Raw genomic sequence first — 450025 nt, forward strand, 5'->3', positions numbered from 1 at the left:
CCCACCGGCTGAACACCCGCCCACGACAGACCCTGGGATGGAAGACTCCAGCCCAAGCCCTCGACGAGGCGCTGCGTGCAACAACTGGTTGAAACCGCCGCCGGTTTGGTGGCTGAGCGGTTCACAAAGTCGGGCCGGCCCGGAACGGCGGCGACGGATATCCCCTTGGGTTGTGGGTTCTCCCCTCGTATCCCAAGGGAGAAGGCACCACTCGAGGGGATATCCGTTCGAGCGGTGCCGCGGCGCCGGCGCGGTGGGCAGGGGTCCGAGTACGGCGGGGTGGTCGGGCCGGCGGGGTTGTGCGGGCAACGAGGCTCGGGCCCTGTACGCAGATGATCTGCATCCAGGGCCCGAGGGGTACCGGCTGATCGCGGAGCGGCTTGCTCCGCGGCTCACTCTCCCGGCGTAAGGCTCGTCCCCAGCGCCTGCCAGTCGAGGACGGGCGCTGCGAGCTGGCTGATGGTGGCCAGCAGACCGAGACGAGCGGCCCGGATCTCCGGGTCTTCGGCCATCACCAGGATCTCGTCGAAGAACGTGGTGACCGGCTCCACCAGGACCGAGGCCGCGGTGGCGAAGTCGGCCAGGCCGGTCGGCGCCTGGCCCACCTTCTGGACCGCCTCGTGCAGGACGACCTCGGCCGGCTCGGTCAGCTTGGCCGGGTCGTACGACGCCTCGGTGCCCTCCGGGACGATCCGCCGTACCCGCTGCAGGACGGCGACCAGATCAGCGAAATCGCCGCTGCCGACCAACTGCTGCAGGCTCGCCAGGGTCTCGTCGGCCACCGCCGGGGCAGTTGCCAACGGCAACACCGCGGCCACCTGATGGTGGTCGTCGCCGCGGTCCAGCAGCTGCTGCTCGTACCGCCGTACGGTGAACTCGGCGACCTCGTCCAGCGACTCCGCCGGTACGTCGATGCCCTGGGCACCGATCTCCGCGGCGGCAGCCTTCAGGCCCGTATCGAGGGTGATCTGGCGAAGCGACGGGTGTTCGCGAAGGATCGCCACCACACCGGCGGCTGCCCGCCGCAGCGCGAACGGGTCGGAGCTACCGGTCGGCTTGGCGCCGATCCCGAACAGACCCGCCAGCAGGTCAAATCGGTCCGCCAGTGCGAGCAGCGCACCCGGAGTCGTCGCCGGGACCGGATCCCCGGCCGACCGCGGCAACTCCATGTCGTACAGCGCCTGCGCGACCGCCTCGGTCTCGCCGGCGCGGCGCGCGTACTCGCGGGCCATCGTCCCGGCCAGGCTGGTCAGCTCGACCACCATCTGCGACCCGAGGTCGAACTTCGCCAGCTCCGCGGCCCGGCGCAGCGTGGTCAGGTCGTCGCCGTCCAGCCCGACCGTCGATCCGAGGCTGAGCGCAATCCGGCCGATTCGCGCGGCCCGGTCGGCCATCGAGCCGAGCCGCTGCTCGAACGCCAGCTTCTCCAGCTCGCTCTTCATCGAGTCCAGCGAGGTGTCCAGGTCGGCCCGCCAGAAGAACGCCGCGTCCTCGTAGCGCGCCCGCAGGACCGCCTCGTTGCCCGCGCGAACCACGTCGTCCTTGACCGAACCGTTGGCCACGGCAACGAAATGCGGGAGGAGCTTGCCGTCGCTGTCCCGCACCGGCAGGTACCGCTGGTGCTTGCGCATCACGGTGGTGAGGATCTCGCCCGGCAGCGTCAGGTAGTCCGCCGAGAAGCCACCGAGGATCGCGGTCGGTTCCTCGACCAGGTTGACGATCTGGTCGATCAGCGCGGTCTCGCCCTCGAGGTCGATCGTGCCGCCGGCCTCGGTGGCCAGTCGCTGCGCCGCCTCGACGATCTGCTCGCGCCGCTTGGCCGGATCGGCCTCGATGCCGTGGATCCGGAGCAGGTCGAGATACCCCTCGGCTGCCGCGATCTCGACCTGCGGCGGAGCCGCGTTGCGGTGCACCCGCGTCGTCCGGCCGGATGCCAGCGTCGACACCGACACCGGCACCACCTGGTCGCCGAGCAACGCGACCAGCCACCGCACCGGCCGGGTGAACGACAACTTCGCGTCGTTCCACCGCATGTTCTTGTCCGACCGCAGCCCGCTGACGATCTCGCCCAGTACGCCGCTCAACACCTCGGCCGCCCCGCGACCCGGGTCCGGTTTGGTCACCGCGACGTACTCGACGCCGTCCACGTCCAGGTCGTGCAGTTCACTCACGTCCACGCCCTGACCGCGGGCGAACCCGGCCGCGGCCTTGGTCACGTTGCCGTCGGCGTCGTACGCGGCCGACTTCCGCGGGCCACGAACCACTCGCTCCGCGTCCGGCTCACCGGCCTGCACGCTCGCGACGAACGCCACCACCCGGCGAGGCGTCGCGTACGTCGTGATGTCGCCATGACCAAGGCGCGTCGCGGCCAGCTTCTCGGTGAGGGCCGTCTTCACAGCCTCGGCGGTCTTGGTGACCTCCGACGGCGGCATCTCCTCGGTGCCGATCTCGAACGTCAGCTGCCGCGTCCCAGTGGTCGTCGGGAACTCGGTCGGCTCTGGCGCCGGCGCGGGCAGTTCGGCGATGCCCAGCGGGTGCTCGAGCTCGGTCCGGCGTTCGGCCCACAGCTGGGCCACCTCGCGGGCCAGCGTGCGCATCCGGCCGAAGGCCTTGGCGCGTTCCGTCGTACTGACGGCGCCGCGCGAGTCGAGGATGTTGAAGGTGTGCGAGCAGCGCAGGACGTAGATGTGCGCGGGGACCGGGAGCCGGGCGTCGAGCATCCGGCGGGCCTCGTGCGCGTACTCCTCGAACAGCCGCTTGTGCGTGTCGACGTCGGCGTCGTCGAGGTAGTACCGGCTCATCTCGTACTCGGCCTGGCCGAACGCCTCGCCGTACGAGATGCCCGGCGCGTAGGCGATGTCCTTGAAGTGCGAGACGCCCTGCAGCGCCATCATGATCCGCTCGATGCCGTAGGTGATCTCCACCGACACCGGGTCCAGCGTCATCCCGCCGGCCTGCTGGAAGTAGGTGAACTGGGTGATCTCCAGGCCGTCCAGCCAGACCTCCCAGCCGAGGCCCCAGGAGCCGGTCGCCGGGTTCGCCCAGTTGTCCTCGACGAATCGGATGTCGTGGGCGTGGATGTCGATGCCGAGCGCGGTCAGGCTGTCCAGGAACAGCTCCTGCGGGTTGCCCGGGTCCGGCTTCAGGACCACCTGGAACTGGGTGTGGGTCTGCAGCCGGTTCGGGTTCTCGCCGTAGCGGCTGTCATCGGGCCGGACACTCGGCTCGACGTACGCGACCCGCCACGGCTCGGGACCGAGCACCCGCAGGATGGTGGCCGGGTTCAGCGTTCCGGCTCCGACCTCGGTGTTGAACGGCTGCACGATCATGCAGCCCCGATCGGTCCAGTACTTCGTCAGCGCGAGCAGCGCGTCCTGCATGGTGAGCACAGCAAACCTCGAGCCATTGTTCGGAGGGGGTCAGGAGACGAAGTCTATTAGCCTTGCCCGGGTGCCATCCCCCGGCGTGCAGGCGGCGACTGGCAATCGTTTGATTCTGGGGATCGGCTGTTCCTTAGACTGAGGTGGTGACCTCGCCGAAACATGCGGCGGTTGTCCGCTAGCTGAGTCGTCTCATGACCGTCATCACGGTGAACGACACACTCTCCGCGGATCGGGCGCTGCGCCTGATCGACCGCGGTTCCACTCTTGTCTGGGACGGTGATTTCCAGAACGCGAAACAGCTGCTGGCCGCACTCGGCCGCCGGCTCCCGGCGGCCGAGGGTGGCAGCTTCCAGGTGCAGCGTCGGCGACAGGCCCGGCGCGCGCAGGTGCTCAACTCGTTGCTGATAGCGACGCACGACCACACCATCCACCTACGCCGGGCACCCGACGTTCGGCAGGCCTGCCTGGAGGCGTACGGCCCGCCCGACGGTGAGCGACTCGTGCCGTTGCGGGAGTTGCTAGGCGTCATCGGTGCGCACCAGCTGCGCGTCAAGGGAGTCCAGGTGCCGGCCCTCGGTGCCCGGATCCACCCGCACTACGGCGTCTTCGCCCCGACGCGATCGGAGTACGTCGATCTGGTCGGCGACCGCCCGTTGCCGCGATCGACGGTCGCCTTCGACATCGGGACCGGGACCGGGGTGCTGGCCGCGGTGCTGGCGCGGCGAGGCGTTCCCAGGGTCGTTGCCACCGACAACAGTGTGCGGGCGGTCGAGTGCGCGCGGGACAACCTCCGACGGCTCGGGCTGCAGAACCGCGTCCAGGTGGTCGAGACCGACCTGTTCCCACCCGGACGGGCCGATCTCGTGGTGTGCAACCCGCCGTGGATCCCGGCCCGGCCGATCACGCTCCTGGACCACGCGGTCTACGACGAGGACGGGCGGATGCTGCGCGGCTTCCTCGGACAGGCGCACGACCACTTGAACCCCGGTGGCGAGGTCTGGCTGGTGTTGTCCGACCTCGCCGAACACCTCGGGCTCAGGTCGCGCGCGGAGTTACTCGACGGCTTCCGGTACGCCGGTCTGCGGGTCGCCGGCCGGGCGGACGTCGTACCGCGGCATCGGCGGGCACGGGACGACGAGGTGACTTCGCTGTGGCAGCTCTGTCCATCCGGCGGATCGCCGTTCGTGGAGAGGGCATGAACAACACGTTGGTAGTTGAGGATGCTGAGTTGTACTACGAGGTGCGTGGAGACGGGCCGTTGGTGGTGTTGGTCGGGGCGCCGATGGGGGCGGACTCGTTCGCGCCCGTGGCTGACCTGCTGGCCACGGACCACACGGTCCTGACGCTGGATCCGCGTGGGGTGGGTCGGAGCACGCTCCGGCCTGGTGGGACCTCGACGCCCGAGGAGCGGGTCGACGACCTGGCGCGGCTGATCCGGCATGTCGGCGACGGACCGGCGGCGGTGTTCGGGTCGAGCGGCGGGGCGGTGAGCGTACTGGCGCTGGCCCAGGCGTACCCGGAGCTGGTGAGCACGGTGATCGCCCACGAGCCGCCGCTCGACCGCCTGGTCGAGGACGGTGACGAGCTGCTGGCCAAGTCCGAGCGGATGATGGCCGACTACCTGGCCGGGGATGTGATCGGGGCCTGGAAGCAGTTCTTCGCGCTGGCGAACATCCAGGTGCCGGACGGCGTGGTCGAGGCGATGTTCGGCGGTGAGCGGGATCCGCAGCAGGTCGCCGACGAGCGGTTCTGGTTCGCCCACGAGCTGCGCGAGACGGTGACCTGGGTGCCGGACGTGGACCGGTTGCGGGACAGCGGCGTACGGATCGTGGTCGGCATCGGCGAAGAGTCGACCGGTCAGCTCTGCGACCGGACCTCGACCGCGCTGGCCGGCCGGCTCGGCATCGCGCCGACCCGGTTCCCCGGCGACCACACCGGCTTCGCGGACCGGCCGGAGCCGTTCGCCACCGCCCTGCGCGCGGAGCTGGCCGTCGAGGTGAGGTGAGACTCCCCGCAGGCCGTCAGGAGGAGTATGTGAAGCTGGAGGTGTCCGGTGCGTGCGGTGGTGTGAACGCGGTCGCATCGGGCACCGGTCGGAGGTGCCTAGTGGGTTCCGTTCACCGCGTGGCGCCTTGACCTCAACCGTGGTTGAAGTTTCAAGCTGTGTCTCGTCAGGGAACGGTGGGTGCCTTTAGCGGTGGTCCAGTCGTTCGCTGGCAAGGCGGAGGAGGAGGGCAATGCGGAGCATTGCGCGACGACAACGCCGCCAGCGGGCGTCTGGGGCGCCGCTAAAGGTGCCTAACGTTTCCTGACGAGACACTGGCCGCTGACAGAGGACATCGGAGATATTCGGCCCTCGCGGGCCCCGACGAAGGAGCAGAGTTGACCACGTACACGCTTCCCGACCTCCCCTACGACTACGGCGCACTGGCGCCGAGCATCGCCGGCGAGATCATGGAGCTGCACCACTCCAAGCACCACCAGACCTACGTGAACGGCCTGAACGACACCCTGGAGAAGCTGGCCGCGGCCCGCGAGAAGGGCGACTTCGGCGCGATCGTCGGGCTGGAGAAGTCGCTCGCCTTCAACCTCGGCGGGCACGTGAACCACTCCATCTTCTGGAAGAACCTGTCGCCGGACGGTGGCGACAAGCCGGACGGCGAGCTGGGCGCAGCCCTGGACGAGTACTTCGGCTCGTTCGACGCCTTCCAGGCCCACTTCACCGCCAGCGCCACCACCATCCAGGGCTCCGGCTGGGCGATTCTCGGCTGGGACGCGCTGGCCGGGCGGCTGCTCGTTCACCAGCTGTACGACCAGCAGGGCAACCTGCCGGCCGGGCAGATCCCGATCGTGATGCTGGACATGTGGGAGCACGCGTTCTACCTGCAGTACAAGAACGTGAAGCCGGACTACGTCAAGGCCTGGTGGAACGTGGTGAACTGGGGCGACGCGCAGGCCCGTTTCGACGCGGCCCGCGCCGGAGCCGGCAGCCTCATCGCCGGAGCCTGACCGCCGTCCGGGGTCCGGCGAGGTTTCGCCGGACCCCGGAGTTCAGTTCGTGAAGAACCCGGTCAGTACCGGGGCGATCGCGGTCGCCTTGATCAGGTGGGTCTGACCGGGGACCTCGCGGTGCTCGGCGCCGGGTACGGCGTCCGCCAGCGCACGCACCGAGGTCTTCATCCAGGCCGGGCTCTTGCCGCCGTTGACCACCAGGGCCGGTACGCCGATCGCCGCCCACTGGGACGCGTCCAGCGGCTTGCCGGCTACATTGCCGCCGACGACGCGGGCGTCGTACGGAAGAGTCGGGGCCATCGCCTTCAGGTGCTTCCAGGCCGGCATCAGCTTCATCATCGTGACCATCGGGCCGGGCAGGCCGATCACCGTCGTCATGAAGTACCGGACCGCGTCGGCCGGTTCGCGAGCCTCGAGGTCCTGCACCCAGGTCGCCGGGATCTGCTTGCGGCTGTCGTCGACCACGAACGGCGGCTCGAACGCGACCAGCTTCTCGATCGCCAGCCCCGCCGCCGCGGCCCGCAGTGCGAGCGCCGCGCCGGACGAGGAGCCATAGACGTACGCCGAGCCACCGGCCGCCTCGATCACCGCGGCCAGGTCCTCGATCTCGCGCTCGACCTCGTAGGTGTCCGCGTCGCCGGAGTCACCGCGGCCACGCCGGTCGTAGTTGTAGACCGTGAAGCTCGACGCCAGCGTCTCGGCCAGCTCGGGCATCGGGCCTTGGGATCGCCCGCACAGCGCGCCGTCGACCAGGACCAGGGCAGGGCCTTCTCCACGCTTGTCGTAGGCGATCGTCGTACCGTCCTTGGAGACCACTGTGCTGCTCATGCGAAGAACTCCTTCAGCGCGGGGGCCAGGGCGGCCGCGTCCACATTGTGCTGCTGATCGGGGACCACACAGGCGGTGGCGCTCGGGATCGCGTCCACCACGGCTTGGTTGCCCTGCTTCATCCATTCCTCCGACGCTCCGCCGGTGAACACCCGGGTCGGCACGGCCACCGAACTCGCCGCGGCCGGGATCGAGTAGTCGCCCATCACGGTCGCGTCGTACGCGAGGGTGTGTGCGATCGCCTCCTGAGCCGGCCACCACGGCGACTCCTTCGCCATCGCGACGAACTCGGCCGGCAGCCCGACCACCTCAGCCATGAAGTACTCGGCCGCCTTGTCCCGGCGCCCCTCGGCCACGAACGCACGGTAGATCGACGCCGTGTCGGCGGGCGGCCGCTTCCGCGTGCCTTCGAGGATGTACGGCGGCTCCCACAGCGCGAGCTTGGTCACCGGACGGCCGGCAGCGGTCGCGAGCAGTGCGAGCGCAGCACCGGACGACGTGCCGTACAGGTGCGCCGGGCCGCCCGCGGCCGCGAAGATCGCGTCCAGGTCCTCGAACTCGCGCTCGATCGCGTACGCTGGTGCGTCGCCGGAATCACCGCGGCCGCGCCGGTCGTAGTTGTAGACGGTGTGGTTCTGCGCCAGCAGGGCTGCCAGCGGGGCGTTCGACATCCGGTCCACCGAGCCGCCGCAGACGAGGACCACCGCTGGTCCTTCGCCGAGCCGGTCGTACGCGATGGCGGTGCCGTCCGCCGAAGTGACCTTCTCCATGACGTTCCTCCTGAATCGGTGCGGGCCACTCAGCTGGCCTCAACCACTGCGTCGAACATCGCCGGCACGGATCGACCGTCTGTGATCCAGATCACAGGCGGCCGCAGACAGGCCGGGGATTTGCCCCTCGTGAAATGGATTTCCCAGCGGGGCTGAACGGCCTAAGGTGGCCATCCAAGAGATCCCGGCCGCCCCCTTGGAGATCCCATGGACCACACGCCCGACCTCAGCGAATGCGCCAATCCGGCCTGCGGTGGATCGTGCCCGCGCGCCGGGGTGGGACGACGAACGTTCCTGTCGATCAGCGCGGCCGGTGTCGGCATGCTCGCCGCGCCCGGGATGCTGCAAACTGCCCAGGCCATCACACGGATGCCGACGCTCACCCCGGAGCGGATCGCGGAACTGACGGACCGCGGTACGCCGACCGAGTACACCGGTGCTGCGCTGGCGAAGATCGGGATGCCGGTCGGCGGCGGTTGCGCCGGCCAGGTCTACCTCTCCGGCGACGGACGGCTGTGGGCTTGGGATGTGTCCAACGCGCTGACCTACCCGCTCGGCGGCGCTGACTTCGCAGGGACGCACTACGCCGTACCGCTGTCCGCGGACGCCGACGGCGCGACTCGGTTCCGGCAGGGCTTCGTACTGCGTGCCGGCGGCAAGACTCGGACCGTCGATGCGAAGGGCTTCGATGACGTCCGGTTCACCGGGCAGTATCCGATCGGCCGGGTGGCCTACACGTCGTCGGACAGCCCGGTCGACGTGACGCTCGAGGCGTTCTCGCCGTTCGTCCCGCTGGCGACGTCCGACTCGACGCTGCCGGCCACGATCATGGCGTTCACGCTCCACAACACCTCCGCACAGACGGTCGACGCGACGCTGCTCGGGTACTCCGAGAATCCGGTCTGCCTGGACAGCAGGCGCAGCCAACCGACCACTCAGCGGGCCACGGCGTACCCGTCCGGGATCGAGTGGTCGGCGGCCGACCCGGCGGCTTCGAGCAACGACGACATCCTCTTCGAGGAGTGGGACAGCGACACGTACGACGGCTGGACCGCGACCGGTGACGCGTTCGGGACCGGGCCGGTACGACCGGCCGACACTCCCCCGCTGATGCAGCGCTTCGGTGACCTGAACATCTCCGGCAGCCGCTTCGTCACGTCGTACAACTTCCGGCTGAGCGGCGGGCCGGACGACCGCACCGGCACGTTGACCAGCACGCCGTTCCAGATCACCCGCCGGTACGTCGCGGTCGCGCTCGGCGGCGGCAATCACCCTGGCAAGGTCTGTGTGAACGTCGTGGTCGACGGCACGGTCGTGGCCACCGCGACCGGCAGCGACAGCGAGCCGCTGGTCGGGCAGATGCTCGACGTCGGCGAGTACGACGGGCGCACCGCGCAGATCCAGTTGGTGGACTCCGCGACCGGCGCGTGGGCGCACCTCAACTGCGGCAGCATCACGTTCACCGACCGCGCCGACATCGTCTTCGAGGACTGGGAGCGGACCGACTACTCCGGCTGGACGGTCACCGGTACGGCGTTCGGCGCGGGTCCGGTCACAGTGGCCGAGACGCCGGAGAACTTCCGCCGGCCGTTCGGCAACCGCACTGAGCTGAACGTCTCCGGCAGCCGGTTCGTCACGTCGTACGACTTCCGGAGCGGCTCGTACGACAGCACGCAAGGATCGCTGACCAGCCAGGTCTTCACCATTGACCGTGCATACATCACCGTGTGGACCGGCGGCGGCAGCAACCCGAACACCACCGTGGTCAACCTGCTCGTCGACGGCGAAGTAGTTGCCTCAGCCAACGGTAGTGACATCGAGCCGCTCGACGCGATCTGCTGGGCGGTCGGTCCCTGGGCCGGGCGGTCGGCACAGCTCCAGATCGTCGATCAATCCAGCGGCGGCCGGGGGCATGTGAACGTCGACCGGATCATCTTCAGCGACCGCCCGATCCGCCGGCAGCCGGTGGCCGATCGCACCGACGCCGGCTCCTTCACGATGGCCACGCTGGAGAAGCACCCCGTCGTACGTCGATCAGTCGCGGCCTGGTCGACCCCGGACGAGTTGTTCGACGCGGCGGACGGACCGGCCGAGGTCGACGGTGCGTCCACGCAGGTCGGCACAGTCGCCGTGAAGGTCGCACTGCGGCCGGGTGAATCGCGCACGGTGCGGTTCGTCCAGGGCTGGTTCTTCCCGACACCCGAGCGCCGGCTGTTCAGCAGCCTGGTCGGCGGATCCACGCTGATGCGGCACTACAGCACCCGCTTCGACTCCGCGCGCCAGGTGGCGCAGTACGTCGCCACGCACATCCACCGACTCGAGTCCGGCACACGCGAATGGGTCCGGACCTGGTACGACGACTCGTCGCTGCCGCACTGGTTCCTCGAACGCACCCTGGCCACCGCGTCGACGCTGGCGACCGGCACCTGCCACCGCTGGCAGGACGGGCGGTTCTACGCCTGGGAGGGAACTTACTGCTGCTCAGGCACCTGCGAGCACGTCTGGAACTACGCCCAGGCGATCGCCCGGCTGTTCCCCGACCTCGAACGTGACACCCGCGAACGCGTCGACCTCGGCATCGCCTACAAGCCGACCGGCGAGATCGGGAACCGCGGCGAGTCGCCGGACGCCTCCTCGTCGTTCGCCGACGGCCACTGCGGCACGATCCTGCGCATCTACCGCGAACACCAGATGAGCCGGGACGCTGCCTTCCTGACGCGGGTCTGGCCGAAGGTCAAGGTGTCGGTCGACTACCTCGTCTCCGCCCGCGACGGATCGGACCAGGACGGCATCTTCCGCGGCGGGCAGTGGAACACCCTCGATACCGAGTGGTTCGGCGAGATCCCCTGGCTGAGCGGGTTGTACGTCGCCGCCTTGCGCGCCGCGGCCGCGATGGCGACCGAGGTGGGCGACACCGCCGCGGCCTCGAAGTACGCCACGATCGCTGACCGCGGATCGGCGTACCTGAATGGGCCGTTGTGGAACCAGACCTACGGGTACTACGTGCACAAGGTCGACCCGGCGCATCCGGTGCCGAGCACGAACAGAGGTGTGTTCGTCGACCAGTTGTACGGACAGATGTACGCCGCTCAGCTCGGGCTGCCGCGCGTGTTCGAGGCCGACAAGGCACGGACCGCGCTGACCAGTGTCTATCGCAACAACTTCCAGCCGAATCCGTCGGCGTACCGGCCACCAGGGATCGGTGTGGGTCGCGTGTACAGCACCGACGGTGAGGCCGGCACGGTGATGGTGGCCTGGCCGAACGGCGGGTCCACGGAGAGCGGCGGGCACCCGTACTTCAACGAGGTCTGGACCGGGCAGGAGCACCAGTTCGCGGCCCACCTGTTCGCCGAGGGGATGGCGGCCGAGGGGCTCGCGGTGACGCGGGCCGTGTACGACCGGTACCACGGCGAGAAACGGAACCCGTACAACGAGATCGAGGCGAGCGATCACTACGCGCGGGCGATGATGAGCTTCGGCACCTATCTGGCCGCGTGCGGGTACGAGTACCACGGTCCACGCGGGCGTCTCGGATTCGCGCCGCGGCTGACGCCGGAGGATTTCGCTTGTGCCTTCACCGGAGCCGAGGGTTGGGGTCGCTACAGCCAGACGCGCGACACCGGAACTCAGACAGCCGTCCTCGACATCCGATACGGCCGCCTCCGGCTGAACAGCCTCTCCTTCGAAACCGCTCGCCCCGCTACAGCCGTGACCGTCAAGCTCGATGGCAAGCCCCACCCGGCCACCCTCACCACTACCGGCACCCGCACTGTCGTCACGCTCACCCGGCCGGCGCTGGTCACCCCCGGCAAGCCCCTCACCATCACCCTCACCACGGAGTGAGACAACTGCTTGCGTAGCGTCGCCGCTGGTGGGTACCGGGCCCGTGAGCCGATCACGGGAGGCGAAGATGACGACGCGTCCGGAAACCGTTCGGCCAGAGGCCGGACAGAACGGCCAGAGTGAGCACGTCGGCGCTCTGGTGAGTCAGCTGACGAGCGACGTGAGCCGCTTGGTGCGCGACGAGCTTCAGCTGGCCAAGGCCGAACTGAAGGTCAAGGGAAAGGAAGCCGGGGTCGGCGTCGGCCTGTTCGGTGGGGCCGGGACCGTCGCCCTGTACGGCCTCGGGGCACTCGTCGCGACGGCCATCCTCGGCCTCGCGTACGTCGTACCGGCGTGGTTGTCGGCGCTGATCGTCGCTGCGGTGCTGTTCGTGATCGCAGGGATCGCGGCGCTGCTCGGCAAGAAGCACGTCTCGCACGCCAGTCCGCCCGTTCCGCAGCACGCCGTCGACGGTGTGCACGACGACCTCGAAGCACTCAAGGGCCATCAGCCGGAAGGAAAGATCACCGCATGACCACCAACACCAGCAGGAACGCGGACCACCGCGAGCCGATGCCCGAAACCGAGGCACTCCGGATCGACCTGGAGATGACCCGGCAGCACCTCGCGGACACCGTGCAGCAGCTGAGCCGCCAGCTGGACGTACCGCGCCGGATCAAGGACTCCGCCGGCCAGGCGGGCCACCGGGTCAAGGACTCTGCCGGCCAGGCGGGCCAGCGGATCAAGGCGACCGCCGGCCAGGCCGGTCAGCGGATGCAGGGGCGGATGAAGGACGTCCCGGGCCAGGTGAAGGGCATCGCCGCCAGCCTCCGGCACCCGAAGACCACCGCGGCCGTCGGTGGCGCCCTGGCCCTCGGCGTCGGAGCAGCCGCCTGGATGGCCAGGAAGCAGAAGTAGGTTTCCAGCGTGCAGGTCGACAGGTAGTGCACCCGGCTATACGCCGTACATCAGGCCCGCTTCACGCTCTACTGCACTACCGCGACCCCGACACCACCTGTCCGTCTGCACCTCGCCCGTCCCGTCAGCAGGCCGCGGCGCGTTCCAGGAGAAGGGTGCGCTCGCGTTCGTTGCGGGTCAGGGCGGCGGCCTTCTCGAACTCGGCGCGCGCCTCGTCGAGCCGACCCAGCTTGAACAGCAGGTCGCCGCGGACGCTCGGCAGCAGGTGGTAGTCCTTCAGCGACGGCTCCTCGGCCAGAGCGTCGACAGCCGCCAGCCCGCGCTCCGGGCCGAACGCCATCGAGATCGCGACCGCCTGGTTGAGCTCGACCACCGGCGACGGAGTGACTTGCGCGAGTACGGCGTACAGGCCGGCGATCCGGGCCCAGTCGGTGTCCTCCGGGTCGGCGGCGCGGGCGTGGCAGGCGGCGATGGCGGCCTGGAGAAGATACGCGCCGGGCGGCTTCTCCAGAGCCCAGGCGCGGTCGAGGCCTTCGAGACCGCGGCGGATCAGCAGCCGGTCCCAACGACGCCGGTCCTGGTCGAGCAGTAGTACGGGCTCACCCTCGGGACCGATCCGGGCGTTGGCGCGGGAGGCCTGCAGCTCCATCAGGGAAAGCAGACCGAGTACTTCGGGCTCGTCGGGCATCAGCCCCACCAGCAGCCGGCCGAGCCGCATCGCCTCGTTGCACAGCGCCGGCCGCATCCAGTCGTCGCCGGCGGTCGCGGAGTATCCCTCGTTGTAGATCAGGTAGACGACCTCGAGCACGCTCGACAGCCGCTCGAACAGGTCCTCGCCGGCCGGTACCTCGAACTCGACGCCGGCCTTGGCGAGATTGCGCTTGGCCCGGACGATCCGCTGGGCGATCGTCGCCTCCGGGGCGAGGAACGCGCGCGCGATCTCTTCGGTCTTCAGACCGCCGAGCAGCTTCAGCGTCAAGGTCACCCGGGCGTCCGCGGTCAGCACCGGGTGGCAGGCGGTGAACACCAGCCGGAGCAGGTCGTCCTCGATGTGGTCCTCGAGAATCGCTTCCACGTCGTCCTCGACACTGTCGCCGTCGATTTCCAGCTCATGGCCCATCTCGGCCAACTTGCGCTGGTACGTCTCCTTGCGCCGGATCAGGTCGATCGCGCGGCGTTTGGCGATCGCCATCAGCCAGGCACCCGGGTTGTTCGGTACGCCGGACTCCGGCCACTGCTCGAGCGCCGCCACGAGCGCGTCCTGGGCCAGCTCCTCGGCCAGTCCGACGTCCCGCACGATCCGGGCAACACCCGCGATGATCCGCGCCGACTCGATCCGCCATACGGCGTCAACCGCCCCGCGCGCCTCCGTAACCGTCACCCGCCGATAGAACAACACCAACAGCCCAACAGCAACCCACCCCGCGCCGCCCGCGCTCCACCGATCAGCCCACCTTGTGCACCGTTCGACCGTCGAACGACCTCTCCGGTGGTTGGCCGGTGCACAGAGTGGGCTTGGGGATCAGTTCTGGAAGATGTCGGAGTCGGGGGCGAAGTCGGACTCTTCGACCACGCGGCGGACCTCGACCTCGCTGCCGAGGGCTTCGGCCAGGCGGGCAGCCCACTCGACCGCCTCGTCGCGGTTGCGGACCTCGACGACGATGACGCCGCCGATGAGCTCCTTGGTCTCGGCGAACGGGCCGTCGGTGACCGTGCGCTTGCCGGCGTCCACCTTCACCCGGGCGCCGAGTGAACTGCGGTGCACACCCTCCGCGAACAGCAGGACACCGGCCTTGGACAGGTCCTCGACAACCTTGCCGACCGCCTCGCCCACCTCCGGCGGCGGGAACTTCCCGGCCTCGGTCTCGGCGTCCGCCTTGTTGATGATCATGTAGCGCATCGCTGCTGCTCCTCGTCGTCTCGGTCGATCACTTACTCTCACGTCGAGCGGCCCACCACCAGATCGACACACGCCGACAGCGAATTTCCTTGACCTCAAGATTGGTTGAGGTACCAGACTGCAATTCATGACTTCAACGACGGAACTGACGAGCACGGATGAGCGCGAGATCCGTGATCTGGTGGCGCGGGCCGATCAGGCCCAGTCGGACGCGGTGGTGCTGCCCGAGTTGCACACCGACGAGATGGTGATCGTCAACATCGCCGGGCGCCGGCTGTTCGGGCGGGAGGCGTTCAGTCAGGCCATGAGCGCTGCCCTCGGCTCCGCCCTCAAGGACGTCCGGACCAGCGTGGACATCCTCGACGTCCGGCCTTTGACCGCGGACGCCGTACTCGTGAGCTGCCTCAAGACCGTCCACGACAACCGGCCCGATGCTGAGCCCGGCGCCCTCCCGACAACAGGCGCACTGACGTACGTCGCGCTGCGGACCGCCGCAGGCTGGCGGCTGGCCCTGGCCCAGACCACGCCGATCCAGTAGGCGGATCAGTTCGGCTGGTCGCCGTTCGGCTGGTAGGCGCAGGCGTCGGCGAGGTTCTGTGTCGGGCCTGGCGGGTTCGTGGTCTTGCCCGAGGGCTTGGGGGTGCTCGCCGGGTCGGCCGGCTCCTCGAGGGCCTTCTGGATCGTCTCGCGCATCCCGTCGTAGTCCGGGTGCAGGTACTTCATCTTCAGCCTCGACACGTCGAAGTTCACGTTCGAGACCGTGCCCGACTTCACCCTGAGCGCCAGCTCGACCAGCGCGGGCAGGAGCTCCTGCGGGATGTCGGTGCGCAGCAGGTGCTGCCCGGCCGTCGCGATCGCCTTGTACTTCGTGGCCAGCGTGGTCGGGTCGGCCGCGTCGACCATGGCCTTGATCGTGCAGCGCTGCCGGATCTGCCGCTGGTCGTCGTCGGCGCCGTACCGCCCGCGGGCGAACCAGAGCGCGTGCCGCCCGTCGAGGTGCTGGCGCGGTCCCGGCTCGATCCATTCCTTCGGCGGGATGTGCGCACTGCTGATCCCGCCCATCGCGACGCGCTCGTTGACGTTGACGGTGATCCCGCCGAGTGCGTTGACCAGTTCCGGGAACCCGGTCAGGTTGACCTGCAGGTAGTAGTCGAGCTTCAGCCCGGTCGCCTCGCCGACAGACTGCTTGAGTACGTCGGCGCCCTCGTTGTCCGACGGTCCGAGGATGCCGGGGTGTGCGTCCGGGATGTTCTGGTACATCGCGGTCAGCATCCACTCCAGCCGGCCCTCCAGGCTGAGGCCCTCCTTGCCGAACCCGTCCGGGTAGAACCTGTGCAGCGGCGAGTCCTTCGGGAACGGCATGAAGGTCAGCTGCCGCGGCATCGAGATCAACGCGGTGTTGCCGGTCCGGGTGTCGATGCTCGCGACAATCACCGTGTCGGTCCGGACCCCCGGACGGCCCGGCTCGTCGTCACCGCCGAGCAGCAGCAGGTTGAGCCGCGGCTTGTCCTCCCACGGGTCCTTGACATTGGCGATCGACGGCCGGGTCGCGCTCTTGCTCTCCTCCTGCGCGACGAACACGCCCTGCACCAGGGCCCGCTGCGCCAGCACACTCTGTACGCCGAGCGCGGCCGGAGCCGCGATCGCGAAGCACACCACGCCGACGAACATCGCGCCGACCACCCGGCCGCGGGCACCACCGCTTGCCGGACGCAACGACCGGTACGACGCGATGATCACCACGATCCAGAGGAACGCGAGCGCCGCGATCGTCACCGACATTGCCAGCAGCCGGCTCGGTACGACGGCTGCCGCGAGCACCTCGTCGCGCCGGGTCAGGCCGACGTACACGCCGAGTCCGATCAGGCCGAGAGTGAGGGTGAGAACGAACGCGCCGATGATCCGGCGGCCGCCGGCGATCAGTCCGGCGCCGGGCAACAGGGCGCCCAGTAGCGTCAGGCCCAGGAGGTTCGGCACTGATCGTGGCCGAGTCCCTACCGGGCGCGAACTCGTCGCCATAGCTCCCCTGTTCGCCGTCCCCAAGGTCCAGTGTGCGTCAACTCCCGCACCTGCACCTCTTCAGACGTGTTACAGGGTCGAACGGTTGTCATACGGGAAGATGACCGCCCGCGAATCCCTCGGTCTCGACGAGCGTCCGGACCACCACGGCGACCTGAGCCGGCGGACTCCACTTGCCCGGGTCCGCCTTCGGCATCGCGGCCCGGTTGGCGGGGGTGTCGATGGTCGCGGGGATGATCGTGTTCACCCGGATGCCGTCACGCGCGTACTCCGCGTGCAGGGCGTCGGCGAAGGCGAGTACGCCGGCCTTCGCGGTGATGTACCCGGCCGCGCCGGAGAACGGTCGGAGGGCCGCACCGCTCGCCGTACACACGATCGCTCCCCCGCCGGCGGCCAGGAGATGCGGCAGTACCGCCTGAGTGATCAGGTACGTCGGTCGCAGGTTGAGCCGGAGTTGCTCCTCGAAGTCGTCGATCGGCGTCTCGTGTATCCGCGCTCCGGACGCGAAGCCGCCGACCAGGTTCACCAGTGCCGCCAGCGGCGCGGCCTCGTCGGAGGTGGCCAGCGCGACGACGTCCGCCGTACCGGCCGGGTCGAACGGGTCGGCGAGCACCGGGTTGAGCGCCGGGTGCGTCCCGAGCCGGGCGAGTGACTCCTCGGTCCGGCCCGGTACGACGACCCGCCACCCGGACTGCAGGAACTCCGCCGTCACCGCGGCCCCGAGCGCACCGGTGCCTCCGGCAACCACCACCGTCCGGCTCATCGACGTCCTCGCTTCGCTCCGGGCGCCGATGAGGCGCGAAATCGGCTGTGCTTGATGATGAACTCGCTGCGCTCGTTCATGCGCCGAGCTTAATCGGGTGCACAGGGGAGACAGCAGGGGCTACGGTCGTCGGTTGTGCGGATTCTGATGCTGGGCGGGAACGGGTTTGTCGGGCGCGCGATCCTCATGGACGCGCTGCAGCACGGCGCCGAGGTGGCGTCCTTCAGTCGAGGCAAGAGCGGGACCACCGAGCTGCCGCCGGAGGTGACGCAACTGGTCGGCGATCGGGACTCCGGCGACTACGAGGCGCTGCGGACCGGCGAGTGGGATGCGGTTGTCGATCTCAGCGCCTTCCAGAGCAAGCAGGTCGACCAGGCGATGGACGTGCTGGCCGACCGCGTCGGGCGCTACGTGTTCGTCTCCAGCCATGCGGTCTATGTACGCGATCTGCCGGCGGGCACCGATGAGACGGCACCACGTCGCGCACCGATGCGGGCCGCCGACGTACTCACGAACGACACCTACGGCCCGTGCAAGGTCGCGTGTGAGGACGACGTACTGGAGCGGTACGGCGAGCGCGCGACGATCGTCCGGCCGGGGAAGGTCACGGGTCCCGGCGACTACTCGGACACAGCCCTCTACTGGGTACGACGGGGTGCGCGAGGCGGCCGGGTCGCGTTGCCGACACGGCCGGAGCAGCCACTGCAACTGATCGACAGCCGGGATCTCGGTCGGCTGGTAGTGCAACTGATCGTCGACGAACGACCTGGTGCCTTCAACGGCATCGGCCCGGACAGCACAATCGGCGAACTCATCGAAACCGCCGCGGACGTCGCCAACACCTCGGTCGACCTGGTGCAGATCCCAGCGGACGCCGTACCCGAGCGCTTCCCCCTGATGGAGCCCGAGGCCGAGTGGCCCTCCCGCCAACGCAACCAATCCAAGGCCCGCGCCGCCGGCCTACCCGTCACCCCTCTCCGCCAGACGGTCGAAGACCTCTACCGATGGGACCTCGACCGAGGCACACCTCCCATCGAAGCCGGCATCACCCCGGAGGATGAAGCCGACCTACTCAGGCAGAGCTAGGGTCCTGCCGGCGTCGCGGGCTGCGTTGATGGAGCGGGTGAGGGTGTCCTTCAAGGCTGTGGCTTCGTCGGCGAAGCCTTGGACTACTGAGGTGTCGCCGGCTGGTTCGGTGCGGGCCAGGAGTTCGATGTAGCGGTCGCCGTCTTCCAGGGCGGCCTCGGCGCGGAGGGCGGCGTCGGCAGAGCGGACGCGGTCGGCGTACCGGTCGAGCAGATCGACCTTGCGCTTGATCGCCTCCACCGACAACGAGAGCGCCCGGCGCTGCGGCCCGAGGACGGCCTCCAGCTCAGCCGTCGCCATCCCGCGGGCGACCTCACACTGCCGAGCGCGCAGTACGGTCTGCTCGCGCAACACCTGAGCGATGTCCCACAACTGCTCCGGCAACACCAGCTCGTTCTTCACGTCATCGAGCAACCCACGCTGCGTAACCGTTGCCTCAAGCACCGTTTTGACCGCGCGCTGCGCCCGCCCGAGCAACCGGCTCGCATCGTCGTCGAAGTCGTCCGGCAGCAGGTACTTCCGATGCTGCAACCGCACCGCCTTGTGCCCGCGATCCTCCACCGCCGACTTCACGAAGACACCGCCGGTCACGAGTACGGCGACCCCGGCCAGCGCGACGGCACCCCACGCCGCCACCGCCGTCGGCAGGAAGCCGGCCATGAAGATCAGCGCGAGGATCCAGCCGCCGACACACACAGCGATCCAGACCAACAGCGTGCCGAAGGTGTTGCCGGGCGCAACCGACCAGGACGTCTCCCGCTTCGGGCGCGGTGCGTCGGCCGGGACGAACAGCTCGGGCCGGTGCTCGTACAGACGCCGTACGCCCTCGGGCACGTCAGGCGCGAACACAGGCTCCACCGGCCACCTCCCGCAGACCTCAACACTGTCAGCACTCAGCGTAGCCGGGTGAGAGTCTTTTCCAGACCGTCCAGGACGAGGTCGAGACCGAACTCGAACAGCCGGTCCAGGTCGTAGTCGAACTCGAAGTCGTCCGCGAGCAACTCGCGGAACGCGGTCAGGTTCCCCGCGCTGATCAGTGCTGCCAGCTGATCGCCCTGCCGGTCGGCCCACTCGTCCGCGGTCAGCCCGGTGTCCTGTTCGGCGTACGCCTCGGTCTCCATCGCCAGCGCGACACCACGAACGAACGCAAACACACTGATCGCGGCGTACAACGCGTTGCTCTTGTCCACGCCGAATCCGCTCACCGCCCGCAGGACGGCGTCGGTGTGCGGGAGAAGGTTCGGGACCAACTGCGGCCGGCCGAGACTGATCGCACTCGCCAGCCAGAGATGCCGCCGGTACGCCGCCCACTGCAGCCGCGCGACGACAGCGATCCCGTCCCGCCAGTTCGCCGACGGCTCGGCCGGAAGCGGGAACTCCGCCATCGCGGTGTCGACCATCTGCAGCACCAGCGCGTCCTTGCCACCGACGTACCGGTACAGCGCCATCGTCGACACCCCGAGCTCGGCCGCGATCCGCCGCATCGACAGCGCCGCCAACCCTTCGGCATCCGCGATCGCGATCCCCATCCGCACGACCTCGTCGCGATTCAGATCCAGCACCGGCCGTTCGGGCACGGCTGTCTGCGCGGCCCGGTCCTGACGACGGACGGCTCGAGGAGGACCGACGACCGTACCCACACCCGGCCGAACGTGGACCACGCGATCCTGCTGGAGCACCTGCAACGCCTTCGTCGCCGTCGCCATCGCGACACCGAACTCCCGGACCACGGCCCGCGTCGACGGCGCCCGCTCCCCCGGCACCAGCTCGCCCGCCTCGATCCGCCGCCGGATCTCGGCCGCGATCCGCTGGTACGGCGCCTCGTCCATCAAGCCTCCTGAGCTAGAGCGTGTACAGCGTACGCGCACTACCCAGCCGCACCGGCGACGCCTTCCTCCGCACCGGCGACGTCGTCAACTGGATCAACGGACGCTCCGGTCGAGCCATCACCTACGTCCTCGACCAGCGCTTTCCCCGAGTGCTGTCCGCCGTACTGTGCGGAGCGGCGCTCGCCATCGCGGATACGACGGTGCAGGCGGTGTGCCGCAACCCGCTGGCCGAACCCGGCATCCTGGGGACCACCGGTGGGCGCCGGCGTCGGTGCGATCGCCACGCTGATCCTCTTGCCGTCAGCAAGCATCTGGCTGCTGTCCGGCGTCGCCGCAATCGCTGCCCTTACCACGTTCACGCTGGTCTACCTGGTGTCGTTGCGCGGTGGACTGAGTTCGGACCGGCTGGTCCTGATCGGCGTCGGCGTCTCGTCCGGAGCGACCGCGATCATCACCCTGCTGATCGTCGCCACCGACCCCTGGAACCTCAGCCTCGCGATGACGTGGCTGTCCGGCAGCACCTACGGACGGACCCTGCCGCAGGTGGCACCGGTCGCGATCGCGCTGCTCATCTGCACCCCGCTGCTGCTCGGCGCGATCCTGGTCAGCCTCGCGGACAGCCTCGGCCGGACCCTGCTGGCTCCGGCCCAGATCCCGGCCGGCCTGCTCACCGCGCTGATCGGAGCGCCGTACTTCGTCTACCTGCTCTGGCGGACCCGCACTCCGGCCCGGTAATCGGGGCTCGATGGACCTCGCGGTTCGTGTCAAGATGGGCGTCATGCTGCGCGAACTGCACCTCACCGGCAACCCGGCCGCGGACAAACTGCTGAACGACGACCCGTTCGCCCTGCTGACCGGGATGCTCCTGGACCAGCAGTACCCGATGGAGCACGCGTTCTCCGGCCCGCAGAAGATCGCCGACCGGATGGACGGTTTCGATCTGCACAAGATCGCCGCCACCGACCTCGACACCTTCGTCGAACTCTGTGTCACCCCGCCGGCCATCCACCGGTACGGCGGCTCGATGGCCCGGCGCGTGCACGCGCTCGCCCAGCACATCATCGACAACTACGGCGGCGAGACGGCGGGGATCTGGACCTCCGGCCGGCCCAAGCCCGACGGCCTCGAGGTGCTCAAGCGGTTGAAGGCGCTGCCCGGCTTCGGCGAGCAGAAGGCCAAGATCTTCCTCGCGCTCCTCGGCAAGCAGCGCGGCGTCGAGCCCAAGGGCTGGCGCGAGGCGGCCGGCGCGTACGGCGACCGCGGCGCCCGCCGCTCGATCGCCGACGTCACCGACGCCGAGTCCCTGCTCGAGGTCCGCTCCTTCAAGAAGGCCGCCAAGGCCGCCGCCAAAGCGGGCTGACCACCTCGCCGGGAGCGCCCGCCGCCGCGCGGGTTGTCCCTTGCGCCCCACGAGGTCCCTGCCGAAACAGGTTCGTCCCGCCTATGCTCGCCTGGGCAGGCAACGGGAGGAGCACGGATGGACATCCGGGATCTGGATCGGCGGGCCGGCGCAGTTCTGGGCGAGGTGGTGATGCAGATCCGCCCGGAGCACATGTGGTTCCCGACGCCCTGCCCGGACTGGACCGTCCGCGGCCTGCTCCGTCACATCGTCAGCGAGAACGAGGGCTTCGCGGCCGCGGCCCTGAACGGCTCGGCTCCGGTCCAGGCCTGGAACGGCGGGCGGCTCGGCGACAACCCGGCCGGTGCGTACCGGCGGTCGAACGTCGGGGTGGCGGACGCCTTCGCCGACGGCGGGGCGCTGGATCGGCTGATGGAGGTCCGCGAGTTCGGCTCGTTTCCGCGCCGGATCGCGCTGACCTTCCACCAACTCGACTGCGTCGTCCACGCCTGGGACCTGGCCAAGGCCATTGACGTGCCGTACGATCCGCCGCCGGACATGGTCGAGATGGCGCTCGGCCTGGCCCGCCGGATCCCCGACACCGACGTCGCCCGCGGCCCGGGTCTCGCCTTCGAGCGCAGCGTCAAGGTCCCGGGCGACGCCTCCGACCTCGACCAGCTACTCGGCCTCCTCGGCCGCAATCCCGACTGGATCTCCCCCTTCGACTGAATAGTCGGGCAGCTCGATCGCGTCGGGCTTGGCGACGGCCAGCTTCGCCAGCAGGCCGGCGAACAGCCGGGACATCGTCAGCCGGATCGAGGCGTCCCGCAGCCGGATCCCGAGGGCAGTCATCGGCATCGCCATCGTGATTCCGCCGGGCGGCAGTTCCATCCGCTGGTCGACGTACGCCTGCATCCGGGACTGGTACGCCGGGAACGCGCGAGCGTGATCACCGTCCGCGACGGCGAGTTCGCCGGCCAGGACGTACGCGCCGACGAGTGACAGCGCGGTCCCGTGCCCGGCGAGCGGCGAACCGCAGTACCCGGCGTCCCCGACGAGAACCACCCGGCCGCGTGACCACTGCGGTACGACGACCCGGCTGGTGCTGTCGAAGTAGAAGTCGTCCGCGTCGCGCAGTCCGGCCAGGATGCGCTCGGTGTGCCAGCCGAGACCGCCGAACCGCTCCGCCAGCAGAGCCTTCTGCGCGTCGACATCACGCCGGTCGTAGCTGATCACCGGCGAACGGAAGCTCAGCAGGGCCTTCGCGACGCCCGGATCGTGGTCGGGCCGCAGCCCGACCCAGCGCCCGCCGGGTGCGGAGTAGATCTTCATCCAATGGTTCAGCGGCTCCGGCGCCTCGACGGTGAAGAACGACGTGTAGCCGCCGAGGTGCTGCACGAACTCCTCCTCGGGCCCGAACGCGAGCCGGCGGACTCGCGAGTGCACCCCATCGGCCCCGACGACCAGATCGAACCGTCGCCGCGTGCCGCTCGTGAAGGTAGCGAGTACGCCGGTCGCGTCCTCGCCGAGTGCCGCGATCGAGTCGCCATACAGGTACTCGACGTTGTCGACAGTCGCGTCGTACAGGATCTGGGCCAGGTCGCCGCGGAGGATCTCTATGTCGGCAACGGGTCCGGCGCCGTCGAGCAGGTCGGCCGGCATCGCCGCCGCCGTGCGCCCGGTGGCCCGGACGTACTCGAGACCGCGTTCGTGCAGCTGACGTGCCTCAACTGCCGGCATCAGGCCCATCCGCTCGGCGACGACCTTGGAGATCCCGCGGAGGTCCACGGTCTGCCCGCCGGGCCGCGGACCCGGCGCGATCTCGACGATCGTCGGCGTGAATCCCTGCCGGTGCAGCCAGTACGCCAGCGCCGGGCCTGCGATCCCAGCACCGGAGATCAGCACAGTCTTGGTCATCTCGTCCACCCTCTCGTTGGCTAGTGCGCGTACGCCGTACACAGTGCACTGGGTTGAACCGCCTGGGCCAGCGCGCACTAGGGCACTCGGGGGTGGCGCCCTAGTGCGCCGTCACACTCGCCGTCGCATCTAGATAAGGGCCCCAGGCAACTAGTTGGTTGAGTGCGTGACCAACATTCTTCGGCTCGTGGTGAACCGATCCTGCAGAGCGCACGTGTTCCGCCGTGACACAGACAGACAACAAACGCCTTACGGTTCGGAGGATCTGATGAAGAAGCACCTCGCCGCGACGTTGACCGCCCTTGCTGCCGTCGTGTCGCTGTCGGCCTGCGAGTCGCCGATCTACGGCGCGTTCACGGACGACAAGCCCTCGGCCGGCAGCACGTCGACCACCCAAGAACCCCAGCAGAACAACCAGAAACCGGCAAATGGTGCCCAAGGCATCAGCCAGGACGGCGACCAGGAACAGAAGGTGCTGAAGGTCTCGCAGGTACTGGGACTGACGCCCATCGTGACCAGTGCGACCGGGCGGACCGTGTACAGGTTCGACAACGACTCGGCGAATCCGTCGCAGTCCAACTGCGGCGGCGACTGCCTGAAGTCGTGGGAGCCGGTGCTGGCAGGGTCCGGTGTGGTGGTTGAAGGCGGCGGCATCGACGAGCGTCTGTTCGGCACGCTCGACCGCCCGGAAGGCCAGCAGGTCACGCTGAAAGGCTGGCCGCTGTACTACTTCAAGAACGACCTGAGGCTGGGCGAGCTCGCCGGTCAAGGACTGCGCGGACTCTGGTTCGCGGTCAACCCCGAGGGTGGCAAGGCGAAGTCGACCAAGCCGACCGAGACGACCGCGCCGGTGCAGAAGGATGTGCAGACGTTGACGGTCAACGTGGTCGACGGGTTCATGCCGTTCGTCACCAACGAGGCCGGGCGGACGATCTACCGCTTCGACAACGACTCCAACCACCCGTCGCGGACGAGCTGCACGGGTGAGTGCACGAAGAAGTGGGAGCCGGTGCTGGCGGGCAAGAAGGGCGTCAAGGTCCTGAGCTCGAAGATCAACCGCGCGTCGGTCGGCACGATCGACCGGCCGGAAGGCAAGCAGGTCACGCTGAACGGCTGGCCGCTGTACTACTTCCACAAGGACAAGAAGCTCGGCCAGACCGCCGGCTACGGCATGGGCAACGTCTGGTTCGCCATCGCGCCCGACGGCAAGAAGGCCGTGCGCTGTCTCTGACGGCGCACCCCCACAGGTGGCCGGACACCACTCGGTGTCCGGCCCACTGTCGTGTGTCACCTAGAGGGTGAGGGCGAGGCGGGTGGCCTGGTCGATGGCACGCTTGGCGTCGAGTTCGACGGCGACGTCGGCGCCACCGATGACGTGGACGGGGCGACCGGTGGCCACGAGCCCCTCGGCCAGGTCGCGGACCGGCTCCTGACCGGCGCAGACGACGATCGTGTCGACAGCGAGCACGCGAGCCTTCTCGCGTTGCGGGCCGAAGGTCAGGTGAAGACCTTCGTCGTCGATGCGTTCGTAGTTCACCCCGCGGAGTTGCTCAACCTGCTTGTTCTTCAGAGCTGCGCGGTGGACCCACCCGGTGGTCTTCCCGAGACCCGCACCGATCTTCCCGGCCTTGCGCTGCAGCAGATACACCTGTCGCGGTGAGAGCTCCGGCTTCGGCGTGGTCAGTCCGCCGCGCGCGACGGTCGGATCGGCGACGCCCCACTCCGACCTCCACGCGTCGAGGTCGAGCGCAGGCGAGGACTCAGTGGTCAGGAACTCGCTGACATCCACCCCGATCCCGCCCGCGCCGATGACCGCGACTGACGCCCCGACAGGCTTTCCGTCGCGGACGACATCGACGTATGAGAGCACCTTCGGGTGGTCGATGCCGGGGATGGCCGGGACCCGCGGCACGACGCCGGTCGCGAGGATGACCTCGTCGAAGCCGGCCAGGTCCTCGACGGTCGCGCGCCGGCCGAGATGCAGCTTCACGCCGGTGAGCTCGATTCGCCGCCGGTAGTAGCGGATCGTCTCGGCGAACTCCTCCTTGCCAGGGATCCGCCGCGCGATCCCGAACTGCCCACCGATCTCATCATCGGCCTCGAACAGCTCGACCCGGTGCCCACGCTCGGCCGCCGTCACCGCCGCGGCCAGCCCGGCCGGCCCGGCACCGACGACCGCGATGGCCTTGGTACGACGGGTCGGCAGCAACTGGAGCTCGGTCTCGCGGGCGGCCCTGGGGTTGACCATGCAGCTCGCCTTCCGCTTGGCGAACACATGGTCCAAGCAGGCCTGATTGCAGGCGATACAGACGTTGATCTCGTCGGCCCGGTCAGTCGTTGCCTTCAGCACCCACTCCGGGTCGGCCAGGAACGGCCTCGCCATACTGATCAGGTCGGCGTCGCCGCGAGCGAGCACCTCTTCAGCGACCTGCGGGAGGTTGATCCGGTTCGAGGTGACCACCGGGATGGTGACGTGCGGCGTGAACGCCGCGGTCACGCTCGTGAAGGCGGCGCGCGGCACGGAAGTGACGATGGTCGGCACGCGCGCCTCGTGCCAGCCGATGCCGGTGTTGATGATCGACGCACCGGCCGCCTCGATCTCCTTGCCCAGCGCAACGACCTCGTCCCAGCTCTGGCCGCCTTCGACCAGGTCCGCCATCGACAGCCGGTAGATGATCAGGAAGTCGGCACCGACGCGTTCGCGGGTGCGGCGGACGATCTCGACCGCGAGCCGGCGCCGGTTCTCCGGGCTGCCGCCCCACCGATCTGTCCGCTGGTTGGTGCGCTCGGACAGGAACTGGTTGATGAAGTAGCCCTCGGACCCCATGATCTCGACGCCGTCGTACCCCGCCTCACGGGCCAGCGCCGCACAGTCGACGTACGCCTTGATCTGTCGGCGGACGCCGCGATCGGACAGGGCGCGCGGCTTGAAGGGGTTGATCGGTGCTTTGAGTGCGGAGGCGGAGACGCTGAACGGGTGGTACGCATACCGGCCGGCATGGAGGATCTGCAGGGCGATCCGGCCGCCCTCGGCATGCACGGCGTCAGTGAGGAGGCGATGCTTCCGCGCTTGGCGACGGCTCGTGAGCAGGGAGCCGAACGGGGTGAGCCAGCCGGTGCGGTTCGGGGCGTAGCCGCCGGTCACCATCAGGCCGACGCCGCCGCGTGCGCGCTCGGCGAAGTACGCCGCCAGTTTCGGCAGGTCCTTCAACCGGTCCTCGAGGCCGGTGTGCATCGACCCCATGATCACCCGGTTCGGCAGTACGACGTGACCGAGGTCGAGCGGCTCCAGCAGATGCGGATACGCGGTCATGACTTGTCCTTCCGCAGTGCGTCGATCACTTCGTCACACCAGGCCACGAACGACTCCTCGGCCCGGATCCCGCCCCGGAGGACCAGGTACTGATGCAGGTCGCGCCCGTGCAGCTTGGTCGGTTTCGGGAAGTCCCGGTGCTCGATTCCCCGGTACAGCTCGAGCCGGGTCGCATGCTCGGCCCGATGCCGCTCGACCTCCTGCCGCACCAGGCCCGGCGCAGTGAGTGACGCACCGCGCAGTTTCACGCCCAGACTGTCCCGCAGTACGGCGGGATCGTCCGGCGTCACCAGCCAGCGGGAGAGCTCGGCGCGACCGGCTGCGGATACGCGGTAGATCTTCTTGTCCGGGCGACCCTCCTGCGCGATCTCGGTGTGCTTCACCCAGCCGGCTTCCTCCATCCGGCGCAGCACGCGGTAGATCTGCTGGTGGGTGGCCGGCCAGAAGTACCCGATCGACCGGTCGAACCGCCGGGCCAGTTCGTATCCCGACCCGGCCCGCTCGGTCAGTGAGACCAGAATCGCGTGCTCCAACGCCATGTCCGGCACCTTACCTATGCAACTCGTTGCAGTGCACCTGGGTGCATGAAAGATCACAGTGCCGGTTGCACCGGACTGAGGGGAGGAAGAAAGACGGAAGGGGGTAGGGGCAACGTCACAGTCAGGTACCGAACAGGGGTTTCGGGGTTTGGGACAATGGCTGCAGACGCCAGCTATCGCGGATCGGAGCATCATGGACCAGCAGGCCCGCCCGACCAAGACGACGTTGCCCGGGATCGGCACCCGGTACGACCTGATCACCGAAGGCGGCAAGCACGTCTCCGTGGTGGTGCACAACGACGGGCGGAAGTTCCTCGGCTTCCACGATCCCGAGGACGACGACAACTGCAAAGACTCGGTCCCGCTCGACCCCGGTGAGGCGTCCGCGCTCGCCCAGCTCCTGATCCCCGAGCCGCTCGACCCGGTCCGTGGCGAGATCGAGATCGACCTCGTCACCGAGCACATCCCGATCACGGCCAAGTCGCCGTACGGCGGCCGCACGTTGGGTGACACCCAGGCCCGCAGCCGCACCGGCGCGTCGATCGTCGCCGTCCTGCGGCGGACCGGAGCGACCCCGTCACCGACCCCGGACTTCCGCTTCGCGATCGGCGACACCCTCGTCGTGGTCGGCACCCGCGAAGGCGTGGACGCCGTCGCGGACCTGATCGCGGGAGGGTGAGATGCACGAGAACCTCACCGCCCTGCTGATCGAGCTGGGCGCTGTCATCCTGGCCCTCGGCATCCTCGGCCGGATCGCCGGCCGGCTCGGATTCTCACCGATCCCGCTGTACCTGCTGGCCGGTCTCGCCTTCGGGCACGGCGGTCTGCTGCCGCTGGCGGCCAGCGAGGAGTTCGTTGCCACCGGCGCCGAGATCGGCGTCATCCTGCTGCTGTTGCTGCTCGGCCTGGAGTACACCGCATCGGACCTGGTCGGCACGCTCAAGACGCAGTACGTCTCCGGCGCGGTCGACTTCTTGCTGAACGCGATTCCGGGTGCGGCGGTGGCGCTGCTGCTCGGGTGGGGGCCGACCGCCGCGGTAGCGCTGGCCGGTGTCACCTGGATCTCGTCGTCCGGCGTGATTGCGAAGGTGGTCGGCGACCTCGGCCGTCTCGGCAACCGTGAAACCCCTGTGGTGCTGGGGATTCTGGTCCTCGAGGATCTCTCGATGGCGGTCTATCTGCCGATCCTGACCGCGCTGCTCGCGGGTGTCGGACTGGCCGGCGGCAGCATGACGCTGCTGATCTCACTCGGCACTGTCAGCATTGTGCTCTTCCTCGCGCTGCGCTACGGCCGGGTGATCAGCCGGGCGGTGTCATCGGACAACCCGGAGATGCTGCTGCTCGTCGTACTCGGGCTGACGTTGCTGGTCGCAGGCATCGCGCAGAAGCTGCAGGTGTCGGCGGCGGTTGGTGCGTTCCTGGTCGGGATCGCGCTGTCGGGCGAGGTGGCGCACGGTGCGCGGAACCTGCTCAGTCCGCTGCGGGATCTGTTCGCCGCGGTCTTCTTCGTGTTCTTCGGGCTGAGCACGGACCCGGCGAAGATCCCGCCGGTGCTCGCGATCGCCCTCGCGCTTGCGCTGTTCACCGCGCTCACGAAGATCTTCACCGGTTGGTACGCCGCGCGCCGAGCCGGTGTGGGATCGGCAGGCCGCTGGCGCGCCGGCGGAACGCTGGTCGCCCGGGGCGAGTTCTCGATCGTGATCGCGGGTCTCGCGGTCGGCGTCGAACCCAAGCTCGGCCCGCTGGCGACGGCGTACGTCCTGATCCTCGTCATCCTCGGCCCGATCGCAGCCCGCTACACCGAACCCCTCGCCCGCCGCCTCACCACCCGCAAACCTCCCGCCAAAGCCCCGGCCGCCGAACGTCTCGACAACCCCGCCAACACCCCCACCTAGCCCCCACCTCCCGCTGCCGCCGACCGTCTGCTGGGTCAGCCCAGCAGATGGTGGGTTGGCACACCGGAATCCGACGGGCCAACCCACCACCTCTTGGGCTGACCCCGCAGAGGCGGCCGGACTTGGAGCAGCCCGCGGTGGGGCGGCCGGGGCCGGGTGGAGCGGCCGGGGCCAGGGTGGAGCGGCCGGGCCAGGGTCGGGTCGGAGTGGGGTGGCCTGGCCCGGGGGCCGCCCGGGGTGGGGCGGGCGCGCCGGAGCGGGCGGCAGGCCCGGGGGCCCGGGGTGGGGCGGACCGGCCTGGGCGGGGTGGTGGTCAGCGGGAGCGGTGGTTGTGGGCTGCTTGGGTAACTGTTTGTGCGATGCGGCCGGCGCGCGTTTCGGGGCGCTTGGCGAGGGTGATCCACTCGAGGATCGCTCGGCGGCAGGACGGCGAAAACGCGTGGAAATGCTGGTCCGCCAACGGGTTGCGGGCGAGCGCGGCGCGGAGATCCGCGGGGACGATCAGGTTCTGCGCGTCGGCGAGCAGATCCCAGGTGCCCGTCCGCCGAGCGAGGTCAACGAGAGCTCCTGACCCGCCGGCGCCATCAGGTCGGCCGTAGTCAACCGCCGTACCCGCTCGCGGTTGACCTTGCTCCACGTACTGCGCGGGTTCCGCGGTGTGAAGCACTGGTACGTCGTCCGGTTGTCGCGCTTGATCGTCTTGCTGTCGATCCACCCGAAACACAAGGCATGCTCGACCGCATCCGCCAGGTTCACGCCGGCCGCATCCCGGTGAACGACCAGCCAGACGGACCGCTCGCTCCGCCCGTTCGTCGCCAACCAGGTGCGCCATTCCTTCACACCCGAACAGTTCAGGGCCGCGTCATCGTTCATACCACCGAGCATGCGCCCGATAAGTGCTCACCGACTGAGCACTTATCTCAGAAGAGTGCGTCGCCTCGCTCGTGGTCCAGCAGCGCCTGCTTGCGTTCGAGGCCGCCGCCGTACCCGGTCAGGCTGCCGGTCGAGCCGACCACGCGGTGACACGGGACGATGATGCTGATCGGGTTCTTCCCGTTCGCGAGCCCGACCGCCCGCGACGCCCCCGGCACGAGTCCGAGGATCGCCGCGAGCTCGCCGTACGTCGTGGTCTCGCCGTACGGGATGTCCTGGAGCGCCGTCCAAACCCGCTGCTGGAACGGCGTCCCGGCCAAGTGCAGTGGTACGTCGAACGCCGTCCGCCCGTGCTCGAAGTACTCCGTGAGTTGCTCGGCAACCGCGGGCAGCACCGAGTCGTCGCGCTTGCCGAAGATCTCCATCGGCGGGCGATGCCGGTGCTCGACCATGTACAGCCCGGCCAACTCGCCGGCGTCGCTCTCCACCAGGGTGAGCGGGCCGAGCGGGCTGTCCACGACGGCGTACGTCACTGCGACGCCTCCCACTGGGCGCGGTTGATCCGGTAGAGAACATGCCGCTGCAGCCGGTGCCCGGCGGGCAGACGGACGTGGTCGAAGTCCCCTGCCTCGTCGTGCGTCATGCCGATCCGCTGCATCACCCGCTGCGACTTCACGTTGGGGGTCGCGGTGAAAGACACGATCTCGTCCAGACCGGCCGGGCCGAAGCCGTGGGCCAGCGCCGCCCGGGCTGCTTCGCTGGCATAACCGTTGCCCCAGGCCCCCTTCGCGAGCCGCCAGCCGATCTCGACGGCCGGCATGAAGTGCGCCTCGAAACTCGGCACCGACAGCCCGGTGAACCCGATGAACTCGCCGGTCTCGCGCACCTCCAACGCCCACAGGCCCCAGCCACGTCCCTCGATCTCGGGGATGTTCCGGTCGATGAGCGCGTCGCTCTGCTCGCGCGTCTGCGGTGCCGGGAAGTGCTCCATCACCGCCGGGTCCGCGTTCAGCACTGCGAACGGCTCGCGGTCGCGGTCACGCCATTGGCGCAGCAGCAGGCGGTCGGTGGTCAGCTCGGTCATGCTCTCTCCGTCGAGGTCGGTTCCGGGATCTTGTTGATCGCGTGGTCGCCGGTCGCCCACAGGTACTGCACCGCGTAGGCACGCCACGGCCGCCACGCGCGCGCGTGGTCGATCAGGAGTTTGGGGGCCTCGGGCAACCCCAGGTCGCGGGCGGCGTACCGGATGCCCAGATCGCTGGCCACAAAGGCATCCGGATCACCGAGCGCCCGCATCGCGATCGACTCGACCGTCCACGGACCGATCCCCGGCAGCGCGGTCAGCTGCTCGCGCGCCTTGTCCCAGTCGGCACCGGCGCCGAGATCGATCTCACCGGCGGCGAGCGTGCCGATCAGCGTAGTGAGCGTCGTACGGCGGGACTTCGGGAAGGCCAGCGATTCTGGATCGAGCCCGGCCAGCGCCTGCATCGTCGGGAACAGATGCGTCAGCCCGCCGCCCGCGTCCTCGATCGGATCGCCGTGCTGCACCACCAACCGATGCGCGTGGGTCCGCGCGGCCGCCGTCGACACCTGCTGCCCGAGCACCGCCCGTACGGCGAACTCCTCACCGTCGACGGTGTGCGGGACCCGGCGACCAGGCGCCTTTGCGATCAGCGGCGCGAGCACGGGATCGGTCTCGAGCAGGTCGTCGACCGCGATCGGGTCGGCGTCGAGGTCGAGCATCCGGCGGCAGCGGCTGATCGCGATCGCCAGGTCGCGCTGGTCAGTGAGCGACAACTGGCAGGCGATGTGATCGGGCATCGGCTTCAGCGCGACAACGCCATGGCCATGCGGAAGCCTGAGCGTGCGGCGATAGTGACCGTCGCGCCACTCCTCGACGCCCGGCACGCCGGTTGCGATCAGATGACCGAACAGGTTGTCCGGCGTCAGCGGCGCACGGAACGGCAGCCGCAGCGAGATGGTGCCTGGGGCAACGGTCGCCGTACCGCGCCGGGCCTGGCGACGCAGCTCGGTCGGCGAGAGCGCGAACACCTCCTGCACGGTCTCGTTGAACGTCCGCACACTGGAGAATCCGGCCGCAAACGCGACATCAGCCATCTGCAGCTCGCTGGTCTCGATCAGCAGGCGCGCGGTCTGCGCACGCTGGGCGCGCGCCAGTGCGAGCGGACCGGCGCCGAGCTCGGCGTGCAGCTGACGCTGGACCTGGCGGACGCTGTAGCCGAGGTGAGTGGCCAGGCCCGGTACGCCGTCGCGGTCGACGACACCATCGGCGATCAGCCGCATCGCGCGGGCGACCAGGTCAGCCCGGTCGTTCCACTCCGGTGAACCCGGGCTCGCATCCGGTCGGCAGCGCTTGCAGGCCCGGAACCCGGCCTGCTGAGCGGCCGCCGCACTCGGGTAGAACCGCATGTTCTCGACCTTGGGCGGCACCACCGGGCAACTCGGCCGGCAGTAGATCTTGGTGGTCAGCACCGCGGTGAAGAACCACCCGTCGAACCGGGCGTCCTTGGACTGGACCGCGCGGATGCATCGCTCCCTGCATTCGTACACGTGCTCCAGCATCCCTGGCCGCACCGACAGTCGCTAGCGAATTTGCGCCATCGAGGTATCGCGGAAAAACGACGCGAGGATCTCGGGTCGGATTTCCGCCAGATCCGCACCGGATGGCCCGCTGGACTGGAGGCATGAACGAACTGGTTGGCAAGAAGGCATTGGTGACGGGCGGAAGCCGCGGGATCGGCGCGGCGACCGCGATCGCCTTGGCAGCGAGTGGAGCGGATGTCGCGGTGACGTACCACCGCTCCGCGGATGCCGCGGCGGAGGTGGTGAAGAAGATCGAGGACCTCGGGCGGCGGGGGTTCGCGTTCGAGGTCGACGCCGCGGACGCGGTAGCCGTGGCCGACGGCGTGCAGCGGGCCGCGGATCAACTCGGTGGCCTCGACATCCTGGTCAACAACGCGGGCGTCGGGGCGGTCGGTCCGATCACCGACCTCACCCTGGCTGACGTCGACCACGTACTCGCGGTCAACGTCCGAGGTGTGTACGCCGCCACGCAGGCCGCCGTACCGCGACTGTCCGATGGCGGACGGGTGATCCACCTGGGCAGCTGTGTCGCGGCCCGGACGGCCCTTCCTGGGATGACTCTCTATGGGATGAGCAAGGCCGCGTTGGTCGGTCTGAGCAAGGGCCTCGCCCGCGAGCTCGGACCGCGCGGCATCACGTCGAACGTCGTCCAGCCCGGACCGATCGACACCGACATGAACCCGGCGGACGGACCGTTCGCCGAGCCTCAGGCCGCCTTCGTGGCGCTCGAGAGGTTCGGTACGACGGCCGAGGTCGCGGCGGCCATCACCTACCTGGCCGGCCCGCACGCGGCGTACGTCAGCGGCGCGGAGCTGACCATCGACGGCGGTTACGCGGCCTGATCTGTCGGTGGCCCCGGCTAGCGTCACCGGCATGCGATTCTCGGTGACGGTCGGCGCAGTCGGGCCTGGACGGGATCCACGCGGTCTCGCGGACCTCGCGCGAGCCGTCGAGGACTCCGGCTGGGACGCGTTGTTCCTGGAGGACTACCTCGTCTACCAGGGGGACGCGACCGAGCCGACGTACGACCCCTGGATCTGCCTGGCCGCGATGGCGACGGCTACCTCACGGATCACGATCGGTACGACGGTCACACCACTGCCTCGGCGGCGGCCCTGGAAGGTCGCGGCCGAGGCAGTGGCGCTGGATCACCTGTCCGGCGGGCGGTTCGTGCTGGGTGTGGGGATCGGCGATCCGGGCGATCCGTTCCTGGGCCGCGTCGGTGAGCCCACCCAGCCGAGGCAGCTCGCGGAGATGCTGGACGAAGGCCTCACAGTGATCGACCGGTTGTGGAGCGGCGGGCCGGTCACCTTTGCCGGCAAGCACTACCGGCTCGATGACGTGCAGCTCACCGCACGGCCGGTGCAGGCACCGCGCATCCCGATCTGGATCGGCGGGGACATGCTGGTGCCCGCCGTCCGTCGGCGGATCCGACGGTGGGACGGGAGCTGTGCGTACAAGGGCAGCACGTCCGCACCGCAGCAGATCACGCCTGACGACGTCCGCAGACTGCTCGCGGAAGTCAAGGCCGAGCGCGGCTCGAGCGACGGGTTCGAGATGAAGGTCAGCGGCGGCGACCCCGCGGCTTTCGCGGCCGCTGGGGCGACCTGGTGGGGCCGCTGGATCCCGCCTCTCCCGGCGGACGAGACGCTGGCGATTGTCACGCAGCGTCCACCAGTGCTCTGAGCCGTTGACACGGCCGAGGGTGCGCGGGAGACTGCCGATGTTTTTAACGTTCAAAACATCGGTGGGAGGTCTTCGTGGCTACGTTGAAGCAGGTCGCTGCGCACGCGGAGGTCTCCGTGCAGACCGTGTCGAACGCGCTGAACGCCCCGCACCGGCTGCGGCCGGACACCCTCGAGCGGGTCAACCGGTCGATCGAACTGCTCAACTACCGGCCCAACCGTAACGCCCGCAGTCTACGAACGAGCGCGGTCGAGCTGATCGGCTACTGCGTTCCCAACTGGCCGAACCAGACCCATCTGGTGATGGACCAGTTCCTGCACGCACTCTGCGCCGCGGCCGAGCGCACCGGCCGCCACATCCTGCTGTTCACCGCCCCACCCGGCGTCGACGGCATGCCGGTGTACGACGACCTGCACGCGCGCCGGCTCGTCGACGGGTTCGTGCTGTCGCAGACCGAGACGCACGATCCGCGGCATGGCTGGCTGAAGGAGCAGAAGATCCCGTTCATCTCCTTCGGCCGAGTCTGGAAGGAGACCACGCAGCCCGGGCCGTGGGTCGACGTCGACGGCGCGGCCGGCTCCGCAATGGCGGTCCGGCACCTGCACGACGCAGGGCGCCGCCGGATCGCGTTTCTCAGCTGGCCGAAGTCGTCCGGGCTGGCCGAGGACCGACTCGGCGGCTGGCGCAAGGCCTGCAAGGAGCTGGGACTGCCCACCTCGGGCCTGTCCGTCCGCTGCCGCGAGGACAGCATCGCCGAAGGCGCCCGGGCCACCGCCGAGCTGCTCGACGCCGATCCGTTCCTCGACGGAATCGTTGCCTTGAGCGACATTCTCGCCCTCGGCGCGCTCCGTGAACTCGGCCACCGCGGCCTCACCCCCGGCGTGGACGTCGGCGTCACCGGCTTCGACGACTCGCCGCTGGCCGACGTGGTCTCCCCCGGCCTGACCAGTCTGCGACAACCGATGGACGACATCGCGGCCGAACTGATCTCCATCCTCACCGACCCGGACGGCCCGCCGGACGCGTCGACCGAACGCCTACTGCACCCCGAACTGGTGATCAGGGGCAGCTCAGCCCCTGGCTGATGCGGCGCGCCCAACCGCGCCGCGAGAAGGAGGAACCGCCATGAGTCCCCGCCCGACCGTCCGACGCAGCACCGCCCCACCACGCCGGGTCAGACGCCGTACCGTCGGCGTCGCCCTGCTGGCCGCTGCAACAGTCCTCGCCGGCACCGCCTCCGCGACCGCCGGCTCAGCACCCCGCAGCACCGGCGGCTCACCGCAGAGCGTCGTACCGTCGGAGCTGTCCGAATCGACTCGGCTGGCAGACCGCCGGTCGCTCGTTGTCGGCGATCGCGCCTACGCGATGGGCGACGAGACCGGCCTCTACCCGGCCACCGGCTGGCACATCCGCGGTGAGATGGGTGGCTTCTGGACCCAGCCGATCAAGATGCTCGACGGGTTGTGGTTCGGCCTCGACGGCGCCTGGCTCGGCAAGGACGTGACCGCCGCGAAGTACACCAGCGGTCACGGCTACAGCCGGATCGACTACTCCGGTGACGTGAACGTCCGCCGGACCGACTTCGTACCCGACGGCATCCGCGCCACGCTGGTCGGACTGACCTTCAAATCCGGTACGGCGAAGACCGTCAAGCTCGATGTGGACGCGCACTCCGAGCTGATGCAGTCCTACCCGTGGGGCTGGACGACCCCGGGTGCGGCCGACGCCAACCTCCCGGACACCGGTGCGTACACCGACGGCTCGCTGCGGTTCCGCGAGCAGGGCACGCCGTCGTACCCGAACGCGACCGCGCACGACTACGCCGCGTTCGTCGGATCGTCCCTGCGTCCGACGGGCCACGCACTTGGTCCGGACCACCGCGGCCCGCAGGACCCCGCCGTGATCTGCGCGGCCGACGGATTGACGCCCGCACGGTGTGACGACTCGCTGGTCGGGAAGGGCACCGGCGGCCGGCTGACGTACGACGTACAGCTCGCACCGGGCAAGGAGAAGACCGTCTGGTTCGCGGTGGCCGGATCCGACACCGGCGTGTCCTCCGCACAGCGCGAGTACAGCAAGGCGTTGAGCAACCCGGACAAGTTGCTGAAGGCAAAGGCTGACGAGCGGCGGCAGGTCGACAGCATGTCAGCGGTGGAGCTGCCTGGTGATCCGCTGCTGCAGCAGAGCGTCGAATGGAGCAAGCAGAACCTCGCCGACTCCGTACAGGAGGCACGCAACCTGCGCATCCGCGATGTCAACGAGGGCAAGGACTACCCGGCACCGGCCGGCACGGTCGGCACCGCACGCTGGTTCGGTGCAGGCTTCCCGGACTATCCATGGCTGTTCGCAACCGACGGCGAGTACACGGCGTACGCCGCAGTCGCGGCCGGTCAGTTCAGCACGGTGAAGGACCACCTCAAGGCCTTGCGGGACGTCAGCGACATCCTCAACGACCGCAGCGGCAAGGTCGCGCACGAGGTCGTCCCGACCGGCGACGTGTACTTCGGTTCGAACCAGAGCGCGGGCAACACCGATGAGACGGTGAAGTTCCCGAGCATCGTCGCACTGCTGTGGCGGTGGACCGGCGACGACCGGTTCCGCGACGACATGTACGACTTCAGCGTCCGCAACCTGCAGTACGTCTACCGCGAACTCGACAAGGACAGCGACGGCTGGCCCGAGGGTCTCGCGAACGTCGAACGCGCCGGTATGGGCGTGGAGAAACTCGACAGCACGGTCTATCTCGCCCGTGGTCTGCGCGACCTCGCCGACCTGGCGGCGTCCAAGCACGACAGCAAGGTCCAGCAGTGGGCAACGACTCGCGCGAACGACCTCGAGTCGCGGTTCGAGTCCCAGTGGTGGGTCCCACAGGCGATGGGGTACGCCGACTCCGTCGACGACCCGGCCAACCCCGCGAACGACAACACACCGATCTTCCAGCGGCACTGGATCGGTGTCACTCCGATGGAGGCCGAGCTGGTCCGGCCCGGAAAGCCGGTATCCCCGCTGGCTTCTGCAGAGCACGCGAACATCGCGCTCGACCAGCGCGAGAAGCCTTGCTACACAGGCGAATTCGGCCTCTTCCACACCGGCACCGGACCGACCTCGGATCCGGCCGGCAACCCGGGTGCCTCGTGTGACCCGGTCGTCTCGCAGGTGAAGAGCGAGCGCAGCATCTTCTCGCTGAACACGTCGATCATGGCCGTTGCGGAAGGCAACTACGGTCGTCTCGGCACCGACCAGCAGCAGGTCTACACCACCGGCAACGCCCGCATCCAGCTCGACCCGAACGTGTGGGAGACGCCGGGTGCGATGCCGGAGATCGCGCCGTCGCCCGACTCGCCGGCGAACATCGGCCGGCCGTTCTACGACCGCTCGATGGCACTGCAGGCGTGGGGCACGTACGGCGTACTGTGGCCGGTCGTGCACCAGCAGCTCGGTGTGGACCCGGACCTCGGCCACGGCCGGGTCTCGATCGTGCCGCAGCTTCCGGAGGGCCAGCAGAAGGTGGCCGGGAGCAACATCCAGCTCGGCCGCGGTTCGGTCGATGTCTCCGCACGCCTTACAGGCAAGGAATTGCGGACCGATGTCAAGGTGAAGGGGGTCGGGGCAACCTTCACGATCGGGGCCGTACTACCGGCCGGTGCGAGTGTGAAGAGCGTTTCGCTCGACGGCCACAAGGCGCAGTACAAGCTCGTCACCACGACGCGTGGAGTGGAGGTGCAGGTAGCGACCCGGGGCTCGTCCTCGGCGCTGAAGATCACGCTCTCCTGACCCGCTGACTCCGGGGTCGTGGCCGAGGCGGGCACGACCCCGGATCGCCGGCCGGCGCACAACCGTTCTGTGCGCCGGCCGGCTTTCTTGTGTCTGTTTTCGGCACCTGCGAGTGCCGTTAGACGGCGTGCCGAACGTGAAGCGGAGCCCCTCCGAGTATGAGTCGGAGGGGCCCCGCATTAGCTGAAGGAAGGTGACGTCTCCAGCCTCCCGAACGAGTCCGTAGGACCGGCAGACCCCGTCACCGGTCTACCTCAGTGGGGATCCCCACCGCGAGGGGCCTCGGTTTTCGCTCGACCCGCCGCTCCTTTGCAGAAACAGCGTGTCGACATTTCTACCGCCGTCGGCCAGGGTCGCACAACCCCTTCCTGCCAACAGTTTGCGCCACTTCTCAACCTGCCACCTGTTCTCCACAGCGACCCGGCAACCGTCCACAGATATCGTCCAACTTATACACACCCCCTGTGCATAACATCGGTCGTTCGTTCAACCCTTGGCCGGCTTCAGCGCCATCGGTCGCAGCAGCAGATACCCGGCGTACAAACCGAGCGCGGTGACCACGGCGACGGCCGGTACGGCGACTGCCAGTGGTGGACGATCGTAGCCCAGCCGCGACAGCGGCTCGGCCAGCCACTGGGCGACCAGGAGGAACTCGGTCGCCGCGGCCGGCAGCACGGACAGCGGCAGCAGCAGTACTCCGCGCCAGAAGCCGAGCCGGTAGAACGTGATGCCGAGCAACCAGCCCGCCACCTCATGCGCGACGATCAGCAGGAAGAACTCGGTGAAGATCATGCCGATCTGCGAGGTACTGGTGAAAAGATGCCGGTTCTCCATCGCCTGGGCCCAGCCCTGCCAGTCGTAGATCACCCGTTCGACCTGGTAGACCAGCACCCACAACACCGCGGTCCCCGCCGCGGCCCCGACCAGGAAGATGCCCCCGGCAACGGAAAACATCCGTCGGGTGACGCCCTGCGCGACCATCAGTTTCAGGTACGCCGGCGCCATCATGATGCCGACCGCCACCGAGAAGTACTTGGGCGACTGGGTGCCGTAGTCCCACATGCTGAACCCGGTCCCGCCGGAGCCGGTCTGGACGATGAACCCGCCCACCGCGAAGACGACCACCATGATGGCCCAGTACCCGCCGATCATCGGCCGGGAGCCGATCAGCATCGCGTACAGGACCTGCCGCAGCCGGTACCACGACGTGACACCGCGCGGCATCGACGTGGCGACAGCAACCCGCTGCGCGTCCTCGGTCCGGTTGTCGACTGCGGTACTCATGAACGAGCTCCAGGGGTCGGGGCGGTGAGGTGCACGAAGAGGTCCTGCAGGCCGACCGGGCCGACCTCCAGGCCGGCTTGCCTCGCCTGGGCGAGCAGCGCTGGATCGAGATCGCCGAGCACGGTGGTGGACTTGGTGCCGCCGAGCTTCTCCTCCGCCAGCACGGTGAACCCGGCGGTGAAGTCGTCCACCGCGGCGGCCGGTCCGACGATCGAGGCGCCACGGCCGCGGAGCGCGTCGACCGGCGACTGGGTGACGAGACGGCCGTTGTCGAGGATCACGACCTCCTCGAGCAGCGGGCTGACCTCGGCGACCAGATGCGTCGACAGCACGATCGTCCGCGGCACCTCGGCGTAGTCGGCGAGCAGGACGTCGTAGAACAGGTTGCGGGACGGGACGTCCATGCCGAGGTAGGTCTCGTCGAAGATCGTCAGCGGTGCCCGGCTGGCCAGCCCGAGCACGACTCCGAGGGCGGACTTCTTACCGCGGGAGAGCTTGCTCACCTTCTTGCCGGTCGGCACCTCGAACCGATCCAGCAGCTCGCCGGCCAGGTCGTCGTCCCAGTACGGACGCAGGCTCGACGCGAGCCCGAGCACGTGCTTCACCGGCGCCGCGTCGACCAGGTCACCGGACTCGCGGATCAGGCAGACCCGGCTGGTGACGACCGCGTTCTCGTACGGCTCCTGCGTCGTGCCGAGGTCGGCGGACTCGACCAGCACCCGCCCCTCGTCCGGGCGCCGGAAGCCGGCCAGGGTCGCGGCGAGCGTGCTCTTCCCGGAACCGTTGCGGCCGAGCAGACCGTGGATCGTGCCGGGCGCCAGACGCAGGTCGAGCCGATCGAGTGCCGGCACGCCGCCGAACCGGACCGACAGGTTCTCGGTCCGCACCGCGAGCGCGGTCTGTTCAAGAGTGCTGGTGGTCATCAGGCGTCTCCGTGGATCGTGTCTGGTGGTCCCGCGCCGTAGCGAGCAGGTGCTCGGTGCGGTGCATCGGCGTGCTGGAGTGAAGGTCTCGATGCGGCGCATCGTGGCCTTTGCTCCAGTGCGGCGAGGTGCCGTGCCGAGTGCCGCGCAGTAGGCGCGGATCACCAGACACGATCTTCCCTCCGGATGTGCTGGACGACATCCTTGAGCGGTACGCCGATGGCCTTGGCCTCCCGGATCATCGGGTCGACCACGTCGGCGAAGAACGAGTCCTGGCGGCCGGTGCGGAGCAGGAGGCGGGCGTTCGGGCTGACGAACATCCCGATCCCGCGCTTCTTGTAGAGCACGCCCTCGTCGACCAGTTGAGCGAAGCCCTTGGCCGCGGTCGCCGGGTTGATCCGGTAGAACGCGGCGTACTGGTTGGTCGACATGACCTGCTCGTCCTCGGCGAGGGCGCCGGTCACGATGTCGTTCTTGATCTGCTCCGCAATCTGCAGATAGATCGGACTCCGATCGTCGAACACCACGGCCCCCTCTCTGCCATCACCCGGTCCACCGGTTCGTTACTTGAGTAACGAACCATAGCACCTCATGGGGTCAGCCGCCTGACGCGTACGACGACTGCTGCAAAGACTTCTTCAGCGCCGGTACGACGGGCCCGACCCGGACACCGAGTTGCGCCAGCCGATCCTTGTGGCGGTTGCGCTGATCCTTGGTGACGACCGTGCGCAGATCCGCGGTTGCGGCCAGCACGACAACGGCAGCGTCACGGAGGTCGACGCGTGTGACCAGCCGGGACGGGCGGAGGGTGTCCGTCGCACTCTGCAGCACCTGGCGCCTAATCAGCGGATGCCGGAGCGTGATGCCATGGCGCGGGAACAGACCAAGGACGCGGTACGGCTCGACCCTGATCAGGTAGGCACGCTCCAGGTCGCTGCGGACCTCGCGGACGATCGCGCGCTGCCGACGGTCGACCCAGGTCTTCCACCTCCGCGGACCACGGCTGCCGATGTCGGCGAGGATTCCCGCCAGGACCTGATCCTCCGGCGCGGCCACCTTCGTCAGCCGGGCGCGACCGTTGTCGTCGGCAAGGTTCCCGGCGAGCTGGAGGTCGACCAACGCGGCCGCGCGGAGCAGCTTGCCGAGCTTCGAAGTGTTCGTCAGGCGACCCTTCATCGGGTCGTAGGCGAGCAGGAAAAGCCTTGCTGCCAAGGCATCCGGCGCCTTCGCCTTGCCGAGGGCAACGGTCTTCCGAGCACGCGCCGGGCGTCGGCTCGGGACGCTCCGGGCGGGCCGCCGCAGCGGCGTCACCACAGCTCTACTCATGGTCTTCCTCCTTGGCCGGACGGCCCGGGCGGCGGATCTTGCCGACACCTGACGGCAGCCGGCCGGCATCGGCCAGCGCCCGCCGGAGCAGGTACTCGATCTGTGCGTTGGTGCTGCGCAGGTCGTCGGCCGCCCACCGGGCCAGCGCGTCATGCACCACAGGATCCAGCCGGAGCAGGATCTTCTTACGTTCGACGGCCACGGCGGCCGCTCACTGGTAGAGCGAGCCGGCGTTGACCACCGGTTGGGCATCCCGGTCGCCGCACAACACCACCATCAGGTTGCTGACCATCGTCGCCTTGCGCTCCTCGTCGAGGTCGACCACTTCGTGCTCGGACAGCCGGGCCAGGGCGAGCTCGACCATGCCGACCGCACCCTCGACGATCCGCTGCCGGGCCGCGACGACCGCGCCCGCCTGCTGACGGCGCAGCATCGCCTGGGCGATCTCCGGCGCGTAGGCGAGGTGGGTGATGCGCGACTCGATCACATGCACCCCGGCCGCCTGCACCCGCGCGGCGATCTCGGCCGACAGCGTCTCGGTGATCTCGTCGGTGCTGTCCCGCAGCGACAGGCCGCCCTCGTCGGAGTGCACGTCGTACGGGTAGCTGTTGGCGATGTGCCGGACCGCGGTCTCGGTCTGGATCGCGACGAACTCGACGAAGTCGTCCACCTCGAACATCGCCTGCGCGGTGTCCTCGACCTGCCAGACCACCACCGCGGCGATCTCGATCGGATTGCCGTCGGAATCGTTGACCTTGGCAACGGCTGTCTCGTGGTTGCGGATCCGGGTGGAGATCTCACGCCGCTGGGAGATCGGGTTCACCCAGCGCAGACCGTCGGTGCGCAGCGTTCCGGCGTACCGGCCGAGGATCTGCAGCACCCGGGCGCGCCCCGGCGAGACCGGCGTCAGCCCGGCGGCCACGATCAGGCCGACGAGGAAGATCAGCACGGAGACGACGGTCAGCACGCCCTGGCCCTGGCTCACGCCGATCACGAACAACACCACAGCGCCCACCACCAGCACGAACGCCAACCCAGCCATCGGCCACCCGTTGACCTCCCAAGCCCCCCGCTCGGTCACCTTCGGCTTCGGCATCTCCACCGCAACATCCACGTCCGCCATCACCAGCTCCTCTCGAATATCCCCAAGGTAGCAAAGTGATATCACTTTAACAAGCAGCAGATCGCTGGCGGCTTGTGTCACCGCTGGCGGGTTCTAGCCGGTCACCGAGCAAACAACCCGCCGGCGAACCAGACCTAGTGCCCTGCGTCGGAGATCCCTTGAGTGATTGCGGTGTCCAGGTGCGTGCATCGCAAGGCGGAGAAGCGTCCTCGATGCGGAGCATCGTGGATGCTTCTCCAACGCCGCGAGGTGCGTGCCTGGGCGCCGCAAGCGCCAAGGGATCTCCGACGCAGGGCACTAGAGGGGTTGGGCGAGGGCTTCTAGGTGGGATTGCCAGTGGGGGGCGCGGGAGTTGGGGAGGGGGTCTATGGGGGAGTCGGACCAGGCGTGGATGGGGCGGATGCCGTGGAGAGCGTTGACCAGCCAGGCTTCGGTGGTGTTCTGGAGGTCGGTTGGGGTGATGGGGTGTTCGGAGACGGGCGTGCCTTGGGTGGTGGCGACGCGGCGGAGGAGTTGGGAGGTGACGGACGGGAGGAGGGGACGGTCGGACGGTGGGAAGCAGAGCGTGTCGTCCTCCCACCAGGCAACGGCCGAGTAGGCGGCCTCGAGGACGGTGCCGTCCTGGTCGAGGAGGAGGATCTCGTCGGCGCGATGCGCGGCGGACTCCTTCAGCTTGCCCAGTAGCTCCAGGTCAGGACCCTTCACCCGCGGCTCTGTGCGTGGATCGGGACCCTCGTGTACGGCGACCCGGACGCGGCCGCCGGTCGGCGGAGCGGGCCGGCGCTGGACCGCGAGCTCGCCCGACTCGTGCAGCTCGAACCTGGGAAACCAGCGACCGAAACCCGGCAAGCGGCCGACCTGCTTGTCCCAATAAACCGACGCATCCACCCCCGCCGCCGCACACGACCCGACGAACCGTTCCCGGTGCAGCTCGATCCCCCGAACCTTGCCATCGGCAACCAAGAACGAATCCGCCACCCGCAAACCACTCATGTCCCCCACCCTTCGGCCGCGGCGTTCCCGCCCACGGCTGCCATTGCCTTCAGCACCATTTCGTCGTACTCCGCGACCGGATCGGAGTCGAGCACGATCGCGCCCCCCGCGCCTACTACTGTTCCGTCCGGCGTCAGCACCGCCGTACGGATCACCACACTCAGATCCGCCCGCCCGTCCACGGTCAGATAGCCGAGCACACCCGAATACACCCCACGGGCACTCGACTCCAACGAGTCGAGAATCTCCATCGTGCGGATCTTCGGCGCACCCGTCATCGACCCCGGCGGGAAGCACGCCCGGACCGCGTCGATCGCACTCACCCCGGAGCGCAACCGACCGCGGACCGTGGTGACGAGCTGATGGACGGTCCGGTAGCTCTCGACCTCCATCAGCTGTGGCACGTGCACCGTGCCCGGCCGGCTCACCCGGCCGAGGTCGTTGCGGATCAAGTCGACGATCATCAGGTTCTCGGCCCGGGTCTTCTCGTCCTCGGCCAGTGCCTTCGCCGCCAGTTGGTCCTGCGCCGGGTCCGCCTCCCGCGGCGCGGTCCCCTTGATCGGTCGGCACTCGGCCCACCCGTCCGCGTCCACGGTCAGGAACCGTTCCGGCGACGAGCTGGCCACCGCGAGATCGCCGTACCGAAGGAAGGCGGCGTACGGCGCCGGGTTGGCCGCCCGCTGCCACCGGAAGAACTCGAACGGGTCGGGCACGGACGGCAGGCGGACCCGGTTGGTCAGGCAGACCTCGTACGTCTCCCCCGCCTCCAGCGCCGCCATGCACGCCTCGATCCCGGCCAGGTACGTCGGCCGGTCCTGCTCGAGATGCGCCTCGAGATCGAGCCGCGCGATCGCCGGTACGCCGTCGCCGGACATCCACCAGTCCGACGCGGTCCGCACCGCCCGATCCAGCCACCCCGCGCCCGCGTCCTGTTCGTCGACGGCGACGAGGTAGGTGATGTCCCGGTCGTGGTCGATCACGACGAACCGGTTGGCCCAGATCCACAGCGCGTCCGGCGTCGGCGCCTCATGGGCCGCGACTCCCCCGGTCAGCGCCTTGAGCTCGTAGCCGAAGTACCCGACGTACCCACCGTTGAAGAGTCCGGTCAGCTCATCCGGTACGGCGTCCAGCCGACCGGCCTTCTCCGCCAGCCGCTCGCCCAGCTCCACGAACACATCGCCGTCGGCGACATCCCGTACGACGACCTCCGCGTCGGGGCCGGCCGTCGTACCGAGGACCGAGACACGTCGTACCGCCCGGTCCGTCAGGCTGCCGTCGAGCCAGAACGCAACAGGTTCTTCGGCCAGCAGCTCGCGGTAGACAGTCTCTCCGTCGAGCGCCCGGTCGACCGTCCGGACGGACCAGCTCAGCGCACCCACAGGCACACGCTACCTACCTGCGGGCGGATCCTCGCCCCTGACTCGTCAGGCGGTCAGAGCGAGCTTGGTGCGCATGGCTGTGATCCGGCGGATCGGGATCGCGACCTCGAGGCCGTCCTTCGACTCCGCGCGATCCGCCAGCCAGCCGGCCGCGGTGTCCCGGCGGGCATCCGGCGTCCCGGGAAGGTAGAGCGCGTTGACCAAACGATGCGCGTCGTCGCGGCTGCGGATCATGTAGACGTATCGCTCCCGCTGGCTCTCCATCACGTCGAAACCCGCGTGGTGGAGCTGGTCCTTGAGCTCGGTGATCTCGCCACCGGCCGGGAACTGCGGGGTCGACCGCAGCCGCGTGGTCAGACCGCTCAGCGTGCGGATGTCACCGCGGCGGAGCGGTCGTACGGCGGGCACGATCGCGGCCAGCACACCGCCGCGACGCAGTACCCGGGCCGCCTCGGCCAGGACCGCGGGCAGCGGCTGCAGCACCATCAGGCCCATCGAACAGGTGACGACGTCGAACACCTCGTTCGCGAACGGCAGGTGCAACGCGTCCGACTGCACTCGTGGACCGGGAGCGCCGGCCAACTGAGCCGGGTTGTTGTCGACGCCGACGACCCAGTGGCCGTGCAGCTCGCGGGAGACCGGGCCGTTGCCGCAGGCCAGGTCGAGGACGCGCCGGGCCTCGCCGGAGACTGCGCGCACCAGCCAGCGGTACGGCGTGTGGTCGCCGGCCACCGCACGGGAGAGCAGGGCTTCGGTGCTACCCGGAGTCGCGGTGTGGAACTCCCGCAGGTACTCGGGCCAATCGATCAGATTCTCAGACATCGCGCAGTGAGGCTACCTCGTGACCACCCGCCGTACACCATCGAGCGCACAGCGTGGGCGGTCTCTTAATACAGCTTTGAACTCAGACCCGGCTGACGAAGATGTGACCGGCGGTCTCGTCGCTGATCACGCCACCCGCCTCGCGGCTGCCGACCAGGACACCCTCGGTGTCCATCGTCGAGTCGACCTCGCGGCCCGGCAGCGCGCCGGCCCGGCGCAGTACAGCCATCGCGTCGTCGTCGGTCTGGACCGGCTCCGCGATCCGGCGGACCAGCACCCGGACGCTCTCGCCGGTGGACGCGTCGAGCACCTTGTCCAGCGGCTCGACGCCGATCCGGAAGTCCTCGATCCCGCTCGCCTGGCCGCTGATCTCCAGCTCCTCCAGACCCGGGATCGGGTTCCCGTACGGCGACTCGGTCGGGTTGTTCAGGATCTTGAGCAACCGCAGCTCCACCGCATCGCTCATCACGTGCTCCCAGCGGCAGGCCTCCGCGTGCACGTCCTCCCACTCCAGCCCGATCACGTCGACCAGCAGCCGCTCGGCCAGCCGGTGCTTGCGCATCACCCGGACCGCCTGCTTCCGGCCGACGTCGGTGAGCTCCAGGTGGCGGTCGCCCTCCACCTTGATCAGCCCGTCGCGCTCCATCCGGGCGACTGTCTGGCTGACCGTCGGACCGGACTGGTGCAGGCGTTCGGCGATCCGCGCGCGCAGCGGCAGGATCCCCTCTTCCTCCAGCTCGTAGACGGTCCGCAAGTACATCTCGGTGGTATCGATCAGCTCGCTCACGACAACCATTCTCACCTATGTAGGCAAGCCTGACCGAATTCCCGGTGAACACGCGGACCGAGTAGGTCATAACCGCAACAGCACGCAGGATGGACCGATGGCGCCTGCGGTGATGTGGTTCCGGCGGGACCTCCGGCTGACCGACAATCCTGCGCTGCTTGACGCGGTCGCCGCGGGTGACGGCCGGGTGCTCGGCCTGTTCGTGCTCGACCCCCACCTGTGGGACCGCGCGGGTGATCCACGCCGTGAGCAGTTGGCGGCATCGTTGCGGCGGCTCTCCGATTCCTTCGGCGGACGGCTCGTCGTACGACGGGGTGATCCGGCAACCGTCGTACCGGCGTTGGCCGAGGAGATTGGTGCGGTCAGTGTGCACATCAGCGCGGACTACGGCCCTTACGGACAGCGCCGGGACAAAGAAGTTGAAGCCTCATTGAAGTGTCCGCTGGTGGCGACCGGATCGCCGTACGCGATCGCGCCCGGGCGGATCCTGAACCAGCAGCATCGCCCGTACCAGGTGTTCACGCCGTACTTCCGGGCCTGGCTCGAGCACGGCTGGCGCCGCCCGGTCGATGCGCCTGCGAACGTCAAGTGGCTCGAGGCAGGCGGTGAGGATCTTCCGAAGAGCACCGTGGGCAGCGCCGCGCTCGAGCACTGGCATGAGTACCTTGACGACGTCGCGCGGTACGACGACGAGCGGGACCGGCCGGATCTCGACAGCACCTCACGGATGTCGATCCCGTTGAAGTACGGCGAGATCCACCCGCGCAGCATGCTCGCCGATCTCGCGCGCAAACGCAGTCAGGGCGCGGACGCCTATCGTCGCCAGCTCGCCTGGCGCGAGTTCTGCGCGGATCTGCTGGCGCAGCATCCCGACGCCGCCTGGAAGCCACTGCGGCCCGAGTTCGAGCGGATGGAGTACGACGAACCCGGCGGCCTGTTCGATGCGTGGTGCGAAGGCCGGACCGGGTATCCATTCGTCGATGCCGGGATGCGGCAGCTCGCCGAGACCGGCTTCCTGCACAACCGCGTGCGGATGGTGGTCGCGTCGTTCCTGGTCAAAGACCTGCACATTCACTGGAAGTTCGGCGCCCGCTGGTTCATGCGGTCGCTGACCGACGGCGACCTCGCCTCGAACTCGCTGAACTGGCAGTGGGTGGCCGGCTGCGGTGCCGACGCGGCGCCGTACTTCCGGATCTTCAACCCGGTCGGCCAGGGCAAGAAGTTCGATCCCGACGGTGAGTACGTCCGCCGCTGGGTGCCCGAGCTGCGCGATCTCGACGGCAGCGCGGTCCACGAACCGTGGAAGCACGGCTACCCCGATCCGGTCGTCGACCACGCCGAAGCCCGCCGCGAGGCGCTCCGCCGGTACGACGCCATCCGCTGACCCGGATCTCCACCACTCACCAACCACCCATCTCCCTCCCGCCACACGCTCACCGCCGGTCGAACCCGGCGGTGAGCACGGGGTTGGTGAGTGGCGCACGTCCGCAACACTTGACGCCAACCTCAGCCATAGTCCTATAGTGCTAGGTAACTAGATGAATGGGGTTTGATTGATGATCGAGTTCCATCTGGACGGGCGGTCGGGGGTGTCGCCGTACCAGCAGATCGTCCAGCAGGTCCGGAACGCGCTGCGACTCGGACTGCTGCGCAAGGGCGACCAGTTGCCGACGGTGAAGGATGTCGTCGCGGCGCTGGCGATCAACCCGAACACGGTGCTCAAGGCGTACCGCGAGCTGGAGCACGAAGGCCTGGTGCAGGCCCGGCCGGGACGCGGCACGTTCGTGACCCGGACACTGACCGACAACACGCTGGCCGCGCACGGCCCGCTGCGGCAGGACCTGCGCCGCTGGCTGGCGAAGGCGCGCAAGGCCGGCCTCGACGACGAGAGCATCGAGGCGTTGTTCCTGACCACGTTTCGGTCCGCCGCTCTGGAGGACTTAGCATGACCGCCGTCCTGCAGGCCCGCGGCCTGGGCAAGAAGTACGGCCGGCGCTGGGCGCTGACCGACTGCGATCTGGAAGTGCCGGCCGGACATGTCGTCGGGCTCGTCGGCCCGAACGGCGCCGGCAAGAGCACGCTGCTCAACCTGTCCGTCGGGATGATCACCCCGTCCGCCGGATCCGTCGAGGTGCTGGGCGGCCCGGCCGGCGCACAGCAGGCCAAGGTCGGGTACGTCGCTCAGGACGCGCCGACGTACGCCCGGTTGAGCGTCGCCGACCACCTGAAGCTCGGCGCGAAACTCAACCCCGGCTGGGACGACGGTGTCGCCCAGCGGATCCAGCGCCTCGGGCTCGACCCGAAGCAGAAGGCCGGCAAGCTGTCCGGCGGCCAGCGAGCCCAGCTCGCGCTCACACTCGGCCTGGCCAAGCGGCCCGACCTGCTGATCCTCGACGAACCTGTCGCCGCGCTCGATCCGCTGGCCCGGCGTGAGTTCCTGCAGGACCTGATGGAGGCAGTCGCCGAGCAGGAGCTCAGCGTCGTACTGTCCTCGCACCTCGTCTCCGATGTGGAGCGATCCTGCGACTTCCTGATCGTGCTGGTCGATTCGCGCGTCCAGGTCAGCGGCGAGATCGACACCTTGCTGACGACGCACTTCCGGCTGACCGGTCCACGACGCGCCGCCAAGGATCTGCCCGGCGATCAGCACGTCGTGACCGAGAGCCACACCGACGTGCAGTCGACCTTCCTGATCCGCACCGAGAAGCCGATCCTCGACCCGGCCTGGACCGTCACCCAACTCACCCTTGAGGACCTGGTCCTGGCGTACATGGCCAGCAGCGTCCCCGCCCAACCCCAACGTCCGGTCCTGGAGGTGCAGCGATGATCTGGCTGACCTGGCGGCAGTTCCGCGTCCAGTTCCTCGTGGTCGCGTCCGTGATCGCCGCGACCGCGGTCGTCCTGGCGGTGACCGGACCGGGCCTGCTCGACGACTACCACCGACTGGCCGACAACTTCATCGCGAACCTCGGCTTCGAGCGCCTCAACCCATTCCTGTACATCGCCGGGCAAGTCCTGCTGTACGCCGTTCCGCCGGTGATCGGCGCGTTCTGGGGCGCACCGCTGATCGCCCGCGAACTGGAGACGGGCACCCACCGGCTGGCGTGGAGCCAGAGCGTCTCGCGGTGGCGCTGGCTGGCCACCAAGGTCGGGTTCACCGGACTCGCCGCGATCGCGATCACCGGTCTGCTGAGTCTCGCGGTCACCTGGTGGTCCGACCCGATCGACGACGCGATCAACGCCGGGCAGAACTCGAACAACTACCTGCCGCGGATGTTCCCGCCGGTCTTCGGCGCCCGCGGTCTGGTCCCGATCGGGTACGCCGCCTTCGCCTTCGCGCTCGGGGTCGCGATCGGGCTCGTCGTCCGGCGTACCCTCGTCGCCCTCGCGATCACGCTGGCCGCGGTGATCCTGGTGCAGGTCCTCACGCCGACGCTGATCCGGCCGCACCTGATGGCGCCGACGGAGGCCTACCTGACCGTCAGCCTGGACAATCTCCGTGGCTTCATGGTGACCGGGGACGGCAATCCTCCACAGGTGAAGCAGATCGAGGTGGCCAGCGGGTCCGTCGGCGCCTGGAAACTGTCCGACCGCACCGTGGACAAGGCCGGCAACACTGTGGACCCATTGCCGGCCTGGGTGATCGGTTGCGAGCCTGGCGGGCCCAATCAGACCGCCGCCGAGCGACCGGCAGCGGCCGCTTGCTTCCAACGACTGGCGGACGAGGGCTATCGGCAGCACATCAAGTACTTCAATGCCGACAGGTTCTGGGCTCTGCAGTGGCGTGAGTTCGGGCTGTTCATGCTGCTGGCGTTCGGACTGACCGGGTTCAGCTTCTGGCGGATCCGCCGCGACCTGTCCTGAGTTTCCTGACGATCAGGGCGATCGCGAGGAGTCCGGCTCCCACCACGGCTGAAGTCCACGGGAGGGTGACGGCCAGAACGACGCAGCCGATGAGGCCGATCACGTTGAGGGCACGGGGCCATCGACGCTGATCGGCCGGCTGCGTGAAGGCCGAGGCGTTGGCGATCGCGTAGTACAGCAGGACGCCGAACGACGAGAAGCCGATGACGCCGCGCAGGTCGGTGGTCAGGACGAGGATGCCGACGACCACGGCCAGCGCGATCTCGGCGTGGTGCGGGACCTGGAAGTGTGGATGGACGGCGGCCAGCCAGCCGGGGAGATCGTGGTTGCGGGCCATCGCGAGCGACGTACGACCGATGCCGGCGATCAGGGCGAGGAGTGCGCCGAGACTCGCCAGAGCGGCACCGATCCGGACGACGGGACTTGCCCAGGCGGCGCCCACGGTGTCGACCGCGGTGGCGAGTGGAGCGATCGTCGTCGCCGGATCGAGCACGAGCAGCAGCGCCACACCGACGGCAAGGTAGATGCCGATAGCAACGATGACGGCCGTGCTGATCGCCCGCGGGATGGTCTTGGCCGGCTCGCGGACCTCCTCGCCCATGGTCGCGATCCGCGCGTACCCGGCGAACGCGAAGAACAACAGCCCCGCGGCCTGCAGGACGCCGTACGGCGAGGTGCCGGTGAGCTCCAGGTCGCGATGGGGCTCACCGGTGAACAGCACGATCAAGACGAGCGCGAGGACCGCGAGAGTGCAGGCGACCAGGATCCTGGTCAGTCGCGCGGTCTTGGTGACACCGCGATAGTTGACCGCGGCCAACCCGGCCACGGCGGCCAACGCAACCAGTCTGCGCAACCATCCACCACCAGGTACGGCGTACGTCGCGAACGTCAACGCCATCGCGGCACACGACGCCGTCTTCCCCACCACGAAACACCACCCGGCAGCGAAGCCCCACCACTCCCCCAGCCGCTCGCGCCCGTACACATACGTCCCACCCGAGACTGGATAGACAGCCGCCAACTGGGCCGAGGACACCGCGTTGCAGTAGGCGACAACCGCGGCAATCGCCAGCCCGATCAGCAGCCCCGACCCGGCGGCCCGCCCAGCCGGTCCCCACACCGCGAAGACTCCGGCCCCGACCATCGAACCGAGGCCGACCACGACGGCGTCGCCAACACCCAGCCGCCGGGCCAGGGTGGGATGCGACTGGGCGGCACTCATGTCAGTCGCCCGCCGCCATCGCCGCGGCGATCTTCCGGTCGGCATCGGCAACGTCCTCCTCAGGCGCCGGCGGCAGCAGGTCCGCCCACAGCGGCAGCATCTCCCGGCGCGCCTCCAGCATGCCCAGCGGGCGCGGGTAGAACCACACGTGGAAATGGGCCGAACCGTCGCCCCAACGATAGACGTGCACCCGGGCGATGCCGCCGAGACCGAGGATCGCTCGCTCGATTCGCGCGACCACCGGACCGTAACTGGTCGCCTGGGCGGCGGGCAGGTCGGCGAAGCTGTCGTGGTGACCCCGGCTGGCCAGCCAGACCACTCCGGGGATGGTGACGTCCTTGGCCGGGCACAGCGCCCAGTTGTCGTCCATCCAGAGCGGCGGCCGGTGTTCGGACTCCTCGAACGACGCCAGCCAGTCGCACAGCCCGCACGGATCCCCGCCGGGCTCGCCGACGCGGGGTGGTTCGGGGATCACACGCGGCGGCGGGTCGCGGCGGATCAACGGTTCGGCGTAGGGAAGTGTCATGGCGGTCCCTCCAAAGCTGTCGGTCCCGCCAGTGAAACACGACTGTTGCAGGAAATGCAACGACCATGTTTCAGAAGGTCTGGACCCCCCGCAGGGTCAGATCGAGGGTGAGCCGGCGGACCCGGGCCTTGGACCAGTGGTGCCGGCCGCGCATGTGCACGTAGGTGAACGTCGCCGACACCATCACCACCTCGGCCACGTCGCTGATCCGGCCGTGCGGATGCAGCGAACCGTCCTGCTCACCCTCGCGCAGGAACCGCTCGAACGGATCGATGAACGAGACCGGGCCGTTGCGGGCCTGCTCCTGGTGGAACACCAGGTCCGAGGACATGATCAGCGGCAGATGCCGATCGATCACGTCGAACAGCGCTTCGAGCGTCTTGACCAGGCCCTCGCGGCCGGTGCCGGAGCCGGCCAGGACCGGCCACATCGTGTCCCGGTAGTCCTCGGCCAGCGCGTCGAGCAGCGAGTTCAGCAGCAGTTCGACGGTCAGCCCCTGCCGCCACAGCGTGACCCGGGACCGGCCGACCTTCTCGGCGACGCGCTCCAGCGTGACACCGGACCAGCCGTGCTCGGCCAGTACGGCGACGGTCGCCTCGCGCAGCGTCTCGTCCACGGCGATGGTCACCTCCGGCCACTCCTCACCGAGCGCTCTTGTGCAACATGGCCGTTGCACTGCACGATGACTGTACCAAGAAGCGAAGGAGCAACCGTGGACACCAGGACGGAGATCCGGCTGCGGCTGACCGCGCAGGAGGTGGCGGGGCTCGCCGCGCTCGCGGTCGGGCTGCGCGGGGTGACCGAAGCCGAGCTGACCGAAGAGGACGCGGCCGTCGCGGCACTCGAACTGGCGCTCACCCGGCTGATCGAGGACTTCGAAGTACCCGATGAGAGCGCCCGGGCGCGGGTCCAGCAGGCCCGCGACGAACTGCGGGCCAACTGGGTCCGGGGCGGCGCTTCACTCTGAGGACGTCGCCTTGAGGATGGTCAGCAGGCGGGCCACCTCGGCGGCTACCTCGTCGCGGGCGGGGCCGAGGTACTTGCGGGTGTCGACCAGGGTCGGGTTGTCGGTGAGGACCTCGCGGACCTTGGCGGTGAAGACGTTGTTGAGGTGGGTGGCGATGTTGACCTTGGTCATGCCCGCCTCGACGGCTCGGGTGAGGTCGGGGTCGGCGACGCCGGAGGAGCCGTGCAGGACCAGGGGGACGGGGACGGCGGCGTGGAGTTCGGCGATGAGGTCGAAGTCCAGGGACGCCGTACGTTCGGTCATGGCGTGAGAGGAGCCGACGGCGACAGCCAGGGCATCGACGCCGGTGGCTTCGGCGAAGGCGAGGGCCTCGTCGGGACGGGTGCGGGCGCCGGGCGCGTGGACGCCGTCCTTGCCGCCGACCTCACCGATCTCGGCCTCGACGAACACGCCGTGGTCATGACAGAACGCCGTGACCTCGGTGGTCGACGCGACGTTGTCGGCGTACTCGAGCTTCGACGCGTCGTACATGACCGAAGTGAAGCCGAGTGAGACGGCTTCGGTGACCAGGTCGCGGTCCATCGCGTGGTCGAGGTGGACGACCACCGGGACCGTCGCGGCGGCTGCGGCGGCCAGGGTGGCGACACCGATCGGCTTGAGGGCGCCGTGGTACTTCACCGCGTTCTCGCTGATCTGCAGGATGACGGGCGCACCGACCCGCTCGGCGCCGGCGATCAACGCGGTCGCGTGCTCCAACTGGATCACGTTGAACGCGCCGACTCCACGACCAGCCTTGGCGGCGGCCAGCACAACTTCGGCCCCAGAGACCAACGGCATGAGCTTTCTCCTTCTAACTAACGGTGACCTGGGGCTGCCAGCGCCGGAACGCGCCAAGGTCGATGTCCCCGGCAACCGGTGTCAGCACCGCGGCGGCCGACGCGGCCACAGCGGACTTCAGTACGACGGACCAGTCGGGCTCCGGCGATTCCGCGACAGCCGCCGCGACCACCGCCGTACAGGCATCGCCGGCACCGGTCGGGTTGCCACTCACCTTCTCGACCGGCAGCGCTCGCCACACACCCTTGTTGCTGGCAGCAACCATCCCGCGCGCCCCGTCGGTGATCACGGCCGCGCTCGCACCCAACCCGATCAGTTGCCGGGCACCGTCCTCGACCGTGGTGTCTCCCAGCGCGTCACGCAACTCGGCTGCGTTGGACCGCACCACCGCACCAGCCTTCGCGGCCGCGGTCAGCGCGGCACCGCCGGCATCGATCACGGTCAGTACGTCGTGATGCCGCGCGCGGACCGCGAGTTCGGCGTACGCATCAGCGGGCAAACCCGGCGGGATGCTGCCCGAACAGGCCAGCACGCCCAGTCGCGACCACGGCATCCGGTCCCCGAACGCGCGCCACTCGTCGGCGGTCACCGAAGGCCCGGTCTCGTTGAAGATCGTCGCGTCTCCGTCGGCACCGTTGACGATGGCAACGGTACGACGGGTCTCCCCGGCGATCGGCGTCAGCAGTGCAGTGAGGCCCGCATCGAAGAGCTCCTCCGCAACCAGCTCACCGGTCACACCGCCGACGAACCCAAGCACCAACACCTGGTGCCCTAGTGTCGATGCCACCCGGGCGACGTTCACGCCCTTGCCACCGGCCCGCTGCCGAACAGTGCCGACGCGATGACTGCCACCGACGACGAGCTCGTCGACCTCGTACGTGACGTCCAGCGCGAGGTTGAGCGTGATGGTCCCGATCAGTCCAGCCACGACCCTGCCCGCATCACCTTCTGAACGACGTACTCGTCGTCCAGCAGCACCAGATCCGCCCGCTTGCCGGTCTCGATCGCGCCCACGTCGTACCAGCCGAAGGCGTGAGCCGGCGTTGTCGACGCCATCCGGGACGCGTCCACCAGGGACACCCCTGCCTTCACCGCGTTGGCGTACGAGACATCCATCGTCAAGGTGCTGCCGGCGATCGAATGCTTGCCATGGGCAAGCGTCACCAGGCCTTCCTTCACATCCACCTCGAGACCACCGAGCTTGTACCGGCCGTCCGGCATCCCGGTGGCCTCCATCGCGTCGGTGATCAGGGCGATCCGGTTCACCCCGGCCGCCGCGAGCGCGACCCGGACGACCTGCGGATCCAGGTGCAGGCCGTCGTTGATCACTTCGAGCAGCAGCCGCTCGTCGTTGAGTGCGGCACCGACCGGACCGGGGTCGCGGTGGTGGAACGGCCGCATCCCGTTGAACAGGTGCGTGGCCACGGTCGCGCCGGCGTCGGCACCGGCGATCATCTGCTCGTACGTCGCGTCGGTGTGCCCGAGTGCCGCGACTGCACCCGCGTCGACCACCTGACGAATCGCGTCCAGCCCGTGTTCGAGCTCCGGCGCGATCGTCACCATCTTGACTGCGTCGCTCAGCACCTTCGTCACGTCGTCGGCGACCGGGTCACGCAGCAGCGTCGGCTCGTGCGCACCACACCGCGCCTCCGACAGAAACGGCCCTTCCAGGTGGATACCGGCGATCACACCGTCGGTGATGAGGTCCGCGAGACACGCGGTCTGCGAGACGATGTCATCGAGGGGCGCCGTCACCAGGCTGGCGAGCGTGGTCGTCGTACCGTGCCGGCCGTGGAAGGCCGCGACCTTGCGTGCCTCCTCCGGATCGGTCGTCGAGTACGTCGATCCGCCGCCGCCGTGGGTGTGGATGTCGACGAAGCCCGGGACCACGGTGACGTTGCCGAGGTCCTCGGGACGCTTGCCGTCGGCCGGCATCCCCTCCGACCTGCGGCCGAACGCGAGGATGTCCGCGTCGACCACCTGGATCCAGGCGTTCTCCAGCACGTCGTCCGGCGTGACCAGCCGGCCCACGCGATAGGTCGTCATACCGTCTGATCTCCACTCTCGTCGGCCGTCACGCGGTCCCAGGCCATCACCGCGGCGCCGAGGCAGCCCGCGTCCTCACCGAGTACGGCGGCCACGATCTCGGGCTCGCGCTGGAAGGTCAGCCGCGCGTGGATGCCATCGCGCAGCGGTTGCAGCAGGGTCTCCCCCGCACCCACCAGTCCGCCGCCGATCGCGATCCGCGTTGGCGCGACCAAAGTCGTGTAGAGCACGAGTGCGTCGATGAGCGCCCTCAGTGCGTCGTCCCAGACATGTGCAGCGTCCGGGTCTCCGGCGGCCAGCAACTCCAGGACCTCGCGCGCACCGTCCACGGTCCGGCCGGTGCGGGCGCCGTACCTGCGTGCCAGGGCGGCCGCGGACGCGACGGTCTCGAGGCAGCCCCACTGGCCGCAGGCGCACTGCTCGGCCGCGTCGCCGTGGACGAACCGGGTGTGGCCGAGTTCGCCGGCCCAGCCGTCGCCGCTGACCAGGGATCCGTCGATCACCATCGCGGCGGCGATGCCGGTGCCGAGCGGCAGGAACATCGAGTTCGTGGTCCCGGTGAGTGCGCCCTGGCGAAGCTCGGCGTACCCGCCGGCGCGGACGTCGTGGGCGAGCACGATCGGTACGCCGTCACCGATCGCGGCCTCGAGTTCGGCGCGCACCGGCGTACCGACCCATTCCAGGTTCTCGGCGCCGACCGTGCCGTTCTCGGCGTCGATGACGCCGGGCACGACGACACCGATCGCACGCACTCGGTGACCGTCCGCAGTCGCCTTCTGGCTCAGCTCGACGACGGTTTCCAGCAGGGCATCGAGCACAGCGCGGCCCCCGGCCTCCCGGGGAGTCGGCCTGGTCTCGCGGTGCAGCACGGCACCGTCCGCGGCGACCAGGCCGCACTTCATCCGGGTTCCACCGAGATCGACGGCAACCACGACTTCACAGGGGTCCACGGAGCGCCATTATGCAGCGTTATCGCGCAGTCTGAACATCCGTGAGCAATCTCTGGACAACCTCGACCAGACCACTGGTGTCCCGTAAGCGATGTAGCTCGAACGATAGCGGTGTCCAGGTGCGTGCATCGGGGTGCTTGAGCAGTGGCCTCGATGCGGAGCATCGTGGGCGCTGGGCAAGTGCCGCGAGGTGCGTGCCTGGGCGCCGATAGCGTCGAGCTACATCGCTTACGGGACACTCGCGACCCTGGTTCAGTTGCGTCCGAAAATCCGCGGGCAGGGCGCCGCGGGTCATCGGCCGCCACCGGATCAGGTCCGCAGGCCCCGGTCGAAGGCGGCGACCAGGAACGCGACCAGGTTCTCGGCCAGCTTGCCCGGGTCCTCGGCATCATCCACGCCAGGCGCGCGGGACAGGGCCTGGGACTGGTGCAACGCAAGCAGTCCGCGCATGTTCACGTATCCGAAGGCGACCGCCTCGGGCGAGGCGTGCGGTATTGCCGACTGAAGCGCGGCCAGGTACCGCGATTCGATCGGGTCGGACTCGGCGGCGTACAACTCCCGGATCCGCTGGCTCGGATCGAACGCGATCCGGCCGATGAAACGCGCGACCACCGCGCCACGCTCACCCCGGCGCAGGACCAGGTCCAGCCCGGGCTCGATGAACGCCCGGATCAGCTGCTCCGGGCTCGGCCCGCCGCGGGCCTCCAACTGGTCCAGCCGGCGCCGGCGTTCGGTGTTGACCGGCGCCATCGCGCGCGCGACCGCGGCTCGCAGCAAGGCTTCCTTCGAGCCGAAGTGGTAGTTGACCGCGGCGATGTTCGCCGCCGCCGCGACCGTGATGGCGCGCAGCGACGTTCCTTCGTAACCCCCTTCACCGAATCGTTGCTCGGCGACGTTGAGCAATCTCTCCCGGGTCGATTCGACCGGTGTTTCCACAAACTTCTCCTTCCCCCCGGCTACCGCTCGCTCAGGCACCCCACCTGCTCACTCGCCGTAGCCTGCAGTCAGCATAGTTCAAACGGTCGTTTGAACTGGAGGGCTCAGCTCCCTAATCTCCGAGAATTCCTCAGATTTATCTGAAAACTCCTTCCTTCCCTTGGTTCACAGCCCTCACACTTCCCGATCGCGGTCCGGTTGCGGCCGGGATCAGGTGCCCTAAGGTCGTGCGGTATGAGTCTGGTTCGGGTGGAACGGCGGTTTCAGGGACCCAAGCGGTCAGGCAATGGCGGGTACGTCGCCGGACAGGTGGGTACGGCGCTGGCCGCGCGGATCGACCCGGGCGTGGTGCCGCGGGTGACACTGCGGATGCCGCCGCCGATCGAGAAGGACCTGACGCTGGAGGCCGACGTCGAAGGGGCGCGACTGACGGATGGCGAGGCCGTGGTCGCCGACGCCGTACCAGTCGATGCGGAGTTCCTGGCTGACGCGACCATCGACCCGGTGTCACCCGATGAGGCTCGGGCAGCTGAGGCGGCGTACAAGGGTGTGAGCAATCATCCGTTCCCGAGTTGCTTCGTCTGCGGGCCGGAGAACGCGGACGGCCTGCAGCTCAAGCCGGGTCCGCTCGGCGACGGACGGACGGCGTGCACGTGGCAGCCGAGCGGCGATCTGGTGACCGACGGCCTGGTGGACGACGTGTACCTGTGGTCCGCGCTCGATTGTCCTGGCGGATGGGCGATCGACCTGGAGGGCCGCCCGTCGGTGCTCGGTCAGCTGACGGCCTGTATCGACGCACGTCCGCAGCCCGGCGAGCAGTGTGTGGCGCTCGGCCGCTACCTCGGCGAGGAGGGCCGCAAGACGTTCACCGCCAGCACCCTGTACGACGCCGACGGCCGCGTGCTCGCTCGCGCCCGGCACACGTGGATCATGGTCGACCCCGCGCTCTTCAACTAGCGAGCGCGGGCGGCGTGTGCCCGGACCTTGGCGCGGTTGCCGCACGTCGCCATCGAGCACCACCGTCGGCGCCCGCGCGGGTCCATGAACAGCCAGCCGCACGACTCCCCCGGGCACATCCGAACGTGCGCCCGGGACGGTCCAGTCAGCAGCTCACCCGCGAGCAATGCCAGATTGTCCAGCGGCAGCGCCAGATCCTCCGGCAGCTCCCACACCGGACCGTCGTCCGCCAAGACCAGCTGCCGGCGACCGGACGCCCGTTCGATCACCTGGGCCACTGTCTCGAACGACTCATCGGTCGCCTGCCCGGTCAGTACGTCGTACAGCTCGGTCCTGAACTCGAGGGTCGTGTGCAGCCGCCGCGCCGCCTCGGTCGGCTTGCCACCGGCCTGCTCGATCAGCCGGAACACGGTCGCCGGCGGCACCAAGCCGACGTACGAGTTCCAGATCAGGAACGCCTCGTACGACGTCAGCCACTCGGTCCGGGCCGGGTCACGGGTGGTCCAGTCGGACCGGGTGTTGACGAAGTCGAGGACCGGGTCCGCGCCGACCGGCTTGGGCAGGACGACGCCCTGCACGAGCTCGAGGTGCGACGGCAGCGCGGACATGACTCAGCTCAGCTCAGTTGGCCGGCTGCTGGGTCGTGGTGGTCGGCGTCGGCACCGGGATGCTGACGTTGCCGTTCTGCGGGATGACCATGAACTGGATCTTGCCCGATTCGATCGCGGTCTTCAGCAGGTAGCCCTGTGCGCCGAGCATCGCGACCTGCGCCTTGACCGACTGCAGTTCGACGTTGACCTGCTGGTTCTTCTGCTCCTGGGTCGCCTTGGCCAGCTCGGCCCGCTGCTTGGCCTCGAGGCCGTCGATGATGCCCTTGTCCAGCGGCGTCGGCTTCTGGATCGTGAAGGACAGCTCGCCACAGTCGTTGGTGCCGTTGTACGACGGGCCGCAGAAGTAGTCACCGCCGACGGCGGCCGGCAGCAGCCGGGTGAACTCCTTGGCCGCGGCGGACTGGAAGGCCGCCTTCTTCGACTCGTTGTTGTAGAGCTCGGCCCAGCCGTAGTCGGCCGCGACCGCCGCCAGCGCCCGGTCGATCTGCGGCCGGAAGTAGCTCTGCAGCATCTGGTCCCAGCCGTCGTCCTCGTAGGCGTCGGTCTTGAGCCCGATCCGCTCGTGGAACGACTTCAGCACGGCCTCGTCGCGGTTCAGCGTGAAGTAGACCTGGACCCGGACGCCGAGCCGGACGTTGTCCTTGCTGACCACGGTGACCTCGTCGGCCGCGTCGGTGTCGGCACCGTCGCCGCCGATGATGTACGAGCGCTGGTCGATCGGGTAGGTGTAGACCGTGTCACCCGGACCGATCAGCTTGTTCGTCGAGCCCGGCGGGATGACGGACTTGAACTTCTTGTCCTCGATCACGCCGCCGCCGTAGTGCAGACCGATCCGGTTCGCGTCGGTGTCGGCGAAGTTGAAGATGTTGAACAGCGCGATGATCACGATCACCGCCGCGATCAGGCCGCCGATCACCTTGACCTTCGTGCTCCCACCCTTGGCGACGGCGGTCGCACTCCCCAGTTTGGCCATCAGTCGTCGAGCTCCTTGCGGTCCACCAGTCGCCGGATGTCGGCGAGGGTCAGGTCTGCGGTGACCGCGACATCGCGCGGCACCGACGGATGCGAGCTGAGCGTACGCAAGCCCTGCTCGGCAGCCGCGACCGCCCGTTCCAGCGTCCTGACCTCGTGCATCAACGCCCGGTGTTCGGCGTTGACCTCGGCCAGGGCCCGCTCGGCCTGGGCGGCCCGGCGGTACGACGCCCACGCCATCCAGGCGGTTCCGACCAGCAGGATCACGATGACCGGAAGTCCGAGTCTCAGCATGTCTCCTATGGGACCACGGCACCCCGTTCGTCTGTGCGCGAAAACTGGTTGAACGCCGGGCCTTCGAACAGTAGGTTTTCAGTACACGCGAAGGGAGGTGGTCCAACGCATGAATTGCTATCGGACTCGTGAGGTGGCGGCGGGCTAACCGCCAACCACTACCAAGTGGGCATGTGGTCGGCCAATTCAACGCCAGCCACCGGGCCCGCGGGCAGTCAGGTCAGTCCGCCTGACCCAGATTTCGGCCACCCGGTCGCGTTCTGGAAGCGCTCGCGGGCTTTTTCTGCCCTCACTCCGGTGGTGGGCAGTCCAGGCCGAGCTCTTCGCCGATCTCGCGGAGCTGGGCTTCGAAGTACGCGCCGGCATCCGGCAGCACCCAGTGCAGCTGCCCGAAGACCTCCATGCAGATCAGGCCGTAGAGCCTGACCCAGTAGCTCAGCGCGAGGTAGATCGCACCGGCCGGCATGCCCTGGAACTCCTCCGTCTCTTGCTGCAACTGAGCGAGTAGCACCGGCCCGAGGTCTTCGTCGGCCGGGTACGGGAACGGCTTCCAGTGCCAGATCTGCGCGACCAGATCCTTGAACACGGCCCCGAAGCGCATCGCCGCCTGATGCCCAGGCGTGTCCGCGTGATCCTCCGCCTCCGGGTTCGGGATCGCCGTACCGAACAACAGCGCGAACTCGGACGGATGCGCCAGCGCCCAGTCCCGCAGTCCGTTGGTCAGCAGGAACAGCCGAGCCCCCAGATCCGCGTCGGTGTCGGCTGCCTGCAACTCCATCAGCGCACCGGTGAGTTCGTCGTACAGGTCGGCGATCAAGGCGGTGACGAGTGCCTTGTGGCTCGGGAAGTAGCGGTACAGGGCCGGCGGAGTCAGGCCGAGCTCGCGCGCGACCGCACGCAGACCGACGGCACCCACGCCGCCGCTGACCAGCAGCCGCCGCGCGACCGCCTTGATGTCGGCCAGTGTCGCGGCCCGCTGCCGGTCACGCCGGGTCGCACCCTCATCCATCGAAATTCTCCTTGACAGGCCGGCCTCCCGGATGTCTAGAGTTAACACCGTTAACAGTTAACGCTGTTCACTGAGACACCCGCCGCTCAAATCTAACGCCCTGGGGGAGTTCCGTGTTCGAGACGCTCGGCCACTTCACGTACCGGCGCCGCCGCCTGGTGCTCGCCCTGACCGGAGTCCTCGTCGCCGTCGGTCTGGCCTGGGGCACCGGCGTGTTCGGATCGCTGGCCAACGGCGGGTTCGACGCACCGGACACCGAGGCCGCGAACGCGGTCGCGACGATCGAGCAGAACGTCGGCCGCACCGGCACCGACGTGATCGTGCTCTACCGCAGCTCCACGCAGACCGTCGCGGACCCGTCGTTCCGGCAGTCCGTCGAGCAGCACCTCTCGGGCCTGCCGTCGCAGGACGTGCTGAGTACGACGACGTACTGGAGCAGCCGCTCGCCGCTGTTCGTCTCCAAGGACCAGCACAGCACGTACGCCGTACTCACGCTGGCCGGCGCGGACCAGGAGGAGCGGCTGGCGACCTTCCATCGGATCGCCGATCAGGTCCGCACGGCGCCGTCCGAGCTGGACGCGAAGGTGGGCGGCGAGATCGCGGTGTTCGACGAGGTGAACACCCAGACCGAGCACGACATCGTGCATGCCGAGACGATCTCGACGCCGATCGTGCTGGTGCTGCTGGTGGTCGTCTTCGGCGGCCTGGTCGCCGCCAGCCTGCCGTTGTTCGTCGGCGCGCTGGCGATCCTGGGCGCGTTCGTGCTGCTGCGCGGGCTGACCGCGATCACCGACGTGTCGATCTTCACGATCAACATCGTCACGATGATCGGCCTCGGGCTGGCGATCGACTATGCGCTGTTCATCGTCACCCGGTTCCGCGAAGAGCTTGCCAAGGGCAATGATGTGGAGACGGCGCTGACCGCGACCATGTCGACGGCCGGCCGCACCGTCGCGTTCTCCGGGATCACCGTCGGCGTCGCGATCAGCAGTCTGGTGCTCTTCCCGGTGATGTTCCTGCGCTCGATGGCGTACGGCGGTGCGGCCGCCGTACTGGTCGCGATGGTGGCGGCGCTGACCGCACTCCCTGCTCTGCTGGCGGTTCTGGGGCATCGGGTGAACTGTCTGCGGCTGCCGTTCCTCAAGCCTCGCAAGGCTCGCGCCGAGCACGGCGCGTGGTACCGGCTCGCGCACAGCGTGATGCGGCGTCCGGTGCGGTATGTGCTCGTGTTGGCGCCGGTGTTGCTGGTGCTCGGGATCCCATTCCTGCAGGCGCAGCTCGGTGGCGTCGACCACCGGTCGTTGCCGGCCGGCGCGACCTCGCGCACGGTGACTGAGACGCTGCAAAGTGACTTCGCTGGTGCGGGTGGGTCGGACATCGTCGTGGCCGTGCGGTTCGATTCACCGCCATCCGATCCGTCGGCGGCGCTGGCGCCGTACCTCGGGAAGCTGCGGCAGGTCGCCGATGTCGAGAGCGTGCGGGTCGGTGGGTACAAGAACGCCGTCGCGGAGGTGGTCGTGCACACGCACTTCACCGCGCAGGAACTGCCCGCACGCGATGTCGTCCACGACGTACGGGCGGGTGGGACGCAGACCCAGGTCGGTGGTGAGACGGCGGCGGTGATCGACCTGCTCGATGTGCTGGCCGAACGGGCGCCGTACATGGCCGGGTTCATCGTGCTGGTGACGTTCGTGCTGCTGTTCGTCGCGTTCGGATCGTTCGTGCTGCCGGCCAAGGCGCTGCTGATGAACGTGCTGTCGCTGTCCGCGGCATTCGGGGCGATGGTCTGGATCTTCCAGGACGGTCACCTGTCCGGGCTGCTCGACTTCACTCCGGCCGGATTCCTCGACGCAACCAACCCGGTGCTGCTGTTCGCCGTGCTGTTCGGGCTCTCGATGGACTACGAAGTGTTCCTGCTCAGCCGGATCCGGGAGGAGTACGACCGGACCGGCGACAACACGCAGGCGGTCGCGCTCGGACTGCAGCGGACCGGAGGCATCATCACGAGTGCGGCGCTGCTGCTGATCATCGTGGTGGCGGCGTTCTCCACCTCGGGCATCGTGTTCGTGAAGATGATCGGGGTCGGGCTGGTGATCGCGATCGCGCTGGACGCGACGATCGTGCGGGCGCTGCTGGTGCCGGCGACGATGCGGCTGCTCGGCCGGGCCAACTGGTGGGCGCCGGCTTCGCTGGTGCGGTGGTGGCAGCGCAACGGCTTCCGCGAGACCTCGCAGGCTCCTCAGGGCTGGAGCCGGAGCAACTCCCAGTCGTCCGAGGAGGAGTTGGTACGGCGGTAGGCCAAGCGGTCATGCAGCCGGCCGGTCCGGCCCTGCCAGAACTCGAACGCCTCCGGCCGGACCAGGTAGCCACCCCAGAAGTACGGCGTGGAGATCTCGGTGCCCTCCGGCCACTGGCGCTCGTACGACGCGTACTGCAGGTCGAGCTCCTCGCGGGACGCGACCGGTTGGCTCTGCTGTGACGCCCAGGCGCCCAGCTGTGACTCGCGAGGCCGGTTGACGAAGTACGCGTCGACCTCGTCGCCAGGGAGCTTGGTCGCGCTGCCCTCGATGCGGACCTGCCGCTCCATCGCGTGCCAGGGAAAGACGAGCGCGCAGTGCGGGTTCGCGGCCAGGTCGTCGGCCTTGCGGGACTGCTGGTTGGTGAAGAACACGAACCCGCGCTCGTCGAGACCCTTCAGCAGCACGGTCCGCGCCGACGGCCGGCCGTCGGCGTCCGCGGTGGCCAGCACCATCGCGTTCGGCTCCGGCAGGCCGGCTTCGGTCGCCTGCGCCAGCCAGGTCCGGAACTGGACGATCGGGTCCGGATCGACCTGGCTCTCGAGCAACTCCCCCAGGCCATAGGTCTGCCGCATCTCCGCAAGATCCACCCTCCGAGCCTACTGGGGTCCTACTTGCTGAGGCTGCGCCAGGACCGGCCGAGTTTGCTGCTGCGGAAGGTCCGCCACAGGACAGTCGACGCCAGCATCCGTGCGGCCGGGTTCCGGACCAGAGGGCGGTTCTTCGGGATCACGACCGGCGCGGGCCGCGGTGGGGCGATCCGAACGACCGGGCGGGTGTCCTCCGGCAGGTGCCGGTTGATCTCCTCGAGATGCTGGTCGAACGTCGCTCGCCAGAGCGCCTGCCGCAGCGTGGCCTCACCGCCCGCCGAGCTGGCCCCGGCCGTGGACGCCGCCCACAGCGTGCTGAGCGACCCCGGGTCGAAGCCGACGACCTCGGTGAGGAGTTGCTCGATCAGTTCGCGGTCGGGTGCGTCGGCGAGGCAGCGGACGGTGCTCTTGGTCGGCCGAGGTGTCGCCGGGGCGACGACCGGCTTGAAGAACGGTACGTCGGCCCACTCGGGCACCAGGTGCCGCACCAGCTTGCGGTGCAGGGCGTTCTCGACCCGCTGACTGGGATCGAGCGCGAACGCGGCCCGGACGAACGCCGGGATCAGCAGCGGCGAGACGACACCACTGCGCTCCCCCGTCGTCCCCCAGCGACGCAGTCGTTCGACCACGTAGAAGTAGTCGATCATGGTCGCGTTCTCGATACCGCCGTGCACCGCGTCACGCAGTACATGGTCGATCTGGTCGGCGACAGCGGTCCTGGATCGCTCGGACGGGCCTGCGTTCGGGGTCAGCCGGGTCTGCAGACGGTTGCCGAAGGCATGCAGCTTGTCGTGCAGCGGAAGGGCGTCCAGCGTGAGTACGTCGTTCGGATAGAAGTGACCGTGGGCCACCTCACCGCCGGCACCGCCGATAGCCAGGTGGGCGACGTTGGCCAGGGTGGCGGGCGGAGCGTGGAACAGGTAGCTGGCCGGACGGAGACCCTCCGAGTACCGGTGCCAGCGCAGCGCTCGCTCGACCAGAGCGGGCGGCTTCGGCGGCTGGGCCGATACCTTCGCCTTCACGCCTACCGCCTTGCGGGTGGTGAAGTGCTCGACCTGCTGCGGGAGCATCTGCACCAGCGACTCGGCGACGTCGAGCTCACCCGGCACTGCGTCGTAGCTGTTGAGCTTCACGTCCACACCGGCGGCCAGGAAGGATGCGGCGACCACTCTGGAGTCGCGGCCACCACTCAGGTCGACGGTCGGCTTGCCCGGCCACAGGCGACCTACTGACCGCGCAACATCTTGCAGCGCCTCGGCCGTCTCCTCCACCGTGTCCGGGCTGTCGGTCGACCACACGCTGGTCGTCTCGATCCGGCTGACGGTCTGCCGACGACGCCTGCCGTCGGCAACGATGTGGGTCGCTCCGGGCACCGAGAGCACCCCGTCGTACGGCGTACTGTCGTCCATGAACCAGCCGCAGGCCGCGGCGAAGGTCCAGCCGCGCAGGTTCGCCGCGGCGTGGATGCCGCCGAACAGCAGCGCGGCCACCGGCCGGTTGCTCCACACCCAGCCGTCGGCCAGCCGCAGCTGGAACAGCCGCCCGACACCGATCGAGTCGGTGAACAGATCCAGGCGGTCCTCGTCCGGATCCAGCACCGCCATCGTGAACGGCGGAGCCAGCTCCAGGAAGCTGGCCGGGTTCCGGCGCACCGCGTGCGCCAGCTTGGCCGGCGCGTCGTGCGGCGGGACGTCGCCGATCACCCGCTGATACCCCAGCGGTGCGTGCTGGGTGGCGATCCGGAGCTCGCCGGCGTCGTGCCAGGACGGCCAGTGCGAACCGCTGTCGTCCCGGTCCCAGACGTGCAGGCCGATGGTGCTGCCGTCGTACCCGCTGTGCTTGCCCTTGCGGTCCCAGAGACCGTCGTAGTACGCCTCGATCCGTGCCCGCCCAGCGGCAGCCCGGGAGGCGCTGTCGTTGTGGAAGGCGTAGGCGACCAGAGTTTCCATGCAGAGCCAGATGCACGCTCCGCGCGAAAAGTTACGATCTAGCCCGGAAATTTACCGGGGCGGTTGCTGACCGGGGAAAGTGTTGCCCGGCGGTTGCTGGCCGGGGTACCCACCGGGCTGCTGCCGGTCCTGTTGCTGGGCCTGTTGCGGCTGGCCCGGGTAGGTCGGCTGGGGCTGCTGTTGCTGGCCCGGGTAGCCGCCCCACTGCTGCGGCTGCGGGGCGAGGGCCGGGTTGTAGCCGCCGCTCTCGCCGCGGAGCGCCCGCGTGGTCTTGGCGTCGCCGGCCCAGCGTCCGATGCCGGCGATCAGCAGGATGATGCCTATGAACAGTGCTGACCCGTCGGTGAGCATGTAGGCCAGCATCCTCGAGCCGGGGACCTGGAACAGCTTGACCACGTCGTACGCGGTGCGGATCGGCGCGAGCATCACGACCAGTCCGGCCAGGGTCATCAGTGCGCCGGCTCCGACCATGACGCCGGCCCCGATGGACCGGATGACCATCAGCAGACCGACGATGACCGCGATGGCCGCCAGCATGAGGAGCCACTGCAGACCGTGGGTGAGGATGCTGTCGAACCTGACCTGACGGGTCAGGGCCAGCCGGGTGCCGGCGTACGAGCCACCGACGATTCCGGCGTATCCAACGATGATCCCGAGCACGAGACCCAGGACGGGATTGGGCTTGGCTGGCATGGGCTCCACCGTAGACCTCGAACCGGTCACACATCTGTCCGGTCGCCGAGCCGGAGACATATGCTGCCTGGGCGCCCAACGGTGCGCGCGGCTCTCCTGGTGGGCTTCGTGCGTCGATCACGAGGACGAGGGAGTCGCATGTCAGATCCGAGGACCGAGGTGCAGCACGGGCTGGAGGGCGTGGTCGCCTTCGACACCCAGATCGCGGAGCCGGACAAGGAAGGTTCGGCGCTGCGCTACCGGGGCGTGGACATCGAGGATCTGGTCGGCCGGGTGCCGTTCGAGAACGTCTGGGGTCTGCTGGTCGACGGTGCGTTCACTCCGGGTCTGCCGCCGGCGGAGCCGTTCCCGCTGCCGGTCCATACCGGTGACGTCCGGGTCGACGTGCAGTCCGCGCTGGCCATGCTCGCGCCCGCCTGGGGTCTGCGGCCGCTGTACGACATCGACGACGTACAAGCGCGTGAGGATCTGTCCCGGGCGGCGGTGATGGCGCTGTCGTACGTCGCCCAGGCGGCTCGTGGCATCGGGCAACCGATGGTGCCGCAACGCGAGGTGGACAAGGCGACGACGATCACCGAGCGGTTCATGATCCGGTGGCGCGGCGAGCCCGATCCCAAGCACGTGAAGGCGGTCGACGCGTACTGGACTTCGGCGGCCGAGCACGGCATGAACGCATCGACCTTCACCGCGCGCGTGATCGCGTCGACCGGTGCCGATGTCGCCGCCGCGCTTTCCGGTGCGGTCGGTGCGATGTCCGGCCCGCTGCACGGTGGTGCGCCGGCGCGGGTGCTGACGATGATCGAGGGCGTGGAGCGCGGCGGCGATGCGCGTGCTTATGTGAAGGGTCTGCTGGACGCGGGCGAGCGGTTGATGGGTTTCGGACACCGCGTCTATCGAGCGGAGGACCCGCGGGCTCGGGTGCTTCGTCGTACGGCGCGGGAGCTGGCGGCACCGCGGTACGAGGTGGCTGAGGCGTTGGAGCAGGCTGCGCTGGCCGAGCTGCGGGAGCGACGGCCGGATCGGGTGCTGGAGACCAACGTGGAGTTCTGGGCGGCGATCGTGCTGGACTTCGCCGAGGTACCGCCGCCGATGTTCACGTCGATGTTCACTTGTGCGCGGACGGCCGGGTGGAGCGCGCATGTGCTGGAGCAGAAGCGGACCGGGCGGCTGATCCGGCCGTCGGCGATCTACTCCGGCCCCGCGACCCGGCCGGCCACCTCGATCGAGGGCTGGAATCCGGGCTGGGCTTAGCGGTCCTGGCTGGGTGAGCGGCCGGTGCGTTGCTTGTACTGGCGGCTGAAGTACGGGACGTCGGTGTAGCCGAGGGCGGCGGCGGTCTGTGTGACGGTCAGCCCGGTCTCGGCGAGCAACTCGTGAGCGCGGTCGATCCTGCATTGGATGAGGTACTGCGCCGGTGACATGCCGAGCTGCGCGACGAACCGGCGGGTGAACTGCGCTCTGGACAGGGCAGCGCGGTGTGCCATCTCGGCGACGGTCCAGTCATGCCCCGGATCCTGGCGGAGCTGGCGAGCGACCTCATCGACCGCGGTGTCGGTCGCGCTCCGGCCGGGGTTGTGTACGGCGTCCCAAACGAGGCCGAGCACCTGCTCGAGGCACAGCTCCGCCTGCCGTCTGCCCAACGGATCCTGCCGCCGGTACGACGCATCACTGGTCCGCGCGAGTACGCTGAGCAACTCCCGGTCCATCACCTCGCCCCACCGCGGCTCCGGCACCACCCCGCGCCGGTCGACCGTGAAGTGCATCCCGAATACCAGCAACCGCCGACGCGGATCGTGCGTGGCTCTTGGCGCATCACCTGGCGCGAAGACCGCGCACACACCGGGATGCAGCTCCCGCCGTTCGCCCGCCAGCTCCATCGAGCCTCGTCCGTCCAACACACACCACAACAGGTGGTCCGGCAGCGGACGGGACACCCACGACCAGCTGGGCTCGCAGCGCCAGAACGTCGGCGGAGACAACAGGTCGAGCCGCAACGGCGCTGGGTAATGCGACAAAAGTTCAACTCCTCGCGCGAATCATCCGTGGCCGGCGTGAGTGGAGGACGGGAAAATAGTGCTGTCTGGAAGACGGTAGACGAATCCGGACGCCGATGACGGATCTCTTGCGGGAGTTGTGCATGAGCGTTTCGTACAAGGAAGAGTTCGAGCAGGCCGGCTACACGCTGGTGCGTGGGCTGTTCGAGGTCGAGGAGGTCGAGCGGCTGCGGGACCACTACATGGAGCTGCGGCACCGGGGGTCGTACCAGGGCGACTTCTCCGGTCACACCTCGGCCGACCGCGATCCGCTCCGCCGGTACCCGCGGATGGCGCAGATGCATCGCTGGGACGACACGTCGCTGCGCTGGATGATCGATGCGCGGCTCGACAAGGTGATGACCGAGATCCTCGGCAGATCGCCGTACGCGGTCCAGACGATGATCTACTTCAAGCCGCCGGGGTCCCGCGGGCAGGCGCTGCACCAGGACAACTTCTACCTGAAGGCCGAGCCCGGCACGTGCGTCGCAGCGTGGATGGCGCTCGATCGCGTGGACGAGGCTAACGGCTGTCTTGAGGTCGTCCCCGGCAGCCATCGCTGGCCGATCCTGTGCACCGAGAAGGCGGACACGACCGTCAGCTTCACCGATGTGACCGTGCCGCTGCCGGAGCAGGGCGCCGCCGTACCGATCGTGATGGAGCCGGGCGATGTGCTGTTCTTCCACGGAGCGCTGGTCCACGGCAGCAACCCGAACGTCACCACCGACCGCTTCCGGCGCGCGCTGATCGGGCACTACATCGAGGGCGAGGCCGAGAAGGTCGCGTCGTACTACCACCCGGCGTTGCGGATGGGCGACGGCTCGGAGTTGACACTCGAGGTCGCCGAGGGTGGCGGTGAGTGCGGCGAATGGACCGACACGCCGGACGGGCCTGTCGCGGTCCTGACCGGCACCCAAACCATCACCCGCAAACACGAGTAGCCGCGCGTCAGGTCGGTTCCAGGCCTGTCGAGCGCCCCGGGCTGCCCAGTCTGCGGCCTGCTTCGAGGCGTCGCCGGATGGTTCGGGCCGGCTCACTCCCTGCCTGAGACCCGGGGCGGGGTGGTTGGTGGGGTGTGGGAGGATGGGGCCTGCTGACAGCGTCGTCGGCTCAGGTAAGGCAGACGACGAAGGGAAACGCTGGTGACCAGCGCCAATCAGAACAATGCAGTCCAGATTCCTGCAGAGCTCAAGCCCGCCGACGGCCGCTTCGGAGCCGGTCCGTCGAAGGTGCGCCCGGAAGCCGTCGCCGCGCTGGCGACCGAGGGTGCCAAGCTGCTCGGAACGTCCCACCGGCAGGCGCCGGTCAAGAACCTGGTGGCTCGGGTGCAGCAGGGCGTGGCGGATCTGTTCCAGCTGCCCGACGGGTACCAGGTGGTGCTCGGGAACGGCGGATCGACGGCGTTCTGGGACATCGCGACGTTCGGGCTGATCCGGGAGAAGAGCCAGCACCTGAGCTTCGGTGAGTTCTCCTCGAAGTTCGCGAAGGCTGCGCAGCTCGCGCCGCACCTGGCTGACCCGACTGTGGTGAAGTCCGACCCCGGGACGCGTCCGGTTGCGGTCGCTGAGGCCGGCGTGGACCTGTACGCCTGGCCGCACAACGAGACCTCCACCGGTGTGATGGCGCCGGTCCGGCGGGTCGCGGGCGCCGACGAGGGTGCACTGGTCGCGATCGACGCCACCTCGGGTGCTGGTGGTCTGCCGGTCGACATCAACGAGGTCGACGTGTACTACTTCGCGCCGCAGAAGTGCTTCGCGTCCGACGGTGGGCTGTGGATCGCCGTGATGAGCCCGGCGGCGCTGGCGCGGGTCGAGGAGATCACCGCGACCGGTCGGTGGATCCCGGCGTTCCTGGATCTGGCGACCGCGATCGACAACTCGAGCAAGAACCAGACGTACAACACGCCGTCGCTGGCCACGCTGTTCCTGATGGCGGAGCAGACCGACTGGATCAACAACCAGGGCGGGCTGGAGTGGAGCGTCGGTCGGACGACCGACTCGAGCAACCGGCTGTACACCTGGGCCGAGAAGTCCGACTACGCCACGCCGTACGTCGAGGACCCGGACGCCCGCTCGCTGGTCATCGGCACCGTCGATCTGGACGACTCGGTCGACGCCGCCGCGGTCGCGAAGACGCTCCGCGCGAACGGGATCGTCGACACCGAGCCCTACCGCAAACTCGGCCGCAACCAACTCCGCGTCGCGATGTTCCCAGCAGTAGACCCCAACGACGTAGAAAAGCTCACCCAGGCCATCGACTACGTCGTTGACCACCTGAAGTAGCCCCAACACGCGCGAACAGCCGCCGATCCCTCGCGAGGACGGCGGCTGTTTGTTTGCTTGAGGTAGGCCCCGCTACCGCTACCGCCGCTGTGCGGTGCAGGTAGCTCACAGCCGGCGCTTTGCCAGTCGGCGGTCACCTGACCGCCCGGTGCCCACGCAAAGCCCCGCCTGTGAGCGGCTGGAGTTGAGCGAGCGGGCCAGTCGCCTGGCCGCGGTGGGTGGGGGTTAGGTGCGGCGGTGGGGGGGGGGGGGGGATTGGCCGGTTAGGCGGGCGTTTTCGGCTTGGCGGTCTCGGCGTTCTCGGCGGCCTGGGGGGAAGGTGAGGATGGTGATGAGGAGGGCGAAGGCGGCGGCGCCGATGAGGATCCAGCGGAGGCTGTGGCTCTTCTTGGACTCGGTGCCGGCCTCGCTGGTCGTGCCGGGCTTCGGAGTCGCGCTCGCGGACGGTGGCGAGGCGGCCTTCTTCACCGGGACCGGGACCTGGTAGACGGGCGAGTCCTTGGCGTCGTACCCGACCAGGAGCGTGCTGTCGGTCTTGCCGAGAGCGACCGACTCCCCCTGACCCAGCGGCGTAGCGCCCTTCGCGACGACCGTCGGCGTCTCACCCCAGGCAACGGTCTGTACGTCGGTGTACGTACGCAGCACCGCCTGCTGGCCGTCCGGCAGGAACACGCCGTCGGTGAAGACCCCCGGAGGCGCAGGCGCGAACTTCGTGAGCTCGTTGGTGCCCTCGCGCGACGGACCGGGCGGAGCCGCGTAGATGGCGGCACCCTTGGTGGCCTTCGTCACGATGTACAGCTGGTTCGTACCGGGCTCGACCAGCAGCGTCTCGGCGTCGTGGGCGCCGTCGGGATAGGTGAAGTCGTACCGGTGATAGGTCATCTTCTCCACGTCGCCACGCTGCTTGGGCTCGGGCATCGTGTAGATCGAGACCATGTCCCGGTTGGCCTTGTTGTCACCGATGTCGGCGACGTAGATGAAGCCGTCCTTGTCGACCGCGATCGCCTCGATGTCGCTCACCTCCGCGTTGAAGTTGAGCACCATCTCGACCTTGCCGGACGTGTCGATGCCGAACACCCGCGCGCGGTCGCCCGAGTCGTTGATCGTCCAGTAGATGTCGTCGAAGTTGTGCGATTTCGCCAGGCCCGACGACTCCTCGATCCGCGAGTCCCCGATCGTGAACAGCTTCTTCGGCGCCGCCGGCGTCGGATCCGCGATCGGCACCCCGGCGGAGCCCGCCGCGAGCGACGCCGCTGCGGCCGACGTCGCCCCAGCCGCTGTGGCACCGGCCGAGCTCACCGCACCCGACGCGGTGGTCGCCGAGGTTGCCGCTGCCGACGGGGCGAGCGGGAGCACTCCGAGGGTGAAAAACGTGGCGGCGGCCAAGGCGAGGGGACGGAGGAGGGTCACGAGCGAGCCTCGCGGTCGTCGGACAGCACGAGTTGGGCCAGCCGGGGTGAGACCTGCCACTCGTCGATCAACGTCCGGTACTCGGACTCCAGCTCCGGCGTCGCCTTGGCACCGGTCCGGGCCGCGCGGAGCAGCAGGTTACGCGGAGTGTGCTGACTGTCCACGAACTGCACAACCTCCACCCGGTATCCGACCTGTCGCAGGACCGCGGCCCGAAGAGAATCCGTCAGGACGTCGGCGAACCGCTCACGAACGATGCCATATCTCGTCATCAGCGCATAAGGCGCCGGTGGTGAGACGCTCTTCAACTGCTTTTGGATGTCGTGATGGCAACACGGAGCCGCAAGCACCAGCGGAGCCTCCCAGCCGACCGCCCTCGCCAGCGCGTCGTCGGTCGCCGTATCGCACGCGTGCAGCGCCAGCACCACGTCCGGCCGGACGTCGAGCTCCGCGTCCTCGATGGTCGCGTCGACGAACCGCAGATGGTCCTGCCACCCGAGCGCCTCCACCCGGCGCGTGTTCCGCGTCCGCGCCTGCGGATTGCGGTCGATCCCGGTCATCCGTACGTCGTGCCCAGCCTCGGTGAGCAGGTGGTACGCGGCGAGCGTGAGGTACGCGTTGCCACAGCCCAGGTCGACCACCTGCAGCGGTCGCCCGGTCTCGATCCGGCCCGCCGCGACCGCCTCGTCCAGCGCCGGCGCCAGCAGCTTGCAGAACTCGTCGATCTGCTTGTACTTCGACTGCCGCGACGGCTTCACCCGGCCGAGGTGGTCGCTGATGCCGAGCTCGATCAGGAACGGCGCGTCCGGAGACAGCGCCCGCTGCTTCACCCGGTCGTGGCCGGTCTCCTGCTCCCGGCCGTCCTCCTGCCGGTGCAGCAACTCCTTGCCCTTCTTGGTGTACCGCAGCCGGAGCGTCTCGGTCGTGGTCTCGACGTGCCACGACCCGTACGGCACGTCCAGCAACTCGTCCACCGCCTTCGCCGCGTCCGGTCCGGCAGCGAGGTTGCGGGTGTGCGCCTGACGCTCGTCGTACTCGGTGATCTGCAGGTGGCGGTGGCCCTTCAGGTCGACGTACCGGAGCTCGACGCGCTGGTACTGCGGCTGGTCGTGGCCTCGCCGCCGCCCGGATCCGAGCGCGCGAACCAGGGACGCCTGGTCCACCAACGCCGCGCGGATCGCCTCCCGTGCGCCGGGCTGCTGATCCGGATCCACCTCTGCCTGCATCGCGCCATTGTCGCCGACCGCTCCAGCCGATCCCAAAAGGGTCTCGTCCACAGTCGGTCGCCGTCCGTGAACTCATTGCAGTTTCTGGTCGTCGGCGAGCAGCCCGAGTGAGCGCAACCGGGTCGCGATCCCGCCCACCTGACGGCCGAGGGCCTCGACCAGTTCGTCCTTGCTGGAGCCACCCTTGAACAGCTCGGTCAGGGTCTGCTCCTCCTCCGGTGTCCAGGGGCGGAACGCGTTCGGGTGGTTCTTGCGCGCGGCCTGGATCTTGCGGGTCATCGAGCGCATGTCCAGCAACTCCAAGGAGCGGATCCGCGCCTGGCGGTGCCGGCCGACCTCCTCGCCCTCGCGCCAGAAGACCACCGCCCCATCGTCGAACGTCATCAGGTCGGCCGGGACGTCGCAGTAGTCGGCGTCGTCGAGCATCACTCGCAGCATGGTGGTTGTCTCCGTCTCGTGGTGCGGACCGGCCGGACGAGCCGTCGCTCCGGTCCCTTGTCACCGGAGAAGATGCCGCGATCCGGCCCCTCTCCGACGACCACTTCACGACCTGTGGACAACCAATCGCAGAACTTCTTTGCAAAACTACTTTGCAAAGAGTCTTCGCAGTCCTACGATCGACCCCATGAGCGATCACAGTGACGACAACGGGGACGACCTCAAACCGGCGGATCCGGGCAAGACCGTCTACCTGGACCGGCACCTGGTGCGGGCGCTGGCACACCCGATGCGGAACCGGATGCTCGGGCTGCTCCGGATGTACGGGCCACAGACCGCGACGTCGCTGGCCGGCCGCCTCGGGGTGAACACCGGCGCCACTAGTTACCACCTGCGCCAGCTGGCCGAGGCCGGACTGGTGGTCGAGGACGACAGCCGCGGCAACGCTCGGGACCGGTGGTGGAAGTCGGCACACCAGAGCACCCAGTTCGATCCGACCGAGCTGCTGGATGAGGAGCCCGAGCTGGCGATGGGGTTCCTGCACGGCATCGGGCAGACGTACGCCGAGAACATGTTCGGCTTCATCGACTCGATGCAGACGCTGACGCCCGAGTGGAGGGACGCCAGCCTCCTGTCGGACTACATGTTCCACCTGCGTCCGGAGGAACTGAAAGCACTGCAGGTCGAGCTGCTGGCGGTGCTGGACAAGTACAGGACGGCCGATCTGACCGCGCCGCTGCCGGAAGGCGCGGAGCAGGTGTCGGTGCAGATCCAGGCCTATCCGCGCGAGACCCGCTGAACAACGCGCGAGACCCGCTGAACGACCGGACGAAGTGAGGTGAGGGGTATGGGCACTGTGAGGCAGGCGGATCGAGCGCCGCTGGTGGCGTTCCTGGTGGCGAACGTCGTGTCGATCTGCGGGACCCGGGTCAGCGCGATCGCGATCCCGTGGTTCGTCCTGATGACGACCGGGTCGCCGGTCAAGACCGGTGTGGTGGCCCTGGCGGAGATGGGCCCGCTGGTCCTTTCCAAAGCGTTCGGTGGCCCGTGGATCGACCGGGTCGGGCCGAGGAGGATCAGCGTCCTGGCAGATGCCTTCAGCGCTGGAGTGGTGGCACTCATCCCTCTACTGCACATGCTGCACGCGCTCTCGTTCCCGGTGCTGCTGGTGCTGGTCGCCGTTGCGGGGGCGCTCCGTGGACCGGGCGACGCAGCCAAGGGGACGTTGATCCCGGACATCGCGCAGGCCGCCAAGGTGCCGCTGGAGCGGGTGACCGGGCTGGAGAGTACGACGGAGCGGTTGGCCGGATTCATCGCGTTCGCGATCGCCGGCGCACTCATCACGCTGGTCGGCGAGGTGAACGCACTGTGGATCGACGCCGCGTCGTTCGGAGTCTGCGCCGTACTGATCTATCGCTGGATCCCGCGACGGCACCAGGCCGAGAGCGCAGCAGACGAGGAACCGGAGGGCAGCTACGGGCAGCGGCTGCTCGAGGGCTGGCGATTCCTGCGCAAGGACAAGCTGATGATGCCGCTGGTTCTGATGATCGCGGTCACCAATCTGCTCGACGCCGCGATCGCGGCCGTACTGCTCCCGGTCTGGATCAGGGACCACGGCTTCGGGCCTGGGCACACCAGTCTGATCCTTCTCTCGTTCGGAATCACCGCCACGGCGTTCGCACTGGTCGCGTCGGCCGTCGGCGACCGGATCCCGCGCAAGCTGGTCTTCACGCTCGCGTTCCTGGTCTGCGGTGCGCCGCGGTTCGTCGTGATGGCGTTCGATGCGCCGGTGTGGATGGTGATGGCGATCTACGCCCTCGGAGGCATCGGTGCCGGCTTCATCAACCCGGTGCTGGGCGCCCTGTTCATCGAGCGGATCCCGCGGCAGATGCTCGGCCGGGTCAACTCGCTGGCCGACGCGGTCTGCTGGACCGGCGTACCGCTGGGTGGCGTCGTGGCCGGCGCCGCGATCGCCGGCATCGGTCTGGCACCGGCACTGCTCGCAGCCGGAGTGGTGTACCTGGTCGCGACGATGTCACCGGTGCTGATCGGCCGGAACGAGCGGTGGAAGACTACACAGGATCCGACGGGTCCTCAGGAAACGGAGGCCGGCTCGCGTCCGGTGGCAGTCCCCACGTCTTAGCCTTCGCCGCCTCGGTCTCCTGGCGCCGCATCCGGTCGCGCTCGGCGCCCAGGAGTCCGAGCAGCACCAGGTCGAGCAGCATCCCGCCCACCGCCGCGAACTGGGTCCCGGCGAACTGGAACACCTGGGTGACCAGCAAGGACACCAGCACTGCCAGCTCGAACAACCGGATGGCCCGGGCACGGTTGCCCTTCCGCAGTTGCAGCCAGCCGCGGAGCGTAAAGGTTGCCGACAGCAAGCTCCCGGCCGCTACCCCGAGCACCGGAAAGTCGGTGAACAGTCCGTCGTCGAAGCGGATCCCCGCGGCGATGAGGGGCGCCCCGATCGCCTGGACCACCAGTACGCCGACCGCCACGCGAGGCGCGTAGCGATGCGTGGCCAACCGGTCGAAGCCACGCTGCACGGCCTGCCACGCGGCGTCGACCGGGGCGGCCAACTCCACCTCGTCGGCCGGACATGCGGCCAGCAGCTCCCGGGTCTCCTGGCGGCCCGCCACGTCGAGGCCCACCTGGCGAAGCTGCTGCGACGCCTGCGCGAGCCGACGACGGGACAGGCCACCCGCCACGCCCTCCACGGCGTGGTCGACCACGTTGGCCAACTGCTCGCGCGGATCGATCGGTCGCCGGGTGGCGATGAACCGGGTCCCCAGCACGATCAGCACGAAGATCACGTACACGATCGCAGCGGCCGGTTGGTAGAAGTAGTCGTTGTCCGACGTGACGAACTTCCCGACCTCGTCGATGAACAGCCCGAACCCGACCCCACCGACCAGTGCGGCCGCGGGTCGCACGACCGGACCGACGTACCCGAGGAGCAGGACGATGGCGACCAGCATCAGCAGGCCGCCGGGGAGCACGTGGGCGATGTGCAGGCCCTTGCCGCCGATCTGCGGGTAGCCACTCAGGCCGAGGAACAGACGGGTGATCAGTACCGTCGCCACCCCGGACACCACGAAGGTGGTGAGATGCTCCCCCGATCGCACGTTGCGGACCAGGCCCGCCCGCAGCAGGTACGACGATCTGGCGGTCGAGGTCATCATGCGCCAGAACGTTAGTCGCCCGGGGTTCAGCGGACGAGTGCCGCAACGATCACGATGACGACCAAGGCGGCCAGTACGAGCGAGGTCACCAGTCGGCGCGTGCGGGGGTCCACCCCGTCAGGGTAGGCGGAAGTTGCCGACGACCGTGCCGAGGGGTCGGCCCGGCACGGCTCAGCCCAGGACACTAGGGCCAGGTGACCAGCGGTTCGGGACGGTGGACCCCTCGCGGCCGGTAGCCGAGGGCGTCGGACAGGCCGAGGTAGTCGGACAGCAGCCAGATGATGGCCAGCCACATCTCGGTGCCCTGCAGACCGGGGATCGCGCGGTCGTCGGTGCCGTCGGGCGCGAAGGCGAAGCCTTCACCGTCGACCCAGCGGCCCAGGATCCGGCTGAGCTGGTCCTCGGCCCAGCGCTTCCCCTCATCCACCCCGACGCTCGTCTGCTTGCGCGCCAGCCACAGCGGGTGGATCACATCCAGCACATTGCAGGAGTTGTAGTTGTCGCCACTGAACATCCGACGGTCGTTGCTATGGGCAAGCACAGTCTTCACGGCCTGCTCCGGGTACGGCAGCGGGAGGCCGAACTGGGCGTAAGTACCGCGGGTCAGGCGGTAGAAACCGTTGACGACCTGCAGCCAGCCGTCGTCCGGATGCGGCTGCCCCCAAGCGCCGCTCGATGCATCGGCCCGGACCGTCAGCCAGCCCAGCAAGGTCATCAAAGGCCCGGTTTCCTTGTGGTCATGGAGATTCCGGGCGAGTGCGGTGCCCAAGCCATCGATCGCGGAACCCGCCGACCAGGCGTGCCGCGCCCACGGCAGACGGTCGAGTTCGTCCGGCTCGAAGTCGGTCCGGATGGGGTGCTCGAAGCTGCTGTCCAGAACCTGCAACGCGTATCCGACGCACAGGATGTGGTAGCTCGCCGGCCCTTCCAGCAGAGCGAGTTTGGCGTCGGACGGGACCTCCAGGCCGCTGTCCGAGAGGTCCCCCGGCGCGACCAGTCCGGTCTTCGGGTCCTGCCGCGCGCGGAGACGGCGTACCAGATCGTCGCGGGTGTGACCTGCGGGCGTACGACGGAGCAGTACGTCGGCGATCTCGATTGCGTCGCACCACGGGCGGACCGCGGGCTCGTGATCGAGCCCCGGGCGGTCGACGAAACGCTCGCCGTCCCAGCAACGAGCCAGTACGTCGTCCACCTGGTCGCGCGCCTTGGCGGCAAAGGCGGTAAGACGCGAGGCCAGATCAGGGGCCGGTGAGGACGTGGGAGCAACCGCACCGCCCGGCTCGCGCGACCGAAGCACCCGGGCCGGGTTACCCGCCACGACGGTGCTGGCCGGAACGTCCTTGGTGACCACCGCACCAGCACCGATGATCGAATGCGGCCCGACCGTCACCCCGTCCAGGATCGTCACGTTCGAGCCGATCCAGACATCGTCACCGACCGTGATGCCGACCGCCGTATGCGGCTGCCGGAAGATCGGCTGCCCAGGCGCGGTGCCGTGGTTGAACGCGAGCAGCGACGTGTGCGCCCCGATCCGTACGCCGTCACCGATCGTGATCCGGCCGCGGACCGCCGAGAACGGATTGATGGTCGAGTCCGCTCCCAGCGCGATGTGGCCGGTGACGTAGGCGTGCGCCGCGATGTACGACCGCTCCCCCATCTCGAGCTCGTCGCAGTACACCGCGGCCGACTCCGCGACGTACGCCGTGTCGGCGAGTGTGAGCGAACCGCCCAGCCGTCGCTGCCGTTCGGCCTGCCGCTCACGCTCCTCGTCGGTGGCGATCCGGTGGTACTCCCAGGGCAGGAAATCGAGTCGCAGCGGCTCAGCAGATGTCATGGGATAACGCTATCCAAGACTCGCGATGCGCGCCTGGCCAAAACCGGCGCTGCTACTCTCCCGTCTGTGCGGGGTAGGAAACAACCATGACGACACCCGGATCCTTGGCCGGCGGTGAGACCGCTGACGACGGTCCGGCGAGCAGTGGTGGGCGCCGGAGTCACCGAGTCACGATCAGCGATCTCGCACGCCGTCTGCAGATCTCCAAAGCGTCGGTCTCGTACGCGCTGAACGGCCGGGCCGGCGTCAGCGAGGAGACCCGGCAGCGGGTACTCGCGCTGGCCGACGAGCTCGGCTTCCATCCCAACTCGGCCGCCGTCGCGCTGTCCGCCAGCCGGACCCGGACGATCGGCATCGTGATCGCCCGCGACCCCGCGCTGATCTCGACCGAAGCGTTCTACATGCGCACCCTGGTCGGCATCGAGCAGTACCTGAACGAGGTCGACTCGTCGCTGCTGCTCCGGCTGACCGGCGAGTACGGCGAGGACCTCGACGTACTGCGGCGATGGTCGCGGCAGGGGCGTGTCGATGGGTTCATCCTGTTCGACGAGCACGACGACGACCCGCGGATCCCGCTGCTGCAGGACCTCGGGGTGCCGTGCGTGGTGGTCAGCTCGAACGCGCCGAACGACCACGCCGGCCGGCTGATCAGCTCGCCGGAGGAGACCGTCACGCTGCTGCTCGACCACCTGGCCGGGCTCGGGCACCGCGACATCGCGCACATCAGCGGGCCGTTCACGTTCGTGCACGAGCAACTGCGGGTGCGGATGCTGCACGAGCACGCCGAGCGGCGCGGGATCCGGGTCCGGCACATCGAGGGCAGCTACCGGTACGACGACGGCGCGGAGCAGACCCGGCTGCTGCTGACCGGGCCGAACCCGCCGACCGCGATCGTGCTCGGCAACGACCTGATGGCGGTCGCTTCGCTCCGGGTCGCGATGGATCTCGGTACGGCGGTCCCCGGTGAGGTCTCGATCCTGGCCTGGGACGATTCGCCCCTGTGCGAACTCGCCCGCCCCGGCATCACCGCGATCGATCAGAAGACGATGGAGCGCGGCCGCGCCGCCGCCGACCTGTTGTTCCGGGTCGCGGCGGGCGAAACCGACCTGCACGAGGAAGCACCGGCCGGAGAACTGCGGGTGCGGGAGTCGACCGGTCCGGCCAGGTCCTGACGGAGCTCTTTGAAGACTCTGTGAATTCGAGCGGATCCGGAGTGTGTCGGATTGCGCTTGCCCGGCCGGAGGTGAAGGTTGGTCGGGTCACGAGGTAGTAACGAACACGCCTCTACTGAACCGGTTAGGGTTTCGAAACTTAACCGGTTAGGCCACTATGGGGCCGATCCGCCTTCACAGGTCCGTGGAGGCTCGACGGGACGAGGGAGTCCGACGTGAGACTGCGTTCGCTTGTAGCCGCGGCAGCGGTGACCGCCCTGGGAATCAGCCTGGCCGCCTGCGGTGGCAGCGACTCGGGTGATTCCTCCGACGGGGGTTCGGGTGGAGACCAGACGCTGACCTACTGGGCCAGCAACCAGGGCACCAGCCTGGACAACGACAAGGAGGTGCTGACCCCGGTCCTGCAGAAGTTCACCCAGGACACCGGCATCAAGGTCAACCTCGAGGTGATCGGCTGGAACGACCTCCAGACCCGGATCCAGACCGCCATCACCTCCGGCCAGGCGCCGGACGTGGTCAACATCGGCAACACCTGGGCCGCCTCGCTGCAGGCGACCGACGCGTTCCTGCCGTTCGACGGCGACGCGATGACCGCGATCGGCGGGAAGGACAAGTTCGTGCCGACGGCCCTGGCGACCGGCGGCAAGGAGGGCACCGACCCGACCTCGGTCCCGCTCTACGGTCTGGCCTACGGCCTGTACTACAACAAGGCGATGTTCGCCGCGGCCGGCCTGCAGCCGCCGAAGACCTGGGAAGAGATGGTCACCGACGCGCAGAAGCTGACCAACCCCGCGAAGAAGCAGTGGGGCATGGCGCTGGCGGCCGGCAGCTACACCGAGAACGTGCACTTCGCGTTCATCAACGCCGCGCAGAACAAGGCCGACTGGTTCAACAGCGACGGCAAGCCGACCTTCACCGGTGACGGCAACGTGCAGGGCGTGCTGCGGTACCTCGACCTGATGCAGAAGGACAAGGTCGCGAACCCGTCCAACGCGCAGTACGACAACGGCACCAAGTCGGTGAACGACTTCGCCACCAAGAAGGTCGCGATGGTCATCAACCAGAACAACGCCGACTCCTCGATCGTTGCCAACGGCATGAAGGCCGGCGAGTACGGCGTCGTGCCGTTCCCGGCCCCGGCCGGTGGCGAGCAGGTGGCCAGCCACGTGGCCGGTATCAACCTGTCGGTGTTCAAGAACACCAAGCACAAGGACGCGGCGCTGAAGTTCGTCAAGTACATGACGGACGCGACCACCCAGACCACGCTGGGCAAGCCGTTCTCCTCGCTGCCGGTGCTCAAGGACGCCAAGCCGGTGTTCACCACCGACGCGACCGAGGCCGCGACCTTCGCCGACGTCTACAACACCAAGTCCAAGCCGCTGCCGCTGGTGCCGGCCGAGGACCAGTTCGAGAGCACCGTCGGTAAGGCGATGAACAGCATGTTCGCCAAGATCGCCACCGGCGGGACGGTGACCGCCGACGATGTGAAGGCGGCCCTGAAGACCGCCGAGGATCAGGTGGCCGCAAGTAGCTGACGCCACGCCCAGTGGCCCGGACGACGCCGTCCGGGCCACTGCCCGCGTCAGCCCACCACCGATCCCGACAAGACAGGAGGCGACCAGACGATGTCCGTCGCCACATCCGAAGCACGGCCGGCAGCCGAGGCGAAACCCGCGAAGAAGAAGCGCGGCCCGGAGCACCGGCCCGGTCTGAACCGGTGGCTGCCCTACCTTCTGCTCGCACCGGCGGTGCTGGCGGAACTGCTCATCCACATCGTCCCGATGTTCGTCGGCATCTGGATGAGCTTCGTCAAACTGACCAAGTTCTACATCGCGAACTGGTCCGCGGCGCCCAGCGCCGGGCTCAACAACTACAAGGTCGCCCTGGACTTCAACAATGCGGTCGGTGAGGGCCTGCTGAAGTCGTTCGGCGTCACCGTCGCCTTCTCGCTGATCACGGTCGGGCTCTCGTGGGTGTTCGGGATGGCCGCGGCGGTCGCGCTGCAGCCGCAGTTCCGGGGCCGCAGTCTCGTCCGCACGCTGTTCCTGGTCCCCTATGCATTGCCGGCGTACGCCGGGATCCTGACCTGGAACTTCATGCTGCAGCGTGACACCGGCGTGGTGAACCACGTGCTGGTCGACAACCTGCACCTGACGTCTGACCGGCCGTTCTGGCTGATCGGCAGCAACGCGCTCGTGTCGCTGATCACGGTCGCGACCTGGAAGCTGTGGACGTTCGCGTTCCTCACCCTGATGGCCGGCCTGCAGAGCATCCCGCGCGATGTCTACGAGGCCGCCGCGGTGGACGGGGCCGGCAACCTGCGGCAGTGGCGCAACATCACACTGCCGTCGCTGCGGCCGGTCAACCTCGTGCTCGTTCTGGTGCTGTTCCTGTGGACGTTCAGCGACTTCAACACACCGTACGTGCTGTTCGGGACGGCGCAGCCGCCCGCCGGTGACCTGATCACCTTCCACATCTACAACGCGTCGTTCCTGACCTGGAACTTCGGCACCGGTGCGGCGATGTCCGTGCTGCTGCTGATCTTCCTGATGATCGTCACCGGCGCCTATCTGCTCATCACGGGAAGGAGGTCGCGCCGTGGGTGAGACCAGGGGCTTCAAGGTCTACCGGGGCGTCGTACTGGTCGTCCTCGGGCTGTTCGTGCTGATCCCGCTGTACGTGATGGTCACCTCGTCACTGAAACCGCTCAAGGACGTGCAGGGCGCGTTCACGTGGTGGCCGTCGAACCTGACCATCGCGCCGTTCGTGGACATGTGGAAGACGGTCCCGCTGGCCCGGTACTTCGTGAACAGCACGGTGGTCTCGGTGGCCGCGACAGTGCTGTCGGTGGCGCTCGCGATCCTGGCCGCGTTCGCGGTGTCGCGGTTCAAGTTCCGCGGCCGGACCGTGTTCACCACCACGGTGCTGTCGACGCAGATGTTCCCCGGTGTGCTGTTCCTGCTGCCGTTGTTCCTGATCTTCGTGAACATCAACAACTCGTTCGGGCTGCAACTGGTCGGGACTCGGCTCGGGCTGATCATCACCTACCTGACGTTCAGCCTGCCGTTCTCGATCTGGATGCTGGCCGGGTACTTCGACAGCATCCCGAGAGAGCTGGACGAGGCGGCGCTGGTGGACGGCTGCGGTCCGATGGGCGCGCTCTGGCGCGTCGTCCTCCCGGCCGCGCGGCCCGGTGTGATCGCGGTCGCGATCTACTCGTTCATGACCGCGTGGGGTGAGGTCCTGTTCGCGTCGGTGATGACGACAGAGGCCAACCGCACGCTGTCGGTCGGCCTGCGGCAATACTCCACGCAGACCAACATCTACTGGAACCAGATCATGGCCGCTGCCCTCGTGGTCAGCGTCCCCGTCGTGATCGGCTTCCTGCTCGCCCAGCGACACTTCGTCGCCGGTGTCACTGCGGGTGCGGTCAAATAGACCGCATGTACTTCGAGGATTACGTGCCGGGTGCTCTCGTCGAGCACCCGGCCACCGTCACCGTCGACCAGACAGAAGTCATCGACTTCGCCCGGCAGTTCGATCCGCAGTACTTCCATGTCGATCCCGCAGCGGCCGCGGACGGCCCGTTCAAGGGCCTGATCGCGAGTGGCTGGCACACCGCCGGCCTGATGATGCGGTTGTACGCCGATCAGTACTTGTCCAAGGTGGCCAGCCTGGGCGGTCCCGGTGTGGACGAGCTGCGTTGGCCCGCGCCGGTCCGCCCCGGCGACGTACTGCGGCTGCGCACCGAAGTACTGGAGGCGCGGGTGTCGCGGTCGAAGCCCGATCGCGGCCTGGTCCGCACCCGGACCGAGTTGCTCAACCAGGACGACGAAGTCGTGTTCTCCTGCATCGTGCTGAACTTCCTCGCCGTCCGCCCCTGAGCCGGCGCCGTCGGGTCAGGTGCGCCGGCCGCTGAAGGTGATCGGGATGGACCAACTGGTGATCGACTTCTTTCCGGTGCCGACGCTGATGGCGGAGGGCCTCGAGCACTCGACGCCGTAGCCTCCGATGGTGGTCGGTGCGGCGGTCTTCAGCCAGGCGTCAACCTGCGCTCGGGTATTGATGTCGGAGAACAAGGCGGCGAGGAGGAAGGGCAGGTCGGCGCGGGCTTTCGCCACTGCCTGGGCTTGCCCCCGCGGGTATGCACCGGGTCCACCGCTGAACGTGTGCAGGGTGACGCTGCCGACCAGCGTCTTGTCCCGCGCGAGGCCGTTGCGGATCCTGATCAGGTCCTGAGCGTTGGGCTTTCGGCACTCGGTCGAGCCCGGGCCGTCGGCCTGGCAGACCCAGCCCTTGGCCTTGAGCTTGGCCACCAGCGCGGGGATCTTCAGCTCCGGGAAGCACTGGAAGCAGTCCGGGACCGCCATGGTCGGTCGTGGGACCGAGGGCGAGCTCTCGGTCGAGGGTGAGCTGCCGGGCTCGGAGGTGCCGGCGGATGGCGCCACGGGACCTTGCGACGGCCCCGTCGTACCGCCGGCTGTGTCGTCGTCGGCGGCGGCCCGGGGTACGGCGGCTGCTGCCCCAGCCCGTACGGCGGCTGCCCCAGGTACGGCGGTTGCCCCGGTGCGTTGCCCTGCTGGTCCATGACCCGCAATGTACGAGGCCGGCGGTTCAGGTCAGGCGAAGAGCTTCTCGCCCCAGTACGAGCCCGGGGTCACGCCGGCCGGGCAGGCGAAGATGCCGGAGCCGACGTGATGTATGTACTCGTTCATCGTGTCCGTGCGGGCCAACTGGTTCTGGATCGGGATGAACTGCTTACGCGGATCCCGCTGGTAGGCAAGGAAGAACAGCCCCGCGTCCAGCCGACCGAGCCCGTCCGAGCCGTCGACGAAGTTGTAGCCGCGACGAAGCAGCTCAGCACCCTTGTTGAACTGCGGATGCGCCAACCTGACGTGCGAGTCCATCGGCACCTTCGGCTCGCCGTCGGAGTTCTTGGCGGCGAAGTCGATCGCGTCGAACTCGTCCGCCTTGCCCAGCGGGGCCCCGGTGCCTTTGCCCCGGCCGATGATGGTCTCCTGCTCGCCCAGCGACGTACGGTCCCAGATCTCGATGTTCATCCGGATCCGCCGCGACACCAGGTAGGCGCCGCCGACCATCCAGTCCGGGCCGTCCTCCGGCTGCACCCACAGCTGCTGCTCGAGCTTGTCGGTGTCCTCCAGCTTGAGGTTGTTCGTCCCGTCCTTGAAGCCGAACAGGTTGCGCGGAGTCGCCTGCGCCTTCGACGTGGACGACGTCCGGCCGAACCCGAGCTGCGAGTACCGGACCGCGACCCGGCCGAAGCCGATCCGGGCCAGGTTGCGGATCGCGTGCACCGCGACCTGCGGATCGTCCGAGCACGCCTGTACGGCGATGTCGCCGCCGGACCGGTTCGGGTCGAGGTCGTCACCGATGAAGTGCGGCAGATCGACCAGCGCCTTGGGACGCTTGGCCGCCAGCCCGAACCGCTTGTCGAACAGCGAAGGCCCGAACCCGATGGTCAGCGTCAGCCGGGCCGGCGGCAGGCCGACCGCCTCACCGGTGTCCTCCGGCGGTGCCTCATCCGGTCCGTTCACCGCGCCGTACTGGCCGATGTCGCGACCGGCCGTCATCAGCGCGGCCGCGGCCGTCCACTCCTTCAGCAGGGCGATCAGGTCGTCCCGCTTGGTCGTGGTCACGTCGAACGCGGCGAAGTGCAGCCGGTCCTGGACCGGCGTGATGATCCCGGCCTGGTGCGGTCCGTGGAACTCGACCGGGCCGGTGGTGTCCGCGGCCTGCGACTCCTCGCCGGTCAGCGCCGAGTGCGCGGCGTACCCGGCGACTCCGGTGGCCACGGCGACACCCGCCGCGCCGAACAGGCCGCGGCGGGAGATGCCTTTACCTTGGGTCATTTCTTCGCGATCACTCCTGCAACCTTGCTGACCAGCTCGGCCAGCCCGTCGACGACCCGGCTGAGCTCCTTCTTCTCCGCCTCACTGACCTGGTACGGCTTGAAGCCGTCGCCCTCGCGGTACTTGTCGACCGCGGCGAAGACCGCCTTGAAGTTGGTGTCGAGCGAGGCGACCAGCGCTGCGTCGCGGGCCTGCAGAGCCGGGCGGAGCGCCTGGACCGCGGCCTGCGAACCCTCCACGTTGGCCTGGAAGTCGTACAGGTCGGTGTGCGAGTAGCGGTCCTCCTCACCGGTGATCTTGCCGGTGGCAACCTCGTCCAGCAGTTCCTTCGCACCGTTGGCCAGCTGCAGCGGGTTGAGCTTCACGACCTTGGCCTTGGCGACCACCGTCTTCACGTCCGTCAGCAGCTGGTCGGCGTACTTCTCCATGCCCTTGGTGGTGTTGGAGACCCAGAGCGCCTGCTCGATCCGGTGGTACCCGGTCCACTCGGTACCCGGCTCGACGTCGTTCACCCGGGCGTCGATCTTCGGGTCCAGGTCGCCGAACGACTCCGCGACCGGCTCGATCCGCTCCCAGTACGTCCGCGACACCGGGAACAGCGCCTTCGCCTTGGCCACGTCGCCGGCCTTCACCGCGGTGACGAACTCGGTGGTCTTCTGCTCCAGCGCGACCGCCTGCGAGTTCACGTACCGCTGGTAACTGTCGGTGGCCTGCTTGAGCAGCGTGTCCTCGTCCACCTGGGCCGCTGCGTCGCCGGCGACGGTGAGGTCGCCGCGGATGCCGTCGCCGACCATGCCGGGCTTGCAGACGGCCTGGTACTTGCCGGTCGGCAGTTCGACGATGAGGTCGCGCTTCAGCCCGGGGCCGATGTTCTCGACCTCACCCATCACCCGGTCGCCCTCGGCGTACACGTAGAACTCGGTGACCTTGCTGCCGCCGTTGGAGACCGAGAACGTGCTGGTGCCGGACTTCACGTCGCGGCGGCTGAGGTCGCACGCCGAGTCGGTCGCCTTGACCGACACCGGGCCGGTGCCGTCGTCGGCGGAGGCGGCCGGCTGGTCATCCGCACAGCCGGTCAGCGTGGCGAGCCCCAGTACTGCGCCGAGAGCGATGACCCCGCGGGTCGTGGACGTGAACATGCTTCTCCTGGACGGTGAGGTGGGATCAGGCCGCTTCTTCGGCGGTCTTGGCCGGTACGGCGGGCGGCGTGCTGGTCTTGACCGGGCGGAAGTACAGCACCAGCACGGGGACGAGGTACGCCAGCCACGCGACCGACTCGAGCACGGTCGGCGCGGGGTTGAAGTTGAAGATGCCCTTCAGCAGTACGCCGTACCAGCTGTCCGGGGGGATCACGTGCGAGATGTCGAAGGCGAGGTGCTGCAGCCCGGGCAGGATGCCCGCCTCCTGCAGGTCGTGGAAGCCGTAGGCGAAGATGCCGGCCGCGACCAGGATCAGGATCGCGCCGGTCCACTTGAAGAACACGGCCAGGTTGACCTTCACCGCGCCGCGGTAGATCGCTACCCCGAGCAGGACCGAGGTGGCCAGGCCGAGCAGGACGCCGACGAACGGTACGGCGGTGGTCGCGGTGGCAGCGGACGCGTACACGATGAACGCGGTCTCGATGCTCTCCCGGAACACCGCCAGGAAGGCCAGGATGACGACGGCCCGGGAGCCGACCTCGAGCGCCTGGCCCATCCGCTCGCGCAGTTCCTTCGCGATGCTGCGCGACGCCTTGCGCATCCAGAAGATCATCCAGGTGACGAAGCCGACCGCGAGGATCGACATCACCCCACCGACGGTCTCCTGGGTGGTGAACGACTTCGCGGTCAGCGCGGTGACGAACTGCAGCAGCCCCCACGCGGCGGCCGCGACGGCCAGCGCCGCGCCCACTCCGATCCAGACCAGTTTCAGTCGATCCCGATGCCCCGACTTGACCAGGAAGGTGGCGAGGATGCTGACGACCAGCGAGGCCTCGAGGCCTTCACGGAGTCCGATCAGATAGTTCGCGAGCATGGCGGGGGACTCTTCCACATCATTAGGTACGGCTAACCTTCCTGAGGTTAACCTAAGAAGTCCCATTCGCCTACTGTGGTGTACGCCGCACTGCGGCCCGGTCCCTCACCCAGCCGGGACTCGATCAGGCACAGCGATCCCGCGGTCCACACCGGTCCTTCGTAGATGTCGAAGACCCGCACCCAAGAGGTCACGTCGACCGGTCGCCGCAGCCGGGCCAGGGTCAGATGAGGCGTGAACTTGCGTCCCTCGACCGTGACGCCGGCCCGGTTCGCCGCCGTGCGCGTCGTCATCGACAGGTGCCGCAGCGAGTCGGAGGGGTCCTCGACCCCGGCGTACAGGACTCGCGCGTCGGGGACGCCCGGGAACGCGCCCGATCCGGTGATCCGCACTTCGAAGGGCTTCTGCCGCTTCGCGGCCCGCTCCAGCCCCTCCTGGAGTTCGTCGGTCTTCCAGTCCGGTACGTCGCCCAGGAACGCCAGCGTGATGTGCCAGTGCTCGTCCAGCGCCCAGCGGATGTTGTCGTCGGGATACTCCCAGCGCGGTTCGGCAAACTCGGTCAGATCCTCCACAGCCTCCAACGGCGGCACCACCGCCACGAACAATCGCATCCGAAAACTCTATCTGTGGTGGAAACTGCTTTTGTGGAAGAGCTGAAGTTGCCGTCGCCGTGTGTGGTGATTTTGGTGGGGCCGGGGGCGGCGGGGAAGTCGACATGGGCGGCGGAGCGGTTCTCTGACGGGCTGATCGTGTCGAGTGATCGGCTGCGGGCGCTGGTCGGGGCCGGGGAGGACGACCTGGCTGCGAGTGCGGATGCGTTCGCGCTGCTGGAAGAGGTGGTCAGGCAACGGATCGGCCGGCAGTTGACGACCGTGATCGACACGTTGGGCCTGGACAAGGAACGGCGGATGCGGTGGCTCGAGCTGGCCCGTGCGGCCGGAATGCCTTGTGTCGCGGTCGGTTTCGACACCCCGGCCGCCGAGTGCCGGCGGCGGAACCGCGAACGGCTGAAGCGCATCCCCGCCGACGTGCTCACCAGTCAGCTGCGTTCGTGGACGGCCGTGAAGAAGGAACTGCCGCTCGAGGGGTACGACGACGTACTGCAGCCGACCGCGCTGCGCGTCGTACCTGAGGCGTTCGTGGATGCGGGGGCCGCGGCAACCAGGCAGTCGGAGGCTCCGGCCGGGTTGCGATTCGGACTGCAGCTGAGCAGCTATACGCACAAGGCCGGACGGGCCGGGACGGCCGAGTGGATTCGGGATGTTGCCGGTCGGGCCGAGGCGGCCGGGTTTGACGCGATCTATGTGATGGACCACTTCCGGCAGATCCCGCAGGTGGGTCGGGCGTGGGACGACTTCCTGGAGAGCTGGACGACGCTCGGCTATCTGGCTGCCTGTACGACGCGCATGCGGCTGGGGACCCTGGTCTCGGGGATCACCTATCGGAACGTCGCGCATCTGGGGAAGATCGCGGCGACACTCGACGTACTGAGTGGCGGCCGGGCGGTGTGCGGCGTCGGGCTCGCGTGGTTCGAAGCCGAGCACAAGGCGTACGGGTGGACGTTCCCGCCGGTGGCCGAGCGGTATGCGCTGCTCGAGGACACCTTGCAGTTGCTGCCGGTTTTATGGGGACCAGGCAACAAACCGTTCCACGGCAAGGTACTCGACGTACCGGACACAACCTGCTATCCGCGGCCGCTGCAGGAGCATCTGCCGGTGCTCGTCGGCGGCAGTGGACGCCGGACGCTGCGGTTGGCGGCGCGGTACGCCGACGCGGTCAACGTGTTCGGCGATGCCACCGCAGTACGTCGGCACGCCGGCTACCTTCGCGAACTGACGGACCGTCCGATCGAGGTCACGCATCTGTCCACAACCCTTGTGGGTAAGGATTCCCGGGCTGTGGACGATCTGGTCGAACGACTCCGGCCGCGCAACCAGAACCCCGCCCGGTACGCCGTCTCGGTCAACGCCGGCACGGTCGACGACCAGATCGGCCGCTTCCGCGAACTCTCCGAGGCCGGCGCCGCCGAGGTGATGATCAGCCTCCCCGACCTCGACACCCTGGACACGGTCGGCGAGGTGATCTCAGCCTTTCGCGTCTAGCTTCAGGTCCAGGTGCAGCAGAGCGTTTTCGATCAGTTCGGACATCGCGGGGTGGATCCAGTACTGGTTGCGGGCCATCGCGTAGGCGTCCAGGCCGAAGCTCATCGCCTGGATGACCGGCTGGATCACCGAGGACGCCTGCGGGCCGATGATGTGGCAGCCGATGATCTGGCCGGTCTTCGGATCGGCCAGGATCTTGGCGAACCCGCTGGTGTCCTCCATCGCCCAGCCGTACGCGATGTCGCCGTAGTTCTCGCGGCCGACGACGTAGTCGATCCCGCGCTCGCGGGCCTCCTCCTCGGTCAGGCCGACGGACGCGATCTGCGGGGAGCTGAAGACGGCGTGCGGCACGAAGCGGTGGTCGGCCTTGATCCGGTCGGTGGGGTGGAGCAGGTTGTGCTTCACCACGCGGGCCTCGTGGTTCGCGACGTGCTTGAGCTGGTGCGGTGTGGTGACATCGCCGAGCGCATAGATGCCGTCGACGGTGGTCTCCTGGTACGCGTCGACGACTACCCGTCCCTCGCGGTCGACCTCGACGCCGGTGGCGTCCAGGTCCAGCACGTCCGAGTTCGGCGTACGGCCGACGGCGATCAGGAGCTCGTCGACCTCGATCTTGTCGGCGCCGTCCGGGTACAGGGTCCGGATCAGGATCGACCCGTCGTCGTTGCGGGCCACCCCGATCGTCTCGTGGTCGAGGCGTACGTCGTACTTGCCGCGCGCGAGCTCGGTGAAGCGCTGGGCGATGTCGGCGTCCTCGTGGCGCAGCAGCAGCTCGGACCGGGCGATCAGCGTGACGTCGACGCCGTACGACGAGAAGATGTGGGCGAACTCGGCGGCGACGAAACCGCTGCCGATGATGCCGAGCCGGCGCGGCAGCTTCTCCAGCCGCATGATGGTGTTCGAGGTGTGGTACCCGGTCTCCTCGAGGCCGGGGATGAACGGGATGATCGGCCGGCTGCCGGCCGATAGCACGTACCGGTCGGCCGTGATCGCGCTGGTCTGGCCGTCCTTGCCGTCGACGGTCAGCTCCTTCGTGCCGGTGAACCGGCCGGTGCCGTCGTACACGGTGACGTTCGCGTTGTCGGCGTGGTGGTGCCGGTACTCCGAACCGGACGCGGCGATCGGGTCGATCCGGTCGAAGATCCGGTCCCGGACCTCCGGCCAGCGCACCCCGATCAGTTCCTCGTCGACGCCGTACCGGGAACTGATCGACGGGGTGGCGGCCAGGTCGGCGGTGTGCACGAACATCTTGGTGGGGATGCAGCCCACGTTCAGGCAGGTGCCGCCGAACGTGCCACGCTCGACGATCGCCACCTTCCAGTCCGCGAACCGCCGGTTCACGATCGTGTTGCCGGAGCCGGTCCCGATAATCACCAGGTCGTAATGGGTCACACCCCATTGTGCCCCTGTAACCCCAGCTACCTCCCGGAAGGAAGGAAACAGAGGCGGTGGAACGGGTGTGCGGCTGTGACCCCAGCTCCCTTCCGGAAGGAAGGAAAACAGAGGCGGTGGAAGGGGTTTGTCAGGCGACTCGGGGGCCGAGCTCCTTCGTGCCGTCGAGAGGCTCGGGCTTCAGCTCGGTGACGACCTCGGTCTGCGGGGCAGCGTCGACCACGGCCTTCTCGCCGAGGAGCTCGGTCTGCGGCAGGACCTCCAGCCGCGGGCGCGGCAGCAGTCTCGGCCGGATCGCGAGTCCGCGCCGGCGGGAGAAGTACAGCACCGATCCGACCGTGCCCAGCACTGTCAGTCCACCGCCGACGATCAGCGTGTAGCGGGCACCGAACTCCTGCCCGACCCAGCCGATGAACGGCGACCCGAGCGGCGAACCACCCATCAGGACCGTCATGTACAGCGCCATCACCCGGCCGCGCATGCTCGGCTCGATGCTGAGCTGCATGGTCGCGTTCGCCGAGGTCAGCATGGTCAGCGAGGCCAGCCCGACCAGCGGCAGCACGACCGCAAAGGTCAGGTACGTCGGCATCACCGCGCTGACGATCTCGAAAATACCGAAGGCGATCGCTGCCCCGATCACCAGGCGAGCCCGGATCCGGACCCGGCGGGCCGCCAGCAGCGCGCCGGACAGCGAGCCGATCGCGAGCACCGAGCCGAGGATGCCGTACTCCCCCGCGCCCTTGTTGAACACCTGGGTCGCCATCAGCGCCGAGGTCAGCTGGAAGTTCAGGCCGAAGGTGCCCGCGAAGAACACTGCGACCAGCACCATCATCAGGTCCGGCCGGCGCCACAGGTAGCGCATGCCGTCACGGATCATGCCCTTCTCCCGGCCCGCGGGAGCCGGTGTGTGCAACTCGTGGACCCGCATCAGCCGCAGCGACAGGATCACGGCCGCGTAGGTGAAGCCGTTGATCAGGATGACCGGACCGGTGCCGATCCAGTTGATCAGCAGACCGGCCAGCGCCGGGCCGAGCAGCCGGGCGGCATTGAAGGACGCCGAGTTCAGCCCGACGGCGTTGGACAGCTCGTCGCGGCCGACCATCTCGACCACGAAGGACTGCCGGGTCGGCGCGTCGAAGGCAGTGCCGACGCCGAACAACAGGGCCAGCAGGTACACGTGCCAGGGCTGGACGACTCCGGCGATGGTGAGGCTGCCGAGGACCAGGGCGACGGAGGCCATCGCGATCTGGGTGCAGGTCAGCACCGTCCGCTTCGGGAAGCGGTCGGCGACGAGGCCGGCGTACGGGCCGAGCAGCAGGGCGGGCAGGAACTGCAGTCCGGTGACGATGCCGAGCGCCGTACCGGAATGGGTCAGCTCGAGGACCAGCCAGTCCTGGGCGACGCGCTGCATCCAGGTGCCGACGTTCGAGACGATCGCACCGGTGGCGTAGAGACGGAAGTTACGGACTTTGAACGCGCGGAAGGTCGGACTCATTGAGCCGCCAGGCGTTCGAGAACAGGGGCTGCTTTGCGCAGGATGTCGCGCTCCTCGTGGGTCAGTTGCTTGAGCTTGGTCTGCAGCCACTCGTCGCGGCGCCGCCGGTTGGCGTGGATGAGCTCGCCGGCCTTCGCCGTCAGTTCGACCATGATCTGGCGCTTGTCGGTCGGGTGCGGGCGGCGGACGACCAGGCCCGCCTCCTCCATGTTGGTCACGATCCGCGTCATCGACGGCGGCTTGACCTGCTCATGGGCGGCCAGCTCACCGATCGTCATCGCCTCGTGCTTGGACAACGCACCGAGCACGCTGAGCTGGTTGGCGCTGAGGTCGTGACCGGGCTCGCGCTGCCGCCGGATCTGCCGGGACAGGCGCAGGGTCGACGACCGCAGGGCACTCGCCAGCCCGACGTCACTCTTCACCTGCTGTGCTACGACTTCGGGCATACCGTTACCTTAACTCATTACCTTTGCTAACGAAAACGCATTACCGTCCGATGGTATTCCCGGTCACTCGGTGACGCGCACGGGCGGCTCGCGGGACTAGAGTTCGCGGGCATGGGGACGAGTGCTGAGCTGGCGCGGTTCGAGCAACGGTTCCGGCGGGCGGGGCTGCCGCTGTTCATCGAGGACTTCTCGCCGACCCATGACATCTTCACCCGGGCCACGCCGCTGCTGGTGCTGGTCTTCCTGGCCGAGGTGCTCGGGGCGATCTCGCTGCAGTGGCCGGTCTGGGTGAACGTGCTGGCGGCGCTGGGCGCGATGGTGGTGCTGATCGCGGGGTTCGGCGTACTGAACCGCTTCCGTGACCGCCCGTTCTGGTCGCTGCCGACCCGGTTCGGCGTACCCGAACTGGCTGTCTTCGTGCTGCTCCCGGCTCTGCTGCCCGTGGTCACGCAGGGCCAGTTCCGCCAGTTCTTCGGCGTTGCCATCGGCAACCTCCTGCTGGTCGGCGTGGTGTACGTCGTGATCGGCTACGGGCTGATCGGGACGATCTTCTGGAGCCTGCGCCGGCTGGCGAGCGAGCTGGCGAACTCGGTGGCCAGCCTGGTCCGGGCGCTGCCGTTGCTGCTGGTGTTCTCACTGGTGCTGTTCGTGAACACGGAGATGTGGCAGGTGTTCGCCGGGATGCCGGTCGCGTTCATCGTCGTCTCGGTGGTCGCCTTCACCGTGCTGAGCACCCTGTTCCTGCTGATCCGGCTGCCCAGGGAGGTGGACGCGATCGAGCGCGATGCCGGCTCCGGTCCGCCGCTGCGCCGGATCCAGCGGATGAACATCAGCGTCAGCCTGGTCACCCGGCAGTGGATGCAGGCGCTGGTGGTGAGCGCCGGAGTCGGGCTCTTCTTCGTCGCCTTCGGCATGCTGGCGATCAGCGAGCACATCTACGAGCAGTGGGGCATCACTCCCGGGTCCTGGTCGTACCGCATCGATCTGCTGGACCACCAGATGCTGATCAGCGCGTCCCTGGTGAAGGTTGCCATCGGCATCGCCAACTTCACCGGGCTGTACTACTCCATCGCGCTGCTGACCGACTCGACGTACCGGACCGAGTTCCTCGACCACGTCAGCACCGAATTGCGTGAGCTGTTCGCGGCGCGGGCGGAGTACCTCGAGCTGCGGCGTACGACGGCCTAGGTTCTTATTGGTTTGCCGGTGGTCGGCTCGGTCGGATAGGAAGCTTGCATGCTGACAGGCAGCAAGATCGCGCTCAGGGCCCGGCACGAGGAAGACATCCCGATCCTGCGCACCGAGCTGTACGACGACGTGGTCAACGCCGCGCGGTCCGAAGGCCGGCCGTGGCGGCCGATCACGCCCGGTGCGAAGGACTCGCGGCTGGTCGTGGACGACGACGAACAGGCGCGCGTCCCGTTCTCCGTGGTCGAGCTGGACGGCGGCGCCTTGGCCGGCACCGCGACGTTGTGGAAGATCGACAGCCACAACCGGTCCGCGCACATCGGGTTGGGGCTGCTGCCGTCCTGTCGCGGCAAGGGCTACGGCACGGACGTGGTCGCGGTGCTGTGCCACTACGGTTTCGTCGTACGCAGCCTGCAGCGGCTGCAGATCGAGACGCTGTCGGACAACGCCGCGATGCTGCGCGCGGCCGAGCGGAACGGCTTCGTCCGCGAGGGCGTCCTGCGCTCCTCGGCCTGGGTGATGGGCGAGTTCCTGGACGAGGTGCTGCTCGGGCTTCTCGTCAAGGACTGGAAGCCGGATCCTTCGGTCTAGAGTCCGAGGGCCTCGTTCAGGAAGCGCAGTTCGTGGAGCATCAGGCCCTCGACGGTCGCCGCGTCGGTGGGCATGTGGGTGGCCCCGGACAGCGGCAACACCTGATGCTGACGGCCGGCTGCGAGCAGTGCGGCCGACAACCTCAGGGTGTGGGCGGCAACCACGTTGTCGTCGGCCAGGCCGTGTACGAGCAGTAGAGGGCGATCGAGACCAGCCGCGTAGGTGAGCAGTGACGAGCGGTCGTAGACCTCGGGGTTCTCACCGGGATGCCCCAGGAACCGCTCCCGCCAATGCGTGTCGTACATCCGCGAGTCACTCGGCGCAGCGCCGGCGATCGCCGCATGGAACACATCCGGCCGGCGAAGGACCGCTGCCGCCGAGAGCAGGCCGCCGTAGCTCCAGCCCCGCATGGCGACCTTGGTCAGATCGAGGGCGCCGGTCTGCTCCGCGACCGAGTGCAACGCCGTCACCTGATCCTCGAGCGGAGCCGTCATGGTGTCGAGATGGACCGCCTTCTCCCACACCGGACCGCGTCCCGGCGTACCCCGGCCGTCGGCGATGATCACGGCGAACCCGGCTTCGGCGTACCACTGTGCGGTGGCGAACCACGCACCGGTGACCCGGACCGCGAGCTGGCTGGCGGAACCGCCGTACGGCGACATCAGAACCGGCAGCGGCGCGTCGCCAGGCTGATACCAGGACGGCAGCAGGAGAGCGGTCCTCATCTGCAGCTCGCCGGCGCGCAGCCAGGTGATCCGCGGCGTGAGCCCTGGTTTGGCGTTGAGTGCCGTGATCGTCTGGTCCGGTCGGCCGTCCCTCTGTACGACGAACCATCGGCCGGACTCGGTGTTGGAGACCATCAGGAGCGCGCCTGGTACGCGGCTTCTGGTGTGAATGCCGGCGCCTTCGCTCAGCTTCCGCAGCCCGGTCTCGTCGTACAGCCAGAGATGACGCTCGGTCGGCTCGTCGTTCGCCTCGAACAGGACCGCCTCGCCTGAGACGTCCAGCACGGCCCGGACCTGCAGGCCGTCGGGTGTGACCGCTTCTCCACCGACAGTCAGCCGCCGGGTCTCCCCCGCGTCCTCGGTGTGAACGAGTCGGCCCGATTCGGTGCGTGCCGGAGTCCCAGCGATGAGCTCGACCCAAGCAGGATCACTCTGCTCATGCACGAGCCTCGTCTCACCGCTCTCCGGATCAGCCGCCAGCACCTGCAGCGTCCGCTGATCCCGAGCCTGCACCCCAATCAACGGCCCCCGCGAGTCCCAACCCACCGAAGTCAAATACTCATACCCCACCCGATCCCACCGCACCTCAACCGATCCCCCTGACAGGTCGAAGGCGTGCAAGGTGACGATGGCGTTCGGCGTACCTGCGGCGGGGTAGGCGATCTCGCGGGGCTTCCGGCCTGGGTTCGCCGGGTCCGCGATCCACCACCGCTGGACCGGGGTCTGGTCGACCCTCGCCGCCAGCAACCGGGTGCCGTCGGGAGACCACCAGTGGCCGCGGTTCCTCTGCATCGACTCCGCAGCGACGTGCTCAGGCAGCCCCCAGGCGACCTCGGGATCCGGATCCGCGGCCAGCCGCCGATCGTTGCCATCAGCAAGCTCCACCACATGCAGCGCACGGCCGGTCACGTACGCGACCCGACGCCCGCTCGGGTCAATCCGCGGATCGACAACCGGTCCCGCAGTCGGCACGAGTTCCGGCCGCCGGTCCGGGCTGTCGAGGTCGAGCTGGTACAAATCGCCCTTCACCGCGAAGACAACGTGCCGCACCGCACGGTCGGTCGAGTACGCGACAACACCCGCCGTACGCTCCCGACTCCGCTCCCGCCGGACCAGCTCGGCCTCAGGCACCGGCCCGTCATCCCCGAGGTTCTCCGGCGCAACCAAGAGAATCTCCTGCCCGTCACTCACATCAAGCAACCAGAGACAGCCGGTCCGATCCTCCGCCCCACGCGTCCGCAGAAAGAGCACACGCTCCCCGTCCGGAGACAGCGTGAACGCCCGAGGCAAACCAAGCGTGAACCGACCAGTACGAGCAGACAGCCCAGGAAACGCCTCAACAGAATCCACCCCGAGACAGTACGCCGATCGCCTCACGCCGTCAGCGCGCACCTCCTGAGGCGAGACCTGGGCTAGGTGAGCCAGTCGGTGAGGGGGCCGATCGCGAAGTACACCACGAAGAGCGCCGACACGATCCACATCAGGGGGTGAATCTGGTGTGCCCGGCCCCGGACGAGCTTCAGGATGACGTACATCACGAAGCCCGCGCCGATGCCGGCCGTGATCGAGTACGTGAACGGCATCAGGATGATCGTCAGGAACGCCGGGAACGCGATGTCGAAGTCGTCGAAGTTGATGCCCTTCACCTGGGTCATCATCAGGAACCCGACCAGGATCAACGCCGGCGTCGCCGCTTCGTACGGCACCAGCGTGACCAGCGGCGCGACCACCATCGAGATCAGGAAACAGATCCCGGTCACCACGCTGGCCAGCCCGGTCCGGGCTCCTTCACCGACACCGGACGCGGACTCGATGTATGACGTGTTGCTCGACACCGAAGCGGCACCACCGGCCGCGGCCGCGACGCTGTCGACGATCAGGATGCGCTGCGCGTTCGGCGGGTTGCCCTCCTTGTCGAGCAGCCCGGCCTCGGCGCCGATCGCGGTCATCGTGCCCATCGTGTCGAAGAAGTCGGCCAGCATCAGCGTGAAGATCAGCAGCAGCGCGGAGATCACGCCGACCCGCTCGAACGACCCGAACAGGCTGAACTCGCCGATCGTGTCCAGGTTCGGCTTGGTGAACCAGTCGTCCGGCAGCTTCGGCACGCTCAGGCCCCAGCCGCCCGGGTTCTTGTCGCTGCGGGCACCGATCCCGGCGATCGCCTCGATGATGATCGACAGGACGGTCGCGCCCAGGATGCCGATCAGGATGGCGCCCTTCACCTTCCGCGCGTACAGCGTCACGATCAGGATCAGGCCGACCACGAACACCAGCACCGGCCAGCCGCGAAGGTTGCCGGCGACACCGAGCTCGACCGGCGGCCCGGTCAGTGCCGCCGGGCGACGGACGAAGCCCGCGTCGACGAAGCCGATGAACGCGATGAACAGGCCGATGCCTACGCTGATCGCGACTTTCAACTGCAGTGGCACCGCCTCGAACACGGCTTTTCGGAACCCGGTCAGCACCAGGACCAGGATGATCAGGCCCTCCAGCACCACCAGGCCCATCGCATCGGCCCAGGTCATCTTGGTCGCGACGGAGAACGCGATGAACGCGTTCAGACCGAGGCCGGTGGCCAGCGCCAGCGGGAAGTTCGCCACGAGGCCCATCAGGATCGTGACCACGCCGGCGACCAGTGCGGTGGCGACCGCGATCTTCGCGATCGAGGCCGCCGTACTGGTGCCACCACCGACGAGCTGGCCGTCGCCGTCCGGCACGGTGCCGATGATCAGCGGGTTCAGCACCACGATGTAGGCCATCGTGAAGAACGTGACCAGCCCGCCACGGATCTCCCGGCTGAGGGTGGACCCACGTTGGCTGATCTTGAAGTACGAGTCGACGACATTCGATCCGGAGCGGGCCGTCGCGGCCTGGGGCGAGCTCATGCCCGCATCGTGCCAGTTCCTGCCCACCGGTTGCGAGCACTGATGCAAAACCGTTCCGCTGCGGAGGACGTGGGCGGTGGGTACTAAGGTGGTGCCGTGGCAGACGAACGGGAGGCGTCGAAGAAGCGGAACGACCCCACGAGCCAGCTCGCCCGCGGCGAACTGGTCCATGCCGAGGTGAAGCCGCTCGACCTGTCCGGCATCCCCAGCGTCATCGTCGGGATCATCGCCTGGGCGGTCGCGTTCGTCGTCGTCCTGATCTTCCGCGACGAGCTCAAAGAAGACGGCCTCGAATGGTGGCTCTGGGTCACCGTCGCCGGCTTCGGCCTAGGCCTCATCGGCCTCTGGTACTGCCGCCGCCGCTGGGCCGCCATCCAAGCAGGCCACCGCAGCGAACAAGAAGACTGACGCCCGCCTTCGGCGAGTGGGTTGATCCCACGCGCCCGCTACGCGCGCTCCTCCGTCGCGTGCTCGCGACCGCTCCCGCCCACCCGGCCGTGGGTTGTTGGGCTTATCGCCCACCTTCTGCGTGCTGCCGCCCGCACCGCGCGGCTACCCACACTCCCTGACACCTGTCCCCCGGCGTGAGCGCTGACCCGCCCACCACAATCCTGCGAGGCCCCCGCCCGCGCCACCGGTGATTGGCTCCTGAACGAGCTACTTCGATCTGCTACGGCTGCCGAGACGATCACAGTAGGTCGACGGAAGTCGCACCCGTGATGTCTGGACTGATGACACCTGCTCCGGACAACGCCGATCCCAACCACTCACGTGCCTCGGACACCCGCGGGCGGGCAGCCCGCAGGAAGTCGGGCGGTAAGCCCGCAGACCAAGGCTGGGTGGGTGGGAGTGGCCGCGAGCACGTGACGGAGGAGCGCGCGTAGCGGGCGCGTGGGGTCGACTACCGCCGGAGGCGCAAAGGACAGTCGCCGCCGAAGGCGGTGTCCTTTCGGCGGTGGGCTTACTTGAGTTCGTCGTCTGATTCGGGCTCGGCGGAGGCTTCGACCTCGGATTGGACTGCGTCGGCTAGTTCGAGGGTGTCGTAGCCGGTGGTGTCGAAGGCGTGTTCGGCGGCCGGTTGGTCCGGGAGGTCGATGACGGCGTCGGAGTGGGCGCCGCAGCCGTAGTCGTACGCGACTACTCGGCCTTCGCCCGGGGCCATCTCGTTCGCGCAGATGCCGAAGGCTTGGCCGAGGCTGTCGGCCAGGCGGATCCAGTAGCCGCACGAGTGGCAGTTGTACGGGACGGCCTGCGCGATCGGAGCGCTCGGGCCGAAGTCACCGGCGTACCAGCGCTCGGCTGCCTCTTCACGGCCGAACGGCGAGAGCACGCGCTCCCGGCCAAGGCCGAGTTCGTCGACTACTGCGCGTACGTCGTCCGGGGCGCCAACCTCGGTGAAGCCGGCCTCGAGGCGCGGGTCGTCGGCGTGGGTCGGGAACAGGTCGCCGGGGCGGAGGTCGCCCGGCTGGACGCGCTCGGACCACGGGACCCACTCCGGCGCGACCACTGCCGCCTCGCCGGGGAGCATGACGACCTCGTTGACCGTGACCGTCTTCGCCCGGGAGGCACGGGTCACCGTGACCGCCCACCGCCAGCCCCGGTAGCCCGGGTGGGTGGAGGCGAAGTAGTGGGTGACGAGGCGCTCACCCTCGACCGAATGACCGAGGTACTCCCCGACCTGCGCAGTACCGGCCTCGTCGATCGCTGCCTCACGGGCAGGGTCGACCGCCGCGACACTGACCGCGTCGGCCTTGGCACGCACCGGTTCCGGAGTTCTGACGGGAGTCACAATCGCCCATTCTCGCACGGCCGCGGCGGTGTTCCGAACGCGCCGTGACTACGGTCTGTCCCCTGCAGGAGGCAGGATGGTTCCATGCACAGCCCAGACCCCGCCGACCCGAAGTCGACGCCCGGCGGAAAGCCCGCCGGCGAGCGACCGGTCGGTGGGCAGTCAGCGGCGGGGAAGACGCCCGGTGATCGGTTCAGCGACGCGCGGGACAAGCTGGGCACCGCGAGCAAGAAGGTCGGCCACGCCTCGAAGGTCGGCGCGACCGGGTTCGCCACCGCGTCGAAGAAGACCGCCGTCGTGGGTGGGAAGGTCGGCCGGGCCACCGGCCGCCGGATCCGCGGACTGACGGGCGCTCAGGGCGCCCGCGAATCGGGTTTGTCCCGGCTGATCGAGCTGGGCGCGGTCAACGCCGCCGGTGACACAGCGTTCGCGGTCTCACTGGCCGGGACCGTTTTCTTCACCGTGCCGAGCGACCAGGCTCGTGACCGCGTCGCACTGTTCCTCTTGCTGACGATGGCGCCCTTCGCCCTGATGGCGCCGCTGATCGGGCCGATCCTGGACCGGTTCCGCCACGGCCGCCGCTGGGCGATCGGAGCGACGCTCGGTCTGCGCGGCTTTCTGGTCTGGAGCCTCGCCGCGTCGATGACCGGCTCGAGTTCGGCCTGGCTCTACCCGGCCGCCCTCGGCTGCCTGGTCGCGTCCAAGGCGTACGGCGTGACCCGGGCGTCCGCCGTACCGCGGCTGCTGCCGAAGGAGATCACGCTCGTCACGGCCAACTCCCGGATCTCGCTGGCCGGCGTCGTAGGTGCGACTGTCGGCGCGGGCATCGCGGCAGCGTTCGCCGCGATCGGGCCGCAGTGGTCGCTGCGCTGGGCCGCGGTCATGTACACGGTCGGCCTGATCCTCGCGATCCGGCTGCCCAGCGCGGTCGACTCCCCCGCGGACGAGGAGATCACCGGTACGGCCGGGCGCGATGCGCGGCGCAGGGCGATCACCGCGGCGGTGGCGCGCGGCATCCGGTGCAACCTCGGACTCCGGTTCGTGTCCGGCTTCCTCACCATGTATCTGGCCTTCCTGCTCCGGGACAAACCGATCAGTGGGGTCGACGGCGCGATCGCGGTCGCCGCGGTGATCGCCGCGGCCGGGATCGGCAACAGCCTCGGCACCCTGACCGGGTCGTTGCTCAAGGCACGAAAACCCGAGGTGGTCGTGCTGGTGGTGCTGATCGTGGATGCGACTCTCGCGGTCACGGTGGCGGTGCTGTACGGGTTCCCGAGCCTGATCGCACTCGGTCTGATCGCGGGGCTGTGCAGTTCGCTCGGCAAGCTGTCGCTGGACGCGATGATCCAGCGTGACGTCGCGGAATCCGTGCGTACGTCGGTCTTCGCGCGCTCGGAGACGGTGCTGCAGCTGGCCTGGGTGATCGGTGGCGGCTGCGGCATCGTGCTGCCGCTGATCCCGCGGCTCGGCTTCGGCTTCCTGGCGGTCGTCCTGCTCGCCGTGGTCTTCCTGGTCATCCGGATGAAGCCGTCGAAGCCACTGTCCACCGGTCTGCGCGCCGAGGGCGGGCCTGGTCACAGGCCCGGCGGCAGCGAGCCGCACCGGCGGTCCGGCGATGCGCCGCACCGGACGAGCGACGCGGAGTCCGAGCATCCGACCAGCACGAGTCGCACGATCCTGACCACCAGCGTCGCGGAGCAGCGTGCGAACCGGGCCCAGCGGTCCGGCCGGTACGACGAACCGACGGTGGAGCTCAGGATCGAGGACCAGAAGCCACCTGGTGGTCAAGGCGGCGAGCAGCCGGTCGGACGGTGGTGGAGCGGCCAGCAGGACGACGAGGACGAGGACACGCTCGAGGACCAGGCGCGCTGGGCCGAGGAGCCGACCGAGGAGCGGGAGCCACAACGCGAGCGCGGCCTGTTCAAACGGCGGCCGGGCGGCGACACCCCACGCCGACCACCACGCTGAGCCAAACAAACACTCGGCCCCCCCGTTCGGGAGGCCGAGTGTTTTGGTGGAGTGGTCAGGCAACGGGGTGGAGGGCGGGGTCGTCCTCCTCTTCGGAGACGGGGACGGGCTCCGGCGAGGCAGCGGTGCCGCGCAGGGTGGTGGTGGCGACGACCGCGGTGACCAGGAGGAGTACGCAACCGACGACCGCGACCGCGTTCATGCTGTGGGTGAAGGCGTGCCGCGCGGTGGCCAGAACGGTTTCGGCAACCTGAGCCGGCAGGTGGGTCGCTGCTGCGGTCGCGGCCGGCAGACCCTCGCGGACCGGAGCCGCGACGGCCGACGGCAGGTCCGAGCGGTAGGCCGCAGTACCGATCGAGCCGAGGACCGCGATGCCCAGCGCGCCGCCGAACTCGCTGCAGGTCTCCATCACCGCGGAGGCCGAGCCGGCCCGCTCCGGAGCGACCGATCCGACGATGGCCTCGGTCACCAGCGACATCACCATCACCAGACCGGCAGCCAGCAACGCGGCTCCAGTCAGAACGACCGCCAGCGACGAGTCCACCCGCACCTGGGTCAGGACACCGAACCCGGAAGCAGCCAGGACGAGGGCGCCGCCGATCACGTACGCCCGGTCGATCCGCCGAGCCAGCGAGGCCGCCAAAGGTGCCGCACCGCCAACCACGACCGACGGAGCCAGTGACCACAGCGCCGCCTTGAACGGGCTCAGACCGTGCACCAGCTGCAAGTACTGGGTCATGAAGACCGCGTTGCCCACCAGCGCCAGAGTCCCGACAGTGTTGGCCACCAGCGAACCGCTGAACGCCAGGTTGCGGAACATCCCCAGCTCGATCATCGGGTACGCCGCGGTCCGCTGACGCTGCACGAACATCACTCCGAACATCAGACCGGCCACGATCGCAACCACCGGAAGCGCGGACGCCCCGTTCGCCGCCAGCTCCTTGATCCCCCAGATCACCGGCAGTACGGCGGCCAGCGACAACACCGACCCGATCAGGTCGAACCGGCCCCCGGTCGGCGCCTTGAACTCCGGCAGCAGCATCGGCGCGAGCACCAGCAGCAGGAGCATCGCCGGGGTGTTGATCAGGAACACCGAACCCCACCAGAAGTGCTCCAGCAGGAAACCTCCGAGCACCGGGCCGAGCGAGATCCCGCCCATCATCACCGCGCTCCAGAACGCGATCGCCTTCGCCCGCTGCTCCGCGTCGTGGAACATGTTCCGGATCAGCGCCAGGGTCGACGGCATCAGGGTCGCGCCACCGATTCCGAGCACCGCCCGAGCCGCGATCAGCTGCTCCGGGCTCTGCGCGTACGCCGCGGCTACCGACGCCAGACCGAACGCGACGGCACCGAAGATCAGCAGCCGGCGGCGGCCGATCCGGTCACCGAGAGAACCCATGGTGATCAGCAGGCCGGCCAGCACGAATCCGTAGATGTCGAAGATCCACAGCTGCTCGGTCGCCGAGACTCCCAGGTCCGCGCTGATGTACGGGACCGCGAAGTACAGCACCGAGACGTCCATAGACACCAGCAACAGCGGCAGCGCGAGCACGCCGAGCGCGATCCACTCCTTGCGTCCCGCTCGTTCAGTCGAGCCCATGATGCCCCTCCGGATTTATCTGTCTGCGCCGCACACTGTGTGCGCCATACACAGACCATAGCGACATCTGTCTATGATGTAAACAGTCAATCCGGAAGAACGCCGAGGAGGGGCCACGTGGACGAGCAGATCGAGCTGCCGCGAGTGCTGCAGCAACTGTGGGGGATCGAGGGCCCGGCCCGGCCCGGGCCGAAGCCGGCGTTCCACCTGAGCGACATCGGCCAGGCGGCGATCCGGCTGGCCGACACGGGCGGCCTGGCCGCGGTCTCGATGAGCAAGGTGGCGGCCGAGCTCGGCTTCACCACGATGTCGCTCTACCGGTACGTCGATTCCAAGGACGACCTGTACGCCGTGATGCTCGAAGAAGTGTTCGGCGAGGCACCCGAACCGGTGGCCGGCCAGGACTGGCGCGGCCGCATCACCGAGTGGGCCGAGGCGTTCCGCGACAGCCTGCGGCAACACCCGTGGATCCTGCAGGTCCCGGTGTCGGAGCCGCCGCTGTCACCCAACCAGCTGGGCTGGATGGAGTCGGCGTTGCAGGCGTTCGACGGTACGCCGTTGACGGCGAACGAGCGGCTGTCGTCGATGCTGCTGGTGAACATCTACGTCCGCGGGACCATGCAGCTGACCTTGAGCATGCTGACGCTGACCCCCGAGGAGGCCGCGACCGCGGGCCGGCTCTACAACCAGCGACTGCGCCTGCTGGCGACCGAGGATCGGTTCCCGGCGATCGCGGCCGGCGTACACCAGCCGAACTCGGTGGAAGACCTCGAAGTGGACTTCGAGGACGACGGATTCCGGGACGGCCTGGACACCGTGCTCGACGGCATCCAGGCCCGGATCGACCGGCAGTCCCGCATCGAGGCGAAGGCCTCGACCGATCGCGAGGGCTGAGCTCAGATGTCCAGCTTGTCGGCGACGCCGCGCAGTACGGTCGCGACCTGGCGGGCGGCCTTGTTGTCGGGGTGGCGGCCGCGGCGGTAGCCCTCGCCGAGGTTGTCCAGCAGCTTGATCAGGTCCTCGATGACGAGCTGCATCTCCTCGGGCTTCGGCCGCATCGCCTTCGCCACCGACGGCGGCGGGTCGATCAGCCGGACCTGCAGAGCCTGCTCACCCTTGCGGCCCTCGACGACACCGAACTCGACCTTCTGCCCCGGCTTGAGGTTGGTCACTCCGGCGGGCAGGGCCTCGGCCCGGACATAGACGTCACCGCCCTCTTCCTTGCTGAGGAAGCCGAACCCCTTCTCGGAGTCATACCACTTGACCTTGCCAACGGGCACGGGAACCTCTTCAGTCGTCAATCGTGGGAACCGACCGGGCGGGCGGCCTGATCGGGAAACCAGCGTACGTGAACCGGCGCCGCGGCGCCTCCGGGAAACTATCTGATCCGGCAGGCTTCCCACAGATACCGAGACCCACACCTCATCGGTACTTCTCCGGATCCTTCAGCCGCTCGTTCATCGAGCCCGATCGGAAGCCGCGCGGGTCGAGCCGGGCGGCCGGGAAGCCCTCGGCGACGACGGCCGCGATGAGTGGCTCGTGGTCCACCCGGTCCAGCAGTTGGCCGTCGATCTCGATGCTCGCGGCGTCGCCCAGATCCCGGACCCGGACGTTCTGGACGCCGTACGGCGTGAGCAGGGAGCGGACCGTCTGTTCGGCGCGGTCGACCCGGGCCAGCAGGTTCGGCGTGATGCGGATGCCGTACGCGATCCGGCTGGACAGACAGGCCGCGGCCGGCTTGTCGGAGGTCTCCAGACCCCAACTGCGGGAGGCCTCGCGGATCTGCGCCTTGGTCAGCCGCGCGTCCTTCAGCGGCGTGAGCGCACCCCGCTCGAAAGCGGCACGGATGCCCGGCCGGAAGCCGGCGATCGCGTCGTCGGCGTTCGTCCCGGTCGCGATTGCGGTGATGCCGAACTCGTCCGCGATCGGCTGCAGCGTCTCGACCAGCTCGGCCTTGCAGAAGTAGCACCGGTCGCCCGCGTTGGCCTGGTAGCCCTCGCGGTCCATCTCGTGCGTGTGCGGCGTCAGGTGCCGAACGCCCAGGCTGTCGGCGAATCGCGCGGCCGGCTCGAGCTCCGCTGCCGGCAACGAAGGCGAGATCGCAGTCGCGGCGACCACGTTGGCCGGGCCGATCGCCCGCGCCGCGGCGGCCAGCAGGAACGCCGAGTCGGCGCCACCGCTGAACGCGACGACCATCTTGTCGTAGCCGGACAGCCGCTTCATCAACGCTTCCAGCCGCTGCTCGAGCACGTACGCATCCAGCCACGCCGGGAACTCGGTCAGATCATTCAGTACGACGTCCGCGCCGTACGCACGCAACTCGTCGGCGGTGAACGGCCCGGTCGCCACCGCCACCGCGACCGCTCCGGCGGCATGCGCTCCGTCGATGTCGGCGGTGTGGTCACCCACGTAGATCGTCGCCTTGTGCTCGCGCAGCGCCGTACCCTTCTGGGCGCCGTGCAGATCCCCGACCGGCTCGTCGACGTCCAGCCCGAGGTGCTGCAGGTGCAGCTTCACCGACGGCGTGTACTTCGCCGACACCACCATCGTCCGGCCCCGCAGAGCCCGGATGGCGGCCAGGGACTCCGCTACACCCGCCAGCGGCAGGCTCCCGGTGATCGCGTGCGACGGGTAGTGCTCGCGGTACCGCGTGACCATCGCATCGACCTGCTCCGGCGGGAACCAGTTCGCCATCTCCCAGGTCAGCGGCGGCCCGAGCCGGCTGACGACCAGGTCGGAGTCGATCGGTACGCCGGTCTCCGCGGCGAGCAGGTCCCAGACGGCCTGGATCCCCGGCCGCGAGTCGATCAGCGTCATGTCCAGGTCGAAGCCGACCACCAGTTCCGGCACATCGGCGGTGGCGGGCGCGGGCTGGATCTCGGCGGTTGACACGTCCCCAACCCTACGTGTTCCGGCGACGGTGCCGCGCGCGGATTCCGGCCCGCATTTGACAACCAGACGCATTTTGTCCGGCTACTTGACATCTGAGGGAGATATGTAAACCATCGACCTCATGGACTCGTTCACCGACCGGACCAAGCGCCGACTGCGTGAGGAACTGCTCGACGCGGCGTACGACGCGATCGTGGCCGGCGGGTACGACGGACTCCGGATGGCCGACGTGGCCCGGCGTACTGGTGTCTCCCGCCAGACCGTCTACAACGAGTTCGGCGACAAGTGGGGCGTGCTGCAGGCGGTCGTGGCGCGGGAGACCGAACGGTTCCTGGTCGAGGTGAACGCGGCGCTCGCCGAGCAGTCCGACCCGATCGACGGCCTGCGGGCCGCGGTCGAGGGCGCGCTACGGCAGGCCGCGGACAACCCGCTGCTGAAGGCCGCGCTTGGACAGCCGGGATCCGACCAGGCCAGTCAACTGCTGACCACACGGGGGCAGCAGGTGCTGGAGCTGTGTCATCAGCGGCTCGACGTACACGTACGTACCCATTGGCCGCAGATCCCTGCCGACGACGCGACCGCGTGTGTCGACGTCGCACTGCGTCTCGTCATCAGTCACATCGTCAGTCCCGGTCCCGCGCCGGTCATGGTCGCCGACCAACTGGCGAGAGTCCTCGGTCCGTTCCTCAGCACAACAGGAGGTCGCGCATGACGAATCCGTTGCACCGGCAGGGTTTCAATTCGCTGCGGTCCGGCGGTCTCAGCTGGGAGGCGCTGCCGCTGCGGTTGTTCGACAAGGGCAATCGCAAGTTCTGGAACCCGCGGGACATCGACTTCAGCCAGGACGCGAAGGACTGGCAGGAACTCAGCGACAACGACAAGCACAACGCGTTGATGCTGTGCTCGCAGTTCATCGCCGGTGAGGAGGCGGTGACCGAGGACCTGCAGCCGTTCCTGCAGGCGATGGCGGCGGAGGGACGCTTCGGCGACGAGATGTACCTGACGCAGTTCTGCTTCGAGGAGGCCAAGCACACCGCGGTCTTCCGGCTCTGGCTGGACGCGGTCGGCGTGACCGAGGACCTGCACCACTTCATCGAGAACAACCCGGGCTACCGCGCGATCTTCTACGAGGCTCTGCCGGTCGCGCTGAAGTCCTTGGCCGACGACCCCTCGCCGGCCAACCAGGTCCGGGCCTCCGTCACCTACAACCACGTGGTGGAAGGGACTCTGGCCCTGACCGGCTACCACGCGTGGAACCTGCTCTGCACGTCCCGTGGCGTCCTGCCCGGCATGCAGGAACTGATCCGCCGTATCGGTGACGACGAACGGCGCCACATGGCCTGGGGCACGTTCACCTGCCGGCGCCACGTCGCCGCGGACGAGTCCAACTGGAAGGTCGTCACCGACACGATGGAGGAGTTGCTCCCGCACGCGCTCACCCAGATCCAGTGGGCGATGGACAACTCCCCCGCGCTCCCGCCGGAGATCAACCCGACCGCTTTGATGACGTACGCCGGCGACCGTGCGACCCGCCGCCTCGGCGCGATCGAGTCAGCGGTCGGGGTGGACGTGGCCGGGATCGACCTCGACTACTCCCCCGAGAAACTCGAGGACACCTTTGGCGAGGAGGACTCAGCCGCGCTGGCGGCGGTTCGCTAGGACCACGATCAGTGCCGCCGTGCCGAGGACTGCCGGCAGCCAGGTGACGGTCGTCGTACCGAGGTGGTCGGCTGCCTGGCCGCCGGCGAAGGCACCCAGTGCGATTGCGCCGTTGTAGACGCCGACCAGTACGGCGGACGACGCTTCGGGAGCGCTGGGTGCGGCGGCGTGGCCCCACGCCTGGGTGCTCACGCTGGTGCCGCCGTGCGAGAAGCCCCAGATCACCAACAAAACAAGGGCTCCGACCAATCCAGTGCCGACGAGCGGCATGAGTACGGCGACTGTTGCGATGCCGAGGGCAATCATTCCGAGGGCACGGGCGGGGCGGAGCGAGCCCGCGACGAAGTTGCCGATGACGCCGGCGACGCCGTACGCGAGGAGCAGGGTTCCGATCAGGGCGGGGGTGATGCCGGCCTGCTTCTCCAGGAGGGGACGCACGTACGTGTACGCGGCGAAGTGGCCGGTGACGAGGAGTGCGACCAGCGCCAGGCCGACTCGGAGTTGCTTGATCTTGAGGACTTCCGCGACGTCGCTCAGCCGGACTGCCTTCTCGGCGGACAGCGGGGGCAGGAAGAGCGCGAGGGCCGCGGCGAGCGTGGCGGACAGCACGCCGACGGCGGCGAAGGCCCAGCGCCAGCCGACCAGTTCACCGACGTACGCACCGGCCGGGATGCCGAGTACAGAAGCGATTCCGATGCCGCTGAAGATCAATGAGGTCGCGGGACCGGCCGCGTGCGGAGGTACGACGCGGCGTGCGAGGCCGATCGTGAACAGCCAGACACCGCCGAGCGAGATGCCGAAGAGGACGCGGGCGATCATCAATACGCCGAAGGTCGGGGCGGCTGCCGCGAGAAGGCTCGCGGCAGCGAGGAGCGCCATCAGCCCGACCATCACGATGCGGCGGTCGAGTTTGCCCAGCACCAGCGGGAGGATCGGCGAGGCCAGCGCGGACACCACACCGGTGACGGTCAGGCTGAGGCCCGCCGTACCCTCGCTGACCTGGAGGCTCGAACCAATCGGGGTGAGCAGGCCGACCGGCAGCATCTCGGCGGTGACCACGGTGAACACAGTCGCCGCCATCACCACCGGGGGCGCCCAGCCGCGGGTGGCCGGTGCGACCTGGTCGGCGCAGATTGTCGTCATACATCCACTGAACGGCCGCGCACCGGTGCGGAACAACGGCGATGTGATCATGCTTGTATTAGCTGAGCTCATCGATCGGAGGAGGCGCCGTGGCCGTCGAGATCCGCGAACTGGAGTGCTTCCTGGTGCTGGCCGAGGAGCTCCACTTCGGACGTACGGCGGAACGCCTGTACCTGTCGCAGAGCCGGGTCAGTCAGTTGCTGCAGTCGCTGGAACGCCGGATCGGTGGGCCGCTGTTCGAGCGGACCAGCCGCCGGGTCGCGCTGACCCCGCTCGGCCAGAACTTCCTCACCTCACTGCGACCGGCGTACGCCGCGCTGGAACGCGTGGTGACGAACGCGCGTGAGTTCGCGACGCAGGTGAAGGGCAGGCTCCAGATCGGGTTCCAGGGCACAGCGACCGACGAGATCCTGGCCGCGGTCTCGGTGTTCCAGTCGCAGAATCCGAACTGCTTGATCGGAACCTGCGAGCTACCGCTGAACGATCCGTTCGGCGGGCTGCGGCGTGGTGCCGTCGACGCCGCGGTCGTACTGCTGCCCGTCGCCGAGGACGATCTGGTCCTCGGGCCGGTGTTCTCCCGGCAGCCGCAGACGCTGACGGTGTCGACGCGGCATCCCCTGGCCGGTCGCGAATCCCTCGACATCGAGGATCTGGCAGACGCCGTACTGATCGCTGTCTCGGAGCCTGCGCCCGGCTACTGGCGGCAGGCCCAGGCGCCGACGCAGACTCCGAGCGGTGCGCTGATCCACCGCGGTCCCGAGGTCGCGACCCTGCAGGAAGGCCTGTCCCTGATCGCAGCTGATCGCGGTGGCATGCTGCTCTGCCGCCCCACCGCCGAGAACAACCGCCGCGCCGACATCGTGAACATTCCGCTCACCGGCGTCCCCGACTCAGCCCTCGGCCTGGTCTGGCGCCGCGGCGAAGACACCCCAGCCCTCCAAGCGTTCGCTGTACACCTGAAGGGAGCTTGAGATGTCCACCTGGGAGGATCTCGGCGCGCCCAAACGGCCGGTGAAGGCGCACTCCGGGTCAGCTGAGGCCTAGCATTTCCACGGACTTCTCGCGCATTTCGACCTTGCGGACCTTCCCGGTGACGGTCATGGGGAAGTCGTCGACGAGCAGGACGTAGCGCGGGATCTTGAAGTGGGCGAGTTTGCCGGTGGCGAACGCGCGGACCGCGGCCGCGTCGAGCGGGTCGGCGCCGGCCTTGAGCTTGATCCAGGCGCACAGTTCCTCGCCGTACTTCTCGTCCGGTACGCCGATCACCTGCACGTCGGCGATGTCGGGATGGGTGTAGAGGAACTCCTCGATCTCCCGCGGGTACACGTTCTCGCCGCCGCGGATCACCATGTCCTTGATCCGGCCGACGATGTTCACGTACCCGTCCTCGCGCATCGTCGCCAGGTCGCCGGTGTGCATCCAGCGGGCCTGGTCGATCGCCTCCGCGGTCTTCTCCGGCTCGTCCCAGTAGCCGAGCATCACGGAGTACCCGCGGGTGCACAGCTCACCTGGCTCACCTCGGCCGACGACCAGACCGGTGGCGGGGTCGACGAGTTTCACCTCGACGTGCGGCATCACCCGGCCGACGGTCGACGTACGCCGGTCCAGGTCGTCGTCGCGACGGGTCTGCGTCGACACCGGCGACGTCTCGGTCATGCCGTAGCAGATCGCGACCTCGGCCATGTGCATGTCGGCGACACAGCGCTTCATCACCTCGATCGGGCACGGCGATCCCGCCATCACGCCGGTCCGCAGGCTGGTCAGGTCGTAGTCGGCGAAGTCCGGCAGCCCGAGCTCGGCGATGAACATCGTCGGTACGCCGTACAGCGCGGTACACCGCTCGTCCTGCACCGCCTTCAGCGTCGCGGCCGGGTCGAAGGCCGGGCCGGGGATCACCATGCACGCGCCGTGTGTGGTGCAGCCGAGGTTCCCCATCACCATGCCGAAGCAGTGGTAGAAGGGCACCGGGATGCAGAGCCGGTCCTCGGCGGTGAACGCGATCGTCTCGGTGACGAAGAAGCCGTTGTTCAGGATGTTGTGGTGGCTGAGGGTCGCGCCCTTCGGGAAACCCGTGGTGCCGCTGGTGTACTGGATGTTGATCGGGTCGTCGAACGCCAACTCCGCTTCGCGTTCGTGCAGTTCGTCCTCGGTGACGCGGCCGGCGGCGTCGCGGAGTTCGTCCCAGTCGCCGGTGCCGATGTAGATGGTCTCCTCGAGCGACTTGCAGTCCGGCCGCACCTGGTCGACCATCGCGCGGTAGTCGCTGGTCTTGAACTCGGTCGCCGAGATCAGCAGCCGTACGCCGGACTGGTTCAGCGCGTAGGACAGCTCGTGCGTCCGGTACGCCGGGTTGATGTTCACCAGGATCGCGCCGATCATCGCGGTCGCGTACTGCGTGATCGTCCACTCCGCGCAGTTCGGGGCCCAGATGCCGACCCGGTCACCCTTCGCGATGCCACGGCCGAGCAGGCCCCGCGCGACCACGTCGACCTCAGCGCCGAATTCGGCGTACGTCCAGCGGCGTCCGGTCTGGACCTCCACCAGTGCGTCGCGATCGCCGTACTCGCGGACCGTGCGTCTCAGGTTGGCCCCGATCGTCTCGCCCAGCAAGGGAACCTCGGACACTCCGGATGCGTACGACGGCAGGCTCATGACTGTCATCGTCGCCCTAGTCGGATGCCCCTGCAACTGCACGTGCGGCAGGAAACAGGGGGTGGACGGCAAGCAATGTCCTTACCAACTCTCCGTCACCCCGGTCGCACAGCGTGGTTGGCCGGTTACATTGGTGCTGAGAGGTGTGAGGCGATGGGCCGAACCGTTGAAGGTCACGCCCGCAGCGACCGGCCACCTGGGCGTACCGCCGAGGCGGCTCAACGTACCGCTGCGGTGGAGGAACGCGTCCGGAAGCTCGGCGAGATCCTGTCCGACGCCCTCGCGATCGATGTCCACGGCACCGACCTGCAGACCCTGAAGCGGGCACCCCGGCGGGCACCACCGACCACGTCGCCGAGCGATCTGCAGCCCCATCCCGGGCCGGTCTGGGAGGCGTTCGTACCGCACCCGCCGGGCCGTTTCCGTTGGTGGGGGGCCGAACGCCGCTACAACCGTCGGCTGGCGTGCGCCGAGGATCGCTTCGCCGAGGCGATCGAACGGCACTGGGCGTCCGAGGAGAGCCGCCGGGAGCGGGTGGCTCGCGCCCTGCGGGACCAACTCGAGCAGCAGCGCCGGCTCGACGAGGCGACCGCGGAACAGCATGCGCGGATCGACGCGTACCAGCGGGCGGTGGAGAACCGGGATCGGACGGCGGTCAGCCGGTACTTCCAGAAGGCGCTGGAACGGGTGGCGGAGCCGCTGGACTTTCCGCGCCGGCGACGGGTCGGGTACGTGCCGGAGTCGACGTTGCTCGCAGTCGAGTGGGATCTGCCGGACGTGAGCGTCGTACCGGCTGAGGCGTCGTACCGGTATGACCGTTCGCTCGACGCGGTGCTGGCGGTGCCGCGGCCGGAGAAGGAACTGCGGCTGCTGTACCAGCAACTCGTTGCACAGATTGCGTTGCGGGCGTTGCACCTGATCTTCGGCAGTGACCGGTACGGCGTGGTGGACACGGTGGTGTTCAACGGGATGGTCGAGTCCGTGGACCTGCCGACCGGGCAGACGGTGCGGCCTTGCCTGATCACGCTGCGGGCTACGCGGGAGCAGTTCAAGGCGTTGGTGCTGGACCAGTTGGATCCGGTCGCGTGTGTGCGGCACTACTTCTCGGCGGAGGTGTCGCGGCATCCGGAGGAACTGCAGCCGGTGGAGCCGGTGCTGGAGTTCGACCTGGCGGACCCGCGGACGATCGAGGCGGTCGACGTGATCAGCGAGATCGACAGCCGGCCGAACCTGCTGGAGCTGAGCCCGGAGTCGTTCGAGCACCTGGTGCAGAACCTGCTCACCCGGATGGGCCTGGAAACCAGGCTGTTCCGCCGCGGCACCGACGGCGGGATCGACTGCGTCGCCTACGATCCCCGCCCGATCACCGGCGGGAAGTTCGTCGTCCAGGCCAAGCTCTGGACCCGCACCGTCCCACCGTCGGCCGTCCGCGACCTCTTCGGCACCGTCCTCGACGCCGGCGCCACCAAAGGCATCCTCATCACCACCAGCGGCTTCGGCCCCACCAGCTACCAGTTCGCCACCGGCAAACCCCTCCAACTAATAGACGGCACCGCCCTCCTCTCCCTCTGCCACCACCACAAAATCCCCGCCCGAATCATCCGCCGCGCGAGTTAGCTATGTTCTGAAAAGTGGGCATGTCGCTGATATAGTGGGCAATCAGAGGTGGTCGGCGTGCAATTTCCCGAGCCGGTGTCGACCGTGATTCCTGGCGTACACGGCCGGGTCCTCGGCGTGCTCGCGCGGACTGATCAGCCATTGACCGGACGCGCGGTCGCCGGACTCCTGCGAGCGCCCGGCAGCCCCAGCGGCGTACAGAAGGTGCTCGACGATCTGGTCAGGAACGGTGTCGTGACCGCACAGCCGGCCGGTCGTGCTCGGCTGTACACGCTGAACCGGGATCACGTTGCATACCAGGCGATCGATCACCTCGCGCGACTCCGGGAGCTTCTGCTCGAACGCATCAAGGCAGAAGCAGAGTCGTGGCAGCTGCGCGCGAAGGCAGTCTGGCTGTTCGGCTCGACTGCTCGCGGACAAGGCGGCACCGACAGCGACCTCGACCTGCTGATCGTTCGGCCGGATGACGTCGACGAGTCGGATCCCCTCTGGGTCGAGCAGCTCGCAACGCTGGCCGAACACGCAAGCCAGTGGTCCGGGAACTCGTGCGAGGTCGTCGAATACAGCGCCCAGGAAGTTCGTGAGCTCATCGCCGGCGACGAACGCCTAGTCACCGAACTCCGCCGCGACGCCATCCCGATCGCCGGCACCTCACCCCAACGAACCCTCACCCGAAAGGCCGGCTAATTGTCTGCACTCGATGAAGCCCGAGCGCACCTGGCAAAGGCTCGCGAGTTCCTCGAAGCCGCCGAACTGACCAACGACCTCCAACTCTTCAACGCCGCGGCGTACAGGCGGACATGAAGTATCCGGGCCTCGACCGAGTTGCAGTGAAGGCTCAGGCGGGCGGTGAGCGCCGTCGACGTTATACCTCCTGTCCGCCTGTCCGGTTCAGCTCAGCGGGGACTCGTAGATTTGGATTTCGGTGCCGCCGGGGTTCTCGCCGTCGTCGGGGGCGGTGACGAGGCGGAGTTTGGTGGGGGTGGTTTCTAGGGCTACTGGGTTGCGGGTGGCGGAGTGGTTGGTGGTGGGGGAGAAATAGGGGAAGGGGATCTCGTGGAGGATGCGGTTGGTGCGGAGGTCCAGGAGGGCCAGGCCGCCTAGGTCGTAGGTGGTGTTCGCCGGGCCGGGGAGAGTGGTGACGCCGCCGCAGAGTTGTTTGCCGCGGGCCACGTAGTCGCAGTCCTGGTAGTCGAGGATGTGGCTCTCGTTGGAGACGGACTCCAGCTTGCGGCCGGTGGTGGTCCACTCGTAGAGCGTCCGGGAACCCCAGCTGACCCCGTGGACCAGACCGGTGGTGCGGTCACGGACGACACCGCCGACGTGGTCGTTCGCCCGGAAGCGCTCGGTCACCCGGTAGGTCTTCGGATCGACGGTGTAGATGATCGCCCGCGAGTCCGGGCGGTACTCCGCCGCCGGCACCCACAGGTTCTGCCCGTCGTAGTCGATCCCGCCCGGGTGGTACGCCGTACCTTCGCCGAGGTGGATGTCCTTCTTCAGGTTGCCCTGCCGGTCGATCACGAACAGGTGCCCGATCCCCTTGCCCGGGCTGCGGTCGTACCCGTCCACCGGCTCCGGGTACTTCACCGGCGCCTCCAGCACCTCCACGCTGGTCATGAAGATCAGATCACCCACCAGCGCGAAACCCTGCGGGTGGTACGTCGGGAACTTCAGCGGCACCCGCGCCACCTGGGTCCACGCCGTACTGCGCGTGGTCGCCTCGAAGGCCCGGGCGACCCCGGAGTCCTTCCCGGACGCGTCGGCTGTGGTCAGTCCGGTGAGCAGGACACCGGTGAGAGCTGTAGAGATGAGGATCCGGCTGCGCATCAGAGTCTCCTTGGGCGTGAAGTCGATGGTGCAGTGTGCCGCGGCCGGGTGACGGCGCGGCCGACACCAGATGATCAGACCTCGATGACCGAGGGAAGTGTCAGACTGCGGCTATGGACACTGGGGTGCGGGTTGTCGGGTCGGGGCAGGCCAGCGCGGCGCCGGATGTACTGCGGGTGTCGTTCAGCGTCGACCATGTCGCGCCGGACGTGGCGTCCGCGGTGTCACAGGTGGCCCAGCGGACGGATGCGGTCACTGCGGCGCTGCGCGACCAGGGCGTCGAGGCCGACGACATCTCGACCACCACCGTGAACGTGTACCAGGACTACAAAGGAGAGAACCAGTCTCCGGCGTACCGCGGTTCGCACGTGTTGACGGTGACGACGAAGGACCTGACCGGATTCGGCCGGCTGCTCAACGCCGCGGTGGATGCTGCCGGCAACAGCCTCGGGCTGCAGGGACTCGAGTTCGACATCGAGGACAAGACCGAGCTGCTCACCCGCGCCCGCGAGCTCGCCTTCCGCCAGGCCCGGGACAAGGCGCAGGAACTCGCCGCACTGGCCGGCTACTCCCTCGGCTCAGTCACCTCGATCTCCGAGACCAACCGCCACTTCCCGATGGCCGAAGGCATGGCGCTGGGCGGCAGCAGGGCGAAGTTCGATGCGGCCCTCAACATCACGCCCGGCGAGCACACCGCCCAGATCACCCTCGAAGTTCAGTTCTCCTGGGCCTGAGTCTTCCGCTCGAGCTGTAACTTCTGTCTCACAGCGTGTTCGCTGTGTCTCAAAGCGAGATCAGGGGTATGCGCTGTCGGTGCTGTCATGGAAACTTCTTCCATGTACGCACCGGCACCGCTGCGGCGGCAGTTGAACCGGTCTGGGCTGCTCCTGCTCGGACCGGCGTTCGTTGCGGCGGTCGCCTATGTCGATCCCGGGAACTTCGCGACCAACATCGCAGCCGGCGCGACGTACGGCTATCTGCTCTGCTGGGTCGTCGTCGGGGCAAACCTGATGGCTGTCCTCGTGCAGTATCTGGCCGCGAAGGCGAGTATCGCGACCGGCCGGACGCTGCCGCAGTTGTGCCGTGACCACTTCAAACGGTCCACGTCGACAGGGTTGTGGTTCCAGGCGGAGCTGGTCGCGATGGCGACCGACCTGGCCGAGGTGGTCGGTGGCGCGATCGCGCTGAACCTGCTGTTCGGGATCCCGCTCCTGCTCGGCGGTGTCATCACCGGCGCGGTGTCGTTCGGGCTGCTGGTGTATCAGTCGAAGCGCGGGCAGCGGCCGTTCGAGGCCGCCATCATCGGACTCCTCGCCGTGGTCCTGGTCGGATTCGTCGTCTCCACCGTCCAATCCGAGCCGTCCGCGGCCGGAGTCGTGGGCGGACTGGTGCCGCGGCTCGACGGGACCGAGTCCCTCGTCCTCGCCGCCGGCATGCTCGGCGCGACCGTGATGCCGCACGCGATCTGGCTGCACGGCGCCCTGGTCACCGACCGGCACTGGAAGACGATCCGGTCAGCCGCCGGCAAGTCCCGGGTACTGCGGGCCACCCGGATCGACGTGGCCGTCGCGATGGCGCTGGCCGGGGCCGTCAACCTCGCCATGGTCGTCGTGGCCGCGGCCGCGCTGAGCGGCACCGGCGCCGACTCGCTGGACGCGGCCCACGCCGCCATCGGCGACCGCCTGGGCCAACTCCCCGCGCTGCTGTTCGCGCTCGCCCTGCTGGCCAGTGGATTCGCGTCCTCCTCGGTCGGGACCTATGCCGGCTCGGTCATCCTGGACGGCTTCTGGCACCGGCACGTCCCGCTGGCAGTCCGCCGCCTCATCACCCTGATCCCGGCCCTGGCGATCCTTGCGATCGGCATCGACCCGAGCCGCGCCTTGGTCGTGTCCCAGGTGGTGCTCAGTTTCGGCATCCCCTGCGCCCTGTGGCCGCTGGTCCGATTGACGGCCTCCCGGCGCGTCATGGGTGACCTCACCAACCGGTGGGCGACTACCCTCCTGGCATGCCTGGTCGCTACCGCTATCTCCGTGCTCAACGTCGTACTGATCGTGCTCACCGTCCGGGGATGACATGACGGCGGTGTATGCCGTCAGCGATATCCACGGTCATCCGGAGAAGCTGAAGGCATCGCTGCAGGAGGCCGGGCTGACGGATGCCGACGGCAACTGGTCCGGCCAGGACGCGCGGCTGTGGTTCCTCGGCGACTTCTTCGACCGCGGCCCGGACGGGATCGGCGTACTGCGGTATGTCCGCGGGCTGATCGAGCAGGCACCGGACGGGGCGATCCGGATGCTGCTCGGCAACCACGAGATCCTCGCGCTCGGGATGCACAAGTTCGGCGACGAGTTCGTCCCGCACGAGGGGATCACCACCCGCAGCTTCGAGCGGTCGTGGGCCCTGAACGGCGGGCAGGACCGCGACCAGGAACTGCTCACCGAGGACGACGTCGCCTGGCTGCTCGACCAGCCGATGCTCGCGCTGGACGCCGGGCACCTGCTGATGCACTCCGACACTGCGGAGTACGTCGAGTGGGGCGACAGCATCGACCAGATCAACGAAGCGGCCCGGGCCGAGCTGCACACCGACGACATCGTCGTGTGGTGGGAGATCTGGCGCCGGATGACGTCGCGGTACGCGTTCCGCGGCGCGAGCGGTGGCGAGGTGGCCACCATCCTGCTGCAGCATCTCGGCGGCCACCGCATCGTCCACGGTCACAGCATCGTGGCCGACCAGCTCGGCATCGACCCGGCGAACCTGACCGGCCCCAACCTGTACGCCGACGGCCTCGTCCTCGGCATCGACGGCGGCGCCTTCGACGGCGGCCCATGCCTGGTTGTCCAGCTGGAGGAATTGGAGCCCGCGCGGGAATGACCGTCGACCGCTCCTGGTTGTTGAAAAGTTGACGGTGAGATCAACGCTCTGGGAGCTGAGATGGCGGAGAAGGCAGTGAAGATTCCTGGTCCGGATCACCCGATCACGGTCGGGAAGAACCCGGATCGGGTCGTGGTCAGGCTCGGGGACCAGGTGATCGCGGACACCCGGGAGGCGCTGTCGCTGCAGGAGGCGAGTTATCCGGCGGTGCAGTACATCCCGCGCGAGGACGTCGACTTCGGGCTGCTGGAGCGCACCGACCACGCGACGTACTGCCCGTACAAGGGCGACGCGTCGTACTACAGCATTCTCCCCGCCGGGGCGGACGGGGTGAACGCGGTGTGGACCTACGAGCAGCCGTACGACGCGGTCGCGGACATCCGCGAGTACGTCGCGTTCTACCCGAACAAGGTCGCGATCGAGATCACCGCGGACTGAATCACCGGCTGAGGCTGATTCACCGACTGAGAAAGGCCCGCAGTACCGGGGCGAGGAGCTCCGGCGGTACGACGTGGTCCTGGTCGGCGAGCTCGGTCAGCCGGGCCGCGGGCAGGATGCCGACGATCCGGTGGGCCGCGTCGACCATGAACGGCGGCGACGCGGTCCCGGCGACGACCAGGGCCGGCTGCATGATCTTGCGGAGAACGTGGACCGGCGTGCGGCCGCCGGGCGCGCCGTGGTCCATCACGGCGAAGTCGTAGGCGAGCGTCGGCGCGAGCTCAGCCATGCCCGGGAAGGCCGCGGTCTCGATGGCGGCCTGCTTCGGCATGCCCGCCATCATCAGGAACAGCTCGACCGCCTCCCGCCCGTGACCCTCGCGGATCAGCTCGAGCACCCGTCCGCCGTCCTCGCTCGAGTCGACGTCGTCAGGCCCGTACGGCGGCTCGTGCAGCACCACCTTCGTGAACGGCAGCCCGGTGCTCGCCGCGATCGCAGCCAGCCCGGCGCCCGACGAGTGGCCGTAGACAGCCGCCGTACCGCCGAGCGCTGTGAGCAGTGCCCCGAGGTCGTCCACCTCGCGCTGCACGGAGTACGGCGTACTGTCGCCGCTGTCTCCGCGGCCGCGCCGGTCGTAGGTCACCACGTCGAAGTCGGCGGCCAGCTCCACCGCCAACGGCTTGAGCGCGTTCCGGTCGCAGAGCGCACCGCCGACCAGAATCACCCGCGGCCCACTCCCCATCCGCTCGTAGGCGATCGCCGTACCGTCCGCCGAGCTCACTTTCTGCATGCCACGTCCTCCCTCGATCATCACTGACATGCAGTACGTCGGAGCCGGCCCGTGCGGTTCGACATAATCCCTGGCGCTCGATCCGGCCTGGTGATTCACTGCGTCGCGATGATCACGAGAGTTGACGACTACCTCCACGCGGCCCCGCTGTCCGGTGCGATCCCCGAGCAGGTCGGTCCGTTCACCCTCTTCCGCAGTACGACGGTCTGGCCGTACTACGCCCGTCCGATGCCGGGCTCGTCGACGGTCATCGAGCCGGGGGACATCGACGAACTGCGGGCGCGGTGTGCCGAGCTCGACATCCCGCTGAGTCTGGAGTGGGTCGTGGAGACGTGCCCGTCGCTCGGTCCGGCGGCAGCTGCGGCCGGACTGACCGTGGCCGAGCACCCGCTGCTCGTGCTCGAACGCGCCGAGTTCCGCCCGGTGTCCGCGGACGCCCCGTGCGAGATCCTGCCCGCCGAAGACGCCGTACTGCGGCAGGCCAGTGCGGTGGCGTCGCTCGCGTTCCACGACCCGGGTACGTCGGTCGGCACGGCCGGACCGGTCGAGCGGGACGCCAAGGCGGCCGAGCAGCCGGCCGAACGGATCGCGGCGATGGTGGAGCGCGTCGCCAACGGCATCACCGTGAGCGCCGGCGCATTCACCGACGAGGGCATGGTCGCCAGCGGGCAGCACCAGGCGGTCGGTGCCACCACGGAGATCGTCGGCATGGGCACGCTGCCGTCCATGCGTCGCCGTGGCCTGGCCGCGGCGGTCACCTCCGCGCTGGCCGAGCACGCGTTCGCGAACGGGGTCGATCTGATCCTGCTGTCCGCGGCGGACGAGGCGGTCGCGGCGGTCTACGAACGCGTCGGCTTCCACCGCATCGGCAGCGCCGGGGCCGCGGAGTGACACGGTTCGTCGTGGGTAGGGCCGGGGCCGTACCGTTGGAGGGATGAGCACATCCGAGCGGAACCGCCCACGCACCCTCGCCGAGGCCCTGCGTACCTGGGACGACGTTGCGCTCGGACTACTGCTCCAGCGTCGCCCGGATCTGGCGATGCCGATCCCCGCGGACACCGGTCAGCTCGCGGCGCGGGCCACGACGAACGCCTCCGCCGCGCGGGCGATCAACCGGCTCGACGAGTTTGGTGTCGACCTGCTGGAGTCGCTCTCGGCGCTGCCGGAGCCTGTGGACCTGGCCGCGCTGGCGACCGGCGTGGCGCAGCCGGTCGAGGTGGTCCAGCCTCGGGTGGACGAACTGCTGAAGCTCGCGTTGGTGTGGGGCACGGAGGACGACCTGCGTCCGATCCGCGCCGTCCACGAACTGCTCGGTCCGACCCCGGCCGGGCTCGGACCGGTCACCACCAGGCACTTCGGCGATCTGGACCAGCTGATCGAGGACGCCGGGCCTGATGCACGTGAGGTGCTCGCCAAGCTGACCTGGGGCCCGCCGACCGGTTCGGTGGAGAAGGCAGAGCGTCCGGTGACGATCGCCTCGGCCCGTACGCCGGTTGAGCGGTTGCTGGCGCGTGGTCTCGTCGTACCGAAGGATGCGAACACCGTCGTACTGCCGCGCCAGATCGGACTGCACCTGCGGGGCGGGCGGGTGCTGGCGTCGACTCGGCCGACGCCGCCGCCGCTCGACGGCAAGACAGTATCTGCGTCGATCGCGGACCGGGCCGCTGCTGGTGCGGCGCTCGATCTTGTCCGGCAGGTGGATCGCGCTCTGGAGCAACTGGGGACCGAACCGCCTCCGGTACTGCGGACCGGTGGCATCGGCGTACGTGAGCTGCGCAGTCTGGCCGGGAAGATCGGTGCGGAGGAGCAGACGACCGCTGCGGTGCTGGAGTTTGCGTACGCCGCCGGACTAGTTGCTGCGGCCGAGATCGGGACGAGTGAGTTCTGGCTGCCGACCAGCGCGTACGACGACTGGCTGGACCTGGACCTTGCGCATCGGTGGGCTCAACTGGTGTCGGCCTGGTTCACCGGGATGCGTGCGATCGGACTGATCGGCCGTCGCGACAGCGGTGGTGCGACGGCTGCTGCGCGCGAGCGGCTGATCAACGCGCTCGCACCGGATCTGGAGCGGTTGCTGGCGCCTGAGGTCCGGGTGCTGACGGTGCAGGCGTTGTCGAAGGCTGACGCTGGTACTGCACCTGCCCCGGAGTCGATCGTCACCTGGGTGGCGTGGCATCGGCCGCGCCGTGGCGGGCAGTTCCGCGACGATCTGGTCGAGTGGACGATCACCGAGGCCGCTCTGCTCGGTCTGACCGGTCTTGGTGCGTTGGCGCAGCATGCGCGGCCGCTGCTCGATGCGGAGCCGACGGTGGACGATCTGGCTGAGGCGATCAGCCCGCTGGTGCCGGAGCCGGTGTCGGAGGTGCTGCTGCAGGCCGATCTGACTGCGGTCGCGCCCGGTCCGCTGGTGCGGGTGGTGCAGGACGAGCTGTCCGCCATGGCTGACGTCGAGTCGCATGGTGGCGCGGCGGTCTACCGGTTCAGCGAGGGTTCGGTACGGCGTGCGTTCGACCTCGGGCGGACCGCTGACCAGTTGCACAAGTGGTTGGCCGAGCACTCGCGTACGCCGGTGCCTCAGCCGTTGACGTACCTGATCGATGACGTTGCGCGGCGGCACGGCGTACTCCGGCTCGGTACGGCGTCGACGTACCTGCGGTGTGACGACGAGGATGTGCTGACGCAGCTGCTCAGCTCCAACCTGCCGGGTATTCGGTTCCGGCGGCTGGCGCCGACGGTGGTGGTGTCGCCTTCACCGCCGGACATGGTGCTGAGCCGGCTGCGTGAGGCGGGGCTGGCGCCGCTCGCCGAGACGTTCGACGGGGTCGTGCATGTGACCAGTGGTGGGACACGTCGCGGTGACACGCCACGGCGCCGTTCCAGCCGGGACTTCGCCGACAGCGCGGCCGACCTCACTGACGAGCAGGTCAAGGCGGTCATCGAGAAGGTCCGCGCCGGCGACCGCATCGCCGCCGAACGCCCCACCGACGAGGGCCTGATCGAGCCGACCGCCCCGGCCGAGACCATCGCCGTACTGACCAACGCCGCCGAGTCCCACACCCGCACCTGGATCTCGTACGTCGACCACAACGGCACCGCCTCCGAACGCATCGTCGAACCCGTCCGCGTCGCCGACGGCTGGCTCACCGCCTACGAAGACACCACCGACCACCCCCGCACCTACGCCCTCCACCGCATCTCCACGGCCCGAGTGGTGGATTGACCTCGCCCGACTTCCTTTCATCTCTTCCTTCGGATGCATCATCCGCGGTCAGTCGCCCACTTGCAGCACGAGGCACAATGGAAGGTCGGACACCCGAATGGAGACGCAGTGACAGACGGTCCTTTGATTGTGCAGTCGGACAAGACGCTTTTGCTGGAGACTGCGCATCCGGACGCCAACGACTGCCGGAAGGCTATTGCGCCGTTCTCCGAGTTGGAGCGGGCGCCGGAGCATGTGCACACCTATCGGCTGACGCCGCTGGGGTTGTGGAACGCGCGGGCGGCCGGGCACGACGCCGAACAGGTGATCGACGTACTGCTGCGCTACAGCCGCTACCCGGTCCCGCACTCCCTGCTGGTGGACATCGCGGAAACGCTGGACCGGTACGGGCGACTGCGGCTGGAGAAGCACCCGCAGCACGGACTGGTGCTGGTCACCACCGACCGCCCGGTGCTGGAGGAGGTGCTCCGCAGCGCCAAGGTGAAGCCGATGCTGGGCGAGCGCATCGACGACGACACGGTGCTGGTCCACCCGTCGGAGCGCGGTCACCTCAAGCAGACGCTGCTCAAGCTCGGCTGGCCGGCCGAGGACCTCGCCGGGTACGTCGACGGCGAGACGCACAAGATCGAGCTGGTGCGTGAGGGCTGGGACATGCGCCCGTACCAGCAGCAGGCGGTCGACTCGTTCTGGCACGGCGGCTCCGGCGTCGTCGTACTCCCCTGTGGTGCCGGCAAGACGATCGTCGGCGCGGCCGCGATGGCGCAGGCGTCCGCGACCACGCTGATCCTGGTCACCAACACGGTGTCCGCGCGGCAGTGGAAAGACGAGCTGATGCGCCGCACCAGCCTGACCGAGGACGAGATCGGCGAGTACTCCGGTGCCCGCAAGGAGATCCGTCCGGTCACCATCGCGACGTACCAGGTGATGACGACGCGCCGGAAGGGCGTCTACTCACACCTCGAGCTGTTCGACGCGCGCGACTGGGGCCTGATCGTGTACGACGAGGTGCACCTGCTGCCGGCTCCGATATTCCGGATGACCGCGGACCTGCAGACCCGTCGGCGGATCGGCCTGACCGCGACCCTGGTCCGTGAGGACGGCCGCGAGGGTGACGTGTTCTCGCTGATCGGGCCGAAGCGGTACGACGCGCCGTGGAAGGACATCGAGGCGCAGGGCTGGATCGCGCCGGCCGACTGCGTCGAGGTGCGGGTGGACCTGGAGCAGACCGAGCGGTTCGTGTACGCGACCGCTGAGCCGGAGGACCGCTACCGGCTGGCCGCGTCGACCCCGGCGAAGTCCCGGCTTGTACGGCGGATCGCCGACCACCACGCGGGTGAGCCGCTGCTGGTGATCGGGCAGTACATCGACCAGCTGGACGAGCTCGGCGAGCGGCTGGAATGCCCGGTGATCAAGGGTGAGACGACGGTGCGAGAACGGCAGCGCCTGTTCGACGCCTTCCGCAAGGGCGAGATCAATCGCCTGGTGGTCAGCAAGGTCGCCAACTTCTCCATCGACCTGCCCGAGGCGTCCGTCGCCATCCAGGTCTCCGGCACCTTCGGCTCCCGCCAGGAAGAGGCGCAGCGCCTAGGCCGAGTCCTCCGCCCCAAGGGCGACGGCCGCACCGCGAGGTTCTACTCCATCGTCGCCCGAGACACGGTCGACGCCGAGTTCGCCGCCCACCGCCAGCGTTTCCTGGCCGAGCAGGGCTACGCCTACACGATCGTCGACGCCGAGAACCTCTTCGCCTGAACCTCCGAAAGAAAAGAGGAGGAGAGGGTGCGTCGATGCGGAGAACCTCGTGCAGCTCGACAGGAGGTGTGCTCGGGTTCGCCGACCGAGCACGCCCGGCGAGGCGTCACCGGATCATGCCGCAGGTGACACCTCCTGTCCGCGTGCACGCTGCGCCAACGCGGCACGGACCGTTGCGACGACCCAGGCCGGGTCTCCGATGATGTGCTCGTAGGTGAGCCGGAGTACCAACCACCCGGCCGCCACCAACTCGTCGTACCGATGGCAGTCAGCAGCGAAGTCCCGCCGAGACCCGTGGAACGCGAAGCCGTCCGCTTCCAGCGCCACCCGGGCCAGGCGATGTCCCAGGTCGACCCTTGCCCGGAACAACCCGTTGGTGACCGGTACCTGCGGCTCGAAGCCGTCGATGCCCTCATCGATGAGAAGCGCCCGGAGCATGGACTCCAGGATGCTGCCGGACAGGCCGGTCGCCGCGAGCGCTGTTCGGCGAGCGTTCGGGCATCCTGGCCCGCGCATCGCGACGGTGGCGGCGAGGAGCTCTTCGCGGTTCAGATACCCGGTGGCGAGCGCCGCGTCAGCGACGGCAAGCGCTTCGCCGAACGGCAGAACTCGGGCGCAGTCGACCACCGTCCGCAGCAACGAGGTGGTCCGATCCCGCCGCTCGTCCGCGTCGACCGCCGCCCAATGCAGCACGGCCGGCGGCCCCGGACGCGGATGACGGTTGGGCGGAACGGTGACATGCGGCTTCTCCGGCACCACCAGGAGCGGAAGCTGCCATGTGCTCGCGGCACTCAGATGCGAGCGCACGCCGTCATACGCGAGCGCTGCCGCGAGATCCACCGGCAGCTCCGGCAGGGCGTAGATCCCCAGTGCGATTCGCCGCACCTCTCCCTGTTCGAGCGCTGCCGCGACAGCTCGTCGAGACGTCAGTGCCGACAACTCGGCGAAGGTGGCCCACCCGCCTAGGCGGGCAAGGACTTCACCGGGTGATTCCACTTGGGGATGGTGCCTGAAGTCGGCCGGATCGTGACGTGGGTTATCCACAGCGGACAGCTCGACAGGAGGTGTCACCGCCGAGCGAGCCGACGTACGCTCAGCCGACTCGCGACAGGCTCTGAGCAGACGAGACGTCCTGTCGAGCTGTACGGCCCTACTCGCCTAGGCGGGTGTGGATGCCGTTGAAGTGGCTTTTCATGGAGCGGGCGAAGGCGTCGGGGTTGCCGGACTCCAGGGCTAGCAGGAGATCCCGGTGCCAGGCGGCGGCGTCCGCGGGGGTGTAGCGGGCGCCGGGTAGGCGGGCGTCTACCTGGGCGAAGGTTCGCCAGAAGACGGACAGCAGGTCGATCACGAGGGCGTTGCCGAGGGGTTCGTAGAGGGCCTGGTGGAAGGCCCAGTCCTCGTCCGGGAAGTACTCGCCGGACCGGGCCTTTGCCTCCATGCGTTCGACGATCGGCTCCAGCGCGTCGTACCCGTGGGACTTGAAGTACGCGACCACGTCGTCCGCCATGCCGACCTCGATGGCCTGGCGGACCTCGAGCACGTTCTGTACGTCGCGGAGGTCGCCGGCCATCGATTGCGACATCCGGAACGCCAGCCCGTCCTCCAGAGACTGCAGTGAGACCTCGCCGACGTACGTCCCGTAGCCGTGCCGGATCTCGATGATCCCGACCGCCTGCAGTGCCTTCATCGCCTCGCGCAACGGGTGCCGGCCGACACCGAGCTGGGCCATCAGCTCCTGCTCGTTGGGTAGCGGGTCACCCGCCTTCAGCCCGCGTTCCAGGATGTACGACTTCATCTGGTCGCGAATGAAGGACTGATTCCCCGCCGCACCGCGTGCCCGGCTGAGCCCACCCGTTGTCACTGCCGGCCTCCTCGTCTAGGACCCGTCAGTGTAATCCGGCACGGTCGAGCAGGGGACGGATCGCGGCGATCTCCCCGTCGTTCAGCGGGATCGAGGGGAACGCGGTCAGCGGGCAGTCGATGACCCCGAGCAGGTACAGCCCCGCCTTGAACGCGCCCAGCGCTGCCGAGCTCGCGCCCATCCGCGAACGGTCCGCCACAGTGATGATCTCGAACAACCGGAACAGCCGATCCTGCTCCGCCCGAGCCGTCGCCGCATCACCCGCGGACGCCGCGTCGAACAACCGCACGTACCCGGACGGATCCACATTCCCCAGCCCCGGTACGACGCCGTCGACGCCGAACGCCAACGCCGAATCGACCGTCAGCTCCGACCCGGTCATGATCGCGAATCCGGTCAGCCCAGCGTCCCGCCGGTCCAGCACCAACTGCCGCAGGCTGGTCTCCTGACCACTGGAATCCTTCACCCCCGCGATGATCCCCCGCTCTCCCAGCGAAATCATCAACGACGACGACAGCTTCGTCCCGACCCGCGGCGGGATGTCGTACGCGTACATCGGAACGTCCCCGGCGATCGTCGCCAACCGCGTGAAGTGCTGCTCGATCTCGGCCGGATGCGTCGCGGCATAGAACGGCGCCGTCGCCACAACAGCATCAACACCCGCCTTCAACGCCGCGGACAGATGCGCTCCGGCGCGGGCGGTCGACGTGTCGATGACACCGGCCAGCACCGGCACCTGCCCGGCCACCTCCGCCACGGTGGTCTCCAGCACCACCTGCCGCTGTTCGTCGGTCAGGAACGTTCCTTCGCCGGAGGTACCGAGCACGAACACCCCGTCCACACCCCCGGTGAGCTGGTACTGGATCAACCGGGCCAGCGAGGCCGTGTCGACGTCGTACTCGGGGGTGAACGGCGTGACGAGCGGCGGTACGACGCCGGTCAACTGGGCGGAGTCGGTCAAGGGGTCTCCCAACGTCAGAGGGCGAATGTGGCGAAGCGCAGGGTCGCGAACGACGAGGTCTCACCGGCTTCGTAGAGAATCCCGACCGCGCCGTCGGGCAGCAGCACCAGATCGGAGTACCCGGCCATCCCCGGGTGCACGACCAGCGCAGGACGCCACGACTGCCCGAAGTCCTCACTGACGAAGACAGTCAGCTCCCGGCGGCTCGACGGGCTCACCGGTGTCGACATCAGGAGCCGGTCGTCGGGCAACGTGAGGACACTCCCCTGGATCCCCGGCGCGGTGACTTCCGGGATCCCGGCGTACGGCGCATCGAGCGTCGTACCGCCGTCGGACGACCACGCGTGGACACGGGCCGGCCCGGTCCCCTGGTGGTTGCGCGCGTTGAAGTACAACCGGCCGTCGGGCAGTTCAGCGACGGCCGTCTCGTTCGCGTTGATCTCCGACCCGTCGTTGCGATCGACGAACCCGACCGACCACGTGTGGCCGCCGTCGTCGCTGACGATGCAGTGCCCGCCGTTCAGCCGGATCAGATCGTCGACAGGTTCCGTCGGCACGAAGGAGTGATTGGCCGGTACGACGAGTCGCCCGCCGGTCAGCGCGATCGCGTGACACGGCCCGGTCGCGTACCAGCCCCAGTCGGACGGCTTCACCTGTGCGGTGATCTCCTCGGTCGGGCTCCAGGTCGCGCCGTCGTCCGCGGACCGTTGCACGAACACGCGCCGGCCGGACTCCGGATCGGTGCCGCGGGCAAGTGACATCTCGACCGCGTCGGCCCCGTTCTGCACCGTGACGAGCACGATGTCGCCGCTGGCCGGGTCGATCACCGGGGCAGGGTTGCCGCACGTCTTGCCTGCCACCGCCGACACGACCTGCAGCGGCAGCCAACTCCGCCCACCGTCGAGCGAGCGGCGCAGCACGACCTCAATCTCTCCCGCGTCGCCGGACCCGTGCAGGCGTCCTTCGCAGAAGGCGAGCACCAAGTCGCCCCGCGCCAGGACCGACGGGATCCGGAACGTGTGGTAGCCGCTGCCTACCGGGTCGAAGGCGACCGTAGGAGCGATTTCCAGCGCGCCGACTCTTGAAGACATAGGACGTACTATGTCATGGTGTGGCCCTCCGATGGAAGTGAGGCCTCATGCCAGTCAGCAGAAGAAGATTCCTCGGCGGTGGTCTGGCCGCCGCCGCTGTCGCGGTCACCGGTACGCCGCTGCTGGCGGGGTGCGCGTCGGACAAGAAAGGCACCGCCGCCGCCAACCTGGCGGTGAAGCTGCCGACCTACACCAGGTACGGCGAGATCAAGCCGGACCTGCCCGGCACCGACGTCGTCCTGGACGGCTTCCTGAAGTACCCGGCCAACCCGGTCAAGGCGATCAGCGAGGCGCCGGGTGACGGCAAGCCGATCACGTTCCTGACCAACATCCCGGGCGCGATCCCGCCGTCGGTGGACAAGAACCAGTTCTGGCAGAAGCTGAACGAGCGGCTCGGCTCCGAACTGCAGATCAGCATGGCGTCCAACGACGAGTACAAGGACAAGTTCGCGACCCGGATCGCCGGCGGCGACCTGCCCGATGTCATCAACATCCCGGTCGACACTGTGCAGATCCCCGGCCTGGTGAAGGCCAAGTGCATGGATCTGACCGAGCAGTTGTCCGGGGACGCGGTCAACAAGTACCCGTTCCTGGCCAACATCCCGACCGAATACTGGAAGGGTTGCGTCTTCAACGGCGCCATCTACGGCGTCCCGGTTCCGCGCGGTATGTCGCGGACCTCGCTGCCGCTGTACCGCGCGGATCTGCTGGCCGCCAAGGGGATCAAGGATCCGGCGCCGAAGAACTTCCAGGAGTTCTTCGACCTGGCCAAGGAGATGACCGCGGCCAAGCAGAACAAGTGGGCCTGGACCCGGGTGCCGCTGTCGACGATCCGGCAGATGCTCGCGATCCCGAACGTCTGGAAGGAGGACGGCGGCAAGTTCACCTCGATGTACGAGCACGAGGCACAACTCGACGCCCTCGAGGCCGGCCGCAAGATGGTCGCCGCCGGCGTGGTCAACCCGGACGCGTTCAACGACAAGGCCAGCGCCCGCAAGCAGTGGTTCAACGGCGGCATTGCCGCGTTCGACTACGACAGCTTCGTCGCCTGGAACCAGTACTACTCCGACAACACCGCCGGGCCGGCGTTCTCGGTGAACATGCTCGACGTCCCCGGCTTCGACAGCGGCACGGGCGCGCCCTGGATGGGTGCGGCGCTGAACAACGTCACGTCGTTCAGCAAGAACAGCAAGCACTCGGCCGACACGCTGCTGAAGATCGCGAACTGGATGGCCGCGCCGTTCGGCACCGAGGAGTACCTGTTCCGCAAGTACGGCGTCGCCGGCCGGCACTACACCTTGCAGGGCACCGACCCGGTGCCGACGAAGGTCGGCGTGGTCGAGACCGGCATCGGCGTGCAGTACATCAGCGACTCCGCCCTGGCGCTGTACTGGGCCGGCAAGCCCGACGTACCGCAGAACCAGCACGAGATCCAGACGAAGGTCGCACCGCGGCTCGTGTACGACGCGTCGTACGGGCTGTACTCCGACACCCAGTCGAAGAAGCAGACGCAGCTCGCGAAGACGATGACCGATCTGGAGAACCAGATCGTGCAGGGCAAGAAGCCGGTGTCGGACTGGACGGCGGCGGTCCAGACCTGGAAGTCCTCGGGCGGCGACACGATGCGCACCGAGCTCGAGCAGGCCCACACCGAGGCGGCAGGGAAGTAGATGCTCCAGCGCTCCGCACCGCGATCGCAACAGCTCAGCCTGGGGCGCCGTCTGCTCCGGGACCGGGTGCTGCTGCTGTTCGCGCTGCCCGGGATCGGGCTGATCATCGCGTTCCACTACGTGCCGTTGCTCGGCAACGTGATCGCGTTCAAGGACTACCAGCCGTTCCTCGGCATCGGTGGCAGCGACTGGTCCGGCTGGGCGAACTTCGCGGTGATCTTCAACGGCGACCCGGCGTTCCTGCGGTCGCTGAAGAACACGCTGATCCTGACCTGCCTGCAGTCGGTCTTCGTGTTCCCGGCACCGATCCTGCTCGCGCTGCTGCTGAACTCATTGTTCTCCGAGCGGATCAAGCGGATCGCGCAGAGCATCCTCTACCTGCCGCACTTCATGTCCTGGGTGATCGTGGTCGCGCTGTTCCAGCAGATGCTCGGTGGCAGCGGGTTGCTGAACAACTACCTGCGATCACACGACCTGGCGACGCTCAACATCATCGGGAACTCGGAGTTGTTCCACGTCCTGCTGACCTCGCAGATCATCTGGAAGGACACCGGCTGGGCGACGATCCTGTTCCTGGCCGCGCTGTCCCAGATCGACTCGCAGCTGTACGAGGCGGCCAGTGTGGACGGCGCGAGCCGGATGAAACAGCTGTGGCACGTCACCCTGCCGGGGCTGCGCGGGATCATCATCCTGCTGTTCATCCTGCGGCTCGGAGACTCGCTGACGGTCGGCTTCGAGCAGATCATCCTGCAGCAGCAAGCGGTCGGCCGGGACGTCAGTGAGGTGCTCGACACGTACGTCTACAACAACGGCGTACTCGGTGGTGCCTGGGGCATTGCGGCCGCGGTCGGGCTGGTCAAGGGCCTGGTCGGCGTCGCCCTGGTGCTGGCAGCGAACAAGGTGGCCCACATCTTCGGGGAGCAGGGGGTGTACAGCCGATGACGCAGACGATCGTTGCGCGAAGCCGCGCGCCCCGGAAGGTCGTGCAGGGCGTGCCGATGCCGTCCTGGCCGATGCGGGTGTTCAAGGGCCTGGTCCTGCTCGTGTTCTGCGCGGTGGTGATCATCCCGTTCGTCGGGGTGATCTCGACCAGCGTCGCGCCGAACAAACAGATCAACGAGTCCGGCGGCCTGGTGCTGTTCCCAGACTCGGTCAACTTCGGCGCCTACGAGTCGCTGTTCGCCGGCGGCGTGGTGACCCAGGCGCTGTTCATCAGCATCTTCGTCACCGTGGTCGGCACGCTGCTCAGCCTGACCGTGTCGTGTCTGCTCGCCTACGCGTTGTCCCGGCCGGGGTTCGCGGCCGGGCGGCCGATCCTGCTGGTGGTCCTGTTCAGCATGCTGTTCTCCCCCGGCATCATCCCGACGTACCTCGTGGTCAAGGGCGCCGGGCTGCTGGACAGCATCTGGGCCCTGATCGTGCCGACGATGGTGAGCGCGTTCAACGTGATCGTGCTGCGGGCGTTCTTCATGAACCTGCCGAACGAGATCACCGAGAGCGCCCGGATCGACGGCGCGGGTGAGCTGAAGACGTTCGTCCACATCGTGTTGCCGCTGTCCAAGGCCGTGCTGTCGGTGATCGGATTGTTCTACGCGGTGGCGTACTGGAACGCGTTCTTCTCCGCGCTGCTCTACCTGAACGACAGCAAGCTGTGGCCGTTGCAACTGGTGCTGCGGACGTACGTGATCAACGACACCCAACTCGGCAGTGCGGAGCTCGGCACCGAACTGCTCCCACCGCAGGCGTCGATCCAGATGGCGATCCTGGTCGTCTCGATCGTGCCGATCCTGATCATCTACCCGTTCCTGCAGCGGCACTTCGCCAAGGGCGTACTGACCGGGGCCGTCAAAGGTTGATCGCAACGGCGTGACGGATGCGTCACGAACGGTCGCCCTGAGCATGACCAGGGGTTGCCCAGGGCAACGCCAGGGTTGCGCCTGGGCAAATCCTGAGCAGACGGCAGGTACCGTCGACAGGTATGGGGACGCAGGCGCTCGAGCGGGTGGGACTGGGTGGGGAGAACGAGAACCGGCGATCGGGGACAGGCCCGGTCGTCTGGCGGGTGGTACGGGAAGCAGTCCTGTTGGCGACCTTGTTTCTCGTCTACAGCGCTGGACGCCAGATCGCGGCCAAACACACCGGCTCCGCGTTCGACCATGCGCACGACGTACTCGCCATCCAGAACTGGCTGCACCTGCCGAACGAGGCCTCGATCCAGCACGCGGCGCTGAAGCTTCCGCACCTGGTCGAGGGCGCGAACCTGTACTACGCGTCGGTGCATGCACCGCTGACAGCCGCCGTACTGCTGTGGCTGAGCATCTGGCGGCCGAAGGCCTACTCGCACGTTCGCTGGACGATCGTGGCGCTGACCGGCCTGGCGCTGGTCGGTCACATCGTGTTTCCGCTGGCACCGCCGCGGATGATGCCCGGGTTCGTCGACACCGGGCTGACGTTCGGCCAGTCCGTGTACGGCGTGGAGCGGTCCGGCGGGATGGCGAACCAGTTCGCCGCGATGCCGAGCCTGCATGTCGGGTGGGCGGCGCTGATCGCGCTCTCGATGATCCTGATCACCCGGACGAAGTGGCGCTGGCTCTGGCTGGCGCACCCGATCATCACCTTCGCGGTGGTCGTGGTGACCGCGAACCACTACTGGCTGGACGGCATCGTCGTACTCCTCCTGCTCGCGGCCACGCTGCCCCTGCTGCTCCGGCCCGGCCTGCACGACGACAGGCTGCGGACCCGTAATTCGGTTCCCCCGCGGCGGGTGCTCAAGTAACGTGGCTGGGCTTCCCACACCCCTTGCCGGAGGTTCCGCATGCCCCCCGATTCGTCCGACACCCTCCAGGCCGAGAAGGACTACCTGAAGACCTCGCGCGCCGCGCTCGCGGTGATGCGGGAGAAGACCGGCGCGCTGGAGATCCACAGCGCGGACCGGGTCAACGAGGAGTTCCTGAAGGCCGCGATCTGGCGGCGGATGAAGGAACTGGAGGACGACCCGGAGGTGCCGCTGTTCTTCGGCCGGCTGGACTACCTGGAGCCGACCGACGAGACGTTCCACATCGGCCGCCGGCATGTGAACGACGAGCTGGGCGAGCCGCTGGTGGTGGACTGGCGGGCGGATATCTCGGTGCCGTTCTACCGGGCCAGCAAGACCGAGCCGATGGGGGTCGGCATCCGGCGCCGGTTCGGCTTCACGCACGGCGAGATGACCGCGTTCGAGGACGAGGACCTGACGTCGTCCGCGGCCGCCGAGCAGCACAGCAACATCCTGGACGCCGAGATCGAGCGCCCGCGCTCCGGCCCGATGCGCGACATCGTGGCCACGATCCAGCCGGAGCAGGACGTGATCGTCCGGGCCGGCGTCGACGACACCATCTGCGTCCAGGGAGCGCCCGGGACCGGGAAGACCGCGGTCGGGCTGCACCGGGCGGCGTACCTGCTCTATGCGTACCGCGACCAGCTCAGCCGGTCCGGTGTGCTCGTGGTCGGACCGAACGCGAGCTTCCTGCGGTACATCGGCGACGTACTGCCCGCACTGGGCGAGATCGAGGCGAAGCAGACCACCGTTGAGGAGCTGGTCGGACGGGTGCGCGTGGCCGGGCCGGGTCCCGCGGCGGTCGACGTACTCAAGGGCGATGTGCGGATGGCGGAGGTGCTGCACCGGGCGGTGTGGTCGCAGGTGCAGCTGCCGAAGGAGGCGCTGGTCGTCCCGCGGGGCGCACACCGCTGGCGGGTGGCGACGTACCAGGCGGAGGAGCTCGTCAACGAGCTTCGGACGCGAGGAGTCCGGTACGGCGCCGGCCGGGCGATGCTGCCGCAGCGGCTGGCCCACGCCGTGCTGCTGCGGATGGAGGCGGCGGGCGACTCCCCGGACGACCGGGTGCAGGACGCTGTCGCGCGCAGCCGTCCGGTCAAGCAGTACGCCGAAGCGCTCTGGCCGGCCGTGGACCCGGCGAAGCTGCTCTTCCGGCTCTTCACCGATCCGGCGCTCCTGGCCGAGCACGCCGACGGCATCCTGACTCCGGAAGAGCAGGAGCTGCTGCTCTGGGAGAAGGCACCCCGCTCGGCCGGTGCGGCGAAGTGGTCCGTCGCGGACGCCACTCTGATCGACGAGATCGCCGATCTGGTCGACCGTACGCCGTCACTCGGTCACGTGGTGCTGGACGAGGCGCAGGACCTGTCGGCGATGCAACTGCGGGCCGTCGGCCGTCGCTGCTCGACCGGCTCGATGACTGTCCTCGGCGACATCGCGCAGGGCACCACTCCCTGGGCCACACCGTCCTGGGACGAAGCGCTGAAGCACCTGGGCAAGTCCGGCGCCCACACCGAGGAGCTGACCGCCGGCTTCCGCGTCCCCGGTCAGGTGATCGAGTACGCCGCCCGGCTACTCCCGACGATCGCTCCGCACCTCACGCCGCCCACAGCCGTACGACGTGCGCGCGGTGAACTCACCATCACACGAGTGCCGGACAGCCTCGCCGCAGCCATGGACACCGTCGGCGAAGTGTCGACCCGGCTCGGCTCGATCGGTCTGATCGTTCCTGACGCCCTGGTGCCGGCCACCCGCAAGGCCCTGCTGGCTTTGCAGATCCCGTTCTCCGTGCTCGGCGACGAGGACGACGTCGCCGCGCATCTGGACGTTGTACCGGCGTCGCTGGCCAAGGGTCTCGAGTTCGACCACGTCGTACTGGTCGAGCCGGCCGGCATCGTCGCCGGTGAGGCCGACGAGCGCACCGGTCTGCGCCGCCTCTACGTCTGCCTCACCCGTGCGGTCACGTCTCTTGCCGTGCTGCACAGCCAGGACATGCCGGCCGTACTAGAAACCGCGGGAGCCGCCTGAGCGCCTCGACGAGCGCCGGGAGGACCCGCCACCGCTGGAGCGCGTGCGGGACGACCAGGAGCTGCGCCGACGACGGCCGCTGGAACCGCTGGACCAGCCGTCGCTGTCGGAAGAGCCTGAGGACGCCGACCAACTGCTGACCGAGCTCCCCACGTCGGAGCTCCACCGGCCCAGCCGGGCACCGGGACGGCGAGAACGCCAACGAGCCCGCATCTGGTCTCTCGTCCGGCGAGCGTCGTCGTCAGGGAACCACCACTGACGCTCGTCGCCCTGCGACCAGTAGCCGTCGATGTACGCCGACATCTTCTCCCCGACCATCCAGTACGGCCGCAGGTTGCCACTCCACTGCTCGACCATCCGGACCTGCGGCTCCTCCCCGGCCACCGCCCGCTCCTTGCAGGCCGCGCAGACCTGAACCTCGCGGACCGCTCCGCGCTCCGGCTGCCACTCGACGGACGCCGTACTCGGACCGTGGCGGGGGTCGAAGAAGCAGGGCGGCGTCGGCTCCGGGATCGGCTTGCGGGCACGTACCGCATCCAGACACACCAGTCCGTACCGCGCAGAGCCCAGCAGCGTCGTCACGGCCTGGACATCGTCGTCACCCTCGGCCTCGTCCAGCCGGTGCCGCGCCTTCTCGACCGCGTCCAGCACGTCCTTGGACAGCTTGGACTGCTGCGGGTCGGGCGTGGTCGGCAGGTCGGACACCTGCTGCGACAGAGCGATGATCTCCTCGTTCAGCAGCGGCTTGGTGAGCTCCAGGTGCTCCTTCTCGTCCTTCCGGCGAGCCCGGCGAGCCCCGAGTGCCGACACACCCCACCAAAGCCCAGCCAGTCCGGCCGCACCACCGGCGTACGGCGCAGCGTCGATGTAGAACGGCTTGTCGACCTGCTGAGCCCGCTCGATGAACTTGCCCAGCATGTCCTCGTAGTCCGGCGCACAGCAGTCCACCGCCTGGTCCACGGCGTCCCCCACGTGGTACGTCGGCCCGTGGTCAGCCCGCTGCACGGCGTGGAACCCGCGGCCGTCGGACTCCGACGACGCGTCCACCAGTACGGCGTACACACCCTCGACACCGACGCGGTCGTACAGCTGGTCCGCGATCTCCTCGCCCTCCCAGGCCAGGTTCACGGAGAAGCCGCTGTCCGACGTGTTGATCTTCTCCGCCGGGATGACAGCGATCCGGATCGGTGCCGCGGCGCTCTTGGCCGCCGCGTCGAGCTGCGAGACCTCGGCCGGCGACAGCTCCTTCACATCCGGGTCGACCCAGATGCCGGCGTCGCCGAGGTGACCGGCCACGGTGCTCATGTAGGCGTCGGGATCCTCGGCCGCGTGAGCAGGCAGTGCGGGCAGTACCGAGGCCGCGACCAGTGCGAACGCTCCCAGCAGACGCTTCACCGTTCTCCTCCCGAGAGGCGGTTCCGGCAGGCGGCGCAGACCGGGACCTCACGGGACCGGCCACCAGGTGGCTTGTACATCCAGTCGGTCACAGAGATCCCGTGACCGGGGTCGAAGAAGCAGAGTGCTCGCCAGGGCGGCGCGATCTCCCCCGCGATCCGGGCCTGTGCACAGGCCAACCGCCAGCGGCCGTAGCCGACCGTGGCACGCACCCCCCGCAGCTGTTCGTCGTCGGGCTTGCCGTCGACGACGCGTCCGGCGGCGGCGTACGCATCCATCGCGGCCTGCACGTCCGCCGTGGTCGCAGTCCCGTCTCCATGGCCATCCAGACGCACGTCCGCCGCATCCAGTTCCTCCCCGAAGCGGGTGACGTCCTCCCGGGCCAGCCGTCTGCGCTCCTCCACCGTGTCCGCCTCGTCCGGCAGGACGTCGTACGACGGGCGGTACAGCGCAGGGCCGTCGTCCTTGCCCGGCCGGGACCTCCACCAGCGCAGCGCGAAGGCACCGGCGATCAGTACGACCAGGACGATGACAGACGGCCACAGCCAGCCGGGCGGACCACTCGGCGCCTTGGGCGCGCCGAGCTGGTCCAGCACTCCGTTGAGCGTGCCGACCGGATCGGACCGGCTGTGCTTGCCCAGCTCGTCGGTCAGGATGCTCGCGATCGGGGTGTCGACGCCGACCGCGCTCCCCCAGGTGATCAGCCCGCCGAACACGATCACGTAGATCCCGTCCGCCGACTGCTTGTCGACGACGGAGTCCAGGAACGCCTGGGCCGAGTCCTGCTTGTCCCGCCGGCCGTCGTTCAGCGCCTCTGCCGGGAGTACAGCGATCCGGATCGCCGGGCTGTGGTCCTTGATCCGCTCGGCCAGCTTCGCGGCCTCGTCGTCCGGGACCAGTGCGCGCTGCGACGAATCGACGTACACGGGTGACGTCTGCCAGCCTTCGACGACCGCTGCGGGGTCACTGGAGCCTGACACCGTGGACGTGAGCAGCAGGAGGGCGGCCAGAAAACGCATGGCCGCTATCCTGCTCTATCCCGGGTGCGAACCGTCAGTCGGTCGCAGTGACAGTGACACGGTCCTCTTCGGGCTCCAGGTGCTCGATCTCCTCGAGCCCGGGATCGCGCCGCAGTGTGAACACCAGCCCGAGCACGATCAGCGTCAGTACGGCGGACATCGGCGGCAGGAACCGCAGACCGGCCATGTCGATGACCAGACCGCCGACCACTGCGGCCAGTCCGGCACCCAGGTAGATCGCCGAGGCGTTGAGCGCGATCAGCAGGCCACCGCCGAGTTCCAGCAACAGGTTCTGGATCGGCGGGTTGAAGGCCCAGGTGAACAGACCCAGCACGAACAGAGCGGCTGCTGCACCGCCGATCGAGTTCGCGGTGAGGTCGAGTGTGGCGACGACGGCGATGATGCCGACCAGCAGCACGATCAGCGTGCGGATGCTGCCGAACCGGTCCGTGGCCCGGCCACCGATCACGTTGCCCAGTACGCCGCCCACGCCGTACAGGAGGAGCAGGATGCTGGTGGCGTTGCCGGCCAGGCCCGCGGTCTCCTTCAGGAACGGGACGATGTAGATGTAGACGCTCAGGGCGGCCAGCACTGCCAGGATCGTGATCGCCAGTACGGTCTGCACGCGCCGGTCGGTGACACCGGCGAACCGCTCGCGGAGTCCGACCTGCGGAGGCGCATCGACCTTCGGGAGTGCAGCGCGCTCGACGATGGCGACCAGTACGGCGACTGCTGTGATGAGCGCGAAGACACCCTTGTAGCCGAGTGTCGGGCCGAGGAAGCTGCCGGTCGGCACTCCGAGAACCAGCGCAAAGGTCAGGCCGCCGAACACGATGGCGACGGCTCGGCCGCGCTCCTCCGATGGCAGCAGACCTGTCGCGAACAGAGTGGCCGCCGGGGTGTACATGGCGGCGCCGAACGCGGCCACCACCCGGCCGACGATCAGCACGGGGTAGTTGGTGGCGACGGTGGCGATCAGGTTGCCCAACGCCGCCAGGACGAGAGCGGCGATGAGCAGAGTACGGCGCTCCCACCGGCCGGTCAGCGTGGACAGGATCGGCGCGCCGACGGCGTACGCCAGGGAGAACGCGGTGGCGAGCTGGCCTGCGGCGGTCAGGGAGACGTGGAGCTCGGAGCTGACGTCGGGCAGCACACCGGACACGACGTACGCGCTGGTGCCGACCGCGAAAGCGCCGGCGCCGAGCAGGTAGATCCGTGCGGACATCGAGGACCTTCCGGACGAGGGTTTCTTATTTCGACCGATATCGTACTACGAAGATCATCGAACTTCGATGGGCGTCGTATCATGGACACATGACAAGGAAGGCGCTCCCGCAGCCGGAGCGCGACGAGATCCGGGTCGAGTCGGTCCTGCAGGCCCTCGGCGAGCCGGTGCGCCTGCAGATCATCCGCGCCCTCGCGGACGCCCCCGAGGGCATCGCCTGCGGCGAGATCGAGCTCCCGGTCACCGCCTCCACCCGCGCCCACCACCTCCGCATCCTGCGCGAGGCCGGCGTCTTGTCCACCCACACCGAAGGCACCCGCCGCATCAGCACCCTCCGCCGCGAGGACCTCGAGTCCCTCTACCCCGGCCTCCTGACCGGCATCCTCACCGCCCGCCAGTAACCACCAGCGACGGGCGGCGCCTCGTCCCCGGCGGCACCTCCCCGACTGTGAATCTGGTCTGGAAACGTGAGGTCTTGGTGGGGAGATCGAGCGGTTGCCGTGGAGGTGGGGCTGGCAGACTGGGGCGGTGGTGGAGCTTCGTGGGCGGTGGAACGAGCTGGTGCCCGGCTCGGCATCGTTGGCGGACGAGCTGGTCGGCAGGTACGTCGAGCGCACCCGCCGCGCCTACCGCGACCAGTACCTCGAGATCGTCCTGACGGCCCTTGACTCACTGATCCAGCTCTCCACCGACCCGACCTCAGTCCGCCTGGCAGCCTGGTTCCACCGCGCCGTCCACGAACCAGGCGGCACCCCAGCCGAGGACGCCGAGGCATCTGCCCGCCTGGCCGAGCATCTCCTCCCGCAGTACGGCGTACCGCCCATCCGCATCGCCGAGGTCGCGCGCCTGATCCGCCTCACCGGCGACCTCGTCGCTCCCCCGCCCGACTCCTACGCACCACCCCGCCGCGACGCCAACGGCGACGTACTGCTCGACGCCGTCAACGCAGTCCTCGCCTCAGACCCCAGCCGGTACGCCATCCACACCGCAGAGGTACGCCGAGACGCCGGCGACCGGAAGGCAGCGCTGGAACGCCGGTACGACGAGGTCCGCGAACTCCTCGACGGCCACCTCTATCGGACCCAACTGGCCAGGCAGCGCCTGGGCCCAGTCGCTCGCGTCAACCTCGAGACAGAGCTGACCGGCCTCGACAGCGAACTACCCGCACCATGGCGCGGCTGGCAACAAGCAGCACTCACCGCCACGGCCACCTTCACCGCAGTCGGAGCCGCCGTCGCCTCCATCGCCGCATCGGGCGCGTCCTGGCAGGTCCCGGCCGTCGAGGACGAGGTCGGCTGGCCTCCCGTCGTACTCGCCGTGCTCGCGTTCTTCAGCGCACCAGTGCTGTTCCGCTGCGCCCGCAGCGCCAGCCAGCGCTCACGCCTCACCGCAGGCGCAATCCTGGCGGCCGCCGTGACCGGACTGCTCGTCGCCTGGGCTCGAGTCCCCAGCATCAACCCGGCCGTCGGTGTCGGGCTCAGAGTGCCTCTACTCATCTCCGCTCTGGTCTTGCTGCTCGTGGCCGGCACAGCAGCACTGGTCGCCTCACTCCTCCGCACCCGGACAGCCCGCTTCCTGCCCCCACGCAACCTGGGTCAGCAGCTCGCCTGGCTCGCGGTACCCGGGGTGATCGCACTCCTCCTCCTGCTGATCATCCAGCCGCTGGCACGCAGCTACGTGATGACCTCCAACGAGCGAGTGGACGGTCCACGCGAGCCGGCCGGCAAGGCGTCGCCCTCCACCCTGGACGGCGGTGTCGCCTGGGTCAGCAAGTCGCTGCCGGGGTCCGGCGCGGAGGAGGCGATCGGCACCAGGTACGGCATCGCCATCCCACGGCAGAGCGGTGTGGTCGAGATGCTGGACGCCGCCACCGGCGAACTGCGCTGGCGCTACAGCCGGTCCGACTCCGACGAGAAGCCGAACATCACAGCGACCGGCAACGGCGACTACGTGCTCGCCGAGTTCGCCGACATCGGCTATCTGCTTCTCGACGCCAACACCGGCCGCCGCAAGGCCACCTGGCCCGGCGGCACCCGAGACCACCTCATCCAGCAGTCCGAGCCACTGCTGACCGGCGAGCACGTCGCCCGCGGCTCCGACAAGCTCCACGGCGTCGACCCCGACGGCCACCAGCGCTGGACGTTCGAGCCTGGCAACTGCACCGACATCGGCGCGGTCGCGACCATGGACACCGTCGTCGCGTTCCTCGGGCACAGCTGCGGCAACGAGCGTGACGAGATGACCGGCTTCGATCTGAAGTCCGGCAAGAAGCTGTGGTCCAAGCCGTCGGCAGACATGTTCCGGCGTCCCGTGGTCGTCGCCGGACTGGTCGTGGTCGCCGAGCCAGCCGGCGACTCCGACGTCCCCGAGGCCCTGACTGCCATCGACCCACGCTCCGGCGAGATCAAGTGGCGCTGGCCGGTGCCACGGACCTGGGCGTGCCGCACGCTCCTCAACGCAGCCGGCCGCTACCTGGTCGTCGTGGACTGCCCCGGTCCAAGCACGCTGGAGAACCGCAAGACCGTGGTCACGGCGATCGACGCCGGCACCGGCGAGACTGCCTGGCAGGCGACCGCACCGGTCAGCCCGAGGGTGAAGGTCACCGTCACCGCGGACGCCAGGGTCATCTCCCTCGGCCGTGGCGTGGACGGCTGCCAGGCCAATGTGATCAGCCGGCTCGGCTTCCGTCAGGTGCCCCTCCCGACCGGCATCTCCTGCAGCCGCGACGCCCGCGCGATCGGCAACCTCGTCCTCACTTCGGGCAGCAACACCGTGATCGCCCTGCGCTGATTCAGAAGCGATAGCGCAGTACGACGTTCCCGCGGCGGGACAGCGACTCGCTGTGTGCGGACAACCGGTTCGCCCACCGCAGTCCGGCCGGGAACTGCTCGACTTCCGGCTCCCGGGTCAGCAGGATCTCCTTCACCAGCTTGAGCTTCGGGTTCCAGCTCTCCGGCGTCCGCGGATCGTCGAAGCCCTCGGACCGCATGATCGCCCGCACTGCCTTGGCGCCGGGGTAGATCTTGGCCGCCTTGACCGCGAACGTCGAGTAGGCGTTGAAGGCGATCTCGCCACTCGGGAAGTGGTCGATGATCCGGTTCAGGATCGCGCTCCACTCGGTCAGCGGGAAGAACGCCAGCAGCCCGTCCGCGACCACAACTGCCGGCAGGTCCGACGGAACGGCATTCAGCCACCCGGGATCGGAGATGTCGGCGGCGACATTGTGCACCCGCTCCTGGGCAGGGATCAGCTGCTGCCGAGCGCTGACGACGTCCGGGAAGTCGACGTCGTACCAGTCCGCGGTCGGCGGCCGGTCGATCCGCGACGCCCGCGAGTCGAGCCCCGCGCCGAGGTCGAGCCCGATCGCGTCCGGATGCCGAGTGAGGAAGTCCTGCGCGATCTGGTCCAGCTTCAAGGCCCGGTGGGCGATGTAGATCGCGCTGCTCGCGGCGATCTTGAGCTTGCGATAGTCGTAGTCGACCGTACGGACGATCTCGTCCGCCCGCTCGTCACCCAGCAGCGGATGGTCCCGCCGGTTGTCCAGCGCGCGGCCGCACAACGTCAGCCACAGACTGTCCTCCAGTTGATTGAATTCCGGGAGCGCGATCGTCACGGCTCACTCATCTCCTCTTTCTGCTGCTGCCGACGTCGCCGCCCGCAGCGTGGTGTCGTCGGTGTAGAGGCCGTACGTGTAGAGCTCGAGCGTCGGCACCGCCAACCGGCGCAGTACGTCGGGTCCGAACTCCTCGTGACCCAGCGCCCGCGCGAGCGCCGGCGGCATCGTCAGCGTCGCGAGGCTGAGCAGCACATTCAGTACGGCGAGCGCCCGCGGATCCGACGACTCGCGCATGCTGCCGTCGTCCACCCCGGCCCGCTGGACCGCCTCCGACTCGTCGACGATCTGCTCGACGAAGGTCTGCGCCGCCGGTGAGTCCTCCGCCATCGCACGCGTCATGTACTGGACGTGCAGCCGGTACTCCTCCGGGTCCGCGAGGTACTCGCGCATCAGATCCGGCGTACCCGCGCCCTGAGCGCGGCGGGTCAGCACCTGCAGGACGAACTCGTCGCACGCCGTACGCAGCCCGTCCTTGCTGCCGAAGTGGTGGACGACCAGCCCGGCGCTGACGCCGGCGGCCGCCGCGATCGCCCGAAGGTTCGTCTTCTGGAAGCCGTCGCGGGCGAACAACTCGACGGCGGCGTTCCGGATCTTCGCCGTCGCCGTGAGGTCCGCGTTGTCCACTGATCGCATGTTCAACATACTAAACAGTTGTTCAATCGCAGGCAAGCGACAGCGTCTGCCCGGCGGTCACCGACTAGCGCGCGAGTCGGGCTTCCGCGGACGCCAGGAGCTCGACCACGCGGACCCCGAAGGCGATATCGACGGGGTGCGACTCCCCTGACTCCGCCGCTTGGACCAGCTCCTCGACTGCCACCTGGTACACCTCGACCGGTGCCGTGTACTCGGCCGGCATAAGCGCCGTACCGGACTCTCCCCAGACACCTGTCTCGAAGCTTGAGCCGGACGGCGGGGCCGACAGCGTCAGGCTGGCGGTGCTCGTCGCGCCTGACTCATGGGTGACGACCAGGTGGACCAGCCCGCCCGCGCCGCCGACGGCGCTCAGCTCAACGATCGGTCCGAGCATCGCGCTCAGGTTGGACAGTGCGTGCGGCCCGACGTCCCAGAGCGCGCCTCGCTCCTCACGCCGCCACGGCGACTCGGCGTTCGGGTCCATCGCCGCCAGCATGCGCGCCCAGCCGCCCTTCCAGCCCGCCCGAGCCTGCACCTCCGCGAAGAACTGCCGCATGATCGGATCGAACCGGCCGGTGAAGAACACCAGAGTCGCAATCCCCTCATCGGCCGCTTCGTCGGCCAGCGCCCGGGCGTCGTCGAGCGAGTCGGCCACCGGCTTGTCCAGCAGCAGATGCTTGCCGATGGCAGCGGCCTCGAGCGCCATCGACGCCTGCACCTTCGGCGGTACGGCGAACGCAACCGCATCGACCGTCTCCAGTAACTCCGCGTAGTCGCCGTACGCCGGAACCTCCAACTCGGCCGCGAACGCGGCGGTTTTCGCCGCGTCCCGGCCCCAGACGCCGGCCAACTCGGCCCCGGAGGCGGCGCGCAGCCCTGGTCCGTGCGCCAGCCGAGCCCAGGGACCGGTGCCGACGAGACCGAAGCGCATGGTGTTCCTCCCGAGCCGGAAATGTGACCTGCACCGCAATTTCATCACTGGGATTCGATGCCTGACGCACCCATCGAAGCGGTCAGGTGACGAGCCGATATCGCTTTGGCCACGACCCTATCCGGGAACGCCGGATCGGTCGGCCGAGGCCTCCACCGGGTGCGAGACTCCTTAGCCATGGACCTGCGCGACCAGTGGAATCGCCTGCTGCCGCACGCGCAGCCGTTGGGCGACGATCTGCTGGCTCGTTACGCAGAGCAACACCGTCATTATCACGACCAGAGGCACCTGACCGAGGTGCTGCAGACCGTCGACGTACTGGCCGGCGCCGCGGATGACCCCGACACGGTCCGGCTCGCGGCCTGGTTCCACGACGCGATCTACGACCCGCAGGCCGACCCCGGCGAGAACGAGGAGGTCTCGGCCCAGCTGGCCGAGCTCGAACTGGCCGCGTACGGCGTCGACGCCGCTCGGGTGGAGGAGGTCGGCCGGCTGATCCGGCTCACCGCCAAGCACGACTGCGAGCCGGACGACGCGAACGGCGCGGTCCTGTGCGACGCCGACCTGCGCATCCTGAGCATGTCGGCGCAGCGGTACGACGAGTACGCCGCGGGCATCCGGCAGGAGTACGGCCACATCGGCGAGCGGGACTTCGCGCGCGGCCGGATGTCGTTCCTGCAGAGCCTGGCCGAGACCCGGCTGTACGCGACCGAGCGCGGCCACACCGACTGGGAGCAGGACGCCCGGGAGAACCTCCATCGGGAGGTCGAGTCGTTAGGCCCTAAGGCCGCCCGGCCGATCGGCGGGCTGATCCCGATCGTGTACTTCGGTGCTGCCCTCGGAGTCATCGTCGCCGCCTCGGTCCTGCTCGGCCGCGGTCTGGGCGCGGCCGCCAAGTGGCCGGTCGGTCCGGACGACGCCACCGGCTTCCCGGTCTGGACACCGATCGCGGGTACTGCGCTCGCCGCCGGACTGTCGTGCGCATGGTTCCGGCGGGCGCAGCAGCGGCTCGTCACCGTCCCCGCTCTGGTCTTCGGAGTGGTCGGGGTGATCGCCGTCGGCATCTGCTGGTGGCGTTGGCCGGCGGCACAGCCCGGTGCGGCGATGTCCGAGCGCTGGCCGTACCTGATGCTCGCGTCCGCGGCTCTGGTGGTCGCCGGTGCGCTCCTGGCGTTGGCGAGACGCCTGCGGCTTGCACCGCCGTACGCACAAGCTCCACCGCGGCTGCTCGGCATCGGTGCGACCGTCGTGTGTGGCGCACTGCTTGCCTGGATCGTGGTGTCGGCGGGCGAGCCGTTCGTGCAGGCCCGGCTCGAGACTGCCAACACGGTCAGCACGACGACTACGACCAAGCCCGACCAGATGCCGGTGCAGCTCGACGGGACCCTCGCCTGGAGCCGTGAGGTCCCAGCGGCCGGTGCCATCGCCGGTACGGCGGGCGGCATCGCCGAACTGCGGCCGGACGGTGTTGTTATGTCCGACGCCACCACCGGTCAGATCCGGTGGCGGTACTCGCGGGCCGACGTCAACGACGCCGCCTCCAGTGGTTCCAAGGGTCTCCTGATTTCCGGCGATGGGCGGACTATCGCCGCGCATCTCCCGTACGCCGGCAACCGTGCACCGGCCGGCATCGACCTGCCGACGTACGCCGTACTCGACGCGGTCAGCGGAGAGGTGCTGACCGAGGTCCACACCGACGGCGTGGCTCTCGCGGTCGACGCGAACCAACTGCTGGTGGCGGAGGGGAACTACGTCGTGGCCCACGGCGTGAGCGGTCCGACGCACTGGCGCACGCAGCTGCGCTGCAACGTGACGCAGGGCGAGCTCATCGGCGATCTGGCCGTGGTCGTGGACGCGTGCGGTGGGAACGGTGCCGTCGTGCGCGGACTGGATCTGAAGGACGGCGACCAGCGGTGGGAGGTCGACCTGGGTCTGCGGTTCGACCTGAGTGCCGAGCTGGACCCGACCACGTGGGTCGGCGACCTGGTCGCCGTACCGGACACGCGTGAGGTCTCCGGACTGATCTGGACCGGCGCTGCGGGCGGCACGCTGTTCCAGTGGTCCGTCGACGTCGGCGAGGGGCGCGTCATCTGGACGACCCCGGTGCCCGGTACGCCGCGGCCGCGGCTCGGGCCCGCGTCCTGCGACGCACAGCTCGCCGCTACCCATGCATCGCTGGTGCTGATCACCTGCCGGAACGCGACCGACCCCGGTCAGCCCCAGACGTACGACGTGTCCGCGGTGAGCCCGGCGGACGGCACACCGCAGTGGCACCACCTCCTGCAAGTGCCACCGAAGCTGCAGCAACCGGAGTACCCGCTTGACGGCTTCGGACTGCTGCCGGACGGGCGTGTGGTCACGCTGATGCCGCAACCGAACGGCAGCTGCTCCCCCGTCCTGATCGGCACCACCGGGGTCCAGCCCCGCCCGATCCTGGCCGGCCCGACCGCCACCTCGGTCGCCGCCTCCGAAGAGGTCACCTGCAACAAACCGGCCGTCACCGTCGCCGGCGCCCGCCCCGCCTTCTCCGACGGCACCCGCCTCTTCGCCCTCAACTAGACTCCCGGGAATTCTGTTGCCCGAGGCAGCGTTCCTACCTATCGTGACGCTCATGTTCCGCGTGGTTTTCGAGTACGACCTGTCAGGCACCGGCCTGACAGGCGCTCCCACGTGGGCTGCGTCAGTCGATTCAGCCACCTTCACCGGCGCGCGAATCCGACCCTCCTCCTGCTGAGCAGGACCCGCGGAGGAGGGTGGACCGCTCACCGGCCCCCTCCCGCGTGGTGACAGCTGCGGAAGGCTTGCCGGAGGGTCCTGGCTCTTCGAATCTTCTGACCAGCAAAGGAAAACTCATGGCCAAGAGCCAGTTCGTGCGGACCAAGCCGCACCTCAACATCGGAACGATGGGTCACGTCGACCATGGCAAGACCACTCTGACCGCCGCCATCACCAAGGTGCTCGCCGAGCGCGACCCGGCCGTCAACCGGTTCGTCGCGTTCGACGGTATCGACCGGGCGCCTGAGGAGGTCGCGCGCGGGATCACGATCAACATCTCGCACGTCGAGTACGAGACCGCGACCCGGCACTACGCGCACGTCGACATGCCCGGGCACGCCGACTACGTGAAGAACATGATCACCGGCGCCGCCCAGGTGGACGCCGCGATCCTGGTCGTCTCCGCGCAGGACGGCGCCATGCCGCAGACGCGTGAGCACGTGCTGCTCGCGCGCCGGGTGGGCGTGCCGTACCTGGTGGTCGCACTGAACAAGGCGGACACCGTCGACGACCCCGAGCTGCTCGACCTGGTCGAGCTGGAGGTCCGTGAACTCCTGTCGGAGTACGGCTTCCCGGGCGACGACGTACCGGTCGTGCGTGTCTCCGGGCTGCGGGCGCTGGAAGGCGACCCGCGCTGGACCGCCGCGATCGGTGAGCTGCTGGACGCGGTGGACACCTATGTCCCGGTGCCGGACCGTGAGCTGGGCGAGCCGTTCTTGATGCCGATCGAGAACGTCCTCACCATCAGCGGCCGCGGCACTGTGGTCACCGGTGCGGTCGAGCGCGGTTCGCTGAAGCTCGGCGACCAGGTCGAGGTGGTCGGTCTCGGTCCGACAGTCACCAGTACGGCGATCGGACTGGAGACGTTCGGCAAGTCGCTGGAGTCCGCGGACGCCGGCGACAACGCAGCGGTCCTTCTGCGCGGTGTGAAGCGCGACGAGGTCCGCCGCGGCCAGGTAGTAGCCCCGCCGGGCAGCGTGACACCGCACCGCAAGTTCCGTGCGACCCTCCACGCCCTGTCCACCGCCGAAGGCGGCCGCCACACCCCCTTCGCCGCGGACTACCGCCCGCAGTTCTACTTCCGCACCACCGACGTCTCCGGCGGCATCGACCTGGGCGAAATCACCCTGGTCATGCCAGGCGACACCATCGACCTAACAGTCGACCTCGAGAAGCCAATCGCCATGACCCCCGGCCTAGGCTTCGCAGTCCGAGAAGGCGGCCACACAGTAGCCGCCGGCACAGTCACAGAACTACTCGACTGAACGAACGGCCCCCAACCACACGGTTGGGGGCCGTTCTGCTGCGCCGGCTTTGGGGTTAGGTGCCTTTGCGGTGGCGGAGGCCGGCTTTGGTTAGGCGGTGGACTAGTTCTCGGCTGGAGACTGGGGTGGCGCCTGCGGCGATGAGGGAGTCGTATTGGTCGCTGGGGACGTCGTAGTGGTCTCGGTCGAAGCCTCTGGCGGGGATGCCGGCGGCTTTGGCGAAGGCGTGGAGTTCTTCGTAGGACTCGTCGCTGACGAGGTGGGACCAGACGCGGTCCCAGGCCGGCCAGGCCGGTGGGTCGATGAGGATCATTCGCGCGAGTCCCCGGAGTCCTGGTCGCGAGCGTCGGGGGCGTCGGGCGTGGATTGTGCGGGTGAGCCGGGATCGGGCTGTGCGTCTCGGGTGCGGGCGTCTTGGGCGTCCAGGAGGTTGCGCCAGGAACGGACGAAGCCGGAGTTCACGTAGGCCTTGGTCCAGGAACCGTCTTGGCGGACGGAGGAGCCGACGTGGAAGCGACGTACGCCGGACTGGTGGAGCCACGGCACGTGCTCTGGACGGAGTGAGCCGCCGGCCATCATGACGCCGGCGATCGCGGGATTGTCCTTGGCGAGCTTGCACAGATCGTCGAGCCCGTGCGTGACGCCGAGAGCTGATCCGGCCGTGAGTACACAGTCCAAACCGGACAGCGATCGCAGCGCACGCCAGGCCGACGCTTGCTCCAGTACCGCGTCAATCGCGCGATGGAAGGTCCACGGCGTGCCGGCGAAGGTGCTCGCCAGCGCTGCGACGGACTCGACGTCCACGGCGTTGTCGGGAGTCAGGAAGCCGAACACGAAGCCATCGGCGCCGGCCGCGAGGTAGGACTGGGCACTCGCGGTGAGCCGGTTGAGTTCGGCGCCGTTGGTGACGAAGGAGTCGGACAGGCGCAACATCACTCGCAACGGGAGATCGGTCGACCGCCGGATCGCGCTGACCGTCGACACCGACGGGGACAAGCCGTCGGCCTCCATCGACGCGCACAGTTCCAGCCGGTCCGCCCCACCCTCCTGCGCCGCCTCCGCATCCGCCGGATGCAGCGCGATCACCTCCAGCAACGAACCCATACCCGCCATCATCCCGCACAGCCCGGGCACCGCCCGCAAGCAGTCCCAGAAATAGGTGTTGCACTCTCCGGAGGTCTTCTGTATCGTTTTTCTAGAACGATTTAGAAGAACGATACAGAAGACTGTCACCAGGCAGTCCACGACCGGGAGGCGGAAAGATGGCAGGAGTCACGCTCAAGACCGTGGCCAAGGCTGTTGGTGTGTCGCCGTCGACTGTGTCCAACGCTTACAACAAGCCGGATCAGCTGTCCGTCGCCCTGCGCGAGCGGATCCTGAACACGGCCCGCGAGCTGGGGTACTCCGGACCGGACGCGTCTGCACGCGCTCTGCGCAGCGGCAAGGCCGGTGCGGTCGGGGTGCTGTTCACCGACAAGCTCGCCTACGCGTTCTCGGATCCGTACGCGGTCGGCTTCCTGGCCGGTCTGGCCGAGGTCGCAGAGGAGTTCAGCACCAGCCTGCTGCTGATGCCGCTCAGCTCGACCGACATCGCGGGCGGCAGCAACGCAGTACAGCAGGCAGCCATCGACGCAGCGGCGATCTTCTGCGTCCCCAGTGGCAACCCGGCGCTGGATATCCTCGCGAACCGGGGCATCCCCGCCGTATCCACCGACCGAGGTGACCACCCGGATCTGTCCTGGGTCGCCATCGACGAGGTGGCGGCGGCCGCACAGCTGGGCGAGCACCTGGCCCGGCTCGGCCACCGCGACGTCGTCGTGCTCGTCGACAACGCCGAGGCGGCCGGCGGCAATCCGGTCGAGCTCAGCGTGGACGAGGTCGGCTACACCGACTGCGAGCTGCGGATCCAGGGCCTGCAGAAGGCGATGCCCGATGCCAGGCTGCGGATCATCTCCGGCGGTCACAACGCGTTCAGTTCCGGCCGCACGGGCGCCGAATGGGTACTCGACTCGCAGGACCGGCCGACCGCGATCGTCGGACTGAGTGATGTCCAAGCGCTCGGCGCGCTGGAGGCGATGAGGGTACGCGGACTGGTCCCGGGCCGGGACCTGACGCTGGCCGGATTCGACGACATCCCGGCGGCCGAGGCGGCTGGACTGACCACGGTCCACCAACCGATCAGGGAGAAAGGCCGTGCGGTCGGCAGGATCCTGCTGGACCCGGCGGTCACCGAGCGACAGCTCCTGATGCCGACAGAGCTGATCGTCCGCGCGAGTAGCGGACCAGCCCCGAAGGCCTGACAACCACACATCACCACCCAGGACCCACGCGGGTTCCCGGGTCGATACCGCACGACTTCCGACGGCCGCCCGGCCGCCGGCCGATCCACCACGCTCTCAGGAAGGGAGCAGAACCATGACGTACTTCATCGCCGGCAACACCGCGGTCGAGAACGCTCGGTCCCTTGCGCAGTCGGCACTTCCGAACGCTCCCCAGCAGCCGTACGACGAGCCGGTCGCACGCCACGGCGTCGCGGTCCGGATCAGCGCAGTACTTCGGTCCGCCGCCCAGCGCCAGCTCGGTCTCGCCGAGCGCCTCGACCCGACCCCGAACTGCCCGACCACTGGCTGATCACGGACCTGCAGCACTCACCAAGCAGGCACGTCGCGAGCGATTCACGCTCATCGGCAGGCTCGCACGGCCCGGACCGCCGGGCTGGTGAGTGCTGCAGGTCCGCCTCCACAAACCCCACGCCCGGCCGGGCGTGGGGTTTTGTCGGTGTGGTCTGGCACTCTGTAGGGCGATGAGTGAGCCAGGGGTGTTGCTGACCGCCCGTGCCATGGTCCTGCATGACCTGGCCGCGCGGGGGTTCGACGACGCGGTGATGGTGTCGGTGCTCGAGGACGCCGTGGCCGGCCGCCAGTGGTGGCTGGACCAGTGGCCGGACGGCGCCGAGCACATCGCCGGCCTGGTCGCGCAGGATGTGCAGGACCGCCTGGTCGACTCCGGTGTGCGCTGGCCGCGGTGTACGGCGTGCGACGACCTGCACGATCACGAGCTCCGGATCGAGCCCGAGCTCGGCCCCGACCCACACTGGGTCTGCGAGCGCGCCGGCATCTCGGTCGCGCCGCTCGGCCGCCTCACCTGACCCCGATCTGCCCAGGGCCAACCCGTCATATCCCCCTTGACCTCAAGATTGCTTGAGGTCTGACGGTGAGGTCCATGACTTCACCTGATCACACCCAGAGCGGTACCCCAGGGATATACCTGATTGCACTACATGTAGACAGGCTACTATTGTCTGTCTACATGAAGGCTCTCGTCCCTCTCCGCCTGGTCGCCGGCCTCCACGCCGTCGCGATCTGCCTGCAGCCCGTGCTGGCCGGCGCCTACCTCAACGGCTCCGGCCCCGCCCTGCGGATGCACGAGCCGATCGGTCTGTCGCTCGCCGGCATCGGCCTTATCCAGTTGCTCATAGCAACGGCCTGGTGGCGTACCGGCGGCCGCGGGATCGCCCCGGTGGTCGCCCTGCTGATCCTGGCCGGCGAGGTGTACCAGATCGCGATGGGCTACACCCGCGACCTGGCCGTCCACATCCCGCTCGGCGTCGCGCTGGTGGCCGGCACGGTCGCGTTCGCCGTCTGGATCAACCGCAAACCCGCGGAGGTGCCGGCATGACCACCCTCGCCGTCGAGAAGCAGGTACGACGCCCGCGCGCGACCCTGTGGGCACTCCGGATCACGCTTCTGCTGCACGCCGCACTCGCGATCGGGCAGCCGATCTTCGCCGGCTACTTCTTGTCCGGCGACGTCGATGCGATCAACACGCACGCCGCGATCGGCGGGACGATCTGGATGGTGGCGATGATCCAGATCGTCGTCGCGATCCTCTACTGGCGCCCGGGCGGCGGGCGGTTCTGGCCGACCTGGCTCACCGCCCTGCTGTTCTTCGCGGAGTTCGCCCAGGCCATCTTCGGCTACCAGCAGAACTTCTCGTTCCACGTCCCACTCGGGACCGCCATCGTCATCAGCATCGTCTGGATGGCCGTCTGGTCGTTCCGCCCCACCGCACGCCTGAGCCGCCAGGAGGCCAAGAAATGAAGCTGTCCCGCCGTGGGTTCCTGGCCGTTGCCGGCGGCACCGGTGCTGCCCTGACGCTGACCAACTGCGGCCTCGAGACGAGCCCTGGACAGGCCGGTGAACTGCTCCGCAGCAAGGCACCGCTCCCCGAGCCGTTCAAGGTCCCACTCCCGATCCCGCCGGTGAAGAAGCCGGTCCGCTCCGACGCGAACGCCGACTACTACCGCGTCGTACAGAAGAAGGCGATGGTCGAGATTCTCCCTGGCCTCAAAACCGAGGTGATGGGGTACGACGGCCTGCTGCCCGGGCCGACGTTCGACGTACGGAGCGGGCGGACGACTGTCATCGAGCAGGTCAACGAGCTCGACGTGTCGACCGTCGTTCACCTGCACGGCGGTCACACTCCGGCCGCAAGTGACGGCTGGCCCCTCGACCTCCTGATGCCGGTCGGAGGTCAGGGCGAACACGCAGGGCACCACACCATGACCGGCGGTGACATGAAGATGGGCAGCCGGACCTACACGTACCCGAACACGCAGCGCGCCGCCATGCTCTGGTACCACGACCACACGATGGACTACACCGCTCCACAGGTGTACCGCGGCCTGTTCGGACTGCACGTCGTCCGCGACGACGAAGAGGACCAACTGCCTTTACCCAAAGGCGATCGTGAGATTCCGCTGGTGATCGCAGATCGCGCATTCGACGACAACGGCGCGTTCCTCTACCCCGTGGCCAAGGACGGCGTCGGTGTCGAATCGCAGTACATGGAGGGTGTCATCGGTGACGTGACACTGGTGAACGGTGCGCCATGGCCGGTGCACGAGGTGGACGCGGTTCGCTACCGGCTGCGCTTCCTCAACGCGAGCAACGCCCGTCGCTACGAGCTCGCCTTCGACAAGGGGCCGGCGAAGTTCGTCCAGATCGGCAGCGACGGTGGGCTGCTGGACAAGCCGGTCGAGCACAAGACGCTGGTGATCGCGCCCGCGGAACGCTTCGACGTGATCGTGGACTTCTCGCAGTACCAGCCGGGTGACGAGGTCACGCTGGTGAACAAACTCGACGGCAGCGCGAACGTGATGCGGTTCAAGGTCGCCCGCAAGGCCACCGACGCCAGTCGCATCCCGGACAAGCTCTCGTCGTACGCCGCCGTTCCCGAACCCACCGGCCTCACCCGACGGCAGTGGCGGTTCCGCCGCGGCGATGCGGGCGGGCACAAGGGGTGGACGATCAACGGCAAGGCGTTCGACCCGAAGGTGATGCAGGCGCAAGTGAAGCTCGACCAGTACGAGGTGTGGTCGTTCGTCACCGACGTCCACCACCCCGTGCACGTCCACCTCGCGCCGTTCCAGGTACTGCGGCGCGGCGGCGGCCACCCCGGCGGGTACGACGGCGGCTGGAAGGACACCGTCGACATCCGGCCCGCCGAGGTGGTCGACGTACTGGTCAAGTTCACCGCCCACAAGGGCAAGTACCTGATCCACTGCCACAACCTCGAGCATGAGGACATGGCCATGATGGCGGCCTTCGAGACGATCTAGGTACGCCGGAGTTCGCGCACCGCGAGCGCCGTCAGCCAAGCGAATCCCACCGTCACGGTGAGCCGCTGGAACAGCCCGGCGAGGTCGACGAAGGCAGGCGGGCAGCGAGAAGGCGTCATGTAAGGCGCCAGAGGTGGTGTAGTCGGACGAGGCCGGCGTACCAACGGGAAAGCCGCTGACCGGGTCGGTGGTGAAGAGGCCGGCACCGATCAAGCCAACGCCCCACAAGCCGATCAGAACGGCGCCCACCCTCAAACCTGGCCGCCAGAGGCCCACGGAGAGCGGTCCGGCCACGAGGCCGCACTGCAGCAGGCGGACTCTGACGGCCGGACTCATTAGTGGTTGCCTGCGGCGAGGGCCTCGGCGGCGCGGGCGCGGAGGGCGGCGCGGTCGACGCCGGCGGCCCGGAGCGCGCGGGCGACCCGGCCGCGTTCGGTGTCGAGGATGCCGACCAGGATGCGCAGCGGGCCGAGCCGGCCGGCGCCCAGCTTCGGCGGCGCATCCATGGCGCGCTTGAGCAGCAGCCGGGTCGAGTCACCGATGTGCGGGTTGCGGCTCTCATCGGGCGTTGCCTCGGGCAACAAACCGATCCGGACCGCGATGCCGGCGACGGCCAGGCTCTGCTCCAACTCGCGATCCAGGGCGGCCCGGATCGTCTCCTCGGTGAGACCGGCCTCGGCCAGCATCCGGGCCGCGGACGTGGTCCGGGTCGCAGCCAGCGCGAGCAGCACATGCTCGGCCTCGATCGACCGGGAACCGTCCCGCCGCGCCATCGTGCGGGCTTCGCGCACCAGCAGCGCGCGCACGTCTTTCGCATCCGACGCCATCATCGCCTCCTCAGGGCGACGCCCGCGGCGACCAGCCGCCGGGCGTGTTTCTTGTGCACGGCCTGCCGCGTGACCCCCAGCACCTCGGCCACATCGGACCACCTCCAGCCGGCCCGCATCGCCTGCTCCACCTGGCTGTCCTCCAGCCGGTCGGCCAGCCGGCGCAACGCGACCACCGCGGCCAGGCCTGCCGCGGGGTCCTCGGGATCCACCAACTCGGTCATATAAGCAACTTAGGTTGACACTCTCGATCTGTCAACCAAAGTTGCTAAAACCTGGGCCTTGACGCCCGGCGTCGATCGTCCCTATATTCAACACATCGGTTGATCAAAGGAACGGTTGATAAAGATGTCAGTTGATGACGCGCAGCTCGACCGGGCGTTCACCGCTCTCGGTGACCCGGTCCGGCGAGCGATGATCGCGCGACTGTCCCGCGGCCCGGCCACCGTGAACGAACTGGCCGAACCGTTCCCGATCACCAAGCAGGCGGTGTCGCGCCACATCCAGGTGCTCGAGACCGCCGGGCTGATCACCCGGACCCGGGACGGCCAGCGCCGCCCCTGTCACCTGGTGCCGGCCGCCCTCGAAGCACTGACGAGCTGGATCGACGAGTACCGGCTGGAGACCGAACGTCGCTTCCGCCGGATGGATGCCTTGCTCCAGACAGTGCAGGAGCAGGAGCAGTGAAGGAAGCAAAGAAAGGCAAAAGAAGTGATGAGAGACAGTGAAGGAGCAGGAGAAATGAACGCGACCACCATCAACACCCCCGCAGGCACCCCGTTCGTGCAGGTCAGCCGTGAGTTCGAGGCCACGCCGGCCCAGCTCTTCCGGGTCATGACCGACCCCGACCTGGTCACCGAGTGGCTCGGCCCGCGGAACCTGGACGCGACGATCGAGAAGTACGACGTCCGCCCCGGCGGGACCTACCGCTACATCCACCGCGACGACTCCGGTGAGTACGCCTTCCGCGGTGTCTTCCACTCCGTCGAGCAGGACAAGCTGGTCATCCAGACCTTCGAGTGGGAAGGGGCTCCCGGCGAGGTCTGCCTCGAGAAGATGACCCTGGAGTCGACCGAGACCGGTGTCCGGCTGCACCAGCAGTCGGTGTTCCCGTCGGTCGAGGCCCGCGACCAGTCGATCGAGTACGGCATGGAGAGCGGCATCCGCGACTCGATGGACCGCCTCGCCGAACTGCTCGCGAAGGAGGCCTGACCGATGAGCCGAGTCGTCGTCGACATCTCGGTCTCCCTGGACGGCTACGTCACCGGGCCCAATGTCAGCATCGACAACGGGCTCGGCGACGGCGGCGAGGTCCTGCACCAGTGGGCCTTCCAGGGCAACGCCGAGGACAACGCCGTACTGGACGCCGCGTTCGCGGCCACCGGCGCGGTCATCCAGGGCCGGAACCTGTTCGACGTCATCGACGCTCCGAAGGGGTGGAGCGACGAGATGGGGTACGGCGCGAAACCCACGGGCGAGGTCAATCCGCCGGTCTTCGTCGTCACCCACTCCGCACCGGCCAAGACCCGGCTGGGCGACCGCTTCCGCTTCGTCGGGAGTCCGGAGGAGGCAGTCGCGCAGGCCAAGGAAGTTGCCGGGGACAAGGATGTCTTCGTGATGGGCGGCGGGCAGGTCTGTCACGAGGTCCTCGCCGCCGGGCTGGCCGACGTACTGCACTTGCATGTGGCACCTGTCGTGCTGGGTGGCGGGACCAGGTTGTTCCCGGCCGAGCCTGCACAGGCCGTCCAGGTCGAGCTGGTCGAAGCGGTCTCCACGCCGGCGGCGCAGCACCTCGCCTACCGAGTCGTGAAGGAAAAGTAGCCATGGGCAACGTCATTGCTTCCGCCGTGGTGTCACTGGACGGGTTCGTCGCGGACACCGAGGACGGCGTCGGGCCGTTGTTCGACTGGTACAACAACGGTCCGGTCGAGATCTACGGCACCGACCAGGGCCGGCCGTTCCACGTCAGCCAGGCCAGCGCGGACTACATGAAGTCGACCTGGCCGAACATCGCGTCGTGCGTGATCGGGCGGCGTCTGTTCGACATCACGAACGGCTGGAACGGCGTACCGGCGGTGGGTGACCACGTGTTCGTCGTCACCCACGAGCCGCCGACCGACTGGCCCTTCCCGGACGCGCCGTTCACCTTCGTCAACGGGATCGAGAACGCGATCGCGCAGGCCAAGGAGCACGCCGGAGACCGCGACGTCAGCGTGACCGGTGGCAACCTCACCGGCCAGGCGGTCACGGCCGGACTGGTCGACGAGATCGCGTACAGCCTGGTCCCGGTGCTGTTCGGCACCGGCCGTAAGTTCTTCGGTGACTACGTCGGCCCGCAGGTCATGCTCGACGACCCGCGCGTGGTCCAGGGCGACCGCGTCACCCACCTGCACTATCGCGTGAGCAAGGGATGATCCGCGATGACGGTCCGGGACCCGGGCTCCACTTCAGTGAAGCCCGCGTCCTGGACCACGGGTAATCCACTGGCGAGCAAGCTCTCCCACTGAGCAGCGCTTGCAGTGCGAACCGCCAGCGCGAAGTCCGCAGCAGCCCAGGCCTTCTTGCCAACTGTCGACAGCGCCCACCAGGCGAGGTGCGCACCGTGACCGCACTGCGCCATGGCTTTGCCGCTGGACATATCCAACTCCGGATTGACCCACAGGACAGGTACGCCGGGCTCCGGCGCCGCTGGGTCCTCGGAGTCTTCGAAGTCGGTGCCACTCACCTGCAGGTTGGCGAGCTCCAGCGGTACGGCGTCAACCGGCGTCGGCGGGAACACGCGGACTTCCGCGGTCACTCCGGTCATGGTGATCCCGGGAACGGATTCGGCCCGGCGCCACTCGATGCCCCGGCTGCGTTTGACGATCTTCCGAATCCGATCGTCCTGCCAGGCAGTCATCGCCTCGGCCCACTCCCCCTCACCGGTCGAGCGGCCGTCGGCCAGGATCGCGAGGACCGCCCGCGCCGCGGTCTCCAGCGCGTCGGTCTGCGCCGGCCGAGCGTTCTTCTCCACCCGAACCACCAGCGTCATCACATGCTCCACGCTGTGAGTCTTTCAAACTTCTTGTCTGTCGATGGGGGTAGGTTGGGCGGCATGCAGCAGTACCTGGATCTTCTACGGCACGTGCTGGACAACGGGGTGCAGAAGGGCGACCGGACCGGGACCGGCACGCTGAGCGTGTTCGGCCACCAGTCGCGCTACGACCTCCGCGCGGGATTCCCCGCGGTGACGACGAAGAAGCTGCAGCTGCGGTCGGTGATCGGCGAGCTGATCTGGTTCCTCAGCGGCTCGACCAACGTCAAGTGGCTGCACGAGAACAACATCTCGATCTGGGACGAATGGGCCGACGCCGACGGCGAGCTCGGCCCGGTCTACGGCTACCAGTGGCGGTCCTGGCCGACGCCTGACGGCCGGCACGTGGACCAGATCGCCGGTGTGATCGAGTCGATCAAGAACAACCCGGACTCGCGCCGGCACATCGTGAACGCCTGGAACGTCGCAGACGTGGACAGCATGGCGTTGCCGCCCTGTCACACCATGTTCCAGTTCTATGTCGCCGATGGCCGGCTGTCCTGCCAGCTCTACCAGCGCTCCGCCGACATCTTCCTCGGCGTGCCGTTCAACATCGCGTCGTACGCGCTGCTGACCCACATGGTGGCCCAGCAAACCGGGCTCGAGGTCGGCGACTTCGTCCACACGCTCGGTGACGCACACCTGTACCTGAACCACCTCGACCAGGCCCGCCTGCAGCTGACCCGGGAGCCCCGCGCGCTGCCGACTCTGCAACTGACGCCGCGCGACTCGATCGACTCCTACGAGATCGCCGACGTCGAACTGACCGGCTACGACCCCCACCCCGGCATCAAGGCCCCGATCGCCGTCTGACCAGGTCCCTGAGCCGTCAGCGACAACGACTACGCAACGGGACCGTCACTTGGGCCTGGAACCGCGTAGATTGTGTGCGCGTCACGGAGGTGACAGTGCGCGCGGGTGACGGGGACGCCGCGCGGAGGCCACCGGAGGGGAACGACGATGACCGAAGCCGACAACACACCAGGTACGCCGGCAGCCGCGGCCGCCGCGCAGCCGGCGATGTCGCCGCTGCAGCCGCCGACCGCGACCGCGCCGGGGCTGATACTGACCGCGCCGCCGCCATCACAGCCGGTGGCCGCGACCGCCGCACCGAGCCTGGCGCCGGCGGTTGACGCTGCCGCCCTGCCCGGCCTCGACGCGAAGGTGGACACCTTCCTGACCGCGCTGATGTCGGCCGAACCGCGCTCACCGGAGTTCGCGGCGAAGGCCAGTGACGTCCGCAGCATGGGCGACGTCGACATCCGCGCCGCCGCCGACAGCTCGAACCGGCTGCTCAAGTCGCCGGTGCGGGCGCTGCAGGAGGGCGGCCTGTCCGAGGGTTCGACCGTCGGCAAGACGCTGCTCGAACTGCGCCGTACGGTCGAGGATCTGGACCCGAAGGAAGCGACCGGGCCGAAGAAGCTGCTCGGGATGATCCCGTTCGGCGACAAGATCGAGGACTACTTCCGCAAGTACCAGAGCGCGCAGAGCCACCTCGAGGGCATCCTGCACGCGCTGCGCAACGGCCAGGACGAGCTCGGCAAGGACAACGCCGCGCTGAACCTGGAGAAGCAGCAACTCTGGGACGCGATGACCCGGCTGAACCAGTACGTGTACGTCGCCGAGCGGCTGGACTCGAGGCTGTCAGCGGCCATCGCCGAACTGGAGGCGACCAACCCGGACAAGGCGAAGGCGTTCCGCGAGGACGTGTTGTTCTACGTCCGGCAGAAGCACCAGGACCTTCTCACCCAGCTGGCCGTGTCGATCCAGAACTACCTGGCCATCGACATCGTGATCAAGAACAACATCGAGCTGATCAAGGGCGTCGACCGTGCGTCGACCACCACGGTCTCGGCGCTGCGTACGGCGGTGATCGTGGCGCAGGCCCTGAGCAACCAGAAGCTGGTGCTGGACCAGATCAGTGCGCTGAACACGACCACCAGCAACATGATCGAGCGCACCTCGCAGATGATGAAGGACAACTCGGTGGCGATCCAGCAGCAGGCCGCATCGGCGACGATCGGGCTGCCGCAACTGCAGGCCGCGTTCGCGAACATCTACGCGACCATGGACGCGATCGACACGTTCAAGGTGGAGGCGCTCGACAACATGGCCGCCACCATCGGCACGCTGGAGACCGAGGTGACCAAGTCCCGGAGCTATCTGGAGCGGGTCGCCCAGCAGGACCAGCGGGTCGTTCACGGCAGCCTCGACCTCGACCTCGGTCGCTGAGTCACGGCCGCCGGAGACGACAGCTAGCGAGGGGACTGCATGGCGCTCGGTGACTTCTTGGCGCGGCTGACCGGCCGCAAGCAGGAGCCCGAGCCTGCCCCGACCCCCCGCGCACCGACGAACGACGACCTGCTGGCGGCGCTGGTCCGCGTCGAGCAGTTGGTCGCGGACGGCGCCGTACCGGCCGTGGTCGCGTCGCGGGTCGGACGGGTGGTCCGGGTGGTGCGGGAGACGATCCCGCGGCTGGGGAACCTCGGCGGGAGCGCCCAGGCGTACTCGGTGATGGCGACCGCGACGGACTATCTGCCGGAGGCGATCGGGGGCTACCTGCGGCTGCCACGGCAGTGGGCGGACACGCGGCCGGTGGACCGGGGCAAGACCTCGCTGATGATCCTGATCGACCAGTTGGACCTCCTGGGCGCAACGATGGACAAGGTGTTCGACGCGGTGAACCGGGCCGACGCGGCGGCACTGATCGCCCACGGCCGATTCCTGCAGGAGAAGTTCGGCACCGGCTCCACCGGCGGGGGCCTGGCCCTCGGGCCGACGGCCTCGACGCCGCCACCTGACATCACCGGACCACTACAACCACCACCCGGACGAGGAGAGGCATGAGCCGCGACGGGGGACTCCGCGAGGCGCTGACCGAGCTGCTGGTCGTGGCCGGCCGGGCCGGTGTCGCCGAGGACCGCGCCCGCTCCGAGGCGCTGTCGCTCGCGGCCGCGCTGGCCGAGTCGGCGCCGGGCGCACCGGCTGACTGGAGCAAGGTGGTCGAGGGCGCGACGACGCAGGACTTCTTCGACGCCGCCGTTCGCGGCCGCCGCTGGCGCGGTGCGCCGACGGGCGCGCTGAGCGAGCTGATCGCCGACGGCTCGGCAGAGAAGATCGCCTACGCGGAAGCACTCGCGGAGGTGGCATCGGCAGCGTGCACGCTGGGCGAGCCGACGATGCGGGTCGTCGGCAACGCCTCGGTCGCGGCGGCGGCACAGCTGCAGGCGGCAGGTGCTCGCCCGCTGCAGACCGGTACGACGCCGGCCACTCCCCCGACCGGCACTCCGGCGTCGCCTGTCACTGGCCAAGCACAGGCAGCTGCGAAGACGGCGACTCAGCCGGCAACGGAGGCCGAGCCGGCGAAGACGGTGGAAGAGCTGCTGGCTGAGCTGGACGAGCTGACCGGTCTGGAGCGGGTCAAGCGGGAGGTGCACCGGCAGGTCGCCGTACTGCGGGTTGAGAAGCTGCGGACAGAGGCAGGGCTGAAGAGTCCGACCATCACGCGGCATCTCGTGTTCGTCGGCAACCCTGGCACGGGCAAGACCACGGTCGCGCGGCTGGTGAGTGGGATCTACAAAGCGCTCGGCCTGCTGTCGAAGGGACAACTGGTCGAGGTCGATCGGTCCGAGCTGGTCGCTGGGTACCTGGGCCAGACCGCGACGAAGACCGCTGAGGTGGTCGCGTCCGCGGCCGGCGGGGTGCTCTTCATCGACGAGGCGTACAGCCTGACCGCGGGAGACACCGGCGCCGACCAGTACGGGCGTGAGGCGGTCGACACGCTGGTCAAGGAGATGGAGGACCGGCGCGACGACCTGGTAGTGATCGTTGCCGGATACCCCGAGCCGATGGAGACCTTCATCGCCGCGAACCCCGGTTTGGCCAGCCGGTTCCGGACCACGATCGCGTTCGACGACTACAGCGACGACGAGTTGACCGACATCCTGACCGGGCTGTCGGAGGGCGCCGACTACGAGTTGGTGCCGGACGCACTCGAGCGGTTCCGGGAGATCCTGGCGGCCACGCCGCGGGACCGGTCGTTCGGCAACGGGCGGTTCGCCCGGAACGTGCTGGAGGCCGCGATCGGCCGGCATGCCTGGCGGCTGCGCGACGTGACGGCACCTACCAAGGACCAACTGCGTCAGATCCTCGCCGAGGACCTCACGGAAGAGCCCGAGACCGACGTACCTGAGCAGTCTGAGCAAGGAGACGAGGCGTGACCCAGACACAGAGTGCGCCGCAGCCCGCGACCTGGTCGCCGCCGGCCCAGCAGTCCGGTACGCCGGCTGTGCAGCCGCCCGCCTCCCAGACCGCGAGCCGGCGGAACGCGATCGCCCGGTGGTTCGATGGCACGCCCGGCCGGATGCGCGCCATCCTCATCATCGCCGCGGCCATGAGCGTCGTCTTCGGCCTGTGCGCCGCGCAGGGGTTCCGTCAGTCCGACGGTGCCCTGACGCGCGCCGAGGAGAACGCCGCCCAACTCGTCCGGATCCAGGAGATCCACACCAACCTGGTCAGCGCCAACGCCGACGCGACGAACGCGTTCCTGGTCGGCGGTCTCGAGCCCCCGGCGCAGCGCCAGCATTTCGTCGACTCGATGGCGTCGGCCGCGGGCCTGATCGCCGAGGCTGCCACCGCGCAACCCGCGGACCAGGAGGCGCTCGGCGCGCTGAACAAGACGCTGCTGACATACCAGGGCCTGATCGAGCAGGCGCGCGCGAACAACCGCCAGGGTCTCCCGATCGGATCGCAGTACCTGAGGGACGCCAACGCGGTCCTGCAGAACGACTCGCTCCCGCTGGTCCAGGCGCTGGTCCAGGCCAACGAGGACCGGACCGCCGACGAGTTCGGCGCCGTCAGCGACGGCACCATCTGGGTCCTCGTGGCCGGCGTCCTCACGCTCCTCGTCTTCGCTTTCACCCTGCGCTGGCTGGCCCGGCGTACCCATCGCTACATCAACATCCCGATCGCGGTCGGGGGTCTGCTCGTCCTGGTCACCGTGATCGTCGGCAGTGTCGCCCTGTCCTCCGCGGCCGGCGACGCCTCCGACACCGAGTCCGATGCGTACGCCGACACCCTGGCGCTGTCCCGGGCCCGGATCGCTGCGTACGACGCCCGCTCGAACGAGAGCCTCACGTTGATCGCCCGCGGCTCGGGTGATGCTTTCGACAAGGCGTACCAGGCCGCGGCCGGCCGGGTCGAGGAGCAACTGAGCAAGCTCTCGGGTACGGCGGCCGACAGCATCCGCACCGACTGGGATGCCTACCGGACGGTCCACGCCGAGGTCCGGAAGCGGGACGGTGCGGGTCAGTGGGACAGCGCCGTGGACCTGGCCATCGGCACCTCGAAGGACCCGGCGAACTCGGTCAAGACGTTCCAGGCCTTCGACCAGGGCTCGGCCGACGAACTGACGAACACCAGCGCGGCGGTCACCTCCAACCTGTCCGACTCCCGCAACGGACTGCCGCCGATCGGCTGGCTCGGCCTGCCGATCGGCATCGCGGCGGCTTTGCTCGTCGCCTGGGGCATGTCGCAGCGACTGGAGGAGTACCGATGAAGAAACTCACCCCGGTCGTGGTCGTAGCTGCTCTGCTCCTGACCGCCTGCAGCTCAGGCAATTACGAAGCCACTCAGATCCCCGCCAAGCCCGCCCCGAAGGTCACCACCGCGGCACCGCCCGCGGCGCCCAAGCCCTGCACAGACGGCCAGGACCCGTTGGCGTCGTACGCACCGGACGCCAACGTGCCCGCGCCCGGAACCCCGATGCCGGCCGGGACGATCCTGGAGACGATCCAGAAGCGCGGCCGCCTGATCGCCGGAGTCTCTGCCGACAGCCTCAACCTCGGCTCGCGGAACCCGATCAGCGGCCGGATCGAGGGCTTCGACATCGACATGATCAACATGGTCGCGGACGCGATCTTCGGCGCGCCCGCGCCGGGCGAGCCGCACAAGGTCGAACTGCGGGTGATCTCCAGCCCACAGCGGATCCCGTTGCTGATGGACGGCAAGGTCGACATCGTCGCCCGGAACATGACCATCAACTGTGCTCGCTGGGACCAGATCGCCTTCTCCGCCGAGTACTACCGCTCCGGCCAGAAGACGCTGGTGCAGTCCGACTCGACGGCGAAGAGCGTCGCCGATCTGTCCGGGAAGACGATCTGCGCGCCGGCGGGGTCGACCAGTCTGGACAACCTGAAGCGCAAGAACCCGGCAGTCAAGCCGATCACCGCCGACTCCGACACCGGCTGCCTGGTGCTGTTCCAGCAGGGCAAGGCGGCCGGGATCTCCGGCGACGACACGGTGCTGGCCGGCGATGCGGCACAGGACCCGTACGCCAAGATTCTCCCGGAGCGGTTCAGCGACGAGCCGTACGGTCTCGGCTTCCAGAAGGGCCACCCCGAGTTCGTCAGACTGGTGAACAAGGCGCTCGCGGACATGAAAGCTGACGGCCGCTGGCAGGCGTCGTACACCAAGTGGCTCGGCAAGCTGGGCAAGACGAATCCGCCGGCACCGATTTACGGCCGGACCCAGGGCCTATGACCGTCCGTACGCCGACCGCCTTGGCACCGGCGCCGCCGGGGAAGATGGGGAGCAGCGTTCCGGCGACGGAGCTGCTCTCGTTCCTCGACGCGCTGGGGACGTGGCGCGACCGGCGGAAGGCCGAGCTGGACGAGCTGGACCAGGCCGCCCTGCACTCCCCCGAATCCGACGCGCTGAGTGCCGATGTCGTGCTCGCGATGGCGGTCTGGAAGGCGGTATCGGATCGGTACGAGCTGATCCTGATCACGTGGGATTCGGGCCGGGTCGGGACGAAGGAGACCGAGCGGATCAGCACGTTGATCTGGGGCGGTCTGGACACCGGCAGCGCCGGTGGATCGCTCGCAGTTTCGTTGCCCGAGGCATGCAAGTTGTCGGACGCGCTGGCGTCGAGCCTGCGAGCCAAGCTGGCGCTGGAGCCGGGTGACGCCGACCTGGCCGCCCGGCTGCGGCAGCTGCGCGCTCAAGTCGAGCGGATCAACGACCTGGTCAAGCTCGAGCCGGCCGGCACCCGCAACGCAGCGATCGCGGAGCACCACGACCTCGATCGCCGGGTGAGCGACCTGGCCGATCGGAACAAGCGCGGTGCGGACATCGGCGGGCTGATCGGTCCGCTGGAGATCGACCTGGCCCGGAGTGAGCGCGACCTCATCGTCGGTGCCGCCACACGCAAGGAGCGCGCGGCCGATGTCGCGCGCGCACGCTCGCTGCGCAGCGAGCTGGAGGCACAGGGCCAGGCCGTGCGCAGTCTTGCCGACAAGGCGGTCGCCACGGTTACACCGGCCCCGCGACTCGCCGTACCTGATGTGACTGCGCTCGGACCGGTGCCGAACACGCCGTCCGAGCTGGAGAAGTACCTGACCCGGCTGGACGCCGTGCGACGTGCGCTCGGTCAGGCACAGGCGGCGTACGGCGCCGTACTGGAACGGCGGGACGAGTTGGCCGCCCGGCTGGACGCGTACCAGGTGAAAGCGGCGAGTGTTGCCCCAGGCAACGAGGACCTCGCCGAGCTGTACCGGCGCGGCCGTGCCGTGATCGAGTCGGAACCGGTGGAGCTGGCCCGGCTGGGTGCACTGGTGACGGCTTACCAGGCCTACCTGGAAGCCACAGGAGGGACGAAATGACCACGACCATCGCCTGTACGCAGCCCGGCTGCACCGGGAGCATCCAGGACGGGTACTGCGACGTGTGCGGCTCGCCCGCGGCCGCAGCCGCGACCAGTCCGAGTCCGTCGACCGGTGCCTGTACACAGCCCGGCTGCACCGGCACCTTCGTGGACGGGTACTGCGATGTCTGTGGCTCACCGGCACCCTCTGGTGCGGTCAGCCCCTCCGCTGTTGTCGGAGCTCCCAGCGTGACCGCGCCGGACCTGCCGGACCCGATAAGCACCCCTTCAACGGTTTCGCGCGCCTCCAACCGGCTCGCATCGACCCCACTCGGCTCGGCCCGCGCGGGCGCGGCCGGCTCGAAGCTGACCCGTAAACTGGGGACGTCCTCCACGCGGCTGCGCGGAGCGCGACTCGGCGCCGGCCTCACCCACGTGCCGTCGATCCCCGCGATCGACGCCAGCAAAGCGATCCTGGTCAACCCGATGGTCCCCGAGGACCGCCGGAACTGTCCGAGCTGCGGCCATGAGGTCGGCCGCGCCCGCGGCGACCAGCCCGGCCGGACCGAGGGCTTCTGCCCGAAGTGCCGGAGCAAGTTCTCGTTCTCGCCGAAGCTGCACGCGGGCGACCTGGTCGGCGGCCAGTACCAGGTGGCCGGCTGCCTGGCGCACGGCGGCTTCGGCTGGATCTACCTGGCCCGGGACAAGAACGTGTCCGACCGGTGGGTGGTGCTGAAGGGCCTGCTGAACTCCGAGGACCCGGACGCCGTCGCCGCCGCGATCGCCGAGCAGCAGTTCCTGGCCCGCGTCGAGCACCCCCTGATCGTCGAGATCTACAACTTCGTCACCCACGACGGCGCCGGCTACATCGTGATGGAGTACGTCGGCGGTACCTCGCTGAAGACGTTGCTCAAGCAACGAATGGCCGCGAACCACGGGCAGTACGACGCGCTGCCGATCGACCAGGCGATCGCGTACATCCTCGAGATCCTGCCCGCGTTCTCCTACCTGCACGACCTCGAGCTGCTGTACTGCGACTTCAAGCCGGACAACATCATCCAGGTCGGCGACGCGGTCAAGCTGATCGACCTCGGTGGGGTCCGGCGGATCGACGACCTCGACTCGGCGATCTACGGCACGGTCGGCTTCCAGGCTCCCGAGGTGGCCGAGGTCGGCCCGTCGGTCGCGTCCGACATCTACACGCTCGGCCGGACGCTGTGCGTGCTGGCGATGGAGTTCCGCGGCTACCAGTCGCGGTACGTCGATTCGCTGCCGCCGGTGAACGACGTACCGCTGTTCCAGAAGTACGACTCGGTGTACCGGCTGCTGGCCAAGGCGTGTGCGAAGGACCCGGCGGACCGGTTCCAGTCTGCCGACGAATTCCGTGTGCAGCTGCTCGGCGTACTGCGAGAGGTCGTCGCGGACAAGCAGGGCGTCAAGGCCGCACAGCACTCGGCGTCGTCCCTGCTGTTCGGCACGCCCGGTGACAAGTCGACGGGGTTGGGAGATGCCGCCGAGCCTTGGCAGCAGCTGCCCTCGCTGGCGCCGGACGACAGCGACAAGATGGCCGGCTGGCTGAAGACCGTGAGCGTTCCGGACGCCGGCAAGCGACTCGAGCTGCTGGTGGACGCGCCGGAGTCGTCGGCGCAGATCCTGCTGGAGATCGCGGAGGCCGCGCTCGAGGTGGGCGAGGAGCGCTACGACATGGTCGACACCGCGGGGTCCGACCTGCTGGCCGAGGACCCATGGGAGTGGCGGGCGGTCTGGATGGCCGGACTGGTCGCTCTGGCCCGCGGCGACGCGCCCGGGGCGCAATCGGCTTTCAACGCCGTTTACGGCCAGGTGCCGGGTGAGCTCGGGCCGAAGCTGGCGCTGGCGATCGCCTGCGAGCAGAGCGGCGAGTACGACGTTGCCGAGGGCCTCTACCTCACCTGCGCCCGCACAGACGCCAACTACATCGCGCCCTCGGCCTTCGGTCTGGCCGCCATCCGCACGCAGCGGAACGACCTCGACGGAGCCCTGGCCGCACTCGACCTGGTGCCACGAACCAGCGGCGCGTACGTGCGGGCCCGTCGCCAGCGAGCCGGACTGCTGGCAGGATCGGGGCGTGGCCTGCCCGCGCTCGCTCAGGCGATGGACAGCATCGACGCGCTGACCATCGACCCGGTCGACCGGGCCAACCTGGCCGCGGACGTGTTCCGGACCGCGCTGGCCGAGGTCCAGCAGTCCGGTCCGCAGGAAGGTCTGCGGATCGACGGACGGGAGGCGACCGAGCCGGCCCTGCGGGACGGGCTCGAAGCCACCTACCGGCAGTTGGCCGACCAGGCCGAGAGCCGGCCGGAACGGATCGCCCTGGTCGACCAGGCCAACGAGGTTCGAGGATGGACGTTGCGATGACGAGTACGACCCAGACGGTCTGCCCCAGCTGTGGCGGGCAGGTGTCCGAGGCCGATCGCTTCTGCGAGGCCTGCGGCGCCGAGCTCAACCCGACGGCCGCCCCCGCCAGTCCCGCGTTGGACACCGACACCGAGCCCACGGTCGAGATCAGCACCGCCCCTGCGGCGGAGCCGGTCGGTCCGTGCCGGTCCTGCGGTGGTGCGATCGGTGCCGAGGGCTACTGCGAGACCTGCGGCACGAAGGCGAGCAAGCCGCGCGACCACTTCGACGAACACCCAGCACCGTGGGTGGCCGGCGTGTGCGACCGCGGCATCCGGCACAGCCGCAACGAGGACGCACTGGCCATCGCGGCCGACGCGGAGCCCGGCAGCCGGGCGCTACTGGTCGTCTGTGACGGTGTGAGCTCGTCACTCGACTCGGACGTCGCCAGTCTGGCCGCAGCACGTGCTGCACGCGAGGTGCTGGTGGCTGGGCATGCCCAGGGCATCGGCACCGAGTCGTCGCACAGCAATGCGATCGTGGCCAGGCTCAAGGCGGCTGCCGACGCGGCCAATGACGCCGTACTGGACAACACGAGTCCGGACAGTCCGAACCCGGCGTCGTGCACGTTCGTGGCGGCCGTTCTGGAGGACGGTCTGCTGGTGGCCGGTGCTGTCGGCGACAGTCGCGCGTACTGGTTCCCGGACGAGGACGAAGCGGTCGCACTGACCGTGGACGACTCGTGGGCCGCGGAGCTGATCGCGACCGGCATCTCCCGCGCTGAGGCGGAGTCCGGTCCGCACGCGCACGCGATCACGCGCTGGCTCGGCAAGGACGCACCGGACCACACACCCCGGACCACCACGCTCTGCCCGGCCGGACCGGGCTGGATCCTGGTCTGCTCGGACGGGTTGTGGAACTACTGCTCCGAGGCGGCACCGCTGGCCGACCTCGTACGTCAGACCGCTGCGGCGCACGGTGGCGAGCCGCTGGCCACCGCGTCCGCCCTGGTCGACTGGGCCAACGCCCAGGGCGGTCAGGACAACATCACCGTCGCGCTGGCGCGGCTCTAGCTTCAGGAAAGGACGCCGAGATGGCTGAGTTCTCCGCCACCGTCTACCAGAACGAGTTCCTGCCGGACGGCGGGACCGACGTACACGCGATCGTCACGGTGAACTGCAGCGGCGCCGGCGCGGCCGGGCAGTCCGGCAGCGGTGACGCCGGCGAGATCATCATCGTCGACACCTCCGGCTCGATGGGCGCCGACGGCGTCCGGGCCGCCGGGGCCGCCGCGCAGACCGCGCTCGACCAGATCCTCGACGGCGTCTGGTTCGCGGTCATCTCCGGCAACGACCGCGCGCAGCTGGCGTTCCCGCCCTCGCCGGAGCCGGTGATGATGAAGATGGACCAGTTCACCCGGCAGGCGGCCAAGGACGCGGTGGCCCGGTTCTACGCCGACGGCGGCACCGCGATGGGCACCTGGCTGCGGCTGGCGTCGCGGGTGTTCGCGACCGTGCCGTCGCTGACCCAGAAGCACGCGATCCTGCTCACCGACGGCGAGAACCAGCACGAGACACCCGAAGTACTCACCGAGACCATCAAGGCGGTCACCGGCCAGTTCCAGTGCGACACCCGCGGTGTCGGCGTGGCCTGGCAGGTCGACGAGGTACGGCGGATCGCGCAAGCGCTACTCGGCACCGTCGACATCATCCCGGCGCCGGACCAGCTGGCGGCCGAGTTCTCCAAGCTGATCCAGAACGCGATGAGCCGCGGTGTCGCGCAGGCCGACCTGCGGGTCTGGGCTCCGCAGGGTGCGGAGGTGCTGTTCGTCCGGCAGGTCGCGCCGACCGTTGAGGACCTGACGTCACGCCGTACGGCGATCAACCCGCTGACCGGCTCGTACCCGACCGGCTCGTGGGGTGACGAGTCGCGTGACTACCACGTCGCGATCCGGCTTGCTGCGAAGGGGATCGGGCAGGAGCAGCTGGCCGCCCGGGTGCAGCTGGTCCTCGGCGCCGACGTGGTCGCACAGGGTCTGGTCAAGGCGTTGTGGTCTGCGGACGAGGCGCTGACCACGCGGATCAGCCCCGAGGTCGCGCACTACACCGGGCAGACCGAGCTGGCCGACGCGATCCAGGAAGGCCTGGCCGCGAAGGCCGCCGGCGACACCGAGACCGCGACCACCAAGCTCGGCCGGGCCGTCCAGCTGGCGGCGCAGACCGGCAACGAGGAAGCGACCACGCGGCTGCGCAAGGTGGTCGACATCGACGACCAGGAGGCGGGTACCGTGCGGCTGAAGCGGACCGTCGAGAAGGCCGACGAGATGGCCCTCGATACGGCCTCCACCAAGACCACTCGGGTGAAGAAATGAGCACGGTCAACTGTCCGAGCGGACACCCGTCCACCTCGACCGACTACTGCGACGTCTGCGGCCTGCCGATCGGCACTGCTGCGACTCCGGCTGGAGCCTCGGTGCCGGCGCCGGCCGTTGCCGCGCCTTCGCCTGCGCCCGCTGTGGCGGCTCAGACGTGCCCGAACTGCTCGGAGCCGGCTGCCACGGACGCCTTGTTCTGCGAGAGCTGCGGCTACGACTTCACCACCGGCACCATGCCGCGCGCCGCGTCCTCGCTCGACCTGTCGGCGCCTGGCGCGCCTGTCCCGCCGATGCCGCCGGGCCCGCCTGCCGAGGTTGCCGAGTGGGTCGTTGAGCGGTGGGTTGATCCGGACTGGTACGCCGTACAGCAGAGCGACGACCCGTGTCCGTCACCGGGGTTGCCTGTCGTGATCCCTTTGAACGACAAGAGCGTGCTGGTCGGCCGCCCGTCGCGGAGCCGCGGCATCACGCCCGAGGTCGACTGCGGAGACGACACCGGGGTCAGCCGGCGGCAGGCTCAGCTCACAACTGACGGTCAGCGCTGGTGGGTCGAGGACCTGCAGTCCTCCAACGGGACGTATGTCGGGCCCGCATCCGGACCGCTGCCCGAGGACCCGATCTCTCCTGGGCAGCGGCGTGAACTCAACCCGGACGACCGCGTGTACGTCGGCGCCTGGACCCGCCTCGTCGTCCGCAAGTCCACTCCCGAGGAACGCGCCGGCCAGGCCTGAGGTTTGTCGGGAGCCCGACGCGGGGGGACGGTGGTTGGAGGTTCAGCCCGACGCGGCCGCTACGCGCGCTCCCGCCGTGCGTGCTCGCAACCGCTCCCAGCCGCCCCTTCCTTGCTTGCGCCGGACTCCTGCGTCGCCCGGCTTGTCGACTGCCACTGGATACGCCAGCCCGTAAATCGGCAGCACTCCGTCTCTCCCGGGCGGTCCGCACCGTGGATCGGGAGGCGGACCGAACGGCGATCGGGCCGTCCGCACCATGGATCGGGAGGCAGACAGCACCGGCGATCGGGGGGGTGGTTCGCACCCTGCATCGGGGCTCGACCCGCACTCTGGTTCGGGGCTCGGTGCGGAGTCTGGATCGGGGCCCGGTCCGGAGTCTGGATCGATCGCCCGGGGCGGGCCCGCATCATGGGAGTCGCGCTGCCGGACAGTCGCACCCGTGGAATCGGGCCGTCGCCGGTGAAGGTCAAGGGATCAGAACGAGCTTGCCGCGGACGCCTCCCGCTCTCAGCAGGTCAAGGGCTTCGGCGGCCTCGGTAAGGGCGAAGGTCTTGGCCTCGGTCGTGCTGATCTGGCCGGCCTCGGCGGCGCGCGCGATCTCATCCAGGCGCCGGCCGTCAGGCTCGGCACGGACGATCGTGGGCTCGATGCCACGCTCAGCAGTGAACTGACCGCCGGGCACCCAGAACTCCGGAACCGCCGTGACATACCTGCCGCCATCGCGGACCGCAGCGAACGCCGCGCGAGCCCTCGGACCACCGACGACATCGAGGGCGGCGTCGGCTGACGAGGGTACGGGCGTGGTCGTCGAGTCCGGCGTGAGCACGGTGATTCCCCGGGCAACCGCGAGTTCAGCCGCGAACCGGCCGACCGCACCACGCGCTCCATTGACCAAGAGCGTCTGGCCGGCGCCGAGATCGAGAAGGTCGAGCGCCTGGTGGGCGGTGAGTGCGGCCAGCGGCAACGTGGCGGCCTCGACCCAGTCGAGGTTCGCCGGCGCCGCCGCCAGGTGTGCCGCCGGAAGCGTCACATACTCCGCATAGCCACCAACCTGCGTCCTGGAATGACCGGTGCTCGCGATCACCGCAGCCCCGGCCTCCCAGTCGCCCGCCTCGACCACACCGGCCACGTCGTACCCGGGGACGAGCGGCAGCCGGAGTTCGTCGTACCAGCGGTAGTTCCCGGCCACCATGCCGAGGTCGGCCTGGTTGACCGCCGCGGCCATGACCTTGATCAGGACCTCGCCGTCAGCCGGCCGCCTCACCGGAAGGGTGTGCGGTCGCAGGACCGCTCCGGGGCCGACTCGGTCGGTTGCCATCACGCGCATCGTCGTCATGTTCCCGACCGTAGGCAGCATCGGGCCGCTCGTCGTTGATCGAGATCAATCGCCGACGGATCCGGCTCAGTGCCTCCGGCGTGACACCGACGTACGACGCGATCTGGCGCTGGGTCAGCCGGTTCGCGAGAGCGCCGTGGTCGGCGAGGAACTGCTGATACCGCGCGGTCGCGTCGGTCAGCAGGAGCTCGCTGTGCCGTTGTTCGACGCGAAGGTAGAGCTCCTCCGTGAGCCGGGCGACGAGCTGCTGCCAGCCCGGGTTCGCCGCGACCATCGCGTCGTACCCAGACCGCGGGGCGACCATGAGGTCAGCGGGCTCGAGCGCCTCGATCGTGAGCTGCGAAGCCTCCTTGCGCAGCGCCGCGCTGTACGCGCAGACGAGCTCGCCCTCGGCGCGGAATCCCATCGTCCGCTCGGTCCCTGCGGGGTCGGTGGCGTACAGCCGGAACAGCCCACGCTCAACGAATCCGACCCGATCGGGCCGGTCTCCGGCCCGAACCATCAGCTCACCCCGTTCGACCCGCGCAGGCCGGAACACCTCGCGTCCGCGAGCAGCTTCGGCCGCGGGGAGCTGGGCCAGGAAGCGCTCGAATTCACTCATACGTTCACAACATCATCCACCCGCCGCCTCCGACAAGCCGGGCGAGGCAGGCGAGCAACGCGAGCCGGGAACGGTCGGCGCGAATCGCACGGTGCCGCTCTCTCTGGTATTGCATCCAGGTCCAGGTTGTCGCTCCCAGATCCGTTACCAAGCCGCAGCTCCGGGGCGCTGCTGCGGAGCGAGTTCACCGCTTTCAACACCGCCGTAGGTCACCAGCTCGCCGACCGGCGGTGGCATCAGGCCGGTCCCCGCAGCTCGTCGGCGTGCTGCTCGTCGACGGTGAACCGCTCCAACAGGTTCGCCCGGATCAGGGCCGGGGGACCGAGTCCCAGGCCAGCTCGGTCACGGTGCCGTCTGAGGCGACGTTGTTCAGGCTGACCCGCACTGAGGTGGCGCCGCCGACCACATCGGCATTCACATACAGGTGGACCTCCTCAACCTTGCTGTAGCAGGTCACTTGGCTGTAGGTGGTGTCAAGGAGCGTCGAACCGCTGTAGCTCTTGGCGATCGACTGGCGGCAGCCGCTCGTGTCCAACGCCCGCTGTACGCCGTCCACCATCGCCGCACGGTTGTAGAACGTGATGGTCCCCTTCGTGTAGGTGGCGCCGTAGGGTGCCTCGTACGGGGCCGTCGGGTAGGCCGTCGAAGCTGCTTGGGCCGCCGAGGCGGTTCCCGCGACAGTCATGAGGATCGCGAGCAATCCGGTACCAGTGGCAAGAGACTTACGCATCGAGTCCTGCTCCTTCGAGTCGCCGAACACATCGTCGGGACACTCTGCTCCGGCAATCCCCTACCGCGGAACCCTTTTGCAGCTTGTTGCAGCGCGGCGGGAGGCAGCGACCGCGAGCACGCGACGGCAGGAGCGCGTGTAGCGGAGGCGTGGGGGCAACACCTCTTCCCAGAAAGACGTTTGCTATTGCGGAAGGGAGCTCGCCGCAATGGTTCGTAGCGTGTAGGTATGACGACGAACACGGACATCAGGCCCTTCCGGATCGAGATCTCGCAGGCGGAGGTGGATGACCTCAAGGCGCGGCTGACCAACGCGCGCTGGCCGGCCACCCCGCCGGTGGACGACTGGAGCCGCGGGGTTCCGGTCAGCTACCTGAAGGAGCTGGCCGAGTACTGGGCCAACGACTACGACTGGCGCACCGCCGAGGCTGCGCTCAACGAGCTTCCGCAGTTCATGACCGAGATCAACGGTCAGCGGATCCACTTCTTCCACCAGCGGTCCTCGTCGCCGGATGCGTTGCCGCTGATTCTGACGCACGGGTGGCCGGGGTCGCCGGTGGAGTTCCAGCAAATGATCGGCCGGCTGACCGACCCGGCGGCGTATGGCGGGGATCCGGCTGACGCGTTCCACGTCGTCGTACCGTCGCTGCCTGGCTACGGGTTCTCCACGCCGCTCGGACCGGGTGGATTCAACCTGTTCGGGGTGGCGCAGATGTGGGCCGAGCTGATGAGCCGGCTCGGGTACGAGCGGTACGCCGCCCACGGCACGGACGCCGGATCGGGTGTCGCGGGGATGCTGGCGATGGTGGATCCGGCGCACGTGGTCGGCGTACACCTGGCTGGAGTGACAGCCGGTACGCCGTTCGGGGAACCGCTGTCGTTGGACGGGTTGTCGGAGTCGGATCAGGCGCGAGCGGAGCGGTTCAACACGATGCTGGACGAGGGCTTCGGCTACCTGGTGCTGCAGTCGACGCGGCCGCAGACGCTGGCGTACTCGCTGAACGACTCGCCGATCGGGCAGCTCGCCTGGATCGTGGAGAAGTTCGCGGAGTGGACCGACCCGATCCACCCGCTGCCGACCGACGCAGTCGACCGGGATCAGTTGCTGACCAACATCAGCCTGTACTGGTTCACCGGCTCCGGCGCGTCGACGGCACATGCGGTGTACGACGGTATGCGGGCTTGGAAGGCGATGGTCGCGCAGCAGGCGCAAGGTGACTCGGAAGGCTGGGGCGGCCACGAGGTCAGCGGGCCTCCGACCGGAGTCGCGGTGTTCGGTGCCGAGAGCGCGATCCGCAGCCTGGCCGACCCGGCCGGCAAGATCGAGCACTGGAACGAGTACGAGCGCGGCGGCCACTTCGCGGCGATGGAAGTCCCCGACCTCCTGACCTCAGACCTGCAATCCTTCTTCAAACCACTTCGCTGATCGGACTCAGGAACTGCTCGCGATCATCGCTCCGGACAACCTTCCCTCGCAGAAGGGCTGTCAGAAGCTCGGGTTCAGGTTCTGGAAGCAGGCGCCGGTGTATGGCGATGTCCGCAACCTCTACAAGCGCGTTTAGTTGCCGGGCTGGGGTTCGTGGGTCCAGCCTGGTGACGGCTTGAAGCAGAGCCATTCGATGACGGCGGAGCCGACGATGATCGGCATCGCCCAGGACCAGGCCTGGTGCGGCAGGCTGACCACCACAATCGCTGTCCACAAGGCGATCCAGCCACCGCCGTACCCGCGCAGCACCCCGCGGTACCACAGACCGCCGGGTGCTTCGGCGGCCCGCTGGCCCAGGTACACGAACAGGTACGTCGCGACCGAGATCGGCCAGAACACCCACAACTGCGACCAGTCGTACGGCACCAGCACGAGCGCGGTCAGGCAGACCAGTGCGATCGCCCAGTGGTAGACCTCGCCGGCCCAGGTCAGCCCGTGCCGCCGCAACGTGAGCACGATCGCGAGCGGGCCGAACACCACCGCCAGGACTCCCGCGACGATGTGCAGGATGAGCGCGATGTCACGCATCGCCGTGCCTCCCCGGCTCCGGGCAGGCACCGGAGCTCTCCGACATGTCAGGGAGCATAGGGGCCGGAACGGCGGCCGTCTGCCCCTCGGCGCACCCAGTTGGGAACGCCGAGGGGCAGCGCTCAGACCTCCGGGAAGGACAGCACTCTGCGGACCGCGAAGTTCCGATATGCCAGGCGTTCGAAGCTCTTGGCCATCGGAACGTTGCCGAAGTCGGTGTCCGCGCGGATGTGCTCGGCGCCGGTCTCGGCCAGCAGGTGGGTGATCTCGGCAAGCAAGTCATCGATGTACCCGCGCCTGCGGTGCTCGGGCACCACACCCAGGTAACCGACGACAGGGCCGCCCGCGTTGGCCGACGGGATCGCGAACCCGATCAGCTTGCCGTCGGCGTCGTACCCGAGCCGCCACCAGTCCCGGTCCCCTGGCATCGACTTGTACAAGGCGAGGTCGTCACGAGCTGCTCCCTCGACCCCGAGCCGCGCGATCTCCCGCGCAGTCGCAGCGTCCAGGCTGCCCTCGCTGACGCGCGCGAACACCTGGACGAACGCCTCGTCGTCGGCCGGTTCGAACCGCAGCCGGGTGGACCGCTCGGGCAGTCCGTACTCCGGCTTCCACTCGTACCGCAGCCGGTCGGTGATCTCGGTCAGTCCGAGCGCGGCGACCGCCTGCCGACGCGGCTCCAGCGCGGCCACGACCTCGGGATGGTCCTGCCAGTCGGCGTCCAGGAAGAAGTGGTACTCCGGCAGCTCGGCGTCGGCCGGCCGCGACTTCAGGCCTGCCTCGACCAGGGCCGTCCAGACCGGGACGGGATCGCCGTCGCCGACGTAGTAGAGGCCGTCGATGCTGAACGGGTGCTCGTCGTTCGGTGCTCCCCACCAGATGGCGAGGGCCTGGATGGCGCCGTCCTCTTCGACGACCCAGGTCCACTGGTCGCGATACATGCCGCCGGCAACGTATTCACGGTAGCGCTCGGCCGTCACGGTGTTGACGGACTTCTGCTCGATCAGAGCGAGGATGGTGTCGAGGTCGGCCTCGACGGTGGTGCGGATGGTCACGAATCCTCCAGCAGGAGGCGCGCTGCTCCGCTCAGTGCGAGCTGTGCGAGCGGATCGGACGCGCCGGGAAACAAGTCGGTGTACTCATCGGCTGCCCCTTCCGCTCCGGATCTCTCTCGCCGGGCCAGACATTAGGGCCTGCACGGGGTCATAGTCCAACCGTTATTCACAGTTGGGATGTATGCCTTCGCAGGCTTCCGACACGCTCGAACTCATCCACTCCGGTGGGCCGTTCCCGTATCCCCAGGACGGCACCGTGTTCCAGAACCGGGAGGGCATCCTGCCCGACGAGTCGACCGGCTACTACCACGAGTACACCGTGAAGACGCCCGGCTCCCCCGACCGCGGCGCGCGCCGGCTGATCGGCGGCGGCGCGACCACAGACCCTGCGCACCTCTACTACACCGCCGACCACTATGCGTCGTTCTGCGAGGTCGACGAGGAGAGCTAGTCCTCACTCCGACGGTACTGTCGTCGACACGTTGAGTAACCATTCCCGCCCCTGACGGAAGGACTCATCCTCGATGTCGACCCTGCGTACGGTCGTGATCGGCCTGCTCGCCGTCGGACTGGTCGCCGGCGGCCGGCCCGCACCCGGGCTGGCCGTCGCGACCGGCAACCCACTGAAGCTGACCAGCGGTTTCTACGTCGATCCGGATTCCAGCGCGGCCCGCTTTGTACGGCGGCACCCGGGTGCGACCGAGATCAAGACCAGGATCGCAGACCAGGCGGGTGCGCGGTGGTTCGGTGGTACGAGCGGTGACGTCAAGCAGGCCGTGACCGCGTACACCACGGCTGCCGACAAGCTGGACAAGCTGCCGGTGCTTGTCGCGGGCAACATTCCGGGTCGCGACTGTGGTGGTCGCTGGAGTGGTGGTGCCGAGTCGCCGTCGGCGTACCGGACCTGGATCAGCCAGTTCTCCGACGGCATCGGTGCGCGGCCGGCGATCGTGGTGATCGAGCCGGATGCGCTGGCACGGCTCGACTGCCTGCCGAGGAAGGACCGGCCGGCGCGGATCGCGCTGCTCAAGTACGCCGCCAACCAGTTCGCGACGAAGAACCCGAACACGTGGGCCTATCTGGATGCCGGTACGGCGACCACGCTCGAGACCAAGGAGATGGCACGGCGGCTGCGGCTGGTCGACATCGGCAAGGTCCGCGGCTTCGCGCTGAACGTCTCGAACTACTACACGACCGAGGAGTCGGAGGCGAGGGGCACCGCGATCAAGGCGGCGCTCGGCGGTGCCGGTGAGTTCGTCATCGACACCAGCCGCAACGGTAACGGCTCCAACGGAAGTTGGTGCAACCCCACCGGCCGAAAGCTGGGCGCCCCCACGCAGGTTGGCGCCGCACCCGACCAGGCCGCCTTCACGGCCGGCACACCCGCCGACCTTCTGCTCTGGCTCACCACGCCCGGCACGTCCGACGGGCTCTGCGGCCCCACCCCAACCATCCCTCTCGGCACCTTCTCCCCCGTCCTGGCCACCCACCTCATCACCGGCACCTGAACAAACGCCTGACTTCACCCCACTCACAACAGAAAGCGGTCCCGGGTGGGAACCCGGGACCGCTTTTGTCCTGCTGTGCGCTGTCGAACTTCCTACCTCAGAAGTCCATGCCGCCCATGTCGGGCGCGCCACCCGGAGCGGCCGAGACCTTCTCCGGCTTGTCGGCGATGACGGCCTCGGTGGTGAGGAACAGGGCCGCGATCGACGCCGCGTTCTGCAGCGCCGAGCGAGTCACCTTGGCCGGGTCGATGATGCCGGTCGCGATCAGGTCGACGTACTCGCCGGTCGCGGCGTTCAGGCCGTGTCCGGTCGGGAGGTTGCGGACCTTCTCCACCACAACGCCGCCCTCGAGGCCGGCGTTGATCGCGATCTGCTTCAGCGGGGACTCGACGGCGTGGCGCACGATCTGCGCTCCGGTCGCCTCGTCACCCTCGAGCTCCAGCTTCTCGAACGCCGCCACGGACGCCTGGATCAGAGCCACGCCACCACCGGCGACGATGCCCTCCTCGACGGCCGCCTTCGCGTTGCGAACGGCGTCCTCGATGCGGTGCTTGCGCTCCTTCAGCTCGACCTCGGTGGCCGCGCCGACCTTGATCACGGCAACGCCACCGGCCAGCTTGGCCAGCCGCTCCTGCAGCTTCTCGCGGTCGTAGTCGGAGTCCGACTTCTCGATCTCGGCGCGGATCTGGTTCACCCGGCCGGCGATCTGGTCGGCGTCACCCTCGCCCTCGACGATGGTCGTCTCGTCCTTGGTGACGACGATCTTGCGGGCCTGGCCGAGCAGCTCCAGGTCGACGGAGTCGAGCTTGAGACCGACCTCCTCGGAGATCACCTCGCCGCCGGTCAGGACGGCGATGTCGACCAGCATGGCCTTGCGGCGGTCACCGAAGCCCGGCGCCTTGACGGCGACGGCCTTGAAGGTGCCCTTGATCTTGTTGACGACCAGGGTGGCCAGGGCCTCGCCCTCGATGTCCTCGGCGATGATGGCCAGGGACTTGCCGGTCTGCATGACCTTCTCCAGCACCGGGACCAGGTCCTTGATGCTCGAGATCTTGCTGTTGACGATCAGGATGTACGGGTCGTCGAGGACCGCTTCCATCCGCTCCGTGTCAGTCACGAAGTACGGCGAGATGTAGCCCTTGTCGAAGCGCATGCCCTCGGTGAGCTCGAGCTCGAGGCCGAAGGTGTTGCTCTCCTCGACGGTGATGACGCCTTCCTTGCCGACCTTGTCCATCGCCTCGGCGATGATCTGGCCGACCTGGTTGTCAGCGGCCGAGATGGACGCGGTCGACGCGATCTGCTCGCGGGTCTCGACGTCCTTGGCCAGCTTGAGCAGCTGCTCGCTGACCGCCTCGGTCGCCTTCTCGATGCCCTTCTTCAGGCCCATCGGGTTGGCGCCGGCGGCGACGTTGCGCAGCCCCTCGCGGACGAGAGCCTGAGCCAGCACGGTGGCGGTGGTGGTGCCGTCACCCGCGACGTCGTCGGTCTTCTTGGCAACTTCCTTGACGAGCTCGGCCCCGATCTTCTCGTACGGGTCCTCGAGCTCGATCTCCTTGGCGATGGAGACACCGTCGTTGGTGATCGTGGGGGCGCCCCACTTCTTCTCCAGGACGACGTTGCGGCCCTTCGGGCCAAGCGTCACCTTGACGGCGTCGGCGAGGGTGTTCATACCCCGCTCGAGGCCGCGGCGCGCCTCTTCATTGAAAGAAATCAGCTTGGGCATTCTCCGCGAGTCCTCCCGCGTCGAGTCTTGGTGGTTCAGCCGGCCGGATGCCCGCGACGGACGGCGCCGGCAGCGCGGCGGTCACGTCCCGCCACAGTCCCAGCACCTCATCGAGGCCGTCTTCTGTCCCACTCCGTGAGCACGAGCATTATCACTCTCACCCATGGAGTGCTAACCAAGTATTAGCACTCGCCCCAAACGAGTGCAAGCCAGCCCTCGCTACGGTAAGCCCATGGTGGAGGTGCGACCGGCGGGCCCGGAGTCGTGGCGGGACGTGGCAACAGTGATGGGCGAGCGCGGCGATCCGTCACGCTGCCTGTGCCAGTATTTCCGCCTCCGCGGCCGTGCCTGGTCCGACACCACCCCGGATGAGAATCGCCAGGCGCTACGCACCCAGGTGTGTCACGGTGAGCGACCACCCGGCGTCCTTGCGTACGACGGCGGTACGCCGATCGGCTGGTGTGCGGTCGCCCCGCGTACGTCGTACCCACGGGTCCTGGCCTCACCGCACTGGCGCACGGACCACCCCGACTCGTGGGTGATCACCTGCTTCGTCGTACCGGTCGGGAAGCGCCGGAAGGGCGTTGCAGGCGAGCTGGCGGCGGGCGCCGTCGCCATGGCCCGCGAGTACGGCGCTCCGTCCGTGGAGGGCTGCGCCGTCGACACCACACTCGCCGGCCGGACTCCGTCAGCCGACCTGTACCGCGGCCCGCTGTCCGTCTTCCTGGACGCCGGCTTCAGCGAGGTCAGCCGCACCAGCCCGCAGTGGGTCCTGGTCCGCAGAACACTCAGACCTTCGCGACGAGCTTGATCTCGAGGAGCCGGCAGCGAGCGGTCCGCGGCCTCGGGAGTGGTTCGAGGACCTGGCAGGAGTGCTGGCGGACTAGGACTCGAGCTGGGCGATCAGGAACTTCGGTGCGGTCAGGCGCCAGGCCTCGGTGATCAGCTCCTGCACCTCATCGGCATCGGCCGCGGCCAGATCGATCTCCAGCCAGGCGAACCTACCGCCCTCCCACGACGGTGAGTAGACCTCCGGGCTCTCCGCGACCAGTGCCTGTTGCTCTTCGCGGAGCGCCTTGAGCATCAGCCTGCTCTCGTCCTCGGACATGTAGGCGAAGCCCTTCTTGCGGACCTTGAAGGCCGGCTGGCCGGCCCAGCCCTCGTGCTCCTCGGTCCCCGGCAACGCCTGCATCACCTTCAGCACCGTCTGCGCGTCCATCCCCCGACGGTAAAGGCGGCCACCGACAGTCCGAACGTCCGCTGCTCCGGGCCGAAAGTGGTAAGGGCCGCCGGATCAGGGACCCCGGGGTCAGGCCAGGGGTCAGGTCGGTACCGATCCTGATGTGGCGGACCGCCTCCCGGCGGGAGAGTAGAGCCATGACGAACTCCAACGCACCGTTCCAGAACCTCTCCGGCAAGGTCCTCCGCCGGTCCAAGTCCCAGCGGATGCTGTCGGGTGTCTCCGGCGGACTCGCGGAGTACTTCAACATCGACGTGACCCTGGTCCGTCTCGCCATCGTCGGCCTGACCCTGATCACCGGTGGCACCGCGCTGCTCGGCTACGCGGTCGCGTGGATCGTGATCCCCGAGGCCGACGGCAAGGCGGTCTGGCAGAACGTCCAGCAGTCCGTGAACCAGCCCAGCTCCCCGGAGGCCGACATCGCCTCCCGCATCTACGACGACAACAACAGCAAGCCCCCGGCGGCGTGACCCGCCCTGCGCCGCACCCCGGCGCAGCCAGCCCGGGACCCAGCACGGCAGGGTGACCACAACCACCGTCACCCTGCCGTGCTGCATCGGCGACCGACTCCCGCCATGACGAGTTCTCGCCAGCCGGATCGATTGCCGGTGTCCCTCCGGGCTCCTTACGTTCCAAAGCGTGCTCCCACGACTACTTCCCGCCCTCGCCCTCGCCGGATCGCTGGCACTTGTGCCGGTGACAGCCGGCAGCGCCACGGCCGCACCCACCGCCGCTCCCACTGGCGCGCCGCAACAGTCAGCCGCGGTCGCCAAGACTGATCTGGTCACACTGGTGACCGGTGACGTCGTACGCCTCGACACCCTGGCCGACGGCAAGCAGCAAGCCAGGGTCGTCGCCACCGCGCCCGGCGGCCCCAGCGCCGGCACCCACACGTATCTGCAGGACGGCGACGTGTACGTCGAGCCGGCCTCGGCACTGAGCCTGATGGCCGCCGGCAAACTCGATCGGCGGCTCTTCAACGTCAGCGCGCTCGTGCGCCAGGGGTACGGCGACAACGAGCGAAGCACGCTCCCGCTGATCGTCTCGTACCGCACCGGTGCGACCTTCAAGGCCGTCAGCCGGCCGAAGAACGCCAGGACCAGCCTCCTCGCCGGCATCGGGAAGCAGTCCGACGTCGAGAAGATCTGGCTCGACGCCCGTACGCGACCGGTCGGCACGCAGCTCGCCAAAGGCACCAAGAACTCTGCTGCGACGAAGACCACGAGCGGGTACGACGGAACGGGTTCGCTGATCGCGGTCCTCGACACCGGCATCGACGCGTCCCACCCGGACTTCGCCGGCCGGATCGACCTGACCCGCGACTTCACCGGCGGCAACGACACCAACGACCAGTTCGGCAGCGGCACGCACTCCGCATCGCTCGCCGCCGGCAGCGGCGCGGCGTCCGACGGACAGTACGCCGGTGCTGCCCCGGGCGCTCACCTCGCGGTGGGCAAGGTCTTCGACGACACCGGTGCCGGCTATGAGTCCTGGGCCATCGCCGGGATGCAGTGGGCAGTGGAGTCGGGGGCAGACGTCATCGACGTCAACGTCGCCGGCAGCATCACCCGTGGCGACGACCCGCTGACCCAAGCGGTCGACGACCTCGGGCGGCAGTCCGACGCACTGTTCGTCGTACCGACGAGCTCCAAAGGCTATGCCGAACCGGGCACGACGCACGTGGTCGCACCCGGCGCGGCTCCGGCTGCTCTCACCGTCGGCGGCTCAAAGAGCGGAAACTGGTGGGACCAGGCCAGGCACGGCGTCATGGCGGACCGCGGAGCCATCAAGCCCGAGCTGGTGGCACCGGCGTACAACGTCATCGGCGCCTACCCGGGTGGGGGTTACGCGTCTGCCGTCAGCACCTCTGCTTCTGCTGCGTACGCCGCCGGAGCGGCTGCCGTCCTTCACCAGGAGCACCCGGAATGGTCGGCCAGCTTGCTCAAGGCAACTCTTGCCTCCAGCGCCACGCCGGTCGAGCGCGGCACCGCGTTCGCCGTCGGCGCCGGAGCGGTCAACCTCCCCCGGGCGACCGCCCAGCAGATCAGTGTGGACCAAGGCGTGCTGAGCTTCGGGCAGATCACTCGGCCGTACAGCGCCGACCAACTGCGGCAGCAGAAGACACTGACCTATCAGAACCACTCCAAGACTGCGGTGACCTTTGATCTGTCCACCGATCTCGCCGGCGTGACTGTCACTCCGGCCACGCTCACCATCGCGGCAGGCGCATCGGCCAACGCCACGCTGACACTGGATGCGACCGCACTGGAGGCCGACGACTACAGCGGACGGGTCACCGCGACCGGTCCCGGCGTAGAGCTCGCAACGACGGTCGGCTTCGTGAAACAGGACGACACGGTCGACGTGACCCTTCGTCTGCTCGACCGCAACGGCAAGCCGGCGAGCGGCCGGGCCCGCGTCGCGCCGTACCAGGAGACCGATGGGCGGTACTACGCGGAGGATCTGCTCTTCTCACCGAGCCAGCAGGAGTGGACGCTGCGGCTGCCCGAGGGCAACTACAACGTGTTCGGCATCATCACCACACCGGACGGCTCCGGCGACACGGTGGCCGAGGTCAGCATCGTCGGACTGCCCAAGCTGTCCGTCCACGCGCCGAACTACACCGTCACGCTCGATGCCCGCACCGCGCGGCCGCTGACCCTGACGACCTCGAAGCCGTCGGCCCCACACTCCGTCGCGGTGCGCTGGAGCCGGGGCGACCCGGGAGACACCCACGCGATCGACGACGAGTGGACGACCGACATGACCACGGGCACGCCGCTGCGGCTGTCCATGTCGCCGACCGAGCGGGTCACGGATGCAGGCTTCTCGGTCATGACGACCTGGGATTCCGGCGTACCGCTACTGCAGGCGCGGTCCAGTGGCGGACGGGTCAACGCGTCGTACGCCGGAGGCCCACTCACGGACGGGAAGCACCGGTACCGACTGGTGGACGCCGACGCCCAGCCGAAGCAGGTGGCCGAGGCGGTGGCGCTGATCCAGCAGCCCACTGACCGGTCGGTCGATGAGGTGATCCAGCAGTTGGCAGACGCCGGGGCAGTTGCTGTGGCTGTCTATCCCGCGAAGAACGGAGACCTGGTTCCGCACCTCTACGGTCCCGGTGTCGTGACGCTGGCGCTGTCGCGATCCGACGGTCTCGGACTGCGGTCCGAGGCCCGCAAGCCGTCGGCGTGGATGGAGCTGACCGAGACACCGCGTTCGCCGTACGCCTACGACGTCAGCTTCGTCGAGCAGGGTCAGGTCGGGCGCGATCTGTCCTACCGTTCGTCCGACCTGGCGACGGTCACGACCCGGATCTACTCCTCCGGGACCGGTACGGCGGGGGCCGGCTGGGTCCTGAACCAGCACTCGAACGCGTCCTGCAGCTGTTCCACCTTGCCCGTCGGGGACTGGGTGCCGACGACCGGCTACACGCGGACGGCGTACGTGACGGCCGACCGGGACGTGAAGGCGACGACGGCCTGGGAGTTCTACGCCAAGAAGACCCTGGTGCGGCCGCGGGAGTTCCCGACGTACCGCCGCGGTGAGCACGCCGAGCTGGAGTTCCTCAAGGCGCCGTACTCGCCGGGCGTCGCGGCCGGCGCCCGGAACGACAGCCAGGGCACGACCAACCGGCGGGGCGACGTGATCGACTTCGACTACGCGCCGTTCACCGACGCCGCCGGGAACTGGGCGCGGTCGCTGCCAGGCGCCTCGGTGAACACCAGGCTGTACGCCGACGACGTCGAGGTCTACAACGGCGGCTTCACCGTTGGCAACGTGCCGGTCCCGGCAACCTCCAGCCGCTATCGGCTCGTGTCCGACGTGGCCAACAACGGGAGCATCGTCGGACTGACGACCAACGCCCATACCGAGTGGACGTTCGGCTCGACCACCGTCGCAACGGCCAGCAAGGTCCTACCGCTGCTCGACGTCGACTACACCGACGTCACCGACGCCCACTCCGGCCACAGCGCCCTCGACCTCGCCAACACCGCACGGCTCGGTCAGCGCGTGTCCCTGAACCTGGCAGTCGGCCACCAACCCGGCGCCACCGCCGGACCGATCCGCGACCTGACCGTCCAGATCTCCTCCGACAACGGCGCCACCTGGCAGCCAGCCTCGGTCCGCAACCACCACGGCTCCTACCAGGCCACCTACACCCATCCCCAGAAGGGCCAGTCCGTCTCCCTCAAGGTCCAAGCCACCGACACCGACGGCAACGCCATCACCCAAACCCTCACCAACGCCTACCGCCTCCACTAACCCTCCTCCCCCGGCGGCAGGGTGAGCCCCCCACCCTGCCGCCACCCCTCGACTCTTCTCGCGTGCAGCTGGAGGGTTAGACGTTCAGGGCTGTTTGTTTGAGGGTGGCGGTGGCTATGTCGGGGTGGTCGGCGAAGACGCCTTGGATGCCTAGGGCGGCGAAGCGGCAGAGTTCGGCGGGGAGGTCGAGGGCCCTGGGGAGGAAGCGGCGTTCGGCGCGGAAAGTCCAGATCTGGACGTTCAGGCCGACGCGGTGGGCCTGGTCGACCAGTCGGGTCGGCTCCCCCAGGTTGCCGGTTGCAGTCCGCGGGATGACCAGGTCCTTGTGCGGCGCCAGCACCTGCGCGTACGTCGACACCTCGCGCAGACCGGCCGGCTCGATCAGGTCCGCGAAGGTGCGGCCGTCGCCGGTCCGGCGGAAGTCGTTCGGGGCGCCGTCAGCATCCACCAACTGCACCAGAGGCACCCGGGTCATCACCGACAGCCGCCGCAGACTGGTCGGCTCGAAAGACTGCACCATGATCTCGTCGTCGCGCAGCCGCAGCGCCAGGATCCGCTCGGTCAGCAGCTCCTCCAGCGGCAGTCCGAGACGCCGGAAGTACGCCGGGTGCTTGATCTCCGGAATCACACCGATCGACCGCCCGTACCGGAGCGACTCCTCCCGCGCCAGCGCCACCACGTCGTCGAACGTGGGGATCTCCTCGTGCCCGTCGTACGCCGTGTTGGCCGCGCGCAGCCCGGGCATCCGCTCCCGCGTCCGCAGGGTCCGCAGTTCGTCGTAGGTGAAGTCCTCGACGAACCAGCCGGTGACGGCGGTCCCGTCGACGATCTTGGTGATCCTCCGGTCCGCGAACACCGGGTGGTCCGCGACGTCGGTCGTACCGGAGATCTCGTTCTCGTGCCGGCAGACCAGGACGCCGTCGAGAGTCGCGACCAGGTCGGGTTCCAGATAGTCGGCCCCTTGGGCCGCGGCCAGGCGGTACGCCGCCGGCGTGTGTTCCGGGCGGTAGCCACTCGCTCCCCGATGCGCGATCACCAGCATGAATCCAGGACAGGCGGCGGACATGGCCCGTCGGGAACTCGTTGCCCAACGCAAGGTGAAGGTCTTTTGATGCGCGGGCAGATACGAAAGCTGTACCGACCGTCACCAATTCGGCGGGCTAGTGCTGGGGCACAGGCTCACGCAGCGGCACCAGGCTGCTGGACAGCAGGTACTGCGCGACGCAGTACGTCGCCATGACGAGATAAGGGCGTGATCGCGGTCGCAGTCACCAGCAACGAGTAGGCCGCCACCGGGATCCGGTCGTCACTCAGTCCCGGCCACAGCAGCGCCAGCGCACCGGCCCAGAAGACGATGTACGCCACCAGCACAACAGGCGATCGGTGCGTCGTACGGCGAGTGAACAGCACGATGTAGCAGACATGTGCGACGCCGAACGCCACCATGCCTGGCAGCAACTGATCGATCTGCAGGAGGAAGTCACCGGCGAGTGACGCGGCCAGTGCGACGAGCAGGCCAACCGGTCCGCCCTGCGTGCGTACCCACATCGCGAGCGTGGGCATCAGGGCGACCTTGGTCAGCACCATCGACCAGGTCTCGTCGATCGCGATCGTGATCAGATGCGCCACCGACAGGACCCAGTACGCGACCAACCAGCCCGATCCCTTTCGCATCCTCCGATGGTGCCGTCTTCGTGGTTCACAGCTGCGATTAATTCGCATGCGTTCTGTCGGTGGCGGCACCTAGCCTGAAAGCGCTATGAGACAACTTCCTGTCGCCGATCCCGGTGTCCCCGATCACCGCTCGCCGACCCGCTATCTGTTGTGGGTCGCGCGCGGTCAGTCCCGCACGCTCGCGGGCGGGATGGCGTTCGGCATCCTGTGGATGGGCGCGCAGGCGTTCATCCCGGCGATCCTCGGCCGCGCGATCGACGAGGGCATCGCGGCGCGCGACAGCCAGCGGCTGCTGCAGTGGACCGCGGCGCTGTTCGTGGTCGGCGTGGTGCAGGCGCTGGCCGGCATCATGCGGCACCGGTTCGCGGTGACGAACTGGCTGACCGCCGCGTACCGGACGGTCCAGGTGATCACCCGGAAGTCCGCCGACCTCGGCGCGACGCTGCCGAAGCACCTGGCCACCGGTGAGGTGGTCAGTATCGGTGCCGGCGACCTGTCCTACATCGGCAACCTGATGGAGGTCTCTGCCCGCTTCACGGGGTCGATCGTGGCCTTCGTCGTGGTCGCGTCGATCCTGCTCTCGTCGTCGACCACGCTCGGTCTGGTGGTGCTGATCGGCGTACCGGTGATGCTGTTCTGCCTCGGCCCGATGCTGCGGCCGCTGCACAAGCGGCAGTCCGCGCAACGCGAGGCTGTCGGCGAGCTGAACTCGCTGGGCTCCGACATCGTGGCCGGTCTGCGGGTACTGCGCGGCATCGGTGGCGAGGACTCCTTCTCGCGCCGGTATCGCGGCGAGTCGCAGCAGGTCCGGCAGGCCGGTGTACGGGTCGCGCGGATCCAGTCCGTGCTGGACGCTGCGCAGGTTCTGCTGCCGGGCATCTTCGTCGTGCTCGTGGTCGGCCTCGGCGCGCACTTCGCGCTGTCCGGCGACCTCAGTGCGGGCTCACTGGTCGCCTTCTACGGCTATGCGACGTTCCTCGTGCTGCCGCTGCGCAATGCGACCGAGTTCGCCAACCAACTGATGCGCGGTCTGGTCGCAGCGGGACGAGTCATCCGAGTGCTGGAGCTGCAGTCCGACATCACCGAGCCGAAGACGGCAGTGCGACTGCCCGAGCACGGTGATCTGGTCGACCCGGTGTCCGGCATCCGCGCCCGCGACGGCCTGCTCACCGCGATCGTCTCCGCCGAGGCGGACAGCAACGGCGAGCTGGCTGACCGCCTCGGCCGGTACGACGACACCAGCGAGGTCCGGTACGGCGGAGTCACCCTGGCCAGTGCGACCCGCGAGGACGTGCGTGGGCGCATCCTGGTCAGCGACACCGGCTCACAGCTCTTCACCGGCACGCTGCGACAGGAGCTCGACCCGGACAACCGTCGTACCGACGAGGAAGTGATGGCGGCGATGCGGACGGCGTCCGCCGAGGACGTCCTCGTCGCGCTGTCCGACGGGCTCGACTCCGAGGTCGAGGAGAAGGGCCGGTCGTTCTCCGGCGGACAGCGGCAGCGAATGGTGCTCGTGCGTGCGCTGCTGGCGGATCCGTCCGTGCTGGTGCTGGTCGAGCCGACGTCCGCGGTCGACGCGCACACCGAGGCGCGGATCGCGGAGCGGTTGCGTGAGCAGCGCGCCGGCCGCAGCACTGTCGTGCTGACCGCGAGCCCGCTGCTGCTGGACCACGTCGACGAGGTCATCTTCGTCGCCGCCGGCCGAGTGGTTGCTTCCGGCAAGCACCGCGACCTGCTCGCGACCGAACCGCAGTACCGCAGGACAGTGACCAGGCAGACGGAAGAGGAGGAGGTGCTCACATGAGGCAGATCCTGCCCGTGGCGGGCCCGACCGAGATCCGTCGGCACGCGCGCCGGCTGGCCCGGCGGCATCCGCGCACCCTGTCGGTCGCGCTGGTGCTGCACGGGCTGGCGGCGATCACCGGTCTGGCCGCGCCGCGGCTGATCGGCGGCCTGGTCGAGGACGTCCAGAACGGCACGACCGTGGCCAAGGTCAACCAGGTGATCCTGGTGATCGCGGTGTTCATCGTGGCGCAGTCGTTGCTGACCCGGTGGGCCCGGTTCAAGTCGTTCGCACTCGGCGAGCAGGTGCTGGCCGAGCTGCGGGAGGACTTCGTCGACAACGCGCTCGCACTGCCGATCGGCACGGTCGAGCGGGCCGGCACGGGTGACCTGCTGTCCCGCACCTCGCGTGACGTCGACACCCTGTCGCGGACGGTGCGCTTCGCCGTACCCGAGACGATCATCTCGTTCGTCACCGTGCTGTTCACGGTCGCGGCGACGGTGCTGGTCGGCGTCTGGGTGCTGGTGCCGCTGCTCGCGATGGCTCCGCTGCTCTGGCTCAGCACCAAGTGGTATCTGCGCCGTGCGAAAGACGGATACCTCCGTGAGAACGCGGCGTACGCGCAGATGACCAGCTCATTGGCCGAGACGGTCGAGGGCGCCCGGACGGTCGAGGCGCTGCAGCGGTACGACGAACGCGTCCGCCGCGGCGATGCCGACATCAGGGGCTCCTACCTGGCCGAGCGGTACACGCTGTTCCTCCGGACCATGTACTTCCCGGTCGCGGAGGTCAGCTACCTCGTGCCGGTTGTCGGGACACTGCTGTTCGGCGGCTGGCTGCATCTGAACGGGCACGCCTCGCTGGGTGCCGTCACGGCTGCTGTGCTGTACGTCAACCAGCTGATCGATCCGGTCGACCGGTTGCTCTCCTGGCTGGACGAGTTGCAGTCCGGTGGCGCCGCGTTCGCCCGGATACTGGGCATCAGCGACGTACCGGACGACCGCACGCCGTCAGGCCAGATGCCGTCCGGTGACCTGGTCGAGGCACGCGACGTACGGTTCTCGTACGTCGATGGCCGCGACGTACTGCACGGTGTGGACCTGACGGTCCAGCCCGGCGAGCGGATCGCGATGGTCGGACCGTCCGGCGCCGGGAAGTCGACGCTGGGCCGACTGGTCGCGGGGATCCATCCACCACGGACGGGGTCGGTGACGGTCGGCGGCGTCGGGATGACCGAGCTGCCGCTGGACGAGCTGCGCAAGCAGGTCGCGCTGGTCACCCAGGAGCATCACGTGTTCGTGGGGACGTTGCGCGACAACCTGTCGATGGCGCGGCCCGACGCGTCGGACGGGGAGCTGCTGGACGCTCTTGCCGCCGTTGATGCGCTGGAGTGGGCGGATGCGTTGCCGGACGGCCTGGACACGCGAGTCGGTTCCGGTCAGCTCGCGCTGACGCCGGCGCAAGCGCAGCAACTGGCGCTTGCGCGGTTGGTGCTGGCGGACCCGCACACCTTGGTGCTGGACGAGGCGACCTCGCTGATCGACCCGCGGGCAGCGCGTCACATGGAGCGTTCGCTCGCCGCCGTCCTCGAGGGCCGGACAGTGATCGCGATCGCCCACCGCCTCTACACCGCGCACGACGCGGACCGCGTCGCGGTGGTCGAGGACGGCCGCATTAGCGAGCTCGGCAGCCACGACGAACTGGTCGCCCGGCAGGGCTCGTACGCGGCGCTCTGGACCTCCTGGCACGGGTGATAGTTGCTAACAGCAAAGACCCCTTGCCGGTCACCTCTGACCGGCAAGGGGTCTGCCCCTTCTACCGTTTGCGCAGCAGCAGTACTGCGGAGTCGACATGCGGAGGTGGGGTGAAGGCCTTACGGGGAAGGCGTAAGCCGATCGACAGATCGTAATGCTGGAACCACCGGTTCGCCCCTGGTGCGTCGCCACGGATCCACCGGTTCGCCACCTGCCGCTGCAGCACGAGATCGGCCGACACCAAGCGGGAACCTGGTGCCAGCAAACGCTTCAGCAATGCGGTGGAGACGTTGTACGGCGGACTCGACACCACCCGGAACGGCCGGGACGGCAACCGCAGATCAGCGGCGTCGGTCCGGACCACCGTCACCGGTGCGTCCGCGAACCTCCGCCGCAAGCGGTCGGCCCGGCCAGGGTGGAGTTCGACAGCGACCACCCGAGCTCCGGCCCGGACCAGCGGCGCGGTCAGCGCACCGAGTCCGGCCCCGACGTCGAGGACGAGTTCACCGGGTTCGACCCCGGCGGCGTCCACGACCCGTTGGGCCCAACGACTATCGAGCGGATGCCATCCCCAGGCACCCCTCGCCTGCCCGGAGCCGGGCACGACGGACCATCACAAAGTACGTAACCATGCGGCCGACCATAGACCGTCGTACGGCAAGCCCTCAAAGCATTTTCGTCACCGTGCGACCGGGCCGGGCACCCGGTGCAGGAACTCGCCGATCCAGTCGATCTGGTCGTGCTTCGGGTTCACCAGCGGCGGCCCGGAGACGAAGTTGCTCTCGAAGTCGTGCGGGTAGCGCTGCGCGAGCAGCATCGCTTCGCGACCGCCCATCGAGCAACCGTCGAAGTACGAGGTCCGCGGCGGCTTGCCGTAGTACGTCGCGATGATCGCCCGCGAAAGCTGCCCTGACCGACGTGGGGCGGTGGCGGTCGCGGGTACGACGGTCGCCTGAGTGACCGTCGTACCGCGTCCTTGCCACCCAGGCGCGGTGGCGTTGGCGCTCACTATTCCAGCGCCTCCGAAGCAGGCAAACGTTTCGACGGAGATGGAAATTGTCGTTGTCCTATAAGGTTTTCGGGCTCGCACCGAGTGATCGGACAGTCACCGACGTACGACGCTCGGCCAGCTCGAGGCGCGCCCGCCGGGCAGCCGGCACACCGTCCTTGGCGAGTTCACGGCGTACGTCGAGAACGCGCACGGGCAGCGCATCGGTCATCAGCAGCGGGGCGTACTCGGCTTGCTCGGTCTTCCAGCGGTCGCCGTCGCGGGTGAAGGTGAAGCGGACCAGGAGGCCTTCGGCTTTGGTGCTGTTGGGTTCGCGATGCGCTGCGACCAGGTTGCCGAGGCCGTACGCGACCCACTTGCCGTTCTGCTGCTCCATCGGCTGCACCACGTGAGCGTGATGACCGATCAGCAGATCGATGTTGCTGTCGGAAAGCAGTTGCGGCGCGATCTCGCGCTGCTGATCGTTGAGCTTCGGCGAGTACTCCGTACCCCAGTGGCAGCTGACCACGACGATCTCGGCGCCGCGCTCGCGGGCGTCCTGGGCCCGCAGCCTGATCGCGGGAACGCTGATCTTGCCCGCCCGCCAGGTCTCGCCGTTCGGGTACGGCAGGCCGTTGAAGCCGAACGTGAAGCTCAGGAACGCGATCTTCACGCCATGTACGTCAATAATCGTGGGGATCTCAGCCTCGGCCCGGCTTCGGGCGGTGCCGGCGTGCTTGAGACCGGCCTGTTCGAGGGTCTTCAGGGTGCGATCCACCCCGGCGGCACCGCCGTCGAAGCTGTGATTGCTGGCTGTGGTGCAGACGTCGTACCCGGTCTGCTTGAGGGCGGCGGCCATCTGCGGCGGGCCTTGGAAGAGTGGGTAGCCGTGGTACGGGCCGCCGAGCGGCGCTAGTGGCGTCTCGAGGTGCGCGACCGCGATGTCGGCCTGTTGGACGAGAGGCTTGACGCTGCCCATCAGCGGGGCGAAGTCCCATGCGCCGTCTCGGCCGTCGCGGCGGGCTGTTGTCCAGAGGCGCTCGTGCAGCAGTACGTCGCCTGTTGCGACCAGGGTGATCCGGTCGGGTCCGTTTGCTGGCTTCGGCTTCTGTGGCGGTGCTTCGACGCCGCTGCTCTTGCCTTGACCGTTGCCTTCGCCGCTGCCTTGGCTGTTGCCAGCTTGACCGTTGCCTGTGTCGGCGGCCGTGTCGGCGATGCAGCCCCCCGTTGCGACCGCTCCCGCCCCGGCCAGCATCGCGCCGAGCACCGTCCGCCGTCGTACCGCCATCGCAACCCCCAAGCCCTCAACCCCAGTCGGACAGGAGACGCCCCCACCCCAGGTTTGGTTGCCGCGGTGGCTCGATCGTGTTCTACGTCATGTCCGGGCGTCAGGTGCCGCTGGATCTAGGCGATCAGGTTCTTGCTGTCCGGGCGATCGGCCTCGGCCGCCGGGTTGTCCTGGCAGGCGCCGACGAGGGCGTCGAGCGACAGGTCGAGGGTGGCCGCGACCGCGGCGACCGTGAAGAGAGCCGGCGTCGGGATCCGGCCGGTCTCGATCTTGCGGAGAGTATCGACGGAGACCCCGCAGGCCGCCGCGACGTCGACCATGCTGCGCTCGCCTCTGGCTTCGCGGAGCAGGCGGCCGAGCTGCCGGCCGCGTTCGCGATCCCAGCTGGAGAGAGGTGGTCGGACCATAAGCGTGATAATAGTACCGGTATAACTATCCGGGAAGACGAAGGAAGCATTCGATGGTCGAGCTGAAGACGCCCGCGGAGATCGAACACATGCGCGCGGCCGGCCGGGTCGTCGCGAACGCGCTCGCCGCAGTGAAGAAAGAGGCCGCGGTCGGGGTCTCACTGCGCGAACTCGACGACGTGGCACGCGACGTACTGCGATCCGCCGGGGCGGTGTCGCTGTTCGAGGGGTACCAGCCCGGGTTCGCCGGTAGCCCGTTCAGCGGCGTCATCTGTACGTCGGTCAACGACGCCGTACTGCACGGACTCCCGAGCGACCTCAAACTCGCCGACGGTGACCTCCTGAACGTCGACTGCGGCGCCTCGATCGAAGGCTGGTGCGCCGACGCCGCCACCAGCTTCTGCGTCGGCACACCGCGACCCGAAGACCTCGAACTCATCGCCACCACCGAACACGCCCTCGCAGCCGGCATCGCCGCCGCCGTCCCCGGCAACCGCCTCGGCGACGTGGGCGCCGCCATCGGCCGCATCGGCCGCGCCGCCAACCTCGGCACCAACCTCGACTTCGGCGGCCACGGCATCGGCCGCCGCATGCACGAAGACCCCCACATCCCCAACGGCGGCCGCCCCGGCCGAGGCCTCAAACTCCGCGCCGGCCACGTGTTCGCCATCGAACCCTGGTTCTGGTCCGGCCCCGGCACCACCTACGTCATCGACGAAGACGGCTGGACCCTCCGCTCCGCGGACCAAACCCGAGGAGCCCACGCCGAACACACCGTCGCAATCACCGAATCCGGCCCCGAAATCCTCACCGTCCCGTAGTAGTCCCCACGCGCACCTCCGGCTGACCGAGCACCGGAAGTGCGTTGTGGTTTGGGTGGGTGGCCCCCACGCGCGCTCCTGCCGTCGTGTGCTCGCAACCGCTCCCACCCGCCCCGTTCCTTGCTCGCGCCGGACTCCTGCGTCGCGCGGCTTGTGACTGCGGGGTGGTCACGCCAACCCATGCATTTCTCAGCCCACCGGGGACGAAGGTCAGCTGTGGATGCGGTGATGGCGGCGGTTGGGGTTCAGCCCCAGGCGCCGTGTTCCTTGCTCGTTCCGTGCTCCTGCGCCGCGGGGATGCCAACCACACCGTGGAGTCGCCGGACTGTGGATCCTCAGCGCACCGTACACCTGGGGGTGGATTGCGCGGCGGGGACGCTGGCCGTGTGAGCTGCTTGGTGGCGGTGACCCAAGCATTCGCAGCACACCGTGCACCGGGGGTAGACGGCACGTCGGCGACACCGGTCGTGTGGGTGCTTGGTGGCGGTGCTCACACGCTCGCAGCACGTCGTGAACGGGTCGGGTCTGGTGGGACGGATGGGTTGGTGATGGTCGCTCGGTCAGTGCGTGGTTCCCCAGCCCGCTGCGCACGAGTGCGCGCACAACAGGCACACGCTTGGGCGTCAACCACCGCGGTCGATTGTTAGCATCTCGGGGATGCCTGCCGAATCCGCCGCTGCGTTGCCGGAGGTTGCTCGGCGGTTGGTGCGGGCGACGTTCGGGGAGCGTGCGACCGAGCCTGTGCCGCTCGCGTCGGGGGCTTGGTCTCAGGCGTTTGCGTTGGCTGTTGACGGCGCGGAAGTGGTGCTGCGTATTGGCGCCTACGGGACGGACTTTGCGAAGGATGAGGTTGTCGCGGGGCTTGCCGGGTCTGGTCTGCCTGTTCCGGCCGTGGTGGCGAGAGGGATGGTTGAGGGCTGGCATTACGCGATCTCGGCACGGGCGCACGGGATCGGGTTCGATGACCTGTCCGCCGGCGACGTGGCACAAGCGCTTCCGCGCTTGCTGGCCGCGATCGACGACATCGGCAGGATCGATCTCGCAGGTACCACGGGCTACGGCATCTGGGCAGCTGATCGGCGGGCACCGTATAGGTCCTGGGTGGACGCGCTGCTGGCCATCGGCACCGAGACTGCGCGGGTGCCTGGCTGGCGGGCAGCGTTGGCCGGCTCCGAGATCGGACTGGAGCCGGTCGAGGCCGGACTGGCCGCGATCGGCACACTTGCGCCGTACCTTCCTGCCGAGCGGCGCATGATTCACGGCGACTTGCTCAGCGGCAACGTGCTTGTTGCCGGCGGCAACGTCAGTGCGGTGCTGGACTGGGGCAACGCGATGTACGGCGACAGTCTGTACGACGCCGCCTGGCTCATCTACTGGTGGCCGTGGTACCCAGACTGGCGCCCCATCGACATCAACGCCGCCCTGCTCGCCCACTGGCGGGCCAACGGACCGCTCCCGATCAACCTCCGCGAGCGGCTGCACGCGTACCTCATCCATATCGGTCTCGATGCCATCGCCTACTGCACCTTCCAGCGCCGCTGGGACGAGGTACGGACGAACGCCGAGACCGTGGTCGCGTTGACGAAGAGAGCGCCGGGCGAGATCGGCCTCGAGTAGCGCTCCCCATCGGGCGAGTAGATGCGGGGTTGGACTTCGTGGCGAACATGTGTTCGACTGTAGTGCATGAGGTGGGCAGGTCAGCAAATCGATGTGGAGACTCCGGGGACGTTGCCGGGGCTCGGGTCGATCGCGGGTCTGGTTCGGTCGGTGACGACGCCGGAGTTCCGCGGGATCACGTTCCATGAGGTGCTAGCGCGGTCCGCGCTGAACTCGGTTCCCGGGACGATGCTGCCGTTCAACTGGACAATCAATCCGTACCGCGGCTGCACGCACGCCTGCCGGTACTGCTTCGCCCGGCCGACACATCAGTATCTGGAGCTCGATCAGGGCGAGGACTTCGATCAGCAGATCGTGGTGAAGACGAACGTCGCCGACGTACTGCGGCGCGAACTCGCGCGACCATCGTGGACACACGAGGCAGTTGCCCTAGGCACCAATACTGACCCGTACCAACGCGCCGAGGGCCGATACCGGTTGATGCCCGGGATCATCGAGGCGCTCGCAGGTTCGGGTACGCCGTTGTCCGTGCTGACCAAGGGCACGCTGCTGCGGCGCGACCTCGATCTCCTGACAGCGGTCGCCGAGCAGGTTCACGTCGGCGTCGCGATCTCCCTGGCGTTGCTGGATGAAGACCTGCGGAAGACGCTCGAGCCCGGCGTACCGTCGGTGCGTGGGCGACTCGACCTGATCCGTGCGGTGCGCGAGGCCGGCCTGCCGTGTGGCGTGATGGTCGCGCCGGTGCTGCCGTGGCTGACGGACTCGGCTGAGCAGTTGGATCAGCTGTTCGCTGAGCTCGCCTCGGCCGGCGCGACCGGCGTCACTCCGCTCGTCCTTCACCTCCGACCTGGGGTGAAAGAGTGGTTCATGGGCTGGCTGGCGCGGGAGCATCCCGAGCTGGTCGGCCGCTACGAATCCCTGTACGGCCACGGCACCAACGCATCCCCGAGCTACCGCAACGCCTTCGAGTCCAAGGTCCGTCCCCTGCTCAACAAGCACGGCTTCGGCCGTAGCTCGAGCCACCGATCCCACGAGTCGAGCCGCCCACCCCGGCGTACCGCCAAACGATCAGACGGCCAGCAGGAGGCGCTGTTCTAGCCATCCCGGAGTGTGGCCGTGCGCCTGTTCGTCGCGGGCCGATTGAGATACTTCGGCCGTGGATGGTGAGGCGATGGCGGTTGGAGTGCGGTCGGACGCGCCGGCTGGTCAGGGCGCGTTGGCGGACGTTGCGGGCTGGCTGTTGCGGCCTGCGGCGGTTGAGGACGTCGAAGTGATCGCCGAGTTGCGGGCCGAGGTGATGCGTCCGGACCTGGAACGCCTCGGGCGCTACGACGAGTACCGGGTTCGACAGCGCTTTCGTGACTCGTTCTCCGAGCAGCACACGTCGATCATCATGGTCGACGATGAACTCGCTGGATGCATCACGATCCGGCCCGCCGAAGACCGGTTATGGCTCGAGCACTTCTATCTCGCTCCGCGCCTCCAGGGCCGAGGGCTCGGATCCGTAGTCCTGCGCACGGCACTGGAGCAGGCCGACGCCCAGGGCGCGACCGTGGCTCTGAATGTCTTGCAGGGCAGCAATGCGCGTCGCCTCTACGAGCGCCACGGATTCGTCCTGGAATCCGAGGACCCGGTCGACGTCTTCATGATCCGCCCGCCAAGTACGCCACGCACGCCTGATCGGCGGATATCTGCCGTCAGCTGATCGACTACAGCCGCGGACCGGGCGGGAGTCCGACGCGTGCTGTGACTCATCTTCGCCTCGCATCGCCACCGAGTCGTGGACTTCTGTGCGGATTAGGCAAGTTAGTGGACCTCGATCCACGACTCGACGAACGCGTCCACACGACGACGGCACAGGCCCGATCCGCGGTGCGCCGAGGTATCACGTCCAGGCGACTCCGCGGGGCCGTCGACCAACCGGGCGACGCAGGAGGACGGCGCATTCACGGCTGGGCGGGTGGGAGCGGCGGCGAGCACGCGACGGCAGGAGTGCGTGCGTAGCGGTCGCGCGGGGGGCGCGAGCGGGCGGAGGACGGCGCGTGGGCGCCGCGTGGGGCGGGTTCAGCGGAAGTGGTTGGCGTTCACCACGGCCCACTCTTGGTAGGTGCGGGCGGGGCGGGCTAGGAGTTGGGGGACTGTGGGTTCGGGGGTCATGGGGTGTTCGGCCATCAGGCGGAAGCCGTCTAGGAGCCATTGGGCTGTGTCGAGGCCGATCAGGGGAGCTAGTCGGTCGAGGTAGGCCTGCGGGGTTAGCTCCTCGTATTTGAGTTCTCGACCGATCGCGGCCGCGATGTGCGAGACCTGCTCGGGGGCGGTCAGACCTTCGGGTCCGCTCATCATGAGTTTCTGGCCGGTGTAGGTCTCGTCCAGGAGTACGACGCGGGCGACCGCGGCGATGTCGCCGAGGTCGATCGGGGTCTGGACTGCACCGGCGTACGGCGTTCGGACCACGCCTGAGGTCTTGATCGACTCGGCCCAGTCGAGCGTGTTGTTCATGAACTGGCCGGGCCGCAGGAACGTCCACTCGAAGCCGGCCGCCTCGATCGCGCGCTCAATCCGGTAGTAGTGCCACGTCGACGGATCCCTCTGCGCCTCGTACTCCGCGGGTTCACCGGACAGTACGACGACCCGCCGTACGCCGGCGTCCTGCGCGCACCGGACGAAATCGTCGACGTACGCCGGAAGCGGCGCGAGGTACACGGTGCCGACACCGGCCAGCGCGGCAGGCAATGTCGCCGGCTTCCCCAGATAGCCGTGAGCGACCTCGACCCCATCGGGCAGCGAGGCCCGGGCCGGATAGTTGGTGAGCGCTCGCACCGGAGCACCGGCCGTCACCAGTTCGTCCACGAGCAGCCGCCCGACGCTCCCGGTCGCGCCAGTCACCAGGATGGTCATGGTGATCTCCTCACCTCGGAACCTAATTCCCGTAGGGTATACGAGAATTGTGCGGAGCGCCTATGGTTGGCCTGTGACGGAGCGGCGGAGCGGTGAGGGACAGCCAGAGCGGACCCTGGCGCTGCTGTGGCGGAATCACCGCAAACCCACCGCAGATGACGAGCAGCCGACCGTCCTGCGCGGACGCGGTGCCGGGCGACGGCCTTCGCTGGACGTGAACGGAGTCGTCGCGGCGGGGATCCGGCTGGCGGACACGCAAGGTCTGGCCGCCGCTTCGATGGGCGGGGTCGCGAAGGAGCTCACCGTCGGCACGATGACGCTCTACACGTACGTGCCCTCGAAGGAGGAGCTACTCGACCTGATGGTCGACCAAGTGCTGGGTGAACGCGAGCTCCCCGGCCCCGGCGCGCCCAGACCGGACGACTGGCGCGAGCAAGTGGAGATCTATTCGGATCAGACGCGCGCGATGTTCCAGCGCCACCCGTGGCTGTCGCAGGTGTCGACAATCCGACCGCCCGTAGGCCCGGGCATGCTGGCCGGCCGTGAGTACCTGCTGTCCGCGCTGCTGGAGATCGGACTCACACCCCGCGGGACCAACCTGGCCGCGCTCGCCATCACGACGTACGTCGACTCGGCCGCCGGGCTGGAGGCGGAGAGCGAACTGATCGAGCAGTCGACCGGTCAGACGAACGACGCGTGGTGGTACGAGCGCAACGACCTGTGGGAGACGTACTTCGACGTCGACCAGCACCCCGCGATGACGACGATCTGGAACGCGAACGGCTACCAGGGCACCACCCGCGAGGCCGCCACGGAGTCGTACCGCTACGGCCTCGACCGCCTCCTGGACGGAATCCAAGCGACGGCCCTCGAGAGCTGACGCAGCGCCGGGAGTCAGCGGCGGCGGAAGATCCCCCGCCTCTTCTTGGGCAGCTCAGGCTCAGCCGGCTGCTCTTCAGAAACGTCGTCGTCCGCAGTGAGGATGTCGCGGGCCAGCCCCGCCACGTCGGGGTTGAGACCAGGCGTGGCCAACGTGACAGTCGCAAGCGATCCGAGGATCGTCACCGGCCGCTCCCGCTGCGCCTCAACCGCAGCCAGCAATCGCCACCCCATCAACTCGGCGACGTCAGCCCGCGCCGACGGATCGACCCAAGCGGTCGTCGCCAACGCGAACAAAGCCGACTCGGTGATCCAGTCCTCCGGTCCATAAGCAAGGTCAGCCAGCACCTGCCGCCGCACCGATTCCGCCCACGGCTGGTCGGTCCGGTGATGAGCGATCCCCAGACAGGCCCACGTCTGCACGGTCCGGATCCACCCCGGCCAGTCCCCCGCCGCTCCGGTCGGCGACGCCGGCGGATGCACCAAGACGCCCAGCAGGTCTTCCAACGGAGTGCTCGCCAACAGCACCGCATGGTCCGTAGGCAGCCGGCACGCTCGCCCACACTGAACGAGCCCTGACGCCGGATGACTCGCCGAAGTCGGCAACGCGAGCAACCGCCGCAACACCTTCCGCACTTGGCGGAGCGACCGCGGGTCGCGCGACGCTGCCGTCGTACTGCCAGACGACGGTCTCGACCGGCCGAGACTGCGATCCCCGCAGGGACACCGGAAGTCGCGGATCCGGCGGCAGGATCTCGCTGACCGTCACCTCGGAGCCCGGCACCGCCAGGCCGAACGCGAGCAAGGCACTCGGCGGCTCGAGCGCGGACACCGTCAGCGTGGCGCCACCCGCACTCACGTTCTCGGCAGCCAGCAATTGGTCGAGGACGTTGATCACAGCCTCGGTCGGGTCCGGGATGCCGCCGAGCCAGACCTGCCGTGACCGGTCGTTCAACTCGCCCGCGGCGTGCTGCTTTTCGTGGCTGCCAGGCTCCGCCGAGCGGAGCAGGTCGGCGATCGCGACGAGGTCGTCGACAGCACCGTCCCGCCGGAACAGCAGGCTGTGCCGCTCGACCAATGAACAGTCGTGGACCGGGTCGAGCGCGAGGCTCCGTTCGGCCCACGAGATCCCCTCGTCCAGCCGGCCGGCATCGCCCAGCATCCCGGCGATGTCGGCGTACACCGCGACGTTGCGGGGCTGATAGCTGAGTGCACGTTCGAACGCGGCCAGCGCCTCATCGGTGCGACCCTGGCTCCGCAGCGCGTAGCCGACCGCAATGGCCGCGCGGTCGGTCGGTTCGACCCGTTCCGATTCGATCGCGTACGACGTTGCCTCGTCGAGCAATCCGAGTCGCCGGGTCAGGACCGACGCCAGCCAGAGCAGGTTCCCGGAGGCCGGATGCTCGGCGACGAGGTTCCGCACCAGCTGGACGTACGGCGCGAATGCCGGAGCCAACTCCTCCGGGCACGGATCGGGGACGGCCTTGAGCAGCTGGACAAGAACGTTCAGCAGTTCGTCCGGATCGAGTTTGGCGGCCAGCTCGGAGTCGAGCACCCACGGCACGTCGGCCCAGGCCATGCCCGGTTCGTGCCCCTGGACCGAGACCAGCAGGCTGAGGGCTTCGGCGTACTCACCGCGGAAGGCGAGCGCGTGCGCCCGAGCCACCGCAGTGCCGACGTACACGTCGCCGTCCAGCGTCCACAGGTCGACGCCGCCCTCAGGATGGGTCAGCAAGGTCACCAGAACTGCATGCGCGTCCGGCAGCGACGGTGACGTCGCCAGCGCGGTCGCCACATGGTCGGCCGCGTGCCCGACCTCGTTGTCGTCCAACGCCAGCCGGGCCAGGCTCAGTTCACCCTCGGCCGCCAGACGCGGATCTCCCACCCCTTCGCTCATCGCGCCAGTATTGCGGCCGGAGGGTCACTCTCAGCCCCACGGCGTAGCGAGCAGGTGCTCGGTGCGGTGCATCGGCGTGCGGGAGCGAAGGTCTCGATGCGGAGCATCGTGGCCTTTGCTCACGTGCGGCGAGGTGCCGTGCCGAGTGCCGCGCAGTAGGCGGGGGGCTGGGAGTGAGCCTCTGGGGTCACTCCCACTCGATGGTGCCCGGCGGCTTGCTGGTGATGTCGACGGTGACGCGGTTGATCTCGTCCACCTCGTTGGTGATCCGGGTCGAGATCCGCTCCAGTACGTCGTACGGAAGCCGGGCCCAGTCGGCCGTCATCGCGTCCTCGCTGGTGACGGGACGCAGTACGACGGGGTGGCCGTACGTCCGGCCGTCGCCCTGGACACCGACCGAGTGAACGTCGGCCAGCAGCACCACCGGGAACTGCCAGATGTCGCGGTCCAGGCCGGCCGCGGTCAGCTCGGTGCGGGCGATCAGGTCCGCGGCGCGCAGGATGTCCAGGCGCTCCTTGGTGACCTCGCCGATGATCCGGATGCTCAGGCCGGGGCCTGGGAACGGGTGCCGGTAGACCATGGTCTCGGGCAGACCGACGGCCAGGCCGAGCTCACGAACCTCGTCCTTGAACAACGTCCGCAGCGGCTCGATCAGGCTGAACTGCAGGTCGTCGGGCAGACCGCCGACGTTGTGGTGCGACTTGATGTTCGCCGCACCCGCGCCGCCGCCGGACTCCACCACGTCCGGGTAGAGCGTGCCCTGGACCAGGAACTCGATGTGCCGCTCGGCGTCCACCTTGCGCGCGGTCGCCTCGAAGGTCCGGATGAACTCACGGCCGACGATCTTGCGCTTCTGCTCCGGGTCGGTCACCCCGGCGAGCGCCGACAGGAACTGGTCCTCGGCGTCGACCACCTCGAGCCGGATCCCGGTCGCGGCGACGAAGTCCTTCTCGATCTGCTCCGACTCGCCCGACCGCTGCAGGCCGTGGTCGACGTACACGCAGGTCAGCTGGTCGCCGATCGCCTTGTGAACCAGGGCCGCGGCGACGGCGGAGTCGACACCGCCGGACAGCGCGCAGAGCACCTGCTTGTCACCGACCTGCTGCCGGATCAGCTCGACCTGCTCGTCGACGACGTTCGTCGTGGTCCAGTCGCCCGAGCAGCCCGCGATGTCGTAGAGGAAGTGCTCCAGCACCGCCTGCCCGGCCTGCGAGTGCAGCACCTCCGGGTGCCACTGCACGCCGGCCAGCCGCCGGTCCAGGTCTTCGAACGCCGCCACCGGCGCGCCGCCGGACGCCGCGAGTACGGCGAAGCCGGCAGGCGGCGCGTGCACCGCGTCACCGTGGGACATCCAGACGTTGAGGTCCTCGGGGATCCCGGCCAGCAGTGTCCCGGCCGAGCTGACCGTCACCGGCGTACGGCCGAACTCGCGCAGCCCGGTCCGGCGTACCTCGCCGCCGAGCGTCTGCGCCATCGCCTGGAAGCCGTAGCAGATCCCGAACGCCGGTACGCCGGCCTCGAACAGCCCGGACTCGACCCGCGGCGCGCCCTCGGCGTACACCGACTGGGGACCGCCCGACAGGATGATCGCTTTCGGCCCGCGCGCCAGCATCTCCTCGACCGGCATCGAGTGCGGCACGATCTCGGAGTACACCTTGGCCTCGCGGACCCGGCGCGCGATCAACTGCGCGTACTGCGCTCCGAAGTCGACGACCAGGACCAACTCATGCTGTGCAATTTCCCGGGTCACCTGCAAAGGGTATCGGTGCAGGTCAGCCGGGCTGTAATCCGACCAGCAACCGTTTCGGCGCGCGGAACGACAGCAGCTCGATCATCGGCGGCTCCTCCACCAGCCTGACCGTGGCCAGCAGGTCCGCCGCACACTCCAGCGCCACCCTCGCCTCCAGCCGAGCCAGCCCGGCCCCCAGGCACCGGTGGATCCCGACCCCGAACGCCAGATCCGCCGGCCCGCCGTGTCCCGTCAGCCCCAGCAACACCGGCGCTCCCGCCGGAACCTCAACGTCACCGATCACCGCAGGCCTGGAGGTGACCCGCCGCCACGTCGGCACCGACGACGCCTCCCGCAACACATCCTCGACGTCCGTGACCGGGCCACCGATGGACCGGTGGAAGGCAGTGGAGATCAGTTGGGTGGTGGTCTCCTGACCCGCGATCAGCAGGAAGTACGCGACCGCGCACACCTCCTCATCGGTCAGCCCCAGCCCGACCAGTACGCCGAACAGGTCGTCCTCAGTCGCCTGGACAACCCGCTTCCTCAGCCAGCCGTAGAACTCCGCGGCACTGTGCGCGAGCTCCAACTGCCGATCCTCGTCGGGCCAACCCCAGAACAGCTCCAGTGAATCCAGACTCCATGCCTTCAACGCCGGTACGTCGACATCCGCCAGCCCGAGCATGTCGAGCACGACCAGGGCGGGCGGCTCCGCGGCGATTGCCTGCACGAGGTCCACTTGCTCGCCCTCAGCGAGGGCGGCCGTCGCAGCAGCCACCCGCGCAGCCGTCAGCTCTCGGGCGAGGGGCTCGACGGCGGCCACTCGTGCCGGGCTGAAGAAGCGGGCGACCGCGGCCCGGATCGGTCGGTGCGACTCTCCCGCGTTGTTCGCCAACGTCGGAGGCAGCGCAAACCCGACCGCCGACAGCACCCGCAACGCCTTCACGGAAAGCGGTGTGTGAGCCAGTACGGCGTCGTCCGGCCGGAACGTCGCCGGATCCAGCATCACCTTACGCGCCTCAGTAGGATTGTCGACAACCCAATACCCGAGCGCCTCGTCGTACCGCGCCGGGCAACCGCTCATCCGAACCAGCCGGGCGCCGCGGCCAAGAACGCAGCCCGGTCCAGTCGGCCCGCACCAGCCGGAATTCGCGCGATCACTGGCACCCCGGTGGTGACCGGAAGGTCCTCCAGGTTGCACTGCTCAGCCAGATCAGGCTCTGCAGGCCAGGACCCGATGATCAGCCCTTCGATGGGGAGGTTCCGGCTCCGGAGCGCCTCGACCGTCAGACCGGTGTGGTTCAGCGTGCCCAGACCGGAGCGAACAACCACGACAAACGTGAACGGTGTGGTGAGGTGGGTCGCCAGGTCGGACAGGTCGTTCCCGTCCCCGTCGAGGCCGACCAGCAGACCGCCGGCGCCTTCCACCAGCACGGTGTCGTGCGAGCGGGCGACGTCGTCGATGAACTTGGCCTGCGACTCCACGGATGGGAGGGGCACCTCGGCGCGGCGGGCTGCTGTCGTGGGAGCGAGCGGATCGCGCAGGCGGACACCTTCGTGCAACTCAGTCAGCCCGGTCAGCCGACTGACCTCAGCCAAGTCACCGGGTTCGTCGGCGCCCACACCGGTCTGAGCCGGCTTGACCACCGCGACAGCCCCCCGCCGATCCCCTTCACCACCCGCGTGGTGGACCGCAAGAGCCGCGGTGGCGATGGTCTTGCCTACCTCGGTGTCGGTGCCGGTAACGAGGATGATCATGAGACCTCGCCGATCGCGGCGACGATGACGGCGCAAGCTCGGTCCAGGTCCTCGTCGGACAAGCCGGCGTGAGCCGTGAGGCGCAGGCGGCTGATGCCGTCGGGGACTGACGGCGGCCGGAAACTCCCGACGCGTACGCCGTTCTCCAGACAGAGCTCGGCGGCACGGACCGCCTCACGCGGACCGGGCATCGGGACCGACACGACCGCACCGGACGAAGATGGCACACCACAAGCCGACGCCAATCGGGCCGCAGCAGAGTGGATCGCGGCCGGCCGCTCAGGCTCGTCCTGAAGCACCCAGAGAGCAGCAAGCGCAGCAGCACACGCCGCCGGATTCAGACCCGTGTCGTAGATGAACGGCCGCGACCGGTTGATCAAATGATCGCGAAGAAGCGCCGGCCCAAGTACGACGCCCCCTTGCGCGGCCAGCGCCTTGGACAGCGTCATCGTGACGATCACATGCTCCAGACCAGCCAACCCAGCCGCATGTACCGAACCACGACCGCCACCGGTCACCCCGAGCCCATGCGCCTCATCCACCAGCAGTACGGCGTCCTGCTCACGAGCAACCGCGGCCAACTCGATCAGCGGCGCCTCATCACTGAGCACACTGAAAACCGACTCGGTCAGCACCAGCGCATGCGGTTCGTTGCGCTCGGCAAGCACCTTGTCAACCGCGTCCACATCGTTGTGCGGAACGACTTCGACCCGTGACCGCGACAGACGGCTCCCATCGATGAGCGACGCATGCACATGGTCGTCCGACACCACGAGCGTGCCCGGACCACCGAGTGCCGTGACCACACCGAGGTTGGCGAGATAGCCCGACGAGAACACGAGTGCCGTCTCCTGGCCGACGTATGCCGCCAGGGACGACTCGAGTTCCTCGTGCAAGGCCGTCGTACCGGTGACCAAGCGGGACGCGGTCGATCCAGTCCCCCATTGGCAGACGGCGTCGGCCGCGGCCTCGATCACGCGCGGATCGGACGCCAGGCCGAGATAGTCATTGCCCGCGAGATCGATCAGCCGCTCGTCGGCAGCACGTGCCCGGAGCCGGCGCGTCAGACCGCGAGCCTCCAACGCTGCGGCCTTCGGGCCGAGCCAGTCCTGGAGCATCAGCCGACCTCCTCCACTGCCCCGGTGATCGCTGCCGCGATCGTCGCGATGTCCTCGTCGGTGCACACGTACGGCGGCATCGTGTAGACGAGATCGCGGAACGGCCGCACCCACACGCCGCGCCGCAGCGCCGCTTCGGTCATCCGCGGCAGGTCGACCGGCCCACCCAGTTGCACGACGCCGACCGCGCCGATCACGCGGACGTCCTTGACCCCAGGCAGCGAGGCCGCCGGTGCGAGCCCGGCGGACAGCCCTGCGGAGATCTGAGCGACCCGGCCGGCCCAGTCCTGGGACAGCAGGAGGTCGATCGACGCGAGGGCGGCCGAGCAGGCCAGCGGGTTCGCCATGAAGGTCGGGCCGTGCATCAGCGCACCACCGGGTCCGTTCGACACCGCGTGCGCGACGTCCGTCGTACACAACGTGGCCGCCAAGGACAGGTAACCGCCGGTCAATGCCTTGCCGACGCAGAGGATGTCCGGGTCGATGCCCGCGTGTTCGGAGGCGAAGAGCGTGCCGGTCCGGCCGAAGCCGGTGGCGATCTCGTCCAGGATCAGCAGGAACCCGTGCCGGTCGGCGAGCTCACGCAGCAGCCGCAGGCAGGCCGGGCTGTACGGATACATGCCACCCGCACCCTGCAGGATCGGCTCGACGATGATGCCGGCGATCTCAGAAGCATGCCGCTCCGCCAACGCCGACACGGACGCGGCCCAGGCCAGGAACTCCGGATCGTCGTCCGGGCGGTCGAACCCGGCCGGCGGCTGCGGGCCGAACACCTGCTCCTTCAGCGCGCCGGTGAACAGCGAGTGCATCCCGTTCACCGGATCGCAGACGCTCATCGGTGCGAACGTGTCGCCGTGGTACCCGCCGCGGACGGTCAGCATCCGGGTCCGCCCGTTGTTGCCTCGGGCAACCTGGTACTGGAGCGCGAGCTTGATCGCGACCTCGACCGACACCGAGCCCGAGTCGCAGAAGAAGACGTGCCGCAACGGGTCGGGGCTGATCTCCACCAGCCGCTCGGCCAGCCGGATCGCCGGCTCGTGGGTCAGCCCACCGAACATCACATGGCTGAAGTCGTCCACCTGGCGCTTCACCGCGGCATCCAGCACCGGGTTGCGGTAGCCGTGGATCATGCACCACCAGGACGCCATCGCATCGATCGCCTCGACGCTGCCACCGTCCCCGTCATCCAGATGCAGACGTACACCGGACGCACCGCGGACCAGTCGAACCGGCGAGGGCTCGGTCAACGAGGAGTACGGATGCCACAACAGCTCCGCGTCACGCTCCAACATGCCAGACATCAAGACGAGACCTCACCGTGCACGGAGCATCTGGCGGTCCAGCCCATCGGGTGGACCTGGACGACCATGCGTCGGCGGCACTGGTCGCAGTACCGCGGTGGCTCCAGTGCCAGCGCCTGGCGGCAGGCGTCGTGGTCTCCGTCGGCGGTCCCCCGGCCGCAGCGTCCGCAGTAAACGAGTGTGGTCATAGCGTCTTCTGGAGCTCCTTGACCGGCATCTTCAGCTCGGCCAGCAGGTCGAGGTCCGCGGTCGCCGGGCGGCCCAGCGTGGTCAGGTAGTTGCCGACGATGACGGCGTTGATCCCACCGAGCAGACCGTCGCGGGTGCCCAGATCTCCCAGGGTGAGCTCGCGGCCGCCGGCGTACCGCAGGACCGTGCGCGGCATCGCGAGCCGGAACGCGGCGATGGTCCGCAGCGCGTCCTTGCCGGCCATCACCTCCATGTCGCCGAACGGCGTCCCCGGGCGCGGGTTGAGGAAGTTCAGCGGCACCTCGTGCGGGTCCAGCTCGGCCAGCTGCGAGGCCAGTTCGGCGCGCTGCTCCAGCGTCTCGCCCATCCCGACCAGACCGCCGCAGCACAGCTCCATGCCGGACTCCCTGATCATCAGGCAGGTGTCCCAGCGCTCCTCGAAGGAGTGGGTGGTGACGACGTCGCCGAAGTACGAGCGGGCCGACTCGAGGTTGTGGTTGTAGCGGTGCACGCCCATCGCCTTGAGCTCGTCCACCTGCTCCTGCGTCAGCATGCCGAGCGAGCAGGCGATGTTGATGTCGACCTCGGCGTTGATCGCCTCGATGCCGGCCTTCACCTGCGACATCAGCCGCTCGTCCGGGCCGCGGACGGCGGCCACGATGCAGAACTCGGTCGCACCGGTCTTCGCGGTCTCCTTGGCCGCCTCGACCAGCTCCGGGATGTTCAGCCAGACCGAGCGCACCGGCGAGGTGAACTGGCCGGACTGCGAGCAGAAGTGACAATCCTCCGGGCAGCCGCCGGTCTTCAGCGAGATGATGCCCTCGACCTCGACCTCCTCGCCGCACCACTTCACCCGTACCTCGTGGGCCAGTGCGAGCAGCTCGGGCAGCCGGTCGTCGGGCGATCGGAGAACCTCGACCAGTTGTTCCTGGGTCAGTCCGACGCCCTGTTCCAGAACCTGCTCACGTGCCACGTCCAGGATGTCGCCCATGGTTCTCCCTGCCTCATCGAACGGTCGGCTCACAGTAAGGGTGTGCCTGGCGATTCCGCGCCGTAGCGAGCAGGTCCTCGGTGCGGTGCATCGGCGTGCTGGAGCGAAGGTCTCGATGCGGCGCATCGTGGCCTTTGCGCCAGTGCGGCGAGGTGCCGTGCCGAGTGCCGCGCAGTAGGCGGGGAATCGCCAGGCACACCCTAGGACAGCGCGGTACGCCGTCTCTGCGGTGGGCGTCACGTGAAACACCTGGGGGCGACCTGCCTCAGCCACTCTCCGCACACTCGGGGAAACTTTTTGGATTTTTCTACCGAACCTCGTAACCCCCCGTAGAAGGGCTCGTTGATGTGTACAGAGGCGGTTACCGCAAGGAAGACCGCCACTCGATTACAGGCAGCGACGAAAAGCCGATCATCACGATCAGCACGCAGAGTGGTCACAACCACTCGCAAGAGCTCGAAACTCCTGGAATCGGATGTAGAGTGGGGTACCAAGAGCTCGGGTCGCCAGCTGTGGTTGGTGACCCGATCCCAAAGCGCCGGGCGCCTCACCCCGGCTTGAGTGGGTCCCTCGGGAAACGATTTGGGCGGAAACGTTCCCGAGGGACCTGCTCCCTTTTCTGGGCCTTTTCCGAAATGCCCCACAAACCTCAGCAGCCACACAAGTGCTGAGGTTTCTCATTTCACCTGATCACTGTCCGAAGTATTATCGTTACGTTACGACTCCGTCACAGCCTGCTTCGGTACGATCGGCAACAGCAAGGCCCCGGGCGCATCAGCCGGTACGACGGGATGCGCCGGCCGCACCGGCTGGATCCGCCGGTACGACGATCCGAGGGCCGGGCGGGCGTCGACCTCACCCTTGTTCGGCCAGAACGCCAGGGCCCGCTCCGCCTGGGCCGTGATCGTCAGCGACGGGTTGACGCCCAGGTTCGCCGAGATCGTCGACCCGTCCAGGATGTGCAGGCCGTCGTACCCGTAGACGCGGTGGTACGGGTCGACCACGCCGGTGTCCGCGGAGTCGCCGATCGCACAGCCGCCGATGAAGTGCGCGGTCATCGGCACGTTGAACGGCTCGCCGATGGTGCCGCCCGGCGTCCCGCGCATGAGTTTGGCCATCCGCCGGACCACCTGGTTCGCGACCGGGATCCAGGACGGGTTCGGGGCGCCGTGGCCCTGCTTGGAGGTCAGGCGCCACCGACCGAGCCGGTCCCGCTTGCCGAACGTGGTGATCGAGTTGTCCGCGGTCTGCATCACCAGCGCGATCACGGTCCGCTCCGACCAGTGCTTCAGGTCGTACAGCCGGCGGACGTTCTTCCGCTGCACGCGGAGCTCGCGCAACCAGGTCCGCCAGCGCGGCCGGTCACCGTCGCCATCGGTCAGCACGGTCTGCAGCAGCGACATCACGTTGCTGCCCTTGCCGTACCGGACCGGTTCGATGTGGGTGATGTCGTCGGGGTGGAACGACGAGGTGATCGCGACGCCACGGCTGTAGTCGACGTCACGATCCCGCGCGATTGCCCCCAGCAACGATTCCGAGTTGGTCCGGGTGAGCACGCCGAGCCGGTCGGACAGTCGCGGCAGTTTGCCCTCGTCGCGGAGTCGGTGCAGCAGTTTCGCCGTACCGAGGGCTGACGCTGCGAACACTACCTGCTGGGCCGTGAATCGCTTGGTCTGCTTGCGATTCGAAGTACGCCGTACGTCGACGGCGTACCCACCGCCTGGAAGCGGCTCGACCGACGTCACTGTGGTCATCGGATGGACCACGGCACCGGCCTTCTCGGCCAGGTAGAGGTAGTTCTTGGTCAGCGTGTTCTTCGCGTTGTGCCGGCAGCCGGTCATGCACTCGCCGCAGTCGATACAGCCGGTACGCCGCGGGCCCGCGCCACCGAAGTACGGGTCGTCGACCTCGACACCGGGCTCACCGAAGAAGACTCCGACCGGGGTCGGATGGAACGTGTCCCCCACGCCCATGTCGTCGGCGACCTGCTTCATCACCTTGTCCGCCGGGGTGAAGCCCGGGTACGTCGTGACGCCGAGCATCCGCTTCGCCTGGTCGTAGTACGGCGCGAGCTCGGCCTTCCAGTCGGTGATGTGCGCCCACTGGCGGTCGGTGTAGAACGCCGGCAGCGGCTCGTACAGGGTGTTGGCGTAGACCAGACTGCCTCCGCCGACGCCGGCTCCGGACAGGATGATCACGTCCCGGAGCGCGCTGATCCGCTGGATGCCGTACCAGCCGAGCTGCGGCGCGAACAGGAACCGCTTGGTGTCCCACGAGTTCTTCGCGAACCCGGCGTCGTCGAACCGCGCGCCGGCCTCGAGTACGGCGACCTTGTACCCCTTCTCGGTCAGCCGCAGCGCACTGACGCTGCCGCCGAAGCCCGATCCGATGATCAGGACGTCGTAGTCGTAGCTCATGCACGTCCTCGCTTCGCTCCGGGCGCGCATGAGGCACAAATCGCGCTGTGCTGTTTGATGACTTCGCTCCGCTCAGTCATGCACGTCCTCGCTTCGCTCCGGGCGCGCATGAGGCACAAATCGCGCTGTGCTGTTTGATGACTTCGCTCCGCTCAGTCATGCACGGCCCAGTTTCTTCAGCACACGCAGAGCGCCGGTCATCAGTTCGGCGTACGTCTGGTCGGACAGCCCGTGCGAGGCGGCGATCGGCAGCACCCGCTGGGTCGCGATCGCCTGCGGATCGACGTACCGGCGGATGCCCTCGACGCCCTGGCGGCGGCCGAGACCGGAGGACCGCATGCCGCCCATCGGGGTGTCGAGCGAGCCGAACGTCGCCGCGTAGCCCTCGTTCACGTTGACCGAGCCGGCCGTCAACTGGGCCGCGACCGCGCGGCCACGCTTGCCGTCCCGGGTCCAGACGCTCGCATTCAGCCCGTACTCGCCCTCGTTCGCGCGCTGGATCGCCTCGGACTCGTCGGAGAACCGGTAGATCGAGACGACCGGGCCGAAGGTCTCGTTGTCGAAGCACTGCATCTCGGGCGTCACCCCGGACAGCACGGTCGGCTCGTAGAACAGCGGGCCGATGTCCGGACGCGCCTTCCCGCCGGCCAGCACGACGGCGCCCTTGGCCCGTGCGTCGTCGACGTGCCGGGTCACGGTCTCCAGCTGCGCCTTCGAGATCAGCGAGCCCATGTCGACGTCCCAACCGGTCCCAGCGGACAGCCGGATCTTCTTCACCCGGTCCAGGAATGCCGTCACGAACGCGTCGTACACCTGGTCGGCAACGTACAGACGCTCCATCGAGACACACAGCTGGCCGGCGCTGGCGAAGCACGCCCGGACCGCGCCGTCCGCCGCACGGTGCACGTCGGCATCACGCAGTACGAGCATGGGGTTCTTGCCACCGAGCTCGAGGCTGCAGCCGATCAGCCGCTCGCCCGCCTGCCGAGCCACCAGCCTGCCGGTCTTGGTCGAGCCGGTGAAGCAGATGTAGTCGGTGTTCTGGATGATCGCGCCGCCGACGGTCGGACCGTCACCGTTGACCGGCTGCCACGCCTCCCGCGGCAGACCAGCCTCGTAGAGCAGCTCGATCGCCCGGAGCGCGGTCAGCGGCGTCTGGCTGTCCGGCTTGTGTACGACGGTGTTGCCCGCGAGCACGGCCGGCAGACCGTCGGCCATCGCCATGCTGAGCGGGTAGTTCCACGGCGAGATGATGCCGACGACACCCTTCGGCACGAACCGCTGCTCCGCGCGGGTCAGGACCGGGAACATGCCGAGCTTGCGCTGCGGCTCGAGCAACTCGGCCGCCTTGCGCCCGTAGTACCGAGCGGTCAGGGCGACGTGCGCGACCTCCTCGAACGCATGCTTGCGCGCCTTGCCCGACTCGCGGATCACCAGATCCACCAGCTCGTGCCGGTGGTCGAGGACCAGATCGTGGTACCGCAGCAGGATCGCGGCGCGTTCGGCCAGCGGCACCCGCCGCCACGTCTGCTGGGTCTTCCGCGCCGACCGGACCGCGGCTTCCACATCGTCCGGGGCAGACAGGGGCAGATCCGCGATCGGCTGACCGGTCGCCGGGGCGTACGACGTCCGGGTGCCGGCGGTCGCCCGCAGCAGCCCCGAAAGCCGCCGGATGACCGACTGATCGGTCGCATACGACGCGGTCGGATCGAGCTCCGGATCCGCGGGAATCGAGGTCTGCTCGCTCATGCCTCCACCTCGCTAGCGCTCGGTTCCGGCATGAGCGAGAGCGCTGCTCTACCCATTGGTCGCTCGCTACGCTCGCTCATATACCCAGGCTACCTGCCGGTAATAGCCATGTCAGCCCTAGGGAATTCCCTCGTGTCTGCCCTGCATCTGCACGTGCATCGACCAGTAGGGTGATGCGTTGAACCTGCGAAGGGGTGGAACGTCAAAATGGTTGACAGCGGGGGGCTTTGGACGCCTCCTGAGGACGAGCTCGGCGAGGCTCTGCAGACTGCCCAGTTGCTGATCGAGGAGGGCCGCGCCGACGAGGCCGGGCCGTATCAGCAACGCGTCATCGAGCTGGCCAGGGAGCGGGCCGGGGAACACCCGGACCACTACGAGGCCAAGCACCTGATGGCGGCGACGCAGTACGAGTTGGCCGGCTCCCTGAACGCATCCGGCCGGCACGAGGAAGCGCTTGCCGCCTTGCACGAGGCCCAACTCGGCTACACCGAGCTCAGTGACGCCGGCGTCCTGGACGCGACGTCGTTCCTGGCCGACGTGCGCGCGCGGCGGGCGATGACGCAAGCGCATCGCGGTCACGGGGCGACCGCCGTACTGGAGATGGACGGCGCGGTGATCGCGTACGGGCAGCTGGTCAGCGGCCCGGACGGGCCGAAGTACCAGCCGGACTTCGCCCGGGTGCTCGCAATGAACGCGCTGATCCTGCGGCGGTACGGCGATCCCGCGCTCGCGGTGGCCTCGGCGGACGCGGCGACCCAGCTGTTTCTGCAGCTGGCCGACCAGATCAACGACAGCCCGCAGTCGCTGTCGTACGCGCGGTACCTCTGCTCGGCGACCGCGGTCTCGGCCGACGTGCACGCCTCGGAGGGCAGGCTCGACCTCGCGCTCGAGGCGGACGAGATCGGCCTGACCACGGCCGACACGCTCGCCGACTCCGAGTCGGCGACGGACCTGCGCACGCTCGTCGCCGCGCTGACCCGGAAGGGCAAGCACCTCGGCATCGTCGGCCGCATGATGGACGGCGAGGCCTGTCTGCGGACGGCGTTCGAGACCGACGCGGAGACGGCCGCGCGGGTGACCGAGGAGCTGGACCGTGGTCTGCCGCTGAACCTGGTTGCCGCGTTGGAGAACGCGGAGATCAAGCTCGGGCCGTTCGAGCAGTACCACCGGCTGGTGGCGCTGAGCGAGCCTGCGCCGGGGATGACGCTGGCGACGGTGTCCGGGCGGACCGATCCCGAGTCGGCCGCCGTCCGTGCGAGTGAGCTGGCCGAGCTGGTCGGGCCGTTGCTGCTGCAGGATGTGGACGCGGCGCTGACGCTGGGCTTGGAGTCGCACTACCTGTTCGCGATCTCGTCGGAGCGCGAGTCGCACCGGATGCGGTACGAGACCAGTACCTATGCGCCGATCTGGGCGAAGGTGCTGCTCGACATCTCGGCGGCGTACCACCAGGCGGGCCGCAGCGAGATGGCCCTCGATCTGGCCGGTTGGTGCGCGGAGGTTGCGACCGCGCTGATCCCGTTCACCGACGACGACACCGTGATGAAGGACCTGGCCGGCTCCTGCTACCGGCATCACGGCGACCTGCTCGCGGCGACCGGCGACCTGATGGCGTCCCAGCACGCCCACGACGCCGCTGAGCAACTCCAGCTGGGCCGGTAACCGCCGGGTAATTGACGGCCCATCTCCCCGGGCGGACGCTGACGCTTAGTGCTCCCTCACGGAGTACTCAAAGGGGGAGATGGCCATGGATGTGGTGGAACTGCACCGGCGGACGACCGATAACTTCGTCCGGCTGGTCAACGAGGTAGGGCCCGATCAGTGGACCGCGCCGACGCCGTGCGAGGACTGGGACGTGCGGACGCTGGTCAACCACGTCGTCAATGAGGCGCGCTGGACCGTACCGCTGATGGAGGGCCAGACGATCGCCGACGTCGGCGACTCGCTGGACGGCGACCTGCTCGGCGACGATCCCGTCGCGGCCGCCACTGCTGCCGTTCGCGCCGCCAAGAGCGCCGCCAACCGGCCGATCGACAAGGTGCACCTCTCGTACGGCGAGGAGGATTCGTCGGAGTACCTGCGCCAACTGTCCGCCGACTACCTCGTGCACGGCTGGGACCTGGCCGCGGCGCTCGGTACGGACGCTCAACTCGATGCCGAGGCGGTCGACGAGGTCGCCACCTGGTTCACCGAGCGCGAGGAGATCTACCGGTCGTCCGGCGCGATCGCCGACCGGGTCGAGGGGTTCACCGACCCGGCCGACGTACTGATCGGCGCGTTCGGGCGCGATCCGCGCTGGTCATCGGCCGGCGGCACCATCGCTCGCTTCGGTACGGCGTTCGATCAGCAGGACCTGGATGCGGTGATGGCGCTCGTGACCGACGACTGTGTGTTCGAGTCCACCTCGCCTTCTCCGGACGGCGCGCGGTTCGAGGGGGCGGCCGCCGTACGGGCGGAGTGGGAGAAACTGTTCGCCGGGACGGACGATCCGCGGTTCGAGACCGAGGAGACGGTGGTTCTCGGCGATCGTGCCGTGGTGCGGTGGCGGTACTCGTGGCGGGAGGCGTCCGGTGAGCGCGGTCACGTGCGCGGGGTCGACGTACTGCGGCTCCGGGACGGGAAGATCGCGGAGAAGCTGTCCTATGTGAAGGGTTAGCTGTCCTGGATTTCGGTTTTGAGGGCGCCGACGAAGAGGCCGGCTTCGACTTCGGTCATGCCGGTCTCGGAGACGACCAGAGCCGTCGCCTGGTGGAGCTCACCTGCGGCTTTGAGGGCGCGGGTGCGCTCGGCCAGGTTCGTGCCCGGCCTGCGGACGAGCGGCGTCCCGGTGGTCGGCGGCACGTAGCGGCCGAGGCGGATGTCGTCGACGAGTTCCTTGGCCGCCTTCAGGTCCAGGCCGGTTCGGTCCCGGATCAGCTTGACCGCGTGCACCGTCTTTTTGGTGGTGATCAGGAATCGCACCTGGTCCACGTCGTCTGCGGAGAGTCTGGCCCGCGCGGCGGCGAGGGCAACGTTGTCTGCGTCCTGGCTGCTCCGTCGGCTGAACAATCCCATGCGGCAATCCTTCCAGAACTCCCCAACCAACGAGCACCCGACGCACGTCGGCCTACCCGGCGAGCGTTCTCCGGATCTCGGGCCAGGCGAGGGCTCCGAGTAGGCGGTCGGCTTCATCCGAACCGCCCCTGGCCATCCGCTGCCCACCGGTCTTGGGCTGCTCGCCGGGGAACAACGGCCGGTGCCCGGCCCGCGCCGCGAACACCGTGCGCGTACCGAGTTCGCCGCACGACATCGAGATCTGCTCGGCGAAGTCCACCGACGGCCAGACCTTGTCGTCCCCGCCGGCCACCAGCAGCACCTTGCCGCGGATCTGCTCCACCGGAATCCGGGCCGCCTCCACCTCAGCGGCGTACCGCTTGAGGCTCTGGCGGTACCAGCCGACGAAGCTCGGCGGGTCGTCGTCCGCCTTCCAGTCCGGGTCATACGGCACGAACGGCAGCGGTTCACCTTGCCAGGTCCACGCGGACGTGAGCGTCCCGGCTTGGGACCATCCCCAGACGTAGGCGCTCGGGGACAACCCGATCACTGCGTCGATCCGCTCGTCGCGTGCGCCGAGCAGCAGCGCCGCCTCCGCACCGCGGGACATGCCCATCACGACGAGCCGGTCGTTGCGGGCCGCCAGTTCGTCCAGCGGGAACGACTCCAGCGGGATCTCGCTGATCGGTCCGTCGAACCACTGCGGCGCCAGTACGTCGTACCCCTCGGCCTCGAGGATCCGGGCGCGCTCCAGGTCCGGCGTACCACTGGATCCGTGCAGGAGCAGGACGCCGGTGGTCACCCGACGACGACCTCGACCCGCTGGAACTCCTTGAGCTCCGTGTAGCCGGTGGTGGCCATCGCGCGCTTGAGGGCGCCAACCAGGTTCATCGTGCCGTCCGGGACCCAGGACGGGCCGAACAGGATCTGCTCGAGCGTCCCGGTGACGCCGACCTCGACCCGCTCGCCGCGAGGGAGGTCTGCGTGCCAGGCCTCGGCACCCCAGTGGAACCCGCCGCCGGGGGCGTCGCTCGCCCGAGCCAGCGGCGAACCGACCATCACCGCATCGGCGCCACAGGCGATCGCCTTGGCCACGTCGCCGGACCGGCCGACCGACCCGTCGGCGATCACGTGCACGTAGCGACCGCCGGACTCGTCCATGTAGTCGCGCCGCGCGGCCGCGACGTCTGCCACCGCGGACGCCATCGGCACCGCGACACCGAGCACCTTGCGCGTGGTGTGCGCCGCACCCCCACCGAAGCCGACCAGTACGCCGGCCGCCCCGGTCCGCATCAGGTGCAGCGCGGCCTGGTGCGTTGCGCACCCGCCGACGATCACCGGTACGTCGAGGTCGTAGATGAACTGCTTCAGGTTCAGCGGCTCCGCCTGGCCGGACACGTGTTCGGCGGAGACCGTCGTACCGCGGATGACGAACAGGTCGACACCGGCGTCCACGACATGCTTGGCGAACTGCTTGGTCCGCTGCGGCGACAGCGCGCCGGCCACGGTGACGCCGGAGTCGCGGATCTCCTGCACCCGCTGCGAAATCAGCTCGGGCTTGATCGGCGCCGAGTAGATCTCCTGCAACCGGGTGGTCGCCTGCTGCAGGCTGATCGAGGTGATCTCCTCGAGCAGGCTGGTCGGGTCCTCGTACCGGGTCCAGAGGCCTTCGAGGTTGAGCACGCCGAGGCCGCCGGCCTTTCCGATCGCGATCGCGCTGGCCGGCGACATCACCGAGTCCATCGGCGCGGCCAGGATCGGAAGCTCGAACCGGTACGCGTCGATCTGCCAGGCCACCGAGACCTCCTCGGGGTCCCGCGTCCGCCGCGACGGCACGATCGCAATGTCGTCGAACGCGTACGCCTGCCGCCCCCGCTTCGCGCGGCCGATCTCGATCTCGGTCATGCCCGCAGCCTACTTCAGCCCCACCTACCTACTCGCGATCCCATCCGCGGGTGGAACCTTCCGCACGGCCGCCAACTCCCGCATCCGCTCCTCACCCCACGCCCGCTGGCTCGCGACTTCCCCACGCAACTTGGGCCCCAACACCGCTTCGATCCCGAACCCCGTCTCCCCCGGATCCGGCAACATCTCCACGAACGAGACCGCAATCACATTGTCGACCTCGTCGTCGTACCCGAACTCGCGCTCGAGAAAGTCCAGCAACGGCCGGACCCTCTCGACCTCCCCGGCCGCATACAACTCGAACACCTCGAACACGATCTCCCCGACGAACACATGCCCCAGCGGCCGCCGAAACCTCCCGAAGTGCTCCCGAAGCCGGTCCCGCAAGTACGGCACCTCATCCGCCATCCGATACAAGAACCGCGCCTCCGCCTCGGACGCGGACTCGTCCTCCCGGCGTACCTGCTCGTCCCTCAGTGACCGGAGCCGCGGTCCGAGCATGTCCAGTACGTCGTCGTCTCCCCGCCCCGGTTCCGGCAGCATCTCGACGAACTCGTCGACCAACCGCTCGGTCGCCGGGTCACCAACCTCCGACTCCATGAACGCGAACAACGCCCGCAACTGCTCGGCCTCTTCAACCCCGCCGGCACGGTAGCGGTGGACCGCATCAACTGCGATCTCGATCATGAACGTGCCGGGAGAAGGCGGCCGGAAGAACCCCTCCGCCTTGTGCTCCTCGTAGAACTCGTGATCGCGATCCCACGCCGCGCGAAGAAACAGCAGTGCCCCGAGAAGCCTGCCCAGGAACAGATCCTCCGCCCGACCGATCACGTAGCCCAGCGTCTGGCGCTCGAACTCCACCCCAAGCTTGGGCCCGAGCAACTCCCGAACGTCCGCCTTGTGATCCACCAAAACCTCAACGGACGAAAGCTCGATCAGCGCATCAACCCGCTCGTCGACCCCCCACTCCGACTCGAAGAAATCCAGCACCTGCCGCACATCTCCCGCCGGCCAGACACCCGGCACTTCCACGATCTCCCGAGCCACATGCGCAACAAACCCATGCGCCGACGGCGTCCCTTCCGGAGCCGCCAAGTACGCCGCCACCCGCCCCCTCAGAACCGGAACCCTCTCCGCCAACCGCTCCAGCAACCAAACCTGCCACTCAGGCATCAGCCGCCCGCTCCCGGCGCCGACCAGTGACGATGACGCTCCAGCTCACCCCGCAGCTTCGGTGGAAGTGAAGTCTCGATGTCAGCACCCGGCTCGCCCGGTCCAGGCAACGAGTCGACGAACGAGAGTGCAATCACGTTGTCGATGTACTCGTCGGCGCCGAACTCCGACTCCAGGAAATCGAGCAGCGGAAGGATCGCCTCCACCTGACCGGCCCGAAACAACCGCACCGCTTCGTCGGTCACGTCATCCATGAACGTGTGTGGCAACGCCGACCCGTACTTCTCGACGTGGGCACGCAGCTTCGGCTGCAGCGGCGAGAGCGCTGCCATCATCCGGTCCAGGCATCAGTTCCAGAACGCGAGTCTCGATCAGCTCGTCCACCTCGGGATCCCGCCCGAACTGCGCCTCCAGGTAGTCGAGCAGTCGACGGAATTGCGCGGCCTCCGCCGAGCCACCCGTCAGGTACCGATCCACGACATTCTGCGTGAGCGTCAGCAGGAAGCGGCTCGACGTCGGCGGCCTGCGCTGACCGCCGGACCTCTGTGCCGACTCCACAGCCCGATCCAGATCCGTCCGAAACACGGGGAACTCATCCAGAATCCCCCGCACAAACCTGTCTTCACTCTCAGACATCAGCCCGAGTGCGGGTGGCCAGGCGAGGATGAGGAGCTGGAGGGCGCCGTACAGCGTGGCGACCAACATCAGCAGAACCATGAAGCCCCGGCCCTCCGGTACGCAGAGTCACCGAAAGATAACCGGGTGGAGGGTCAGTGGACGCAGAACAGCCCCGCACAATCTGTGCGGGGCTGTTTCGTCAGTGGCCGGAGTAGTTGGGGGCTTCTACTGTCATTTGGATGTCGTGGGGGTGGGATTCTTGGAGGCCGGCTGAGGTGATGCGGACGAAGCGGCCCTTGTCCTGGAGTTCGGGGACGGTGCGGGAGCCGCAGTAGAACATCGACTGGCGGAGGCCGCCGATGAGCTGGTGGGCTACGGCCGCGAGCGGTCCGCGGTACGGGACCTGGCCCTCGACGCCTTCGGCGATGAGCTTCTCGTCGCTGCCGACGTCGCTCTGGAAGTAGCGGTCCTTGGAGTACGACTTGCGCAGGCCGCCGGCCGACGACATCGCGCCGAGCGAGCCCATCCCGCGGTACGCCTTGAACTGCTTGCCGTTGATGAAGACCAGGTCGCCCGGCGACTCCTCGCAGCCGGCCAGCAGCGAACCCAGCATCACGGTGTCCGCGCCGGCGACGAGCGCCTTGGCGATGTCGCCGGAGTACTGCAGGCCGCCGTCACCGATCACCGGTACGCCGGCCGGCTTGCACGCCAGCGAGGCCTCGTAGATCGCGGTGACCTGCGGAACGCCGACGCCAGACACCACACGCGTCGTACAGATCGAGCCCGGACCGACGCCGACCTTGACGCCATCCGCGCCGGCCTCGACCAGCGCCGCCGCACCCTCGCGAGTGCCGACGTTGCCGCCGACGATGTCCACGCCACGCGTCGCCGAGTCGGCCTTGAGCCTGCGGATGATCTCCAACTGCGCCTGCGAATGTCCGTGCGCGGTGTCCACGACGAGTACGTCGACACCCGCCTCGACCAGCGTCATCGCGCGCTTGTACGCCTCACCGAAGAAGCCGATCGCGGCGCCGACCATCAACCGGCCGGAACCGTCCTTGGTGGACAGCGGGAACTTGTCGCGCTTGACGAAGTCCTTCAGCGTGATCAGGCCGGTCAGCTTGCCGGCGTCGTCGACCAGCGGCAGCTTCTCCACCTTGTGCTTGCTGAGCAGCGCCATCGCGTCGTCGGCGGAGATGCCCTGCTTGCCGGTGATCAGCGGCTGCTTGGTCATCACGTCGCGCACCGGCCGGGACAGGTCGTTCTCGAACCGCATGTCGCGGTTCGTCACGATGCCGACGAGTACGCCGGCGTTGTCGACCACCGGCACACCGGAGATCCGGTACTGCGCGCAGAGCCCGTCGGCCTCGCCGATGCTGGCATCGGGGCCGATGGTGATCGGCTGCGCGATCATGCCGGATTCGGAGCGCTTGACCAGGTCGACCTGCTGAGCCTGGTCCTCGATCGAGAGGTTGCGGTGAAGGACGCCGAGGCCGCCCTGGCGGGCCATGGCGATCGCCATCCGCGCCTCGGTGACGGTGTCCATCGCGCTGGACAGCAGCGGGATGTTCACCTCGACGTTGCGGCTGACCCGGGACCGGGTGCTCGCCTCGGACGGGATGACGTCGGACTCGTTGGGCTGCAGCAGTACGTCGTCGAAGGTGAGGCCGAGGGCGGCGAACTTGTCGGGAACTCCAGCGGGTGTGATGTCCATGGGGGAAACAGGCACCTTTGCACGGCGAGATCGGAACCCCATCCTAGCCGCGCCGTACGAGTCCCCCGAACCGCCCGGTCACACCACCCGCCGCAGACCGGCGGCGGAGTGGTGTGTGTGGGTCAGCTCGTTCGCGTGTTGACCACGCCCAGGATCTGCAGGACGGTCTGGTCCTCCAGCGAGCCATGGGTGCGCTCGATGGCGGCGTGCTTGCCCTCGGCGTACTGACCGGTCGAGTGCTTGCCCTTGACGTAGGTCGCCTTGACGGAGCCGGTCGAGACCGCGCCGCTGGAGTGCTTCGCGTCCGCGCTGGGGCTGAAGAACTCCTCCGCACTCTTCAATTCGGTCGCAGCCCCGGTCGGGGTCGGCAGCACCGGCAGGACCTTCTCCAGCAGGCCGGTCAAGCCGCCCGAAGGCGTCTGGTCGTCACCCGGCTGGTCCGTGCTCGGCTGGTCGGTGCCGGGCTGCTCGGGCGCCGGGTTCGTGTCGCCCGGAACCGTCTGGCTGCCGCTGCCCGAGCCGGCGTCGCCGCCGGTGCTCGAGTCGCCGGAGCCGGTGCTCGAGTCGCCCGTGCCCGTCGTCGAATCGCCCGAACCGGTGCCCGTGTCGCCGCTCGGCGGCGTGGTCGGGTTGCCGGTGTCCGTGCCGGTCTCGCCGTTGCCCGGCGTGGTCGGCGGCGGCTCGGTCGGCTCCGTGGCCGGCGGCGTCGTCGGATCCGTCGGCGGCGGCGTAGTCGGGTCCGTCGTCGGGTCCTGGGTCGGATCCGTGGTCGGGTCCTGCGTCGGGCCTGTGGTCGGGTCCTGGGTCGGATCCGAGCCCGGCTCGTCAGTCTGGCCGTCGCCGGTCTGGCTCGGCGGCTGGGTCGTCTGCGTGTCCGGGGGCACCACCGGCTGCTGGATGATGCTCGGCAGCTCCTTCGGGAGCGGCCGGGCCAGCGGCGGGTTCACGTCGGTGGTCGCCTGCGGGAGCTGGTCGGCCGCGACGGTCTCGTCGGACTTCGCCTTCTCCTCGGCGGCCTTCTCTTCCTGCTTCTTCTGGTAGTCCTTGGCGACCTTGACGATCTTGGTCTTGTCGACCACCGGCATACCGTCGAGCTGTTCCTTCGGGAAGCTGGTCTGCGGGCGGACCGCGTCGACCATCTTCTCGATGACCTTCTCGTACGGCGACAACGGGTCACCGGTGACCGCGGCGGCCACTCCGGAGACCGACAGCGCGGCCACGGCGGCGACACCGAGTGCCAGACCGCGGGCCGCCACCTTGCGGGCGAACGGGTCCGTCACCGGGTTCAGAGCCGCGCAGCGCGCCAGGAAGCTCTCCGGGTCGTCGATCGTCTCGACCGGGAGTTCGTCCTCGACCTCCACCGCGAGCCGTAGCTCGGCCAGCAGCTTGACGGCCGGGTCGTGCTCTCCCGCGCCGAGCGCGGTCTCCCCACCAGCGGCCAGCAGGTCGAGTAGTGCGTCATCAGCGTCGATCGCGTCGAGGTCGAAACGGTCAGCCATGATGCCCCTCCCCTGCTCCTCGTTCCAGCTGTGCCTCATGCCCCACAAACCCCCTGAGCGTGTTCAACGCTCGATGTTGTGCGACCCTCACCGCCCCCGGTGTCATCCCCAGTGCCCGGCCGGTCTCCTCGGCTGACATCCCCGCTACCACCCGGAGCCGCAGGATCTCCCGCAGCTTCTCCGGCAACTTGTCCAGCAGCCCCATGATGTGCTGGACCTCCGAATGCCGGACCGCGTGCTCCTCCGGCGTCGGTGACTCGTCCGCGCCGTCCGGCAGGTCCGGCGTCGAAACGTCGGCCACCGCGAACGCACGCTGGGCATCGGCGACCTTGCGGGCCGCGATGCCGTAGACGAAAGCCTCGAAGGGCCTCCCCTCGTCCCGGTACCGGCCCAACGCGCCGAACACCGCGACACAAACCTCCTGCGCGACGTCGTCGACCATGTCGGCGCCGCCGGGGTAGGTCCACAGCCTCGACCGCACGTAGCGGTGGGCCACGGCACGCACCCTGGTGAGCAGGTCGTTCAGAGCTGTCCGATCGCCTTCGCTCGCGCGCGCGGCAAGATCTCGAAGCTCGACCCGATCGTGGGTGTGCGGTACTTGGACCTCGGTCACCCCTCGCCCCCCTCGTGTCGGACCGGTCAGCCTGAAAGATGGTACGGCTCTCACCTTCCCTTGCCTAGTGGCAATTCGTGATCACATCCAGATTCTGGTCACGATCTGTCACTACTGGCCCGTACGAATCTCGGATGTCCCTGAGCTCGGGGCTTCGAAGTGGATGAGCTCGGAGGCCTGGTCGCCGCCCCAGTCGATCGGGGTACGGCCGGTCTCCAGCCATCCTGCCCGCCGGTACAGCCGCTCGGCCGCGCCGCGATTGTCCACGACCTCCAAGGACAACCTCCGGCCGAGCTCGGCCGCTGTCTGCACGGAATGGTCCAGCAACTGCCGTCCGATCCCCGCGCGAGTCGCCTTCGGATCGACGAACAACCGCTCCACGGACACTCCGTCAGGCCCGTTGGCAGTCAGCGCCACGTGCCCCACCACGCGCCCGTCGCTGACAGCCACCCAGCACCCCAGCCCGTCCTCCGGCGTCAACCACTTCCGCGCATCCGCCGGCCAGTTCACCGGATACCCAGCCACGTCATGCACATCCCGCAACAACTCCACGCAGACCCCAAGGTCCGCATCCACCCGCACCCGAATCTCAGCCACGCGCTCCATCCCACCACTCGCCCCGTCCACCCGGCATCTCCCCCAGCTCACCCGCCTGGTGCGTCCGCCAAAACAACCACCGCCCGGCGGGTCCGAAGGACCTGCCGGGCGGTGCTGTGTGTTTCTTGTACTTCTAGCCTGAGGCTCAGTGACCGTGGCCGTGACCGTGACCGGCTGCGGCGGGCTCCTCTTCCTCGGGCTTGTCGACCACCAGGGTCTCGGTGGTCAGCAGCAGCGCGGCGATCGAGCCGGCGTTGGCGAGCGCGGACCGGGTCACCTTGACCGGGTCCAGCACGCCCTGGGCCAGCAGGTCGCCGTACTCGCCGGTGGCGGCGTTGAAGCCGCTGCCGGACTCGAGCTCGGCAACCTTCGAGGTCACCACGTAGCCCTCGTAACCGCCGTTCTCGGCGATCCAGCGCAGCGGCTCGACGATCGACTTGCGAACGATCCGCACACCGGTGGCCTCGTCACCCTCGAGGTCGAGTTCGCCGTCCAGCACGGTGGCCGCGTGGACGAGAGCGGAGCCGCCGCCGGCGACGATGCCCTCCTCGATCGCGGCCCGGGTCGCGGACACCGCGTCCTCGATCCGGTGCTTCTTCTCCTTCAGCTCGACCTCGGTGGCCGCGCCGACCTTGATGACGCAGACGCCGCCGGCCAGCTTGGCCAGCCGCTCCTGCAGCTTCTCGCGGTCCCAGTCGGAGTCGGTGCGCTCGATCTCGGCCTTGATCTGGTTGACCCGGCTCTCGATGTCCTCGGACTTGCCGGCGCCCTCGACCACCGTGGTGTTGTCCTTGGAGACCACCACCCGGCGCGCCGAACCGAGCACCTCCAGCCCGACCTGGTCCAGCTTCAGGCCGACCTCCGGAGCAACGACCTGCGCGCCGGTCAGCGCGGCCAGGTCCTCCAGCATCGCCTTGCGGCGGTCACCGAAGCCCGGCGCCTTGACGGCGACGGAGGTGAAGTTGCCGCGGATCTTGTTCACCACGAGGGTGGACAGGGCCTCGGCCTCGACGTCCTCGGCGATGATCAGCAGGCTCTTGCCGGACTGCACAACCTTCTCCAGCAGCGGCAGCAGGTCCGCGATCGCGGAGATCTTGCCCTGGTTGATCAGGATGTACGGGTCCTCCAGCACCGCTTCGCCGGCCTCGGCGTCGGTGATGAAGTACGGCGAGATGTAGCCCTTGTCGAACTGCATGCCCTCGGTGAACTCGAGCTCGGTGCCGAACGTGTTCGACTCCTCGACGGTGATCACACCGTCCTTGCCGACCTTGTCGAAGGCGTCCGCGATCAGGGCGCCGATCTCGGCGTCGCGGGCGGAGATGGTGGCGACGTGCGCCATGTCGCCCTTGTCGTCCACCGCGCGAGCGGTGTCGACGAGCTTGGCGGAGACGGCCTCGACGGCCGCCTCGATACCGCGCTTGAGGCCCATCGGGTTGGCGCCGGCGGCGACCGCCCGCAGGCCCTCGTGCACCAGCGCCTGCGCCAGCACCGTCGCGGTGGTGGTGCCGTCACCGGCGATGTCGTTGGTCTTGGTCGCGACCTCCTTGGTGAGCTGCGCACCAAGGTTCTCGAACGGGTCGTCCAGCTCGACCTCACGGGCGACGGTGACACCGTCGTTGGTGATGGTCGGGGCGCCCCACTTCTTGTCCAGGACGACGTAGCGGCCCTTCGGCCCCAGCGTCACCTTCACCGTGTTCGCGAGCTTGTCGACGCCGCGCTCCAGCGCGCGCCGCGCGTTCTCGTCGAACTCGAGGATCTTCGGCATGAAAAATCCAGTCCCTCTCTGAAATTCGCGCTTCGTAACAGCAGTTCCGAGCTCGCTGCCCCGGACCGACTCCGCCCCGGCGCCGGGAGGGCACCAGGGCGGTGTCAGTCAGGAACAGCGAGCGGCCGTCACTTGCTGACGACTGCGAGGATGTCGCGGGCGCCCAGGATCAGGTAGTCCTGGCCGTCGTACTTGACCTCGGTGCCGCCGTACTTGGAGTAGATGACCTTGTCGCCGACAGCGACGTCCAGCGGGACGCGGTTGCCGTTGTCGTCGATCCGGCCGGGGCCGACGGCGAGGATCTCGCCCTCCTGGGGCTTCTCCTTGGCGGTGTCCGGGATCACCAGGCCGGACTTCGTGGTCTGCTCGGCTTCGAGCGGCGCGACGAGGACGCGGTCCTCGAGCGGCTTGATCGTGACCGACACTTGCTGACCTCCACGGTCGATTTGCTTGTCTGCAGTTCAGGGTGGTCGCGCTCCCCTGCCGTCGCGGGGGTCAGAGGCCGGACCGCTGGCACCCTCGGGTGGAGAGTGCCAACACCGAATCTAGGCCGCGATTAGCACTCGGTCAACTCGAGTGCCAGACTTCTTCTGTCGGCGGAGTCTGTGACCGGCCGAGTACGGAGTGTGGCCAAAGCCTGGTCGCCGTGCGACCGTTTCCTCAGGAGAGCTTCCCACCGGGTCCGAGGAGCGACCATGGCCATCAGCTTCCCGTCTCTGCCCAAGCTGTCCGGGCGCACCATCGCGGTCCTCGCCGCAGTGGGCGCGGTGGCCATCGGAGCGGTCGCCGCCGGCGCCTCGAAGGACCAACCAGCCACCCCGAGTGTCGGAGCTCCCGCCGCAGTGCAGCCGGCTGACCAGGCTCCGGCCGATCAGTCGACCGACTCCACCCGCACATCCAACGAGGCGGAGACCAAGGCCGCCGCCGCACTGCCACAGTGCCGAGGGGCCGTCCTGGTGCCGGTCGACAGCAGCTGGGGCATCCCGATGCCGTCGATCTACGCGAGCAAGAGCACCACCTGCAACCTCATGTACGGCGACGACCCGAACCGAGGCTCCACCGTGTACGGCGACCCCGACACCGCCATCCAGGTCCTGCAGCGCAACCTGAACTTCTGCTACGGCACCCACCTCGCCGTCGACGGCATCTACGGCAGCAACACCCGCGCAGTGGTCAAGACAGTGCAGCGCAAGCACAAGCTCGTGGTGGACGGCATCTACGGCCCCAAGACCCGCTCGGCCATGAACTGGCGCCTCTACTCCTCCGCCACCAACAGCTGGAGCAGGAGCTGCTCGAGCCCGCTCTAAAGTTGCGGGGTGACAGTCACCGCGTTGCTGGACGGGTCGGGCGCCGAGGTGCTCGCGGAGGCCTGTGCGGCGTACCAGCCCGGCAAGGAGCTGCAGCTGGTCGAGAGGCTGCGGCGCCGGTACGACGCGACGCTCGTGACGATCGCGGTCACGCAGGCATCGCTGCGGCACCGGGCCGTCGCCAAGTTCGGAGCGGATGCGGCCCGGATGTACTTCACCCCGGACGGCCTGGAGCAGGCCACCAGGACCACGGTCGGCACACACCGAGCCACACGCATCGCATCGACGTTGCCGGGCAGCAGTATGGTCGACCTCGGCTGTGGAATTGGTGGCGATCTGATCAGCGCGGCCCGCGCCGGTCTGCGGGTGACCGGCGTCGAACGCGATCCGGAGACCGCAGCCACGGCCCGCGCCAACCTGACCGCGCTCGGTCTGCCCGGTGAGGTCATGGTCGGGGATGCCGAGTCCACCGAGCTCACGCCGTACGACGTGGTGTTCGCGGACCCTGCTCGGCGGGCTGATGGCCGGCGCGTGTTCGACCACAATGCCTACTCACCACCATGGACCTTCGTCACCGAGCTCTTGCAGCGCACTGCCTGTGTGAAGGTCGCGCCTGGCATCCCGCACGACGCCGTACCCGAGGGAGTCGAGGCGGAGTGGATCTCTGACGCGGGTGAGGTGAAGGAGGCCGCTCTGTGGTCCGGAGCGCTGTACACCGGCGCACTGCGGCGGGCGACGTTGCTGCCCAGTGGCGTGAGTGTGGCGGATGCGCCGGAGGCTGAGAGCGGTCCGGTCGAGCAGTACATCTATGAGCCGGATGGGGCCGTTGTGCGGGCCGGTCTGGTGACCGCAGTAGCCGCTGCGGTCGACGGGTGGCTGCTGGACCCGCGGATCGCCTATGTCACTGCACCCAAGCTCGTGCCGACACCGCTCGCGTCGGCGTACGAGGTGGTGGAGGAGTTGCCGTACAAGGAGAAGGCGCTGCGGTCCTGGGTCCGCACTCAGGGCATCGGCACGCTCGAGATCAAGAAGCGCGGGGTGGATGTCGACCCAGCCCAGCTCCGGAAGAAGCTCGCCCCGAAGGGTCCAGGGACGGCCACCCTGATCATCACCCGCATCGGCCGCGACGCCGTCGCCTACTCCTGCCGCCGCGTCAAGATCGAGCCCTGAGCCGATCGAGTGCCGCCAGGCCCGGCTGGCATGCTGTGAACTCCTTCCGGCCGGACTTGCGCTTTGAGTGCATTCGAACATATGATCGATCTCGCGAGCGGGTCCCCGGGTGACCTGCCGGTGGGCGAGGTGCTGCGTCTGCTGCCGCACTCCCCGGGGATCCGCCACTAAGACAAGTTGACGTCCGGTCTGAGGAGACGGACGTCGACTGAGCGTCATGCGGGTGCAGCCGGGCGTTCACCTGGGTTCGGCAGGGTAGGTGGGAGGAACCGGTTGGCCGCTGGCCGTTCACCTGGGGAGCAGGCGGCGAAGTCACCCCAGGTCTCCGCCCGCTGCCGTGCTCTTCCCCGCACTGCAGTGCACCTCGAACCGTTCAACCACCGGCAGCCGGAAGCGTGCCACCGCGATCGACCCGACCGCGATCGGCAACAACGCCTTCGCGCCGTACTGCGGGAGTGGCTCTACGCGCGGGCTGTCCGTGCCAAGGGCGGGTGCTGCGGCGCTCAAGGCCGTAGTGGTGAAGTTGGCGACCACGGTGTTCCAGTCAGTCGACCGACGGAGCATCGCGTGGCCTTCCCCGGCGAGCGCATACATCGTGACCGGAGTACCGGCAGCGCGCAGCCGTTCGGCGTACGCGGCGGTCGCGCGAGGGTCGGTGATCGTGTCGTCCGTGCCATGAGCGAACGTCACCGGCGGACGCAGGGTTGTCAGTGGCTCGCCTTCCGGCAGCCATGGAGCCAACGCCAGTACGCCGGCCACCCGCGGATGATTGCCCGCGGCCACAACCGCGCGGCCACCCATCGAGTGACCGATCAGCACAACGCGCCGGATCACCGGCGGCAACTCGTCGAGGACCGCCCGGAGATCCACCGCAGAGTCGGCGGCGGACCCGTTCCACCCGCGATACCGATACCGCAGCAACCCGACCGCCGCGGCGGGGACAGCCGACCGGGCCGCCAGAGCGAACGGCCACATCCGCAGAATCGGCGCCCGCCACAGATGCGGAACCGCGGTCGAATGCTCCTGCCCACCGTGAGCCAGCACCACCAGATCCGTCGCCCCGGCAGGATGCCAGACCAGATCGACAGCAGGACCGGTCATGGACGGCCGTAGATGTCCGCGGGATCCCGCCGGATGCCCATCATCCGGCCGTCGGCGGCGAGCTCGGTGAAACCGTGCCGCCGGTAGAGCTCGTGTGCGTCCTCGGTCCCGAGCATGACGCGACGTACACCCTGCAACTCGGGATGTTCGAGCAGCGTCGCCACCACGAACTTCCCCAGCCCGTGCCCGCGCTGCTCAGGCACCACGAACACATCCGCGATCCACGCGAAGGTCGCCCGGTCCGTCACCGCGCGAGCGAACGCAACCATCTCCCCGTCCGCCGTGAACACCCCGACGTTCAGCGACCCCGCGATCGACCGCGCCACGACCTCCCGCGGAATCCCCGGCGCCCAGTACGACGTACTCAGGAAGCCGTGCACCACATCGACGTCGATCCGGGTCGCGTCGTCGTCCGCCTCGAAACCCTCCGGGTGGGTCCACTTCATTTGTTCAGCACCTCGGTGATCGGCATCGACGAGTCGGCCGACAACCCCAACGGCGACGGCTCCTTCCCGGCCCGGACCAGCTCCGAGCCGAGCGCCGCCACCATCGCGCCGTTGTCGGTGCACAACCCCGGCCGCGGCACCCGTACGGCGATGCCTGCCGCCGAGCAACGCTCTTCGGCCATCGCGCGGAGCCGCGAGTTCGCCGCGACACCGCCACCGATCAACAGATGTTCGAAGCCCCGGTCCTTGCACGCGTCGATCGCTTTGCGGGTCAGTACATCGCAGACCGCCTCCTGGAAGGCCGCGGCGACGTGGTTCACCGGCACATCCTCACCGTCGCGACGTCGCGCCTCGACCCAGCGCGCGACCGCGGTCTTCAAGCCGGAGAAGGAGAAGTCGAACCGGTGCCGCTCGAGGTCGCGCTGCGACGTCAGCCCGCGCGGGAACGTGACGTAGAGCCGGTCGCCACCGTCCCGTGCCGCCTTGTCGACATATGGACCGCCCGGGAACGGCAGCCCCAGCACCCGCGCGACCTTGTCGAAGGCCTCGCCCGCGGCGTCGTCGATGGTGCTCCCCATCGGCAGCACGCCATCGGTGATGTCCTCGACCGCGAGCAACGACGAATGCCCACCGGACACCAGCATCGCGACGCAGCCCTTGGGCAGATCGCCGTGCTCCAAGGTGTCGACGGCGACATGCGCCGCGAGGTGGTTCACGCCGTACAGCGGCTTGTCGAGCGACAGCGCCAGCCCCTTGGCCGCGGCCACGCCGACGAGCAACGCACCGGCGAGGCCGGGCCCGCTGGTGACCGCGACGGCGTCGACGTCGGTCGGTTTGATCCCGGCGGTCTCGCAGGCGCGCCGGATCGTCGGCACCATCGCCTCCAGGTGTGCGCGACTGGCCACTTCCGGTACGACGCCACCGAACCGGGCGTGCTCCTCGACACTGGACGCGATCGCGTCGGCGAGCAGCGTCTGCCCGCGGACGATCCCGACCCCGGTCTCGTCGCACGACGTCTCGATCCCCAGGATCAGGGGCTCGTCCATCACAATTCCTCCCGCCACCGCATGATCACCGCATCCTCGCCACCGGCGTAGTACGCGCGCCGCCGGCTGATCTCCTCGAAACCAAAGCTTTCATAGAGCCCGCCGGCCGATTGATTGCCCGCAGCAACTTCCAGCAACACGGTCCGGCCGGCACAGCGCGCCAGCGCCGCCGTCATCAACTGCCCGCCGATCCCGGTACGCCGTTCTGCCGGGGTCACCGCGATCCGCAGCAACTCGACCACATCCAACGTGACCGGCGGCACCAGGAGTACGACGTACCCGACGGCCGCGCCCTCGTCCGCGACCAGGATCACCCGGTCCTCGGACAGCCGCTCGAACTCGGTCGTCCACGAGACCGTACTCCAGGCCTCCGACCCGAAGCACACCTCGTCCAACGCGACCAGTGCGGGCAGATCGTCCGCGGTCGCCGGTCGAATGGCTGGTCTCACTTCGGCAGCACGCTCTTCGGCCCGGCGGACATCGTCACGTCGGGCCGGCGCAGGTACAGCGGGTCGGGCTCGACCACGTCGAGCGTCCCGGTCGCGACTCCGGTCGCGAGCACCTCGGCCGACGGGTATTCGGCGACATCTACGTCCGTCACACCGAGCGCCTCGGCGTACAGGACCGCACCCCGGCCGATCACCGGCAGACCCGACAGCACGTGCGCCACCTCGGCCGGACGATCCACCGCCGGCCCTTCCAGGCGACGCCGGCTCCCGTCGGCGGCCGGGCCGTCGTACAGGGCCCAGTAGATCTCCTTGCGCCGCGCGTCGGTCGCGACTGCAACCGGCAACGTCAGCGACGACTGCCGCGCGAGGATGTCCAGGCTGCAGACGCCGGCAACCTCGATCCCGAGTACGTCGGCCATGGTCCGGGCAGTCACCAGTCCGACCCGCAATCCGGTGAACGGACCCGGTCCCACACCGACCGCGATCCGGGTCAGATCGCTCGCCGTACAGCCCGCAGTCTCCAGCGCCGCGGCGATCGCCGGTGCGAGCAGCTCGCCGTGCCGCAAGGCGTCGACGGCCGTCGAGGACGCGACGATCTCACCGCTCAGCGGGTCGGCCAGCGCGACGGTGACGGCCGCACTCGAGGTGTCAAAGGCAAGCAACATGTCAGTTCTTCTCCAGTACGGACACCCGGACTCCGGACGCGGCCCAGCGCGGCCCCACCGGGATGATTCGCAGCTCGCGGGTCTCGTCGGTGTCGTCGTCGCCGCGGGTGACCACGATGTCCAGCCGGTCCGCCGCGAGCGACTCGGCCAAGCCGTGGCCCCACTCGACCACCGTGACCGCGTCGTCCAGGCTCGCGTCCAGATCGAGGTCGTCCAGCTCGGCGATCCCACCCAGCCGGTACGCGTCCACGTGCACAAGCGCGGGACCACCTGCGAGCGACGGGTGCACCCGCGAGATCACGAACGTCGGCGACGTGATGTCACCGCGCACCTTCAGTCCCGCACCGAGACCTTGAGTGAATGTCGTCTTGCCCGCACCGAGGTCGCCGGACAGCACGAGTACGTCGCCCGCGCGGAGCCGGCCCGCGAGCTCCTCACCGATCGCCCGCATGTCGTCGGCTGTCGGCACGGTCAGCTCGATCGGCATCGCCTTCGCCAGGATCAGGTTGTGATCCTGCTGCTCGACCAACGAGTACCCGCGGCGCCGCCAGAACTCCACGGTGTCGGGCAGTTCGACCCGTGCGATCAACTGGACCCGATTCAGTCCGCGCTGTACGGCGACCTCCTCGGCGCACCCGACCATCGCGGACGCGACCCCGTGACCCTGGTGGCGCGGGTCGACCGAGACGCGGCGCAGGTTCAGTACGTCGCCGATCTCCTCGAACAGCATCGCGCCGGCCGGGACGCCGTTGCTGCGAACCAGTAGACCGCCGTACTGCGCGATGGCGGCTGCCACTGTGGTCGCGTTCTCGGACAGGGCGGTGGACGGCGGGTCGAGCACGCGCCGGGCGGAGAACGCGTGGTGGATCACCGCAACGATCTGGTCGACGTTGTCGGACGTCGCGTCCATGACGTGCAGGTCGGTCATGTGTGTCCCAAGGATTGTTCGGCTCGCTCGATCATGCCAAGGAGGGCGGCGGTGAACTCATCGTGGTGCTCGATCAGGCCCAGGTGACCGCAGTTCTGCACCTCGACCAGCTCGGCGCCGGGTACCCGCCGGACGATCTCCTCGGCGTGCGCGAACGGCGTCAGGTGGTCGCGGTCGCCACCGATCACCACGCACTCCACCTTCTGCAACGGCTCCAGGGCGTCGAACTTGTCGTGCAGCGCGAAGATCGGGTAGAACTCCGCGATCACCGAGATCGGCGTCGCCGCGATCATCTCGTTGACGAACTCGGTGTACGCCGGCGGCACCTCGGAGCCGAACGAGTACTTCCGGGTCAGCAAGTAGCTGATGTCCGTCCCGGCCTTCCGGCTGCGCTCCACCACATCGGGGATGCGCGCCAGCACCGAGACCGTCGGGGTGGCCAGGGTGCGCAGCATCATCCCGAGCTTGCCCGGCACGATGATCGGGACCTGGTCCAGGCCGCCCGCGCTGGTCGAGCACAGGCCGACCCCGATGACCCGGTCGCCGAACAGCTCCGGATGCTGCTCGGCCAGCGCCATGATCGACATGCCACCCATCGAGTGACCGATCAGGATCACCGGACCGGTCGGCGCGAACTCCTCCATGATCCCGTGCAGGTCGCGGCCGAGCTGCTCGATGCTGACATGCTCCTTCGGCGATCGCCCGGACCGGCCGTGCGAGCGCTGGTCGTAGAACACCAGCGTGCCGAGGCCAGCCAGATCGCGGCGCTCGAAGTGCCAGCAGTCCATGTTCAGGCCGTAGCCGTGCGCGAAGATGACGGTCAGGTCCTCGGGCGGGAGTGGCAACTTCCGCCGTAACCGGCGCTTCGGTTGCGCCGGTCGGCGGGACCACTTCAGCTCGTCGACCTCGACGTACAGCTCGACGCCGTCGTCGGCCGTGAAGACATGTGGGGTACCGCGCATCGATCCGAACGGCTCAGCCTCGAGCTGCGCGCGCTGACTGGACCGGCGGCCGATCACCTGCCGCTCGACGGCGACGCCGGCTGCCGCTCCCGCGGCGAGCACTCCGACCGCGGCCCCGATCAGACCGGCAGTCCGTCCTGCTTTGGACATACCGGTCTACCTTTCGACTGGGGTGGTGGGGTGGGGAAGGTCTTGAGCACTGTCGACGTACCGGCGTGGAATGCGGGCGCCCAGCCGGGTCACGATCTCGTAGTTGATGGTCCCCGCGGCGTCAGCCCAGTCGTCCGCCGTCGGCTCGCCGTCAGTCCCCGGGCCGAACAGCACGACCTCGTCGCCCGCGGCCGCCTCATCGTCCTCGAGGTTGACCATGCACTGATCCATGCAGATCCGGCCGACGATCGTACGGCGATGTCCACCGATCAGAACCGGCGCTCCGTTCGACGCGTGCCGGGGCAGCCCGTCGCCGTAGCCGAGTGGGATCAGTCCGAGCGTCGACGGCCGCGGCGCAGTCCAGGTCAGGCCGTACGAGACGCCCGCACCGGCCGGCACCCGCTTCACCATCGCAAGCCTGGCCTTCAGCGTCATCGCCGGGCGCAGCCCCAGCTCCGCCGACGGCAGCGCATGCCCGAACGGCGACAGCCCGTACGTCGCGACGCCCGGGCGGACCAGATTGAAGTGGGTCTCGGGGAGCGCGAGCGTGGCACCAGAGTTCGCCAGGTGCTTGAACTCGGCGTCGATGCCGAACGACTCGGCGACCTCGATCGCCTCCTGGAAGGTGGCCAGCTGAGCCTCGTTCGCCGGGCTCTTCGGCTCGTCCGAGGACGACAGATGCGACCAGATGCCCCGGACCTCGATCCGGCCCGACTGCTGCTCGCGGACCGCGGCGCGGATCAGTGCGGGCCACTCCTCAGGTACGGCGCCACCGCGGCTCATGCCGGTGTCGATCTTCAGGTGCACCCGGGCCGGCCGATCGGTGACCCCGGCGGCCAGCTCGTCGATCTCCCAGGGCGCTCCGGCGGACAGGTCGATGCCGACGGCGATCGCGTCCGACAGCGGCTCGCCCGGCGTGGTCAGCCAGCAGAAGATCGGACCGGTGTCGCCGGCCTCGCGCAGCGCGAGCGCTTCCTCGAGTACGGCGGCGCCGAGCCAGTCGGCACCGGCCTCGCGAGCAGCGCGCGCGACCGGGATCATCCCGTGCCCGTAGCCGTCGGCCTTGACCACTGTCATCAGCTGCGCGCTATCGGCGCGAGCACGCAGAGTGGCCACGTTGTGGCGGATCGCGGCCAGATCAACGACCGCCTCGGCGCGGACCGGGCGGTGGCCGCTAAGTGACTGGAGGGTAGACATAGCCCTTCCAGTGTCTCAGGCGCCGTCGATCAGGTCGGCAAGGGCGGCCATGTCGTGGAAAACGGCGTCTGCCGCGGACAACTTCGCGGGGTCCGTCATCCCGGCGTACCCGAAGACCTTCATCCCGGCCGCGTTGGCTGCGGCGACGCCGAGCGGGCTGTCCTCGATGACCACGCAGTCGGCCGGTTTCACGCCCTGCTCCTGCGCCGCATGCAGGAACAGATCCGGTGCGGGCTTGCCGTGGGCAACGTCCTCGGCGCTGAAGATCCGGCCCTCGAAACGATCCAGGAAGCCGACCGCCGTAAGCGCCGTACGGATCCGGCGATGCGTGCCTGACGAGGCCAGGCAGTACCTGAGCCCCTCTGCATCGAGGTGGTCGAGGACAGCCTCGACGCCGGCGATCGCCTGGAGTTGCGCGAACCCGTCGAACAGCCGCTGGTGGTACCGATCCTCCAGGTCAGCCGGCAGCGGCCGTCCGAGCTGCGCCTCGGCCTTCTGCCGCATGGACGCCATACTGCCGCCCATGAAGTCACGCACCGTTTCCTCGAAGCTGTAGGGCAACCCGGCCTCGGTGAGCAGCTCGGCCAGGATCGAGTTGGCCAGCCGCTCGGAGTCCACCAGTACGCCGTCGTTGTCGAAGATCACCAGACCGATCACCCCAGCACCCTACGCAATGCGGCCGCCGCGACCCTGGGGGTCGCGGCGGCCGTACCGCAGCATGGTCCGTTCGCGCGAGGGCGGGGTTCGGTACTGCTCAGTTCTCCTGGATGGAGAAGTCGGTGAAGTCGAACCGCTTCTTGGCGTTGCCGGTGGACACGACCTCGATGCCGTAGTCGACCTGCCAGGTCGTCGCCTTCGGCGCCCAGCCCCGGTTGACCATGTCGCTGAAGAAGCTCGCCAGCGGCATCGTGCCGGACTTCTGCGTGACCTGCGACACGTAGGCGGTGTAGCCGCTCTCGTGCCACACGTCGTAGGTGAAGCCACCGAAGTTCACGGTGCCCACCTTGCGGCCGGCCGGGACCTGGCCCTTGTTCTCGGTCCAGATCATCAGCTCGTTGTTCAGGCCGTCGCCGATCCACGCATCGAACGCGACGTTGTAGATGCAGCCGTCGCAGCTGGCCGGGGTCGACGCCGCGAACTTGGCCGACTGGATCTTCGACAACGCGACGTCGTCGTAGTCCTTGTGCACGTTCGGGTACGCCTGAACACCCTTGTCGCCGGGCAGCGGCTGGGTGACCTCGACGTACCAGCTGTTGTAGTTGCAGGCGCCCAGCGTGTAGGTGCCGTTGTCGTTGTTCCACATGTTGTTGTGGACGTAGTACGCGCCGAAGTTCCGTCCGTCACCCTGGTTGTTCGTCGAGGTGGTGAGGAACGACGGCTTGGTGCAGGTGCCCGCCGGCGACGAGGTCGGTGTCGTCGTGCTGGGCGTGGTGGTCGGCGGAGCCGTCGTCGTGGGGGTCGACGTCGGCGGCTTCGTCGGGGTGGTGGTGGTCGTCGGCGTACTTGTCGGCGGCTTGGTCGGGGTCGAAGTGGTGGTCGGCGTCGGCGTGGTCGGCTGGGCCGGAGCCTCGACGAAGTCGTAGTGCGCGGTGTAGGTCAGCTTGGTGCCGGCCCGGTACCGCTGGCCGTCGTAGCGCAGGGCGCGCAACCGGTAGGACTTGTCATCGGTCCGGCTCGGGTCGATCGACAGCATCGCCGGTCCGGAGGCCGTCGCGGTGATCGCGGTCGGCTTCTTGCCGAAGCCGTGCAGCACCGTGCAGCCGGAGTTGGAGTCAAGGACGCAGGTCTCGACGCGTCCGACGCTCGGGAGATCAGTGACCGCGCTGTCCGCGGCGCTGGCAGTGGTCGCAGCGACAGGGGAGTCCTTGGCCGCCTGAACGGCGATCGGCGCGGCAATGAGTGCGCCGATGGCAAGGAACACCGCTGGAATGACCACGCGGCTCCGGGCAGTTCGGATGGGGGGCATGCGAAAAGATCCTTTGGTTGTGTTCGACGGGCCACACTGACTGCCCCAGCGCTCCAGCGTGGCCCTCAACTGTTCGATTGAATCCCCAGAAGGGCCAGGCTGACCCGGCCTTGTCGTGCACAATTTCGCTCTCGTGCGTACGGCGGGCCTGACGTTATCCAACCGTGATGTGAAACGCCAACCCCCACATCACGATTTAACCCAGCGTTAGGGTGCAACGCCGGCCGCGGGACCGGCGTCCATAGGGTTGTGAAGATGCGGATGATCGCAGTGGCCGGCGCCGGTCTGCTGCTCGCCCTGACCGCGTGTGGGAACGAGTCGAGCGCCGGTGGAACGCTCACCGGCAAGTCGTGGCTGTCGACCGCCGTGACCGAGAACGGCGCCCCGAAACAGCTGGCTCAGAACACCCGGGTGCGACTCCAATTCACCGATGACGGACGTTTGATTGCCGACGCGGGCTGCAACTCCATGCAGTCGAAGGTGTCGACCAGTGACGGCACGCTGACGCTGAAGGACGACCTGGTGATGACCGACATGGGCTGCCCGGGCCGGCAGGACCAGGACGGCTGGCTGTCCGGCATCCTGTCCAGCAAGCCGTCCTGGAAGGTCGACGGCGACACCCTCAACGTGACGTCCGGCGGTACGACGATCGCCCTCCAGGACCGCGAGACCGCGGAGCCGGACCTGGCCCTCGACAGCACCAAGTGGACTCTGAACACCGTGATCACCGGCGAGGTCGCCTCCCACCAGGTCGGCTCGGAGAAGGCCTGGATGACGCTGAACGGCGAGCGCGTCACCGGATCGACCGGCTGCAACGACTTCCAGGGCGTGGTGGCGCAGGCTCCCGGCAGGCTGACCTTCGGGGAGCTCGCGACCACCCGCCGCGCTTGTGCCGGTGACGCGGCGAAGCTCGAGTCCAGCCTCCTGAATGGTCTGAAGGGCGAAGTCTCCTACGAGATCGACTCCAACAAACTCGAGCTTCGCAACGCCGTCGGCGGCCTGGACTTCACCGCCGTCCGCTGAGCTTGAGGTCGAAGGCCTGGACCTCGTTCTGCGGCGTCTCGTAGGAGACGAGCAGGCGACCGTCGTTGGCCAGAGTGGCCCGCTGCGCTGCAGTCAGCGGGATCGTCCAGCGCTGGACACCGTCGGTGACGTTCTGCGTCGCCTGCTTCACCAGGTGCCCGCTCATGTCCGGTGACCACGGCGGGATGCCACCGTCGGTGACCGCACACGGTGTCAGGCCGTAGTCGGGTGGCGGGTCCGCAGCGAGTGCGCAACTCGTCGTCCACAACGGGATCGCCCCGAGCTCACCAGTGGTCAGGAACGCACGCGCCGTACCGCTGCCTCGGGAGTTCGTCACCACGTCCACGCTGCTCCCGCGGAGTGCGGCGGACAGGATCTTCAGGTCGGTCGTGGGGACGCGGCCGGAGATCGGTACGCCGTTCCGTGCGGACTGCGCGATGGTCTGCGGTGACAGGGCGCCGTTGAGGTTGGGGTTGGACACGTTGGGCGGCGCCGGCGTGGTCGGGCGATCTGCCGGTGGGGTGTAGCCCGGCAGTGTCGCGAGGCCCCAGCGGTACGGGTCGGACTGGACCGACCCGAGTGCGGACCATCCCAGTCGCGTGCTCATGTCGATGTGCCTGAGCGTCGTCGTACCGGCTGCTGACGTGTCGTCGTTGTCGTACGGCGTGATGTTCAGTCCCATGCGCGACGGGTCTACAGCGGCAGGGAGGTCGGCCAGCGGGATCTTGACCTCGAGGTCGTAGCCGCCACCGGCGTACGCGTGCGGCACGGTCGTCTCGTTGCTGCCGACCCACTGTGCGGTCGACGCGACCTGCACGCCGGGCGCGTTGCCGGTGTCGAGCGAACCGCTGGAGTAGCCCTGGTGGTTGTCGGCGTCGCGCTCCCAGCACGGTCCTCCGCTCTGACTGAACGGGAAGATGCCGAGCTTGAACGTGTTCGCGGTGTCCATCAGCGCCTGCGACGCGTTGCCGCGCGGGTCGAGCAGGATCTCCACCGAGTCTGCCTGCCAGTGACCGACACACTCGGCCGGCGTGACGGCGTACGACTGGTAGTCGTCGCGGACGTGAATGAAGAAGTACAGCGCGTCGTCCGACCAGCTCACCTTCGCCGTACTGCCTTCACCTGTTGGGGAAACGCCGCAGTCGTCGACACCGGTGCAGGTGGACGCACCCTGCCAGATCCGGCCGAGGTCGAGCGTCGGGCCTGGGTACTCGCCCGGGTCCGCCTTGCCGTCGACGACTGGGGTTGCCTGCGGGATCGCGGTGGTCGGGACCAACGTGAGTGTCAACGACTCGCCACCGGCACCACCGGCGTACGTCGTCTTGATCGGGATCGACACGTTCTGCTGGGCGGGCAGCGCGGTGTCGGTGTTGGTGACCTTGAACGTGACTGTGGTGTCAGCACCGGGTTGCACGTCGTACGGTTTCGAGGCCGCGTCGACGGTGAAGTTTGCCGGAAGCTCGAGCGACACCGCGCCGCTCTGCGGTTCGGCGGACCAGTTGTGCACGACGACCGGGAGGTCGATCGTCTGCCCGATGCCCATCGACTGGATCGCCGGGGACCGGCCGAGGCGGTTGGCCTGCGGTGCGGTCGTCGCGAGCCATTCGTCGTACTCCTGCCAGTTGCCCCAGCGCTGGAACCGGCCCTCGGCGGCGGACACGATCCGTACGACGTTGTCCGTGTAGCCGGTCGCCTTCGCGGTGGTGTACGTAGCGGCGACCTTCGCGTTCTGGTCGACCGTCGCGGTGGCGGACGGGGTCACTGTGAAGGTGATGTCGGCGCTGGGCTTTGCGGGCACGGGCTTGGGGCCGTCGGTCGTCCAGCCGGCCGGGACGTTGAGCATGACGTTGCCTTTGGCAAGCTTGCCCTTGGGTGCTTTGAGGTGCACGGTCGCGTGGAACGGTTCGCCGGCGACGTTGTAGAAGCGGTCGAACGTCAGGTACTCCAAGGTGCCAAGAGGGAGTCCGCCTGGATCAGGCTTGGTCGCGCCGAACAGGATCGCGTCGTCCCTGCCCGCTGCGGCGTTGGCGTTCGGCTGGAACGGGACGAACGACTGCGTCATCCCGAACCGTGGGCAGGCCGGGGTTGACGTTCCCTTGAACATCACCCGGCTCTGCGTCGGGTACGCCGCGCGACCCTCGTCGGAGACCTGCTGCCAGATCTTCGGGGTCCCGGCCGGCTGGCCTTGGACGTTCCCGGCCGGCCACTTGTACGGCGAGTCGTACCCGGTCCACACGCCCGCGACGGTGTCCAGGCCGGTCGGCGTGAACCCGGTGGTGCAGTTCGCGGCGGTCGTCGTACCGCCGGTGCCCGCGGTGGCGCCGCCGGAGAAGACCTTCTTCACCTGCCACGTGCTGAGCGCGTTCGGGCCCTTCAGCTGCTCGGGGAACTTGGTCGGGTCGGCGGCTGCGAGCACGCCCTCCCAGATCAGCCGTCCCGCCTGCTGGTGGTTGCCGTGTCCCGCGGCGAGGGTCGGCGTGAACCCGATGTACACCTCGGGCTGCGTCTCCCGGATCACCCGCGTCACCCGGCGCAGCGTCTCCTCCTCGTCCCAGAAGTACTGCGTCAACGGCGCACTCTGGTTGTAGAAGAAGTCGATCCGGTCCAGGTTGAAGATGTCCACGGTGCCCGAGCGGTAGTGCGCGACCCGGTCCTCGTTCTCGCGCCGAAGCCCCAGCTCCGGGCCGAGCTCGGTGCCGGCCGCGTTCCCGCCGCCCTCACCGCGCGTCACCATGATCACGCCACACTTCACGCCGTACTGCTGATGCCACACCCCACACGGCCCGATGATGCTCGTGTCGTCGTCCGGATGGGCCCACTCCCCCATCACGTCGATCTTCGTGTCCCGATCAGCCACATACGCCGTACCCGCCGAGCCTTCGCCGGAGTTCGTGGCCGAGGTGCGCGCCTGGGCTTGGGCCGGCAGCGGCAACGCGGCGATCAGAGCAAGAGCAGCAACCACAACAATTCGCTTCACAAAGCACACTCCAAGGGCGGCGGAGTTCACCAGCAACCCCTTTCCTACCCACAACCAATCCATCCCACGCCGCCTCCGGTGAGCACACCGGGCGTGATCGATCAGCGGCGTGCGTGACGACAGGAGGTATCCGGTGCGTCGTAGTGCACCTGAGCGCAAGGGTGTCTGCGCGTACAGCGTCTCGCGAGTGCACTACCTGTCGATCTGTACATCGTGTGGCCATGGACGATGCGAAAGAGGGGGTCGGGAGCCGACGCGTGTACGCGACGAAGGCGCGCGTAGCGGTGGGGTTGGGGATTACCCCGCGAGGATTTGGCGGGTGGCTTCTGGGAGGGCTGCGGCTACGGAGAGGGCTGTGATGGGGGCGGAGTTGGAGGCGAGGGTGGCTGCGGCGGCGTGGAGGTGGGCTCCTACGGAGGCTGCGTCGAGGGGGGTTAGGCCGCCGGCGAGGAGGGCGCCGCAGAGGCCGGCCAGGACGTCGCCGGCGCCGGCGGTGGCGAGCCAGGGGGTGGCGTTGGTGTTGACGCGCACCTGGCCGTCGGGGGCGGCGATGACGGTGGTCGCGCCCTTGAGCAGGATCGTCACGTCGAAGCGCTCGGCCGCCAGGCGGGCGTGCTCGAGGCGTCGGGCCTCCACCTTCGAGCGTTCGACGCCGAGCATCCGGGCCAGTTCACCGGCGTGCGGAGTCGCGAGTACGCCGATGTGGTCGCCGTCCGCGTCGAGTGCCTTCAGACCGTCCGCGTCGAGGACCACCGGCTCGTCGGCGTCGAGCAGGTCGTGTACACGCGCGACGTCGAAATCGTCGCCGAGGCCGGATCCGATCGCCCACGCCTGGACCCGGCCGTACCCGGCGACCACTTCCGGATGCGCCGACCGGACCTCGACCGCGACGGCATCCGGGCCGACGTACCGGACCATGCCGAGCGGCCCGGCCAACGCGCCGGCGGTGGCGATGACCGCGGCGCCGGGGTACTGAGTGGATCCGGCGATGAGGCCGAGTACGCCGCGGGAGTACTTGTCGGAATCGCCGGTGGGGACGGGGTAGAGCGCGCGGATGTTGGCGGGTTGGAGGACGGAGACGGCGGCGGGTGGGAGGTCGAGGCCGATGTCGACCAGGTGGACCGGGCCGCAGGCGTTGGCGGCGGGGTCGATGAAGTGGCAGATCTTGTGGGTGCCGAAGGTGACGGTCAGGGCGGCGCGGACGTGCGGTTCTGGGGTCTCGCCGGTGTCGACGTCGACGCCTGAGGGGGTGTCGACGGCAACGATCGGTACGCCGTACTCGTCGGCCAGCTCGACCGCGGCGAGCGCGTCGGGGCGGAGACCGGGGCGGCCGCCGATGCCGACGATGCCGTCGATCACTACGTCGGCGTCGGGGATGTCGTCGGTCGAGCCGACGCGTCCACCGGCTGACAGCAGTGCGTCGAGGCCGGCTTGGTGAGCCTTGGATGAGAGCAGTACGGCGGTCACCTGCGCACCGCGACGCGCCAGGCGGACACCGGCGTACAGGGCGTCGCCGCCGTTGTCGCCGGAGCCGATCAGGAGTACGACGCGGGCGCCGTACGTGCGGCCGAGGAAGTTGCTGATGGCAACGGCGAGGCCGATCGCGGCGCGTTGCATCAGGGTGCCCTCGGGGAGGCGCGCCATCAGGTCGGCCTCGGCGGCGCGGACCTGCTCGACTGTGTGTGCGCGGCGCATGGGTCTAGCCCTCCAGTACGACGACTGCTGAGGCGATGCCGGCGTCGTGGCTCAGGGAGAGGTGCAGGCTTTGGACGCCGAGACGGCTGGCCTGGGCGGCGACGGTTCCGCTGATCTCGAGCCAGGGGCGGCCGGTCTCGTCGGTCTGTACTTCGGCGTCGTGCCAGTGCATTCCGGCTGGGGCGCCCAGAGCTTTCGCGAGTGCTTCCTTTGCTGCGAACCGGGCTGCCAGTGATGCGGGCGGTTTCACTGCCTCGGTCGCCGTGAACACACGGTCCCGCAGACCGGGCGTGCGATCCAGCGTCTTCATGAACCGCTCCACGTCGACCACATCAATACCCACGCCGACGATCATGAAGCTCACCCTAGCTGGCGAAGAAAGCACAAGCGCCGCAAGCGGCGCGGTTGTGGGGTGGGGTGCGCAGGCAATCGGGTGCGGAGGGCGGGGTGGGTTAGCTGGGTGGGGGTGCGGTGGATTGGCGGACTCGCATTTCTACGGCTAGGTCCATTCGGAGGGCCGCTGGGGTGATGCCTCGCGACAGGTCCAGGACCAGGCGGGTGGCTAGTTCGGCCATTTGGCGGAGGGGTTGGTGGACTGTGGTGAGGGTGGGGCCAACCCACTGGGCGACCGGGAGGTCGTCGTAGCCGACGACTGAGAGGTCTCGGGGGATGTCGAGGCCGAGTTCGCGCGCGGCCTGGTAGACGCCGAGGGCCTGCATGTCGCTGCCGGCGAAGATCGCGGTCGGCCGGTCCTTCAGACCCAGCAGCACCGTGGCTTCCCGATGCCCGCTCTCGACCCCGAAGTCCCCCGACCGGATCAACGCAGGATCAACCGACACCCCAGCCGACCGGAGCGCGTCCGTGTATCCGTCGACCCGCTGCCGCGAGCAGAGCGTCTCGACCGGCCCGCCGATCATCCCGATCCGCCGGTGCCCGAGCTTCAGCAGATGCATCGTCGCCATCCGCCCGCCGTTCCAGTTGGCCGAACCGATGGACGGTACGTCGTCCCCCTCGTCGCCGACCGGATCGACCACCACGAACGGGATCCGCCGCGCCTCCAACTGCGCCCGTTGATCGGGGTCGAGATCGGAGAACACCATGATCACGCCGAGCGGCCGCCGGCTCAGCACCGACTCGATCCACTCCTGCCGCGGCCGCCGGGACGCGCCGCATTCGGACAGCACCAGCTCGACACCCTCGGCTCGGACCACGCCCTCGACACCGTGAATCAACTCGACCGCCCAGTCGCCACCGATCTGATGAAAGACGAGATCGATCATCGGACTGCTCGCCGTACCACTGGTACGCCGCCGATACCCGTGCTCCTGGATCAGGCTCTCGACCTTGGCCCGGGTCTGGGCGGACACATCGGCGCGACCGTTGAGCACCTTGGAAACAGTGGGCACAGAGACCCCAGCCTGCTCCGCGATCTGCGCAATCGTCACCCGCTCACCCACACCGAGCACGATACAACTCGACCCGAAACTTTCGACCTAGCGGTAGATCGTGCGGCCCTCGGAGTCCGGGATCCCACTCAGTCGGTAGAAGTACGTGTTGACCTGGTCGCGCCACTCGCGCGCGTTCGCGAGCTGTCCCTCGAGACGAGTGGTGATGTTCTCCCGCGTGACGGGCTCGAACCGATCGGCGATCGCCTTCCACCGCGTCAGCATCGCCTCGACCTCGTCGTACCCCCGGAAGTGCGTGTCGTAGATCTGCTGCAGGACCGTCCGCCCGTTCTGCAGCACGTGGTCGTACGGAACGTGATGGAAGAACAGCAGCAACTCATCCGGACACGTGTAGACGCTCTCGTACCGACCAGCCAGCGGCTCCGGATACTGCCCGGTGTACCCCGACCCCGTGGCGACCGTCCGGTCGACACCGACGCCATTGCGGTCCGCAAAGTGGTACGTCCCCCACTTCGAGTACTCGTACCCGTTGACGCTCGGCCCATAATGCGACCCCGGCGCCACCATGAACCCGACACCAAGAGGCGCCGTGTAGCGCTCGTACGTCCGCCACGAATCAGCCATGATCGACACCAGCTCCGACCGAGTCCGATCGTCCATCGCGAACGTCGCCGCCGCCCACTCGTGCAGCAGACTGACCGGATCCGCCGACGGATCCCATGCGAGCCGCCCGTACGCATACAAATTGCTCTGGGCAAGCTTGTGCCCGGTCCAGTTCGCATCGTCACCAACGTTGGACACGGCAACGATTGCCTTGGTGCGCTCAGCAACAGTCGGTCCGCCGTCACCGGTCGTGTCGAACTGCAGGATCTCCCGCCACCACGGACCCAAATAGCACAGGTCCTTCTGCTGTCCGGTGTACTCCTGCGTCACCTGTAACTCCAGCGCGAACCGCGTCTCCTGCAACTCCCCCAGGAGCGGCGACACCGGCTCGCGCGCCTGGAAGTCCAGCGGTCCGTGCTTCACCTGCAGTACGACGTTGTCCTCGAACCGCCCGTCCAGCGGGATGAAATGGTCGTACGCCGCCCGCGCCCGGTCGGTACTGCGATCCCGCCAGTCCTGGTGAGAGTCGTACACGAAACACCGCCAGAACACAGTCCCGCCGTACGGCGCCAGCGTCCGGGCGAACAGGTTCGCACCATCGGCGTGGGTCCGTTCGTAGACGTGCGGTCCCGGCCGGTTCTCCGAGTCCGCCTTGACCACGAACCCACCAAGATCCGGTACGGCGTCGTACACCCGGCTGACCGTGGCCGACCACCACCGGACCACGCGCTCGTCGAGTGGGTCGGCGGTGTCGAGGTCGCTGAGCTCCATCGGCGCCGCGAAGTTCACCGAGAGATACAGCGCGATCCCGTACTCGCGGAACACCGCGGCCAGCCGCGACACGTCCGGCAGGTGGTCGGTGATCAGCCGGGTCTCGGCCGCGTGCACGTTGACGTTGTTGATCGCCACCGCGTTGATGCCGATCGAGGCGAGCAACCGGGCGTAGCCGCGGACCCGGGTGAGATCCGCCACCACCCGGCCGTCGCGGAAGAATATCGATCCACCGGAGTACCCGCGCTCGACCGCGCCCATCCGCGGATGCGGCACCAGGTTGTCCCAGTGGTCCAGCATCCGGATCGCGATGGCCGGCCGTTCGACCACGACGAACTCGCTGGTCATCCACTCGAAGTACCGCAGCACATAGAAGTAGCCGTACAGCAGGCCGCGCCCGGCTTCGGCGGCGACGACGAGATTGTTGCCTCGTCGTGCCACTACGAAGCCCTCGGCCCCTAATCCCTCGCCGGAGAGCGCGGCCTCGACCTCTTGCCACAAAGGCGTCTCACCCACCCGGCCAAGGGTGCACAGGGCAACTTCCACGTCGTTGCGGATCCGCCGCGTCTGCCGAAGCTCGGCGCGGATCGTCTGCGCCAGCGCACCGGACGCATGGATGGTGACCTCGGGCAGCCGCTGGGTGCCGAGCCAGCAGGGGTCAACTGTCATGCCTCGACCACGCTCCCGAGCGACCCCTCACTCATCCCGAAAGTTTCGATGTCACTTCCGGTGCTGGACTGCGAACACACCGTACGGACCGGAACACGGACCGTCAAGAGCCGAGTAAACGGTTTCCCAGCACGCCCGCTGAGGCCTGGTTGAGACGAAGCCCACTCCGGCCCGGTGTGGGTGCACCGTGCGCGGGTGGGAAGAATGGAGCTCATGCTGCAGCCGTCGCGGGAGGTGACTCCCTATACTGAGCTGGACCGGGCCGCCTGGGCGCAACTGGCCGAGACCACCGTGTCCCCGCTCACCGCCGAGGAGATCGAACGGCTGCGCGGTCTCGGCGACGAGATCGACATGGACGAGGTGCGCGAGGTCTACCTCCCGCTGTCCAGGATCTTGTCGCTGTACGTCCGGCACGCCCGTGCGCTGCACGCGGACACCGAGAGTTTCCTCGGCAAGCCGGCCGAGACCCGGACCCCGTTCGTGATCGGCATCGGCGGCTCGGTTGCCGTCGGCAAGTCGACCACCGCCCGGTTGCTGCGCGAACTGCTGGCCCGCTGGCCCGAGCACCCGCGGGTCGCGCTCGTCACCACCGACGGCTTCCTCTGGCCGAACGCGGAGCTCGAGCGCCGGAACCTGATGATGCGCAAGGGCTTCCCGGAGTCGTACGACCGCAAGTCCCTGCTGCGCTTCGTCGTCGAGGTGAAGTCCGGGATGGACACGGTCGAGGCGCCGGTCTACTCCCACCTGCACTACGACCGGATGCCCGGCGTCCGGACCACCGTCGAACAGCCGGACATCCTGCTGCTCGAGGGCCTGAACGTCCTGCAACCCGCGCCGCGGCACGCGGACGGCAAGAGTGGCCTGGCGGTCAGCGACTTCTTCGACTTCTCCGTGTACGTCGACGGCGCCGCCGACGACATCCGCAGCTGGTACGTGCACCGCTTCCTCAAGCTGTGGGAGACGGCCTTCCGCAACCCGGAGTCCTACTTCGTCCGGTACGGCGAGCTGAGCCGCGAGGAGGCGATCAAGAAGGCCGAGTCGCTCTGGGACGGCATCAACGGCCCGAACCTGCGCGAGAACATCCTGCCGACCCGCTCCCGCGCCACCCTCGTCCTCCGCAAGGGCGCGGACCACGCCGTCCGCTGGGTCCGCCTCCGCAAGCTCTAACGACCGTTAGACAGGTGCCGGCCGAGGACGCGGACGGTCTCGGCGGTGGCGACGGCGTCACTACGAGCGTTGCCGTGGCGGCCGTCCGAGCTGTACAGGCTCGGATCGGTCGACAGCGGATGGTCGGTCAGCTGGACGTGAATCGTGCCAAGCTTCTCCGCCAGCGAGGCGGTGCGGTCGGACAGCGTCCGCATCCGTTGCCTCAGCCCCGGCCGCAACCACTCCGCAACTGCGGGGCTGTAAGAGACGTCGAACATGCCGAGCGTCATCACGTCCGCGCCCGAGTCCTGCAGTGCCGTGATCATCAGCGTCAGCTCGCGGTCGACTCGCTCCGGGTCGTACGTCGCCGGGAACGCATCGTTGCCACCGCCAACGACCAGCGCGAGATCCGGACCGAACACCAGCGCCCGCTCCAACTGGGTGCCGAGGATCTCGCGAGTGCGCAGGCCGCTGGCGCCGAGATTGAGATACACCAGCTCGGGACAACTCTGCTGTAGCTCGTGAGCGATCCGGTCCGCCCATTGGAGTTCGCTGTAGCCCTCGACCGGCTCGCACAGCCCTTCGGCGACGCTGTCACCGAGTACGACGAAGCGCCGCCACGGATGACCGACGAGCAGCTCAGCACTCTCGCCGGGCGCAAGGCAATATGGATCGGTCTCCTCGTTCATGTCGCCTCCACCGCCGTCGTCGGTGCATCGAGGACGCGGCCCGGCCCTCGGCGTACGAGTGGGAAGACACTGACAATCAGGCACACGATCCCCGACAGGACCAGCGACGGGATCAACCCGAACCAGCTGACCAGTTCACCGGCCAGCAACGCGCCGAGCGGGAGGCCGGCGAACGACGTGGCCGCGACCACTCCGATCACCCGCGCCTGCAGATCCTTCGGGACGTGTTCGTAGAGAGCGGCGCCGAAGACCGGGTTGATGGCGGCCATCCCGATCCCCGACAGGAACGTCACCGCCATCACCAACAGCAGGTCATCGCTCAGCCCCAGCACCAGTAGTCGCGGGCTGCCGCCGATGAGAGCGCCGAGGGCGAAGGTGAGGTATCGCGGCAGCCTGGTCGCGAGGACGGCGAATCCGATGCTGCCGAGCAGTGCGCCGGCCGAGAACGCGCCCAGCGTCAGACCGAGACCAGCAGCCGTACCGAGCTGCTCCTTCACCCACAATGGGATGAACACCGCCGTACTCGCGCTGCTGAAGACGTTCAACGTGAAGGTGGTGATCAACATCGTCGCGAGCAGCGCATCTCCACGTACGAACGCGAATCCCACGCGGAGCGAGCGGAAGTACTTCTCCCGTACGGCGGACACCGGTGCAGCCGGCGGGTTGACGAATCCGGCGACCAGCAAGCCGCAGACGAGGAAGGTCACGGCATCGATCCACAGCACCGACGCGGCGTCGGTCCAGTAGATCAACAGGCCGGCGAGCGGTGCAGCCAGCAACGTGGCGCCGCGCGCGAAGGCCTCGTGGAGTGAGGTGATCCGGATCAGTTCGACTTCGGCCGCCTCGGCCATCGGCCGGACGAGCAGGTCCTTGGCCCGGTCCGCGGCGCCGCGCAGGCCGCCGGCGATCGCAACCAGGACGAGCAAGGCGGCGAACCCGAGTCCGGTGGTGGCCGCGATCGCCGCCACCGCGACGGCGCTCGCGAGGTTGGCGAGGACCGACGTACGCCGGGCTCCGAGGTTGTCGATCACCGGACCGGCCATGATGCTGGCCACGATGTACGGGATCATCTCGACCGCCGCGACCACGCCCATCTTGGCGGCACTGCCCGTGGTCACCAACACCAGCCACGGGATCGCGACCATCGAGATCCGGCTGCCCACCGCGGACAGCACGTCCGCGGTGAACAACACCACCAACCCACGACGCGGCGTCATCACACCCTCAGTCCCTCCGGGTGCAGTTCCGCGTGGAGCTTGCGGAGGGCAACCTTGTCGACCTTCGCGATGCGGGTCAGGGGAAGTTCGTCGACGAAGTCGATCGTGGCCGGCGTCCACATCTCGTTCAGGGTGGTGGTGACCAGGTCCTGGAGCTCGGAGGCGGTGATCGGCGTACGGGCGACGACGAAGGCGTGGACGGCCTCGCCGACGACAGGATCGGGTACGCCGATGACGGCAGCGGTCCGGACGGCGGGGTGGCTGCCGAGAACGTCCTCGATCGGGCGGCAGAAGATGGCCCAGTTGCGGCGGGTGGTGACGATCATGTCGTGCACGCGATCGACCAGGAACAGATAGCCGTCCTCGTCGACGTACCCGAGGTCGCGCGTCCGCAGCCAGCCGTCGACCCGCGTCTCCGCGGTCAGCTCGGGCTTGCCGAGATACCCGGCGAACGTGAGGTTGCTCCGCACCCACACTTCTCCGGTCTGTCCCGGCGACAACGCCTTGCCGTCGTCATCCCGGATCTCCAGCTCCACATCGCCGTACGCCGTACCTGCCGAAGCCAGCCGCTCGGGATGCAGAGGATCCTCCGTGAGCCCAGGTTGTGCGGTGACGACCACGGCCTCGCTCAGCCCGTACACGATCCGCAGCACAGGTCCGAAGCGCGCGATCCCCTGCCGCAGCCGCGCGGGCGTAGCCGGCCCGGCGCCGACGTTCAGCATGAACAAACTGCTGCAGTCGAAGTCGAGCCCATCAGGATGATCAAGCACCTCGTACAGCATCGGCGGCGTCACGTACGTCGACGTGATCCGCTCGGTCGACACGATCCGGTAGAACTCGTCCGGTGACCAGGTGTCGGTGAGGAACAGCACCCCTCCGGTGAACAGGTTGAAGAAGCTCGTGATCTGCCCACTCGCCAGCCACAGCGGCGATCCCGAGTAGTGCCGCAGCAACGGGAACCCGTTCGCCACAAAGGCATCCGCCAACTCCAGGATCTGCTCGTAGAACGCCTGCGTGTGGTGCACCAGCTTGGGATCCCCCGTCGTACCACTCGTCTGCAGCACCGAGTCCGGCGCAGGCACGAAGGCATCGATCTCGTACGACGCTCCGTCGCCGAACAACTCGGCGATGCGGAACACCGGCATCGGCGGGAGCGACGCCGCGAGCTCACGACCCAGATGCCCCGTGCCATCCGGGTCGTAGACGAACGCATCCGCATCGGCGAGTGTCGCGAACCGGTCGATCTCGCGCCGCGACGTGATCGGCGCGCTCCACAGCACGCGGCAGCCGTGCAGATGCGCAGCCAGTTGGAGGGCCGGGGCCTCGAAGCAGTTCGCCGCCATCACCAGCACCTTGCCGCCCGGCCGGATCCCGGCATCACGCAGCCCCGCCGCGATCCGCAGTACATCGGCGATCAATTCGCCGTACGTCGCCTTCCGGTCGCCGCGAACCAGCGCGAGCCGGTCGGCGAATCGGTGGAACAAGGTGAATACCCGCAGCACATAATTACTGCTGTTTTCGGGCACGGCGAATTCAGGCGGCATTTCGTCTGCTTTCCCTCGACTCCGGCCACCCCCAGCCGTGGCGGCGACTCTACCGGAGCCGCGGACGGCTGCAAAGAGCCTGGAAACCGCGCTGCCGCGGCGGATCCGTCGCTCTCCGGAGTCGTGCGGTCACTCCCTCTGCCAAGTGAAGGAATACCCCTGCGAAACCGGGGTGCGAGATCCCCGCTAACCGTTGCCCATGAATTTCCGGAAATGCAATTCCGGTGCATTGACCGGATTCGTCACGGCGTATTACGTTCCGTCCGCATCCATTCCGCCGGGAGGTCCGTCCATGCACATTTCCAGCAGTTGGCGCACAATCGCCGTGACCGCCGCCCTCACTCTCGCAGGCTCGACTCTGGCCGGCGCGAGCTATGGGGGCGATCGCGACAGCGAGTGGGTCGGGACCTGGGCGACCGCGGTCACCCACGGCAACGCCACCGGCTCGACCAACCTCGGGCTGACCGACCAGAGTGTCCGGCTGGTGGTGCGGCCGACCGTCGGCGGCAACAAGATCCGGATCCGGCTGTCGAACATCTACGGCGAGAAGACCGTCACTGTCGGCGCCGCAACCGTTGCCAAGCCCAACAAAGCGACGCCTGAGCTGTCCGACATCGACCCGAACACCCTGCGGACGTTGACGTTCAGCGGTTCGGGCAGCGCGTCGATGGTGAAGGGAAGCGAGCTGCTGAGTGACCCGGTGAACCTGCGGCTGGGCACGCTCGACGACCTCGTGGTCAGCCTGTACTTCCCGGAGAACACCGGCCCGACGACGTTCCACGGCTCGTCGATCCAGGACAACTTCGTTGGCCCGTCCAACCTCGTCACCCAGTCCGGCGGCGCGGCCTACACGTTGACCCGGCGCTGCTGCTGGTTCTTCCTGTCCGGCGTCGACGTTCAGACCGACGACTCGGACGGCTCGATCGTCGTACTCGGCGACTCGATCACCGACGGCACCAACAGCACGCCGAACGCCAACAACCGTTGGCCGGACCAACTGGCCGAGCGGCTCGCCGCGAGCGCCGGGCACAGGCCCTTCCCGAGCGTGCTGAACGCCGGACTGGCCGGCAGCCGGCTCAACCACGAGGGCAGCGAGCCGTCCGACAACGGTGCGTTCCCCGGGTTCAACGAGGTCGGGGTCAACTCACTGGCCCGGCTGAACGAGGACGTGTTCGCCCAGACCGGCGTACGGACCGTGATCACCGAACTGGGTGTCAACGACATCTGGATGTCGGACGACTCCGCGGCCGAGATCATCGGCGCACTGCGCCAGGTGAACGCACAGGTGAAGGAGCGCGGGCTGCGCAGCCTGGTCAGCACGATCACGCCGTTCGAGGGACTCAGCGGCACGGACAGCTGGACGCCGGCCAAGGAGGCCACGCGGCAGGCAGTGAACAGCTACCTGCGGTCGAGCCACGAGTTCGACGGCGTCCTCGACTTCGACAAGGTCGTCCGCGACCCGGCCCACCCGAGCCAGCTGAACCCGGCGCTCGACTCAGGCGACCACATCCACCCGAACGAGGCCGGCTACCAGGCGATGGCCGCCTCGGTTCCGCTCAACCTGGTGCGCTGACCGGTGCGCACCGCCAACGAGATCCTCGCCGCACTGGGATCCGAGGACGGTCGCCGCGATCCGATGCCGCTCTTCGCGGAGCTGCATCGGATCGGGCCGGTCTGCCGGCTCGACCCCGGTAGTTCGCCGTACGCCGTGGTGGTGAACGGATACGACGCCGCCCAGGAGGCACTGAAGGACACCAGGTTCCACCGGCTGCTGTCGGCGGATCCGAACCCGAGGGAGCTGGTACTGCGCCGGCTCGGTGGGTCGATGATGTTCCGCAACGAGCCGGACCACCTGCGGATGCGCAAGGTGTTCCAGGCGGTGCTGACCCCGCGCCGGCTGACCGGGTTCGAACCGGTGGTGGACGCGCTGACCGAGGAGTTGCTCGACGATCTGGGCAAGGCCGGCGCGGACCGGAAGGTCGTGGACTTCGTCGACTTCGCCTACCGGCTTCCGATCACGGTGATCGGCACGTTCCTCGGCATCCCACGCTCCGACCTCGGTTGGTTCAAGGACCGGACCCAGCGGATCGACGAGTACCTCGACCTCGGCGGCAAGGCGCCGGAGAAGCTGGCGGCCGCGAACCAGGCGGCCGGTGAGCTGAACGACTACTACGCCCGGATGATCGCCGAACGCCGGATCCGGCCGCGCGACGACCTGGTCGGATCCCTTGTGCACGCATTGGACTCCGGTACGTCGGGGATCGACGAGCAGGAGCTGATCGACAACCTGCTGGTGCTGGTGAACGCGAGCTTCGTGACCACGATGAACCTGCTCACCAACGGGCTCGAACTGCTACTGAACCAGCCACGGCTCGTCGCTGCGCTGCGTGACGATCCCGGGCTGGCGTCGGACTACGTCGAGGAGATTCTCCGGCACCAGAGCTCGGTCCAGCTGATCAGCCGGAAGGCGTCGACCGACATCGAACTGGCCGGCGAGACGATCACCGAGGGCAGTCTGGTCCTCGTCCTGCCCGGCGCGGCGAACCGCGATCCGGCCAAGCACCCCGACGCGGACACCTTCGATCCGGGGCGCGACGACCTCCAGCATCTATCCTTCGGCGCCGGACCGTTCTACTGTGTCGGCGCCGCACTCGCCCGGATGGAAGGACGCGCGGCGTTTGCCCAGCTGTTCCAGCGGTTCCCCGGTCTGCAACTCGCCGGGGAGCCGGTGCGCAGCCGCAGCCTGCTGCTGCGTGGGCATCAATCCATGCCGATCCGAATGGGGTGATCCGGATGCCGTTGGACCCGCAGGTCGAGGCAATGCGCGCCGAGCGCGAGGCCGCCAACGTGCCCCAGCTCTACACCCAGACCCTGGCCGAGGCGCGCGCCGCCGACCTGGCCTCGATCCAGGCCGCGGGTGGTGAGGTCGAATCGGTGCACCACGTCGAGGACCTCACCACCGATGCCGGACTGCCGTTGCGGGTCTATCGACCTGACCTGACGGGTCCGCTGCAGACGCTGATCTACTTCTTCGGCGGCGGCTGGACGCTCGGCAGCGTCGAGACCGCCGACGGCATCTGCCGCAAGCTCGCCAACGCCGTCCCCTGTCAGGTCATCACGGTCGGCTACCGGCTCGCACCGGAGCACCCGTTCCCGGCCGCCGTACACGACTGCCGCGACGCCACCCAGTGGATCGCCGCGAACGCCGACAAGCTGCAGGTCGATCCGGCGCGGCTGGCGGTCGGCGGGGACAGTGCCGGCGGCAACCTGGCGATCGCGACCACCTTGCTTGCCCGTGACAACGGTCCGGCGCTGGCCGGACAGCTTCTCGTGTACCCGAACACACTCTACGGCTCGGACACGATCTCGATGCGGAACGGCAACGACCCGTTCCTGTTCAACAAGACGTCGGTGGGCTGGTACTGGGACCACTACCTGGCCGACTCGGCCGACGGTCTCGACCCGCTCGCCTCACCACTGCTGGCCGAGTCGCACGCGGATCTCCCGCCCGCGCTGGTGATCACCGCGGAGTACGACCCGCTGCGCGACGAGGGTGAGTACTACGCCGAGAAGCTGCACGCCGCCGGCGTACCGACCACGCTCAGCCGGTACGACGGGATGGTGCACGGCTTCTTCGCGATGTCCGGCACCCTCGACGGCGGCAAGAACGCGATGGCCGAAGCGGCGACCTGGCTCGGCGGGATCTTCGGCGATGCGTGACGCCCGGCGACACGATGGCTGAGTCGCTGGCCGACTACGAGCAGCTCGCGGCCACCGCTCTGTCCCGCTCGGTCCACGACTTCGTCGCCGGAGGGAGCGGCGCCGAAACCACCCTTCGGCTCAACCGCGCTGCTCTCGATGCCCTGACCGTGACACCGCGCGTCCTTGCCGGCGTCGACGAGCCCGATACTTCCACGACCCTCCTCGGCACCGAGCTCACGATGCCTGTCGCCGTGGCCCCGATGGCCTACCAGCGTCTCCTTCACCCGGACGGCGAGCTCCTCCTCGCCCAAGCCGCCGCCGATGCCGGGATTCCCTACGTCATCAGCACCCTGAGCAGCTACCCGCTGGAGAAGATCGCGGCGATCGCACCGTCCTGGTTCCAGCTGTACTGGCTGCGCGATCGCGGGCTGGTTGACGCCCTGGTCGAGCGCGCCGTCACAGCCGGCTGCCAGGCGCTCATGGTCACAGTCGACGTACCAGTGATGGGCCGCCGCCTCCGCGACGTACGGAACTCGTTCACACTCCCGCCGAGTGTGGTCGCGGCGAACCTTGTCGACATGGTGACAGAGGCACACTCTGAGGTGCCGGGGCTGTCGGCGGTCGCCGCGCACACCGCCTCGGCCTTCGATCCCTCTTTCGGTTGGCGCGATCTGGAGTGGCTGCGCAGCCGGTGCCCGATTCCCCTGCTGGTGAAGGGGATTCTCGATCCTCGCGACGCCTCCCGAGCTGTCGCGGCCGGTGCGGACGGCGTGGTCGTGTCGAACCATGGCGGCCGCCAGTTCGACGGCGCACCCGCCTCGATCGATGCCCTCGGCCCGATTGTCGATGCGGTCGGCAATGACTGCACGGTGCTGCTCGACAGCGGCGTCCGCAGTGGCACCGATGCGCTCAAGGCATTGGCGTCTGGCGCGTCCGCCGTACTGGTCGGGAGACCGTTGCTGTGGGCACTGGCTGTGGAAGCTGTCGATGAGGCATTGGGCTTGTTGAGACACGAGTTGCGAGATGCGATGCTGCTGGCCGGATGCGCGGATCTGGCTGCGGTGGCCGAGTTGACGACGGGGAGAACGCCGTGGCAGATCTCAGGTTGACCGAGTTGCACGGTTCGCTCACCGACCGGGCGCTGAACTCGATGAACTTCCTCAACGAGGTCTCGCATCACTACCCGGAAGCGATCTCGCTCGCCGCCGGCCGTCCGACCGAGGAGTTCTTCGCGCTCGAGGACCTGCACCGCTACCTGGACCTGTTCGCCGATCACCTGCGCTCGCGGGGGTACGACGAGCCGTCGGTGCGGCGGACCATCTTCCAGTACGGCCGGACCAAGGGCATCGTCCACGACCTGGTCGCCCGCAACCTCGCCGTCGACGAGGACATCCATGTCGACCCCGAGGCGATCGTCGTCACGGTCGGCTGCCAGGAGGCGATGGTCCTCACTCTCCGCGCACTTCGCGCGGAGACGTCCGACGTACTGCTGGCCGTCTCCCCGACGTACGTCGGAATCACGGGCGCTGCTCGGCTCCTCGACTTCCCCGTGCTGCCTGTCACCGAGGACGACGATCTCGCCTCCGTAGTGAAGGCGGCCCGGGCGGACGGCCTGCGACCGCGGGCGTGCTACGTGATGCCGGACTTCGCCAATCCGTCCGGACTCAGCCTGGACCTGGACGCCAGGCGGCAACTGCTCGAGGTCGCCGCCGAGCAGGATCTGCTGCTGATCGAGGACAACCCGTATGGCCTGTTCCCGGCCGAGGGCGTCGACCGGCTGCCCACACTGAAGGCGCTCGACACCGAACGCCGCGTCGTCTATCTCGGCTCGTACGCCAAGACCGGGCTGCCGGGTGCGCGGATCGGGTACGTCGTCGCCGACCAGACCGTCGAGGCGCCGGACGGGAGCACCGGACTGCGGCCGACGAGTTGTCGAAGCTCAAGAGCATGGTCACCGTGAACACCTCCCCGGTCGCCCAGGCGGTGATCGGCGGCAAGCTGATCGCGAACGACTTCAGCCTGGTCGCGGCGAACCGGCGCGAGCGGGAGCTGTACGCCGCCAACCTGCGCGCGATCACCGACGGCCTGGCCGCGCGATTCCCGGCCGGCGAGATCAGCTGGACCGTGCCGTCCGGTGGGTTCTTCGTCGTGGTCACGGTGCCGTTCCCGGTCGACGACGTACTGCTGGAGAAGTCCGCCCACGAGTACGGCGTGCTCTGGACCCCGATGAGCCATTTCTACGACGGCGACACCCCGATCCACGCGCTGCGGCTGTCCTGCAGCGCGGTCACCCCGGCGCAGATCGAGGCGGCTCTGAACCGGTTCGCCGCGTTGATCACTGATCAATTGCCGTAACTGGTCCTCTCACGCGGGCAGAAACTGGATCTGTAGGGGATACCGGTCCGCCCCTAGCGTGGAGATATGACCACGGCATGCGAGTTCCCCACAGTCCAGGTGACCACTGCGCCCCGACTGGTGACCGGCCAGTTCGGCCGGTTGCTGGTGATGGTGTTCGGGTCCGGGTTGAGCATGTACCTGCTCACCTCGGTGGTCCCGCTGTACCTCGCCGCCAACGGATCCGGCGGGATCGGCGCCGGGCTGTCGACCGGCGCGATGATGCTGGCCGCGGTCGGGACCGAACTCCTGGTCCCCCGGATGCTGGCGCGCTGGGGCTACCAGGTCGTCCTCGGTCTCGGGCTGATCCTGTTGGGTGCGCCTTCGCTACTCCTGCTGGTCACCGCATCCCTGCCGGTCGTCCTCACAATCTGCATCGTGCGCGGTGCCGGGCTGGCGATCATGGTCGTCGGTGCGGTCGCTCTGGTCGCCGACGTGACCCCCGACCGACGCCGCGGCGAGGCGTTCGGTATCTACGGACTGGCCGTCGGAGTGCCGGCCGTCATCGGACTGCCCCTCGGTGTCTACCTGACCAACCTGGTCGGCTTCGGCGCTCTGTTCGTGCTGGCCGCAGCCAGCTCCCTCCTGGTCCTCGGCATGCTGGCTGGGATGCCCAAGGCGACCAGCGAGGAAGAGCAGCACGTCAAGGTCCTGGGTGGCCTGCGCGGCAGCGGACTGATGATGCCGACGTTGGTGTTCGCCGCCGTCACCGTTGCCGCGGGCATCAGCGTGACCTTCCTGCCGCTGGCTGTTGCCGAGGACAAGCACTCGCTGGTCGCGACCGCTCTGCTGATGCAGGCGATCACCGCTCCCGCGGCACGCTGGCTGGCCGGTCGGTACGCCGATCGCATCGGCCCGGCCAAGCTGCTGGCACCGGCGTTGATCCTGGCAGCCGCGGGTGCGGGCTCCCTCGTCCTGATCGGCAGCACGACCGCGATCGTCGTCGGCTCGACACTGTTCGGCCTCGGCTTCGGCGCCGCACAGAACCTGACGCTGACGATGATGTACGACCGCGTCCCCAAGTCCCGCTACGGCCAGGTCAGCGCCCTGTGGAACCTCGCGTACGACGGCGGCTGGGGCGTCGGCGCCATCGTCTTCGGCGCCGTGGTCGCGGGCACCGGCTACTCCGTCGCCTTCGGTCTGACCGCCGCCATCGTCGCGCTCGCGATCGTCCCGGCGGTCATGGCGTCAGTAACAGCCCGCTCGTGAGCGCGCCCTGCGCAACGTTGACCACCGGTCCGGCGCCCGGTACGGCGAACCGGACGTAGGCGCCGGCCGGAGTACCTCCGAACAGATACGGCGCGATGCAGAACGGTACGGCGTCCTCGTGGACCTCACCGGTGGCGATCTCGACGAACTGCATGGTGAGCCGGTCGACCGGGACGTACCGCTGCAGGATGTATCCGCCCTCGACCAAAGCGGCGTCCAAGGCCTCCTGCCAGCTCTGCGCGGACACCTCCGGCCCGACGACGACACCGACGCCGCCGTAGGAACCGGACGGTTTCAGGACGAGCTGGTTCTGGCCCGCGATCGCCCGGTCGCGCAGGTCCGGCGACAACACCTCCGTTCGCGGGACATGCCGACGTACGACCTCGGCATCGTCCGGGGACATCGAGTCGAGGTCCGTCCAGAGCCAAGCGAAGATGGACTTGCTCGCCAGCAGCCAACTCGCGGTCGGGGTGAAGACCCGGACCGTCTTGGTCCGCATGGCGGTGCCCAGGGCGTCGAGGCCGGCGCTCGGCGTGGTGCCCTGCGGGACGAACATCCGCAGTACTGCGTCGATCGGCCCGTCGTCGACGAGCAGCCGGCCGGCGTCGTCAAGCGTCAGCCACTCGACCGGGAACACCCGCATGTCCAGGCCGAGCTCACGACCGCGTTCGCTGAACGGCTCGAGCAGCTTGATCATCGCCAGCCCGTCCTGGGAGCCCGGATACGTGCCGCCGGTGGTGAAGATCATCGCCAGCCGGTCCGTCCGGGTCAGCTCGAGCGCCGCCCGGACCGCCTCATACCGCGCATCGACCGCGGACGGCGGCGCCGCTAACCCGATCCCGTCCAGCACCGGATCTCCGTCGTACGCCGCGAGGAATCGCTCCGCGACCCCATCGGAGTCGTGCGCACCACCGAGCGCGCTGTCGATGTTGGCCTCGACAACGTACGGCGTTCCGTCCGCGAGCAGGATGTCGGCGCGGACACCGCCGAGCAGGTCCTCGGTCAGCGGGAGGTCCTCGTCGAGCAGATCGATGTAGCCGGTCGGCATGCCGAGCGCCTGACGCAACTCCCCCGCGGTCGACGCACGCTGCAGGCACGCGGCCAGGATCAGCCGGGCGACGGTCGCCGAGATGTCGGTGAACCGGCGGTACGCGACCGAGGACATGATCGGCGGCCGCAGCGGCCGCCACTCCTTGTTGTGCGTCGCCACCCCGTCGTACACCTGCTGCCACGCGTCGAGCCCCCGCGCGACCAGCGCCGTACGCACCGCCTCGGGCAACTCGTGCCACCTGTCCGTCATCATTCCTCCAGTACGGCGTGGATCGCGGTGACCAACTGGTCCCGGCCGGGTTGCACGGCCCGGTCCAGCGCGAGAGCGAAGGGGAGCACGGCGCCATCCGGCCGGGTCACGCGGCGCGGCGGTGCGGCGAGATCGAAGCGTTCGGCCGCGATCGCGAGGATCTCCGACGCGAATCCGCTGGTCCGGTTCGAGTCGTCGATCACCACGAGCCTCCGGGTCTTGGCTACCGACTCGGCCAGGCCTTCCACGTCGAGCGGATAGACCGTGCGGGGGTCGAACACCTCGACGGAGATTCCGAGACCAGCCAGCTCGTCGGCAGCCGTCAGTGCGTCCTGGACAAGGTGGCCGAGGGCAACGACCGTGACGTCGTCCCCGCTGCGGGCGATTCGGCCGACGCCGAGCGGGACTGGTGCCAGGGTGGCGAAGTCGAGGTCGTCGCGGACACCGAGGGCACCGGACGGCGCGAAGAAGACGACCGGGTCGTCGTCCCGGATCGCCGAGATCAGCAGACCGTACGCATCGGCCGGGGTGGCTGGGACCACGGTCTTGACGCCGACGTGGGCAAACAAGGTGTACGGGTGGTCGGAGTGTTGGCCGGCCCACCCGGTCCGGGAGCCCGAGCCGGGGACGACGTACGTGACCGGGACCTTGCACTGGCCTCCGGTCATCAGCGAGAACTTGTGGGCCTGGTTGGCGATCTGCTCGAAGACCAGGAACAGCAGGGACGGAATCTGGAACTCGATCACCGGTCGCATCCCGGCCAGCGCGGCACCGGTGGCAAAGTTGGTGAAGGCCTGCTCGGACAATGGAGTGTCCAGCACCCGATCGGGACCGAAGCGCCCGAACAGTCCGGCCGTCACGTTGGAAGCGGCGGCGCGGATGTCCTCGCCGAGCAGGAAGACCGTTGGATCGCGCTCCAGTTCGTCGCCGAGTGCGCGGTTGAGTGCCTTCAGATACGAGAGTTTGGGCATCAGCGCAGCACCTCCGGCGAGGCGTACAGGTACTCCAGAGCGGCCGCCGGATCTGGGTGGGCGCTCCCCAGAGCGATCACGGCGGCGGCATCGAGCAATGCCTCGACCTCGGCATCGACTGCGGCCCGGTCCTCGGCCGCGAGTCGTGCGCCCTGGATCTCTACTGGGTCCCGCGACCGCCCAGCGGAGATCTCCTCGGTCGAGCGGTAGGTGAGCCGGGCTCGGTGCTCGAACGTGTGGTGCGCGTCGAATCTGTACGTGGTGCATTCGAGGAACGTCGGTCCCTGACCGGATCGAGCCCGCTCGACTGCTTCTGTGGTCGCCGCCAGAACCTTCTCGGGATCCTGGCCGTCGACCGTGACCGCGGGGATGCCGAAGGCCTCGGCCCTGGCGGTGATGCTGCCGGCGACCGCGGACGCGACCGGCATGGTGGTCGCGTAGCCGTTGTTCTCACAGACGAAGATGACCGGCACCCGCCACAGCCCGGCGAGATTGAAGGCCTCCAGCAACATGCCTTCGTTCATCGCGCCGTCGCCGAAGAACGTCGCCGCGACCGTGTCCTTGCCCAGGCGACGATGGGCCCAGGCAGCACCGGTCGCGATCGAGCCGGCCGCGCCGACGATCGCGTTCGCGCCGAGGATGCCCAGGCTGAAGTCGGCCGCGTGCATCGAACCACCGCGGCCCTTGTTCAACCCGCTCTCCCGGCCCATCAGTTCGGCGAGTAACCGGGCCGGGTCCGCACCGCGGGCCAGCACATGTCCGTGGCCGCGATGCGTGCTGGTGATCACGTCCGTGTCCGTCAACGCCGCGCATACTCCGGCCGCGATCGCCTCCTGGCCGATGTACGGGTGAATGCCCCCGACGATCTCCCCGGACCGGACGAATTCGATCGCCCGCTCCTCGAAGCGGCGGATCAGGCGCACAGTCCGGTAGAGATTCATCAGCGGTCGGCCCACAGAGTCGGGCAGTAGTCGGGGTCGGCGTAGTCAGGGTGTCCGGCAGCGGTACGACGTACCAGGACGTCGTGGTTGTACGCCGCCAGCGTGCCGTCGGAGAGGGGGAACTCGCGGTAGTGGTTGGCGCCGTCCTGCAGGTGCAGGGAGACCGCGCGACGCGGGCGGTCGCTGACGTTCGCGCCGCTGCCGTGGTAGGTCCGGCAGTGGTGGAAGTTCATGTGCCCGCGCGGGATCGTGATCGGGACCTTCACCACTTCCACGGTGTTGTACGCCGCGTTCTCGGCCAGCATCTGGTCCAGTTGCGACCGGTCCCGCTCGGCGAAGTGGCGTACGACGGTGTCGTCGGAGCCGATCTCCTGCCAGCGATGGCTGCCGTCGACCATCGTGATCGTGCCCATCTCCGGCGGGCAGTCGTGGAACGGGATGAAAGCGGTCAGCATCCGGTCCGAGGCCGAGGACGACCAGTAGTGCTTGTCGAAGTGCCAGGGCACGATGTTCGACGGCTCGCCCTCGATCGGCGGCTTGTAGATCAGGGTGGACTGGAAGATCCGGATCGCGTCGGCCTGCGCCAGCCGGGCCGCGACCGCGCCGATCAGCGGCTTGCGCAGGATCTTCGCCAGGCCGTCGTGCTCGTAGTGCACGTAGTCGTTGTGCCGCTGGACGTCGCCCTTCGACGGGTCCCAGTACGCCAGCTTCGGCGGGGCTGTCGGAAGGGTTCGGTCGCGTTCGCCGGCGTAGTACCTCTCGCTGGCATTGACGAGCTCGTCCGTCTCGTCGTCCGTCAGCAGTTTCTTGGACAGGTACCAGCCGTGCTCGTTGTAGAAGGCAACGTCTTCGTCGGTAGGCAGCAGCTCGACTTCTTCCTCGGACAGCTTGAATTCCAGGGTCATGCGTCAGCTCCCGCCAGCTCGCGTTCCTTGGCTTCGTAGAGGGCCTTGATGTTGCCGCTGCCGAACGTCATCGCGCCGCGCCGTTCGATGATCTCCAGGAACAGCGTGCGGCGTACGTGCATCGACTCGGTGAAGATCTGCAGCAGCTGGCCCCAGTGGTCGCGGTCGACCAGGATCCCCAGTTCCTGGAGTTCCTCGATCGGTGTCTCCACCTCGCCGACCCGCTCCGGCAGGGCCTGGTAGTACGTCGACGGTGTACCGAGGAAGTTCACGCCGCGACCGGCCAACGTGCTGACCGCCTCGACGATGTTGCTGGTGCGCAAGGCGATGTGCTGCACCCCGGCGCCGGCGTGCCAGCTGAGGAAGTCGTTGATCTGGCCCGGTCGGCGGTTCGCGTCGGGCTCGATCAAGGTGAACGTGACGTGCTTCGACGGGCTCTGGACGACCTTCGACTCCATCCCCTGGCCGGCCACCTCGATGTACTCCTCGAAGATCCGCGGGAAGCCGAACACGTCCTCGTAGAACTTCGCCGTCGGCTCGAGCTCGCCGGACGGCACACAGATCGCCAGGTGGTCGACCTCGCTGAACAGCTTCTCGTCCGGTCCACTCATCGGCTCCGAGATGTGGATCCGGCCGGGTAGGAACTCGTGCCGCGGTCCGTGCCGCTCGACCAGCCGGTGGATCACGTCCCCGAACCCAGCCACCTCCGCGATCACCACGGTCGTCTCGCCGCCGTCGTACCGGACCGGCTCCCTCAGACCTTCGGCGCCTCGGGCAACAAGTTCGCCGTACGCCGCCGTCGCGTCGTCGACCTCCAGACCGACGATCGCGACCCCGTCTCCGTGACGCTGCACGTACTCCGCCGCTGGATGCTCCGCGGCCAGTCCGGACGTCAGCACGATCTGTACGGCGTCCTCGCGCAGCAGCAGCGACCGCTGATCCGGCAGACCGGTCTCGGGGCCGCCCTGACCGTGAATCTGCAGGCCGAACGCGTGCCCCAGGTAGAACGCGGCCTGCCGAGCGTCGCCCACATACAACTCCACGTGGTCGATCCCGTAGATCTCCATCACACCCTCACCTCACTGTTGGTTTCTCGCCGCTCCGGCGTGGTGGCGGTGCCGAGGAGCAGGCTCACGTTCTGGCCGCCGAACCCGAACGAGTTCGACAGTGTGTACTCCGGCCGCAGGTCGCGGGGCTCTTTGCGGACGTGATCCAGCGGGCAGGCCGGATCCGGATCGTCCAGGTGGTACGTCGGCGGCACCAGGCCGGTCGTGATCGCGAGGGCCGCTGCTGCGGCCTCGACCACTCCGGAGGTGCCGAGCATGTGACCGGTCAGCGCTTTGGTGGAACTGACCGCCGGGGTGTGGTCGCCGAACGCCAGGCCGATCGCGACCGACTCGGCCACGTCGCCGAGCTTCGTGCTCGTGCCGTGTGCGTTGATGTAGGCGACCTGGCTCGGTTGTACGCCGCCGCTCGCCAGGGCTCGGCGCATGCACTCTGCGGCGCCCATCCCGTCGGGCCGGGGAGCGGTCGGGTGGTGTGCGTCGGAGTTCACCCCGTAACCAGCTACATCGGCATAGCCGCGTGCTTTGCGAGCGGTCGCATGCGCGGTGCTTTCCAGGACGAGTAGGCCGGCGCCTTCGGACAGCACGAATCCGTTGCGGCGTAGGTCGAAGGGGCGGCTCGCCTCGGTTGGGTCGTCCCAGCCTCGCGCCAGCGCTCGCGCGTTGGCGAAGGTTTCGGCGAAGGTCGGGAACAGCGGGGCTTCGCTCGCGCCGCACAGCACCACGTCGGCTTCACCGGATCGGATCAGCCGGACCGCGTCCGCGATCGCCTGAGCTCCCGAGGCACACGCCGTACCGACTGCCGACGTGTAACCGCGGAGGCCGAACCGGATCGCGATCCGCGCGGCCGGCATGTTCGGCAGGATCCCCGTCAACAGGTAGGGACTGACCGCAGCCCGCCCACGTTCGGCCCGAGCCAACACCTGCTGCTCGAGCGTCGCCATCCCGCCAACGCCACCCACAATCACCCCGAGCCGGTCAGGATCAACGTTCTCCCCCACAACCAGCCCGGCGTCCCCCAACGCATCCTCAGCCGCCAACTGAGCCAGCACCACCGTCCGATCCATCACCTTCCCGTCCGGCCCACTCGCAATCCTCCCGGCATCAAACGCCGGCAAAATGCCCGCAACCTCAATCGAGTTGGCGATCGGATGATCCGCCGCCGGCTTGACGATCCCCGACCGCCCACCCAGCAAGGCGTCGTACACCGCCTCCACGCCCCGGCCGACGGGCGTGATCAGACCCATGCCCGTGATCGTTACGGCGCTGCCCGGCGCGGTCATACTTCTGCTCCTGTTAGGCGGGTTTCGCGGAGGGCTACCTTGCGGACCTTGCCGGTGACTGTGACTGGCACCTCGTCCGATCCGATGACGGAGACTTTGCGGATGATCGCGGCGACCTCTTCACCTACCGCCGCCTTGACGGCATCCGAGCGGTCTTCGTCGGCCGCGTTCGGCGCGAGTTCGAGGAGGACGTCGGCGACGTACTGGCCGTTGGCTGGCGTGATGATCACTGTGCAGTCGAGTACTTCGGGGAGTGCGGCGAGGATGCGTTCCTCGGAGAGCGACGTGAAGAGTTGGGGGCCGTCGAAGCCGGCTACCGCGTCGGGGATGCGGTCGAGGTGGAAGTAGTGGCCGCTGTCGTCGCGGTACGCCAGGTCGCCGGTGAGGAACCAGCCGTTCAGACGGAAGCGGTACGTGTTGACCGAGTCGTTCCAGTAGCCGGGTGAGACGCTCGGCGACCGGAACCCCAGCAGGCCGGGCTTCCCCGCTGGCAGTTCCTCCCCGGTCTGAGTCAGTACGGCGGCCTCGGCGAACTCGTACGGCTTGCCGATGCACCGGCCGTAGTGGTCACTGTCGATCGTGTGCGTGATGTGGAAGCCGTTGTGGCCCATCTCGCTGGACCCGAGGCCGTCGATGAAGTGCGAGCCCTTGACCGTCACGCGTCCGTCGCGGGTGACCGTCTCGCGGGTGCCGACGGCAACCAGTTTGCGGATGTGCGGTTCGTGGGCGCAGTCGCCGGTGTTGAACCACATCCGGACCGAGTCAAGGTCGTGGCTGGTCAGATCCTCGCGAGCCAGGCCGGCCCAAGTGACGGCGAAGCCGTAGACGGAGTGGGGTTTCCAGCGTTCGATGTGGTGCAGGACGTTCGGGGCGTCCTGGCTGGACAGCAGCAGCATGTCGGCCCGGTTGCCGAGGACCTGGTTCACCATCAGGACCGTTGCGGTGTGCGGGATCGGAAGGGCGTTGAGGATCCGGTTGGTGCCTTGCGCCTGCGGCATCGTCAGGAGGTGCTTCAGAGCGGCGTACAAGGTGGTGTGAGTGTGCATCACCGCCTTCGGTACGCCGGTCGTGCCGCTGGTGTGGGTGATCACGACAGGGTCGTCGGCGTGGTGGCGATAGTTCTCCGGCGCCTTGGCCGGGTCCGCCGTACCCAGCTCTCGTGGTTCCGCGAGAATCGGTGCCTCATGCAACAACTCGCGATGTGCTGCATCCGCGAGTACGCCGGTTGCGCGGAGGCGGCGGATGAACTCCTCGGCGATGGGTGGGCTCATCTTGCCGTTCATCAGCGCGGGGATCGCGCCGACCCGGGTCAGCGCGAGGAAGCTCAGCACGATGTCCTGTGCCTCGGTCGCCCAGATCGCGACCACGTCCCGTCGTCCGATGCCGTGCTCGTGCAACCACGCCGTACGGGCCTGGACTCGCTCGTCCAGCTCGCCGAGGGTCAGCGCGTGCTCGGCCGGGTAGTGATCGACGGGCGTGTCGAAGGTCAGGCCGGGGCCGTTCAGGTCGGCGCCGTGGGCGATGACCGTAGCCAGGACGTTGCCGGTTCCGATCGCCGGGTCTGCGGCGAGGCGGGCTCTCAGGCTCTTCATGTCGGGTTTCCCCCACTCACGATCCGGGCGGACGCCTGGTCGGCACCCACCTCCACGATCAGCACCTGGTCGGCGTCCCCGTCGCCGATCAGCAAGGCGGCCTCATCGAGCCCGCCGTCGGTCACACACACGACCGGGCCGCGCAGGTCGCACTTCGCCGCGATCCAGCCGGCGATGCTGTTCGGCACCGACTGGAAGAAGAACAGCGGACCGATGCGCTTGCCCTCAGCAACAGCCTGCCGGACGTGGTCCGCGCTTACGCTGTCCCCGTCACTCACCAGCACGATCCCGGTCTGTCCGGTGGGTGGCGCCGTCATCCGGCCCAAGCACCGTTCCGCCACGACCGCGGCCAACGGGTTGAACGCCGACAACACGAACCCCGCCACCACCGGCGGACCTGCCGCGATGTCATCACCCGGCTCCGGCCAGTAGCCCTCACTGCGCACGACGAGGTCATGAACTTCCACCAACTCGCTCATCCCGCCCGCACCACCAACGCGGTATTGGCTCCCCCGAACGCCGAGTTCACCGTCATCCCGTACGCCGACGTCGCCGGCCGAGGCGCATCCAGAATCAGATCCACCGAACACGCAGGATCCGCCTCCAGGAACCCCGCATTCACCGGCAACTTCCCCTCCCGCAAGGCCTGCACAGTCACCACAAACTCCACCAACCCCGAAGCCTCCAACGCATGCCCATGCAACCCCTTAGTCGAACTAACAGCCGGTCCCCCGCCCGTCCCCATCTGCTGGGCTGACCCACCGGACGGTGGGTTGGCCAACGGGAATCCGGTGGGTAAACCCACCCGCTCCTTGGCCGACCCAGGAGACGTGGGGTGGAAGACGTGGGTGATGGCGGCGGCTTCGGCGGCGTCGGCGAACGGGGTGCCGGTGGCGTTGGCGTTGAGGTAGGTGATGGCTTCTGGGGGGACGTCGGCTTTGGCTAGGGCGCGTTGGATGGCGGTGGCTAGGCCTCGGCCGTCGGGGGATGGTTGGCAGGGGTGGTAGGCGTCGCCGGTGCGGGACCAGCCCAGGAGTTGGGCCAGGCCTTCGCCGACTTGGAGGACTACTGCGGCTACGCCGTCGCCTAACAACAAGCCGCGGCGGTTGAGGCTGAACGGGCGGACTGTGTTGTCGTCGGCCAACGCCCGCCCGGCGTCGAAGAGGGCGAACTGGTGTGGTTCGACCAGGTACGCCGCTGCCACGACGATGCGGTCCGCGCGCCCAGTGCTGATCAGGGTTGCGGCGTCGGCGAGCGCCGTACTGGCTGAGACGCAGGCGCTGGTGTACACGCGACGCTGACCGAAGTCGCAGTCCGGCGCGGAGTGGAGTGCGAGCAGGAGTGGCGTCGTACTGCGGTCGACGCCGGCTTGTGCGCAGGCGGTGGCGATCGCCAGGTCCAGTTCTTCTTCCAGCGTGCCGGTTTCGGCGGCCGTTGCGGCGTACCGGACCCGGCGGTTGCTGGTGTCGAAACGGCGTACCTCGGTGAACGCCGGCGCGCCGGTGAGCTGCGCCTCCGGACCGCGGCCGAGCGCGGTCAGGATCGAGAGGCCGGTGACGGAGACCGGTCGCGGTTCAGACATGGCTGGTCAGCACCTCGGCGATCACGGTGACGGCGTCGTCGACGGTGGTCATCCGCTCGAGCTGGTCGTCGCCGAGCTCGACGCCGTACCGCTGCTCGACCTGATGGACCAGCCAGGCCAGCTCCATCGAGTCGATCCGGTCCGTGCCGGGTGGCCGCTCGCCGAGGCCGGCGAGCCAGCCGATGATCTCGTCCCGCCCGGGCGGGGGTGGGTTCGAGTTCATCAGACCTGCTGGGCTACCCGGCCGGCCACCTCGGCGGTGAACTCGCCGACCGTCATCAGCGCGAGCTGCTCGGACTCGTCGTCGGAGAACCTGACCCCGAACCGGTCCTCGACCCGCACCGACAGATCCGCCAGCGCCAGCGACTCCAGGTCCACCCCGGCCGGACCGAGCGTGGTCTCGTCGTCGACGCCGTCGGTGTCGTAGTTCATGTCCTGCAGTTGCGCGATGACGAAAGCGCGAACCTCGTCCTTCATGGGGTTACCTTCTTTCGGTGGGTGATTCGGTACATGTCTGGGTGGCGCCGGCCGGCGCCGAGTCGCGCTCCACTGCCCACGGGCTGCTGCTCGATCTGGCGAGCACGCTTGTCAGCTCGCCTTCGCTTCATCACGCGGACAACGGGCAGCCGTACGTTGACGGGTTGGCCGTGAGCATCAGCCACAGCCGCGATCTCGTGGTGGTTGCCGCGTCTCTGTCGGGTCCGCTCGGCGTGGACGTCGAAGACATCCATCCCCGCGAGGTGAGCGCCCTCGCCAACCGCTGGTTCGACCCCGCCGAACTCCAGTGGATGTCCGAGCAACCCGACTACTTGATCGCCTTCCTCCACCTCTGGACCGCCAAAGAAGCAGTCGGCAAAGCCCTCGGCCAAGGTTTGAGGAATGCGGGTCTGAAACGCCGCATGCCACTCCCGGCTGACCTCGCCCATCCAGTCCCTGCGGGACAGGATCGGCGGGAAGTGGAGAGAGAGGGCACGCCCGCCGAAGGCTTGGCGCTCCGCGCCGGTCAGGTTCCTGGGGGTGCTGGTGGGCTTGTGGTGGTGCATGTGCCTTGGGTGGGGGCGGTGGTGGCGGTGGCTGCGGGTGGTGGGGTCAGCGACGTACTTCTGACCGCGCATCACGGGGTGGCCTTGCGGAGGACTGTCGTGTCTCGGACTAGTTTTCCGGTGGTGGTTCGGGGGAGTTGATCGAGGATGCGGAGGGTGCGGGGGCGTTTGTAGGGGGCGAGGAGCTGGGCCAGTTCGGTGTCGAGGTGGGCGGCGGAGCGGGGCTCGTTGAGTTGCAGGTAGGCGGTGATGGAGCCGTCGAAGACCACGACGGCCGCCTCGACACCGCGGAGTGTGCCCACCGTGTACTCGACCTCGGTCAGGTCGACCTTCATCCCGCCGACAGATACCTGCGAGTCGAGCCGCCCCTTGATGCTGACCAGACCGGTGTCGGGATCGACCACCCCGGCATCGCGAGTGCGGAGCCAGCCGTCGGACCACCGCGGAGGATCGGACAGCCCGAGGTACGGCGATTCAGCTCGCCAGACCTGGAGCTCACCGTCGACGGCACGGACCTCGATCCCCGGAGCCGGCCGGATCGCCGGCCGGTGTTCGCCGTACAGGTCGGTGCCGATGACCCCGACCTCGGTCATCCCGTACATGTTCCCGAGCGGTACGCCGTACTTGTCCTCGAACGACTGCGACACCGCGGCCGGCACCAACTCGCCACCCGTCGTCATCCGCTTGAACTGCGGCAACTTCGGCGGCTCCTGGACCGACGCGAGCAGCCCGATATGGAAAGGCACCCCGAGAACCGTCGCCGGCGAGGTCCCCGCAGCAATCGCCTGCACGATCGCGTCACCCGTCAACCGCGCCGGCGGCACCAATTCGACCCCGGCATGCAGTCCGTAGAGCAGACCTCCGACCAGTCCGAGCACATGCACCATCGACGGCAGCAGAATCAGCCGCTCACCCCGCACAGGCACCCCGTCGATCTGCGTGTACCGCAGTACCTCCTCGACGAGATCCTCCGCCGTACGCCCGATCACCTTCGACGGCCCGGTCGACCCAGAGCTCAGCTGTACGACGGCATGCGCGGTCCCGGCCGGATGACCCGAGTAACTGGCCACATCGGTGTGCACCTCGACGAACGTCCGCAGCCCCGACTGCACCGGCCGCTCCGGCGACACCACAACCTGCGGGACCAGCCGCTCGATCGCCCGCCGCACCTCGTAGTCGGTCAGCCGGTGATCCAGCAGGATCGCCTGCCCACCACTGCGCCAGACCGCGAGCAAATGCGTGACGAAAGCCAATGAGGGCGGCAATCGTAATGCCGCCGCACCACCAGCACGAAAACCCGCGTCGCGGAGTTCCGATTGACGATCCCGAACCAATCGGCGCAGTTCCGCGCGATCAACCGGATCCGGAAGACGAAAGCAGATATCGGTGGCCGGACCGGCGAGCAGGACGTCATCGACCCACTGCGCACCCTGGGTGGTTCCGGGCACCACGACAGTACCGTGATTGGTCATCCGAGCTCCGAAGTTCGTTCTACACAAAGGATTCGAAGACCAGGACCTCCACCAAGGTCTGGCGATGACGCGACGATACGACACGATCACGCAAATGCGCTATGGACCAGAAGTGATGATCCAACTACCGTTCGCAACCTCTTGCGAAAGCTCACCTAACCGTCGAAAAGACACCGGAAACAATGCGCCATAAGGTTAGTAATTCCAGCCAGATGCAGGCGGACTGAGGGTTTACCCACACAGAAAGAAACAGTCCGCTACGACGGCACCGGACTATGCCAGAGAGATTCTTTTACCCGCATACACCCTGCGGGCGGAGCGAGACACACGGCCGCTCAGGAGGGGTGTGGTCAGGCGGAGGGCGAGGTGCCGAGGGTGGAGAGGGCTTCGGCTACTCGGCCGTGGGCGGTTTCCAGGGCGGCGCGGGCTGCTGGGATGGTGGCGCCGGTGAGGAGGTGGACGAGGGCCGGCTTCAGTTCGCCTTCGGCTGCGGCCAGGGCGGCTTCGCAGGCCTGTTCGTCGGCGCCGGTTGCCTCGGCGAGGATGCGGAGCATCCGGCCGCGGAGCTTCTTGTTGGTGGCGACCAGGTCGACCATCAGGTTCGACCAGGTCCGGCCGAGCTTGATCATCAGCGTGGTGGAGAACGAGTTCAGGATCAGCTTCTGCGCCGTACCGGCCTTCAGTCGCGTCGAGCCGGCGATCACCTCAGGCCCGGTGTCCGCGGCGATCACGATGTCGGCCAGCGGCGCCAGCGGGGCGTTCGGGTTCGACGTCACCAGCACCGTGGTCGCACCAGCCGCTCGAGCCGCCTTCAGGGCGCCGGCGACGTACGGCGTACTCCCAGAGGCAGCGAGGCCGATCACGATGTCCTGGCCGGTCACAGCGGCCGCGTCCTCAGCGCCGCCGTCCTCGGAGTCCTCGACGTTCTCGACCGCGCGGAGCAGCGCGTCCATCCCGCCGGCGTGGTGCGCGACCACCAGACCCTCCGGCGTATGGAAGGTAGGCAGCAACTCGGCGGCGTCCAGTACGGCGAGACGTCCAGACGTGCCGGCGCCGAAGTAGTGCACCCGGCCACCGCCGCGGACCGCCTCGACGGCGGCATCCACGGCCTTGGTCAACTCGGGGATGACCAGTCCGACGGCGCCCGCGACCCGCGCGTCCTCGTTGTTCACCAACTGCAGGATCTCGGACGTCCCCACCGCATCGATGGCGAGCGTCCTCGGGTTGCGCTGCTCTGTCGGTGAGGTCACAGACTCGATGTTAGTTTCCTACTGAAGGATTTTCAATTCCGTTCATCCTTGACAGAAAACTGTTGACGTCACTCAGAGCCCTTGAGCCGGTGACCACGCACCGAAGTGGCCGTCTCCTCCAGCGCCTTGCGGGCGTCCGGCAGCACCTGCTGCGCGACCCCGATGAACAGGCAGTCGATCACGGTCAGTTGCGCGATCCGGCTGGACATGGCCCCGGACCGGTACGTCGTCTCCCGGGCGGCCGTGGTCAGCACCAGATCCGCCGTCTTGGCCAGCGGCGAGCGGGGGAAGTTCGTCACCGCGACCGTGGTGGCGCCGTGCTTGGCCGCCTCCTCGAGCGCCTCGACGACCTCGACCGTCGTACCGGTGTGGGAGATGCCGATTGCCACATCGCCGTCACCGAGCAGGGCAGCGCTGGGCAGCGCGACGTGGACGTCGGACCAGGCGAACGCGACCCGCCGGATCCGGTGCAGCTTCTGCTGCAGGTCGAGCGCCACGAACGCGCTCGCACCGAAGCCGTACAGATCGACCCGAGGCGCGTTCACGACCGCGGTCACGACCTTGGCCAGGGCGTCGACGTCAACCTGCTGGGCGGTCTCACGGACCGCCCGCTCGTCGGCGAACGCAACCTTGCTGACAACGTCGGCCAGCGAGTCGCCGGGCTCGATGTCGCCACCCACCTCGGGCCGCGCACTCTCCTGCGCCGACTGGGCCGCCAACTGCAGGCGGAGCTGCGGATAGCCCGGGACGCCGATCTGCTTGCAGAACCGGATGACCGTGGTCTCCGAGGTGGATGCCACCTCGGCCAGTTCGGAGATCGTCATCGCGGCCACTCCGCCCGGGTCCGCGAGGACCGCGTTCGCCACCCGCTGCTCGGCCGGGGCCAGCGCGGGCATCACCGCGCGGACCCGGACCAGCAGCGGCCCCGTGGGTTCTGGAGAGGTCGTTGAATTCATGACAGCCACGGTACGGCGCCTATGCACGAAGTGGGGTCACCGACGCGAAAGTCTCCAACCTGAAGCGACAAATGATTCAGGCGTTCGCTCTCCGTCGAGAAGAACATCGCGTCCGTGCGTGATCTTCACACCGTCGACGTACACACCGCGGCCCTGGTACAGCGGATCCGAGGCGTAGCGCCACCGGATCGTCTGCGCACCCTCGCCGAGTTCGGCCGACACCTGGTGCCAGTGCCGGTCGCCGGAGCCGCTGATCGACCCGTCGTGGTCGATCACCGATCCCCGGTCCCGCACCGTGAACGGCAGCTTCGTCCAGGTGGTCCCGTCCGTGGACGTCTCCAGGTACAGCAGATCCGAGTCCTCTGTGTCGACGAACAGGTCGAACGCCAGCTTCGCTCCCCCGGCCGGTACGGCGACCTGCGTGGACAGGGTGGTCGTCGCGTTGTCCGTCGTACCGGAGAACCAGGCGTCCTTGCCGTGCTGCGGACCGACGCCGAGGGCCAGGGCAAGCCCTTGCACAACCGCCCGGCGGGCCGGGTTGTTGCTGCCCCAGTTGCGACTCGGGTGCACCCGGTTGGTCAGCAGGATGGCGAACGAGCGCGAGTCGAAGTCGATCACGATCGACGTCCCGGTGTAGCCGGTGTGGCCGGCCGTCCGCGGCCCGGACAGGCCACCCATGTACCAGCGCTGGTTCAGCTCGAAGCCGAGGCCGTGGTCGTTGCCCGGGAAGGCCTGGTTGAAGTTGGTGATCATCGCGGTCACCGAGGATTCCTTCAGGATCCGGGCACCTCGGTAGCTGCCGCCGTTCAAAAAGGTCTGGGCCAGAACGGCGAGGTCGTCGGCGGTGCTGAAGACGCCCGCGTGACCGGCGACGCCGTCCAGCGACCAGGCGTTCTCGTCGTGCACCGACCCCCACACCATGCCGCGCGGCGGAGCCGTTTGGTACTCGGTCGCGGCAATGCGCGGCTTCTTCTTGGGGTCCGGGTTGTAGCCGGTGTCGCGCATCTGCAGCGGCTTGGTGATGCCGTCGGCAACCAACTTGTCCAGCGTCTTGCCGGTCACCCGGTGCGCCAGCTCGCCGAGCGTGATCAGGTTCAGGTCGCTGTAGAGGTAGGTGCTGCCGGGCGGATTCTGCAGCTTCGCGGTGAGCGCCAGTTGCAGCCGTTCTTCCGGCGTCTTGCCGGTGCTCCACAGCGGCAGCCAGGCCGGGAACCCGGTGGTGTGCGTGAGCGCCTGCCGGACCGTGATGGCTTCCTTGCCGTTCGCGGCGAACTCCGGCACGTACGTCGCGATCGGGGTGTCGAGGCCGACCTTGCCCTTCTCGACCAGCTGCATCACCACGATCGAGGTGAACAGCTTGGACACCGAGGCCATGTCGAAGATCGTGTCGGTGCGCATCGGGATCTGCTGGTCCGCCGGCAGCTCCGTGCCCGCACCGTCGGCGTACTTCAGCGCCATCCCGGTGGCGGTCCGGGTGACGACCTTCCCGTCGTGGCCGAGCAGCGTGACCGCGCCGGCGTACAGCGGTTTCGCCGTACCGTTCGGGCGGGTCCAGCCGTCGACCTGGGCGAGCGCGGCGTCGATCGGCGCCGGGTCCAGGCCGGCCTTCGCCGGGGTCGAGTCACGCAACAGCGTTCCCTTCGGTGCGTAGCCGTCGTACGGCTGGTCGAACCGGCCAGGTCTGTTGCCATTGGCAACTGCAGGGCTTGCCATCGTCAGCATCACCGCAGAGGCTATCGTGAGGGCCGCGACTCGTCTCACCGCTGGGCTCCCTTGTAGAGCAGGTACTTGGCGCGCCGCGCGGTCCACGCATCGGTCTCGGACTTCCAGGCCGCGACGATCTCCTCGGCGGTCGCGTCGGCCATCAGCATGGTGCGGAACCGGTCCGACCCGGTGAGCAGGTCGATCCACCGGCCGGGCGGGTTCTCGGCCCGCCAGGTGAACTCCGGGTAGAGCTTGCGGGCCTCGACGATCATGTGCGTCGCCGCGGTGATCGCCTCAACCTTGGCCGGGTCCGTGATCTGCACCTGGACGCCGCCACAGAGCACGTTCGCGTTCTTGCTGATCGACGGGGTGAAGTACGCCTCGCGGAACTCCACGCCCGGGATGGTCTTCTGCTGCAGCGCCTGCGCCCACTTGTAGTCGACGTACGGCGCTCCGATCAGCTCGAACGGCCGCGTCGTACCGCGTCCCTCGGACATGTTGGTCGCCTCGAACAGGCACATGCCCGGGTACACCAGCGCGGTGTCCGGGGTGGGCATGTTCGGGCTCGGCATCACCCAGGGCAACCCGGTGTCGTCGTACAGCTGGTCGCGTTTCCAGTTCTGCACCTGGATGACCTGCAGCTCCTTGAGCCGGGCGCCGCCGGTGTCGAGCGGCAGGTACTCGGCATTGAACAGCCGGGCGAGCTCGCCGACCGTCATGCCGTGCTGCTGGATGATCTCCTCCTTGCCGACCCCAGAGGTGAACCCGGGCTTCATCATCGGGCCGCGTGCGTACCCGCCGACCGGGTTCGGCCGGTCCAGGACGACGAACCGCGCGCCGGTGGTGATGGCCGCCTGCATCGCCGAGTACATGGTCCAGATGTAGGTGTAGAACCGCGCGCCGACGTCCTGGATGTCGAAGACGACCGTCTCCACACCCGACTTGGTGTAGAGATCGATCAGCTTGTCCACGGTCGCGCCGTACGCGTCGTACACCATGATCCCGGTGCGCGGATCGACATGGTCACCCTCGGAGCCGCCGGCCTGGGCCGAACCGCGGAAGCCGTGCTCCGGGCCGAAGACCGCGACGATGTTGACCTTGCCGGAGGCGTGCATGGTGTCGACGATGTGGTTGAAGTCGGGCAGGATGCCGGTCGGGTTGCTGATCACCCCGACCTTCTGACCGGCCAGCGCCCGCCAGCCGTCCTTGGCCAGCACCTCCGCGCCGCTCATCACCGCCTTGCCACCGTGAGAACCACCGGCGTGAGCGGCGGGTACGTCGATCAGCGGGGCGGCTGCGAGTACACCAGCGCCCGCCAGCAAACTGCGTCGCTTCATCAGATCTCTCCTTCGGGCAGGGGCGTCAGGGACGGAACGACAGGTCGGCTACCACGGGGCGATGGTCGCTGGCCGCTTGCTCAGGAGACACCGCGACCCGCAGGACGTGCAGTCCCGTGCCGACGGTGACGAAGTCGATCCGCTTGACCGGATCGACGGCAGGATAGGTGTTCGGACCGCCGGAAGTGGTGCCGGTGGCGGTCCAGCTGTCGGTGAGCCGGGTCCACAGTCCCGCGAGCTCCGGAGCGGTCGCCTCGGCGTTGAAGTCACCGGTGAGGATCTGCAGGTCCTTGCGGCGGTCGCCGGCCAGGATCTTCACCGTGTCGCGGACCTGGGCTTCCCGGACCGACGGATCCGCCCGGTAGTCCAGGTGCGTGCAGTACACGTGCACGCGGCGGCCACGGACGTCGATCTCGGCCTCGAGGAATCCGGGCGCCGGGGCCGGCACCGGGTTCGGGTCCTGGGTGGACAGCCGGGTGATCGGGTGATTCTCGGTGCGCACCAACGGGAACCGGGAGAGTACGCCGACGCCGTACTGGCGACGCGGCTGACCGGGCGTCGGCGGGTCGAGGTCGTAGATCGGCGCGAACCCGGCATGCATCCCGAGCGTGGCGGCCAATTCGGCGATGGTGTCGCGCCATTCGCTGCGCGCGTCCCAGTGAACGTCGACCTCCTGCAGCCCGATCACGTCGGCGTTGAGCGCCTTCAGGGCCTGGGCGGTCCGGTCGAGGTCGAACACGTTGTCCTCGCCGGCCCCGGCATGAATGTTGTACGAGGCAACAGTCAGCCGGGTCTGCCGCTGGTCGAAGCTGAGGCCGTGGCCGAACGGGTGCAGGGTCACGGACGGATCGGGCTGCGCCGGGATCGCCACCGGAAGCTTGCCGGTCGGCGCCAGCTCGCCGTACAGCACCTTGGCCAGCGCTTCCATCGAGACCGCCGCGTAGCCGTAGGTGGCGAGCGTGGTCGACGCGGTCGGGAAGTAGGCGACGTCGTACGGATCGCGGACGGCGACCAGGATCACCGGCCGGCCGGTAGCGAGCAGGGCGTTGACCAGCTTCTGCTGCTTGGCCTGCTTGTCGGTGACCTCGGTGTCCCAGGCCTTCATCGTGAGTACGACGGTGAGGTCCGCGCCCGCAGCCGCCGCGACAGCATCGTCGATCTTGGCGTCGGTCGGCGTCGCACCCGTGTCCTTGACGACCGCGGTCGCCCCGCGATTCTGCAGCGCGGTCCCGAGCGCCGCCGGGGTGTAGCCCGCGACCAGGATCTTCCGCGGTGCCGGGGACAGCGGCAGCAGGCCGGCGTCGTTCTTCAGCAGGGTCGTACTGCGATCGGCGATCCGCTGGGCGGCGGCGTAGTTGGCCGGCGTTCCGACCACCTTCGCGACCCGGGACAGGTCGACGTACGGCTGTTCCACCACGCCGGTCTGGAGCTTCAGCTTCAGGATCCGCTCGACGCTCTGGTCGATCCGGGCCTCGCTGATCCGGCCGCCACGGACGGCGTCCAACACCGAGTTGTACGCGAGCCCGGGGTCGACCGGCATCAGCAACTGGTCGACGCCGGCCTCGATCGCCCGGAGCGGGATCTCGGCGTCGCCGTACTTGTCCCGCACGCCCTTCATGCCCAGCGAGTCGGTGATCACGACCCCGTCGAACCGCAATTGCTCACGCAGGATCCCGGTCAGGATCGGCTTGCTGAGCGTCGCCGGGTCCTCGGCCGGGTCAAGCGCCGGTACGACGATGTGCGCGGTCATGATCGACTGGATCCCGGCCCGGATCGCGGCCTCGAACGGCGGCCGGTCGATCCGCGTCCACTCCTCGAGTGTGTGGCTGATCACCGGGATGCCGGTGTGGCTGTCGGTCGCGGTGTCGCCGTGGCCCGGGAAGTGCTTGGCGGTGGACACGATCCGCCCGTCCCGCTGGTACCCCTTCACCTGCTCGGCGGCCAGGGCGGCGACCACCGCGGGATCAGATGAGAAGGACCGGACGCCGATCACCGGGTTCAGCGGGTTCACGTTGACGTCCGAGACCGGCGCGAAGTCGGTGCTGATCCCGACCGCCTTCAGCTCCCGGCCGCCGATGCCCGCCGCCTGCCGCGCGTACTCCGGCGACCGGGTGGCGCCGAGCGCCATCGCGCCCGGGAACTGGGTGGCTGGTGGTCCGACCCGGAACACGACGCCGTACTCCTGGTCCGTGCTGATCTGCAGCGGGATGCCACTGTCGGCCAGCGAGGCGCCCTGCAGTCCGTTGGACAGCCGGGCGATCTGCTGCGGGTCCTTCACCGAATCGGTCCAGGCGAAGTAGATCACCCCGCCGAGGTGGAACTTGCGCACCACTTCGGCCGGCGTCGCGACGCCGTACAGGCTCGTGTTGCGCGCATCGGCCGTGTCCGCTGTCGGCCCGTAGGCGTAGCAGACGAACAGCTGGCCGACCTTCTGCTCCAGCGTCATCCGGCGCAGGGTCTCGCGGACCCAACGGTCGGTACCTGCTTGGGCGGTGGATGTTCCGGCAACCGTCGTACCGGCGACTGCTGCCGCCGCGAGTCCGAGGGTCTGACGTCGGGTCAGGTGCAAGGCGAAAACCCCCACAAGTAATTGAATTACAGGCGCTCCCCCGCGACGTGTAAATTACCGACGTCGAACACGGGGGGTCAAGGGGGAACTACGAACTGACGTTAGGTAGTCGTCGGCCGTTCAACCGAAATGTCCACAGCCGGCCGGAGTTCGGCGGCTGCAGCGAGGGCTGCGTGGGCGGGGTTGTCGAGGAACTGCTTGACCAGGGCTTGGTCGGCAGGGGCGTCGACGCGGGGCAGTGCGATCTGCTCGTAGGCCGCCTGGAAGCGTGGGCCCCAGCGGCGGGTGCCCAGGCGGGCGGTGCGGGAGCAGTTGTCGACCATGTAGGCGACGTCGCGGGCGTGCATGTAGGGCAGCAGCGAGTCGACCGCCTCGATCACGGACTCGTTCACGATCTCGGACCAGGCGTGCCCGCGGGCCGCGAACTCGTCGAGTTGGGCGACCATCGTGGCCACGAACAGCCCGGCCGTGAGTGGGTCGATCCCGGCCCGCACCGACGTACGGCGGGCGTGCACCGCCGTACTGTGCGACCACATCGGGCTGCCGGCGATCGGGGACATCGGGCGGATGGCGAGCCGCTGCTCGGCCAGGATCACGCTGCGGAGTTCGGTGCCCTCGGCAACTTCATCGTAGATCTCGGCGACCAGGTCGCGCGCCGGTTGATAGGCGGCGGAGTAAGCCCGGTCGAACAGGTCCTCGTCACCCGCGGCCGCCCGCACTGCCGCCAGGCCCGAGTCCGAGATCGTGCGCGCGATCGGGCCGGTGATCGACTCGGTCGATCGTTCGTACGCCGTCACCGGATCGGCGCCCGCGATGACGAAATGACGATAGAGCGCCTCCACCAGACCATGCACCGCGCCGAGCAGGATGGCACGCTCACCGACGATGTCGGACCGGTACTCGTCGGCCAGCGTAGTGGCGAACGTGTACGGCGAACCCAGGCCGATCGACCAGGCCAACGCGCGATCCGTCCCGTGACCGTCCGGGTCGGCGTGTACGGCGATGCTCGCGTTGATGCCGGCCCCGTTGACCGTCGCACCCTGCTCGTACAGGCGGCGTACCGAATCGCCCATTCCCTTCGGGCACACGGCGATCACGGGATGCCCGGCGGGGAAGTCGCTGCCGATCGACTGCAGATGACCGAGCAGGAAGCCGTGCGACAACCCGATCGTCGTACCAGGCTTGAGCACCGCGAAGATCTTCTCGTGCTCGGCCGCGAGGGCCGCGTCGGCGATGAGCAGGATCACCAGGTCCGAGTCCGCGGCGACCGCCAGCCAATCCCCGAGCGTGCCGTTCTCCTCGGTGAAGCCATGCGCGCGGGCATCGTCCGCCGATCGCGAACCCGGCCGCAGCCCGACGGACACGACCACCTCGGTCCGGGCCAGCGAGTCCCGCAGATTCTGGGCCTGGGCGCTCCCCTGCGGCCCCCAGCCCAGGACGCCGATCCGCCGTACGCCGTGCAGGGCCTGCGGCAGCAGCGGGAACAGGTCACGGCCGCCGCGGACGATCGTCTCCGTACCGCCCGGAACCGTCATGGTCTCGGTCCGGAAGACCGATGAGGTGAGGGTGCTCATGACCTTCAGTTAAGGTCGGTCGCACGTATTGCAGCAAGCGCGACATCTGCACCGGGCCGTTGCAGGAGGTGAAACATGGAGCATCGCGAGCTGGAACTGTTCCTGCATCTCGCCCGCACGCTGAACTACGGGCGCACCAGCCTCGAGTGTCACGTCAGCGCCGCAACCCTGACCAGAACGATCCAGCGACTCGAGGTCCGCGCGGGCTCTCGACTCCTCGACCGGGGTCCGCGCGGCGTCGTACTCACCGCTGACGGTCAACGCTTCACGGCGTACGCCGAGCAATCGCTGGCGCTGTGGGACGACTATCGGGCCGGCGCCGACGAGCCGGCCGAGTTGGTTGGCGAACTGCGGATCTTCGCCACCGTCACGGCCTGCCAAGCGCTGCTGCCCGATCTGCTCGCACCGCTGCGGGCAGCGCATCCGCAGATCCGGCTCGATGTTCGCACCGGCGACGCGGCGGCCGCGTTGGCCAGGCTCGACGAGGGCGAGGTGGACGTCGCGGTCGCCGGCATCCCGAAGCGGCTGCCGCAGTCGATGGTGACCCGGACGGTGGCCGTGACCGACTTGGTGCTGGTCAGGAGCCGGACCGGCCTCGCCGACGGTCCGTTCGTCGTACCGGCGCGTGGGTTGGTGCGCGAGGCGGCGTTCCGTTGGTTCCGCAAGCGCGGCGTGAAGCCGGTGATCGCGGCCGAGCCGGACGGGCACGAGGCGCTGCTCACCCTCGTGGCGCTCGGCTGCGGCACCGGCGTCGTACCGCGGCTGGTTCTCGAGTCCTCTGCCGTGCGCGACCGACTCGTCGAGCTGCCCGCGGATCCGGCGCTCGATCAGCTCACGATCGGGATTTGCGCGCGCCGCGCCGACCTGCGGCGGCCTTTGGTTGCGGCCCTGTGGGAGCTGCGACCGTAGCGCCGGGGTACAGCTTGGCCGGGACCAGTTGGGGTGGGAGGGGGTCTGCGCCTTCCAACTGGCGGATTAGTGCCTCGGTGCCGAGCTGACCGAGCTCGGGGCCGGGAGTTCGCATGATGGTGAGCTCGGGGTTGGTCAGGGCCGCCATCTCCGGCGCCATCAGCAGCGGGAGGACCGAGATGTCGTCGGGGATCCTGCGGCCGAGACGGCTCAGACCCGCCACCGACCCGAGCGCGGCGAACTCGTTGACGATCATCACCGCGGTCGTGTCCGGGTGGTTGTGGATCAGGCGCGCCATGGCTTCCTGACCGGCCTGGGTCGAGCCGGAACACTCCATCACCACAGTTTCCAGCCCGTACTCCGGCGCGATCCGGCGGTACGCCGCCTCGGACCGGACGTAGGGACCGTACGTGCTGAACAGCGGATCGGTCAGGTTGCCCGAGACCAGCACGATCCTCCGATGGCCGAGACCGTGCAGGTGCGCGACCGCATCCTCGACCGTCTGATCGAAGTCGATGTCGACGTGCGAGAGACCTTCCAGCGCGCTCGTCCGCCCGATCATCGCGAACGGCGTCGCCAACTCCTGCAGAACCGTCACCCGCGGGTCGTCCAGCTGGACCTCCATCAGTACGACGCCGTCGACCAAACCTTGCCCGAGCAGCTCCGTCAGCTCGGTGCCGTCGTTGCCGACCGGCCAGAGGACCAGGTGGTAGTCCCGCTCACGGGCCGCGTTCGCAGCGCTGGTTAAGAACTCGGTCGCAGAGAACCCGAACTTGTGGTCCAGGGCCGGATAGGCCATCGCGATGATGTGGGTCCGCCGGCTGGCCAGCGCGCGGGCGACCGCGTTGCGGCGGTAGCCGAGCTCGGCCATCGCCTGCTCGACCCGCGCCCGGGTCGCCGCGGTCACCGGCTTGGTGTCGTTGAGCAGGAACGACACGGTCGCGATCGACACGCCTGCACGGTCCGCGACGTCCCGCATGGTGACCATCGAATTCCTTCCCGTCTGAACCCTTGACAGCAGTGTGACCCAAGGAACATAGTCCTGGGACATCTCAGTTAAGCGGTTTACTCCCCCTTAGAGCAAGCGACCGGAAATTTCTCACAGCCCGTGGTTAAACGCTTTGATCGAAGGAGCCCGATGTCATGATCAGCAAGCGGATCGCCGCCGTGCTGGCCGGTGCGACGACCGTGTCGCTCGTGCTGGCCGCCTGCGGCAGCAACGGCGAGGACTCCTCGTCGGCCTCGTCCGGGGACAGCGTCAAGAGCCTCACGATCCTGGACTACTACAACAACGACCCGGACAAGTCGCTGGTGCAGAAGGGTCTCGACTCCTGCGCGAGCCAGCTCGGCATCACCATCCAGCGGGAGACGGTGCCTGGTGACACCTTGATCCAGAAGGTGCTGCAGCAGGCCTCGTCGAAGACCCTGCCCGACGTCCTGATGCTCGACAACCCCGACGTACAGCAGATCGCCGCGACCGGCGCGCTGGCGCCCCTGAACGACATGGGTCTGAGCGGCGACGGAGTCATCCAGGGCATGGTCGACGCGACGTCGTACGACGGCAAGCTCTACGGACTGGCGCCGGTGACCAACACGATCGCGCTGTTCTACAACACCCAGATGCTGCAGGAGGCCGGCGTCCAGCCGCCGAAGACGTGGGACGAGCTCAAGGCGGCGGCCAAGAAGCTGACCAAGCCCGGCCGGTACGGCATCGCCTTCAACGCCAACGCGACGTACGAAGGGTCCTGGCAGTTCCTGCCGGCGATGTGGACCAACGGCGGCGACGAGACCGACCTGAACACCCCGCAGGTGAGCGAAGCGCTGCAACTGTGGGTCGACCTGGTGCAGTCGGGTTCGGCGTCGAAGAGCGTGATCAACTGGACCCAGGGCGACGCGAAGGACCAGTTCGTGGCCGGCAAGGCCGCGATGATGGTGAACGGGCCGTGGCAGATCCCGTCGCTGGAGAAGTCCCCGAACATCAAGTGGGACGTCGTCACGTTCCCGCTGAACAAGCCGGATCAGACCCCGGTCGCGCCGCTCGGTGGTGAGGCCTGGACGGTCCCGCTGAACAAGGACCAGGCCAAGCAGCAGAAGGCGGCCGACTTCGTGAAGTGCCTGAACTCGGACGAGAACGAGCTGGCCTGGGCGAAGGCCCGGTTCACCATCCCGACCAAGACCGCGCTGCTCGACCAGTACGTCAAGGAAGTGCCGTCGATGAAGGCCTTCACCGAGCAGGTCAAGACCGCTCGCTCGCGGACCGGCAAGCTCGGCGAGAAGTGGCCGGAGGCCGCGAAGGTGATCTACCAGGCCATCCAGCTGGCGCTCACCGGTAAGGCCTCGGCCCAGGACGCCTTCAAGCAGGCTGCCGGCGGCTGACGTGGCCCAGGCAACGATCACGCGGACGACGGACGCGCGCGGCACGGGACCTGTTCGCAGGTCCCGTGGCCGGCGCCACCGCGGTGAGGATCTGACCAAGATCCTGTTCGTCCTGCCGGCTGCGGTGGCGATGATCGCGCTGTTCGGCTATCCGGTGGTGAAGAACCTGCTGATGAGCCTGCAGGACTACACCCTGAAGACGTTCTTCACCGGTGCCGCCCCGTGGGTCGGGCTGAGGAACTACAGCGCGGTCGTGACGGACAACCTGTTCTCCGACGCGATGGTGAACACGGCGTTGTTCACCATCGGCTCGATCGCGTTCCAGTTCGTCATCGGGTTGGCGCTGGCGCTGTTCTTCCACCGGCGCTTCCCGCTCAGCGGCGTACTGCGGTCGTTGCTGCTGCTGCCGTGGTTGCTGCCGTTGATCGTGTCGAGTGCGACCTGGCGATCGATCCTCGAGCAGGACAGCGGGATCCTGAACCGGACGTTGTCCTGGTTGCATCTGATCAACGAACCCGTGCCGTGGCTGAACTCGCCGTCGGTCGCGCTGATCGCGGTGATCGGGGTCAACATCTGGATCGGCATCCCGTTCAACGTGACGCTGCTGTACTCCGGTCTGTCCGAGATCCCCGAGGAGTTGTACGAGGCCGGCCAGTTGGACGGCGCGACCGGCTGGCGCGCGTTCCGGTACATCACCTGGCCGAATCTGCGGGCGGTCGCGAGTGTGCTGCTGATGCTCGGGGTCGTCTACACGATCAAGGTGCTGGACATCATCCTCGGCCTGACCGGCGGTGGACCGGCGAACGCGACGCAGACGCTGGCGACCCAGTCGTACGAGCGGTCGTTCATCGACTTCAAGTTCGGTGAGGGTGCGGCGCTGAGCAACATCCTGATCGCGATCTCGTTCCTGTTCGCGATCTTCTACCTGCGCAGCACCCGCCGCGCTGTCGACGAGTAGGGAGGTACGACGATGAACGATTCGGCCGTCCGTCGCGCGGTGTACACCGTGATCGGCGTACTGATCCTGGTCGTGATGCTGTTCCCGGTCTACTGGATGCTCAACGCGTCGCTGCAACCGTCCGGGAACACGCTGACTGCCGGCTTCCTGCCGTTGCACCCGACGTTCAGCGGTTACGAACGGGCGCTCAGGGAGCAGGGCGGAAACCTCGTCACGAGTCTGATCATCGCGACCGGGACCGTCGTACTCAGTCTCGCCATCGCGACCCCGTGCGCCTATGCGCTCTCGCAGTTCCGGTCCCGGTGGGTGTCGGTCGGGCTGCTGGCGATCCTGATCTCGCAGATGATTCCGGGGATCGTGATCGCCAACGCTCTGTACACGGCGTACGAGCGGATCGGGCTGCTGAACTCGATCCCGGGCCTGATCCTGGCGAACTGTGCCAGCGGTATCCCGTTCGCGATCCTGATCCTGCGCTCGTTCATGCTCTCGCTGCCGCCGTCGCTGGTGGAGGCCGCGCGGGTGGACGGCGCCGGGCTGTTCCGGGCGTTCGTCGCGATCGTGCTGCCGATCAGCAAGAACTCGCTGATCACCGCGGGACTGTTCAGTTTCCTGTTCTCCTGGAGCGATTTCCTCTTCGCGCTGACGCTGACCACCAAGGGCGGCATCCGACCGGTGACGCTCGGGATCTACCAGTACCTCGGCACCCAGGTGCAGAACTGGAACGCGGTGATGGCGACCGCGGTGCTCTCGGCGATCCCGGCCATCGTGCTGCTGGTCGCCGCACAGAAGTACATCGCCGCCGGCGCCATCGGCGGAGCCGTCAAATAACCCTTACGGACAAGGACTTTCACATTATGACGATTCGCGTACTCGTCTGGGGCGAGAACCGGCACGAGCAGGTCGAGCCGCACGTCGCCGAGATCTACCCCGACGGCATGCACAGCACGATCGCGGCCGGGATCGCGGAGAACCTCGGCGACGCCGCCAAGGTCGAGACGACCACTCTCGACGAACCCGAGCACGGCCTGACCGAGGAGGTGCTGGCCGGCACCGACGTACTCGTCTGGTGGGGTCACGCCGCGCACGGCGAGGTCGACGACCAGGTGGTCGAGCGCGTGTACCAGCACGTGCTGTCCGGGATGGGCCTGATCGTGCTGCACTCGGGCCACTGGTCGAAGATCTTCGGCAAGCTGATGGGGACCTCGTGCACGTTGCGCTGGCGCAGCGAGCGGGACCGCGAGCTGGTCTGGACGGTGAACCCGACGCACCCGATCGCGCAGGGTGTGCCGCACCCGATCGAGATCGAGCAGCAGGAGATGTACGGCGAGTTCTTCGACATCCCGGTGCCGGACGAACTGATCTTCGTCTCGTCGTTCTCCGGCGGCGAGGTGTTCCGCTCCGGCTGCACGTTCCGCCGCGGGCACGGGAAGATCTTCTACTTCTCGCCGGGTGACCAGGACTTCCCCGTGTACCACCACAAGGACATCCGCAAGGTGATCGCGAACGGTGTCGAGTGGGCCATGACGGACCGGCCCGAGCGGGCGGTCCCGACGCTGCTGCGGTACGAGACCGGTGACTTCTTCAACGGTCACGGTTACAAGGGTCCGATCGAGGAGCCTGCGGATGCCTGAACCCCTGCGCCTTGTCCAGGCCGGCGCGGGCGGCATGGGGCGCGCGTGGCTTCGTACGATTGCCGACAATCCGGATGTTGACCTCGTCGGGCTGGTCGATCTCGATCTCGAGGTCGCCCGGACAGCTGCGGATGAGCACGGTTTCGGCGCTGTCCCCGTGGCAGCTTCGATCGACGAACTCGGCGTCGAGGCCGATGCGGTCATCGACGTGACGGTGCCGCTCGCGCATCCGAAGGTCAGTGTGGATGCCTTGCTGCGTGGGCTTCCCGTGCTCTGCGAGAAGCCGCTGGCCGAGTCGGTCCGTGAGTGCCTGGCGATGGTCGCGGCGTCGGAGGTCAGCGGGAAGCTGCTGATGGTCTCGCAGTCGCGCCGCTACTTCCGGGCCGGGTCCGCGTTCGGCCGGCAGATCGCCGAGCTCGGCACCATCGGGTCGCTGTCCTGCGAGTTCTTCAAGGCCCCGCATTTCAGCGGCTTCCGGGAGCGGATGGCCGAGCCGCTGCTGGTCGACATGGCGATCCACCAGTTCGACCTGGCCCGCAAGCTGATCGGCTCCGAGCCGGTGACGGTGTACTGCGAGTCGTACAACCCGGAGTGGAGCTGGTTCGACGGCAACGCGGCCGCCAGTGCGGTGTTTGCCTTCGCCAACGGAACCCGCTTCGCCTTCACCGGCAGTTGGTGCGCGCCCGGCCTGGAGACATCGTGGAACGGTCGCTGGCGGGCGAGCGGACGCGACGGTACGGCGACCTGGGACGGCGACAACCCGCCCGTCGCCGAACTCGCCTCCGGCGAATCTCTGCCGGCAATCCTCGTCGACGACCCGGAGCAGATCGCCGGGTCCCTGGTCGAGTTCGTCGACGCGGTCCGCGAGTCGACGATCCCGCAGTCCGAGGTGCACTCCAACGTGATCAGCGTCGCCATGGTGGAGGCCGCCGTACGCTCAGCCTCTCTCGGTACGCCGGTCCGCGTGGCCGACGTACTGGAGTCGGCCTATGCCGAAGCCCTGACGACCGTCCAGGACCCTGCCCTGCAGGCAGCTCTGCAGGCCTGGCCCGACGTACTGAAGACGGTCGGCCTGCACTCCTGACAACGCAACGCCGGAGAAACTGCGGGGGTTTCTCCGGCGTTGTGTGTTCTTCTCAGAGTTTCAGTGAGGTTGCGACCACGTCGGCGAGCGCGTGGGCGATCTCGTGGGCTGCGTCGGAGGACTCGGCCTCGACCATGACGCGGACCAAGGGCTCGGTGCCCGACGGGCGGAGCAGAACGCGACCGGTGTCGCCGAGGCGGGCGGTTGCCTCGCTGACAGCGGACTGCACCGTCGGGTCGGAGGCCGCGCGGGACTTGTCGACGTTCTTCACGTTGACCAGGACCTGAGGGAGGCGGGTCATCGCGCCGGCCAGGTCGCTCAGTGTCTTGCCGGTCTGAGCGAGCCGGGCGAGCAGCATGACCGCGGTCAGCGTGCCGTCGCCGGTGGTGGCGTGGTCGGACAGGATCACGTGCCCGGACTGCTCACCGCCGAGCTTGTGACCGCCGGCCTTCATTGCCTCGAGCACGTACCGGTCGCCGACCTTGGTCTGCTCGACCGCGATCCGCTCCCGGACCATCGCCTGGACGAAGCCCAGGTTGCTCATCACGGTGGCGACCACGGTGTCGTTGGACAATCGGCCGCTGTCGCGCATGGCCAGCGCCAGGATCGCGAGGATCTGGTCGCCGTCCACGAGTTCGCCGTTGGCGTCCACGGCCAGGCACCGGTCGGCGTCGCCGTCGAGGGCGATGCCGAGATCGGCACGGTGACCGAGCACCTCGCGCTGCAGTCCCTCCAGGTGCGTGGATCCGCAGTCCAGGTTGATGTTCAGCCCGTCAGGCGCAGCGGCGTGCGTGATCACCTCGGCACCGAGCCGGCGCAACGCCTCCGGCGCAGTCTCGGACGCGGCCCCGTTGGCGCAGTCGATCACGACCTTGATGCCGTCGAACCGGTTCGGCGCGGAACGGACCAGATGCGAGACATACGTCTCGAAGCCCTGGCCGTCCTCGAGCACCCGGCCGACGGCCGCGCCGGTCAGGCGCTGCCACTCCTCGTTCATCCGGGCCTCGATGGCGTCCTCGATCACGTCGTCGAGCTTGATCCCGCCGCGGGCCAGGAACTTGATGCCGTTGTCCGGCATCGGGTTGTGGCTGGCGGACAGCATCACGCCGAGATCGGCGCCGGTCGAGCCGGTCAGGTACGCCACGGCCGGAGTCGGCAGGACGCCGAGCTTGACCACGTCGACGCCGGCGCTGGCCAGACCGGCCACCACGGCGGCTTCCAGGAACTCACCACTGGCCCGTGGATCCCGCCCCACAACGGCGCGTGGCCGGTGCCCTTCGAAGGCACCGGCCTCGCCGAGTACGTGAGCTGCCGCGACCGAGAGGTCGAGCGCCAGCTCCGCGGTCAGGTCCACGTTCGCCAGGCCACGGACTCCGTCCGTGCCGAACAAACGCCCCATCAGGTGATCAGCGCTTGCTGTACTGAGGCGCCTTACGGGCCTTCTTGAGTCCGGCCTTCTTGCGCTCCTTGATCCGCGCGTCGCGGGTGAGCAGGCCGGCCTTCTTCAGACCCGGGCGGTTCGCCTCGAGGTCCGCCGCGTTCAGGCAGCGGGCCACGCCGAGCTGCAGCGCACCGGCCTGGCCGGTGATGCCGCCGCCGTTGATCCGGGCGATCACGTCGTAGGAGCCCTCCAGGCCCGCGACGACGAACGGCTCGTTCACGTGCTGCTGGTGCACCTTGTTCGGGAAGTAGACGTCCAGCGGCTTGCCGTTGACGGTCCACTGTCCGGTGCCGGGCACGAGGCGGACGCGGGCGACGGCCTCCTTGCGGCGACCGGTGGCCGCGGCCGGGTTGATCACCGCGACCCGACCCGTCTCGGCGCGCTGCTCCGGAGTCGGGTTCGTCTCGGAGGTGTAGGCGACCGGGCCCTCGTTGTCGATGGGGACCTCGGCGTCGAACTCTTCGGTCTCGGTGGTGATGTCGCTCACGCTGAAATTCCTCGTTTACCTGGCTCGTCGATCGCTTACTGGGCGATCTGGGTGATCTCGAACGGCTTCGGCTGCTGGGCGGTGTGCGGGTGCTCCGGACCGGCGTACACCTTCAGCTTGGTGAGCAGCTTCCGGCTCAGGCGGTTCTTCGGCAGCATGCCCCAGACAGCCTTCTCGACGGCCTTGCGAGGGTCCTTGTCGAGGATCTCGCCGATCGGCGTGGCCGTCAGACCACCCGGGTGACCCGAGTGGCGGTAGGCCAGCTTGTCCGTCCGCTTGGTGCCGGACAGGGCGACCTTGGAGGCGTTGATGACGACGACGAAGTCGCCGCCGTCCACGTGCGGCGCGAACGTCGGCTTGTGCTTGCCGCGCAGCAGGGTGGCGATCTGGACGGCGAGCCGACCGAGCGTGACGTCGGTGGCGTCAATCACGTGCCACTCACGGGTGACGTCAGCAGGCTTCGGGCTGTACGTGCGCACGGTCGTTGACCTTCGTTTCTCAGAGGTTGACAAAACTGGGACGTCGGCGAGCGGTCCGCCGACGTGGCAAGGACCTGGAACGCACAACAGCAGCCCAGAATACCGGCGTCGGCACCCTGGGGTCAAAGCGAGCCCAGACCCGCAGGAGACCCCGGCTTGGAAGGAGTCGAGGACAGCACTAGTTTAGCCGTGAAGAATCAAGTCCGAACCCGCGTCCCGCCGGCTGACGATAACCCTCACTCACCAGGCGATGACGCCAGCTTCCGAAGAGGGCATTGTGACCGAACAGTCGCTCACCGTCCGGGACAACCGGACCGGCAAGGACTTCGACCTTGCCATCACCGATGGCACCATCCGTGCCGCCGACCTCAAGAAGATCAGCGCCACCGACGGCGACGGTGGCCTGGCCACCTACGACCCGGGCTTCGTCAACACCGCCTCCTGCCGCTCCTCCGTCACCTTCATCGACGGCGACAAGGGCATCCTCGAGTACCGCGGCTACCCGATCGAGCAGCTCGCCGAGCAGTCGAACTACCTCGAGGTGGCTTACCTGCTGGTGAACGGCAAGCTGCCGAACAAGGCGGAGTACGAGGCCTGGGCGCACGACGTGACGTATCACACGTTCGTGCACGAGAACCTGAAGACCTTCATGCAGGGCTTCCGGTACGACGCCCACCCGATGGGCATGCTGCTGGCCTCGGTCGGTGCGCTGTCCACCTTCTACCCCGAGTCGCGCAACATCTTCGACGAGGAGTCGCGGGCGCTGCAGATCCGGCGGCTGATCGCGAAGATGCCGACGCTGGGCGCGTTCGCGTTCCGGCACGCGCAGGGCAAGCCGTACGTGTACCCGGACAACGAGCTGAGCTACACGGCGAACTTCCTGTCCATGCTGTTCAAGATGAGCGAGCCCAAGTACGCCGCCGACGACCGGCTCGTGCGGGCACTGGAGATCCTGTTCATCCTGCACGCCGACCACGAGCAGAACGCCTCCACCAACGCGGTCCGGGCGATCGGCTCCACCCAGGTCGACCCGTACACGGCCGTTGCCGGCGGCATCGGTGCGCTCTACGGCCCGCTGCACGGCGGCGCCAACGAGGCGGTGCTGAAGATGCTCCGCCGGATCGGCTCGGTCGACCACGTCCCGTCGTTCATCGAGGGCGTCAAGAACGGCGACGAGCGGCTGATGGGCTTCGGTCACCGGGTCTACAAGAACTACGACCCGCGGGCCAAGATCATCAAGAAGGCCGCCGACGACGTGTTCGAGGTGACCGGGATCAACCCGTTGCTGAAGATCGCCGTCGAACTGGAGAAGATCGCGCTGGAGGACGAGTACTTCGTCTCCCGCAAGCTCTACCCGAACGTCGACTTCTACTCCGGCCTGATCTACGAGGCCCTGCAGTTCCCGCCGGAGATGTTCACCGTCCTGTTCGCCATCCCGCGCACGTCGGGCTGGCTGGCCCAGTGGCTGGAGATGCTCGGCGACGGCGACCAGAAGATCGCCCGCCCCAAGCAGATCTACACCGGCGAACGAGGCGTCCAGTACGTCCCCATCGGCGACCGCTGAATCGACCAACAGAACGGCCCCTCCCCGGAGGGGCTGTTCTTGTTTGCGGGAGGTGGTGGTGTCTTGAGGCCAGATTCCGCCTGGGGGTTCGCCCCACCGGGCTGACCTACAGCTGTGGTGCTCGCGGGGATATCCATGGAGGTGTCGGGTTCTCCGGTGGTGTGTGAGGGGACAACCCCTCACTCAGAGGGTTATCCCAGGCGGTTCCGTCGCGAACTCAGCTGGGTGGCGTGAGTGGGGAGCGCAGGCCGAGCCATTGTTCGGCGTTCCAAGCCTCGAAGCGCTCTAGTTCGGTGAAGCCTAGTTTTGCGGCTAGGCGCATTGAGTTGGTGTTGGCGGACTGAGTGGTGAGCACGACCGGCTCGCCGGGGAGGACGTTGTCGAACCAGTCGAGTGCCGCGGTGCACGCCTCGGCGGCGTACCCGAATCCCCACGCCCGCGGCAGGAACAGGTAGCCGAGCTCGGCCTTCCCCGCGGCAGCCGGGCGACTGTGCCCGGTGGCTCTGCCGAGAAGGACCTGGCCGATCATCGCGCCGTCGAGATCGACGACGAAAGCCCCCGGACGCCGCCCGGGCACCTCAGGGATCTCGCGCTCGAGCTCGTCGCGGGGGCGGGGACCGCCGAGGTAGGTGTTCACCTCTGGCGAGGCAAGCAGTTCGACGAACGCCGCACGGTCCCGCGCCCCGGCCTCACGGAGTACGAGCCGCTCGGTCTTGATCGGCTCAGGCGGCCACGCCACGAGTCCCAGATCTTCCACCCGCGCACGCTAACAAATGGTCAACCAAGACAGCCGACGTCCTTCTCGCTGGCCGCTGCGCCAACTACCGGGCAGATGTAGCTTCGGCTGGTGGAGACGTTGGTGGGGAAGGTTGCGCTGGTGACGGGGGCCAGTCGTGGGGTGGGGAAGGGCATCGCGCTCGGGCTCGGTGAGCAGGGGGCGACGGTCTATGTGACGGGCCGTACGGAGAGCGGCGGGGCAACCCCGACGCCGTTGCCCGGCACCGTGCAGGAGACGGCCGAGGAGGTCACCGCCGCCGGTGGGCGCGGGGTCGCGATCGCATGTGATCACCGCGACGACGAGCAGACGAGGCAGGCAGTACGCCGGGTCGTGGCCGACGCCGGCCGTCTCGACGTACTGGTGAACAACGTCTGGGGTGGCTACGAGTACTTCTGGGACGGTACGCCGTTCTGGGAGGAAGCCGGCTTCTGGACCCAGCCGATCGAGCGCTGGGACTCGGCGTTCCAGGCCGGCGTACGCGCGCACTACGTGACCAGCGTGGCGGCGGCGCCAACGATGGTCGCCCAGGGCTCGGGCCTGATCGTCAACGTCTCCTCGGAGGGCGCCGAGAAGACCGACACCGGAGTCGCATACGGCGCGGCGAAGGCAGCGACCGACCACATGATCGCCTGCATGGCCCACGAACTCCGCGACCACGGCGTGACCGCGGTGTCGTTGTACCCCGGCCTCGTACGAACCGAGTCGGTCCTGCGCGCAGCGGAGTACATCGACCTCACCGTCTCCGAATCCCCCCAATTCGTAGGCCAAGCAGTAGCGGCCCTGGCCGCCGACCCCCAGGTTCACCAGTTCACCGGCCAAGTCCTCCGCACGTCCCAGCTGTCGCAGCACTACAACGACACAGACGTCCACCATCCAGGCGCCTGAAGCCTCACGCGGCGTTCACCGCGACCGTGGATCCGTTCGGTGGACCAGGGGTGAGGGAAGCTGGGCCGGCCAGGATTCCCCGGTCGAGAAGCAGGCGACGAGTTGCAGAACCGCGATGAGGCCCTCGCCGTGGTTGCCGTGGCGATGAACCGTTCTCTCGGGGTGGATCTGTCCAACGAGCAGATTGCCATCGCGTACGCCCTGTGCGACCAGCTGAGCGGCCGCCGGAGGTGGCGCGCGTCGTCGTCGATCCCGCCCCTGAACGCCCGCCTCGCCGTACGACGCGACCGCTCGCTGGCGGCCGCACTGCCGGCGTTCTGGGCCGCAATGAGCGGCAACGTCTATGTCTTGGTCGCCGACGACGCCTCTGCCCGCGAGGACGTCGAACTCTATCGCGCGATCGACGATCACCTCGGCGGGAAGATCGGTGTCGAGCTGGACGAGCGAGGGCCTGAGGATCTGGTCGATCCACGAGCAGACCAGGCCGGGATCCTCATCGGCGCCGACCGCATTCCTCCTCAAAGCCACCAGTCACTCATCGTCTGCCTGTCGCCCGCAGCAACCAAACGCGCCTGCCGCATCCGCGGAGGAGCAGGACTCCCAGACCTGTAATCCACCCAACTGCCGACCAAAGCACCACCCGCTGCACGGACAGGCGCTCACCGCGACCCTGAACAGTTCACCGCATCCGTACACAGGTCATGCCGTGTTTCGCGTCCCGCCTTCGTGTTCGCGGCATCTGCTCGGCCCGCTGGAGGTGATGGTTAAGGGGGTGCGAATTAACCAGGGGGTGGGTATTGATTGGTTTTGCGAGGGTGGTTAATGCTTTCACCATGGTTCGGGACGGGCGTACGACGCTGCGGGATGTGGCGGAGGCTGCTGGGGTGTCGGTGGCCACGTGTTCGTATGTGTTGAGCGGGCGGGCGGACCGGACCACCCCGCTGCCTGAGCCGACGCGGCGGCGGGTTGAAGAGGCTGCGCGGCAGCTGGGGTACAAGGGCAACACCGCCGCGCGCAGTCTGCGGCGGCAGCGGTCTGAGCTGATCGCGATCGTGTACGCCCCGCCGGTCGGACCGTGGCTGGATCGGCTGACCTGGGAGTGCGAGGACGTCGCGGCCGCGCATGGGTACTCGGTGATCGGGGTGCCAGTACGACGGATCGACCGCGCGGCGCAGTCGTTGCGCGTGATCACCCGCGGCCACGTGGACGGCGCGATCTTCACCCCCGGCCTGAGCGACGACCTCGACCTCACCGCAGCCCGGCGCTCCACCCGGGCACTCATGGCCTTCAGCGACCACCTCGAACTGCCCGGCGTCGACATCGTCCGCAACAACGTCCGCCAAGCCCTCTCAGAGGCAACCACCTACCTCATAGCAGCCGGCCGGGAGCGGATCGCCTTCCTCTCCCACACCGGCAGCCGCGACGACAGATACCTCGGGTACGTCGACGCCCTGCACCAGGCCGGCCGTGAGGTCGACCCAGCGCTGGTCCGGATCGGCGCGGCCTCCCGCGAGGACGCGGTGGTCGTGGTCCGCGAACTCCTCGACTCCCCCGCACCACCGGACGCGATCGTCTCGGAGTCCGACCGCGGTGGCTTCGCCGCCTTGCAGGCCGCCGTGGACCGCGGCTTCAAGGTGCCGGACGACCTGGCCGTGATCGGCACCGGCAACACCCGGGAGGCGACGTACGCCGCGCCGCCGCTGACCAGCGTCGGCATGCACCAACTGGATTTCACCGAAATGGTCGAGGCGCTGTTCGCACGCATCGACGATCCGACCCTCCCGGCCCGGGAGCTGTCGATGCCCTGGGTGCTGAACCACCGCGCCTCCGCCTAGCAGCCCTGCACCAGCAGCCCGCACTCACGCCCGAAAGCGATTCGAAAGGTTTGTCATGCCCTCCTTCAACCGCCGTTCGTTCCTCCAGCTCGGCCTGGGTGCCACCGTGCTCGGCGCGGTCGGCACGGCCTGCTCGCCGGCCACTCCGGCGGCGAAGAAGCAGGACGCCCGGGCCTTCACCATCTACTGGAACGCCGGCCACGGCTACCAGGCCTACAAGGAAGTGATCGACCAGTTCGGCAAGGACCACGACCTGCAGATGAACTGGCAGAAGTTCCAGTGGCCGGACCTGGCCACCAAGCTGACCGCGGACTTCCGGTCCGGCAACGTGCCCGACCTGGTCGAGGAGGTCTCCGCCGGGACCGGGACGCAGTACGGGCTGGCCGGCAACGTGCTGGCGCTCGACGAGTTCGCCGCCGGAGACAAGGAATTCGGCTTTCCCGGCGACTACCTCGACCAGGCCGTGGTCGCGCGGCAGTACGAGGGCAAGACGTACTCGATCCCGCTGCACCTGACCGCGAACGGTCTGCTCTTCTACAACAAGGGGATGCTGTCGGCCGCCGGTTTCGACAAGCCTCCGACCAACTGGGAGGAGTTCCTCGAGATCGCGAAGGCCACCACCAAGGACAAGGTCAGCGGCTGCGCGCTCAACTCGGACCCGAGCTACGCGGCGCCGTACTACAACCAGCAGGGTGTGGACTTCAGCAACGCCGGCGCCAAGCAGTTCATGATGCCTGCCGACGGTGCGCTCAAGGCCTTGCAATGGATGCAGGATCTGATCTTCACCCACAAGGTGTCTCCCGCGCCCGTGGCCACGACCGACTACTCCGGACCGCAGAAGCTCTTCTCCGCCAAGCGTGCAGCGATGTTCGTATCCGGCCCATGGGACATCGGACCGATCCGCCAGGGCAGCCCGGACATCGACCTCGGCCTCGCCGTACCGCTGACCGGCGCCGTCCAGTCCGCCGCGATGGCCGGGTCCGGCCTGATGATCCCGGCGAAGGCCAAGGACCCCAAGTTGTCGTGGGAGCTGATCACCAAGCTCGCCGCGGTGAAGGTCGAACTGGCCGCCACCAAGGAAGCCGGGATGTCGATGCCCCGCAAGAGCTGGGCCGCCGACCCAGCCGTCGCCGCGGATCCGAGCCTGGCGACCATCGCGAAGTCCCTGGCGGTGGTGGCGAAGCAGGACATCGCTCTGTCCGCGAGTGGGAAGGCCGCGCAGATCAACGAGCTGTGGAAGAAGGCCTACCAGCAGATGATCATCCAGCACGCGCCGGTCGAGCAGACCCTCGCCGACTTCCGCAAGCAGGCCGGGGCGGCGCTGTGACCCGTCGCCGGCAGGCGTTGACGGCGTGGCTCTTCCTGACTCCGGCGGTGCTGTTCTTCGCCCTGCTCTTCTTCCTCCCGATCGGCAACCAACTGCTGACCGGCCTGTACGACGCCGACGGCGTCTCGTTCGTTGGCCTCGGCAACTTCAGCCGCGCCTTCGGCGATCCCGAGGTATTGCACTCGTTCCTGATCACGCTCGCCTATGCGGCCGGCGCACTGGTCGTCGGTACGGCGGTCGGCCTCGGACTGGCCGTGATCCTCAACCAAGCCCTCCCCGGCCGCACACTCTTCCGCTCGGTGCTGCTGATTCCCTACCTGACCTCGGTGTCGATCGTCGGCCTGCTCTGGCGCAACATCCTCGATCCGCAGGTCGGCATCCTCAACCGGTTGCTCGAGGCAATCGGCCTGCCCGGCCAGACCTGGCTCAGCACCCACCCACTCGCGACGATCGTCGGCATCACGGTCTGGTCCGGCGCCGGCTACACGATGGTGCTCTTCCTGGCCGGTCTCCAAGGCATTCCAGGCCTGTACTACGAGGCCGCGCGGATCGACGGCGCCGGCCCATGGCGACGCTTCTTCGCGATCACCCTTCCGTTGCTGACACCAACGACCTTGTTCGTCTCGATCATCGGCCTGATCAGCACGCTGCAACAGTTCGCGCTTCCGTACATCGTGACCGGCGGTGGCCCCGGCAACGCAACCTCCTTGTACGCACACCGGCTGTTCATCGTGGCCTTCAACGACAACGACTTCGGCTACGCGTCCGCACTGTCGGTCCTGCTGCTGCTCGTCGTACTCGTGCTGTCGCTGGCACAGCTGCGGATCGGAGACCGTGCCAATGCGTGAACGACTCTTCCCCGGCGACCGGATCGCGGCGTACGTCGTCCTGGTCGCGCTCGGACTGGTCACGGTGCTGCCGCTGCTGTACATGATCGTGCTGGCCTTGCAGAGTGACGCCGAGGTCCAGTCGGGCGATCCGGTGCTGTGGCCGGCGGACCTGCAGTGGAGCAACTTCACCCGGTTGTTCGAGGCGGCACCGTTCGAGCGGTTCTTCCTGAACAGCTTCGTGATGGCCGGCGCGATCACGGTCTCGCATCTGATCTTCGACCCGCTGGTCGGCTACGTGTTCGCGAAGATGGACTTCCCAGGCAAGCGGATCGCGTTCGTCGCGGTGCTGTCCACGCTGATGGTGCCGTTCTTCGTCCGGATGCTACCGATCTACTCGATCTTCGCGAGCCTGGGCTGGATCGACAGCTACCAGGGTCTGATCGTGCCGTTCCTGATGGATGCCTACGGCATCTTTCTGATGCGGCAATTCATCAAGCCGCTGCCGGACGAGCTGATCGAAGCGGCCCGGGTGGACGGTGCCGGCGAGTTCCGGATCTACCTGCGGGTGATCCTGCCGCAGTGCAAGCCGGCGCTGGCCGTGCTCGGCCTGTTCACGTTCGTCTTCCAGTGGAACGAGTTCCTCTGGCCGCTGATCGCCACCAGCCGGACGGAGATGCGCACGCTGCCGATCGGGCTCACCCTGTTCAACCAGGAGTACTTCACCCAGTGGAACCTGACCGCGGCCGGCGCCCTGATCCTGTTCGTCCCCACCGCCCTCTTCTTCGTCATCACGCAGAAGTTCCTGGTCGAGGGCATCGCGCTCTCCGGATTGAAATGAGTACCTCTTGACGCGCCCTAACGTCATCGTCTTCTTCACCGACCAGCAGCGCTGGGACACCGTCGGCGCGGCCGGCAGTCCGCTCGGCCTGACGCCCAACCTCGACCTGATGGCCCGCCGCGGCACGATGTTCGAGACGGCATGCACCACCAATCCGGTCTGCGCTCCGGCACGCGCAGCCCTGCAGACCGGGATGTACCCGACCAACACCGGCGTCTACCGCAACAACGTTCCGCTGCCCACCGACGCACCGACCTTGGGCCGGTTGTTCGGTGCGGCCGGCTATCAGACCGCCTACATCGGCAAGTGGCACCTCGGCACGCAGGACCCCGTCCCGGCCGCAGAGCAAGGCGGCTACGACTTCTGGCTGGGTGCGAACATCCTGGAGTTCACCTCCGACGCCTACCGGACCATCGTGTACGACGGCGACGGTGAGCCGGTGTTCCTGCCCGGCTACCGGCCGGATGCGTTGACCGACGCGGCGATCCGCTACGTCACCCGTGCCTCTGAGGACGACCGCCCGTTCATGCTGTTCATCTCGCTGATCGAGCCGCACCACCAGAACGAGCACGACGACTACCCGGCCCCCGAGGTCTACCGGGACACCTACACCGGCGCGTGGCTGCCGCCCGACCTCGCGACACTTCCGGGTACGGCGCACCGCCACGCGGCCGGGTACTACGGCCAGATCAAGCGCGTCGACGAGTGTCTCGGGCGCCTGCGCGACGCACTGGTCAGCCTGGACCTCACCGACGACACCCTGCTCCTCTACACCTCCGACCATGGCTCCCATTTCAAGACGCGCAACAGTGAGTACAAACGGTCACCACACGACGGATCGATCCGAGTGCCCTTGGTCGTCGAGGGTCCGGGGTATCGAGGTGGATCGCGGGTCAGCAGTCCCGTCAGCACTGTTGACGTCGTACCGACGCTGCTGAATGCGGCCGGAATCGAGTTGCCGGACCACCTGGACGGCGTACCGCTGCGGGAGGCAAAAGCAGACGCCGTACTCATCCAGATCAGTGAGACGGAGGTCGGACGTGCGGTGCGGACCGAGCGGTGGAAGTACCACGTGCTCGCGCCGGACGCAGGCGACGAGCCGGCCGCCGATCACTACACGGAACGGGCGCTGTACGACCTCGACGCCGACCCGTACGAGCTCGACAACCTGATCGACAGTGCGGGGCATCGGGAGGTCGTCGACCAGTTGCGGGAGGTGCTGATCCGCGAGGTCGAGCGGATCGAACGGCGTACCGTAACCGTCGCGTCGTACCCCGACGTGCGGGATCGGGGCCGCTTCGCGGAGACCACGGTACGACGGCTGAAGCTGGACGGCCGCCGGCTCGAGTGACCTACTCCCCCAGGCCTCAGGGTCACCCTGAGGCCTACCGCGGCTGGGGTAGCCGAAGTGCCGTCGGCTGCCCGACGCGGTAGGCGGGTGGTTTTCGGGAGTCTGTTCGTGACATCGAACACGACAGGGAGACCACCATGAATGCCTTGCTGTACAAGGGAAATCGACTGGCCGACTGGCTCGGCCGGCAGAGTGTCGACATCCTGCGGGTCAGTCTCGGACTGATCTTTCTCATCTTCGGCGTACTGAAGTTCTTCCCGGGTGCGAGCCCGGCGGAGGCGCTGGTGATGCGGACCGTCGACACGCTCACTCTCGGCGTCATCCACGGCCGCTCCGCGGTGCTGCTGACCGCGGTGATGGAGTGCTTCATCGGACTGACGCTGGTGTCCGGCCGGTTCCTGCGCACCGGGCTGCTGGTGCTGGGGTTCTCGCTGGTCGGGATCATGTCGCCGCTGGTGCTGTTCTTCAGCGACCTGTTCCCCGGTGCTCCGACGCTGGAGGCGCAGTACGTCCTGAAGGACATCGTGCTGGCGGCCGCCGGACTGGTGATCGCCGCGAAGGCTCTGGCCGCCTCGCCGGTGCGGCTGCGGGTGTGAGAGTTGGAGATGGCCCCGGGCGGGCTCAGTTGCCTCGGTCCGGGGCCATCCGGCGCCTCTGCGGACTACGACGCGGCGGGGGCGCCGGCCGGTTCCCGCAGAGTTGCTATCAGCTCTTCGGACTGGCCGCGGGCCCGGATGTTCGTGACATGGTCGATGTAGTCGCGGGACTCGACGATCAGGCCGTCGCGGATCCGCAGTACGAAGATGCACGGCGTGCGGTACGGCGCCCCGGTCGCCAGCACCGTGCCGACGTAGTCGAACTCGGCGACGATCACCTCCGGGTCGGTGGTCTGGTGGACCCGGATGTTCTCCGGCTGGAACCGGACCACCTCCATCACCTTCGGCCCGACGCCGCCGAAGTGCTGGCGCAACTCGTCGCGGGACCGCAGCGGGTGATCACCAAACGGATTCATCGGATGGCGTACGTCGGTCTGTTCGGCGTACAGCTCGGGGAGCGCGGCGAAGTCCCGGTCGGCGACGCCGTGCACCAGCTTCAGGAAGACCTCTTCGGGTGTCATCACTGTCCTCACGCTTAAATGGAGTGTTCACTCCGAATATACGAAGTGACGACTTCGTTTACAACCCCAGACCTGTGGGCGGCGTCTCCTAGGCTGAAGGCAAGGAAAGGGAGCAGCGGTGCGAGCAGACGCGCGGGACAACCGGGCCCGGATCATGACCGCGGCGGACGAGGTGTTCGGCCGGTCGCCGAACGCGTCCACCGACGACGTCGCCAAGCTGGCCGGAGTCGGCATCGCGACCGTGTTCCGGCACTTCCCGACCAAGGTCGACCTGCTCGAGGCGGTGCTCGCGCTGCGGCTGGAGCGGCTGCGTGACCGCGCGCTGGAGCTGGCCGCGAGCGACGATCCCGGGACCGCGTTCTTCGGGTTCTTCAGCCAAGTGGTCGCGGAGTCGGCCTCCAAGCTGGCGATCGGAGAGGCACTGATCGCCGCCGGATCGGCCGCCGGCCCGGACGTGCGGGCGGCGGGGGCCGGTATGCGTGAGGCTTTCGACAAGCTGCTCGCCGAGGCCCAGAGCAGCGGCGCAGTACGGGCGGACGCGCAGTTCGCGGAGGTCTACGCCCTGCTGATCGGCGCCTCCCGCGGTGCCACGGCGGTCGGGCTGACGCCTGAGGTGCGCGATCGGATGCTGGTCCTGGTCTATGACGGCCTGAAGCCTCGTTCGTGAGGCGCTGGTCGCGGAGGCGCCGGGTCCTGGTGGTCATCGCGCTGGCTCTGGTCCTCCTGCTGTCGGCGTACCCGGTGTCGTTGCGCCTGCAGTACGCCGGTGAACCCGCAGCCGACACGCGGACGCGGAACCACGACGCCCTGTGGCTCGGCCATGCCTGGGTCGACGGACGCAAGACGCCAGCCGATGTCACCGCGTTGGCCCAACAACTGAAGGGCACTGGCATCCGGGATCTTTACGTCCACGCCGGTCCGCTGGAGCACGACGGCTCACTCCCGTTGGCGAAGGTCTCGCCCAAGGCCAGCTGGTTCGTGGCAGCGATGCGGTCCGAGGCTCCCGACGTACGCGTGCAGGCGTGGCTCGGGGACGTCGTACAGCCGGGCAAGGACCCTGGCATGGATTGGGACGACCCCGCGGTGCGGACCCGAGTCGTCGCGTCGTCGAAAGCTGTTCTCGACCAGGGCTTCCAGGGCATCCACTACGACTTCGAGCCGGTGAAGTCCGGCTCGAAGGGCTTGCTTGCAGTGCTGGACGCAACCCGGGCCCTCGGAGCACCCCTGTCCGTCTCGGCCGCCCAGATCGACCCGCTCTGGCAGCTCCATAGGATCCCGATCGACAAGTGGTGGTCACAGGAGTACTTCAGTGAGGTCGCCCGCCGGGTCGACCAGATCGCAGTGATGTCCTACGACACCGCGATGCCGCTGGAGTCCTTGTACGGCGGCTATGTCGCCAAGCAGACCAAACTCGCGCTGGAGGTGACTCCCGCGTCCACTGACCTGCTGATGGGACTGCCGGCGTACTGGGAGAGCAATCCGTCGCACTGGGGCCATGCGGAGACTGTCGAGGCCGCAGTCCGAGGCGCCCGGCTAGGACTGGGCGACTCGGACCGGCAGAACTTCGGTCTGGCCATGTACGTCGACTTCACCGCCACTCCGGCCAACTGGGCGGCGTACCGCGACGGCTGGTGCACGGCGCCTTAGCGGGCGCGTTCCACCCGGCCCTCGTCCCAGACCGGTTCGTCGGACTCGTAGACGGTGCCGTCGGCACCGAAGACGAGGTGGCGGTCGAAGCCGCGGGCGAACCAGCGGTCGTGGGTGACCGCGATGACGGTGCCGTCGAAGGAGTCCAGGCCTTCCTCCAGCGCCTCGGCGGACTCGACGTCGAGGTTGTCGGTCGGCTCGTCGAGCAGGAGCAGCGTCGCACCGGAGAGCTCGAGCAGCAGGATCTGGAACCGCGCCTGCTGACCGCCGGACAGACTGTCGAACGTCTGCTCGGCCGCGTGCGCCAGCTCGTACCGGTCCAGCTTCCGCGACGCCAGCTCGCGACCCATGCCCTCCCGGTGCTCGTCGCCCCGGTGCAGGATCTCCAGCAGCGTCCGGCCGACCAGCTCCGGGTGCTCGTGCGTCTGCGCGAACCAGCCCGGCCGCACCCGTGCACCGAGCTTGGCCTTGCCGGTGTGCGCTACCAGGGCGATCTGTACGTCGCCGACCGGCCGGTGCTCGATGTCCGGATCCGAACCACCGTTGGCCAGCAGCCGCAGGAAGTGCGACTTGCCCGATCCGTTCGACCCGAGCACCGTGACGCGTTCGCCGTACCAGACCTCGAGATCGAACGGTTTCATCAGCCCGGTGAGCTCCAGACCGGTGCACACCACGGCACGCTTGCCCGTGCGTCCACCGGTCAGGCGCATGGTGACCGTCTGCTCGCGCGGGATGGCCTGCGGTGGACCCGCCTCCTCGAACTTGCGCAGCCGGGTCTGCGCGGCCCGGTAGCGCGACGCCATGTCGGAGTTGTACGCCGCCTTCTGCTTGTACATCAGCATCAACGCACGGAGTTTGGCGTGCTCCTCGTCCCAGCGTTTGCGCAGCTCCTCGAACCGCTCGAACCGGTCCCGCCGGGCCTCGTGGTACGTCTGGAAGCCGCCGCCGTGCGTCCACGCGGTGTTGCCTGCGGCACCTAGTTCGACGGTGACGATCCGGGTCGCGGTGTTGGCCAGCAGCTCCCGGTCGTGGCTGATGTAGAGCACCGTCTTGTCGGTCGTGCGGAGCTGCTCCTCCAGCCAGCGCTTGCCCGGTACGTCGAGGTAGTTGTCCGGCTCGTCGAGCATCAGGACCTGGTCCGGACCGCGCAGCAAAGCCTCCAGCACCAGCCGCTTCTGCTCACCGCCGGACAGCGTCTTCACCTCACGCCAGCGACAGCGGTCGAACGGTACGCCGAGGGCGGCCGTCGTACAGACGTCCCAGAGCACCTCCGCGTCGTACCCGCCGACCTCGCCCCAGTCGGACACCGCCTGCGCGTACTTCAGCTGGGTCTTCTCGTCGTCGGCGTCCATCATCGTCAACTCGGCCTTGTCCAGCTTGGCCGCGGCGTCCTGGATCGCCTGCGGCGCGACACCGACCAGCAGGTCGCGCACGGTCGACGAGTCCCGCACCGAGCCGACGAACTGGCGCATCACGCCGAGCCCGCCCGACCGCGCGATGCTGCCGGAATGCGGCTTCAGGTCGCCCGCGATGATCCTGGTCAGCGTGGTCTTGCCGGAGCCGTTCGCCCCGACCAGCGCGACCTTGGCACCGTCGGCCACCCGGAACGTGATGTCGTCCAGCAACACCCGCCCGTCCGGCAGTTCGTAACCGATCCCGGCGACATCTACGTGGCCCATCCCACCAGTCTGACCGGCGTACCCACCGACAGGCGAACCCTTATCGTCACCAATCCCCGAGCGCGCTGAGGAAGGTGCCTCCGGCCGGCCGGACCGAACCGACCATGAAGAGCTTGAGGGGAGCGGAGAACAGACCGTAGGTGTGGGTGCCGGTGAAGAAGCCGGCCGAGTCACAGCCGTCGTACTCGACCCAGACCTCGCGGATGCCGTCAGCGGTGTCGAAGCGCAGCACGACCGCCTCGGACGGCTGGGCTGTCTGGGGGGTGCACTTGAAGACCGGCAAGGCCGGGTTGCGCTCCGGCAGTACCTTGATCGCGTCGACCACCTGCTGGGCTACCTCGGCGTTGAACCGCTGCTGCCCGAGCAGTCCGGTCGCGTCGGGTGTGAGGCGGTAGCGGCACGCCTGCAGTCCGGTCACAGGCGTTGCCAGGTCCAGTCCGGTCCCGTCTGCGACAAAGTTGTGCCCGCCGGCCTTGAGGATCGGGTGGTCGGGCGGACAAGCCGCATCCCCCTTGTTCGGCAGGATTCCTGGGCTCGACAAGCCGGTGCCGGACCCGGCCGCCTCCTTCGCACCGCTGTCGCTGCTGGAGTTGGACGCGGTCGGAACCTCGATGCCCACCGCGCTCCACACACCGCCGATGGCTATCGCCACCACAGCCGCCGCCGCGGCCATGGTGAGCGTCTGGCGCCTTTTCCGGACGCGCCGGCGCGCTTCCCTCGCCATCCCGCTGCCGGTCAGGTCACTGGCGTCGGCCTTGTTCTGGAACGCGGAGGAGATCTTGGGGCCGAGCTCCTGCTCAGGGTCGTGCTCAGGCATCCTCGGCTCCTTCCTTGCTCAGCGTGGTTTTCAGCGCAGCCAGTGCGCGGTGCACATGCGATCGGGCGGTCGCCTCCGCGCAGTGCAGCAGTACGCCGATCTCGGCGTACGAGAGCTCCTCGTAGAACCGCAGTACGACGGCTGCCCGTTGCTTGTCCGGCAGCGTCGCGCACAGTGCCCAGACCGCATCGGACTCGGCCCGCGCGGTCGCGCCGTCCGAGGCGGACGGTGCGGTCCGGATCGGGTCGGGCGACGGTGCCTCCCGCCGGCGGAATCGGCGCCACCAGGAGATGTGTGCGTTCACCACCATTCGCTTCACGTAGGCCTCGGGATCGTCGGCCCTGCTGACCCGGCTCCACCGGGCGCAGGCTGTCGTCAGGGCATCCTGGACGGCGTCCTCGGCCAGGGCCTTGTCCCCGGTCAGGACGTACGCGAACCGCAGCAGTGCGTCTGCCTTCTCGGTGACCCACAGCTCGAACTCGATCGGGCTCGTCCGTGCCTCCGCTGCCGCCAAGGCTGCCTCCATACCCTCAGGACGGCGACGGGCCTGCGTTCGTTGCACGCAGTACCCGGAACCCCTTCGCGCTGCCGGTCCGGTCGCAGGGATAGCCCTGCTCGGTCAGCCAGCGCTGCAACGAGTCACCGCCCAGGTTCTTGCCGACGACGAAGCGTGCCACGCCACCGGGGGCAAGACGGGCCAGCCAGAGCAGCAGCATCTTGTGCAGTTCGGCTTTGCCGATGTGGATCGCCGGATTCGACCAGATCTCGTCGAACCGCACGTCCGCGGGTACGCCGTCCGGCAGCACCGGGTACACGCGGTCCGCGACCCCTGCGGCCTTGGCGTTCTCCGCGGTCAGCTCCAGCGCCCGGGTGTTCACGTCGACCGCCCAGACCTGCGCCTCGGGCGCCTCCACCGCGATGGCACACGCGATCGGGCCGTAGCCGGTCCCCAGGTCGAGGAACGTGCCTGATCCGGTCGGCGGGTCCACCTCGCGCAGCAACACCGCCGTACCGATGTCCAAGCGGTCCCGGGAGAACACTCCGGTGGCGGTCGTAAAGGTGTACTCGCGACCCCAGATCCGCGCTTCGACAGTACGTCGTACGTCCGCGGAACCGGGCTCCGCCGAGAAGTAGTGGTCAGCCACGCTGGTGCACCTCTCCCCTGACCTGGCGGGCCTGCAGCGCCCGTGCGGCCAACTCGTCATCCGCTGGGTAGCGCACTTCCTCCAGTGTGAGGCCGTGCGCGGGCAGCACCGATACGGCCGAGTCCCGGACCTTGCCGGCCAGTACGGCGGCCGGCCAGTCGACCTCACGGCGCCCGTCACCCACGGGGATCATCGAGCCGACCAGAGCCCGGACCATCGAGTGGCAGAAGGCGTCCGCGATCACAGTGCCTTCCAGCTGTCCCACTCCGGTGCGTTGCCAGGAGAACTCCAGCAGGGCTCGGACCGTGCTGGCGCCCTCCCGCTTCTTGCAGAAGGCGGCGAAGTCGTGCTCGCCGAGCAGACCGGCCGCGGCGGCGTTCATCCGGACCACGTCTATCGGGCGGCCTACCCGCAGTACATGTCCGCGGGTCAGCGGGTCCCATCCGGCCGCATCGTCACAGAGCCGGTACACGTAGCGACGGGCCAGCGCGGAGAAACGGGCGTCAAAACCGTCTGGAGCCGCTGTGACGGCCGTGACAGCTACATCCTCGGGTAGTACGCCGTTCAGGCCTCTCAGGAGCCTGAGCGGCTTTACAGCGCCTTCGACGTCCACATGGGCGACCTGGCCGCGGGCATGAACGCCGGTGTCCGTCCGGCCGGCGCAGGTCACCGTGAGCGGCTCGGGCAGCCGGAGGACGACCCGGATCGCCTCTTCCAGGGCTCCTTGCACGGTCCGGAGACCCTCCTGCCGGGCCCAGCCGTGGAAGGCCGTTCCGTCGTACTTGAGGTCGATCCGCCAGCGCACACGGCAATCTAACCCAAACAGCGCCCCTCACCGTGCGGTGAGGGGCGCTGCGGAACAGCTGGGTGTTACTTGTCCTCGGTCTCCGGAGTCTCGTCCTGGACCTTCTCGTCCACGACGTCCTGGACCTTGGCGTCGTCCTCGACCTTGTCCTCGACCTTGTCGTCGGCCTTGTCCTCGGCGTCAGCCTGCTTCGCCGCCGCCTTCTTGGCCGGGGCCTTCTTCGCGGTCTTCTTGGCCTTCGGCGAGTCGGCCAGCGCCTCGACCAGCTCGATCTTCACCATCGGGGCGTTGTCGCCCTTGCGCGGACCGAGCTTGGTGATCCGGGTGTAGCCGCCCGGACGGTCGGCGTAACGCTCGCCGATCTCGGTGAAGAGCACGTGCACGACGCTCTTGTCCTTGATCCGCTTCATCACCTGGCGGCGCGAGTTCAGGTCACCACGCTTCGCCTTGGTGATCATCGACTCCGCCAGCGGCTGCAGGCGCTTGGCCTTGGCCGCGGTGGTGGTGATGGCGCCGTGCTCGAACAGCGACGTCGCGAGGTTGCTGAGGATCAGCTTCTCGTGCGCCGGGCTGCCGCCCAGCCGGGCACCCTTGGTGGGGGTAGGCATCTCTTACTCCAGAAGGATCTCAGGCCACTGCGGCCCGGGGTGGGTGTCAGTACTGCTCGGTCTCGGCGAAGCTCTCGTCCTCGTCCTCGGCCTCGGTGCCGTAGGCCTCGGCGGCCGCACGCAGGTCGAAGCCAGGAGGCGAGTCCTTCAGCGACAGGCCCATCTCGGCCAGCTTCAGCTTGACCTCGTCGATCGACTTGGAGCCGAAGTTGCGGATGTCCAGCAGGTCCTGCTCGCTGCGCGAGATCAGCTCACCCACGGTGTGGATGCCCTCGCGCTTGAGGCAGTTGTACGACCGGACGGTCAGCTGCAGGTCCTCGACCGGCAGCGCCAGGTCGGCGGCCATCTGCTCGTCCACCGGCGACGGGCCGATGTCGATGCCCTCGGCCTCGACGTTCAGCTCGCGGGCCAGGCCGAACAGCTCGACCAGCGTCTTACCGGCCGACGCGACGGCGTCGCGGGGCAGCATCGACGGCTTGGTCTCGACGTCGACGACCAGCCGGTCGAAGTCGGTGCGCTGCTCGACACGGGTCGCCTCGACCTTGTAGGTGACCTTGAGCACCGGCGAGTAGATCGAGTCGACCGGCATCCGGCCGATCTCGGCGTCGGCGGACTTGTTCTGGATCGCGGAGACGTAGCCACGGCCCCGCTCGACGACCAGCTCCATCTCGAGCCGGCCCTTCTCGTTCAGGGTGGCGATCTTCAGGTCCGGGTTGTGCACCTCGACACCGGCCGGCGGCGCGATGTCGGCGGCGGTGACGTCACCGGGGCCCTGCTTGCGCAGGTACATGGTGACCGGCTCGTCGTGCTCGGAGGAGACGACCAGGTCCTTGAGGTTCAGGATCAGCTGGGTGGCGTCTTCCTTGACCCCGGCAACGGTCGAGAACTCGTGCAGGACACCGTCGACCTTGATGCTGGTCACGGCGGCACCGGGGATGGAGGACAGCAGGGTCCGGCGGATCGAGTTGCCGAGGGTGTAGCCGAAGCCCGGCTCCAGCGGCTCGATCACGAACCGCGAGCGGTGCTCGCCGACGACCTCTTCGGTCAGGGTGGGGCGCTGTGCGATAAGCACTGTGGTTTTCCTTGTCTGTCGCGACGACCACTATTTGAGGTCGCGATGGGTGAAGCCCAGAACCGGTCCCGCCGGCGGCCACCAGACCGCCGGCGGGACTGAGATCAGTTCTTCGAGTAGAGCTCGACGATCAGGTGCTCGGCGACCTGGGTGTCGATCTGCTGCCGGGTCGGCAGCTGGTGGACGAGGATCCGCAGCCTCTCGGGCATCACCTCGAGCCAGGCCGGGACGACGCGCTCGGAGTGCGTCTCCCGGGCGATGATGAACGGGGTCGTCTCGGCCGACTTCGCCTTGACATCGATGATGTCGTGGGCAGCCACCCGGTACGACGGGATGTTCACCTTGACGCCGTTCACGGTGAAGTGACCGTGGACGACGAGCTGACGGGCCTGCCGCCGGGTCCGGGCCAGGCCGGAGCGGTAGACCACGTTGTCCAGCCGGGACTCCAGGATGATCAGCAGGTTGTCACCGGTCTTGCCGGAGCGCCGCGAGGCCTCCTCGTAGTACCGGCGGAACTGCTTCTCCAGGACGCCGTACGAGAAGCGGGCCTTCTGCTTCTCACGCAGCTGGAGCAGGTACTCGCTCTCCTTCGGACGGCCGCGGCCGTGCATACCCGGCGGGTACGGACGGCGCTCGAACGCCTTGTCGCCACCGACGAGGTCGACCCCGAGACGGCGCGACTTCTTGGTCATGGGTCCGGTGTAACGGGCCATTTTCGCTGCCTACCTTTCTCTGGGTCAGACCCGGCGCCGCTTGGGAGGGCGGCAGCCGTTGTGGGCGGTCGGAGTGACGTCCTGGATGGTGCCGACCTCGAGGCCGACCGCACCCAGGGAACGGATCGCGGTCTCACGGCCGGAGCCGGGACCCTTGACGAACACGTCGATCTTGCGCATGCCGTGCTCCATCGCCCGGCGTCCGGCGGCCTCGGCGGCCATCTGGGCGGCGAACGGGGTCGACTTGCGCGAACCCTTGAAGCCGACGGTGCCCGCGGAAGCCCACGAGATGACCGCGCCGGTCGGGTCGGTGATCGTCACGATCGTGTTGTTGAACGTGCTCTTGATGTGCGCGTGGCCGGCGGCCACGTTCTTCTTCTCCTTGCGGCGCACCTTCTTCGCGCCGGCCGCTGTGCGGCTCTTGGGAGGCATAGGTCAGTTGCTCCTGGGGTGGTCGAAAATCATCCGGGTCATCACTTCTTCTTCTTGCCGGCGATCGCCTTGCGACGACCCTTGCGGCTGCGGGCGTTGGTCCGCGTGCGCTGACCACGCACCGGCAGGCCGCTGCGGTGCCGGCGACCCTGGTACGACCCGATCTCGATCTTGCGGCGGATGTCCGCGGTGACCTCACGGCGGAGGTCACCTTCGATCTTGTAGTTGGCTTCGATCCAGTCCCGGAGCTTCACCAGTTCGTCGTCGCCCAGTTCATGGACGCGCTTGTCACCGGAAACCCCGGTGTTCTGCAGCGTCTCCAGGGCGCGAGTACGGCCTACACCGAAGATGTAGGTCAGAGCGACCTCGATGCGCTTGTCGCGCGGAAGGTCGACTCCTACGAGGCGTGCCATGTGGCGGTGTTCCTTTCGTCGGCAGAGGTGTGGTGGCGCGCCGCGTCCTTGCCCGCCTCGGTGAGTTTGCTGTCACCGGCAAGGCCCCGGCCTCTGTTCCGGGGGCGACGTCCGGCCTGTGTTTCCTGGCCGGACGAGCATGCGCGCTGTGGTGCGAAAGTGCTGTGTGCTGCTCGACTGGGGGCTGTCAGCCCTGCCGCTGCTTGTGCCGCGGGTTCTCGCAGATCACCATGACCCGGCCGTGACGGCGGATCACCTTGCACTTGTCGCAGATCTTCTTGACGCTCGGATTGACCTTCATCGAGCTTCTTTCTTCGACAGGTGTTGTGGTGGTCTTACTTGTACCGGTAGACGATGCGACCCCGGGTGAGGTCGTACGGCGACAGCTCCACGACGACCCGGTCCTCGGGGAGGATCCGGATGTAGTGCTGCCTCATCTTGCCGCTGATGTGCGCGAGCACCTTGTGCCCGTTGGACAGCTCAACACGGAACATCGCGTTCGGCAGGGCCTCAACGATGGTGCCCTCGAGTTCGATGACTCCCTCTTTTTTGGGCATGTCCTCGCACTTCTGTAGACGTGACTGACTATGGCTACAAAGAGCCAAGGAACGAGTGTACGTCACTCCCCCGCACGAAACCCAATCGAGACCCCTGGTCAGGTATGGGTGGCGGCCCACTGTTCGCCCTCGCGCCAGATTGCTTCGGGCATCAGGTCCAGGAGATCACAGGCTGCGTCCAGTTGTGCGAGTGCAGTGACGGAATCGCGGTACGCCGGGAGGATCGCGACGAAGCGGCGTCCTTCGCAGCTGAAGCCGAAGGGCGGGACCTGGGCGAGGGCCTCGACCGCGCGCGGGTGCAGGACGGCCTGGGCCTGATCCTCGCGACCGTTGAACAGGCAGTAGCGACCGGGCAGGCCGTCGACCGTCAGGTCCAGCGGCAGCAGACTGGCCGCGGCGACCTGCGATAGCGAGGCGGGCAGCACCTGGAGCGGCGGGAGCGGGCGATCCACCTGCAGATCGAGGAAGTCGAAGCCGAGGTCACGGCGCCGTACCTTGTGCCGGAAGCGCCCGGTCCAGAACTCGCGGCCGCGGTGCCGGCCCGTCGTCACATCGGACACCTCGGCATCGGGGTCGATGTCGAACGGCGGGAACGGCCAGCGATCCCGCAGTTCGGGCTCGGTGGCCTTGATCCGCCAGCCCAGCTGGGTGACCGCGTCGGCCCAGGACTTCCGCAACCGGCCGTCCGCGACCCGCATCGCCAGCGTGAACAGGATCAATACCAGGAACCAGGCGAGCATCATCCAGCCGACCCAGCGCGGCTCCAGCAGCAGCCCGGCCACCACCAGTGGAATGGCCACGGCGAACCAGATGACGTACACCAGGGCGGATCCCCGCCGCAGCTGCCAGGCCAGGTCCGGCCGCAGACGCGGTCCGGCGACGCGACGGCTGACCGGGGCCGCTGTCAACGGCGCCTGCCGAGGCTACCCATCGCGATCAGGGCCCACGGGATCAGCAGCCAGACCGGCCAGAAGTGCGGCCAGTGCCCGCCGTTGGCGAGTCCGATCACGAACCAGATCACCACATTGACCATCACGACGCCGGTGAAACCACCGATCGCATTGCCGCGTTTGTCCGGCTGGGCGTCCTTCTTGCGCTCCGGGAACTCGCCCGGAGCCGGCGCCGGCTTGCTGTCCTGCACCACCGCCGGGGTCTGGTACGTCCGCACCGGCGGCAGGTCACGCACCAGTGGCTCGAGTTCGCCGTAGGTCTGGACGGCGTACAGCTGGTCCAGGCGGGAGGAGAACTCGGGCTGGTCCAGCCGGCCGTCCGCGAACGCGTCCCGCAGCCGCCCGGCGATCTTGTCCCGGTCGGCTTCGGTGAAACGCTGGTGCGGCTGGTACTGAGGCATGTCTCAAGTGTGCCTCAGCCCGGGGTTCGGCTGCGTCCCCCGATGGGCTGACCCCGGATGTAGTTCTTCTAGTCAGCGAGCGCGCCGCAGGCGATCCCGAGCTCCGCGAGCTTGGCCTCGCCCCCGTCCAGGGCGGTCAGGATCCACGGGCCCTTCGGAGTCAGCGTGAAGGTGTGCTCGGTGTGCGCCGCGGACCGGCCGTCATCGGTGACGACGGTCCAATCGTCCTCGAGCGTGTGATTCTCCTGCTTGCCGAGCGTGAGCATCGGCTCGACGGCGAGCGCCATCCCCTCGACCAGCTTCGGTCCGCGGCCCGGACGGCCGAAGTTCGGCACGTTCGGCGGCTGGTGCATCGCCGAACCGATCCCGTGCCCGACGAAGTCCTCGACGATCCCGTACGACGAATTGGCCCGGACATAGGCCTCGACGGCAGCCGAGATGTCGGTGAGCCGGCCGCCGAGCTTCGCGGCGGCGAACCCACGCCACATCGACTCCTCGCAGATCCGGGCCAGCTCGAGCAGGTCGGCACCGACCTCGCCGACACCGACGGTGATCGCCGCGTCACCGTGCCAGCCGTCCACGATCGCGCCGCAGTCGATCGAGATCAGGTCGCCGTCGGCCAGCACCCGCTCGCCGGGGATGCCGTGCACGATCTCGGCGTTCACCGACGCGCAGATCGAGCCGGTGAAGCCGTGGTAGCCCTTGAACGACGGGACCGCACCGGAGGACCGGATGTGGTCCTCGGCGATCGCGTCCAGCTCACCGGTGCTGATACCGGCCTTGACCTCACCGCGGAGCAGTTCCAGCGTGCGGCCGACCACCAGGCCGGCGGCACGCATGGACAGGATCTGCTCGCGGGTCTTGATCTCGATGCCGCGGTCCCTGAACATCACACCCCGTGTCTTACTCCGTGATCGACTTCAGCGCGACGAGCACCCGCTCGCTCACCTCGTCGATCTCGCCGACGCCGTCCACCTCGCACAGCAGGCCGCGCTGCGCATAGACGCGCAGCAGCGGCTTGGTCTCAGCCGTGTAGACGTCCTGCCGGTGCCGGACGACCTCTTCGGAGTCGTCCGTGCGGCCCTCGGTGTGGGACCGCTTCATCATCCGGTCCACCAGTACGTCGATGTCGGCGATCAGCGCCACCACCGCGTCCAGCTTGTGACCGTGCTCGGCCAGGATGTCGTCCAGCGTGCCCACCTGGGCCAGGGTCCGCGGGTACCCGTCCAGCAGGAACCCTTCGCCGGCGTCCGCCTCGGACAGCCGGTCGCGGACCATCGCGTTGGTGACCTCGTCCGGGACGTAGTCACCGGCGTCCATGTAGCGCTTCGCTTCGAGCCCGAGCGGCGTCTCGTCCTTGACGTTCGCACGGAAGATGTCGCCGGTGGACACGGCCGGGATATTCAGGCGTTCCGCAAGCACCTTTGCCTGCGTGCCCTTGCCCGCCCCGGGCGGACCCATCAGCAACATTCTCATCAGCGCAGGAACCCTTCGTAGTTACGCTGCTGCAGCTGACTCTCGATCTGCTTCACCGTGTCCAGTCCGACGCCGACCATGATCAGGATCGACGTACCACCGAACGGGAAGTTCTGGCTCGCGTTCAGCAGGACGAGCGCCACCAGCGGGATCATCGAGATCACCGCCAGGTAGAGCGCGCCCGGCAGCGTGATGCGGGACAGCACGTAGCCCAGGTACTCCTCGGTCGGCCGTCCCGCCCGGATCCCGGGGATGAAGCCGCCGTACTTCTTCATGTTGTCTGCAACTTCCTTCGGGTTGAAGGTAATCGAGACGTAGAAGTAGGTGAAGAAGATGATCAGCGCGACGTACGTCACCATGTAGATCGGGTGGTCGCCCTTGACCAGGTTCCCTTGGATCCACTGGGCCCACTTCTTGTCCTGCTGGAACTGGCTGACCAGCACCGGTAGGTAGAGCAGACTCGAGGCGAAGATGACCGGGATGACACCGGCCTGGTTCACCTTCAGTGGGATGTACGTCGAGGTGCCGCCGAACATCCTGCGACCGACCATGCGCTTGGCGTACTGCACCGGGATCCGGCGCTGCGCCTGCTCGATGAAGATGACCGCGGCCATGATCACGAGGCCGATCGCGACCACCACCACGAAGGTGGGGATGCCCTTCTCCTTGCGGATGTTCCACAGCTGGGTCGGGAAGGTGGCGACGATCTGGGTGAAGATCAGGATCGACATGCCGTTGCCGACGCCGCGGTCGGTGATCAGCTCGCCCAGCCACATGATCACGCCGGTACCGGCGGTCATGGTGAGCACGATGACACTGATCGTGAACCAGTCGTCGCGGTGCAGCAGCGGCTCCTGGCAGCCCTGGAACAGCCGGCCCGGGGTGCGGGCCAGCGCCACGAAGGCGGTGGACTGCAGGATCGCCAGACCGACGGTCAGGAACCGGGTGTACTGGGTGATCTTGGCCTGGCCCGCCTGGCCTTCCTTCTTCAGCGACTCCAGCCGCGGGATGACCACGGTGAGCAGCTGCAGGATGATGCTGGCGGTGATGTACGGCATGATGCCGAGCGCGAAGATCGCGAGCTGCAGCAGCGCGCCGCCGGAGAACAGGTTGATCAGGTTGTACAGGTTGGCGTTGGCGCCACCTTGCGCCTGCTTGAGACAGGTGTTCAGCGACTGGACGTTCACGCCAGGCGCCGGCACGACCGAACCGATCCGGAAGATCACGACGATGAAGAGCACGAACAAGATCTTCCGGCGCAGGTCCGGAGTCTTGAACGCGTTGGCAAAGGCGCCTAACACCCTGTCCTCCCACATGTTTCCTCTGCCCGCTCAGGGCAGGGGCCTAGCAAAGCAGCTGGGCAAGAGACGAACCAGGGCTCGTCCGAACTCCAGCGCACGATATCAAGCGCCGGCTCGCACGAGCCCTGGACCTCGTTACACCTCGGTGGTGGTTCCTCCGGCCGCCTGGATCTTCTCCAGGGCGGACTTCGAGAACTTGTGCACCGAAACCTGCAGTGCCACGGTCAGTTCGCCGTCACCCAGTACCTTCACCGGCTGACCGCTGCGGACCGCGCCCTTGGCGACCAGCTCGGCCACGCCGACCTCGCCACCTTCGGGGAACAGTTGTCCGAGCTTGTCCAGGTTAACGACCTGGAACTCCACTCGGTTCCTGCTCTTGAAACCCTTGAGCTTCGGCAGCCGCATGTGCAGCGGCATCTGGCCACCCTCGAACCACTCGGGGATGTTGTTGCGCGCCTTGCTGCCCTTGGTACCGCGGCCGGCCGTCTTGCCCTTGCTGCCCTCACCACGACCCACGCGGGTCTTGGCGGTCTTGGCACCGGGCGCCGGACGCAGGTGGTGAACCTTCAGCGCCATGTCAGTCGACCTCCTCGACGGTGATGAGGTGGCGAACAGTGCGGACCATGCCACGGATCTCCGGGCGGTCGTCGTGAACGGCGACGTCGCCGATCCGCTTCACGCCCAGCGTGCGCAGGGTGTCGCGCTGGTTCTGCTTGCCACCGATGCCGGAACGGGTCTGAGTCACCTTCAAGCGTGCCATCAGGAAGCCGCCTCCGCCCGCGCCTTCAGCAGCGCCGCCGGGGCGACGTGCTCGACCGGCAGGCCACGGCGCGCGGCCACGGCCTCCGGGGTCTCCAGGCTGCGCAGCGCCTCCACCGTGGCGTGCACCACGTTGATGGCGTTGGCCGAACCCAGCGACTTGCTCAGCACGTCGTGGATCCCCGCGCACTCCAGTACCGCGCGCGCCGAGCCACCCGCGATCACACCGGTACCGGGAGCGGCCGGGCGCAGCAGCACCACGCCGGCGGCCTTCTCACCCTGGACCGGGTGCGGGATGGTGCCCTGGATCCGCGGCACCTTGAAGAATGCCTTCTTGGCCTCCTCGACACCCTTGGCGATCGCCGCGGGCACCTCCTTGGCCTTGCCGTAACCCACACCGACGGTGCCTTCACCGTCGCCGACGACCACGAGGGCGGTGAAGCTGAAGCGACGACCACCCTTCACGACCTTGGCGACACGGTTGATGGCTACCACGCGCTCGATGTAGGCGGTCTTGTCAGCTGCCTGACCGCGACCACCGTCGCGACCACGGCGCTCACCACCGGCGCCGCCTCCGCGACGCTGCTGGCCTCCGCTCATTTCATCTCCTCGCTTCGCTCGGCGATTCCATTCGCGGAACGCTGCTGTGCTGTCTGGTTCACTCGCTGGCGCTCGCTCACGGAACGACCTTCTTCCTTGTACGTCGCCATGTCAGAACCCGAGCCCGCCCTCACGGGCGGCGTCGGCCAGGGCCGCGATCCGGCCGTGGTACTTGTTCCCGGCCCGGTCGAACACGACCGAGTCGATGCCGGCTGCCTTGGCCCGGTCGGCGATCAGGCCGCCGACGGTCTTGGCCTTGTCGGTCTTGTTCGCCTCCGCGCCACGCAGGTCGGCCTCCATGGTGGAGGCGGACGCCAGCGTCTTGCCGGCCACGTCGTCGATGACCTGAACGAACAGGTGCCTCGACGACTTGGTGACCACCAGCCGCGGCCGGTCGGCCGTGCCGTTGATCTTCTTCCGGACCCGGATCTGGCGACGCAGGCGCGACGCCGTCTTCTTGGCGGAGTGCTTGTGCGGACGCAGTCCGATCGCCATGGTTACTTACCAGCCTTTCCGACCTTGCGGCGCACCTGCTCGCCGGCGTACCGCACACCCTTGCCCTTGTACGGCTCGGGCTTGCGCAGCTTGCGGATGTTGGCGGCAACCTCGCCGACGGACTGCTTGTCGATTCCCTGCACCGAGAAACGGGTCGGCGCCTCCACCGTGAACGTGATGCCTTCCGGCGCGTCCACCGTGATGGTGTGGCTGTACCCGAGCGAGAACTCCAGCTGGGCCGGGCCCTTGGAGATGACGCGGTACCCCACGCCGACGATCTCGAGCTTCTTCTCGTAGCCCTCCGTCACTCCGGTCACCAGGTTGGCGATCAGGGTGCGGGACAGGCCGTGCAGTTCCTTGCTCTTGCGCTGGTCGTCCGGGCGGGTCACGGCGATGGCGCCGTCCTCGTCCCGGTTGACCGCGATGGGCTCAGCCACGACGTGCGAGAGCTGACCCTTGGGACCCTTCACGGTGACCGTCTGGCCGTCGATCGTGACGTCGACGCCGGACGGGACCGAGACCGGGAGCTTACCGATGCGAGACATTTCTGTGGTCCTCCTTCCGGTTCTTCGTCACCAGACGTAGGCGAGGACTTCCCCGCCAACGCCCTTGTTCTTGGCCTGACGGTCGGTCAGCAGTCCCTGGGACGTCGAGATGATCGCGACGCCCAGGCCACCGAGGACCTTGGGCAGGTTGGTCGACTTCGCGTAGACCCGCAGACCCGGCTTGCTGATCCGGCGGACGCCCGCGATGGAGCGCTCCCGGCTCGGGCCGAACTTGAGGTCGACGATCAGGGTCTTGCCGACGGCGCCTTCCTTGGGCTCCTCCACCTTGTAGGAGGAGATGTAGCCCTCCTGCTGGAGGATGTCGGCGATGCCCTGCTTGATCTTGCTGTACGGCATCGAGGTCGACTCGTGGTACGCCTGGTTGGCGTTGCGCAGACGCGTCAGCATGTCTGCGATCGGGTCGGTCATCGTCATGGCCTGGGGCCTCTTTCCCGCCGTGGTTTCGCCGTCCGGCGACCTACGGTGACTAGATGGTGAGTGGAGAAAAGATCGGGGGTGGAGACGGTCACCAGCTGGACTTGGTCACACCGGGCAGCTCGCCCCGGTGCGCCATCTCCCGCAGGCAGATCCGGCACAGGCCGAACTTGCGGAAGACCGCCTTCGGCCGGCCGCAGCGCTGGCAGCGGGTGTAACCGCGCACCGCGAACTTCGGCTTCCGGGCCTGCTTGACCTTGAGTGCTGTCTTCGCCACGTCAGTTCTCCTTGAACGGGAAACCGAGCTGCCGCAGCAGGGCCCGGCCCTCGTCGTCGTTCTTCGCGGTGGTCACCACGGTGATGTCCATGCCCCGGACCCGGTCGATGCGGTCCTGGTTGATCTCGTGGAACATCACCTGCTCGGTCAGGCCGAAGGTGTAGTTCCCGGTGCCGTCGAACTGCTTCGGCGACAGACCGCGGAAGTCACGGATCCGCGGCAGCGCGAGCGCCAGCAGCCGGTCCAGGAACTCCCACATCCGGTCGCCGCGCAGCGTCACGTGCGCGCCGATCGGCATGCCCTCACGCAGCTTGAACTGCGCGATCGACTTGCGGGCCTTGGTCACCTGCGGCTTCTGCCCGGTGATCGCGGCCAGGTCCTTCACCGCGCCCTCGATCAGCTTCGAGTCGCGAGCCGCCTCGCCGACGCCCATGTTCACCACGATCTTGGTGAGGCCGGGCACCTGCATGACGTTCTCGAACTGGAACTGCTCCTGCAGCTTGCCGACGATCTCCTCGCGGTACTTCGTCTTCAGCCGCGGCTGGACCCTGGTTTCGGTCACTGCGGTGGTCATCAGATCTCCTCGCCGGTACGCCGCGCGACCCGGACGCTCCGGAAACCGGTGTACGTCGAGCCGTCGGGGCGCCGCTTCTGCACCTCGACGCGGTTGTAGCCGACGCGGGTGGTCACCTTCTGCTTCTTGCCGTCCTTCTCGACCTCGACGACGAGCATCACGTTCGAGACGTGGATCGGGGCTTCCTGGGTGACGATGCCACCCGTGGTGCCGCCGCGCTGGGCCTGCTGCACCTTGGTGTGCTTCTTGACCCGGTTCACGCCCTCGACGATGACCTTCTCGGCGTCGGGCAGGACCTGAATGATCTTGCCCTCGAGGCCCTTGGACTTGCCGGCGATCACGCGGACGAGATCACCCTTCTTCACGTGCAGTTTCCTCTGCGCCATCTCAGAGCACCTCCGGGGCGAGCGAGATGATCTTCATGAAGCGCTTCTCCCGCAACTCCCGGCCGACCGGCCCGAAGATGCGGGTACCGCGGGGCTCGCCGTCGGCCTTGAGGATCACCGCGGCGTTCTCGTCGAAGCGGATGTAGGAGCCGTCCGGACGCCGGCGCTCCTTCACGGTCCGCACGACGACCGCCTTGACGACGTCACCCTTCTTCACACCGCCGCCCGGGATCGCGTCCTTGACGGTGGCGACGATCGTGTCACCGACACCGGCGTAGCGCCGACCGGAGCCACCGAGCACCCGGATGCAAAGGATCTCCTTCGCACCCGTGTTGTCGGCGACCTTCAGTCGCGACTCCTGCTGGATCATCTGTTGATCTCCTGGTTGTCTCGCTGGTTCTCACGTCCGTGAGCCTTGCGGAACGAATGATTTCGATTGGTTCCCGGACGTACCGGCAACTACTTGGCCTTCTCGAGGATCTCCACGACGCGCCAGCGCTTGGTCGCCGACAGCGGCCGGGTCTCCATCAGGAGGACGCGGTCGCCGGTGCCGGCGGCGTTCTGCTCGTCGTGCGCCTTCAGCTTGCTGGTGCGACGGATGACCTTGCCGTACAGCGCGTGCTTGACCCGGTCCTCGACCTGGACGACGACGGTCTTGTCCATCTTGTCGCTCAGCACCAGGCCCTCACGGGTCTTGCGGCGGCCTCGCGTCTGGGTGGTCGTGCTCACGGTCTCGTCCTTCGCGTTCTCGGTCATGCCTTGCTCCCAGCCTTCTCGCTGTCGTCCGCGGTCTCCTCGACCTCGGCCTCGACCTCGGCCTCGGCGGCCGGGGCGTCGACCTCGTCGGTGATGCCGAGCGCCCGCTCGGTCAGCACCGTGTAGATGCGGGCGATGTCCTTGCGGACGGCGCGCAGCCGGCCGTGGGACTCCAGCTGGCCCGTGGCAGCCTGGAACCGGAGGTTGAACAGCTCCTCCTTGGCTTCACCGAGCTTGCTCATCAGCTCGTCCCGGCCCAGGTTCCGCAGCTCGGCGGCAGTCTGGATAGCCATCAGTTCTCACCTGCCTCTCGGGCGATGAAGCGGCACTTCATCGGCAACTTGTGGATCGCACGGCGGAGGGCCTCGCGAGCGATGTCCTCCGGTACGCCGGACAGCTCGAACAGGACCCGGCCGGCCTTGACGTTGGCGATCCACCACTCCGGCGAACCCTTACCGGAACCCATCCGGGTTTCAGCAGGCTTCTTGGTCAGCGGGCGGTCGGGGTAGATGTTGATCCACACCTTGCCGCCACGCTTGATGTGCCGGGTCATCGCGATACGCGCGGCCTCGATCTGCCGGTTGGTGACGTAGTGGTTCTCCAGCGCCTGGATGCCGAAGTCACCGAAGGCCAGCGTCGTACCACCCTTGGCAGCGCCGGAGCGCTTCGGGTGGTGCTGCTTGCGGTGCTTGACCTTGCGGGGGATGAGCATGGTTCAGCTCTCCGTTCCGGTCGTCTCAGCGGGCTTGTCGGCAGCGGGGGCGGTCGCCTCGGCCCGCGGGGCCTCGGCGCGGTCGCCACCACGGCCACCGCGGTCGCCACGGTCGTCCCGACGGTCGTCGCGACGGCCACCACGGCCACCACGGTCGTCGCGGCGGGCCGGCCGGCGCTGCTGAGTGGCGGCACGGGCCGCGGCCTGCGCCTCGCGCTCGGCCCGGGAGCCGGCCACGTCACCCTTGTAGATCCAGACCTTCACGCCGATCCGGCCGAAGGTCGTGCGAGCCTCGTAGAAGCCGTAGTCGATGTCCGCGCGGAGCGTGTGCAGCGGCACCCGGCCCTCACGGTAGAACTCCGACCGCGACATCTCCGCGCCACCGAGGCGGCCGGAGCACTGGATCCGGATGCCCAGGGCGCCGCCACGCATGGTGGTCTGCATCGCCTTGCGCATCGCGCGGCGGAACGCCACCCGGCCGGACAGCTGCTCGGCCACGCCCTGCGCGACCAGCTGGGCGTCGACCTCGGAGTTCTTCACCTCGAGGATGTTCAGCTGCACCTGCTTGCCGGTGAGCTCCTCCAGGCTGCCCCGGATCCGGTCCGCCTCGGCGCCACGGCGACCGATGACGATGCCCGGACGGGCGGTGTGGATGTCGACCCGGACGCGGTCACGGGTGCGCTCGATCTCCACGCGGGAGATGCCGGCGCGCTCCATGCCCTTGCTCAGCAGGCGGCGGATCTTGACGTCCTCGCCCACGTAGTCCTTGTACAGCTTGTCGGCGTACCAACGGCTCTTGTGATCGGTGCTGATGCCGAGACGGAACCCGTGCGGGTTAACCTTCTGGCCCACGTCAGGACTCCTTCTTCTCAGCGGTCTTCTTGGCAGCCGTCTTCTTGGCGGTCGCCTTCTTGGCCGGCTTGTCGTCGGCCTTGTCGGCGGCGGCCTTCTTGGCCGGAGCCTTCTTGGCCGTGTCCGCCTTCTTGGCTGACTTCTTCGCCGGGGCCTTCTCGGCCGGCTCTTCCTCGACCCGCGGCGTCACGACCACAGTGATGTGGCTGGTCCGCTTGTCGATCCGGGTGGCCCGGCCCTGGGCACGCGGGCGGTGACGCTTCAGCGTCGGACCCTCGTCCACCAGGACCTTGGTCACGACCAGGTCGGCCCGGCTCAGGTGCTCGGTGCCCTCGGCGTTCGCCGCGGCGCTGTCGACGACCTTGTACACGGTCGCGGCAGCGGCCTGCGGGGCGAACTTCAGAGTGGCGAGTGCGTCGTCGACGCCCAGACCGCGCACCAGGTCACCCACGCGGCGCGCCTTCATCGGCGTCACGCGGACGAAGCGCGCGACCGCGAAGGCCCCGGGCTCGTCGCCCAGCAGGCTCTCGCGACGGGCACTGACGGCCCTACGCTCTTGAACGCTCATGATGTTCGAATCTCTCCGTAGGTTGCTATCGCTTCATCACTGACCGAGGTCAGCGACGCCGTGACTTCCGGTCGTCCTTCTCGTGACCCTTGAACGTGCGGGTCGGGGCGAACTCGCCGAGCTTGTGCCCGACCATCGCGTCCGTCACGAACACCGGCACGTGCTTGCGGCCGTCGTGCACCGCCAGCGTGTGGCCGATCATGTCCGGCACGATCATCGATCGGCGGGACCAGGTCTTGATGACGTTCTTGGTGCCCTTCTCGTTCTGCACCTCCACCTTCTTCATCAGGTGGTGGTCGACGAACGGGCCCTTCTTCAAGCTGCGTGGCATTCTGGCCGGCTCCTATCAGCGCTTCTTGCCGGCCTTGCGGCGCCGGACGATCATGCGGTCGCTTTCCTTGCGGGTGCGGGTACGCCCCTCGGGCTTGCCCCACGGGGACACCGGGTGGCGACCACCCGAGGTCTTGCCCTCACCACCACCGTGCGGGTGGTCGACCGGGTTCATCGCGACACCGCGGACGGTCGGGCGCTTGCCCTTCCAGCGCATCCGGCCCGCCTTGCCCCAGTTGATGTTCGACTGCTCGCCGTTGCCGACCTCACCGAGGGTGGCCCGGCAGCGTACGTCGACCATCCGGACCTCGCCGGACGGCATCCGCAGGGTGGCCATCCGGCCTTCCTTCGCGACCAGCTGGATGCTGGCACCGGCCGAGCGGCCCATCTTGGCACCGCCACCCGGGCGCAGCTCGACGGCGTGCACCGTGGAGCCGACCGGGATGTTGCGCAGCGGCAGGTTGTTGCCGATCTTGATGTCGGCGGCCGGGCCGTTCTCGACGATCGTGCCCTGCTTCAGGTTCGACGGGGCGAGGATGTAGCGCTTCTCGCCGTCGACGTAGTGCAGCAGTGCGATCCGCGCGGTGCGGTTCGGGTCGTACTCGATCTCGGCGACCTTGGCCGGCACGCCGTCCTTGTCGTACCGCTTGAAGTCGATCAGCCGGTACGCCCGCTTGTGACCGCCACCGTGGTGCCGGGTGGTGATCTTGCCGGTGTTGTTCCGGCCGCCCTTCTTGGGCAGCGGACGCAGCAGCGACTTCTCGGGGGTCGAACGGGTGAGCTCGACGAAGTCGGCCACGCTCGAGCCACGACGGCCCGGCGTTGTCGGCTTGTATTTGCGGATACCCATTACGACTGGCCTCCGAAGATGTCGATGCGGTCGTCACCCTTGAGGGTCACGATCGCCCGCTTGGTGTCCGGGCGCTTGCCCCAGCCGGCACGAGTCCGGCGGCGCTTGCCCTTGCGGTTGAGGGTGTTGACGTCGCTGACCTTGACCTTGAACACCTTCTCGACCGCGAGCTTGATCTCGGTCTTGTTGGCGTTCGGGTCCACCTCGAACGTGTACTTCTGCTCGTCCAGCAGGCCGTAGCTCTTCTCGCTCACGACCGGCCGCAGCAGCACGTCCCGCGGATCCTTGTTGACTCCGTGGCTCATGCTTCAACCTCCTGCTCGGCCTCAGTCGACGTTGCGACGGCCTTGACGGACTTGCCCTGGGGCGCGCCGGCGACGAAAGCGTCGAGGGCACCCTGGGTGAACACGACCGCGTCGCTGCACAGCACGTCGTACGCGTTCAGCTGGTCGGCCGCGATCAGGTGCACGTGCTGCACGTTGCGCAGGCTCAGCCAGGTGAGCTCGTCGGCCCGCTCGACCACGACCAGGACCTTGCCCGGCTCGGTCGCCGCGGCCAGCACGTTCAGCGCGGCCTTGGTGGACGGCTTCTCACCGTCGACGAACTTCTCGACCACGTGCACGCGGCCGTCACGGGCCCGGTCCGAGAGCGCACCGCGGAGCGCGGCGGCGATCATCTTCTTCGGGGTCCGCTGGCTGTAGTCACGCGGCACCGGGCCGTGGACGACGCCACCACCGGTGAACTGCGGCGCGCGGATCGAACCCTGGCGGGCGCGACCGGTGCCCTTCTGCCGGTACGGCTTGGTGCCACCGCCGGAGACCTCGCCCCGGGTCTTGGCCTTGGCTGTGCCCTGGCGGGCCGCGGCCAGCTGGGCCACGACGACCTGGTGGATCAGCGGGATGTTGACCTGGACGTCGAACAGCTCGGCCGGAAGCTCGGCGGAGCCCTTCTTGGTGACCTTGTCGCCCTTCACGACGACGACGTCGACCGAGCTCATTTCTGGGCTCCCTTCACAGCTGCGCCCTTGGCGGCGTTGCGGATCAGCACGAGGCCGCCCTTGGGACCGGGCACCGCACCCTTCAGCAGGATCAGGCCACGGTCGGTGTCGACCGCGTGCACGGTGATGTTCTGCGTGGTGACCTGCTCGGAGCCCATCCGGCCCGCCATCCGCAGGCCCTTGAAGACCCGGCCCGGGGTGGCGCAGCCGCCGATGGAACCCGGCGAGCGGTGCTTCTTGTGGACACCGTGGGTGGCGCGGAGGCCGTGGAAGCCGTGCCGCTTCATCACACCGGCGAAGCCCTTGCCCTTGCTGGTGGCGGACACGTCGACCCGCTCACCGGCCTCGAAGGCCTCGGCCTTGATCTCCTGACCCAGCGTGTACTCGCTGGCGTCGGCGGTGCGCAGCTCCAGCAGGTGGCGCCGCGGCGTCACGCCGGCCTTGTCGAAGTGGCCGCGCATCGGGCTGGTGACCTTGCGGGGGTCGATGTCGCCGAAAGCGATCTGGACGCCGTCGTACCCGTGGCTGTCCGAGGTGCGAACCTCGGTCACGACGCACGGGCCGGCCTGGATCACGGTGACGGGGACGACACGGTTGTTCTCGTCCCAGGTCTGGGTCATGCCGAGCTTGGTGCCCAGCAGACCGCGCGTGTTCTTGGTAGAAGTGCTCATTGGTTGTTCGCGTCCCTCAGAGCTTGATCTCGATGTCGACACCGGCCGGCAGGTCGAGCCGCATCAGCGAGTCGACGGTCTTCGGCGTGGGGTCGATGATGTCGATGAGCCGCTTGTGGGTGCGCATCTCGAAGTGCTCGCGGCTGTCCTTGTACTTGTGCGGCGAGCGGATGACGCAGAACACGTTCTTTTCCGTCGGCAACGGCACCGGGCCAGCAACCTTCGCACCAGTACGCGTCACCGTGTCGACAATCTTGCGCGCCGAGCTGTCGATGACCTCGTGGTCGTAGGCCTTCAGCCGGATGCGGATCTTCTGTCCCGCCATCGCTTCGCTTCGTCCTTCTCTATCGTCAACGTCTGCGTTGCTCCGACCCCCGCGGTCGGGTGTGTCGCGTGCGCGGCACGCACGTGACTCACCGCTTCTTCGACCTGGAATGGTGATCGGGGCCTGGTCTCGGACCAGAACCTCGGCATGGTCTCCGGTCCGGCGCACCCGCCAGACGCATGGTCTGGGGCGCGCCCCGGCGGCCTCGCCTGAGCAACCTGAATATTGTGCCAGAGATCGGCGCCGGAACGCCAATCGGGTGGCTTCACGCTCGATCCGGTGCCACCTGAGCACCGGATCGGGCGCAAAGCAGAGGTCCGCGGGGCTCAGGATGCGAGCCCTCGCGGACCTCGTGAGATCACTTGATGATCTTGGTGACCCGGCCGGCGCCGACGGTGCGGCCACCTTCGCGGATCGCGAACTTCAGACCCTCTTCCATGGCGATCGGCTGGATCAGCTCGACCGACATGTCGGTGTTGTCGCCCGGCATGACCATCTCGGTGCCCTCGGGCAGCGTGACGACGCCGGTGACGTCCGTGGTGCGGAAGTAGAACTGAGGCCGGTAGTTCTGGAAGAACGGCGTGTGACGGCCGCCCTCCTCCTTCGACAGGATGTAGACCGAAGCGTCGAAGTTGGTGTGCGGGGTCGTGGTGCCCGGCTTGATGACGACCATGCCGCGCTCGACGTCCTCGCGCTTGGTGCCACGAAGCAGCAGACCGACGTTCTCACCGGCCTGGCCCTCGTCGAGCAGCTTGCGGAACATCTCGATACCGGTGACCGTGGTGGTCTGCTTCTCCGGACGGATGCCGACGATGTCGACGGTCTCGTTGATCTTGACGACACCGCGCTCGATCCGGCCGGTGATGACCGTACCGCGACCCGTGATGGTGAAGACGTCCTCCACCGGCATCAGGAACGGCTTGTCGATCTCACGCGTCGGCTGCGGGATGTAGGAGTCCACCGCGTTCATCAGCTCGAGGATCGACTCGCCCCACTTGGCGTCGCCCTGCAGCGCCGGGTGAGCGGCGACGCGGACGATCGGCGCGTTGTCGCCGTCGAACTCCTGCTCCGAGAGCAGCTCGCGGACCTCGAGCTCGACGAGCTCCAGGATCTCCTCGTCGTCGACCATGTCGCACTTGTTCAGCGCCACGACCATGGCCGGCACGCCGACCTGGCGGGCGAGCAGAACGTGCTCACGCGTCTGCGGCATCGGGCCGTCGGTGGCGGCGACGACCAGGATCGCGCCGTCCATCTGAGCCGCACCGGTGATCATGTTCTTGATGTAGTCCGCGTGACCCGGGCAGTCGACGTGGGCGTAGTGCCGGGCCTCGGTCTGGTACTCGACGTGCGCGATGGAGATGGTGATACCGCGCTGACGCTCTTCGGGCGCCTTGTCGATCTGATCGAAGGCCGATGCCTCGTTGAGCGTCGGGTACTTGTCGTGCAGCACCTTGGTGATCGCCGCGGTAAGAGTGGTCTTACCGTGGTCGATGTGACCGATGGTGCCGATGTTGACGTGCGGCTTAGTCCGCTCGAACTTCGCCTTCGCCACTGGGGCCCTCCTAGTTAAATGTTGACTACGCCGTACGCCGACGCGCTTGGGGTGTGGTGGTCAGGAGCGAGAGACTACTCGCCCCGGGCCTTCTTGATGATCTCTTCCGCCACGTTCTTCGGAACCTCGGCGTAGGAATCGAACTGCATCGAGTACGACGCGCGGCCCTGCGTCTTGGAACGCAGGTCACCGACGTACCCGAACATCTCCGACAGCGGCACCAGGGCCTTGACGACCCGGCTGCCACCGGGGCCCTCGTCCATCGACTGGATCTGGCCACGGCGGGAGTTGAGGTCGCCGATCACTTCACCCATGTAGTCCTCAGGGGTGGTGACCTCGACCGAGAACATCGGCTCGAGGATGACCGGAGTCGCCCGGCGGGCGGCGTCCTTGAAGGCCATCGAACCGGCGATCTTGAACGCGAGCTCGGAGGAGTCGACGTCGTGGTAGGCGCCGTCGGTCAGCGTGACCTTGACGTCCACCATCGGGTAGCCGGCCAGTACGCCGAACTCCATCGCTTCCTGCGCGCCCTCGTCCACCGACGGGATGTACTCCCGCGGGATCCGGCCACCGGTGACGGAGTTGACGAACTCGTAGCCGCCTTCGCCGCCGGCCTCGACCGAGGTCGGCTCGATGTTGATGATCACGCGCGCGAACTGACCCGAACCACCGGTCTGCTTCTTGTGCGTGTAGTCGACCTTCTCGACCTTCTTCTTGATCGTTTCGCGGTAGGCGACCTGCGGCTTGCCGACGTTGGCCTCGACGCGGAACTCGCGCTTCATCCGGTCGACCAGCACCTCGAGGTGCAGCTCACCCATCCCGGCGATGATCGTCTGGCCGGTGTCCTCGTCGGTCCGGACCTGGAAGGTCGGGTCCTCCTCGGCCAGCCGCTGGATCGCGACGCCCAGCTTCTCCTGGTCGCCCTTCGACTTCGGCTCGATGGCGACCGAGATGACCGGGGCCGGGAACTGCATCGACTCCAGCACGACCGGCTTGGCCGGGTCGGCCAGCGTCTCACCGGTGGTGGTGTCCTTCAGACCCATCACGGCGACGATGTGGCCGGCGCCGATCGAGGCGATCTCCTCACGCTTGTTCGCGTGCATGCGGTAGATCTTGCCGATCCGCTCCTTGCGCCCCTTGGTGGGGTTCAGGACCTGGGTGCCGGTCTCGAGCTTGCCCGAGTACACCCGGATGAAGGTCAGCTTGCCCAGGTGCGGGTCGGCCGCGATCTTGAACGCCAGCGCCGAGAACGGCTCGTTGTCGTCCGGCTTGCGCAGGACGACCTGGTCGCTGTCCTTGACGTCGTGACCCTCGATGGCCGGAACGTCGAGCGGGCTCGGCAGGAACGCGTTGATCGCGTCGAGCAGGGGCTGGACGCCCTTGTTCTTGAACGCGGTGCCGGTCAGCACCGGGGTCAGCTTGCTCGCGATGGTCGCGCGCCGGATACCGGCCACGATCTGCTCCTCGGTGGGCGCTTCGCCCTCGAGGTACATCTCCATGATGTCGTCGTCGGCCTCGGCCAGCGTCTCGATCAGCTTGTCGCGCCACTCGGCGGCGATCTCGGTGTGGCTGGCCGGGATCTCCTCGACCGTGTAGTCCTCACCCATCTTGGTCTCGCCGCGCCAGGTCAGCGCGCGCATCCCGATCAGGTCGACGACGCCGATGAAGTCGGACTCGGCACCGATCGGCAACTGCAGCACCAGCGGCACCGCGGCCAGCCGGTCGACGATCATGTCGACGCAGCGCATGAACTCCGCGCCGGTCCGGTCGAGCTTGTTGACGAAGCAGATCCGCGGTACGCCGTACCGGTCGGCCTGACGCCACACGGTCTCGGACTGCGGCTCGACGCCGGCAACGCCGTCGAAGACCGCGACGGCACCGTCCAGGACGCGCAGCGAGCGCTCCACCTCGACGGTGAAGTCGACGTGCCCGGGGGTGTCGATGATGTTGATGGTGTGGTCTTTCCAGGTCGCGGTCGTCGCGGCGGATGTGATCGTGATGCCGCGCTCCTGCTCCTGCTCCATCCAGTCCATCGTGGCGGCGCCGTCGTGGACCTCACCGATCTTGTAGGTGATACCGGTGTAGAAGAGGATCCGCTCGGTCGTCGTCGTCTTGCCGGCGTCGATGTGAGCCATGATCCCGATGTTGCGGACCTTGGCCAGGTCGGTGGTGATTTGTACGGCCACCTCGGTGGTCTACCTCTCGATTCTGTACTGCTGTCAAAGGGTGAGCGCTGGGGTCCGGATCGGACCCCGGATCACCAGCGGTAGTGGGCGAAAGCCTTGTTGGCTTCGGCCATCTTGTGCGTGTCCTCGCGGCGCTTGACCGAGGCTCCCAGGCCGTTGGAGGCGTCCAGGATCTCGTTCATCAGGCGCTCGGACATGGTCTTCTCGCGACGAGCCCGGGAGTACGTCGTCAGCCAGCGCAGCGCCAGCGTGGTGGACCGGCCCGGCTTGACCTCGATCGGCACCTGGTAGGTGGCACCACCGACGCGGCGGCTCTTGACCTCGATGCTCGGCTTCACGTTGTCCAGCGCACGCTTCAGCGTGATCACCGGGTCGGTGCCGGTCTTGGTCCGGGTGCCCTCGAGAGCGGTGTAGACGATGCTCTGCGCGATCTGCTTCTTGCCGTCGACCAGGATCTTGGAGATCAACTGGGTGACGAGCGGCGAACTGTAGACCGGGTCGATGATGACCGGACGCTTCGGGGCGGGGCCCTTGCGCGGCATTAGCTCTTCTCCTTCTTCGCGCCGTAACGGCTGCGCGCCTGCTTGCGGTTCTTCACACCCTGGGTGTCGAGCGAACCGCGGATGATCTTGTACCGGACACCCGGCAGGTCCTTCACACGACCGCCACGCACGAGCACGATCGAGTGCTCCTGCAGGTTGTGGCCGACGCCGGGGATGTACGCGGTGACCTCGATGCCGCTGGTCAGGCGGACACGCGCGACCTTGCGAAGGGCCGAGTTCGGCTTCTTCGGCGTGGTCGTGTAGACGCGCGTGCACACACCGCGACGCTGAGGGGAACCCTTCAGGGCGGGCGTCTTGTTCTTGGACACCTTGTCCTGGCGGCCCTTGCGGACCAGCTGCTGAATGGTGGGCACCGCGTAGGTCTCTTTCTGTCGTCCGGCTTTCTTCTGCTCTGCTTTTGCTGACCCCCGCGGTCGGGTGTGTCGCGTGCGCACGGGCGTACCGAAGCCGTAATCTTCCAGACTGTCGGCAGGAGTCCCGTGCCACGCGCGCAACCCGTTCGACCAGGGGCACGCATGACGGCCCAGGATGACCCGGGCACGATCGTTAAGACTAGCGGCTGCCTCAAGCACGGTCAAAATGACTAACCGCACGGGCCTGAGGCTGGTCCGCTCCTCCAGTTTACAGGGTCTACGGAGTGGCCCGGCCGGCCAGGAAAGCGGATGCCACCGCCCGGTCCCCCTCGACCGTCAGGACGCTCCCCGGCAACCGCTTCCAGAGGCACAGATCGAGCTCCGCGGCGGTGCCCGAGAGGACCGCCTCGCCGGCCGCCGCGCCTCGCTCCACCCGAGGCGGATCCCCTTCTGACACAGGCGTCAGCGTCCATTCGTCGCCGGTGTCAGTCGCCCGTACGCCGATCCGCCGGGTGACCGCCGGCGCGACCCGCCGGGCCAGCATCCGCGGCAGGAAGACACCGAACACTTCGTCCACTCCATCGGCCGCCAGGGTCGGAGGTACGACGGCCAGACCACTGGCGGCCCGCCGATCCGGGGCCGCGCCGGCCTGAACCGCGTCCACGAGATGGATGACTGTCTCATGCATGCGCCGCCGGGACCAGAACCCCGCGTACTGCGCGACCGGCGCGAAGTTCCAGCACGACTCGTCCGGATCGACGGCCCGGATCGCGGCCGCCAGCGCCGCGGTCGTACCGGCATACCAGTCACTCCAGGAGATCGTCGTACGCAGGACCTCCGGGACCCGCTGGGACGTGCCGCTGAGCAGGATGGACGCCGCCCAGCGCTGGCCGGAACCGATGTGCAGGGCCAGGTCGGCCAGCGTCCAGCCCGGGCAGGCGGGCACCTCGGACGCCGGGTCGGCCTGGTCGAGGACGGCCGCGAGCTCCGCGGCCGTCCGCTCGAACTCGGCCAGGTAGTCGATCGGTCCGTCAGGCACGGAACTCGACGTCGGTGATCAGTCCCTCGGAGACGCGGTACAGCGCGAGCATCGGGACCCCTGCGCCGGTGTCGTAGGCCAGCACGTGCTCGACCACCCACTCGCCCAGCATCAGCTTCTGCACGACCTCGGTCTTGCACCGGCCGGCCGCGAAGCGCGACCCGTAGTACTCACGCAGGAACCGGCGGCCCTTCAGCTCGGCGCCGTCGGCCAGGTGGATCCGGGCGGTTGGCGAGTACATCGCCAGGAACGCCTCCAGATCGTGTGCCGCGTACGCCGCGTGCTCGCGCCCCACCACCCGGGCAGCCGGAGTGTCCACCGGAACGGCGGGAGTGGTCGGAAGCGGATCGAGCGTCGGAACCGGAGCGGTCGGCGCCGGCTGACTGGCGGGCGCAGCCGGGGTCGGGACGTCCATCAGCGGTTCGGCCGCGGCCGGCGTGCGCGCGGCGGTCTTTCGGGATGCCGGGGCGCTCTTGGCCCTGGTCTTGGTGGTGGTCGTCGGTGAGGTGGATGCCGTGGTCACGCCGTCCGGGTCCTCGCCCAGGTGGGCGATCGCCCAGTCCAGGGCCTTGGTGACGGCGGCGCGTGATTCTTCGGTGTGGTCGAGCATGTCGAACCCGTGGTGCCCTTTCGGTACGTCGATGATGTCCAGCGCGCTGCCACCTGCGGAGACGAACTCCGCGACCGGACCGGCGAGTTCCTCACGCTCGCGTCCGGCTCGGGTGAGCAGCACCGGCAGATCCTTGTGTTTCCCGATCACTTCGGCGGCGGTGACCAGGTCGTCGACACCGGGCGGGGTGGCGAGCAGGGGGTAGGTCAGGGCGATGCAGCGCAGCCAGTCGGGGCGGCTGTCCAGCCACTCCCCGGCCAGCAGGCCCGCACCCGAGAAGAACCACAGCCCGACCCGATCGGGGTCGACCCGTGGATCAGAACGCAGTACGCCGATCGCAGCCTCCACCTCGTCCGCGGCGGTGACCAACTGGTCGAAGCCGCGAATCAGGCTGTGGTCGACGACTGCGGCCACCAGGCCTCGCCTGGCGACAGCGGTCGCATAGCCCTTGTAGACCGGCCAGTCCCGTGGTGTGGCCACGAGCTCGGCTGGTCCCGGTCCCCCGTGCACGAACAGCATCGCGCCCGTCCGGGCAGTCCCGGCCGGACGGTAGATGTCGATCTCGCCGAGCCTGTCCACCCGCACGTCGGGCCCGTCCAATACCCCCAGGACGAAAGGCCGCAGATAGGCCGGGAGATCCGTCATGGACCAATCTTGGCCTATCACCCGGACACTTTCAGCCCCGCCCCCGAGTGTCTTGTGCAGACCGGCGTACCAACTCGGCCAGAACGCCGGAATCCACGTCTGCCAAGCGTTTGACGTACAGGCATCCGGCGCTGGTCGTATGCGGTCCGAGGCGGGCCAGCAATTCGTCGTACCCGTCGAAACCGGTGGTCAGATAAAGCGTCAGGGCTTGTTTCCGGGCCGCGAATCCGACATCGAACCAGTCCAGCTCGCGACCGCTCTCGTAGACCAGGTGGCGGTCACCGAAACCGACGATCGACGGCCCCCACATGGCCGGCTCCTGACCGGTTGCCTTGGTGATCAGTGCGTTGAGCTCGCGGGCGTCATCGCCTCGGACTCCGGCGATGCCGGCCAGGTAGTCGTCGACGGACGCGTCCGTCTTCCGGGTCTTGTTCTCGGCCATGGCTCATCGTGCCCGGAATGCCGCGAGGGCGGCACCCCCTGGTGGGAGTGCCGCCCTCGGCGGATGGTGACTCGGCTCAGTTCTGGTAGGAACCGAGGTCGAAGTCGTCGAGCGGGACCGACTGACCGGTGGACGGGCCGAAGTCGTAGTCGTACGACTCGTAGCCGACCATCGAGTACATCGCGGCCTTCGCCTCCTCGGTGGGCTCCACCCGGATGTTTCGGTACCGGTCCATACCCGTACCGGCCGGGATCAGCTTGCCGATGATGACGTTCTCCTTCAGACCGACCAGCGAGTCGGACTTGCCGTGGATCGCGGCCTCGGTGAGGACGCGGGTCGTCTCCTGGAAGGAGGCGGCCGACAGCCACGACTCGGTGGCCAGCGAGGCCTTGGTGATACCCATCAGCACCGGACGACCCGAGGCCGGCGTACCGCCCTCGGCCACGACGCGGCGGTTCTCCGCCTCGAACATGATCCGGTCCGCGAGCTCGCCCGGCAGCAGCTGGGCGTCGCCCGACTCGATCACCGTGACCCGGCGCAGCATCTGCCGGACGATGATCTCGATGTGCTTGTCGTGGATGGCCACACCCTGCGACCGGTACACCTCCTGGACCTCGTCCACCAGGTGCTCCTGCGCCTTGCGGACACCCAGGATCCGCAGAACCTCCTGCGGGTCCGGCGTACCCTGCGTCAGCTGCTGACCGACCTCGACGTGCTGACCCTCTTCGATCAGCAGGCGGCCACGCTTCGACACCGGGTAGGCGACCTCCTCGGAACCGTCGTCCGGGGTGAGCACCAGCTTCCGGGTCTTGTCGGTGTCCTCGATCGAGATCCGGCCGGCCGCCTCGGAGATCGGCGCCTTGCCCTTGGGCTGGCGGGCCTCGAACAGCTCGACCACACGCGGCAGACCGTGGGTGATGTCATCACCCGCGACGCCACCGGTGTGGAAGGTCCGCATCGTCAGCTGCGTCCCCGGCTCACCGATGGACTGGGCCGCGATGATGCCGACCGCCTCGCCGATGTCGACCGGCTTGCCGGTCGCCAGCGAACGCCCGTAGCACTTCGCGCAGGTACCGGTCTTGGCGTCACAGGTCAGCACGGAGCGGACCTTGACCTCCTCGATCCCGGCCTCGACCAGCTTCGCGATCGAGACGTCGCCCAGATCGCTGCCGGCCGCCAGCACGACCTTGCCGCTGGCGTCGGACACGTCGGTGGCCAGCGTCCGTGCGTACGCGCTGGTCTCGACGTTCTCCGCGTGCACGACTTTGCCGTCCGGACCGGGCTCGCCGATCTTCTTCGGCAGGCCCCGCTCGGTGCCGCAGTCCTCCTCGCGGATGATCACGTCCTGCGAGACGTCCACCAGACGACGGGTCAGGTACCCCGAGTCGGCGGTCCGCAGCGCGGTGTCGGCCAGACCCTTCCGCGCACCGTGGGTAGCGATGAAGTACTCGACCACCGACAGGCCCTCACGGAAGTTGGACTTGATCGGCCGGGCGATGATCTCACCCTTCGGGTTGGCCACCAGCCCACGCATACCGGCGATCTGCCGGATCTGCATCATGTTGCCTCGGGCACCCGAGTGGACCATCATCCAGATCGGGTTGGCCTTCTCGAAGTTCTCCTCCATCGCCTTGCCGACCTCGGCGTTGGCGCCGGTCCAGATCTCGATCAGCTCCTGACGCCGCTCGGACGAGGTGATCAGACCCCGCTCGAACTGCTTCTGGACCTTCTCGGCCTGCGACTCGTACCGGGCCATGATCTCCGGCTTGGACGGCGGCGTGCTGAAGTCGTCGATCGACACGGTCACACCGGACCGGGTGGCCCAGCGGAAACCGAGGTCCTTCAGCGCGTCGAGGGCGTTGGCGACCTCGACCTTGGAGTACCGCTCGGCCAGGTCGTTGACGATCCCGCCCAGCTGCTTCTTGCCGACCTCGACGTCGACGAACGGGTAGTCCGTCGGCAGCGCCTCGTTGAACAGCGCCCGGCCCAGCGTGGTCTCCAGGGAGAACCCGCCGTCCGCGAGCTCGTTCGCACCGGCCGGTACGCCGGACTCGTCCAGACGCAGCGTGATCTTGGCCTGCAGCGACAGCTCGTTGCGGTCGAACGCCATCAGCGCCTCGGCCACCGAGCTGAACGCCCGGCCCTCGCCCTTGACGCCTTCCTTCAGCATGGTCAGGAAGTAGATGCCGATGATCATGTCCTGCGTCGGCATCGTGACCGGACGGCCGTCGGCCGGCTTCAGGATGTTGTTGGTCGACAGCATCAGGATCCGGGCCTCGGCCTGCGCCTCGGCCGACAGCGGTAGGTGCACCGCCATCTGGTCACCGTCGAAGTCCGCGTTGAACGCGGAGCAGACGAGCGGGTGGATCTGGATCGCCTTGCCCTCGATCAGCTGCGGCTCGAACGCCTGGATGCCCAGCCGGTGCAGGGTTGGTGCACGGTTGAGCAGCACCGGGTGCTCGGTGATGACCTCTTCCAGCACGTCCCAGACCTGGGCGCGCTGGCGCTCGACCATCCGCTTGGCGGACTTGATGTTCTGCGCGTGGTTGAGGTCGACCAGCCGCTTCATCACGAACGGCTTGAACAGCTCCAGCGCCATCGCCTTCGGCAGACCGCACTGGTGCAGCTTCAGCTGCGGACCGACGACGATGACCGAACGGCCGGAGTAGTCGACCCGCTTGCCGAGCAGGTTCTGACGGAAGCGGCCCTGCTTGCCCTTGAGCATGTCGGACAGCGACTTCAGCGGCCGGTTGCCCGGGCCGGTGACCGGACGGCCACGACGGCCGTTGTCGAACAGTGCGTCGACGGCCTCCTGCAGCATCCGCTTCTCGTTGTTGACGATGATCTCCGGCGCGCCCAGGTCGAGCAGTCGCTTGAGCCGGTTGTTCCGGTTGATCACCCGGCGGTACAGGTCGTTCAGGTCCGAGGTGGCGAACCGGCCACCGTCGAGCTGAACCATCGGCCGCAGGTCCGGCGGGATCACCGGCACGCAGTCGAGCACCATGCCCATCGGGCTGTTGTTGGTGGCCAGGAACGCGGTCACGACCTTGAGCCGCTTCAGGGCGCGGGTCTTGCGCTGCCCCTTGCCGGTCTTGATCGTCTCGCGCAGGTTGTCCGCCTCGGCCTTCAGGTCGAAGGTCTCCAGCCGGCGCTGGATCGCGGCGGCACCCATGGCGCCCTCGAAGTACTTGCCGAACCGCTCCTTCATGGCGCGGTAGAGGATCTCGTCGCCCTCGAGGTCCTGGACCTTCAGGTTCTTGAACCGGGTCCAGACCTCGTCGAGGCGGTCGATCTCGCGCTGCGCACGGTCGCGCAGCTGCTTGACCTCACGCTCGGCGCCTTCCTTGACCTTGCGGCGTACGTCGGCCTTGGCGCCCTCGGCCTCGAGCTGCGCCAGGTCCTCCTCGAGCTTCTTCATCCGCGTCTCGATGTCGTTGTCGCGCCGGTTCTCGAGCTGCTTGCGCTCGACGTCCGTCCGGCCCTCCAACGACGACAGGTCGCGGTGCCGCGCCTCGTCGTCGACGTCGGTGATCATGTACGCCGCGAAGTAGATGACCTTCTCCAGGTCCTTCGGGGCGAGGTCGAGCAGGTAGCCGAGTCGCGACGGGACACCCTTGAAGTACCAGATGTGGGTGACCGGCGCGGCCAGCTCGATGTGGCCCATCCGCTCACGGCGCACCTTGGAACGGGTGACCTCGACGCCACACCGCTCGCAGATGATGCCCTTGAAGCGAACGCGCTTGTACTTACCGCAGTAGCACTCCCAGTCCCGGGTGGGACCGAAGATCTTCTCGCAGAAAAGGCCGTCACGCTCGGGCTTGAGCGTCCGGTAGTTGATCGTCTCGGGCTTCTTGACCTCGCCGTGCGACCACTGACGGATCTCATCCGCGGTGGCCAGGCCGATCCGAAGCTCGTCGAAGAAGTTCACGTCGAGCACGATGTGTTATCTCCCGATAGTAAAGATGGTCTGAGTGAGTTGTGTGTTGATCTCAAGCGGCAACCCGCTCAGACCTCCTCGACGCTGTTCGGCTCGCGCCGGGACAGGTCGATGCCCAGTTCCTCCGCTGCACGGAAGACGTCCTCCTCGCTGTCGCGCATCTCGACCCGGCTTCCGTCGGACGAGAGCACTTCCACGTTCAGACACAGGGACTGCATTTCCTTGACCAGAACCTTGAAGGACTCCGGGATACCCGGCTCCGGGATGTTCTCGCCCTTGACGATCGCCTCGTACACCTTGACCCGCCCGACGACGTCGTCGGACTTGATCGTCAGCAGTTCCTGCAGCGCGAAGGCGGCACCGTAGGCCTCCAGGGCCCACACCTCCATCTCGCCGAACCGCTGACCACCGAACTGCGCCTTACCGCCCAGCGGCTGCTGGGTGATCATCGAGTACGGACCGGTCGAGCGCGCGTGGATCTTGTCGTCGACCAGGTGGTGCAGCTTCAGCATGTACATGTAGCCGACACCGACCGGCTCCGGGAACGGCTCACCCGAACGGCCGTCGAACAGCCGGGCCTTGCCCGATCCGTCGACCATCCGAACACCGTCGCGGTTCGGCAGCGTGGAGCTGAGCAGGCCGGTGACCTCCTCCTCCTTGGCGCCGTCGAACACCGGGGTGGCGACGTTCGTCATCGGAGCAGCCGAGCCGGCGCCGATCTTGATCAGCCGCTGCGCCCACTCCTCCTGATTCTCCGGGTCGATCTCCCAGCCGCGGCTGGCGATCCAGCCGAGGTGGGTCTCGAGCACCTGACCGACGTTCATCCGGCCGGGCACGCCCAGCGGGTTCAGGATGATGTCGACCTGGGTGCCGTCCTCGAGGAACGGCATGTCCTCGACCGGCAGGATCTTGGAGATGACGCCCTTGTTGCCGTGACGGCCGGCCAGCTTGTCGCCGACCGAGATCTTCCGCTTCTGGGCGACGTACACCCGGACCAGCTGGTTGACGCCCGGCGGCAGCTCGTCGCCGTTGTCACGGTCGAAGACGCGGACACCGATGACGGTGCCCTCCTCGCCGTGCGGCACCTTCAGCGAGGTGTCGCGGACCTCACGGGCCTTCTCACCGAAGATCGCGCGCAGCAGCCGCTCCTCCGGGGTCAGCTCGGTCTCGCCCTTGGGGGTGACCTTGCCGACCAGGATGTCACCGGTGGTGACCTCGGCGCCGATCCGGATGATGCCCCGCTCGTCCAGGTCGGCCAGCATCTCGTCGGAGACGTTCGGGATGTCCCGGGTGATCTCCTCCGGGCCCAGCTTGGTGTCGCGAGCGTCGACCTCGTGCTCCTCGATGTGGATCGAGGTCAGCAGGTCCTGCTGCACGACGCGCTGGGACAGGATGATCGCGTCCTCGTAGTTGTGACCCTCCCACGGCATGAACGCGACCAGCATGTTCCGGCCGAGCGCCATCTCGCCCTCGTCGGTGCACGGACCGTCGGCGAGCGGGGAGTTCACCTCGACACGCTGCCCCGCGTCGACCAGCGGGCGCTGGTTGATGCAGGTGCCCTGGTTCGACCGGCGGAACTTCGCCAGCCGGTAGGTCTGGTACGTGCCGTCGTCGGCGGCGATCTCGATCAGGTCGGCCGAGACCTCCTTGACCACACCGGCCTTGTCGGCGACGACCACGTCACCGGCGTCGACCGCACCGCGGTACTCCATACCGGTACCGACCAGCGGAGCGTCGGCCGTGATCAGCGGCACCGCCTGGCGCTGCATGTTGGAGCCCATCAGCGCGCGGTTGGCGTCGTCGTGCTCGAGGAACGGGATCATCGCGGTCGCCACCGACACCATCTGGCGCGGCGAGACGTCCATGTAGTCCACGTCCTCGACCAGGGCGAGCTCGACCTCACCGTGCCGACGGCGAACCAGCACGCGGTCCTCGGCGAGCCGGTCGTCGTCGGTCAGCGCGGCGTTGGCCTGTGCGATGACGAACCGGTCCTCCTCGTCCGCGGTCAGGTAGTCCACCTGGTCGGTGACCTGGCCGGACACGACCTTGCGGTACGGCGTCTCGACGAAGCCGAACGGGTTCACCCGGCCGTACGACGCGAGCGAGCCGATCAGACCGATGTTCGGGCCTTCCGGCGTCTCGATCGGGCACATCCGGCCGTAGTGGGACGGGTGTACGTCGCGAACCTCGAAGCCGGCCCGCTCGCGGCTCAGACCACCCGGGCCGAGAGCGTTCAGACGGCGCTTGTGGGTCAGGCCCGCGATCGGGTTGGTCTGGTCCATGAACTGCGACAGCTGAGAGGTGCCGAAGAACTCCTTCAGCGCCGCCACCACCGGACGGATGTTGATCAGGGTCTGCGGCGTGATCGCCTCGACGTCCTGGGTCGTCATCCGCTCCCGGACCACGCGCTCCATCCGGGCCAGGCCGGTGCGCAGCTGGTTCTGGATCAGCTCGCCGACCGTGCGCAGACGGCGGTTGCCGAAGTGGTCGATGTCGTCTTCCTCGACCACGATCTCGCCGGTCGGGGCGGGCAGCTCGGTCTTGCCCTCGTGCAGCGCCACCAGGTACTTGATCGTGGCGACGATGTCGTTGATCGTCAGCACCGCGGTGTCGTGCGTCTCGTCCCGGCCGAGCTTCTTGTTGATCTTGTAGCGACCGACCTTGGCCAGGTCGTAGCGCTTGCCGTTGAAGTAGTAGTTGTCCAGCAGCGCCTGGGCGGCCTCCCGCGTCGGCGGCTCACCCGGCCGCAGCTTGCGGTAGATGTCCAGCAACGCGTCGTCCTGCCCGGAGGTGTGGTCCTTCTCCAGGGTGAGCCGGATCGACTCGTAGTCGCCGAACTCCTCCAGGATCTGCGCGTCGGTCCAGCCGAGCGCCTTCAGCAGCACGGTGACGTTCTGCTTGCGCTTGCGGTCCAGCCGGACACCGACCATGTCGCGCTTGTCGACCTCGAACTCCAGCCACGCGCCGCGCGACGGGATGATCTTGGCGGTGAAGATGTCCTTGTCCGACGTCTTGTCCGGAGTGCGCTCGAAGTACACACCGGGCGAGCGGACGAGCTGGGACACGACGACCCGCTCGGTGCCGTTGATCACGAAGGTGCCCTTGCGCGTCATCAGCGGGAAGTCACCCATGAAGACGGTCTGGCTCTTGATCTCGCCGGTCTCGTTGTTCATGAACTCGGCGGTGACGAACAGCGGAGCCGAGTACGTGACGTCTCGCTCCTTGCACTCGTCCACCGTGTTCTTCGGAGGCTCGAAGCGGTGGTCGCGGAACGACAGCGACATGGTGCCGCTGAAGTCCTCGATCGGGGAGATCTCCTCGAAAATCTCTTCCAGGCCGGAGGGGCCGGACAGTTCGGTCCGTCCCTCGGCCTCGGCGGCGGCCACACGGGCCTGCCACGTTTCGTTGCCGACCAACCAGTCGAAACTGTCCACCTGCAGCGCAAGCAGATCCGGAACCTCGAGAGGCTCGGAGATCTTTGCAAAAGAGATGCGGCGGGAGCCGGAAACGTCGGAAATGCTGTCGGACTGGGGGTTGCGCGAGGCGACCAAGGGGCGTCCTTCCACGGGCTCGCAGAAATCACTTCGGTGCTGGGAGCGCACGCCGAACCGCCCTAGTCAAGTCGAGACCCGAACCAGGGTGAAGGTTGAAGGCAGCGCAAAGCACAAGGTTACATGATCCAGGCAAGCCTGTCCAATGGGGTCCAACACTATGCCGTCGGACCACCCTTTCCGTCAAGGACCGACCCGGTGTCTCCAGCGAGTAGATCACCCGCGAGACCTCCGGCGCCCTCCTGGTGCGGAGTCACAAAGAGACTACAGTCCGGCGATCTCCTGGACCAGCCATCGGCCGTCCTTTCGGACCATCGTGAACCTCGTCCGGTTGAGGTCGACCCGGGGACTACCCTTCGTGATCGTGCTGGTGGTGGTCTGGTTCACGAAGATGATCAGTGTGACCCGGTCGGCGTTCCCGTCCCGGACCCCGACCTCGCGGACGTCGGCCTTGACCGTCGCCTTGGTCTTGGTGGCCAGTTCGCCGGCCACCTTCGCCGTCTCGTCGAACTTGGCGGCGAAGTCCGGGGTCATCGTCGACCGGGCCGCGGCGAAGCTCTTGTCCAGGGTGCGGTAGTCGTAGCTGAGCGCGGTCTCTGCCGCCTTCCGCCCGGCTGCGGCGGCCTGATCCCGGGCGTCCTCGGCCTGCTTGCCCTGCCACGCCTTGATCCCGAGCACCGCCCCGACGGTCAGCACCAGGACGACGACCACCGCGAGCACCACGGACAGCACCACACCCAGACCCCGTTTGCTGTCACCGTCCGTGACCACGACGGCGTCCTGGAACTCCCTCGGAGTGACCTCGGAGACCTCCGATGTGTCTGGGGTCACACCCTCCGGCGTGGTCGGCGTGTCGTTCGTTGTCAGTTCGTCCGTTGCCAGTTCGTCCGGTGTCTCGTCGAGCTCGACCTCTGGCGCGGTGTCCGTGATCCCGGGTCCGGACGCCGTGCGGCGCTGGCCCGCGATCCGGGGGCGGTTGCGGGAACGGTCCGGCATCAGCCCACCACCTGGAGGTCGGCGGTCAGCCAGTGGTCGCTGTCGCGGACCATGTCCAGCTTGATCCGGTAGCGGCGTTCGACGCCCTGGGTGGAGGCGGTGTTGGTGACGACCGCGTTCACGATCACCAGCACCTGGGCCGAGTCCTTGTCGTTCGAGACCACCGCGGCCTCCTTCACGTCACCCTTGGAGGTCGCCTTGTTGGTCAGCACCTCGGCCTTCACCGAGTCGGTGCCGGCCTGGAACTCCTGTTTGAACTGACCCGTGGAGTCGTCCAGCACCCGCTTCGCGTCGGCGTCCCAGGTCTTGTAGTCGTACGTCGTGAAGTCGAGCGCCAACTGCCGCGCGGCCTTCATCGCGCCGTCGCGCTGCGAGTCGTCGGACCGCTGCTTCTGCAGGGCGATCACCGACAGCGTCGTACCCGCCAGCGCCACCACGAGCAGCACGCTCAGCGCCCACGCCAGAATCAGAGGTCCCCGCCGGGACTTACCAGAAGTCACTTGCCGGTCACCGGTCCAAGGATGAGAGCTTTCCAGGAGTCGCTGCCGAGCAGCTCTTCCTGGCCGCCGGTCGAGCCCAGGACGATCTCCGGCATCCCTCCGGAGCCGCCGGCCGCGCCGGTCGTCGGGTCGTAGCCGATGCCGTAGCCGGTCCGGTTCCTGTCCCCGCGGGTCGACGGGCTCGGCTTGTTCTGCGAACCGCGGACATTCACGTCCGTGGACGGCTTCGCGGTGCACCCCGCCTTGGTATTGGCCGGGGTATTGGTCAGATCCTGCGGGACCCGCTTGTCGGTGCTGCCGTAGCCGGCCCGGCAGGCGGGTGGGTCGAAGCCGAGCACCAGTCCGAAGTGCGCGTCGTAGTGCCCGTCGGCGTTCTTCGCGGGTACGACGTACCCGCCCATCGAGACCGCCGGGTACACCACCAGCAGTTGCTCGACGGCGTCCAGCCGGACCGCGGTCATCTCGCTCACCGTCAGCAGGTTACCGAGCAGCACCGCGATGTCCGCCCGGTTGTCCTGGATCAGCCCGGTGATCTGCTGCGACGCGAGCGAGCCCTGGTCGATCACCTGGCGCAGGTCCGCGTCCGAGCTGACCAGGGTGTCGGACAGGAGCGCCAGGTTCTTCGCCCAGGTCTTGATCGCGTCGCCGCTGGCGACCTGGGTGGCCAGCACGGTGTCACCGTCGTTGATCAGCTTGATCGTCTGCAGGATGTTCGCGTCCGCGTCGTCGATCAGCGTGCCGGAGCTGTCGATGATCCGCTGCAGGTCGGTGCCGCGGCCCTTCAGCGCCGCGCCGAGCTCGCGGACCGTGGTCTGCAGGCTCTTCTTGTCGACCGAGTTGACCAGCTGGTCCAGGTTCAGCAGCAGTTCGGTGGTGTCGATCGGGATCGCCGTGTCCGCGCGGGCGATCTTGGAGTTGTCGCGCAGGTACGGACCGCCGTCGCGCCGCGGCTGCAGATCGACGTACTGCTCACCGATCGCGGACCGGTTCGCGACCACCGCGAGCAGGTCGCTGGGGATCTTGGCCTTGTTCTCGATGTCGAGGTTCACCTCGACGCCGTCGGACAGCAGCTTGAGTTCGCCGACCCGGCCGACCGGCTGGCCGCGGTAGGTCACCTCGGCGCCGGTGAAGATGCCGCCGGACTCGGCGAAGCTGGCGCTGACCGTGTAGTCCTCGTCGAAGAACAGCTTGTCCACCTGGGCGTACTTCGCACCCACGAAGGCGACACCGACGACGGTGATCAGCAGGAACACCATCAGCTGGATCCGGACCGCTCTGGTGATCACTTCGCCACCCCCGGCATCAGCGCCCGGGCCAGGTCGGGATCGAGCCCGGGCCGGTTGAGCTTCGGCGTACAGACCGGCAGGCCGAGCAGCGTGATGCAGCTCGTCGCCGTTCCGGTCGGGACCGGCAGCGCCGGCAGGCCGTTGCCCTGCGGGTTGCTCGGGTTGTGCAGCGGGATGCTCAGTCCGGCGGTCGGCAAGGTGACTCCGGTCGACGGCAGGTTCAGGCCGAGCAGGCCCTTCAGCGCCTTCTGGGTGTTCACGTCCAGCGTGATCCCGAGGTTGGTGAAGTCACCGCCGACCGCCTTGGCCGCGCCGTCCGGGAACGGATACGTGAACAGCAGCTCGAGCGACTTCGGCAGGTCCTCCCCCGCCTGGGCCAGCTTGGTCAGGATCGGGTACAGCGACTGCAGGTTCGCGACCAGGTCCTTCTGCGAGGCGGTGATCACCCGGGTCGCCGTGTTCCCCAGCGTCGCCAGGGCCTGCAGCGTCTTGACCAGCGCGGCCCGCTGCTTGTCCAGAGTTGCGATCGACTTCGGCAGCGAGTCGATCGCCGTGGCCAACGTGGCCTTCTGGGCGTTCAGCTTCTTGGCCAGAGCGTCGACCGCGGTGATCGCGGTGATGATCCGCTGCTTGTTCTGATCCAGGGTCCCGACGAAGGTGTCCAGCTGAGTCAGCACGCTGCGGATGGCCGGCTCGTTGCCGGTCAGCGCCTTGTTCAGCTCCTGGGTGATGATCTGCAGTTGCGCGACGCCTCCGCCGTTCAGCAGCAGCGACAACGCCGACAGGACTTCCTCGACCTCGACGTTGCTGGTGGTCCGCGACAGCGGGATGAGCTCGCCGTTCTCCAGCTTCCCGCGCGGCTTCTCCGACCCGGTCGGCGGCGCGAGCGAGACGAACTTCTCGCCGAGCAGGCTGGTCTGCCGGATCGTCGCCCGGGCGTTGTCCGGCAGGTCGAGGCTCTTCGGCAGCTTGACCCGGACCTTCGCGACGTACCCGTCCAGCCAAACCTCCTCGACCGTGCCGACGGTGACGTCGTCCACCTTCACCGACGACTTCGGCACCAGGTCCAGGACGTCGGCGAACTCGACCGTGACGGTGTACGACGGTCCCTTGATCTTCGCGCCACCGGGCAGCGGCAGCGAGTACACGCTGAAGTCACACCCGGTCAGCACCATGGCCAGACCGAGCACTCCCGCGACGATCTTCGTACGGCGTCTCATCGGACCAGCCCCCCGAGGGTCGGGTCGACCGGGTCCGGGCTCGACAGCTTCGGGGCCGGCGCCGGCGCCCACGGCGTACCGGCCGGGCCGCCGCTCGGCGGAGCGCCCGTGATCTGGCTCAGCAGCGGCAGCTTCGGCAGCGCGTCGAAAACAGGCTTCAGCGCCGAGCAGGTCGAGAGCGGCTGGTTGGCCTGCAGCAGCAGCGAGCAGATGAATGTCGCCGGGTCGTCCAGCTGGGCCAGGTTGATCCGCTGGTCCAGCGTGCCGAACTGCGGGTTGTAGATCCGGGCCAGGTTGCCCAGGCCGAGCGGAGCCGTGTCGAGGACCTCGGCCAGCGCGGCCTTCTCCTTGACCAGGATCTGCGACAGGTCGGTCGCGCCGGAGACCGTGGTCTTCACCAGCGTCCGGTTGTCCTTCACGAACGTCGCGACCTCGCCGAGTGCGGTCGCCAGCAGCGACAGCGACGAGGCCAGGTCCTTCCGCTCGCCGGCCAGGGTCGTCGAGGTGGCCGCGAAGTTGGTGTTGAACTGCTTCACCAACTGGTCGTTCGCGGCCAGCGCGGACACGAACGTCTGCAACTGCCGGATCGTCGAGAACAGACTCTGGGAGTTGTTCGCCAGCGTCCCGGTCAGCTTGGACACGTCGGTGATGGTCTGGTTCAGCTTGGCGCCCTGGCCGTTCAGGTTCGCCGCGGAAACGTCCAGGAGTCGCGACAGCGCGCCCTGGTCGTTCGCGCCCTTCGGCCCGAGGGCGACCGACAGGTCGTTCAGGCTCTGGTAGATCTGGTCGAGCTCCAGCGGTACGGCGGTCCGGTCCATCGGGATCTCGGCACCGTCGGCCATCACGTCGCCCTTGGAGTACACCGGGGTGAGCTGCACGTACCGGTCGGCCACGATCGACGGCGCGGCGATGACCGCCTTGGCGTTGGCCGGCACCTTGTGCTTGGCCTCCCACCAGAACTTCACCCGGACCGACCGCCCGGCCGGGGTGACGCTCTCCACCTCGCCGACCTTGATCCCGAGGATCCGTACGTCGGAGCCGGGGTACACCGACACCGCTCGCGGGAAGTACGCCGTCGCGGAGACCCGGTCGGCCTTCGGCCACAGCGAAATCACGGTGACCGCGACGATCACCAGGACGACCGCCATCGCGACCAGGCGGGACAGTGACGCGAGCTTCATCAGCCGCCACCTCCCAGGATCGGTGGCAGGCCGGGAACCGGAACCGGAGGCGCCGGGATCTCCGGCACCGGGACCAGGTTCTGCACGTAGGTGTCGAACCACGGGCCGGTGCCCAGGGTGTTCGTGAACAGCTTGACGAACGGCGCCAGCCCGCGGATGCTCGCGTCCAGGTCGTTCTGGTTCTTCAGCAGCGTGGCCAGTACGGCGTTGACCTTCTGCAGTGTCGGCGTCAGGTCCTTGCGGTTCTCCCGGACCAGCGCGGTGATCTGCGCGGACAGCTTCTGCGTCGAGACCAGCAACTGGTGGATCAGCGCCCGCCGGGCCTGCACGGCCTGGAAGACGGAGTTGCCGTCCTTCAGCAGCTTGATCAGCTGCTGGTTGCGGTCGGCAAGGACCTTGGTGACCACGTTCGAGTGCTGCAGCAGCAGCTTCAGCTGCTCGTCCCGCTTGGCGACGTTCTGGGACAGCCGGGACAAACCGGTCAGCGACGCCTGCACCTCGTCCGGCGTGTTCTTGAACGTCGCCGACAGCGTGTCCAGGGCCTTGGCCAGCTGCGTGGTGTCGATCCGCTCGGTCGTGTTCGCGAGATCCGTGAACGCGTCCACCACGTCGTACGCCGAGACCGTGCGGTCCAGCGGGATCTCGGAACCCGCCTTCAGTTCGCCCTTACCGGCCGGGTTCAGCTTCAGGTACTTCTGGCCGAGCAGGGTCTTGATCTTCATCTCGGCGCCGGTTTGGTCACCGAGCTTCACGCCCTTGTCCACCACGAAGTCGACCCGCACGTGCGTGCCCTCGAGCTCGACCTTGCGCACCTGACCGACGCGAACGCCGGCCACCCGGATCTCGTCGTTCGGCTTCAGGCCACCGGCCTCCGAGAACTGCGCGGAGTACTTCGTCCCGCCACCGATCAGCGGCAGGTCCTGCGCCTTGAAGGCGGCCAGCATGATCAGCCCGATCACGGTCAGGCCGATCACCCCGACGGTCACCTGGTTCTGCTCACGGAACGGCTTCACGGCTTCGTGCACCTCGCCGAGTTGTTGTCGTAGGCAACCGGAATGCGGGTGCCGATCGGGAGGGTGACGTTGCCGTCGAAGTTGCACAGGTAGAAGTTGAACCAGGAGCCGTACGACGCGGTCCGGGTCATCGTGTTCAGCTTCCCCGGCATGTTCTGCAGCGTCTTGACCCAGATCGCCTGGGTGTCGTCCAAGGTGGTGGCGACCGCGCGGATCTTGTCCAGGTCCGCCTTGATCGGCACCCGGGTCTGCTGCAGCAGGCCGGCCGTCTTGGTGTTCAGCGAGTTGATCGAGCCGAGCGAGTTCAGGATCGGGTTGATGTCCTGACTCAGCCCGGTGATGAACTGCTGCAGGTTCACCAGCAACTGGGAGAAGTTCTGCTGCCGCTGGGAAACGATCTGCAGCGTCGAGGTCAGGTTGGTGATCAGATCGCCGATCACCTGGTCCGCGTCGGCCAGCGTGGTCGTCAGCGATGCCGTCTTGGCCAGCAGCGACTCGATCGTGCCGCCCTCGCCCTGCAGCACCTTGATCACCTCGAAGGCGAACTGGTTCACGTCCGCCGGCGTGAGCGCGGTGAACAGCGGCTTGAACCCGTTGAACAGCACGGACAGGTCCAGCGCCGGAGCGGTCCGCTCCTTCGGGATGACGCCGTTCTTCTCCATCCGGTCGCCACCGCCGACTCCGTCGGTGAGCGCGATGTAGCGGTTGCCGACCAGGTTCCGGTAGCGGAGCGTCGCGTGCGTGGAGGCGTCGAGGATCTGGTCGGAGTCGACGCTGAAGGTCACCATCGCGAGGGTGTCCTGGTACAGCGCGATCTTGTCGACCTGCCCGACCTTCACGCCGGCGATCCGGATGTCGTCACCCTTGTTCAGCCCGACCGCGTCGGTGAAGACGGCGCGGTACTTCGTGGTCGCGTTGAACGTGATGTTCCCGATCGTCACCGCGAGCAGCGCCGTCGCCACCGTCGTCACGACCACGAAGATCGCCAGCCGCACGGTGTCGATCGAGGTCTTCTTGTCCAGGATTTTCACTTGAGATTCACCTGGCCTCCCCGGAGCAGGGGGCCGACCATGAGGGTGGTCAGATCGGGTACGTCGGTGGCCGGGACGCCCATCGCGGGGCCGACGACCGAGTTGATCACCTGCTGCTCGGCCGGCGTACCGACGCCGCCGGTGTCCAGGTCGAAGCCCGGCACCGCCCGGTTCAGCTGCAGGTTGAGCGGGAAGCGCTGGTTCTTGTTGTGGTCGCCGATCACGCCGTCGTCACCGGTGATGTACGGCGCGGGGTTCTGCTGGGTGTACGGGCCTGGCTTCGCACCGGGATGACTGTAGTTCTTGCCGACACAGGTCGGCCCACGGTGGTCCTTGTACGCCGGTAGCTCGTTCGGCGCGTACGGCGTCGGCTGGTTGGTGATCAGCTCGAGGTTGATGTGCAGCCGGCCGTCGCGGAACGTGTCGTTCAGGATCGGGGCGGTCTCGGTCATCACCTTGAGGAAGCACGGCACCTCGGGCGAGTACCGCTCCAGCAGGTCGAGCACCGGCCGGCTCACCTCGCCGAGCCGGATCACCTTGTCCTCGTTCTGCTTCAGGAACGTGTTCGTGGTCGAGGACAGGCCCTGCACGTCGACGAAGAACTTCTGCAACTGCGCCTGCTTCTCCACCACCGTGTTGCCGGTGATGGTCAAGTTGCGCAGCGCCCGGACCAGGTCCGGCGTGGCGTCGCCGTACAGCTCGGAGACCTGGGTGAGCTTGGTCAGCGCGTCCATCAGCTTCGGGACACTCGGGTTCAGCTTCTTCAGGTAGCCGTCCAGCTGGGTCAGTGTGCCGCCGAGCTCGGCGCCGCGACCCTCGAGCGCGGTGGCCAGCGTGTTCAGTGTGGCGTTCAGGTCCGCCGGGTCGACCGCCTGCAGCAGCGGCAACGCGTCGTTCAGCACCTTCTCGATCTCGATGCCGACCGCGGTCTTGTCGCGCGAGATCACGTCGCCGGCGCGGATGTGGCGGCCCTCCGAGCCCTCCGGTGGCACCAGGGCGACATACTTCTCGCCGAACAGCGTCTTCGGCAGGATCCGGGCGCTGACCGCGCTGGAGATCTCACCGATCTGGTCCGGCTTGAGCGAGAGGTTCACGGTCGCCTCGTCGCCGTCGGTGGAGACGCTGCGGACCTCGCCGACGATGATGCCGCGCAGCTTCACGTCGGCGTGCTCGTTCAGCTGCAGGCCGATGTGGCTGGTCTTCAGCTCGACGTCGACGGTCTTGGTGAAGACCTTCGCGTAGAAGGCGTACGTCAGCCAGAGCAGGAAGCAGAGCACGCCGATGAAGGCGACCCCCAGGACTCGTCGCGTCATGCCGTCACCCCGCCAGCCTGACGGTGGTCGTCGTACCCCAGATCGCCATCGAGAGCAGCAGGTCGACGACGTTGATGACGACGATGGAGGTCCGGACCGCACGACCGACCGCGACGCCCACACCGGCCGGACCGCCGGTCGCGTGGTAGCCGTGGTAGCAGTGCACCAGGATCACCAGGACGGAGAACACCAGCACCTTCCCGAACGACCACAGCACGTCGCCGGGTGGCAGGAAGAGATGGAAATAGTGGTCGTACGTGCCCGTACTCTGCCCGTAGAACGTGGTCACGGTGAGCCGGGTGGCGAAGTACGACGCGAGCAGGCCGACGACGTACAGCGGGATGACCGCCACCAGGCCGGCAATGATCCGGGTGGTGACCAGGAACGGCAGCGACGGGATCGCCATCACCTCGAGGGCGTCGATCTCCTCGCTGATCCGCATCGCGCCCAGCTGGGCGGTGAAGCCACAGCCGACGGTCGCGGCCAGCGCGATCCCGGCGATCAACGGGCCGATCTCACGGGTGTTGATGTACGCGCTGACGAACCCGGCAAAGGCCGACGTACCGATCTGGTTCAGGGCGGAGTAGCCCTGCAGGCCGACCTCGGTGCCGGTGAAGAAGGCGAGGAACGTGATCACGCCGACGGTGCCGCCGATCACCGCGAGGGCGCCGGTGCCCAGCGTCACCTCGGCCAGCAGCCGGAAGATCTCCTTGCGGTACCGGGTGATCGACTTGCCGGACCAGGCCAGCGCCTTGATGTAGAAGGAGAGCTGCTCGCCCAGCCGGTCGAGCGAGTGCAGCGGCTTCTTCACCAGGGTGTCGACGAGGGCTGACATTCTTCAGGCCCCCTTCGGCGGAACGAGCTGGAAGTAGATCGCCGTCATCGAGAAGTTCGCGACGAACAGCAGCATGAACGTGATCACGACGGACTGGTTCACCGCGTCGCCGACACCCTTCGGCCCGCCGCCCGCGTTGACTCCCTTGTACGACGCCACCACCGCGGCGATGAAGCCGAACACCAGGGCCTTCGCCTGCCCCTGCCACAGGTCGGGCAGGTGGGCCAGCGCGGTGAACGAGGCTATATAACTACCGGGCGTGCCGTCCTGCAGGACGACGTTGAAGACGTAGCCGCCCATCACGCCGACCACGCTGACGAAACCGTTCAGGAAGAACGCGACCAGCATCGTCGCCAGCACCCGCGGCACCACGAGCCGCTGGATCGGGTCGATGCCGAGCACCATCATGGCGTCCAGCTCCTCGCGGATCTTCCGCGAGCCCAGGTCCGCACAGATGGCCGAGCCACCGGCGCCGGCGATCAGCAGCGCGGTCGCGATCGGCGACGCCTCCCGGACCACGGCCAGTACGGCGGCCGACCCGGTGAAGGCCTGCGCGCCGAACTGCTTGATCAGCCCACCGACCTGCAGCGCGATCACCGCACCGAACGGGATCGCGACCAGGGCGGTCGGGATGATCGTCACGCTGGCGACGAACCACGCCTGCTGCAGGAACTCCCTCAACTGGAACGGCCGGCGCACCGAGGCGCGGGCAGTGTCGAGGGCGAAGGAGAACAGCGAGCCGGCGTGTTTCAGCGGGGCGGTCGCGGAAACAGTCACGTAGCCCCCACCCTCGTGTCGGCGAAGGATCCGGGCGGTGGGGTGATGCCGTTCTCCCGGCACCACTCACCTGGCGGGCGCTGCGTCGCCCGCAGCATGCCGCTGCTCGGGAACTGCTGGATCGGGATCGGCGGCAGCGGGGGGAGCTCCTGGCCGGCCTCGGCGGCCAACTCGTCGGCGTCCTTCTCCTCGGACATGCCGATCGGGCCGATCATCTGCGCGTTCAGGAACTGCCGGATCACCGGCTCCTCGCTGGACAGCAGCATCTCGCGCGGTCCGAACATGGCCAGATGCCGGTGATACAGCATGCCGATGTTGTCCGGCACGGTCCGCGCGGTGTTGACGTCGTGGGTGACGATCAGGAACGTCGCGCCGAAGGCCTCGTTGAGGTCGATCATCACCTGGTTCAGGAACGACGTACGGACCGGGTCCAGACCGGAGTCCGGCTCGTCGACCAGGAGGATCTCGGGGTCCAGCACCAGGGCGCGGGCCAGGCCGGCTCGCTTGCGCATTCCGCCGGAGATCTCGCCGGGCAGCTTCTTCTCCGCGCCGACGAGGCCGACCATCTCCATCTTCTCCATCACGATGGAGCGGATCTCGGACTCGGATTTCTTGGTGTGCTCGCGGAGCGGGAACGCGACGTTGTCGTACAGGTTCATCGAGCCGAACATCGCGCCGTCCTGGAACAGCACGCCGAACAGGCGGCGGATCTCGTACAGCTCGCGCTCGCTGCAGGTCGCGATGTCGGTGCCCTCGATGTAGATGTGGCCCTTGTCCGGCTTGAGCAGACCGATCAGCGTCTTGAGGAAGACGGACTTGCCGGTGCCGGACGGGCCGAGCATGACGCAGATCTCGCCGGCGGGCAGCGTCAGGGACACGTCGCCCCAGATCAGCTGGTTTCCGAAGGACTTGGTGAGACCTTCGACGCGGACTTCTACGCCCACCTGGCCCTCCTGATCGGTCTGCCTCACGGGATGTCTGCTGGCCCCGGACCGACGACATTCTGCCGGTCCAACGACGGGGCAGTGGCCTAGGTTACGCACGAGTACGGTTTTGCGTAACCCCCGCGTGTCAAACGACGGTGACCATCCGATCACGCTCCGGTCACGCCGGTCACGGTGTGCTGATCGGCACGCGGCTCCGGGTGATCCTAGCGGCTGCCCAGGTCCGGCTTTGCCGCACCCACCCCAGACCACTCACCGAGCTGGTATCTCAGCGCAAAGGATTCGACACACACAGCGACGGATCGGCCGAGATCTGTCCGGACAGCGGGGCGAAAGTTAGCGTCGATCAAGGGGTTTCGCAGGCCGAGGAGGGGACGACGGATGAGCATCGAACGACGAACATTCCTGAAGGGCAGCGCGGCCGTCGCGGGCGGTGTGTTCGCGGCCGGGCCGTTCCAGGGATTCGTGGCCCAGCAGGCGGTCGCGTCGCCACGCAGCGGTGCGCCGTTCCGGGCACTGCGGGCGATTCCGGACCAGCGCGACGGCAAGGTCCGGCTGCATCTGCCGGAGGGCTTCAACTACCGGTCCTTCCACGACACGGAGTTCCCGGTCGTGCTGACCGACGGCACCAACCTGCCGGGACGGCACGACGGCATGGGCGCGTTCACCCGGCGCAACGGCAACATCGTGCTGGTCCGCAACCACGAGCTGAACAACCCCGGTACGCCGTTCGGTCCGGGGACACCGTACGACGCGACGGCACAAGGCGGGACGACGACGATCGAGGTGACCCGGTTCGGCGAAGTGGTCGACGCCTACACCAGCCTGAACGGCACGATGATGAACTGCAGTGGCGGAATCATGCCGTGGGGCAGCTGGATCACCTGTGAGGAAACGGTGAACGGGCCTGACGTCGGACCCGACTTCACCGGCGCGCCGAACGTGGCACTGACCAAACCGCACGGTTTCGTCTTCGAGGTCCCGGCCCGCGGTCAGTCCGAGCGAGAGCCGATCACCCACGCCGGCCGGTTCGCACACGAGGCCGTCTCGTTCGATCCCAGGGACGGGTTCCTCTATCTGACCGAGGACAACTTCGCGTTCCCGTCCGGGTTCTTCCGCTATCGCCCACCGCGGAACCCGATGAAGCGTGGGCGGATCGAGGACGGCGGCCGGTTGCAGATGCTGGCCGTCAAAGGCCGTCCGAACCTCAATCTCGCCGCCGAGCAGCCGAAGCGGGCGACGTACGACGTCACCTGGGTCGACATCGACGACCCGGCCCCGGCGTTCCCGTACACACCGGGGCAGACCGCACCGACGACGAACGACCAGGCGCTCGTGTACGTCGGTGACCAGGGCCGCGCGCAGGGAGCGGCGTACTTCTCCCGGCTGGAAGGACAGGTGTACGACGACAACGTCGTGTACTTCTGCTCGACGCAAGGTGGTGGCGCGGCGGAGACCGGGCCGGATCCGGTCGGTGGGTACGGCAACGGGTTCGGCCAGATCTGGGCGTACCACACCCGGGCCGGGAAGCTGCAGCTGATCTACCAGTCGCCGAACCGGGCGACGCTGGACTTCCCGGACAACGTGACGACCAGCAGGCGCGGAACCCTGGTGGTCTGCGAGGACAACACCGAGGACAACTACCTGCGTGGCCTGTCGCGGGGCGGCCAACTGTTCGACATCGCGCTGAACCGGCTGACCAGCAGCACCGGGGTGGACCGCTCCGGCGACGAGTTCGCCGGCTCCACCTTCAGCCCCGACGGACACACGTTGTTCGTCAACATCCAGGCCAGCCGCGGGATGTCGTTCGCCATCTGGGGCCCGTGGCACCGCATCGGCGTCTGAGAACGTGACGAAGGGCGGTCCTGGTGAGGACCGCCCTTCGGCGTACTGCTGGGGTGTGCGGCTGCTGCCGCACAGGTCACTTCAGCGTGACGGTGGCGCCGGCGCCCTCGAGGGCCTCCTTGGCCTTCTCCGCGGCAGCCTTGTCGACCTTCTCCAGGACGGCCTTCGGGGCCGCCTCGACGAGGTCCTTGGCCTCCTTCAGCCCAAGGCTGGTGAGACCGCGCACCTCCTTGATGACCTGGATCTTCTTGTCGCCGGCGCTCTCGAGAACGACGTCGAACTCGTCCTGCTCCGCGGCCTCCTCGGCAGCGGCGGCCGGGGCACCCGGAGCAGCGGCGGCAACGGCGACCGGAGCAGCGGCGGTCACGCCGAACTCCTCCTCGAACGCCTTAACGAACTCCGAGAGCTCGAGCAGGGTCAGTTCCTTGAACTGGCCGAGCAGCTCTTCGGTGCTGAGCTTCGCCATGGTGGCGGTCCTTCCTGATGGTGGTACTGGTGATCACTGATGGGGTGTTACGGGTGAGATCCGCGTCAGCTGTCGGCTGGCGCGGCCTCCTCGGTGCTCGCCTCGGCAGGTGCCTCGACCGTGTCCTGCACGGCCGGCGCCTCGTCCGCAACCGCGTCCTGCACGGGGGCGGCCTCGGCCGGCAGCTTGTCCTGCAGCGCCGCGAACAGGCGCGCGGCCTGCGACAGCGGAGCAGCGAACAGCGACACCGCTTGCTGCGGGGCCGCCTTCATCGCACCTGCGAGCTTCGCGAGGAGAACCTCACGCGACTCCAGGTCAGCGAGCTTGCTGATCTCGTCAGAGCCGAGTGCCTTGCCTTCCAGCACTCCACCCTTGATGACGAGAAGGGGATTCGCCTTGGCGAAGTCACGCAGTCCCTTGGCCGCGGTCACCGGGTCGCCCTTGATGAAGGCGATTGCCGATGGGCCCTCGAGCAGCGAGTCGAACGAGTCGACTCCCGCGTCCTTGGCCGCGATCTTGGTCAGCGTGTTCTTCACCACGGCGTAGTTCACGTCGTCACCGAGCGCAGTACGCAGTTGCCGCAGCTGCGCCACGGTGAGACCGCGGTACTCGGTCAGCACTGCGCCGTTCGAGCTCCGGAACTCGTCCGTGAGCTCGGCGACAGCGGCTGCCTTGTCCGGCCTCGCCATGGGGTCTCCTTCCAACCTGCTTTCGCAGGGTTTGGCTTCAACGCCTCGACCCCGGGCCGGACCCGCACAACAAGAAAACGCCCCTGCGCAGGCGCAAGGGCGTGAACATACTGATGTCACACTGTCCAAGTCACCTACGCGGGCCGCCCACTCGATCTGTGGGACCTTCAGTCACTCGAAAGTGACGACCAGCGGTCTTCGGCAGAGTTCATTGTGCCTGACCGTGACACCGGAAACCAAATCGGTTCCGTCAGGCCGGTTGTTCGGCGATCGGATGTGGCGGGATCCAGCGGTGCATCGCGGTGGCCGCAGCCCAGCCCGTCGCGGCCATGATGACGATCGCGGGCCCGAGTCCGAACAGAGCTGTAGCCCCGGCCAGCAGCAAGGGCCCGCTGCCGTTCCCGGTGTCGGCGAACAGCCGGAACGCACCGAGGAACTGCGCGCGCCCGATCGGCGGAGACGCATCCGCACCCAGCGTCATGATCACACCGGCGCCCAGACCGTTGCCGACACCCATCAACAAGGCGACTGCGGTGAGCGCCACAGTCGTGTGCGTCAACGGCAACAGCAGATGCGCGAACCCGAGGACAAGCATGGACGGTACGGCGACCCACTTGCGGCCAAGGCGGTCCATCACCGAACCGGCTGGATAGAACAGCAGCATGTCGACCGCGCCCGACAGCCCGAAGATGATGCTGGTGGTCTGCGGATCGAGCCCGATGTGCAACGCCCACAGGGGAATGACCACCTGCCGTGACGCACGGACCGCGCCTACGAGCAGTGCGCCGACGCCGAGGGTCCGGAGTACTGGCAGGTGATCGCGGATCACTCCCCAGGTCGACTGTGCGGACACCGGTCGGCTCCCGCGCGTACGCCGTACTGACTCGATGTCGGGGAGGCTCAACAGCACGCCACACGCGAGGACCGCAGCGACCAGGTGGACCCAGTAGGCGCCGTCGGTGCCGAGGAATCGCATCGCGAACGCGCCAAGGAACGGTCCGATGAAGGAGCCGATGCGCTGTACGCCGCCGAGCGTGGACAGGGCGCGTGCACGCAACTGGATCGGCACGGCCTCGCTCAGGTAGGCCTGACGGGCCAGACCCCAGACCGCGCCGGCCAGCCCGGTCGCGCCGATGGCGATCGCCAGGCCCCAGACCGTCGGGACGACGATGCAGGCCGCCAGCGCCAGAGCGACCAGCACCGTCGCGGCGAGCATCGCGCTCCGCTCACCGATCTTGGTGGTGAGCGCACCGGCCGGGATGTCACCGATGACCTGGCCGAGACCGGCCGCTGCCACAACAAGTCCGGCAACGGCGACCGAAGCACCGAGGTGGGTGGCGGACACCGCGACCACGGGCGCGATCGCGCCCTGCCCGATGCCGTACAGCAACGCGGGCAGATAGACCGATGGTGCGATCTTCCAGAGGCTTGCCGGTCCGGTCATGAGCGGCTGACCGCCGGCTCCGACGCGCGCGCCGTACCGAGGTCGCGTTCGGCTGGGGTGGCGCCGAGCAGCTCGGACACCGACCACGCGGCGGGGACCACCCGCTCGCCGAACTCGTCCATCCGCTCCTCCGGCATCCGCATCTCCGGGCCTGACACGGACAGGCAGCCGACCGCCTGACCAGAGAAGTCGAAGACCGGGGCCGCCACGGATCTGATGCCCGGCGTCCGTTCGGACAGCGACTTCGCGAAGCCCTGGGTCCGGATCTCGGCCAGCTGAGCAGCCAGCACGACCGGATCGGTGATGGTCTGCGGCAGCACCTGCTCGAGCGGCCCGGCCAGCACCTTGACCTGCCGCTCCCACGGGGAGAACGCCAGCAGAACCTTGCCTGGAGCACCGAGTGGCAGCGGCACCGGGATGCCGAACTCCGTGTACGTACGACGCAACTGGTGACGGCTCTCGACCTGGTCGAGGACGACGCGCTGCCCGGACGGGAGCAACTCGTGCACGGCCGCCGTCTCCTCGGTCTCGTCACGCAGCGCACGCAGTACCGGCATGGCGGCGTCGCGCAGGGTCGCCGGGATCCCGCCGCTGTGGGCCAACTGGGCGACCAGCGGACCGAGCGCGTACCGGCGGTGAGCCGTCTGGCGGATCAGCCCGTTCTCCTGCATCGCCAGCAGCAGCCGGTGCACGGTGCTGGTGGACAGACCGGTCGCGCGGGCCAGGTCACTGATGCCGAGATCGGGCGTCCGGGCGTCGAAGCAGCGCAGGATCGCCACCGCCCGATCGATGGACTGCACCGATCCATGGCGTCCGGGGTTTTCCTGCATGGCGAAACCGTATCCCACGATGCGGGAACTTTGCACCCGCTCCCGATCTACGGACAGTTCCGCATCTAGGCTGTGGCGCACCTGTCACCCGCGCGTCGAAGGAGCAGCATGGCCGGCCGATTCGTCCAGGTGGGATCCGCGAAGCTTGCTAGTGGCAACGAAGTGCCGGTGGTGCTCGATCCGGACCGCGGCGTGGTGCCGATCGCCGACCTCGGCTTCGCGCCGGACCTGCCGACGCTGTTCGGTACGACGACCCTGGCGGAGCTCGCGGTCGCGGCCGAGCGGGCGCCGGATTCGGCGTTCCACCCGACGGCCGAGGTGGTGGCGCCGTACCGGAATCCGCGCAAGATCTGGGGCATCGGGCTGAACTACCTCGAGCACGCCGGTGACCTGTCCGAGAACGTGCCGACCGAGCCGGCGTCGTTCATGAAGGGCGACCACACGATCATCGGGCCGGGCGACCCGATCCCGGTGCCGTCGCAGAGCCGGCGTACGACGGCGGAGGCCGAGCTGGGGCTGGTGATCGGCCGGGAGTGCTACCAGGTCGAGGAGGACGAAGCGCTCGACCACGTCTTCGGCGTCGTCCCGGTGCTGGACCAGACCGCCGAGGACATCCTGGAGAAGAACCCGCGCTTCCTGACCCGGTCGAAGAACTTTCCCGGCTTCTTCTCCTTCGGCCCGTGGATCACCGGCCTGGACGCCGTACTCGCGCACTGGGGCTCACTCGACGCGGTCGAGGTCTCGACGGTCCTGAACGGCGAGGTCCACCGCAGCAACACGATCGCCAACATGGCCTTCAGCCCCGCGTTCCTGGTCAGCTTCCACAGCAAGGTGATGCCCCTCTACCCCGGCGACATCATCTCCCCCGGCACCCCCGGCGCCGTCCACATCACCCCCGGCGACACCGCCGAATCCCACATCCCCGCCGTCGGCACCCTCACCAACCCAGTCACCGCGGGCCGCTGAGCCTCAGGAACCGCGTGCGTGTCCGGGCGGGTCACCGCGACGACGGTGAGCAGGCTCTCGAGACCCTTGAAGTCGTCCGGGTTGGTGGTGAACAGCGGCAGGTCCTCCGCGACGGCGATACTTGCGATCATCAGGTCGGCGACCCGTCGGCGCGGGGTCCGGCCCGCCGCGACGACCGACGCGCAGATTCGTCCGTAGGTCCGGGCGGCTTCGATGTCGAAGGGAATCGGGTCGAACTCGTTCTCCGCCCGCTGCAGGATGTCCGTCCGTCGAGGCCCGCTCGGCATGCTCGTCGTACCTCTGTCCGGCGCGCACCTGGTGCGGGCCGGCGGACAGCTCGGCCAGGGTGATGGTCGAGATCGCCATCTCGGCCGGCAGCTCCGCAGGATCGATCGACCTGCGCAGGATCATGAATGTTCGTGTCGAGCAGACCCTGCGCGTACTCACCGGGCATACGGGTCGTCCGGCTCCTGGTCGACCGCACTGCCCTGGTCGGCCCGGAAGTCCTCGAGCGAAACCTCGGGTGCGCTGCGGGACATCGCGGCGAACTCGGCTCGCGGGACGAACCGGCGCCGGCGGCGCAGCGGAACCAGCTCGCCGATGCGGTGGCCGTCGCGCGTGACGACGAAGACCTGGCCACCCTCGACAGCATCCATGATCTCCCGCGACCGCATCCGCAGGTCGCGTTGGGTGATCTCCTCCAAGTTGCTCATGGACTCATTTACCGGCCGGGTAGCACCTGGTGCTACGGGATAGCACCAGGTGCCTTGGGGGTCAGCTGAGGACGGCGAGGGCGTCGATCTCTACCAGCATGTCTTCGCGGGGGAGGCCGGTGAAGACGGTGGTGCGGGAGGGGAGGACGCCGCTGGGGGTGCGGGTGGAGAGGAACTCGGCGTACGCCTCGTTCATGACGGCGAAGTCCTCGCGCTTGGTGAGGTAGACGCGCATCATCACCACGTCGTCGAAGCTGCCGCCGCCGGCCTTGAGGATCGCCTCGACGTTCTGCAGCACCCGCGTGGTCTGGCCCTTCACGTCACCGGTGGAGACGAACTCGCCGGTGGCCGGGTCGACCGAACCCTGGCCGGACACCTGCAGAATGTTGCCCTTGCGGACGCCCTGCGAGTACACCGGCATCGGCGCGGGCGCCTCGGTGGTGGAGACGGCGGTCTTGTCGGACATCAGGTCTGACACCTCTCAGTTGTAGTCGGCGCTGATCGCCTTCGTGGTGGCCAGCAGCTCGGGCAGAAGCTCGAGCACCTGCCCATAGTCCAGCAGTACGTCGGGGACCGAGATCGAGACGGCCCCCACGATCCGGCCGTGCTGGTCGGCGACGGGCGCGCCGATGCAGTTGATGAACGACTCGTGCTCGGCCCGGTCCTGCGCCCATCCCTGCGCCCGGACCGCGTCCAGCTCGGCGCGCAGTGCGTCCGGATCGGTGATCGTCTGCGGCGTGAACGCGTGGTACTCGATCGACTCGAGCAGCGCCTCCCGAATCCGCTTCGGCTGCGCCGCCAGCAGCACCTTCCCGACAGCAGTGCAGTGCAGCGCGGCCGGTACGCCGATCTGCGAGTACATCCGCACCGATCGCACACTGTCGAGCTTGTCGACGTAGATGACCTCACCGTTCTCCCAGGCCGCCAGGTGCACCGTCTGACCGGTCTTCTGGTTCAGCTGGCGCAGATGCGGCGCCGCTACCTCACGTACGACGTGCTGCTCGCGAGCCGCATCCGCCAGCGCGAACAGCCGCGACCCCAAGCGATAGCGATGCGAGTCATCACGTCGTACGAACCGGTCCGCCTCCATGGTCCGCAGCAGCCGCAGCACAGTGGTCTTGTGTACGCCGAGCTCCGTCGCCAACTGGTCGAGCGACCGCTCCCCCTCGCCCAGACTGGCGAGGATCTGCAATGCCCTGGCGAGACTCTGACTCATGCCGCCGTCTTCACACCAGCCGGACCGACGTGCGTCGCGGCCCACTCCTCGTCGGAGCAGGTGAGCAGTGCCTGACGCACGGCGGGGTCCAGCGGAGCAGCGTGATCCTCCGGCACCGCTAGTACGGCCGCAGCGCCCAGATGACCGAGCCGCAGCCGCTGCTCCATCGGCAGCCCTTGCAGCGTCCCCGCCAAGAAACCCGCAGCGAACGCGTCGCCTGCACCAACGGGCTCCACGACCTCGACCGTGAGGGCAGGGACTTCAGTACGACGTCCGTCCGGCTCCAGCACCAGCGCCGTGTGTGCGTCATCCTTCAGGACCAGCGTCGACCGCGGTCCGAGGAGTTCACGCAGCTCACCGGGGTCCTTTGTGCCGGCGAACACCAGCGCCTCATCAGCACCGATCAGTACGACGTCCGCCGCGCGCAGCAATCGCCATAGTGGCGCCGGGTCCTTGTCCCGCCACAGTGCCGGGCGCCAGTTGAGGTCGACGCTCAGGGTGAAGTCGCGCTGCTGCTCAGCCAGGCTGTCCAGCATCAGTGCGGCCGTGTCGGAGATCGCTGCGGTGATTCCGGTCGTGTGCACGAGCTTTGCCTGCGTGAGCCGATCGCGGACCGCCGGCCGGTCCAGGAACGACGGAGTCATGGCCGAGGCTGCCGAACCAGTCCGGTAGTAGTGCATCCGCGAGCGGCCGTTCAGCGACTCCTTCACATACATCGCGGTTGGCCGGTCGGGGTCGATCTCGACTCCCCCGACCTCGACACCGCGCGTCCGCAGATCGCGCAGGACGTGCCGACCGAAGCCGTCGTCGCCCAGTCGCGAGAGCCAGGCGGTCGGGATGTCGAGCGCGGCGAGACCGCCGGACACGTTGCACTCGGCCCCGCCGACCGATCGCCGGAACGTCTCGATGTCTTCCAGCGGCACCCCGGTCTCCCCCGCCAGCATGATCATCGCCTCGCCGATGCAGATCGCGGCGGGGGCAGCTGTCTCAGGGAGCGGTTCGGCCATCGGCACTCCTCGGGGTGCGAGTGATGGGATGGGAGCTGCGACACGTGTCGTTGACGGGGATTTCGGCGCGATGCTACAACCGTATCGTCAGAATGCGCAATCAGCGTTGCGCATTCTGCAATATCGACCACCACCAGGGGAGCAGATGCCAGCCGCCTACGATGCCGACGCCATCGCCGCCCTCGCCGACCAGCCCGTGAGCTGGCGAGACAAGGCCCTACCACCCGCATTCTGGGGCCGGACAGTTGCGGAGGTGCTGGCCGACAAGCCCCGGCTCTCCCAGCTACCCACTCCGGTGATGACGCTGTCCGCTCCCGGTCTGCGCCACAACGTCGACGCCCTCGCCCGTTGGTCGGCCCACCACGGACTCGATCTCGCGCCGCACGGCAAGACCACGATGGCCCCGGCGCTCTGGGCGATGCAGCTCGACGCCGGCTCCTGGGCGATCACGCTCGCGAACGTCTTCCAGCTCGGCGTCGCTCGCGTGTACGGCGTCCGCCGGGTGCTGATCGCGAACGCGGTGATCTCCCCGCTACAGCTGCGCTGGATCGCGGACGAGCTCGCCCGGGACCCCGAGTTCGAGGTGCTGTGCTGGGCCGACTCGGTCCGCACGGTGGAGATCATGGAGGCGGCCCGGTCGGCGTACGTCGGTCCGGACGCGCGGCCACTCGACGTACTCGTGGAGATCGGCGGACTCGACGGCCGGACCGGCGCACGGGATGCCGAGACGGCAGTGGCCGTCGGCGAGGCGATCGCTGCGGCGTCTACGCTGCGGCTGACCGGAGTCGCCGGGTACGAGGGCGCGGTCGGGCATGGAGTCGACGAGGCCGGTCTCGCGGGGGTGAGGGCATACCTCAGTGAGTTTGCTGGGATCCACCACCGCTTGAAGAGTCTGTACGACGCGGACATCACGCCGGTGGTCAGCGCCGGTGGCAGTCAGTACTTCGAGCTGGTGGCCGAGGTGCTCGGGCCGCTCGGTGCCGACGGAGCACGCGTCGTACTGCGGTCCGGCGCGTACATCAGTCACGACGACGGGCTCTACCGCCGGGTGTCGCCTCTCGGCGAGACTCCGCGGACGGACGGCGAGCGGCTGGTGTCGGCGATGCATGCCTGGGTCAGGATCACGTCGCAGCCCGAGCCGGGGCTGGCGATCTTCGACGCAGGCAAGCGTGACCTGCCGTTCGACCAGGACATGCCGGAGCCGCAGCTGATCCGGCCGCGCTCCGACGGTGAGCCGGTGCTGCAGGCCACTGGGATGACGGTCACCAAACTCAACGACCAGCACGGGTTCCTGCACTTCACTGACGTACCCGTGGTGATCGGCGACGAGTTGCGGGTCGGGTTGTCGCATCCGTGTACGGCGTTCGACAAGTGGGGGCTGATCCCGGTCGTGGACGATCCGGACGCGACCGATCCCGTGGTCGTCGATCTGGTCAGGACCTTCTTCTGACATGGCGGACCTGCTGATCTCCGGCGCGCTCGTGCTGGACGGATCCGGTGCTCCCGGCGTACGGGCGGATGTGGCGGTCGACGCCGGCCGGATCGTGGCCATCGGCAACGACCTGCCGCCGGCGCGGCGGACGATCGCCGCGGCCGGCCTGGCGCTGTCGCCCGGGTTCATCGACATGCACGCGCATTCCGACCTGCAGATCCTGGCCACCCCGGACCACACGGCGAAGGTCAGCCAGGGCGTCACGCTGGAGGTGCTCGGTCAGGACGGGCTGTCGTTCGCACCGATCGACGACCCGACCCGGGCCGCGGTCCGGCGCCAGATCGCCGGCTGGAACGGCGAACCGGACGACTTCGACTTCACCTGGTCCACGGTCGCCGGGTACCTCGACCGGCTCGACCAGGGCATCGCGTGCAACGCGGCGTACCTGATCCCGCAGGGCACGTTGCGGATGATGGTCGTCGGCACGGAGAACCGCGCGGCAACCCGTGCCGAGCTGGACGAGATGAAGCGCCTGCTTGCCGAGGGTTTGGAGCAGGGGGCGGTCGGGATGAGCAGCGGTCTCACCTACACACCGGGCATGTTCGCGACCACCGACGAGCTGGTCGAGCTGTGTGGCGTCGTCGCGCAGTACGGCGGTTACTACGGTCCGCACCAGCGGTCGTACGGCAAGAACGCACTCGACGCGTACGGCGAGATGGTCGAGGTGGCCCGCCGATCCGGGTGTGCGCTGCACCTGACTCACGCCGTGATGAACTTCGAGCCGAACCGCGGCCGCGGCGCCGAGCTCGTCGCGATGATCGACAAGGCACTCGCCGACGGCATCGACGTCACCACGGACACCTATCCGTACTTGCCTGGGTCAACGACCTTGGGTGCGATCCTGCCGAGCTGGACCGCCGAGGGCGGGCCGGACGCGCAGCTGGCGCGGCTGCAGGATCCGGAGCAGCGGGCGCGGATCGCCCTCGAGATGGAGCAGGTCGGGTCGGACGGCTGCCACGGCTGCGTGACCGACTGGAACACCATCGAGATCGGCGGCGTCCGGAACCCGGCGCTGGCCGGCGCCGTCGGCAACACGGTCGCGGCGCTCGCGGCTGGGAACGGCCGGGCTCCGGCGGAGGTCTTCTTCGACCTGCTGGTCGAGGACAACATGGCGACGTCGATCCTGCAGCACGTCGGGCACGAGGAGAACGTGCGGACGATCATGCGGCATTCGAGCCACACCGGCGGCTCGGACGGGATCCTGGTCGGCGGCAAACCGCATCCGCGGTCGTGGGGGACGTTCCCGCGCTACCTCGGCCGGTACGTCCGTGAGCTCGGCGTACTGGAACTGGCCGACTGTATCCACCACCTCACCGGCCGCCCGGCCCGGCGGCTGCGGCTGACCGAGCGCGGTCTGGTCCGGGAGGGGTACGTCGCCGACCTGGTGCTGTTCGATCCGGCGACGGTTCGCGACACCGCGACCTTCGAGGAGCCGCGGCAGCAGGCCGAGGGCATCCCGTACGTCCTGGTCAACGGCGTCCCCGTGATCGACGCCGGTGAACGCACCGACGCCCTGCCTGGCGGAGCGATCCGCCGTACTCCGACTGTGAAAGGAATCTCATGAACGAGCGAAGCGAGTTCATCATCGAACACAGCACGCCTTGTGCCTCGTCCGCGCCTGGAGCGAAGCGAGGACGGGGATGAGTGTGCTGGACCTGCTGCGCGCGGACCGGGTGCTGACTGTTGTCCGGGCGCCGGAGATCGCCGACGCCCGCGATCTGTGCGCCGCACTGGTTGCCGGCGGCATCCATGTGGTGGAGCTGACCTACACCACCCCGGATCTCCCCCGGCACCTCGAGCGCGCCGCCTCGACCGCGGCCGAGACCGGAGCGGTGGTCGGGGCCGGCACTGTCCAGACCGGCGCCCAGGCCAAGCAGGCGATCGACGCCGGTGCGCAGTTCCTGGTCACACCTGGTCAGGGTCTGGACGCCGCCGCGATCGCCGAGGCTGCGCGGTCCGCGGGGATCCCGGTGATCCTCGGGGCTTTCACGCCGTCGGAGGTGATGACCGCGCTGGCGCTGGGCTCGGACGCGGTGAAGATCTTCCCCGCGCATCAGCTCGGGCCGAAGTACTTCAAGGATCTCAACGGCCCGTTCCCCGGCGTACCGCTGGTGCCGTCCGGTGGGATCAACGCCGGCAACGCCCGCGACTACCTGACCGCCGGTGCCCTGGCTGTCAGCGCCGGCACCGACGTGGTGTCCCCCGCCGATGTGGCCGCCTCGAACTGGGAGACCATCACCACCAAGGCGCAGACCTTCTGCGCTGCTATCAGTTGACGGTGATGCTCCCGGAGTTGGTGCGTAAGATGACGTGGCGTGGCGATGCCGGGTCGCTCGGGAGCTCCAGGTCGCTGGAACCTTGGGACGCCACCGCATCAAACGCGTACGTCACATTCCGCGGCAACTGAACCGTGAGAGAGCCATCGCTGGCCTTGGCCGTCACTTGGTCGGGTGGACTCTCGAAGTTGAGATCGATCGAACCGCGCCGGCCGTCCACCGAGACCTGGCGGCTGCGGAGGCGGTTCGTGGTGACGGAGCCACCGCTGACCTCGATCGCCAGCGGCGACGACACCCCGACGACATCGACGGAGTCTCCTTCAAGCTCGACCTGTACGGCGGACTGCGACGGCACCTCGACCGTGAGGTCCAGTTCGCAGTGGGTGTCCGGGCATTTCGCCTGGATGTGCAGTCGACCATCCGTGGTGTTGATGTCTATTGCAGGCTGTTCCGCGGCGTACGAACCGTCGACCGCGACATGCACGTGCCCGTCGGCGCTGGCGAGCACCTGAGTGTGCGAGTCCGACACGATCTGCACGCCCTGTGCCCCTGGCACGAAGCTGGCCGAGTACTCGTACGGCACCTTCCCGCGGATGGTGCTCACCGTCACCGCGGCGCCCGTGACGACGAGCACCAGCAACGGCACCAGACCGATCGCCAGCATCCTCCGCTGTGCCACTGTGAGCGCCATCAGGTCTCCAGGAACTTCAGCACCGCGAGGACCCGCCGGTGCTCCCCGTCGGTCGGCGTCAGGCCGAGCTTGATGAAGATGTTGCTGATGTGCTTCTCCACGGCTCCTTCACCGACGACCAGCGCCTGTGCGATCCCGCCGTTCGACCGGCCCTCCGCCATCGCTCGCAGTACGTCTTGCTCGCGCGGACTCAGTACGGCGAGCGGATTGGCCCGCCGTGATCGCACCAGCAGCTGCGAGATCACCTCCGGGTCGAGCGCCGCGCCACCGTCCGCGACCCGACGTAGTCCGTCGATGAACTGATCCACATCGGCCACGCGGTCCTTGAGCAGATACCCGACGCCGCCGGGGTTGCCCCCGATCAGCTCGCTCGCGTACCGCTCCTCGACGTACTGCGACAGCACGAGTACGCCGGTCTCCGGGGACTGCTCGCGAATGACGAGTGCCGCACGCAGACCCTCGTCGGTGAACGTCGGTGGCATCCGTACGTCGACCACGCACACATCTGGCCGGTGCTGGTCGACTGACTTCAGCAACTCCTCGGCATCACCGACCGCGGCGACCACTGTGCAGTCCTGCTCTTCCAACAGTCTGACAATGCCCTCACGCAACAACACCGAGTCCTCGGCGATCACCACTCGCACCGCTGCACCTCCGCTGTTCATTCGCACGGCACCACGGCCGTCAGGAGCGTCCCGCCACCCGGTGGACTGTCCACGTCCAGCCACCCGTCCACACCGGCCACCCGGTCGTGCAAGCCCTGCAACCCCGTCCCGGCCGCGAAGTCCGCGCCGCCCTTGCCGTTGTCATCCACCTCGATGCGGAGCCGGTTCCCGTTCCGAGTCACCCGGACGTCGACCTCCGCGGCCTCCGAGTGCTTGGCCACGTTCGTCAGCGCCTCGGTCACGATGAAGTACGCGATCGCTTCGATCGTGAGCGACGGCCGCGGGTACACCTCGACCGTCACCCGCACCGGCACTGGCGACCGGGCCGCAACAGCCGAGATCGCCGCATCCAGACCGCGGTCCGTCAGCACGGGTGGATGCAGGCCCCGGGTCAGGTCACGGATCTCGGCGATCGCCTGCAACGCCTCGGAATGTGCCTCGTCGATCAGCACGCGGACCGCGGGATCCCTGTCCTCGAGACGGTTCTTCGCACGGCCCAGCGTCATCGCCAGCGACACGAGCCGCTGCTGGGCACCGTCGTGCAGGTCGCGCTCCATCCGCCGCCGCTCGGACTCGGCCGAATCGACCACCTTCTGCCGGCTCGTCAGCAACTGCGTGACGCGCTCGGCCAGTGCCTTGTTCATCGACCGGCTGAGGAACACCCGGGCCAACTGACCGTCCAGCGCCGACGCGGTGCGCATCATCCACGGCGTCACCACCAGCAGGAAGAGCGCACCGATCACCGCGGCGATCGACGCCTTGGTCATCGTGTCGATCACGAACGGGCCGAGCTGTGCCTGTGCTGCCGCGAACTTCGAGAAGTACAGCGGCAGCCCCATCAGCACCGGTGGGACCGACCATGCGACCACGATCGCCGCGATCCAGACCATTGCCAGCGGCAACAGCAGGACGTAGTAGAGGAGCTGCCGCCACAGTGTCGGGTCGATCACGGACGCAGTGGCGTCGGCGCCGCCGGAACCGGTCACTTCAGGTGGGTAGAGGGCCTGCAGCTCCTGCCCACGGGTGATCTCCGCCCGGCTCCGCTCCCACCCGGTGAGCATGTAAGCGAAATCGGTCGCACGGACGGACAGCCGCACGCCGGCGTACCCGAGCGGCCAGCCGATGATCGCGACGATCACCGCCACCAGCATCGCCACGCCGCAGGTGAGGACGACGACGATGTCGCCGAGCAGATGGATCGTTGCCAACCACAAGTACGGCGACCGCCACAACCGCCACGGCGCCCAGGGAACCGGACTCGCGACTCCTGCCACCCGAACCACCTCCCCGTGTCTGGCCGATCGCAGGTCACAACTTACGTCGCCGGGATGGATACGGACATCAGGACATCCCACGGCTCGCGCCGGGGGTTAACCCCACCTCTCCCCGTGGGCTGACCACAATGTGCCGCGCCGCCCGCGGCGGAATCCTCGAGGTATGACGACAACGATCAACGACCGAGGCGGCTGTCTCGACAGCCGAATCCGTTGGCGCGATGTGCCGGCTGTCTTGGTTTCTGCCGGTGTTGCGGCTGTTCTGCTTCCGTGGTGTCTGATTCTCGCGGCGAGCCTGCCCAGCACGTACCACGCCAACCACTGGAAGCTGGCCTGGATCGGCCTGGATTGCGGGACCGCGGTCGCCGCCGGACTGACGGCGTACCTGCTGCACACCCGCAACAAGTACGCCGTCCTGACCGCGATGGCCGCTGGGACGTTGCTGCTGGCTGACGCCTGGTTCGACGTCAGCACAGCAGCCGCCGGGACCGATCACACGCTCTCGCTGGCGGAGGCGCTCCTCCTGGAGATCCCTCTCGCCGTGTGCGCGTTCCTGGTCGCCTCCCGTGAACTCCGGCGCAGCTAACCGATCAACTCGAGCACCGGCCCCTCGTGCAGCGCCCGGTAGACCTTGTCACGCAGGACGTTGGCCTCGGCATCGGTCAACGTGCGGTCCACCGGCCTCAGGACCAACCTGACCAGCAGATTCCGCTGGCCCGGCGTCAGTTGCAGCCGCTCGCGAGCAGCGGGAGGCAGATCGTCGTACGCCGTCTCCCCCAGGACATCCAGCGACTCCGCAGCGTCCGCGTCCGGTCCGAGCGCGTCGCGGACCCTGTCCCCGAGTACCTCCGCTGACACATCGGCAGCGGCGTCCACGACCACGGAGAGGTCGCGGCGTACCGGCGGCATGGTCGAAACCGGCTTGTACGGCGACAGATCCAGCATCTGCCCGGCCACCCGGGGATCCGTCGACCTGAGCAACCGGATGTCGCGGATACCCTTGCGGAGCATCAGCAAGCGATCGAGCCCCGGCCCCATCGCCAGTCCGGTCCAACGCTCGTCCAGTCCGGCTTGGCGGAGGACATGCGGAGCAGCCACCCCGCACTCACCGATCTCGATCCACTGATCGTCCAGCAGTACGTCGATCTGACGGCCATGGATCGTGTAGGGGTGCACCGCCGGCACAGTCCGGTACGTCTGCCCGGGCAGGACCGTGTCGACCAGACGGGCGATCATGTCTTCCAGCTCGGGCTCTCCGAGCGTCACGTTCCGGCTGATCCGCCAGAGGTCGAGCTGATGCGGCGTACCGGTGTGCTGCCAGTCCACCGAATCGCGGCGGTAACAGATGCCCGCGCACACCATCAGTACGTCGGACGCCTCGGACTCGGCGAGTTCACGCAATGCCGGCGGGATCATCGCCGACGTGTGACTTCGCAGTACCTCGGTCTCCGACGCGTAGCGGGTGTAGCGCGCCTCCCGGGTCACCGCGTCACCGGCGTACCCGAGGTTGTCGTAGTTGTCGGCCAGGCTGACCACGGGATGATCGCGCCTGGTCCAGATCTCCGTGTACGGCCAGGCCGCGCCCAGCGCCGTACGGATCGAGTCGACGACCAGTTGGACGGCGTGCGGTCCTTGGGCCGGATCGGCCAGGTCGCGCAGGGACAGGGCAGCGTGCAGTTCTTCAGAAGTGAGTACAGACATGGGTTTCTCTCCAGGATGACGGTCTCGACGGGGGGACACCCCGGTCGGCCGCGGTCACCTCAGGAGAGAGCGCAGCAGCAGCTCACCCCGTCGGCACCGTCGTGCCGGCCGGGGCGCAGAAATCGCCGCCCGTACTGCGTCATGCGGACCAGTGTACCGACCCGGAATCGAGTCGGCACTCTTCATGTACTCTCCCGGAACTTTCCTCCCGGCTCGACTGTCGAGGTGCAACGATGGGGCGCATGCGATGGATCGACACGTTGGAAGCCGCGGCCGCCGAGAAGCTGCCCGAGGCCGTGCACCGCTATTACCGGCAGGGTTCCGCGGGCGGGACGAGCGTCGGCGAGGCCACGGCGGCCTGGGCGTCGTACCGGTTCCGCCCTCGCGTGCTGCGCGACGTGTCGACCATCGATATGAGCACCACAGTCCTCGGTACGCCGGTGAACGCCCCGGTGCTCGTGGCGCCTTCGACCATGCAGCGGATGGCTGATCCCGACGGCGAGATCGCGATGGCGAACGGGGTCGGAGCGGCCGGCTCGGTGCTCGGGGTGTCGAGCAACGCGGGGACGTCGTTCGCCGACCTCGGGGAGACCGGCGTTCCATGGTGGCTGCAGATCTACGTCGTGCGGAACCGCACGATCACCGAGCGGATGCTGGACGTCGCGGTCGCCGGTGGCGCGAGGGCGGTCGTGCTCACCGTCGACACCCCGGTGGTCGGCCGGAAGGAGGACGATGGGCAGACCGTCTGGGAGCTGGCGCAGCCTGGCCAATGGCTGAAGAACCTGCCCGAGGGCGAGTGGTCCGACGACGACCTGGACAAGGCCGACGACCTCAGCCCCGACGTGATCGGCTGGATCGCCGACCGCACGGGTCTGCCCGTGGTCGTGAAGGGCGTGCTGCGCGGCGACGACGCCAAGCGGTGTGCGGACGCTGGTGCGGCGGCTGTGATCGTGTCCAACCACGGGGGGCGCCAACTCGACGGTTCGATCGCCACCGCGCAAGCGCTGCCTGAGGTCGCCGAGGCACTCGCCGGCACGAACACCGAGGTCTACGTCGACGGCGGCATCCGGCGCGGTGAACACATCCTGGCTGCGCTCGCCCTCGGCGCCCGGGCAGTCTTCGTCGGTCGCCCCGCCTTGTGGGCGCTCACGGTCGGCGGCTCGGCCGGGGTGACCCGGTTGCTCACCGACCTGGGTGACGAGCTCAGCCACACTCTCCGCCTCAGCGGCTGTGCACGGCCCGGCGATCTCACGCCAGATCTGGTGATCCCAGGAGAGCCTGGGCTGCTCGGAGGACGGAGGGGCTGACATGAGTCGTCCGGAGCCGCTGCGGATCGTCTGCCTGAATGCGTTCATGCCCGGCTTCCGGGTGCTGCACGACTTCGCCGCCAGGAACGGGCACGAGATCGTCCTGGTCGTCACGCTGCCCCTGACGTCGGGCAGCCGGTACGACGAGGGCGCGAACCCGTTCGTCGTGGATCTGCCAGAGCGGACGGATGTGCTGATCACCGGCAAGCTGCGTACGGTCGCGGCGCCGGTCGTCGAGGCGTTGCGGCCGGATGTGGTCATCTCGGCCGCGTTCCCACGACTGATCCCGGCCGAGATCCTGCAGATCCCGAAGTACGGCGCGATCAACTGTCACCCGTCGCCGCTGCCGGAGGGCCGTGGACCGAATCCGTCGCGGCTGATCTACGAGGGCGACGAGCGCGTCGCGGCGAGCGTGCATCGGACCGCGGCCGAGTTCGACACCGGGGCCATCCTGGCGCAGCGGATCGCGCCACTGCCTGCGGATTTGAACGGGAGCGGGCTCATGCAGTCCTAGTACGAGCTGCTCAGCGAGTGCCTGGACGAAGCCGTTCCGCGGCTGGTGGCCGGAGAGGCCGGTGAGGATCAGGATCCGGCTCGGGCCAGCGAGGCGCCGTTCTTCACCGAGGAGGAGAAGCTCCTCGACCTCGCCGTACCTGCCGCCGAGATCCGCCGCAAGGCCGCCGCCCTCAACGTCACCTCACCCCAGGCCCAGGTCCGCGTCGGCGACACCACTCACGTGATCAGCCGCACCGACCCCGCTGATGGAGGCTCAGGTGGTGCCCCGGGCACCGTGCTTGCCGAGCACGACGACGGCTGGACCATCCAAACCGCCGACCATCCCCTCCGCTTCACTCGCGGCTGAGGCCAGACGGGCCCCCGGACAAGCCAGCGCGGCTCCGTCTGCTGCACCCCGGACAAGCCAGCACGGCTGCGTCCGCTGCTCCCGGACGAGCGGAAGCGACCGGACATGCAGAAGGCCCCGGGAAATCCCGGGGCCTTTCTGTGTGCTGACTTGTGCGGTCAGTCGTCCGCGTTCTCCTCGGCGAGGTTGCGGGTCAGGTTGGGGTCAACCTGAACGCCCGGCCCCATCGTGGTGGAGATGACGGTCTTCTTGATGTAGCGACCCTTGGAGCTGGCCGGCTTCAGCCGGAGGATCTCCTCCAGCGCGGCGCTGTAGTTCTCCACCAGCTGGTTCTCGTCGAACGAGCCCTTGCCGATGATGAAGTGCAGGTTCGCGTGCCGGTCGACCCGGAACTCGATCTTGCCGCCCTTGATCTCGGTCACGGCCTTGGCCACGTCCGGGGTGACGGTTCCGGTCTTCGGGTTCGGCATCAGACCACGCGGGCCGAGGACGCGGCCGAGCCGGCCGACCTTGCCCATCAGGTCAGGGGTGGCGACGACGGCGTCGAAGTCGAGCCAGCCGTCGGTCACCTTCTTGATCATGTCGTCGTCGCCGACGAAGTCGGCGCCGGCGGCCTTCGCGGCCTCCGCGCGCTCACCGGTGGCGAAGACGAGGACCCGTGCCGTCTTGCCGGTGCCGTGCGGGAGGTTGACGGTGCCGCGCACCATCTGGTCGGCCTTGCGGGGGTCGACCCCGAGGCGCATCGCGACGTCGAGCGTGGAGTTGAACTTCTTGCTGCCGGCGGCCTCCTTGGCCAGCCGGATCGCCTCGAGCGGCGTGTACAGCTTGTCGAAGTCGATCTTCTCCGCGATCGCGCGGTACGCCTTACTGCGCTGTGTCATGTCTGTTCTCCTGTGTGCGAACGCTGCTTGTTCGTTCGCGTTGTGGTGATGACGGGCGAACCTCTCGCCCTTCCACTCCTGCTGATCCGCCGGGGCGGACCGATGGAGGTACTACTTCTCGACGACGACGCCCATCGAACGGGCGGTGCCCTCGATGATCTTCATCGCGGCGTCGATGTCACGCGCGTTCAGATCCGGCATCTTGGTGGTGGCGATCTCGCGGACCTGGTCGGAGGTGATCTTGCCGACCTTGTCCTTCTGCGGGACGGCCGAGCCCTTCTGCAGACCAGCGGCCTTCTTGATCATCTCCGGCGCCGGCGGCGTCTTGGTGATGAAGGTGAAGGAACGGTCTTCGTAGATCGTGATCTCGACCGGAACCACGTTGCCGCGCATGGACTCTGTCTGGGCGTTGTACGCCTTGCAGAACTCCATGATGTTGACGCCGTGCGGACCGAGCGCGGTACCGACCGGCGGGGCCGGCGTCGCGGCACCGGCCTGGAGCTGCACCTTGACCAGGGCAGCGATCTTCTTCTTGGGAGGCATTCTGTCGGGTCCTTAGACTTTCTGGATCTGGTTGAAGCTGAGTTCCACCGGGGTCTCCCGGCCGAAGATCTCGACCAGGGCCTTGATCCGCTGGGCCTCGGCATTGATCTCCGTGACTGTGGCGTGCAGGGTCGCGAACGGCCCGTCGACCACCATGACCGAGTCGCCCACACCGAAGTCGGCGACCTCGACCTTCTTCTTGGCCGCGGTCTTGGCGGGTGCGGCGCCGGCTTCGGCAGCCGCTGCCTCGGCCGCCGCCACGACGGCCGGAGCGAGCATCTTCTCAACCTCTTCGAGGCTGAGCGGGACGGGCTTCTGGCTGTTGCCGACGAAGCCCGTCACCGACGGCGTGTGCCGCACGGTCGACCAGGACTCGTCGGTCAGGTCCATCCGGACCAGCACGTAGCCGGGGAGGACGGTGCGCTTCACCATCCGGCGCTGCCCGTTCTTGATCTCGGCGACCTCTTCGGTCGGCACGATGATCTCGAAGATGTAGTCCTCCATGTTCAGGGAGTTGATCCGGTTCTCCAGGTTGCCCTTGACCCGGTTCTCCATCCCCGAATAGGTGTGCACGACGTACCAGTCGCCGATCTGCGAGCGCAGCCGGCCGCGCAGCTCCTCGAGCGGGTCGCCCGGCTCCTCGGGCTCGGTCTCCTCGTCGGAGTCGCCGGCCTGCGCCTCGGCGGAAGCGGTCGCGGCGGCGAACGCGTCCACGTCCGCATCGTCGTCGGCCTCGTCGTCCGCACCGGCGGCCGGGCTCGCGTCCGCGCTGGAGAAGACCAGCTCGTCGTCGGCCGGCTCCTCCTCGATGGTCTCGTCGGAGGTGGTCTCGGCGGTCTCGGCGGCCAGCTCGTCGGCGGCGTCCTCGACGTCGGACTCGGTCACGACCTCGGCGTCCTCTGAGTCGTCGGCGGCCGCGACCACTACGACCGGCTCCTCGTCGGAGTCGTCGGCGTCGGCCGGGCCGTCCTCGGCCTCGTCGTCGGCGGAGTACTCCGCGACGTCCTCCTCGACCTCGTCGTCGGCGCTGACGTCCTCGTCCTCGTCGTCGTCATCGAGCCCGGCGAACGGGTCGTCGTCATCGTCGTCGTCGCCGGCGAACAGGTCGTCGTCGGTGGCGTTCTCGTCGAAGTCGAGATCGAGGTCGTCGTCGGAGTCAGCGGATACGTCGAACTCGTCCTCCAGGTTGAGGACCTCGTCGTCGCGCTCGGACACGTTGTACTCCGTCATCTGTGCATCGGGTCTTGTCTGGCTTCGGGTCGGGCCGTCGGCCCGGGACCCCCGGCGAGTGCGTTCGTGGGCTGCTGCGAACCTCAGCCGAAGATCTTGAACATCGCCCAGCCGAAGGCGAGGTCGAGGACCGAAACGATCGCGATGACGAACACCACGAAGGTCAGGACGACCACGAAGTAGGTGGACAGCTGCTTACGGGTGGGCCAGACGACCTTGCGGAGCTCGGCAACCACCTGGCGGTAGAAGCGCAGCAGGCCCCTGCCCTGCTTGCCTTCCGCCGGCTTGCCGGCGCCGGACGGTGCCGGGGTGCGCGTCTCCGTCACGACCTACCTCTTTCGCTAGCGGCGGCCTGACCGGCCCTGCGCCGGTCAGGATTTGCAGGGCACGAGGGACTTGAACCCCCAACCTTCGGTTTTGGAGACCGATGCTCTGCCAGTTGAGCTAGTGCCCTCTGCAATCCTCCGGACGCCGCGGGACCTGATCTCGGGCATGCCGGATCAGGGCCACCAACGCCCGGACTAGAAGAGTGTACGGGGTCCGCGCCACCTGGTCTAACTGAGGCCCTTGCCCGTACGACCCCCGGACCGGGCGTCGCACCGCGACCAGAACCATACAGCCTCCAACCGTTCCCAACGGACCACGCCCCCTGCGTGTTCCCCGGATCACCAGGTGACACCACGGTGCGTCGCCCGCCACGCTGGTGCCAGGATGGGGCGCATGGGTTCCAGGGTTTCGGCGCGGATCGGCGCCATCAGTGAATCGGCGACGATGGCGGTCGACAGCAAGGCGAAGGCGCTCAAGGCGGCCGGTCGCCCGGTGATCGGGTTCGGCGCCGGTGAGCCGGACTTCCCGACGCCGGACTACATCGTCGAGGCCGCGGTCGCGGCTGCCCGGGATCCGAAGAACCATCGCTACACCCCCGCCGGCGGGCTCCCGGAGCTGAAGCAGGCGATCGTCGACAAGACCAAGCGCGACTCCGGCTACGAGATCGAAGCCGCCCAGGTCCTGGTGACCAACGGCGGGAAGCACGCGGTCTTCAACGCGTGCGCGACGCTGCTGGACCCCGGTGACGAGGTGCTGCTGCCGGCGCCGTACTGGACGTCGTACCCGGAGATCATTCAGCTGGCCGGGGGTGTGCCGGTCGAGGTGCTCGCCGACGAGACGCAGGGGTACTGCGTCACCGTCGAGCAGCTCGAGGCGGCCCGGACCGAGAAGACCAAGGCTCTGCTGTTCTGCTCGCCGTCCAACCCGACCGGCGCGGTGGACAGCCCGGAGGCGGTCGAGGCGATCGGACGCTGGGCGCTCGAGCACGACCTCTGGGTGATCACCGACGAGATCTACGAGCACCTGACCTACGGCGGCGCCAAGGCGACGTCGCTCCCCGTCGCGGTGCCGGAGCTGGCGGACAAGACCGTCGTACTGAACGGTGTCGCCAAGACGTACGCGATGACCGGGTGGCGGGTCGGCTGGATGATCGGCCCGAAGGACGTGGTCAAGGCCGCGACGAACCTGCAGTCGCACCAGACCTCGAATGTCTGCAACATCGCCCAGCGGGCCGCGATCGCCGCCTTGACCGGGGACCTGAGTGCGGTCGACGAGATGAAGAAGGCATTCGACCGCCGCCGGCAGACCATGGTGCGGCTGCTGAACGAGATCCCCGGCGTCGAGTGCCCGGAGCCGACCGGCGCGTTCTACGCGTACCCCTCGGTCAAGGGCGTGCTCGGCAAGGAGATCAACGGGCGTACGCCGTCCAGCTCGGCGGAGCTGGCCGAGATCATCCTGGACCAGGCCGAGGTCGCGGTCGTCCCGGGTGAAGCGTTCGGCGCGCCTGGGTACCTGCGGCTGTCCTACGCACTCGGCGATGCCGACCTGGCCGAGGGCGTCGGCCGGATCGCCAAGCTGCTCAGCTGAGCGGATCAGCCCGATTTCTGTCCGTACGCCGTCCGTCGGTAACCTTCGGTAATGACGCAGCGGGATCTGCGGGTGCTGCCGAAGACGCACCTGCATCTGCACTTCTCCGGGTCGATGCGCCACCTGACGCTGGTCGAGCTGGCGGACACGCACGGGGTGCGGCTGCCTGACGCTCTGCGGACCGACTGGCCGCCGGATCTGTCCGCAGCGGACGAGCGCGGCTGGTTCCGGTTCCAGCGCCTGTACGACATCGCCCGTTCGGTGCTGCGCACGGAGGACGACGTACGGCGTCTCGTCCGGGAGGCCGCCGAGGACGATCGGGCCGACGGCTCCCGCTGGCTGGAGATCCAGGTGGACCCGTCGGGGTACGCAAACCGGTTCCACGGCATCACCGAGTTCACCGATCTGGTCCTGGACGCGGCCCGGGACGCGTCGGCCACCACCGGGATCGCGGTGCAGGTGATCATCGCCGCCAACCGCACCCGGCATCCGCTCGACGCCCGGACCCTCGCCCGTCTCGCAGCGCAGTACGTGGGGCGTGGCGTGGTCGGCTTCGGCCTGTCCAACGACGAGCGCCGCGGTACGACGTCCGAGTTCGCACCGGCCTTCCGGATCGCGCGGAACGCCGGACTGCTCGCGGACCCGCACGGCGGCGAGCTGTGTGGTCCCGCGACTGTCCGCACCTGCCTGGACGAGCTGGGAGCCGGTCGCATCGGACATGGCGTGCGCACGATCGAGGACCCGGACCTCCTGAAGCGCGTGGTCGACGCGCAGATCGCGCTGGAGGTCTGTCCGGCGTCCAACGTCTCACTCGGCGTCTACGAGCGCCCGGAGGACGTGCCACTGCGACAGCTCTACGAGTCGGGGGCACGCATCGCACTCGGCGCGGACGACCCCTTGCTCTTCGGCTCGCGTCTGGCCGAGCAGTACGAGACAGCCCGCACGGTCCACGGCTTCACCGACCAGGAGCTCGCCGATCTGGCCCGTGGCTCGGTCCTGGCCTCAACCGCTCCACCCGACGTCCAGAAGTCCCTGCTCAGCGACATCGACGAGTGGCTCGGCGTCACCACCCCAGCGCCGGTCCCGGCGTACTAGTGCTGTTCGACGCCGTCTATCTGGCTCGCCATGGGCAGACGGAGTGGAACGTCGAGGGACGCCGGCAAGGGCGACTGGACTCGCCACTGACCCCGCACGGGCTGCTGCAAGCGCAGCGGAATGCAGCTCTCGTCAGACGCGAGCAGATCGATGCTGTATTCACCAGTCCGCTCGGCCGCGCTCGCCGTACCGCGGAGATCCTTGCGGAGGCAGTGGAATTGCAGGTGCTCGACGATCTGGCCGAGGTCGCGCACGGCGAGTGGTCCGGACTCACGTCGGCGGAGATCGACTCGGGTTGGCCGGGGCAGCGTACCGCTCGGGAGAAGGACAAGTACTCCTTCCGCTTCCCCGGTGGCGAGAGCTATGCGGACGCTGAGCTACGGGCCGTACGCGCATTGGAGAGCATCGCGGCGACAGGATCGCGTCGGCCGTTGCTGGTCTCGCACGAGATGATCGGCCGGTTGCTGGTGAAGCAACTCGCGGGCCTCGGCATCGAGGAGGCCTTGCGGCGCGATCAACCGTCCGACGTGGTCTATCGGATCACCTCCGACGGCTCGATCGATCGGTTGTCGAGTGCCGAATAAGTGCTGGTCTGGTTCCTGATCAGGGCATTGCCCGGGCCTGCGGGCGGGAATTACGTTGCGTACATGACGCCGACCAAGATCCTGCTCCCAGAGGACGAGCTTCCGACCCGTTGGTACAACGTGCTGCACGACCTCCCCACGCCCCCGCCGCCGGTGCTGCATCCCGGGACCGGGCAACCAGTGGGGCCGGACGATCTCGCGCCGCTGTTCCCGATGGACCTGATCCTGCAGGAGGTCTCACAGGACCAGTACGTCGACATCCCGGGCGAGGTGCTCGATGTGTACCGGCTGTGGCGACCCAGCCCGCTCTACCGGGCGCACCGGCTGGAGAAGGCGCTCGACACCCCGGCACGGATCTACTACAAGTACGAAGGCGTCTCCCCGGCCGGCTCGCACAAGCCGAACACGGCCGTCCCGCAGGCCTACTACAACGCCAAGTCCGGTGTCCGGAAGCTCACCACCGAGACCGGCGCCGGCCAGTGGGGCACCGCTCTCGCCTTCGCCTGCGCGCAGTACGGGCTGGAGTGCGAGGTCTGGCAGGTGCGGGCGTCGTACGACCAGAAGCCGTACCGCCGGACGATGATGGAGGTCTTCGGCGCGACCGTCCACCCGAGTCCGTCGGAGCTCACCGAGGCCGGCCGGAAGATCCTGGCGGAGGACCCGGACTCGACCGGATCGCTCGGCATCGCGATCAGCGAGGCGGTCGAGTCCGCAGTTCAGGACGAGTCGGTGCACTACGCGTTGGGGTCGGTGCTCAACCACGTGCTGCTGCACCAGACGATCATCGGCGAGGAGGCGCTGATCCAGCTCGCCATGGTTGGTGAGACGGCGGACCTGCTGGTCGGCTGCACCGGTGGCGGGTCGAACTTCGGCGGCCTGGCGTTCCCGTTCCTCCGGGAGAAGTGGGCCGGGCGGATGTCGCCGACCGTTCGCGCGGTCGAGCCGGCCGCGTGCCCGTCGCTGACGCAGGGGACGTACGCGTACGACTTCGGCGACACGATCGGGATGACACCGCTGATGAAGATGCACACCCTCGGCCACGACTTCATCCCGGACCCGATCCACGCCGGCGGTCTGCGGTATCACGGGATGAGCCCGCTGATCAGCCACCTGTACGAGACCGGTGAGATCGAGGCGGTCGCCAAACCGCAGTCCGAGTGCTTCGCCGCGGGTCTGCAGTTCGCCCGCACCGAAGGCATCGTGCCGGCGCCCGAGCCGACGCATGCCCTGGCCGCGGCGATCGAGGAAGCCCAACGCTGCAAGGAGTCCGGCGAGGAGAAGGTCATCCTCACGGCTCTCTGCGGTCACGGCCACCTGGACCTCGCGGCGTACGAGGCCTACCTCAGCGGCACGATGACGGACCGTTCCTGGGACGACGCCGACATCCAGTCCGCGGTCGCCCAGGCCCTCACCCGCCTGCCCGTTCTGAGCTAGCGCCCACCGCGCTTCCACCAGGGTTTGGGCCGCTTGGCGACGGCCTCCAGCCAGTCCGCCGGGACGGCCCAACCCCTGGCCTGCACCGAATCGAAGTACGCCGCCTTGAGACTGTCCGGCAGCCAGTAGGTCGCCTTGCTCTGGTGCATGACCTCGAAGTACGTCGTACGTCGCTTGGCGCTCCAGACGGTCGCCTGCCGCGCGCTGTACGCCAGCCGCACGTAGTCCCAGCGCGCCTGCGCGTCGTCCATGTCGAACTCCCGCTCCACCACGCGCCCCTGCCGCGGCTCGGCCTCGATCCCGTCGATCAGCCCGAGCACCAGCCGCCGGTCGTGGGTGATCTCGTCCGGCAGCCGCAACTCCACCGGGTCCAGGACGACAGGCCCAAGCCAAGGCCGCGCGACCTCCAGGAACACCTCCAGTAGGGCGAATCCTTCTTCGGCATGCTCGAACCGGGCGAGTTCCGCCCGCAAGGTCGTCACCGCTTCCTCGGCCATCCGCTCACCCTAGAAGGCCGATCGGCCGCGATGGCGGCCAGGCGGTCCCGTATCTGCCCCGACCTGCCCCTGTCTGCCCCGGCCATGCACGCTCAGCTACGACACCGTCGACCACCGATCTGCCCCGATTCGCCTCCCGCCGGCCAAGCTCACCACCCGGAAACCCCTTACAGCGCAAGAAAACCGGGGCATCGCGGGGCATTCCGGGGCAACCTGGGGCAGATCATCCACAGCCCTCGTCTTCCACCTCACAGAGGGTGCGTGCACACCTACAATTACCGCCATGCCAGACCCGAACGAACTCCTCCGCACCGCCCGCGAACGCACTCCTTCCCGCCGAGCGCCCGGTGAGCAGATGTCCCGGGCCGAGCTCGCGGAGGCGGTCTGCGGCTGGCTGTGGGAGACGACCGAAACGAAGTACGAGCTCGACGGGCACTACATCGCGAAGCTCGAACGCGGCGCCGTCCGCTGGCCGGGAGCGGCGTACCGGGCCGGCCTGCGCTATGTCCTGAACGTGGTCGACGACGCCGACCTCGGATTCGTCGCGCCCGGCGGCCTCACCGGCGCCGATCCGGAGCCGGGGACCAGCTCGATGCTCGGGCTCGAGGACGACCTGGTGCAGGCCGGCGACGAGTCGGTCGCGCTGCTCGCCCTCGCCGAGGAGTCGAACGTCGGTGACCTGACCGTCGAGCAACTGCACGCCGACATCGTGCGCATCACCCAGCAGTACCTGCGTACGCCGACCCGGCCGCTGTACATCCGCGCCCGGGCGATCCGCGACCGCGCGTTCCGCCTGCTCGCGGGCCGGCAGCCGCCGAGCCAGACCCGCGATCTGTACGCCGCAGGTGGATGGGCGCTGACCCTGCTGGCCTGGATCTCGGTCGACCTCGGCCGCCCGGACGTCGCCGAGAGCCATACCCGGACTGCCTGGGCCTGTGCCGAGGCCGCCGAGAGTGATGACCTGCGAGCGTGGGTGCGAGCGACGCAGCACACCGCCGCCTTCTGGCAGGACGACTTCGCCCGGGCGACGACGTACGCGCAGGACGGGCTGCAGTACGCGACCGGCAGTTCGACGCTCTTCCTGGCCAGCGTTGCCGCGGTCGACCTGGCGCGGACCGGTCGTCACGCGGAGGCTCGCGAGGCTCTCACGATCGCGAAGCGCACCACGGTCCGCACCGACGTACCGGAGCTCGGCGGCCCTTTCCTCTGTACGCCGGAACGCGCGGAAGGCATCTGGTCCGACACGCATCTGGCGCTCGGCGAGGCACAGCGGACCCTCGAGCACGCGGATCGCGGCATCGCGCAGTTCGAGGCGGCGCCGCATGCCGTACGCAACTTCGGTTCCGAACGGATGGTCCGGCTCCAGCAGGCCAAGGCGCATCTGCAGCTCGGTGATCTGGACGGCGCGACCGAGGCGGTGTCGGTCGTGCTGACCACACCGGTCGAGTACCGGGTGCGTCCGCTGATCCATCGCATCAGCGAGGTCGCCGCCCTCACACGCCTCAGCCGGCACGCGACCGATCCGAAGGCCCGCGCGCTGCACGACTCCATCCGCGTCTTCACCCGTCATCCCGCCAGCCGGGCGACCCCGAGCAAATGAGAGGCCCGTCGATGTTCGAAGAAGTTCAGGACCACTGGTACTGGCGTCCCGGTTGGCGCGCCGACCGTTCCTTCTACACCTGGCACATCACGTTCGCCGACCGGCGCGAGGTGGCCGCGTTGCATGCGTCGTACGCCGAATTGGTCGACGACCTCCCCGGCTTCACGCCTGTGCCGCTGGAGTGGTTGCACCTCACGCTGCAAGGCATCGGCTTCACCGACCGGGTGCCGGAGTCCGACCTGGCCGACATCGTGAAGGCCACTCGTCACCGGGTCACGGGCCTCGGCTCATTCCCGGTCGGCATCAGTCCAGCCGTCCTGGACCGCGAGGCCATCCAGCTCCCGGTCCGCCCGATCGAGCCGCTCCAGCACCTCCGCGACCTCACCCGAGCCGCCATCACCGACGTCTGGGGCGACGACGCCCTCCCCGAACTCCCTGAACTCAACCCCCACATCACCATCGCCTACTGCAACCACCCAGCCCCCGCAGCCCCCATCACCACCCGCCTCCTGGCTCACCCGCCCCACGACACCACCCTCCCCATCACCACCCTCACCCTCCTGTCCCTAACCCGAACCCACCACCTCTACCACTGGACCCCCCTCACGACGATCCCGCTCCACTAACCGCAGGTGTGCCTCCCAGCACCCACGCCACCCGCCTCCACACCTTCGTCGACGAGAACAAATCCCGAGGCCTCCTCATGGCCGCCGCAAGCTGCCCCGCCTCTGGGGTCAATCCCAGTCGCCGCCTCCTGACGGACCTCCTGATGCCGGGCCAGCGCCGAATCCACTTCCAGAAGGAATCTCCGCCGCGCCAACGCAAGATCCTTGCCGCCATCACCGAACTCGACGTACGCGTCAACCTGTACGGCGTCCCGCGCGCCGACGTCGCGGGCCGGCGTCTCTGTCTGACCGCGATCGTGGGCGACGCGGCGTCAACCGCCGTGACGAGTCCACACTCGACTTCGACCGCCAGACGCTCTATCGCGCGGTGCGGCAGTTCAACTGCTCAGAGACGCTTCGGTACGAACTCCTCGCACCGCATCTGGACCCGCTGCCCTGGGTCCCCGATGCGGTGGTCTGGGCATGGGCGAAGGGTCGCGAGTGGCGCGAGGTGGTTCGTGGGTACTGCGCCGTGCGGCCGGTCTGAAACGCGCGGAACCCGGCTCACCAACCGTCCGGATGGCTGCCGGGTTCACTTCCCACGAGCTATTGCCCTGGGCATCGATAACTCTACCGGCAACTCCAGACGGGTCGCCAGCGGGAATCAGTAGGCGCGGAGGGAGATCACGTGGGCTCGGGGGGAGCCGTTGGTGGAGTGGGGGGTTAGGCGGAGGTGGGTGATCGGGGTTGGGGTGGGGAGGGGGTGGCGGTGGGTTCTGTGGTGGTTGTTGGTGACGGTGGCGATGGGGTGCCGGTCGGCGGGGCCGTTGCGGGCCTCGAGGGTGTAGGACTCGAGGAGGGTGGGGAGGGACGTGAAGGGCGTGCGGTGGTGGTGGAGGTTGATGAGGTCCTCTTCGACGTCGTCGTCGAGGATGACGACAACCTCGGAGACATCCACGGGGCTAGCCCAGCTGAGTTCGATCCACGGGTTGGGGTCCCAGGCGAGGTCCTCGGAGGACCAGAGGTTGGGGCCGCCGTACGGGCGGGAGTAGCTGCCGATCACCTTCTCCGGTGCGTACGCCGACGTCTCCCCCAAGCGAAGGCACAAACCGGCCCGCGGCAGGATGTGCTTCCAGGCGCGGAACTGTTCGGTCCACTGCTCGTCAGGCGACGGGTCGCGATGCGCGAAGTAGATCATCCCGGGCAACCCCGTCGCGGCCGTATGGACGGAGACAGCCGCGTTCTGCTTGAGGACCACGATCACATTGCCGGGGTGGTCCGGACGATAGTCGACAGGTACGTCGATCCACCGCTTCTCCCCCGCGGCCACGGGCACAGAACGGGAGTCGATCAACGCCAACGGCAGATAGTTCTGCGGATTGACCGGATCGTGCAGCTCGACGGTCAGTACGGCGTCCTCGGCAGCGTCGACCAGCAACTCCAGGCGATCCAACGCAGGATCGACCGGCACGACCATCGCGATGTCGGTGTCCAACGGGAACGTGCCCGACGACACCTCGACAGCCGGATGGGTCAACGTCGACGAAGCTGTGACAGAAGCCTGCAATGCAAGGTTGGCCGGATCATCATCCACGACACCAAGGACCGAACCATCGGCCCGAGTGAGCGCATGCCGCATCAACTCAAACCGCGAGGAAGCCAACTCCCGCGGCGACAACCCGTTGCGCAGGGCAACGGAAGCACCGATGCCGGCCGCCTCCCCCAGGATCGCGCAGGTCGCCATCACCCGAGTCGTACCGAACGCAACGTGACTCGCACTGATGTTCCGCCCGGCCATCCACAGATTGCGCACACTCCGCGAATACAGCGACCGCAGCGGAATGTGATAGCTCCCGTCCGGATGCCAGTGCTTCGACCCGCGCTCGCTCGCATAGACCCCACCCGGCGGGTGCAGATCGATCGACCACCCGCCGAACGCCACCCGATCCTCGAAGAGCGTCTGCCCCAGTACGTCGTGCTGCGTCAGCACATGATCACCAAGGAACCGCCGGTACTCCCGCTTCCCCGGCACCGACCCGATCCACTCCAAGGTCAGGTTGTCCGCGTCGAACCGCCCCGAGTTCTTGATGTAGTCCCAGATCCCGTAGACGACCGCCTGCAGTTCGTCCCGGATCGTCTCGTTGTCGTCGACGACGTCGAGCTCCCCACCCCACTCGATCCACCAGTACGCGCACCCGTTCAGATCCGACCGGATGACCCGGCGGTCCGGGATCGCGGTCTCCGTGATGTCGCGCGCGAACGACGGTGGCACGAACCGCACCGGCGCGCCGGTGTCCTTCGTAGAGAAGAGGATCGTGCTGCCGAGCGTGTCGTTGTCCGGTACGTCCGGCGCCCACGACTCGTCGTACATCGACCGCGGCTCGCGTCCGGTCCGGTACTCCGCTCCCGCCAGCAACCCGATCAGTCCGTCACCCGAGCAGTCGGCGTAGGCCGGACTGACGAACCGGATCTCCTTCTCCGACCCCATCTGCCAGCCGGTCACCGACCGAATCTCCCCGTCAGAGGCCTCGACGGTCCGTACGTCGGTGTTCAGGAACAGCTGGATCCGCGGCTCCGCGCGGACCGCCTCCAGCAGCACGAGATCCCAGTAGTACGGATTCCCCTCCGGGTTCCGGTACTGGTTCTCGACGAACAGCTCGCCCATGATCCCGGTCTCCCGGGCGAAGTGCTGGACGCCGTGCGCGGTCGCGCCGCACACCCACACCCGCACCTCGCTGGAGGAGTTGCCGCCGAGCACCGGCCGGTTCTGGACCAGCGCCACCGTGCTCCCCTGCCGGGCCGCGCCGATCGCGGCGCAGATACCGGCGAGGCCTCCGCCGACGACGGTCAGATCGGTCTGGATTTCGAGCTGCTGCATGCAGGAGCCTTTCAGCTGTCAGGTGTGATGACGGGTTGTCCAGGCCCGTTCGGGTGGTTGGCCGTGAGGTGGTCCGGGACGCGCTGCGCGACCAGGACGAACAGCAGGCCGGCGGTCAACGTGTCACTGGCCCGCCCGGCGAATAACTCGGTCCAGGTCCCACCGACCGGCGTACCGGTGTCGAAGACGACCTCCGCCACCCGTCCGATCGGTGAGTCCGCGACCCCGGTGATCGCGACCGTCAGCGCGCCCCCGGCCTTGGAGCGCTTGATGAACTCGAGCGTCGCCGGATCGTTCCCCTGCCGGGTCACGACCAGCGCGACGTCTCCGGATTCCAGCAGCCCGCTGCCGATCGACCCGGCCTGCGGCCCGTCGAAGAACCACACCGGGATCCCGATCCGCAGCAGCCGGATGTAGAGCTCCCGGGCCGGGATCGCGTCGCCCCACTCCCCATAGATATGCGTACGTCGTGCGCCCGCGATGGAGTCGGCGACCCGGGCGGCCGCCGCCAGGTCGATCGACGCCAATGCGTTGCGGAGAGCGTTGGCCTGCGTGCTGGCCAGCACGTTCAGCACCTGCTCGGGCGGGTCCGCCGGACCGATCGCCATCCCGATGTCACTCGCCCAGCCGGCCTCGATACCGCGGCCGACCTCCATCGCCAGGGCAGCGCGGAGTGCGGGATAGCCGGCGAACCCGAGGTGCGTGGACAACCGGGTCACCGTCGCCGCCGAGGTCTGTGCGGCCTCGGCGAGCTTGGTGATCGATCCGCGCGCGACCTCGTCCGGGTTCGCCAGGATGTGCTCGGCGACCCGCTGCATCGCCCCGTTCAGCTCCGGCAGGGCGCGCTTGACCTGCTGCAAAGGGTTGCCGGCTCTCTCCATGTCTCCCATCCAGCGATCATCACGTATAGACGAACTGGGCACTCGCCACACCGTCGGTGTCGCTGACGACCCGCACCCAGTGCGCGCTGAACCCGGGTGGGAACACATGGGTCCGGATCTGCCCCGCCTCGACCGTCAACTCCTCGACCGCCCCGAAGCGCCCGTGCCCGTGGAAGTCGATCTCGACCGTGATCGTCATCGGCTCGGCCGAGAAGTTCTCCAGGTGCAGGCACTTCCCGTCGAAGCCCGTCATCAGATACGGATCCGACGGCATCCCGGCGGTGACCGGCGTCTCCCACCAAGGACCACCCCAACCGGCCGGCTTGCCAAAGCTCCAGAGGTCGTCCGTCTTCCCGAACCACAGCCCGGACTGCGGCTCGGCCGTCGTCGGGTTCAGCCCGTGACTCGGCGACGCATTGTCCGCACCGGCGACGAGCATGCCGCGCCAGGAACAGAAGTCGCCCAGCACCCACAGGTGGGTCGAGATCGGCCGCACACCCCAGATCCGCCCGCCGTACGCCCACGGGGACAGCTCGTAGAACATGCCGTGGTGGTCGAGCAGGAGCCGCTCGTGCTCGACCTCCCGGATCCGCGGCCATTCGGTCTGCCACTTGTGGTCGAAGCAGTGCGAGGCCTTCGGCAGCCGGTACCGCGTCCACTTCTGGTCGGCCTCGGTGAACACCTCGAGGATCGCCGAGGCCCGGTCCCACCCGGTCGCGAAGATGGTCCCGCCGAACTCGTGCCGGCCGCCGATCGCGGTGAACGGGTCCTCCCGCAGTACCTTCCAGGATTGGCCGTCGTACTCCGCCAGTCGTCCGCGCGACCGTTCACCGGCCCACTCGGGCTCGGCGTACTCGTTGGAGCAGACGACGAGCCGCCCGAACGACGTGTAGCAGTCCTTGTAGTGGACCTTCATCTCGCCGTCGGTGCCGAGCTCGTCGTTGAGGTCGAAGAGCTGCGTGCACTCGTACGTCGTCAGGTCCAGCTCGAGCAGCTCGCCTTCCATCGCCAGCACGTACACGTGGGTGTCCGGTTTGGTCAGGTGCCGCGACGTACCGCAGACCCGGAGCGGCTGGAGCTCGGGGATCGTGACGATCTTGTGGTCGGCACTGATCACATGCGGCCCGAGGACCAGTTGCGAGGTCGGGAAGTGCACGAACCGGTTGGTGTAGGTGCCGTCCACGCCGAGCGTCTCGGCGACGATCTCCATCGACAGGTCGGCGTCGATCCGGCGCAGACTGACGCCGGCACCGGACGGCGCCTTGTGGGAGTTGTAGTTCTGGACGTACAGCTTCCCGTTCCACGGCATCAGCGAACCGACGCCGAGCTCGCTGCGCGGCGGACCGAAGTCGCCGATCTGGGCGAGATCCGGGAAGACACCTGAAACGTTGATCATTTGATCCCTGTGTGAGTCATGGCCGCGATGAAGCGGCGTTGCAGGACGACGAAGACGATCAGCACCGGGATGATCGAGATCACCGAGGCGGCCATGGTCAGGCCGGGGGCGATCTGTCCCTGTTCGTCGACGAAGTTGGTCAGGCTGAGCGGCAAGGTGTAGCGCTCGGGGTTGCTGATCAGGACCAGCGGCGTCTCGTAGTCGTTCCAGGACCAGACGAACGCCAGGATGCCGAGTGCACTGATCACCGGTGTTGCCAACGGCAAGTAGATCCGGGTGAACACCCGCCACTCGTTCGCGCCGTCCATCCGGGCCGCCTCGGCGAACTCGGCCGGCTGGCTGACGAAGAACTGCCGCATCAGGAAGGTCCCGAGCACCGTGAACATGCCGGGCAGGATGAGCGCCCACAGCGTGTCGTAGAGCCCGAGCTTCTGGAAGTAGATGAACCGCGGCACCAGCAACAACTGGGCGGGGATGATCGCGGTCGCCAGGTACACCAGGAACAGCTTGTCCCGGCCCTTGAACGACATCCGCGCGAACGCGTAGCCGGCCATCGTCGCGGTGATCAGCTCGCCCGCGACCCGCAGTACGGCGACGAAGACCGACCGGCCGAACGCCGGCAGCACCGAGGTGGCACCGCTCAGGACCGTGCTGAAGTTGTCCCACTGGAACGGGTCCGGGATCCACTGCATCGGGATCTTGTACGCGTCCACATCCTGCTTGAGCGCGGTCGAGAGCATCCACGCGAACGGCGCGAGGAAGGCGATCGCGAGGATCCACAGCGGGATCCCCCAGTACCACTTGGCGCGCTTAGTCATGCAGAGCCCTCCCTCGCTGGGCCCGCCAGGTCACCAGGGTCAGCACCAGTACGCCGACGAAGGTCACCAGGCCGATCGCCGAGGCATAGCCGAACCGGTAGAACTGGAAGCCGGTCTGGTACATGTAGTAGGAGATCGTCGTGGTCGAGTCGCCCGGACCACCGGCGGTGATCAGCGCGATCAGGCCGAAGCCCTGCGACGCACCGATGATCAGCGTCACCAGCAGGAAGATCGTTGTCGGCAGCAACGACGGCCAGGTGATCACGCGGAACTTCGCCCACACCCCGGCGCCGTCGATGTCAGCCGCCTCGTACAGCTGCCGCGGCGCGTCCTGCAGCGCGGACAGGTAGATCAGCGAGCAGTAGCCGACGCCACCCCAGACCGCCATCACGATCAGCGCCGGCAGCGCCCAGTGCGACGAGGCGAACCAGCCCGGTTGCAGCCCGAAGACGTCGAGCACCTGGTTGACCAGGCCGGCCTTCGGGTTCATCAGCATCAGCCAGGTCATGCCGATCGCGACGATGTTGACGATGTACGGCAGGAAGAAGATCGCCCGCAGTACGGCGCGGCCCGGCAGGGGCCGGTTGAGCGCGATCCCGAGCCCCAGTCCGAGGATGACGGTCAGCGGCACGGACACCCCGACGTACACGAGGGTCAGGCCCACCGCGCTCCAGAAGCCGGGGTCGCGGGCGATGGCGATGAAGTTGTCGAAACCGTTGAACGTGATGCCGCCGAGGCCGGACACCAGGTTCCAGTCGGTGAAGCCGAGCACGATCACGCTGATCAGCGGGATCAGGGTGAACGCGATGACGCCGAGCAGGTTGGGCGCGACGAACAGCAGCCCGATCCAGCCCTTCGGCTTGATCCCGGGACCCGGATCGGCCCGGACCGTGGTGCGTTCGGCGGCGACGACGGTGGCGGTGGCCATCAGGAACTCCTCTCGTTCCGGGCGATCGCGGCGTCGGCGACCCGGCGTACCTCACGGATCGCGGCTCCGGGGTCCTTCTCGCCGAGCCAGCACAGGTCCTTCTGCTGCTTCACCGCGAGGGTGATCTCGGGGAAGCCGGCCAGCCGGGTGTCGGTGGCGAGTTTCGGATCCGCGTCCAGGACGACGCGGCGGAACGAGTCGACGTCGAAGTACTTCTCGGGTTCCTTGCCGAGCATGCCGGTGAGCACCTGGTCGTCAGTGACGTTGCCCAGCGTCGGCAGCTTGCCGCCGGCGAGCATCGGCGTGGATCCCTCGGTGAGCCAGAACTTCACGAACTCCCAGGCCGCGTCGACCTTCGGCGACTTCGGGTTCACCATGACGAAGTTGTTGTAGCTGCCGCCGTTCCAGTCCTGGCCGTCGACGGTCGGCGGTGGGGCGAACGAGACCTTGAAGTCGTGCGGGAACTTCTTCGGGTCGTACAGGTAGCGCAGGTTGAACGGTGCGGTCGGCCAGAGATGGAACTCCTCGCCGAGGAACGAGTTCTGCTGGTACGAGTCCAGGTGCCGGGCGAGCACCTCGGTCCACGGGAACGCGGACCCCTCCCGGATCATGTCCTGGCCGATCCGGAAGCTCTGCTCGAAGTGCGGATCACCGAAGTTCGAGCGATCGCCGTCGTACCAGTAGTTGGGGCCGAGCGCGATCCGGGCGACGTCGGGGACGGTGTACGCGCCGATGGTGTTCGCGGTGGTCAGTTTCTTCGCGGTCTCGCGGTACTCGTCGATCGTCCACTGCTGTGGGAGTTCGACGCCGGCCTGCTGCCGGAGCTTCTCGTTGAACAGTACGAAGAACGGCTCGCGGGCGGTGGCGAGTGCCTTGACCTTTCCGTTGTCGAGGTACGCCCGCGGTTGATCGGTGTCGAGGAACACCTTCAGTTGCGGGTCCTGGGTCACCCGGTCGGTCAGGTCCGCGGCCAGCCCGGACCCGGCCCGGAGCGCGAGCGACGCCGGCGAGTAGGTGAAGTACACGTCGATGTCGACACCGCCCTGCAGCGCGGTGTCCAGCTTCAGATTGCCGCGGGCGTCGTTCACGAATCGCGTGTAGTTCACCTTGTACTGCGGGAACCGCTGCTCGAACGCCTTGACCACGTTCGCCGGCCCGGATGCGGCCGGCACTCCGCCCCAGACCTGCAGCACAGTCGACCGCGCTCCCCCGCCAGAGCACCCAGGCACCACCGTCGCCAGCGCCCCCGCACCCAGCCCGGCCAACACCTCTCGCCGCGAAAATCTTTTTCGCCTCACACCCCACCTCCCATCGAATCTCGCAAAAGATTAGCGACGGGAGCCGCAGCTGTGAAGACCTGGTTGCAAATCTTTTTCAGCAGACTGCGGGCTCACCTGAAGCGGTACAGATAGCGTCGCGTGCGGGCATGGCCACCCGCACCGCCTCGGGCGCGGCGGCATCGATCAGTTCGATCGCCTTCCGGCCGCGCCGCCAGAACTCCGGCTCGACGACGAGCTGGTAACCGTCCCGACGGACCAGCGCGCGGCCACCGTCCGGATAGACGACCACGGCCGCCAGGTCGTCGAACCGGGCTTCGACGCCGATCGCCTCACCGCCGCGGTACACCCCCTTGCCGGTGACCAGGAGCTGGTCCTTGGTACGCCGTCCGACCGGACGGAACCGGTCACCTCCGGCCGGCTCCCAGACCGTCGGCATACCGAGCCAGCTGACCGAGGTGTCGAGCTCACTGCTCGGGTCCGCCGAGATCAGCAGACTCGCGAAGACGTCCTTGGCGACGTCCCGGACCTCGGCCGGGGTGACGCGGCGAAGCTCCTCGATCAACTGGTCCCGGTCGGTGACCTGACGGCCGGCGAGCAGCTCCCGGATCGCGCCGGCCGGCTGCCACCGGCCGGCCGGGTCGTCCTGCAACTCCTCGATCTGCTGAGCGATCTGGTCGCGCAGGTCGGCCTCCGCGACACCGTTCGTCATCAGCCGCCGCAGGACTCCCACCGCTTCCTTGCTCGCCGTGGGTACGGCCTCAGGCAGGAGGTCGATCCCGGCGAGCAGCACGGCCTGTGCGGCGTCGACCGGCTCGTACCCCTGCCACGCGCTGTAGCCGACGCCGGATCCCGTCCGGAAATGCGCATGGAGCTCACGCTGCAATGCGCCCGCCAGCACGGTCGCCTCGGTCGAACGTCGTACGACGCCGGACAGCGCCACCCCGTCGAGACGATCGGGGAACGCCGCCGGAGTGTGTTGTTCGCACGGCACCGCGGCAGGCACCGGCACGCGCGGCCCGTCCGGCAGCGGGAGGCACAGGCCTGCCGGTGGGGGTCCGGTCAGAGCCAGGCCGGCGTTCCCGCGGACGAACATCGTCCGCAGCCACTCCGCCAGGTATTCCGGACCCGCCTGGCCGAGGCCGAACTGTTCGTACCCCACCAGCCCTGGCCCCTGGGCGCCGTACCTCCAGATGAGTTGCGACTCCGTGGGGCCGGCCTGCCGCCGAGCGGACTCGGCCTGCAGGACGCGGCGCTCATGGTCCAGCGCACCCCAGTCCGGTTCGGTCAGCCAGGCGCACAACTCCGCCAGCGACCGAGTCACCTCGTCGGGTTCACCCGCCACCGCGAAGGCGGTGTGCAGCAGGCTGACCTGTCCGTTCACCGGCGTCCGGATCGACTCGCGACCGTGCAACGCCAGGTGCTCGATCAGGTGCAGCCGGCCCGCGGTGGGCAGACGCTCGTCCACCCTGCCCGCACGGAACCACAGACTCGCGTGCAGCCTTCCCTCGGCAGCCACCCAGTAGACCGGAACCCCGTCCACCTCGGTGTGCCTGAGCGCGTCGGCACCCATCCCCACCCTCCCCAGTGTCGGAGGATGATGACACACCGGCCGGATCAGCGGGTAGCGGATTGCACCAAGCTGCAGCGCTGCTGGTTCAGAGGGTGCAGTTCACCAGGACTGGTTCGTTGGTGAGGGTGATGGCGAAGGCTTGGTGCACCTGGCTGCGGACGTGGGCTGCCAGGGAGAGGAGTTCCTTGGCGGTGGCGTTGCCGCGGTTGGTGAGGGCGAGGGTGTGTTTGGTGGAGACGGCGGCGGAGCCGATGGTGAAGCCCTTGGAGACGCCGGCGTGTTCGATCAGCCAGGCGGCGCTGGTCTTGACGCGGCCGTCGGGCTGGGGCCACTGCGGTGCACCGGCGGGTACGTCGGCCGGAGTGTCCAGGATCGGGTTGGTGAAGAACGACCCGGCGCTCCACGTGTCGTGGTCGTCCGGGTCCAGCACCATGCCCTTGCTCCTCCGCAACCCCAGCACGGCTTCCCGTACGTCGGTCATCGGCGCCCGCGACCCCGGCTCGAGATCCAGTACTCGGGCCAGTTCGGCGTACCCGACCGGTGCGGACAGGTCGCCGAGCGGCAACTGGAAGGTGACCTCGAGTACGACGTACCGCGACGGGTCGGCCTTGAAGCGCGAGTTCCGGTAGCTGAACCCGCAGTCGGCAGCGAACATCGTGCGGACCGCATTGTCGACCCGATCCCAGACGCGCACCGACGCGATCGTCTCGGCCACCTCGTGACCGTAGGCGCCGACGTTCTGCACCGGGGTCGACCCGGTCAGTCCGGGGATGCCGGACATCGACTCGAGACCGCTCCACTCCTCGGCGATCGCGCGCTGGACGACGGCGTCCCAGTCCTCACCAGCGGCGATGTGAACCATCGCCCCGGAGCACATGTCGGCGTCGGCTCGGATCCCACGCGTCGCGATCTTGATCACCGTGCCGCGGAAACCGTCGTCGCCGATCACGACGTTGCTGCCGCCGGACAGCAGCAGCACCGGCTCGCCGGCTGCGTCGGCGTCGCGGACGGCGGTGATCAGGTCGTCCTCGGTGCTGACCTCGATCAGCTTGTCGGCCAACCCTCCGATCCGCAGGGTGGTGAAGTCGGCCAGGCGTACATGCGTATTCACGAGACGCGCACAACCGCCCTGGCCCGGCCGAGCACCTTCTCCTCGCCGGCGATCGCGGTGATGTCGAACTCGGCCAGCCCGTCGGCGACCTTGTCGGCCTTCGCGGAGAACGTGACGCTCGCACCCTTGTCGTCATCCGGTACGACGACCGGCTTGGTGAACCGTACGCCGTACTCCACCAGGTCAGCCGGGTCGTCCAGCCAGTCGGTGACGACGCGGACCGCGGTCGCCATCGTGAGCATGCCGTGCGCGATCACGCCGGGCAGACCGAGCGCGCCCGCCATCCGGTCGCTCCAGTGGATCGGGTTGAAGTCGCCGCTCGCACCGGCGTACCGGACCAGGTCCTCGCGCCGGAACGTGACGGTCAGCGGCGGGAGCTCGAAGCCTGCCTCGACGGTCTTCATGCGCCCGCCCGGTTGTGCGAGATGGTGGAGGTCGAGGTGGCGATCGGTTCGCCGTCGACGGTGGTCAGGGCGGTCTCGTACATGATCACCTCGACGTCACCCGCCTTGCGCACGGTGGTGATGGTCGCAGTCGCGGCGATGTCGTCGCCGGCCTTGATCGGTCGGGTGTAGCTGAACTTCTGCGCGCCGTGCACGATCCGGTCCAGCCGCAGCCCGAGTTCCTCGTCGCTCAGCAACTGCTCGAGAGCGCGGCTGCCCAGCATGAACGCGAAGGTCGGTGGCGCGACCGCATCGGCACCGCGGTACGCCGGGTTGGGGTCGCCGATCGCGTCGGCGAACTCGCGGATCTTCTCCCGGCCGACCTGGTAGGACTCGGCGGCCGCATAGCTCCGGCCGACCATCGTGGCGTCGATCGTCATATCGCAAGAGCCTACTGGCAGACTATGAGGCCGAGTGCCGCCACCCACTCAACCGTGCGACCGGAACTGGGGAAGGTTGAACGTGACGGCAGTGGCGGCGCTGGCCAGGTACGCGCCTCGGTACGAGCTGGAAATCGGTGAGCCGACGGGCTCCGAGTGGCTTCGGGTCGATCGGATTCTGGAGCCGGACGGTCCCGAGCTCACCGAGCTCCTCAAGCGCGACAACGACGCCAGCGGTCACCGCTCCGCCCATGCCAACGCGCTCAGCCTGATGTCCTTCTACGCCGGCCGCGCCCCCGCGACCGCGCTCCTGCTGTGGGCGCTCGAGGGCCACGTCCTGGACATCCGCCCGCACAACCTCTGGGTACGCCCTCATGACGGCCACGGCCTCGCCGCAGTCGCCGTACGGTCGGCCGACTACCTCCCGGGCGGCCTGGAGACCCTGTACGACGTAGTCCTCCGCCAGCACCTCCTACCTCTGTCCGCCGAACTGCACCGGCGTACCCGGGCCGGCCTCCGGCAGCTACACGGTGGAGTGGCGGCTGGTTGTGCGATGGGGTTCTGCGCCGCCACTCGCGAGGAGGAGACAGTCAAACCGGCGTACCTGCGGGAGCGCTGGCAGACCTTCGTGGCCAAGGCACCAGGCGGCCTGGCCCGGCTCGGCGACGTCGAGACCGCGGCCGGCAAGCTGGTCTACCTGCGGAACACCTGCTGCCTCTACTACACCAGCGAGGTCGGCACCGGCACGCTCTGCGGCTCGTGCTGCCTGACGCCACGCGACGAGCGCCTGACCGCCTACGAGGGCGGCCGCCCGATCCTCACGGTCTAGAACACAGCGAATACAGGCATAGCGAAAGGGCCGCTTCGGTGTCCGAAGCGGCCCTCGCGAAGAAAGCTGAGGTCAGCGGGTCTCGCGGTGGTCCGTGTGGTCGTTGCAGCGCGCGCAGTACTTCTTCATCTCCAGACGATCCGGGTTGTTGCGCCGGTTCTTCTTGGTGATGTAGTTGCGCTCCTTGCAGACCGTGCACGCCAGCGTGATCTTCGGGCGGATGTCGGTTGACTTGGCCACTGCTGCCTCTTCTGATCAGGAGCACGCAGGTTCCGCGCGCTCTCGTAGTACTGGTCGGTGGGTAGCGGGGGCGGGAGTCGAACCCGCGACACCACGATTATGAGCCGTGTGCTCTAACCACCTGAGCTACCCCGCCGGGTGAGTTCGTCACCCCACCCGGCGGACCGGGTGAGATGCCGTGCTCAGAGCCCCTTTACGGAATCGAACCGTAGACCTTCTCCTTACCATGGAGACGCTCTGCCGACTGAGCTAAAGGGGCGGGCCGAGGAGAGAGATTACACGGTCCGCCGTCCCGATGTGAAATCGAGCCGGGCGCACCTTGCGGTCCCCTCTGTCCGACCCGGAAAGCATACCGGTTCCCGGCACCTGCTCTGACCAAATTTCGGCCTAGACGGAGCCGGCAGCGGAGTCCAGAGCAGCATCGTCGGCCGAGAAGTCGTCCGAGCCGTCCGGCGGCGGGTTCTCCAGATGCCAGCGGACCGACGTCCGCAGCGTGCCGGCCGGGTCCGTCGGCTCCCAGCCGAGCACGGTGTGCGCCTTCCACGAATCCATCAGCAGGTGCTGGCTCAACGTCCCGGTCAGCTCCAGATCCGCAGGCAGCAGGTCGTCCCGGACCGTCACCAACTCGACGTCCTCGGCATCCACCGCCGCCAGGATCTGCTGAGCAAGCAGCCCGTACGGCGCTGTCGTGGGTTCCACCACATTGAACGCCTCACCCCGCTGGTCTCCGGCCAGCGCCAACGACACCGCCGCGGCAACATCACCGACGTACACACGACTGAAGAGGAACTGCCCCGACCCGATCGGGATCCGCCGGCGCCCGGCCCGGACCCGGCGCAGGATGAACTCGAATCGCCGCTGGTAGTCGTGCTCCCCATAGACGGCGCCCAGTCGCAGCACGGTCGCGCCGCGCGGCAGGTACCTCTCTTCCATCTCGAGGTTCTCGTACTGCGGTCCGTCGACGAACCGCCGTGTCCGCAGCGGCGACCACTCACTCAAGGGCACCGCATCGGTGTTCCGGCCCGAGTGCAGGGCGTCGTACGCGCGGTAGACGTCACAACTGGAGATCGCCACCAGCTTCACCGACTCCCCGACCGCGCCCAGCGCCGCATCGGCCGCCGCCGCATTCATCCCCGACACGTCGACCAGCGCCTCGGGGTCGAACGGCTTCAGCGCCGCCGCGAGCGCCGCACCGTCATGCCGGTCCACGTGCGCATGCTCGGCCTCCGGCAGTCCGGCGGGCTCGTGCTCCCCGCGATGCACCACCAGAAGCGTGTGCCCGTCGGCGGCCAACTGCTCCGTCACTGCCCGTCCGATGAACCGGGTACCACCCAAGATCGCGATCCGCATGACATCAGTCCTACCCGCCGATCCCGGCTCGTGCAGCCTTCGTCTGCAATCAGCAGACAGCCGGTGATGGCGGCTTATACCGGTCCAGCAGGTCTGCTCGACGCCATTTCGCGCGTGATCCGCGTCACGGTGAAAGTCCTTCACTTTTGAAGGGTCCGCACGCCTGAGCGCACACAAGGTGCAGAGAGCTGATCACAATGTGTCGCGACAATTCCGTGATCTCGTCGCGCTCTGCGTTTGAGGCTGTTGAGACGTGCTCGTTATGGTCGATCGAGCCGTCACCCCCTCAGGCGGCGCACCCTCCCCTGGAAGGCCCCCGTGTCCCACCACCATGACGTGCCGGAGGCAGAACGGCCGGCACCACGACGCCTGGCCACTGCGCGCCGGGTAGCCAAGCATCGCTTGTCCCGTCGAAATATCGGCCGTCGCGGCCAGCTGATCGGTCTGACCGCCGCTCTCGCCGCCGCAGCCGGAACGACCGCGGTCGGCGTCTCGTCGTCCGCGACCGGACCCGCCCCCACGAGCACCGGCCTGAGCCCCTCACAGGCCGACGCTCTCACCGCGGCCCGGGTCGACCGGCGCGACCTCGGCTCGCGCGATGCGTCCCGCATCGACCTGTCGCTGGCCGCCACCCGCAAGGCGGCGGCCGACCAGGCCGCGAAGCAGCGGGCCGCTCGGCTGGCCGCGAACGCGACCCTGACCGAACGCCGGGCGCTGGCCCTGGCTTCCGCGAAGGCTGCCGCCGCCCGCAAGGCCGCCGCCAAGGCCAAGGCCCTCGCCGCGGCGAAGGCTGCCGCCCTCGCCAAGGCCAAGGCGGAGGCCAAGGCGGCCGCCGCGAAGGCCAAGGCCGCTCCGAAGATCGTCCTGCCGACCACCGGCTACCACCTGACCGCGCGCTTCGACCAGGCCGGCGGCCGCTGGGCGCACAACCACACCGGCCTGGACTTCGCCGCCCCGATGGGTACGCCGGTCCGCTCGGTGATGGCCGGTGAGGTCATCCAGGCCGACTACGAAGGCGCGTACGGCCGCCAGGTGAAGGTCCGCCACGCCGACGGCACGGTCACGTCGTACAGCCACATGTCGGAGTTCGACGTCTCGGTCGGCGACTCCGTCTCGGCCGGCAGCAAGGTCGGTGCCATCGGCATGACCGGCAACACCACCGGTCCGCACGTCCACTTCGAGGTCCTGCCCGGTGGCGGTTCCCCGATCAACCCGGAGCCGTGGCTCCGGGAGCACGGCGTCAACCCGTAGTTCCGAGGAACCTCACCACCGTGCTCACGAAGCCCTCGGCATCGTCGAGCCACGGATGGTGGGCGACCCCCGGCAGGACCACGAGCTGAGCCTGCGGAAAGACACCGGCGAACGCTTCGGCGGCGACGGTGTCCGTACCCCAGTCGAGAGCCCCGGCCAGCACCAAGGCCGGGGCTTCGACCTTTTCCAGCGCGGCCCGGGTCGCGGGCGGGTCGAAGGCCTCAGGTGAGTTGAAGTGCCGGAGCGCGTCGAAGTTGGCGAGACTGTCTTCGAACCCCTGGTGGGCTTGGGTTTCGGCGTCCCAGCGCGCGTACGACATCGGGTGGAGGGCGGCCCAGTCCGCCCCCTCACCGGTCTGGAGCGCCTCGAACGCCGCCGACACCTCGGCGTACCGAGGCTCGTCCTTGCGCGACTCGAGGACCTTGCGCCGCCGGTCCGCAGTCATGTCGATCCCGACTGACCGCGTCCCCGGAGTCGCGAACACCAGCTTCTCGATCCGCTCCGGGTACTCCGCGGCGTACCGGGTCACCAGACTCGCTCCCGCCGAATGCCCGAGCAGCGTCATCCGCTCCAGACCCAAGTGCTCCCGCAGCGCCTCCAGGTCCGGCACCTGCCGATCGCACCGCCAGTTCTCCGGATCCCCCGGCCCGCCGGACTCCCCGGTCCCCCGCAGGTCGACCAACACCAGCTGCCGGTACGTCGACAGCCCGCCGAGATCACCCAGGTACGTACTCGGCAGCATCCCGCCGGGCACACACACCACCGGCTCACCCTCCCCCACGAGCCGATAGGCGAGCTGGACTCCGTCAGGTGCGACGAAGGTGGTCATCAGAGCATCTTCGCCATGTCGAGGGCGTCGATGTAGGTGCCTTCGATCAGGAACTCCTTGGGATGGGTGCCTTCGACCACGTAGCCGTGCCGTTCGTAGAGGCGACGGGCGATGGCGTTGGTGCTGTGGACGTGCAGGGTGATCTTGCGGGCACCGCGGAGGCGGCCTTCGGCAGCGGCTGCCTCGAGCAGGGCCGATGCGACGCCGCGGCTGCGAGCGGTCTGGGCGACGGCGAGACCGTTGACAGCTAGGACACCGGCGCCCTCCGGAAATGTGTACTTGTCCTGCAATCGCAGATAGCCGACGACCTGTCCGTCGTACTCGGCGACCAGATGCGCCTCCGGACCGCTCCGTTCGAAGAAGCTCTCACGGACGGCTTCCTGGTACGACGGGAAGCCGGACGAGGCGTCCCACGAGGTGCGGTCGATCTGGAGCAGGACAGTGTCGTCGGACTCGACAGCGCGGCGGACAGTCACTTCGGGTTCGGGCAGGCGTTCGTCACTCACCGCACCATCCTCACCCGCCGACGAGGTCAGCCTCCGGCAGGGTGACGGTGACGGTCAGTCCGCCGTCCGGGTTCGATACCAGGTCGAGCCGGCCGTGATGGGTCTCGACGATCCGCGCGACCAGTGCGAGCCCGAGTCCATGGCCGGCGCCGTACCGGTCCTTGGCGAACGGTTCGGTGAACGTCCGGACCTGGACCGGGTCGAGGACCGATCCGGTGTTCCGTACGACGACCTGCCCGGGACGGACCGTGACTGTTGCCGAACCGCCGGTAGCGAGGTTGTGCCGGATCGCGTTCTGCACCAGGTTCGTGACCAGCTGGTGCAGCAGGATCTCGTTGCCCTCGACAACCGATTCGCTGAGGTCGTCGCCGAGTGCGACGCCGGTCGCGTGCGCCTCCGCCTCCAGCGCCGGCAGCGCGGTCCGGACCACCGACGCGACGTCCAGCGCATCGAGCTCGACCGTCCGGTTGTTCAGCGCCGCCAGGCTCAGCAACGCCTCGACGATGTCGATCCCGCGCTGGTTCGTCTCCGCCAGCCGCTTGACCAGCTCGGGTACGTCCTGATGGTCCGGATCGGCCTGCGCGACATCCAGCATCGTCTTCATCACCGCGTGCGGTGTTCGCAACTCATGCGATGCGTTCGCCGCGAACCGCCGGTACTGCTCGAACGAACGCTGCAAACGCTCCAGCATCGCGTCGAAGGTGTCCGACAGGTCGGTGAACTCGTCGCGGATCCCGGTCAGCCCGATCCGATGGTCGAGCGAACCGCTCGACGCCTTCCGGGCCGCGGCCGTGATCTCCTGCAGCGGCCGGAGCATCCACCCGGCCAGGAACCACCCGCCGACCAGCCCGACGATCGCCAGAAACCCGAGCGCGTACGCCGACAGCTTCACGATCAGGTCGAGAATGTCGGCCCGGGTCGGGACCGGCCCCTGGTCGCGTGGGTTCGCCGCGGTCAGCGGATAGTTCGGGAACAGCCGGATCACCGCGTAGATGATGAAGGCCACGACGCCACCGGCGACGACCAGCAGGCCCGCGTAGCTGAGGGTCAGTCGCAACCGCACCGTCAGTCGCGGTCGCGAGGTGATCAGCGCTTCGCTCACGATTCACCGATCCGGTACCCGACCCCGGGCACGGTGTGAATCACCCACGGATCGCCGAGCCGTTTCCGCAACGCCGAGATCGTGATCCGGACCGCGTTGCTGAACGGGTCCGCGTTCTCGTCCCAGGCCTTCTCCAGCAGCGTTTCCGCGCTGATCACGCCGCCGCGTGCGGCCATCAGCACCTCCAGGACAGCGAACTGCTTCCGCGGGAGCTTCACGTAGTGCCCGAACCGGTACACCTCCCGCCGGTACGGATCCAGCCGCACCCCGGCGTACTCGATCACGGTCGGCGTGGTCGCGGCCGGACGGCGTACCAGGGCACGCAGCCGGACCACGAGCTCGCGCAGCTCGAACGGCTTGGTCAGGTAGTCGTCGGCGCCGAGCTCGAAGCCGGCCACTTTGTCGTCGAGATCACCGGCCGCGGTCAACATCAGCACTCGGCAACCGATGCCGTCCGCAACGATCCGCCGGCACACCTCGTCCCCACTCGGGCCAGGGATGTCGCGATCCAGCACCACCACGTCGTACGAGTTGACCGCGACCGCATCGAGCGCGGCGTTTCCGTCGAACGCGAGGTCGGCCGCGATCGCCTCCAACCGCAGCCCGGCCCGGATCGCCTCGGCGAGATAGACCTCGTCCTCGACAACCAGCACCCGCATACCGTCCATTGAACCAGGCCGGACGTATTGAAAACGTATGCCGAAACGCAGACGCTGCGGCAACATCGGCTGAGTTGGACTGGTGGCCAGGCTGACCCATCAACTCGTTGCCACCCGCAAACGCGAACGCCGGCTGTCAGCCTTGGCCGGGCTGGCGGTCGTTGCCGCGGTCACCAGTCTCACTCTGACCTCCTGTACGGCGGTGTCCGCCCAGGACGACCCGTCACCGTCGACGGCCGGTGCACCGTCGGCGTCGAAGAGCGGTCCGCCCGGTGCCGCGGATGGCGTACTGCCGGACCACACCTCGGCCTTCGACACCAGCCTGCCCGGCATCGCGAACCTCGACCCGGCCCTGCGGAAGGCGGTGCAGCAGGCCGAGCAGGCGATGAAAGAGAAGGGCATCAGCATGCAGGTGACCACTGGCTGGCGGAGCAAGAAGTACCAGCAAGAGCTGCTGGACAAGGCGATCCGCAAGTACGGCAGCAAGAAGAAGGCGCTGGAGTTCGTCGCGGAACCGGACAAGTCCAACCACGTCACCGGTCACGCGGTCGACATCGGCCCGACCGACGCGGACGACTGGCTGATCCGCAAGGGTGCGCAGTTCGGTCTCTGTCAGACACTGTCCAACGAGATGTGGCACTTCGAGCTCGTCACGACGCCGGGCGGCACCTGCCCTCCGATGAGCTAGCGGGTCTCCTCGGGCGGGTCCGGGAGGACGGCGAGGGGACGCTGCCAGTAGTGGACGTCGTGCCAGGCGCCCAGCTTCCAGCCGATCTTGCGATAGGTGCCGACCGTCTCGAAGCCGAGCGCGGTGTGCAGTCCGACGCTGGCCTCGTTCGGCAGCGTCGTCCCGGCGACCGCGGTCCGGAAACCACGCTCGGCCAGCCGCTCGAACAGCGCCTCGTACAGTGCCCGGCCGCCCCCGGTGCGCCGGCGGCCAGGCTCGATGTACACGCTCAACGCACACGACCACCGGTACGCGGCACGTGGCTTCATCTGACTCGCATACGCGTACCCGACCACGCGACCCTCGTCCTCCAGCACCACCCAGGCGTGCGTTTCCTGAGTCTTCGCGATCCGGTCGGCCATGTCGGCGGCCGTCGGCGGCTCGGTCTCGAAAGTGATGGCGGTGTCGGTGACGTATGGCGTGTAGATCGCCGCACAGGCAGGGCCGTCGAGCTCGGAGGCGTCTCTGATCTTTGGCATGTCACGATAGTAGCCACAACTGCCGCTATAGTGGCAAGCGTGATTGACGAACTCTCCGCTTCGCTGGCCGCGACCGTGCAGGCTGCCCGGGTCGCGCAGGACCTGTCCGTGAACGCGCTGGCCGATCGATCCGGGGTGTCCCGCGCGATGATCGGCAAGATCGAGCGCGGTGAGGCCCAGCCGACCGCGGTCCTGCTCGGCCGGCTGTCCGGCGCCCTCGGGATGACGCTGTCCGAACTGGTCGCCCGCGCCGAGAACACCGGCGACCTGCTCCGCCGCGCCGCCGACCAACCGGTGTGGACCGACCCGATGACCGGCTACCGCCGCCGTGCGGTGTCGCCGATCACCGACGGCCCACTCGAGCTGGTGGAGGTCGAGCTGCCGCCCGGCGCCTCGGTCTCGTATCCGGCCGACGCCTACATCTTCAAGTACCAGCAGCTGTGGATCCTCGACGGCCATCTCCGCTTCCACGAAGGCCCGGTGATTCACGATCTGCTGACCGGCGACTGCCTCCAGCTCGGCCCGCCGACGCCGACCAAGTTCCACAACCCGGCGACGGATCCCTGCCGCTACCTGGTCGCGCTGGTCAAGGGCCGCTCCTGATCCGCGCGTACGCCGAACCACCGGGCCAGCGCCGTACGCAAGCCCTCTTGCTCCGCGACACCGTCGTGGTCCGCGGCCCAGGCGACGTACCCGTCCGGCCTGATCAGCACAGCGATCGGCGACTCACCGCGACCGGTGACGACCTCGATCCGATCCGCACTCACCGTTGCGGCGAATGAGGCATCGTCGGTGAGATCGAGCAACAGCGGACGACCGGTTCTGGTCAGCTCGGCCAGGCGAGTGCCGTCCACCTGCAGATCGGGCGCCCATCGGCCGGTCAATGGGTGAGGTCCGTCGTGGTAGCGGATGTCCGCGCCGGTGATCAGGTCGGCGATCCGCTGGACGTTCTGCGGCTCGGACAACAGCTCTCCGAACAGCTCCCGCAACTTGGTCACATCGTTGCCCGGGGCAATCAGCGCGGACTGTGCCTGCGTTTGCATGACCACGCGCTGTCCGACCGGCCGACGTTCCGACTCGTAGGTGTCGAGCAGACCGTCAGGCGCCCAGCCCTGCAGCTCGGCGGCGAGCTTCCAGCCGAGGTTGATCGTGTCCTGCAGGCCGAGGTTCAGCCCCGGCCCACCTATCGCCGAGTGGACATGGGCGGCATCCCCGACGAGCAGCACGCGTCCCTCACGGAACCTGTCGGCGAGCCGGCTGTTCCCACCGGTGACCCGCCGCAGCAAGTGCGGTCCGTCACCCTCCGGCGGAGTCAAGGGCAGGTGTACGCCGAGCACCCGGTCGACGCTGTCCTGCAGCTCGTCGAAGGTCATCTCGCCGTCTGGGGCGTCGTCCCACTCGCCGGTGCTGATCGCGGGTAGCCGGTCGGCGAACGGCGCGTACACGAACAGCCCGCGCTCGTTGCGGTGATGCATGAACGGCGAGATCGCGCCGTACCCGGGGATCGTCAGTACGCCGGTAGCCGGGTCGACGTACTCCGCCGGCACGAAGGCGTTCGCCGTACGGGAGACCATGGCGTCGTTGGTGACGCCGGGGAAGTCGATGCCGGCGAGCTTGCGAGTGAGACTGCGGCCGCCGTCGGCGCCGATGAGGTAGCGGGTGCGTAGTTCGTAGCCGCCGTCCGGGCCGTCGACCGTGATCGTGACCGCCTCCGCGTCCTGGCTCAGACCGGTGAGCTCGTGACCGCGGCGGATCTCGGCGCCGAGTTCCAGGGCGCGCTCCTGCAGGACTTCCTCGATCCGGCGTTGCGGGACCGACAGCATGTAGACGGGGTTGTTCTCGAGCATGCTGAGTTGCAGCGGCATCGCGGCGAACACGTAGCCCGGCTGCGGTTCCGGCGGCCCGGGCCGGCCGCTGAGGCGCTCGTACAGGCCGCGGCGGTCGAGCATCCGGACGACCTGGCCGACCAGGCCATTGGCCCGCGGCACCTCACTGCGTTCGGGCAGACGCTCCAGCACGATCGGCCGGACTCCGGCCAGCCGCAGTTCGGAGGCGAGCATGAGGCCGTTCGGTCCGGCCCCGGCGATGACGACATCGGCATCCATGACAGGTGTCCTTCCAAGGAAATTGGCGTGACTGACCGCCCCGGCGGCGCCGGGGTGTCTGTTGGTGGTGTGGGTTCTAGTGCTGTTCGGGCTCCGGGAGACCTGCGCTGACCAGGTCGAGGGCCTCCGACAGGAGGTCGGCCATCGACCGCGGCGGATCGGCGCGCAGCCACTCGGCTGTCGTCGCCGCCCGGATCGAACCGACGACCTCGGCGACGAGGCGGGGATACAAGCCGTGGGTCCCGGTCCGCTCCGCGACCGCGTCGGCGAACTCGGCACCCGCCGCGGCGTACGACCGCGCCATCTCACCCTGCAACGACGGCTCGCTCACCATCAGCCGGATCCCGGCCAGCCACCGCTCGTCCGGTGGCTGCTCACCGCCATGACCCTTCTCGCCGAGCGCGAACTCCGACCCGATCGACGCCCGGATCGCAGTCCACAGCGGTTCGTCGGCCGGCCGCGCGCGCAGTTCGGCGGCGATCCGCAGGCTGCGGTCGACCTCCCGAGCGGCGATCGCCTCAGCCTTGCTGGAGAAGTAGTTCCGGAACGTCCGCAGCGAGACCCCGGCCTCGGCCGCGATGTCCTCGATCTTCACGTTGGCCAGACCCCGCTCGACCGTCAGCCGCACGGCCGCCCAGCTCAACGCGATCCGCGTCTCCTGCTTCTTCCGCTCCCGCAACCCATCGGCCATGTCCTCGACGGTAGCAAAGTTTGCCGAAAGTGCAAAGATGCCTTTTAGGCAAACTTCCTGGGAGGTTGTTCAGCTGCGGACCCGCCGTGGTTGGGTTGGGCCCATGGCCGTGTCCCCGGTGGTCTGGGTGCTGACCCTGCTCGGCATCGTCGCGCTGTTGTTGTTTGACTATTTCTTCCACGTTCGGTCCGCGCATGTGCCGACGCTGCGGGAGGCGGCGATCTGGTCCAGCGTGTACGTCGGGATCGCCGTACTGTTCGGCCTCGGGACGTTCGTGCTCGGCGGCACGGCGATGGGCTCGGAGTACTTCGCCGGGTACATCACCGAGAAGGCGCTGTCGGTCGACAACCTGTTCGTGTTCCTGATCATCATGACCAGCTTCCGGGTGCCGCGGGAGAACCAGCAGAAGGTGCTGCTGGTCGGGATCGTGGTCTCGCTGATCGCCCGCGCCGGGTTCATCTTCGTCGGCTCGGCGCTGCTGAACACGTTCGCCTGGGTGTTCTACCTGTTCGGGATCGCACTGCTGGTGACCGCCGGCAACATGCTCAAACCGGAGACCGAGGAGTCCCACTCGGCGCAGAACGTCGTGGTCCGGCTGAGCCGTCGGTTGTTCCGCACCAGCGAGGAGTACGACGGCGACCGGCTGACCACCGTGGTCGACGGCCGCCGGATAATGACGCCGATGCTGCTGGTGATGCTCGCGATCGGCGGCACCGACCTGATGTTCGCGCTGGACTCCATCCCTGCGATCTTCGGCCTGACCCAGAACGTGTTCGTGGTGTTCACCGCGACCGCGTTCAGCCTGCTCGGCCTGCGGCAGCTGTACTTCCTGCTCGACGGGCTGCTGGACCGGCTGATCTACCTGTCCTTCGGACTGGCCGCGATCCTCGCGTTCATCGGCACGAAGCTGATCCTGCACGCCCTGCACGAGAACAACCTGCCGTTCGTCAACGGCGGCGACCACGTCGAGGTGGTCGAGATCAGCACCGGCCTGTCACTGGTCGTCATCCTGGTCGTCCTGCTGATCACGATCTTCGCGTCCCTGTTCAGCACCCGCGGCCGGACCCAGACCGCCATGGCCCACATCCGCCGCGACGCCACCGCCTACCTGGACGCGGAGTACACCGAAGACCCGGCCGAGCGGGAGCGGATCTTCCAGCGGCTGCTTCGGGCCCGCGACCACATCACTGCGCTGGGCCCACAAGCCAAACAGCAGGTCCGCAACGAGACCGAACTGATGGCGCTCTGCCGCGAGGTAGCCGACGCCCACGCCGCCGCCCACCCCGACCACAAAATCCGCCCCAGCCTCTAACGCCCCCACCGCCGCGCCTCCCGCCGCCGCCGCGTTCCGACGTGCGCGCCCGCACCACCCGGTGCCGACGCGCGCCCTCGACTTTGAGCACCCATCAACCACCACAACGGCGTTTTCGTGGCTGATCGGTGCACAAAGTCAACCCACCAGCCACCAGCGGCACGGCGGGCAGCGGCACGGCGGGCAGCGGCGCGGCGGGCAGCGGCGCGGCGCGCGCGGGGTGCAGGGTGCGCAGCGTGCGGGGTGCGCAGTGCGCGCGGGTTGCGGCGGGCGCGGTGACTTTGTGCACGGGGTGGACGTTTGGTCGGTGATTTTGTGGTTGGTGGGTGCACAAGGTCGAGGCGATCGGGGGGCTCAGCCCTTGACGGCTCCAGAGGCCAGGCCCGTTACGTAGAAGCGTTGGAGGGCTACGTACAGGACGACGCAGGGGATCATCGCGATGACGGAGCCTGCTACGAGGGAGCCGAAGTTGACTTCGCCGTACGCGCCGGCTTGGACGTTCACCAGCGCGACCGGGAGGGTGTAGAGCTCGTCTTTGGTGAGGAAGGTCAGGGCGCCTAGGAACTCGGTCCAGGCGGCCAGGAAGGCGTAGAGGGCAACGGTCGCGGCGCCTGGGGTGATGAGTGGGCGGAGGACCGAGCCGATCATGCGGAGGGTGCCGCAGCCGTCGACGTGGGCCGAGTCCTCGAGCTCTACCGGCACCGAGGCGAACGAGTTGCGCATGACGAAGACGCCGAAGGGCAGGTTGACGGTCGTGTAGAACAGCACCAGCCCGAGCAGACTGTCGGTCAGCCGCAGGACGTTCATCTCCAGGTAGAGCGGAGTCAGGATCGCCTGGAACGGGATCATCATCGACACCACCACGAGCGCGAACAGCAACGGCCCACTGCGGAAGCGGAACCGCGCGAACCCGTAGCCGGCCAACGTCGCCAGCACAGCCGTCAACACGGCGGTGCTCAAGGCAACGATCAGACTGTTGCCGACGGACCGGATCAGGTTGCCCGGTCCCTCGATCAGGGTGCGGAAGTTGTCCCAGGTCAGGTGGAAGAACGTCGACGCGTCCGGTGCCGCCACGATCACGTCGTTCGGCTGCACCGACCGGAAGAGGGCCCACAGCAACGGTACGGCGAAGACCAGGAAGGCACCGCCACCGCCGACGACGTACAGGGTGTTCTTGAGTCTCATCGTCAGTCCTTCTCCCGGAGCAGCCAGAACTGGGCCGCGGTGACGAGTCCGACCACGATCACCAGCACGATCGACAGCGCGGTCGCGGCACCGAGCTGCAGCTGGACGAAGGCGCGGTTGTAGATGTACTGGACGACCGTGGTGGTGTCCGTCCCCGGCCCGCCGCGGGTCAGGATGTAGAACTGCGTGAACGCGAGCAGCGAGCCGACCACCGAGATGATCACGCACATCGCGATCGTCCGGCGCAGCACCGGGATGGTGATCTCCCGCTCCTGCTGCCACCAGGTCGCGCCATCGAGCTCGGACGACTCGTAGAACTCGCGTGGGATCGCCTGCATGCCGGCCATCAGCAGCATCATCGTGAGCCCACTGACACCCCAGATCACCAGGACGCAGATCAGTCCGGTCGCGAGCGGCCCGTCGACCAGCCAGGCCGTCGTACCGTCGGTGATGCCGAGCTTGCGGAGGACGATGTTGATCGCGCCGCTGTCCGGCTGAGCCTCCAGCACAGTGACGAAGCTCAGCGTCGACAGTCCGACGACGAACGGCAGGAAGAAGACTGTCCGCAACAACGTCGCGCCACGGCGCTTACGTCGTACCAGAACGGCGAGTGCGTACCCGAGCACGAGAATCGGTCCGGTCACGATGACTGTGTAGAGCAACGTGTAGAGGACCGACTTGGCGAACGCCGCATCGGACGCGATCGCGGTGTAGTTCTTCAGCCCACTGAACTTCACCGTGCCGATCAGCGGCCAGTTGGTCAACGAGATCACGACGGCGAAGGCCAGCGGCACCAGCACGAAGACGCCGACGAACAGTACGGCGGGCGTCACCAGGAGCAAGCCGGTCCGGGCTGGATGGGTGAGTGAGCCTCGTCCCGCCCGCCGCCCGGCCGATGCCGCCTTGCGCGAGCCCGAGTCGAGCCGGTGCGTACGCCGGGTTCCAACGTCCGTACTCATGCTTGTCCCTGGGACAGGATCCGGTCGTAGTTCTGCTGTGCTTCCTTCATGGCGGCCTCCAGCTCGCCGTCGAACACGGCCCGGCGGAACATCTGCAGCCATGGACCGTCCGGCTGGTTGTAGAGCAGGTTGTAGGACAGCGTGGTCGGCGCGTAGCCCTCCGAGATGCGCTCGAGTGGCAGCGTCGCGAGCGGGTACTTCTTCGCGAACTCCGTCGTCCTGGCATCCGACCGTACCGGCGTGTAGCCGCCGGCCGGCAGATCGATCTGCTGCGGCAGGTCGAGGGCGAACCGGACGAACTCCCACGCCCCGGACGCGTTCTTGGCCCCTCGTGGGATGCACATGTTGTCGCCGCCGTCGAAGAACGCCGAGCCCCCGTCCGGCCCGGACAGCAGCCGGGGCGCGACCTTCTGGTGGAACTTGTCGTCCGACGCGGACACGACGACGCTGTAGTTCGACGGGAAGATGCCGACCTTGCCGGCCCGGAAGTCGCTGCCCCAGCGGGACGCGTCGTCGGAGAAGTTCGCCCGCGGCACGAGCCCGTCGACCCACAGCTGCTGGTGCAGCTCGAGCATCCGCTGGACCACGTCGTTGCCGACGATGTTGCCGGACTGTTCGCCGATCGTGCCTTTGATCAAATCGGTGTCCGCGGCCCAGATCATCGGCTGTACGACGAAGCCGAGCGCACCCGGACTGTTCGCCGGGAAGCTCCACGCGTAGATGTCGTCGCCCAGCTTGCGCAGCTTCCGGGCTGCATCCAGCAGATTGTCGAAGGACTTGATCGCCTCGTCCGGGTCGACCTCCGCGCGGTCGCAGAGCTCGGTATTGAACCAGAACATCGAGTTGTCGGCCAGGTACGGGACGCCGAACACCCGGTCGCCCTTGGTCGCGAGCCGGAGGTGGCCCGGGCTGAGCTTGTCCCGGAAGTCCAGCGCCTGCAGCGGTTCGGTCAGGTCGGTGAACGCGTCGCGGTAGATGAACAGCATCGAGTTGATGTCGTCGATGTCGACCAGGTCCGGCACACTCCGGCCGCGGATCGCGGTCGCCAGCTTAGTCACGTACTGCGCGTCCAGCACCGGCGTCAGCTCGACGGTGAGCCGCTGCTGGGACGCGTTGAACTTCTTCACCAGGTCGGTCAGGCCAGTCTGCGTCGCCGCCCGGCACCACACCTGCACGGTGCCGGTGGCTTCCTGCCCGAACCCGGCCGCTTGCACGTCGGGTTCGGGCAGGACAGAGCTGCAGCCCGGCACGGCACCGGCTGCGGCAGTCGCCGCCGTCAGACCGAGGAACTTCCGCCGGGTGAACATGATCAGGCCCTGGGCAGCCAGACGCGCATGGCACCGATCTCACGGTTGGCCCACGCGTAGTACGGAACCGCGACCACGTCGACCTCGTCGCCGACGCCGTCCGCGCTGTCGGTTGCGAACGGCCAGACGGCGTCACGATGACCGGTGCCGGCTCGTCCGCGGGTCCTCAGCACAGTGACACCGTCGAGCAACTGATCATCGTGGCTCGCGGCAACTGAGGCCTGGGGCAACAGGTGCAGACCATCGACATTCGCCTGCTGGTCGGCCTGCTCGACCGCGTAGACGAGCGGACCGCGTTCCAGAGCGACGCAGCCGCGCACCGCGTCGACACGCGGATCTGCTCCGACGACGCGGGTTGCCATCGGCAACTTCAGCTCGATCACGTCTCCCGCCGCCGCATCCACGCGTGCATAGCCGGCGGCATCCACCGGCTTCCCGTTGACCGTCGCTCCCTCCGCCCACGCTGGGATCCGCAGCTCGATCGCGATCGGACCGCTGGCCGTGATGCCCACCGCGCCGTCCCACGGGTACGCCGTGTCGACGGTCAGCGTGACATCGCCGACGGTGAGCGTGCCCGCGGCGTACTGGTGGATCTGGATCGCGCCGTCGCTGGTGCTCGCGAGGTAGCCGTCGAGGCTGGCCAGCGTGCGCATGATGTTCGGCGGGCAGCACGCGCAGTCGAACCACCCGCGCCGGCCGTGCGCCGGGCTGCGGCCGTTGTCCGCGTGCGCTCCACCGCGCAACTGCAGCGCGTTGACATAGAAGTACTCGGTCCCGGCGAGTGACACCCCGGCCAGGAATCCGTTGTAGAGCATCCGCTCGATCGCATCCGCGTACGACGCCTCACCGGTGGCGAGCAGCATCCGCCACGCCCACTGGATCCCGCCGATCGCCGCACACGTCTCGGCGTACGCGCGATCCGAGGGAAGCTCGTACTCGTCGCCGAACGCCTCACCCTCCCAGCGCGCGCCCAGCCCGCCGGTGACGTACGTCTTCGTCGACCACATGTGCGCGAACTGCCGCTTGAGTGCCTCGAGCAACTCGGTGTCGCCGGTCTCGACCGCGACATCGGTCGCCCCAGCAGCAAGGTAGACCGCGCGGACCGAGTGACCTTCGACGGTGGTTGCCTCGCGCACCGGAACCCGGTCGGAGAAGTACGCCGGCTCGTGGCCGTGGTTCTTGATGATCCCGTGGCCGCGGGCGTCGACGAACCACCGGGCGAGGTCGAGGTAGGCCGCCGTCCCCGTCTCCCGATACAGCTCGACGAGGGCCATTTCGATCACCGGATGGCCGTCCACGTCCACGGTCTTGCCGTCGCCGAACGTCGCCACCAGATGGTCGGCGAGCTTGATCGCCACCTCGAGCAGTTCACGGTCGCCGGTGCAGCGGACCTGCGCGACGGCGGCCTGGATCAGGTGACCGGCGCAGTAGTGCTCGTGGCTCCAGACGAGTTGCTTGTAGCGGCCGTCGTCGCCGTACCGGAGTTGGACGACCGAGTCGAGGTAGCCGTCCTCGCGTTGGGCCGCGGCCACGATCGCGGTGAGATCGCGCTGGCGCTGCAGCAACTCCTCGCTCGGGTTGCGCCCGTACTCCCAGGCGGCGGCCTCGAGCCACTTGTAGACGTCGGAGTCGGCGAAGACCGGGCCGATCGCCTCGCCCTCGCCGATGCCGGCCGCGAGCCGGAGGTTCTGCAGGTTCCCGGCCTTCTCGAGCTGCTCCTGACCGCTGGGGATGGCGCTGTCGCCGTTGCGTTGCTGGCGGGGCGACCAGAAGCCGCCGGTGATCTTCGCGTCGGCTAGGCCGACGGGGAGCCAACGGCCGCGGATGCCGGCGGCCGGGCTGCGAGACGTTCTGACTGCGTCCGGGGTAGCGCTCATAGGGCGTGACTCCTGGGAGGCTGGGAGGGGCGGCTCGGAAAATCCAGAATACGTTTTCCTTGATGAAGCTAGAGAGCTTCGGCAGTCTGGTCAAGCCCTCAGACCTGGCGAAATCCGGTCAAGTGGAGCTTCATGAGGTACTGTTTCCGGAAAGTTCGGAAAGGAGTTGCCGATGGCGTCTCGCGGTCCTTCGCTGCCCCGGATCACGGATGTGGCCGCGCTGGCCGGCGTCTCCACGAGTACGGCGTCCAAGGCCCTGAACGACACCGGCCAACTCCGCGAGGAGACCAGACAGCGAGTACGCCGGGCCGCCGAGCAACTGGGGTTCACGCCGGACAGCCGTGGTCGCGCACTGTCGTCCGGGCGCAGCTTCACGGTCGGGCTGATCACCACGGACAGCTCCGGCCGGTTCAGCATCCCGATCATGCTCGGCGCCGAGGACACACTGAGCGCCGGCGAGATGGCGCTGGTGCTGTGCGACACCCGGGACGACCCCCTGCGTGAGCAGCACTATCTGCGCTCGCTGGTGTCCCGCCGCGTCGACGGGATCATCGTGACCGGACGACGTACCGAGCCGCGCGCGCCGATCGACGTACCGATCCCGGTCGTGTACGCGTTCAGCCCTTCGACCGATCCGGCCGACATCTCGGTGATCGTGGACGACCATGGCGGCGCCGCTTCGACCGTGCAGCACCTGTTGTCATTGGGCCGTCGGCGCATCGCGCACATCACCGGACCGGCGACGCACCACAGTGCGCAGGTCCGCGCCGCCGCGGCGGTTGCGACCGCGGGCAGTTCGCTCGTCGGCGAGCCGATGCACGGTGAGTGGAGCGAGCGGTGGGGCCGGCACGCGGTCGACGTACTGCTGCGTTCGAACCCCGAGATCGATGCGGTCTCGTGCGGCAGCGACCAGATCGCCCGCGGGGTCTGCGACCGCCTGCGTGAGCTCGGCCGATCGGTGCCGGACGACATCGCGGTGACCGGCTACGACAACTGGTCGGTCATGGCTCTGGCCAGCCGGCCGCCGTTGACCACGGTCGACCTGGAGTTGGAGGAGCTCGGTCGCCGTACCGCCAACCTGCTGCTGGACGCCATCGCCGGCTCACCGCACCCCGGCGAGATGGCGCTACCGACACGCTTGGTCACGCGGGAGTCGACGCTCGGTACCTGAGCTGTCCGGTCACCGGATGGTCGCCCACAGGTCCGCCGTTGGTTGCCCGTTTCCTCTAGTTTAATGCGGGTGCTGCGCAAGCTCGTGATCGGCGTCGCGGTGATCGCCACCCTGGTGGCGGGGGTGGGCACCGCGCGCCTGGTGCTTCCTCGACCCGATCCCACCGGCGGCGTGGTCAAACAGCTGGCGTTCCTGCGTGCCGAGATCGAGGGTGGCGCGGACCACGCGGCGCAGAAGCAGTTCCCGGAGGGGTACTTCTTCCTCAACGCGCTCTACGGGCTGACCTGGGTCCAGGTCGGCCTCGCCGATCCGGAGCGGTCCGTCGACGCGGCGGCCGAAGCGCGGTGGGCGCTCAACCGGCTGGAGTCACCGGACGGGACCGCCGTCTTCGACGCGTCGCTGCGGCCGCGGTACGGCGTCTTCCACGCGGGCTGGACGAACTGGTTGCGCGGCGGACTGATCGCCCTCCACCACTCCGACGCGGCCGAGCTCGACGAATTCACCAGTTCGTCGGTCGAGATCGCGACCGCGTTCCGGACCGCGAAAACCCCTTATCTGGAAGCGTATCCGGGTCAGGCCTGGCCGGTCGACTCCGCCGTCGCGATCGCCTCCCTCCGCCTGTACGACGACCTGGTGGCGCCCCGGTTCGGCCGCATCGCGACGAACTGGGTGGCGGCGGTGAAGACCAAGCTGGATCCGGGGACCGGCCTGATCCCGCACCAGGTCGCGCCGGTGACGACCGGTGCGCGCGCGTCGTCGCAGAGCATCATCCAGCGGTTCCTGGTGGAGATCGATCCCGCTTTCGCCAGGGCGCAGTACGAGATCTTCCGGGATCGGTTCGTCGGTGGGATCGGCGTTCGGGAGTATCCGAAAGGTACGGAAGGCAAGGGCGATGTCGACTCCGGTCCGTTGATCCTCGGGACCAGTCTGTCCGCGACCGTGGTCACGATGGGCACCGCCCGGGTCCAGCACGATCCGCTCGCGGACCGGCTCGCCCGCGAGGGCGACCTGCTCGGATTGCCGATCAGCGGCCTGAAGACGAAGCGCTACCTGTTCGGGGCAGTCCCGATCGGCGACGCCTTCCTGGCCTGGTCCGCGTCCGCGCGGCCGTTCGTGGCCGGCGACCAGCCGGAGCTCGACGGCGGCTCCGGCTGGTGGCGCGGCCCGTGGCTACTCCTGCTCTGGCTACCCGCGTTGATCCTGTGGAGCTTCGTTCGATTCAAGCGGCGCCGAAGACGAAGACGGGCTCATTGAGTTCAGTCAGCAGGGGTCGGTCGGGTTGAAGTCGGCGGCGTACGTACCGACGGAGTTGCCACCGGTGTTGGCCGACATCGTGTTGCCGCACACCTGGCCCTGAGGCGTGCGCATGAACTTGATGCCGCCGGCCGCATTGCCGGTGATGGTGTTGCCGTAGATGTTGTTGTCGGTGCCATCGGTCTCGGTGTCGCCACCGAGGCGGACGCCGGCGCCGGTGTTGCCGTGGATCGTGTTGTTGCGGAAGGTGTTGCCGCTCCCCCGGGCGTCCAGCCCGCCGGACTCCGGATCCTTCTGCGCGGTGCAGTCGTTGTTCTCGACGACGTTCGCGGTCGAGTTCTCCTTCACGTCGACGCACTCGTTGCCGTCGGTCGCGATCGTGTTGTCGTGGATCCGGTTGTTGCGGCTACGGTCCGGCTGGTCGTCGGGCGCGCCGTTCTCACCCTGCTGTTCCGGCGCGGTGCCGAGGTAGATCCCCTCGCCGTTCTTCCCACCACCGTCGAACTTGAAGTCGTAGACGCCGCACGGCCCGACGGTGTTGTCGTGAACGTCGGCGTTCGTGATCAGGTAGCGCAGCCGCACACATTCGCCACCCGCGTTCTTCAGCGTCATATCGCGGATCGTCAACCCGCCGACGCCGTCGCCGGCCGTCGTACTCATCACGTAGATCAGCTTGTCCCGGTAGCCGGACTCGCTGGACGACGAACCGTACAGGCCGTCGATGGTGAACCCGTCGAGCGTCACGCCGTCGTGCTGGATCTGGAAGATCCGCGAGTTGCCCGCGCCCTTGACGACCGCGGTCGACGGACCTGCGACGGTGACACCGGATCGGGTCGTCACCGCATCCTGGAGATAGGTGCCGGAGGCAAGGTGTACGGTCGCTCCCCGCGGTGCCGTGTCGAGCGCCTTCTGGATCGTGGCGTACGGCGAACCGGACGTCGTACCGGAGTTCGTGTCACTGCCGGACGGGGAGACGTAGTAGTTGGAGGCGGCGTGTGCCGGGATCGCGGGGAACCCGAGCGCGGCGCCGAGAAGCAGGATCGGGACGGCTCTGAACATGGTGGTCCTCCTCTGTGGGGCGGCTACGCGTGATCGGCGACAAACAGTCCGATCAGCACTGGGACGGTGGCGCCAAGGAGTAGTGGGCCTGCCGGAACGACAAGCGAGAAGACGGGTGCGGCAATGGCCGCGCCAAGCAAGGCCGTGCCGCGCGGCACGGAGGTGAACGCCAGCCGGAACGCGGTACGACGCCAATCAGCGGCCGCACCGGATGGGTCACGACCGGCAGCGACGGCCAGCGCGAGATGGTAGGTGACCGCGGCCGCGACCAGACCGATGTGGATCATGAACAGGGCGACGACGACCGGTCCCGAGCTGCCGGCCAGGAACCGCAGGTTGCTGGCGGCCACCACACCTGCGATCGTCATCAGAATGGAGTGCGGTAGCAACGGACGCCAATAGAGTCGCCAGCCGGTGAACACCCCGGTGAAGCACCGGGTGTCGCCGTCCGTCCGCCACCGGTTGAGCGCGAAGCCGACCGCGGCCAGAGCCGGCAACCACGTCACTACACCCAGGCAGAGGATCGAGAACGCCGAACCCGCCAGCACCGGACTGGCCAGCCAGCCGAGCCAGTCGAGCGCCCGCCGAGTCATAGCGAGACCCTCCCGGCCGCGGAGTGGATCACGACCTTCGTCTTCTCGAGGAACCCCTCGCCCTCGATCACCCCGTCGTCGTCCGCCAACAGAACGGTTTCCCCGTCGAACGCGATCCCGAAGCCCCGGACGAGGTCGAGCCGGCGCGCGCTCGCCGGCGCCGGCAGCAGCGCCGAGGTCGGTTCGATCGTCGTCAGCATGGTCGCCGTCGTACGACGCTCCGCAGTGGCGCGCAGGGTGTGCATGGTCCGGGTCAACCGGAGACTCGGCGTACTCGACGTCGGATTCGCCTCCACCTCGGTGACGGCGGTCTCAACCGTCAGCTGGGTGTGCAGGCGGACCCACGCCTGTGCGGATCCGGACCGCATCACGATGTCCTCGCCGACGATGAGCGGCCAGTCCGCGTGCAGCAGCAGCGTCCAGTCCCGGGGCGAGCGAGCAGCGCACCGATCCAGCAGCACAACCCGCCCGGCCGGAGTGAATACCAGCGTCCGATCGAGCCGGGTGATCTCCAACTCGGCCGGGTACATCGCCGCGATCTCAGCTGTCCCGTGAGCGACACCGTCGGACGCCAGTACGTCGACCATCCGCGCCTGCCGCTCGTACGGCACACCCTTGTAGACGTGGTACCGGTCCTCGTCGGCGAACCCGTGCCCGTCGACCAGGATCAGATTGTGGTCCCCGGCCCGCTTCCGGTTGCTGTATCCCTCGTCGACCGCCAGAAACGACCCGCGCGAGGTGAGCACGAACGACCCGGCATCGGGATGATGGTGACCGGCGCTCAACGTGTCCCACCCGCGCTCGGTGTCCAGCCGGTGCGAGGTCTCCCAGGCCCGGTGTCCGCCACCCGGAGAAGCCTTGAACGACACCATCGTTGCCTCGTCGTCCCATCCGGTCCGCGCGGTGACCAGCCCGAGGTCCGGGAAGTACGCCGACAACGGCGCCCTCTCCCGTGGCGACACCGGCTGCACCGATTCGTCGTACCAGAGCAACTCCAGGTAGGCCTCTGGCATGACACCCGGTTTCACGCCACTCGCGTACGCCTCACGCCAGAAGAAGCGATCCGCGACCAGATCCCCGAGCCACTGCGCCTCGCCGATCCGGTAGGCGGACGCGAGCTTGTAGTACAGCGCGACACTGTGCCCGCTGCGACGGTCATGGCAGTCGCCGTGATCGATGTTCTCCTCGAATCCCGGCGCACACTGCTGCAACCGGTAGGAGAAGGTGTTCGCCAAGAACTTGCAGCGATCCCACCAGTCCAGACCCTCCTGGTCCTGCAGCAGATCCAGGTACGTCGCCAGCCACGGAACGCCGTACCGCCAATAGACGACGCCCTCCATGTCGGAGCCATCGGCGGGCAGCAGGTCGATCACGGTCGCGAAGTTCGCCTTCGCCCGCTCGGTCCACTCGGTCTTGCCGAGCGCGTACCCAGCGGCGGCCAGCCCGGTGTAGCAGATCCAGTTGTGGTTCTGCCAGTACGACGAACTCCACCAGGAACCCTCGGACTCGACGGCGAACTCGTACAGCCGCGATCCCTGCAACTCCAGCTTCGCGCGCAGCTCGTCGGCCAGCACGAAGTCGTCGCCGAGCCAGGTGTACGCGAGCGACAACCCGTGCAGCAACCAACCCGCGTCGAGGTCGTGGTCGGGCAGGTGCGCCTTGCCCCAGTGCGGGAAGCCGATCGCGGCGGAGATCCAGCGCGCGGCCTCCGCGCGGTAGCCGGGGTCGCCGGTCAGCCGGTAGGCCAGCGCGAGGTTCGCCGCGGCGGGACCGAAGTACGTGATGCTCGCGGAGGGATGCTCGGTCGGAGGCGTCTGGGTGCGATACCAGTCGCATTGCTCGCGCAGCCGACGCCGCCGGACGGTATGCCGGCCCTCGAGCCCATCTCGCAGGTCGTCAAGGCGGTGCTCGATCAGCATCAGCGATCTCCGATCCGGTGTACGTGTCCGTCGACCGCTACCGCGTCGGCGGTCAGCTCGACGGCTACGGCTGTCATCGAGTAGACGGAGCAGAAGGTCGCCGCTGTGCCTACGACAGTCCAGTCGAGAGCAGGCCGAACCCGTTGCGGGTCGTCGGCCGGACCTGGTCCCGGCGAAGTCACTGGCACTCCGGGGCCAACGTGGTAGCCGTACAACGTCTCGTCGCCTACCCACGTGGTGTGCACCGCGCCCGGCCGGATGTCCACGCTCAGGTCGACGTCGGGCCGGAACTGCAGGACGATCTCCCGCTCCCGATCCGCGGTCACCCGGACGACGTCGACCAAGTAGTTGTCGCCAGCAATCACCTGCCGGGTCGCGTGCACACCCTCGTACCAGCCACTCAGCTCGGCCGTGACCGAGTTCTCGTCCCGCGTGAGCGTGCCCGTTGCTTCGTCCGGCTCGAGGCCGTCGATGCGGATGGTGGGGTGTGCTGCGGCGGACTTGTAGTGACGCCGCCACTGCGCATGGCCGTACGGCACCTGCCCGGGATCCGGCTGCCACGGCGTGGCCTTGCCATAGAGATAGAGCGCGAGCTTGTCGTGGTGCCCGTGCGATCCGCCGTGCGGGCCGTGGTCGAGGATCGCGTGGATCCCACCTGCCCGGACCACGGCGTACGAGCAGGTGATGGATAGCGGCCGCTTCGAGCCCGACCGCGGCGGCCCGTCGAACCACCCGTCGAACTTGTCCTCAAGACCGTCGTACTCCGGACCAACCTCAGCGCGAGCATGCGCAGCGACAGCGTCGAGACCGTGGTTGGCGGTGAATTGCCGGGCCAGGGCGACGATCTCGAGCCACTCCAAGGCGAGCGGCGCTCGGCGGTACGGGCCGTCGTGGAGCGCGGGCAGGATGCCGCCGTCGGTGGCGATCCCGGCGAGCGCAGCGATCATCGCCTCCAGCCGATCCGGGACCTGCGCCGGGTCGGCACCATGAAGGCTCAGCAGATACGCGCGGAGCACAAAGCCGTGGTAGTACGTGCTGGCTTCCCACTCCCAGCCGTCCTCCCCAGTCGCCACCAGCAGATGCGCGAACTGACCGTGCTCACCGGTCAGCCATTCCTTCTCGCCGTCCCACGGCTCACCCCGAACCGCCGCCGCAGCCTGGCCGGCCGTCGTGCCCAACGCGTTGAACCATGCGGTGTAGTTCGAGGAGAACTTGTCCTGGGCAACCATCGCGTCGCGAGCCCGCCGCGCCCCGTCGACCATGTCGTCGAGCATCGGCAATGTCTCGGCCAGCTCCGCCCGTCCGGCCAGGTTGCGGATCGCATGCGCGATCGGCACACCCCAGACCGCATCGGTCAGCGCCTGGTGGAACAGTCGCCCGCGCTGCATCCATCCCTGCGCCTGCTCGTGCTCCCCGGACTTCGTCAGCTCCAGGTACAACCGCGCGTACGACGTGAGCAGCTCAGCACCACCACCGTCGTACGACAGCAGGCGGATGTGCCTCGCCCACCAGTGATGCGCGAGCACCCGCCAGGCGCCGCGCACCGCCTCGGTGTCGACGCGGCAGCCGTACGCGCACGGTACGCCGCCGGCCGGAAACTCACCGGTTTCGAACGCGACGTGGTCGAGTTCGACGCCGTGGGCGGGACAGACGTACTGGTGCCACCATCCACCGCGCTCGGTCGGCGGATGCCCGGTCAGCGTGGCCATGTGCCACCGTCGATGTCGATGGTGATCCCGGTCAGGTAGCCCGACGACGGCAGCGCCAGGAACCGGACCGCGTTCGCCACGTCCTCGACCTGGCCGGCCCGGCCGATCGGCGTACCGGCGACCATCTTCGCCTGGGCTTCGGCGGTGGAGAACGTCTGGTGGAACGCAGTCTCGGCGATGTAGCCGGGTGCGACCGAGTTCACCGTGATGCCTCGCGGACCCAGCTCCTTGGCCAGGCCCTTGGTGAAGCCGCGGATCCCGGCCTTGGCCGCCGCGTAGATCACCGAGCCCGGACCGCCACCGTTGTGTGCGGCGAGCGAGGCCATCGTGATGATCCGCGGATTGGCCGATTGGGCCAGGTGCGGGATCGCGGCGCGGGAGGTGCGGAAGGTCGCGCCGAGGTTCACGTCGACGACCTGCTGGTAGTGCTCGTCGGACATCTCCTCGACCTTGACCCGGCCGATCAGGTGACCGGCGTTGCAGACCAGGACGTCCAGCCCACCGAGGAATCCGACCGTCTCGTCCAGCAGTCGGTCGACATCCGCCGTACTGGTGACGTCGGCACCGACCGCGATCGCCTTCCGGCCGAGGGCCTCGATGTCGGCGACGGTCTGCGCGGCCGCGTCGGCGGACTTGCCGTAGTGGACCACCACGTCCGCCCCGGCCGCCGCCAGACCGAGCGCGATCCCCCGGCCGATACCGTGCCCGGCCCCGGTCACCAGCGCCCGTGCGCCCTGCAGTTCCTCGGTCATAGGTCCCTCTCCTTCGCTCGATGTCATTTGATACCCGCGGTCGCGAACCCTTGGACGAAGTAGCGCTGCCCGATCAGGAACAGCACCACCATCGGCACCGTGGCCAGCGTCGTACCTGCCATCAGGAACGCCCACTGCGTGTCGTTCTCGGTCCGGAACACCGAGAGTCCGACCTGGATCACTCGCAGGCTGTCGCTCTTGGTCACCAGCAGCGGCCAGAGGAAGTTGTTCCACGACCCCTCGAAGGTGAGCAGCGCGACGGTGATGAACGCCGGCTTCACCAGCGGCGTCATGATCCGGGCATAAATACCCAGCTCACCGAGGCCGTCCAGCCGCGCCGCCTCCTCGAGCTCGACCGGCAGATCCAGGTAGAACTGCCGGAACAGGAACACCGAGAACGGACTGACCGCGCCCGGGATGATCAGCGCCCACCACGTGTCCAGCCAGCCAGTGCCGCCCTGGCCAGTGATGTCGTTGCCGCCGAACAGCGGCATGAACCGCACGATCAGGAACTCCGGCAGGATCTTCGTGTACGTCGGGATCATCAGCGCACCCACGAACCCGAGGAAGATCAGCTGGCTGCCCCGGAACCGCAACCGCGCCAGCGCGTAACCGGCCATCGAGGCGATCACCACGTTCAGCACGGTGTGACTAGCCGCGATGACGAAACTGTTCCGCGCGTACGTCGCGAACGGCGCGGCCCGCAACGCGTCCGCGTAGTTGCCGAAGGCCCATTTCGTCGGGAGGATCCGGACCGGGAAGGCGGCGATGTCGGCCGGGGTCTTCACCGAGGTGAGCAGCATCCAGATGAACGGGACGATCATCACCACGGAGATCGCGCCCAGGGTCAGGTAGAGCGCGATGCGGCCGGCCCGAACCCGGCGTACTCCGTCAACGACTGCCACGGTCACCTCCGGTGATCCGCCGGTTGACCAGCGTCAGCATCAGCAGCAGCGCGAACAGCACCAGGCTCTGCGCGCAGGCGTAGCCCATCCGGAACTCCCGGAACGCGGACTTGTAGATCTCGTACGTCATCATCGTGGTGCTGTTCGCCGGACCGCCGTCGGTCAGGATGTACACCTGGTCGAACGACTGGAACGCGCCGATCACCGAGGTGACGAAGACGAAGAACGTGGCCGGCTTCAGCAACGGCACGGTCAGACTGAAGAACTGCCGCACCTTCGAGGCCCCGTCCACCGACGCCGCCTCGTACAACTCGCCCGGCAGGCTCTGCAGCGCGGCCAGGTAGATCAGCATCTTCAGTCCGATGCCCTGCCAGATGCCGACCACGATCACCGCCGGCATCGCCCAACTGGTCGAGGACAGCCAGTTCGGTCCGTCCAGGCCGAGGAACGACAGGATCGCGTTGGCCAGGCCGCTGCGCGGGTCGTAGATCCACAGCCAGACCAGCGCGACCGCGATCGTCGCGGTCACCTGCGGGATGAAGATCGCGGTCCGGAAGATCGCCCTGCCGGTCAGTTTGCTGTTCAGCATCAGCGCGATCAGCAGCGCGATCGTCATCGCCACCGGGACGGTGAAGAACGTGTAGACGCTGGTGTTCAGCACCGCCCGCCGGAACACGTCGTCGTGCACCAGATCGCGGAAGTTGTCCAGCCCGGCGAACCGCGGCGGCGTCAGTACGTCGTACGACGTGAAGCTCAGGACGACAGCCGCGACCAACGGGATGCCGATCCAGATGAGTGCGTGCAGCAAGGCGGGCGCGACCATCAGCAGACCGGCACGTCTCCGGCTGCGCAGCAGGCGGCGTGGTTGGTTGGTGGCCGGACCAGGGACGACTTCGCTGACCCGCTCCGGCACCATCGTTTCGGTCATAGGCGGGAGATCGCTTCCTTGCTCTGGTTCGCCAGCTCGTCGATCGCCTCCTTGGCGGTCCGCTGGCCCACCACCGCGGTCTCCAGAGTGGTCTTGATCTTCTCCCGGATCTCCATCCACGCCGGCGTACCACCCTCGGACCGCGCCTTGTCCATGTTGCCCAGGGCAAGCTTCACGAACCCGTTGTTCTTCACGTAGTCCGACGTCTGCAGGTCCTGCACACCAGGCACCGCGCCACGCTGCGCAGCGGTCGGCAGGATGGTGTCCGGCGTACCCAGGAACTCGACCAGCGCCTGCGCCGCCGCGGCGTGCTTGGTCGTTGCCGAGCGGGACACCAAGGTGCCGCCCTGGAACATCGCGGGCACCCGGTTGGCCAGCATGAACGCGCCGACCTTGTCCTCCTTGAGCAACTCCGGCGTCTGCTCCTGCAACTGCACCCACAGCGAGTTGTTCGCCATCATCATCGCGGACCGGCCCTGCGCCAGGGTGCTCGGTTGACCCGCCGCGGACTTGAACGAGTAGTCGCCCGACTTGTCCTTGATCACGTCGAGGAACAGCTGCAACGCCTCGACGCCACGGTCGTCGTTGAACTTCACCTGCTGCCCGGACTCGTCGAACAGCGTGCCGTCGTTGGCGAACAGGAACGTCTCCCAGCACTGCCGCAGATCGATCGAGAACGGATCGAACCCGACCCGGGTCAGCTTGCCGGACCCGTCGGCGCGGGTCAGTTCCCTGGCCATGGCGCGGAGTTCGGTCCAGTCCTTCGGCGGCTGCTTGATGCCGGCCTCGGCGAACATGTCCTTGCGATAGGTGACGATCCGGGTGTCCAGGATCAACGGGAGCGCGTACAGCTTCCCGTCGTACCGGCATGGCTCGAGCACCCGGTCCTCATAGTCGAAGCGCTTGCCGAGGTCGTCGGGCAGCGCGGCGAGCACCTTCTTGTGCGCGAACGGCGGGATCCAGCCGACGCCGAGCATCACCACGTCCGGCATCAGGCCGCCGGCCAGGCCAGTGGTGAGCTTCTCGTTCAGCGCGGCGTACGTCGTGTAGTCGACCTTGACCGTGACGTTGGGATTCTTCTGCTTGAACGCGGGCAGCAGCTTGCCCTCCAGCAACTGCTTGCCGGTGCTGCCCTCGTAGATCGGGGTGAGCAGCGTGATCTCACCCTCGGCGGGCCCGTCGGCGGCCGCCTGGCCGTCGCCGGACGGCGCCGCGGAACACCCGGTGGCGGCGGCGAACGCGCCGAGCCCGAGGGCCGACAGGACTGATCTGCGGGTGTACTCCATGGCGCGCCTTTCGTGGTGCTGCGGGATAGGAGTGGTGCAACGATCTACCAATCGGCGCGGCGGAGCTGATGCGGACTGGTGCAACGATGCACCGCATGCTAGGAAGCGTTCTCCGCGATCGTCAAGAGGTCGGGCCGGTTCCGCTATCGCTCGACTTTCAGCCTCCGGTGATGCATCGTTGCACTGCGATCCGGCAGGCACGGGGTGAACGGTGAGGAAGAATGCGCGGGTGGGCATGGGTGAGGTGACGATCCAGCAGGTCGCGACCGAGGCGGGCGTCTCGCCGAGCACGGTGTCGAACCTGCTGAACGGGCGGAACCACCGGATGCTGCCGGAGACGCGGCAGCGGATCGAGACGGCGATCGACAAGCTCGGCTACCGGCCGAACCGGGCCGCCAGGCAACTGCGCACCGGCCGCAACACCACGATCGGCCTCGTCGTCCCCTCGGTCGGCAACCCGTTCTGGGGCGCGCTCGCGCGACACATCGAGTCGGCCGCGCTGGCCGAGGGCTACCACGTGCTGCTATGCAACTCCGAGCGCGATCCGCGCCGCGAACGCGACTACATCGACGAGCTCTGGGCGGACGGCGTTCATGGGGTCGTGCTCTGTTCGTCGCTGCCGTCGCTCGAGCATGTGATGCCGCTGGTCGAGCGCGGACTGCAACTGGTCGCGTTCGACCGTACGTCGCAGGCCGGCGACCCGGCGTCGCTGGTGAGCATCAGCGTCGACAACGCGGTCGGCAGCCAGCTGGCGACACAGCACCTGACGGATCTCGGCCACCGACGGCTGGCGTACGTGTCCGGGGCGCTGGCGAGCGTGAACCGCAAGGAGCGGTACCGCGGCTTCGTCGCCGGGTTGGAGCAGGCCGGCCTTGATCCGGCGGAGGCGTTGCGCGCGCCGACCGGGAGCGGCGCTGACGACTTCGGGGATGTCGAGGCGTCGGAGCTTGGCCGTGCGGCGGCTGCGGAGCTGGTCGCGCTGGACGAGCCGCCGACCGCGATCGTGGCGATCAACGACATGTGCGCGCTTGGTGTCTGCCGCGGGCTGCGCGACGGTGGGCTCGAGGTGGGCAAGGATGTGTCGGTCGTGGGGTTCGACGACATCGTGCTGGCGGATCTGTACGCGCCGACGCTGACCACCGTGCGGCAGCCGATGCGTGAGATGGCGGCGGCCGCGTTCAGCCAACTGCGGTCGCGGCTGGATGACCCCGGGCCGTCGCAGGGGCAGTCGCTGCTCTTCCGGCCCGAGTTGATCGTGCGCGAGTCCACTGCGCCTCCGCCGTAGGGTGGGGGCGTGCAACGGATCTCCTCGCGGAATGCCCGGTTCCAGGTGTGGCAGGCGTCCCTGACCAACCGGACCAAGCGGCAGCGTGCGGGCGAGTTCCTGGTCCAGGGTGTCCGGCCGATATCGCTTGCCGTGGACAACGGGTGGCCGGTGCGGACGGTCATCACCGACGCCTCACGACCGTTGTCCCGCTGGGCTCAGGAGTTGCTGCAGCGGTTGCCGGCCGTCGAGCGCGTTGCGATGGCGCCGGAGTTGCTGGCCGAGCTGGGCGAGAAGGACGAGGTTTCACCCGAGCTTGTCGCGGTGCTGGAGCTGCCCCCGGACGACCTGGACCGGATCCCGGTGCGGCCGGACTTCCTCGGCGTCGTGTTCGACCGGCCGACCGGGCCGGGGAACATCGGGTCGATCATCCGGTCCGCCGACGCGTTCGGTGCGCACGGCGTGATCGTCACCGGGCACGCCGCCGACGTTTACGACCCGAAGGCGGTCCGCGCGACCACCGGGTCCTTGTTCGGCATTCCCGCCGTACGCGCGCCGTCGCAGCGTGAAGTGCTCGAGTGGGTACGACGCTCGGCCGACGTACCGATCGTTGTCGTGGGCACCGACGAGCACGGGTCGGTGGACGTGTTCGACTTCGACTTCACCCAGCCGACCCTGCTGCTCATCGGGAACGAGACGAACGGGCTGAGCGCGGGGTGGCGGGAGGCCGCGGACCAACTGGTGCGGATCCCGATCACCGGCTCGGCCAGTTCACTCAACGCCGCAAACGCCGCCACCGCCGTTCTGTACGAGGTCTCCCGCCAGCGTTCTTCCGTTTGATCAGGCGGTGCAGAGCAGTTCGCCGTGGAGGATGGCGATCCAGCCGTCGGGTTGGGCCGCCCAGGTTTGCCAGGCCGCTGAGATCGAGGTGAGTGTCTCGTCCGGCACGCCTGCCCGGCGAGCCTGATCGGACATCGCCGATTTGAGGATGCGGTCCGCCCACATTCCGCCCCAGAAGGCGCGATCCTCCGGGTTGGCGAACGTCCAGGTGCTCGCCGTCGCGTCCACCTTCTCGAAGCCGGCCTCCAGGGCCCAGCTCAGCAGGCGCCGGCCGGCGTCCGGTTCGCCGCCGTTTGCGCGTGCCATCCGCTGGTAGAGCTCCATCCACTCGTCGATCTCGGGCAGCTCTGGATACCAGGTGAAGCCGTGGTAGTCCGAGTCCCGGACCGCGACGATCCCACCCGGCTTGCAGACCCGCCGCATCTCCCGGAGCGCCTGCACCGGATCCGACACATGCTGCAACACCTGGTGCGCATGGACGACGTCGTACGTGTCGTCAGGAACGTCCAGCGCGTGCACGTCGCCGACCACGAACTCCACGTCGACATCAAGCTTCGCGAAGGTCGCGCGAGTGATGTCGAGCGCCACGTCCGTCGCCTCGAGGGCCGTGGTCGGTCCCGGCTCGACCAGCCTCGCCAGGTCAGCGGTGATGGTGCCGGGACCTGCGCCGACATCGAGCAACGCCATCCCCGGCCGAAGATGCGGCAGCAGGTAACCAGCCGAGTTCTCCGCGGTCCGCCAACTGTGCGACCGCAACACCGACTCATGATGCCCATGCGTGTACACGTTGCTCATCCCAGGCTCCTTTGCCCTCTACCGACAATTCTCACGCTAACCCAGAATCTTGTTTTATGAGACATATTGTCTCGAATATTGGATGGATGGAGATGGCCGAATCTGGCCAGACCCGGGGCTGGTCGGCGGGCGACGCTTGGGTTGTTCAGTCGGACTCAGGAGGAATCAAGTGCTGGCCAAGGTGTTTCCGATCAAGTTGAAGGACGGCAATCAGGCGGCGGCCGAGGAGCTGGTGCGGGAGTTCGCGCCGGTGGGACCGGGGGCCGAGGAGGGGACGTTGTCGTTCCGGGTCTATCGCAATCCGGCGAACCCGGACTATCTGCTCTTCGTGGAGCACTTCGCGGATCAGGCGGCGTACGACGCGCACACCGGGTCGGCGGCGTACCGGGAGCTGATCGCGGGGAAGTTCGCCGGGCTGATCGTGGAGTTCGTCGAGATCGATCATGAACTGGTGGTGAGCTTGTGAGCGAGTTGGCTCGGAGGTTGCGTGCGTTGCATGAGCGGCCGCCGTTGGTGTTGCCGAATGCTTGGGATGCCGGGTCGGCGCGGGCGATCGAGGCGGCTGGGGCTGCTGCGATCGCGACCACGAGTGCGGGTGTCTCGTGGGCGTCCGGAGTCGCGGATGCCGGCGGGTTGGACCGTACGGCGGCGATCGCTGCGGTCCGCGCGATCGTCGCGGCAGTGTCGGTGCCGGTGACTGCGGACGTCGAGTCCGGGTACGGCGATGTCGAGGCAACGGTTGCCGAGGTCATCGAAGCCGGCGCTGTTGGCATCAACCTGGAGGACAGCTTCGGTGGCTCGCTGATCGATCCGGCCTTGCACGCCGAGCGGATCGCCGCTGCGCGGGCCGTTGCCCCCGAGCTCGTCATCAACGCGCGGACGGACACCTATCTGTTCGGCGACGGGAGCGGCACGATCGAACGCGCCAAGCTGTACGCCGAGGCCGGCGCGGACGTGCTGTTCGTCCCGGGTGTCGTGGATGCCCCGACCATTCGCGAGCTGGTGGCTGCGTCGCCGTTGCCGCTCAACGTGATGGTCGGGCCGGGTCCGCCGACGGTTGCCGAGCTCACCGCGCTTGGGGTCACGCGCATCAGTGTCGGGCCGGCGATCACCGCCGGCGCCTACGGATTGGCGACGGCTGCGGCGAAGGAACTGCTCACGAGCGGCACCTACGAGGCGCTGTCCACCGCGGCGGAGTTCGGCAAGCTCAACTCTCTACTCCGGTGCCCGTGTAGCCGCACCACGATCTGGCGGGCTGCGCTGGCGCTGACGCCGGGCACGGACTCCAACGAACCGATCCCGGCGTCGTGGTCGAGCACGACGTTGCCTTCAGCAACGGCCCGCGCCAGCGGCCCGACCAGCTCGGCCTCTGTCAGCGCCTCGGGTCCCGGGAATGCGTGCGTCAGTCCGTGGCCGAGCCCCGCGACCGGTACGCCGTACACCTCGACGAGCTTGCGCAGTTCGTCGTACGCATCCTCGGGTGGGAGCTGATCGCGGACGACCGCCTGGACCGCGACCTCGAACGGTCCCCATGCGCCCGGCATGCGGACGCCAGGGTCGGCTTCGACCGCGACGAGTCGCGCGGCCCGCTCGACGACGTGGATGACACCTTCCCAGTACGGGAGATGTGCGTGCAGCAGCAGGTGATCCGGGCCGCCGGGACCGATCTCGAGCAGGCCGGGATCGCCGTCGAGGGAGATGGTCCGGCGGTAGACGCCATCCTCGACGGACTCGACGCCGGGGATCGCATGCTCCGCGAGGAACGCACTCACCGCGTCCCAGTCGTACGGCGTGGTGAACGGCAACCGCAACACCAGACCACCATCCGCGACCAGGCGATCGGTGCGACGCCGGCGGTCGCGGAGCTCACGTGGGGAGGCCCGGAAGATCTCATGCATCGCTCGGTTGAACTGCCGCAGACTCCCGAAACCGGACGCGAACGCGACGTCCGCGATGGACAGATCGCTGTCATCGAGGAGTCTGCGCGCGAAGTGGGCCCGTCTCGAGCGAGCGAACTGGTCCGGCGTGACGCCGAGGTGCTCGTGAAACAACCTGCGGAGATGGCGCGCCGACAGCCCGAGCCTCGCGCCGAGCGCCACCTCGCCGGACTCGTCCAGCACCCCGGCGATGATCAACTGAACGGCGCGACAGACCAGCTCTGGCGCCTCGTCCGGCACGGTCCCCGCGACCCGGTACGGCCGGCAGCGTAGGCAGGCGCGGTACCCGGCCGCCTCCGCAGCCGCAGCGAGCTCGAAGGTCCGGATGTTCTCCGCCAGGGGTTTCGCCCCGCATCCGGGCCGGCAGTAGATGCCCGTCGTACGGACCGCGGAATAGGTCGTCATCCGTCCACTGTCACCCCCTGACTACTCAGCTGTTCTGGCCACACGCTAGCGGCCTCCACGGACACTTTTCGGTGACGTCTGCTGGAATCCTGGTGCGAGCGGCGGCCGGGGGTGGCTAGGGTGCGGCGGTGCAGTCGAAACCTCTTGTCGTAGTGGTGAGCGGCCCGCCGGGGACCGGGAAAACGACGCTGGCGCACCGGGTGGCCGCCGCGATCGGATGTCCGGCGATCTGCCGGGACGAGATCAAGGAGGGGATGGTGCACGCGACGCCCGGGTTCGTACCCGGTCCCGGTGATCCACTGACGATGCGGACGCTGTCCACCTTCTTCGACGTGATCGGCCTGCTGGTCGGCCGCGGTACGACGATCGTGGCCGAAGCCGCGTTCCAGGACCGGATCTGGAGTCCCGGCCTCACCCCGCTGCTGAACCGCGCCGAGCTGCGGATCATCCACTGCACGGTCCCCGCCGACGTCGCGCTCGCTCGGATCACCGCGCGTACGGCGACCGACCCGAAACGGACCGCGCACGAGGACGCGCAGATCAGCGCCGATGCGCGGCTGCGGACCCACAACGCCTTCCAGGCAGTCGATCTGCCGGTTCCGGCGCTCACGGTCGACACCTCGAGCGAGGACTACAATCCGTCGCTCTCGAAGATCATCGCGTTCTTGTCCGAGTGACCGGATAAGGTCCTCAGGAGTCGACTGAGAGGGGCCTGGGGATGCTGTTCGAAGGGTTGACGTCAGCGCATGTCGCGGACGCGTGTCTTCGGGCCGGGGTGCCTGTGCGGACCGCGTCGCTGACGGCTGTGGTCGGAGGCCGGGTGGCTGGGCGCGTGTTGCCGGCGCAGCATGTAGGCAGTGTTGACGTCTTCTTGGAGGCGTTCGAGTCGGCCGAGGACGGCGACGTACTGGTTGTGGACAACGGCGGGCGGAGGGACGAGGCGTGCGTGGGCGACCTGGTCGCACTCGAGGCCAAGGCCGCCGGACTCGCCGGGATCGTGATCTGGGGACTGCATCGCGACACGGTCGACATCACTGCGATCGGGCTGCCGGTGTTCAGCCTCGGGGCGATGCCGACCGGGCCGTTGCGGCTCGACCCGCAACCCGATGATGCGTTGTCCACGGCAACTATCGGTGACTGGACGGTGAGCCGGGACGACGTCGTACTGGGTGATGAGGACGGCGTGGTCTTTGTGCCGGCCGATAGCGTGGACGAGGTGACTGGACTGGCCGTGTCCATTCGCGATACCGAGCATCGGCAGGCGGGCGAGATCCGGGCCGGCCGGTCGTTGCGGGAGCAGGTTCGGTTCGCGGAGTACCTGACAGCGAGGGCGACTGATCCTTCACTGACTTTCCGGCAACATCTACGCGCAGTTCGAGGAGCGATCGAGGAATGACCACCGCGGATGCCGCAGGCACCTGGAAGCTCGGCAACGTCACCGTCAACCGGATGGGCTTCGGCGCCATGCGGATCACCCCTAACCCCGATCGTCAGGTGGCGATCCGGGTCTTGAGGCGGGCGGTCGAGCTTGGCGTCAACCACATCGACACGGCTGCGTTCTACCGTTCGCCGGGCGGGACGCTGAGGGTCGGTGACGGCGAGGCGCGGTATGCCAACGAGCTGATCCGCGAGGCGTTGGCGCCGTACCCCGATGAGCTGGTGATCACGACAAAGGTCGGGCCGGGCGAGAACCCTGAGCGTGGTTTCTACCATGCGCTGACCGCGGCCGAGCTGCGGACGCAGGTCGAGACGAACCTGCGCCAGCTCGGCCTCGACTGCCTGGACGTTGTGAACATGCGGATCATGAAGAAGCCGGGCGCCGACTCGATCGCGGACCGATTCGGAGCGCTCGCTGACCTGCGGGACGCCGGGCTGATCCGGCAGCTCGGGGTGTCGAACGTGCGTGCGGACCACCTGGACGAGGCGCTCGCGATCGCGCCGGTGGTGTGCGTGCAGAACAGCTACGCCATCGATCTGCGCCGTGAAGAGGACGCGCTGATCCGGCTGTGCGCTGAACGGGACATCGCCTACGTCCCGTTCTTCGCGATCGCCGGCGCGGAGCGTGAGAGCGGCGCGACGCCTGAGGACTCGTCTGCTGTTGAGGCGATCGCCGCCCAGCACGGCGTCTCGCCGCAACAGATCCGGCTCGCGTGGACTCTGCATCAAGGTGCGAATGTGCTGGCGATCCCGGGCACCGGGAACCCTGCCCATCTCGAGGAGAACATCGCCGCCGGCGCCATACGGTTGTCGCCTGCGGAGCTGGCCGCGCTGGGCTGACGCCTTAGGACGTCGACTGGCTGACCGCGGCCCGTACTGCGGGGACTACCTCCTGCGCCCACCGCGCGACCTGGACGTCGTACGCGTCGGCGCCTCGCGGGAACAACGTGAACCCGGCCGCGCCGTGCTCGAGGATCGCGCCAGTGAGTTCCTCGATCCACTGCGCGGGCGAACCACCGATCCAGCGGCCCTCGTCATCGCGGGCACGGCGGGCCGGCGACGCGGTGAGCGCGCCGGGGAAGTTGTAGATCGTGGCGACGTCGGACGGCTTGCGGCCGACCGACAGCGCGGCCTCGTCGATGATCGGGCGGGACCAGTGGTAGCGGTCGCTCAGCCAGTCCGCGGCGCGCCCCGGGATCCAGCCGTCCGCCTGCCGGCCGGTCGCGGCGAGCGACTTCGGGCCGTTCGATCCGGTCCAGATGAGCGGCGCGGGAACGTTCGCCGGCTCGAGCTGACCGATCGGGTAGTGCTTGGTCGGTTCGGGTCGGCCGCCGTCGGACATCGCGTGGAGGAGTTGCATCGCCTCCTCGAAGGCTTCGACCGCTTCGGCGGGCCGCAGTCCCGGTACGCCCATCGTGGTGATCCGGTCCCAGGCGCCGCCCGCGCCGAGGCCGAGGATGAACCGCCCGTCGGACAGTGCGGCGAGGGAGGTCGCCGTGCGTGCAAGAACGGGGGCCGGGCGCAGCGGGAGATTGGTGACGTTGACGAACGCGGACAGGTGCTGGGTCCGGCCGAGGAGTACGCCGATTGTCGCGTAGCCGTCGAGGAGGTCGGCGACGTACGGGTGGTCCGAGACCGAGACATGGTCCAGCCCGTCCCGGTCGGCCTGCGTGGCCAGGTGCAGGAGGGCGGTGACGTCGCGGACGCCGGCCGGGGAGCCGTAGCCGAACTTGGGGGTCATGATGAGGTCTCCTTATAGTTCGTAGGCCTAAATAGTAGCGCTACGAACTATGAGGCCTGCAAACTGTTTGCTGACCGGACTACCATGAGGGCATGGCCACAACGACAGCGCGGGACGCGGACCTGGCCGGTGCACTGGTCCAGACGATGCACGTGCTGCAGGATCTGTACGCCGAGACCAGCCGGCCGCTCGGCCTCACCCCGCAGCAGGCCCACCTGCTGTGCGTCCTGCTCGGCGGGCCGCTCGGGATGACCGAGCTCAGCCGCATCCTCAGCATCGAACGCTCCAGCCTGACGAGCATGGTCGACCGCCTCGAACGCCGCGACCTGGTCAGCCGGATCCCCAACCCGACCGACCGTCGCGCCTGCCAGATCGAGCTGACCAAGTCCGGCCTCGCCCTGGCGCACGACGCCCACAAAGGCTTCACCGAGCGCATCGACGCGATGACCACGGGTCTGACCGCGGCCGACCGTCGCACCCTCGCGGCGACCCTGCAGAAGATCGTCGCCGAGGCCTGAGTGCCCGAGGTCGTCCGCGCTGGGGCCCGGATCGCCTACGAGGTGAGTGGTGACGGGCCGGCCCTCGTACTGATCCGGAACAACCGGCGACCGCGGGACTTTCGGCCGGCCGACTGGCTTGCCGACCGGTTCCGGGTGGTGCAGGTGCATCCGGTCGGATTCGGCGCGAGTGAGCGGCCGGCGGAGTACGACTTCGGGAGCATCGGCGCGCAGGTGCTGGCGGTCCTCGACCACGAGGGCATCGACCGGTTCGTGGTGTGGGGTTTCTCCCAGCCGGCCTGCATGGCGGCGATGGTCGCGCGGACGACGAGCCGCGCGGCGGGCCTCGTCATGGGCGGGGTCGCGCCGATCGGAATCCCGACCGACGGCGACATGCGCCGGATGGAACGGGAGCCTCGGCTACGCCGGCCGCCGTTGGAGTTCTGGCGCGCGTACCGATCCCACGACTGGCACCACGAGCTCAGATGCTTCACCGGCACCAAGATCGTGTACGTCGGGACCGCGGACAAGGCGATCAACCGGGTACGGCGCCTGAAGCCGGTGCTCCGGGGCATCGACTGTGTGTGTTTGGAGTTCGAGGGACTCGACCACGCGGCGTCCTCGCTGGGTGTCGACACACCGGATGGTCGGCTCATCGTCGAGGCCGTGGTGGAGCACCTGCCCGACGGGTGGTGAGGTCAGCGGCGGCCGCCGAACTCCCACGGGAAGACTTCGGCGTCGGGTGCCTCGACGAGCGTTGCGGCGGCCTGTGGCTCGGGAGCTTCTACGAGGGCAGCGCGGCCCAGGTGTTTGCCGGCGTCGAGACTGAGCAGGTCGCCGTACATGATGAGGTGCGGTGAGGTGAGCGGCCGGGGCTCGTCCTGGGTGATGACCAGGTAGCGGTTGTACCCCTCGACGGCGTTCGCGAAGTCCCACATGGTGGTGCCGACGTGCTTGCAGAAACGGTGGATCTGGATCGAGTCGAAGGCGCCGGCGCGGTAGTACGGCTCGTCGTACGCGAAGGTGTTGACGGCCTCGTCGTCCGGGAGATCGACGATGTGCAGGCTGCCGGTCGTCTCCTCGCCGTCCGCGGTCAGCGTCGGACCACGGGCGACGAGCTCCTCGGCGTACCGATCCATGAACGCCCAGTGCTCCTCGTTGAGGTTCACCTTGACGTCGTACCCACCGACCCGGTCCCGTCCGTACACGAAGTACTCCACGGGACCGGACCTTAGCCGCTCAGGAGTTCGCGGCCAGGTGGAGTCGGAGGATGGTGTCGTAGTCGACGATCTCGACGGCGGCGTCGGTCACGTCGGCCGGGTTGACCGTGTCCTGGGTGCCGATCACCAGCAGCTTGCGCGGGTCGCTGACCTCAACGCCGTACTTCGTCTGGGCGAAGGCACGGTGCTCGGGGGACGTGAAGTAGTCCGCGTACCGAGCGAGGGCGACCGCACCGTCGTGCACCGAGGTCGTGCGGTGGTGCTTCTTGCCCTCCAGCAGCGGGAGGCCGAGGTCGCCGACGATGTGGTTGCCGTCCGCGGTTTCGAGGATGAAGTCCGGCTGCAGCGCGTCGCCGTCCTCCTGCCGCTCGAGGAACGGCCGGCGGATCAGCCGGGTCGCGTCGAACGCCGACAGCAGGATGCTCTCGTTGTCCTCGAGGAACTGGTCGACGGTCGAGTCCGGCAGGCCGTGCCCGAGGTACGTGCTGGCGAACGGGGAACCCTTCAGGTCCAGGTCGCCCACCGGCACGCTCAGGGTGCCGATCGGGTCGAGGTGGTCCGCGGCCTGGGCGTAGTTCCGCAGGAAGGCGAGGTACTTGTCGGCCGGCTCGGACCGGTGGATCGCGAGCGCGAAGAACGTCCAGTGGACCCGGATCGACGCGCCGACGGTGTGTACGAGCAGGACCCGGTCGAACAGCGAGTAGTTGCCCGGCGCGAACTGCAGGAGCTGCTCACCCGGCCCGACGAACTCGTTGCCGATCATCTTGTCCGCACCCGGGAACCGATCCACCAGCTCCCGCCGGCCGACCTCGGTCGCGACAGTGGCGTCCTTGAACAGGTTCTCCCCCGGCAGCGAGACGACCGCTGCACCGTCGCCGAGCCCAAAGTACTCCTCGACGCTCGCCGCCTTCCGCCGCCGTACCTCGAGCGACCGGTACTCCCGGCTCACCCCGACCAGCTCCACGATGTTCCAGTCCGGCGTCTCCGTCAGCACCATCATCCGCGGAAACAGCAACGGCCCCGGCAGCTCGTTCCGGTGACTCCCGGCCAGATGCTCCCCCACCCCCTTGAGGTGCTCCCCCCAGAACTGACCATTCACCTTCACAAACTCAGTGGGCTTCATCGCCTGCTCTCTCTCGCGCTCACACTCCGACGTAACAGCCAACTCCAGCCTGACCCACCGCTATTCCCCGAAGTATGCCGGGGTATGGCGCGGCGCTCCGTCGGTAGTGGCCGTCAGAGCTGGGATCGCAGGACCTCGAACTCGCAGCCTGGTGAGGCTGGGTCGAAGCCGTGCTCGATGAGCCAGCGCGATGCGCCCAGGCTTCGCAACGACCACCACGCGCGGATCACGTCGAGATCGACGTCGTCGGTGCCGTAGCCGGCGAGGAGGTCGGCAAGGCGCTCCTCGTGTCCGAGCGTCAGAATGGCGAGGTCGAACATCGCGTCGCCCTGGCTCGCCTCGGACCAGTCGATCACGCCGGTGACCTCGTCACCGTCGGCGAATATGTGGGTGATCTGCAGATCCCCGTGCGTGAACACCGGTTTCCACGGCCGGAGCGCTACCTCGGCAATCTCGCGGTTCCGGGTGACGAGGTCGGCGGGCAGTACGCCGTTGGCGATGAGCCACTCGCATTCGCTGTCGAGGTGCGCTGCGAGCTCGTCGATGCTCTTACCGTTCCACGGCGGCAGCGGCGCATCGTGCAACGTCCGTACGGCGGCACCCGCCGCAGCCCACGCCGCCGCGGACGCACTCGACGGCTCCCCGAGCACGCCGAGCGCTGTCCCCGACACCGCAGCAAGCGCGAGCACATGCGGCTTCCGCCACAGCACCTCCGGAGTCGGGATCGGCACCATGGCCATCGCCTCGACCTCGACGTCCAAGCGCGTCTGATCAGCGTCGACCTTCAGGAACATGTCGCCGACGCGCAGAGTCGTCCGCTCGCTATGCGCGACGACAACCTCAACCTCATCCACGCCGGCAATTCTCGCGAGGGGCCTACCAAAAGTCGCCAGATTTACTGCTCCCGACCACGCGCAGCCGCTTTCGACGTCGCGTCCGGGCTCCCGCCTCCTCTGGCCAAGGATCGTCACCGCCGTAAGTACACTGCGCTCTCATGTCATCCGAGCAGGTCACCGTCGGCCCGGTCGAACTCAGCTACACCCTCACCCAGGACGACTGGCTCGATGGCTTCATCGCCCACCGACGCCACGTTCGTCGTCCCTGGCTGGTCCCGCTACTGATCGCCGCGGCCGTCGTCGGGGTCCTCCTCGCGTCTCGCGACTCCCGGGCCCTGTCGGCGGGTGACGTCGCAGCCCTCGCCTTGGCGGTGTCCGTCGCCATCGTGATCGGCCTGCTGCTGTTCCGGTTCCTTGTCACCGCCCGCTGGATGTATCGCTGGCAGGTGCGCCTGATCATGCGCGGGAATCCGTGGCTGTCCGAGCCCATCCGAGCCACCGTCGACGACACCGGCCTAAGTCTCACCAGCGCAAGCCGAAGCGAAACAGCCGCCTGGTCCAACTACCTCCGGTACGTCGAAACCGACCGGTCGTTCGTACTCCGCGCGTCCGAGCGACTCGGCGCCGCGATCCTCGTCCTGCCAAAGCGCGGCCTGGTCACGGCCGAACCCGCGCCACTACGCGCGCTCCTCGAAACCCACTGCCGCCAACGTCACACCGATTAGCCTGGCCCTCGGCGCAGCCCCTGACCACGTTTCCGCAGGTCAGGGGCTCTTTTCGTGCGGGTGGCGGGTGCAGGGTTCGACCTGCGTAGGCATACGGCGACAGATTTACAGCCCAGCCCACAATCTGGGCCCTGACCAGGCAAAACGCCGTTCCCGGCCGGCGCGAGGGCACGACCAGGGCCGACGGGTCTCGATATCCAGCCTGCGATCTCCGGATTATGTGTAGGCCCGACGTCGCCTCACGAGTCTCGGGAATCTCGATAGCAGGCACGAAGCCGTGCAGATAGCCGTCTGATTCGTCTCAGCAGTCGCACCGAGGCTCTGCCGTTTCTGAGCGCTCCGGGTGCGGTTCCGGGTACGCCGATCCGTGTCCGGTCGCCGTACGGATGCCGAGCCTTGAATGAGCTTGAGCGCCCAGCGCGCGACACAATGTCTGCCATGCCGCCAACTAGTGCCGGGCTAACCGGCCGAGGAACAACAACCAAGTCATGCATCGACGTATCGCCCGCCAGGAGTGCGTCAGCACCAGAGCCGACGACCCCGCCGGACCACCGGGGATTGCAGACGTTCATGACCCGCTCACCCGCCACGAGCTTACGTACCTCGAGGTTCCAGAGATCGAATTTGTTAGTCTGGGCGTGGCCGGCGGCATATGGTCTCCGCCTACGGCCAGGTCGTGGTTCCGGCGTCAGGGGCAAAATCGAGAGCCTGCAATCCGTATGACCCGAAATGCGATTTCCGGAGCGCGTTCACTGACAGCCACTCGAACGTCGCGGGGTTGCCGATCAATGCCGGATTGATGACGAACCGTACTTCGTCGCGCGCGGTGTTGAACGAGAACGGAACGTCAGTGGTGACGGCTTCTCCACCCGAGGGGAGCGGCGTCCGATCGATGACAAACGCTCGGAATGCGATGCCGTCCCAGCTCAGCAGAACGAAATACTCGAACCGGTTTTTCTGACCTGGCGGGTACAGATAACCCGCGATCGAGCCTGGCTGGGTGTCCAGGGCGAAGGCCCATAAGAACATCCCGGACGCACCGTTTGGCTGCGGGGGTGCTGCCGGCACCGGAGCCGCCAGCCGCATGGTCATTGCAAAGGTTCCAGACTCCTTGGAGACCTCGGCCCGGACGATATCGAAGTATCCCTGCTCCTTCTCGCTGCCCAGGCTTTGGGTGTTCGGATTGCCCGCGTCTCCGACAGGATCGTCAACCGCCACGGTTTGAGCGCTCGCGGTGCCAGTACCGATGAAGGCGACCAGCATCGACGCCAGCGCCGTGATCATGATTCTTCTGAACATGGTTCCCCCTGCTGCAACGGCCCCGGTCGGCCGGGAGCCGGAGCCGTCGTCTCACCATGCCTGCCGGCTGCCGCCCCCTCTTCCAGCCAGACTCCCCCCACCAACTCCGCTTCCACAAGGGCGCGCATCTGCAACGGAGAAATTTGCAGAATCCAAGCATTTGAGTAATTCCCGGCCATCCTATGTTTTCGGGCCGGGTACGAACGGGGGTATCGCATCCAGCGCGGCGACCCACTGGCCGGCGTTCCATTCGTCCACTTCGTGCTGGGAGACGTCCACGAACCCGGTACCCGTGCGCCCGGATGCCAGGTCGACCTCTCGCCTCGATTCTGCGCGGGAAACGCAACATCCCGAAGGGGATCGGCCTCAGACGACGAGCTAATCCGCCTCGTGATGACGCACCCGGTGAGGTGCCGACGCCCGCGCGAACGTCGCGGCGGACGGGTTGTTGACAAGCCGGGACGGCCAAAGTGTCGTCTGAGGCCCGCTGCTCAAGCCGTTCCTGCGGGCAGGCCGTACGACCTTCGGCACGCCGACATCACCTTCCAACTGAACGCCGGCGTACCCGCCACTCAGGCAGCCGAGTGGGCAGGCAACTCGGTCAAGATGGCGATGGAGGTCTACGCCGGATGCGTCGACGGCCAGACCAGCACACCCTCAAGCGGCTGATCGCCGCGACGGAGGAGGACGAGGCCGGACCGACTCCGAAGAACTAAGGGCACGAATAGGGCGCACAGGGCCGTTGCTCGCCGGTCCTGACCGGACACCACCGGACACCGGGCCCAGATACGACAGTGGCCCGTGATCTGCGTTTCCGCAGGTCACGGGCCACTTTGCGCTTGCTAGCTTGCTGGTGGCGGGTGCAGGGTTCGAACCTGCGTAGGCATACGCCGACAGATTTACAGTCTGCTCCCTTTGGCCGCTCGGGCAACCCGCCAGGGTGGTGCTGGTTCGTGAACCGGCGTGGGAGACGATACAACAGACAGTGCCCCTGACAGCAAATCGGAAAGGATGTGCCCATGGCTTCGGAGTCCTCCTTCGACATCGTGAACAAGGTCGACCGTCAGGAGGTGGACAACGCCGTGAACCAGGCGGCGAAGGAGATCAGCCAGCGGTTCGACTTCAAGAACGTGGACGCTGGGATCAAGTTGTCCGGTGAGGCGATCGACATGCAGGCGAACACCGAGGAGCGGGTGAACGCCGTACTGGACGTGTTCAAGGACAAGCTGGTCAAGCGGCAGATCTCGCTCAAGGGCCTCGAGACCGACGAGCCGAAGCTGTCGGGGAAGATCTACAAGATCAACGCCTCGATCAGCGCCGGCATCACCCAGGAGAACGCGAAGAAGCTGTCCAAGCTGATCCGCGACGAGGGGCCGAAGGGCGTCAAGGCGCAGATCCAGGGCGAGGAACTGCGGGTCTCGAGCAAGAGCCGCGACGACCTGCAGTCGGTCCAGGCGCTGATCAAGGGCCAGGACCTCGACTTCGCCGTCCAGTTCGTCAACTACCGCTGAGATCTCCGTACGACGCCGCGGTACGACGCCGTCGAGTCACGCGTCAGCGCGACGCCAGCCTGATAAGGGCCTGAGGGTCATGCCCGGTAATCGGGTCGCTTGGGCGGGGGGTTGCCGGGCATGCTGGCGGGCGTGGGTGACACGTTGATGCGGCGGTGGCTGGCCGAGGACTTCGGTCTGGATGTGGTGGAACTCTCACCGGTGGCCCACGGGGCGGACATCGCCGCGCAGGTGTGGAAGGCGAGTACGGCGACCAACACGTACGCCGTGAAGTGGAGCGGCGCCGGCACGAACACCGGCCACCAGGTGGCGGCGTTCCTGGCGGACAGCGGGCTGCCGGGTGTGCCGGAGATGATCCGTACGACGGACAGCGGCCTGTGGAGCGTCCACGCGAAGAAGCGGCTCACGATCACGCCGTGGATCAATGGCGTACGCGCGGCCGAGACCGGGCTGACGAAGGAGCAGTGGACGGCGTACGGCGTACTCCTCCGGCGGGTCCATGACTCCGAGCCGCCGCCCAGGCTGCGGGATGCGCTGCCCAAGCACAGTCACATCGACGCGCGGATCCCAGCGATCGCCGAGAAGCTGCAGACGCGGCTCGCCACGCAGGCGCCGGAGGACGAGGTCGAGGAGGAACTGGGGGCGGTCTGGAAGGAGCACGAGGACACGATCACGCACCTGCTGACCGCGCGGCCCCCGGAGCCGGCCGGTCCCCGGGTGATCTGCCACGGCGACCCGCATCTCGGCAACGTCCTCGTCGACGACGACCTGCACCTGATCGATTGGGACGACGTGATCCTCGCGCCGCGTGAGCAGGACCTGATGTTCATGCTCGGCGGCATGGGCGACGTCGGCCCAACCCGCCCCGAACACCTCGAGGCGTTCCTCACCGGCTACGGACCCCACACCATCGACGACGACGCGGTTCGTTACTACCGCCACGTCCGAGCCTTCGAAGACGTCTTCGGCTGGGCCGACCAGGCGATCACCGGCCCCGACAACGCCTACGCCCTCCAAGTAACCAAAGGCATCCTCACCAAGGGCCTGGCCGCTCTCGCGATGAGCTAGGCGTGGCGGAGCCAGACGTTGGGTTCTGTGTAGAGGCCTTGGTCGGTGGTGTGGTTGATGTCGAGCGTTGTCAGGCCGGCGGGGATTGTGTAGGTGCCGGAGGAGGGGAAGGGCATCTTGGTCCACTTCTCCCAGTCGGCGACGGTGCCGGTCATGGTTTGGGACGCGGTCGCCGGCGCCAACAGTTGAGCGCCCAGGCGGACGTGGGTGCGGAGCCAGGGGTCGAGGGGGAGGCCGTCTTCGCGGGTCCAGGTCATGAAGGTTTCGATGGGGGTCAGCGGATAGCTCGACTTCAGCGCCGGGCGGACCGGGGCGATCACCTGAGCGAGGCCGCCGGCGACCGCGCGGTCTCGGACGGAGGTGATGACCCGGCCGGCGTGGCCGCGGCCCTGTTCGTCGGAGCGTACGGCGGCCGCCATCAGCACGAAGGTGTTCGGTACGACGCCCTCCTCGTACCCGAGAACCGAGCGCACCAGAGAATCCGTGAACCCACCAGGAAGACCCTCGACGGTCCGTCCCACACGAGCGGCACACCCCAGCACCCTGCGATGAGCCGCTCGTCGTCGGACACCAGATAGAACTCCCACTCCGGGAAGTACTCCTGCCGCCGATCGATGTACTTCCGCACCTCCAGGTCGTGGAAGATGAACTCCGGCCACTCCTCCGCGAAGCGCTGTTCGGCTTCCTCGTCGTACTGCGGCGCCTGTGCGACCGGAATCAGCTCATACATGCTCTGCACGCTAGCCCGCAGGCGGGGCACCGGCGACGGATTAATGCCGGGCAGCGATCCACCTGGCGACCTGGGTGCCCAGGATCTCGCCGTCGTCCATGGAGTGGCGGAAGTGCAGACCGGAGACGATGCGGGCTTCGCGTACGTCGCTGCGTACGGCGGACAGGTCCGGGTACACCCGAGTGGTGTTGGTGACCACGCTGCTCATCACCACACGCAGGTTGCCGGTGTGGAAGAACGCCTGCAGCGCACGGGCCGCGCCGGCGGTGAAGCAGGCATGGCCGGACGGGTACTCCGGGTGGTTGACGTTCAGCAGGGACTGCCAGGTCGGGTCAGCCTGCGTACGCGGGTTGCCGTCCGTGTCCGCGCGCTGGATGGCGTGCACCGGTCGCCAGGACAGGTAGTGGAACTTGGCGTCCCAGCACGCGATCACCGAGTCACCAGCGGACACGTGCACTAGCGCGAGCATTTGCGCTGCCGTGGACAGGGAGAGGTGTCGATCAGCCGCCAGCTGCAGCAGCGCCCTGCTCCACTGCTGAGCAGTCTGCTCCGACCAGAACATCGCCGCCTCGGTCTGCTTGGCGGTGCGCGTCGTACTGTCCTTGCGGCCGAGTGAGGCCACCTCGGCAACGTCACGCGCGTAGCGCTTGCTGGTCAACGCGTCAGGACCGTCGGGCCGGAACTGCGCTCGAGAGCGCAGAGCCAGCGGTCGGACCTTCGTGAGGACGATGTCCACAGGAGGCGTCGGACCAGTCGGCTCCCATACTCCCGGCCCTGGTGTGGGCTGCTTGTACGGCACTGTGTTGCCCAACCCGTCTCCCGCACGCCACGCGAGTACGGCGGCCGCCACCGACCGGCCCAGCGTGATCCCGCGAGTTTTCGCTCGCCCGTTCGGCACACCAGCCAGGTAGTCGGCGTACGTCCCGTCCAGCCCCGGCGCGGGCACCCGAGCCCGGAGTACGTCGTACGTCGCGGTGGCGACCGCAGCTGCGGCAGACGCCGCCCGATCTGGTCGTACGGCGAACCGGAACGGCCGCCCTTGTCCCAGCCCGGCCACGGTGTCGGCGATCGCAATGTGCACAATCCCCAGCAGCACCTCGGAACTGGCTGGTGGGCGCCCGGCCACGATCGTCTGGGTGGCAATCCGGCTCCAGTCGAGCACCGGCGCGGCGCTCGCAGAGGCAGCGGCGCTCGCTGGACCAGACGCCACCGACGGCACTGGCGACACACCAGCGGCAGTGAGTGCCAGCGCCCCGACGATCAGCAGCGTGGCCGGACGAAACAGCGACCTCATGACGTTCCCCCTCGAACAACGGAACAGCACGACGCCGCCCCCACCACCGCCACCATCACCGCGCCGGACCGCCTGCGGCCATACGACGTTCGACGTATTCGCAAACCGCCGGACCAGGCCTAGCCTGACGGGAGGGGAGGGGCACGTCATGGGGAGCCAGCTGACCGTCACCGAACGAGACCTGCGCCAACTGCTGGACGTCGTCGAACGAGGTCGGGAGGCCGACCCCGAGGAGTACTTCCCGCGCGGTCTGCTGCGCGCACTGGCCGACCTGATCCCGGCCGAGGACATCACGTTCCAGCGCAGCCGCCCGCTGGAACGCGAGATCGTCGGGCTCGAGGAGGTGACCGGCGAGACCGTCGAGCTCGACGGCGACTGGGAGGAGCTGTTCTGGCGGTCGTACTGGGAGGGCGAGGCGTGCAGCCGGCCGCAGCGCACCGGCGACTACGACACCGTCTGGAAGGTGTCGGACTACCTGCCCGGGCGCAAACTGGCGAACTCGATCGTCGGCGAGTGGTTCCGCCTCTGTGGCATCCGCCATGAGATGACCGTCCCGTTGCCCGTCCGCGGTGCGGAGGACCGTCGCCTGCTGCTGTTCCGCGCCTCCGGCCGCGACTTCACCGAACGCGAACGGCTGTTGCTCACGATGCTCCGGCCTCACATCGTCGAGATCGGCCGCGCCCACGAACGCCGTCGGGCCGGCGTACCGGACCTGACCAGCCGGCAGTTGCAACTGCTCCGCCTGGTCGCCGACGGGCACAGCAACACCCAGATCGCGCACCGGCTATTTGTTGCCGAGGGCACCGTTCGCAAGCATCTGGAGAACATCTACGAACGGCTCGGCGTGACCAGCCGGACCGCGGGGGTCGCGACGGCCTTTCCCGCCACCCACTCCGCCTAGCCGGTCGGCCCCGCCGTACGCACGGCCCGCGGAGAGCTGCCGAGTTCGCGGCGGCACGTCTTGTTGAAGGCCTGGAGATCGGGGATGCCGACCGAGGCGGCGACGGCCGGGATCGACAGGGTCGAGGAGACCAGGAGATGGCGGGCGCGGCCCATCCGGCGGCCGCGGATGTAGGCGATGACGGATTGCCCGGTCTCGGCCTGGAACAGCCGGGTCAGGTGGTTGTGCGAGACGCCGGCGAGGCGGGCCAGCGTGGGGACGGTGAGCGGTTGGGCGAGGTTGGCCTCGATGTAGGCGATGGCGGTGGCGACCGCCGGGTGGCGAGAGTCGCCCTCGGTGGTCGCGGCGGTCAGATCGACGATGCGCCACAACGCGGTCCACACCTCGGCCGTCGTACGCGACGATCCTGACGGCGACGCCTCGACGGCCCGGCGCAGCAGGTCCGACAGCATCGGCGCGGCCGCGCCCGCGTCCTGTACGACGGGGAGGTACGACGGCTCGCCCGCCACGACCGGCCGGAAGTGGGCATACAGGTGCTCGGACCGTCCCCGATAGTCGAACTGCACTTGCGACCCGGCCGGCGTCAGCGAGACGTACCCGGCCGCCACGGAGTACGTCGTACCCGCGACGGTCAGGTCGGCGGAGTACGAGTACAGATGCAACTGCCACAGGTCCGGCAGCCGGAACACATCTCGCAGGCTGCGCACCCCGTGGATGCCCACCCCGACGTTCACCACCTCCGGCGGCTCGGCCAGGTGCAGTTCGATCATGGTGAGAAATTACCACCATTGGTGAACACAACCAACGCGTTGCAACGTGGAAAGAATCTAACCTGGTGGAGTAGTTACCACTACCCCCGAGAGGGAGTCTCATGCCCCACCCGCATCAGAAGAACCTGCTCACCTCGGTTCAGATGGCGCATTTCGTGGCCACCGGGTCGTTCCGGATGGACGCCGTCGTTCCCGACGAGATGAACCAGCAGGCGCTCGAGGTCCTGAAGGCCGGCATCCCCGGCGTCCCGTACGGCACTCCGCTGTCGGAGGCGTTCGTGGACAGCGAGTTCGTCCAGCGGCTGGTGCAGCTGCCGGAGGTCGCCGGTGCGATCCACAGCCTGGTCGGACCGGAGCCGACCGTCGACCACCACGCCGTCCACATCCGCAAGGCGAACGAGGGCGAGGCGCAGAACCTGCACGGTGACGCGATCATCGACGTCCGCCCGGACGCGTTCGACGTACAGCTGATGTATTACCCGCAGGACGTGACGCTCGAGATGGGCGGCACGCTCAGCGTGCCCGGCAGCCACCTGCGCCGCACCAACGAGTCCGACACCGGCCGCTACCAGAACCTGCTCGGCCAGACCCGGCTGGTCTGCCCGGCCGGCACCGTGCAGCTCCTGCACCACGGCATCTGGCACGGCGGCCGCAAGAACGACAGCGCCATCGACCGGTACATGTTCAAGATCCGGTTCAACCCGACCGTCCGCCAGGTCCGGCTCTGGAACCTCGAGGACCTGTACGACCCGGAGGTCGCACGCGAGCTGGACCAGTCGTTCCCCTGGTACGAGAACGCCACCGGCCGGCTGGAGAAGTACAACCGGATCAAGCTGTGGCAGGCGCTCACCGGCGACGACACCTTCGACCCGGAGTTCTGGGTCACCCGGGTGTCGAACCGCCCGCAACGGGTGGTCGCCCAGCGCAGCATGAACCCGCACGCCACCAAGAAGGAGATGGCATGACCGCCACCAGTGCTGCCCCCGCCGAGACCGGTCAGCAGACGGTCCGCCAGCAGGTCCTGGTCCTCTACCTGGCGTCCTCCGCGCTGGACGCCCGAGTCGTCGGCTGGTCGACGTACGACGGGACCGGTGCGACCCACCCGACCACGGGTGACAGCGACGTCCCGCCGTACGCGACCGGTCTGGATGCCCTGAAGGACGGCTGGCGCCTCTTCCAGGCCGCCCAGCTCCTGCCGCCGTTCCCGGGACACGAGTACGACGTCTCGTTCCTCAAGCACGAGTTCTTCTTCGAGAAGCTCGTCACGGTGTGAACAAGCCGTGCTGCATCGCGAACAGCGCGGCACCGGCTCGGGTGGACACGCCGAGCTTGCCGTAGATGTGCTGGACGTGATGCTCAGCGGTACGGCGTGACACCACCAGCTCGCGCGCGATCTCCGCATTGGACGAGCCACGTGCGAGCAGACGCAGTACGTCGACCTCCCGCTCGGTGAGGCCGGCCGGACGGCTCATGCGGCCGGGCACCTGGTGCCCGGCCGCTCCGAGCACAGCCTTCACGCAGTCGGCATCCAGCCTGCCGGCCGCAGCCTCGGCCAGGACGATCTCCGCAGCCCTCTCCGGTGAGTGCGCGGCCCGGTGCGGCCGCTCCTGGGTCAGTGCCTGATAGCAATCGGCCGCAGCGAGGATCCGGGCCGCAGTGGACAGCTCGCCGCCCTTGACCTGGCGTGGATAGCCGGTGCCGTCGATCCTCTCGTGGTGGAGAGCGGCCAGTGCGGCGACCGGCTCGAGTACTGCGGACCGCGCCAGGATCCGCTCGGACCGGTACGGGTGCAGGCGCACCTGCTCCCAGTCGGCACGGCGCAACTCACCAGGGCGTTCCCAGACGCTTGTCGGCACGGCCACGCGCCCGAGGTCGTGCAGGAGCGCTGCCCGTCGCAGGGTTGCCCGGTCGGCGTCATCCAGATGCATCAGCCGCGCGGCCTCGTCAGCAAGCGTGGCCACTCCGGTCGAGTGACCGAACAGGTACGGCGACTTGAGGTCGACGAAGTACGCGAAGGTCCGGGCCACGTCGTCGAGCTGGTCCGGGCGGATCAGTGACCAGGGGCGTGGCTCGGTGTCCAGAGTCTCTTGCCACACGTCGATTTCGGCGAGGTCGGCCAGCAGGGAGTCGTCGTACGCGGCAACCACCTCCGGGTCGAGCCAGGTGCCTTGGCGCCGAGTGAGCGTTGCCTGGACCGGCTCGCCCAGACTGTGGAAGATGACGGCCTGGGTCGCCACCTCCGCGATCCGGGTGGCGATGTGGATCTCGGTAGCGGCCAGTCCCTTCGGCGTACCTGTGCCGTCCCAGCGCTCCAGGTTTTGGTAGAGCGCTTCGGTCACGGACGGGCCGAGACCCAGGCGGTCGGCGAGCATGCTGCCGACCTCGCAGATCGCCCGCAGAATGTCGTCCTCGCCGGCGCTGAGGGTGCGGGCGACGTACTGGAGGCGGCGGATGCCCGCGCCCTGGCCGATCTGCCGAAGGACTCTGAGTGACTCGCGGCGGTTGGCCACATCGGTGCGCTCGGCGAGCGGACGGAGTTCGCCCGCCCGCGGGCCCATCCGGTGTGCCTCCTCGTGTGTTGTGGCAGTGCAGCCGAGGTGGCGCAGCAGTGTCGCGTAGTAGACCGTGCGCTGGTCGTCGACGCCGAGCCTGTCCGCAAGCCGGGTGGCGACCAGGCAACTGCGGATGGACTTCTCCGGAGCCTCCGCCATCGCGAGGTCGAGAGTGACCGACAGCGCGCAGAGGAGCTCGGCGAGTCGCAGATCGTCCTCCGCCATGGCGCACCTCCCCCGGTCCCCTCGGAGCATTCCGCGCGGAGATGGGCAGAACTACCGATGCTCCGCGCGAGCCCGCATGGCCATTGTGGGCCTGACTGGAGGAGATGCCATGAGTACAGCGACTTCCGCCGTCCCTCGACTCGTCACACCGCAGTTCGTCGTCCTCGGTGCGGCCGGGTTGGCCTACTTCCTTGCCGAGGGGATGCTCGTGCCGGCCGTGCCTCGGTACGTGGCCGGCGAACTTACCAGCGGTAACATCGCGGTCGGGCTGGTGGTCGCGGCGTTCAGCCTGTCCGCGCTGGTACTGCGTCCGTGGGCCGGACGACTGGTGGATCGGCGCGGCCGGTCGATCGCGATGGTCGGCGGCGGCATCATCTTCGCCGGCTCGGTCGCCGCGTACGGCGTAACCGACTCGATCGGCGCACTCGCAGCGCTCCGGCTGCTCACCGGCGTCGGCGACGCGTTCTTCTTCGTCGGCGCCATCACGGCGATGAGTGACCTGGCGCCGCCAGAACGTCGCGGCGAGGCGATCAGCTTGTTCTCCCTCTCCCTGTACGCCGGGCTCGCGGTCGGCCCACCGATCGGTGAGGTGCTCGTCAACACGGCGGGCTTCACCACGGTCTGGATGGTCGCGGCGGGCTCGGCCGGTATCGGCGTACTGCTCGCCCTGTGTGTCGGCGAGACTCGCGCGCCGTCCGTTGAGACAAGCGCCGAGGCTGTCGGGCTCATCCCGCGGGCAGCCGTCGTACCTGCGCTCCTGCTGCTCGCGTTGGTGTGGGGCATGGCGGGTTTCCTCGCCTTCGTGCCGCTCTACGCGCTCGACCTCGGTCTGCCGAGTGCCGGATTCCTGCTCGGTGGGTTCGCCGGGATCGTCGTATTGATCCGGAGTGTGGGTGCTCGCATCCCCGACCGGTTGGGGGCCGGCCGGAGCGTCCGGATCTCGTTGCTCTGCGCCACAATCGGGCTGCTGGTCATGGGTGGGTGGCGGACGGTGCCAGGGTTGGTTGGAGGCACTGTGCTCTTGGGCGTCGGTGTTGCCCTCGGCACACCGGCGATCATGATGCTGGCGCTGCAACGAGCACCGGCGGCCGAACACGGCGCGATGATGGGGACCGTCAGCATGAGCATCGACCTGGCCGCTGGGCTTGGTCCGGCGAGCTTCGGGCTGGTCGCCGCCGCTTCCGGGCGCGGCACGGGCTTCCTCGCCGCGGCACTTCTCGCTGGCGCGGGCCTTGCGTTGGCCACCCTGCGTGCGCCTCGGAGGCCGTAGCATCGCGTGTCATGGCGCAGCAGACTCCCTACCTGGGGCCGCAGTACGGCGTACCACCGAAGCGGAGTCGGGGGCCGGTGGTGCTGGTGATTGTTCTGGGTCTGGTGCTGGTCGCGGTGCTGGCGACGGCGACGGTGCTGATCCTGCGCGGACGTGATGACAGGCCGACGGCCGCCGCTGGGAGCAAGCCGGCTGCGGCGGATTCGGTGCAGTTCCGTCCGGTGCTGTCCGCTGAGCCGCAAGCGTGCAACGGGCAGTCGAGTGGTCCGCAGGCGGAGGACATCCGGTGTGGTGCGGACGGGACTCGCTACACGCTCGGCAAGGTCGAGCTCGATGGCAGCCGGGTGTCGGAAGTGGAGGCCGCCCAGGGGCAGCCCGGACCGAACTGGATCGTCCAGCTGACCCTGGATACGGAGGGCGCGAAGCTGTTCAGTGCGCTCACGACGAAGCTGGCTGCGGGCGAACCGCCGCGCAACCAGCTCGCGATCGTGGTCGGCGACAAGGTGGTGAGCGCGCCGGTCGTCAGCGCGCCGATCACCGCCGGCAAGGTCCAGATCGCCGGCAACTTCACCCAGCAGGACGCCGAGAAACTAGCCGCCGACATCACCGGCTGACCCGGCCACCCCGCTCTCCGCCCACCGGGCCACCCCACCATCCGCCCACCGGGCGACCCCACCATCCGGCCACCGTGCCACCCGGCTAGCGGCCACCTGCTACCCGGCCAACGGCCGACGGCGGCCGCAGTGCGTCAGAACGGGAGGATGCAGACTGGCTTCGGCCAGGTGATTGCGGTGCCGTCGGCGGTCAGTCTGCCGTCGCCGTCGATCGCGAACGTCGCGATCGTGTCCGACTGCTCGTTCGCGGCGTACAACCGGCTCCCGTCGTTGCTGAAGGCAAGGTGTCGCGGCCAGTCCCCGCCGGACCCGATCGTCTGCACCAGTTCGACCGACAACCCATCACCAGCGATCGCGAACACCGCGATCGTGTTGTCGCCGCGGTTCGAGCCGTACAGGAACCGCCCGTCGGCCGAGATCAGCAGCTCAGCCGGGAAGTTCTCCCCCGGTGAGTCGGCCGGCCGCGTCGACGCGGTCTGCACGATCTGCAACTTGCCGCCGGCGTAGCTGCAGACGGTCAGCGTCGAGTCGAGCTCGTTGATCACGTACGCCGCCCCGGCGCGCGGGTGGAAGACCATGTGCCGCGGACCGGCGCCCGGGTGGATGCGGAGCCGATCGACCTCCTCCAACTGCCCGTCCGCGGTCAGCGTGGACGTGTAGACGGTGTCCGAGCCGAGGTCGACGTCGAAGGTGTACGTCCCGGACGGATCGAACACCACCTGGTGGGCATGCGGGCCCTCCTGGCGCTCCTGGTTCGGCCCGGTGCCCTCGCGCTGGAGGAACTGGGTCGCCGTACCGAGTGAGCCATCGGCACCGATCGGGTGGATCGCGAGCGAGCCCGAGGTGTAGTTGGCGGTCAGCAGGTAGCGCCCCGACGGGTCGATCTCCAGGTGGCAGGGGTCCTTGCCCTCGGTCGGCTGCGCGTTGAGCAACTCGAGCCCACCGTCGGGCTGGATCGCGAACGCGCTGACCCGGCCCTCGGCGCCTTCACTGGTCGCATAGAGGAACCGGCCGTCGGCGGACCTGACCAGGAACGACGGATCCGCGGTCGTCACCGCGAGCGCGATCGCCTCCAGCGGCCCGAACCCGATGCCGTCCCCACCGCCCGGCTGACTGGTGTAGCTCCCGACATAGATCCGCTCAGAAGTCATGCCCCCTACCCTGCCAGGTCCCGGTGGCTACGGCATCGTCCGGTCCAATCCGTAGAGCGCCGACCCCCAGCCCAGATCGGGGACGAGAACCTGCCAGCCCATCCGCTGGTAGAGCCTCGGCGCCGGGCGATCGTCGACGTACGTCGAGAGGAGCGCGTTCCGATGCGGGAGATCGGTCATCAGCGCGTTCATCAAGGCGGTCCCGAGCCCTTGGCGCTGCGCCTCGACCGCGACGGCGAGCTCCACGACCTCGAAGTGACCACCGATCCACTCGTCGGCAGCTCCGCCGGCACCGCCGCCGCGACCCGGTCCGGCCACCACTGCCCGCGCTGCCCGGTGAACCCGTACGCGAACCCGACGATCCTGCCGTCCGAACGGGCGGCAACGAGTTTGAAGTCGTCCCGTTCGGCGTGCACCGGAAGCTGCTCGGTCGCAAACCGCTCGGCGTCGGCCCGGTCCTCGTCGTACCCCGGGGCGCCGAAGGCGGAGACGAAAACCTCGGCCAGCTCGGGTGCGGCTTGAACGGCTTCGGCCGGGGCGAGTACTTCGATCACGTGGCTAGCCTATGCGGATGGACACCCAGGCGTTCCTCCAGCGAATCGGCCTCAGCGAGTACGACGGACCGCCGCGGCTGGAAGGTTTGTCCGAGCTGCACGAGGCGTTCGTCAGCCAGGTGCCGTACGAATCCGTGCAGTTCCAGCTGGCCCCGGGTGGACCGCTGGAGCCTGAGGAGTCGGCGAAGCGGATCATCGCGCGGGAGACCGGTGGGTACTGCTTCCAGCTGAACGGGACCTTGGCCCTCCTGCTCACCGAGCTCGGCTACCGCGTGCAGATGCACCGTGGTGGCGCGGAGACCCCGACCCGCGCGGGCGACGTCGACGCCAGCCACATGGTGCTCACGGTGAGCGGGCTGGTCGAGGATCCGGATCGGGTCTGGATTGCCGATGCCGGTCTCGGTGAGGCGCTGGTGCACCCGCTGCCGCTGGAGGAGGGCAGTGCGTATCAAGAGCCGTTCCAACTGCGCTTGCGTCGGTCCGAGAAGGTCGATGGCTGGCGGCTGGACCACGACCCGCGGGCCAACCTGATCGGCATGGACTTCGAGTCCGCCGCGGTCGGCCTGGACGCCTTCGCCGCCCAGCACGCGAACCTGTCGACCAACCCGGACTCTGCCTTCCGCCGGTTGGCCTCCGCGTTCCGCCGGAAGCCGTCGTCAGTCGTCGTACTGCGCTCTGTCGGCCTGTCCGAAACGTACGCCGACCGGATCGACACCACCGTCATCGAGAACCAGACCGACTACTTCGCCGTACTGGCGGACGTGTTCTTCCTCCCGCTCCCCCACTACACCCAGGCCGACCGCGACCAACTCTGGCGCCGGGTCTGGTCGCAGTACGAGGACTTCCTGGCGAAAACCAGCGGGTCGTGAGGATCACGATGGCGGTGTCACCGTCGGCGGCGCACTGATGCCCGGACCGCGCCTGGCAGGGAGGGGTCAGATGGCCAGGGAGAAGAGGGTGCTGGGGAGGATCGAGAGGACGGCGGCGGTGGCGGCGCAGAGGGCGATCATGGCGACGGCCGGGGACTCGATGTCGACCGAGAAGGGATCCTCGGCCGGGAGGCGGAAGAGTTCGGCGACCCAGCGGAGGTACACGGCCAGACCGATCATCACGTTGATCGCCATCACGATCGCGAGCCAGCCGAGGTGCGCGTCGATAACCGCCTGGAACGCGGCGAACTTCGTGAACAGACCGGCGAGACCCGGCGGCAGACCGGCCAGAACGACCAGGAAGAAGATCAACGCGCCGGCCAGCCCCGGCTCCGAGCGCACCATGCCGCGGTAGTCGGTCAGCAGCCCGCCCGGACGGTGCCGCTGGACGACCGCGACAGCTCCGAACGCCCCGACCGTGACGACCACGTACGCCGCCAGATACCCGACGACCGCCTGGGCGTCGCCGACCGCAAGCGGCGCGAGCAGGAAACCGACCTGACCGATCGACGACCACGCGAGCAGCCGCACCGCTTCCTGCTGACGCAGCGCGGCCAGGTTGCCGACCGTCATCGTCAACGCAGCCAGGATCGCAACCACGGTCCGCAACTCCGAGCCGCTCGGCGCAACCCCGGACGTCACCAGCACGAGCAGTCCCGCGACGCCGGCCGACTTCGACACCACTGCGAGGAAGGCGGTCACCTCAATCGGCGCACCGACGTACGTGTCGGGCAACCAGCCGTGGAACGGCACGGCCGCGATCTTGAACCCGAACCCGACGATCACGAACAGCCCGGCCGCGAACGCGACCCGGCGCAACTCCGGATCGAGGCCGGACAACCGGTTCGCGATGGTGGACAGGTACAGCGAACCGGTCACGCCGTACAGGTAGGAGATGCCGAACAGCATCACGGCGGTCGAGAGCACCGACACCAGGAACGCCTTCAGCGCACCCTCGGATCCACGTCGATCCCGGCGCAGGGCGACCATCGCGAAGCTCGGTAGCGACACGACCTCGAGCGCGATGACCACCGTGGCGAGGTCGCGCGCACCGGCGAGCACGGTCGCGCCGACCAGCGCACTGAGCAGCAGGAAGTGGTACTCACCAACCGGGATGTCCGCCGACAACAGCCGGTACGCCGACAGTCCGACG

At 68.2% G+C, this 450025-nt stretch carries 447 protein-coding genes, 4 tRNA genes and 4 pseudogenes (1 of these 455 cut by a window edge); 168 read left to right on the top strand and 287 right to left on the bottom strand.

From position 1 onward, the window contains the following. Window positions 1-392: 392 nt before the first annotated feature. Complete coding sequence (locus E0H73_RS24415; RefSeq protein WP_165555825.1) at window positions 393-3380, bottom strand: glycine--tRNA ligase; 2988 nt, start codon at window positions 3378-3380, stop codon at window positions 393-395. A 194-nt stretch (window positions 3381-3574) separates the two neighbouring features. Here E0H73_RS24415 and E0H73_RS24420 point away from each other — a divergent pair, with 194 nt between their 5' ends. The 3 genes from E0H73_RS24420 (at window position 3575) to E0H73_RS24430 (ending at window position 6392) form a co-directional block, all read left to right on the top strand. Further along, window positions 3575-4582 carry a methyltransferase gene (locus tag E0H73_RS24420; protein ID WP_131360472.1) on the top strand — a complete coding sequence of 336 codons (1008 nt, stop codon included), beginning with the start codon at window positions 3575-3577 and terminating at the stop codon, window positions 4580-4582. Then, window positions 4579-5388 carry an alpha/beta fold hydrolase gene (locus E0H73_RS24425; protein ID WP_131360474.1) on the top strand — a complete coding sequence of 270 codons (810 nt, stop codon included), beginning with the start codon at window positions 4579-4581 and terminating at the stop codon, window positions 5386-5388. Before E0H73_RS24420 ends, E0H73_RS24425 begins: the two co-directional genes overlap by 4 nt. 377 nt (window positions 5389-5765) lie before the next feature. Then, the gene (locus tag E0H73_RS24430) at window positions 5766-6392 is read left to right on the top strand and encodes a superoxide dismutase (protein ID WP_131360476.1); all 627 of its coding nucleotides are present in this window, start codon (window positions 5766-5768) and stop codon (window positions 6390-6392) included. A 42-nt stretch (window positions 6393-6434) separates the two neighbouring features. On the opposite strand, the gene E0H73_RS24435 is transcribed toward E0H73_RS24430, so the two are convergent. Together E0H73_RS24435 and E0H73_RS24440 are read right to left on the bottom strand one after the other, a co-directional pair. Next, window positions 6435-7223: an alpha/beta fold hydrolase gene (locus E0H73_RS24435; protein ID WP_131360478.1), complete on the bottom strand. Its 789-nt coding sequence runs from the start codon at window positions 7221-7223 to the stop codon at window positions 6435-6437. Beyond that, window positions 7220-7993 carry an alpha/beta fold hydrolase gene (locus tag E0H73_RS24440; protein ID WP_131360480.1) on the bottom strand — a complete coding sequence of 258 codons (774 nt, stop codon included), beginning with the start codon at window positions 7991-7993 and terminating at the stop codon, window positions 7220-7222. Before E0H73_RS24440 ends, E0H73_RS24435 begins: the two co-directional genes overlap by 4 nt. Window positions 7994-8200: 207 nt before the next feature. Here E0H73_RS24440 and E0H73_RS24445 point away from each other — a divergent pair, with 207 nt between their 5' ends. The 3 genes from E0H73_RS24445 (at window position 8201) to E0H73_RS24455 (ending at window position 12733) form a co-directional block, all read left to right on the top strand. Next, a complete protein-coding gene (locus E0H73_RS24445) occupies window positions 8201-11836 on the top strand; it encodes a GH116 family glycosyl hydrolase (protein WP_202867553.1) in 3636 nt (1211 codons plus the stop codon). A gap of 67 nt (window positions 11837-11903) precedes the next feature. After that, window positions 11904-12350: a phage holin family protein gene (locus E0H73_RS24450; RefSeq protein WP_131360482.1), complete on the top strand. Its 447-nt coding sequence runs from the start codon at window positions 11904-11906 to the stop codon at window positions 12348-12350. Next, complete coding sequence (locus E0H73_RS24455) at window positions 12347-12733, top strand: DUF3618 domain-containing protein (RefSeq protein ID WP_131360484.1); 387 nt, start codon at window positions 12347-12349, stop codon at window positions 12731-12733. Before E0H73_RS24450 ends, E0H73_RS24455 begins: the two co-directional genes overlap by 4 nt. 124 nt (window positions 12734-12857) lie before the next feature. Here E0H73_RS24455 and E0H73_RS24460 read toward each other — a convergent pair whose 3' ends face one another. Beyond that, window positions 12858-14114 (bottom strand): RNA polymerase sigma factor, encoded by a 1257-nt coding sequence (locus E0H73_RS24460; protein ID WP_131360486.1) that lies wholly within the window; start codon window positions 14112-14114, stop codon window positions 12858-12860. Between the two features lie 141 nt (window positions 14115-14255). Beyond that, window positions 14256-14633, bottom strand: coding sequence for a YciI family protein (locus E0H73_RS24465; protein ID WP_131360490.1), 378 nt, complete (start codon window positions 14631-14633; stop codon window positions 14256-14258). Between the two features lie 127 nt (window positions 14634-14760). On the opposite strand from E0H73_RS24465, the gene E0H73_RS24470 reads away from it, so the two are divergent. Further along, window positions 14761-15171, top strand: a complete 411-nt coding sequence (locus E0H73_RS24470) for an SgcJ/EcaC family oxidoreductase (protein ID WP_131360492.1) — start codon at window positions 14761-14763, stop codon at window positions 15169-15171. Between the two features lie 5 nt (window positions 15172-15176). Here E0H73_RS24470 and E0H73_RS24475 read toward each other — a convergent pair whose 3' ends face one another. Continuing rightward, a complete protein-coding gene (locus tag E0H73_RS24475; RefSeq protein ID WP_238164225.1) occupies window positions 15177-16610 on the bottom strand; it encodes an LCP family protein in 1434 nt (477 codons plus the stop codon). A 130-nt stretch (window positions 16611-16740) separates the two neighbouring features. Continuing rightward, window positions 16741-17415: an SDR family oxidoreductase gene (locus tag E0H73_RS24480; RefSeq protein ID WP_131360494.1), complete on the bottom strand. Its 675-nt coding sequence runs from the start codon at window positions 17413-17415 to the stop codon at window positions 16741-16743. Window positions 17416-17550: 135 nt separating this feature from the next. Here E0H73_RS24480 and E0H73_RS24485 point away from each other — a divergent pair, with 135 nt between their 5' ends. Then, window positions 17551-18501: an NAD-dependent epimerase/dehydratase family protein gene (locus tag E0H73_RS24485; protein ID WP_131360496.1), complete on the top strand. Its 951-nt coding sequence runs from the start codon at window positions 17551-17553 to the stop codon at window positions 18499-18501. Here the strand turns inward: E0H73_RS24485 and E0H73_RS24490 are convergent. Next, entirely contained in the window at window positions 18484-19359 is an 876-nt protein-coding gene (locus E0H73_RS24490; protein WP_131360498.1) for a hypothetical protein, read from the bottom strand. The genes E0H73_RS24485 and E0H73_RS24490 overlap by 18 nt on opposite strands. Before the next feature lie 35 nt (window positions 19360-19394). Next, window positions 19395-20330, bottom strand: a complete 936-nt coding sequence (locus E0H73_RS24495) for a TetR/AcrR family transcriptional regulator C-terminal domain-containing protein (RefSeq protein WP_131360500.1) — start codon at window positions 20328-20330, stop codon at window positions 19395-19397. Between the two features lie 20 nt (window positions 20331-20350). Here E0H73_RS24495 and E0H73_RS48010 point away from each other — a divergent pair. The 4 genes and pseudogenes from E0H73_RS48010 to E0H73_RS24510 form a co-directional block, all read left to right on the top strand. Next, a pseudogene (locus E0H73_RS48010) lies at window positions 20351-20527 on the top strand (hypothetical protein); the annotation flags it as partial. 58 nt (window positions 20528-20585) lie between these two features. Continuing rightward, window positions 20586-21065, top strand: coding sequence for an iron chelate uptake ABC transporter family permease subunit (locus E0H73_RS48015; protein WP_272949148.1), 480 nt, complete (start codon window positions 20586-20588; stop codon window positions 21063-21065). Between the two features lie 43 nt (window positions 21066-21108). Further along, on the top strand, window positions 21109-21690 hold the full coding sequence (locus E0H73_RS24505) for an HhH-GPD-type base excision DNA repair protein (RefSeq protein ID WP_131360502.1): 582 nt from the start codon (window positions 21109-21111) through the stop codon (window positions 21688-21690). A 117-nt stretch (window positions 21691-21807) separates the two neighbouring features. Then, on the top strand, window positions 21808-22398 hold the full coding sequence (locus E0H73_RS24510) for a TIGR03086 family metal-binding protein (RefSeq protein WP_131360503.1): 591 nt from the start codon (window positions 21808-21810) through the stop codon (window positions 22396-22398). Here E0H73_RS24510 and E0H73_RS24515 read toward each other — a convergent pair. After that, entirely contained in the window at window positions 22348-23586 is a 1239-nt protein-coding gene (locus tag E0H73_RS24515; protein ID WP_131360505.1) for an FAD-dependent monooxygenase, read from the bottom strand. The genes E0H73_RS24510 and E0H73_RS24515 overlap by 51 nt on opposite strands. 268 nt (window positions 23587-23854) lie before the next feature. Between E0H73_RS24515 and E0H73_RS24520 the strand changes: the two genes are divergently transcribed. After that, window positions 23855-24817, top strand: a complete 963-nt coding sequence (locus E0H73_RS24520; RefSeq protein WP_131360507.1) for a hypothetical protein — start codon at window positions 23855-23857, stop codon at window positions 24815-24817. 60 nt (window positions 24818-24877) lie between these two features. Here E0H73_RS24520 and E0H73_RS24525 read toward each other — a convergent pair whose 3' ends face one another. Together E0H73_RS24525 and E0H73_RS24530 are read right to left on the bottom strand one after the other, a co-directional pair. Continuing rightward, a complete protein-coding gene (locus E0H73_RS24525) occupies window positions 24878-26899 on the bottom strand; it encodes an NADPH-dependent 2,4-dienoyl-CoA reductase (RefSeq protein ID WP_131360509.1) in 2022 nt (673 codons plus the stop codon). Next, window positions 26896-27438 carry a PadR family transcriptional regulator gene (locus E0H73_RS24530; protein WP_131360511.1) on the bottom strand — a complete coding sequence of 181 codons (543 nt, stop codon included), beginning with the start codon at window positions 27436-27438 and terminating at the stop codon, window positions 26896-26898. The genes E0H73_RS24525 and E0H73_RS24530 overlap by 4 nt, the downstream gene beginning before the upstream one ends. Window positions 27439-27631: 193 nt before the next feature. On the opposite strand from E0H73_RS24530, the gene E0H73_RS24535 reads away from it, so the two are divergent. Together E0H73_RS24535 and E0H73_RS24540 are read left to right on the top strand one after the other, a co-directional pair. After that, window positions 27632-28117: a cation:proton antiporter regulatory subunit gene (locus tag E0H73_RS24535; RefSeq protein ID WP_131360513.1), complete on the top strand. Its 486-nt coding sequence runs from the start codon at window positions 27632-27634 to the stop codon at window positions 28115-28117. Between the two features lies 1 nt (window position 28118). Continuing rightward, a complete protein-coding gene (locus tag E0H73_RS24540; protein WP_131360515.1) occupies window positions 28119-29333 on the top strand; it encodes a cation:proton antiporter in 1215 nt (404 codons plus the stop codon). Between the two features lie 313 nt (window positions 29334-29646). On the opposite strand, the gene E0H73_RS47340 is transcribed toward E0H73_RS24540, so the two are convergent. Genes E0H73_RS47340 through E0H73_RS24560 form a run of 5 tightly spaced genes read right to left on the bottom strand, consistent with a single transcriptional unit; the run spans window position 29647 to window position 32789 of the window. Further along, on the bottom strand, window positions 29647-29793 hold the full coding sequence (locus tag E0H73_RS47340) for a YdeI/OmpD-associated family protein (protein WP_238164226.1): 147 nt from the start codon (window positions 29791-29793) through the stop codon (window positions 29647-29649). A 41-nt stretch (window positions 29794-29834) separates the two neighbouring features. Then, entirely contained in the window at window positions 29835-30206 is a 372-nt protein-coding gene (locus tag E0H73_RS24545; RefSeq protein WP_238164227.1) for a YdeI/OmpD-associated family protein, read from the bottom strand. 47 nt (window positions 30207-30253) lie between these two features. Continuing rightward, window positions 30254-30739: a methylated-DNA--[protein]-cysteine S-methyltransferase gene (locus tag E0H73_RS24550; protein WP_131360517.1), complete on the bottom strand. Its 486-nt coding sequence runs from the start codon at window positions 30737-30739 to the stop codon at window positions 30254-30256. Further along, on the bottom strand, window positions 30736-31290 hold the full coding sequence (locus tag E0H73_RS24555) for a GNAT family N-acetyltransferase (RefSeq protein WP_131360519.1): 555 nt from the start codon (window positions 31288-31290) through the stop codon (window positions 30736-30738). Before E0H73_RS24555 ends, E0H73_RS24550 begins: the two co-directional genes overlap by 4 nt. Then, window positions 31287-32789: an AlkA N-terminal domain-containing protein gene (locus E0H73_RS24560; protein WP_272949149.1), complete on the bottom strand. Its 1503-nt coding sequence runs from the start codon at window positions 32787-32789 to the stop codon at window positions 31287-31289. Before E0H73_RS24560 ends, E0H73_RS24555 begins: the two co-directional genes overlap by 4 nt. A gap of 122 nt (window positions 32790-32911) precedes the next feature. Between E0H73_RS24560 and E0H73_RS24565 the strand changes: the two genes are divergently transcribed. The 4 genes from E0H73_RS24565 (at window position 32912) to E0H73_RS24580 (ending at window position 38270) form a co-directional block, all read left to right on the top strand. Further along, window positions 32912-33652, top strand: a complete 741-nt coding sequence (locus E0H73_RS24565; RefSeq protein ID WP_131360521.1) for an SDR family oxidoreductase — start codon at window positions 32912-32914, stop codon at window positions 33650-33652. A gap of 31 nt (window positions 33653-33683) precedes the next feature. Beyond that, window positions 33684-34496 carry an LLM class flavin-dependent oxidoreductase gene (locus E0H73_RS24570; protein WP_131360523.1) on the top strand — a complete coding sequence of 271 codons (813 nt, stop codon included), beginning with the start codon at window positions 33684-33686 and terminating at the stop codon, window positions 34494-34496. A gap of 74 nt (window positions 34497-34570) precedes the next feature. Continuing rightward, complete coding sequence (locus E0H73_RS24575; protein WP_131360525.1) at window positions 34571-35581, top strand: LacI family DNA-binding transcriptional regulator; 1011 nt, start codon at window positions 34571-34573, stop codon at window positions 35579-35581. A gap of 40 nt (window positions 35582-35621) precedes the next feature. Continuing rightward, the gene (locus E0H73_RS24580; RefSeq protein WP_238164228.1) at window positions 35622-38270 is read left to right on the top strand and encodes a glucosidase family protein; all 2649 of its coding nucleotides are present in this window, start codon (window positions 35622-35624) and stop codon (window positions 38268-38270) included. A 486-nt stretch (window positions 38271-38756) separates the two neighbouring features. Here E0H73_RS24580 and E0H73_RS24585 read toward each other — a convergent pair whose 3' ends face one another. The 10 genes from E0H73_RS24585 to E0H73_RS24630 all read right to left on the bottom strand — a co-directional run bounded on the left by E0H73_RS24585 (window position 38757) and on the right by E0H73_RS24630 (window position 46916). Next, window positions 38757-39554 carry a hypothetical protein gene (locus E0H73_RS24585; protein WP_131360527.1) on the bottom strand — a complete coding sequence of 266 codons (798 nt, stop codon included), beginning with the start codon at window positions 39552-39554 and terminating at the stop codon, window positions 38757-38759. Continuing rightward, window positions 39551-40477, bottom strand: a complete 927-nt coding sequence (locus tag E0H73_RS24590; RefSeq protein ID WP_131360529.1) for an ATP-binding cassette domain-containing protein — start codon at window positions 40475-40477, stop codon at window positions 39551-39553. The genes E0H73_RS24585 and E0H73_RS24590 overlap by 4 nt, the downstream gene beginning before the upstream one ends. Before the next feature lie 161 nt (window positions 40478-40638). Further along, complete coding sequence (locus E0H73_RS24595) at window positions 40639-41001, bottom strand: GntR family transcriptional regulator (RefSeq protein ID WP_131361264.1); 363 nt, start codon at window positions 40999-41001, stop codon at window positions 40639-40641. A gap of 73 nt (window positions 41002-41074) precedes the next feature. Then, window positions 41075-41803, bottom strand: a complete 729-nt coding sequence (locus tag E0H73_RS24600; protein ID WP_131360531.1) for a GOLPH3/VPS74 family protein — start codon at window positions 41801-41803, stop codon at window positions 41075-41077. Next, window positions 41796-42005 (bottom strand): type II toxin-antitoxin system antitoxin, encoded by a 210-nt coding sequence (locus E0H73_RS24605; RefSeq protein WP_131360533.1) that lies wholly within the window; start codon window positions 42003-42005, stop codon window positions 41796-41798. The genes E0H73_RS24600 and E0H73_RS24605 overlap by 8 nt, the downstream gene beginning before the upstream one ends. A 9-nt stretch (window positions 42006-42014) precedes the next feature. Further along, complete coding sequence (locus tag E0H73_RS24610; RefSeq protein WP_131360535.1) at window positions 42015-42926, bottom strand: SPFH domain-containing protein; 912 nt, start codon at window positions 42924-42926, stop codon at window positions 42015-42017. 297 nt (window positions 42927-43223) lie between these two features. Then, window positions 43224-43919: an aminotransferase class IV gene (locus tag E0H73_RS24615; RefSeq protein WP_131360537.1), complete on the bottom strand. Its 696-nt coding sequence runs from the start codon at window positions 43917-43919 to the stop codon at window positions 43224-43226. Next, the gene (gene pabB, locus E0H73_RS24620) at window positions 43916-45298 is read right to left on the bottom strand and encodes an aminodeoxychorismate synthase component I (protein ID WP_131360539.1); all 1383 of its coding nucleotides are present in this window, start codon (window positions 45296-45298) and stop codon (window positions 43916-43918) included. The genes E0H73_RS24615 and pabB overlap by 4 nt, the downstream gene beginning before the upstream one ends. 45 nt (window positions 45299-45343) lie before the next feature. Further along, window positions 45344-46120: a class I SAM-dependent methyltransferase gene (locus tag E0H73_RS24625; protein ID WP_131360541.1), complete on the bottom strand. Its 777-nt coding sequence runs from the start codon at window positions 46118-46120 to the stop codon at window positions 45344-45346. A gap of 82 nt (window positions 46121-46202) precedes the next feature. Then, a complete protein-coding gene (locus E0H73_RS24630) occupies window positions 46203-46916 on the bottom strand; it encodes an iron-dependent transcriptional repressor DtxR (protein ID WP_131361266.1) in 714 nt (237 codons plus the stop codon). An 88-nt stretch (window positions 46917-47004) separates the two neighbouring features. Here E0H73_RS24630 and E0H73_RS24635 point away from each other — a divergent pair, with 88 nt between their 5' ends. From E0H73_RS24635 to E0H73_RS24650, 4 genes are all read left to right on the top strand, one after another. After that, window positions 47005-48291 (top strand): cryptochrome/photolyase family protein, encoded by a 1287-nt coding sequence (locus E0H73_RS24635; RefSeq protein ID WP_131360543.1) that lies wholly within the window; start codon window positions 47005-47007, stop codon window positions 48289-48291. Window positions 48292-48463: 172 nt separating this feature from the next. Beyond that, entirely contained in the window at window positions 48464-48856 is a 393-nt protein-coding gene (locus tag E0H73_RS24640; protein ID WP_131360545.1) for a GntR family transcriptional regulator, read from the top strand. Then, a complete protein-coding gene (locus tag E0H73_RS24645) occupies window positions 48853-49734 on the top strand; it encodes an ABC transporter ATP-binding protein (protein ID WP_131360547.1) in 882 nt (293 codons plus the stop codon). The genes E0H73_RS24640 and E0H73_RS24645 overlap by 4 nt, the downstream gene beginning before the upstream one ends. Further along, window positions 49731-50771, top strand: a complete 1041-nt coding sequence (locus E0H73_RS24650) for an ABC transporter permease (RefSeq protein WP_131360549.1) — start codon at window positions 49731-49733, stop codon at window positions 50769-50771. The genes E0H73_RS24645 and E0H73_RS24650 overlap by 4 nt, the downstream gene beginning before the upstream one ends. Here E0H73_RS24650 and E0H73_RS24655 read toward each other — a convergent pair. From E0H73_RS24655 to E0H73_RS24665, 3 genes are all read right to left on the bottom strand, one after another. Further along, a complete protein-coding gene (locus E0H73_RS24655; RefSeq protein ID WP_131360550.1) occupies window positions 50737-51993 on the bottom strand; it encodes an APC family permease in 1257 nt (418 codons plus the stop codon). The genes E0H73_RS24650 and E0H73_RS24655 overlap by 35 nt on opposite strands. 1 nt (window position 51994) lies before the next feature. Continuing rightward, the gene (locus tag E0H73_RS24660; protein WP_131360551.1) at window positions 51995-52519 is read right to left on the bottom strand and encodes a hypothetical protein; all 525 of its coding nucleotides are present in this window, start codon (window positions 52517-52519) and stop codon (window positions 51995-51997) included. 70 nt (window positions 52520-52589) lie between these two features. Beyond that, complete coding sequence (locus tag E0H73_RS24665) at window positions 52590-53147, bottom strand: TetR/AcrR family transcriptional regulator (protein WP_131360552.1); 558 nt, start codon at window positions 53145-53147, stop codon at window positions 52590-52592. Window positions 53148-53231: 84 nt separating this feature from the next. Between E0H73_RS24665 and E0H73_RS24670 the strand changes: the two genes are divergently transcribed. Next, window positions 53232-53486, top strand: coding sequence for a hypothetical protein (locus E0H73_RS24670; RefSeq protein WP_131360553.1), 255 nt, complete (start codon window positions 53232-53234; stop codon window positions 53484-53486). Here the strand turns inward: E0H73_RS24670 and E0H73_RS24675 are convergent. The 5 genes from E0H73_RS24675 to E0H73_RS24695 form a co-directional block, all read right to left on the bottom strand. Continuing rightward, the gene (locus E0H73_RS24675) at window positions 53478-54323 is read right to left on the bottom strand and encodes a class II fructose-bisphosphate aldolase (protein WP_131360554.1); all 846 of its coding nucleotides are present in this window, start codon (window positions 54321-54323) and stop codon (window positions 53478-53480) included. The genes E0H73_RS24670 and E0H73_RS24675 overlap by 9 nt on opposite strands. Window positions 54324-54336: 13 nt before the next feature. Next, window positions 54337-55251: a 1-phosphofructokinase family hexose kinase gene (locus E0H73_RS24680; protein ID WP_131360556.1), complete on the bottom strand. Its 915-nt coding sequence runs from the start codon at window positions 55249-55251 to the stop codon at window positions 54337-54339. Continuing rightward, window positions 55239-56369: an N-acetylglucosamine-6-phosphate deacetylase gene (gene nagA, locus E0H73_RS24685; protein WP_131360558.1), complete on the bottom strand. Its 1131-nt coding sequence runs from the start codon at window positions 56367-56369 to the stop codon at window positions 55239-55241. The genes E0H73_RS24680 and nagA overlap by 13 nt, the downstream gene beginning before the upstream one ends. Then, on the bottom strand, window positions 56366-57319 hold the full coding sequence (locus tag E0H73_RS24690; protein WP_238164230.1) for an ROK family protein: 954 nt from the start codon (window positions 57317-57319) through the stop codon (window positions 56366-56368). The genes nagA and E0H73_RS24690 overlap by 4 nt, the downstream gene beginning before the upstream one ends. 309 nt (window positions 57320-57628) lie before the next feature. Continuing rightward, entirely contained in the window at window positions 57629-58255 is a 627-nt protein-coding gene (locus E0H73_RS24695) for a TetR/AcrR family transcriptional regulator (RefSeq protein ID WP_131360560.1), read from the bottom strand. 234 nt (window positions 58256-58489) lie between these two features. Here E0H73_RS24695 and E0H73_RS24700 point away from each other — a divergent pair, with 234 nt between their 5' ends. After that, entirely contained in the window at window positions 58490-59212 is a 723-nt protein-coding gene (locus E0H73_RS24700) for a hotdog family protein (RefSeq protein WP_131360562.1), read from the top strand. On the opposite strand, the gene E0H73_RS24705 is transcribed toward E0H73_RS24700, so the two are convergent. From E0H73_RS24705 to E0H73_RS24720, 4 genes are all read right to left on the bottom strand, one after another. Then, window positions 59209-59820 (bottom strand): CGNR zinc finger domain-containing protein, encoded by a 612-nt coding sequence (locus E0H73_RS24705; RefSeq protein ID WP_131360564.1) that lies wholly within the window; start codon window positions 59818-59820, stop codon window positions 59209-59211. The two genes, E0H73_RS24700 and E0H73_RS24705, sit on opposite strands and share 4 nt — an antisense overlap. Before the next feature lie 13 nt (window positions 59821-59833). Beyond that, window positions 59834-60796: an SPFH domain-containing protein gene (locus tag E0H73_RS24710; RefSeq protein WP_131360566.1), complete on the bottom strand. Its 963-nt coding sequence runs from the start codon at window positions 60794-60796 to the stop codon at window positions 59834-59836. Further along, on the bottom strand, window positions 60796-61089 hold the full coding sequence (locus tag E0H73_RS24715; RefSeq protein WP_238164231.1) for a hypothetical protein: 294 nt from the start codon (window positions 61087-61089) through the stop codon (window positions 60796-60798). Before E0H73_RS24715 ends, E0H73_RS24710 begins: the two co-directional genes overlap by 1 nt. Window positions 61090-61378: 289 nt before the next feature. After that, window positions 61379-62098 (bottom strand): TetR/AcrR family transcriptional regulator, encoded by a 720-nt coding sequence (locus tag E0H73_RS24720; RefSeq protein ID WP_131360570.1) that lies wholly within the window; start codon window positions 62096-62098, stop codon window positions 61379-61381. A gap of 113 nt (window positions 62099-62211) precedes the next feature. Here E0H73_RS24720 and E0H73_RS24725 point away from each other — a divergent pair, with 113 nt between their 5' ends. Beyond that, window positions 62212-64395: an MMPL family transporter gene (locus E0H73_RS24725; protein WP_131360571.1), complete on the top strand. Its 2184-nt coding sequence runs from the start codon at window positions 62212-62214 to the stop codon at window positions 64393-64395. On the opposite strand, the gene pdxH is transcribed toward E0H73_RS24725, so the two are convergent. Genes pdxH through E0H73_RS24740 form a run of 3 tightly spaced genes read right to left on the bottom strand, consistent with a single transcriptional unit; the run spans window position 64338 to window position 67627 of the window. Continuing rightward, a complete protein-coding gene (gene pdxH, locus E0H73_RS24730; protein WP_337590330.1) occupies window positions 64338-64985 on the bottom strand; it encodes a pyridoxamine 5'-phosphate oxidase in 648 nt (215 codons plus the stop codon). The genes E0H73_RS24725 and pdxH overlap by 58 nt on opposite strands. 20 nt (window positions 64986-65005) lie before the next feature. Then, the gene (locus tag E0H73_RS24735; RefSeq protein WP_131360573.1) at window positions 65006-66934 is read right to left on the bottom strand and encodes an asparagine synthetase B family protein; all 1929 of its coding nucleotides are present in this window, start codon (window positions 66932-66934) and stop codon (window positions 65006-65008) included. A 51-nt stretch (window positions 66935-66985) separates the two neighbouring features. Next, entirely contained in the window at window positions 66986-67627 is a 642-nt protein-coding gene (locus E0H73_RS24740) for a hypothetical protein (protein WP_131360575.1), read from the bottom strand. A gap of 138 nt (window positions 67628-67765) precedes the next feature. Between E0H73_RS24740 and E0H73_RS24745 the strand changes: the two genes are divergently transcribed. Continuing rightward, window positions 67766-68878 (top strand): citrate synthase 2, encoded by a 1113-nt coding sequence (locus tag E0H73_RS24745; RefSeq protein ID WP_131360577.1) that lies wholly within the window; start codon window positions 67766-67768, stop codon window positions 68876-68878. On the opposite strand, the gene E0H73_RS24750 is transcribed toward E0H73_RS24745, so the two are convergent. Then, window positions 68875-69642: a helix-turn-helix domain-containing protein gene (locus E0H73_RS24750; protein ID WP_131360579.1), complete on the bottom strand. Its 768-nt coding sequence runs from the start codon at window positions 69640-69642 to the stop codon at window positions 68875-68877. The two genes, E0H73_RS24745 and E0H73_RS24750, sit on opposite strands and share 4 nt — an antisense overlap. 122 nt (window positions 69643-69764) lie before the next feature. Between E0H73_RS24750 and E0H73_RS24755 the strand changes: the two genes are divergently transcribed. Next, window positions 69765-70601: a phytanoyl-CoA dioxygenase family protein gene (locus E0H73_RS24755; RefSeq protein ID WP_131360581.1), complete on the top strand. Its 837-nt coding sequence runs from the start codon at window positions 69765-69767 to the stop codon at window positions 70599-70601. Between the two features lie 201 nt (window positions 70602-70802). Beyond that, entirely contained in the window at window positions 70803-71942 is a 1140-nt protein-coding gene (gene serC, locus E0H73_RS24760; RefSeq protein WP_131360583.1) for a phosphoserine transaminase, read from the top strand. 225 nt (window positions 71943-72167) lie between these two features. On the opposite strand, the gene E0H73_RS24765 is transcribed toward serC, so the two are convergent. The 3 genes from E0H73_RS24765 to E0H73_RS24775 all read right to left on the bottom strand — a co-directional run bounded on the left by E0H73_RS24765 (window position 72168) and on the right by E0H73_RS24775 (window position 75016). Further along, window positions 72168-73352 carry a hypothetical protein gene (locus E0H73_RS24765; RefSeq protein WP_238164232.1) on the bottom strand — a complete coding sequence of 395 codons (1185 nt, stop codon included), beginning with the start codon at window positions 73350-73352 and terminating at the stop codon, window positions 72168-72170. Then, on the bottom strand, window positions 73349-74578 hold the full coding sequence (locus E0H73_RS24770) for a class I SAM-dependent methyltransferase (protein WP_131360585.1): 1230 nt from the start codon (window positions 74576-74578) through the stop codon (window positions 73349-73351). The genes E0H73_RS24765 and E0H73_RS24770 overlap by 4 nt, the downstream gene beginning before the upstream one ends. Window positions 74579-74650: 72 nt before the next feature. Beyond that, window positions 74651-75016, bottom strand: a complete 366-nt coding sequence (locus tag E0H73_RS24775) for a hypothetical protein (RefSeq protein ID WP_131360587.1) — start codon at window positions 75014-75016, stop codon at window positions 74651-74653. A 187-nt stretch (window positions 75017-75203) separates the two neighbouring features. Between E0H73_RS24775 and E0H73_RS24780 the strand changes: the two genes are divergently transcribed. Continuing rightward, entirely contained in the window at window positions 75204-75815 is a 612-nt protein-coding gene (locus E0H73_RS24780) for a transcriptional regulator (RefSeq protein ID WP_131360589.1), read from the top strand. 48 nt (window positions 75816-75863) lie between these two features. Beyond that, on the top strand, window positions 75864-77159 hold the full coding sequence (locus E0H73_RS24785; protein ID WP_131360591.1) for an MFS transporter: 1296 nt from the start codon (window positions 75864-75866) through the stop codon (window positions 77157-77159). Here E0H73_RS24785 and E0H73_RS24790 read toward each other — a convergent pair. Next, complete coding sequence (locus E0H73_RS24790) at window positions 77089-78198, bottom strand: hypothetical protein (RefSeq protein ID WP_238164233.1); 1110 nt, start codon at window positions 78196-78198, stop codon at window positions 77089-77091. The two genes, E0H73_RS24785 and E0H73_RS24790, sit on opposite strands and share 71 nt — an antisense overlap. Window positions 78199-78382: 184 nt before the next feature. Then, entirely contained in the window at window positions 78383-80032 is a 1650-nt protein-coding gene (locus tag E0H73_RS48020) for an acyltransferase (RefSeq protein WP_131360593.1), read from the bottom strand. An 86-nt stretch (window positions 80033-80118) separates the two neighbouring features. Here E0H73_RS48020 and E0H73_RS24800 point away from each other — a divergent pair, with 86 nt between their 5' ends. The 5 genes from E0H73_RS24800 (at window position 80119) to E0H73_RS24820 (ending at window position 85088) form a co-directional block, all read left to right on the top strand. Further along, window positions 80119-81204: a LacI family DNA-binding transcriptional regulator gene (locus E0H73_RS24800; protein ID WP_131360595.1), complete on the top strand. Its 1086-nt coding sequence runs from the start codon at window positions 80119-80121 to the stop codon at window positions 81202-81204. A 215-nt stretch (window positions 81205-81419) separates the two neighbouring features. Then, window positions 81420-82739 carry an ABC transporter substrate-binding protein gene (locus E0H73_RS24805; RefSeq protein ID WP_131360597.1) on the top strand — a complete coding sequence of 440 codons (1320 nt, stop codon included), beginning with the start codon at window positions 81420-81422 and terminating at the stop codon, window positions 82737-82739. Between the two features lie 90 nt (window positions 82740-82829). Then, the gene (locus E0H73_RS24810) at window positions 82830-83810 is read left to right on the top strand and encodes a carbohydrate ABC transporter permease (RefSeq protein WP_131360599.1); all 981 of its coding nucleotides are present in this window, start codon (window positions 82830-82832) and stop codon (window positions 83808-83810) included. Further along, window positions 83803-84642, top strand: a complete 840-nt coding sequence (locus E0H73_RS24815; protein WP_131360601.1) for a carbohydrate ABC transporter permease — start codon at window positions 83803-83805, stop codon at window positions 84640-84642. Before E0H73_RS24810 ends, E0H73_RS24815 begins: the two co-directional genes overlap by 8 nt. Before the next feature lie 5 nt (window positions 84643-84647). Continuing rightward, a complete protein-coding gene (locus E0H73_RS24820; RefSeq protein WP_131360603.1) occupies window positions 84648-85088 on the top strand; it encodes a MaoC family dehydratase in 441 nt (146 codons plus the stop codon). Window positions 85089-85103: 15 nt separating this feature from the next. Here E0H73_RS24820 and E0H73_RS24825 read toward each other — a convergent pair whose 3' ends face one another. The 5 genes from E0H73_RS24825 to thpR all read right to left on the bottom strand — a co-directional run bounded on the left by E0H73_RS24825 (window position 85104) and on the right by thpR (window position 89698). After that, entirely contained in the window at window positions 85104-85574 is a 471-nt protein-coding gene (locus E0H73_RS24825; RefSeq protein ID WP_131360606.1) for a hypothetical protein, read from the bottom strand. A gap of 249 nt (window positions 85575-85823) precedes the next feature. Continuing rightward, window positions 85824-87074: an iron uptake transporter deferrochelatase/peroxidase subunit gene (gene efeB, locus E0H73_RS24830; protein WP_131360608.1), complete on the bottom strand. Its 1251-nt coding sequence runs from the start codon at window positions 87072-87074 to the stop codon at window positions 85824-85826. Then, entirely contained in the window at window positions 87071-88213 is a 1143-nt protein-coding gene (gene efeO, locus E0H73_RS24835; RefSeq protein WP_131360610.1) for an iron uptake system protein EfeO, read from the bottom strand. The genes efeB and efeO overlap by 4 nt, the downstream gene beginning before the upstream one ends. A 25-nt stretch (window positions 88214-88238) precedes the next feature. Beyond that, window positions 88239-89087 (bottom strand): iron uptake transporter permease EfeU, encoded by an 849-nt coding sequence (gene efeU, locus E0H73_RS24840; protein ID WP_131360612.1) that lies wholly within the window; start codon window positions 89085-89087, stop codon window positions 88239-88241. A 47-nt stretch (window positions 89088-89134) separates the two neighbouring features. Next, a complete protein-coding gene (gene thpR, locus E0H73_RS24845) occupies window positions 89135-89698 on the bottom strand; it encodes an RNA 2',3'-cyclic phosphodiesterase (RefSeq protein WP_131360614.1) in 564 nt (187 codons plus the stop codon). 18 nt (window positions 89699-89716) lie between these two features. Between thpR and E0H73_RS24850 the strand changes: the two genes are divergently transcribed. After that, on the top strand, window positions 89717-91189 hold the full coding sequence (locus E0H73_RS24850) for an LLM class flavin-dependent oxidoreductase (RefSeq protein ID WP_238164234.1): 1473 nt from the start codon (window positions 89717-89719) through the stop codon (window positions 91187-91189). Here E0H73_RS24850 and E0H73_RS24855 read toward each other — a convergent pair. The 3 genes from E0H73_RS24855 to E0H73_RS24865 form a co-directional block, all read right to left on the bottom strand. After that, entirely contained in the window at window positions 91172-92581 is a 1410-nt protein-coding gene (locus E0H73_RS24855) for a mycothione reductase (RefSeq protein WP_131360616.1), read from the bottom strand. The genes E0H73_RS24850 and E0H73_RS24855 overlap by 18 nt on opposite strands. Before the next feature lie 130 nt (window positions 92582-92711). Next, entirely contained in the window at window positions 92712-94076 is a 1365-nt protein-coding gene (locus E0H73_RS24860) for an MFS transporter (protein ID WP_131360618.1), read from the bottom strand. Then, the gene (locus E0H73_RS24865) at window positions 94073-94522 is read right to left on the bottom strand and encodes a MarR family winged helix-turn-helix transcriptional regulator (protein WP_131360620.1); all 450 of its coding nucleotides are present in this window, start codon (window positions 94520-94522) and stop codon (window positions 94073-94075) included. Before E0H73_RS24865 ends, E0H73_RS24860 begins: the two co-directional genes overlap by 4 nt. A gap of 111 nt (window positions 94523-94633) precedes the next feature. Here E0H73_RS24865 and E0H73_RS24870 point away from each other — a divergent pair, with 111 nt between their 5' ends. Further along, window positions 94634-95710, top strand: a complete 1077-nt coding sequence (locus E0H73_RS24870; protein ID WP_131360622.1) for a hypothetical protein — start codon at window positions 94634-94636, stop codon at window positions 95708-95710. Between the two features lie 48 nt (window positions 95711-95758). Further along, complete coding sequence (locus E0H73_RS24875) at window positions 95759-96301, top strand: GNAT family N-acetyltransferase (protein ID WP_131360624.1); 543 nt, start codon at window positions 95759-95761, stop codon at window positions 96299-96301. Here the strand turns inward: E0H73_RS24875 and E0H73_RS24880 are convergent. Further along, entirely contained in the window at window positions 96298-98217 is a 1920-nt protein-coding gene (locus E0H73_RS24880) for a S9 family peptidase (RefSeq protein WP_238164236.1), read from the bottom strand. The two genes, E0H73_RS24875 and E0H73_RS24880, sit on opposite strands and share 4 nt — an antisense overlap. Window positions 98218-98438: 221 nt before the next feature. Then, complete coding sequence (locus E0H73_RS24885; protein ID WP_131360628.1) at window positions 98439-99911, bottom strand: NCS2 family permease; 1473 nt, start codon at window positions 99909-99911, stop codon at window positions 98439-98441. Window positions 99912-100007: 96 nt separating this feature from the next. Here E0H73_RS24885 and E0H73_RS24890 point away from each other — a divergent pair, with 96 nt between their 5' ends. Then, window positions 100008-100319, top strand: a complete 312-nt coding sequence (locus E0H73_RS24890) for a DUF2530 domain-containing protein (protein ID WP_131360630.1) — start codon at window positions 100008-100010, stop codon at window positions 100317-100319. Between the two features lie 553 nt (window positions 100320-100872). Here the strand turns inward: E0H73_RS24890 and E0H73_RS24895 are convergent. Beyond that, window positions 100873-101700: a DUF3027 domain-containing protein gene (locus E0H73_RS24895; protein WP_131360632.1), complete on the bottom strand. Its 828-nt coding sequence runs from the start codon at window positions 101698-101700 to the stop codon at window positions 100873-100875. An 84-nt stretch (window positions 101701-101784) separates the two neighbouring features. Here E0H73_RS24895 and E0H73_RS24900 point away from each other — a divergent pair, with 84 nt between their 5' ends. Continuing rightward, complete coding sequence (locus E0H73_RS24900) at window positions 101785-103668, top strand: MFS transporter (RefSeq protein ID WP_238164237.1); 1884 nt, start codon at window positions 101785-101787, stop codon at window positions 103666-103668. Between the two features lie 55 nt (window positions 103669-103723). Here the strand turns inward: E0H73_RS24900 and E0H73_RS24905 are convergent, their stop codons facing one another. Continuing rightward, entirely contained in the window at window positions 103724-105268 is a 1545-nt protein-coding gene (locus tag E0H73_RS24905; RefSeq protein ID WP_131360634.1) for an MFS transporter, read from the bottom strand. 117 nt (window positions 105269-105385) lie between these two features. On the opposite strand from E0H73_RS24905, the gene E0H73_RS24910 reads away from it, so the two are divergent. Next, window positions 105386-106162 carry a TetR/AcrR family transcriptional regulator gene (locus E0H73_RS24910; protein WP_165555808.1) on the top strand — a complete coding sequence of 259 codons (777 nt, stop codon included), beginning with the start codon at window positions 105386-105388 and terminating at the stop codon, window positions 106160-106162. A gap of 2 nt (window positions 106163-106164) precedes the next feature. Here the strand turns inward: E0H73_RS24910 and E0H73_RS24915 are convergent, their stop codons facing one another. Continuing rightward, window positions 106165-106548, bottom strand: coding sequence for a cold-shock protein (locus tag E0H73_RS24915; RefSeq protein WP_131360638.1), 384 nt, complete (start codon window positions 106546-106548; stop codon window positions 106165-106167). Window positions 106549-106690: 142 nt separating this feature from the next. After that, a complete protein-coding gene (gene larE / locus E0H73_RS24920; RefSeq protein WP_131360640.1) occupies window positions 106691-108160 on the bottom strand; it encodes an ATP-dependent sacrificial sulfur transferase LarE in 1470 nt (489 codons plus the stop codon). Between the two features lie 121 nt (window positions 108161-108281). Between larE and E0H73_RS24925 the strand changes: the two genes are divergently transcribed. After that, the gene (locus tag E0H73_RS24925) at window positions 108282-108872 is read left to right on the top strand and encodes a TetR/AcrR family transcriptional regulator (RefSeq protein WP_131360642.1); all 591 of its coding nucleotides are present in this window, start codon (window positions 108282-108284) and stop codon (window positions 108870-108872) included. Then, entirely contained in the window at window positions 108869-109819 is a 951-nt protein-coding gene (locus tag E0H73_RS24930; RefSeq protein WP_131360644.1) for a R2-like ligand-binding oxidase, read from the top strand. Before E0H73_RS24925 ends, E0H73_RS24930 begins: the two co-directional genes overlap by 4 nt. Here the strand turns inward: E0H73_RS24930 and E0H73_RS24935 are convergent. After that, complete coding sequence (locus E0H73_RS24935) at window positions 109793-110962, bottom strand: MFS transporter (RefSeq protein WP_131360645.1); 1170 nt, start codon at window positions 110960-110962, stop codon at window positions 109793-109795. The two genes, E0H73_RS24930 and E0H73_RS24935, sit on opposite strands and share 27 nt — an antisense overlap. Window positions 110963-111051: 89 nt before the next feature. Between E0H73_RS24935 and E0H73_RS24940 the strand changes: the two genes are divergently transcribed. Then, the gene (locus tag E0H73_RS24940) at window positions 111052-111933 is read left to right on the top strand and encodes a LysR family transcriptional regulator (RefSeq protein ID WP_131360646.1); all 882 of its coding nucleotides are present in this window, start codon (window positions 111052-111054) and stop codon (window positions 111931-111933) included. 58 nt (window positions 111934-111991) lie between these two features. On the opposite strand, the gene E0H73_RS24945 is transcribed toward E0H73_RS24940, so the two are convergent. Next, window positions 111992-113614: an AMP-binding protein gene (locus E0H73_RS24945; protein WP_272949150.1), complete on the bottom strand. Its 1623-nt coding sequence runs from the start codon at window positions 113612-113614 to the stop codon at window positions 111992-111994. Between the two features lie 153 nt (window positions 113615-113767). Here E0H73_RS24945 and E0H73_RS24950 point away from each other — a divergent pair, with 153 nt between their 5' ends. After that, complete coding sequence (locus E0H73_RS24950; protein ID WP_131360649.1) at window positions 113768-115231, top strand: restriction endonuclease; 1464 nt, start codon at window positions 113768-113770, stop codon at window positions 115229-115231. Between the two features lie 57 nt (window positions 115232-115288). Then, window positions 115289-115918 (top strand): nucleotidyltransferase family protein, encoded by a 630-nt coding sequence (locus E0H73_RS24955; RefSeq protein ID WP_165555810.1) that lies wholly within the window; start codon window positions 115289-115291, stop codon window positions 115916-115918. 204 nt (window positions 115919-116122) lie between these two features. On the opposite strand, the gene E0H73_RS24960 is transcribed toward E0H73_RS24955, so the two are convergent. Continuing rightward, complete coding sequence (locus E0H73_RS24960) at window positions 116123-117058, bottom strand: DUF6454 family protein (RefSeq protein WP_131360654.1); 936 nt, start codon at window positions 117056-117058, stop codon at window positions 116123-116125. 113 nt (window positions 117059-117171) lie between these two features. On the opposite strand from E0H73_RS24960, the gene E0H73_RS24965 reads away from it, so the two are divergent. From E0H73_RS24965 to E0H73_RS24980, 4 genes are all read left to right on the top strand, one after another. Beyond that, window positions 117172-117792, top strand: coding sequence for an SIMPL domain-containing protein (locus E0H73_RS24965; RefSeq protein ID WP_131360656.1), 621 nt, complete (start codon window positions 117172-117174; stop codon window positions 117790-117792). Window positions 117793-117894: 102 nt separating this feature from the next. Continuing rightward, on the top strand, window positions 117895-119130 hold the full coding sequence (locus E0H73_RS24970) for an Nramp family divalent metal transporter (RefSeq protein ID WP_131361274.1): 1236 nt from the start codon (window positions 117895-117897) through the stop codon (window positions 119128-119130). Between the two features lies 1 nt (window position 119131). Continuing rightward, entirely contained in the window at window positions 119132-119932 is an 801-nt protein-coding gene (locus tag E0H73_RS24975; RefSeq protein ID WP_131360658.1) for a metallophosphoesterase, read from the top strand. A gap of 60 nt (window positions 119933-119992) precedes the next feature. Continuing rightward, window positions 119993-120370, top strand: a complete 378-nt coding sequence (locus E0H73_RS24980; RefSeq protein WP_131360660.1) for a DUF427 domain-containing protein — start codon at window positions 119993-119995, stop codon at window positions 120368-120370. Window positions 120371-120389: 19 nt separating this feature from the next. Here E0H73_RS24980 and E0H73_RS24985 read toward each other — a convergent pair whose 3' ends face one another. Continuing rightward, window positions 120390-121160: an alpha/beta fold hydrolase gene (locus tag E0H73_RS24985; RefSeq protein WP_165555811.1), complete on the bottom strand. Its 771-nt coding sequence runs from the start codon at window positions 121158-121160 to the stop codon at window positions 120390-120392. A gap of 108 nt (window positions 121161-121268) precedes the next feature. Between E0H73_RS24985 and E0H73_RS24990 the strand changes: the two genes are divergently transcribed. The 3 genes from E0H73_RS24990 to E0H73_RS25000 all read left to right on the top strand — a co-directional run bounded on the left by E0H73_RS24990 (window position 121269) and on the right by E0H73_RS25000 (window position 126129). Next, window positions 121269-122051: a GNAT family N-acetyltransferase gene (locus tag E0H73_RS24990; RefSeq protein WP_131360664.1), complete on the top strand. Its 783-nt coding sequence runs from the start codon at window positions 121269-121271 to the stop codon at window positions 122049-122051. Between the two features lie 43 nt (window positions 122052-122094). Next, window positions 122095-124380 carry a helicase-associated domain-containing protein gene (locus tag E0H73_RS24995; protein ID WP_131360666.1) on the top strand — a complete coding sequence of 762 codons (2286 nt, stop codon included), beginning with the start codon at window positions 122095-122097 and terminating at the stop codon, window positions 124378-124380. Between the two features lie 108 nt (window positions 124381-124488). After that, window positions 124489-126129 (top strand): DNA repair helicase XPB, encoded by a 1641-nt coding sequence (locus E0H73_RS25000; protein ID WP_131360668.1) that lies wholly within the window; start codon window positions 124489-124491, stop codon window positions 126127-126129. A gap of 114 nt (window positions 126130-126243) precedes the next feature. Here E0H73_RS25000 and E0H73_RS25005 read toward each other — a convergent pair whose 3' ends face one another. From E0H73_RS25005 to E0H73_RS25020, 4 genes are all read right to left on the bottom strand, one after another. Further along, on the bottom strand, window positions 126244-127125 hold the full coding sequence (locus E0H73_RS25005; protein WP_131360671.1) for a hypothetical protein: 882 nt from the start codon (window positions 127123-127125) through the stop codon (window positions 126244-126246). A 154-nt stretch (window positions 127126-127279) separates the two neighbouring features. Beyond that, window positions 127280-127990, bottom strand: coding sequence for a FadR/GntR family transcriptional regulator (locus tag E0H73_RS25010; RefSeq protein ID WP_131360673.1), 711 nt, complete (start codon window positions 127988-127990; stop codon window positions 127280-127282). Between the two features lie 25 nt (window positions 127991-128015). Next, complete coding sequence (locus E0H73_RS25015) at window positions 128016-128951, bottom strand: dihydrodipicolinate synthase family protein (RefSeq protein ID WP_131360675.1); 936 nt, start codon at window positions 128949-128951, stop codon at window positions 128016-128018. A 14-nt stretch (window positions 128952-128965) separates the two neighbouring features. After that, window positions 128966-130042 (bottom strand): sialidase family protein, encoded by a 1077-nt coding sequence (locus E0H73_RS25020; protein WP_131360678.1) that lies wholly within the window; start codon window positions 130040-130042, stop codon window positions 128966-128968. Between the two features lie 47 nt (window positions 130043-130089). Here E0H73_RS25020 and E0H73_RS25025 point away from each other — a divergent pair, with 47 nt between their 5' ends. From E0H73_RS25025 to E0H73_RS25045, 5 genes are all read left to right on the top strand, one after another. After that, entirely contained in the window at window positions 130090-131712 is a 1623-nt protein-coding gene (locus tag E0H73_RS25025) for a type 2 periplasmic-binding domain-containing protein (RefSeq protein WP_131360680.1), read from the top strand. Next, a complete protein-coding gene (locus tag E0H73_RS25030; protein ID WP_131360682.1) occupies window positions 131713-132654 on the top strand; it encodes an ABC transporter permease in 942 nt (313 codons plus the stop codon). Next, window positions 132651-133568: a carbohydrate ABC transporter permease gene (locus E0H73_RS25035; RefSeq protein ID WP_131360684.1), complete on the top strand. Its 918-nt coding sequence runs from the start codon at window positions 132651-132653 to the stop codon at window positions 133566-133568. Before E0H73_RS25030 ends, E0H73_RS25035 begins: the two co-directional genes overlap by 4 nt. A 122-nt stretch (window positions 133569-133690) precedes the next feature. Beyond that, on the top strand, window positions 133691-134488 hold the full coding sequence (locus tag E0H73_RS25040) for a phosphatase PAP2 family protein (protein ID WP_131360686.1): 798 nt from the start codon (window positions 133691-133693) through the stop codon (window positions 134486-134488). Window positions 134489-134527: 39 nt separating this feature from the next. Further along, a complete protein-coding gene (locus E0H73_RS25045; protein WP_131360688.1) occupies window positions 134528-136552 on the top strand; it encodes a HelD family protein in 2025 nt (674 codons plus the stop codon). Here the strand turns inward: E0H73_RS25045 and E0H73_RS25050 are convergent. The 3 genes from E0H73_RS25050 to E0H73_RS25060 are packed head-to-tail and all read right to left on the bottom strand — an operon-like array spanning window position 136529 to window position 140191. Next, entirely contained in the window at window positions 136529-137947 is a 1419-nt protein-coding gene (locus tag E0H73_RS25050; protein ID WP_131360690.1) for a hypothetical protein, read from the bottom strand. The genes E0H73_RS25045 and E0H73_RS25050 overlap by 24 nt on opposite strands. Then, window positions 137944-138966 (bottom strand): hypothetical protein, encoded by a 1023-nt coding sequence (locus tag E0H73_RS25055; RefSeq protein WP_131360692.1) that lies wholly within the window; start codon window positions 138964-138966, stop codon window positions 137944-137946. Before E0H73_RS25055 ends, E0H73_RS25050 begins: the two co-directional genes overlap by 4 nt. A gap of 34 nt (window positions 138967-139000) precedes the next feature. Continuing rightward, window positions 139001-140191 (bottom strand): MFS transporter, encoded by a 1191-nt coding sequence (locus tag E0H73_RS25060; RefSeq protein WP_131360694.1) that lies wholly within the window; start codon window positions 140189-140191, stop codon window positions 139001-139003. A gap of 89 nt (window positions 140192-140280) precedes the next feature. Between E0H73_RS25060 and E0H73_RS25065 the strand changes: the two genes are divergently transcribed. Together E0H73_RS25065 and E0H73_RS25070 are read left to right on the top strand one after the other, a co-directional pair. Beyond that, on the top strand, window positions 140281-140592 hold the full coding sequence (locus E0H73_RS25065; protein ID WP_131360696.1) for an ArsR/SmtB family transcription factor: 312 nt from the start codon (window positions 140281-140283) through the stop codon (window positions 140590-140592). Window positions 140593-140719: 127 nt separating this feature from the next. Continuing rightward, complete coding sequence (locus E0H73_RS25070) at window positions 140720-142981, top strand: outer membrane protein assembly factor BamB family protein (RefSeq protein WP_238164238.1); 2262 nt, start codon at window positions 140720-140722, stop codon at window positions 142979-142981. A gap of 1 nt (window position 142982) precedes the next feature. Here E0H73_RS25070 and E0H73_RS25075 read toward each other — a convergent pair whose 3' ends face one another. The 3 genes from E0H73_RS25075 to E0H73_RS25085 all read right to left on the bottom strand — a co-directional run bounded on the left by E0H73_RS25075 (window position 142983) and on the right by E0H73_RS25085 (window position 145371). Then, a complete protein-coding gene (locus E0H73_RS25075; protein WP_131360700.1) occupies window positions 142983-143804 on the bottom strand; it encodes a class I SAM-dependent methyltransferase in 822 nt (273 codons plus the stop codon). A gap of 3 nt (window positions 143805-143807) precedes the next feature. Continuing rightward, window positions 143808-144440: a TetR/AcrR family transcriptional regulator gene (locus E0H73_RS25080; protein WP_202867554.1), complete on the bottom strand. Its 633-nt coding sequence runs from the start codon at window positions 144438-144440 to the stop codon at window positions 143808-143810. Between the two features lie 64 nt (window positions 144441-144504). Then, a complete protein-coding gene (locus tag E0H73_RS25085; RefSeq protein ID WP_131360702.1) occupies window positions 144505-145371 on the bottom strand; it encodes a Gfo/Idh/MocA family protein in 867 nt (288 codons plus the stop codon). Between the two features lie 177 nt (window positions 145372-145548). Here E0H73_RS25085 and E0H73_RS25090 point away from each other — a divergent pair, with 177 nt between their 5' ends. Together E0H73_RS25090 and tuf (E0H73_RS25095) are read left to right on the top strand one after the other, a co-directional pair. Then, complete coding sequence (locus E0H73_RS25090; RefSeq protein ID WP_131360704.1) at window positions 145549-147930, top strand: PQQ-binding-like beta-propeller repeat protein; 2382 nt, start codon at window positions 145549-145551, stop codon at window positions 147928-147930. Between the two features lie 293 nt (window positions 147931-148223). After that, window positions 148224-149411: an elongation factor Tu gene (gene tuf, locus E0H73_RS25095; protein ID WP_131360706.1), complete on the top strand. Its 1188-nt coding sequence runs from the start codon at window positions 148224-148226 to the stop codon at window positions 149409-149411. Window positions 149412-149466: 55 nt separating this feature from the next. Here the strand turns inward: tuf (E0H73_RS25095) and E0H73_RS25100 are convergent, their stop codons facing one another. Then, window positions 149467-149724, bottom strand: a complete 258-nt coding sequence (locus E0H73_RS25100; protein ID WP_131360708.1) for a DUF4031 domain-containing protein — start codon at window positions 149722-149724, stop codon at window positions 149467-149469. After that, the gene (locus tag E0H73_RS25105) at window positions 149721-150515 is read right to left on the bottom strand and encodes a copper homeostasis protein CutC (protein ID WP_131360710.1); all 795 of its coding nucleotides are present in this window, start codon (window positions 150513-150515) and stop codon (window positions 149721-149723) included. Before E0H73_RS25105 ends, E0H73_RS25100 begins: the two co-directional genes overlap by 4 nt. A 158-nt stretch (window positions 150516-150673) precedes the next feature. On the opposite strand from E0H73_RS25105, the gene E0H73_RS25110 reads away from it, so the two are divergent. From E0H73_RS25110 to E0H73_RS25135, 6 genes are all read left to right on the top strand, one after another. Beyond that, complete coding sequence (locus tag E0H73_RS25110; RefSeq protein ID WP_131360712.1) at window positions 150674-151711, top strand: LacI family DNA-binding transcriptional regulator; 1038 nt, start codon at window positions 150674-150676, stop codon at window positions 151709-151711. 115 nt (window positions 151712-151826) lie between these two features. Then, on the top strand, window positions 151827-152042 hold the full coding sequence (locus E0H73_RS25115; protein ID WP_131360714.1) for a hypothetical protein: 216 nt from the start codon (window positions 151827-151829) through the stop codon (window positions 152040-152042). Window positions 152043-152214: 172 nt separating this feature from the next. Next, window positions 152215-152559, top strand: coding sequence for a hypothetical protein (locus tag E0H73_RS25120; RefSeq protein ID WP_131360716.1), 345 nt, complete (start codon window positions 152215-152217; stop codon window positions 152557-152559). Window positions 152560-152720: 161 nt separating this feature from the next. Beyond that, the gene (locus E0H73_RS25125) at window positions 152721-153089 is read left to right on the top strand and encodes a hypothetical protein (protein WP_131360718.1); all 369 of its coding nucleotides are present in this window, start codon (window positions 152721-152723) and stop codon (window positions 153087-153089) included. After that, a complete protein-coding gene (locus tag E0H73_RS25130; RefSeq protein ID WP_131360720.1) occupies window positions 153086-153511 on the top strand; it encodes a hypothetical protein in 426 nt (141 codons plus the stop codon). The genes E0H73_RS25125 and E0H73_RS25130 overlap by 4 nt, the downstream gene beginning before the upstream one ends. Beyond that, complete coding sequence (locus E0H73_RS25135) at window positions 153508-155031, top strand: multicopper oxidase domain-containing protein (protein WP_131360722.1); 1524 nt, start codon at window positions 153508-153510, stop codon at window positions 155029-155031. Before E0H73_RS25130 ends, E0H73_RS25135 begins: the two co-directional genes overlap by 4 nt. On the opposite strand, the gene E0H73_RS48025 is transcribed toward E0H73_RS25135, so the two are convergent. From E0H73_RS48025 to E0H73_RS25150, 4 genes and pseudogenes are all read right to left on the bottom strand, one after another. Then, entirely contained in the window at window positions 155028-155150 is a 123-nt protein-coding gene (locus tag E0H73_RS48025; protein WP_272949151.1) for a hypothetical protein, read from the bottom strand. The two genes, E0H73_RS25135 and E0H73_RS48025, sit on opposite strands and share 4 nt — an antisense overlap. Before the next feature lie 43 nt (window positions 155151-155193). Further along, a pseudogene (locus E0H73_RS48430) lies at window positions 155194-155367 on the bottom strand (DUF998 domain-containing protein); the annotation flags it as partial. Continuing rightward, window positions 155367-155858: a Clp protease N-terminal domain-containing protein gene (locus E0H73_RS25145; protein WP_202867555.1), complete on the bottom strand. Its 492-nt coding sequence runs from the start codon at window positions 155856-155858 to the stop codon at window positions 155367-155369. The pseudogene E0H73_RS48430 and the gene E0H73_RS25145, both read right to left, overlap by 1 nt. Next, entirely contained in the window at window positions 155858-156082 is a 225-nt protein-coding gene (locus tag E0H73_RS25150) for a hypothetical protein (protein WP_131360724.1), read from the bottom strand. Before E0H73_RS25150 ends, E0H73_RS25145 begins: the two co-directional genes overlap by 1 nt. Before the next feature lie 124 nt (window positions 156083-156206). Here E0H73_RS25150 and E0H73_RS25155 point away from each other — a divergent pair, with 124 nt between their 5' ends. From E0H73_RS25155 to E0H73_RS25165, 4 genes are read left to right on the top strand one after another with little or no spacing between them, the layout of a single operon-like run. Beyond that, entirely contained in the window at window positions 156207-156545 is a 339-nt protein-coding gene (locus E0H73_RS25155) for an ArsR/SmtB family transcription factor (RefSeq protein ID WP_131360726.1), read from the top strand. 54 nt (window positions 156546-156599) lie between these two features. Next, on the top strand, window positions 156600-157070 hold the full coding sequence (locus E0H73_RS46000) for an SRPBCC domain-containing protein (protein WP_165555812.1): 471 nt from the start codon (window positions 156600-156602) through the stop codon (window positions 157068-157070). A gap of 3 nt (window positions 157071-157073) precedes the next feature. Continuing rightward, window positions 157074-157679 carry a dihydrofolate reductase family protein gene (locus tag E0H73_RS46005; protein WP_165555813.1) on the top strand — a complete coding sequence of 202 codons (606 nt, stop codon included), beginning with the start codon at window positions 157074-157076 and terminating at the stop codon, window positions 157677-157679. Between the two features lie 2 nt (window positions 157680-157681). Further along, complete coding sequence (locus tag E0H73_RS25165; RefSeq protein WP_131360728.1) at window positions 157682-158272, top strand: dihydrofolate reductase family protein; 591 nt, start codon at window positions 157682-157684, stop codon at window positions 158270-158272. Here E0H73_RS25165 and E0H73_RS25170 read toward each other — a convergent pair. Next, window positions 158251-158889 (bottom strand): peptidyl-tRNA hydrolase, encoded by a 639-nt coding sequence (locus tag E0H73_RS25170; RefSeq protein ID WP_131360730.1) that lies wholly within the window; start codon window positions 158887-158889, stop codon window positions 158251-158253. The two genes, E0H73_RS25165 and E0H73_RS25170, sit on opposite strands and share 22 nt — an antisense overlap. Window positions 158890-158952: 63 nt before the next feature. Between E0H73_RS25170 and E0H73_RS25175 the strand changes: the two genes are divergently transcribed. The 11 genes from E0H73_RS25175 (at window position 158953) to E0H73_RS25225 (ending at window position 172054) form a co-directional block, all read left to right on the top strand. Next, complete coding sequence (locus E0H73_RS25175) at window positions 158953-159744, top strand: thymidylate synthase (RefSeq protein WP_131360732.1); 792 nt, start codon at window positions 158953-158955, stop codon at window positions 159742-159744. A 147-nt stretch (window positions 159745-159891) separates the two neighbouring features. Continuing rightward, window positions 159892-161163: a toxic anion resistance protein gene (locus E0H73_RS25180; protein ID WP_131360734.1), complete on the top strand. Its 1272-nt coding sequence runs from the start codon at window positions 159892-159894 to the stop codon at window positions 161161-161163. Between the two features lie 39 nt (window positions 161164-161202). Further along, window positions 161203-161778, top strand: coding sequence for a hypothetical protein (locus tag E0H73_RS25185; protein ID WP_131360736.1), 576 nt, complete (start codon window positions 161203-161205; stop codon window positions 161776-161778). Further along, window positions 161775-163151, top strand: a complete 1377-nt coding sequence (locus E0H73_RS25190) for an AAA family ATPase (RefSeq protein ID WP_131360738.1) — start codon at window positions 161775-161777, stop codon at window positions 163149-163151. The genes E0H73_RS25185 and E0H73_RS25190 overlap by 4 nt, the downstream gene beginning before the upstream one ends. Further along, the gene (locus E0H73_RS25195) at window positions 163148-164488 is read left to right on the top strand and encodes a hypothetical protein (RefSeq protein WP_131360740.1); all 1341 of its coding nucleotides are present in this window, start codon (window positions 163148-163150) and stop codon (window positions 164486-164488) included. The genes E0H73_RS25190 and E0H73_RS25195 overlap by 4 nt, the downstream gene beginning before the upstream one ends. Continuing rightward, complete coding sequence (locus tag E0H73_RS25200) at window positions 164485-165471, top strand: glutamate ABC transporter substrate-binding protein (RefSeq protein ID WP_131360742.1); 987 nt, start codon at window positions 164485-164487, stop codon at window positions 165469-165471. Before E0H73_RS25195 ends, E0H73_RS25200 begins: the two co-directional genes overlap by 4 nt. After that, the gene (locus tag E0H73_RS25205; RefSeq protein ID WP_131360743.1) at window positions 165468-166592 is read left to right on the top strand and encodes a hypothetical protein; all 1125 of its coding nucleotides are present in this window, start codon (window positions 165468-165470) and stop codon (window positions 166590-166592) included. Before E0H73_RS25200 ends, E0H73_RS25205 begins: the two co-directional genes overlap by 4 nt. Further along, the gene (locus E0H73_RS25210) at window positions 166589-168970 is read left to right on the top strand and encodes a serine/threonine-protein kinase (RefSeq protein WP_131360745.1); all 2382 of its coding nucleotides are present in this window, start codon (window positions 166589-166591) and stop codon (window positions 168968-168970) included. The genes E0H73_RS25205 and E0H73_RS25210 overlap by 4 nt, the downstream gene beginning before the upstream one ends. Then, entirely contained in the window at window positions 168955-170022 is a 1068-nt protein-coding gene (locus tag E0H73_RS25215) for a PP2C family protein-serine/threonine phosphatase (RefSeq protein ID WP_131360747.1), read from the top strand. Before E0H73_RS25210 ends, E0H73_RS25215 begins: the two co-directional genes overlap by 16 nt. Window positions 170023-170042: 20 nt before the next feature. Next, window positions 170043-171320 carry a vWA domain-containing protein gene (locus E0H73_RS25220; protein WP_131360749.1) on the top strand — a complete coding sequence of 426 codons (1278 nt, stop codon included), beginning with the start codon at window positions 170043-170045 and terminating at the stop codon, window positions 171318-171320. Beyond that, a complete protein-coding gene (locus tag E0H73_RS25225) occupies window positions 171317-172054 on the top strand; it encodes an FHA domain-containing protein (protein ID WP_131360751.1) in 738 nt (245 codons plus the stop codon). Before E0H73_RS25220 ends, E0H73_RS25225 begins: the two co-directional genes overlap by 4 nt. A 466-nt stretch (window positions 172055-172520) precedes the next feature. Here E0H73_RS25225 and E0H73_RS25235 read toward each other — a convergent pair whose 3' ends face one another. The 3 genes from E0H73_RS25235 to E0H73_RS25245 form a co-directional block, all read right to left on the bottom strand. Beyond that, a complete protein-coding gene (locus tag E0H73_RS25235) occupies window positions 172521-173318 on the bottom strand; it encodes an NADP-dependent oxidoreductase (protein WP_165555814.1) in 798 nt (265 codons plus the stop codon). Beyond that, window positions 173302-173991: a Crp/Fnr family transcriptional regulator gene (locus E0H73_RS25240; RefSeq protein WP_131360754.1), complete on the bottom strand. Its 690-nt coding sequence runs from the start codon at window positions 173989-173991 to the stop codon at window positions 173302-173304. The genes E0H73_RS25235 and E0H73_RS25240 overlap by 17 nt, the downstream gene beginning before the upstream one ends. Before the next feature lie 307 nt (window positions 173992-174298). After that, a complete protein-coding gene (locus tag E0H73_RS25245) occupies window positions 174299-174721 on the bottom strand; it encodes a hypothetical protein (RefSeq protein WP_131360756.1) in 423 nt (140 codons plus the stop codon). Between the two features lie 228 nt (window positions 174722-174949). On the opposite strand from E0H73_RS25245, the gene E0H73_RS25250 reads away from it, so the two are divergent. Beyond that, window positions 174950-176146 carry an epoxide hydrolase family protein gene (locus E0H73_RS25250; RefSeq protein WP_131360758.1) on the top strand — a complete coding sequence of 399 codons (1197 nt, stop codon included), beginning with the start codon at window positions 174950-174952 and terminating at the stop codon, window positions 176144-176146. 132 nt (window positions 176147-176278) lie between these two features. On the opposite strand, the gene E0H73_RS25255 is transcribed toward E0H73_RS25250, so the two are convergent. Continuing rightward, on the bottom strand, window positions 176279-176734 hold the full coding sequence (locus tag E0H73_RS25255) for a hypothetical protein (protein ID WP_131360759.1): 456 nt from the start codon (window positions 176732-176734) through the stop codon (window positions 176279-176281). Between the two features lie 122 nt (window positions 176735-176856). After that, the gene (locus E0H73_RS25260) at window positions 176857-177789 is read right to left on the bottom strand and encodes a GNAT family N-acetyltransferase (RefSeq protein ID WP_131360761.1); all 933 of its coding nucleotides are present in this window, start codon (window positions 177787-177789) and stop codon (window positions 176857-176859) included. Between the two features lie 181 nt (window positions 177790-177970). Here E0H73_RS25260 and E0H73_RS25265 point away from each other — a divergent pair, with 181 nt between their 5' ends. Beyond that, window positions 177971-178240: a guanyl-specific ribonuclease gene (locus E0H73_RS25265; protein WP_131360762.1), complete on the top strand. Its 270-nt coding sequence runs from the start codon at window positions 177971-177973 to the stop codon at window positions 178238-178240. A 73-nt stretch (window positions 178241-178313) separates the two neighbouring features. Continuing rightward, the gene (locus tag E0H73_RS25270; RefSeq protein WP_202867556.1) at window positions 178314-179297 is read left to right on the top strand and encodes a glycoside hydrolase family 6 protein; all 984 of its coding nucleotides are present in this window, start codon (window positions 178314-178316) and stop codon (window positions 179295-179297) included. A gap of 97 nt (window positions 179298-179394) precedes the next feature. On the opposite strand, the gene groL (E0H73_RS25275) is transcribed toward E0H73_RS25270, so the two are convergent. Next, window positions 179395-181020, bottom strand: a complete 1626-nt coding sequence (groL, locus tag E0H73_RS25275) for a chaperonin GroEL (protein WP_131360764.1) — start codon at window positions 181018-181020, stop codon at window positions 179395-179397. Window positions 181021-181252: 232 nt separating this feature from the next. Between groL (E0H73_RS25275) and E0H73_RS25280 the strand changes: the two genes are divergently transcribed. After that, entirely contained in the window at window positions 181253-181831 is a 579-nt protein-coding gene (locus tag E0H73_RS25280; protein WP_131360766.1) for a GNAT family N-acetyltransferase, read from the top strand. A gap of 72 nt (window positions 181832-181903) precedes the next feature. Here the strand turns inward: E0H73_RS25280 and E0H73_RS25285 are convergent, their stop codons facing one another. Then, window positions 181904-182239, bottom strand: coding sequence for an MmcQ/YjbR family DNA-binding protein (locus tag E0H73_RS25285; RefSeq protein WP_131360768.1), 336 nt, complete (start codon window positions 182237-182239; stop codon window positions 181904-181906). A gap of 158 nt (window positions 182240-182397) precedes the next feature. Between E0H73_RS25285 and E0H73_RS25290 the strand changes: the two genes are divergently transcribed. Both E0H73_RS25290 and E0H73_RS25295 read left to right on the top strand, forming a co-directional pair. Beyond that, window positions 182398-182730, top strand: coding sequence for a PspC domain-containing protein (locus E0H73_RS25290; RefSeq protein ID WP_131360769.1), 333 nt, complete (start codon window positions 182398-182400; stop codon window positions 182728-182730). 169 nt (window positions 182731-182899) lie between these two features. Continuing rightward, entirely contained in the window at window positions 182900-186526 is a 3627-nt protein-coding gene (locus E0H73_RS25295; protein WP_131360771.1) for a S8 family serine peptidase, read from the top strand. Window positions 186527-186602: 76 nt separating this feature from the next. Here E0H73_RS25295 and E0H73_RS25300 read toward each other — a convergent pair whose 3' ends face one another. Next, window positions 186603-187568 carry a glycerophosphodiester phosphodiesterase family protein gene (locus E0H73_RS25300; RefSeq protein ID WP_131360773.1) on the bottom strand — a complete coding sequence of 322 codons (966 nt, stop codon included), beginning with the start codon at window positions 187566-187568 and terminating at the stop codon, window positions 186603-186605. A 137-nt stretch (window positions 187569-187705) separates the two neighbouring features. After that, window positions 187706-188200: a lysoplasmalogenase family protein gene (locus E0H73_RS25305; RefSeq protein WP_165555815.1), complete on the bottom strand. Its 495-nt coding sequence runs from the start codon at window positions 188198-188200 to the stop codon at window positions 187706-187708. A gap of 85 nt (window positions 188201-188285) precedes the next feature. Here E0H73_RS25305 and E0H73_RS25310 point away from each other — a divergent pair, with 85 nt between their 5' ends. Together E0H73_RS25310 and E0H73_RS25315 are read left to right on the top strand one after the other, a co-directional pair. Beyond that, the gene (locus E0H73_RS25310) at window positions 188286-190007 is read left to right on the top strand and encodes an ABC transporter ATP-binding protein (RefSeq protein ID WP_131360776.1); all 1722 of its coding nucleotides are present in this window, start codon (window positions 188286-188288) and stop codon (window positions 190005-190007) included. After that, window positions 190004-191740, top strand: a complete 1737-nt coding sequence (locus tag E0H73_RS25315) for an ABC transporter ATP-binding protein (RefSeq protein WP_131360778.1) — start codon at window positions 190004-190006, stop codon at window positions 191738-191740. Before E0H73_RS25310 ends, E0H73_RS25315 begins: the two co-directional genes overlap by 4 nt. A 61-nt stretch (window positions 191741-191801) precedes the next feature. Here the strand turns inward: E0H73_RS25315 and E0H73_RS25320 are convergent, their stop codons facing one another. The 4 genes from E0H73_RS25320 to E0H73_RS25335 form a co-directional block, all read right to left on the bottom strand. Continuing rightward, window positions 191802-192344, bottom strand: a complete 543-nt coding sequence (locus E0H73_RS25320; RefSeq protein ID WP_131360780.1) for an rRNA adenine N-6-methyltransferase family protein — start codon at window positions 192342-192344, stop codon at window positions 191802-191804. Window positions 192345-192419: 75 nt separating this feature from the next. Then, window positions 192420-192749 carry a tannase/feruloyl esterase family alpha/beta hydrolase gene (locus E0H73_RS25325; protein ID WP_202867557.1) on the bottom strand — a complete coding sequence of 110 codons (330 nt, stop codon included), beginning with the start codon at window positions 192747-192749 and terminating at the stop codon, window positions 192420-192422. A gap of 58 nt (window positions 192750-192807) precedes the next feature. Continuing rightward, window positions 192808-194028 carry a CapA family protein gene (locus tag E0H73_RS25330; RefSeq protein ID WP_238164240.1) on the bottom strand — a complete coding sequence of 407 codons (1221 nt, stop codon included), beginning with the start codon at window positions 194026-194028 and terminating at the stop codon, window positions 192808-192810. A gap of 104 nt (window positions 194029-194132) precedes the next feature. Then, a complete protein-coding gene (locus E0H73_RS25335) occupies window positions 194133-194423 on the bottom strand; it encodes a helix-turn-helix domain-containing protein (protein ID WP_131360784.1) in 291 nt (96 codons plus the stop codon). 53 nt (window positions 194424-194476) lie between these two features. On the opposite strand from E0H73_RS25335, the gene map (E0H73_RS25340) reads away from it, so the two are divergent. The 4 genes from map (E0H73_RS25340) (at window position 194477) to E0H73_RS25355 (ending at window position 198566) form a co-directional block, all read left to right on the top strand. Then, on the top strand, window positions 194477-195244 hold the full coding sequence (gene map, locus E0H73_RS25340; RefSeq protein ID WP_131360786.1) for a type I methionyl aminopeptidase: 768 nt from the start codon (window positions 194477-194479) through the stop codon (window positions 195242-195244). Between the two features lie 657 nt (window positions 195245-195901). Next, entirely contained in the window at window positions 195902-196861 is a 960-nt protein-coding gene (locus tag E0H73_RS25345; RefSeq protein ID WP_131360788.1) for a phosphotransferase family protein, read from the top strand. Window positions 196862-196927: 66 nt separating this feature from the next. Next, a complete protein-coding gene (locus E0H73_RS25350; protein ID WP_131360790.1) occupies window positions 196928-197959 on the top strand; it encodes an Rv2578c family radical SAM protein in 1032 nt (343 codons plus the stop codon). 73 nt (window positions 197960-198032) lie between these two features. Next, window positions 198033-198566, top strand: coding sequence for a GNAT family N-acetyltransferase (locus E0H73_RS25355; RefSeq protein ID WP_131360792.1), 534 nt, complete (start codon window positions 198033-198035; stop codon window positions 198564-198566). A 359-nt stretch (window positions 198567-198925) separates the two neighbouring features. Here the strand turns inward: E0H73_RS25355 and E0H73_RS25360 are convergent, their stop codons facing one another. Then, window positions 198926-199759 (bottom strand): NmrA family NAD(P)-binding protein, encoded by an 834-nt coding sequence (locus E0H73_RS25360; RefSeq protein ID WP_131360794.1) that lies wholly within the window; start codon window positions 199757-199759, stop codon window positions 198926-198928. A 73-nt stretch (window positions 199760-199832) separates the two neighbouring features. Between E0H73_RS25360 and E0H73_RS25365 the strand changes: the two genes are divergently transcribed. Next, window positions 199833-200639: a TetR/AcrR family transcriptional regulator gene (locus tag E0H73_RS25365; RefSeq protein WP_131360796.1), complete on the top strand. Its 807-nt coding sequence runs from the start codon at window positions 199833-199835 to the stop codon at window positions 200637-200639. Window positions 200640-200653: 14 nt separating this feature from the next. On the opposite strand, the gene E0H73_RS46635 is transcribed toward E0H73_RS25365, so the two are convergent. From E0H73_RS46635 to E0H73_RS25420, 11 genes are all read right to left on the bottom strand, one after another. Next, window positions 200654-200986: a hypothetical protein gene (locus E0H73_RS46635; RefSeq protein WP_238164241.1), complete on the bottom strand. Its 333-nt coding sequence runs from the start codon at window positions 200984-200986 to the stop codon at window positions 200654-200656. Beyond that, a complete protein-coding gene (locus E0H73_RS25370; RefSeq protein ID WP_202867559.1) occupies window positions 200976-202535 on the bottom strand; it encodes a tetratricopeptide repeat protein in 1560 nt (519 codons plus the stop codon). The genes E0H73_RS46635 and E0H73_RS25370 overlap by 11 nt, the downstream gene beginning before the upstream one ends. A 187-nt stretch (window positions 202536-202722) precedes the next feature. Further along, window positions 202723-204285: a glutamine-hydrolyzing GMP synthase gene (gene guaA / locus E0H73_RS25380; RefSeq protein WP_420323433.1), complete on the bottom strand. Its 1563-nt coding sequence runs from the start codon at window positions 204283-204285 to the stop codon at window positions 202723-202725. Between the two features lie 22 nt (window positions 204286-204307). Next, window positions 204308-205348 (bottom strand): cytochrome P450 family protein, encoded by a 1041-nt coding sequence (locus tag E0H73_RS25385; RefSeq protein ID WP_131360797.1) that lies wholly within the window; start codon window positions 205346-205348, stop codon window positions 204308-204310. Next, window positions 205345-206022, bottom strand: coding sequence for a dethiobiotin synthase (gene bioD, locus E0H73_RS25390; RefSeq protein ID WP_131360799.1), 678 nt, complete (start codon window positions 206020-206022; stop codon window positions 205345-205347). The genes E0H73_RS25385 and bioD overlap by 4 nt, the downstream gene beginning before the upstream one ends. Next, window positions 206019-207140: an 8-amino-7-oxononanoate synthase gene (locus E0H73_RS25395; protein ID WP_131360801.1), complete on the bottom strand. Its 1122-nt coding sequence runs from the start codon at window positions 207138-207140 to the stop codon at window positions 206019-206021. Before E0H73_RS25395 ends, bioD begins: the two co-directional genes overlap by 4 nt. Beyond that, on the bottom strand, window positions 207140-208441 hold the full coding sequence (locus E0H73_RS25400) for an adenosylmethionine--8-amino-7-oxononanoate transaminase (protein ID WP_131360802.1): 1302 nt from the start codon (window positions 208439-208441) through the stop codon (window positions 207140-207142). The genes E0H73_RS25395 and E0H73_RS25400 overlap by 1 nt, the downstream gene beginning before the upstream one ends. Continuing rightward, window positions 208441-208629 carry a biotin synthase auxiliary protein BsaP gene (gene bsaP, locus E0H73_RS25405; protein ID WP_131360804.1) on the bottom strand — a complete coding sequence of 63 codons (189 nt, stop codon included), beginning with the start codon at window positions 208627-208629 and terminating at the stop codon, window positions 208441-208443. Before bsaP ends, E0H73_RS25400 begins: the two co-directional genes overlap by 1 nt. Further along, a complete protein-coding gene (gene bioB / locus E0H73_RS25410; protein WP_131360806.1) occupies window positions 208626-209621 on the bottom strand; it encodes a biotin synthase BioB in 996 nt (331 codons plus the stop codon). Before bioB ends, bsaP begins: the two co-directional genes overlap by 4 nt. Window positions 209622-210337: 716 nt before the next feature. After that, window positions 210338-212038: a GMC oxidoreductase gene (locus E0H73_RS25415; RefSeq protein WP_131360808.1), complete on the bottom strand. Its 1701-nt coding sequence runs from the start codon at window positions 212036-212038 to the stop codon at window positions 210338-210340. Window positions 212039-212194: 156 nt separating this feature from the next. Further along, window positions 212195-213787 (bottom strand): succinic semialdehyde dehydrogenase, encoded by a 1593-nt coding sequence (locus tag E0H73_RS25420; RefSeq protein WP_131360810.1) that lies wholly within the window; start codon window positions 213785-213787, stop codon window positions 212195-212197. Window positions 213788-213994: 207 nt separating this feature from the next. Here E0H73_RS25420 and E0H73_RS25425 point away from each other — a divergent pair, with 207 nt between their 5' ends. Both E0H73_RS25425 and E0H73_RS25430 read left to right on the top strand, forming a co-directional pair. After that, window positions 213995-215446: a hypothetical protein gene (locus E0H73_RS25425; protein WP_131360812.1), complete on the top strand. Its 1452-nt coding sequence runs from the start codon at window positions 213995-213997 to the stop codon at window positions 215444-215446. 85 nt (window positions 215447-215531) lie between these two features. Then, a complete protein-coding gene (locus tag E0H73_RS25430) occupies window positions 215532-216440 on the top strand; it encodes a TIGR03086 family metal-binding protein (protein WP_131360815.1) in 909 nt (302 codons plus the stop codon). On the opposite strand, the gene E0H73_RS25435 is transcribed toward E0H73_RS25430, so the two are convergent. The 11 genes from E0H73_RS25435 to groES form a co-directional block, all read right to left on the bottom strand. Continuing rightward, entirely contained in the window at window positions 216437-216838 is a 402-nt protein-coding gene (locus E0H73_RS25435) for a hypothetical protein (RefSeq protein WP_131360817.1), read from the bottom strand. The genes E0H73_RS25430 and E0H73_RS25435 overlap by 4 nt on opposite strands. A 52-nt stretch (window positions 216839-216890) precedes the next feature. Then, window positions 216891-217619, bottom strand: coding sequence for an acyl-CoA thioester hydrolase/BAAT C-terminal domain-containing protein (locus E0H73_RS25440; RefSeq protein WP_131360819.1), 729 nt, complete (start codon window positions 217617-217619; stop codon window positions 216891-216893). Next, entirely contained in the window at window positions 217616-218722 is a 1107-nt protein-coding gene (locus E0H73_RS25445) for a GuaB3 family IMP dehydrogenase-related protein (protein ID WP_131360821.1), read from the bottom strand. The genes E0H73_RS25440 and E0H73_RS25445 overlap by 4 nt, the downstream gene beginning before the upstream one ends. Before the next feature lie 24 nt (window positions 218723-218746). Continuing rightward, the gene (locus E0H73_RS25450) at window positions 218747-219874 is read right to left on the bottom strand and encodes a DUF7674 family protein (protein ID WP_238164242.1); all 1128 of its coding nucleotides are present in this window, start codon (window positions 219872-219874) and stop codon (window positions 218747-218749) included. Window positions 219875-219894: 20 nt separating this feature from the next. Beyond that, window positions 219895-220227, bottom strand: a complete 333-nt coding sequence (locus tag E0H73_RS25455) for a DUF7674 family protein (protein ID WP_131360825.1) — start codon at window positions 220225-220227, stop codon at window positions 219895-219897. Window positions 220228-220712: 485 nt separating this feature from the next. After that, window positions 220713-222227: an IMP dehydrogenase gene (gene guaB, locus E0H73_RS25460; protein WP_131360827.1), complete on the bottom strand. Its 1515-nt coding sequence runs from the start codon at window positions 222225-222227 to the stop codon at window positions 220713-220715. A 122-nt stretch (window positions 222228-222349) separates the two neighbouring features. Next, window positions 222350-223726, bottom strand: a complete 1377-nt coding sequence (locus tag E0H73_RS25465; RefSeq protein ID WP_131360829.1) for a hypothetical protein — start codon at window positions 223724-223726, stop codon at window positions 222350-222352. Next, window positions 223719-224339, bottom strand: a complete 621-nt coding sequence (gene shbA / locus E0H73_RS25470; RefSeq protein WP_131360831.1) for an RNA polymerase sigma factor ShbA — start codon at window positions 224337-224339, stop codon at window positions 223719-223721. The genes E0H73_RS25465 and shbA overlap by 8 nt, the downstream gene beginning before the upstream one ends. 111 nt (window positions 224340-224450) lie before the next feature. After that, window positions 224451-224936: a GNAT family N-acetyltransferase gene (locus tag E0H73_RS25475; protein ID WP_420323434.1), complete on the bottom strand. Its 486-nt coding sequence runs from the start codon at window positions 224934-224936 to the stop codon at window positions 224451-224453. A gap of 145 nt (window positions 224937-225081) precedes the next feature. Continuing rightward, a complete protein-coding gene (groL, locus tag E0H73_RS25480) occupies window positions 225082-226701 on the bottom strand; it encodes a chaperonin GroEL (protein ID WP_131360835.1) in 1620 nt (539 codons plus the stop codon). A gap of 128 nt (window positions 226702-226829) precedes the next feature. Continuing rightward, window positions 226830-227126 (bottom strand): co-chaperone GroES, encoded by a 297-nt coding sequence (gene groES / locus E0H73_RS25485; protein ID WP_130384566.1) that lies wholly within the window; start codon window positions 227124-227126, stop codon window positions 226830-226832. A 270-nt stretch (window positions 227127-227396) separates the two neighbouring features. Here groES and E0H73_RS25490 point away from each other — a divergent pair, with 270 nt between their 5' ends. Both E0H73_RS25490 and E0H73_RS25495 read left to right on the top strand, forming a co-directional pair. Continuing rightward, window positions 227397-228008, top strand: a complete 612-nt coding sequence (locus E0H73_RS25490; protein ID WP_131360837.1) for a peptidoglycan-binding domain-containing protein — start codon at window positions 227397-227399, stop codon at window positions 228006-228008. A 9-nt stretch (window positions 228009-228017) separates the two neighbouring features. Then, window positions 228018-229178, top strand: coding sequence for a class I SAM-dependent methyltransferase (locus E0H73_RS25495; RefSeq protein WP_131360839.1), 1161 nt, complete (start codon window positions 228018-228020; stop codon window positions 229176-229178). A gap of 312 nt (window positions 229179-229490) precedes the next feature. Here the strand turns inward: E0H73_RS25495 and E0H73_RS25500 are convergent, their stop codons facing one another. From E0H73_RS25500 to E0H73_RS25545, 10 genes are all read right to left on the bottom strand, one after another. Beyond that, complete coding sequence (locus E0H73_RS25500; protein WP_131360841.1) at window positions 229491-230279, bottom strand: alpha/beta fold hydrolase; 789 nt, start codon at window positions 230277-230279, stop codon at window positions 229491-229493. Beyond that, the gene (locus tag E0H73_RS25505; protein ID WP_131360843.1) at window positions 230276-230725 is read right to left on the bottom strand and encodes a GNAT family N-acetyltransferase; all 450 of its coding nucleotides are present in this window, start codon (window positions 230723-230725) and stop codon (window positions 230276-230278) included. Before E0H73_RS25505 ends, E0H73_RS25500 begins: the two co-directional genes overlap by 4 nt. Further along, a complete protein-coding gene (gene tsaD / locus E0H73_RS25510) occupies window positions 230722-231771 on the bottom strand; it encodes a tRNA (adenosine(37)-N6)-threonylcarbamoyltransferase complex transferase subunit TsaD (protein WP_202867560.1) in 1050 nt (349 codons plus the stop codon). The genes E0H73_RS25505 and tsaD overlap by 4 nt, the downstream gene beginning before the upstream one ends. Further along, a complete protein-coding gene (locus E0H73_RS25515; RefSeq protein WP_131360847.1) occupies window positions 231771-232220 on the bottom strand; it encodes a GNAT family N-acetyltransferase in 450 nt (149 codons plus the stop codon). Before E0H73_RS25515 ends, tsaD begins: the two co-directional genes overlap by 1 nt. Beyond that, complete coding sequence (gene tsaB / locus E0H73_RS25520; protein ID WP_131360849.1) at window positions 232217-232885, bottom strand: tRNA (adenosine(37)-N6)-threonylcarbamoyltransferase complex dimerization subunit type 1 TsaB; 669 nt, start codon at window positions 232883-232885, stop codon at window positions 232217-232219. Before tsaB ends, E0H73_RS25515 begins: the two co-directional genes overlap by 4 nt. Before the next feature lies 1 nt (window position 232886). Then, on the bottom strand, window positions 232887-233813 hold the full coding sequence (gene tsaE, locus E0H73_RS25525; protein WP_131360851.1) for a tRNA (adenosine(37)-N6)-threonylcarbamoyltransferase complex ATPase subunit type 1 TsaE: 927 nt from the start codon (window positions 233811-233813) through the stop codon (window positions 232887-232889). Then, entirely contained in the window at window positions 233810-234925 is a 1116-nt protein-coding gene (locus E0H73_RS25530) for an alpha/beta fold hydrolase (protein ID WP_131360853.1), read from the bottom strand. The genes tsaE and E0H73_RS25530 overlap by 4 nt, the downstream gene beginning before the upstream one ends. Before the next feature lie 6 nt (window positions 234926-234931). Beyond that, on the bottom strand, window positions 234932-236122 hold the full coding sequence (alr, locus tag E0H73_RS25535; RefSeq protein WP_131360855.1) for an alanine racemase: 1191 nt from the start codon (window positions 236120-236122) through the stop codon (window positions 234932-234934). A 15-nt stretch (window positions 236123-236137) separates the two neighbouring features. Beyond that, on the bottom strand, window positions 236138-236779 hold the full coding sequence (locus tag E0H73_RS25540) for an HAD family hydrolase (RefSeq protein ID WP_238164243.1): 642 nt from the start codon (window positions 236777-236779) through the stop codon (window positions 236138-236140). Window positions 236780-236876: 97 nt separating this feature from the next. After that, entirely contained in the window at window positions 236877-238088 is a 1212-nt protein-coding gene (locus tag E0H73_RS25545; RefSeq protein WP_131360857.1) for a GH12 family glycosyl hydrolase domain-containing protein, read from the bottom strand. A 255-nt stretch (window positions 238089-238343) separates the two neighbouring features. On the opposite strand from E0H73_RS25545, the gene E0H73_RS25550 reads away from it, so the two are divergent. Beyond that, window positions 238344-239111 carry an META domain-containing protein gene (locus E0H73_RS25550; protein WP_238164244.1) on the top strand — a complete coding sequence of 256 codons (768 nt, stop codon included), beginning with the start codon at window positions 238344-238346 and terminating at the stop codon, window positions 239109-239111. Here E0H73_RS25550 and E0H73_RS25555 read toward each other — a convergent pair. The 5 genes from E0H73_RS25555 to E0H73_RS25575 all read right to left on the bottom strand — a co-directional run bounded on the left by E0H73_RS25555 (window position 239095) and on the right by E0H73_RS25575 (window position 247232). After that, window positions 239095-242088: a PIG-L family deacetylase gene (locus tag E0H73_RS25555; protein ID WP_131360859.1), complete on the bottom strand. Its 2994-nt coding sequence runs from the start codon at window positions 242086-242088 to the stop codon at window positions 239095-239097. The two genes, E0H73_RS25550 and E0H73_RS25555, sit on opposite strands and share 17 nt — an antisense overlap. Before the next feature lie 297 nt (window positions 242089-242385). Beyond that, a complete protein-coding gene (locus E0H73_RS25560) occupies window positions 242386-243783 on the bottom strand; it encodes an NAD(P)H-hydrate dehydratase (protein ID WP_131360861.1) in 1398 nt (465 codons plus the stop codon). A 4-nt stretch (window positions 243784-243787) separates the two neighbouring features. After that, window positions 243788-244138 (bottom strand): holo-ACP synthase, encoded by a 351-nt coding sequence (locus E0H73_RS25565; RefSeq protein ID WP_131360863.1) that lies wholly within the window; start codon window positions 244136-244138, stop codon window positions 243788-243790. 97 nt (window positions 244139-244235) lie between these two features. Next, window positions 244236-245240 carry a LacI family DNA-binding transcriptional regulator gene (locus E0H73_RS25570; RefSeq protein ID WP_238164245.1) on the bottom strand — a complete coding sequence of 335 codons (1005 nt, stop codon included), beginning with the start codon at window positions 245238-245240 and terminating at the stop codon, window positions 244236-244238. A gap of 36 nt (window positions 245241-245276) precedes the next feature. Then, entirely contained in the window at window positions 245277-247232 is a 1956-nt protein-coding gene (locus E0H73_RS25575) for an alpha-glucuronidase (RefSeq protein ID WP_131360869.1), read from the bottom strand. 213 nt (window positions 247233-247445) lie between these two features. Between E0H73_RS25575 and coaA the strand changes: the two genes are divergently transcribed. Next, window positions 247446-248399 carry a type I pantothenate kinase gene (gene coaA, locus E0H73_RS25580; protein ID WP_131518963.1) on the top strand — a complete coding sequence of 318 codons (954 nt, stop codon included), beginning with the start codon at window positions 247446-247448 and terminating at the stop codon, window positions 248397-248399. On the opposite strand, the gene E0H73_RS25585 is transcribed toward coaA, so the two are convergent. Genes E0H73_RS25585 through E0H73_RS25595 form a run of 3 tightly spaced genes read right to left on the bottom strand, consistent with a single transcriptional unit; the run spans window position 248396 to window position 251828 of the window. Continuing rightward, window positions 248396-249067 carry an SGNH/GDSL hydrolase family protein gene (locus E0H73_RS25585; RefSeq protein ID WP_131360873.1) on the bottom strand — a complete coding sequence of 224 codons (672 nt, stop codon included), beginning with the start codon at window positions 249065-249067 and terminating at the stop codon, window positions 248396-248398. The two genes, coaA and E0H73_RS25585, sit on opposite strands and share 4 nt — an antisense overlap. Then, a complete protein-coding gene (locus E0H73_RS25590; RefSeq protein WP_131360875.1) occupies window positions 249064-250284 on the bottom strand; it encodes an MFS transporter in 1221 nt (406 codons plus the stop codon). The genes E0H73_RS25585 and E0H73_RS25590 overlap by 4 nt, the downstream gene beginning before the upstream one ends. Next, window positions 250284-251828: a class I adenylate-forming enzyme family protein gene (locus E0H73_RS25595; protein WP_131360877.1), complete on the bottom strand. Its 1545-nt coding sequence runs from the start codon at window positions 251826-251828 to the stop codon at window positions 250284-250286. Before E0H73_RS25595 ends, E0H73_RS25590 begins: the two co-directional genes overlap by 1 nt. A gap of 292 nt (window positions 251829-252120) precedes the next feature. On the opposite strand from E0H73_RS25595, the gene E0H73_RS25600 reads away from it, so the two are divergent. The 7 genes from E0H73_RS25600 (at window position 252121) to E0H73_RS25625 (ending at window position 259133) form a co-directional block, all read left to right on the top strand. Then, a complete protein-coding gene (locus E0H73_RS25600; protein WP_131360879.1) occupies window positions 252121-253401 on the top strand; it encodes an SGNH/GDSL hydrolase family protein in 1281 nt (426 codons plus the stop codon). 3 nt (window positions 253402-253404) lie between these two features. Beyond that, window positions 253405-254616, top strand: a complete 1212-nt coding sequence (locus E0H73_RS25605) for a cytochrome P450 (protein WP_202867561.1) — start codon at window positions 253405-253407, stop codon at window positions 254614-254616. Window positions 254617-254621: 5 nt separating this feature from the next. After that, window positions 254622-255548 carry an alpha/beta hydrolase gene (locus E0H73_RS25610; protein WP_131360881.1) on the top strand — a complete coding sequence of 309 codons (927 nt, stop codon included), beginning with the start codon at window positions 254622-254624 and terminating at the stop codon, window positions 255546-255548. Window positions 255549-255562: 14 nt separating this feature from the next. Then, complete coding sequence (locus E0H73_RS25615) at window positions 255563-256639, top strand: alpha-hydroxy acid oxidase (protein WP_131360883.1); 1077 nt, start codon at window positions 255563-255565, stop codon at window positions 256637-256639. Continuing rightward, the gene (locus tag E0H73_RS48030) at window positions 256621-257490 is read left to right on the top strand and encodes an aminotransferase class I/II-fold pyridoxal phosphate-dependent enzyme (RefSeq protein WP_272949152.1); all 870 of its coding nucleotides are present in this window, start codon (window positions 256621-256623) and stop codon (window positions 257488-257490) included. The genes E0H73_RS25615 and E0H73_RS48030 overlap by 19 nt, the downstream gene beginning before the upstream one ends. Beyond that, window positions 257487-257885 (top strand): aminotransferase class I/II-fold pyridoxal phosphate-dependent enzyme, encoded by a 399-nt coding sequence (locus E0H73_RS48035; RefSeq protein ID WP_272949153.1) that lies wholly within the window; start codon window positions 257487-257489, stop codon window positions 257883-257885. Before E0H73_RS48030 ends, E0H73_RS48035 begins: the two co-directional genes overlap by 4 nt. Before the next feature lie 66 nt (window positions 257886-257951). After that, window positions 257952-259133, top strand: coding sequence for an MFS transporter (locus E0H73_RS25625; protein WP_131360885.1), 1182 nt, complete (start codon window positions 257952-257954; stop codon window positions 259131-259133). On the opposite strand, the gene E0H73_RS25630 is transcribed toward E0H73_RS25625, so the two are convergent. From E0H73_RS25630 to E0H73_RS25680, 11 genes are read right to left on the bottom strand one after another with little or no spacing between them, the layout of a single operon-like run. Beyond that, window positions 259105-260433: a hypothetical protein gene (locus E0H73_RS25630; RefSeq protein ID WP_238164246.1), complete on the bottom strand. Its 1329-nt coding sequence runs from the start codon at window positions 260431-260433 to the stop codon at window positions 259105-259107. The genes E0H73_RS25625 and E0H73_RS25630 overlap by 29 nt on opposite strands. Further along, the gene (locus tag E0H73_RS25635; protein ID WP_131360889.1) at window positions 260433-261404 is read right to left on the bottom strand and encodes an alpha-ketoacid dehydrogenase subunit beta; all 972 of its coding nucleotides are present in this window, start codon (window positions 261402-261404) and stop codon (window positions 260433-260435) included. The genes E0H73_RS25630 and E0H73_RS25635 overlap by 1 nt, the downstream gene beginning before the upstream one ends. Then, entirely contained in the window at window positions 261404-262345 is a 942-nt protein-coding gene (locus E0H73_RS25640) for a thiamine pyrophosphate-dependent dehydrogenase E1 component subunit alpha (RefSeq protein ID WP_131360891.1), read from the bottom strand. The genes E0H73_RS25635 and E0H73_RS25640 overlap by 1 nt, the downstream gene beginning before the upstream one ends. Next, a complete protein-coding gene (locus E0H73_RS25645; RefSeq protein ID WP_131360893.1) occupies window positions 262345-263250 on the bottom strand; it encodes a phytanoyl-CoA dioxygenase family protein in 906 nt (301 codons plus the stop codon). The genes E0H73_RS25640 and E0H73_RS25645 overlap by 1 nt, the downstream gene beginning before the upstream one ends. Beyond that, on the bottom strand, window positions 263247-264317 hold the full coding sequence (gene hppD / locus E0H73_RS25650) for a 4-hydroxyphenylpyruvate dioxygenase (protein WP_131360895.1): 1071 nt from the start codon (window positions 264315-264317) through the stop codon (window positions 263247-263249). Before hppD ends, E0H73_RS25645 begins: the two co-directional genes overlap by 4 nt. Then, window positions 264317-265597: a beta-ketoacyl-[acyl-carrier-protein] synthase family protein gene (locus tag E0H73_RS25655; protein ID WP_131360897.1), complete on the bottom strand. Its 1281-nt coding sequence runs from the start codon at window positions 265595-265597 to the stop codon at window positions 264317-264319. The genes hppD and E0H73_RS25655 overlap by 1 nt, the downstream gene beginning before the upstream one ends. Then, window positions 265594-267189 carry a class I adenylate-forming enzyme family protein gene (locus tag E0H73_RS25660; RefSeq protein ID WP_131360899.1) on the bottom strand — a complete coding sequence of 532 codons (1596 nt, stop codon included), beginning with the start codon at window positions 267187-267189 and terminating at the stop codon, window positions 265594-265596. Before E0H73_RS25660 ends, E0H73_RS25655 begins: the two co-directional genes overlap by 4 nt. Continuing rightward, window positions 267186-267668 (bottom strand): beta-ketoacyl-[acyl-carrier-protein] synthase family protein, encoded by a 483-nt coding sequence (locus tag E0H73_RS25665; protein ID WP_131360901.1) that lies wholly within the window; start codon window positions 267666-267668, stop codon window positions 267186-267188. The genes E0H73_RS25660 and E0H73_RS25665 overlap by 4 nt, the downstream gene beginning before the upstream one ends. Continuing rightward, entirely contained in the window at window positions 267665-268771 is a 1107-nt protein-coding gene (locus E0H73_RS25670; RefSeq protein ID WP_131360903.1) for a beta-ketoacyl synthase N-terminal-like domain-containing protein, read from the bottom strand. Before E0H73_RS25670 ends, E0H73_RS25665 begins: the two co-directional genes overlap by 4 nt. Beyond that, a complete protein-coding gene (locus E0H73_RS25675; RefSeq protein WP_131360905.1) occupies window positions 268764-268994 on the bottom strand; it encodes an acyl carrier protein in 231 nt (76 codons plus the stop codon). Before E0H73_RS25675 ends, E0H73_RS25670 begins: the two co-directional genes overlap by 8 nt. Continuing rightward, on the bottom strand, window positions 268994-269248 hold the full coding sequence (locus tag E0H73_RS25680; protein WP_131360907.1) for an acyl carrier protein: 255 nt from the start codon (window positions 269246-269248) through the stop codon (window positions 268994-268996). The genes E0H73_RS25675 and E0H73_RS25680 overlap by 1 nt, the downstream gene beginning before the upstream one ends. Window positions 269249-269511: 263 nt before the next feature. Between E0H73_RS25680 and E0H73_RS48435 the strand changes: the two genes are divergently transcribed. Further along, window positions 269512-269955: a 4'-phosphopantetheinyl transferase superfamily protein gene (locus E0H73_RS48435; protein WP_420323436.1), complete on the top strand. Its 444-nt coding sequence runs from the start codon at window positions 269512-269514 to the stop codon at window positions 269953-269955. Here the strand turns inward: E0H73_RS48435 and E0H73_RS25690 are convergent. The 7 genes from E0H73_RS25690 to E0H73_RS25720 all read right to left on the bottom strand — a co-directional run bounded on the left by E0H73_RS25690 (window position 269886) and on the right by E0H73_RS25720 (window position 280676). Continuing rightward, window positions 269886-271286, bottom strand: a complete 1401-nt coding sequence (locus E0H73_RS25690; protein WP_131360911.1) for a class I adenylate-forming enzyme family protein — start codon at window positions 271284-271286, stop codon at window positions 269886-269888. The genes E0H73_RS48435 and E0H73_RS25690 overlap by 70 nt on opposite strands. 350 nt (window positions 271287-271636) lie before the next feature. Continuing rightward, on the bottom strand, window positions 271637-272536 hold the full coding sequence (gene murQ / locus E0H73_RS25695; protein ID WP_131360912.1) for an N-acetylmuramic acid 6-phosphate etherase: 900 nt from the start codon (window positions 272534-272536) through the stop codon (window positions 271637-271639). A gap of 68 nt (window positions 272537-272604) precedes the next feature. Next, on the bottom strand, window positions 272605-273492 hold the full coding sequence (locus E0H73_RS25700; RefSeq protein ID WP_131360913.1) for a MurR/RpiR family transcriptional regulator: 888 nt from the start codon (window positions 273490-273492) through the stop codon (window positions 272605-272607). A gap of 36 nt (window positions 273493-273528) precedes the next feature. Next, window positions 273529-275214, bottom strand: coding sequence for a serine hydrolase domain-containing protein (locus tag E0H73_RS25705; protein ID WP_131360915.1), 1686 nt, complete (start codon window positions 275212-275214; stop codon window positions 273529-273531). 35 nt (window positions 275215-275249) lie between these two features. Beyond that, entirely contained in the window at window positions 275250-276533 is a 1284-nt protein-coding gene (locus E0H73_RS25710) for an exo-beta-N-acetylmuramidase NamZ family protein (RefSeq protein WP_131360917.1), read from the bottom strand. Window positions 276534-276558: 25 nt separating this feature from the next. After that, complete coding sequence (locus tag E0H73_RS47355) at window positions 276559-279102, bottom strand: glycoside hydrolase family 3 N-terminal domain-containing protein (protein ID WP_131360920.1); 2544 nt, start codon at window positions 279100-279102, stop codon at window positions 276559-276561. Window positions 279103-279203: 101 nt separating this feature from the next. Then, window positions 279204-280676, bottom strand: coding sequence for a ketol-acid reductoisomerase (locus tag E0H73_RS25720; RefSeq protein WP_131360922.1), 1473 nt, complete (start codon window positions 280674-280676; stop codon window positions 279204-279206). A 75-nt stretch (window positions 280677-280751) separates the two neighbouring features. Between E0H73_RS25720 and ilvY the strand changes: the two genes are divergently transcribed. Continuing rightward, window positions 280752-281585 carry an HTH-type transcriptional activator IlvY gene (ilvY, locus tag E0H73_RS25725; RefSeq protein WP_131360924.1) on the top strand — a complete coding sequence of 278 codons (834 nt, stop codon included), beginning with the start codon at window positions 280752-280754 and terminating at the stop codon, window positions 281583-281585. On the opposite strand, the gene E0H73_RS25730 is transcribed toward ilvY, so the two are convergent. Next, the gene (locus E0H73_RS25730; RefSeq protein WP_131360926.1) at window positions 281509-282573 is read right to left on the bottom strand and encodes a LacI family DNA-binding transcriptional regulator; all 1065 of its coding nucleotides are present in this window, start codon (window positions 282571-282573) and stop codon (window positions 281509-281511) included. The genes ilvY and E0H73_RS25730 overlap by 77 nt on opposite strands. Window positions 282574-282728: 155 nt before the next feature. Between E0H73_RS25730 and E0H73_RS25735 the strand changes: the two genes are divergently transcribed. Genes E0H73_RS25735 through E0H73_RS25755 form a run of 5 tightly spaced genes read left to right on the top strand, consistent with a single transcriptional unit; the run spans window position 282729 to window position 287634 of the window. After that, window positions 282729-283961: a sugar ABC transporter substrate-binding protein gene (locus E0H73_RS25735; RefSeq protein ID WP_131360928.1), complete on the top strand. Its 1233-nt coding sequence runs from the start codon at window positions 282729-282731 to the stop codon at window positions 283959-283961. A gap of 1 nt (window position 283962) precedes the next feature. Then, the gene (locus E0H73_RS25740; RefSeq protein WP_131360930.1) at window positions 283963-284919 is read left to right on the top strand and encodes a carbohydrate ABC transporter permease; all 957 of its coding nucleotides are present in this window, start codon (window positions 283963-283965) and stop codon (window positions 284917-284919) included. A 12-nt stretch (window positions 284920-284931) separates the two neighbouring features. Then, the gene (locus E0H73_RS25745) at window positions 284932-285747 is read left to right on the top strand and encodes a carbohydrate ABC transporter permease (RefSeq protein ID WP_131360932.1); all 816 of its coding nucleotides are present in this window, start codon (window positions 284932-284934) and stop codon (window positions 285745-285747) included. A gap of 26 nt (window positions 285748-285773) precedes the next feature. After that, a complete protein-coding gene (locus E0H73_RS25750) occupies window positions 285774-286550 on the top strand; it encodes a ThuA domain-containing protein (RefSeq protein WP_131360933.1) in 777 nt (258 codons plus the stop codon). Further along, window positions 286543-287634 (top strand): Gfo/Idh/MocA family protein, encoded by a 1092-nt coding sequence (locus E0H73_RS25755; RefSeq protein WP_131360935.1) that lies wholly within the window; start codon window positions 286543-286545, stop codon window positions 287632-287634. Before E0H73_RS25750 ends, E0H73_RS25755 begins: the two co-directional genes overlap by 8 nt. 52 nt (window positions 287635-287686) lie before the next feature. Here the strand turns inward: E0H73_RS25755 and glmM are convergent, their stop codons facing one another. The 3 genes from glmM to rplM are packed head-to-tail and all read right to left on the bottom strand — an operon-like array spanning window position 287687 to window position 290041. Further along, window positions 287687-289033, bottom strand: coding sequence for a phosphoglucosamine mutase (gene glmM / locus E0H73_RS25760; protein WP_131360937.1), 1347 nt, complete (start codon window positions 289031-289033; stop codon window positions 287687-287689). A gap of 7 nt (window positions 289034-289040) precedes the next feature. After that, complete coding sequence (gene rpsI, locus E0H73_RS25765; RefSeq protein ID WP_131360939.1) at window positions 289041-289562, bottom strand: 30S ribosomal protein S9; 522 nt, start codon at window positions 289560-289562, stop codon at window positions 289041-289043. A 35-nt stretch (window positions 289563-289597) separates the two neighbouring features. Beyond that, entirely contained in the window at window positions 289598-290041 is a 444-nt protein-coding gene (gene rplM / locus E0H73_RS25770) for a 50S ribosomal protein L13 (protein WP_131360941.1), read from the bottom strand. Between the two features lie 277 nt (window positions 290042-290318). Between rplM and E0H73_RS25775 the strand changes: the two genes are divergently transcribed. Continuing rightward, window positions 290319-291605, top strand: coding sequence for a citrate synthase (locus tag E0H73_RS25775; RefSeq protein ID WP_238162916.1), 1287 nt, complete (start codon window positions 290319-290321; stop codon window positions 291603-291605). A gap of 217 nt (window positions 291606-291822) precedes the next feature. Here the strand turns inward: E0H73_RS25775 and E0H73_RS25780 are convergent, their stop codons facing one another. After that, complete coding sequence (locus E0H73_RS25780; RefSeq protein ID WP_131360945.1) at window positions 291823-292362, bottom strand: GNAT family N-acetyltransferase; 540 nt, start codon at window positions 292360-292362, stop codon at window positions 291823-291825. Between the two features lie 90 nt (window positions 292363-292452). Here E0H73_RS25780 and E0H73_RS25785 point away from each other — a divergent pair, with 90 nt between their 5' ends. The 8 genes from E0H73_RS25785 to E0H73_RS25820 all read left to right on the top strand — a co-directional run bounded on the left by E0H73_RS25785 (window position 292453) and on the right by E0H73_RS25820 (window position 300045). Next, window positions 292453-293268 (top strand): SDR family NAD(P)-dependent oxidoreductase, encoded by an 816-nt coding sequence (locus tag E0H73_RS25785; protein WP_131360947.1) that lies wholly within the window; start codon window positions 292453-292455, stop codon window positions 293266-293268. A gap of 102 nt (window positions 293269-293370) precedes the next feature. Further along, window positions 293371-293880, top strand: a complete 510-nt coding sequence (locus tag E0H73_RS25790; RefSeq protein ID WP_131360948.1) for a hypothetical protein — start codon at window positions 293371-293373, stop codon at window positions 293878-293880. 221 nt (window positions 293881-294101) lie between these two features. Next, complete coding sequence (locus tag E0H73_RS25795) at window positions 294102-295103, top strand: LacI family DNA-binding transcriptional regulator (RefSeq protein ID WP_131360950.1); 1002 nt, start codon at window positions 294102-294104, stop codon at window positions 295101-295103. Between the two features lie 55 nt (window positions 295104-295158). After that, complete coding sequence (locus E0H73_RS25800) at window positions 295159-296430, top strand: ABC transporter substrate-binding protein (protein ID WP_131360951.1); 1272 nt, start codon at window positions 295159-295161, stop codon at window positions 296428-296430. After that, on the top strand, window positions 296427-297278 hold the full coding sequence (locus E0H73_RS25805) for a carbohydrate ABC transporter permease (protein ID WP_131360953.1): 852 nt from the start codon (window positions 296427-296429) through the stop codon (window positions 297276-297278). The genes E0H73_RS25800 and E0H73_RS25805 overlap by 4 nt, the downstream gene beginning before the upstream one ends. After that, window positions 297271-298098 (top strand): carbohydrate ABC transporter permease, encoded by an 828-nt coding sequence (locus E0H73_RS25810; RefSeq protein WP_131360955.1) that lies wholly within the window; start codon window positions 297271-297273, stop codon window positions 298096-298098. Before E0H73_RS25805 ends, E0H73_RS25810 begins: the two co-directional genes overlap by 8 nt. A gap of 7 nt (window positions 298099-298105) precedes the next feature. Then, on the top strand, window positions 298106-299449 hold the full coding sequence (locus E0H73_RS25815; RefSeq protein WP_131360957.1) for a sulfatase-like hydrolase/transferase: 1344 nt from the start codon (window positions 298106-298108) through the stop codon (window positions 299447-299449). Between the two features lie 137 nt (window positions 299450-299586). After that, window positions 299587-300045, top strand: coding sequence for a DoxX family membrane protein (locus tag E0H73_RS25820; RefSeq protein WP_131360959.1), 459 nt, complete (start codon window positions 299587-299589; stop codon window positions 300043-300045). Window positions 300046-300110: 65 nt separating this feature from the next. On the opposite strand, the gene E0H73_RS25825 is transcribed toward E0H73_RS25820, so the two are convergent. After that, window positions 300111-300578 carry a nuclear transport factor 2 family protein gene (locus tag E0H73_RS25825; protein ID WP_238164249.1) on the bottom strand — a complete coding sequence of 156 codons (468 nt, stop codon included), beginning with the start codon at window positions 300576-300578 and terminating at the stop codon, window positions 300111-300113. Between the two features lie 106 nt (window positions 300579-300684). On the opposite strand from E0H73_RS25825, the gene E0H73_RS25830 reads away from it, so the two are divergent. Together E0H73_RS25830 and E0H73_RS25835 are read left to right on the top strand one after the other, a co-directional pair. Then, complete coding sequence (locus E0H73_RS25830; protein WP_238164250.1) at window positions 300685-301233, top strand: TetR/AcrR family transcriptional regulator; 549 nt, start codon at window positions 300685-300687, stop codon at window positions 301231-301233. Next, window positions 301230-302213 (top strand): glycoside hydrolase family 18 protein, encoded by a 984-nt coding sequence (locus E0H73_RS25835; protein ID WP_131360961.1) that lies wholly within the window; start codon window positions 301230-301232, stop codon window positions 302211-302213. The genes E0H73_RS25830 and E0H73_RS25835 overlap by 4 nt, the downstream gene beginning before the upstream one ends. Here E0H73_RS25835 and E0H73_RS25840 read toward each other — a convergent pair. The 58 genes and pseudogenes from E0H73_RS25840 to E0H73_RS26125 form a co-directional block, all read right to left on the bottom strand. Beyond that, window positions 302210-303892 carry an ABC-F family ATP-binding cassette domain-containing protein gene (locus tag E0H73_RS25840; protein WP_131360963.1) on the bottom strand — a complete coding sequence of 561 codons (1683 nt, stop codon included), beginning with the start codon at window positions 303890-303892 and terminating at the stop codon, window positions 302210-302212. The two genes, E0H73_RS25835 and E0H73_RS25840, sit on opposite strands and share 4 nt — an antisense overlap. Before the next feature lie 46 nt (window positions 303893-303938). Continuing rightward, window positions 303939-304709 (bottom strand): hypothetical protein, encoded by a 771-nt coding sequence (locus E0H73_RS25845; RefSeq protein WP_131360965.1) that lies wholly within the window; start codon window positions 304707-304709, stop codon window positions 303939-303941. Further along, window positions 304702-305223 (bottom strand): SigE family RNA polymerase sigma factor, encoded by a 522-nt coding sequence (locus E0H73_RS25850; protein ID WP_238164252.1) that lies wholly within the window; start codon window positions 305221-305223, stop codon window positions 304702-304704. The genes E0H73_RS25845 and E0H73_RS25850 overlap by 8 nt, the downstream gene beginning before the upstream one ends. 16 nt (window positions 305224-305239) lie before the next feature. Then, on the bottom strand, window positions 305240-305854 hold the full coding sequence (locus E0H73_RS25855) for a class I SAM-dependent methyltransferase (protein ID WP_238164253.1): 615 nt from the start codon (window positions 305852-305854) through the stop codon (window positions 305240-305242). Beyond that, window positions 305847-306659 carry a tRNA pseudouridine(38-40) synthase TruA gene (gene truA / locus E0H73_RS25860; protein WP_131360971.1) on the bottom strand — a complete coding sequence of 271 codons (813 nt, stop codon included), beginning with the start codon at window positions 306657-306659 and terminating at the stop codon, window positions 305847-305849. Before truA ends, E0H73_RS25855 begins: the two co-directional genes overlap by 8 nt. Before the next feature lie 65 nt (window positions 306660-306724). Further along, window positions 306725-307267 carry a 50S ribosomal protein L17 gene (gene rplQ / locus E0H73_RS25865; protein ID WP_131360973.1) on the bottom strand — a complete coding sequence of 181 codons (543 nt, stop codon included), beginning with the start codon at window positions 307265-307267 and terminating at the stop codon, window positions 306725-306727. A gap of 46 nt (window positions 307268-307313) precedes the next feature. Further along, window positions 307314-308339 (bottom strand): DNA-directed RNA polymerase subunit alpha, encoded by a 1026-nt coding sequence (locus E0H73_RS25870; protein WP_131360975.1) that lies wholly within the window; start codon window positions 308337-308339, stop codon window positions 307314-307316. A gap of 104 nt (window positions 308340-308443) precedes the next feature. Then, window positions 308444-309052: a 30S ribosomal protein S4 gene (gene rpsD / locus E0H73_RS25875; protein ID WP_131360977.1), complete on the bottom strand. Its 609-nt coding sequence runs from the start codon at window positions 309050-309052 to the stop codon at window positions 308444-308446. Window positions 309053-309076: 24 nt separating this feature from the next. Then, window positions 309077-309484 (bottom strand): 30S ribosomal protein S11, encoded by a 408-nt coding sequence (gene rpsK, locus E0H73_RS25880; RefSeq protein ID WP_012923659.1) that lies wholly within the window; start codon window positions 309482-309484, stop codon window positions 309077-309079. A gap of 41 nt (window positions 309485-309525) precedes the next feature. Next, window positions 309526-309897, bottom strand: coding sequence for a 30S ribosomal protein S13 (gene rpsM / locus E0H73_RS25885; RefSeq protein WP_131360979.1), 372 nt, complete (start codon window positions 309895-309897; stop codon window positions 309526-309528). Window positions 309898-310084: 187 nt separating this feature from the next. Continuing rightward, window positions 310085-310198 carry a 50S ribosomal protein L36 gene (rpmJ, locus tag E0H73_RS25890; RefSeq protein ID WP_008361054.1) on the bottom strand — a complete coding sequence of 38 codons (114 nt, stop codon included), beginning with the start codon at window positions 310196-310198 and terminating at the stop codon, window positions 310085-310087. A gap of 34 nt (window positions 310199-310232) precedes the next feature. Next, window positions 310233-310454, bottom strand: coding sequence for a translation initiation factor IF-1 (gene infA / locus E0H73_RS25895; RefSeq protein ID WP_012923661.1), 222 nt, complete (start codon window positions 310452-310454; stop codon window positions 310233-310235). A gap of 98 nt (window positions 310455-310552) precedes the next feature. Next, window positions 310553-311362, bottom strand: coding sequence for a hypothetical protein (locus E0H73_RS25900; protein ID WP_131360981.1), 810 nt, complete (start codon window positions 311360-311362; stop codon window positions 310553-310555). Continuing rightward, window positions 311359-311805, bottom strand: a complete 447-nt coding sequence (locus tag E0H73_RS25905; protein ID WP_131360983.1) for a DUF1707 SHOCT-like domain-containing protein — start codon at window positions 311803-311805, stop codon at window positions 311359-311361. The genes E0H73_RS25900 and E0H73_RS25905 overlap by 4 nt, the downstream gene beginning before the upstream one ends. Before the next feature lie 68 nt (window positions 311806-311873). Next, complete coding sequence (gene map / locus E0H73_RS25910) at window positions 311874-312695, bottom strand: type I methionyl aminopeptidase (protein WP_420323435.1); 822 nt, start codon at window positions 312693-312695, stop codon at window positions 311874-311876. Between the two features lie 13 nt (window positions 312696-312708). After that, window positions 312709-313281 carry an adenylate kinase gene (locus tag E0H73_RS25915; RefSeq protein ID WP_131360987.1) on the bottom strand — a complete coding sequence of 191 codons (573 nt, stop codon included), beginning with the start codon at window positions 313279-313281 and terminating at the stop codon, window positions 312709-312711. Next, window positions 313281-314582: a preprotein translocase subunit SecY gene (secY, locus tag E0H73_RS25920; protein WP_131361285.1), complete on the bottom strand. Its 1302-nt coding sequence runs from the start codon at window positions 314580-314582 to the stop codon at window positions 313281-313283. The genes E0H73_RS25915 and secY overlap by 1 nt, the downstream gene beginning before the upstream one ends. A 135-nt stretch (window positions 314583-314717) precedes the next feature. Further along, window positions 314718-315158, bottom strand: coding sequence for a 50S ribosomal protein L15 (gene rplO, locus E0H73_RS25925; RefSeq protein WP_131360989.1), 441 nt, complete (start codon window positions 315156-315158; stop codon window positions 314718-314720). 1 nt (window position 315159) lies between these two features. Continuing rightward, on the bottom strand, window positions 315160-315342 hold the full coding sequence (rpmD, locus tag E0H73_RS25930; RefSeq protein WP_012923669.1) for a 50S ribosomal protein L30: 183 nt from the start codon (window positions 315340-315342) through the stop codon (window positions 315160-315162). Further along, window positions 315342-315941, bottom strand: a complete 600-nt coding sequence (rpsE, locus tag E0H73_RS25935; RefSeq protein WP_131360991.1) for a 30S ribosomal protein S5 — start codon at window positions 315939-315941, stop codon at window positions 315342-315344. Before rpsE ends, rpmD begins: the two co-directional genes overlap by 1 nt. 111 nt (window positions 315942-316052) lie before the next feature. Beyond that, window positions 316053-316436: a 50S ribosomal protein L18 gene (gene rplR / locus E0H73_RS25940; RefSeq protein WP_131360993.1), complete on the bottom strand. Its 384-nt coding sequence runs from the start codon at window positions 316434-316436 to the stop codon at window positions 316053-316055. Between the two features lie 2 nt (window positions 316437-316438). Beyond that, on the bottom strand, window positions 316439-316981 hold the full coding sequence (rplF, locus tag E0H73_RS25945) for a 50S ribosomal protein L6 (protein WP_131360995.1): 543 nt from the start codon (window positions 316979-316981) through the stop codon (window positions 316439-316441). Window positions 316982-317008: 27 nt separating this feature from the next. After that, entirely contained in the window at window positions 317009-317416 is a 408-nt protein-coding gene (rpsH, locus tag E0H73_RS25950) for a 30S ribosomal protein S8 (RefSeq protein ID WP_131360997.1), read from the bottom strand. 91 nt (window positions 317417-317507) lie between these two features. Then, window positions 317508-317693, bottom strand: a complete 186-nt coding sequence (locus tag E0H73_RS25955) for a type Z 30S ribosomal protein S14 (protein ID WP_012923674.1) — start codon at window positions 317691-317693, stop codon at window positions 317508-317510. Between the two features lies 1 nt (window position 317694). Continuing rightward, window positions 317695-318267, bottom strand: coding sequence for a 50S ribosomal protein L5 (gene rplE, locus E0H73_RS25960; protein WP_131360999.1), 573 nt, complete (start codon window positions 318265-318267; stop codon window positions 317695-317697). Further along, entirely contained in the window at window positions 318267-318653 is a 387-nt protein-coding gene (rplX, locus tag E0H73_RS25965) for a 50S ribosomal protein L24 (protein WP_131361001.1), read from the bottom strand. Before rplX ends, rplE begins: the two co-directional genes overlap by 1 nt. A 1-nt stretch (window position 318654) precedes the next feature. After that, complete coding sequence (gene rplN / locus E0H73_RS25970; protein ID WP_012923677.1) at window positions 318655-319023, bottom strand: 50S ribosomal protein L14; 369 nt, start codon at window positions 319021-319023, stop codon at window positions 318655-318657. Window positions 319024-319112: 89 nt separating this feature from the next. Continuing rightward, the gene (gene rpsQ, locus E0H73_RS25975) at window positions 319113-319409 is read right to left on the bottom strand and encodes a 30S ribosomal protein S17 (RefSeq protein ID WP_131361003.1); all 297 of its coding nucleotides are present in this window, start codon (window positions 319407-319409) and stop codon (window positions 319113-319115) included. Further along, window positions 319406-319702 (bottom strand): 50S ribosomal protein L29, encoded by a 297-nt coding sequence (rpmC, locus tag E0H73_RS25980; RefSeq protein ID WP_131361005.1) that lies wholly within the window; start codon window positions 319700-319702, stop codon window positions 319406-319408. The genes rpsQ and rpmC overlap by 4 nt, the downstream gene beginning before the upstream one ends. Next, window positions 319702-320121, bottom strand: a complete 420-nt coding sequence (gene rplP / locus E0H73_RS25985) for a 50S ribosomal protein L16 (protein WP_131361007.1) — start codon at window positions 320119-320121, stop codon at window positions 319702-319704. The genes rpmC and rplP overlap by 1 nt, the downstream gene beginning before the upstream one ends. 3 nt (window positions 320122-320124) lie before the next feature. Continuing rightward, complete coding sequence (gene rpsC / locus E0H73_RS25990; protein ID WP_131361009.1) at window positions 320125-320973, bottom strand: 30S ribosomal protein S3; 849 nt, start codon at window positions 320971-320973, stop codon at window positions 320125-320127. A gap of 106 nt (window positions 320974-321079) precedes the next feature. Continuing rightward, window positions 321080-321541, bottom strand: a pseudogene (rplV, locus tag E0H73_RS25995) (50S ribosomal protein L22); the annotation flags it as partial. A 49-nt stretch (window positions 321542-321590) separates the two neighbouring features. Further along, the gene (gene rpsS / locus E0H73_RS26000; protein ID WP_131361012.1) at window positions 321591-321872 is read right to left on the bottom strand and encodes a 30S ribosomal protein S19; all 282 of its coding nucleotides are present in this window, start codon (window positions 321870-321872) and stop codon (window positions 321591-321593) included. Between the two features lie 15 nt (window positions 321873-321887). Beyond that, complete coding sequence (gene rplB, locus E0H73_RS26005) at window positions 321888-322721, bottom strand: 50S ribosomal protein L2 (RefSeq protein WP_131361014.1); 834 nt, start codon at window positions 322719-322721, stop codon at window positions 321888-321890. Further along, window positions 322721-323026 carry a 50S ribosomal protein L23 gene (rplW, locus tag E0H73_RS26010; RefSeq protein ID WP_131361016.1) on the bottom strand — a complete coding sequence of 102 codons (306 nt, stop codon included), beginning with the start codon at window positions 323024-323026 and terminating at the stop codon, window positions 322721-322723. Before rplW ends, rplB begins: the two co-directional genes overlap by 1 nt. Then, window positions 323023-323718, bottom strand: a complete 696-nt coding sequence (gene rplD, locus E0H73_RS26015) for a 50S ribosomal protein L4 (protein WP_131361018.1) — start codon at window positions 323716-323718, stop codon at window positions 323023-323025. Before rplD ends, rplW begins: the two co-directional genes overlap by 4 nt. Continuing rightward, window positions 323715-324389 (bottom strand): 50S ribosomal protein L3, encoded by a 675-nt coding sequence (gene rplC, locus E0H73_RS26020; protein WP_131361020.1) that lies wholly within the window; start codon window positions 324387-324389, stop codon window positions 323715-323717. Before rplC ends, rplD begins: the two co-directional genes overlap by 4 nt. A 16-nt stretch (window positions 324390-324405) precedes the next feature. Further along, entirely contained in the window at window positions 324406-324714 is a 309-nt protein-coding gene (gene rpsJ / locus E0H73_RS26025; RefSeq protein ID WP_012923688.1) for a 30S ribosomal protein S10, read from the bottom strand. Window positions 324715-325072: 358 nt separating this feature from the next. Beyond that, entirely contained in the window at window positions 325073-326266 is a 1194-nt protein-coding gene (tuf, locus tag E0H73_RS26030) for an elongation factor Tu (RefSeq protein WP_131361022.1), read from the bottom strand. Between the two features lie 74 nt (window positions 326267-326340). Next, the gene (gene fusA, locus E0H73_RS26035; RefSeq protein WP_238164272.1) at window positions 326341-328401 is read right to left on the bottom strand and encodes an elongation factor G; all 2061 of its coding nucleotides are present in this window, start codon (window positions 328399-328401) and stop codon (window positions 326341-326343) included. Between the two features lie 122 nt (window positions 328402-328523). Continuing rightward, window positions 328524-328994 (bottom strand): 30S ribosomal protein S7, encoded by a 471-nt coding sequence (gene rpsG / locus E0H73_RS26040; protein WP_131361025.1) that lies wholly within the window; start codon window positions 328992-328994, stop codon window positions 328524-328526. After that, the gene (gene rpsL / locus E0H73_RS26045; protein WP_012923692.1) at window positions 328994-329368 is read right to left on the bottom strand and encodes a 30S ribosomal protein S12; all 375 of its coding nucleotides are present in this window, start codon (window positions 329366-329368) and stop codon (window positions 328994-328996) included. Before rpsL ends, rpsG begins: the two co-directional genes overlap by 1 nt. Before the next feature lie 277 nt (window positions 329369-329645). Continuing rightward, complete coding sequence (locus E0H73_RS26050; protein ID WP_131361026.1) at window positions 329646-330407, bottom strand: maleylpyruvate isomerase N-terminal domain-containing protein; 762 nt, start codon at window positions 330405-330407, stop codon at window positions 329646-329648. Next, window positions 330400-331662, bottom strand: coding sequence for a nuclear transport factor 2 family protein (locus E0H73_RS26055; RefSeq protein WP_131361027.1), 1263 nt, complete (start codon window positions 331660-331662; stop codon window positions 330400-330402). Before E0H73_RS26055 ends, E0H73_RS26050 begins: the two co-directional genes overlap by 8 nt. Window positions 331663-331693: 31 nt before the next feature. Next, window positions 331694-332104 (bottom strand): DUF1801 domain-containing protein, encoded by a 411-nt coding sequence (locus E0H73_RS26060; RefSeq protein ID WP_131361028.1) that lies wholly within the window; start codon window positions 332102-332104, stop codon window positions 331694-331696. Window positions 332105-332180: 76 nt separating this feature from the next. After that, the gene (locus E0H73_RS26065; protein ID WP_131361029.1) at window positions 332181-336041 is read right to left on the bottom strand and encodes a DNA-directed RNA polymerase subunit beta'; all 3861 of its coding nucleotides are present in this window, start codon (window positions 336039-336041) and stop codon (window positions 332181-332183) included. 68 nt (window positions 336042-336109) lie between these two features. Further along, window positions 336110-339592, bottom strand: a complete 3483-nt coding sequence (gene rpoB / locus E0H73_RS26070; protein ID WP_131361031.1) for a DNA-directed RNA polymerase subunit beta — start codon at window positions 339590-339592, stop codon at window positions 336110-336112. A 264-nt stretch (window positions 339593-339856) separates the two neighbouring features. Continuing rightward, window positions 339857-340588, bottom strand: a complete 732-nt coding sequence (locus tag E0H73_RS26075) for a hypothetical protein (RefSeq protein ID WP_131361033.1) — start codon at window positions 340586-340588, stop codon at window positions 339857-339859. Then, window positions 340588-341088 carry a hypothetical protein gene (locus E0H73_RS26080; RefSeq protein WP_131361035.1) on the bottom strand — a complete coding sequence of 167 codons (501 nt, stop codon included), beginning with the start codon at window positions 341086-341088 and terminating at the stop codon, window positions 340588-340590. Before E0H73_RS26080 ends, E0H73_RS26075 begins: the two co-directional genes overlap by 1 nt. Continuing rightward, window positions 341085-342374 carry an MCE family protein gene (locus E0H73_RS26085; RefSeq protein ID WP_131361037.1) on the bottom strand — a complete coding sequence of 430 codons (1290 nt, stop codon included), beginning with the start codon at window positions 342372-342374 and terminating at the stop codon, window positions 341085-341087. Before E0H73_RS26085 ends, E0H73_RS26080 begins: the two co-directional genes overlap by 4 nt. After that, window positions 342371-343594 carry an MCE family protein gene (locus E0H73_RS26090; RefSeq protein ID WP_131361039.1) on the bottom strand — a complete coding sequence of 408 codons (1224 nt, stop codon included), beginning with the start codon at window positions 343592-343594 and terminating at the stop codon, window positions 342371-342373. The genes E0H73_RS26085 and E0H73_RS26090 overlap by 4 nt, the downstream gene beginning before the upstream one ends. Continuing rightward, window positions 343591-344775 carry an MCE family protein gene (locus E0H73_RS26095; RefSeq protein WP_131361041.1) on the bottom strand — a complete coding sequence of 395 codons (1185 nt, stop codon included), beginning with the start codon at window positions 344773-344775 and terminating at the stop codon, window positions 343591-343593. The genes E0H73_RS26090 and E0H73_RS26095 overlap by 4 nt, the downstream gene beginning before the upstream one ends. Further along, complete coding sequence (locus E0H73_RS26100) at window positions 344775-345788, bottom strand: MCE family protein (RefSeq protein ID WP_131361043.1); 1014 nt, start codon at window positions 345786-345788, stop codon at window positions 344775-344777. Before E0H73_RS26100 ends, E0H73_RS26095 begins: the two co-directional genes overlap by 1 nt. Beyond that, on the bottom strand, window positions 345785-346819 hold the full coding sequence (locus tag E0H73_RS26105) for an MCE family protein (RefSeq protein ID WP_131361045.1): 1035 nt from the start codon (window positions 346817-346819) through the stop codon (window positions 345785-345787). The genes E0H73_RS26100 and E0H73_RS26105 overlap by 4 nt, the downstream gene beginning before the upstream one ends. Beyond that, the gene (locus E0H73_RS26110) at window positions 346816-348132 is read right to left on the bottom strand and encodes an MCE family protein (RefSeq protein WP_131361047.1); all 1317 of its coding nucleotides are present in this window, start codon (window positions 348130-348132) and stop codon (window positions 346816-346818) included. Before E0H73_RS26110 ends, E0H73_RS26105 begins: the two co-directional genes overlap by 4 nt. A gap of 4 nt (window positions 348133-348136) precedes the next feature. Beyond that, window positions 348137-348967 carry an MlaE family ABC transporter permease gene (locus tag E0H73_RS26115; protein ID WP_131361049.1) on the bottom strand — a complete coding sequence of 277 codons (831 nt, stop codon included), beginning with the start codon at window positions 348965-348967 and terminating at the stop codon, window positions 348137-348139. Window positions 348968-348970: 3 nt separating this feature from the next. Next, window positions 348971-349744 (bottom strand): MlaE family ABC transporter permease, encoded by a 774-nt coding sequence (locus tag E0H73_RS26120; RefSeq protein WP_131361050.1) that lies wholly within the window; start codon window positions 349742-349744, stop codon window positions 348971-348973. Continuing rightward, window positions 349741-350688, bottom strand: coding sequence for an ABC transporter ATP-binding protein (locus E0H73_RS26125; protein ID WP_131361287.1), 948 nt, complete (start codon window positions 350686-350688; stop codon window positions 349741-349743). Before E0H73_RS26125 ends, E0H73_RS26120 begins: the two co-directional genes overlap by 4 nt. A gap of 381 nt (window positions 350689-351069) precedes the next feature. Here E0H73_RS26125 and E0H73_RS26130 point away from each other — a divergent pair, with 381 nt between their 5' ends. Then, entirely contained in the window at window positions 351070-352533 is a 1464-nt protein-coding gene (locus E0H73_RS26130; protein ID WP_131361052.1) for a PhoX family protein, read from the top strand. A gap of 76 nt (window positions 352534-352609) precedes the next feature. Here the strand turns inward: E0H73_RS26130 and rplL are convergent, their stop codons facing one another. The 4 genes from rplL to E0H73_RS26150 all read right to left on the bottom strand — a co-directional run bounded on the left by rplL (window position 352610) and on the right by E0H73_RS26150 (window position 355962). Beyond that, window positions 352610-352999 carry a 50S ribosomal protein L7/L12 gene (gene rplL, locus E0H73_RS26135; protein ID WP_131361054.1) on the bottom strand — a complete coding sequence of 130 codons (390 nt, stop codon included), beginning with the start codon at window positions 352997-352999 and terminating at the stop codon, window positions 352610-352612. Between the two features lie 65 nt (window positions 353000-353064). After that, window positions 353065-353688: a 50S ribosomal protein L10 gene (gene rplJ / locus E0H73_RS26140; RefSeq protein ID WP_131361056.1), complete on the bottom strand. Its 624-nt coding sequence runs from the start codon at window positions 353686-353688 to the stop codon at window positions 353065-353067. Window positions 353689-353938: 250 nt separating this feature from the next. Continuing rightward, window positions 353939-355132: an MFS transporter gene (locus E0H73_RS26145; RefSeq protein ID WP_131361058.1), complete on the bottom strand. Its 1194-nt coding sequence runs from the start codon at window positions 355130-355132 to the stop codon at window positions 353939-353941. After that, window positions 355129-355962, bottom strand: a complete 834-nt coding sequence (locus E0H73_RS26150) for an IclR family transcriptional regulator (RefSeq protein ID WP_131361060.1) — start codon at window positions 355960-355962, stop codon at window positions 355129-355131. Before E0H73_RS26150 ends, E0H73_RS26145 begins: the two co-directional genes overlap by 4 nt. A gap of 108 nt (window positions 355963-356070) precedes the next feature. Between E0H73_RS26150 and E0H73_RS26155 the strand changes: the two genes are divergently transcribed. Beyond that, window positions 356071-356928 (top strand): fumarylacetoacetate hydrolase family protein, encoded by an 858-nt coding sequence (locus E0H73_RS26155; RefSeq protein ID WP_131361062.1) that lies wholly within the window; start codon window positions 356071-356073, stop codon window positions 356926-356928. Window positions 356929-357371: 443 nt separating this feature from the next. Here the strand turns inward: E0H73_RS26155 and E0H73_RS26165 are convergent, their stop codons facing one another. The 4 genes from E0H73_RS26165 to E0H73_RS26180 form a co-directional block, all read right to left on the bottom strand. Further along, window positions 357372-357641 (bottom strand): prevent-host-death protein, encoded by a 270-nt coding sequence (locus E0H73_RS26165; protein ID WP_131361064.1) that lies wholly within the window; start codon window positions 357639-357641, stop codon window positions 357372-357374. Between the two features lie 61 nt (window positions 357642-357702). Next, window positions 357703-358107: a RidA family protein gene (locus E0H73_RS26170; protein WP_131361066.1), complete on the bottom strand. Its 405-nt coding sequence runs from the start codon at window positions 358105-358107 to the stop codon at window positions 357703-357705. Between the two features lie 15 nt (window positions 358108-358122). After that, on the bottom strand, window positions 358123-358857 hold the full coding sequence (locus tag E0H73_RS26175; protein ID WP_131361068.1) for an IclR family transcriptional regulator: 735 nt from the start codon (window positions 358855-358857) through the stop codon (window positions 358123-358125). Next, a complete protein-coding gene (locus tag E0H73_RS26180) occupies window positions 358854-359864 on the bottom strand; it encodes a sugar kinase (protein ID WP_131361070.1) in 1011 nt (336 codons plus the stop codon). Before E0H73_RS26180 ends, E0H73_RS26175 begins: the two co-directional genes overlap by 4 nt. A 145-nt stretch (window positions 359865-360009) precedes the next feature. Between E0H73_RS26180 and E0H73_RS26185 the strand changes: the two genes are divergently transcribed. The 3 genes from E0H73_RS26185 (at window position 360010) to E0H73_RS26195 (ending at window position 363632) form a co-directional block, all read left to right on the top strand. After that, window positions 360010-361314, top strand: a complete 1305-nt coding sequence (locus E0H73_RS26185; protein ID WP_131361072.1) for a type III PLP-dependent enzyme domain-containing protein — start codon at window positions 360010-360012, stop codon at window positions 361312-361314. A gap of 1 nt (window position 361315) precedes the next feature. After that, complete coding sequence (locus tag E0H73_RS26190; protein WP_131361074.1) at window positions 361316-362920, top strand: N-acyl-D-amino-acid deacylase family protein; 1605 nt, start codon at window positions 361316-361318, stop codon at window positions 362918-362920. 76 nt (window positions 362921-362996) lie between these two features. Continuing rightward, on the top strand, window positions 362997-363632 hold the full coding sequence (locus E0H73_RS26195; RefSeq protein WP_131361076.1) for a bifunctional 4-hydroxy-2-oxoglutarate aldolase/2-dehydro-3-deoxy-phosphogluconate aldolase: 636 nt from the start codon (window positions 362997-362999) through the stop codon (window positions 363630-363632). Here the strand turns inward: E0H73_RS26195 and E0H73_RS26200 are convergent. The 3 genes from E0H73_RS26200 to E0H73_RS26210 are packed head-to-tail and all read right to left on the bottom strand — an operon-like array spanning window position 363625 to window position 366262. Further along, entirely contained in the window at window positions 363625-364323 is a 699-nt protein-coding gene (locus E0H73_RS26200) for a DUF4097 family beta strand repeat-containing protein (RefSeq protein ID WP_131361078.1), read from the bottom strand. The two genes, E0H73_RS26195 and E0H73_RS26200, sit on opposite strands and share 8 nt — an antisense overlap. Next, the gene (locus E0H73_RS26205; RefSeq protein ID WP_202867563.1) at window positions 364323-364967 is read right to left on the bottom strand and encodes a response regulator transcription factor; all 645 of its coding nucleotides are present in this window, start codon (window positions 364965-364967) and stop codon (window positions 364323-364325) included. Before E0H73_RS26205 ends, E0H73_RS26200 begins: the two co-directional genes overlap by 1 nt. Before the next feature lie 17 nt (window positions 364968-364984). Next, window positions 364985-366262 (bottom strand): sensor histidine kinase, encoded by a 1278-nt coding sequence (locus E0H73_RS26210; RefSeq protein ID WP_131361082.1) that lies wholly within the window; start codon window positions 366260-366262, stop codon window positions 364985-364987. A gap of 163 nt (window positions 366263-366425) precedes the next feature. Here E0H73_RS26210 and E0H73_RS26215 point away from each other — a divergent pair, with 163 nt between their 5' ends. Beyond that, window positions 366426-366848: a hypothetical protein gene (locus E0H73_RS26215; protein ID WP_131361084.1), complete on the top strand. Its 423-nt coding sequence runs from the start codon at window positions 366426-366428 to the stop codon at window positions 366846-366848. Here the strand turns inward: E0H73_RS26215 and srmL are convergent. Beyond that, window positions 366845-367963, bottom strand: a complete 1119-nt coding sequence (gene srmL, locus E0H73_RS26220; protein ID WP_131361086.1) for a PheS-related mystery ligase SrmL — start codon at window positions 367961-367963, stop codon at window positions 366845-366847. The genes E0H73_RS26215 and srmL overlap by 4 nt on opposite strands. 233 nt (window positions 367964-368196) lie before the next feature. Here srmL and E0H73_RS26225 point away from each other — a divergent pair, with 233 nt between their 5' ends. From E0H73_RS26225 to E0H73_RS26235, 3 genes are read left to right on the top strand one after another with little or no spacing between them, the layout of a single operon-like run. Then, window positions 368197-369270 carry an alpha-hydroxy acid oxidase gene (locus E0H73_RS26225; RefSeq protein ID WP_238164255.1) on the top strand — a complete coding sequence of 358 codons (1074 nt, stop codon included), beginning with the start codon at window positions 368197-368199 and terminating at the stop codon, window positions 369268-369270. 1 nt (window position 369271) lies between these two features. After that, a complete protein-coding gene (locus tag E0H73_RS26230; protein WP_131361088.1) occupies window positions 369272-369784 on the top strand; it encodes a formyltransferase family protein in 513 nt (170 codons plus the stop codon). Between the two features lie 45 nt (window positions 369785-369829). Then, window positions 369830-370132: a DNA-3-methyladenine glycosylase gene (locus tag E0H73_RS26235; protein ID WP_165555816.1), complete on the top strand. Its 303-nt coding sequence runs from the start codon at window positions 369830-369832 to the stop codon at window positions 370130-370132. A gap of 158 nt (window positions 370133-370290) precedes the next feature. Here the strand turns inward: E0H73_RS26235 and rplA are convergent, their stop codons facing one another. The 5 genes from rplA to E0H73_RS26260 form a co-directional block, all read right to left on the bottom strand. Further along, the gene (gene rplA / locus E0H73_RS26240) at window positions 370291-371013 is read right to left on the bottom strand and encodes a 50S ribosomal protein L1 (protein ID WP_131361092.1); all 723 of its coding nucleotides are present in this window, start codon (window positions 371011-371013) and stop codon (window positions 370291-370293) included. Window positions 371014-371124: 111 nt separating this feature from the next. Beyond that, window positions 371125-371556, bottom strand: a complete 432-nt coding sequence (rplK, locus tag E0H73_RS26245; RefSeq protein ID WP_131361094.1) for a 50S ribosomal protein L11 — start codon at window positions 371554-371556, stop codon at window positions 371125-371127. 12 nt (window positions 371557-371568) lie between these two features. Beyond that, on the bottom strand, window positions 371569-372480 hold the full coding sequence (gene nusG / locus E0H73_RS26250; protein ID WP_165555828.1) for a transcription termination/antitermination protein NusG: 912 nt from the start codon (window positions 372478-372480) through the stop codon (window positions 371569-371571). Between the two features lie 389 nt (window positions 372481-372869). Continuing rightward, window positions 372870-373112: a preprotein translocase subunit SecE gene (gene secE, locus E0H73_RS26255; RefSeq protein ID WP_130384685.1), complete on the bottom strand. Its 243-nt coding sequence runs from the start codon at window positions 373110-373112 to the stop codon at window positions 372870-372872. A 55-nt stretch (window positions 373113-373167) separates the two neighbouring features. Next, window positions 373168-373240 (bottom strand) — tRNA-Trp (locus E0H73_RS26260). Window positions 373241-373506: 266 nt separating this feature from the next. On the opposite strand from E0H73_RS26260, the gene E0H73_RS26265 reads away from it, so the two are divergent. The 4 genes from E0H73_RS26265 (at window position 373507) to E0H73_RS26280 (ending at window position 377813) form a co-directional block, all read left to right on the top strand. Further along, entirely contained in the window at window positions 373507-374700 is a 1194-nt protein-coding gene (locus tag E0H73_RS26265) for a pyridoxal phosphate-dependent aminotransferase (protein WP_131361099.1), read from the top strand. 51 nt (window positions 374701-374751) lie between these two features. After that, window positions 374752-375795 (top strand): adenosine deaminase, encoded by a 1044-nt coding sequence (locus tag E0H73_RS26270; RefSeq protein WP_131361101.1) that lies wholly within the window; start codon window positions 374752-374754, stop codon window positions 375793-375795. After that, on the top strand, window positions 375753-376379 hold the full coding sequence (locus E0H73_RS26275; protein ID WP_131361103.1) for a histidine phosphatase family protein: 627 nt from the start codon (window positions 375753-375755) through the stop codon (window positions 376377-376379). Before E0H73_RS26270 ends, E0H73_RS26275 begins: the two co-directional genes overlap by 43 nt. Window positions 376380-376442: 63 nt before the next feature. Further along, window positions 376443-377813: a TrpB-like pyridoxal phosphate-dependent enzyme gene (locus tag E0H73_RS26280; protein WP_131361105.1), complete on the top strand. Its 1371-nt coding sequence runs from the start codon at window positions 376443-376445 to the stop codon at window positions 377811-377813. Here the strand turns inward: E0H73_RS26280 and E0H73_RS26285 are convergent. Next, on the bottom strand, window positions 377810-378310 hold the full coding sequence (locus E0H73_RS26285; RefSeq protein ID WP_131361107.1) for a hypothetical protein: 501 nt from the start codon (window positions 378308-378310) through the stop codon (window positions 377810-377812). The genes E0H73_RS26280 and E0H73_RS26285 overlap by 4 nt on opposite strands. A gap of 283 nt (window positions 378311-378593) precedes the next feature. On the opposite strand from E0H73_RS26285, the gene E0H73_RS26290 reads away from it, so the two are divergent. Next, entirely contained in the window at window positions 378594-379910 is a 1317-nt protein-coding gene (locus E0H73_RS26290; RefSeq protein ID WP_238164256.1) for an NsdA family TPR-like regulatory protein, read from the top strand. Window positions 379911-379921: 11 nt separating this feature from the next. Then, complete coding sequence (locus E0H73_RS26295) at window positions 379922-380536, top strand: 2'-5' RNA ligase family protein (RefSeq protein WP_165555817.1); 615 nt, start codon at window positions 379922-379924, stop codon at window positions 380534-380536. A 643-nt stretch (window positions 380537-381179) separates the two neighbouring features. On the opposite strand, the gene E0H73_RS26300 is transcribed toward E0H73_RS26295, so the two are convergent. From E0H73_RS26300 to E0H73_RS26345, 10 genes are all read right to left on the bottom strand, one after another. Beyond that, window positions 381180-383393 carry an FAD-dependent oxidoreductase gene (locus tag E0H73_RS26300; protein ID WP_131361111.1) on the bottom strand — a complete coding sequence of 738 codons (2214 nt, stop codon included), beginning with the start codon at window positions 383391-383393 and terminating at the stop codon, window positions 381180-381182. An 11-nt stretch (window positions 383394-383404) separates the two neighbouring features. Continuing rightward, entirely contained in the window at window positions 383405-384283 is an 879-nt protein-coding gene (locus E0H73_RS26305) for a MurR/RpiR family transcriptional regulator (protein WP_131361113.1), read from the bottom strand. A 10-nt stretch (window positions 384284-384293) separates the two neighbouring features. Beyond that, window positions 384294-385670: a hypothetical protein gene (locus E0H73_RS26310; protein WP_131361115.1), complete on the bottom strand. Its 1377-nt coding sequence runs from the start codon at window positions 385668-385670 to the stop codon at window positions 384294-384296. Beyond that, complete coding sequence (locus tag E0H73_RS26315) at window positions 385667-386488, bottom strand: carbohydrate ABC transporter permease (protein ID WP_131361116.1); 822 nt, start codon at window positions 386486-386488, stop codon at window positions 385667-385669. Before E0H73_RS26315 ends, E0H73_RS26310 begins: the two co-directional genes overlap by 4 nt. Next, on the bottom strand, window positions 386481-387416 hold the full coding sequence (locus E0H73_RS26320) for a carbohydrate ABC transporter permease (protein WP_131361117.1): 936 nt from the start codon (window positions 387414-387416) through the stop codon (window positions 386481-386483). Before E0H73_RS26320 ends, E0H73_RS26315 begins: the two co-directional genes overlap by 8 nt. Next, window positions 387416-388609, bottom strand: coding sequence for an ABC transporter substrate-binding protein (locus E0H73_RS26325; RefSeq protein WP_238164257.1), 1194 nt, complete (start codon window positions 388607-388609; stop codon window positions 387416-387418). Before E0H73_RS26325 ends, E0H73_RS26320 begins: the two co-directional genes overlap by 1 nt. A gap of 181 nt (window positions 388610-388790) precedes the next feature. Next, entirely contained in the window at window positions 388791-390266 is a 1476-nt protein-coding gene (locus tag E0H73_RS26330) for a peptidase M16 family protein (RefSeq protein WP_131361118.1), read from the bottom strand. 85 nt (window positions 390267-390351) lie between these two features. Beyond that, window positions 390352-391377: a UDP-N-acetylmuramate dehydrogenase gene (locus E0H73_RS26335; RefSeq protein WP_131361119.1), complete on the bottom strand. Its 1026-nt coding sequence runs from the start codon at window positions 391375-391377 to the stop codon at window positions 390352-390354. After that, window positions 391374-391781, bottom strand: coding sequence for a MaoC/PaaZ C-terminal domain-containing protein (locus E0H73_RS26340; protein ID WP_131361120.1), 408 nt, complete (start codon window positions 391779-391781; stop codon window positions 391374-391376). The genes E0H73_RS26335 and E0H73_RS26340 overlap by 4 nt, the downstream gene beginning before the upstream one ends. Beyond that, a complete protein-coding gene (locus tag E0H73_RS26345) occupies window positions 391778-392200 on the bottom strand; it encodes an FAS1-like dehydratase domain-containing protein (RefSeq protein ID WP_131361121.1) in 423 nt (140 codons plus the stop codon). The genes E0H73_RS26340 and E0H73_RS26345 overlap by 4 nt, the downstream gene beginning before the upstream one ends. 82 nt (window positions 392201-392282) lie before the next feature. Between E0H73_RS26345 and E0H73_RS26350 the strand changes: the two genes are divergently transcribed. Continuing rightward, window positions 392283-393029 (top strand): hypothetical protein, encoded by a 747-nt coding sequence (locus E0H73_RS26350; RefSeq protein ID WP_238164258.1) that lies wholly within the window; start codon window positions 392283-392285, stop codon window positions 393027-393029. A gap of 72 nt (window positions 393030-393101) precedes the next feature. Here the strand turns inward: E0H73_RS26350 and rpmG are convergent, their stop codons facing one another. From rpmG to E0H73_RS26370, 4 genes are all read right to left on the bottom strand, one after another. After that, window positions 393102-393269, bottom strand: coding sequence for a 50S ribosomal protein L33 (rpmG, locus tag E0H73_RS26355; protein ID WP_131361122.1), 168 nt, complete (start codon window positions 393267-393269; stop codon window positions 393102-393104). A gap of 62 nt (window positions 393270-393331) precedes the next feature. Then, window positions 393332-393405: transfer RNA gene (locus E0H73_RS26360), tRNA-Met, on the bottom strand. Between the two features lie 50 nt (window positions 393406-393455). Further along, window positions 393456-393528: transfer RNA gene (locus tag E0H73_RS26365), tRNA-Thr, on the bottom strand. A 128-nt stretch (window positions 393529-393656) separates the two neighbouring features. Next, the gene (locus E0H73_RS26370) at window positions 393657-394619 is read right to left on the bottom strand and encodes an NAD-dependent epimerase/dehydratase family protein (RefSeq protein WP_131361123.1); all 963 of its coding nucleotides are present in this window, start codon (window positions 394617-394619) and stop codon (window positions 393657-393659) included. A gap of 402 nt (window positions 394620-395021) precedes the next feature. Here E0H73_RS26370 and E0H73_RS26375 point away from each other — a divergent pair, with 402 nt between their 5' ends. Then, window positions 395022-395870 carry a M23 family metallopeptidase gene (locus E0H73_RS26375; protein WP_238164259.1) on the top strand — a complete coding sequence of 283 codons (849 nt, stop codon included), beginning with the start codon at window positions 395022-395024 and terminating at the stop codon, window positions 395868-395870. Here the strand turns inward: E0H73_RS26375 and E0H73_RS26380 are convergent. The 4 genes from E0H73_RS26380 to E0H73_RS26395 are packed head-to-tail and all read right to left on the bottom strand — an operon-like array spanning window position 395860 to window position 398966. Next, entirely contained in the window at window positions 395860-396699 is an 840-nt protein-coding gene (locus tag E0H73_RS26380) for an alpha/beta fold hydrolase (RefSeq protein WP_131361124.1), read from the bottom strand. The genes E0H73_RS26375 and E0H73_RS26380 overlap by 11 nt on opposite strands. Then, a complete protein-coding gene (locus E0H73_RS26385) occupies window positions 396699-397205 on the bottom strand; it encodes a GNAT family N-acetyltransferase (protein ID WP_238164260.1) in 507 nt (168 codons plus the stop codon). The genes E0H73_RS26380 and E0H73_RS26385 overlap by 1 nt, the downstream gene beginning before the upstream one ends. Window positions 397206-397215: 10 nt before the next feature. Then, window positions 397216-398307, bottom strand: a complete 1092-nt coding sequence (locus E0H73_RS26390; RefSeq protein ID WP_202867564.1) for a sensor histidine kinase — start codon at window positions 398305-398307, stop codon at window positions 397216-397218. Then, a complete protein-coding gene (locus E0H73_RS26395; RefSeq protein ID WP_131361125.1) occupies window positions 398304-398966 on the bottom strand; it encodes a response regulator transcription factor in 663 nt (220 codons plus the stop codon). Before E0H73_RS26395 ends, E0H73_RS26390 begins: the two co-directional genes overlap by 4 nt. 82 nt (window positions 398967-399048) lie before the next feature. Between E0H73_RS26395 and E0H73_RS26400 the strand changes: the two genes are divergently transcribed. Further along, window positions 399049-399654 (top strand): M15 family metallopeptidase, encoded by a 606-nt coding sequence (locus E0H73_RS26400; RefSeq protein WP_202867565.1) that lies wholly within the window; start codon window positions 399049-399051, stop codon window positions 399652-399654. Here E0H73_RS26400 and E0H73_RS26405 read toward each other — a convergent pair. Next, entirely contained in the window at window positions 399651-400172 is a 522-nt protein-coding gene (locus E0H73_RS26405) for an arsinothricin resistance N-acetyltransferase ArsN1 family B (RefSeq protein WP_131361129.1), read from the bottom strand. The genes E0H73_RS26400 and E0H73_RS26405 overlap by 4 nt on opposite strands. Window positions 400173-400211: 39 nt before the next feature. Here E0H73_RS26405 and E0H73_RS26410 point away from each other — a divergent pair, with 39 nt between their 5' ends. Then, a complete protein-coding gene (locus tag E0H73_RS26410; protein WP_131361131.1) occupies window positions 400212-400775 on the top strand; it encodes a helix-turn-helix domain-containing protein in 564 nt (187 codons plus the stop codon). On the opposite strand, the gene E0H73_RS26415 is transcribed toward E0H73_RS26410, so the two are convergent. After that, window positions 400742-402277, bottom strand: a complete 1536-nt coding sequence (locus E0H73_RS26415; RefSeq protein ID WP_131361133.1) for an FAD-dependent monooxygenase — start codon at window positions 402275-402277, stop codon at window positions 400742-400744. The genes E0H73_RS26410 and E0H73_RS26415 overlap by 34 nt on opposite strands. A 76-nt stretch (window positions 402278-402353) precedes the next feature. After that, window positions 402354-402968: a TetR/AcrR family transcriptional regulator gene (locus E0H73_RS26420; RefSeq protein ID WP_131361135.1), complete on the bottom strand. Its 615-nt coding sequence runs from the start codon at window positions 402966-402968 to the stop codon at window positions 402354-402356. 103 nt (window positions 402969-403071) lie between these two features. On the opposite strand from E0H73_RS26420, the gene E0H73_RS26425 reads away from it, so the two are divergent. Further along, window positions 403072-404280, top strand: a complete 1209-nt coding sequence (locus tag E0H73_RS26425) for a TerC family protein (RefSeq protein ID WP_131361137.1) — start codon at window positions 403072-403074, stop codon at window positions 404278-404280. A gap of 354 nt (window positions 404281-404634) precedes the next feature. Here the strand turns inward: E0H73_RS26425 and E0H73_RS26430 are convergent, their stop codons facing one another. From E0H73_RS26430 to E0H73_RS26445, 4 genes are read right to left on the bottom strand one after another with little or no spacing between them, the layout of a single operon-like run. Then, window positions 404635-405465 (bottom strand): carbohydrate ABC transporter permease, encoded by an 831-nt coding sequence (locus tag E0H73_RS26430; protein ID WP_131361139.1) that lies wholly within the window; start codon window positions 405463-405465, stop codon window positions 404635-404637. Between the two features lie 2 nt (window positions 405466-405467). Beyond that, window positions 405468-406424, bottom strand: coding sequence for a carbohydrate ABC transporter permease (locus E0H73_RS26435; protein WP_131361141.1), 957 nt, complete (start codon window positions 406422-406424; stop codon window positions 405468-405470). Continuing rightward, window positions 406421-407731, bottom strand: a complete 1311-nt coding sequence (locus tag E0H73_RS26440; RefSeq protein ID WP_131361143.1) for an extracellular solute-binding protein — start codon at window positions 407729-407731, stop codon at window positions 406421-406423. Before E0H73_RS26440 ends, E0H73_RS26435 begins: the two co-directional genes overlap by 4 nt. Before the next feature lie 2 nt (window positions 407732-407733). Beyond that, on the bottom strand, window positions 407734-409608 hold the full coding sequence (locus E0H73_RS26445; RefSeq protein WP_131361145.1) for a glycoside hydrolase family 127 protein: 1875 nt from the start codon (window positions 409606-409608) through the stop codon (window positions 407734-407736). A gap of 172 nt (window positions 409609-409780) precedes the next feature. Here E0H73_RS26445 and E0H73_RS26450 point away from each other — a divergent pair, with 172 nt between their 5' ends. Both E0H73_RS26450 and E0H73_RS26455 read left to right on the top strand, forming a co-directional pair. Further along, the gene (locus tag E0H73_RS26450) at window positions 409781-410779 is read left to right on the top strand and encodes a LacI family DNA-binding transcriptional regulator (protein WP_131361147.1); all 999 of its coding nucleotides are present in this window, start codon (window positions 409781-409783) and stop codon (window positions 410777-410779) included. A 69-nt stretch (window positions 410780-410848) separates the two neighbouring features. Continuing rightward, the gene (locus tag E0H73_RS26455; RefSeq protein ID WP_131361149.1) at window positions 410849-412033 is read left to right on the top strand and encodes a hypothetical protein; all 1185 of its coding nucleotides are present in this window, start codon (window positions 410849-410851) and stop codon (window positions 412031-412033) included. 6 nt (window positions 412034-412039) lie between these two features. Here the strand turns inward: E0H73_RS26455 and E0H73_RS26460 are convergent, their stop codons facing one another. The 8 genes from E0H73_RS26460 to E0H73_RS26495 are packed head-to-tail and all read right to left on the bottom strand — an operon-like array spanning window position 412040 to window position 421184. Continuing rightward, complete coding sequence (locus tag E0H73_RS26460) at window positions 412040-413092, bottom strand: DUF1565 domain-containing protein (RefSeq protein ID WP_131361150.1); 1053 nt, start codon at window positions 413090-413092, stop codon at window positions 412040-412042. A 23-nt stretch (window positions 413093-413115) separates the two neighbouring features. Beyond that, window positions 413116-413685, bottom strand: coding sequence for a YesL family protein (locus E0H73_RS26465; protein WP_131361152.1), 570 nt, complete (start codon window positions 413683-413685; stop codon window positions 413116-413118). After that, window positions 413682-415604: a heparinase II/III family protein gene (locus E0H73_RS26470; protein ID WP_131361154.1), complete on the bottom strand. Its 1923-nt coding sequence runs from the start codon at window positions 415602-415604 to the stop codon at window positions 413682-413684. The genes E0H73_RS26465 and E0H73_RS26470 overlap by 4 nt, the downstream gene beginning before the upstream one ends. Beyond that, window positions 415604-417313, bottom strand: coding sequence for a heparinase II/III domain-containing protein (locus E0H73_RS26475; protein WP_131361156.1), 1710 nt, complete (start codon window positions 417311-417313; stop codon window positions 415604-415606). Before E0H73_RS26475 ends, E0H73_RS26470 begins: the two co-directional genes overlap by 1 nt. After that, a complete protein-coding gene (locus E0H73_RS26480) occupies window positions 417301-418065 on the bottom strand; it encodes an SDR family NAD(P)-dependent oxidoreductase (RefSeq protein ID WP_131361158.1) in 765 nt (254 codons plus the stop codon). Before E0H73_RS26480 ends, E0H73_RS26475 begins: the two co-directional genes overlap by 13 nt. A 23-nt stretch (window positions 418066-418088) precedes the next feature. Further along, complete coding sequence (locus tag E0H73_RS26485) at window positions 418089-418970, bottom strand: carbohydrate ABC transporter permease (RefSeq protein WP_202867566.1); 882 nt, start codon at window positions 418968-418970, stop codon at window positions 418089-418091. Beyond that, window positions 418957-419898, bottom strand: coding sequence for a carbohydrate ABC transporter permease (locus E0H73_RS26490; protein WP_131361160.1), 942 nt, complete (start codon window positions 419896-419898; stop codon window positions 418957-418959). Before E0H73_RS26490 ends, E0H73_RS26485 begins: the two co-directional genes overlap by 14 nt. Then, window positions 419895-421184 carry an ABC transporter substrate-binding protein gene (locus tag E0H73_RS26495; RefSeq protein ID WP_131361162.1) on the bottom strand — a complete coding sequence of 430 codons (1290 nt, stop codon included), beginning with the start codon at window positions 421182-421184 and terminating at the stop codon, window positions 419895-419897. Before E0H73_RS26495 ends, E0H73_RS26490 begins: the two co-directional genes overlap by 4 nt. Window positions 421185-421395: 211 nt before the next feature. Here E0H73_RS26495 and E0H73_RS26500 point away from each other — a divergent pair, with 211 nt between their 5' ends. After that, on the top strand, window positions 421396-422469 hold the full coding sequence (locus E0H73_RS26500) for a LacI family DNA-binding transcriptional regulator (RefSeq protein ID WP_202867567.1): 1074 nt from the start codon (window positions 421396-421398) through the stop codon (window positions 422467-422469). Window positions 422470-422478: 9 nt separating this feature from the next. Further along, window positions 422479-423288 carry an RNA methyltransferase gene (locus E0H73_RS26505; protein WP_131361164.1) on the top strand — a complete coding sequence of 270 codons (810 nt, stop codon included), beginning with the start codon at window positions 422479-422481 and terminating at the stop codon, window positions 423286-423288. On the opposite strand, the gene E0H73_RS26510 is transcribed toward E0H73_RS26505, so the two are convergent. Further along, entirely contained in the window at window positions 423289-424083 is a 795-nt protein-coding gene (locus E0H73_RS26510; RefSeq protein ID WP_131361170.1) for a class I SAM-dependent methyltransferase, read from the bottom strand. A gap of 169 nt (window positions 424084-424252) precedes the next feature. Here E0H73_RS26510 and E0H73_RS26515 point away from each other — a divergent pair, with 169 nt between their 5' ends. Continuing rightward, complete coding sequence (locus E0H73_RS26515; protein WP_165555818.1) at window positions 424253-424549, top strand: putative quinol monooxygenase; 297 nt, start codon at window positions 424253-424255, stop codon at window positions 424547-424549. Further along, window positions 424546-425574, top strand: coding sequence for an isocitrate lyase/PEP mutase family protein (locus tag E0H73_RS26520; RefSeq protein WP_131361174.1), 1029 nt, complete (start codon window positions 424546-424548; stop codon window positions 425572-425574). Before E0H73_RS26515 ends, E0H73_RS26520 begins: the two co-directional genes overlap by 4 nt. A gap of 119 nt (window positions 425575-425693) precedes the next feature. Here E0H73_RS26520 and E0H73_RS47360 read toward each other — a convergent pair. Continuing rightward, a pseudogene (locus E0H73_RS47360) lies at window positions 425694-426425 on the bottom strand (helix-turn-helix domain-containing protein); the annotation flags it as partial. Window positions 426426-426553: 128 nt separating this feature from the next. Here E0H73_RS47360 and E0H73_RS26530 point away from each other — a divergent pair. From E0H73_RS26530 to E0H73_RS26540, 3 genes are read left to right on the top strand one after another with little or no spacing between them, the layout of a single operon-like run. Further along, entirely contained in the window at window positions 426554-427102 is a 549-nt protein-coding gene (locus E0H73_RS26530) for a P-loop nucleotide/nucleoside kinase family protein (RefSeq protein ID WP_131361178.1), read from the top strand. Between the two features lie 41 nt (window positions 427103-427143). Continuing rightward, entirely contained in the window at window positions 427144-427821 is a 678-nt protein-coding gene (locus E0H73_RS26535; RefSeq protein ID WP_131361180.1) for an RraA family protein, read from the top strand. Then, entirely contained in the window at window positions 427818-428702 is an 885-nt protein-coding gene (locus tag E0H73_RS26540) for an aldo/keto reductase (RefSeq protein ID WP_131361182.1), read from the top strand. Before E0H73_RS26535 ends, E0H73_RS26540 begins: the two co-directional genes overlap by 4 nt. 4 nt (window positions 428703-428706) lie before the next feature. Here E0H73_RS26540 and E0H73_RS26545 read toward each other — a convergent pair whose 3' ends face one another. Beyond that, on the bottom strand, window positions 428707-429603 hold the full coding sequence (locus E0H73_RS26545) for an LLM class flavin-dependent oxidoreductase (RefSeq protein WP_131361184.1): 897 nt from the start codon (window positions 429601-429603) through the stop codon (window positions 428707-428709). 92 nt (window positions 429604-429695) lie between these two features. Here E0H73_RS26545 and E0H73_RS26550 point away from each other — a divergent pair, with 92 nt between their 5' ends. Both E0H73_RS26550 and E0H73_RS26555 read left to right on the top strand, forming a co-directional pair. After that, window positions 429696-430121 (top strand): MarR family winged helix-turn-helix transcriptional regulator, encoded by a 426-nt coding sequence (locus tag E0H73_RS26550; RefSeq protein ID WP_131361186.1) that lies wholly within the window; start codon window positions 429696-429698, stop codon window positions 430119-430121. Further along, window positions 430122-430796 (top strand): alpha/beta fold hydrolase, encoded by a 675-nt coding sequence (locus E0H73_RS26555; RefSeq protein WP_131361188.1) that lies wholly within the window; start codon window positions 430122-430124, stop codon window positions 430794-430796. Window positions 430797-430798: 2 nt separating this feature from the next. On the opposite strand, the gene E0H73_RS26560 is transcribed toward E0H73_RS26555, so the two are convergent. The 3 genes from E0H73_RS26560 to E0H73_RS26570 all read right to left on the bottom strand — a co-directional run bounded on the left by E0H73_RS26560 (window position 430799) and on the right by E0H73_RS26570 (window position 433297). Further along, window positions 430799-431320 carry a YciI family protein gene (locus tag E0H73_RS26560; RefSeq protein WP_131361190.1) on the bottom strand — a complete coding sequence of 174 codons (522 nt, stop codon included), beginning with the start codon at window positions 431318-431320 and terminating at the stop codon, window positions 430799-430801. Window positions 431321-431339: 19 nt separating this feature from the next. Next, window positions 431340-432443: a hypothetical protein gene (locus E0H73_RS26565; protein ID WP_131361192.1), complete on the bottom strand. Its 1104-nt coding sequence runs from the start codon at window positions 432441-432443 to the stop codon at window positions 431340-431342. 113 nt (window positions 432444-432556) lie between these two features. Then, window positions 432557-433297: an aminoglycoside phosphotransferase family protein gene (locus tag E0H73_RS26570; RefSeq protein WP_131361194.1), complete on the bottom strand. Its 741-nt coding sequence runs from the start codon at window positions 433295-433297 to the stop codon at window positions 432557-432559. Window positions 433298-433437: 140 nt separating this feature from the next. On the opposite strand from E0H73_RS26570, the gene E0H73_RS26575 reads away from it, so the two are divergent. Beyond that, complete coding sequence (locus tag E0H73_RS26575) at window positions 433438-434004, top strand: YcxB family protein (protein ID WP_131361196.1); 567 nt, start codon at window positions 433438-433440, stop codon at window positions 434002-434004. A gap of 663 nt (window positions 434005-434667) precedes the next feature. On the opposite strand, the gene E0H73_RS26580 is transcribed toward E0H73_RS26575, so the two are convergent. Both E0H73_RS26580 and E0H73_RS26585 read right to left on the bottom strand, forming a co-directional pair. Next, on the bottom strand, window positions 434668-435288 hold the full coding sequence (locus E0H73_RS26580) for a hypothetical protein (protein WP_131361198.1): 621 nt from the start codon (window positions 435286-435288) through the stop codon (window positions 434668-434670). 866 nt (window positions 435289-436154) lie between these two features. Continuing rightward, a tRNA-Tyr gene (locus tag E0H73_RS26585) sits at window positions 436155-436240 on the bottom strand. 82 nt (window positions 436241-436322) lie between these two features. Between E0H73_RS26585 and E0H73_RS26590 the strand changes: the two genes are divergently transcribed. Both E0H73_RS26590 and E0H73_RS26595 read left to right on the top strand, forming a co-directional pair. Then, a complete protein-coding gene (locus E0H73_RS26590) occupies window positions 436323-436814 on the top strand; it encodes a YajQ family cyclic di-GMP-binding protein (protein ID WP_131361200.1) in 492 nt (163 codons plus the stop codon). 132 nt (window positions 436815-436946) lie between these two features. Then, entirely contained in the window at window positions 436947-437882 is a 936-nt protein-coding gene (locus tag E0H73_RS26595) for a phosphotransferase enzyme family protein (protein WP_165555819.1), read from the top strand. Here the strand turns inward: E0H73_RS26595 and E0H73_RS47365 are convergent. Genes E0H73_RS47365 through E0H73_RS26605 form a run of 3 tightly spaced genes read right to left on the bottom strand, consistent with a single transcriptional unit; the run spans window position 437879 to window position 439906 of the window. After that, window positions 437879-438355: a hypothetical protein gene (locus E0H73_RS47365; protein ID WP_238164262.1), complete on the bottom strand. Its 477-nt coding sequence runs from the start codon at window positions 438353-438355 to the stop codon at window positions 437879-437881. The genes E0H73_RS26595 and E0H73_RS47365 overlap by 4 nt on opposite strands. Then, window positions 438301-438612 (bottom strand): hypothetical protein, encoded by a 312-nt coding sequence (locus tag E0H73_RS47370; protein ID WP_238164263.1) that lies wholly within the window; start codon window positions 438610-438612, stop codon window positions 438301-438303. The genes E0H73_RS47365 and E0H73_RS47370 overlap by 55 nt, the downstream gene beginning before the upstream one ends. A 40-nt stretch (window positions 438613-438652) precedes the next feature. Next, complete coding sequence (locus tag E0H73_RS26605; protein WP_131361204.1) at window positions 438653-439906, bottom strand: vanadium-dependent haloperoxidase; 1254 nt, start codon at window positions 439904-439906, stop codon at window positions 438653-438655. 148 nt (window positions 439907-440054) lie between these two features. Between E0H73_RS26605 and E0H73_RS46640 the strand changes: the two genes are divergently transcribed. Continuing rightward, window positions 440055-440807 (top strand): helix-turn-helix transcriptional regulator, encoded by a 753-nt coding sequence (locus tag E0H73_RS46640; RefSeq protein WP_202867568.1) that lies wholly within the window; start codon window positions 440055-440057, stop codon window positions 440805-440807. Here the strand turns inward: E0H73_RS46640 and E0H73_RS26615 are convergent. Further along, on the bottom strand, window positions 440804-441577 hold the full coding sequence (locus E0H73_RS26615; RefSeq protein WP_131361206.1) for an AraC family transcriptional regulator: 774 nt from the start codon (window positions 441575-441577) through the stop codon (window positions 440804-440806). The two genes, E0H73_RS46640 and E0H73_RS26615, sit on opposite strands and share 4 nt — an antisense overlap. A gap of 101 nt (window positions 441578-441678) precedes the next feature. Between E0H73_RS26615 and E0H73_RS26620 the strand changes: the two genes are divergently transcribed. Together E0H73_RS26620 and E0H73_RS26625 are read left to right on the top strand one after the other, a co-directional pair. Continuing rightward, window positions 441679-442542 carry a phytanoyl-CoA dioxygenase family protein gene (locus E0H73_RS26620; protein WP_202867569.1) on the top strand — a complete coding sequence of 288 codons (864 nt, stop codon included), beginning with the start codon at window positions 441679-441681 and terminating at the stop codon, window positions 442540-442542. Beyond that, window positions 442539-442850 carry a hypothetical protein gene (locus tag E0H73_RS26625; RefSeq protein ID WP_131361208.1) on the top strand — a complete coding sequence of 104 codons (312 nt, stop codon included), beginning with the start codon at window positions 442539-442541 and terminating at the stop codon, window positions 442848-442850. The genes E0H73_RS26620 and E0H73_RS26625 overlap by 4 nt, the downstream gene beginning before the upstream one ends. On the opposite strand, the gene E0H73_RS26630 is transcribed toward E0H73_RS26625, so the two are convergent. Beyond that, window positions 442840-444354 (bottom strand): HD domain-containing phosphohydrolase, encoded by a 1515-nt coding sequence (locus E0H73_RS26630; protein WP_131361210.1) that lies wholly within the window; start codon window positions 444352-444354, stop codon window positions 442840-442842. The genes E0H73_RS26625 and E0H73_RS26630 overlap by 11 nt on opposite strands. A 109-nt stretch (window positions 444355-444463) precedes the next feature. On the opposite strand from E0H73_RS26630, the gene E0H73_RS26635 reads away from it, so the two are divergent. Both E0H73_RS26635 and E0H73_RS26640 read left to right on the top strand, forming a co-directional pair. Further along, window positions 444464-445624 (top strand): MFS transporter, encoded by a 1161-nt coding sequence (locus E0H73_RS26635; protein ID WP_165555820.1) that lies wholly within the window; start codon window positions 444464-444466, stop codon window positions 445622-445624. Between the two features lie 11 nt (window positions 445625-445635). Beyond that, complete coding sequence (locus tag E0H73_RS26640; protein ID WP_165555821.1) at window positions 445636-446238, top strand: SecDF P1 head subdomain-containing protein; 603 nt, start codon at window positions 445636-445638, stop codon at window positions 446236-446238. Window positions 446239-446372: 134 nt separating this feature from the next. On the opposite strand, the gene E0H73_RS26645 is transcribed toward E0H73_RS26640, so the two are convergent. From E0H73_RS26645 to E0H73_RS46020, 3 genes are read right to left on the bottom strand one after another with little or no spacing between them, the layout of a single operon-like run. Then, on the bottom strand, window positions 446373-447389 hold the full coding sequence (locus E0H73_RS26645; RefSeq protein ID WP_131361216.1) for a lactonase family protein: 1017 nt from the start codon (window positions 447387-447389) through the stop codon (window positions 446373-446375). A gap of 27 nt (window positions 447390-447416) precedes the next feature. Continuing rightward, entirely contained in the window at window positions 447417-447635 is a 219-nt protein-coding gene (locus tag E0H73_RS26650) for a GNAT family N-acetyltransferase (protein WP_165555822.1), read from the bottom strand. Beyond that, entirely contained in the window at window positions 447581-447943 is a 363-nt protein-coding gene (locus E0H73_RS46020; RefSeq protein ID WP_165555823.1) for a hypothetical protein, read from the bottom strand. Before E0H73_RS46020 ends, E0H73_RS26650 begins: the two co-directional genes overlap by 55 nt. Window positions 447944-447960: 17 nt before the next feature. On the opposite strand from E0H73_RS46020, the gene E0H73_RS26655 reads away from it, so the two are divergent. After that, on the top strand, window positions 447961-448812 hold the full coding sequence (locus E0H73_RS26655; protein ID WP_165555824.1) for an arylamine N-acetyltransferase family protein: 852 nt from the start codon (window positions 447961-447963) through the stop codon (window positions 448810-448812). Window positions 448813-448878: 66 nt separating this feature from the next. Here the strand turns inward: E0H73_RS26655 and E0H73_RS26660 are convergent, their stop codons facing one another. Then, window positions 448879-450025: the 3' portion of an NADH-quinone oxidoreductase subunit N gene (locus E0H73_RS26660; protein WP_131361222.1), read on the bottom strand. 305 nt of this gene lie beyond the right edge of the window; the window shows 1147 of its 1452 coding nt (coding positions 306-1452); the start codon falls outside the window, past its right edge; it ends in the stop codon at window positions 448879-448881.

It is taken from the genome of Kribbella pittospori, from assembly GCF_004331465.1.
GTDB classification, from domain to species: domain Bacteria; phylum Actinomycetota; class Actinomycetes; order Propionibacteriales; family Kribbellaceae; genus Kribbella; species Kribbella pittospori.

Bases quoted from the DNA above. Each gene is read 5' to 3' on its own strand.
- E0H73_RS25595 (WP_131360877.1), bottom strand. From the start codon at position 251,828: ATGCCGCCTGAATTCGCCGTGCCCGAAAACAGCAGTAATTATGTGCTG.
- E0H73_RS25130 (WP_131360720.1), top strand. From the start codon at position 153,086: ATGACCACCCTCGCCGTCGAGAAGCAGGTACGACGCCCGCGCGCGACC.
- E0H73_RS26145 (WP_131361058.1), bottom strand. From the start codon at position 355,132: ATGACCGGACCGGCAAGCCTCTGGAAGATCGCACCATCGGTCTATCTG.
- E0H73_RS26130 (WP_131361052.1), top strand. From the start codon at position 351,070: ATGAGCATCGAACGACGAACATTCCTGAAGGGCAGCGCGGCCGTCGCG.
- E0H73_RS24615 (WP_131360537.1), bottom strand. From the start codon at position 43,919: ATGAGTGGTTTGCGGGTGGCGGATTCGTTCTTGGTTGCCGATGGCAAG.
- E0H73_RS26460 (WP_131361150.1), bottom strand. From the start codon at position 413,092: ATGTTCAGAGCCGTCCCGATCCTGCTTCTCGGCGCCGCGCTCGGGTTC.
- E0H73_RS24975 (WP_131360658.1), top strand. From the start codon at position 119,132: ATGACGGCGGTGTATGCCGTCAGCGATATCCACGGTCATCCGGAGAAG.
- E0H73_RS24645 (WP_131360547.1), top strand. From the start codon at position 48,853: ATGACCGCCGTCCTGCAGGCCCGCGGCCTGGGCAAGAAGTACGGCCGG.
- E0H73_RS25730 (WP_131360926.1), bottom strand. From the start codon at position 282,573: ATGGTCACCATGCGGGACGTCGCGGACCGTGCAGGCGTGTCGATCGCG.
- E0H73_RS26095 (WP_131361041.1), bottom strand. From the start codon at position 344,775: ATGAAGCTCGCGTCACTGTCCCGCCTGGTCGCGATGGCGGTCGTCCTG.
- rpsJ (WP_012923688.1), bottom strand. From the start codon at position 324,714: ATGGCGGGACAGAAGATCCGCATCCGGCTGAAGGCCTACGACCACGAG.
- E0H73_RS26430 (WP_131361139.1), bottom strand. From the start codon at position 405,465: ATGAGACTCAAGAACACCCTGTACGTCGTCGGCGGTGGCGGTGCCTTC.
- E0H73_RS25800 (WP_131360951.1), top strand. From the start codon at position 295,159: ATGCCCTCCTTCAACCGCCGTTCGTTCCTCCAGCTCGGCCTGGGTGCC.
- E0H73_RS26165 (WP_131361064.1), bottom strand. From the start codon at position 357,641: ATGAGCAACTTGGAGGAGATCACCCAACGCGACCTGCGGATGCGGTCG.
- rpsD (WP_131360977.1), bottom strand. From the start codon at position 309,052: ATGGCCCGTTACACCGGACCCATGACCAAGAAGTCGCGCCGTCTCGGG.
- E0H73_RS24480 (WP_131360494.1), bottom strand. From the start codon at position 17,415: ATGAGCCGGACGGTGGTGGTTGCCGGAGGCACCGGTGCGCTCGGGGCC.
- E0H73_RS25100 (WP_131360708.1), bottom strand. From the start codon at position 149,724: ATGATCCTCATCGACCCACCGGCCTGGCCGGCCTGGGACCGCGTCTGG.
- rplX (WP_131361001.1), bottom strand. From the start codon at position 318,653: ATGGCGCAGAGGAAACTGCACGTGAAGAAGGGTGATCTCGTCCGCGTG.
- E0H73_RS24675 (WP_131360554.1), bottom strand. From the start codon at position 54,323: ATGCCGTTGGTCTCTGGGGCCGAAGTTGTGCTGGCCGCCGCCAAGGCT.
- E0H73_RS26380 (WP_131361124.1), bottom strand. From the start codon at position 396,699: ATGACCACCTTCGTCGCACCTGACGGAGTCCAGCTCGCCTATCGGCTC.
- E0H73_RS26420 (WP_131361135.1), bottom strand. From the start codon at position 402,968: ATGGCCGATGGGTTGCGGGAGCGGAAGAAGCAGGAGACGCGGATCGCG.
- E0H73_RS48020 (WP_131360593.1), bottom strand. From the start codon at position 80,032: ATGACATCTGCTGAGCCGCTGCGACTCGATTTCCTGCCCTGGGAGTAC.
- E0H73_RS26295 (WP_165555817.1), top strand. From the start codon at position 379,922: ATGTTCGAAGAAGTTCAGGACCACTGGTACTGGCGTCCCGGTTGGCGC.
- rplN (WP_012923677.1), bottom strand. From the start codon at position 319,023: ATGATCCAGCAGGAGTCGCGACTGAAGGTCGCCGACAACACGGGTGCG.
- rpsM (WP_131360979.1), bottom strand. From the start codon at position 309,897: ATGGCACGCCTCGTAGGAGTCGACCTTCCGCGCGACAAGCGCATCGAG.
- tsaD (WP_202867560.1), bottom strand. From the start codon at position 231,771: ATGGACGAGCCCCTGATCCTGGGGATCGAGACGTCGTGCGACGAGACC.
- E0H73_RS24790 (WP_238164233.1), bottom strand. From the start codon at position 78,198: ATGATGACCTCGACCGCCAGATCGTCGTACCTGCTGCGGGCGGGCCTG.
- E0H73_RS24970 (WP_131361274.1), top strand. From the start codon at position 117,895: ATGTACGCACCGGCACCGCTGCGGCGGCAGTTGAACCGGTCTGGGCTG.
- rpmJ (WP_008361054.1), bottom strand. From the start codon at position 310,198: ATGAAGGTCAATCCGAGCGTCAAGAAGATCTGCGACAAGTGCAAGGTG.
- E0H73_RS25085 (WP_131360702.1), bottom strand. From the start codon at position 145,371: ATGCGCTTCGGTCTCGTCGGCACCGGTCCCTGGGCTCGGCTGGCGCAC.
- E0H73_RS25370 (WP_202867559.1), bottom strand. From the start codon at position 202,535: ATGAGCGAAGGGGTGGGAGATCCGCGTCTGGCGGCCGAGGGTGAACTG.
- alr (WP_131360855.1), bottom strand. From the start codon at position 236,122: ATGTCTACCCTCCAGTCACTTAGCGGCCACCGCCCGGTCCGCGCCGAG.
- E0H73_RS25150 (WP_131360724.1), bottom strand. From the start codon at position 156,082: ATGACCGAGTTGGTGGATCCCGAGGACCCCGCGGCAGGCCTGGCCGCG.
- E0H73_RS24770 (WP_131360585.1), bottom strand. From the start codon at position 74,578: ATGCAGGCAGAGGTGGATCCGGATCAGCAGCCCGGCGCACGGGAGGCG.
- E0H73_RS24515 (WP_131360505.1), bottom strand. From the start codon at position 23,586: ATGACCAAGACTGTGCTGATCTCCGGTGCTGGGATCGCAGGCCCGGCG.
- E0H73_RS25020 (WP_131360678.1), bottom strand. From the start codon at position 130,042: ATGTCTTCAAGAGTCGGCGCGCTGGAAATCGCTCCTACGGTCGCCTTC.
- E0H73_RS25845 (WP_131360965.1), bottom strand. From the start codon at position 304,709: ATGCCTGAGCACGACCCTGAGCAGGAGCTCGGCCCCAAGATCTCCTCC.
- rplP (WP_131361007.1), bottom strand. From the start codon at position 320,121: ATGCTCATCCCCCGCAAGGTCAAGCACCGCAAGCAGCACCACCCGAAG.
- E0H73_RS25350 (WP_131360790.1), top strand. From the start codon at position 196,928: ATGAGGTGGGCAGGTCAGCAAATCGATGTGGAGACTCCGGGGACGTTG.
- tsaE (WP_131360851.1), bottom strand. From the start codon at position 233,813: ATGACCGACCTGCACGTCATGGACGCGACGTCCGACAACGTCGACCAG.
- E0H73_RS26195 (WP_131361076.1), top strand. From the start codon at position 362,997: ATGAGTGTGCTGGACCTGCTGCGCGCGGACCGGGTGCTGACTGTTGTC.
- E0H73_RS24965 (WP_131360656.1), top strand. From the start codon at position 117,172: ATGGACACTGGGGTGCGGGTTGTCGGGTCGGGGCAGGCCAGCGCGGCG.
- E0H73_RS26185 (WP_131361072.1), top strand. From the start codon at position 360,010: ATGCCAGCCGCCTACGATGCCGACGCCATCGCCGCCCTCGCCGACCAG.
- E0H73_RS24870 (WP_131360622.1), top strand. From the start codon at position 94,634: ATGGGGACGAGTGCTGAGCTGGCGCGGTTCGAGCAACGGTTCCGGCGG.
- E0H73_RS26480 (WP_131361158.1), bottom strand. From the start codon at position 418,065: ATGACCGAGGAACTGCAGGGCGCACGGGCGCTGGTGACCGGGGCCGGG.
- rplD (WP_131361018.1), bottom strand. From the start codon at position 323,718: ATGAGCTCGGTCGACGTCGTCGTCGTGAAGGGCGACAAGGTCACCAAG.
- E0H73_RS26225 (WP_238164255.1), top strand. From the start codon at position 368,197: ATGGGGCGCATGCGATGGATCGACACGTTGGAAGCCGCGGCCGCCGAG.
- E0H73_RS25560 (WP_131360861.1), bottom strand. From the start codon at position 243,783: ATGCGCCGCGCACACACAGTCGAGCAGGTCCGCGCCGCCGAGGCCGAC.
- rplB (WP_131361014.1), bottom strand. From the start codon at position 322,721: ATGGGTATCCGCAAATACAAGCCGACAACGCCGGGCCGTCGTGGCTCG.
- E0H73_RS46000 (WP_165555812.1), top strand. From the start codon at position 156,600: ATGAACGCGACCACCATCAACACCCCCGCAGGCACCCCGTTCGTGCAG.
- E0H73_RS26270 (WP_131361101.1), top strand. From the start codon at position 374,752: ATGACGCAGCGGGATCTGCGGGTGCTGCCGAAGACGCACCTGCATCTG.
- E0H73_RS25545 (WP_131360857.1), bottom strand. From the start codon at position 238,088: ATGCCCCCCATCCGAACTGCCCGGAGCCGCGTGGTCATTCCAGCGGTG.
- E0H73_RS24635 (WP_131360543.1), top strand. From the start codon at position 47,005: ATGGCGCCTGCGGTGATGTGGTTCCGGCGGGACCTCCGGCTGACCGAC.
- E0H73_RS26630 (WP_131361210.1), bottom strand. From the start codon at position 444,354: ATGGCGGAGGACGATCTGCGACTCGCCGAGCTCCTCTGCGCGCTGTCG.
- E0H73_RS24435 (WP_131360478.1), bottom strand. From the start codon at position 7,223: ATGAGCAGCACAGTGGTCTCCAAGGACGGTACGACGATCGCCTACGAC.
- E0H73_RS25055 (WP_131360692.1), bottom strand. From the start codon at position 138,966: ATGCGTTTTCTGGCCGCCCTCCTGCTGCTCACGTCCACGGTGTCAGGC.
- E0H73_RS24980 (WP_131360660.1), top strand. From the start codon at position 119,993: ATGGCGGAGAAGGCAGTGAAGATTCCTGGTCCGGATCACCCGATCACG.
- E0H73_RS25590 (WP_131360875.1), bottom strand. From the start codon at position 250,284: ATGACGCCGCGTCGTGGGTTGGTGGTGTTGTTCACCGCGGACGTGCTG.
- groL (WP_131360764.1), bottom strand. From the start codon at position 181,020: ATGCCCAAGCTGATTTCTTTCAATGAAGAGGCGCGCCGCGGCCTCGAG.
- rplA (WP_131361092.1), bottom strand. From the start codon at position 371,013: ATGACACAGCGCAGTAAGGCGTACCGCGCGATCGCGGAGAAGATCGAC.
- E0H73_RS26490 (WP_131361160.1), bottom strand. From the start codon at position 419,898: ATGACCGAAACGATGGTGCCGGAGCGGGTCAGCGAAGTCGTCCCTGGT.
- E0H73_RS25265 (WP_131360762.1), top strand. From the start codon at position 177,971: ATGCCTTCGCAGGCTTCCGACACGCTCGAACTCATCCACTCCGGTGGG.
- E0H73_RS25035 (WP_131360684.1), top strand. From the start codon at position 132,651: ATGACGCAGACGATCGTTGCGCGAAGCCGCGCGCCCCGGAAGGTCGTG.
- E0H73_RS25600 (WP_131360879.1), top strand. From the start codon at position 252,121: ATGCACATTTCCAGCAGTTGGCGCACAATCGCCGTGACCGCCGCCCTC.
- E0H73_RS24715 (WP_238164231.1), bottom strand. From the start codon at position 61,089: ATGCTGAGACTCGGACTTCCGGTCATCGTGATCCTGCTGGTCGGAACC.
- E0H73_RS25255 (WP_131360759.1), bottom strand. From the start codon at position 176,734: ATGCGTGACATCGCGCTCATCCTGCACATCGTCGCGGGAGTCCTGGCG.
- E0H73_RS25205 (WP_131360743.1), top strand. From the start codon at position 165,468: ATGACCGTCCGTACGCCGACCGCCTTGGCACCGGCGCCGCCGGGGAAG.
- E0H73_RS25090 (WP_131360704.1), top strand. From the start codon at position 145,549: ATGGACCTGCGCGACCAGTGGAATCGCCTGCTGCCGCACGCGCAGCCG.
- E0H73_RS25155 (WP_131360726.1), top strand. From the start codon at position 156,207: ATGTCAGTTGATGACGCGCAGCTCGACCGGGCGTTCACCGCTCTCGGT.
- E0H73_RS25345 (WP_131360788.1), top strand. From the start codon at position 195,902: ATGCCTGCCGAATCCGCCGCTGCGTTGCCGGAGGTTGCTCGGCGGTTG.
- E0H73_RS26590 (WP_131361200.1), top strand. From the start codon at position 436,323: ATGGCTTCGGAGTCCTCCTTCGACATCGTGAACAAGGTCGACCGTCAG.
- E0H73_RS24745 (WP_131360577.1), top strand. From the start codon at position 67,766: ATGTCAGATCCGAGGACCGAGGTGCAGCACGGGCTGGAGGGCGTGGTC.
- fusA (WP_238164272.1), bottom strand. From the start codon at position 328,401: ATGGCTCACATCGACGCCGGCAAGACGACGACGACCGAGCGGATCCTC.
- E0H73_RS25720 (WP_131360922.1), bottom strand. From the start codon at position 280,676: ATGAGCACCCTCACCTCATCGGTCTTCCGGACCGAGACCATGACGGTT.
- E0H73_RS26170 (WP_131361066.1), bottom strand. From the start codon at position 358,107: ATGTCCGACAAGACCGCCGTCTCCACCACCGAGGCGCCCGCGCCGATG.
- E0H73_RS24885 (WP_131360628.1), bottom strand. From the start codon at position 99,911: ATGAGCTCGCCCCAGGCCGCGACGGCCCGCTCCGGATCGAATGTCGTC.
- E0H73_RS26465 (WP_131361152.1), bottom strand. From the start codon at position 413,685: ATGACTCGGCGGGCGCTCGACTGGCTCGGCTGGCTGGCCAGTCCGGTG.
- E0H73_RS24960 (WP_131360654.1), bottom strand. From the start codon at position 117,058: ATGCGCAGCCGGATCCTCATCTCTACAGCTCTCACCGGTGTCCTGCTC.
- thpR (WP_131360614.1), bottom strand. From the start codon at position 89,698: ATGCGATTGTTCGTGGCGGTGGTGCCGCCGTTGGAGGCTGTGGAGGAT.
- E0H73_RS24540 (WP_131360515.1), top strand. From the start codon at position 28,119: ATGCACGAGAACCTCACCGCCCTGCTGATCGAGCTGGGCGCTGTCATC.
- E0H73_RS24555 (WP_131360519.1), bottom strand. From the start codon at position 31,290: ATGACCGAGCTGACCACCGACCGCCTGCTGCTGCGCCAATGGCGTGAC.
- E0H73_RS25680 (WP_131360907.1), bottom strand. From the start codon at position 269,248: ATGAAGGACGAGGTTCGCGCTTTCGTCATCGCGCAACTGCAGGACATG.
- efeB (WP_131360608.1), bottom strand. From the start codon at position 87,074: ATGACCCAAGGTAAAGGCATCTCCCGCCGCGGCCTGTTCGGCGCGGCG.
- E0H73_RS26345 (WP_131361121.1), bottom strand. From the start codon at position 392,200: ATGACGATCGACGCCACGATGGTCGGCCGGAGCTATGCGGCCGCCGAG.
- srmL (WP_131361086.1), bottom strand. From the start codon at position 367,963: ATGTCTGTACTCACTTCTGAAGAACTGCACGCTGCCCTGTCCCTGCGC.
- E0H73_RS24440 (WP_131360480.1), bottom strand. From the start codon at position 7,993: ATGGAGAAGGTCACTTCGGCGGACGGCACCGCCATCGCGTACGACCGG.
- E0H73_RS25635 (WP_131360889.1), bottom strand. From the start codon at position 261,404: ATGCCCAAACTCTCGTATCTGAAGGCACTCAACCGCGCACTCGGCGAC.
- rpsS (WP_131361012.1), bottom strand. From the start codon at position 321,872: ATGCCACGCAGCTTGAAGAAGGGCCCGTTCGTCGACCACCACCTGATG.
- E0H73_RS25690 (WP_131360911.1), bottom strand. From the start codon at position 271,286: ATGACCAATCACGGTACTGTCGTGGTGCCCGGAACCACCCAGGGTGCG.
- E0H73_RS24495 (WP_131360500.1), bottom strand. From the start codon at position 20,330: ATGGACGAGGCGCCGTACCAGCGGATCGCGGCCGAGATCCGGCGGCGG.
- E0H73_RS26320 (WP_131361117.1), bottom strand. From the start codon at position 387,416: ATGGCCACCGCCACCGTCGTCGCCGCCGAACGCACCACGGTCCGGGCC.
- E0H73_RS25465 (WP_131360829.1), bottom strand. From the start codon at position 223,726: ATGGCTGACCGTTTCGACCTCGACGCGATCGACGCTGATGACGCACTA.
- E0H73_RS25145 (WP_202867555.1), bottom strand. From the start codon at position 155,858: ATGGCGTCGGATGCGAAAGACGTGCGCGCGCTGCTGGTGCGCGAAGCC.
- rplL (WP_131361054.1), bottom strand. From the start codon at position 352,999: ATGGCGAAGCTCAGCACCGAAGAGCTGCTCGGCCAGTTCAAGGAACTG.
- E0H73_RS25625 (WP_131360885.1), top strand. From the start codon at position 257,952: ATGACCACGGCATGCGAGTTCCCCACAGTCCAGGTGACCACTGCGCCC.
- E0H73_RS25395 (WP_131360801.1), bottom strand. From the start codon at position 207,140: ATGCTCCAGGACTGGCTCGGCCCGAAGGCCGCAGCGTTGGAGGCTCGC.
- E0H73_RS26200 (WP_131361078.1), bottom strand. From the start codon at position 364,323: ATGGCGCTCACAGTGGCACAGCGGAGGATGCTGGCGATCGGTCTGGTG.
- E0H73_RS24450 (WP_131360482.1), top strand. From the start codon at position 11,904: ATGACGACGCGTCCGGAAACCGTTCGGCCAGAGGCCGGACAGAACGGC.
- E0H73_RS26510 (WP_131361170.1), bottom strand. From the start codon at position 424,083: ATGAGCAACGTGTACACGCATGGGCATCATGAGTCGGTGTTGCGGTCG.
- E0H73_RS25810 (WP_131360955.1), top strand. From the start codon at position 297,271: ATGCGTGAACGACTCTTCCCCGGCGACCGGATCGCGGCGTACGTCGTC.
- E0H73_RS25610 (WP_131360881.1), top strand. From the start codon at position 254,622: ATGCCGTTGGACCCGCAGGTCGAGGCAATGCGCGCCGAGCGCGAGGCC.
- E0H73_RS26495 (WP_131361162.1), bottom strand. From the start codon at position 421,184: ATGGAGTACACCCGCAGATCAGTCCTGTCGGCCCTCGGGCTCGGCGCG.
- E0H73_RS26550 (WP_131361186.1), top strand. From the start codon at position 429,696: ATGGCCACAACGACAGCGCGGGACGCGGACCTGGCCGGTGCACTGGTC.
- E0H73_RS25645 (WP_131360893.1), bottom strand. From the start codon at position 263,250: ATGACCCTGGAATTCAAGCTGTCCGAGGAAGAAGTCGAGCTGCTGCCT.
- E0H73_RS24655 (WP_131360550.1), bottom strand. From the start codon at position 51,993: ATGAGTGCCGCCCAGTCGCATCCCACCCTGGCCCGGCGGCTGGGTGTT.
- tsaB (WP_131360849.1), bottom strand. From the start codon at position 232,885: ATGTTGCTTGCCTTTGACACCTCGAGTGCGGCCGTCACCGTCGCGCTG.
- E0H73_RS24530 (WP_131360511.1), bottom strand. From the start codon at position 27,438: ATGGCGTTGGAGCACGCGATTCTGGTCTCACTGACCGAGCGGGCCGGG.
- E0H73_RS24800 (WP_131360595.1), top strand. From the start codon at position 80,119: ATGACGACACCCGGATCCTTGGCCGGCGGTGAGACCGCTGACGACGGT.
- E0H73_RS25700 (WP_131360913.1), bottom strand. From the start codon at position 273,492: ATGAATTCAACGACCTCTCCAGAACCCACGGGGCCGCTGCTGGTCCGG.
- ilvY (WP_131360924.1), top strand. From the start codon at position 280,752: ATGGAGCATCGCGAGCTGGAACTGTTCCTGCATCTCGCCCGCACGCTG.
- E0H73_RS25170 (WP_131360730.1), bottom strand. From the start codon at position 158,889: ATGACGCTGGTGGTTCGGGTGGAGAAGAACGCTCGGCCGGCGCAGACC.
- rplF (WP_131360995.1), bottom strand. From the start codon at position 316,981: ATGTCTCGCATCGGTAAGCTCCCGGTCTCGGTCCCGTCCGGCGTCGAC.
- E0H73_RS25490 (WP_131360837.1), top strand. From the start codon at position 227,397: ATGGCCATCAGCTTCCCGTCTCTGCCCAAGCTGTCCGGGCGCACCATC.
- E0H73_RS25550 (WP_238164244.1), top strand. From the start codon at position 238,344: ATGCGGATGATCGCAGTGGCCGGCGCCGGTCTGCTGCTCGCCCTGACC.
- E0H73_RS24720 (WP_131360570.1), bottom strand. From the start codon at position 62,098: ATGGATGAGGGTGCGACCCGGCGTGACCGGCAGCGGGCCGCGACACTG.
- E0H73_RS24630 (WP_131361266.1), bottom strand. From the start codon at position 46,916: ATGGTTGTCGTGAGCGAGCTGATCGATACCACCGAGATGTACTTGCGG.
- E0H73_RS25655 (WP_131360897.1), bottom strand. From the start codon at position 265,597: ATGACCGCGCCGGGCAGCGCCGTAACGATCACGGGCATGGGTCTGATC.
- E0H73_RS24985 (WP_165555811.1), bottom strand. From the start codon at position 121,160: ATGCAGAAAGTGAGCTCGGCGGACGGTACGGCGATCGCCTACGAGCGG.
- E0H73_RS25215 (WP_131360747.1), top strand. From the start codon at position 168,955: ATGGACGTTGCGATGACGAGTACGACCCAGACGGTCTGCCCCAGCTGT.
- E0H73_RS25245 (WP_131360756.1), bottom strand. From the start codon at position 174,721: ATGCGTAAGTCTCTTGCCACTGGTACCGGATTGCTCGCGATCCTCATG.
- E0H73_RS25300 (WP_131360773.1), bottom strand. From the start codon at position 187,568: ATGCTGGTGATCGCGCATCGGGGAGCGAGTGGCTACCGCCCGGAACAC.
- E0H73_RS26150 (WP_131361060.1), bottom strand. From the start codon at position 355,962: ATGCAGGAAAACCCCGGACGCCATGGATCGGTGCAGTCCATCGATCGG.
- E0H73_RS26340 (WP_131361120.1), bottom strand. From the start codon at position 391,781: ATGAAGACCGTCGAGGCAGGCTTCGAGCTCCCGCCGCTGACCGTCACG.
- E0H73_RS26605 (WP_131361204.1), bottom strand. From the start codon at position 439,906: ATGAGGTCGCTGTTTCGTCCGGCCACGCTGCTGATCGTCGGGGCGCTG.
- E0H73_RS24590 (WP_131360529.1), bottom strand. From the start codon at position 40,477: ATGACCACCAGCACTCTTGAACAGACCGCGCTCGCGGTGCGGACCGAG.
- E0H73_RS24825 (WP_131360606.1), bottom strand. From the start codon at position 85,574: ATGGCGGTCCCGGACTGCTTCCAGTGCTTCCCGGAGCTGAAGATCCCC.
- E0H73_RS26540 (WP_131361182.1), top strand. From the start codon at position 427,818: ATGACCACCGCGGATGCCGCAGGCACCTGGAAGCTCGGCAACGTCACC.
- E0H73_RS46640 (WP_202867568.1), top strand. From the start codon at position 440,055: ATGGGGAGCCAGCTGACCGTCACCGAACGAGACCTGCGCCAACTGCTG.
- bsaP (WP_131360804.1), bottom strand. From the start codon at position 208,629: ATGACCACACTCGTTTACTGCGGACGCTGCGGCCGGGGGACCGCCGAC.
- E0H73_RS24705 (WP_131360564.1), bottom strand. From the start codon at position 59,820: ATGTCCGCGCTGCCGTCGCACCTCGAGCTCGTGCAGGGCGTCGTCCTG.
- E0H73_RS25110 (WP_131360712.1), top strand. From the start codon at position 150,674: ATGGCAGGAGTCACGCTCAAGACCGTGGCCAAGGCTGTTGGTGTGTCG.
- E0H73_RS26315 (WP_131361116.1), bottom strand. From the start codon at position 386,488: ATGACTAAGCGCGCCAAGTGGTACTGGGGGATCCCGCTGTGGATCCTC.
- E0H73_RS24875 (WP_131360624.1), top strand. From the start codon at position 95,759: ATGCTGACAGGCAGCAAGATCGCGCTCAGGGCCCGGCACGAGGAAGAC.
- E0H73_RS25025 (WP_131360680.1), top strand. From the start codon at position 130,090: ATGCCAGTCAGCAGAAGAAGATTCCTCGGCGGTGGTCTGGCCGCCGCC.
- E0H73_RS25840 (WP_131360963.1), bottom strand. From the start codon at position 303,892: ATGGGCCACGTAGATGTCGCCGGGATCGGTTACGAACTGCCGGACGGG.
- E0H73_RS26310 (WP_131361115.1), bottom strand. From the start codon at position 385,670: ATGATCAACGTTTCAGGTGTCTTCCCGGATCTCGCCCAGATCGGCGAC.
- E0H73_RS26285 (WP_131361107.1), bottom strand. From the start codon at position 378,310: ATGGCCGAGGAAGCGGTGACGACCTTGCGGGCGGAACTCGCCCGGTTC.
- rpsE (WP_131360991.1), bottom strand. From the start codon at position 315,941: ATGAGCGGAGGCCAGCAGCGTCGCGGAGGCGGCGCCGGTGGTGAGCGC.
- E0H73_RS25455 (WP_131360825.1), bottom strand. From the start codon at position 220,227: ATGGCAGCGCTCTCGCCGCTGCAGCCGAAGCTGCGTGCCCACGTCGAG.
- E0H73_RS25360 (WP_131360794.1), bottom strand. From the start codon at position 199,759: ATGACCATCCTGGTGACTGGCGCGACCGGGAGCGTCGGGCGGCTGCTC.
- glmM (WP_131360937.1), bottom strand. From the start codon at position 289,033: ATGGGGCGTTTGTTCGGCACGGACGGAGTCCGTGGCCTGGCGAACGTG.
- E0H73_RS26425 (WP_131361137.1), top strand. From the start codon at position 403,072: ATGGCCGTGTCCCCGGTGGTCTGGGTGCTGACCCTGCTCGGCATCGTC.
- E0H73_RS25280 (WP_131360766.1), top strand. From the start codon at position 181,253: ATGGTGGAGGTGCGACCGGCGGGCCCGGAGTCGTGGCGGGACGTGGCA.
- E0H73_RS26620 (WP_202867569.1), top strand. From the start codon at position 441,679: ATGCCCCACCCGCATCAGAAGAACCTGCTCACCTCGGTTCAGATGGCG.
- E0H73_RS24545 (WP_238164227.1), bottom strand. From the start codon at position 30,206: ATGAACGATGACGCGGCCCTGAACTGTTCGGGTGTGAAGGAATGGCGC.
- E0H73_RS26655 (WP_165555824.1), top strand. From the start codon at position 447,961: ATGGACACCCAGGCGTTCCTCCAGCGAATCGGCCTCAGCGAGTACGAC.
- E0H73_RS25355 (WP_131360792.1), top strand. From the start codon at position 198,033: ATGGCGGTTGGAGTGCGGTCGGACGCGCCGGCTGGTCAGGGCGCGTTG.
- E0H73_RS26075 (WP_131361033.1), bottom strand. From the start codon at position 340,588: ATGCCGGACCGTTCCCGCAACCGCCCCCGGATCGCGGGCCAGCGCCGC.
- E0H73_RS25185 (WP_131360736.1), top strand. From the start codon at position 161,203: ATGGCGCTCGGTGACTTCTTGGCGCGGCTGACCGGCCGCAAGCAGGAG.
- E0H73_RS25270 (WP_202867556.1), top strand. From the start codon at position 178,314: ATGTCGACCCTGCGTACGGTCGTGATCGGCCTGCTCGCCGTCGGACTG.
- E0H73_RS24570 (WP_131360523.1), top strand. From the start codon at position 33,684: ATGCGATTCTCGGTGACGGTCGGCGCAGTCGGGCCTGGACGGGATCCA.
- E0H73_RS24445 (WP_202867553.1), top strand. From the start codon at position 8,201: ATGGACCACACGCCCGACCTCAGCGAATGCGCCAATCCGGCCTGCGGT.
- E0H73_RS25285 (WP_131360768.1), bottom strand. From the start codon at position 182,239: ATGGACGCGCAGACGGTGCTGAAGGTGATGCAGGCGTTGCCGGGGACC.
- E0H73_RS25310 (WP_131360776.1), top strand. From the start codon at position 188,286: ATGAGACAACTTCCTGTCGCCGATCCCGGTGTCCCCGATCACCGCTCG.
- E0H73_RS25210 (WP_131360745.1), top strand. From the start codon at position 166,589: ATGACCACGACCATCGCCTGTACGCAGCCCGGCTGCACCGGGAGCATC.
- E0H73_RS25030 (WP_131360682.1), top strand. From the start codon at position 131,713: ATGCTCCAGCGCTCCGCACCGCGATCGCAACAGCTCAGCCTGGGGCGC.
- E0H73_RS25105 (WP_131360710.1), bottom strand. From the start codon at position 150,515: ATGGGTTCGTTGCTGGAGGTGATCGCGCTGCATCCGGCGGATGCGGAG.
- E0H73_RS25665 (WP_131360901.1), bottom strand. From the start codon at position 267,668: ATGAGCGAGTTGGTGGAAGTTCATGACCTCGTCGTGCGCAGTGAGGGC.
- bioB (WP_131360806.1), bottom strand. From the start codon at position 209,621: ATGGGCGACATCCTGGACGTGGCACGTGAGCAGGTTCTGGAACAGGGC.
- E0H73_RS25115 (WP_131360714.1), top strand. From the start codon at position 151,827: ATGACGTACTTCATCGCCGGCAACACCGCGGTCGAGAACGCTCGGTCC.
- E0H73_RS25615 (WP_131360883.1), top strand. From the start codon at position 255,563: ATGGCTGAGTCGCTGGCCGACTACGAGCAGCTCGCGGCCACCGCTCTG.
- E0H73_RS25435 (WP_131360817.1), bottom strand. From the start codon at position 216,838: ATGGGATTGTTCAGCCGACGGAGCAGCCAGGACGCAGACAACGTTGCC.
- E0H73_RS25315 (WP_131360778.1), top strand. From the start codon at position 190,004: ATGAGGCAGATCCTGCCCGTGGCGGGCCCGACCGAGATCCGTCGGCAC.
- E0H73_RS26575 (WP_131361196.1), top strand. From the start codon at position 433,438: ATGTCATCCGAGCAGGTCACCGTCGGCCCGGTCGAACTCAGCTACACC.
- E0H73_RS25905 (WP_131360983.1), bottom strand. From the start codon at position 311,805: ATGCCTCAGTACCAGCCGCACCAGCGTTTCACCGAAGCCGACCGGGAC.
- E0H73_RS24710 (WP_131360566.1), bottom strand. From the start codon at position 60,796: ATGGCCAAACTGGGGAGTGCGACCGCCGTCGCCAAGGGTGGGAGCACG.
- E0H73_RS26435 (WP_131361141.1), bottom strand. From the start codon at position 406,424: ATGAGTACGGACGTTGGAACCCGGCGTACGCACCGGCTCGACTCGGGC.
- E0H73_RS25745 (WP_131360932.1), top strand. From the start codon at position 284,932: ATGAACGATTCGGCCGTCCGTCGCGCGGTGTACACCGTGATCGGCGTA.
- E0H73_RS24650 (WP_131360549.1), top strand. From the start codon at position 49,731: ATGATCTGGCTGACCTGGCGGCAGTTCCGCGTCCAGTTCCTCGTGGTC.
- E0H73_RS24780 (WP_131360589.1), top strand. From the start codon at position 75,204: ATGAGCGATCACAGTGACGACAACGGGGACGACCTCAAACCGGCGGAT.
- E0H73_RS25505 (WP_131360843.1), bottom strand. From the start codon at position 230,725: ATGAAGTGGACCCACCCGGAGGGTTTCGAGGCGGACGACGACGCGACC.
- rplK (WP_131361094.1), bottom strand. From the start codon at position 371,556: ATGCCTCCCAAGAAGAAGATCGCTGCCCTGGTCAAGGTGCAGCTCCAG.
- E0H73_RS25165 (WP_131360728.1), top strand. From the start codon at position 157,682: ATGGGCAACGTCATTGCTTCCGCCGTGGTGTCACTGGACGGGTTCGTC.
- hppD (WP_131360895.1), bottom strand. From the start codon at position 264,317: ATGGAGATCTACGGGATCGACCACGTGGAGTTGTATGTGGGCGACGCT.
- E0H73_RS25500 (WP_131360841.1), bottom strand. From the start codon at position 230,279: ATGACCGGTCCTGCTGTCGATCTGGTCTGGCATCCTGCCGGGGCGACG.
- rplJ (WP_131361056.1), bottom strand. From the start codon at position 353,688: ATGGCGAGGCCGGACAAGGCAGCCGCTGTCGCCGAGCTCACGGACGAG.
- E0H73_RS25060 (WP_131360694.1), bottom strand. From the start codon at position 140,191: ATGTCCGCACGGATCTACCTGCTCGGCGCCGGCGCTTTCGCGGTCGGC.
- E0H73_RS26580 (WP_131361198.1), bottom strand. From the start codon at position 435,288: ATGATCACGGCGCTGGCGTCGATGCTGGTCGCCTTCATCGGTACTGGC.
- E0H73_RS24510 (WP_131360503.1), top strand. From the start codon at position 21,808: ATGGACATCCGGGATCTGGATCGGCGGGCCGGCGCAGTTCTGGGCGAG.
- E0H73_RS26305 (WP_131361113.1), bottom strand. From the start codon at position 384,283: ATGGGAGACATGGAGAGAGCCGGCAACCCTTTGCAGCAGGTCAAGCGC.
- E0H73_RS24755 (WP_131360581.1), top strand. From the start codon at position 69,765: ATGAGCGTTTCGTACAAGGAAGAGTTCGAGCAGGCCGGCTACACGCTG.
- E0H73_RS25225 (WP_131360751.1), top strand. From the start codon at position 171,317: ATGAGCACGGTCAACTGTCCGAGCGGACACCCGTCCACCTCGACCGAC.
- E0H73_RS25335 (WP_131360784.1), bottom strand. From the start codon at position 194,423: ATGGTCCGACCACCTCTCTCCAGCTGGGATCGCGAACGCGGCCGGCAG.
- E0H73_RS25755 (WP_131360935.1), top strand. From the start codon at position 286,543: ATGCCTGAACCCCTGCGCCTTGTCCAGGCCGGCGCGGGCGGCATGGGG.
- E0H73_RS24455 (WP_131360484.1), top strand. From the start codon at position 12,347: ATGACCACCAACACCAGCAGGAACGCGGACCACCGCGAGCCGATGCCC.
- rpsG (WP_131361025.1), bottom strand. From the start codon at position 328,994: ATGCCGCGCAAGGGCCCCGCCCCGAAGCGTCCGGTCATCATCGACCCG.
- E0H73_RS24610 (WP_131360535.1), bottom strand. From the start codon at position 42,926: ATGGCGGACGTGGATGTTGCGGTGGAGATGCCGAAGCCGAAGGTGACC.
- infA (WP_012923661.1), bottom strand. From the start codon at position 310,454: ATGCCCAAAAAAGAGGGAGTCATCGAACTCGAGGGCACCATCGTTGAG.
- E0H73_RS24785 (WP_131360591.1), top strand. From the start codon at position 75,864: ATGGGCACTGTGAGGCAGGCGGATCGAGCGCCGCTGGTGGCGTTCCTG.
- E0H73_RS25045 (WP_131360688.1), top strand. From the start codon at position 134,528: ATGCCCCCCGATTCGTCCGACACCCTCCAGGCCGAGAAGGACTACCTG.
- E0H73_RS25400 (WP_131360802.1), bottom strand. From the start codon at position 208,441: ATGTCTGGCATGTTGGAGCGTGACGCGGAGCTGTTGTGGCATCCGTAC.
- E0H73_RS26090 (WP_131361039.1), bottom strand. From the start codon at position 343,594: ATGAGACGCCGTACGAAGATCGTCGCGGGAGTGCTCGGTCTGGCCATG.
- E0H73_RS26415 (WP_131361133.1), bottom strand. From the start codon at position 402,277: ATGGATGCCGATGTCGTCATCGCCGGGGCCGGACCGAACGGCCTCATG.
- efeU (WP_131360612.1), bottom strand. From the start codon at position 89,087: ATGCTCGCGAACTATCTGATCGGACTCCGTGAAGGCCTCGAGGCCTCG.
- E0H73_RS24700 (WP_131360562.1), top strand. From the start codon at position 58,490: ATGAGTCTGGTTCGGGTGGAACGGCGGTTTCAGGGACCCAAGCGGTCA.
- E0H73_RS24535 (WP_131360513.1), top strand. From the start codon at position 27,632: ATGGACCAGCAGGCCCGCCCGACCAAGACGACGTTGCCCGGGATCGGC.
- E0H73_RS25065 (WP_131360696.1), top strand. From the start codon at position 140,281: ATGACAAGGAAGGCGCTCCCGCAGCCGGAGCGCGACGAGATCCGGGTC.
- E0H73_RS24735 (WP_131360573.1), bottom strand. From the start codon at position 66,934: ATGGAAACTCTGGTCGCCTACGCCTTCCACAACGACAGCGCCTCCCGG.
- E0H73_RS24865 (WP_131360620.1), bottom strand. From the start codon at position 94,522: ATGCCCGAAGTCGTAGCACAGCAGGTGAAGAGTGACGTCGGGCTGGCG.
- E0H73_RS25795 (WP_131360950.1), top strand. From the start codon at position 294,102: ATGGTTCGGGACGGGCGTACGACGCTGCGGGATGTGGCGGAGGCTGCT.
- E0H73_RS25180 (WP_131360734.1), top strand. From the start codon at position 159,892: ATGACCGAAGCCGACAACACACCAGGTACGCCGGCAGCCGCGGCCGCC.
- E0H73_RS26110 (WP_131361047.1), bottom strand. From the start codon at position 348,132: ATGACGCGACGAGTCCTGGGGGTCGCCTTCATCGGCGTGCTCTGCTTC.
- E0H73_RS25445 (WP_131360821.1), bottom strand. From the start codon at position 218,722: ATGACCGAGATCGAGATCGGCCGCGCGAAGCGGGGGCGGCAGGCGTAC.
- E0H73_RS26395 (WP_131361125.1), bottom strand. From the start codon at position 398,966: ATGCGGGTGCTGGTTGTCGAGGACGAGGTCTATCTCGCCGAGGCGATC.
- E0H73_RS25125 (WP_131360718.1), top strand. From the start codon at position 152,721: ATGAAGGCTCTCGTCCCTCTCCGCCTGGTCGCCGGCCTCCACGCCGTC.
- nagA (WP_131360558.1), bottom strand. From the start codon at position 56,369: ATGACGACCTATCGCGTGGGCCGGCTGGTCACGCCGGACGACGTGCTG.
- rplW (WP_131361016.1), bottom strand. From the start codon at position 323,026: ATGAGCCACGGAGTCAACAAGGATCCGCGGGACGTGCTGCTGCGGCCG.
- E0H73_RS24425 (WP_131360474.1), top strand. From the start codon at position 4,579: ATGAACAACACGTTGGTAGTTGAGGATGCTGAGTTGTACTACGAGGTG.
- rplR (WP_131360993.1), bottom strand. From the start codon at position 316,436: ATGGCGATCGGACTGCGTCCGCACAAGCACTCCGCCAAGAAGACGGCG.
- E0H73_RS25750 (WP_131360933.1), top strand. From the start codon at position 285,774: ATGACGATTCGCGTACTCGTCTGGGGCGAGAACCGGCACGAGCAGGTC.
- E0H73_RS26475 (WP_131361156.1), bottom strand. From the start codon at position 417,313: ATGGCCACGCTGACCGGGCATCCGCCGACCGAGCGCGGTGGATGGTGG.
- rplC (WP_131361020.1), bottom strand. From the start codon at position 324,389: ATGAGCACTTCTACCAAGAACACGCGCGGTCTGCTGGGCACCAAGCTC.
- E0H73_RS26545 (WP_131361184.1), bottom strand. From the start codon at position 429,603: ATGACCCCCAAGTTCGGCTACGGCTCCCCGGCCGGCGTCCGCGACGTC.
- E0H73_RS24810 (WP_131360599.1), top strand. From the start codon at position 82,830: ATGTCCGTCGCCACATCCGAAGCACGGCCGGCAGCCGAGGCGAAACCC.
- E0H73_RS24905 (WP_131360634.1), bottom strand. From the start codon at position 105,268: ATGGGCTCGACTGAACGAGCGGGACGCAAGGAGTGGATCGCGCTCGGC.
- E0H73_RS25565 (WP_131360863.1), bottom strand. From the start codon at position 244,138: ATGATCGTCGGCGTGGGTATTGATGTGGTCGACGTGGAGCGGTTCATG.
- E0H73_RS25250 (WP_131360758.1), top strand. From the start codon at position 174,950: ATGACGACGAACACGGACATCAGGCCCTTCCGGATCGAGATCTCGCAG.
- rpsH (WP_131360997.1), bottom strand. From the start codon at position 317,416: ATGACGATGACCGACCCGATCGCAGACATGCTGACGCGTCTGCGCAAC.
- E0H73_RS26470 (WP_131361154.1), bottom strand. From the start codon at position 415,604: ATGCTGATCGAGCACCGCCTTGACGACCTGCGAGATGGGCTCGAGGGC.
- E0H73_RS24520 (WP_131360507.1), top strand. From the start codon at position 23,855: ATGAAGAAGCACCTCGCCGCGACGTTGACCGCCCTTGCTGCCGTCGTG.
- E0H73_RS24420 (WP_131360472.1), top strand. From the start codon at position 3,575: ATGACCGTCATCACGGTGAACGACACACTCTCCGCGGATCGGGCGCTG.
- E0H73_RS26155 (WP_131361062.1), top strand. From the start codon at position 356,071: ATGGCCGGCCGATTCGTCCAGGTGGGATCCGCGAAGCTTGCTAGTGGC.
- E0H73_RS47370 (WP_238164263.1), bottom strand. From the start codon at position 438,612: ATGTATGAGCTGATTCCGGTCGCACAGGCGCCGCAGTACGACGAGGAA.
- E0H73_RS25080 (WP_202867554.1), bottom strand. From the start codon at position 144,440: ATGCGATCAGTGGACAACGCGGACCTCACGGCGACGGCGAAGATCCGG.
- E0H73_RS25420 (WP_131360810.1), bottom strand. From the start codon at position 213,787: ATGAGCGAGCAGACCTCGATTCCCGCGGATCCGGAGCTCGATCCGACC.
- E0H73_RS24470 (WP_131360492.1), top strand. From the start codon at position 14,761: ATGACTTCAACGACGGAACTGACGAGCACGGATGAGCGCGAGATCCGT.
- E0H73_RS24465 (WP_131360490.1), bottom strand. From the start codon at position 14,633: ATGCGCTACATGATCATCAACAAGGCGGACGCCGAGACCGAGGCCGGG.
- E0H73_RS26625 (WP_131361208.1), top strand. From the start codon at position 442,539: ATGACCGCCACCAGTGCTGCCCCCGCCGAGACCGGTCAGCAGACGGTC.
- E0H73_RS25705 (WP_131360915.1), bottom strand. From the start codon at position 275,214: ATGCTGACGATGGCAAGCCCTGCAGTTGCCAATGGCAACAGACCTGGC.
- E0H73_RS26265 (WP_131361099.1), top strand. From the start codon at position 373,507: ATGGGTTCCAGGGTTTCGGCGCGGATCGGCGCCATCAGTGAATCGGCG.
- bioD (WP_131360799.1), bottom strand. From the start codon at position 206,022: ATGATCATCCTCGTTACCGGCACCGACACCGAGGTAGGCAAGACCATC.
- rpmC (WP_131361005.1), bottom strand. From the start codon at position 319,702: ATGGCTATCCAGACTGCCGCCGAGCTGCGGAACCTGGGCCGGGACGAG.
- E0H73_RS26055 (WP_131361027.1), bottom strand. From the start codon at position 331,662: ATGACGGATCTCCCGGCCTATCTGCGGCCTTTCGTCCTGGGGGTATTG.
- E0H73_RS26445 (WP_131361145.1), bottom strand. From the start codon at position 409,608: ATGAGCGCTACCCCGGACGCAGTCAGAACGTCTCGCAGCCCGGCCGCC.
- E0H73_RS25575 (WP_131360869.1), bottom strand. From the start codon at position 247,232: ATGACAGTTGACCCCTGCTGGCTCGGCACCCAGCGGCTGCCCGAGGTC.
- E0H73_RS24935 (WP_131360645.1), bottom strand. From the start codon at position 110,962: ATGACGACAATCTGCGCCGACCAGGTCGCACCGGCCACCCGCGGCTGG.
- E0H73_RS26175 (WP_131361068.1), bottom strand. From the start codon at position 358,857: ATGAGTCAGAGTCTCGCCAGGGCATTGCAGATCCTCGCCAGTCTGGGC.
- E0H73_RS25530 (WP_131360853.1), bottom strand. From the start codon at position 234,925: ATGTCCAAAGCAGGACGGACTGCCGGTCTGATCGGGGCCGCGGTCGGA.
- E0H73_RS25415 (WP_131360808.1), bottom strand. From the start codon at position 212,038: ATGAGCTACGACTACGACGTCCTGATCATCGGATCGGGCTTCGGCGGC.
- E0H73_RS25135 (WP_131360722.1), top strand. From the start codon at position 153,508: ATGAAGCTGTCCCGCCGTGGGTTCCTGGCCGTTGCCGGCGGCACCGGT.
- E0H73_RS25585 (WP_131360873.1), bottom strand. From the start codon at position 249,067: ATGAACGAGGAGACCGATCCATATTGCCTTGCGCCCGGCGAGAGTGCT.
- E0H73_RS24560 (WP_272949149.1), bottom strand. From the start codon at position 32,789: ATGCTGGAGCACGTGTACGAATGCAGGGAGCGATGCATCCGCGCGGTC.
- E0H73_RS24640 (WP_131360545.1), top strand. From the start codon at position 48,464: ATGATCGAGTTCCATCTGGACGGGCGGTCGGGGGTGTCGCCGTACCAG.
- E0H73_RS25660 (WP_131360899.1), bottom strand. From the start codon at position 267,189: ATGAAGAGCCTGAGAGCCCGCCTCGCCGCAGACCCGGCGATCGGAACC.
- E0H73_RS25385 (WP_131360797.1), bottom strand. From the start codon at position 205,348: ATGAGCGGTTGCCCGGCGCGGTACGACGAGGCGCTCGGGTATTGGGTT.
- E0H73_RS24740 (WP_131360575.1), bottom strand. From the start codon at position 67,627: ATGCCAGCCAAGCCCAATCCCGTCCTGGGTCTCGTGCTCGGGATCATC.
- E0H73_RS25735 (WP_131360928.1), top strand. From the start codon at position 282,729: ATGATCAGCAAGCGGATCGCCGCCGTGCTGGCCGGTGCGACGACCGTG.
- E0H73_RS25290 (WP_131360769.1), top strand. From the start codon at position 182,398: ATGACGAACTCCAACGCACCGTTCCAGAACCTCTCCGGCAAGGTCCTC.
- groL (WP_131360835.1), bottom strand. From the start codon at position 226,701: ATGCCGAAGATCCTCGAGTTCGACGAGAACGCGCGGCGCGCGCTGGAG.
- E0H73_RS24925 (WP_131360642.1), top strand. From the start codon at position 108,282: ATGGACTCGTTCACCGACCGGACCAAGCGCCGACTGCGTGAGGAACTG.
- E0H73_RS25670 (WP_131360903.1), bottom strand. From the start codon at position 268,771: ATGTCTGAACCGCGACCGGTCTCCGTCACCGGCCTCTCGATCCTGACC.
- rplQ (WP_131360973.1), bottom strand. From the start codon at position 307,267: ATGCCTACCCCCACCAAGGGTGCCCGGCTGGGCGGCAGCCCGGCGCAC.
- E0H73_RS26370 (WP_131361123.1), bottom strand. From the start codon at position 394,619: ATGCGGATCGCGATCTTGGGTGGTACCCGGTTCATCGGACGGGCAGTG.
- map (WP_420323435.1), bottom strand. From the start codon at position 312,695: ATGTTCAGGGACCGCGGCATCGAGATCAAGACCCGCGAGCAGATCCTG.
- E0H73_RS26300 (WP_131361111.1), bottom strand. From the start codon at position 383,393: ATGCAGCAGCTCGAAATCCAGACCGATCTGACCGTCGTCGGCGGAGGC.
- E0H73_RS24900 (WP_238164237.1), top strand. From the start codon at position 101,785: ATGCACAGCCCAGACCCCGCCGACCCGAAGTCGACGCCCGGCGGAAAG.
- E0H73_RS26565 (WP_131361192.1), bottom strand. From the start codon at position 432,443: ATGAAGCCCACTGAGTTTGTGAAGGTGAATGGTCAGTTCTGGGGGGAG.
- E0H73_RS26290 (WP_238164256.1), top strand. From the start codon at position 378,594: ATGCCAGACCCGAACGAACTCCTCCGCACCGCCCGCGAACGCACTCCT.
- E0H73_RS24565 (WP_131360521.1), top strand. From the start codon at position 32,912: ATGAACGAACTGGTTGGCAAGAAGGCATTGGTGACGGGCGGAAGCCGC.
- E0H73_RS24660 (WP_131360551.1), bottom strand. From the start codon at position 52,519: ATGACACTTCCCTACGCCGAACCGTTGATCCGCCGCGACCCGCCGCCG.
- E0H73_RS24415 (WP_165555825.1), bottom strand. From the start codon at position 3,380: ATGCAGGACGCGCTGCTCGCGCTGACGAAGTACTGGACCGATCGGGGC.
- E0H73_RS25190 (WP_131360738.1), top strand. From the start codon at position 161,775: ATGAGCCGCGACGGGGGACTCCGCGAGGCGCTGACCGAGCTGCTGGTC.
- E0H73_RS25630 (WP_238164246.1), bottom strand. From the start codon at position 260,433: ATGACGGACAGGTGGCACGAGTTGCCCGAGGCGGTGCGTACGGCGCTG.
- E0H73_RS25120 (WP_131360716.1), top strand. From the start codon at position 152,215: ATGAGTGAGCCAGGGGTGTTGCTGACCGCCCGTGCCATGGTCCTGCAT.
- E0H73_RS26450 (WP_131361147.1), top strand. From the start codon at position 409,781: ATGGCGTCTCGCGGTCCTTCGCTGCCCCGGATCACGGATGTGGCCGCG.
- E0H73_RS26635 (WP_165555820.1), top strand. From the start codon at position 444,464: ATGAGTACAGCGACTTCCGCCGTCCCTCGACTCGTCACACCGCAGTTC.
- efeO (WP_131360610.1), bottom strand. From the start codon at position 88,213: ATGTTCACGTCCACGACCCGCGGGGTCATCGCTCTCGGCGCAGTACTG.
- E0H73_RS25220 (WP_131360749.1), top strand. From the start codon at position 170,043: ATGGCTGAGTTCTCCGCCACCGTCTACCAGAACGAGTTCCTGCCGGAC.
- E0H73_RS25430 (WP_131360815.1), top strand. From the start codon at position 215,532: ATGGATGTGGTGGAACTGCACCGGCGGACGACCGATAACTTCGTCCGG.
- E0H73_RS26060 (WP_131361028.1), bottom strand. From the start codon at position 332,104: ATGGCCGAGAACAAGACCCGGAAGACGGACGCGTCCGTCGACGACTAC.
- tuf (WP_131360706.1), top strand. From the start codon at position 148,224: ATGGCCAAGAGCCAGTTCGTGCGGACCAAGCCGCACCTCAACATCGGA.
- E0H73_RS26115 (WP_131361049.1), bottom strand. From the start codon at position 348,967: ATGTCAGCCCTCGTCGACACCCTGGTGAAGAAGCCGCTGCACTCGCTC.
- E0H73_RS26330 (WP_131361118.1), bottom strand. From the start codon at position 390,266: ATGGGTGCCGACGCGCTCAGGCACACCGAGGTGGACGGGGTTCCGGTC.
- rplE (WP_131360999.1), bottom strand. From the start codon at position 318,267: ATGACCACCGCAGTGACCGAAACCAGGGTCCAGCCGCGGCTGAAGACG.
- E0H73_RS24950 (WP_131360649.1), top strand. From the start codon at position 113,768: ATGGGCCGAACCGTTGAAGGTCACGCCCGCAGCGACCGGCCACCTGGG.
- E0H73_RS24860 (WP_131360618.1), bottom strand. From the start codon at position 94,076: ATGAGTCCGACCTTCCGCGCGTTCAAAGTCCGTAACTTCCGTCTCTAC.
- coaA (WP_131518963.1), top strand. From the start codon at position 247,446: ATGCTGCAGCCGTCGCGGGAGGTGACTCCCTATACTGAGCTGGACCGG.
- rplO (WP_131360989.1), bottom strand. From the start codon at position 315,158: ATGGCGCTGAAGGTTCACCACCTGCGTCCGGCGCCCGGTGCCAAGACC.
- E0H73_RS24585 (WP_131360527.1), bottom strand. From the start codon at position 39,554: ATGAGTACCGCAGTCGACAACCGGACCGAGGACGCGCAGCGGGTTGCT.
- E0H73_RS24525 (WP_131360509.1), bottom strand. From the start codon at position 26,899: ATGACCGCGTATCCGCATCTGCTGGAGCCGCTCGACCTCGGTCACGTC.
- E0H73_RS26640 (WP_165555821.1), top strand. From the start codon at position 445,636: ATGGCGCAGCAGACTCCCTACCTGGGGCCGCAGTACGGCGTACCACCG.
- E0H73_RS24995 (WP_131360666.1), top strand. From the start codon at position 122,095: ATGAGCACATCCGAGCGGAACCGCCCACGCACCCTCGCCGAGGCCCTG.
- E0H73_RS24505 (WP_131360502.1), top strand. From the start codon at position 21,109: ATGCTGCGCGAACTGCACCTCACCGGCAACCCGGCCGCGGACAAACTG.
- guaB (WP_131360827.1), bottom strand. From the start codon at position 222,227: ATGGACATCACACCCGCTGGAGTTCCCGACAAGTTCGCCGCCCTCGGC.
- E0H73_RS24775 (WP_131360587.1), bottom strand. From the start codon at position 75,016: ATGCTGCGAGTGATGCTCGACGACGCCGACTACTGCGACGTCCCGGCC.
- E0H73_RS26180 (WP_131361070.1), bottom strand. From the start codon at position 359,864: ATGGCCGAACCGCTCCCTGAGACAGCTGCCCCCGCCGCGATCTGCATC.
- E0H73_RS26230 (WP_131361088.1), top strand. From the start codon at position 369,272: ATGAGTCGTCCGGAGCCGCTGCGGATCGTCTGCCTGAATGCGTTCATG.
- E0H73_RS26440 (WP_131361143.1), bottom strand. From the start codon at position 407,731: ATGTTCACCCGGCGGAAGTTCCTCGGTCTGACGGCGGCGACTGCCGCA.
- E0H73_RS26615 (WP_131361206.1), bottom strand. From the start codon at position 441,577: ATGATCGAACTGCACCTGGCCGAGCCGCCGGAGGTGGTGAACGTCGGG.
- E0H73_RS24580 (WP_238164228.1), top strand. From the start codon at position 35,622: ATGAGTCCCCGCCCGACCGTCCGACGCAGCACCGCCCCACCACGCCGG.
- E0H73_RS46005 (WP_165555813.1), top strand. From the start codon at position 157,074: ATGAGCCGAGTCGTCGTCGACATCTCGGTCTCCCTGGACGGCTACGTC.
- E0H73_RS25820 (WP_131360959.1), top strand. From the start codon at position 299,587: ATGAATGCCTTGCTGTACAAGGGAAATCGACTGGCCGACTGGCTCGGC.
- E0H73_RS26190 (WP_131361074.1), top strand. From the start codon at position 361,316: ATGGCGGACCTGCTGATCTCCGGCGCGCTCGTGCTGGACGGATCCGGT.
- E0H73_RS25710 (WP_131360917.1), bottom strand. From the start codon at position 276,533: ATGAAGCGACGCAGTTTGCTGGCGGGCGCTGGTGTACTCGCAGCCGCC.
- rpmD (WP_012923669.1), bottom strand. From the start codon at position 315,342: ATGGCACGCTTGAAGGTGACTCAGACCCGTTCCGGCATCGGTGGCAAG.
- E0H73_RS24990 (WP_131360664.1), top strand. From the start codon at position 121,269: ATGATCACGAGAGTTGACGACTACCTCCACGCGGCCCCGCTGTCCGGT.
- rpsK (WP_012923659.1), bottom strand. From the start codon at position 309,484: ATGCCTCCCAAGAGCCGCACAGCGGCCGGCGCGAAGAAGGTGCGCCGC.
- E0H73_RS24625 (WP_131360541.1), bottom strand. From the start codon at position 46,120: ATGTCTGAGAATCTGATCGATTGGCCCGAGTACCTGCGGGAGTTCCAC.
- E0H73_RS26280 (WP_131361105.1), top strand. From the start codon at position 376,443: ATGACGCCGACCAAGATCCTGCTCCCAGAGGACGAGCTTCCGACCCGT.
- rpsQ (WP_131361003.1), bottom strand. From the start codon at position 319,409: ATGACCGAGAACGCGAAGGACGAGACCGTGAGCACGACCACCCAGACG.
- E0H73_RS24600 (WP_131360531.1), bottom strand. From the start codon at position 41,803: ATGAGTAGAGCTGTGGTGACGCCGCTGCGGCGGCCCGCCCGGAGCGTC.
- E0H73_RS25200 (WP_131360742.1), top strand. From the start codon at position 164,485: ATGAAGAAACTCACCCCGGTCGTGGTCGTAGCTGCTCTGCTCCTGACC.
- E0H73_RS26405 (WP_131361129.1), bottom strand. From the start codon at position 400,172: ATGCCAAAGATCAGAGACGCCTCCGAGCTCGACGGCCCTGCCTGTGCG.
- E0H73_RS25675 (WP_131360905.1), bottom strand. From the start codon at position 268,994: ATGAACTCGAACCCACCCCCGCCCGGGCGGGACGAGATCATCGGCTGG.
- E0H73_RS26535 (WP_131361180.1), top strand. From the start codon at position 427,144: ATGCTGTTCGAAGGGTTGACGTCAGCGCATGTCGCGGACGCGTGTCTT.
- E0H73_RS26645 (WP_131361216.1), bottom strand. From the start codon at position 447,389: ATGACTTCTGAGCGGATCTATGTCGGGAGCTACACCAGTCAGCCGGGC.
- E0H73_RS25305 (WP_165555815.1), bottom strand. From the start codon at position 188,200: ATGCGAAAGGGATCGGGCTGGTTGGTCGCGTACTGGGTCCTGTCGGTG.
- map (WP_131360786.1), top strand. From the start codon at position 194,477: ATGGTCGAGCTGAAGACGCCCGCGGAGATCGAACACATGCGCGCGGCC.
- E0H73_RS48025 (WP_272949151.1), bottom strand. From the start codon at position 155,150: ATGACGCCTTCTCGCTGCCCGCCTGCCTTCGTCGACCTCGCCGGGCTG.
- E0H73_RS25040 (WP_131360686.1), top strand. From the start codon at position 133,691: ATGGGGACGCAGGCGCTCGAGCGGGTGGGACTGGGTGGGGAGAACGAG.
- E0H73_RS24945 (WP_272949150.1), bottom strand. From the start codon at position 113,614: ATGAGCCTGCCGTCGTACGCATCCGGAGTGTCCGAGGTTCCCTTGCTG.
- E0H73_RS25175 (WP_131360732.1), top strand. From the start codon at position 158,953: ATGCAGCAGTACCTGGATCTTCTACGGCACGTGCTGGACAACGGGGTG.
- E0H73_RS25640 (WP_131360891.1), bottom strand. From the start codon at position 262,345: ATGAATCTCTACCGGACTGTGCGCCTGATCCGCCGCTTCGAGGAGCGG.
- E0H73_RS25425 (WP_131360812.1), top strand. From the start codon at position 213,995: ATGGTTGACAGCGGGGGGCTTTGGACGCCTCCTGAGGACGAGCTCGGC.
- E0H73_RS25915 (WP_131360987.1), bottom strand. From the start codon at position 313,281: ATGAGAATGTTGCTGATGGGTCCGCCCGGGGCGGGCAAGGGCACGCAG.
- E0H73_RS24930 (WP_131360644.1), top strand. From the start codon at position 108,869: ATGACGAATCCGTTGCACCGGCAGGGTTTCAATTCGCTGCGGTCCGGC.
- E0H73_RS24820 (WP_131360603.1), top strand. From the start codon at position 84,648: ATGTACTTCGAGGATTACGTGCCGGGTGCTCTCGTCGAGCACCCGGCC.
- E0H73_RS26215 (WP_131361084.1), top strand. From the start codon at position 366,426: ATGACGACAACGATCAACGACCGAGGCGGCTGTCTCGACAGCCGAATC.
- E0H73_RS25240 (WP_131360754.1), bottom strand. From the start codon at position 173,991: ATGAGTGAATTCGAGCGCTTCCTGGCCCAGCTCCCCGCGGCCGAAGCT.